General features: G+C 68.8%; 434 protein-coding genes, 4 pseudogenes and 1 riboswitch (1 of these 439 cut by a window edge). Of the genes and pseudogenes, 212 read left to right on the forward strand and 226 right to left on the reverse strand.

Annotated features, from left to right (window positions below; translation table 11 throughout):
• Positions 1–78: 78 nt before the first annotated feature.
• The 15 genes from JOD27_RS14490 to JOD27_RS14560 all read right to left on the reverse strand — a co-directional run bounded on the left by JOD27_RS14490 (position 79) and on the right by JOD27_RS14560 (position 16,177).
• On the reverse strand, positions 79–2,172 hold the full coding sequence (locus JOD27_RS14490; protein ID WP_239567191.1) for an ATP-binding protein: 2,094 nt from the start codon (positions 2,170–2,172) through the stop codon (positions 79–81).
• Positions 2,173–2,177: 5 nt separating this feature from the next.
• Entirely contained in the window at positions 2,178–4,202 is a 2,025-nt protein-coding gene (locus JOD27_RS14495; RefSeq protein ID WP_204762764.1) for an ATP-binding protein, read from the reverse strand.
• Positions 4,199–5,635 (reverse strand): glycosyltransferase family 2 protein, encoded by a 1,437-nt coding sequence (locus tag JOD27_RS14500; RefSeq protein ID WP_204762765.1) that lies wholly within the window; start codon positions 5,633–5,635, stop codon positions 4,199–4,201. Before JOD27_RS14500 ends, JOD27_RS14495 begins: the two co-directional genes overlap by 4 nt.
• 25 nt (positions 5,636–5,660) lie before the next feature.
• Positions 5,661–6,731 (reverse strand): HEAT repeat domain-containing protein, encoded by a 1,071-nt coding sequence (locus JOD27_RS14505; RefSeq protein ID WP_239567193.1) that lies wholly within the window; start codon positions 6,729–6,731, stop codon positions 5,661–5,663.
• A gap of 5 nt (positions 6,732–6,736) precedes the next feature.
• Positions 6,737–7,111 (reverse strand): response regulator transcription factor, encoded by a 375-nt coding sequence (locus JOD27_RS14510; protein WP_204762767.1) that lies wholly within the window; start codon positions 7,109–7,111, stop codon positions 6,737–6,739.
• Positions 7,108–7,458, reverse strand: coding sequence for a response regulator (locus JOD27_RS46020; protein ID WP_204762768.1), 351 nt, complete (start codon positions 7,456–7,458; stop codon positions 7,108–7,110). Before JOD27_RS46020 ends, JOD27_RS14510 begins: the two co-directional genes overlap by 4 nt.
• 116 nt (positions 7,459–7,574) lie before the next feature.
• The gene (locus tag JOD27_RS14520; RefSeq protein ID WP_204762769.1) at positions 7,575–8,213 is read right to left on the reverse strand and encodes a response regulator transcription factor; all 639 of its coding nucleotides are present in this window, start codon (positions 8,211–8,213) and stop codon (positions 7,575–7,577) included.
• 94 nt (positions 8,214–8,307) lie between these two features.
• A complete protein-coding gene (locus JOD27_RS46620; RefSeq protein ID WP_204762770.1) occupies positions 8,308–9,225 on the reverse strand; it encodes a type II secretion system F family protein in 918 nt (305 codons plus the stop codon).
• Between the two features lies 1 nt (position 9,226).
• The gene (locus JOD27_RS14530) at positions 9,227–11,086 is read right to left on the reverse strand and encodes a type II secretion system F family protein (protein WP_204762771.1); all 1,860 of its coding nucleotides are present in this window, start codon (positions 11,084–11,086) and stop codon (positions 9,227–9,229) included.
• A 4-nt stretch (positions 11,087–11,090) separates the two neighbouring features.
• The gene (locus tag JOD27_RS14535; RefSeq protein ID WP_204762772.1) at positions 11,091–12,470 is read right to left on the reverse strand and encodes a TadA family conjugal transfer-associated ATPase; all 1,380 of its coding nucleotides are present in this window, start codon (positions 12,468–12,470) and stop codon (positions 11,091–11,093) included.
• Positions 12,467–13,642 carry a CpaE/TadZ family protein gene (locus tag JOD27_RS14540; protein ID WP_204762773.1) on the reverse strand — a complete coding sequence of 392 codons (1,176 nt, stop codon included), beginning with the start codon at positions 13,640–13,642 and terminating at the stop codon, positions 12,467–12,469. Before JOD27_RS14540 ends, JOD27_RS14535 begins: the two co-directional genes overlap by 4 nt.
• Before the next feature lie 14 nt (positions 13,643–13,656).
• Positions 13,657–14,436 (reverse strand): Flp pilus assembly protein CpaB, encoded by a 780-nt coding sequence (gene cpaB, locus JOD27_RS14545; protein ID WP_204762774.1) that lies wholly within the window; start codon positions 14,434–14,436, stop codon positions 13,657–13,659.
• A 15-nt stretch (positions 14,437–14,451) separates the two neighbouring features.
• Complete coding sequence (locus JOD27_RS14550) at positions 14,452–15,552, reverse strand: pilus assembly protein TadG-related protein (protein WP_204762775.1); 1,101 nt, start codon at positions 15,550–15,552, stop codon at positions 14,452–14,454.
• A complete protein-coding gene (locus JOD27_RS14555) occupies positions 15,540–15,968 on the reverse strand; it encodes a TadE/TadG family type IV pilus assembly protein (RefSeq protein ID WP_204762776.1) in 429 nt (142 codons plus the stop codon). Before JOD27_RS14555 ends, JOD27_RS14550 begins: the two co-directional genes overlap by 13 nt.
• Positions 15,969–15,973: 5 nt before the next feature.
• The gene (locus JOD27_RS14560; protein WP_204762777.1) at positions 15,974–16,177 is read right to left on the reverse strand and encodes a Flp family type IVb pilin; all 204 of its coding nucleotides are present in this window, start codon (positions 16,175–16,177) and stop codon (positions 15,974–15,976) included.
• A 191-nt stretch (positions 16,178–16,368) separates the two neighbouring features.
• Between JOD27_RS14560 and JOD27_RS14565 the strand changes: the two genes are divergently transcribed.
• From JOD27_RS14565 to JOD27_RS14580, 4 genes are all read left to right on the forward strand, one after another.
• Positions 16,369–17,088, forward strand: coding sequence for a prepilin peptidase (locus tag JOD27_RS14565; RefSeq protein ID WP_204762778.1), 720 nt, complete (start codon positions 16,369–16,371; stop codon positions 17,086–17,088).
• Positions 17,089–17,265: 177 nt separating this feature from the next.
• Positions 17,266–17,997 carry a response regulator transcription factor gene (locus JOD27_RS14570; RefSeq protein ID WP_204762779.1) on the forward strand — a complete coding sequence of 244 codons (732 nt, stop codon included), beginning with the start codon at positions 17,266–17,268 and terminating at the stop codon, positions 17,995–17,997.
• Positions 17,998–18,027: 30 nt separating this feature from the next.
• The gene (locus JOD27_RS14575) at positions 18,028–18,237 is read left to right on the forward strand and encodes a hypothetical protein (RefSeq protein ID WP_204762780.1); all 210 of its coding nucleotides are present in this window, start codon (positions 18,028–18,030) and stop codon (positions 18,235–18,237) included.
• Positions 18,238–18,492: 255 nt separating this feature from the next.
• Positions 18,493–19,332, forward strand: a complete 840-nt coding sequence (locus JOD27_RS14580; RefSeq protein ID WP_204762781.1) for an SAM-dependent methyltransferase — start codon at positions 18,493–18,495, stop codon at positions 19,330–19,332.
• A gap of 599 nt (positions 19,333–19,931) precedes the next feature.
• On the opposite strand, the gene JOD27_RS14585 is transcribed toward JOD27_RS14580, so the two are convergent.
• The 8 genes from JOD27_RS14585 to JOD27_RS14620 all read right to left on the reverse strand — a co-directional run bounded on the left by JOD27_RS14585 (position 19,932) and on the right by JOD27_RS14620 (position 25,038).
• Positions 19,932–20,318: a histone-like nucleoid-structuring protein Lsr2 gene (locus JOD27_RS14585; protein ID WP_204762782.1), complete on the reverse strand. Its 387-nt coding sequence runs from the start codon at positions 20,316–20,318 to the stop codon at positions 19,932–19,934.
• A 108-nt stretch (positions 20,319–20,426) separates the two neighbouring features.
• Positions 20,427–21,332, reverse strand: coding sequence for a hypothetical protein (locus JOD27_RS14590; RefSeq protein ID WP_204762783.1), 906 nt, complete (start codon positions 21,330–21,332; stop codon positions 20,427–20,429).
• A 228-nt stretch (positions 21,333–21,560) separates the two neighbouring features.
• Complete coding sequence (locus JOD27_RS14595; RefSeq protein WP_204762784.1) at positions 21,561–22,373, reverse strand: RNA polymerase sigma factor; 813 nt, start codon at positions 22,371–22,373, stop codon at positions 21,561–21,563.
• A gap of 231 nt (positions 22,374–22,604) precedes the next feature.
• On the reverse strand, positions 22,605–22,988 hold the full coding sequence (locus JOD27_RS14600) for a hypothetical protein (protein WP_204762785.1): 384 nt from the start codon (positions 22,986–22,988) through the stop codon (positions 22,605–22,607).
• An 18-nt stretch (positions 22,989–23,006) separates the two neighbouring features.
• Positions 23,007–23,402 (reverse strand): 6-carboxytetrahydropterin synthase, encoded by a 396-nt coding sequence (locus JOD27_RS14605; RefSeq protein ID WP_204762786.1) that lies wholly within the window; start codon positions 23,400–23,402, stop codon positions 23,007–23,009.
• A 9-nt stretch (positions 23,403–23,411) separates the two neighbouring features.
• Positions 23,412–23,678, reverse strand: a complete 267-nt coding sequence (locus JOD27_RS14610; RefSeq protein ID WP_204762787.1) for a hypothetical protein — start codon at positions 23,676–23,678, stop codon at positions 23,412–23,414.
• Between the two features lie 251 nt (positions 23,679–23,929).
• Positions 23,930–24,619: a response regulator transcription factor gene (locus JOD27_RS14615; RefSeq protein WP_239567199.1), complete on the reverse strand. Its 690-nt coding sequence runs from the start codon at positions 24,617–24,619 to the stop codon at positions 23,930–23,932.
• A gap of 2 nt (positions 24,620–24,621) precedes the next feature.
• Positions 24,622–25,038 carry a hypothetical protein gene (locus tag JOD27_RS14620; protein WP_204762789.1) on the reverse strand — a complete coding sequence of 139 codons (417 nt, stop codon included), beginning with the start codon at positions 25,036–25,038 and terminating at the stop codon, positions 24,622–24,624.
• A 310-nt stretch (positions 25,039–25,348) separates the two neighbouring features.
• Between JOD27_RS14620 and JOD27_RS14625 the strand changes: the two genes are divergently transcribed.
• The gene (locus tag JOD27_RS14625; protein WP_204762790.1) at positions 25,349–25,774 is read left to right on the forward strand and encodes a response regulator; all 426 of its coding nucleotides are present in this window, start codon (positions 25,349–25,351) and stop codon (positions 25,772–25,774) included.
• 11 nt (positions 25,775–25,785) lie between these two features.
• Here JOD27_RS14625 and JOD27_RS14630 read toward each other — a convergent pair whose 3' ends face one another.
• A complete protein-coding gene (locus JOD27_RS14630; RefSeq protein ID WP_204762791.1) occupies positions 25,786–31,224 on the reverse strand; it encodes a DUF7927 domain-containing protein in 5,439 nt (1,812 codons plus the stop codon).
• Between the two features lie 168 nt (positions 31,225–31,392).
• Here JOD27_RS14630 and JOD27_RS14635 point away from each other — a divergent pair, with 168 nt between their 5' ends.
• Positions 31,393–31,884, forward strand: coding sequence for a hypothetical protein (locus tag JOD27_RS14635; protein ID WP_204762792.1), 492 nt, complete (start codon positions 31,393–31,395; stop codon positions 31,882–31,884).
• Complete coding sequence (locus JOD27_RS14640) at positions 31,881–33,119, forward strand: lipopolysaccharide biosynthesis protein (RefSeq protein WP_204762793.1); 1,239 nt, start codon at positions 31,881–31,883, stop codon at positions 33,117–33,119. The genes JOD27_RS14635 and JOD27_RS14640 overlap by 4 nt, the downstream gene beginning before the upstream one ends.
• On the opposite strand, the gene JOD27_RS14645 is transcribed toward JOD27_RS14640, so the two are convergent.
• The 9 genes from JOD27_RS14645 to JOD27_RS14685 are packed head-to-tail and all read right to left on the reverse strand — an operon-like array spanning position 33,084 to position 44,373.
• Positions 33,084–33,698 carry a NeuD/PglB/VioB family sugar acetyltransferase gene (locus tag JOD27_RS14645; RefSeq protein WP_204762794.1) on the reverse strand — a complete coding sequence of 205 codons (615 nt, stop codon included), beginning with the start codon at positions 33,696–33,698 and terminating at the stop codon, positions 33,084–33,086. The genes JOD27_RS14640 and JOD27_RS14645 overlap by 36 nt on opposite strands.
• Positions 33,695–34,285, reverse strand: coding sequence for a sugar transferase (locus JOD27_RS14650; protein ID WP_204762795.1), 591 nt, complete (start codon positions 34,283–34,285; stop codon positions 33,695–33,697). The genes JOD27_RS14645 and JOD27_RS14650 overlap by 4 nt, the downstream gene beginning before the upstream one ends.
• A complete protein-coding gene (locus JOD27_RS14655) occupies positions 34,282–35,484 on the reverse strand; it encodes a DegT/DnrJ/EryC1/StrS family aminotransferase (RefSeq protein ID WP_204762796.1) in 1,203 nt (400 codons plus the stop codon). The genes JOD27_RS14650 and JOD27_RS14655 overlap by 4 nt, the downstream gene beginning before the upstream one ends.
• Entirely contained in the window at positions 35,481–37,004 is a 1,524-nt protein-coding gene (gene wzy, locus JOD27_RS46625) for an O-antigen polysaccharide polymerase Wzy (protein WP_204762797.1), read from the reverse strand. Before wzy ends, JOD27_RS14655 begins: the two co-directional genes overlap by 4 nt.
• Positions 36,974–38,068: a glycosyltransferase gene (locus JOD27_RS14665; protein ID WP_204762798.1), complete on the reverse strand. Its 1,095-nt coding sequence runs from the start codon at positions 38,066–38,068 to the stop codon at positions 36,974–36,976. Before JOD27_RS14665 ends, wzy begins: the two co-directional genes overlap by 31 nt.
• Positions 38,065–40,389: a glycosyltransferase gene (locus JOD27_RS14670; RefSeq protein WP_239567202.1), complete on the reverse strand. Its 2,325-nt coding sequence runs from the start codon at positions 40,387–40,389 to the stop codon at positions 38,065–38,067. Before JOD27_RS14670 ends, JOD27_RS14665 begins: the two co-directional genes overlap by 4 nt.
• A 2-nt stretch (positions 40,390–40,391) precedes the next feature.
• Positions 40,392–41,666: a nucleotide sugar dehydrogenase gene (locus JOD27_RS14675; protein ID WP_204762800.1), complete on the reverse strand. Its 1,275-nt coding sequence runs from the start codon at positions 41,664–41,666 to the stop codon at positions 40,392–40,394.
• A complete protein-coding gene (locus JOD27_RS14680) occupies positions 41,663–42,613 on the reverse strand; it encodes an NAD-dependent epimerase/dehydratase family protein (protein WP_204762801.1) in 951 nt (316 codons plus the stop codon). The genes JOD27_RS14675 and JOD27_RS14680 overlap by 4 nt, the downstream gene beginning before the upstream one ends.
• Positions 42,610–44,373 (reverse strand): nucleoside-diphosphate sugar epimerase/dehydratase, encoded by a 1,764-nt coding sequence (locus JOD27_RS14685; protein WP_204762802.1) that lies wholly within the window; start codon positions 44,371–44,373, stop codon positions 42,610–42,612. Before JOD27_RS14685 ends, JOD27_RS14680 begins: the two co-directional genes overlap by 4 nt.
• Positions 44,374–44,619: 246 nt before the next feature.
• Here JOD27_RS14685 and JOD27_RS14690 point away from each other — a divergent pair, with 246 nt between their 5' ends.
• The 4 genes from JOD27_RS14690 (at position 44,620) to JOD27_RS14705 (ending at position 48,141) form a co-directional block, all read left to right on the forward strand.
• Positions 44,620–46,014 (forward strand): tyrosine-protein kinase domain-containing protein, encoded by a 1,395-nt coding sequence (locus JOD27_RS14690; protein WP_204762803.1) that lies wholly within the window; start codon positions 44,620–44,622, stop codon positions 46,012–46,014.
• A 116-nt stretch (positions 46,015–46,130) separates the two neighbouring features.
• Complete coding sequence (locus tag JOD27_RS14695; RefSeq protein ID WP_204762804.1) at positions 46,131–46,814, forward strand: LCP family protein; 684 nt, start codon at positions 46,131–46,133, stop codon at positions 46,812–46,814.
• The gene (locus JOD27_RS14700) at positions 46,811–47,404 is read left to right on the forward strand and encodes an arsenate reductase/protein-tyrosine-phosphatase family protein (RefSeq protein WP_204762805.1); all 594 of its coding nucleotides are present in this window, start codon (positions 46,811–46,813) and stop codon (positions 47,402–47,404) included. Before JOD27_RS14695 ends, JOD27_RS14700 begins: the two co-directional genes overlap by 4 nt.
• Before the next feature lie 110 nt (positions 47,405–47,514).
• Positions 47,515–48,141: a hypothetical protein gene (locus JOD27_RS14705; RefSeq protein ID WP_204762806.1), complete on the forward strand. Its 627-nt coding sequence runs from the start codon at positions 47,515–47,517 to the stop codon at positions 48,139–48,141.
• Position 48,142: 1 nt separating this feature from the next.
• On the opposite strand, the gene JOD27_RS14710 is transcribed toward JOD27_RS14705, so the two are convergent.
• The 6 genes from JOD27_RS14710 to JOD27_RS14735 form a co-directional block, all read right to left on the reverse strand.
• The gene (locus JOD27_RS14710; protein ID WP_204762807.1) at positions 48,143–48,901 is read right to left on the reverse strand and encodes a PAS domain-containing protein; all 759 of its coding nucleotides are present in this window, start codon (positions 48,899–48,901) and stop codon (positions 48,143–48,145) included.
• Positions 48,902–49,174: 273 nt separating this feature from the next.
• Positions 49,175–49,927, reverse strand: a complete 753-nt coding sequence (locus JOD27_RS14715) for an RNA polymerase sigma factor (protein WP_204762808.1) — start codon at positions 49,925–49,927, stop codon at positions 49,175–49,177.
• 174 nt (positions 49,928–50,101) lie between these two features.
• The gene (locus tag JOD27_RS14720) at positions 50,102–50,443 is read right to left on the reverse strand and encodes a hypothetical protein (protein ID WP_204762809.1); all 342 of its coding nucleotides are present in this window, start codon (positions 50,441–50,443) and stop codon (positions 50,102–50,104) included.
• A 31-nt stretch (positions 50,444–50,474) separates the two neighbouring features.
• On the reverse strand, positions 50,475–51,263 hold the full coding sequence (locus JOD27_RS14725; RefSeq protein WP_204762810.1) for a response regulator transcription factor: 789 nt from the start codon (positions 51,261–51,263) through the stop codon (positions 50,475–50,477).
• Positions 51,264–51,438: 175 nt separating this feature from the next.
• The gene (locus tag JOD27_RS14730; RefSeq protein ID WP_204762811.1) at positions 51,439–52,005 is read right to left on the reverse strand and encodes a hypothetical protein; all 567 of its coding nucleotides are present in this window, start codon (positions 52,003–52,005) and stop codon (positions 51,439–51,441) included.
• Positions 52,006–52,313: 308 nt separating this feature from the next.
• A complete protein-coding gene (locus tag JOD27_RS14735) occupies positions 52,314–52,706 on the reverse strand; it encodes a hypothetical protein (RefSeq protein WP_204762812.1) in 393 nt (130 codons plus the stop codon).
• A gap of 162 nt (positions 52,707–52,868) precedes the next feature.
• Between JOD27_RS14735 and JOD27_RS14740 the strand changes: the two genes are divergently transcribed.
• Entirely contained in the window at positions 52,869–53,549 is a 681-nt protein-coding gene (locus JOD27_RS14740) for a hypothetical protein (RefSeq protein WP_204762813.1), read from the forward strand.
• A 71-nt stretch (positions 53,550–53,620) separates the two neighbouring features.
• Here the strand turns inward: JOD27_RS14740 and JOD27_RS14745 are convergent, their stop codons facing one another.
• A complete protein-coding gene (locus tag JOD27_RS14745; protein ID WP_204762814.1) occupies positions 53,621–54,064 on the reverse strand; it encodes a hypothetical protein in 444 nt (147 codons plus the stop codon).
• Positions 54,065–54,251: 187 nt separating this feature from the next.
• Between JOD27_RS14745 and JOD27_RS46025 the strand changes: the two genes are divergently transcribed.
• Positions 54,252–54,377 carry a hypothetical protein gene (locus tag JOD27_RS46025; protein WP_275591689.1) on the forward strand — a complete coding sequence of 42 codons (126 nt, stop codon included), beginning with the start codon at positions 54,252–54,254 and terminating at the stop codon, positions 54,375–54,377.
• Positions 54,378–54,441: 64 nt separating this feature from the next.
• Here the strand turns inward: JOD27_RS46025 and JOD27_RS46630 are convergent, their stop codons facing one another.
• From JOD27_RS46630 to JOD27_RS14760, 3 genes are read right to left on the reverse strand one after another with little or no spacing between them, the layout of a single operon-like run.
• Positions 54,442–56,658, reverse strand: coding sequence for an SseB family protein (locus tag JOD27_RS46630; RefSeq protein WP_204762815.1), 2,217 nt, complete (start codon positions 56,656–56,658; stop codon positions 54,442–54,444).
• A gap of 34 nt (positions 56,659–56,692) precedes the next feature.
• Positions 56,693–57,250, reverse strand: coding sequence for a hypothetical protein (locus tag JOD27_RS14755; RefSeq protein WP_204762816.1), 558 nt, complete (start codon positions 57,248–57,250; stop codon positions 56,693–56,695).
• On the reverse strand, positions 57,247–60,291 hold the full coding sequence (locus JOD27_RS14760) for a DUF8616 domain-containing protein (protein WP_204762817.1): 3,045 nt from the start codon (positions 60,289–60,291) through the stop codon (positions 57,247–57,249). Before JOD27_RS14760 ends, JOD27_RS14755 begins: the two co-directional genes overlap by 4 nt.
• An 832-nt stretch (positions 60,292–61,123) precedes the next feature.
• On the opposite strand from JOD27_RS14760, the gene JOD27_RS14765 reads away from it, so the two are divergent.
• Positions 61,124–61,813 carry a hypothetical protein gene (locus JOD27_RS14765; RefSeq protein ID WP_204762818.1) on the forward strand — a complete coding sequence of 230 codons (690 nt, stop codon included), beginning with the start codon at positions 61,124–61,126 and terminating at the stop codon, positions 61,811–61,813.
• A gap of 64 nt (positions 61,814–61,877) precedes the next feature.
• Here the strand turns inward: JOD27_RS14765 and JOD27_RS14770 are convergent, their stop codons facing one another.
• From JOD27_RS14770 to JOD27_RS14780, 3 genes are all read right to left on the reverse strand, one after another.
• Positions 61,878–62,711, reverse strand: a complete 834-nt coding sequence (locus JOD27_RS14770; RefSeq protein WP_204762819.1) for a WXG100 family type VII secretion target — start codon at positions 62,709–62,711, stop codon at positions 61,878–61,880.
• Between the two features lie 17 nt (positions 62,712–62,728).
• The gene (locus tag JOD27_RS14775; protein WP_204762820.1) at positions 62,729–63,232 is read right to left on the reverse strand and encodes a YbaB/EbfC family nucleoid-associated protein; all 504 of its coding nucleotides are present in this window, start codon (positions 63,230–63,232) and stop codon (positions 62,729–62,731) included.
• A gap of 302 nt (positions 63,233–63,534) precedes the next feature.
• The gene (locus tag JOD27_RS14780; RefSeq protein WP_204762821.1) at positions 63,535–63,930 is read right to left on the reverse strand and encodes a hypothetical protein; all 396 of its coding nucleotides are present in this window, start codon (positions 63,928–63,930) and stop codon (positions 63,535–63,537) included.
• Positions 63,931–64,095: 165 nt separating this feature from the next.
• Here JOD27_RS14780 and JOD27_RS14785 point away from each other — a divergent pair, with 165 nt between their 5' ends.
• Both JOD27_RS14785 and JOD27_RS14790 read left to right on the forward strand, forming a co-directional pair.
• On the forward strand, positions 64,096–64,551 hold the full coding sequence (locus JOD27_RS14785) for a hypothetical protein (RefSeq protein WP_204762822.1): 456 nt from the start codon (positions 64,096–64,098) through the stop codon (positions 64,549–64,551).
• A gap of 32 nt (positions 64,552–64,583) precedes the next feature.
• Positions 64,584–65,072, forward strand: coding sequence for a hypothetical protein (locus JOD27_RS14790; protein ID WP_204762823.1), 489 nt, complete (start codon positions 64,584–64,586; stop codon positions 65,070–65,072).
• Here the strand turns inward: JOD27_RS14790 and JOD27_RS14795 are convergent.
• From JOD27_RS14795 to JOD27_RS14805, 3 genes are read right to left on the reverse strand one after another with little or no spacing between them, the layout of a single operon-like run.
• Positions 65,069–67,156, reverse strand: coding sequence for a M6 family metalloprotease domain-containing protein (locus tag JOD27_RS14795; protein WP_204762824.1), 2,088 nt, complete (start codon positions 67,154–67,156; stop codon positions 65,069–65,071). The genes JOD27_RS14790 and JOD27_RS14795 overlap by 4 nt on opposite strands.
• 29 nt (positions 67,157–67,185) lie before the next feature.
• Complete coding sequence (locus JOD27_RS14800) at positions 67,186–68,541, reverse strand: sensor histidine kinase (RefSeq protein WP_307830133.1); 1,356 nt, start codon at positions 68,539–68,541, stop codon at positions 67,186–67,188.
• Entirely contained in the window at positions 68,538–69,203 is a 666-nt protein-coding gene (locus JOD27_RS14805) for a response regulator transcription factor (RefSeq protein WP_204762825.1), read from the reverse strand. Before JOD27_RS14805 ends, JOD27_RS14800 begins: the two co-directional genes overlap by 4 nt.
• A gap of 156 nt (positions 69,204–69,359) precedes the next feature.
• On the opposite strand from JOD27_RS14805, the gene JOD27_RS14810 reads away from it, so the two are divergent.
• The 6 genes from JOD27_RS14810 (at position 69,360) to JOD27_RS14835 (ending at position 76,602) form a co-directional block, all read left to right on the forward strand.
• Complete coding sequence (locus tag JOD27_RS14810; RefSeq protein ID WP_372441696.1) at positions 69,360–70,577, forward strand: bifunctional glycosyltransferase family 2/GtrA family protein; 1,218 nt, start codon at positions 69,360–69,362, stop codon at positions 70,575–70,577.
• Positions 70,574–72,595, forward strand: a complete 2,022-nt coding sequence (locus JOD27_RS14815) for an ArnT family glycosyltransferase (protein WP_204762826.1) — start codon at positions 70,574–70,576, stop codon at positions 72,593–72,595. Before JOD27_RS14810 ends, JOD27_RS14815 begins: the two co-directional genes overlap by 4 nt.
• A gap of 288 nt (positions 72,596–72,883) precedes the next feature.
• On the forward strand, positions 72,884–74,194 hold the full coding sequence (locus JOD27_RS14820; RefSeq protein WP_204762827.1) for a DUF2252 domain-containing protein: 1,311 nt from the start codon (positions 72,884–72,886) through the stop codon (positions 74,192–74,194).
• A gap of 29 nt (positions 74,195–74,223) precedes the next feature.
• Complete coding sequence (locus JOD27_RS14825) at positions 74,224–75,345, forward strand: glycosyltransferase (RefSeq protein ID WP_204762828.1); 1,122 nt, start codon at positions 74,224–74,226, stop codon at positions 75,343–75,345.
• Positions 75,342–75,947 (forward strand): TetR/AcrR family transcriptional regulator, encoded by a 606-nt coding sequence (locus JOD27_RS14830; RefSeq protein ID WP_204762829.1) that lies wholly within the window; start codon positions 75,342–75,344, stop codon positions 75,945–75,947. Before JOD27_RS14825 ends, JOD27_RS14830 begins: the two co-directional genes overlap by 4 nt.
• Before the next feature lie 55 nt (positions 75,948–76,002).
• Positions 76,003–76,602, forward strand: a complete 600-nt coding sequence (locus JOD27_RS14835; RefSeq protein ID WP_204762830.1) for a DsbA family protein — start codon at positions 76,003–76,005, stop codon at positions 76,600–76,602.
• Position 76,603: 1 nt separating this feature from the next.
• On the opposite strand, the gene JOD27_RS14840 is transcribed toward JOD27_RS14835, so the two are convergent.
• Entirely contained in the window at positions 76,604–77,527 is a 924-nt protein-coding gene (locus tag JOD27_RS14840) for a GGDEF domain-containing protein (protein ID WP_204762831.1), read from the reverse strand.
• A gap of 214 nt (positions 77,528–77,741) precedes the next feature.
• Here JOD27_RS14840 and JOD27_RS14845 point away from each other — a divergent pair, with 214 nt between their 5' ends.
• From JOD27_RS14845 to JOD27_RS14860, 4 genes are all read left to right on the forward strand, one after another.
• Positions 77,742–78,449 carry a hypothetical protein gene (locus tag JOD27_RS14845; RefSeq protein ID WP_204762832.1) on the forward strand — a complete coding sequence of 236 codons (708 nt, stop codon included), beginning with the start codon at positions 77,742–77,744 and terminating at the stop codon, positions 78,447–78,449.
• Positions 78,450–78,513: 64 nt separating this feature from the next.
• Positions 78,514–79,071 carry a hypothetical protein gene (locus JOD27_RS14850; protein ID WP_204762833.1) on the forward strand — a complete coding sequence of 186 codons (558 nt, stop codon included), beginning with the start codon at positions 78,514–78,516 and terminating at the stop codon, positions 79,069–79,071.
• Complete coding sequence (locus tag JOD27_RS14855) at positions 79,058–80,266, forward strand: MAB_1171c family putative transporter (RefSeq protein ID WP_204762834.1); 1,209 nt, start codon at positions 79,058–79,060, stop codon at positions 80,264–80,266. The genes JOD27_RS14850 and JOD27_RS14855 overlap by 14 nt, the downstream gene beginning before the upstream one ends.
• Positions 80,267–81,643 (forward strand): NAD(P)/FAD-dependent oxidoreductase, encoded by a 1,377-nt coding sequence (locus tag JOD27_RS14860; RefSeq protein WP_204762835.1) that lies wholly within the window; start codon positions 80,267–80,269, stop codon positions 81,641–81,643.
• Here the strand turns inward: JOD27_RS14860 and JOD27_RS14865 are convergent.
• Entirely contained in the window at positions 81,627–82,100 is a 474-nt protein-coding gene (locus JOD27_RS14865; RefSeq protein WP_239567153.1) for a VOC family protein, read from the reverse strand. The two genes, JOD27_RS14860 and JOD27_RS14865, sit on opposite strands and share 17 nt — an antisense overlap.
• 86 nt (positions 82,101–82,186) lie before the next feature.
• Here JOD27_RS14865 and JOD27_RS14870 point away from each other — a divergent pair, with 86 nt between their 5' ends.
• Entirely contained in the window at positions 82,187–83,146 is a 960-nt protein-coding gene (locus JOD27_RS14870) for a helix-turn-helix transcriptional regulator (RefSeq protein WP_204762836.1), read from the forward strand.
• Here the strand turns inward: JOD27_RS14870 and JOD27_RS14875 are convergent.
• Positions 83,121–83,600, reverse strand: a complete 480-nt coding sequence (locus JOD27_RS14875; RefSeq protein ID WP_204762837.1) for a DUF4262 domain-containing protein — start codon at positions 83,598–83,600, stop codon at positions 83,121–83,123. The genes JOD27_RS14870 and JOD27_RS14875 overlap by 26 nt on opposite strands.
• Before the next feature lie 328 nt (positions 83,601–83,928).
• Here JOD27_RS14875 and JOD27_RS14880 point away from each other — a divergent pair, with 328 nt between their 5' ends.
• Genes JOD27_RS14880 through JOD27_RS14890 form a run of 3 tightly spaced genes read left to right on the forward strand, consistent with a single transcriptional unit; the run spans position 83,929 to position 86,302 of the window.
• Positions 83,929–84,417 carry an RNA polymerase sigma factor gene (locus JOD27_RS14880; protein WP_204762838.1) on the forward strand — a complete coding sequence of 163 codons (489 nt, stop codon included), beginning with the start codon at positions 83,929–83,931 and terminating at the stop codon, positions 84,415–84,417.
• On the forward strand, positions 84,407–85,441 hold the full coding sequence (locus tag JOD27_RS14885; protein WP_204762839.1) for a tetratricopeptide repeat protein: 1,035 nt from the start codon (positions 84,407–84,409) through the stop codon (positions 85,439–85,441). Before JOD27_RS14880 ends, JOD27_RS14885 begins: the two co-directional genes overlap by 11 nt.
• A gap of 57 nt (positions 85,442–85,498) precedes the next feature.
• Positions 85,499–86,302, forward strand: a complete 804-nt coding sequence (locus JOD27_RS14890) for an SAM-dependent methyltransferase (protein ID WP_204762840.1) — start codon at positions 85,499–85,501, stop codon at positions 86,300–86,302.
• Here JOD27_RS14890 and JOD27_RS44945 read toward each other — a convergent pair.
• Positions 86,299–87,909, reverse strand: a complete 1,611-nt coding sequence (locus tag JOD27_RS44945) for a PI-PLC domain-containing protein (protein ID WP_239567154.1) — start codon at positions 87,907–87,909, stop codon at positions 86,299–86,301. The two genes, JOD27_RS14890 and JOD27_RS44945, sit on opposite strands and share 4 nt — an antisense overlap.
• Before the next feature lie 141 nt (positions 87,910–88,050).
• Here JOD27_RS44945 and JOD27_RS14900 point away from each other — a divergent pair, with 141 nt between their 5' ends.
• The 4 genes from JOD27_RS14900 to JOD27_RS14915 all read left to right on the forward strand — a co-directional run bounded on the left by JOD27_RS14900 (position 88,051) and on the right by JOD27_RS14915 (position 92,956).
• Positions 88,051–88,578: a SigE family RNA polymerase sigma factor gene (locus tag JOD27_RS14900; RefSeq protein WP_204762841.1), complete on the forward strand. Its 528-nt coding sequence runs from the start codon at positions 88,051–88,053 to the stop codon at positions 88,576–88,578.
• Positions 88,575–89,504: an LCP family protein gene (locus JOD27_RS14905; protein WP_204762842.1), complete on the forward strand. Its 930-nt coding sequence runs from the start codon at positions 88,575–88,577 to the stop codon at positions 89,502–89,504. The genes JOD27_RS14900 and JOD27_RS14905 overlap by 4 nt, the downstream gene beginning before the upstream one ends.
• Before the next feature lie 86 nt (positions 89,505–89,590).
• Positions 89,591–92,338: a helix-turn-helix transcriptional regulator gene (locus JOD27_RS46635; protein ID WP_204762843.1), complete on the forward strand. Its 2,748-nt coding sequence runs from the start codon at positions 89,591–89,593 to the stop codon at positions 92,336–92,338.
• 96 nt (positions 92,339–92,434) lie between these two features.
• Positions 92,435–92,956 carry a TetR/AcrR family transcriptional regulator gene (locus JOD27_RS14915; protein ID WP_204762844.1) on the forward strand — a complete coding sequence of 174 codons (522 nt, stop codon included), beginning with the start codon at positions 92,435–92,437 and terminating at the stop codon, positions 92,954–92,956.
• Position 92,957: 1 nt separating this feature from the next.
• Here the strand turns inward: JOD27_RS14915 and JOD27_RS14920 are convergent, their stop codons facing one another.
• Complete coding sequence (locus JOD27_RS14920) at positions 92,958–93,578, reverse strand: hypothetical protein (protein ID WP_204762845.1); 621 nt, start codon at positions 93,576–93,578, stop codon at positions 92,958–92,960.
• 52 nt (positions 93,579–93,630) lie between these two features.
• Here JOD27_RS14920 and JOD27_RS14925 point away from each other — a divergent pair, with 52 nt between their 5' ends.
• Positions 93,631–94,710: a glycosyltransferase gene (locus JOD27_RS14925; protein WP_204762846.1), complete on the forward strand. Its 1,080-nt coding sequence runs from the start codon at positions 93,631–93,633 to the stop codon at positions 94,708–94,710.
• 430 nt (positions 94,711–95,140) lie between these two features.
• A complete protein-coding gene (locus JOD27_RS14930) occupies positions 95,141–96,247 on the forward strand; it encodes a glycosyltransferase (protein WP_239567155.1) in 1,107 nt (368 codons plus the stop codon).
• 17 nt (positions 96,248–96,264) lie between these two features.
• On the opposite strand, the gene JOD27_RS14935 is transcribed toward JOD27_RS14930, so the two are convergent.
• The 6 genes from JOD27_RS14935 to JOD27_RS14960 form a co-directional block, all read right to left on the reverse strand.
• Positions 96,265–96,675 carry an STAS domain-containing protein gene (locus JOD27_RS14935; RefSeq protein ID WP_239567156.1) on the reverse strand — a complete coding sequence of 137 codons (411 nt, stop codon included), beginning with the start codon at positions 96,673–96,675 and terminating at the stop codon, positions 96,265–96,267.
• Positions 96,676–96,765: 90 nt separating this feature from the next.
• Positions 96,766–97,134 carry a response regulator gene (locus JOD27_RS14940; RefSeq protein WP_307830134.1) on the reverse strand — a complete coding sequence of 123 codons (369 nt, stop codon included), beginning with the start codon at positions 97,132–97,134 and terminating at the stop codon, positions 96,766–96,768.
• Positions 97,131–98,156: a PAS domain-containing sensor histidine kinase gene (locus tag JOD27_RS14945; RefSeq protein ID WP_307830135.1), complete on the reverse strand. Its 1,026-nt coding sequence runs from the start codon at positions 98,154–98,156 to the stop codon at positions 97,131–97,133. The genes JOD27_RS14940 and JOD27_RS14945 overlap by 4 nt, the downstream gene beginning before the upstream one ends.
• A 16-nt stretch (positions 98,157–98,172) precedes the next feature.
• Complete coding sequence (locus JOD27_RS14950; protein ID WP_204762849.1) at positions 98,173–98,532, reverse strand: ATP-binding protein; 360 nt, start codon at positions 98,530–98,532, stop codon at positions 98,173–98,175.
• Positions 98,533–98,602: 70 nt separating this feature from the next.
• On the reverse strand, positions 98,603–99,223 hold the full coding sequence (locus tag JOD27_RS14955; RefSeq protein WP_204762850.1) for a response regulator transcription factor: 621 nt from the start codon (positions 99,221–99,223) through the stop codon (positions 98,603–98,605).
• Between the two features lie 5 nt (positions 99,224–99,228).
• Complete coding sequence (locus tag JOD27_RS14960; RefSeq protein ID WP_204762851.1) at positions 99,229–100,257, reverse strand: FAD-binding oxidoreductase; 1,029 nt, start codon at positions 100,255–100,257, stop codon at positions 99,229–99,231.
• Between the two features lie 70 nt (positions 100,258–100,327).
• Here JOD27_RS14960 and JOD27_RS14965 point away from each other — a divergent pair, with 70 nt between their 5' ends.
• From JOD27_RS14965 to JOD27_RS14975, 3 genes are all read left to right on the forward strand, one after another.
• Positions 100,328–101,200, forward strand: a complete 873-nt coding sequence (locus JOD27_RS14965) for a LysR family transcriptional regulator (protein WP_204762852.1) — start codon at positions 100,328–100,330, stop codon at positions 101,198–101,200.
• Positions 101,201–101,401: 201 nt separating this feature from the next.
• Entirely contained in the window at positions 101,402–102,583 is a 1,182-nt protein-coding gene (gene tuf, locus JOD27_RS14970) for an elongation factor Tu (RefSeq protein WP_204762853.1), read from the forward strand.
• Between the two features lie 67 nt (positions 102,584–102,650).
• A complete protein-coding gene (locus JOD27_RS14975; RefSeq protein ID WP_204762854.1) occupies positions 102,651–103,082 on the forward strand; it encodes a hypothetical protein in 432 nt (143 codons plus the stop codon).
• Positions 103,083–103,152: 70 nt separating this feature from the next.
• On the opposite strand, the gene JOD27_RS14980 is transcribed toward JOD27_RS14975, so the two are convergent.
• Genes JOD27_RS14980 through JOD27_RS15005 form a run of 6 tightly spaced genes read right to left on the reverse strand, consistent with a single transcriptional unit; the run spans position 103,153 to position 108,067 of the window.
• Positions 103,153–103,818 (reverse strand): DUF6766 family protein, encoded by a 666-nt coding sequence (locus tag JOD27_RS14980; RefSeq protein WP_204762855.1) that lies wholly within the window; start codon positions 103,816–103,818, stop codon positions 103,153–103,155.
• Positions 103,819–103,845: 27 nt separating this feature from the next.
• The gene (locus tag JOD27_RS14985) at positions 103,846–104,796 is read right to left on the reverse strand and encodes a TIGR03557 family F420-dependent LLM class oxidoreductase (protein WP_204762856.1); all 951 of its coding nucleotides are present in this window, start codon (positions 104,794–104,796) and stop codon (positions 103,846–103,848) included.
• Complete coding sequence (locus JOD27_RS14990) at positions 104,793–106,550, reverse strand: thiamine pyrophosphate-requiring protein (RefSeq protein WP_204762857.1); 1,758 nt, start codon at positions 106,548–106,550, stop codon at positions 104,793–104,795. Before JOD27_RS14990 ends, JOD27_RS14985 begins: the two co-directional genes overlap by 4 nt.
• Entirely contained in the window at positions 106,547–107,269 is a 723-nt protein-coding gene (locus JOD27_RS14995; RefSeq protein ID WP_204762858.1) for a metallophosphoesterase family protein, read from the reverse strand. The genes JOD27_RS14990 and JOD27_RS14995 overlap by 4 nt, the downstream gene beginning before the upstream one ends.
• A complete protein-coding gene (locus JOD27_RS15000; protein ID WP_204762859.1) occupies positions 107,266–107,514 on the reverse strand; it encodes a BON domain-containing protein in 249 nt (82 codons plus the stop codon). The genes JOD27_RS14995 and JOD27_RS15000 overlap by 4 nt, the downstream gene beginning before the upstream one ends.
• Positions 107,477–108,067 carry a nucleotidyltransferase family protein gene (locus JOD27_RS15005; protein WP_204762860.1) on the reverse strand — a complete coding sequence of 197 codons (591 nt, stop codon included), beginning with the start codon at positions 108,065–108,067 and terminating at the stop codon, positions 107,477–107,479. The genes JOD27_RS15000 and JOD27_RS15005 overlap by 38 nt, the downstream gene beginning before the upstream one ends.
• 151 nt (positions 108,068–108,218) lie before the next feature.
• Between JOD27_RS15005 and JOD27_RS15010 the strand changes: the two genes are divergently transcribed.
• On the forward strand, positions 108,219–108,443 hold the full coding sequence (locus JOD27_RS15010) for a zinc-ribbon domain-containing protein (RefSeq protein ID WP_204762861.1): 225 nt from the start codon (positions 108,219–108,221) through the stop codon (positions 108,441–108,443).
• A 61-nt stretch (positions 108,444–108,504) separates the two neighbouring features.
• On the opposite strand, the gene JOD27_RS15015 is transcribed toward JOD27_RS15010, so the two are convergent.
• Complete coding sequence (locus tag JOD27_RS15015) at positions 108,505–109,089, reverse strand: DUF998 domain-containing protein (protein ID WP_204762862.1); 585 nt, start codon at positions 109,087–109,089, stop codon at positions 108,505–108,507.
• A gap of 135 nt (positions 109,090–109,224) precedes the next feature.
• Here JOD27_RS15015 and JOD27_RS15020 point away from each other — a divergent pair, with 135 nt between their 5' ends.
• Positions 109,225–109,908: an SRPBCC family protein gene (locus tag JOD27_RS15020; RefSeq protein WP_204762863.1), complete on the forward strand. Its 684-nt coding sequence runs from the start codon at positions 109,225–109,227 to the stop codon at positions 109,906–109,908.
• Positions 109,905–110,732, forward strand: coding sequence for an alpha/beta fold hydrolase (locus JOD27_RS15025; protein WP_204762864.1), 828 nt, complete (start codon positions 109,905–109,907; stop codon positions 110,730–110,732). Before JOD27_RS15020 ends, JOD27_RS15025 begins: the two co-directional genes overlap by 4 nt.
• Here JOD27_RS15025 and JOD27_RS15030 read toward each other — a convergent pair.
• The 4 genes from JOD27_RS15030 to JOD27_RS15045 all read right to left on the reverse strand — a co-directional run bounded on the left by JOD27_RS15030 (position 110,642) and on the right by JOD27_RS15045 (position 114,527).
• Complete coding sequence (locus JOD27_RS15030; protein ID WP_204762865.1) at positions 110,642–111,847, reverse strand: MFS transporter; 1,206 nt, start codon at positions 111,845–111,847, stop codon at positions 110,642–110,644. The genes JOD27_RS15025 and JOD27_RS15030 overlap by 91 nt on opposite strands.
• Positions 111,848–111,983: 136 nt before the next feature.
• A complete protein-coding gene (locus tag JOD27_RS15035) occupies positions 111,984–113,108 on the reverse strand; it encodes an NAD(P)/FAD-dependent oxidoreductase (protein ID WP_204762866.1) in 1,125 nt (374 codons plus the stop codon).
• An 81-nt stretch (positions 113,109–113,189) separates the two neighbouring features.
• On the reverse strand, positions 113,190–114,116 hold the full coding sequence (locus JOD27_RS15040; RefSeq protein ID WP_204762867.1) for an RNA polymerase sigma-70 factor: 927 nt from the start codon (positions 114,114–114,116) through the stop codon (positions 113,190–113,192).
• 12 nt (positions 114,117–114,128) lie between these two features.
• Complete coding sequence (locus JOD27_RS15045; RefSeq protein ID WP_239567157.1) at positions 114,129–114,527, reverse strand: DUF2000 domain-containing protein; 399 nt, start codon at positions 114,525–114,527, stop codon at positions 114,129–114,131.
• Positions 114,528–114,576: 49 nt separating this feature from the next.
• Here JOD27_RS15045 and JOD27_RS15050 point away from each other — a divergent pair, with 49 nt between their 5' ends.
• Together JOD27_RS15050 and JOD27_RS15055 are read left to right on the forward strand one after the other, a co-directional pair.
• Positions 114,577–115,338 carry an AraC family transcriptional regulator gene (locus tag JOD27_RS15050; protein ID WP_204762869.1) on the forward strand — a complete coding sequence of 254 codons (762 nt, stop codon included), beginning with the start codon at positions 114,577–114,579 and terminating at the stop codon, positions 115,336–115,338.
• Between the two features lie 4 nt (positions 115,339–115,342).
• Entirely contained in the window at positions 115,343–117,952 is a 2,610-nt protein-coding gene (locus JOD27_RS15055; protein ID WP_204762870.1) for an AfsR/SARP family transcriptional regulator, read from the forward strand.
• On the opposite strand, the gene JOD27_RS15060 is transcribed toward JOD27_RS15055, so the two are convergent.
• From JOD27_RS15060 to JOD27_RS15070, 3 genes are read right to left on the reverse strand one after another with little or no spacing between them, the layout of a single operon-like run.
• Positions 117,921–118,943 carry an FAD-dependent monooxygenase gene (locus JOD27_RS15060; RefSeq protein ID WP_204762871.1) on the reverse strand — a complete coding sequence of 341 codons (1,023 nt, stop codon included), beginning with the start codon at positions 118,941–118,943 and terminating at the stop codon, positions 117,921–117,923. The two genes, JOD27_RS15055 and JOD27_RS15060, sit on opposite strands and share 32 nt — an antisense overlap.
• 36 nt (positions 118,944–118,979) lie before the next feature.
• Complete coding sequence (locus JOD27_RS15065; protein WP_204762872.1) at positions 118,980–119,582, reverse strand: DUF305 domain-containing protein; 603 nt, start codon at positions 119,580–119,582, stop codon at positions 118,980–118,982.
• Between the two features lie 4 nt (positions 119,583–119,586).
• Positions 119,587–120,303, reverse strand: coding sequence for a lytic polysaccharide monooxygenase (locus tag JOD27_RS15070; RefSeq protein ID WP_204762873.1), 717 nt, complete (start codon positions 120,301–120,303; stop codon positions 119,587–119,589).
• 256 nt (positions 120,304–120,559) lie between these two features.
• Here JOD27_RS15070 and JOD27_RS15075 point away from each other — a divergent pair, with 256 nt between their 5' ends.
• Together JOD27_RS15075 and JOD27_RS15080 are read left to right on the forward strand one after the other, a co-directional pair.
• Complete coding sequence (locus JOD27_RS15075) at positions 120,560–121,045, forward strand: hypothetical protein (RefSeq protein WP_204762874.1); 486 nt, start codon at positions 120,560–120,562, stop codon at positions 121,043–121,045.
• 69 nt (positions 121,046–121,114) lie between these two features.
• Complete coding sequence (locus JOD27_RS15080; protein WP_204762875.1) at positions 121,115–121,660, forward strand: DUF305 domain-containing protein; 546 nt, start codon at positions 121,115–121,117, stop codon at positions 121,658–121,660.
• Between the two features lie 649 nt (positions 121,661–122,309).
• On the opposite strand, the pseudogene JOD27_RS15085 reads toward JOD27_RS15080, so the two are convergent.
• A pseudogene (locus JOD27_RS15085) lies at positions 122,310–123,361 on the reverse strand (IS110 family RNA-guided transposase).
• 274 nt (positions 123,362–123,635) lie between these two features.
• Between JOD27_RS15085 and JOD27_RS15090 the strand changes: the two are divergent.
• Both JOD27_RS15090 and pip read left to right on the forward strand, forming a co-directional pair.
• On the forward strand, positions 123,636–124,847 hold the full coding sequence (locus tag JOD27_RS15090; protein WP_204762877.1) for an HNH endonuclease signature motif containing protein: 1,212 nt from the start codon (positions 123,636–123,638) through the stop codon (positions 124,845–124,847).
• Between the two features lie 895 nt (positions 124,848–125,742).
• Positions 125,743–126,690, forward strand: coding sequence for a prolyl aminopeptidase (gene pip, locus JOD27_RS15095; protein WP_204762878.1), 948 nt, complete (start codon positions 125,743–125,745; stop codon positions 126,688–126,690).
• On the opposite strand, the gene JOD27_RS15100 is transcribed toward pip, so the two are convergent.
• Genes JOD27_RS15100 through JOD27_RS15110 form a run of 3 tightly spaced genes read right to left on the reverse strand, consistent with a single transcriptional unit; the run spans position 126,687 to position 132,411 of the window.
• Entirely contained in the window at positions 126,687–128,237 is a 1,551-nt protein-coding gene (locus JOD27_RS15100) for a tannase/feruloyl esterase family alpha/beta hydrolase (RefSeq protein ID WP_204762879.1), read from the reverse strand. The two genes, pip and JOD27_RS15100, sit on opposite strands and share 4 nt — an antisense overlap.
• A gap of 46 nt (positions 128,238–128,283) precedes the next feature.
• Positions 128,284–130,257: an APC family permease gene (locus JOD27_RS15105; protein WP_204762880.1), complete on the reverse strand. Its 1,974-nt coding sequence runs from the start codon at positions 130,255–130,257 to the stop codon at positions 128,284–128,286.
• A 27-nt stretch (positions 130,258–130,284) separates the two neighbouring features.
• Complete coding sequence (locus JOD27_RS15110) at positions 130,285–132,411, reverse strand: bifunctional diguanylate cyclase/phosphohydrolase (protein WP_307830136.1); 2,127 nt, start codon at positions 132,409–132,411, stop codon at positions 130,285–130,287.
• Between the two features lie 574 nt (positions 132,412–132,985).
• On the opposite strand from JOD27_RS15110, the gene JOD27_RS15115 reads away from it, so the two are divergent.
• Positions 132,986–135,658, forward strand: coding sequence for an AfsR/SARP family transcriptional regulator (locus tag JOD27_RS15115; RefSeq protein ID WP_204762881.1), 2,673 nt, complete (start codon positions 132,986–132,988; stop codon positions 135,656–135,658).
• A gap of 3 nt (positions 135,659–135,661) precedes the next feature.
• On the opposite strand, the gene JOD27_RS15120 is transcribed toward JOD27_RS15115, so the two are convergent.
• The gene (locus tag JOD27_RS15120) at positions 135,662–136,093 is read right to left on the reverse strand and encodes a hypothetical protein (protein ID WP_204762882.1); all 432 of its coding nucleotides are present in this window, start codon (positions 136,091–136,093) and stop codon (positions 135,662–135,664) included.
• 83 nt (positions 136,094–136,176) lie between these two features.
• Entirely contained in the window at positions 136,177–136,605 is a 429-nt protein-coding gene (locus tag JOD27_RS15125) for a DUF2690 domain-containing protein (protein WP_204762883.1), read from the reverse strand.
• 101 nt (positions 136,606–136,706) lie between these two features.
• On the opposite strand from JOD27_RS15125, the gene JOD27_RS15130 reads away from it, so the two are divergent.
• Positions 136,707–138,488, forward strand: a complete 1,782-nt coding sequence (locus tag JOD27_RS15130; RefSeq protein ID WP_204762884.1) for a tetratricopeptide repeat protein — start codon at positions 136,707–136,709, stop codon at positions 138,486–138,488.
• Here JOD27_RS15130 and JOD27_RS15135 read toward each other — a convergent pair.
• A complete protein-coding gene (locus JOD27_RS15135) occupies positions 138,470–140,071 on the reverse strand; it encodes a hypothetical protein (RefSeq protein ID WP_204762885.1) in 1,602 nt (533 codons plus the stop codon). The two genes, JOD27_RS15130 and JOD27_RS15135, sit on opposite strands and share 19 nt — an antisense overlap.
• A 111-nt stretch (positions 140,072–140,182) precedes the next feature.
• Here JOD27_RS15135 and JOD27_RS15140 point away from each other — a divergent pair, with 111 nt between their 5' ends.
• Positions 140,183–140,845 carry a DUF2306 domain-containing protein gene (locus JOD27_RS15140; protein ID WP_204762886.1) on the forward strand — a complete coding sequence of 221 codons (663 nt, stop codon included), beginning with the start codon at positions 140,183–140,185 and terminating at the stop codon, positions 140,843–140,845.
• 26 nt (positions 140,846–140,871) lie between these two features.
• Complete coding sequence (locus JOD27_RS15145) at positions 140,872–141,507, forward strand: peptidylprolyl isomerase (protein ID WP_204762887.1); 636 nt, start codon at positions 140,872–140,874, stop codon at positions 141,505–141,507.
• Here JOD27_RS15145 and JOD27_RS15150 read toward each other — a convergent pair.
• On the reverse strand, positions 141,479–142,489 hold the full coding sequence (locus JOD27_RS15150) for a hypothetical protein (RefSeq protein ID WP_204762888.1): 1,011 nt from the start codon (positions 142,487–142,489) through the stop codon (positions 141,479–141,481). The genes JOD27_RS15145 and JOD27_RS15150 overlap by 29 nt on opposite strands.
• Before the next feature lie 50 nt (positions 142,490–142,539).
• Here JOD27_RS15150 and cobF point away from each other — a divergent pair, with 50 nt between their 5' ends.
• Positions 142,540–143,283, forward strand: coding sequence for a precorrin-6A synthase (deacetylating) (gene cobF / locus JOD27_RS15155; RefSeq protein ID WP_204762889.1), 744 nt, complete (start codon positions 142,540–142,542; stop codon positions 143,281–143,283).
• Between the two features lie 13 nt (positions 143,284–143,296).
• Here cobF and JOD27_RS15160 read toward each other — a convergent pair whose 3' ends face one another.
• On the reverse strand, positions 143,297–143,821 hold the full coding sequence (locus tag JOD27_RS15160; RefSeq protein ID WP_204762890.1) for a TetR/AcrR family transcriptional regulator: 525 nt from the start codon (positions 143,819–143,821) through the stop codon (positions 143,297–143,299).
• Positions 143,822–143,914: 93 nt separating this feature from the next.
• Here JOD27_RS15160 and JOD27_RS15165 point away from each other — a divergent pair, with 93 nt between their 5' ends.
• The gene (locus JOD27_RS15165; protein WP_204762891.1) at positions 143,915–144,736 is read left to right on the forward strand and encodes an oxidoreductase; all 822 of its coding nucleotides are present in this window, start codon (positions 143,915–143,917) and stop codon (positions 144,734–144,736) included.
• A gap of 317 nt (positions 144,737–145,053) precedes the next feature.
• On the opposite strand, the gene JOD27_RS15170 is transcribed toward JOD27_RS15165, so the two are convergent.
• The gene (locus JOD27_RS15170; RefSeq protein ID WP_204762892.1) at positions 145,054–145,752 is read right to left on the reverse strand and encodes a PP2C family protein-serine/threonine phosphatase; all 699 of its coding nucleotides are present in this window, start codon (positions 145,750–145,752) and stop codon (positions 145,054–145,056) included.
• 52 nt (positions 145,753–145,804) lie between these two features.
• Between JOD27_RS15170 and JOD27_RS15175 the strand changes: the two genes are divergently transcribed.
• Entirely contained in the window at positions 145,805–147,187 is a 1,383-nt protein-coding gene (locus tag JOD27_RS15175) for an HsdM family class I SAM-dependent methyltransferase (protein WP_204762893.1), read from the forward strand.
• Between the two features lie 16 nt (positions 147,188–147,203).
• Complete coding sequence (locus tag JOD27_RS15180; RefSeq protein WP_204762894.1) at positions 147,204–148,154, forward strand: serine/threonine-protein kinase; 951 nt, start codon at positions 147,204–147,206, stop codon at positions 148,152–148,154.
• Here the strand turns inward: JOD27_RS15180 and JOD27_RS15185 are convergent.
• Both JOD27_RS15185 and JOD27_RS15190 read right to left on the reverse strand, forming a co-directional pair.
• Positions 148,060–148,920: a DNA-3-methyladenine glycosylase family protein gene (locus tag JOD27_RS15185; RefSeq protein ID WP_239567158.1), complete on the reverse strand. Its 861-nt coding sequence runs from the start codon at positions 148,918–148,920 to the stop codon at positions 148,060–148,062. The genes JOD27_RS15180 and JOD27_RS15185 overlap by 95 nt on opposite strands.
• A 140-nt stretch (positions 148,921–149,060) precedes the next feature.
• Positions 149,061–149,774: a response regulator gene (locus JOD27_RS15190; protein ID WP_204762896.1), complete on the reverse strand. Its 714-nt coding sequence runs from the start codon at positions 149,772–149,774 to the stop codon at positions 149,061–149,063.
• A 204-nt stretch (positions 149,775–149,978) separates the two neighbouring features.
• Here JOD27_RS15190 and JOD27_RS15195 point away from each other — a divergent pair, with 204 nt between their 5' ends.
• Entirely contained in the window at positions 149,979–152,384 is a 2,406-nt protein-coding gene (locus JOD27_RS15195) for an ATP-binding protein (RefSeq protein WP_204762897.1), read from the forward strand.
• 30 nt (positions 152,385–152,414) lie between these two features.
• Here JOD27_RS15195 and JOD27_RS15200 read toward each other — a convergent pair whose 3' ends face one another.
• On the reverse strand, positions 152,415–153,194 hold the full coding sequence (locus JOD27_RS15200; protein WP_204762898.1) for an NAD(P)H-dependent oxidoreductase: 780 nt from the start codon (positions 153,192–153,194) through the stop codon (positions 152,415–152,417).
• 124 nt (positions 153,195–153,318) lie between these two features.
• On the opposite strand from JOD27_RS15200, the gene JOD27_RS15205 reads away from it, so the two are divergent.
• Entirely contained in the window at positions 153,319–154,152 is an 834-nt protein-coding gene (locus tag JOD27_RS15205; protein ID WP_307830137.1) for a helix-turn-helix transcriptional regulator, read from the forward strand.
• 200 nt (positions 154,153–154,352) lie between these two features.
• On the opposite strand, the gene JOD27_RS15210 is transcribed toward JOD27_RS15205, so the two are convergent.
• Positions 154,353–154,496, reverse strand: coding sequence for a hypothetical protein (locus tag JOD27_RS15210; RefSeq protein ID WP_204762899.1), 144 nt, complete (start codon positions 154,494–154,496; stop codon positions 154,353–154,355).
• A 234-nt stretch (positions 154,497–154,730) separates the two neighbouring features.
• On the opposite strand from JOD27_RS15210, the gene JOD27_RS15215 reads away from it, so the two are divergent.
• Positions 154,731–156,353 (forward strand): glycosyl hydrolase family 18 protein, encoded by a 1,623-nt coding sequence (locus tag JOD27_RS15215; protein ID WP_204762900.1) that lies wholly within the window; start codon positions 154,731–154,733, stop codon positions 156,351–156,353.
• Positions 156,354–156,614: 261 nt separating this feature from the next.
• Here the strand turns inward: JOD27_RS15215 and JOD27_RS15220 are convergent, their stop codons facing one another.
• The gene (locus JOD27_RS15220) at positions 156,615–157,679 is read right to left on the reverse strand and encodes a serine hydrolase domain-containing protein (protein ID WP_307830138.1); all 1,065 of its coding nucleotides are present in this window, start codon (positions 157,677–157,679) and stop codon (positions 156,615–156,617) included.
• Positions 157,680–157,992: 313 nt separating this feature from the next.
• Positions 157,993–159,273, reverse strand: coding sequence for a M14 family zinc carboxypeptidase (locus tag JOD27_RS15225; protein ID WP_204762902.1), 1,281 nt, complete (start codon positions 159,271–159,273; stop codon positions 157,993–157,995).
• A gap of 364 nt (positions 159,274–159,637) precedes the next feature.
• Here JOD27_RS15225 and JOD27_RS15230 point away from each other — a divergent pair, with 364 nt between their 5' ends.
• The gene (locus tag JOD27_RS15230) at positions 159,638–160,402 is read left to right on the forward strand and encodes an alpha/beta fold hydrolase (RefSeq protein WP_204762903.1); all 765 of its coding nucleotides are present in this window, start codon (positions 159,638–159,640) and stop codon (positions 160,400–160,402) included.
• A gap of 69 nt (positions 160,403–160,471) precedes the next feature.
• Here the strand turns inward: JOD27_RS15230 and recD2 are convergent, their stop codons facing one another.
• On the reverse strand, positions 160,472–162,634 hold the full coding sequence (gene recD2, locus JOD27_RS15235; protein WP_204762904.1) for an SF1B family DNA helicase RecD2: 2,163 nt from the start codon (positions 162,632–162,634) through the stop codon (positions 160,472–160,474).
• A gap of 86 nt (positions 162,635–162,720) precedes the next feature.
• On the opposite strand from recD2, the gene JOD27_RS15240 reads away from it, so the two are divergent.
• From JOD27_RS15240 to JOD27_RS15280, 9 genes are all read left to right on the forward strand, one after another.
• Positions 162,721–163,410 (forward strand): response regulator transcription factor, encoded by a 690-nt coding sequence (locus JOD27_RS15240; protein WP_204762905.1) that lies wholly within the window; start codon positions 162,721–162,723, stop codon positions 163,408–163,410.
• Between the two features lie 23 nt (positions 163,411–163,433).
• Entirely contained in the window at positions 163,434–164,405 is a 972-nt protein-coding gene (locus JOD27_RS15245; protein ID WP_204763350.1) for a HAMP domain-containing sensor histidine kinase, read from the forward strand.
• Between the two features lie 158 nt (positions 164,406–164,563).
• A complete protein-coding gene (locus JOD27_RS46640; protein WP_204762906.1) occupies positions 164,564–166,411 on the forward strand; it encodes a DUF4153 domain-containing protein in 1,848 nt (615 codons plus the stop codon).
• A 100-nt stretch (positions 166,412–166,511) separates the two neighbouring features.
• Positions 166,512–170,249, forward strand: a complete 3,738-nt coding sequence (locus JOD27_RS15255; RefSeq protein WP_204762907.1) for a Pls/PosA family non-ribosomal peptide synthetase — start codon at positions 166,512–166,514, stop codon at positions 170,247–170,249.
• Complete coding sequence (locus JOD27_RS15260) at positions 170,246–171,442, forward strand: M1 family metallopeptidase (RefSeq protein ID WP_204762908.1); 1,197 nt, start codon at positions 170,246–170,248, stop codon at positions 171,440–171,442. The genes JOD27_RS15255 and JOD27_RS15260 overlap by 4 nt, the downstream gene beginning before the upstream one ends.
• Positions 171,443–171,508: 66 nt before the next feature.
• Positions 171,509–172,588 (forward strand): mechanosensitive ion channel family protein, encoded by a 1,080-nt coding sequence (locus JOD27_RS15265; RefSeq protein ID WP_307830139.1) that lies wholly within the window; start codon positions 171,509–171,511, stop codon positions 172,586–172,588.
• Positions 172,589–172,625: 37 nt separating this feature from the next.
• A complete protein-coding gene (locus tag JOD27_RS15270; protein WP_204762909.1) occupies positions 172,626–173,816 on the forward strand; it encodes a M48 family metalloprotease in 1,191 nt (396 codons plus the stop codon).
• Positions 173,817–173,945: 129 nt separating this feature from the next.
• Positions 173,946–175,292 carry an MFS transporter gene (locus JOD27_RS15275; RefSeq protein WP_204762910.1) on the forward strand — a complete coding sequence of 449 codons (1,347 nt, stop codon included), beginning with the start codon at positions 173,946–173,948 and terminating at the stop codon, positions 175,290–175,292.
• 100 nt (positions 175,293–175,392) lie between these two features.
• On the forward strand, positions 175,393–175,668 hold the full coding sequence (locus JOD27_RS15280) for a hypothetical protein (protein WP_204762911.1): 276 nt from the start codon (positions 175,393–175,395) through the stop codon (positions 175,666–175,668).
• Between the two features lie 53 nt (positions 175,669–175,721).
• Here the strand turns inward: JOD27_RS15280 and JOD27_RS15285 are convergent, their stop codons facing one another.
• Positions 175,722–178,961, reverse strand: coding sequence for a S8 family serine peptidase (locus tag JOD27_RS15285; protein WP_372441697.1), 3,240 nt, complete (start codon positions 178,959–178,961; stop codon positions 175,722–175,724).
• Positions 178,962–179,213: 252 nt separating this feature from the next.
• Positions 179,214–180,164 carry a hypothetical protein gene (locus tag JOD27_RS15290; RefSeq protein ID WP_204762912.1) on the reverse strand — a complete coding sequence of 317 codons (951 nt, stop codon included), beginning with the start codon at positions 180,162–180,164 and terminating at the stop codon, positions 179,214–179,216.
• A gap of 281 nt (positions 180,165–180,445) precedes the next feature.
• Between JOD27_RS15290 and JOD27_RS15295 the strand changes: the two genes are divergently transcribed.
• A complete protein-coding gene (locus tag JOD27_RS15295) occupies positions 180,446–181,135 on the forward strand; it encodes a hypothetical protein (protein ID WP_204762913.1) in 690 nt (229 codons plus the stop codon).
• Here the strand turns inward: JOD27_RS15295 and JOD27_RS15300 are convergent.
• Together JOD27_RS15300 and JOD27_RS15305 are read right to left on the reverse strand one after the other, a co-directional pair.
• Positions 181,119–181,574 carry a DUF6098 family protein gene (locus tag JOD27_RS15300; RefSeq protein ID WP_204762914.1) on the reverse strand — a complete coding sequence of 152 codons (456 nt, stop codon included), beginning with the start codon at positions 181,572–181,574 and terminating at the stop codon, positions 181,119–181,121. The two genes, JOD27_RS15295 and JOD27_RS15300, sit on opposite strands and share 17 nt — an antisense overlap.
• A gap of 255 nt (positions 181,575–181,829) precedes the next feature.
• Positions 181,830–182,249, reverse strand: a complete 420-nt coding sequence (locus JOD27_RS15305; protein ID WP_204762915.1) for a cupin domain-containing protein — start codon at positions 182,247–182,249, stop codon at positions 181,830–181,832.
• A 73-nt stretch (positions 182,250–182,322) separates the two neighbouring features.
• Here JOD27_RS15305 and JOD27_RS15310 point away from each other — a divergent pair, with 73 nt between their 5' ends.
• The 4 genes from JOD27_RS15310 to JOD27_RS15325 all read left to right on the forward strand — a co-directional run bounded on the left by JOD27_RS15310 (position 182,323) and on the right by JOD27_RS15325 (position 185,859).
• Positions 182,323–183,978 (forward strand): FAD-binding dehydrogenase, encoded by a 1,656-nt coding sequence (locus tag JOD27_RS15310; protein ID WP_204762916.1) that lies wholly within the window; start codon positions 182,323–182,325, stop codon positions 183,976–183,978.
• A gap of 78 nt (positions 183,979–184,056) precedes the next feature.
• Positions 184,057–184,860, forward strand: a complete 804-nt coding sequence (locus tag JOD27_RS15315; protein WP_204762917.1) for a S1 family peptidase — start codon at positions 184,057–184,059, stop codon at positions 184,858–184,860.
• A 55-nt stretch (positions 184,861–184,915) separates the two neighbouring features.
• The gene (locus JOD27_RS15320; protein ID WP_204762918.1) at positions 184,916–185,395 is read left to right on the forward strand and encodes an NADPH-dependent FMN reductase; all 480 of its coding nucleotides are present in this window, start codon (positions 184,916–184,918) and stop codon (positions 185,393–185,395) included.
• Positions 185,392–185,859 (forward strand): flavin reductase family protein, encoded by a 468-nt coding sequence (locus tag JOD27_RS15325; protein ID WP_204762919.1) that lies wholly within the window; start codon positions 185,392–185,394, stop codon positions 185,857–185,859. The genes JOD27_RS15320 and JOD27_RS15325 overlap by 4 nt, the downstream gene beginning before the upstream one ends.
• Here the strand turns inward: JOD27_RS15325 and JOD27_RS15330 are convergent.
• Positions 185,848–187,539, reverse strand: a complete 1,692-nt coding sequence (locus tag JOD27_RS15330; RefSeq protein ID WP_204762920.1) for an FAD/NAD(P)-binding protein — start codon at positions 187,537–187,539, stop codon at positions 185,848–185,850. The genes JOD27_RS15325 and JOD27_RS15330 overlap by 12 nt on opposite strands.
• Positions 187,540–187,736: 197 nt before the next feature.
• On the opposite strand from JOD27_RS15330, the gene JOD27_RS15335 reads away from it, so the two are divergent.
• The 4 genes from JOD27_RS15335 to JOD27_RS15350 all read left to right on the forward strand — a co-directional run bounded on the left by JOD27_RS15335 (position 187,737) and on the right by JOD27_RS15350 (position 192,752).
• The gene (locus tag JOD27_RS15335; RefSeq protein ID WP_204762921.1) at positions 187,737–188,834 is read left to right on the forward strand and encodes an LLM class flavin-dependent oxidoreductase; all 1,098 of its coding nucleotides are present in this window, start codon (positions 187,737–187,739) and stop codon (positions 188,832–188,834) included.
• On the forward strand, positions 188,831–189,325 hold the full coding sequence (locus JOD27_RS15340; protein ID WP_204762922.1) for a GNAT family N-acetyltransferase: 495 nt from the start codon (positions 188,831–188,833) through the stop codon (positions 189,323–189,325). The genes JOD27_RS15335 and JOD27_RS15340 overlap by 4 nt, the downstream gene beginning before the upstream one ends.
• Before the next feature lie 220 nt (positions 189,326–189,545).
• Positions 189,546–191,579 carry a putative bifunctional diguanylate cyclase/phosphodiesterase gene (locus JOD27_RS15345; RefSeq protein ID WP_204762923.1) on the forward strand — a complete coding sequence of 678 codons (2,034 nt, stop codon included), beginning with the start codon at positions 189,546–189,548 and terminating at the stop codon, positions 191,577–191,579.
• A 336-nt stretch (positions 191,580–191,915) separates the two neighbouring features.
• Positions 191,916–192,752, forward strand: coding sequence for a S1C family serine protease (locus JOD27_RS15350; protein ID WP_204762924.1), 837 nt, complete (start codon positions 191,916–191,918; stop codon positions 192,750–192,752).
• Between the two features lie 145 nt (positions 192,753–192,897).
• Here JOD27_RS15350 and JOD27_RS15355 read toward each other — a convergent pair whose 3' ends face one another.
• Together JOD27_RS15355 and JOD27_RS15360 are read right to left on the reverse strand one after the other, a co-directional pair.
• Positions 192,898–194,130 carry an SAM-dependent methyltransferase gene (locus tag JOD27_RS15355; protein ID WP_204762925.1) on the reverse strand — a complete coding sequence of 411 codons (1,233 nt, stop codon included), beginning with the start codon at positions 194,128–194,130 and terminating at the stop codon, positions 192,898–192,900.
• On the reverse strand, positions 194,131–195,381 hold the full coding sequence (locus JOD27_RS15360) for an FAD-binding oxidoreductase (protein ID WP_204763353.1): 1,251 nt from the start codon (positions 195,379–195,381) through the stop codon (positions 194,131–194,133). It lies immediately after the preceding gene.
• Positions 195,382–195,551: 170 nt separating this feature from the next.
• On the opposite strand from JOD27_RS15360, the gene JOD27_RS15365 reads away from it, so the two are divergent.
• On the forward strand, positions 195,552–197,087 hold the full coding sequence (locus JOD27_RS15365) for an acyl-CoA dehydrogenase family protein (protein WP_204762926.1): 1,536 nt from the start codon (positions 195,552–195,554) through the stop codon (positions 197,085–197,087).
• A 58-nt stretch (positions 197,088–197,145) separates the two neighbouring features.
• Here the strand turns inward: JOD27_RS15365 and JOD27_RS15370 are convergent, their stop codons facing one another.
• The 5 genes from JOD27_RS15370 to JOD27_RS15390 all read right to left on the reverse strand — a co-directional run bounded on the left by JOD27_RS15370 (position 197,146) and on the right by JOD27_RS15390 (position 205,598).
• Positions 197,146–199,809: a hypothetical protein gene (locus JOD27_RS15370; RefSeq protein ID WP_204762927.1), complete on the reverse strand. Its 2,664-nt coding sequence runs from the start codon at positions 199,807–199,809 to the stop codon at positions 197,146–197,148.
• Positions 199,810–200,010: 201 nt separating this feature from the next.
• Positions 200,011–201,162, reverse strand: coding sequence for an acyl-CoA dehydrogenase family protein (locus tag JOD27_RS15375; RefSeq protein WP_204762928.1), 1,152 nt, complete (start codon positions 201,160–201,162; stop codon positions 200,011–200,013).
• A gap of 5 nt (positions 201,163–201,167) precedes the next feature.
• The gene (locus JOD27_RS15380) at positions 201,168–203,081 is read right to left on the reverse strand and encodes an acetyl/propionyl/methylcrotonyl-CoA carboxylase subunit alpha (RefSeq protein ID WP_239567160.1); all 1,914 of its coding nucleotides are present in this window, start codon (positions 203,079–203,081) and stop codon (positions 201,168–201,170) included.
• A 2-nt stretch (positions 203,082–203,083) separates the two neighbouring features.
• The gene (locus JOD27_RS15385; RefSeq protein WP_204762930.1) at positions 203,084–204,673 is read right to left on the reverse strand and encodes a carboxyl transferase domain-containing protein; all 1,590 of its coding nucleotides are present in this window, start codon (positions 204,671–204,673) and stop codon (positions 203,084–203,086) included.
• Between the two features lie 136 nt (positions 204,674–204,809).
• Positions 204,810–205,598 carry an SGNH/GDSL hydrolase family protein gene (locus JOD27_RS15390; RefSeq protein WP_204762931.1) on the reverse strand — a complete coding sequence of 263 codons (789 nt, stop codon included), beginning with the start codon at positions 205,596–205,598 and terminating at the stop codon, positions 204,810–204,812.
• 164 nt (positions 205,599–205,762) lie between these two features.
• Here JOD27_RS15390 and JOD27_RS15395 point away from each other — a divergent pair, with 164 nt between their 5' ends.
• Positions 205,763–206,335 (forward strand): SACE_7040 family transcriptional regulator, encoded by a 573-nt coding sequence (locus JOD27_RS15395; RefSeq protein ID WP_204762932.1) that lies wholly within the window; start codon positions 205,763–205,765, stop codon positions 206,333–206,335.
• Positions 206,336–206,604: 269 nt separating this feature from the next.
• A pseudogene (locus JOD27_RS47145) lies at positions 206,605–206,838 on the forward strand (hypothetical protein); the annotation flags it as partial.
• 1,342 nt (positions 206,839–208,180) lie between these two features.
• On the opposite strand, the gene JOD27_RS44965 reads toward JOD27_RS47145, so the two are convergent.
• The 4 genes from JOD27_RS44965 to JOD27_RS15415 all read right to left on the reverse strand — a co-directional run bounded on the left by JOD27_RS44965 (position 208,181) and on the right by JOD27_RS15415 (position 211,738).
• Positions 208,181–209,203: an acyltransferase family protein gene (locus JOD27_RS44965; protein ID WP_372441698.1), complete on the reverse strand. Its 1,023-nt coding sequence runs from the start codon at positions 209,201–209,203 to the stop codon at positions 208,181–208,183.
• Positions 209,200–209,907: an alpha/beta hydrolase gene (locus JOD27_RS15405; RefSeq protein WP_204762934.1), complete on the reverse strand. Its 708-nt coding sequence runs from the start codon at positions 209,905–209,907 to the stop codon at positions 209,200–209,202. Before JOD27_RS15405 ends, JOD27_RS44965 begins: the two co-directional genes overlap by 4 nt.
• A gap of 62 nt (positions 209,908–209,969) precedes the next feature.
• On the reverse strand, positions 209,970–210,623 hold the full coding sequence (locus tag JOD27_RS15410; RefSeq protein WP_204762935.1) for a response regulator: 654 nt from the start codon (positions 210,621–210,623) through the stop codon (positions 209,970–209,972).
• Complete coding sequence (locus JOD27_RS15415) at positions 210,620–211,738, reverse strand: sensor histidine kinase (protein ID WP_204762936.1); 1,119 nt, start codon at positions 211,736–211,738, stop codon at positions 210,620–210,622. Before JOD27_RS15415 ends, JOD27_RS15410 begins: the two co-directional genes overlap by 4 nt.
• A gap of 120 nt (positions 211,739–211,858) precedes the next feature.
• Between JOD27_RS15415 and JOD27_RS15420 the strand changes: the two genes are divergently transcribed.
• Positions 211,859–212,365 carry a hypothetical protein gene (locus JOD27_RS15420; protein ID WP_204762937.1) on the forward strand — a complete coding sequence of 169 codons (507 nt, stop codon included), beginning with the start codon at positions 211,859–211,861 and terminating at the stop codon, positions 212,363–212,365.
• Here JOD27_RS15420 and JOD27_RS15425 read toward each other — a convergent pair.
• Entirely contained in the window at positions 212,337–213,452 is a 1,116-nt protein-coding gene (locus JOD27_RS15425) for an erythromycin esterase family protein (protein WP_275591690.1), read from the reverse strand. The genes JOD27_RS15420 and JOD27_RS15425 overlap by 29 nt on opposite strands.
• 79 nt (positions 213,453–213,531) lie before the next feature.
• On the opposite strand from JOD27_RS15425, the gene JOD27_RS15430 reads away from it, so the two are divergent.
• Both JOD27_RS15430 and JOD27_RS15435 read left to right on the forward strand, forming a co-directional pair.
• Positions 213,532–214,236: a TioE family transcriptional regulator gene (locus tag JOD27_RS15430; RefSeq protein ID WP_307830140.1), complete on the forward strand. Its 705-nt coding sequence runs from the start codon at positions 213,532–213,534 to the stop codon at positions 214,234–214,236.
• Between the two features lie 9 nt (positions 214,237–214,245).
• Positions 214,246–215,253 carry a Gfo/Idh/MocA family oxidoreductase gene (locus JOD27_RS15435; RefSeq protein ID WP_204762940.1) on the forward strand — a complete coding sequence of 336 codons (1,008 nt, stop codon included), beginning with the start codon at positions 214,246–214,248 and terminating at the stop codon, positions 215,251–215,253.
• A gap of 189 nt (positions 215,254–215,442) precedes the next feature.
• On the opposite strand, the gene JOD27_RS15440 is transcribed toward JOD27_RS15435, so the two are convergent.
• Positions 215,443–216,120: an NUDIX hydrolase gene (locus JOD27_RS15440; protein ID WP_204762941.1), complete on the reverse strand. Its 678-nt coding sequence runs from the start codon at positions 216,118–216,120 to the stop codon at positions 215,443–215,445.
• Positions 216,121–216,191: 71 nt separating this feature from the next.
• On the opposite strand from JOD27_RS15440, the gene JOD27_RS15445 reads away from it, so the two are divergent.
• Together JOD27_RS15445 and JOD27_RS15450 are read left to right on the forward strand one after the other, a co-directional pair.
• A complete protein-coding gene (locus JOD27_RS15445; protein ID WP_204762942.1) occupies positions 216,192–217,139 on the forward strand; it encodes an SPFH domain-containing protein in 948 nt (315 codons plus the stop codon).
• Positions 217,136–217,987 (forward strand): NAD(+)/NADH kinase, encoded by an 852-nt coding sequence (locus tag JOD27_RS15450; protein WP_204762943.1) that lies wholly within the window; start codon positions 217,136–217,138, stop codon positions 217,985–217,987. Before JOD27_RS15445 ends, JOD27_RS15450 begins: the two co-directional genes overlap by 4 nt.
• On the opposite strand, the gene JOD27_RS15455 is transcribed toward JOD27_RS15450, so the two are convergent.
• On the reverse strand, positions 217,919–219,172 hold the full coding sequence (locus JOD27_RS15455; RefSeq protein WP_307830141.1) for an MFS transporter: 1,254 nt from the start codon (positions 219,170–219,172) through the stop codon (positions 217,919–217,921). The genes JOD27_RS15450 and JOD27_RS15455 overlap by 69 nt on opposite strands.
• Before the next feature lie 111 nt (positions 219,173–219,283).
• Here JOD27_RS15455 and JOD27_RS15460 point away from each other — a divergent pair, with 111 nt between their 5' ends.
• Positions 219,284–220,153: an SGNH/GDSL hydrolase family protein gene (locus JOD27_RS15460; protein WP_204762945.1), complete on the forward strand. Its 870-nt coding sequence runs from the start codon at positions 219,284–219,286 to the stop codon at positions 220,151–220,153.
• 88 nt (positions 220,154–220,241) lie between these two features.
• Positions 220,242–220,622 carry an SSI family serine proteinase inhibitor gene (locus JOD27_RS15465; RefSeq protein WP_204762946.1) on the forward strand — a complete coding sequence of 127 codons (381 nt, stop codon included), beginning with the start codon at positions 220,242–220,244 and terminating at the stop codon, positions 220,620–220,622.
• 60 nt (positions 220,623–220,682) lie between these two features.
• Here JOD27_RS15465 and JOD27_RS15470 read toward each other — a convergent pair whose 3' ends face one another.
• Positions 220,683–222,950, reverse strand: a complete 2,268-nt coding sequence (locus JOD27_RS15470; protein ID WP_204762947.1) for a glycosyl hydrolase family 95 catalytic domain-containing protein — start codon at positions 222,948–222,950, stop codon at positions 220,683–220,685.
• 167 nt (positions 222,951–223,117) lie between these two features.
• Between JOD27_RS15470 and JOD27_RS15475 the strand changes: the two genes are divergently transcribed.
• Complete coding sequence (locus tag JOD27_RS15475) at positions 223,118–223,963, forward strand: hypothetical protein (protein ID WP_204762948.1); 846 nt, start codon at positions 223,118–223,120, stop codon at positions 223,961–223,963.
• Positions 223,960–224,283 (forward strand): transcriptional regulator, encoded by a 324-nt coding sequence (locus JOD27_RS15480; protein WP_204762949.1) that lies wholly within the window; start codon positions 223,960–223,962, stop codon positions 224,281–224,283. Before JOD27_RS15475 ends, JOD27_RS15480 begins: the two co-directional genes overlap by 4 nt.
• Here the strand turns inward: JOD27_RS15480 and JOD27_RS15485 are convergent.
• Positions 224,265–224,669 carry a hypothetical protein gene (locus JOD27_RS15485; RefSeq protein WP_204762950.1) on the reverse strand — a complete coding sequence of 135 codons (405 nt, stop codon included), beginning with the start codon at positions 224,667–224,669 and terminating at the stop codon, positions 224,265–224,267. The two genes, JOD27_RS15480 and JOD27_RS15485, sit on opposite strands and share 19 nt — an antisense overlap.
• A 71-nt stretch (positions 224,670–224,740) precedes the next feature.
• Here JOD27_RS15485 and JOD27_RS15490 point away from each other — a divergent pair, with 71 nt between their 5' ends.
• Together JOD27_RS15490 and JOD27_RS15495 are read left to right on the forward strand one after the other, a co-directional pair.
• The gene (locus JOD27_RS15490; protein ID WP_204762951.1) at positions 224,741–225,391 is read left to right on the forward strand and encodes a TVP38/TMEM64 family protein; all 651 of its coding nucleotides are present in this window, start codon (positions 224,741–224,743) and stop codon (positions 225,389–225,391) included.
• A 487-nt stretch (positions 225,392–225,878) separates the two neighbouring features.
• Positions 225,879–227,468, forward strand: coding sequence for a TROVE domain-containing protein (locus JOD27_RS15495; protein WP_204762952.1), 1,590 nt, complete (start codon positions 225,879–225,881; stop codon positions 227,466–227,468).
• On the opposite strand, the gene JOD27_RS15500 is transcribed toward JOD27_RS15495, so the two are convergent.
• The gene (locus JOD27_RS15500) at positions 227,469–228,041 is read right to left on the reverse strand and encodes a flavodoxin family protein (protein ID WP_204762953.1); all 573 of its coding nucleotides are present in this window, start codon (positions 228,039–228,041) and stop codon (positions 227,469–227,471) included.
• Between the two features lie 73 nt (positions 228,042–228,114).
• On the opposite strand from JOD27_RS15500, the gene JOD27_RS15505 reads away from it, so the two are divergent.
• On the forward strand, positions 228,115–228,468 hold the full coding sequence (locus tag JOD27_RS15505; RefSeq protein ID WP_204762954.1) for a winged helix-turn-helix transcriptional regulator: 354 nt from the start codon (positions 228,115–228,117) through the stop codon (positions 228,466–228,468).
• Between the two features lie 36 nt (positions 228,469–228,504).
• On the opposite strand, the gene JOD27_RS15510 is transcribed toward JOD27_RS15505, so the two are convergent.
• Entirely contained in the window at positions 228,505–229,869 is a 1,365-nt protein-coding gene (locus tag JOD27_RS15510) for an L-serine ammonia-lyase (protein WP_204762955.1), read from the reverse strand.
• 31 nt (positions 229,870–229,900) lie between these two features.
• Positions 229,901–230,281, reverse strand: coding sequence for a glycine cleavage system protein GcvH (gcvH, locus tag JOD27_RS15515; protein WP_112269035.1), 381 nt, complete (start codon positions 230,279–230,281; stop codon positions 229,901–229,903).
• Between the two features lie 61 nt (positions 230,282–230,342).
• A riboswitch (glycine riboswitch) is annotated at positions 230,343–230,435 on the reverse strand.
• Positions 230,436–230,573: 138 nt separating this feature from the next.
• Between gcvH and JOD27_RS15520 the strand changes: the two genes are divergently transcribed.
• Together JOD27_RS15520 and ald are read left to right on the forward strand one after the other, a co-directional pair.
• Positions 230,574–232,817 carry an alpha-L-fucosidase gene (locus tag JOD27_RS15520; RefSeq protein ID WP_204762956.1) on the forward strand — a complete coding sequence of 748 codons (2,244 nt, stop codon included), beginning with the start codon at positions 230,574–230,576 and terminating at the stop codon, positions 232,815–232,817.
• A 102-nt stretch (positions 232,818–232,919) separates the two neighbouring features.
• Positions 232,920–234,032 (forward strand): alanine dehydrogenase, encoded by a 1,113-nt coding sequence (gene ald, locus JOD27_RS15525; RefSeq protein WP_204762957.1) that lies wholly within the window; start codon positions 232,920–232,922, stop codon positions 234,030–234,032.
• 54 nt (positions 234,033–234,086) lie between these two features.
• On the opposite strand, the gene JOD27_RS15530 is transcribed toward ald, so the two are convergent.
• Together JOD27_RS15530 and JOD27_RS15535 are read right to left on the reverse strand one after the other, a co-directional pair.
• The gene (locus tag JOD27_RS15530; protein ID WP_204762958.1) at positions 234,087–234,767 is read right to left on the reverse strand and encodes a TetR/AcrR family transcriptional regulator; all 681 of its coding nucleotides are present in this window, start codon (positions 234,765–234,767) and stop codon (positions 234,087–234,089) included.
• A gap of 9 nt (positions 234,768–234,776) precedes the next feature.
• Positions 234,777–236,225, reverse strand: coding sequence for an MFS transporter (locus JOD27_RS15535; RefSeq protein WP_204762959.1), 1,449 nt, complete (start codon positions 236,223–236,225; stop codon positions 234,777–234,779).
• A gap of 463 nt (positions 236,226–236,688) precedes the next feature.
• Between JOD27_RS15535 and JOD27_RS15540 the strand changes: the two genes are divergently transcribed.
• From JOD27_RS15540 to JOD27_RS15575, 8 genes are all read left to right on the forward strand, one after another.
• Positions 236,689–236,871 carry a hypothetical protein gene (locus tag JOD27_RS15540; protein WP_045312139.1) on the forward strand — a complete coding sequence of 61 codons (183 nt, stop codon included), beginning with the start codon at positions 236,689–236,691 and terminating at the stop codon, positions 236,869–236,871.
• On the forward strand, positions 236,871–237,311 hold the full coding sequence (locus JOD27_RS15545) for a hypothetical protein (RefSeq protein ID WP_239567161.1): 441 nt from the start codon (positions 236,871–236,873) through the stop codon (positions 237,309–237,311). Before JOD27_RS15540 ends, JOD27_RS15545 begins: the two co-directional genes overlap by 1 nt.
• A 22-nt stretch (positions 237,312–237,333) precedes the next feature.
• Complete coding sequence (locus tag JOD27_RS15550) at positions 237,334–238,290, forward strand: ABC transporter ATP-binding protein (protein WP_204762960.1); 957 nt, start codon at positions 237,334–237,336, stop codon at positions 238,288–238,290.
• On the forward strand, positions 238,290–239,162 hold the full coding sequence (locus JOD27_RS15555) for a hypothetical protein (protein ID WP_204762961.1): 873 nt from the start codon (positions 238,290–238,292) through the stop codon (positions 239,160–239,162). Before JOD27_RS15550 ends, JOD27_RS15555 begins: the two co-directional genes overlap by 1 nt.
• A gap of 56 nt (positions 239,163–239,218) precedes the next feature.
• Positions 239,219–242,911: an ABC transporter ATP-binding protein gene (locus JOD27_RS15560; RefSeq protein ID WP_307830142.1), complete on the forward strand. Its 3,693-nt coding sequence runs from the start codon at positions 239,219–239,221 to the stop codon at positions 242,909–242,911.
• Positions 242,912–243,977: 1,066 nt separating this feature from the next.
• Positions 243,978–247,664 (forward strand): multifunctional oxoglutarate decarboxylase/oxoglutarate dehydrogenase thiamine pyrophosphate-binding subunit/dihydrolipoyllysine-residue succinyltransferase subunit, encoded by a 3,687-nt coding sequence (locus tag JOD27_RS15565; protein WP_204762963.1) that lies wholly within the window; start codon positions 243,978–243,980, stop codon positions 247,662–247,664.
• Positions 247,665–247,743: 79 nt separating this feature from the next.
• Complete coding sequence (locus tag JOD27_RS15570; protein ID WP_204762964.1) at positions 247,744–247,926, forward strand: DUF6104 family protein; 183 nt, start codon at positions 247,744–247,746, stop codon at positions 247,924–247,926.
• Between the two features lie 55 nt (positions 247,927–247,981).
• Positions 247,982–250,744 (forward strand): NACHT domain-containing protein, encoded by a 2,763-nt coding sequence (locus tag JOD27_RS15575; RefSeq protein WP_204762965.1) that lies wholly within the window; start codon positions 247,982–247,984, stop codon positions 250,742–250,744.
• A gap of 1 nt (position 250,745) precedes the next feature.
• On the opposite strand, the gene JOD27_RS15580 is transcribed toward JOD27_RS15575, so the two are convergent.
• A complete protein-coding gene (locus JOD27_RS15580) occupies positions 250,746–251,738 on the reverse strand; it encodes an aldo/keto reductase (protein WP_204762966.1) in 993 nt (330 codons plus the stop codon).
• A 264-nt stretch (positions 251,739–252,002) separates the two neighbouring features.
• Between JOD27_RS15580 and JOD27_RS15585 the strand changes: the two genes are divergently transcribed.
• The gene (locus tag JOD27_RS15585) at positions 252,003–254,966 is read left to right on the forward strand and encodes an NACHT domain-containing protein (RefSeq protein ID WP_204762967.1); all 2,964 of its coding nucleotides are present in this window, start codon (positions 252,003–252,005) and stop codon (positions 254,964–254,966) included.
• 39 nt (positions 254,967–255,005) lie between these two features.
• On the opposite strand, the gene hutI is transcribed toward JOD27_RS15585, so the two are convergent.
• From hutI to JOD27_RS15620, 7 genes are all read right to left on the reverse strand, one after another.
• Complete coding sequence (gene hutI, locus JOD27_RS15590) at positions 255,006–256,139, reverse strand: imidazolonepropionase (protein WP_204762968.1); 1,134 nt, start codon at positions 256,137–256,139, stop codon at positions 255,006–255,008.
• Entirely contained in the window at positions 256,136–257,410 is a 1,275-nt protein-coding gene (locus JOD27_RS15595) for a formimidoylglutamate deiminase (RefSeq protein WP_204762969.1), read from the reverse strand. The genes hutI and JOD27_RS15595 overlap by 4 nt, the downstream gene beginning before the upstream one ends.
• Positions 257,407–258,576: an allantoate amidohydrolase gene (locus JOD27_RS15600; protein ID WP_204762970.1), complete on the reverse strand. Its 1,170-nt coding sequence runs from the start codon at positions 258,574–258,576 to the stop codon at positions 257,407–257,409. The genes JOD27_RS15595 and JOD27_RS15600 overlap by 4 nt, the downstream gene beginning before the upstream one ends.
• Positions 258,576–260,216 carry a urocanate hydratase gene (gene hutU, locus JOD27_RS15605; RefSeq protein ID WP_204762971.1) on the reverse strand — a complete coding sequence of 547 codons (1,641 nt, stop codon included), beginning with the start codon at positions 260,214–260,216 and terminating at the stop codon, positions 258,576–258,578. The genes JOD27_RS15600 and hutU overlap by 1 nt, the downstream gene beginning before the upstream one ends.
• Positions 260,216–261,721, reverse strand: coding sequence for a histidine ammonia-lyase (gene hutH / locus JOD27_RS15610; RefSeq protein WP_204762972.1), 1,506 nt, complete (start codon positions 261,719–261,721; stop codon positions 260,216–260,218). The genes hutU and hutH overlap by 1 nt, the downstream gene beginning before the upstream one ends.
• 69 nt (positions 261,722–261,790) lie before the next feature.
• Complete coding sequence (locus JOD27_RS15615) at positions 261,791–262,735, reverse strand: hypothetical protein (protein WP_204762973.1); 945 nt, start codon at positions 262,733–262,735, stop codon at positions 261,791–261,793.
• Positions 262,732–263,259 carry a SigE family RNA polymerase sigma factor gene (locus tag JOD27_RS15620; protein WP_204762974.1) on the reverse strand — a complete coding sequence of 176 codons (528 nt, stop codon included), beginning with the start codon at positions 263,257–263,259 and terminating at the stop codon, positions 262,732–262,734. Before JOD27_RS15620 ends, JOD27_RS15615 begins: the two co-directional genes overlap by 4 nt.
• Positions 263,260–263,372: 113 nt before the next feature.
• Between JOD27_RS15620 and JOD27_RS15625 the strand changes: the two genes are divergently transcribed.
• Genes JOD27_RS15625 through JOD27_RS15640 form a run of 4 tightly spaced genes read left to right on the forward strand, consistent with a single transcriptional unit; the run spans position 263,373 to position 266,433 of the window.
• Positions 263,373–264,155 (forward strand): IclR family transcriptional regulator, encoded by a 783-nt coding sequence (locus tag JOD27_RS15625; protein WP_204762975.1) that lies wholly within the window; start codon positions 263,373–263,375, stop codon positions 264,153–264,155.
• A gap of 36 nt (positions 264,156–264,191) precedes the next feature.
• Entirely contained in the window at positions 264,192–264,614 is a 423-nt protein-coding gene (locus JOD27_RS15630; RefSeq protein WP_204762976.1) for a MarR family winged helix-turn-helix transcriptional regulator, read from the forward strand.
• 11 nt (positions 264,615–264,625) lie between these two features.
• Positions 264,626–265,456, forward strand: coding sequence for a haloalkane dehalogenase (locus JOD27_RS15635; protein WP_204762977.1), 831 nt, complete (start codon positions 264,626–264,628; stop codon positions 265,454–265,456).
• Positions 265,457–265,461: 5 nt separating this feature from the next.
• Positions 265,462–266,433 carry a GNAT family N-acetyltransferase gene (locus JOD27_RS15640; RefSeq protein WP_204762978.1) on the forward strand — a complete coding sequence of 324 codons (972 nt, stop codon included), beginning with the start codon at positions 265,462–265,464 and terminating at the stop codon, positions 266,431–266,433.
• Positions 266,434–266,483: 50 nt separating this feature from the next.
• Here JOD27_RS15640 and JOD27_RS15645 read toward each other — a convergent pair whose 3' ends face one another.
• Genes JOD27_RS15645 through JOD27_RS15660 form a run of 4 tightly spaced genes read right to left on the reverse strand, consistent with a single transcriptional unit; the run spans position 266,484 to position 269,764 of the window.
• Complete coding sequence (locus JOD27_RS15645) at positions 266,484–267,380, reverse strand: ABC transporter substrate-binding protein (protein WP_204762979.1); 897 nt, start codon at positions 267,378–267,380, stop codon at positions 266,484–266,486.
• Complete coding sequence (locus JOD27_RS15650) at positions 267,377–268,042, reverse strand: ABC transporter permease (RefSeq protein ID WP_204762980.1); 666 nt, start codon at positions 268,040–268,042, stop codon at positions 267,377–267,379. The genes JOD27_RS15645 and JOD27_RS15650 overlap by 4 nt, the downstream gene beginning before the upstream one ends.
• A gap of 4 nt (positions 268,043–268,046) precedes the next feature.
• Positions 268,047–268,685: an ABC transporter permease gene (locus JOD27_RS15655; RefSeq protein WP_204762981.1), complete on the reverse strand. Its 639-nt coding sequence runs from the start codon at positions 268,683–268,685 to the stop codon at positions 268,047–268,049.
• Positions 268,682–269,764, reverse strand: a complete 1,083-nt coding sequence (locus JOD27_RS15660) for an ABC transporter ATP-binding protein (protein ID WP_204762982.1) — start codon at positions 269,762–269,764, stop codon at positions 268,682–268,684. The genes JOD27_RS15655 and JOD27_RS15660 overlap by 4 nt, the downstream gene beginning before the upstream one ends.
• Before the next feature lie 133 nt (positions 269,765–269,897).
• On the opposite strand from JOD27_RS15660, the gene JOD27_RS15665 reads away from it, so the two are divergent.
• Entirely contained in the window at positions 269,898–271,445 is a 1,548-nt protein-coding gene (locus JOD27_RS15665) for a bis-aminopropyl spermidine synthase family protein (RefSeq protein WP_307830143.1), read from the forward strand.
• Here the strand turns inward: JOD27_RS15665 and JOD27_RS15670 are convergent.
• A complete protein-coding gene (locus tag JOD27_RS15670; protein WP_204762984.1) occupies positions 271,442–274,606 on the reverse strand; it encodes a sensor domain-containing protein in 3,165 nt (1,054 codons plus the stop codon). The two genes, JOD27_RS15665 and JOD27_RS15670, sit on opposite strands and share 4 nt — an antisense overlap.
• Positions 274,607–274,831: 225 nt before the next feature.
• Entirely contained in the window at positions 274,832–276,028 is a 1,197-nt protein-coding gene (locus JOD27_RS15675; protein ID WP_372441699.1) for an NAD(P)-dependent malic enzyme, read from the reverse strand.
• Between the two features lie 331 nt (positions 276,029–276,359).
• Here JOD27_RS15675 and JOD27_RS15680 point away from each other — a divergent pair, with 331 nt between their 5' ends.
• Positions 276,360–276,959, forward strand: a complete 600-nt coding sequence (locus JOD27_RS15680; RefSeq protein ID WP_204762986.1) for a dTDP-4-dehydrorhamnose 3,5-epimerase family protein — start codon at positions 276,360–276,362, stop codon at positions 276,957–276,959.
• Here the strand turns inward: JOD27_RS15680 and JOD27_RS15685 are convergent.
• Positions 276,949–277,230 (reverse strand): S24 family peptidase, encoded by a 282-nt coding sequence (locus JOD27_RS15685; RefSeq protein WP_307830184.1) that lies wholly within the window; start codon positions 277,228–277,230, stop codon positions 276,949–276,951. The two genes, JOD27_RS15680 and JOD27_RS15685, sit on opposite strands and share 11 nt — an antisense overlap.
• A 94-nt stretch (positions 277,231–277,324) precedes the next feature.
• On the opposite strand from JOD27_RS15685, the gene sodN reads away from it, so the two are divergent.
• The gene (gene sodN / locus JOD27_RS15690) at positions 277,325–277,732 is read left to right on the forward strand and encodes a superoxide dismutase, Ni (protein WP_204762987.1); all 408 of its coding nucleotides are present in this window, start codon (positions 277,325–277,327) and stop codon (positions 277,730–277,732) included.
• A 500-nt stretch (positions 277,733–278,232) separates the two neighbouring features.
• Here the strand turns inward: sodN and JOD27_RS15695 are convergent, their stop codons facing one another.
• Positions 278,233–278,613, reverse strand: coding sequence for a hypothetical protein (locus JOD27_RS15695; protein WP_204762988.1), 381 nt, complete (start codon positions 278,611–278,613; stop codon positions 278,233–278,235).
• Positions 278,614–278,846: 233 nt separating this feature from the next.
• Here JOD27_RS15695 and fxsT point away from each other — a divergent pair, with 233 nt between their 5' ends.
• Positions 278,847–281,219 carry an FxSxx-COOH system tetratricopeptide repeat protein gene (gene fxsT / locus JOD27_RS15700; protein ID WP_204762989.1) on the forward strand — a complete coding sequence of 791 codons (2,373 nt, stop codon included), beginning with the start codon at positions 278,847–278,849 and terminating at the stop codon, positions 281,217–281,219.
• 36 nt (positions 281,220–281,255) lie between these two features.
• Here fxsT and JOD27_RS15705 read toward each other — a convergent pair whose 3' ends face one another.
• Both JOD27_RS15705 and JOD27_RS15710 read right to left on the reverse strand, forming a co-directional pair.
• The gene (locus tag JOD27_RS15705; protein WP_204762990.1) at positions 281,256–283,913 is read right to left on the reverse strand and encodes an alpha/beta hydrolase family protein; all 2,658 of its coding nucleotides are present in this window, start codon (positions 283,911–283,913) and stop codon (positions 281,256–281,258) included.
• 168 nt (positions 283,914–284,081) lie between these two features.
• Positions 284,082–284,243, reverse strand: coding sequence for a hypothetical protein (locus tag JOD27_RS15710; RefSeq protein WP_204762991.1), 162 nt, complete (start codon positions 284,241–284,243; stop codon positions 284,082–284,084).
• A gap of 68 nt (positions 284,244–284,311) precedes the next feature.
• Here JOD27_RS15710 and JOD27_RS15715 point away from each other — a divergent pair, with 68 nt between their 5' ends.
• The 4 genes from JOD27_RS15715 (at position 284,312) to JOD27_RS15730 (ending at position 287,495) form a co-directional block, all read left to right on the forward strand.
• Positions 284,312–284,908 carry a histidine phosphatase family protein gene (locus JOD27_RS15715; RefSeq protein ID WP_204762992.1) on the forward strand — a complete coding sequence of 199 codons (597 nt, stop codon included), beginning with the start codon at positions 284,312–284,314 and terminating at the stop codon, positions 284,906–284,908.
• Positions 284,908–285,381, forward strand: coding sequence for a GNAT family N-acetyltransferase (locus tag JOD27_RS15720; protein WP_204762993.1), 474 nt, complete (start codon positions 284,908–284,910; stop codon positions 285,379–285,381). The genes JOD27_RS15715 and JOD27_RS15720 overlap by 1 nt, the downstream gene beginning before the upstream one ends.
• A gap of 124 nt (positions 285,382–285,505) precedes the next feature.
• Positions 285,506–285,886, forward strand: a complete 381-nt coding sequence (locus tag JOD27_RS15725) for a DUF5684 domain-containing protein (protein WP_204762994.1) — start codon at positions 285,506–285,508, stop codon at positions 285,884–285,886.
• 136 nt (positions 285,887–286,022) lie between these two features.
• Positions 286,023–287,495, forward strand: a complete 1,473-nt coding sequence (locus JOD27_RS15730) for a glycoside hydrolase family 28 protein (RefSeq protein WP_204762995.1) — start codon at positions 286,023–286,025, stop codon at positions 287,493–287,495.
• A gap of 6 nt (positions 287,496–287,501) precedes the next feature.
• On the opposite strand, the gene JOD27_RS15735 is transcribed toward JOD27_RS15730, so the two are convergent.
• The 3 genes from JOD27_RS15735 to JOD27_RS15745 form a co-directional block, all read right to left on the reverse strand.
• On the reverse strand, positions 287,502–288,350 hold the full coding sequence (locus JOD27_RS15735; protein ID WP_307830144.1) for an SAM-dependent methyltransferase: 849 nt from the start codon (positions 288,348–288,350) through the stop codon (positions 287,502–287,504).
• Between the two features lie 112 nt (positions 288,351–288,462).
• On the reverse strand, positions 288,463–289,167 hold the full coding sequence (locus JOD27_RS15740; RefSeq protein ID WP_204762997.1) for a S1 family peptidase: 705 nt from the start codon (positions 289,165–289,167) through the stop codon (positions 288,463–288,465).
• An 82-nt stretch (positions 289,168–289,249) separates the two neighbouring features.
• Positions 289,250–289,669, reverse strand: coding sequence for a hypothetical protein (locus tag JOD27_RS15745; RefSeq protein WP_307830145.1), 420 nt, complete (start codon positions 289,667–289,669; stop codon positions 289,250–289,252).
• 252 nt (positions 289,670–289,921) lie between these two features.
• Between JOD27_RS15745 and JOD27_RS15750 the strand changes: the two genes are divergently transcribed.
• Positions 289,922–290,869 carry a diacylglycerol/lipid kinase family protein gene (locus JOD27_RS15750; RefSeq protein WP_307830146.1) on the forward strand — a complete coding sequence of 316 codons (948 nt, stop codon included), beginning with the start codon at positions 289,922–289,924 and terminating at the stop codon, positions 290,867–290,869.
• 340 nt (positions 290,870–291,209) lie between these two features.
• Entirely contained in the window at positions 291,210–291,464 is a 255-nt protein-coding gene (locus tag JOD27_RS15755; protein ID WP_015104912.1) for a WhiB family transcriptional regulator, read from the forward strand.
• A gap of 142 nt (positions 291,465–291,606) precedes the next feature.
• Here JOD27_RS15755 and JOD27_RS15760 read toward each other — a convergent pair whose 3' ends face one another.
• Positions 291,607–293,100: a sensor histidine kinase gene (locus JOD27_RS15760; protein WP_204763355.1), complete on the reverse strand. Its 1,494-nt coding sequence runs from the start codon at positions 293,098–293,100 to the stop codon at positions 291,607–291,609.
• 54 nt (positions 293,101–293,154) lie between these two features.
• Here JOD27_RS15760 and JOD27_RS47150 point away from each other — a divergent pair, with 54 nt between their 5' ends.
• Positions 293,155–293,229 carry a 50S ribosomal protein bL37 gene (locus JOD27_RS47150; protein WP_096498094.1) on the forward strand — a complete coding sequence of 25 codons (75 nt, stop codon included), beginning with the start codon at positions 293,155–293,157 and terminating at the stop codon, positions 293,227–293,229.
• A 66-nt stretch (positions 293,230–293,295) separates the two neighbouring features.
• Here the strand turns inward: JOD27_RS47150 and rsrA are convergent, their stop codons facing one another.
• Both rsrA and JOD27_RS15770 read right to left on the reverse strand, forming a co-directional pair.
• Positions 293,296–293,556, reverse strand: a complete 261-nt coding sequence (gene rsrA, locus JOD27_RS15765) for a mycothiol system anti-sigma-R factor (protein WP_204763000.1) — start codon at positions 293,554–293,556, stop codon at positions 293,296–293,298.
• Positions 293,553–294,218, reverse strand: a complete 666-nt coding sequence (locus JOD27_RS15770) for a sigma-70 family RNA polymerase sigma factor (protein ID WP_239567162.1) — start codon at positions 294,216–294,218, stop codon at positions 293,553–293,555. The genes rsrA and JOD27_RS15770 overlap by 4 nt, the downstream gene beginning before the upstream one ends.
• A gap of 50 nt (positions 294,219–294,268) precedes the next feature.
• Between JOD27_RS15770 and ybaK the strand changes: the two genes are divergently transcribed.
• Complete coding sequence (gene ybaK, locus JOD27_RS15775; RefSeq protein ID WP_189257418.1) at positions 294,269–294,745, forward strand: Cys-tRNA(Pro) deacylase; 477 nt, start codon at positions 294,269–294,271, stop codon at positions 294,743–294,745.
• Here the strand turns inward: ybaK and JOD27_RS15780 are convergent.
• The 4 genes from JOD27_RS15780 to JOD27_RS15795 all read right to left on the reverse strand — a co-directional run bounded on the left by JOD27_RS15780 (position 294,742) and on the right by JOD27_RS15795 (position 297,307).
• The gene (locus JOD27_RS15780) at positions 294,742–295,269 is read right to left on the reverse strand and encodes a hypothetical protein (protein WP_204763002.1); all 528 of its coding nucleotides are present in this window, start codon (positions 295,267–295,269) and stop codon (positions 294,742–294,744) included. The two genes, ybaK and JOD27_RS15780, sit on opposite strands and share 4 nt — an antisense overlap.
• 126 nt (positions 295,270–295,395) lie before the next feature.
• The gene (locus JOD27_RS15785; RefSeq protein ID WP_204763003.1) at positions 295,396–295,938 is read right to left on the reverse strand and encodes a DinB family protein; all 543 of its coding nucleotides are present in this window, start codon (positions 295,936–295,938) and stop codon (positions 295,396–295,398) included.
• A gap of 11 nt (positions 295,939–295,949) precedes the next feature.
• Positions 295,950–296,561, reverse strand: coding sequence for an alpha/beta hydrolase family protein (locus JOD27_RS15790; RefSeq protein WP_204763004.1), 612 nt, complete (start codon positions 296,559–296,561; stop codon positions 295,950–295,952).
• Positions 296,558–297,307: an SOS response-associated peptidase gene (locus JOD27_RS15795; protein WP_204763005.1), complete on the reverse strand. Its 750-nt coding sequence runs from the start codon at positions 297,305–297,307 to the stop codon at positions 296,558–296,560. Before JOD27_RS15795 ends, JOD27_RS15790 begins: the two co-directional genes overlap by 4 nt.
• Before the next feature lie 85 nt (positions 297,308–297,392).
• Here JOD27_RS15795 and aroA point away from each other — a divergent pair, with 85 nt between their 5' ends.
• The 4 genes from aroA to JOD27_RS15815 are packed head-to-tail and all read left to right on the forward strand — an operon-like array spanning position 297,393 to position 300,897.
• Positions 297,393–298,664 (forward strand): 3-phosphoshikimate 1-carboxyvinyltransferase, encoded by a 1,272-nt coding sequence (gene aroA, locus JOD27_RS15800; RefSeq protein ID WP_204763006.1) that lies wholly within the window; start codon positions 297,393–297,395, stop codon positions 298,662–298,664.
• Positions 298,661–299,659, forward strand: coding sequence for a ribosome small subunit-dependent GTPase A (gene rsgA, locus JOD27_RS15805; RefSeq protein ID WP_204763007.1), 999 nt, complete (start codon positions 298,661–298,663; stop codon positions 299,657–299,659). Before aroA ends, rsgA begins: the two co-directional genes overlap by 4 nt.
• 28 nt (positions 299,660–299,687) lie before the next feature.
• Positions 299,688–300,146, forward strand: a complete 459-nt coding sequence (locus JOD27_RS15810; RefSeq protein WP_204763008.1) for a hypothetical protein — start codon at positions 299,688–299,690, stop codon at positions 300,144–300,146.
• Between the two features lie 22 nt (positions 300,147–300,168).
• Positions 300,169–300,897, forward strand: a complete 729-nt coding sequence (locus tag JOD27_RS15815) for an NAD-dependent epimerase/dehydratase family protein (RefSeq protein WP_204763009.1) — start codon at positions 300,169–300,171, stop codon at positions 300,895–300,897.
• Here the strand turns inward: JOD27_RS15815 and pruA are convergent.
• Positions 300,894–302,522 carry an L-glutamate gamma-semialdehyde dehydrogenase gene (gene pruA, locus JOD27_RS15820; RefSeq protein WP_204763010.1) on the reverse strand — a complete coding sequence of 543 codons (1,629 nt, stop codon included), beginning with the start codon at positions 302,520–302,522 and terminating at the stop codon, positions 300,894–300,896. The genes JOD27_RS15815 and pruA overlap by 4 nt on opposite strands.
• Before the next feature lie 36 nt (positions 302,523–302,558).
• Between pruA and JOD27_RS46045 the strand changes: the two genes are divergently transcribed.
• Positions 302,559–302,945 carry a VOC family protein gene (locus JOD27_RS46045; protein WP_204763011.1) on the forward strand — a complete coding sequence of 129 codons (387 nt, stop codon included), beginning with the start codon at positions 302,559–302,561 and terminating at the stop codon, positions 302,943–302,945.
• Between the two features lie 127 nt (positions 302,946–303,072).
• Here JOD27_RS46045 and JOD27_RS15830 read toward each other — a convergent pair whose 3' ends face one another.
• From JOD27_RS15830 to JOD27_RS15840, 3 genes are read right to left on the reverse strand one after another with little or no spacing between them, the layout of a single operon-like run.
• The gene (locus JOD27_RS15830) at positions 303,073–303,564 is read right to left on the reverse strand and encodes a DUF6912 family protein (protein ID WP_204763012.1); all 492 of its coding nucleotides are present in this window, start codon (positions 303,562–303,564) and stop codon (positions 303,073–303,075) included.
• Positions 303,561–304,955, reverse strand: coding sequence for a WS/DGAT/MGAT family O-acyltransferase (locus tag JOD27_RS15835; RefSeq protein ID WP_204763013.1), 1,395 nt, complete (start codon positions 304,953–304,955; stop codon positions 303,561–303,563). The genes JOD27_RS15830 and JOD27_RS15835 overlap by 4 nt, the downstream gene beginning before the upstream one ends.
• Positions 304,956–304,965: 10 nt before the next feature.
• Positions 304,966–305,631: a phosphotransferase gene (locus tag JOD27_RS15840; RefSeq protein WP_204763014.1), complete on the reverse strand. Its 666-nt coding sequence runs from the start codon at positions 305,629–305,631 to the stop codon at positions 304,966–304,968.
• 337 nt (positions 305,632–305,968) lie between these two features.
• Here JOD27_RS15840 and JOD27_RS15845 point away from each other — a divergent pair, with 337 nt between their 5' ends.
• On the forward strand, positions 305,969–306,727 hold the full coding sequence (locus tag JOD27_RS15845) for a TrmH family RNA methyltransferase (RefSeq protein ID WP_204763015.1): 759 nt from the start codon (positions 305,969–305,971) through the stop codon (positions 306,725–306,727).
• A gap of 371 nt (positions 306,728–307,098) precedes the next feature.
• Here the strand turns inward: JOD27_RS15845 and JOD27_RS15850 are convergent, their stop codons facing one another.
• A complete protein-coding gene (locus JOD27_RS15850) occupies positions 307,099–307,509 on the reverse strand; it encodes an HAD-IA family hydrolase (RefSeq protein ID WP_307830148.1) in 411 nt (136 codons plus the stop codon).
• Between the two features lie 67 nt (positions 307,510–307,576).
• Between JOD27_RS15850 and JOD27_RS47155 the strand changes: the two genes are divergently transcribed.
• Positions 307,577–308,008 (forward strand): Rv3235 family protein, encoded by a 432-nt coding sequence (locus JOD27_RS47155; RefSeq protein ID WP_372441700.1) that lies wholly within the window; start codon positions 307,577–307,579, stop codon positions 308,006–308,008.
• A 448-nt stretch (positions 308,009–308,456) separates the two neighbouring features.
• Here the strand turns inward: JOD27_RS47155 and secA are convergent, their stop codons facing one another.
• Together secA and hpf are read right to left on the reverse strand one after the other, a co-directional pair.
• Positions 308,457–311,384: a preprotein translocase subunit SecA gene (gene secA / locus JOD27_RS15855; protein WP_204763356.1), complete on the reverse strand. Its 2,928-nt coding sequence runs from the start codon at positions 311,382–311,384 to the stop codon at positions 308,457–308,459.
• 344 nt (positions 311,385–311,728) lie between these two features.
• A complete protein-coding gene (gene hpf, locus JOD27_RS15860) occupies positions 311,729–312,397 on the reverse strand; it encodes a ribosome hibernation-promoting factor, HPF/YfiA family (protein ID WP_204763017.1) in 669 nt (222 codons plus the stop codon).
• A gap of 991 nt (positions 312,398–313,388) precedes the next feature.
• On the opposite strand from hpf, the gene JOD27_RS15865 reads away from it, so the two are divergent.
• Positions 313,389–314,003, forward strand: a complete 615-nt coding sequence (locus tag JOD27_RS15865) for a ComF family protein (RefSeq protein ID WP_204763018.1) — start codon at positions 313,389–313,391, stop codon at positions 314,001–314,003.
• 154 nt (positions 314,004–314,157) lie between these two features.
• Here JOD27_RS15865 and JOD27_RS15870 read toward each other — a convergent pair whose 3' ends face one another.
• The 5 genes from JOD27_RS15870 to JOD27_RS15890 form a co-directional block, all read right to left on the reverse strand.
• On the reverse strand, positions 314,158–315,894 hold the full coding sequence (locus tag JOD27_RS15870; RefSeq protein ID WP_204763019.1) for an LpqB family beta-propeller domain-containing protein: 1,737 nt from the start codon (positions 315,892–315,894) through the stop codon (positions 314,158–314,160).
• Positions 315,891–317,651, reverse strand: coding sequence for an MtrAB system histidine kinase MtrB (gene mtrB / locus JOD27_RS15875; protein WP_204763020.1), 1,761 nt, complete (start codon positions 317,649–317,651; stop codon positions 315,891–315,893). The genes JOD27_RS15870 and mtrB overlap by 4 nt, the downstream gene beginning before the upstream one ends.
• A 10-nt stretch (positions 317,652–317,661) precedes the next feature.
• The gene (gene mtrA, locus JOD27_RS15880; protein ID WP_030471262.1) at positions 317,662–318,339 is read right to left on the reverse strand and encodes an MtrAB system response regulator MtrA; all 678 of its coding nucleotides are present in this window, start codon (positions 318,337–318,339) and stop codon (positions 317,662–317,664) included.
• A 185-nt stretch (positions 318,340–318,524) separates the two neighbouring features.
• Positions 318,525–319,355 (reverse strand): SAM-dependent methyltransferase, encoded by an 831-nt coding sequence (locus JOD27_RS15885; RefSeq protein WP_204763021.1) that lies wholly within the window; start codon positions 319,353–319,355, stop codon positions 318,525–318,527.
• A 76-nt stretch (positions 319,356–319,431) separates the two neighbouring features.
• Positions 319,432–320,076 (reverse strand): dTMP kinase, encoded by a 645-nt coding sequence (locus JOD27_RS15890; RefSeq protein WP_204763022.1) that lies wholly within the window; start codon positions 320,074–320,076, stop codon positions 319,432–319,434.
• Between the two features lie 133 nt (positions 320,077–320,209).
• Between JOD27_RS15890 and JOD27_RS15895 the strand changes: the two genes are divergently transcribed.
• A complete protein-coding gene (locus JOD27_RS15895; RefSeq protein WP_204763023.1) occupies positions 320,210–321,178 on the forward strand; it encodes a hypothetical protein in 969 nt (322 codons plus the stop codon).
• A gap of 190 nt (positions 321,179–321,368) precedes the next feature.
• Here the strand turns inward: JOD27_RS15895 and JOD27_RS15900 are convergent, their stop codons facing one another.
• Positions 321,369–323,378 (reverse strand): TerD family protein, encoded by a 2,010-nt coding sequence (locus JOD27_RS15900; protein WP_204763024.1) that lies wholly within the window; start codon positions 323,376–323,378, stop codon positions 321,369–321,371.
• 90 nt (positions 323,379–323,468) lie between these two features.
• Between JOD27_RS15900 and JOD27_RS15905 the strand changes: the two genes are divergently transcribed.
• Together JOD27_RS15905 and JOD27_RS15910 are read left to right on the forward strand one after the other, a co-directional pair.
• Positions 323,469–324,323, forward strand: a complete 855-nt coding sequence (locus JOD27_RS15905) for a helix-turn-helix domain-containing protein (RefSeq protein ID WP_204763025.1) — start codon at positions 323,469–323,471, stop codon at positions 324,321–324,323.
• A 46-nt stretch (positions 324,324–324,369) separates the two neighbouring features.
• On the forward strand, positions 324,370–324,474 hold the full coding sequence (locus JOD27_RS15910) for a DUF397 domain-containing protein (RefSeq protein WP_307830185.1): 105 nt from the start codon (positions 324,370–324,372) through the stop codon (positions 324,472–324,474).
• Here JOD27_RS15910 and JOD27_RS15915 read toward each other — a convergent pair.
• The 3 genes from JOD27_RS15915 to ahcY form a co-directional block, all read right to left on the reverse strand.
• Entirely contained in the window at positions 324,458–324,907 is a 450-nt protein-coding gene (locus JOD27_RS15915; protein ID WP_204763027.1) for a hypothetical protein, read from the reverse strand. The two genes, JOD27_RS15910 and JOD27_RS15915, sit on opposite strands and share 17 nt — an antisense overlap.
• 7 nt (positions 324,908–324,914) lie before the next feature.
• Positions 324,915–325,520: a hypothetical protein gene (locus JOD27_RS15920; RefSeq protein ID WP_204763028.1), complete on the reverse strand. Its 606-nt coding sequence runs from the start codon at positions 325,518–325,520 to the stop codon at positions 324,915–324,917.
• 62 nt (positions 325,521–325,582) lie between these two features.
• Positions 325,583–327,046, reverse strand: coding sequence for an adenosylhomocysteinase (gene ahcY / locus JOD27_RS15925; protein WP_204763029.1), 1,464 nt, complete (start codon positions 327,044–327,046; stop codon positions 325,583–325,585).
• Positions 327,047–327,144: 98 nt separating this feature from the next.
• Here ahcY and JOD27_RS15930 point away from each other — a divergent pair, with 98 nt between their 5' ends.
• Together JOD27_RS15930 and JOD27_RS15935 are read left to right on the forward strand one after the other, a co-directional pair.
• Complete coding sequence (locus JOD27_RS15930) at positions 327,145–329,550, forward strand: hypothetical protein (protein ID WP_204763030.1); 2,406 nt, start codon at positions 327,145–327,147, stop codon at positions 329,548–329,550.
• Positions 329,551–329,560: 10 nt separating this feature from the next.
• Positions 329,561–330,085 (forward strand): GNAT family N-acetyltransferase, encoded by a 525-nt coding sequence (locus JOD27_RS15935; RefSeq protein ID WP_204763031.1) that lies wholly within the window; start codon positions 329,561–329,563, stop codon positions 330,083–330,085.
• On the opposite strand, the gene JOD27_RS15940 is transcribed toward JOD27_RS15935, so the two are convergent.
• Entirely contained in the window at positions 330,078–330,656 is a 579-nt protein-coding gene (locus JOD27_RS15940; protein ID WP_307830149.1) for a TetR/AcrR family transcriptional regulator, read from the reverse strand. The two genes, JOD27_RS15935 and JOD27_RS15940, sit on opposite strands and share 8 nt — an antisense overlap.
• Positions 330,657–330,733: 77 nt before the next feature.
• Between JOD27_RS15940 and JOD27_RS15945 the strand changes: the two genes are divergently transcribed.
• Complete coding sequence (locus JOD27_RS15945; RefSeq protein ID WP_204763032.1) at positions 330,734–331,213, forward strand: DUF2975 domain-containing protein; 480 nt, start codon at positions 330,734–330,736, stop codon at positions 331,211–331,213.
• Positions 331,213–331,431, forward strand: coding sequence for a helix-turn-helix domain-containing protein (locus JOD27_RS15950; protein ID WP_090094945.1), 219 nt, complete (start codon positions 331,213–331,215; stop codon positions 331,429–331,431). The genes JOD27_RS15945 and JOD27_RS15950 overlap by 1 nt, the downstream gene beginning before the upstream one ends.
• Here the strand turns inward: JOD27_RS15950 and JOD27_RS15955 are convergent.
• Positions 331,428–332,663 carry a glutamate mutase L gene (locus JOD27_RS15955; RefSeq protein ID WP_204763033.1) on the reverse strand — a complete coding sequence of 412 codons (1,236 nt, stop codon included), beginning with the start codon at positions 332,661–332,663 and terminating at the stop codon, positions 331,428–331,430. The genes JOD27_RS15950 and JOD27_RS15955 overlap by 4 nt on opposite strands.
• Positions 332,664–332,680: 17 nt before the next feature.
• Between JOD27_RS15955 and JOD27_RS15960 the strand changes: the two genes are divergently transcribed.
• The gene (locus tag JOD27_RS15960; protein WP_204763034.1) at positions 332,681–333,286 is read left to right on the forward strand and encodes a hypothetical protein; all 606 of its coding nucleotides are present in this window, start codon (positions 332,681–332,683) and stop codon (positions 333,284–333,286) included.
• On the opposite strand, the gene JOD27_RS15965 is transcribed toward JOD27_RS15960, so the two are convergent.
• On the reverse strand, positions 333,283–334,266 hold the full coding sequence (locus JOD27_RS15965) for a zinc-dependent alcohol dehydrogenase family protein (protein ID WP_204763035.1): 984 nt from the start codon (positions 334,264–334,266) through the stop codon (positions 333,283–333,285). The genes JOD27_RS15960 and JOD27_RS15965 overlap by 4 nt on opposite strands.
• Before the next feature lie 76 nt (positions 334,267–334,342).
• Here JOD27_RS15965 and JOD27_RS44975 point away from each other — a divergent pair, with 76 nt between their 5' ends.
• A complete protein-coding gene (locus JOD27_RS44975) occupies positions 334,343–334,705 on the forward strand; it encodes a winged helix-turn-helix transcriptional regulator (protein WP_239567163.1) in 363 nt (120 codons plus the stop codon).
• Here JOD27_RS44975 and JOD27_RS44980 read toward each other — a convergent pair.
• Genes JOD27_RS44980 through JOD27_RS15980 form a run of 3 tightly spaced genes read right to left on the reverse strand, consistent with a single transcriptional unit; the run spans position 334,702 to position 338,494 of the window.
• Positions 334,702–335,157 (reverse strand): MarR family winged helix-turn-helix transcriptional regulator, encoded by a 456-nt coding sequence (locus tag JOD27_RS44980; protein WP_239567164.1) that lies wholly within the window; start codon positions 335,155–335,157, stop codon positions 334,702–334,704. The genes JOD27_RS44975 and JOD27_RS44980 overlap by 4 nt on opposite strands.
• A 10-nt stretch (positions 335,158–335,167) precedes the next feature.
• Positions 335,168–336,898, reverse strand: a complete 1,731-nt coding sequence (locus JOD27_RS15975) for an alpha-L-fucosidase (protein ID WP_204763036.1) — start codon at positions 336,896–336,898, stop codon at positions 335,168–335,170.
• Between the two features lie 60 nt (positions 336,899–336,958).
• Entirely contained in the window at positions 336,959–338,494 is a 1,536-nt protein-coding gene (locus tag JOD27_RS15980) for an amino acid permease (RefSeq protein ID WP_204763037.1), read from the reverse strand.
• A 500-nt stretch (positions 338,495–338,994) separates the two neighbouring features.
• Here JOD27_RS15980 and JOD27_RS15985 point away from each other — a divergent pair, with 500 nt between their 5' ends.
• On the forward strand, positions 338,995–340,206 hold the full coding sequence (locus tag JOD27_RS15985; RefSeq protein WP_204763038.1) for an HNH endonuclease signature motif containing protein: 1,212 nt from the start codon (positions 338,995–338,997) through the stop codon (positions 340,204–340,206).
• Between the two features lie 439 nt (positions 340,207–340,645).
• Here the strand turns inward: JOD27_RS15985 and JOD27_RS15990 are convergent, their stop codons facing one another.
• The 6 genes from JOD27_RS15990 to JOD27_RS16015 form a co-directional block, all read right to left on the reverse strand.
• Entirely contained in the window at positions 340,646–341,569 is a 924-nt protein-coding gene (locus JOD27_RS15990) for a cation diffusion facilitator family transporter (RefSeq protein ID WP_204763039.1), read from the reverse strand.
• A gap of 44 nt (positions 341,570–341,613) precedes the next feature.
• Entirely contained in the window at positions 341,614–342,828 is a 1,215-nt protein-coding gene (gene manA / locus JOD27_RS15995; protein WP_204763040.1) for a mannose-6-phosphate isomerase, class I, read from the reverse strand.
• 21 nt (positions 342,829–342,849) lie between these two features.
• Positions 342,850–343,914 (reverse strand): SIS domain-containing protein, encoded by a 1,065-nt coding sequence (locus JOD27_RS16000; protein ID WP_204763041.1) that lies wholly within the window; start codon positions 343,912–343,914, stop codon positions 342,850–342,852.
• A 4-nt stretch (positions 343,915–343,918) separates the two neighbouring features.
• The gene (locus tag JOD27_RS16005) at positions 343,919–344,119 is read right to left on the reverse strand and encodes a Trm112 family protein (RefSeq protein ID WP_204763042.1); all 201 of its coding nucleotides are present in this window, start codon (positions 344,117–344,119) and stop codon (positions 343,919–343,921) included.
• A 10-nt stretch (positions 344,120–344,129) separates the two neighbouring features.
• Complete coding sequence (locus JOD27_RS16010) at positions 344,130–345,482, reverse strand: phosphomannomutase/phosphoglucomutase (RefSeq protein ID WP_204763043.1); 1,353 nt, start codon at positions 345,480–345,482, stop codon at positions 344,130–344,132.
• An 82-nt stretch (positions 345,483–345,564) separates the two neighbouring features.
• Positions 345,565–345,924 carry a DUF3499 domain-containing protein gene (locus JOD27_RS16015; protein WP_204763044.1) on the reverse strand — a complete coding sequence of 120 codons (360 nt, stop codon included), beginning with the start codon at positions 345,922–345,924 and terminating at the stop codon, positions 345,565–345,567.
• Positions 345,925–346,017: 93 nt separating this feature from the next.
• On the opposite strand from JOD27_RS16015, the gene JOD27_RS16020 reads away from it, so the two are divergent.
• Positions 346,018–346,461 carry a metallopeptidase family protein gene (locus tag JOD27_RS16020; RefSeq protein WP_204763045.1) on the forward strand — a complete coding sequence of 148 codons (444 nt, stop codon included), beginning with the start codon at positions 346,018–346,020 and terminating at the stop codon, positions 346,459–346,461.
• An 8-nt stretch (positions 346,462–346,469) separates the two neighbouring features.
• Here JOD27_RS16020 and JOD27_RS16025 read toward each other — a convergent pair whose 3' ends face one another.
• Positions 346,470–349,631: a glycosyltransferase family 2 protein gene (locus JOD27_RS16025; protein WP_204763046.1), complete on the reverse strand. Its 3,162-nt coding sequence runs from the start codon at positions 349,629–349,631 to the stop codon at positions 346,470–346,472.
• A 39-nt stretch (positions 349,632–349,670) separates the two neighbouring features.
• Positions 349,671–349,967, reverse strand: a complete 297-nt coding sequence (locus JOD27_RS16030; protein ID WP_045315329.1) for a WhiB family transcriptional regulator — start codon at positions 349,965–349,967, stop codon at positions 349,671–349,673.
• Positions 349,968–350,212: 245 nt separating this feature from the next.
• Here JOD27_RS16030 and JOD27_RS16035 point away from each other — a divergent pair, with 245 nt between their 5' ends.
• The 4 genes from JOD27_RS16035 to JOD27_RS16050 are packed head-to-tail and all read left to right on the forward strand — an operon-like array spanning position 350,213 to position 353,794.
• Entirely contained in the window at positions 350,213–350,968 is a 756-nt protein-coding gene (locus JOD27_RS16035; RefSeq protein ID WP_204763047.1) for a site-2 protease family protein, read from the forward strand.
• A gap of 33 nt (positions 350,969–351,001) precedes the next feature.
• Positions 351,002–351,955, forward strand: coding sequence for a 2-phospho-L-lactate transferase (gene cofD, locus JOD27_RS16040; RefSeq protein ID WP_204763048.1), 954 nt, complete (start codon positions 351,002–351,004; stop codon positions 351,953–351,955).
• On the forward strand, positions 351,948–353,270 hold the full coding sequence (locus JOD27_RS16045; RefSeq protein ID WP_239567165.1) for a coenzyme F420-0:L-glutamate ligase: 1,323 nt from the start codon (positions 351,948–351,950) through the stop codon (positions 353,268–353,270). Before cofD ends, JOD27_RS16045 begins: the two co-directional genes overlap by 8 nt.
• Positions 353,267–353,794 carry an NUDIX hydrolase gene (locus JOD27_RS16050; protein ID WP_204763050.1) on the forward strand — a complete coding sequence of 176 codons (528 nt, stop codon included), beginning with the start codon at positions 353,267–353,269 and terminating at the stop codon, positions 353,792–353,794. Before JOD27_RS16045 ends, JOD27_RS16050 begins: the two co-directional genes overlap by 4 nt.
• Here JOD27_RS16050 and JOD27_RS16055 read toward each other — a convergent pair.
• Both JOD27_RS16055 and manB read right to left on the reverse strand, forming a co-directional pair.
• Positions 353,791–354,669 carry a DNA-3-methyladenine glycosylase family protein gene (locus tag JOD27_RS16055; protein WP_204763051.1) on the reverse strand — a complete coding sequence of 293 codons (879 nt, stop codon included), beginning with the start codon at positions 354,667–354,669 and terminating at the stop codon, positions 353,791–353,793. The two genes, JOD27_RS16050 and JOD27_RS16055, sit on opposite strands and share 4 nt — an antisense overlap.
• On the reverse strand, positions 354,662–355,729 hold the full coding sequence (gene manB, locus JOD27_RS16060; RefSeq protein WP_307830150.1) for a mannose-1-phosphate guanylyltransferase: 1,068 nt from the start codon (positions 355,727–355,729) through the stop codon (positions 354,662–354,664). Before manB ends, JOD27_RS16055 begins: the two co-directional genes overlap by 8 nt.
• A 101-nt stretch (positions 355,730–355,830) precedes the next feature.
• Between manB and JOD27_RS16065 the strand changes: the two genes are divergently transcribed.
• On the forward strand, positions 355,831–356,235 hold the full coding sequence (locus JOD27_RS16065; protein ID WP_204763053.1) for a hypothetical protein: 405 nt from the start codon (positions 355,831–355,833) through the stop codon (positions 356,233–356,235).
• Between the two features lie 3 nt (positions 356,236–356,238).
• Here the strand turns inward: JOD27_RS16065 and JOD27_RS16070 are convergent, their stop codons facing one another.
• Complete coding sequence (locus tag JOD27_RS16070) at positions 356,239–357,147, reverse strand: glycosyltransferase family 2 protein (protein ID WP_307830151.1); 909 nt, start codon at positions 357,145–357,147, stop codon at positions 356,239–356,241.
• Between the two features lie 20 nt (positions 357,148–357,167).
• Between JOD27_RS16070 and JOD27_RS16075 the strand changes: the two genes are divergently transcribed.
• The 6 genes from JOD27_RS16075 (at position 357,168) to JOD27_RS16100 (ending at position 364,405) form a co-directional block, all read left to right on the forward strand.
• Positions 357,168–358,139 carry a glycosyltransferase family 4 protein gene (locus tag JOD27_RS16075; protein ID WP_204763054.1) on the forward strand — a complete coding sequence of 324 codons (972 nt, stop codon included), beginning with the start codon at positions 357,168–357,170 and terminating at the stop codon, positions 358,137–358,139.
• An 80-nt stretch (positions 358,140–358,219) separates the two neighbouring features.
• Positions 358,220–359,347: a glycosyltransferase family 4 protein gene (locus JOD27_RS16080; protein WP_204763359.1), complete on the forward strand. Its 1,128-nt coding sequence runs from the start codon at positions 358,220–358,222 to the stop codon at positions 359,345–359,347.
• A gap of 25 nt (positions 359,348–359,372) precedes the next feature.
• Positions 359,373–360,221, forward strand: coding sequence for a glycosyltransferase family 2 protein (locus JOD27_RS16085; protein ID WP_204763055.1), 849 nt, complete (start codon positions 359,373–359,375; stop codon positions 360,219–360,221).
• A 61-nt stretch (positions 360,222–360,282) separates the two neighbouring features.
• Positions 360,283–360,834: a hypothetical protein gene (locus JOD27_RS16090; protein ID WP_204763056.1), complete on the forward strand. Its 552-nt coding sequence runs from the start codon at positions 360,283–360,285 to the stop codon at positions 360,832–360,834.
• A 3-nt stretch (positions 360,835–360,837) separates the two neighbouring features.
• Positions 360,838–363,330, forward strand: coding sequence for a glycosyltransferase (locus JOD27_RS16095; protein ID WP_307830152.1), 2,493 nt, complete (start codon positions 360,838–360,840; stop codon positions 363,328–363,330).
• Positions 363,323–364,405 carry a glycosyltransferase family 4 protein gene (locus JOD27_RS16100; RefSeq protein ID WP_204763057.1) on the forward strand — a complete coding sequence of 361 codons (1,083 nt, stop codon included), beginning with the start codon at positions 363,323–363,325 and terminating at the stop codon, positions 364,403–364,405. Before JOD27_RS16095 ends, JOD27_RS16100 begins: the two co-directional genes overlap by 8 nt.
• Before the next feature lie 230 nt (positions 364,406–364,635).
• Here the strand turns inward: JOD27_RS16100 and rfbD are convergent, their stop codons facing one another.
• Together rfbD and rfbB are read right to left on the reverse strand one after the other, a co-directional pair.
• Complete coding sequence (gene rfbD / locus JOD27_RS16105) at positions 364,636–365,484, reverse strand: dTDP-4-dehydrorhamnose reductase (protein WP_204763058.1); 849 nt, start codon at positions 365,482–365,484, stop codon at positions 364,636–364,638.
• A 3-nt stretch (positions 365,485–365,487) separates the two neighbouring features.
• On the reverse strand, positions 365,488–366,474 hold the full coding sequence (rfbB, locus tag JOD27_RS16110; protein WP_204763059.1) for a dTDP-glucose 4,6-dehydratase: 987 nt from the start codon (positions 366,472–366,474) through the stop codon (positions 365,488–365,490).
• Positions 366,475–366,582: 108 nt separating this feature from the next.
• Between rfbB and JOD27_RS16115 the strand changes: the two genes are divergently transcribed.
• The 3 genes from JOD27_RS16115 to JOD27_RS16125 all read left to right on the forward strand — a co-directional run bounded on the left by JOD27_RS16115 (position 366,583) and on the right by JOD27_RS16125 (position 370,104).
• Positions 366,583–368,142 (forward strand): LCP family protein, encoded by a 1,560-nt coding sequence (locus tag JOD27_RS16115; RefSeq protein ID WP_307830153.1) that lies wholly within the window; start codon positions 366,583–366,585, stop codon positions 368,140–368,142.
• Positions 368,143–368,210: 68 nt separating this feature from the next.
• Positions 368,211–369,407: an LCP family protein gene (locus tag JOD27_RS16120; RefSeq protein ID WP_204763060.1), complete on the forward strand. Its 1,197-nt coding sequence runs from the start codon at positions 368,211–368,213 to the stop codon at positions 369,405–369,407.
• Between the two features lie 10 nt (positions 369,408–369,417).
• Complete coding sequence (locus JOD27_RS16125) at positions 369,418–370,104, forward strand: TIGR03089 family protein (protein ID WP_204763061.1); 687 nt, start codon at positions 369,418–369,420, stop codon at positions 370,102–370,104.
• Here the strand turns inward: JOD27_RS16125 and JOD27_RS16130 are convergent.
• The gene (locus tag JOD27_RS16130) at positions 370,085–370,501 is read right to left on the reverse strand and encodes a DoxX family protein (protein WP_204763062.1); all 417 of its coding nucleotides are present in this window, start codon (positions 370,499–370,501) and stop codon (positions 370,085–370,087) included. The two genes, JOD27_RS16125 and JOD27_RS16130, sit on opposite strands and share 20 nt — an antisense overlap.
• Positions 370,502–370,632: 131 nt before the next feature.
• Complete coding sequence (locus JOD27_RS16135; protein WP_204763063.1) at positions 370,633–371,406, reverse strand: META domain-containing protein; 774 nt, start codon at positions 371,404–371,406, stop codon at positions 370,633–370,635.
• 106 nt (positions 371,407–371,512) lie between these two features.
• Here JOD27_RS16135 and JOD27_RS16140 point away from each other — a divergent pair, with 106 nt between their 5' ends.
• The 7 genes from JOD27_RS16140 (at position 371,513) to JOD27_RS16165 (ending at position 375,308) form a co-directional block, all read left to right on the forward strand.
• Positions 371,513–371,839: an ArsR/SmtB family transcription factor gene (locus JOD27_RS16140; RefSeq protein ID WP_204763064.1), complete on the forward strand. Its 327-nt coding sequence runs from the start codon at positions 371,513–371,515 to the stop codon at positions 371,837–371,839.
• Positions 371,836–372,315: an SRPBCC family protein gene (locus JOD27_RS16145; RefSeq protein WP_204763065.1), complete on the forward strand. Its 480-nt coding sequence runs from the start codon at positions 371,836–371,838 to the stop codon at positions 372,313–372,315. Before JOD27_RS16140 ends, JOD27_RS16145 begins: the two co-directional genes overlap by 4 nt.
• A gap of 94 nt (positions 372,316–372,409) precedes the next feature.
• The gene (locus JOD27_RS46050; protein WP_275591692.1) at positions 372,410–372,544 is read left to right on the forward strand and encodes a hypothetical protein; all 135 of its coding nucleotides are present in this window, start codon (positions 372,410–372,412) and stop codon (positions 372,542–372,544) included.
• A gap of 162 nt (positions 372,545–372,706) precedes the next feature.
• Positions 372,707–373,003, forward strand: coding sequence for a RelA/SpoT domain-containing protein (locus JOD27_RS46055; RefSeq protein WP_204763066.1), 297 nt, complete (start codon positions 372,707–372,709; stop codon positions 373,001–373,003).
• Positions 373,000–373,776 carry a hypothetical protein gene (locus JOD27_RS16155; RefSeq protein ID WP_204763067.1) on the forward strand — a complete coding sequence of 259 codons (777 nt, stop codon included), beginning with the start codon at positions 373,000–373,002 and terminating at the stop codon, positions 373,774–373,776. The genes JOD27_RS46055 and JOD27_RS16155 overlap by 4 nt, the downstream gene beginning before the upstream one ends.
• Before the next feature lie 66 nt (positions 373,777–373,842).
• The gene (locus tag JOD27_RS16160) at positions 373,843–374,607 is read left to right on the forward strand and encodes a GntR family transcriptional regulator (RefSeq protein WP_204763068.1); all 765 of its coding nucleotides are present in this window, start codon (positions 373,843–373,845) and stop codon (positions 374,605–374,607) included.
• Positions 374,608–375,125: 518 nt separating this feature from the next.
• On the forward strand, positions 375,126–375,308 hold the full coding sequence (locus JOD27_RS16165) for a hypothetical protein (RefSeq protein WP_204763069.1): 183 nt from the start codon (positions 375,126–375,128) through the stop codon (positions 375,306–375,308).
• Here JOD27_RS16165 and JOD27_RS16170 read toward each other — a convergent pair.
• From JOD27_RS16170 to JOD27_RS16200, 7 genes are all read right to left on the reverse strand, one after another.
• Positions 375,298–376,461, reverse strand: a complete 1,164-nt coding sequence (locus tag JOD27_RS16170) for an acyl-CoA dehydrogenase (protein WP_204763070.1) — start codon at positions 376,459–376,461, stop codon at positions 375,298–375,300. The two genes, JOD27_RS16165 and JOD27_RS16170, sit on opposite strands and share 11 nt — an antisense overlap.
• 78 nt (positions 376,462–376,539) lie before the next feature.
• A complete protein-coding gene (gene purE / locus JOD27_RS16175; RefSeq protein ID WP_307830154.1) occupies positions 376,540–377,028 on the reverse strand; it encodes a 5-(carboxyamino)imidazole ribonucleotide mutase in 489 nt (162 codons plus the stop codon).
• A complete protein-coding gene (locus tag JOD27_RS16180) occupies positions 377,025–378,212 on the reverse strand; it encodes a 5-(carboxyamino)imidazole ribonucleotide synthase (RefSeq protein WP_204763071.1) in 1,188 nt (395 codons plus the stop codon). Before JOD27_RS16180 ends, purE begins: the two co-directional genes overlap by 4 nt.
• 94 nt (positions 378,213–378,306) lie before the next feature.
• A complete protein-coding gene (locus tag JOD27_RS16185; RefSeq protein WP_204763072.1) occupies positions 378,307–379,239 on the reverse strand; it encodes an ABC-2 membrane transporter-related protein in 933 nt (310 codons plus the stop codon).
• A complete protein-coding gene (locus JOD27_RS16190; protein ID WP_204763073.1) occupies positions 379,236–380,030 on the reverse strand; it encodes an ATP-binding cassette domain-containing protein in 795 nt (264 codons plus the stop codon). The genes JOD27_RS16185 and JOD27_RS16190 overlap by 4 nt, the downstream gene beginning before the upstream one ends.
• Complete coding sequence (locus JOD27_RS16195) at positions 380,027–380,407, reverse strand: GntR family transcriptional regulator (protein WP_204763074.1); 381 nt, start codon at positions 380,405–380,407, stop codon at positions 380,027–380,029. The genes JOD27_RS16190 and JOD27_RS16195 overlap by 4 nt, the downstream gene beginning before the upstream one ends.
• A gap of 153 nt (positions 380,408–380,560) precedes the next feature.
• Positions 380,561–381,328, reverse strand: a complete 768-nt coding sequence (locus JOD27_RS16200) for a GGDEF domain-containing protein (RefSeq protein WP_204763075.1) — start codon at positions 381,326–381,328, stop codon at positions 380,561–380,563.
• 141 nt (positions 381,329–381,469) lie between these two features.
• On the opposite strand from JOD27_RS16200, the gene JOD27_RS16205 reads away from it, so the two are divergent.
• The 3 genes from JOD27_RS16205 to JOD27_RS16215 all read left to right on the forward strand — a co-directional run bounded on the left by JOD27_RS16205 (position 381,470) and on the right by JOD27_RS16215 (position 384,855).
• The gene (locus JOD27_RS16205; RefSeq protein ID WP_204763076.1) at positions 381,470–383,674 is read left to right on the forward strand and encodes a sigma-70 family RNA polymerase sigma factor; all 2,205 of its coding nucleotides are present in this window, start codon (positions 381,470–381,472) and stop codon (positions 383,672–383,674) included.
• A gap of 118 nt (positions 383,675–383,792) precedes the next feature.
• Positions 383,793–384,392, forward strand: a complete 600-nt coding sequence (locus tag JOD27_RS16210) for a GtrA family protein (RefSeq protein WP_372441706.1) — start codon at positions 383,793–383,795, stop codon at positions 384,390–384,392.
• A complete protein-coding gene (locus tag JOD27_RS16215) occupies positions 384,322–384,855 on the forward strand; it encodes a GtrA family protein (RefSeq protein ID WP_204763077.1) in 534 nt (177 codons plus the stop codon). The genes JOD27_RS16210 and JOD27_RS16215 overlap by 71 nt, the downstream gene beginning before the upstream one ends.
• Positions 384,856–385,070: 215 nt before the next feature.
• On the opposite strand, the gene JOD27_RS16220 is transcribed toward JOD27_RS16215, so the two are convergent.
• Positions 385,071–386,345, reverse strand: coding sequence for an ATP-binding protein (locus tag JOD27_RS16220; RefSeq protein ID WP_204763078.1), 1,275 nt, complete (start codon positions 386,343–386,345; stop codon positions 385,071–385,073).
• A complete protein-coding gene (locus JOD27_RS16225; RefSeq protein WP_204763079.1) occupies positions 386,345–387,019 on the reverse strand; it encodes a response regulator transcription factor in 675 nt (224 codons plus the stop codon). Before JOD27_RS16225 ends, JOD27_RS16220 begins: the two co-directional genes overlap by 1 nt.
• 32 nt (positions 387,020–387,051) lie before the next feature.
• Between JOD27_RS16225 and hisN the strand changes: the two genes are divergently transcribed.
• Positions 387,052–387,831 (forward strand): histidinol-phosphatase, encoded by a 780-nt coding sequence (gene hisN, locus JOD27_RS16230; RefSeq protein ID WP_204763080.1) that lies wholly within the window; start codon positions 387,052–387,054, stop codon positions 387,829–387,831.
• Here the strand turns inward: hisN and JOD27_RS16235 are convergent.
• From JOD27_RS16235 to JOD27_RS16250, 4 genes are read right to left on the reverse strand one after another with little or no spacing between them, the layout of a single operon-like run.
• Positions 387,812–388,072 (reverse strand): hypothetical protein, encoded by a 261-nt coding sequence (locus tag JOD27_RS16235; RefSeq protein WP_204763081.1) that lies wholly within the window; start codon positions 388,070–388,072, stop codon positions 387,812–387,814. The two genes, hisN and JOD27_RS16235, sit on opposite strands and share 20 nt — an antisense overlap.
• On the reverse strand, positions 388,069–390,504 hold the full coding sequence (locus JOD27_RS46060) for a TNT domain-containing protein (RefSeq protein ID WP_204763082.1): 2,436 nt from the start codon (positions 390,502–390,504) through the stop codon (positions 388,069–388,071). Before JOD27_RS46060 ends, JOD27_RS16235 begins: the two co-directional genes overlap by 4 nt.
• Before the next feature lies 1 nt (position 390,505).
• Positions 390,506–390,820: a DUF2563 family protein gene (locus JOD27_RS16245; RefSeq protein ID WP_204763083.1), complete on the reverse strand. Its 315-nt coding sequence runs from the start codon at positions 390,818–390,820 to the stop codon at positions 390,506–390,508.
• Entirely contained in the window at positions 390,817–391,296 is a 480-nt protein-coding gene (locus JOD27_RS16250) for a YbaB/EbfC family nucleoid-associated protein (protein WP_204763084.1), read from the reverse strand. Before JOD27_RS16250 ends, JOD27_RS16245 begins: the two co-directional genes overlap by 4 nt.
• A 98-nt stretch (positions 391,297–391,394) precedes the next feature.
• On the opposite strand from JOD27_RS16250, the gene JOD27_RS16255 reads away from it, so the two are divergent.
• Complete coding sequence (locus tag JOD27_RS16255; protein ID WP_307830155.1) at positions 391,395–391,832, forward strand: MaoC family dehydratase; 438 nt, start codon at positions 391,395–391,397, stop codon at positions 391,830–391,832.
• Here JOD27_RS16255 and JOD27_RS16260 read toward each other — a convergent pair.
• Genes JOD27_RS16260 through JOD27_RS16275 form a run of 4 tightly spaced genes read right to left on the reverse strand, consistent with a single transcriptional unit; the run spans position 391,816 to position 394,630 of the window.
• On the reverse strand, positions 391,816–392,361 hold the full coding sequence (locus JOD27_RS16260) for a GNAT family N-acetyltransferase (RefSeq protein WP_204763085.1): 546 nt from the start codon (positions 392,359–392,361) through the stop codon (positions 391,816–391,818). The genes JOD27_RS16255 and JOD27_RS16260 overlap by 17 nt on opposite strands.
• Entirely contained in the window at positions 392,358–393,287 is a 930-nt protein-coding gene (locus JOD27_RS16265) for a hydroxymethylglutaryl-CoA lyase (RefSeq protein WP_204763086.1), read from the reverse strand. The genes JOD27_RS16260 and JOD27_RS16265 overlap by 4 nt, the downstream gene beginning before the upstream one ends.
• Positions 393,274–393,798: a PH domain-containing protein gene (locus tag JOD27_RS16270; protein WP_204763087.1), complete on the reverse strand. Its 525-nt coding sequence runs from the start codon at positions 393,796–393,798 to the stop codon at positions 393,274–393,276. The genes JOD27_RS16265 and JOD27_RS16270 overlap by 14 nt, the downstream gene beginning before the upstream one ends.
• Positions 393,799–393,811: 13 nt before the next feature.
• Positions 393,812–394,630 (reverse strand): biotin--[acetyl-CoA-carboxylase] ligase, encoded by an 819-nt coding sequence (locus tag JOD27_RS16275; RefSeq protein WP_204763088.1) that lies wholly within the window; start codon positions 394,628–394,630, stop codon positions 393,812–393,814.
• Positions 394,631–394,747: 117 nt separating this feature from the next.
• On the opposite strand from JOD27_RS16275, the gene JOD27_RS16280 reads away from it, so the two are divergent.
• Positions 394,748–396,394, forward strand: coding sequence for an acyl-CoA carboxylase subunit beta (locus JOD27_RS16280; RefSeq protein WP_204763089.1), 1,647 nt, complete (start codon positions 394,748–394,750; stop codon positions 396,392–396,394).
• On the forward strand, positions 396,391–396,612 hold the full coding sequence (locus tag JOD27_RS16285; RefSeq protein WP_204763090.1) for an acyl-CoA carboxylase subunit epsilon: 222 nt from the start codon (positions 396,391–396,393) through the stop codon (positions 396,610–396,612). Before JOD27_RS16280 ends, JOD27_RS16285 begins: the two co-directional genes overlap by 4 nt.
• A 280-nt stretch (positions 396,613–396,892) precedes the next feature.
• On the opposite strand, the gene JOD27_RS16290 is transcribed toward JOD27_RS16285, so the two are convergent.
• The gene (locus JOD27_RS16290; RefSeq protein ID WP_204763091.1) at positions 396,893–397,285 is read right to left on the reverse strand and encodes a hypothetical protein; all 393 of its coding nucleotides are present in this window, start codon (positions 397,283–397,285) and stop codon (positions 396,893–396,895) included.
• Between the two features lie 35 nt (positions 397,286–397,320).
• Between JOD27_RS16290 and JOD27_RS16295 the strand changes: the two genes are divergently transcribed.
• The 3 genes from JOD27_RS16295 to JOD27_RS16305 all read left to right on the forward strand — a co-directional run bounded on the left by JOD27_RS16295 (position 397,321) and on the right by JOD27_RS16305 (position 400,774).
• Positions 397,321–398,754: a DHA2 family efflux MFS transporter permease subunit gene (locus tag JOD27_RS16295; RefSeq protein WP_307830187.1), complete on the forward strand. Its 1,434-nt coding sequence runs from the start codon at positions 397,321–397,323 to the stop codon at positions 398,752–398,754.
• Positions 398,714–399,313, forward strand: coding sequence for a Maf family protein (locus JOD27_RS16300; protein WP_204763093.1), 600 nt, complete (start codon positions 398,714–398,716; stop codon positions 399,311–399,313). The genes JOD27_RS16295 and JOD27_RS16300 overlap by 41 nt, the downstream gene beginning before the upstream one ends.
• Before the next feature lie 180 nt (positions 399,314–399,493).
• Positions 399,494–400,774, forward strand: coding sequence for a dicarboxylate/amino acid:cation symporter (locus JOD27_RS16305; protein WP_204763094.1), 1,281 nt, complete (start codon positions 399,494–399,496; stop codon positions 400,772–400,774).
• 292 nt (positions 400,775–401,066) lie between these two features.
• Here JOD27_RS16305 and JOD27_RS16310 read toward each other — a convergent pair whose 3' ends face one another.
• Positions 401,067–401,699, reverse strand: a complete 633-nt coding sequence (locus JOD27_RS16310) for a hypothetical protein (protein WP_204763095.1) — start codon at positions 401,697–401,699, stop codon at positions 401,067–401,069.
• Positions 401,700–401,856: 157 nt separating this feature from the next.
• Here JOD27_RS16310 and JOD27_RS16315 point away from each other — a divergent pair, with 157 nt between their 5' ends.
• From JOD27_RS16315 to JOD27_RS16350, 8 genes are all read left to right on the forward strand, one after another.
• Positions 401,857–403,623 carry an acetyl/propionyl/methylcrotonyl-CoA carboxylase subunit alpha gene (locus tag JOD27_RS16315; protein ID WP_204763096.1) on the forward strand — a complete coding sequence of 589 codons (1,767 nt, stop codon included), beginning with the start codon at positions 401,857–401,859 and terminating at the stop codon, positions 403,621–403,623.
• Positions 403,624–403,653: 30 nt separating this feature from the next.
• Positions 403,654–404,040 (forward strand): DUF1707 SHOCT-like domain-containing protein, encoded by a 387-nt coding sequence (locus tag JOD27_RS16320; protein ID WP_204763097.1) that lies wholly within the window; start codon positions 403,654–403,656, stop codon positions 404,038–404,040.
• Complete coding sequence (locus tag JOD27_RS16325) at positions 404,019–404,795, forward strand: HAD-IA family hydrolase (RefSeq protein WP_204763098.1); 777 nt, start codon at positions 404,019–404,021, stop codon at positions 404,793–404,795. Before JOD27_RS16320 ends, JOD27_RS16325 begins: the two co-directional genes overlap by 22 nt.
• A gap of 11 nt (positions 404,796–404,806) precedes the next feature.
• A complete protein-coding gene (locus tag JOD27_RS16330) occupies positions 404,807–405,373 on the forward strand; it encodes a GNAT family N-acetyltransferase (RefSeq protein ID WP_204763099.1) in 567 nt (188 codons plus the stop codon).
• A gap of 6 nt (positions 405,374–405,379) precedes the next feature.
• A complete protein-coding gene (locus tag JOD27_RS16335) occupies positions 405,380–405,964 on the forward strand; it encodes a DUF3558 domain-containing protein (protein ID WP_204763100.1) in 585 nt (194 codons plus the stop codon).
• A 157-nt stretch (positions 405,965–406,121) separates the two neighbouring features.
• Entirely contained in the window at positions 406,122–406,427 is a 306-nt protein-coding gene (locus tag JOD27_RS16340; protein WP_307830156.1) for a transcriptional regulator, read from the forward strand.
• A 2-nt stretch (positions 406,428–406,429) separates the two neighbouring features.
• A complete protein-coding gene (locus JOD27_RS16345; protein ID WP_204763102.1) occupies positions 406,430–407,620 on the forward strand; it encodes a PPE domain-containing protein in 1,191 nt (396 codons plus the stop codon).
• The gene (locus JOD27_RS16350) at positions 407,620–408,429 is read left to right on the forward strand and encodes an ESX secretion-associated protein EspG (RefSeq protein WP_204763103.1); all 810 of its coding nucleotides are present in this window, start codon (positions 407,620–407,622) and stop codon (positions 408,427–408,429) included. The genes JOD27_RS16345 and JOD27_RS16350 overlap by 1 nt, the downstream gene beginning before the upstream one ends.
• Positions 408,430–408,589: 160 nt before the next feature.
• On the opposite strand, the gene JOD27_RS16355 is transcribed toward JOD27_RS16350, so the two are convergent.
• Entirely contained in the window at positions 408,590–409,039 is a 450-nt protein-coding gene (locus JOD27_RS16355) for a gamma-glutamylcyclotransferase family protein (RefSeq protein WP_109639156.1), read from the reverse strand.
• A 110-nt stretch (positions 409,040–409,149) separates the two neighbouring features.
• On the opposite strand from JOD27_RS16355, the gene JOD27_RS16360 reads away from it, so the two are divergent.
• Positions 409,150–410,553 carry an NAD(P)H-quinone dehydrogenase gene (locus tag JOD27_RS16360; protein ID WP_204763104.1) on the forward strand — a complete coding sequence of 468 codons (1,404 nt, stop codon included), beginning with the start codon at positions 409,150–409,152 and terminating at the stop codon, positions 410,551–410,553.
• Between the two features lie 564 nt (positions 410,554–411,117).
• Complete coding sequence (locus JOD27_RS46645) at positions 411,118–411,651, forward strand: sortase domain-containing protein (RefSeq protein WP_204763105.1); 534 nt, start codon at positions 411,118–411,120, stop codon at positions 411,649–411,651.
• 52 nt (positions 411,652–411,703) lie between these two features.
• On the opposite strand, the gene glpK is transcribed toward JOD27_RS46645, so the two are convergent.
• Both glpK and JOD27_RS16375 read right to left on the reverse strand, forming a co-directional pair.
• Entirely contained in the window at positions 411,704–413,212 is a 1,509-nt protein-coding gene (gene glpK, locus JOD27_RS16370; RefSeq protein ID WP_204763106.1) for a glycerol kinase GlpK, read from the reverse strand.
• Positions 413,213–413,225: 13 nt separating this feature from the next.
• A complete protein-coding gene (locus JOD27_RS16375; RefSeq protein ID WP_204763107.1) occupies positions 413,226–413,969 on the reverse strand; it encodes an MIP/aquaporin family protein in 744 nt (247 codons plus the stop codon).
• Positions 413,970–414,254: 285 nt separating this feature from the next.
• Between JOD27_RS16375 and JOD27_RS16380 the strand changes: the two genes are divergently transcribed.
• The gene (locus JOD27_RS16380; RefSeq protein WP_204763365.1) at positions 414,255–415,964 is read left to right on the forward strand and encodes a glycerol-3-phosphate dehydrogenase/oxidase; all 1,710 of its coding nucleotides are present in this window, start codon (positions 414,255–414,257) and stop codon (positions 415,962–415,964) included.
• Here JOD27_RS16380 and JOD27_RS16385 read toward each other — a convergent pair whose 3' ends face one another.
• The 7 genes from JOD27_RS16385 to JOD27_RS16415 form a co-directional block, all read right to left on the reverse strand.
• Positions 415,965–416,474 carry a hypothetical protein gene (locus JOD27_RS16385; protein WP_204763108.1) on the reverse strand — a complete coding sequence of 170 codons (510 nt, stop codon included), beginning with the start codon at positions 416,472–416,474 and terminating at the stop codon, positions 415,965–415,967.
• Positions 416,475–416,478: 4 nt separating this feature from the next.
• A complete protein-coding gene (locus JOD27_RS16390; RefSeq protein WP_204763109.1) occupies positions 416,479–417,756 on the reverse strand; it encodes a M20 family metallopeptidase in 1,278 nt (425 codons plus the stop codon).
• Entirely contained in the window at positions 417,753–418,925 is a 1,173-nt protein-coding gene (locus tag JOD27_RS16395; protein ID WP_204763110.1) for a M20 family metallopeptidase, read from the reverse strand. The genes JOD27_RS16390 and JOD27_RS16395 overlap by 4 nt, the downstream gene beginning before the upstream one ends.
• 214 nt (positions 418,926–419,139) lie before the next feature.
• Complete coding sequence (locus JOD27_RS16400) at positions 419,140–419,433, reverse strand: hypothetical protein (protein ID WP_204763111.1); 294 nt, start codon at positions 419,431–419,433, stop codon at positions 419,140–419,142.
• Between the two features lie 56 nt (positions 419,434–419,489).
• The gene (gene meaB / locus JOD27_RS16405; RefSeq protein ID WP_204763112.1) at positions 419,490–420,482 is read right to left on the reverse strand and encodes a methylmalonyl Co-A mutase-associated GTPase MeaB; all 993 of its coding nucleotides are present in this window, start codon (positions 420,480–420,482) and stop codon (positions 419,490–419,492) included.
• Positions 420,475–422,610, reverse strand: a complete 2,136-nt coding sequence (gene scpA, locus JOD27_RS16410) for a methylmalonyl-CoA mutase (RefSeq protein WP_204763113.1) — start codon at positions 422,608–422,610, stop codon at positions 420,475–420,477. The genes meaB and scpA overlap by 8 nt, the downstream gene beginning before the upstream one ends.
• Positions 422,607–424,322: a methylmalonyl-CoA mutase family protein gene (locus JOD27_RS16415; protein ID WP_204763114.1), complete on the reverse strand. Its 1,716-nt coding sequence runs from the start codon at positions 424,320–424,322 to the stop codon at positions 422,607–422,609. Before JOD27_RS16415 ends, scpA begins: the two co-directional genes overlap by 4 nt.
• 90 nt (positions 424,323–424,412) lie before the next feature.
• Here JOD27_RS16415 and JOD27_RS16420 point away from each other — a divergent pair, with 90 nt between their 5' ends.
• The 3 genes from JOD27_RS16420 to JOD27_RS16430 are packed head-to-tail and all read left to right on the forward strand — an operon-like array spanning position 424,413 to position 428,443.
• Positions 424,413–426,044 carry a serine/threonine-protein kinase gene (locus JOD27_RS16420; protein WP_307830157.1) on the forward strand — a complete coding sequence of 544 codons (1,632 nt, stop codon included), beginning with the start codon at positions 424,413–424,415 and terminating at the stop codon, positions 426,042–426,044.
• Between the two features lie 9 nt (positions 426,045–426,053).
• Positions 426,054–426,845 carry a purine-nucleoside phosphorylase gene (locus JOD27_RS16425; protein WP_204763115.1) on the forward strand — a complete coding sequence of 264 codons (792 nt, stop codon included), beginning with the start codon at positions 426,054–426,056 and terminating at the stop codon, positions 426,843–426,845.
• Positions 426,842–428,443 (forward strand): phospho-sugar mutase, encoded by a 1,602-nt coding sequence (locus JOD27_RS16430; RefSeq protein WP_204763116.1) that lies wholly within the window; start codon positions 426,842–426,844, stop codon positions 428,441–428,443. The genes JOD27_RS16425 and JOD27_RS16430 overlap by 4 nt, the downstream gene beginning before the upstream one ends.
• On the opposite strand, the gene JOD27_RS16435 is transcribed toward JOD27_RS16430, so the two are convergent.
• The gene (locus JOD27_RS16435) at positions 428,436–428,771 is read right to left on the reverse strand and encodes a hypothetical protein (protein WP_239567169.1); all 336 of its coding nucleotides are present in this window, start codon (positions 428,769–428,771) and stop codon (positions 428,436–428,438) included. The two genes, JOD27_RS16430 and JOD27_RS16435, sit on opposite strands and share 8 nt — an antisense overlap.
• A 21-nt stretch (positions 428,772–428,792) precedes the next feature.
• On the reverse strand, positions 428,793–429,419 hold the full coding sequence (locus JOD27_RS16440) for a class I SAM-dependent methyltransferase (RefSeq protein WP_239567170.1): 627 nt from the start codon (positions 429,417–429,419) through the stop codon (positions 428,793–428,795).
• A 20-nt stretch (positions 429,420–429,439) separates the two neighbouring features.
• Between JOD27_RS16440 and JOD27_RS16445 the strand changes: the two genes are divergently transcribed.
• From JOD27_RS16445 to JOD27_RS16455, 3 genes and pseudogenes are all read left to right on the forward strand, one after another.
• Positions 429,440–429,907, forward strand: coding sequence for a hypothetical protein (locus tag JOD27_RS16445; RefSeq protein ID WP_204763118.1), 468 nt, complete (start codon positions 429,440–429,442; stop codon positions 429,905–429,907).
• Positions 429,907–430,110: pseudogene (locus JOD27_RS16450) on the forward strand (flavodoxin family protein); the annotation flags it as partial. The gene JOD27_RS16445 and the pseudogene JOD27_RS16450, both read left to right, overlap by 1 nt.
• A 462-nt stretch (positions 430,111–430,572) precedes the next feature.
• Positions 430,573–431,025 carry a flavodoxin family protein gene (locus tag JOD27_RS16455; RefSeq protein WP_204763119.1) on the forward strand — a complete coding sequence of 151 codons (453 nt, stop codon included), beginning with the start codon at positions 430,573–430,575 and terminating at the stop codon, positions 431,023–431,025.
• Here the strand turns inward: JOD27_RS16455 and JOD27_RS16460 are convergent.
• A complete protein-coding gene (locus JOD27_RS16460; RefSeq protein ID WP_204763120.1) occupies positions 431,015–432,112 on the reverse strand; it encodes a helix-turn-helix domain-containing protein in 1,098 nt (365 codons plus the stop codon). The genes JOD27_RS16455 and JOD27_RS16460 overlap by 11 nt on opposite strands.
• A gap of 113 nt (positions 432,113–432,225) precedes the next feature.
• Here JOD27_RS16460 and JOD27_RS16465 point away from each other — a divergent pair, with 113 nt between their 5' ends.
• The 3 genes from JOD27_RS16465 (at position 432,226) to amcA (ending at position 433,988) form a co-directional block, all read left to right on the forward strand.
• Positions 432,226–432,531: a hypothetical protein gene (locus JOD27_RS16465; RefSeq protein ID WP_204763121.1), complete on the forward strand. Its 306-nt coding sequence runs from the start codon at positions 432,226–432,228 to the stop codon at positions 432,529–432,531.
• Between the two features lie 187 nt (positions 432,532–432,718).
• The gene (amcB, locus tag JOD27_RS16470; protein WP_204763122.1) at positions 432,719–433,906 is read left to right on the forward strand and encodes a cyclophane-forming radical SAM peptide maturase AmcB; all 1,188 of its coding nucleotides are present in this window, start codon (positions 432,719–432,721) and stop codon (positions 433,904–433,906) included.
• The gene (gene amcA / locus JOD27_RS47160) at positions 433,887–433,988 is read left to right on the forward strand and encodes a multiple cyclophane-containing RiPP AmcA (protein WP_372441701.1); all 102 of its coding nucleotides are present in this window, start codon (positions 433,887–433,889) and stop codon (positions 433,986–433,988) included. The genes amcB and amcA overlap by 20 nt, the downstream gene beginning before the upstream one ends.
• On the opposite strand, the gene JOD27_RS16475 is transcribed toward amcA, so the two are convergent.
• Entirely contained in the window at positions 433,989–434,648 is a 660-nt protein-coding gene (locus JOD27_RS16475) for a pentapeptide repeat-containing protein (protein WP_204763123.1), read from the reverse strand. It abuts the gene before it with no gap.
• Positions 434,649–434,816: 168 nt separating this feature from the next.
• Here JOD27_RS16475 and JOD27_RS16480 point away from each other — a divergent pair.
• Together JOD27_RS16480 and JOD27_RS46065 are read left to right on the forward strand one after the other, a co-directional pair.
• A pseudogene (locus JOD27_RS16480) lies at positions 434,817–435,014 on the forward strand (flavodoxin family protein); the annotation flags it as partial.
• A gap of 259 nt (positions 435,015–435,273) precedes the next feature.
• Complete coding sequence (locus JOD27_RS46065) at positions 435,274–435,396, forward strand: hypothetical protein (protein ID WP_275591694.1); 123 nt, start codon at positions 435,274–435,276, stop codon at positions 435,394–435,396.
• An 89-nt stretch (positions 435,397–435,485) separates the two neighbouring features.
• Here the strand turns inward: JOD27_RS46065 and JOD27_RS16485 are convergent, their stop codons facing one another.
• The 4 genes from JOD27_RS16485 to JOD27_RS16500 are packed head-to-tail and all read right to left on the reverse strand — an operon-like array spanning position 435,486 to position 437,491.
• Positions 435,486–436,406 carry an aldo/keto reductase gene (locus JOD27_RS16485; RefSeq protein WP_204763368.1) on the reverse strand — a complete coding sequence of 307 codons (921 nt, stop codon included), beginning with the start codon at positions 436,404–436,406 and terminating at the stop codon, positions 435,486–435,488.
• Positions 436,407–436,453: 47 nt separating this feature from the next.
• Positions 436,454–436,831, reverse strand: coding sequence for a MerR family transcriptional regulator (locus JOD27_RS16490; protein WP_204763124.1), 378 nt, complete (start codon positions 436,829–436,831; stop codon positions 436,454–436,456).
• Between the two features lie 34 nt (positions 436,832–436,865).
• The gene (locus JOD27_RS16495) at positions 436,866–437,252 is read right to left on the reverse strand and encodes a type II toxin-antitoxin system death-on-curing family toxin (RefSeq protein WP_045315410.1); all 387 of its coding nucleotides are present in this window, start codon (positions 437,250–437,252) and stop codon (positions 436,866–436,868) included.
• 32 nt (positions 437,253–437,284) lie between these two features.
• Entirely contained in the window at positions 437,285–437,491 is a 207-nt protein-coding gene (locus JOD27_RS16500; protein ID WP_030470728.1) for a YlcI/YnfO family protein, read from the reverse strand.
• A gap of 56 nt (positions 437,492–437,547) precedes the next feature.
• On the opposite strand from JOD27_RS16500, the gene JOD27_RS16505 reads away from it, so the two are divergent.
• Positions 437,548–438,171 carry a TetR/AcrR family transcriptional regulator gene (locus JOD27_RS16505; protein ID WP_204763125.1) on the forward strand — a complete coding sequence of 208 codons (624 nt, stop codon included), beginning with the start codon at positions 437,548–437,550 and terminating at the stop codon, positions 438,169–438,171.
• A 23-nt stretch (positions 438,172–438,194) separates the two neighbouring features.
• On the opposite strand, the gene JOD27_RS16510 is transcribed toward JOD27_RS16505, so the two are convergent.
• Positions 438,195–439,487: a glycoside hydrolase family 18 protein gene (locus tag JOD27_RS16510; RefSeq protein ID WP_204763126.1), complete on the reverse strand. Its 1,293-nt coding sequence runs from the start codon at positions 439,485–439,487 to the stop codon at positions 438,195–438,197.
• Between the two features lie 96 nt (positions 439,488–439,583).
• Positions 439,584–440,207 (reverse strand): uracil phosphoribosyltransferase, encoded by a 624-nt coding sequence (gene upp / locus JOD27_RS16515; protein ID WP_204763127.1) that lies wholly within the window; start codon positions 440,205–440,207, stop codon positions 439,584–439,586.
• A 33-nt stretch (positions 440,208–440,240) separates the two neighbouring features.
• On the opposite strand from upp, the gene JOD27_RS16520 reads away from it, so the two are divergent.
• The 12 genes from JOD27_RS16520 to JOD27_RS16575 all read left to right on the forward strand — a co-directional run bounded on the left by JOD27_RS16520 (position 440,241) and on the right by JOD27_RS16575 (position 450,316).
• On the forward strand, positions 440,241–440,852 hold the full coding sequence (locus JOD27_RS16520) for a maleylpyruvate isomerase family mycothiol-dependent enzyme (RefSeq protein WP_204763128.1): 612 nt from the start codon (positions 440,241–440,243) through the stop codon (positions 440,850–440,852).
• A gap of 33 nt (positions 440,853–440,885) precedes the next feature.
• Entirely contained in the window at positions 440,886–441,878 is a 993-nt protein-coding gene (locus JOD27_RS46650) for a Gfo/Idh/MocA family protein (RefSeq protein WP_204763129.1), read from the forward strand.
• A 62-nt stretch (positions 441,879–441,940) separates the two neighbouring features.
• On the forward strand, positions 441,941–442,420 hold the full coding sequence (locus tag JOD27_RS16530) for a SigE family RNA polymerase sigma factor (RefSeq protein WP_204763130.1): 480 nt from the start codon (positions 441,941–441,943) through the stop codon (positions 442,418–442,420).
• Positions 442,420–443,181 (forward strand): hypothetical protein, encoded by a 762-nt coding sequence (locus tag JOD27_RS16535; protein WP_204763131.1) that lies wholly within the window; start codon positions 442,420–442,422, stop codon positions 443,179–443,181. The genes JOD27_RS16530 and JOD27_RS16535 overlap by 1 nt, the downstream gene beginning before the upstream one ends.
• 102 nt (positions 443,182–443,283) lie before the next feature.
• Complete coding sequence (locus JOD27_RS16540) at positions 443,284–443,481, forward strand: hypothetical protein (RefSeq protein WP_204763132.1); 198 nt, start codon at positions 443,284–443,286, stop codon at positions 443,479–443,481.
• Between the two features lie 19 nt (positions 443,482–443,500).
• Positions 443,501–444,145: a DUF1707 SHOCT-like domain-containing protein gene (locus JOD27_RS16545; RefSeq protein ID WP_372441702.1), complete on the forward strand. Its 645-nt coding sequence runs from the start codon at positions 443,501–443,503 to the stop codon at positions 444,143–444,145.
• A complete protein-coding gene (locus JOD27_RS16550) occupies positions 444,145–444,306 on the forward strand; it encodes a hypothetical protein (RefSeq protein ID WP_204763133.1) in 162 nt (53 codons plus the stop codon). The genes JOD27_RS16545 and JOD27_RS16550 overlap by 1 nt, the downstream gene beginning before the upstream one ends.
• Before the next feature lie 127 nt (positions 444,307–444,433).
• Complete coding sequence (locus JOD27_RS16555) at positions 444,434–444,778, forward strand: hypothetical protein (protein WP_204763134.1); 345 nt, start codon at positions 444,434–444,436, stop codon at positions 444,776–444,778.
• Positions 444,775–447,015, forward strand: a complete 2,241-nt coding sequence (locus tag JOD27_RS16560; protein ID WP_307830158.1) for a bifunctional polysaccharide deacetylase/glycosyltransferase family 2 protein — start codon at positions 444,775–444,777, stop codon at positions 447,013–447,015. Before JOD27_RS16555 ends, JOD27_RS16560 begins: the two co-directional genes overlap by 4 nt.
• 56 nt (positions 447,016–447,071) lie before the next feature.
• A complete protein-coding gene (gene deoC, locus JOD27_RS16565) occupies positions 447,072–448,028 on the forward strand; it encodes a deoxyribose-phosphate aldolase (protein WP_204763135.1) in 957 nt (318 codons plus the stop codon).
• Positions 448,029–448,032: 4 nt separating this feature from the next.
• Entirely contained in the window at positions 448,033–449,460 is a 1,428-nt protein-coding gene (locus JOD27_RS16570; RefSeq protein ID WP_204763136.1) for an aldehyde dehydrogenase family protein, read from the forward strand.
• Positions 449,453–450,316, forward strand: a complete 864-nt coding sequence (locus JOD27_RS16575) for an aldehyde dehydrogenase family protein (RefSeq protein ID WP_204763137.1) — start codon at positions 449,453–449,455, stop codon at positions 450,314–450,316. The genes JOD27_RS16570 and JOD27_RS16575 overlap by 8 nt, the downstream gene beginning before the upstream one ends.
• 64 nt (positions 450,317–450,380) lie before the next feature.
• Here the strand turns inward: JOD27_RS16575 and JOD27_RS16580 are convergent, their stop codons facing one another.
• Positions 450,381–451,007, reverse strand: coding sequence for a response regulator (locus tag JOD27_RS16580; RefSeq protein WP_204763138.1), 627 nt, complete (start codon positions 451,005–451,007; stop codon positions 450,381–450,383).
• Positions 451,004–452,134 (reverse strand): sensor histidine kinase, encoded by a 1,131-nt coding sequence (locus JOD27_RS45000; protein ID WP_204763139.1) that lies wholly within the window; start codon positions 452,132–452,134, stop codon positions 451,004–451,006. Before JOD27_RS45000 ends, JOD27_RS16580 begins: the two co-directional genes overlap by 4 nt.
• A 109-nt stretch (positions 452,135–452,243) precedes the next feature.
• Here JOD27_RS45000 and JOD27_RS16590 point away from each other — a divergent pair, with 109 nt between their 5' ends.
• Positions 452,244–452,918, forward strand: coding sequence for an ABC transporter ATP-binding protein (locus tag JOD27_RS16590; RefSeq protein WP_204763140.1), 675 nt, complete (start codon positions 452,244–452,246; stop codon positions 452,916–452,918).
• Positions 452,915–455,104: an FtsX-like permease family protein gene (locus JOD27_RS16595; RefSeq protein WP_204763141.1), complete on the forward strand. Its 2,190-nt coding sequence runs from the start codon at positions 452,915–452,917 to the stop codon at positions 455,102–455,104. The genes JOD27_RS16590 and JOD27_RS16595 overlap by 4 nt, the downstream gene beginning before the upstream one ends.
• 209 nt (positions 455,105–455,313) lie before the next feature.
• Here JOD27_RS16595 and JOD27_RS46655 read toward each other — a convergent pair whose 3' ends face one another.
• Positions 455,314–455,850: an SMI1/KNR4 family protein gene (locus tag JOD27_RS46655; RefSeq protein WP_204763142.1), complete on the reverse strand. Its 537-nt coding sequence runs from the start codon at positions 455,848–455,850 to the stop codon at positions 455,314–455,316.
• Positions 455,851–455,942: 92 nt separating this feature from the next.
• Here JOD27_RS46655 and JOD27_RS16605 point away from each other — a divergent pair, with 92 nt between their 5' ends.
• Positions 455,943–456,269, forward strand: coding sequence for a type VII secretion target (locus tag JOD27_RS16605; RefSeq protein WP_204763143.1), 327 nt, complete (start codon positions 455,943–455,945; stop codon positions 456,267–456,269).
• Positions 456,266–457,429 (forward strand): C40 family peptidase, encoded by a 1,164-nt coding sequence (locus JOD27_RS16610; protein ID WP_204763144.1) that lies wholly within the window; start codon positions 456,266–456,268, stop codon positions 457,427–457,429. Before JOD27_RS16605 ends, JOD27_RS16610 begins: the two co-directional genes overlap by 4 nt.
• A 2-nt stretch (positions 457,430–457,431) precedes the next feature.
• Here the strand turns inward: JOD27_RS16610 and JOD27_RS16615 are convergent, their stop codons facing one another.
• Complete coding sequence (locus JOD27_RS16615; RefSeq protein WP_204763145.1) at positions 457,432–457,857, reverse strand: tautomerase family protein; 426 nt, start codon at positions 457,855–457,857, stop codon at positions 457,432–457,434.
• A gap of 83 nt (positions 457,858–457,940) precedes the next feature.
• Between JOD27_RS16615 and JOD27_RS16620 the strand changes: the two genes are divergently transcribed.
• Positions 457,941–458,504: a TetR/AcrR family transcriptional regulator gene (locus JOD27_RS16620; protein ID WP_204763146.1), complete on the forward strand. Its 564-nt coding sequence runs from the start codon at positions 457,941–457,943 to the stop codon at positions 458,502–458,504.
• On the opposite strand, the gene JOD27_RS16625 is transcribed toward JOD27_RS16620, so the two are convergent.
• Entirely contained in the window at positions 458,485–458,811 is a 327-nt protein-coding gene (locus tag JOD27_RS16625) for a YnfA family protein (RefSeq protein ID WP_204763147.1), read from the reverse strand. The genes JOD27_RS16620 and JOD27_RS16625 overlap by 20 nt on opposite strands.
• A gap of 31 nt (positions 458,812–458,842) precedes the next feature.
• Here JOD27_RS16625 and JOD27_RS16630 point away from each other — a divergent pair, with 31 nt between their 5' ends.
• On the forward strand, positions 458,843–459,196 hold the full coding sequence (locus JOD27_RS16630; protein ID WP_239567171.1) for a YbaB/EbfC family nucleoid-associated protein: 354 nt from the start codon (positions 458,843–458,845) through the stop codon (positions 459,194–459,196).
• On the forward strand, positions 459,193–459,496 hold the 5' portion of the coding sequence (locus JOD27_RS16635; RefSeq protein WP_204763148.1) for a YbaB/EbfC family nucleoid-associated protein. The gene runs 134 nt beyond the window's last position; only the first 304 of its 438 coding nucleotides appear in the window; its start codon is at positions 459,193–459,195; the stop codon falls past the right edge of the window. Before JOD27_RS16630 ends, JOD27_RS16635 begins: the two co-directional genes overlap by 4 nt.

Consider the following 459,496-nt stretch of genomic DNA (forward strand, 5'->3'; position numbering starts at 1 on the left):
TCCCTTGTGCGCATCGTCCGCTTCGATGTCACAAGGTTCCGGGCCCCGAGTAGCGCGACCCGGTCGCGCTCGGTTGCGCTACGGTTGCGCCGAATCCGCCTCCGAACCCGCTTCCGAACCCGCCTCCGGATCGACCGGCAGCACGATCGTCACCATCGTTCCCTCGCCGGCGCGGGACGCCACCGAGATGTTGCCGCCGTGCCTGTCCACGATGTGCTTGACGATGGCGAGCCCCAGACCGGTTCCCTGGATCTCGTGCTCGATCGCGAGCGACGAACGGAAGAACCGGCTGAACAACTTCGGCAGCTCGTCCTGCGGGATACCGATTCCGGTGTCCGCCACGGTGATCCGTGCCTCGTCGCCGATGCGCCGCACGCGGATCACCACCGTGCCCACGGCCTGGGTGAACTTGACCGCGTTGCTCAGCACGTTGAGCAGTGCCCGGTCGAGCTGGTCCGGGTCGGCCCGCACCATGATCGGGTCAGGAGTGACCTGGCGGACCAGGGTGATCGCCTTCCTGGCCGCGGCCGGTTCGACGCTCTCGACGACGGCTTCCACGAGAGAACCGAGATCCGTCGGCTCGACGGAGGGTTGGAACTGACCGGAGTCGATCTTACCGACGGTCAGGATGTCCTCGACGAGCCGCAACAACCGCCTCGTGTTGCGCTGGATGATCGACGTCATCTCCCGCTGGTCCTCGGTCAGATCTCCGGCGGTACCGTCCACCAGCAGCTCCAGGTAGCCCGAGATGCTCGTCAGTGGCGTGCGCAGCTCATGGGACACGTTGGCGACGAACTCGGTCTTGACCCGGTCGAGCCCACGCAACTCCTCGACCACCTCCTGCTCCCGCGCGAACGCGTCACGCAGGGCGCGTTCGGCTTCCTTGCGCTCACTGATGTCCCTGACGAAGGCGTTGAAGCGATAGGGGCCGGTCGGCTCCGGCTGCCACACGTACAACTCGATCGGGAACTCCTGACCGTCGCGGTGCAGGGCGGCGAGCTCGATCCGCCGGCCGAGCACGGACCCTTCCCCGGTGGCCTCGAGACGCGCGATCCCGGCCACGTGATCGGCACGGAACCGTTGCGGCACAATGGTGTTCGCAAGGGTTCTGCCCATGATGTCCGCACGCGGCCAGCCGAACATCCGCTCGGCCGCCGCGTTCCACTCGGTGACACGACCGTCCCCGTCCAGCGCGATGAACGCGTCGTGCGCGGTGCCGATGAGCGTCCGCAGCCGGTGCAGGGTCTCCCGCAGCGTCGCCTGGCAGCGTGCCAGTTCGGCACGGTCGGACATCCGCGCGACAGCGAGACCGGCCTCCCGCCCGAGCTCGGTGGCCAGATCGAGCACACACTGGCCAGGACGCCGGACGTCAGGGGCGAAGAACTCCAGCACGGCGACCACCCCGTCCTCGGAGTGCACGGGAAACGCGAACCCGCTGCCCGCTCCGAGTCCGTCGAGGCCGAGATCGTCCATCCACTTGGGACCCAGGGCCGCGGCCGCCTCACCGCTCAGGCCGGTGCCGGCCGACACCCTCGTCTCCGCCAGGATCTCCCGCAGCCGTCCGAACCTGTCGTCGTCCGCGCCGTGCCACAACTTCGCCGACACCAGGTCACCGGTGCCGTCGCCCGCGGGAACGCAGGCGTGCCCGAACGGCCACCCGGCGTGGGCGCACACCTCGTCCAAGCACAGTTGCAGCACCTCGGCAAGATCGGAGGCCCCCCAGACCTTCGACACCACCCGGCCGCGCACCTCCCTCGCGCGCGTCGCTCGCTCGGCGCCGAGCTCTCGCTCGAGCTGACCTCCCAAGGCGAGCAACGCCTCCAGCACGACGTTGTCGAGGTGCCGGACTTCGCGGGAGGCGACGAACAGCACGCCGATGGGCAGGAGATCGTCGCCGCGGATGGGCACGCCCGCGAAGAGGTGGATGGCACGGCCCAGGGACCGTCGCGGCTGGGCGATCACGACGAGCTCGTCGGCTTCCACCGTCTGCCTGCACAACGACAGCAGCTCATCCTGCCCACGCGGCATACCCCGCACTTCGAGAAGTCTCAGCTCATCAGCCTCCAGCAGAGCGACGCCCGCGATCGGCACCCGGCCGAGCGATGCGGCGACCAGCGTCGTCGCACCGAACTCCAGCCGCTCGGTGATCGCGGGCGGCAGAGTCGTCGACATCCTGTTCACGACGTTCCTCCCGTCCGGCCGTCCGGCAGGAGCACGGTCACCGTCGTGCCCGCACCCTCCGTGGAGGTGAGCGAGACCTGCCCACCGTGCCTGCGTACGATCTGCCGCACTATCGCGAGCCCCAGACCGGAGCCGGGGATCGCCTGCTCCGTCGCGTTGCTCGCCCGGAAGAACCGGGTGAACATCGCGTGCTGCTCCGTCTTCGGAACACCGATGCCGGTGTCACTGACCTTCACCTCGACCCAGTCGTCAGCGCACCGGCGGGAGGTCACCCACACGTCGCCTCCGGCCGGGGTGAACTTGACCGCGTTCGACACCAGGTTGGTCAGCACCCGGTCGAGCTGCGCCGCGTCGCCGCACACCACCAGTGCCCCGGCGTTCTCGTGATCCAGGTGAACTCCGCCGACGTCCGCGGCGGGCCGCAACGCCTCGACGACGCCGTCGACGAGCTCACCGACGTCAACAGGCTTCTCCGCCATGGTGACCGTGTCCGACTCGAGCTTGGCGAGCAGGAGCAGTTCCTCGATGAGCCCCCGCAGCCGGGTCATGTTCCGGTGGATGACGTCCAGCATCTTCCGCTGAGCTGCGTCGATCTTGCCGGCGTCACCGTCGCGCAACAGCTCCACGTACCCGGCGATGCTGGTCATCGGTGTGCGCAGCTCGTGGGAGACGGTCGACACGAACTCGGACTTGCTGCGGTCCAGAGCTCGCAGTTCCCGGACGAGCAGCTGCTGCTCCTGGTAGAGCCGGGCCTGGTCGAGGCCGTGGGACAGATCGGCAGCGATGTGCTCGAGCGCGTCCGTCTCGGCGGCCGTCCATCCGGCGCCGGGACGGGCGAGAACCAGCGCTCCGAGCACACTCTCCCCTCGCCCCAGCGGCAGAACCAGCACCGCGCGGTCGTGCAGGGCGACGGGCAGCCCCAGGTTCGCGGCCTCCTCGGCGTCGTTCACCTCCAGGCAGCGATGATCTGCATACAGCCTGCGCAACGGGGCCACCGGCAACACGCGCTCCTCCTCGCCGAGCGTGGATCGGAGCGAGGCGAGTTCGGGCCGGTGCCAGTCCAGTGCGACGAGATCCGCGGAGGTGTCCTCGGGTGCACCCTCCGACAGCCAGACGCACACCCGTTCGGCGTCGAAGTGCTGCCCGATCTCGGCGGTCGCCAGCCCGACGGCGGTGTCGACGTCCAGGTGCTCCCTGATCCTCAGACCGATGTCGGCGGCGATCTCGCGGTGGCGCTGCCGTTCCTGCTCCAGCGCGTACAGCTTGGCGGCCTCGTCGGCGAGCTTGTTGATCGATCTGGCGACCTCCTGGAACTCCGCGATCCCCTGTTCGGGGATGCGGGCCTGCCCGTCGCCGGTCGCCCACTTCGTCACCGTGTTCCGGAATGCGGCGATCGACCTGCCGAGCCGCTGCGCGGTGACCATCGCCGAGGCCGCCGCCAGCACGACGGCGACGGCGCCACAGCTGATCAGGACGAGCATCACGTCACGCCGGGTGCCGAGGCCTCGCTGCCGCAACGAGGTGGTCGTGGCGTCGAGCATCTCGGCGAGCCGGGTGCCGGCGTCGAGAAACTCGTCGAGCACGAGCGTGCTGTCCGCCAGCCGCTCCGACACGTCGTCCGCTGTACCGGGTGGGACTGCCCGGAGGCCGGCCGTCGTGGCGAACCACCGGTCCGCCAGCTCGGCCACCCTGGCTGCCGCCTGCCGCTCATCGGTCGCGGCCAACCGGACCAGCTCGTCCTTCGTCCGAACATAGCTCTCGCGACCGCGGTCATATGCCTCGCGGAGTTCCGGGTCGCCGTCGAAGGTGTATCCGCGCAGGCCGAGCGCGCTGTCCAGCACGATCCCGCGCAGCTCGGCGTTGCGATGCCGCATCGGCACGACGCGCGAGGTCAGCTCCTCCATGGAGCTCGCTGTCGTCGTGACGGCTTCCGCGCCCAGCGCGAGCAGGACCAGGACGACCGCCACGAGCGGTCCGAACGTGAGCGCGAGCAAACGCCGGAAGGACTGTCCTGAGCTCATGTCGGTTTGCCACCTCGGGATGTCGGAACGTCGAATCCACGCCGGGTCATGACTCCCCACGTGCGCTCCGACCGGCGCAACGCGGCCCACCCACCCCACATCCGCCACCGCGCGGTCCGCTGCCGGTAGCCGATGTTCTCCGCGAACGCCGCGACGAGCGCGATCCCGAGATCCGCCCAGCGGTGATATCGGCGGAACGAGTACTCCTCGACGGTGAGCGCGAAGGCGGAGATCAGGAACGCGAAGCCGTACGCGGTCGCCGAGAGGGACACCGCGAACGACCACGTGACCGCACCCGTCGCCAGGCCGAGCACCAGCACGAGCACCGCCATGAACTCGACCAGCGGGGTGATCAGCTCGAACAGCACGTGGTAGGGCAGCGTGAACAGCCCCACGACCCCGTATCTCGGGTTACCGATCATCCGCCGGTGCTTCAGGAGGATCTCGGTCAGGCCTCGGTGCCACCGCCTGCGCTGACGGCCGAGCACCAACCCGGTTTCCGGTACCTCCGTCCACGACACCGGTTCTGCCACGAACACGATCCGGTAGTCCTGCCCTTTCTCCCGCATCCACCGGTGGATCCGGAGGACCAGTTCCGCGTCCTCGCTCATGCAGCCAGGGTCGAGACCGCCCACCGCCACCACCGCATCCCGCCGGAACAGCCCGAACGCCCCGGAGATCACCAGCAGGCCGTTGAACCGCGACCACGCGGTGCGGCCGAGAAGGAACACCCTCAGGTACTCGACGGCCTGGATCGCCGGCAGCAGGCTCCTCGGCATCCGCACGTCGACCAGCCTGCCCGCCACCACCCGGCACCCGTTGGCGACGCGGACGGCGCCACCGGCGGCGACAACCCGGAACGGGTCGTCGAGGAACGGCCTGGCCACGCGCATCAACGCGTCCGGGTCCAGGATGGAGTCCGCGTCGACCATGCACACGAGCGGGTGCCTGGCAAGGCACAGCCCGGTGTTCAGCGCGCGGGTCTTCCCTCCGTTGTCCTGACGTACCACCACGAGCGGGATCGCACGAATCGCAGGCACGTGCACCGAACGCACGACACCGCGCTGCGGCAACTCGTCGGAGACGACCGCGGGCAGGCACACGAGCTGGAACTCGGCTTCGAGCCGGGCGAAGGTCTCGTCCGTGGACCCGTCGTCGATGACCACGACCTCGAACACGGGGTAGCGCAGCGCGAGCATCGCCCGCACCGCGTCGACGATGCCCGCCTCCTCGTTGTGCGCGGGCATGAGCACCGACACCGCGGTGGTCAACGGACCCGAGTACAGCTCGTCGACCGCCAGGAACGGTTTCAGCCTGCTGTCTCGCGCGAACTCGACCGCGGCGATCGACAGGAACACGACGTAACTGCAGTTGACCAGCAGGAAGTAGCAGGCCGACACGACGCCCGCCACCTCGACGGCGTTCAGGACCACGCGGCCTCCCGCGGGCGTCGGGTGGTCACGAACGGCTCCGAGCCGTCGCGGCCAGCCGCGCCTGGCTGATCCGGTCCCAGGCCAGCGCCTCGACGGCGTGCGCGGCGGCCGCCGGGCCGATGCTTCCGCCCGCCACGCTCGTGAGGATGCCGCGACCGTGGTCACCGAGCCGGAGCAAAGACCGAGAAGCGTTGTGCGCCAACCGATGCGGCTTCTCGGCGAGGAGGAAGCCAAGAGTCTCGCCCGCGGCGGGGTCGCCGAGTTCGCCGAGCGCCTCCGCGGCCTCGATCCGCAGTTCAGCTGGACTTCCCCTGCCGACGAACTCGACGAGCGCCGCAGCTGTGGACGGTGTCCCCGTCCTGGCAAGCGCGCGCACGGCCGCCAGCCGGACCGGAAGCTCGGTGTCCTCGCGCAGGAGACGGACGAGCGAAGAGAACGCGACCACGGCGCCCCCGCGTCCGAGCACCTCCGCCGCGACCGCCCGCACCGTCGCATGTGGATGCCGCAGGGCATCGACGAGCACGGGATGCGCGGAGATTCCCAGCGTCAGCAACGAGTGCGCCACGACGTGCGACGGCACGGGCCGGGAGCAGGTGAGACCACCCAGCAGCGGCCGGGCGGCCCGCACGTCCGCGAGGCCGCCCAGTGTCCTGGCGGCCGCGATCCTGACCTCCGGACGCGAGTCACCCATCAGCGACACCACCTGGGGCAGGTCCTCCCTGCTGCGCAGCAACCCCACCACCTGGACGGCCTTGACCCGCACATGAGCTCGTCGGGCTCGCAGGCCGACACGCGCCGAGTCGAGGACCCCTCGGCGGGCGAGCAACTCGACCAGCTGCTCACGCGCCGCGCCGCTCACGTTGCCCAGCAGGGTGAGCACGGTCGGTTCCACCGCGGCCCACGTCCGGCCGTCGAGCGCGACCAGCTCCGGCAGCACCCCCGGATCGCCGAGCAACCGGAAGACCAACGGCCGCAACCGCTGCGCCTCCTGCTCACGGCGTTGCCGCAGACGCGCCGATACCGTGTGGTGCACCGTGATGAGCAGTCCCAGCACCAGGCTCGACACGGTGGCGACCAGCACGACGGCCGAGGTCATCGAACTCACTGGCCGACCCTGGCCAGCACGGCGTGCACCCGGCTGAGCAGTTCCCGGGGACTGAACGGCTTCGTCACGTAGTCGTCGGCGCCCACGCCGAAACCGGCCTCGACGTCGGTCTCCTGCGCGCGAGCGGTCAGCAGGATCACCGGCAGGTTCTTCGTCGCCGGCTCCGACCGCAGCTTCTGACAGACGTCGAGGCCGGACATGCCGGGCATCATCACGTCGAGGATGACCAGATCCGGGATCTCCCGCGTGACCGCGTCCAACGCCGCGGGCCCGTCACCGACGGCCGTGACGTCGAACCCCTCCTGCATCAGCTTGTACACCAGCAGATCACGGATGTCGGCGTCGTCCTCCGCGATGACCAAGGCGGTCATGACACACTCCCAAGAGCCGCCCACACGGCGGCGCGGTCGAACGGCTTGAGCAGCATTCCGTCGATGTCGTCGACGCGGATGTCACCGGGATCGAGCATCGAGGTGACAACGACCTGGCAGTGCCGGGTTCGCGGATCGGCCCGCAGCTCACGGATCACCCATCTGCCGTCCTTGCCCGGCAACACGATGTCGACGACCACGACGTCCGGCGGGTCCGCCCGCGCCAGGTCGAGTCCCAGCTCCCCGGTCTGTGCCAGCACGACCTCGTGCCCCATGTCCCTGAGGTGGCGCGCGAGCAGACCGAGGATGTCCCGATCGTCCTCGATCACCAGCACCTTCGCGACCACCGGGCACCTCCGGTCACTCAGCCCACGCCTGCCGGAACTGCCAGGAATCCGATGCTGACACAGGATTCGTGACGCGAGCCCGCCCAATACCGCAAACTGGTGACCGTCCACTGTGGTCACACTCCGCGCAGGCCGATCAGCCCGCGGTCCAGCGCCGTCATCAACGCCTGCGCCCTGCTGGAGGCGCCGAGCTTCTCGTAGAGCCGCGCCACGTAGGTCTTCGCCGTCGACGTGCTCATGTTCAGCGCCCTGGCCACTCCCGGCACGGAGAGCCCGTCCTGCAACAGGCACAGCACCTCGGCTTCCCGAGGGCTCAGCGGCGAACGCGCACGTGACGCCCGCAGCCGGGTGAACGCGTCCGCGAGTCCCGTGGCGGTGAAGGACGAGGCGGCGACGGCGGCGTGCCGGATCGCGCCGACGATCTCCATCAAGGTCGAGGTCTTCGGGACGAACGCCGACACCCCGGTCTCCATCGCGCGGAACAGCACGTCGTCCTCGCCGTTGGAGGTGAGCACGACGATGCCGAGTGACTGACAGCGGTCCCGCAGCTCGCGGGCGAGCGTCAGCCCGTTGCCGTCGGGAAGTGTCACGTCGACGGTCACGACGTCCGGCTTCGTGGTGGCGATCAGACCGAGTGCCTCGGCCGCCGTCGTGGCCTCGCCGACGATCTCCATGTCCGTCTCGCCCTCGAGCAGCCGGGAGAGCCCGAACCTGGCGAGGGGCTGACCGTCCACGACCACGAGCCGAATCGACATGACGTCCTCTGCTTCCCACTGACAACCGTGTGCCTCAATGAAGCGCCACGCCTGGTGTCAGTCCGGGTGTCGGACGGTTGCCGTTCGGTTGCTGTCAGCCGGCGATCAGGCTGTCGTAGATCTCGATGCCCGCCGGTCCGATGATGATGATGAACAACGCCGGGAAAATGCACAGGAGCAGCGGAAACAGGATCTTCACCGGCACCTTCTGGGCCTTCTCCTCTGCCGCCTGACGACGCTTGACCCGGATCTCGCCGGCCTGTTCGTGCAGCACACGTGCTGTCGGGATGCCGAGTTCGGACGCCTGGATCAGCGACGAGGCGAACGTGTGCACCGCGTCGACGGTGGTGCGGCCGGACAACGCCCGCAGCGCCTCGACCCTGGACTTGCCCAGCTGCATCTCCTGCAGCATGCGCGAGAACTCCACCGACAGCGGGCCGGAGGTGTTGCGGGCGACCTGGGACACGGCCGCGTCGAAACCCAGTCCGGCCTCGACACACACCGTGAGCATGTCCAGCACGTCCGCGAGTTCCTTGCTCATGAGCGCCTGGCGCTTGACCGCCGCGTTGTGGACCAGCACGTCCGGCAGGAAGAAGCCGACCACGGCGCCGACCAGGGCGTAGGCGACCACGGTCAGCGCGGACCCGAGCCCGTACAGGGCCCCGATCGGCGCCAGCGCCAGCAGACCGATGCCCTTGAAGGCCACTACCCGATCGGTGGTCCACCGGGACGGGTTGCCGGCCAGGTCGAGCCGGTGCTCCAGGGCTGCGAGGGTGGTGCCGGGCGAGAGCCGGGCGGCCAACGCACGCAGCCGTTCCAGGACGGGAGGAAGTTCTTCGTGGTCGGTGTCGGTGACGTCGGTGGCGGTCCGGCCCCAGATGGCCTCGATGTGGGCGAGCCTGCGCGACACGCGCGCCGAACCCGTGGTGGCCGCGGTGATCTGAACCCCCACCAGCACGAGCGCACCGGCAATGGCACAGACGCCTACCAGGAGCAGGAGCGTTCCGTTCACCTCACACCTCCACCTTGATCATCTTCTTCATCCAGAACCAGCCGACGCAGAGGCAGACCGCGGTCATGCCCAGCAGGATCCAGCCGACCGGACGGGTGTAGAGCGGTTCGACGTACGCCCGGCGGCTCGCGAACAACCAGGTGCCGAGCCCGATCGGCAGCGCGATCAGCACGTACGCCGACATCCGGCCCTCGGCCGTGAGCGCCTTGACCTGCCTGCGCACGGTCGCCCGCTCACGCATGGTGTTGACGGTGGTGAGCAGCAGTTCGGCGAGGTTGCCACCGACCTCGCGCTGGATCCGGATCGCCATGACCACCCAGGAGAGGTCCTGGCACCGCATCCGGTCCGCTGCCTTGTCGAGCGCGTCCTCGACCGAGACGCCGAGCCTGGTGCGCGCCAGTGCCCTGGCGATCTCGCCCGCGATGGGCTGGGTGCCCTCGCGCACCATGCTGTCGAGCGCCTGTGGCAGCGAGAAACCAGAGCGCAGGGCGCCCGCGACCAGCTGGAGCGTGTCCGGGAGCTGCTCGCCGAACAACGTGCGCCGCCTGTCGATCCGCGACTTCAGGTAGAGACGTCCGCCGAACCACCCGAGCAGAGCCCCGAGCGGTCCGAACACCACCGGCGCACCGGTGACCGCGGCGAGGAGCACGCCGAACAGGACCGCGATGCCGAACCGCACGAGCAGCCACTCCGCCGGGCGCAGCCGGACGCCGGCCAGGTCGAGGTCGAGCTCGATCCTCTCGCGCACGTCGCCGCCGCTGATGATCCGCTCGCTCAGCGCCAGCAGCAGGCGCGTCGGCAGCGCCCGCTCCCGCACGGCGCCGGTCTCAGGCTCCGCGCCATCGCGCACCCGGTAGCGCCGTACCTCGGCCAGCCGCTGCGAGCGCACACGCCCGACCACACGTCGGCGGCTGATCCAGAGCCAGCCCAGTCCAGCGAAAACAGCGAAGATCACGCCGAGCACCGCACCGAAGGTCCAGGCCGGTGCGGCGGGCACGATGTCGCCCCGCCGGTCCGGGGCGTACACGCTGGTCTCCGTGACGAGTCCCCGCACGCGCACGGTCAGCCGCACGTCCCTGCCGGAGAGTTCGTCGGGCACGATGGCGCTCACGTCGAGCCGCACCGGAGCGGCCGGGAACGACGTGGCACCCGCCTGCGGGTCGCCGACCGCCACCAGGCGGCCGCCGCTGCCCGACGCGAGCCGGTCCCGGCCGGAGGCCGTGGCCGCGGCCGCGACGTCGAGCGTCACCACGTCGGCGGTGACACCCGTTTCGGACAGCACCTTCAGCGTGGTGTCGAGCGAGGCGCCACCGTCGGCGTCCTCACCGTCGGACAGCACGAGCAACCTGCGCTCGCCGGGCACACCGGCCAGGCTGCGGGCGGCCAGCGTCACCGCGTCGTTGAGCGCGCTGCTCCCGCCCGCGGTGACCCTGGCGAGCGCGGCCGTCACCTGCTGCCGGTCCGCGGTGACCGGCACCGTCAGCACGGGCCGGTCCGAGAAGGTGACCAGTCCGGTGTGGACGTTCGACGGCAGCGCCGCCAGATAGGCGGTGACCACGCCGCGTGCCGTTCCGATGGGGACGCCGTCCATCGTGCCGGTCGTGTCGAGCACGACGATCACCGCTCGCGTCGCCTGCGGCTGGCCGACCACCTTCGCGGTAGCGCGCACCGGTGTGCCGTCGACCTCGACCTGCACACCCTCCGGATCGACCGAACCGGGCAGGTCACGGGCCGTGAGCGTGACGTGCGCCCGCCCGTCCTCGACCTTCGCCGAGCCGAGTTCCGCGGTCGGGTCCGCGCTCGCCGGGAGCCCGGACGCCGCACAGAGGAGCAGCGCGACCGCGATCAACCGCCTGACCACCGCGTCACCTCTGTGCCGAGAAGAGGCCGGTGGGCAGCGTGATGCCCTGGTCGGCCAGCCGGTCGGCGAAGGTCGGACGCAGACCGGTCGACCGCAGGGTGCCGCGGAACTTCCCGTTCTCGTCCACACCCGCCGCGAAGTCGAACACGAAGAGGTCCTGGAGCGTGATCACGTCACCCTCCATGCCGACCACCTCGGTGATGTGCGTGATCCGCCGGGTGCCGTCCTTCAGCCTGGCCTGCTGGATGATCAGGTCGAGCGCGGAGTTGACCTGGTCGCGAATGGCGCGGCTGGGCAGGTCCACGCCCGCCATGAGCACCATCGTCTCCAGCCTCGACAGCGCGTCGCGCGGAGTGTTGGCGTGCGCCGTCGTCAGCGACCCGTCGTGCCCGGTGTTCATGGCCTGCAGCATGTCCAGCGCGGCACCATCCCGGACCTCGCCCACGACGATCCGGTCCGGCCGCATCCGCAGCGAGTTGCGGACGAGCTCGCGAATGCTCACCTGGCCGCGGTTCTCGACGTTCGCCGGGCGTGACTCCATCCGCAGCACGTGGTCCTGTCGCAGCTGCAACTCGGCCGCGTCCTCGATCGTGACGATGCGCTCGTCTTCCGGGATGAACGAGGACAGCACGTTGAGCGTCGTCGTCTTGCCCGAACCGGTGCCGCCGCTGACGAGGATGTTCAGCCGCCCGCGCACACACGCCGACAGCAGCTCGGCGACGGCGGGGCTGATCGTGCCGAACCTGATCAGGTCCTCGACCTGCAGCGGGTCCGTGGCGAACTTGCGGATCGTCAGCGACGAGCCGTCCAGTGCGATGGGCGGCACGACGGCGTTGACCCGGCTGCCGTCCGGCAACCGCGCGTCCACCATGGGGCTCGCCTCGTCCACCCGCCTGCCGACCCGCGACACGATCTTGTCGATGATCCGGCGCAGATGGCTCTCGTCGGTGAACGCGGCGTCCACCGGCTGGAGCTTTCCCTTGCGCTCGACGTAGATCTGGTTCGGTCCGTTGACCATCACCTCGCTGACGTCGGGGTCCCGCAACAGCGGTTCCAGCGGGCCGTGGCCCAGGATCTCGTCGGCGACCTCGGCAGCCAACCGGCCGCGGTCGGCCAGGGTCATCGGGGTCTCGTCCTGCTCGAGCACGACCTGCAGCGAGTTGCGCACCCGCAGCTCGAGCTCGTGCTCGTCGAGGCGCTCGTCGTAGAGCTTGGGCCCCAGTGTGTCCAGCAACGTCTGGTGCACCCGGAGCTTGACCGCGGCGAAGTGGTCGGGGCTGCGCTCCCTGCGCATCTCGGGCATCGGTGCGGAGGCCGTCACCGCCGGTGCGCCGTTGGTCCCGACGGGCGCGGCTCGCTGGACCAGCCGGTCACTCAGCTTCAACCGGACCACTTCCTCAACCCGAACAACCCGCGCCGGGTTGCCGGCGGCTCGTGCCTGGCGCCCGCGAGAATCCGCGCGGCCATCTCCCGGAACGCCATGCTGACCGGGTGGTCGGCCTTCTCGATGGTGATCGGCACGCCCCGGTTGATCGAGGCGGGTACCGCGAGGCTCGCCGGAACGCGCACGGCGACGTTGGTCTTCACGACGCTCTCGACGTCGGCCGCGGTGAGCCCCACCCGCGGGTCCTCCCGGTTCAGCACGATGGTGCGCCGGTCGCGGGCGTAGGACAGCATGTCGAGCATGTCGATGGTGAGCCGCAGGTTTTTCAGCGTCGGCACGTCGGGTGTGGTGAGCAGGATGTGGTGGTCGGCCTCGTCCAGCACCGCCAGCACGTGCTCGTTGAACTGCGGCGGCGTGTCGATGACGACGTAGTCGAACATGCGGCGCAGCACGCGGAGCACGTTCGTGATGAGAGAGGCGGGAATCTGCTCCGAGTCACCGGGCTCCACCGGTGCCAGCACGCAGTCCAGCCCCTGCCGGTAGCGCGTGAGCAGTCCGGACATGCCGGTCTCGTCGAGCTGACCGTCCATCGCCATCGCGTCCACGAGCGTGCGGACCGGAGTGAGCTGAAGTGAGATCGCCACGTCGCCGAAGGCGAGATCCAGGTCCACCAGGCAGACGCGGTTGGCGCCGCCCGCGTGCAGGCAGACCGCCAGGTTGGTGGCCGTGGTCGTCTTGCCGCAGCCGCCTTTGGTGGCGAACACGACCGCGACCTTGCCCTCGATCGACTGCTGAGCGGGAATCGTCACGCTCGCGGGGGTGAACCTCGACAGGTCGCGGGAACGCAGGCAGGACTCGGCGAGCACGTCGAGGTCGGACTCCGGCACGACCTCGCGGACTCCGGCGCGGATGGCGAGGGCCAGTACGGTCACCTCGAGCTGCTCGCGCAGCAGGACCACTCCCAGCGCGGGGCGTACCAGGCGCTGGGTCGACGTGAAGTCGAGCGCCTCCGTCAGGTCCACATCGGACCCGATGACGACCAGCGTCTCGAGCGGGTCGGACGCGAGCAGGCGCTCAGCCTCGACGAGATCGTCCACATGGGACACTTCGCCACCCATCGCTCCGGCCAGCGGCGGTATCACCGCCTTCGTCTTGGTGCACAGGATTGCCATGACTCTTTCCACTCCTACTTGACCGGGTCGAAGACCGACTTGCTGTCGGTGCCGTCGCCCTGGCTGATCTGGGAACTGTCGGTGAGCAGCACGAGGTGCAGGGTGCCGAACTGGGAGCGCTGGATCAGTCGCTCGGCTTCGGCCTGGGTCGCCGCGACCGTGACCAGCACGCCGCCCTGGCCCTGGCCCGCGCCGTCAGCCGACTTCGCGTTCGGGACCGGCGGCTTACCGAGGGCGAGCACCTCGACCTTCGGCAGCAGCAACCGGGTCACCTGCGTGCTCTCGTGCTGCTTCTCCAGTCCGGCGCCGGACGGTGTGCGCGACTTCTCGTCCAGGACGCTGTAGGTGTCGAACACCGCGATCTGCGAACCGGCCTTGACGTAGCCGGCCACCCTCTGCGGGGCGCCGAGCTCGACGCTGACGGCCACCTTCCCCTCGGGGATCGCCAGGCCGGACGACGTGGGCTTGGTGGCCGCGAACATGGGCCTCAGCACGAGCTGGCCCGCTTGGATGTCGGCGGTCGCCACCAGCTTGACGAGGTCCGCACCGACCTCTCCCAGTGCGTTCTCGGGCACGGTCTCGGCGGGCATCTTCTTCAGCCGCAGCGAGCCGTTGCGCAGTGCGGCCCCCGCACTCGTGCCCGCGGGCACGCGCTTGTCCGCGACAACCACCGGCACGGCGCGTTTGCCGGCCAGCGCCCGAGCGTCGGCGTTGCGCACGTAGAGCAGCACCGCGACAGTACCGACCGCGGCGAGCAGCAGCGTGAGGCCGAGGGTGAGCAAGCGTCGTTTCATGATCCTTCTCCGGCGTCAGCCGAGCATCCGCCCGACGGTGGCACCCATCTCGGGACCACCGAGCACGGCGTCAGCGGCCAGCAGGTCCGTCGTGAAGTAGCCGTAGATGCACTTTTCGTCGCCCTTGCAGTGGTTGCGGGAAGTCAGCGACGACGCGACCTTCAGGCTCGGCAGGTTGTAGCCGGTCACGACGAAGGAGGCGAAGCCCTTCAGGTGGAAGTACCCGTCGTGGCCGGTGCCGCCCGCACCGTCGTACACCGGCACCAGCAAGGTCGTCCGGTTCGTCCTGGCGTCGGCGAGTTCCTCCTTGCACGCGGTGGACGCGCTCACACCGGTGTCGCCCAGGTAGACGCCGTTGAGGTCGACGTACGACTGGCAGGCTCCCGTCACGCCGGCCAGCCAGCCGAAGCCACCGGGCAGAGCCCAGCCAGCCGGGTTGCCCGAACAACTCGTCCCCGATGTGGTGTGCAGCTTCAGCACGCGCTCGAAGCTCGGGGCGACCGTTCCGGACTCCGGCGCGAACGTGGTGCCGTAGGCAGTCGCGGTGTTCCACTCGCACAGCGAGATCGTCACTCCGAAGCCGTAGGCGACCCTGGGGCTGCCCCAGGCGACCCTGGTGCACGCGGCCACACCCCGTCCCTGGTAAGAGGATCCGAGCAGGACCTCCCCGAACGTCGCGGGCAGGAAGGTGGATCCGTCCGCCTGGCGGGTGCTCGTGCGGACCTCGACGAACTTCGTCCCTTCCGGCCGCTCGCCGCGGCAGCCCGCTGCCTCACCGTCGTCCTCTGGACAGGGGTCCAGGAGGCCGTACGCGTCGACTCCGCAGACGAGATCCACTGTGGACGACCCGTCGTTGGAGTTGGCGTTGGCGTAGTCCAGCGCCGTGCTGCTCGCGCAGTCCGTGCCCTTGGCACACGCCTGCATCAGCGCCAGCGCCGCCGCGTCCGACGCGTTCTGCAGCTGGGCGCGTTCGCTGTAGAGCCTGCCGAGGTCGATGACGAGCGCACCGCCGCCGAGCAGCACCCCACCGCCCAGCAGGAGTGCGACCAGCATGGTGACCGCGCCGCGGTCGTCGCGCCGCAGCCGTGCCACCAGCCTCGGCATCAGCCTTGGCATCGCATGACTCCTTTCCCGCTGAGGGTGATCGGGCCGATGTCGCCACCGAACGTGCCCGCGATGGCGTCGATCGGGGTGGCGAAGGTGAAGTCGTGGGTGACGGTCACGACGGCGTCCGCCGCCGCGAGGTTCGCAGGACAGGCCGTCACGTCGACCTCGACCGCGGTCAGCGACCCTGCGGCGTCGCGGGTGCGGCTCACCGTGTCCGGTTCCCCGAGTGCCGCGAGCCGCGCGCCTTCCCTGGCGGCCTGGGTCAGGACGACCTGAGCGTGCAACGCCCGTCCGAAATCGATGATGCCGCACATCACGAGCAGCAGGACGGGAAGTACCAGCGCGAACTCGACCGCCGCCGCCCCGCGATCGCGGTTCGAAGCAGGGGCCGATCCGTGGTAATCGGCCCCGAGCGGCGGCTTCATCCGGTTCAGCCGGCCGGTACGGCGGGCAGCTCGTCGCTGACGCCGGTGAACAGTGCCTCCAGCTGGCCGCCGAGGGTCATGACCACGCCGATGATCACGACGGCGATCAGGCCGACCATGAGGCCGTACTCGACGGCGGTGGCGCCACGCTCGCGGTCGCGGAAGCGGTCGCTGATCCAGAGCTGCAGGTAGGCGATTGCCGTGGACATCTTGTTCTCCTCCGGTGGTGTGGGCGATCCGTCACCGCCCGACGTGGACAACTGTGCGGCAGGGGCAAGCCCCGCGGACAGCGGGCGAACGGCCAGAAGATTTCGCGAAACGCCCGATGGGGACGATGTCTTGTAGTGCGAATGGATGACAAAACCGGGTCCCGTGTGGACGCTGCCCTAACGTCCCAGGCGTGCATCTCACGACGGCGGTGGCCGGAGCGGCCGCGGGTCTCGCGGCCGGGCCGTGGATCCGTGCGGCGGTCTTCCGGCTCTCCGTACCGCCGGACGCACCCGACCGGACAGCGTGCCCGCGCTGTGGCAGCCGGCTGCGTTCCGCGATCGCCTGCCGCTGCCCGTCCTGCCGCGAGCATGTGGCATTGCGCTGCGGCGTAACGGAAATCGCGTCCGCGACCGTTCTCGGCAGCATCGCGTACACCGTGGGGCCGCGGCCCGAGCTGGTCGCCTTCGCCTGGCTCGCCGTCCTGTGCGTCGCACTCGCGACGATCGACCTGATCGTGTACCGGCTGCCGGAAAGTCTCACCCTGCCCGCCTACCCGGTGGTCGCCGCGTTGCTGGCCGGCTCGGCGCTGCTGAGCTCCGAGCCCGGCCGGTTCCTCCGCGCGGTGCTGGCGGGCGCCGCGCTCGCGGCCGGCTACCTGTTGCTCGCGCTGATCAGGCCGAGTGATCTGGGGTTCGGTGACGTCCTGCTGGCCGGACCACTCGGCATGGTGCTGGGATGGACGGGATGGCGACCGGTCCTGCTCGCGGGCATGCTCTCGTTCGTCCTGTGTGGACTCGCCGGCGCGGTCCTGCTTGCCCTGCGACGGGCGAGGGCCGACACGCCCCTCCCACTCGGGCCCTTCATGGTTTATGCCACGTTCGTGGTCCTGCTCATCACTCCAGGCCGATAGTCCGCGTTTTCCGCATTAGCCCCCGTCATTCGTTCGTGTGAGAAGTACGTCGCTTTGAGAGTCCTTTAGGGACATTCGTCACCCTGCGAACAAGGTCAAACCACAGACGGGTGACACGAAGGTGATCTTCCTGTTGCGCACATACGTTTGATCGTGAGCAAACCGGCAGGAGGAACCATGCCACGTGTACTCGTCGTCGAGGACGACCCGGACATCGCCCGGATCGTCGCGTTGCTCCTGGCCAGGAACAACTACCAGGTGGACCGGGTGTCCGAGGGCAGGGCAGGGCTGCGGGCGGTGTACGACTCCAAGCCCGACCTCGTCGTGCTGGACATCGGACTGCCCGGCATGGACGGACTGAGCGTCCTCGAACGTATCCGCGATCTCAGCGACGTGCCGGTCCTGCTGCTGAGCGCACGCGACCAGGAGTCGGACAAGATCCGCGGCCTGCGTGCCGGCGCGGACGACTACCTCACCAAACCCTTCACCAACGGGGAACTGCTGGCCAGGGTCGAGGCACTGTTGCGCAGGGCTCGCCCCGCGCAGTGGTCGGAACGCGTCTACGACGACGGCTCGCTGAAGATCGACCCCCTTTCCCGGCTCGTCCACGTGGACGAGCGCGAGGTGTCCCTCACGCCGATCGAGTTCCGGCTGCTGAGCATGCTGACCCGCAACGCGGGCGCGACTCTGTCCACCGGCCAGCTCCTCGCCGAGGCGTGGGAGGACCCGACCGGCATCGGCGCCGAGCGCGTGAAGTTCACCGTGCTCAGGCTCCGCCGCAAGCTCGGCTGGGACGACTCGGCGAGCTCTCCGATCGAGTCGGTTCGCGGTGTCGGGTACCGCTACCGGCCTCCGCTGCGCACGCGCCCGCGTGTCGAGAGCGGGATCAGCGGACGCCCCGGCCGTTGACGAACACGTTGGGCGCAAAGGAGGTTCGACATGGCCGGCATCAACCAGCAGAGTTCGGCGAGTGGCTTCGACATGCAGCGCGTCAAGGGCGTTCTGGTCGTGGTCTACGGACTGCTGAGTGCCGTCAACTTCGTCGTGATGATCACGGAACCCACCGCGTGGCAGGGTGTCTTCGCGGCGATCCTGCTCATCGCGGCGCTCGGGCTGTGCTTCGACACACCGCAGAGGACGAACTCATGAGCAACCGGGACTTCTGACCGCCGGCCGGATGCCCCCGGCCGAAGTACCACGACCAAGCCCCGTGTGCCGGCAGACAGATTCCGCGCCCCTGCCGGCACACGGGGCCTTCTCACATCCACGTGGTCAACGTCGCAGATTGCGCAAAGCAGGTCCGCACGCGTAATTCCGCCACCGGAGCCAACCGAGGGGGAATTGATCCCCAATTTTGGGCATTATGATCATCCCGTTTGCTGCCGATGGCACATACTGCGTGGTGTGATCAATCCCAAAACCCCCTCCTCGATGGACATGCCACCCATCTGGGCGCCGGGCACCAAAGGCCCTGAAACACCCAATATCGCCCGAGTTCGCGACTATTGGCTGGGTGGCACGCGCAACTCGGCGGCCGACCGGCGACTGGGAGAACAGTTCACCCTGTGCGCGCCCCAATTGCCGTATCTGGCGCGCACGCATCGAAACTTCCTGCGCCGCGTCGTCACCCGGCTCGTGGGTGACGGAATTCGCCAGTTCGTCGATCTGGGCACCGGGATGCCGACCATGGGCAACGTGCACCAGGTGGCACAGCAGTGCGCTCCCGAGTGTCGCGTGGTCTACACCGACATCGACCCCGTCGTGGTGACCGAATCGCGCGCGCTGCTGGAAGGCGACGACCGCACTGCGTACATCCTCGCGGACGTGCAACGACCCGAACAGGTCCTGGACTCGCCGGCCCTGCGCCGCCTGCTCGACCTCGACGAGCCCGTGGCACTCCTGGCCATCGACGTGCTGCACCACATCCCCGACTCGGCCGGGCCCGCGGAGCTGCTGACCACCTACGCCGACGGGCTGGGATCCGGATGCCGGGTCGCCCTGTCACACACCTGCCGCCACGAGCAACTGCTCGACGCCATGAGGCTCTACAGCGACATCTACAACACGCCACTGCCGGAGTTCGCCTTCCGCACCACCGCGGAGGTCGAGAAGCTCCTGGCGGGGTTCGAGATCACCGAGCCCGGCCTGGTCCCGATCCCGCTCTGGCAGCCGGACCTCGACACCGAACCGGACCAGAACCCCGAGCACTTCAGCGGCTGCGCCGCACTGGCATACAGGTCGTGAGGCGGCGCACCGACAGCTCGCCGTGACGCCCGGACCGGGACGAGAACCGACGAGGCGGCGACGGTGAGCTATCGGGGGCCCATCCGTCACCGCCTGTCCGAGGACACGCCACGTGCCGAGGGGGCGCACGCAACGATGTCCCGTCTATACCGGCGCCAGCCTGACCATGAAACGGTCCGAGCGCGTCGGAGTCTCGTTCAAAAAGAACACGTCATTCTTCTCGATATTTGTGACTCTGCGCGAATGAAATCTGGCGCTCATCACACGTCAGAGCAGCGGGCAAGCCTCGCAAGGCGCCAACGCACACCAGCACGAGCCAGTGATTCACCCTGTTTTGCGACAGCACGCGCCCCAGCTCCCGACGTAGCCTTGACGAGCAGACCCGGACGAGTGGGGAGTGCCGATGTCAAATCCGGTGGAATGGGTTTACCCGACAGGCATGCCACTTTACGATCTTACGCTCGCCGGTATCCTGCTCCTCGCCTCCGGAACCGTCCTGAGGGTGGTTGCGCGGCCAAAGCAGCAGCGCGCCACGCGAAAGCGGAAGCTGGATGTACCACAGCACGCCGAAGTGCCCGGGCCACGGACCCGGACAGCGGTCAATCGGGCTCGGGAGACGGTTCGAGGAGACCGTCACACCGCTGCATGATGTCGTCCGACCGGCTCTCGTGCGCGGCTTTGAAAGCCGCGATCACCGCGTTCGGGATACGACCTCGGCTGCTCAGGCCGACACCCTGTTCCTGCGCCCACGCCCGAATGCGGGCCATGAGGTCGTCCTGGGTGGAGTACAAGGTGCCGGCACCCCAGTCCACCCGGCGTGCCAAGGGGAGGAACGGTGCCAGTGCGGCACGAAGCTGCTCCTGGTGAGCCTTGTTCAGGTCGATCTCGTAGTGAACCCCGTCCACCCCGAAAGAGACCGTGGACACGTCGTCGCTGACGATCCCGTTCAGATCGTCCGTCTTGTGGACGATGATCCGTACCACCATGTCCTTCACCTCACCGACGACATGCGACAACCCTGGACACGGGTGCGGTGAGCCTGGCTCCCACCGCACCCGCTCGACCGGCAACTGACGACCGGTGTCCAGGGAAGATCAGACCGCGATGGCCGATCCGGTCAGGGCTTCGGCGGCGTCCGCGGGGCAGTCGTCCGCCGCCGTGCTCGACGACACGCCAGCGGCATCCACGCCCGCGGCAGCCACCGCGTGCGCGTCGGCACCAAGGCCGAGGGCGAGAGCGAGAGCGGCGTCGACGTCGACGATGGCGTCGACGTCCACAGCGGCGGCCAGGCCCAACCCGGCAGCCACGACACCGTGCACATCGGCGGCGGCAGCAGCAGCGACGCCGAGACCGGCACCGTGCGTGCTCGCGATGGCGACCACGCCATGGGTGTGGTCAGTGGACGAAGTGGACGACGAAGTGGAGGAGTTCGAGCCGGTGGAGCTCGAACCGGCCGTGTCGGCGCAGGGATCCGCGTCGACACTCGTGCCCGCCGCAGCGTCGGCAGCGACACCGACACCAGCGGCCAGCGCGGCGTCGACAGTGGCGGCAGCCCCCACCGCAGCGTCGGCAGCGACACCGACACCAGCGGCCAGCGCGGCGTCGACAGTGGCGGCAGCCCCCACCGCAGCGTCGGCAGCGACACCGACACCGGCAGCCAACGCGGCGTCGACAGTGGCGACAACAGGCACGTTGACATCGGCGGCCGCCGCGATGCCGGCCGCGTTCGCGTTGCAGGTCGAGGCCACCTCCATCGCGCACGGCGTGTCATCGGGGGTCGAGCTGATGGTCACGATCTCCTGTTCGGGGGTCTCCTCTTCGGGAGTGCCCGCCATCGTCGCGCCGGGGTCCGGTGCCGATTCCGCAGCCGCCGGAGCTTCCTGCGGTGCGGGCGCCGGGCCCTCCTGAACGTGCGCGTGGGCGGTCCCGAACCCGTTCGCGAGAATCGCGACACCTGCCGCAGCAGCCGCGATGAACCCCTTGTACAGCTTCTTCTGCATTCCGTTTCCCTTGTTTACATTCTCGGAACGAGGTCGACAGCCTCGTGACTCGACTGGGATGCGCACGCGACACCGCAGTGAAAATTCGCATCGAACCGCAGCGGCGGCGCAGCAGAACACTAGCCGTGGAGAAACATCGAAACCAAGCCGGATCATCAATTGTGGGGATGCGCGAGCCCGGATTTGGGGATGCCCGGCCCAAATCGGGATTACCGACGGGCGGACGCGCTACGCACCAAAAGAATCGACCAGCCGGAAGTCCGGCACCTCGGGCACCACGACCGTCAACGGCGCCGACCGACGCAGCTGCGTCATCAGCTCGGACACCTCGTGTGCCGCATTGGTGCATCGGTCGCAGGTGGCGATGTGCCGCTGCACGCGGATCCGCAGTCCCTGTCCGAGCCTGCCGCACAGCCACGCGGCGAGATTGCTCGCGGACAACCTGCACTCGGCCACGACCGTCGACTTGACGTGCATCTGCAGGTAGGCGACCCGGAGACCTTCACGTGCCCGGAACGCGAGCGCGGCCAGCGCGTTCGGATGGATGCCGAGCCGGCCGGCCACGGTCGAGGTAGGCGTCTTCTCGATCTCCAGCTGGACCAGCACGCTCCGCCACCGGTCGGGCAGGCTTTCCAACGCCCGCAGCGCCAGGTCGGCGTCCAGCCTCTCGATCAGGGGATCCCGGTCGGTGATCGGCACCACCTGCTCGGAGGGGTCGGCCTGACGGTCCACCAGACGATCGATCGCGAGCTGCTTGTAGAACGTGGTGCGCACCGTGGTCAGCAGGTAGGCGCGGAACAGTGTGGATGGTCCGCCACCGGACACGATCCGGTTGAGCACCTTGGTGAAGGCCTCCGCGACGAGGTCGTCCGCCCCCTGCGACGTTCCGAGCAACCGGCACGCGAAGCTGTGCGCACAAGCGTGGTACCTGCGGTACAGCTCACCGAAGGCATCCCGGTCGCCGACCCGGACGGCGTGCAGGAGGGCCGAGTCCGAGCTGCAGGCACTCTGATCGTCGTGGTCGTCGAGATCCTCAGCCATCTCACCTGCCCCTTGTTTTGCGATAGTGACTGATGAACCGCAGGACAAAACTACAACCAGACCTGACGGAACGCAGTCCGCGAGCCTCCATTCTGACGTTACTTCCGCTCGACCGGGGCGGCGCGGTGACACAGCCGGACGAAGTCGGCGCGCCTCTCATGCGCAACCACCCCAACCGGATGATAATTGAAACTCAATCATGTGCATTTATTTCACAATCGGACACAGTGTTCATCTTTTGTCGTCGATCACGAATAGTGACGATGCCGGGCGGAGCAACTTGGGCGCCCTCGGGTCGTCGGGGTGCGGCAACGCGTACAACTCGTCGATGGCGTCACCCAGCGTGCCTGTGTACTCCCACAGGACACCGGGCACCGGCGAACGCCGTTGGCCCCGGCAATCCTCGATCCTCAAGCGGGCCACCGTCACGTCGTCCACCGCCCGCACCGTGATCGTCTCGGTGACGGTCCGTCGCTCGCGAGTGCCGTAGATGCAGTCGACACCGACAACGTGCACGGTCAGAAAGATCCAACCGGAACCGTCCCGTGCCATCGCCGCCAGCTTCAGCAGCCCGGAGTCACCGCACACGGCTTCGAGGTATTCGGGACTGCTCACAACAGCACCGCCTCTCTGTCATCGATGACTGTTGCCCTGCCCCCTGGACACCAGGTACCTGCCCCACGAGGTTCGCCCGGCCGACACCCTGACACCGTGCAGCGTCTCGGCCACGTAGGCGGTGAGGTGGCAGCGGCACCAGCCCGCCAGATGACCGGCGAGCCTCGCCGGCGTCGGATCACCCACCAGCACATCGTTGAGGTGACGGCCTTCCAGTTCGCTCGTGACGTACCGCCGCAGCGGCTCGAGGGCCGCGGTCTCGGCCGGAGCGTCGGTGGGCAACAAGCCGGTCGCGTGCAGGACGACCTCCACCGTCCACTGGTGCATGTGTACGCCGTGGCACGGATGAGTCCGCCGCAGGCCTGGGATCTCATGTGTGGCGACAAAGCTGTAGTGCTCGACGATCTCGTACATGTCCCCGCTTCACGAGCGTTGTGCGAACGGATCCGCCGCGGCGCACGTCCGCTCCCGCCGGCCCGCCAACTGGGTGGAGGCATCCCTGAGCGCCCCGCGCAGGCGCCCCACCTGCAGCGGTGACAGGTAGACGGGCCCGAAGGACGCTCCCTCGAGCGCGACGCAGCCGCGGCCGAGCCGGACCACCACGTTCGCCTCGTGCCGCTCGTCCGCCTCGCCGTCCGAGGGGGACGACACCGGATGCCGGTGCCACCCCAACCTCATCAACATCGACATCCGTGGCCATTTTCGAAAGTGGTGCCTCATCAACAGCTCCTCGTCGATCCGACCGTGGACGCGCACAGTGGAACCGTGGTGACGAGGAAGGAGAGGAACTCGCCACCACGGCCCCGGGAGGCGACGGCGTGACGACCGATGAACCCGAAGACCCGGTCGTCAACGGGGCATGTCCGCCGCCGTGAATGTGGACCTGGTAGCCATGACCTCATTACGGACCCGTCACCTGAGTCACCCGGAGGGGTTCCACCTCAGCGGGACAGCAACGACATCTCGAAAGCCTTCGCGACGGCATGTGCCCTGTCACGTGCGTCGAGCTTGCGCAGGACGTGGTTCACGTGGGTCCGGACGGTCTCCGTACCGATACCGAGGCGGCCGGCGATCTCCACCGCGGTCCGTCCTTTCGCGATCTCGTGCAGCACCTCGAGTTCCCGGCGTGACAACGGCTTGCCACTGAAGGCCACCGTGGAGAGTCGCACGGGGCCGAAACAGGCGCGCAGCTGCGGATCGACGTAGTCGCCGAGATCGACACCGAGCCTGATCGCTGTCACCAGGCGGTCGGAGTCCGCCTCGATCGGCACCAGCGACCGGGCTCCGTGCAGGCGTGCCCGAGCCATCGCCTCGGCGCTCCTCGCCTCCGGACCGATGAGCACGACGACGATCATGCGGTTGAACAGACGGGTCAGCAGCTCGCACATCTTCCAGCCGGGATCGCTGCCGGACGTGATCAGGACCGCGTCCGGGGCTGTCCGATCGCACAGTTCGACGGCGGCAGGTGCACCACTCGCCGCGCCGATCCAGGTAAGACCGGGGTCGGCGGCGACGACGGTCTCGACACCACTACGGAGCAACGGCAACGAGTCGACCAGCGCGACACGGAGCTGTCCGTCCCTGTGCCGCCGACAGGTGCCGAGGTCGGCCTCGGCCAGCGACTGTGTCATGTTCACCCGCAACGCACCGGCTGACCGGCCCGGGACTCCTTGTGCTCGCCCCGATTCGGTCCTGACCGTCCAGGTAGGACCTCCACCGACATGCCGGCGGTGGGAGTTTCCTTCGGTGTCCGCGGCCTGGTGTCGTGCCCCTTCACACAGGACTGGAGGTCCGGAGCCTCTCCGATCGGGTGCTGCGCCGCGGCGACCGTCGGCTGTGGTGCGGGCAGGGGTGTCGTGACCGCGTCCCGTGGGGCCGGTGCGGGCAGTTGAGGCGCTGTCCACTCCGGACCTGCCGGAACCGTGACCGTCGTTGTCACGGTCACGGTGTGCAGGTCTCCCGCGCTGACGCTGTCGATCACGTTGGCGACCGCGTCCGGCGTTTTGGTGACGGAGTCGAACAACGCCCCGGCCAGTATCGCGAGCGGCACGACGAGAGCACCTATGAGGCCCCTCCTGGTGCAGTCACCACATCTGGGGCGCGCCGCTTTCTTCGGCCGCACCAATCGATGTTTGCCCGCTGCCCTTCGGCGCAACATGCCGAACTCCTTCTTCACCTTGTGACTCATCGTGCGTTGATCACCGCACAACGTTTGATGACCCTGGTGAGCGAGCCGCTTACGCGAGCGAACAGGAGTTCACCGAAGCGGGCGAACCTCGGTGCCCACGCGTAAGCGAACCGGGGAGCCGGTGTCTACCAACGTCGTTGCCACGTGAGGCAGTCGTAGGAGGAGACCAGTCGTGATCAGTACCATGCCGGCTCGTGTGTTGCGCGTCGCCGTGATCAGCTCCGCGTCGTCGCTGGAGCGAGGCGTCGCCCCGATCATCCGGGAGAGCCGGGAGCTGGCGTGGATCGGTTCGGCGTCCGACAGCAACTCCGCGATCCACCTGTGCCGGACGGACGGCCCCGACGTGTTGCTTCTCGACTCGGCGAGCGACCCGCGCTGGGATCTGGCGCTGTTGTTGACGTCGATGTTCCCGGACCTGGCGATCGTGGGGCTGTTGCGCAGGGACGCCCGTAACTCCGTGGCCGCGGCTTGGGCCCGCTTGCACGGAGTCCGCGGCCTCATCGGACTCAACGCGGACGGCGAGGCACTGCTCACCACGATCCGCGCGACCGTCGAGAAAGGACAGTTCGTGCACCCGGACGCGATCAGCTCCAGCTGACGCATCGTGCGTCACCCAGCCCGGCGACGGCGAGCGGCGAACACGAGCAGGCTTCCCGCGATGATCAACCCGAAGCCGAAACCGCAGAGCGACCTGAGGTCCTTGCCGCCCGCGGCGAGCTCACCGACGGGATACGGCGCGCAGGCATTGGTGGTCAGCGTGGTCCCGCCGAGGGTCACCGTCGCCTCAGTCCGCAGGCCACGGCCACCGGTTCCCGAATCCGGCGTGCAGTCCGGGGCGCCGCCGTCCGCCTCGGCGGACACGACCCGTGCGGTCACGACGTAGCTGTGCCCGGCGCCCGGCGCGATACGCACGCCGCGAGCGATCCAGGAGTCCGAGCGGCCGTTCCAGCCCGAGTTCATGGGAGCGATGTCGGGACTCATCCGCACCGTCAAGCCATCCACCTCCGTCCCGTTCCCGAAGTGAAGCCGGTCGTCCAGGTCGTAGGTGACGTCGGTGGCCCCGCGGTTCAGCACGGTGATCCGGTAGTCCACGAAGACTTCACCGTCGGGCCCGGGCTTCGGCGAGCCGGGCAACACCTCCTCACTGACCGTCACGGCCGGGAACGGGGCACACGCGCTGGCCGACTTCGCGACGCCGTCCACCACCACCGCCGCGACGTTCAGCGCACCGGTGCCCTCCTCGTCGGGGTCGAGCACGCAGTCGGCCGACTCGGCACGCGCGTTCGTGGGAGGCGCCGCGACGACCTTCGCGGCGTACACATGCCGCTCTCCCGGCGCTATCCGCACGTCAGCACGAACGACGGGATGGAGAGCACCGTTCCACTCCGGCGCGCCTTCGATCACCGCCGATCGGACCGCGGTGCCCGAGCCGTACCTCAACGTGTCGTGGAGGCTGTAGACGGCCGTGGCCGGCCCCTCGTTGGCGACGAAGATGCGGTAGCTGATCTCGTCGTAACCGTCGCCGAGCGGAGTGGTGCGGACGACGTCCTCCGCCACCGACACCCCGGAGAGCTCACGACACGCCACCGCCTGCTCCGTGACACCGTTGGTGAACATCGTCGCGACGTTGCGCAGACCGGTCGTGGTCTCCCCCGGATCCACGACGCAGTCCGCGGCCTTGCCGGTGGCCCTGGACGCCAACACCGCCGTGACGCGGTAGACATGGGTGTCGCCTCCGTCGATCCGCGCCTGCGAGATCAGTCGGCCGGCACCGCCCCACCCGCTGTCCGGAGGCGGAGCGTCGCCGACAGCGCTGACCGAGGCTTTCCCGACGTCGACGCCGGATCCGAACCGGAGTTCGCCGGACAGGTCGTAGTAGCCCGTTCCGGCGCCGAGGTTGATCACCGAGATCTCGTACACCGCGGTCTGGGAACCGTCCTCGTGAGGACTGAGCCCGGTCATCGCCTGCTTGATCGACAACACCGGGGCCTCGGCGCACGCCAAAGCCGTGCGGGGCAGGCCGTTGCCCGTCACGGTGACGCGACCGAGGAACCCGGATCCGGTCTCCCCTTCATCGACCAGGCAGTCCGTCGTGCTGCTCCTCGCATACACGACGTTGACCACGTAGACGACGGTCAACAGATAGGTGTCACGTTCACCGGCGCCGATGGCGACGCCGTTCGCGATCTTCTGTTCACCGGAGCCGTTCCAGCCGGGGTTCGCCGTCGAGGTCGCCGAGACGACGCTGATGCCCTCGCCGTGCAGCAGCGCTTCGCTCAGGTCGTAGGTGGTCGCGTCGGCACCGGAGTTCTTCACGTCGATCTGGTAGACGACGGTGAACGTGGCGTCGCCGTTCGCCTTCGGCGAGCCGGGCAGCACTGTCTGGGTGGTCGAGAGGTCCGCGAAGGCGGCACACGCGGTGGCGCTCTCCACGACGCCGTTGCTCGTGACCCTGGCGGTGCTGCGCGCGCCGGTCCCACTCTCGCCCTGATCCAGCGAGCAGTCCAGCGCGCCGGGCGCCGGGTCGGCCGGCGGCGCCACGACCACTGTCACCGTGTAGGCCTGACTCGAGTTGCCTTCGATCGTCACGTTCCCGGCGACGAGGGCGTCGTTCTTTCCGTCCCACCCCGTGCCCGCCCCTGCGGCGGGCGGAGCGACGACGTCCGTGTGGACCTGCCGCACGCCGTCTCCGTGCTCGAGGGAGGCGGCCAGGTCGTACCGACCGGTGCCCGTGCCACCGTTCGTCACGGTGATCTCGTACGTGATGGCGTAAGTGCCGTCGCTGTTGGGCACGGTGGCGGTCACGCTCTCGGTGACCGAGATCGCCGGCGGTGCGGCGCACGCGACGGCCTGCTGTACCCGGCCGTTCTGCGACAGCGTGGTGACAGCGCGGAAGCCGGTGCCCGTCTCGCCTGGTTCGAGGTCGCAGTTCGCGGCGGCGCCGGTGGTGACGAGCCGATCGGGAGTGACCACCACGGTGACGCGGTAGGCATGCGTGCCGCCACCACCGATGGCGACCGAGCTCGCGAGCATCGTGTCCACCCGGCCGTCCCACGAGCGCCTGACCGGCAGTGAACCTGGCGTGGTGTTCACCGCCGCCGCGGACTCGACGGCGATCCCCTTGCCGAACACCAGCTGGTCGGCGAGGTCGTAGACCGCCGGACCGGCACCGCGGTTTTCGACCGTGATGTCGTAGATCTGCGTGAACCTGCCGTCCTCACCGGGGACCGGAGTTCCGACGGGCTGCTTGCCGACGACGAGGTCCGGCGCATCGGCGCACGAGTCCACCCTGGGAGCCTGGCCGTTGCCGGTGAGCATCGCGATGCCGGGAAACCAGGTCCGTCCCTCGTCTTCCGTCGCCGTGCAGTCCGTCACGCGCGGGGTCGCGACGTGGGCGCGCCAACCTCGCGGTGCGGTGTCCACATCGGATGATCCCGGCAGGTCACCGCCGGGTTCCGGCGGCAGCTCCTTGCCGAGGATGACCTGGGGAACCGGCTCGCAAGCGGTGGCACCGCGCGTTCCACCGGTGCCGGTCACGGTGGCCGTGCTGCGGAAGCCGGTGCCGGTTTCTCCCGCCGCCAGTGAACAGTCGGCCGCGGCGCCCACCACGGTCGCATCCGGTGTCGCGGTCACGGTCAGCCGGTAGGTGCGGCTCGCACCGGGAGCGATTTTCGCGCCGGACACCACCGACGTCTCACCGACGCCGTTCCAGCCGGAGGTGACGGTGGACCCGCTCAGGTCGAGCGCGCTCGCCGCGTTCACCGTGACGCCCGCACCGAACCGAAGCGTGTCACTGAGGTCGTAGGTGGACGGAGCCGAGCCACCGCCGGTGACCGTGACGTCGTAGACGAGTGTGAAGGAGCCGTCCGAGTTCGGCGCCGAGGAAAGCACTTTGTTGCTCACCGACACCACGCTGGACCGCAACTCCGCCTCACACCTGAAGCAGGCCAGTGCCACACCGGGCAGCACGGTCACGGTGTGGTGGAGAACCCCGTTCCCGGTGGGCGGATCAGCCACGACGACCGGGTAGGTCACCGACGCGGTCTGCCCCACGCCCAATGGGCCGGTCCACGTCAGCACGGGAGAGACGAAGTCGATGGCGCCCGCCGACACCGTGACGTCGTCCGGGGAGAACACGGCATCGTCGAGCACGTCGGTCAGGTCGTCGGAGAAGCTCGCCGGATCGCTTGCGGTGAAAGGAACCTGACCGTCGTTGGTCACCGTGACCGTGTAGAGGACGGTGTCCCCCGGCCTGAACTCGGCCCGGTCCGCAGCCGTCGTGATCTTCAATCTCGGCACGTCCACGACGGTCCCGCAGGCCGGGTTCCCCGATGCCGCGGCGCAGTCGCTCCCCGGAGTGTCCGAGGTGAGCGCGTCGACGAGCCTGGTGTCACCGAAGTCCACCCGTTTCACCCGCACCGAGTACGTGATCGTCGCGTGTTCTCCCGGTGCCAGCGGACCCGACCACCGCACCATCGGCGCGGCGAAGGACGCCCTGCCGGAGGTCGCCACCGGCAGACCCTCCACCATCGCGTCGTCGAGAACCCCGGAGAGGTCGTCGGTCAGCTCGACCGGGTCGGTGACGGTGTGGACGTGATCGCCCGTGTTCTCGACAGTGATCGAGTACGTGACGACGTCGTCCTGCCGCGCGGTCGACCTGCTCGCCGTACTGGCGATCCGGATGTCCCCGCCCGGCACCCGGACCGTGTGTGTGACCAGGACCGGGGCGTACGCCCACTCCTCGATCGCCCGCAGGTCACCCCATCCTCCGTGGACGCCGTCGTCGGCGTCGGCACCGGTGACGTCGACGCAGGCGCCCAGATCCCAGCCGTGCACGCCCCCCGCACTGCCGACGCCCGCGCGGCCGTCGGTGACCGGAGTCGTGCTGCACCGGTCAGTGGCGGACTTGGGGAAAGCGGTGTCGTTCCACTGCACGGTGGTCCTGCCGAGAGGAGAACCGTTGAGCCGCAGCACATCGATGCCACCGCCACGCAACTCGACGTCGGTGCTGACGAAGTGGATCTCGGCGACCCTGTCGACGACGACCTCGAACGAGAACGACTGCCCGGCGGGAATGGGCGCACCGCGGCCGTCGAGCCCGTCGAACGGCACCTCGACGCGACCGGCGTCCGCTGTGACCGGCAGGCTCCGGTCGACCGTGTCGGTGTGATCACCGTCGTCGTCGGCGTCGACGTGCACGGTGAGCGGACCGCGGTAACCGCTCAGGCCGAAGGAGAGCGTGCCCGCGTGGGCGCCGGGCCGCGAGGGCGTGAACGCGCCGGAGGTGATCGCCGGTGTCGCGGGTACCTCCGGCCTGACCCAGTCCGTCACGCCGTTCCAGCGCGTCGCGGTCGGTGGGAGGTCCGTTGCGGGAGGCTCGAAGAAGACCTTGTACGTGCCGCCGCACGCACCCGCTGCCGGCCGCAGAGTGGCGCTGCTCTGGTAGGCGGGCGTGCAGGTGCCGTCCTGCACGATGCCGAAGCTGTCGGCCTCGAACGTGGAGTCGACGCCGTGGTAGCCGCGCTGGGTGGCGAGGTAGGTGTAGCCGAACTCGCTCTGGTACCACAAGGAGATGTCCGCCGGTGGTGACGACGGACCCTGGTGCGTGACGAACCGCTCGGACCACACCCTGCCCGGCCGGGCGGTGGCACCGCGGCGCACGGTGACGCCCCAGCTGTACGTGTCCCTCCCGCAGGTCCCCGTGGCGGGACAGGCGGGCATGGTCAGTTCCACCGCCCAGATGCCGGCGACCGGGGCCGCCAGACCGGACCACTCGCACCTGCCGCCCACAGGACCGCCGTCCGGGATCGTGCAGCCGACGTCGGCTCCGGAGGGCCTGCGCACCGTGACGACGAGATCTTCCGCCGGGCTGCCGGCGAGATTGTCGTGCTTGACGAACGACACGTCGAGGCTTTCGCCGGGTTCGAGGTAGGCGAAGAAGGTCTGTGGCGATCGGAGGTGTGCCTGAGTCGCGCTGATCGACCTGTTCTCCCGCTGAGCCGGGAGGGCGAACGACGGGGTGAGTGCGCTGCCGAGAAGCAGGGCCACAGCGCAGACTCCAGCGAGCCGCGTCCAACAGGACATCAGTACTTCCTCCAGTGATCATGCCACGGTTCCCCCGAGACAGACCCTGTAAAGGAAATGGATGACGCGTGATGACGCGATCTCACGAGTTCGTGTGAAAAGGGCTGATGACCTGGTGCGATGCAGGCAAGAATGCCCCCCGTGATAGCGAACCCAGCGGAGTTGGCGGGCACGTTCGTGGTGGCCGTGGGCGAGCGGCAGCGAACGCCTTTCCTGGTCTTCTACAGCGATGAACGCGACTACGAGCTCCGGCTCGAGCTGAGTACACACTGGAGGGTGCGGTTCGACGGCACGGAGGCCTGTGCGTTCCTCGGCGAGGACTACCGATGGCGGCTCGGCGTGTCCGGCCGGGACAGACGTGTCGGGCCGCACCACCTGGAGGTGTTGTCGCGGCTGAACGGGATGACCGTGGACGAGGCACGCAGAGACAGCGACGACGCGTTGCGGATCGCATTCTCCGACAACTTCGCGGCCAAGACCCACCTCACCGTCACCGACGACCGGCGATGGGTCACGGACACGCCGTGGCACCTGGTCCGCTGCGTCGACTCGTCGGTGGAGGTCACCTGGCGGCTCTGCGCATTCGACACCGCCGTACCCACAGGACGTCACGCCGCGCGATGACGCGACTCGGCCAGCTGATGACGATGTCCGGCACCAGCGCCGCGCAGCTCGTCTGCAACGCGGGCGCCGCGCTCGTCGCGACCCGCGCGCTGAGTCCGGATCAGCGCGGACTCATGGTGCTCGGCATGACGATCGGCAGCCTTTCGGCGTTGATCGGCGGATTCGGTACCGGATCGGCGTTCCGCCGGCAGTTCTGCCTCGCGGACGGTGACCGGTCCGCACTGGTGTCCGCGTTCGCACGGTGCACAACCGTGGGAGCACTCTCAGCGGCCCTGCTGGGCATGGCGGGCATCGCCGCTTCCGCTCCGCTCATCGACACCGCGTTGGCCAGACCGCCGTTTCTCTTCGCGGTCGGGTGCTTCACCGCCGGACAGATGGTCGTCAGCCAGGTCGCCGACGCGTGGTTCGCCGACGGCCGGTTCCACCGCGGAGGGATGGCGGCAGCGGTGACGAGCCTGGGCGGACTAGCCGGGGTGCTGCTGGCCTCCGACACCGAGAGCGCCACGACCCTGTTGCTGGCCCAGGCAGGCGGTGTGGCCGTGCTGCTGGTTGTCGAAGCCGTGGCGTTGCGCCGTGGCGGCTTGCTGAGCTGGACGCCGATCTCCGGCAGTGCCGTCACCGGTTTGCTGCGTCTCGGTGCGCCGACGCTGGGACTCTCCATCGGGCTCGTGGTCGTGCTGCGCGCGGACCGGTACGTCATCGGGCTCACGGCGGGCACCGCGGCGGTCGGCGTCTACTCGCTCGCGGCCACGCTCGGCGAGATCCCCCGGATGATCCCGGCCGCACTCGGTCAGCTGTGCCTGCAGGACATCGCCCACGGCAAGGGTGCGCCCAACCCGATCAGAACGATCTTGCTCGCCGTCGCGGCGACCGCTGCCGGAGGCCTGCTGACAGGGCTCGCGGCGTGGCTGCTCGTCGTTCCGGTCTTCGGGCCGGAGTTCGCCGCCGCGCGCGAACTGCTGGTGGTGCTCCTCGCCGCAGAGGTGTGCTTCGCGCCGTTCGTGGTCGCGAGCCGCGGACTGATCGGCGGCGGGTGGACCACCGCGGCGGGCATCCTCGGCGCGGCGGGTGCGGCCGGCGCGATCGGTGTCTACGGTGTCACCGGCACGCTGGGCGGAGCCATCGGAGTGGCGGCGGGATCCGTTGTCCTGTATGGAGGACTGTCCACCGCAGCGTGGACGTTGCTGCGGCGGCGCCTCTCATCGACCGGCGCCGAGCAGCTGCGCGGCAGGTGACCCGACGACCACCGTCCCCGGCACCACATCGCGAGTCACGACAGCTCCCGCGCCGACCGTCGCTCCGGCGCCGACGGTGCGGCCTTGCAGCACGACCGCGCCCGATCCCACCGTGGCACCGGTCTCGAGCCGCACGTTCCCGGCAACATTGGCTCCTGGCAACACAGTCACGAAGTCCTCCAGCTCGGTGTCGTGCCCCACGCTGGCGTTGTAGTGCACCTGGCAGTGATCACCGATCACGGCACCGCTGGAGATGGTCGTGTGGGCGTGCACGATGAGGCCGTCCCCCACGATGACGCACGGACCGATCACCGCGCTCGGGTGGATCAGCCTGCCCGGCCGCAGGGCGAGATCTTCGAGCAGTCTGGACACCTTCACGCGCGCGTCCGGGTCCGCGATCGCGACGACGTACAGCGACCCTGCCTCCGTGTCCTCCGGCAGGCACACGACATGCCCTCGCACGATCCGACCGGCCGCCATGTCGTCCGCGAACGCGGTCACCTCCTGCCCGAGAGCGACGCAGATGTCGAGCGCCTCGCGGCCCGCACCACCGGCGCCCGCGATGTAGAAGTGCGTCATCCTGCCTCCCGCCCTTCGGGGAAACCGGGGTTGACACCGCCGACTCCCATGACTCCGCGCGGCCGCACCAGCTGGCCCAGCGTGCGCAGGATGATCAGCGCGTCGAGCCGCAGGCTTCGGTGCTCCAGGTACCACAGGTCGAGTTCGATGCGTTCCGGCCAGCTCAGGGCGTTGCGCCCGGACACCTGAGCCCACCCGGTGAGGCCTGGCCTGGCCGAAAGCCGTCCGCGCTGGCGTGGGCTGTAGTTGCGCACCTGTTCCGGCAGCGTCGGCCGAGGACCGATGACACTCATCTCACCGCGCAGGACGTTGACCAGCTGCGGCAGCTCATCCAGGCTCGTGCGGCGCAACACAGCGCCCAGCCCGGTCTCGCGTTCCCGATCGGGCTGCCCTGGCCATTCCTGCGGTCGCATCGTGCGGAACTTGACGATGGAGAACTCCACGCCGTGCCGTCCACTGCGCTGTTGCCGGAACAACACGGGTGCGCCGAGCCGCCAGCGCACCAGCACGGCCACCACCGCGAACACCGGTGCGAGCACCACGAGCCCCACCAGCGCGAACACGACGTCCACCGTCCGCCGGATCATGCGGTCGCCACCCGGAGAACCTTGGTGAGCGCGGCGGCGGTGTCCTCCATATCGGCCTTGGACAACGTCGGGTGGACGAGCAGCATCAACGAGGTGCGACCGAGACGTGCGGCAACCGGCAGTTCCTCAGGTGTGCCCGGCACCGTGGCGAACGCCCGTTCGCGGTAGACCTCACTGCATCCGCCGTGCTGACACGGAACACCTTCCGCCCGGACAGCGTCGACGACGAGATCCCTGGTCCAGCCCGGTGCCAGTCGTTCGGGCCGTAGATGGGCGACGAACTTGTAGTACGCGTGCTCCACTCTCGCGGGCGGCAGGGAGATCTCGACGGCCGGCTCGGCGGCCAGCGCTTCCAGCAGTATTGCGGCGTTGGCCCTGCGCTGTTCCACCCAGCCGTCGAGATGGCGGAGGTGATTGCGCCCGATCGCCGCCTGCACCTCCGTCATGCGCGCGTTGGTACCGAAACTGTCGTGAAGCCACCGGAAGCCGGGTGGGTGCGGGGAATGCACGGCTGTCCAGCTCTTGCCGTGATCCTTCATCTCCCAGCACCGCCGCCACAGCGACTCGTTGGACGTGGTGATCGCTCCACCCTCGCCCGCCGTGGTGAGGATCTTGTCCTGGCAGAACGACCAGGCGGCGATGTCTCCGAGGCTGCCGACCGACCGTCCGCTGTGGACGGCCCCGTGCGCCTGGGCGCAGTCCTCCACCACTCGCAGGTCGTGCTTGCGCGCGAGTTCCAGAATCGGATCGATGTCGGCGGGATGCCCGGCGAGGTGCACGACGATGACCGCCCTCGTGCGACCGGTGATCGCCACGGCGACGGTGCTCGCGGTGAGACACCCGCTGGCCGGGTCCACGTCGACGATCACGGGACGCGCCCCGGCCGCGACCACCGCGCTCGCGGTCGCGATGAACGTGGCCGCGGGAACGATGACCTCGTCACCGCGACCGATGCCAAGGGCGCGCAGCGCCAGCTCCAGCGCGACGGTTCCGTTGGCGACGGCGACGGCGTGGGCCGTGCCGACCGCGGCGGCGAAGTCGGTCTCGAAAGCCCTGCCGTGAATGCCGGTCCAGTAGTTGACCCGCCCGGAGGCCAGCACCGTCGCCGCCGTTTCCAGGTCGTCGTCGTCGAAGTACGGCCACGGCGGCATCGGGGTCGTGCGCACCGGCGCGCCTCCGTGGACCGCGAGCTCGCTCATCGGTCCCACACCCTGGTGATGGCCAGGAGCAGCAACCCGATCCCGATCTGCACAGGGACCGGCGCGAAACTGTTGCGCACCTGGACGAGCAACGGCAGCAGCACCACACCGAGCAGCGCGTCGGACCGCCACTCCAGCCGTGCCAGCAGCGCACCGAGTGCAGCCATGAACAGCACTGCGCCAAGCGTGCCGAAATTGTGGAATGCCTCAGCCACAGGGGATCCTCCGATCTGTCCGGCCCGGTTCGCGATCTCGACGTTGAACAATCTGTCGTCGTAGGCCGGAGGCCCGCCGTGCCAGCCGAGGAACGACTCGAGGAACCGCACCGGCACGGCCACCAAGGTCGCCCCCGCCCGCGGCGGCTCGTCCCAGCCGAGCACGACCACAACAGGACGCAGCGAGAAACCCATCTCCGCGATGGCGTCCAGCGGTGCGGTCAGCCACCACGACAGGGACAACTCCGGCAGGCCACCGAGCCGGGTCTCCCGGACCGCACCGGTGAGCAGCAGGACCACGACAGCGCCCACTGATGTCCACAAAGGACGAATGCGCCGCCGTCTCGCCTCGATCACCGCCATGGCCACCAGCGGGAAGAACACATCTCCTCGAGTCCCGAGCGGAAGCGCGATCACCGCGTACAGCCCGAATCCGACCCACCCTGCGATCCGCGCGGTCCCACCCGCCGACACCGCCAACACGCCGCCCGTCCCGCAGCACAGGGTGCCGAACGCCAGTGCGGTGTCGGATCCGTTCATCTCCAGGAAAGTGTTGTAACCGCCGGAGAAGAGGTCGGTCCCACCGGCGCGGAACAGCACGAAGGCGAAGATCCCGAACCCGGCCATCTGGACGACCACACCGAGTGGTCCCGCCGAGCCGCCATCCCGGCTCGCGACGGCCGTCGGCGCGCCACGACCGGCCAGCCCGGCGGCCAGGGTGTACCCGGCCATGCCGAGCACGGCGAGAGCCACCGCCTGTGGCAGATAGGCGTCCTCCAGCCACAACGTGTCGTCGAGCCACTGCCCGTCGCCGGAGGCCGCGTCACCGCGCACCGCGAAACTGAGCAACAGCCCCCCGTGGAAAACCCCGAACAACACCAGGTAGGCCGCCGCGGGACGGTAGATGCCCTGCGGATGCCCGCGCGCGAGCACCGCGAGACACAGCGACCACGAGACCCAGAACGTCACGGCGGCCGACACCACGTCGCCGGACGGCTCACGCCATCCGACGGCCGCCGCCACGGCCACCGCCACTACCACCACGACGCCGCGGCCCAACGGCCGCGGCCCAACGCTGAGTCCGCCGGGAAGCGGCGCGGACGCCTCAGCGGCCTCCACCTCACCGGTCAGCCCACCGCCAAGCGACACAGCCGCGCCACCCGGCTCAGCCTCACCGGTCAGCCCACCGGAAACCGGCGCCGACGTGGCGTCCGGCTCCACCTCGGTTCGGCCACTCCCGCGCGGCACGTCACCGGCCGGCCCCGGCGGACCGATCACCGCGACGCGGTCCACACCGTCCGCCACCACTGATCGCCCGACGACAACGCGAACTCCGAGTCGCGGACTCCTTCGGAGATCAGCTTCCGTTCGGCCTCCGAGGTGCTCGCCAGGGTGAGCGCCGTTTCCGCCCATTTGACGGGCCCCACGCGCAACGGCAGCAGATGCAGACCGCGCAACCGGGCCGCCAGCTCCCGCAGGCCGGGCAGCTCGGTCGCGAGAACCGGCACACCGGAGGCGAGCGCCTCGAGCACCACGCCGGGCAACCCTTCCCGAACTGACGGCAGGAGCAGCACATCGGTCATCGCGAGCACGTCCTCGGGACACTCGGTGTGCCCCAGCAGGTGAACTGCCGGATCCGCCGCCACGCGCGGTGCGACGGACATGAGGTCCTCGACGCCACCGGGTCCGGCGACGACCAAGCGCACTCCGGAATTCAGGCGGCGCGCCTCGGTGTACACCTCCATCAGGAACGCGCGGTTCTTCTCCGGTGACGCACGCCCGATGTGGGTCAGTATCGGCCCGGCGCCCGTTTGCCGGACACGGGGCACCAGACCGAACCGGTCCACGTCGACCTGGTCGGGCACGACGCGGTACCGGTGGTCGTGCGGGGGCGGATCGGCGAACGCCAAAGCGGCGCTCGTCACGCCGAGGACGTCGGTGGCCGAGTTGCACAACATCTCGCGCAGCAGGGCGCGTTGCAGCCTCCGCGCCAAGGTGTCGCGCCGTCCGTCGCCCTCGCTGTGCATGCGTGCGATCCGCACGGGCACGCGTGCGGCCGATGCCGCGGCAAGCACAAGACCGCTGACAAGGCTCACGTGCGACTCCACCACGTCGGGCCGGATGGAACTCAGGACGTTCCAGATCCGTATCGGGAAAGTCACCTGGGGGTTGAGGGGGCAGCGACGGATGTCGGCTCCGGCAGCACGGAACTGCGGGGCGAGCAGGCCCTCGTGCGGCCCGAGGAGCACGAAGGTCTGCTTGACGCAGGAAGCCGGGATCGTGCGGCACTGTCGCAACGCGATCGTCTCCACTCCGCCCCGGTCGAGGGTCCCGAGGACGTGCACCACCTTCACGGGAGCGTCTCTCATGTGGTCCTCCTGTTGGGCACCGCGTTGGGGATGTGCGACAACCACGTCGAGAAGCGTTCGTCGAGCAACGCCTTCTCGTATGTGCGGGCGAGTTCGAGGTTGAGGCGCGACTGCTGCTCCCACTCACACGGATCGGTGAGCATCCGGCCGATGACGCGGGCCAGCGCCACGTCGTCGTCGGCTTCGACCAGGCATCTGGGTTCCAGCAACTCCGGGATGCCGCCCACGCAGGTGCCCACCGCCGGCAACGCTCTGGCCATCGCCTCGATCAGCGCGCGTGGCAGGCCTTCCGCACGCGACGGCATCGCGAACAGGTCCGCGGAGTCGAGCAGCACGGTCATCAGCCGGCGGTCGTGCACCGGCCCCATGAACGAGACCCGGTCGGCGATCCCGAGCGACTCGGCCAACGCCACCAGTTCCTCGTGCCGCCTGCCACCGCCCACCAGCACGGCATGCACGTCGAGCCGCGAGTCGACCAGCCTGTGGACGGCCCGCAGCAGGACGTCGTGGCCCTTGTAGAGCTGTTCGTGGGTGCCGACGGCGATGACGCAGAACGGTCCCGGCCGCCACTTGCGCGGCCGGTCGAGCAGCATCCCCTCGGCCATGCGCACGTTCGACAGGGCGATGGTGAACCGGCCGGGCGGAGCGGGATAGCGGCGCTGCAGCACGAAATTGGTCACGTACAACACCGCGGACGCGCCACCCACGACCCACCTCGTCAGCCGGGCCGCCACACGCGCCACCGCTGCGCCCATCGGGCCGAACGTCCCCGAGGCGAGCACGTCGAACGCGTCACCGACGACCTCGACGGAGTATTTGCGACGCAACACCTTGCACACGACAGCGGCGAGGAAGCCGATCGAGCCCGGCTGTTGCAGCACGATCACCTCGGCACGCGCGACGGCGTCGGCGATCGCGGGAACGAGCCGGGGCAGCGCGCGCAGCAACCCCACCGGGCCGCGATAGTCCGGCAACGCCCGCAGGTTCTCCCCCTCGGCGGCCTGTTCGCCCGTCCTCGCGACCAGGCACACCAGGTCACCATCGTTCAGGTACCTGGCGAAGCCGTCCTGCGCGACCGTGTCGGCCGCCAGCCTCATCTCGGTGAAGACGCTGATGAGCCGGCCACCGGGTGCGCGGGCGAGAGGAACGTCCGCGACGTCCTCCACGATGTCGGCCACCATGGCGGCCGCACGTGTGCTGTCGAAGAAACGCACGATCCGGTCGCGGACCACGTCGGATCGCGCGGTCAACCGGCCGGCCCGGTGCTCGGCGTAGGCCTCGTTCAGCGCTGCGACCAGTGCATCGGGGTCGTCCTTCGGCACGATCCAGCACGCGTCACGGTCGACGGCCTCCGGCAGCGCACCGGCGTCGCTCACCACGCTGGGCACGCCCATGGCGCCGGCCTCCAGGGCCGCGCCGTGGTTGTCGGACAGGGACGGCGACACGCTGAGGTCAGCGGCCGCATAGTGCGGCCGTACGTCGTCGACGCTGTCGAGCCACGTCACCGACGTGTCGTCGGCGAGCCTGAACCTCGCGATCAGTTGCCGGCGGTACTCCGCCCCGGCCTCGTCGAAGCCTCCGCCGACCAGCAGGAGGTGACTGTCCGGGTGGTCGGCGCTGAACCTCCGCCAGGCCGTGAGGAGCACATCGTGTCCCTTGACACCGCGTCCTTTGTGGACGAACGGTTTCGGGGCGTACACCAGTGCGGCCATGATGACGACGAAAGCCTCGTCCCCGCCGAACCGCGCACGCGCTTCGACGCGCTCGGCAGGACTCGGAGGCCGGAATCGAACGGTGTCGACACCGTAGGGCACGACCGGTGTCCGCGCGGCCGGGCGCCCGAGCTCACGATAGCGCCTTGCGGTGAAACCGCTTCCGCAGATGGTGACGGTGTCCAGACGTGCGGCGACCATTTCCAGCAGCCGGAGCACCCGCGACTCCAGGTACAGCGGACCGGGCACCATGTGCACTCGCCCCGCCCTGGTCGCGAAGCCTGCGATCCTCACCGCGAGCGCCGAGGCGAGCAGGTGGTAGTGCAACACGTCCGGCTTCAGTCGCCGCAGCATGTCACGCAACTTGAGCAGGCCGGCGAGCGTGTGGAGCGACGGCCGGAACCGGAAGTCGAACGGACTGTCCACAACGGACACGCCTCGGCCGGCGAGCTCCTTGCGCAGCCGGCCATCGCCGGGCGGCAGCACCGCGACGACGTCGTGCCCGCGGGCGAGCAACGCGTCGACGTGCGGTGTCGTCCACATGCATCCGCGGTTCGTCTTCAGCACGAGAACGACGCGCAACCGGCGGGCAGGGGAGAATTCCTTCATCGTCACAGGTACTCCACGTGCGCCGCGGTGAGCCGATGCCGGGTGTCGAGCACGCAGCCCGCCGCCCTCTCGACGAGGAGGTAGTCGACGTCGTCGTGGTCGGCGAGCAGGACGACGATGTCGGCGAGCTTCAGAGCGTCCTCCGACAGTTCGATCGGTTTCACGCCCGACGGACAGCGATGCGGCTCGACGTGGGAGTCCACCACCTCGATCCGCGCGCCGAGCGTCACGAGCAGTTCGGCGATGCGCAGCGCGGGTGACCCGCGAACGTCACCGGTGTTGGCCTTGTACGCGATGCCGAGCAGCAGGACGACACTGTCCGCCAAGGCTTTCCCACGCCGGGAGAGCGCGGCACAGATCCGCTTCACCACGTAGTCCGGCATGGTTTCGTTGATCTCGTTGGCCAGCTCGACGAAGCGGAACCGCCTCTGCAGCTCGTTACGCACCCGCCAGGCCAGATAGGCGGGGTCGACCGGCAGGCAGTGCCCGCCGACGCCGGGGCCCGGCGTGAACCGCATGTAGCCGAAGGGTTTCGTCGATGCGGCGTCGATCGCCTTCCACACGTCGACGTCGAGCAACCGCGCGAACATGGCGATCTCGTTGACCAGCGCGATGTTGACGTGCCGGAAGGTGTTCTCCAGCAGTTTGGCGAACTCGGCTTCCTTGGTCGACGACACCGCCACGGTCGTGCTGACCAGCCGTGAGTACAGCGCGTCGACCGCTCGCAGGGAGGACCGATTGACGCCGGAGATCACTTTGGGTGTGTTGGCCAAGGTCCATCGGGTGTTGCCGGGGTCGATGCGTTCCGGGCTGTAGCCGACAGCGAAGTCCTCGCCCGCGACGAGCCTGCTGCCCTCCTCCAGCAGGGGAACGAGCAGTTCCTCGGTGGTGCCCGGAAACGTGGTGGACTCCAGGACCACGAGCGCGCCGCGGCGGATGTGCGGCGCGATGGAGGCAGCAGCCGACTCGACGAAGCTGAGATCAGGCGTTCCGTGGGTCAACGGGGTCTGCACCGCGATGATCGCCGCATCGAAGCCCTGCGCGTCCGCATAGGACTGGGACGGGAGGTAGCGCCCGCTCTCCAGCGCCGCGGCAAGATCACCGTCCGACACGTCGGTCACGTAGGACCGCGCTTCCCGCAAGGACGAGACGCGCCCGGCGTCGAGATCGATCCCCACCACCGAAAACCCGGTCTCCACCGCCCGCATCGCGATCAGCAGACCCACGTATCCCTGGCCGATGACCACGAGCCTGTCCTGGCCACACACCGCGGTCATGTGGTCGACCTCGACGTCTCCGAGGCGACCAGCCGCTTCATCCACTCGATGGTCCTGCGCAGGGCTTCCTCCAAGGGAACTGGTTGCACCGAGGGGAAAAGCTCGCGCAGCGTGTCCCCGGACGCCTGTGAGTGCCGTACGTCACCGATGCGCGCAGGACGGTGCACCACGTCGAGCGTCCGGCCCAGCAACGCGGACAGCATGGTGATCAGATCGTTGAGGCTGGTACGGGTACCGAACGCGAGGTTGACCGGGTGGGCACAGCTGAAGGCCCGCGTGACGCAGTCGGCCAGCACGTCCACGACCGAGCCGACGAACGTGAAGTCCCGGGTCTGTTCCCCGTCCCCGAACACCACGAGCGGCTCTCCGCGCAGGGCCGCCCAGGTGAACGCGGGAACGACGGCCGCGTACGGATGCGCAGGCTGTTGAAGCGGTCCGAACACGTTGAAGAAGCGGAACACTGCGCACGGCAGGTCGTAGCAGTGCTGGAACGACAACGCGTACAGCTCCGCCGCGAGCTTGCTCGACGCGTACGGGCTCACGGGCCGGCACACCATGCCCTCGGCCTTCGGCAGCACGGGGTTATGTCCGTACACGGAACTGGACGAAGCGAGCACGACATGCGCACCCGCGGTTTTGGCGCCCTCCAGCACTTCCAGCGTTCCCGTCACGTTGACGTCGTGACTGCGCCGCGGGTCCAGCAACGACCGCGGCACGGACGGAATCGCCGCGAGATGCACCACCGAGTCCGCGCCGCTGCACGCGTCCGCCACCGCGTCCCGGTCGAGCACCGACCCCACCCGCAGATCGACGTCGATCCCGTCGAGATTGCTTCGCAGGCTGGTGCTGAGGTCGTCGAGCACGGTCACGTGAGTTCCTCGGCGCACGAGTTCCCGGCAGAGGTTGGCACCGATGAACCCGGCGCCACCGGTCACGACGACCTTCACGACGTCACGCTCGCGTCGCTGCGGGCGGTGTCGGCGGGGCGCGGTACCGGGACGACACCGGTCGCGCACTCCGTCATCGCCTCGATCTCGCCGTGGTCCACCGCGAGCGACAGCAGGTAGGCCGGATCGAGCGGCGGGACGGCGACCTGCGAGATGGCCGGATGCGACGGCCGCTGGTCGAGTTCGCCCGGCCCGAACAGCTCCTCGTGCAGTTTCTCCCCTTCGCGCAGTCCTGTGTAGACGATCGGCGCGCACTTGCCGGAGACCTCCATCAGCTGGCGGGCGACGTCGGCGATCCGCAGCTGCTCCCCCATGTCGAGCAGCAGGGCCTCCCCGGAGCGGCCGATCGCGACCGCCTGGAGCACGAGCTGCACCGCCTCCGGGATGGTCATGAAGAAGCGGCTCACCTCGGGGTGCGTGACGGTGATCGGACGGCCCTGTGCCAGCTGCTCGGTGAAGGTGCTGAGCACCGAACCCCGGCTGCCGAAGACGTTGCCGAACCGCACCGACAGGTACTTGCCGTCGGAACGCGTCGCCGCGTCGGCCGTGAGCCGCTCACCGACCCGCTTGGAGCTGCCGAGCACGCTCGTGGGGTTCGCCGCCTTGTCCGTGGAGATGTTGACGAACGTGTTCACGCCCGCCGCCCGCGAAGCCTCGAGCACGTAGTACGTCCCGAGCACATTGGTCTTCCACGCTTCGAGCGGGTACTGCTCGAGAGCGGTGAGATGCTTGAGCGCCGCGGCGTGAAAGACCACGTCCGGTTGGCAACGGGCGAAGACGACCCGCATGGCCTCGGCGTCCCGGATGTCGGCGAGCACGACGTCCGGGGAGTCGAGCATGGCCTCGCCGTAGATCGACAACCGCACGGCGTGCAGCGCCGACTCGTCGCGATCGAGCATGAACAGCTGCGTGGGCCCGAAGCGGTGAATCTGGCGGCACAGCTCCGCTCCGACGGACCCGCCCGCTCCCGTGACGAGGACCCGCTTGCCCGCGAGGTGCTCACCCGCCGTGTCGGCACCGGTGTGGACCTGCTGTCTGCCGAGCAGCGCGGCGAGGTCGAGTTCGCGGAGATCCGCGACACCGACCCTGGAGCGGAGCAGCTCGTCCAGCGACGGCAGCACCTGCAGGCCGAGACCAGCCTGCCGCGCGGTGTCGGACATCTCCCGCAACACAGCCGGGTCAGGTTCGCGCAGCGCTACGACGATCAACGTGGCGCCCGTGCGCGAGGCGACCGCCACCACGTCCTTCCTCGTGCCGCTCACCGGCACGCCGCGGATGCGCAGCGTCTGCTTCGCCGGGTCGTCGTCGAGGAGCGCGACGGGGAGATAGCCGCTCGTGGGGTCGCTCAGCATCGACCGGACGAGTTGCTCCCCCGTGACACCCGCGCCCAGGATGACCACTCGCCGGGCAGACGCCCGTTCCGGCGACGCCCAGCGCTCGTGACTCCACCGGAGCATGCCGCGTCCCGACCACGACAGGAACAACGCGACGAACGCGGACGTCAGCGGTACGGATCGGGGTACGGGCGGAGCCGCCCAGCACACGTCGACGAGGACGGCGAACGCACCGGTGATGACGGCGACCCAGGCCAGCCGCACCGCCTCCTCGAGACTGCCCGCCGGGTAACGCCCGCTGTACAGGCGTGCCGCGAGCCCGACCACCGCCGCAATGACGAGAACGATCAGCGTGAACCGAACGAACCGCATTCCCTCGATGTGTGTCGCTTCCAACGCGTAGCGGAACCAGGTAACTGCTGCCATTGAGAAGATCCACGCGGAGGCATCTATTCCACACAGGAGAAACCGGAATCCCAGACCGGTCGAGGGCACAGGGTCACACCTCATTCCCACCTTCGCACACCAGCACTTGGTGTGGTCAGACCGCCGAGGTGGTGGTCCATTACTCGCGACTACCCGAAAGTGTTACCCGCTTGCGCGACCAGGAAGTCTTGGCACAATTCAGCGGTCATCCCGGGGCAAATTCTGATCCGACCTCGAAGGGAACCCGTGTCTCTGCGCGGCTATCTCCTGCTGATCCGCGAACGCTGGCGGGTCGTCACAGCGGGCCTCGCACTCGGTGTCGCCACAGCGGCGGCGGCCACCTGGGCGGTCACTCCTCTCTACGAGGCCAACGTGACGATGTTCGTCTCGGCGCAGGACATGAACGGTGAGAGCGACGCGGCTCAGGCCTACCAGGGCAGCCTCATGTCGCAGCAGAAGGTCAAGTCGTACACGCGGCTGGTCACGAGCGGGCGTATCCGTGAGGACGTCGAACGAAGAGGGCTCGCTCCGGGACCGGACTCGATCCGAGCCGACGTCCAGCCGGGCACGGTGCTGCTGACGATCACCGCCGCCGATCCGTCGCCGAAGCGGGCGCAGGACCTGGCCGACGCGGCGGCTGAAGCGTTCAGCCTGCTCGTCGCACAGCTGGAAACGCCTACCGACGGTGGTCAGCCCGCCGTCACGGTGAAGGTGGTCGAAACCGCGAGACTGCCGAACACTCCGGTGTCTCCCCGGCCGGTGAGCAACATCGTGCTCGGTGTGCTGATCGGGCTCGCTGCCGGTGTCGGTGCGGCACTCGTGCGCAACACGCTCGACACGTCGATCCGGTCCGTGGAGATGCTCCAGGATCTGATCACCGCTCCGTCACTGGGCACCATCGCCTTCGATCCACGCGCGGCAGAACGCCCGGTCATCACCTTCCCGCACGCCGCGTCGGCACGGGCCGAGTCACTGCGGCGGATACGGACCAACCTCCAGTTCGTCGACGTCGACCACCCTGCCCGCACGATCGTCATCACCAGTTCGCTGCCCGAGGAGGGCAAGTCCACGCTGACCTGCGATCTGGCCATCACCCTCGCCGAAGCGGGCAGGACCGTGGTGGTGGTCGACGCCGACTTCCGCCTGCCACGTATCGGCGACTACCTGGGCCTGGAGTCCGCTGTCGGCCTGACCAGCGTGCTGATCGGGCACGCGTCGCTCACGGAAGCGATCCAACCGTACGGTCACCGCGGCATGAGCGTGCTCGCGAGCGGCCCGGTCCCGCCCAACCCCAGCGAACTGCTCGCCTCGCGACACGTCGTGGAAGTGCTCGATCTGCTGGCGGACCGCTTCGACGTCGTCCTCGTGGACACACCGCCGCTGCTGCCTGTCACCGACGGCGCGATCCTGGCCAGCCGATGCGACGGCGCGATCCTGGTCGTGCGGCACGCCAAGGCCACGAAACAACAGGTCAAGGAATCCGTCGCCGCCCTCGAAGCCGTGTCGGCACGACTGCTCGGCACGGTCATGACGATGACACCGAGGGCCCGTCTCGGCGAGGGCTACCGGTACCACCGCGCCGACGAGCCGGAGACCGCGCCCATCCCTCGATCCCCCGCCCACCAGGAGTTCCGACCATGATCACCCCCATGCCGGGGCGCCGGCCGAGAAAGACACGGCTGGCGTGGGCATTCGCGTTCGCCCTGTGCCTGACCGTCTGCGGATTGTGCACGGTCGGCACCTACGAAAGAGGAGAGATGCCACAGTCACCATCGGCCTTCACCTCATTCGACGCGGCGCACCGCCCACCCCGGCGGACGGACGGCATGACGTTCGTGCTGGCGAGCACGGATTCCGCTCCGTTTTCCGGCCGCAGTGACGTGATCATGCTCGTCCGGCTGTCGCCCGGCCTCGACGCGGCCACGGTCGTGTCCATCCCACCCGGCAGCTGGGTCGCGGTTCCCGGACACGGCATGGCCAGAATGGGTGCGGTGTCCGCGCTCGGCGGCCCCGCGCTGATGGTCCGCACCGTGGAGACGCTCACCGGAGTACGGGTGGATCACTTCGCTGTGACCGATCCCCCTGGTTTCAGGGCGCTGACGCGGGCAGTGGGTGGAATCGACCGCGTCGATCCCGGCATCGCCGATCCCGTCGAGCGGCAGCAGGAGACGCTGCGGATGCTGATCGCCAAGGTTGTTTCGAGAGGAATGCTGAGCAGCCCGAGCCAGGCGCAGGACTTCGCCGGCACGGTGCGCAGGTACGTCCAAGTCGACGACCTCCTCACCTCCGACGCCCTGCAGTCACTCGCCTTCGCGCTGAGGGAGTTGGCCCCCTCGGCCGTCACGTTCGTGACGGCGCCGGACGGAGAACGCGCCGGCCGGCTGTGGGAGGCGTTGCGCCAGAACCAGATCGAGCGCTACCTCAAGGGCAGGCCGCGGTGAGGAAGGACTTTCGCATCCTGTTCGTGTGCACCGGCAACATCTGCCGCTCGCCGTTCGCCGAGTTGCTGACCCGGCACCTGCTCGCACAACGGCTGCCACGCGACCAGTTCATGCGCTTCACCGTCTCGAGCGCGGGAACTCAGGCCATGACCGGAGCGGCGATGCACTCCCTGACGCGCGAGCAGCTGCCCAGGTGGGGCCTGGACCGGGTGTCCGGCGAGACGCACATCGCCCGCAATCTCGATCTGAACATGCTGACCTTGGCCGACCTGGTGCTGACGGCGGATCGCGAACACCGCGCGGAGGTGGTCTCCACACACCCCGCGCTGCTGCACTCGACCTTCTGCCTCCGTGAGTTCGTCCGCCTGCTGGAACCGGTATCGCTGCGCCGCACCGGGAATGATCCCGTGCTCCGTGCACGCGCGGCGGTCTCGACCGCGGCAATGCGCCGCGCCTACGTCCCGTGGGTGGACAGGACCGCCGACGCGGTGCCGGATCCGTACGGTCGATCACGCAACGCTCACAACCTGAGCACGGACATGATCGGCGCCGCGCTCCATCAGATGGTCACCGTGATGTTCGATGCCTGAGCGATCGACCCGATTGTGACAGGCTTTGTGTTGCGCACGGGGCCTCACCGGCGATACGGAGACGAGCCGATCGCCCGCAGGCATGCACGGCCTTTCTCCGAGGAGCACATGTGGCCAGGGTCGTACCGCTGTCGCTGAGCCTGGAGGTGGGCGGTCATCAGTACGTCACCCAGGTGTGGGCCCTGCAGACCGGAGAAGTGGCCGACGGCACGGAACGGTGGTTGCTCGACTCCACGGCGGTGCGGTGGCTGCTCGACCGGGTCGCCGACGGCGACATCAGTGCCGAGCGAGCCGCCGAGCTCGTACGCGAGGTGTCGCGGTGGAACAGCGACTGCTGCTACTGGTGCGACCTCGCCACCCCGGCCTACCCGGAGGTGCTCCGCCGGCACCGGGACGCCTACGAGCGATGGCAGCGGCAACAGCGGAGCATGACGCCGGAGACGCACCCGTACCTGCTCGACAACGGCACGGTGCACAGGTGGGACTGCGCGGTCGCGCCACCGGTTCGAGGACCTGGGCACCCCGGCACGGACGTACACACGTACGCGGCCTGGCACGGACCGCTGAACGGAGACGTGGACCGGATCATGGCCGTGCTGTGGGAGGAGACAAGGGTGAGCCGGCGAATCACCGAGGGGGAGCTCGAACAGTGGTTGCTGCAGCGCAACCATCACGCCGGTTCTCCCTGGTGCCGGAGGTGCTCGCCGGAGCCGCCGGGTGCACCGGAACCGGGTTAGCTCACGACTCCAGCACCTGACAGCACCCCCGCACCACGGCAGGGAGCCCGTCGGCCGCGCAGGCCACCCTGCCGACGACCCGGACCCGATGGCCACCGTGCTCCGGAGCCAGTCGCACCTCGACGTCCATCGGCTCTCCTCGCCGCAGCAGTGCCTGCCACTGGGTCACGCCCGAGATCGCCGACTCGAGGCCCGTCTGCGGGTCCGATCCCTCGCCGAAGATCCGGTGCAGGCCACTGGACAGCATCAGCCTGCCGCTCATGAGGTTGAGGGAGAACACTCCGACTCCGGCATCCGCCACGGCGTCGACGGCGTCCGCGAACTCGAGCCGGTCCGCGGTCGAGAAGCCGTCGCCCGCGGTCGCCCACTGCTCGCCCGCACCGGCGCCGGTCAGCCAACCCGGCAACCAGGTGCACAACACGAAGTCGTCCACATGTGTGATGCGCACGGACACACTGGGCGTCCGTGCGAGATCCGTGAGCGGATCAGGCGCCGCCGCAACGAGCTCGACGGGTTCATCGGACCGGGAGGCCTGCGTGAGCAGCCTGCGTAGCAGCACGGCCGTGTCCTCCGGCAGGAGTTGCCCGACTGTCAGGCCGGCAGCGTCGTCGACCCCGAGAAAATCCCCGGCGGACCTGTTGCACATTTCCACGCGATAATCCACGACATCCGAGGGATCCTCGCGCTGGATCGGTTTCCACACCAATGCAGGTTCCTGCATCAGGTCGACGACCTGCTGCAAACGCAGTTCGTTAGCCAAGACAATCTCGCCCCTTACCCGAGTAAACCGCCGTGGAGCCACGCAAAGACTACGGTCCGCAGCGAACGCCCACCTCATCGGGAGGAAACTTTCCATCAAAATGTGATACTAGCCCCGCTTTGGCTAACGTCTCAGTAACTGACGGTCAACAAAATTCTGGCCAAACTCGACAAGTACGCACTTCACCACTGATGTGCGTTAACCCGTTCGAGTGACAGCCAGGCACGCCGCGCAATATGTCCGAATGCCCCTACTCTGCCAAACGTCCGATGATCAGGCCACGAGCCGGTCGTCCGGAGGCACCGAGCGGCCGAGTTGCGCCAGGAGATCGGTCACCTCACGAGCAGCACCCGTGCAGTTGTCACAGAGCGCCAGATGGTCGCGCACACGCTGCCGGACGGTGCGTCCCTTACGGCCGGCCAGCAGCGCGGCCAGGTTGCCGACCGCCTCCCGACACGTCTCCTCGGCCGCCGCCTTCACGTGCATCTGCACGTAGGCCAGCCGGAGTCCCTCGCGGGCACGGAAAGCCAATGCGGCGACCGCGTTCGGCCGCATCCCGAGCACGTCCGCTACCGCTGACGTGCTGAGCCGATCCAACTCGAGCAGGACCAGCACGGACCGCCAACGCACGGGCAGACTGTCGAGAGCTCGGCTCGCGAGCTGGGCGTCCAGCCCTTCGGTGACCGGATCGTTCTCCTCGGCCGGCAGCAGGAGCTCGGTCACCTCCACGCGCCGGTCGAACATCCGGTCGCGCGCCACCTGCTTGTAGAAGGTGGTGCGAACCGTGGTCAGCAGGTAGGCGCGGAACGCCTCCGTCGGACCGCCGCCCGCGACAATCCGGTTGAACACCTTGACAAACGCGTCGGAGACCAGATCGTCGGCGCCCTGCGACGTGCCGATCAGTTTGCACGCAAGTCCGTACGCATGCGCGAAATTCCTGCGGTAGAGCTGGACGAAAGCCTCTCGGTCTCCCGCGCGCACTGCCCGCACGAGATCGGCGTCGATGTCCTCGACTTCGTCAGTCATTTCACCTGCCTAAGGTTTCTGATTCCTCTCCTCGCCCCCACGTGTGGGTTACGAAGCTACAACGAGCAGTTGCCGCAGGGAAGGCAACGCTCCGAATCGGCTAATTTGTCGCCCGACAAGTGCACGATCACGCGGTCTAAACATTGCCAGGCATCCCCAAATTTGGGCATTTTCTCACCCGTTAGAGTGATCAGCTTCGCGAGGGAGCCCGCTCGAACGCTGCACGGGAATCGCGTGAGCCCGGCTTGCGCAGGTGTCGTCATCCAGCTTGCCCAGGCTGATGACGGCTGCACGGAGCGCTACCCGCAAGCGCTCCACCTGTGCCTCGGACAGGTGAATCGTCTCGTGGTCGGCACTCTCCACGATCACGCACTCCTCGGTCAGCCCCACCACGGTGGTGGCGTTCCTGCCGCGCTGGTCACGACAGCGCACCGTCCACAAACGACGATCACGTGCCCGTAGGAACGCCCGGACCAGCATTGACGACAACCATGCTTCGCGATGGCGACGAAACATCCACGACCTCCTCGAGACCCGGCCCCAGAGATCACTTCGGCAGGAACGACAGCTCGTAGGCCCGCGCCACGGCGTGCGCACGGTCCCTGGCGTCGAGCTTTCGCAGGATGTGACTGACATGTGTGCGCGCGGTCTCGGCGGTGATCTGGAGCCGCAACGCGATCTGCACCGCCGTGCGGCCTTCCGAGATGAGCTGCAGCACCTCGAACTCCCGGCGCGACAACGACTTTCCACCCGCCGCACGCGCGCCTTCCATCGAGGTGGCGAAGACCGCGAGGGCCGAATCGATGTGGTGCCCGACTGTCGCGCCCACGGTGATGGCCTTCACCAGCCGGTCAGGATCAGCATCCAGTGGCACCAGCGCTCGGGCACCGTTGATTCGAGCCATCGCGATGCCTTCCGGCGTGCGGGCCTCCCGGCCGAGCAGTGCCACCACGGTGATGTCCCTGAACAGGCGAGTCAGCAACTGGCAGCGGTGCCAGCCGGGGTCGCTGGCGGAACTGACGAGAACGACGTCGGGACGCGCCGACTCGCACAGGTCGATGGTGTCGCGCGTGCTGCTCACCGCATCGACCCACTCCAGACCGGGATACGCCGAGATGACCGTCTGCACACCGCGTCTCAGCAACGGCAGCGATTCCACCAGCGCGATTCGAAGCGGGCGCGCGCCGCCGTCTCCGGCCGGCGGTATCTCTTCTTCCGAACCTGCACCCATTTGCTCAGTCCCTGATCGATGTTCTGTTCGAAAACGCCGAGTGCTCGAACGCGTCGCATGCCCCTGCCGTTCGCTCACCGACACACTGGACACCACCGAGCGCATTCACTCATTCGAGTGGCTCTGCGAGATGTGGGGCCAGTTGTTCCGCACCGCGCTTGGGGCTCGGCACCGTGATCGTGGGGATGACACCCAATCGCATATCGCTCGCCTCGGCACCCGCAACATTGCCACACGCCGAATCCCGCGGTGCACACGCTACCCAGCAACCGCCACGCGGTCACGACGACTCACTCCGGTCGTGTGCTTCGCCTCGTCGCCCGCGCGGCCGGCACACCGCGAACCCCACCAGCACGAACGGCAGCAGGCCCGGTGCGACCAGCAGAAACTGCCACCACATCGTCAGCGTGGCCCACCACGGCGCACCGCTCTCGGCTTTCACCGCGGTCGCCGCGCGGTCGACATCGGCCCCACAGGTCGACGACAGGCCCACAGCCGAGGCACAGGCGATCACCGTGATCTCCGACCCCATGGAGACCGCTCCCGCGACCACATCCAGCTCGACCTGTGCGGTCGCACCCGCGGCGACGTCGACGAGCCACTTCGTCTCGGTGGCCCCCTGCGCCGAGGCGCTGCCCGTCCGTCCGAGCACGAGCGACGACGGCGTCGTCAGCGTCACCTCGAGCTGGTCGAGCCGCTGGCCGGTGTTGTTGTGGACGCTGACCCGGTAGGTGGCCGGGAGATTCTCGGTGACGGTGTCGATCCCGTCGTCCACGGTCACGACCACGTCGTGATCCGTCCCGCGGAGCGCGGCCAACGTGACCGTCAGGGCCACGACGAAGGCCATCGCCGACGGCACCCACCAACGGCCGACCGTCACAAGGACAGAACGGGAATCGGTCATCGAGCGGGCCTCCACCCGTTGCGCGGTGAACTCTCGACTCCCTCTGACCGCATCGGGCATCTCTGATTGCGGACTCTCAGCCGTCCTCACCTGATCGTGCGACGGGCGGCCGTCCACAGTGGATCTGCCTCCCTCAAGAGGGTGATCGTCTCCAGACTCGATAACACCGCTGGAGCACGCCGCGATCGATGCCACAGGTGGCAAAACAGCCCCACGGTCCCTAATGGAGTGATCTTGACTCAGCTACCCGATCAGCCACCGGCTTTCCTGCGCATGTGGTGGGGTATCCCGAACTGGGCCCGCCTGCTGCCCGTGCTCGGCGGCGCGCTGCTCGCGCCAATGGCGCTGGTGCCTGTGCCCATACCACCGGGGTCGGACCACGCCTCGAGCATCGCGCTCGCTCCTCTGTCACCGGTGAACCCGGTGAACCCGGTGAACCGGGTGAGCCCGGTGAGCCCGGTGAGCCCGGTGAGCCCGGTGAGGCCGCCGGCTTCACTCGCCCCGGCCGATCCGGTGACACCCGCCCTCCAGGCAGTCCCGATCACGCCGAGCACCACGGCTCCTGCTTCTCCTGCTTCTTCCGACTCTCCTGCTTCTCCTGCTTCGCACACCGCCGGACCGAGCACCTTCGCAACGACCACCACGACGCCGCCCCCAGCCCCGCCGACACCTGCCGTCGAGGCTCAGCCGCGCCGCAACGACACCTCCGGCACATCCCTCCGAAATGGACAGTCCTGCATGGATCTCACCGGCGGACTGGGCACGTGCGCGGTTACCCAGAAGGACTCACTCGTCGGGAGCAACTCATGAGCGGCGACGACAATCGGATGGACAGCGCCGAGGCCCGAGCACTGCACATGTTCCAGCGCAGTTCGTCCGCCCACCGCTGTCCCGCCGGGCACGGTGCCCTGCGGGTGTGGCCGGACGCCGACGCACCGTCCGGCATGTGCCTCGTCTGCACAACGTGCGGACACCGCATCCAGGTGCACAACACATCACTCCACCTGTCCACTGATGACGAACCCACCGCACGGACCGAGAAGGCTCCGGCCGTGCGGCTGCCCGACGGCACCACGCCGCGCGGCCTCCTCCCCGACGGCACGGTGCGCACGACCGGCTGGGTGCAACTCGGGAACATGCCGATCCCCTCCGGCTTCCTGGCGGCGCTGATCGCGTTCTCCGCCGCCGTGCCCCTGGTGTCGGTGGCACCCCTCGTACCGGTCGTCGCGCCACCGATCGGCTACCTGGCCTGGAAGCTGGGCATGAGGTGGCGACCGGCCTCGCGAGCCGTCAACACGCGACGCGTCCCGACGGCGGCGCTCACCGTGGGGCAGCAGATCCGCTTGTTCGGCACAGCCGGTCCGGTCGGTGAGGTGAGCACCGTCACCACGGGTGCGGCAGGACATCTGCAGGTGCGGATGGTCGGCGGCCTGAAGATCCTGCGGCGCCCCGAACAGCAGATCTGGCAGGTCGACCTGAGAAACTGACCACCGTGGCCGACGGGTGGCACAGCCCCGTGAGTGGCGAGGGCGGAACCATCGCCACTCACGAGCTCGAATCAGTTGGGGCAGCCCTGGCGACCCGTGTTGACGTACCGCGTCTCGCCATCCCAAAGAATCGACCCCGACGCCGCGACGCAGTAATTCGCGGTTCCCGTCACGCCGACCGGGCCGGCGTAGTAGGCATAGGAGTCGGAATCCCTTCGCGAGCTGGCCGTGACCGTGCATTCCTGCCCCTGGCCGCTCTTTTCAGCACAGCGGAAGATCTGCACCGAGGTCGGCCGGGACACACCGTAGGAATCGCCCAGGTGGTTCAGGCACGCGCTGTTCGTGCCACCGTTGCTGGAGTTGTAGTAGATGACCAGCTCGGCGTAGCCGATGTACTTCCGGGCGGTGATCGTGCCGGAGCACGAGACCGCGGCCTGCGCAGGCACGGACACCAGCCCGAGGAGCGTCACGAACCCGACGGAAAGCATCAGGGCGCGGCGAAAAAATGTCGACATGCACACTCGCTTCTTTTCTGGAAGACAAATCGGCCAGAACGTAGCAGGGCGCCTTCGGCGAGCAATTCGCTTCTTCTGAGAACTTCGCCACATCGCACGGCCGAGTGATCCACATCATACCCTCTGTGTCGTGCAAATCCTCCGACACGAACAATCGTGACGTGCCAGAGCGGGGTCGCCGTGCCAGGTGCACCACGGCACCCGATTCGACGTGCTGCGGTCCGGTGGCCCGGACCTCACGTGGGCCAACGACAACATCATCGGCGGCCGCTCCGACGTGTGGATCTACTGGGAGCTACTCGGCAACCGCTGATCACCTCGCCGTCAGCGGGGCCGTCGCCATCTCGGTGACGGCCCTTCCTGCTGTTTGCCGCTGCTCAGGTGTTCAGGGCCGCGATCAGGTCGTCGCCCGGCAGCTCCACGCCGAGCACGCCGCCGGGGTTGATCGCCAGCACGCCTCCCGCCAGTACCGGGGCGAGTTCGCGGCCGGTCGTCTGCATCGGTGACGCGGCGCCCTGCGGCACGTGGCCTGGTGCCGTCCACACCGCCACGAAGCGTTTGCCGTCCTGGGTCACGCCCATGCGCAGGTTGCCCTGGCCGTCGGTCTCGGCGATCAGGTTGGCTTCGAGCGTTGCCGTCAGCAGGCGTTGCTGCGGTGCCCAGCCGACCGCCACGTAGCCCAGCACCACGTCCAGGTCCGACAGCGGTTCCGGGAAGCCGCGACGGCGTGGGCCCGGACTGTAGTTGGGGTTCAGGTAGGTCTCGCCGGTCAGCTCGCCGTCCTCGCCGACGGCGTAGGCGCCGAACAGGGTCGCGTCCGGGATGCCTTCGATGTAGTTCGGGTTGACCTCGGGGTCGGCGCACCACAGCCACGTGTCCGGGACCTGGCGGCGGGCCTGCTCGCGCAGGGACTCCGTGGCCGGGGGCAGGCCGGGGTGCAGGGTGAAGTCGTCGATGTAGTCCGGGTACTCGAGGAACGGCTTCGGCAGGACGTAGACGCGGGCGCCTTCCGCGGTGACGGCGGTGATCAGCATCCACGGGCCCTTGAGCCGGTACAGGTGGTGTTCACGGTCCGACTCGATCTCGGTCTCGTAGGCCAGGTTGCCGTCCGGGGCGCCGTAGCGGTGCACGAACAGGTCTTCGACCTTGGTGAACCGCACGCCGGTCATCGTGTCGAGCGGCGGGTCCAGTTCGGAGATGACCTGGTACGGCGACTGCCACGCGGGGAGTTCCTCCCCGACCTCCCACTGCAGCGCGTCCTGGTTCTCGATGAGCTGGCCGATCAGGTAGGTGACGGCGTTGCGGACGTCGGCGAAACGCTCGTGCTTCTCCTTCAGCTCGCCTTCTGCCCAGTAGACCTCGTACCAGTCGCCGTCGCGGACCAGGCACCACGCCTGGTCGCGGTGGCCCTCCAGGCTGAAGAAGCGCGGGCTGGTCTGGATGCGCCTGATCACGTCGAGGAGCGGGGTCAGGGCTTTGCGGAACGTCGCTTCGACCTGCTTTTCGCTGAACGGCCTGCCCATCGCGAGCGCGGCGGCACGGGCCTTCGCGATCTCCGCGACGACAGGCAGCTCGTAGCGCTGCTGGCGGATGTGGTCGACCAACGCCATCGACGGCGGGATCTGGTGCTCGCGCAGGTAGTACGCCACGCTCGCGGGCCACACCCAGCGGCCGTCCGTCTGGAAGGCGAGCGGCACGACTTCCTCCTCGCCGCCGGTGAAGAGGTCCTTCGCAGAGCCGCGTGACGACAGGACCACCGGCGCGCTCTCCAGGTAGCGCAACAGCAGAACCTGTTCCCTCGCACCGATCATCGGCCGGTACCAGATGCCCTTGCCGTCCTCGATCACGTCGAACGCGCGCGCGAGTTCGATCTGGGTGTCCTGCTGCCGCGGTTCAAGCGCGCTGGTGCGGCCGTCCTGCTGGATCTTGCCCGCCGCGAGCCACATCCAGTCCGGCACCGCTTCCGGCCGCCGCGGAAGCAGCCGCAGCTCGTCGGCGGCGTGCTGGAGCGCGGCGCCGTGGCCCGGTGCGATCTGCCACTCCGGCTGGCCCTCGATCAGGAACCGGCGTGTGGTCTCGCCGCCCGCGACGAACGTGAAGGCGGCGGCGAACCAAGTGCCGAGGCTGTTGCGGAAGTCGCGCATCCGCTGCCGGTGCAGCCATTGGCTGACCATTACCGGCGGCGCCCACACGTGCACGGTGCCGTCTACAGTGACCGTCGCCTCGATCTCCATGCGGCGGGCGAGCGCGCGGCACCGGAGGTCGATCTGCTGCCAGCCGTCCGGAGCGTGCGCGACGAGAGCTTCCTCGACCTGGGCGAGGATCGAGGTGTTGGTGCGCGGCATCGTGTCGCCGGGCGGCAGCGACGGGTACTGCGGCCACGCGCCGGGTAGCGGTGGCAGCTCGCGGAGGAAGACCAGCCGTTCGTCGCTCACATGGCCCTGCAACGGATCCAGGTCGGTCGGTGCCGCGCCCTCCTCGGTGATGCGCCAGATCTCGGCGCCCAGCACCGTCTCGAACTGCGCGGTCGTAGCGTCCGTGCCGGGCTCGATCCGGAACGCCTTGTCCCCGTCGATCGCGATGTCGAACTGCACGTGCTTCACTCCTCGGCGCACACGGGAAAAACGGTCACGACTGTCGCGGTTCGACGAACTCTGCCCACTTCGGCGGCTGTTTGCCCATCTCCTCCATCATCTCCAGCATGTCGCGGAGATCGGTGACGTTCGGCGAGGTCCCGGCGAACCAGTCGCTCACGCTGTCCCACGCCTTGCGCGCCCCCTCGCCCTCGACGACGTCCCAGACGGGCGGGTCGTCCTGGTCCAGGTCGGCGCCGTCGACGACGTGGTAGGCGTAACCCTGGTGCGCCGTAAGGGCGAGCAGGCCGCGCGGGTCGGTCAGCTCGTGGTCGAGCTGGTTCAGCGTGGCGACGACGTGCCGTTTGCGTTCGGCGGTCATCGCGTTGACCCCGAACGCCGTGCCGGCCAGCCACAGTCCTGATTGGACACCCATGATGCGCAGAACCTCGCGCACCGCCTCGGGAACGCGGTCCACGCCCTGCTCCGCCGCCATCTGGTCGATCTCGTCGTCGGACGCGCCGACCACGGACCCGCGGCGCAGTCCGGCCGCGCACACGCGGTCGAAGATCGCGTCGATGCGCTCGCTCGGGTTGTCAGTCGGTTGGTTCACAGCGGGTAGAGCCTTTCTCCAGCTCGGTTGACGACTTCCAGTCGCATGTTCGGGAAAATGCGCTCGTAGGTGAGCATGACCTTCTGGCACGACATGCAGATCTGGAACTCGGCCGGTGTTCCGTCGCGCTTGGCCGACGGCAGGTCGACCACCATGCGGAGATCACCTGAGATGTCCGCGGCGGAGAACGGCGTGTAGGTCGTGCCGTTCGCCTCCGCCTTCGCCGCCGCGCGCTTGTTCAGCTCGTCGATCGCGAGGGACATGCGGTCCTGCGTGCGCTGCACCTCGCCCTTGAAGCCGTTCTTGTAGTAGTTCTCGTCTTCCTTGTTGAGCGTGTCGACCATCTTGTTGGCCTGCCGCAGTGCCGTGTCGACCTCGTTGCGGGACAAGCCGCTGTACTCGGCGAGCTGGTGCCGGGCGAGGTCCTCGAACATCTTCGGTTCCGAGTCGTTGGCCCTGGGGGTGCCGCTGCCGTCGCGCCAGCCGCCGTTCTCCGGGTCGTACGAGGTCGCGTTGGACGTCTCGAAGAGGCGCTCGTTCTTCGGCGGCTGCGTCGGGGCTTCCGCCGCGGGACTCCAGTCGTGCTGCTTGCCGCTGAAGTTGTAGAAGTCGGCCGACTCGCCGTCGCGGTCACTGCGGTAGCGCGCCGTCGACAGGGTGCGCTCGTGCGGGCGACGTTCGGCGTCCGTGCTCGGGTTGCGGCCGGTGAGCTCGCGGACCGAGTCGAGTCCCTCCTCGCGCTTCTCGCGGTTCTCCTCGCGCAACTCGCGGAAGTCGTCCTCCCGCTCGCCCCGCCGCTCGGCGGACCCCGGCGCGGACTCGGGCGTTTCGTCGCCCCAGGTGGGCTCGTGCCCTGGCGGGTGAGGACTTTCGTGAATGGTCTGCGAGCCGTCCGGACCGAACGTGCGCCACTCGCCGTCCGGCGGCCAGCCGGGGCGGTTGTTGCTGTCGCTCCTGCTGGCGAAGAGGTTGCCGTCGTAGTCGACCCAGGCGTCCGTGTTCGGCGCGGTGACCGGCACGCCGAGCTCCTGGGCGAGCTGTGCCGCGAACCCGTCGTCCCGCTTGCCCGCGTCGCAGCCGACGAGGGTGATCGGGTCGCCGGGCTTGTAGTCGGGGTTCGCGCGGACGATGTCCGCTACATCCCTCGGGGTGAGCGGGTAGTTGCGCACGTGTGCGCTGGTCGCGTTGCTGTGCACGTCGACGACGAACTGGCCGGGGATCCTGGGCAGTTCCCTGGCCGTGTAGAGATTGTTGCTGTCCGCCTTGCTGTCGTAGATCGACATGCCGGCGGGGGTGCTGTGCACGTGGTCGCGCACGACCGGGTCGAGTTCCTCGCTGAGTGAGCCGAGGCGGTCGCTGAGCGGTTTCTGCGGGCGTTGCGGGGGTTCTTCGTCGCGGCGGCCGGTGTCGTGGCGCTGGTCGTGGTCCTGTGTGGACGGCTCGTCCTGGTGGTGTGGCCGGTCTTGCGGGGTCTGGTCTTGATGCGGACGGTCTTGGTCGTGGTGGGGACGGTCGTGGTCCTGGTGCGGGCGGTCCTGGTCTGCTTGTGGACGGTCCTGGGCCTGGTGCGGGCGGTCCTGGTCTGCTTGTGGACGGTCTTGGGACGCGTGCGGTTGGTCGGTTCGAGCGGCCTCGGGCTGGGGGCGGCTCGGTGGGGTGTGGTCCCGTGAGGCCTGAGGGACCGGCGGGCTGGTGGACTCCTGGCCGTTCAGGCGGTCGAGCATCGACGACGTGGAAGGCCGGTCCGTCTTCGTCGGCGTTGCCGGGCGGTCGGAGTGGCCGGCCGGCTGGGACGGCTGCGCGGTGTTGAGCCGATCCGCGATGGAAGGGCGTGGCAGGTCCGACTGACGCGGCTGGGCCGGCAGTGGTTGTGTCGGGCCGGGTGGGCGCTGGTCTGGTGTCTCGACCTTCGCCGGGGATTCGGTGTGCTGTGGCGCAGCCGGTTCGCGGCTCGGGCGTGGCCGGTCCGCCGGCCGGTCCGCTGGACTGCGCGAGTCGGTGGGGACATCCGACTGCGTCGTGGTGCTGTCGGAGGCGGTCTTGTGGCCGACGAAGTCCGGGTTCGGCACGAACGGCCCGAGCACGTACTTGCCCGCCTCGCGCCGGACCTGGTGCCAGCCCTCCACATAACGCCAGTCGACGCCGCCGGGGAAGAGCGTCTCGTTCTCGGCGTACTCGCGGCCGTGGCCGACGTTGTGCAGCGTGTCGTCGGTCATGATGCCGCCGGGCGCCTTGACCACGTACATCTTGCCTTCGCCGACGCCCGCGCGCTCCATCGCCTTGTGCTGTTCGGAGCTGGTGCTGACGTAGGCGTTGGTGTGCCCGTCGACGTGCTGGAGCAGGTCGGGCTTCTCGCGGGGCCGCGGCACGTCGAAGCCGCCCGCGGCCTTGATCTCCTCCGGCGACCGCGTATCGCCGCGGTACAGGGCGTTCTCGTCCCGCATCCAGCCGGGGACGTCCCGGTACGCGATCTTCGACGGGTCCACGCCGTGCATGGACGGGTCGACGTGCCGCATGGCGACCGGCGGTCCGCCGTCCGGGCCGGGAGGCGGCGGCGTGTGGTGCTGGTGGGTGTCGGGTGTCCGCTGCTGAGTGTCCGGTGTGGACCGGTGCGTGTCCGGTGTCCGCTGGTGGGTGTCCGGCGTCGGCTGGGTCCCGGTAGGACCGGAGGAGCCGGGGTGCTGCGTTCCTGTCGGCCCGAAGGAGCCGGGGGCGGGTGGCATGCCCTGATGCGGCCGGCCGGGAGGCGCGAACGACTGCGGCGGCATGCCGGGACGACGTTCGCCGCCGTGCGGAACGGGCGGGTTGCCGTGGCCGGGCACGCCTGGCGCGCGGTGCTGTGCGGGGTGGGACGGGGCCTGCTGCTGGTGGAAGCCGGGCGGCGGGCCGCCGGGGCGGGGCGCGCCCAGGCCGTTCGGAGCGTTGGGGTGCATGGCCGGCTGACGTCCGCCCATGCCGGGATTGCCGGGGGTTCCGGGAGGCATGCCGAGGCGCGTGCCAGGTGGGCTGCTCGTGCCGCTGCCGGGCATTCCGGGACGCATGCCAGTGCCAGCGCGTGGCGTGCCGGGGCCGTTGCCGGGACCACCAGGGCGCATGCCAGGGCCGCCGGCAGGCTGGCCAGGATGCATGCCGGGGCCACCTGGCGGCATGCCTGGGCGAGTGCCGGGGGCGTCGCCGGGCATGCCGGGGCCGCCAGGACGCATTCCCGGGCTGCCGGGAGGTGCTCCGGGTGGCGGGCCACCGAAGCCTTGAGCCGAGGTATGGGGAGTCGCACCACCGTGAGGCATTCCGCCGGGGGGCATTCCGCCGGGGGTGGGACCCGCACCTGTCGGGCTGTGTCCACCCGGCGAGGGGCCGGTGCCGGTCGGGCCGCGTCCACCTGGGACGGGACTCGTGCCCGTCGGGCTCTGTCCGCCGGGAGTTTGACCAGGGCCACCTCGGCCGGACGCCGCGTGAACGGGTGCGCCGGGGCCGGCCGTGCCCATCGGTTGCGCCGGTGTGCCCGGCGGGCGGTTTTGGCCACCGGCCGACGGAGCTCCAGCAGGGGGTCCGCCCGCAGGTGCACGTCCCTGTCCGGCAGGCGCATGTCCTTGGCCACCAGCCATCGGGGCCCCGACAGGTGATCCACCAGCGGGAGCACGACCCTGACCGGCAGCCGACGCACCCGCGGGCGGGCCACCAGCCATTGGCGCCCCAGCGGGAGCACGTCCCTGGCCAGCCGCGGAAGCACTCGCGGGAGCACGCCCCTGGCCGCCAGCCGCCGGGGCTCCAGCAGGGGGTCCGCCGGCAGGCGGGCGTCCCTGACCGGCCGCAGGCGGGCCACCGACGGGCGCACGTCCCTGACCAGCCGCAGGCGGTCCACCAGCGGGTGTCGTGGCGGGGCGAGGCGCACCGGGGCCTGCCGGGCTCGGCGTGGGTGGTGCGCCACCACCGGTGGGCAGACCGGGCGCAGACGGTCGACCGCCCGCAGGCGGAGCGGAAGTCGAAGGCTTTGCCGGACTGGTCGTCGGCGCGCCGGACGGCGTGGTGGAGCCGCCCGGCCTGTCCGGCAGCTTCACCGACGGGCTGGAGACCGAGGGCGTCTTCGGGGAGCCGTTGCCGGAGGTGCCGCCGGGGATCGGGGGCGGTGCCGAGGTGCGGTTGCCCGAGGACGACGACGAGGAAGCCGGTGTGCTGCTGGAGGAGTTGGTGGAGGTCTGGGTCGGCGCGGTCGGCTGGATGCGGTTCATCGACGACGCGACCGACTGGTCGGCGTTGCGCGCGGTCTGGGCGGTTTCCCTGGTCTTGGTGCCCGCGTTGTCCGCGGCGGCAGCGGCCTTCTCGGCGCCGCCGCGGGCGGTCTGGATCGCCTTGTCGGCGTGCTGCATCGCCACCTGGCCGAACACGCCCGCGCTGCCCGAGGTGGCGTTGATGTTCAGCTTGCTCGCGACGCTGGAACGGACCTGGTCACCGCGGTTGGTGATCTTGCCGCCGAGCGACTCGACGGCATCCGGGTCCATACGGGTGCCACGGCCGCCGACACCACCTGGCGAAGACGACGACGGCGTCGATGGTGTGCTGTGACCGCTGTTGCTGCTGTGTGAGCTACCGCCGTGATGAGAGGAAGGCCCCCGAGTCCTGCCGGTCATCAGGCGGTGGCAGGCGGCATGTCGTAGGGCTTCACCGCGTCATACGCGGACTTCGCGTAACCGCCGTACTCCGCGAACCGCTCCAGCCCCTTGACCAGACCCTCCATCTTCTGCGCCAGCTTCGCCATCCGGCCACCGAAGCGGGCCATCGCCGACGCCAGCTTCGACAGCCTGCCCGCGATCTTGGTGGCCATCATCGCCGCGCGCGTGCCCGCATAGCCCGCGAACGCCGCGATGGAACTGCCCAGCGTGACCACCGCCGACGCCGCGGCGATCAACGCGCTCGCGATCAGTTCACCGATCAGGTCCGAGATCCAGCCGAACACCAGCGACCGCAGCTCGCAGACCAGCGCACCGGACAGCGCGTAGATCGCCGCGGTGCCGTCCATGGTCTTGCCCAGCGCCTCGTACTCGCCGGCCATCTGCTCCATCTCACGCTTGAACGCGTCCCCGGCCGCACCCTCCCAGTCCGAGACACCGCGCAGATCCTCGCGGTGCTCCTGGGCGATCATCTTCATCTCGAGCGCGGCCTGCTTGAGCTGGTCGGTGTTCGCGTTGATCTCGTCGGGGTTGCCCAGCAACGCGTCCAGCGGCTCGCGCAGGAAGTCGACGTGCTCCAGCAGCCAGCCGACGCCCGCGGACGCGAGCATGCTCAGCGGGTTCGCCATGGTGGCGACCACGTCCACCACCATGCCGGCACCGCCGAGCGCGACGTCGATGACGTCCGGCCCCTCGCCCTCGGACTCCGACGTCAGCGAATCGACGAAGCCCGCGACGCTGTCCACCACGCCGGCGCCGGTCGACCACGTGGTCGTGCTGTTCTCCTCTGCCACGGTTCCCCCAGGGCCGATCAGCGGTTCTTGAAGATCGAGCCGTCGCCGAAGTCCTCGTCCTCATCCACACTCGGACGTGGCGCGGGACGACGAGCCGGCGGTGCCGGTGCGGCGGTCACGGCGCGTTCCTCGTACTCCTCGTTGAACGCATAGCCCGACGGCTGCTGCTCTTCCTCCTCCGCAGGCGGCAGGTACTCGGTGATCAGGCGATAGGTTTCCGAGCCCTCGCCCTCGACCGCGCCGAACGTCTCCGCGACCTTCACCGCCGCACCACGCTGCGCCCGGCGTGCGATCTCGAGGATCTCCCCCGACAGCTGACCCGGCGCCTTCCGCATGGCCTCCGCCGTCAGCTCCAGGCCGGTCAGCGCACCGTTCGGCGCGACGCTCACCGTGATCGACCCGTCCTTCGACGACGCCGACCCGCCCGCCTGCGCCAGTCCTTCCTGCACCGCGGCAGCCTTCGCCTGCGCCTCGGCGATCTTCGCCTCGAAGTCCCGCATCCACTCCTCGGGCGTCTTCACCAGCACTCCATCTCGCACTCGACCGTACGGCCCAGAGGATTCCACAACCGAGGTCGACGCGTTGCCTGAACAACCCAATCAAGTCCATTCACGTAACGGACTCCGCTCCCGAACCGGTTGCCAAGCCCGATTCGGTCGGCGGACGGCTCCGGTCCGTGGTCGAGACACGGCCGCGAGAGAGAAACCCGCAGGTAGCGGGCCTCCCCGGAACTAGGACCCGCACGTCACGCGACCGGGTGCTGGCGCGCGAGGACTGTCGGTGGCCTCAGTTGGCCCCCGTGCCGTGCGACTCAACGGGAGACCTACGCGATGCTTCCCTCCGCCGACGACGAGCAGTAGCGCACGCCGTTCACCTCGTGGTTCTGGAACGTGACCTTGTAACCGTCCAGCGTCGCGCCTTCGTAGTGCAGAGCCTGCTTGCCGCCCTGCACCACATGCCTTGCCACGCCTGAAGAATCCGTCGAGGCCTGCGCGATCAGGCGCCCTTCCTCACCGCCAGGTCCGGTGGCGCGCGTGTAGAACGCGACCCTGCCGCCGGACACCGGTGAACCGTCCGAGGACAACACGGCCTCCAGCGCGAGCGGCGTGCCGGACGCCGGACGGGCTTCGAGTGCCGAGTCCGTGCAGAAGACGCCGCAGGCGGTCGCTGTGGTCGACGCGGCGACGGCCAGCAGGACCAGCAGGAGGTTTCTGATCACGGACCGAGGTTGGCAGATCCTCGGCTCACGCACTCACGAAATGCGGCAAGAGGCACATCTGTCCTATGAGGAGAGTGGGCCGATGGCGGGAATCGCTTACCACTACAGAGTGCATCTCGGCGTGTGCGGCGCCACGTTGCCCGCGGAGGCCAGCAGACTGGGCGCGTGGACACCAGGAAGCGAGTCGACCCAGCCCGTCGTGGCCGCACGATCCTGGGCGTGTCGTTGGTGCTTACAGCAGTTGTCGCGGGCACGCGCGCCGCAGTGGGGTTCAGCTACGAGGCGGAGACGGAGCTCGCGATCCGCTCGCAGGACGGCCTGGACGTCACCATCGCGCTCCACACCGGACTGACGTACGCGTGGCTCGTCTTCGCGGTGCTCGCCGGCGTCTCCGCGGTTCCGCTGCTCCTCAACGGATCGGGGCGGACGTTCGCGGCCGGGATCTGTTACGCGCTGGGAATGCCGTTGCTGCTGCTGGGCATCGGTGTGCCGGCACCGGTTTCCGCGGTCAGGACGTGGACGTGGGTGGCGTGCGGAACCATCGTGTTGCTCGCGGGTTTCGTGATGCTGACTTCCGGACCGGTTCCACAGCAACGCCGCCGATCTGTGCGAACTCGCTGAAAACCGCGTTCCGTCCTGGCATGGTGTCCGCCATGATCGAGACAGCAAGGCTGGCCGGGTTCTTCGCCGCCCACGGTGTCTGGTGCGTCTCCGAGGGAGAGACGCTGATCCCGTTGCTCGGGTACCTGCACGCCGACGGCGAGTACGGCATGGACCGGTTGATGTTCGACGACTACGCGGAAGGTGCCCGCGCAGGCCAGGACGCGTTGGCGGACGGCGATCCCAGCTGGGTCGGCGCCGTGCTCGTGGCCGACGGCTACATCCACCTCGACCAGGGCAAGACCGACGCGTTGCTGATCGAGGCCGTCCAGTACGGCGCGTACCGGCAGAGCCTGCAGCTGGCCGTGCCCTACCGGCCGGCGCAGGACCCGCGCGGATTCGCCGTGCACAAGCCCAAGTTCATGAACGCGGACTGCGACGACCCGGAGTTCGACGCGATGGCGGAGGCGTTCTTCGTCGGTGCCGCGTCCCACACCGAGGCAAACGCGGTGTGGGACGCGCACCTGGACGAAACCGTCTAGCGCCGACCGGTCACCGTGCAGGTGGCGGTCGCGGTCTTGGCCGGGTTGCTCTCCGAGGTGGCCGTGAGGGTCACCTTGGACGACATCGGCCCACCCGTGCGCCGCGCGTGCACCGGAACGTCGACGCGGCCGCCGAACTTGGCCGTGGCCAAGGCATTCGGGACGGAGACGGACCAGCCGTTCTCCGCCTTCGCCGTCACGCGGTACACGTCACCGTCGAGGTACTGGTCGACGGGCTCCGGGTGCTGGCTTCCCGGCGGCGCGGTGCGACCCGTGTTGGTCAACGGGAAGCGGCACGTCGCAACGCCCGTCCCGTCGGCGCGAGCCGCGGTCGGGGTGACCCGCACGCCTCGCTGCTGCGGGCCGGCGCCGTCGAGCGAGCGGATCGCCACGGTGTAGGACAGCACGCCGCGCGAGTCGCGTTGCAGGTCCAGCACGTAGAAGTGCAGCCGGTTGGCCGTGTCGACGTACTCGTACTCGCTGCCGGAGTTCGTGCCGACGTGGAACAACGCGTCCGCCAGCTGCCGGTAGTCGCCGATCGTGATCGGGACCTTGGTGCCGTCGGGCAGGACGTAGTCGGTCATGCCGATGTCCTGCGGGTTGGCGTCGATCACCCACGTGAACGGGGCCGCGTCCTGGTTCTTCGTCTTGGCCAGCAACACACCCGCGTCCGGAGTGAACGAGTCGGCGCCCATCCTGTCGACGACTTCGAGCGTGTAGTTGTTGTAGCCGCCGCCGTCGCAGAACGGGTTGGTGTTCACGTTGCACGAGGGCGATTTGTCACCGGTGCCGAGCGCGAGGTTGATGCCGGTCAGGCCGGTCGCTCCGGGATCGACCTCGCGGGCGGTGATCTTCGCGATGACCAGGCCGGAGCTGGAAAGCGCTTCCCTGGACAGGCGCAGCACGTTGCGCTCGTCGATGATGCCGAGCTTGATCTTGTTGCGGAACGTCTGCTGCGCGCCGAGAGACGCACCGCCGGTGGCAGGGATCGTCCAACGCGAGTGCGGGCCGCCGGGGCCGTTGAACGAGCCGCGCGACAACATGTCCCACGGGCCGCTGTAGTCACGGCGCGGCGGGCTGCCGTACGGGTTGTTGTAGTTGTCGCCGATGCCCAGGATGTGGCTCAGCTCGTGCGCGTACACGCCCTGGCCCGAACTCTCGGCCTGGGTGGACGAGCCACCGCCCGCGTTGGGCCAGATGCTCGACCCCGCCGCCCACGACGTCCAGTCGACGTACCGGGTCTTCGACCAGTTCGGCAGCGCGGGGTCCGGCGGGCCGAAGTCGTCGGTGACGTCCTCCTTGGTGCGGAACTTCATCATCCCGAACTCCTGCCAGGTGCCGGACTCGTCCTGGCCGGCGGACAGGTAGTAGATGAAGTCGTACCCGTTGGGCACCTCGTTGCCGACGTCGGCGACCCAGGCGGCACGGCCGTCGGTGCGGATGTTGCGGTTGCACGAGTCACCGGCGGGACAACCGGTGCCGCCCTGGAACTCCATGGCGTACTCGTGGTCCTTGCCCGGCATCGTGTACGGGCCGAACGCCTTCAGCTCGACGCCGTAGCGCCCGCCGGAGGTCTCCATCCAGTACTCGTGCACGGTGTGGCCGCGGTTGAGACCGTTCGGCTTGTTGAGGAAGTCCTGGTAGAACTGCGCGACCTGGCCGCGGGGAACGTTGTTGGCCTCCACGCTCGGGTTGCCGAACACCGTGGAGTTCTTCGGTTGCGTGACGACGAACGGCTGGTTCGGGTAGTCCAGGAGAACCAGTGCGCCCTTGAAGTCGCGCACCGAACCGCGGACGGCCGGGTCGGCCCAGTTCGTTCCGGGGATCTTCTTGTAGTCACGTTCCCACGTCATGTGGTCGGGGTTGACCCAGTTCTGCGGGTCGATCGGGCCGGGGAACCCGTCGACGGCGGCCACGCGTGCCGCGTCCCTGGCCTGCTGCCAGGGCTGCTGCTGGGGCCAGTGGTCGAACTGCCACGGATGCGCTGGCTGGTCAGGGGAAGCGGCTGAGTTGCCGGCCGTGATCATCGCGACCGACAACAGCGCGGTGATCATCAGGGCAGGGCGCCGGTGTCTGCGGTCCATACCACCACCGTGGTGCAGAGCCGCCCGCGTCAACCACCGACGATCGTCGGCAGCTTGAGACGTACCGAGGCGCCTCGGCCGTTGGGCACGAACCGCACGGCACCTCCGTGCACCGCAACGATGTCCGCCACGATCGCCAGTCCCAGCCCGGAACCGGGCAGGCCGCGGGCGCCGGGCGCGCGCCAGAACCGTTCGAACGCCACTTCCCTGTGTTCTGGCGGGAGTCCGGGTCCCTCGTCGGTGACCGTGAGCCAGCCGGGCCGGGAGCGGACCGTGATCGTCGAACCGGCCGGGCCGAACTTCACCGCGTTGTCCAGCAGGTTCAGCACGCTGCGTTCGAGCGCGGCCGCGTCGCCGAGGGTCCGCCACTGGGAGCGGTCGACATCGAAGACGTGGTCGTGGGCACGGCTGCGGGCGCGTTTCACCGCGCGGTCGATCACGTCGGCGACGTCGACGGGTTCGCGGGCCAGTTCGCGGTCGTCACGGGCGAGCACGACGAGTTCGGTGACGAGGTCGGTGAACTCCTGGCTCTGGGCCTGCAGACGGTCGAGCACCTCGCCGCGCTGGGGCAGCTCGCGGCCAGTGCGTTCACTGCGCACCAACAGATCGATGTTGGTGCGCAGGCTGGTCAACGGCGTGCGGAGCTCGTGGGCGGCGTCGTTGACGAGATCCCGTTGCCGGCGGCGGGATTCGGCCAGCGCGGCGGTCATCGACGTGAAGGCGCGGCCGAGCCTGCCGACCTCGTCCTGGCCCGAGACGGTGACCGGGGTCGTCAGATCCTCGGTGCGGGCGATGTGTTCGGCGGCTTCGGTGAGGCGTTCCATCGGGGCCAGGGCACGGCGGGTCAACCAGAAACCGAGTGCGGCGACCAGCACCGCTCCGAAGACGGCGACGCTCACGAGCACCCCGGCCAGCGCGGCCAGCGTGTCGTCGATCTCGACGAGGCTGCGGCTGAGGATCAGGACGTCGCCGTTGTCCAGCGGTACCAGCAGAACGCGGACCGACGTGCCCGCCGCCGTCAGGCCGTCGCGGAACGTCGGAGTGGTCACCTGGTCGTCGCCGGGGACGGTGACGGCAGGGTCGACGCCGGGCGGAGCGCAGGTGCTGCCGTCGAGCTTGAACAGCTGGATGCCCTGCAGGACCAGTTGCAGCCCTTGACCGGGAGCGCCCTCGTCGCACCGCAGCTTGAACTCCCGCCTCATCCCCAGCTCCGGTGGCCGCAGGACCGGCGGTGGCAGGCTCGCGAGCATCGACTTGTCCAGCTGCGTGCGCAGGTTGTGCTCGGTCACGAGCCAGGTGACGACGCTGATCCCGGTGATCGCCACGGCCACCACGCACGCGGTGATCAACGCGAGTTTGCCGCGCAGCAGCACCGGGCCCCTCACGACGACTCGCGCAGGATGAAACCGAGGCCGCGCACCGTGTGGAGCAGGCGGGAGCGGCCGCCTGCCTCGGTCTTGCGGCGCAGGTAGCCGATGTACACGTCGAGGTTGTTGGTGCCGTGGTCGTGACCCCAGACGGCGTGCTTGAGGTGCTGCTTGGTCAGCAACCGTTCCGGGTCGCGCAGGAACACCGCCAGCAGGTCGAACTCGGTCGGGGTCAGGTCGAGCCGCGTGCCCGCCCTGGTGACCTCGCGGGCCTGCGGATCCATGACCAGGTCGGCGAAGTGCAACGAGCTCGGGGCCGGTCTCAGGCGGTTCTGCTTGAGCAGGGCGCGGACGCGGGCCAGGAGTTCCTCCAGCGCGAACGGCTTGACCAGGTAGTCGTCGGCGCCGGCGTCGAGACCCGTCACCCGGTCGCCCAGCGCGTCGCGGGCCGTGAGCATCAGCACGGGCAGACGCTCCCCCGCCGCGCGCAACCGGCGGCAGGCCTCCGAACCGTCCACGTTCGGCATCATCAGGTCGAGGATCGCCAGGTCGATGCCGGTGAGCAGGCGCAGCGCCTCGGCTCCGTCGGCGGCGGTGGTGACCTCGTAGCCCTCGAACTCGAGGCTGCGCCGCAGACTGTCCCGGACGTCCGGGTCGTCGTCCACCACGAGCAGTCGCATGGTGGCGACGGTAGAGCCGGAACCTGTGAGTCCGCTGTGTGAAGCGGCCACCTCTCACGAATCTCTCAGCAGAAGCCAAGGACGTTCTCACGACCGCGTCAGCACTCTCGGTGCTGCAGCGAGCACAGCTGCAGTCCACAGTGGAACGGAGAACCAATGGCGGTGAGCACCGCACAGGCCACGGGGACGGTCGACATCATGATCCCCGTCTACAACGAGGAACGCGCCCTGCCCGGTTGCGTCGAGGTGCTGCACGCGTTCCTCGAGGAGCAGTTCCCGTTCGACTGGTCGATCGTGGTGGTGGACAACGCCAGCACCGACAGAACCCTGGCGGTGGCCGAGAAGCTGGCGGCCCGGTACGAGCGTGTCCGCGTGCACCACCTCGACCGCAAGGGCCGCGGGCTCGCGTTGCGGGAGTCGTGGGGCTCCAGCGAGGCGGCCGTCGTCGTCTACATGGACGTCGATCTCTCCACCGGGCTGGACGGGTTGCTGCCGCTGGTGGCGCCGCTGCTCAACGGGCACTCGGACCTCGCGATCGGCTCTCGGCTCGCGCCCGGTTCGCGGACGGTGCGCGGGCCACGGCGTGAGCTGGTCTCCCGTGCGTACAACGCGTTGATCCGGCTGACGCACGGCGCGCGGTTCAGCGACGCCCAGTGCGGCTTCAAGGCGGCGCGGACCGACGTCATCCGCCCGTTGCTCGACCGGGCGCGCGACGAGGCGTGGTTCTTCGACACCGAGCTGCTGCTCCTGGCCGAGCACAACGGTCTGCGCGTGCACGAGGTGCCGGTCGACTGGGTCGAGGACGTCGACAGCCGGGTCGACGTCGTCAACACCGCGATCGACGACATCAAGGGCCTGATCCGCGTGGCGCGCGCCAAGGCCAACGGCACGGCGCTCGTCCGCGGTCTGCCGCAACGGCCCCAGCCCCGCGCCATCCACCCCGACGCCGTGCTGAGCCGCAGCGAGGGCGGGCTCTCCTGGCAGGTGCTGTCGTTCGCGGTGATCGGCGTGATCTCCACGCTCGCGAACCTGGCTCTGTACGGCGTCTTCCGGCTGTGGTGGCCGGTGCTCGCGGCCAACCTCGCCGCCCTGGTCATCACGACTCTCTTCAACACGGAGGCCAATCGCCGCTTCACCTTCACGGCTCGCAACACGGCCCGCGGCAGAACACATCTGCAGGGCTTCGTGGTGTTCGGCCTCTACTACGCGTTCACGTCGGCCGCGCTGCTCGTGTCGCACGCGGCCGTTCCTGATCCGTCCCGTGCGCTGGAGCTGGTCGTGCTGCTCGGCTCGTCGGCCATCGGCACGGCGGGGCGCTTCTTCCTGTTGCGGAGCTGGGTGTTCCGCCGGGTCAACCGAAAGGACCAGGCATGACCGCCACTGCCGAAGTGGCTTCTCCCGCCGAGACGCCGGAATCAGCACGACCTTCCCGTTGGCCGGTGTGGGCGCTCGTCGCGATCTGTGTGGTGGCAGGGGTTCTGTACGTGTGGGCGATCGGCTCCGGCCAGGTCGGCAACCCGTACTACTCGGCCGCCGCGAAGTCCATGTCGACGAGCCTCACCAACTTCCTGTTCGGCTCGTTCGACCCCGCCGGTGTGGTGACCGTCGACAAGCCGCCGATGGCGTTGTGGCCGCAGGCCGTCGCCGTGTGGCTCTTCGGGTTCCACGGGTGGGCGGTGCTGCTGCCGCAGGTGGTCGAGGGCGTGGCGGCGGTGTTCCTGTTGCACCGCACGGTCCGGCTGTGGGCGGACGAGAAGGTGGCGTTGCTCGCGGCGTTGATCCTGGCTCTGACGCCGATCACCGTGGCGATCAACCGGGACAACAACCCGGACACGTTGCTGGTGTTGCTGCTCGTGGCCGCGGCCTATGCGTTCACGCGGTCGGTGCGCGCGAACGGAGGCAGGAAGTGGTTGCTGTGGTGCGCGTTCTTCATCGGCTGCGGGTTCCTGACCAAGATGCTGCAGGCCTGGATCGTGGTGCCGGCCTTCGCTCTCGCCTACCTGGTCGGTGTTTCCACGCCGGTGAAGCGGCGGATCCTCGACCTGGTGGCGGCGGGTGCGGTGCTGGTGGCGTCGTCGTTCTGGTGGGTGGCGCTGCACGCGTGGTGGCCGGGATCCAAGCCCTACATCGGCGGTAGCACGGACGGCGGCGCGTGGGACCTGATCATCGGTTACAACGGTCTCGGCCGGGTGTTCGGCGGTGATGGCAACCGGGGTGGTTCAGGGCCACCTCCGGAAATGGAGTTCGCCGGGCCTGGCGGCGGCGCGATGTTCGGCGGACAGCCGGGGATCACGCGCATGTTCGACGCCTCGGTCGGCGGGCAGATCTCGTGGCTGTTGCCGTTGTGCCTGTTGGTGCTGGGCGCTGTCTCCGTTGCGGGCGTGCTGCGGTGGCGGGCCAAGGTTCCCGGCGATCCCGCCGAACGAGCGGGCTGGTTCATGTGGGGTGGCTGGCTGCTCGTCACGGCCGCGGTGTTCAGCTTCGCGCAGGGCATCTTCCACCCGTACTACACGACGATGATGGCACCGGCGGTGGCGGCGATCAGCGCTGCCGGGATTGCGATGTTCTGGCGTGCCAAGAGCGCTGTGCGGTTCCTGCTGCCGTTGGCCGTCGCGATCACCGCGGGATGGGCGTTCGTGGTGGTGTCGCGGGACCTTTCGTTCCACGGGTGGACTCGCTGGGCAACGCTCGGAGTCGCTGTGGTCGCGGTGGTCGTGCTCGTCGTCGGCCTGCGGAGGGTCGGGCTGGTGGCCGCGCTCGTCGCCGTGCTGCTGACACCCGCGGTGTGGTCCACCGCCACCGCTGCGAGGGCCGGCATCAACGGCGTGATGCCCGCGGCCGGGCCGATCGACCGCAACTTCGGTGGGTTCATCTACCGGAACGGCCCGCCGCCGAACGGCCAGCAGCCCCCGAACGGCCAGCAGCCCCCGAACGGCATGCAGCCACCTGGCGGCATGCAACCGCCCGGCGGCATGCGCAACCGCGCGCCGATGATCGGTGGCCCCGGTGGTCTGCGCGGCGAGCTCACCGACGAGCAGAAGCGGATCCTCAACTACGCCAAGGAGCACAGCGGGGGCGCCGAGATCACCCTGGCGGTCGACGGTTCGGCGCAGGCGGCCTCGCCGTACATCATGGGCTCCGACGAGGTGGTGATCGGCATGGGCGGGTTCTCCGGCTCGGACAACGCGCCGTCGGTCGACCAGCTCCAGTCGTGGGTGAGCGAGGGCAAGCTGAAGTTCGTGCTGGGCGGTGGCGAGCGCGGTGGCCCTCGCGACGGCCGCGGCGGTCGCGGCGACCACGGCCGCCAGGAGTGGATCCAGCAGCACTGCTCCACAGTGGACCCGAGCGCGTACGGCGGATCCACCGAGACCCTGCTGGAGTGCCACGCGTGAGGTGCTGCGCCCAGGCCACGGCCTGGGCGCACTCAATCCCGCGGCCGGTCGTCGGTCGCGGGAACCAGCACCTCCTCCTGCGGTATCTCCTCGTCGTCGAGGCCGAGCATGTGACGCACCTGTTCCCTGCTGGCTCCGAACATGAAGCACATGCCGTCGACGCTAGGCCCACCCCTCACCGCAAGCTTCTCGATTCCTGCCCGTCTCGTGAAATTTGCAGACGCATGGCCACGCGCGAGCATCCTCGTGCTGAGATCTGCGTCCTCAAGAGCGAGAGGGAGGGGCACCATGACCGATCGCGGTGACCGCATTGTGAGCGTGCTCGAGAACGCCTTCGCCGGGCTGATGTCCGCCGACCCTGCCGCGTTCCGGCACAAGTTCCGCAAGATGGCGGCCGAACCGTTCGCGTTCTACAGAGGCAGCGCCTGCCTGTTCTACGCCGACATGGCCGAATTGTCCGATGAGTGGACCGACGACCGCACCAGCCGCATCTGGATCCAGGGCGACCTGCACGCGCAGAACTTCGGCACCTACATGGACTCCGAGGGCACGCTCGTCTTCGACGTCAACGACTTCGACGAGGCCTACCTGGGCTCGTTCACCTGGGACCTCCGCCGCTTCGCCGCCTCGATGGCCCTGCTGGGCTGGCGCAAGGCGTTGCCGGACAGCGTGATCACCGACCTGATCCGCACCTACGTCGCCGCCTACGTGACCCAGGTCCGCGCGTTCGCCGAACGCCCGAACGACGAGCTCTTCAGCCTGCGCCTCGACAGCACCGAGGGCGCCCTGCACCGCGTCCTGCAACGCGCCCGCCTGGCCACCCGAATCGGCCTTCTCGACGAGAAAACCGTCATCGTCGACTACGAGCGCACCTTCCGCCGCGACCGCGAGGGCACCCACGAACTCACCCCTTCAGTGCGCGCCGCCGTCGAAGAGGCCTTCACGTCCTACCTGGACACCATCCCGACCGGCAAGCGAGCCAGCAGCCGGACCTACACCGTCAAGGACGTGGTCGGCCGCAGCGGCTTCGGCATCGGGTCGGCCGGCCTGCACGCCTACAACATCCTGGTCGAAGGCCGCACCCAGGCGCTGGAGAACGACGTCGTCCTCTCCATGAAGCAGGCCAACGTCGCCGCCCCCAGCCGAATCGTCCCCGACCAGCGCATCCGCGACTACTTCACCGACCACGGTCACCGCACCGCCGTCTCCCAACGAGCCCTCCAGGCCCACGCCGACCCGTGGCTCGGCCACACCCAGATCAACGGCGTCGGCTACGTCGTCGCCGAACTCTCCCCCTACGAGGCCGACCTCGACTGGTCCGACCTCACCGAACCCGCCGACATGCTCCCGGTCCTCGACTACCTGGGCCGCGCCACGGCCAAGATGCACTGCGTGGCCGACGAGGACTCCGAGCAGACCCTCGTCGCGTTCCAGTGCGAGGAGGCCATCGCCGCGGTGATCGGCGACCGCTCGGCCGCGTTCGCCGACTCGATCGTCGCGTTCGCCCTCGACTACGCCCGGCAGACCCGCGAGGACCACCGCCTGTTCGTGGACGCGTTCCGGGAAGGCCGGATCAAGGGTGTTGGCTCGACGGCCTAGCTATTCGTTAGATGCGTACTCTGGTGAATATGCGCATCCTCTTCTCGAGTGTTCCGCAGCACGGCCACCTGCTGCCGCTGCTCCCCCTCGCCCGCGCGTTCAAGGAGCGGGGTCACGAGGTGGCCGTGCTGGCCGCCGCCGGCATGGCGCCGGTCGTCGCAGCTCAGGGGCTTGAACTACGTGCGGCCGGGCCGTTGCCGGACGTGCTGCTCGCCGAGGTCGCGCGGCGGACCGGGGCTGATCCGGCGGGTGCTCCTACGCCCGAGTCGGTGGCCGAGTTCTTCGCCGGGACCCGGATCGACCTGACCGCGGACGAGGCGTTCGCGGCGATGGAGGGCTTCGAGGCCGATCTGGTCGTGGCCGAGTTGTGTGACTACGTGGGGCCGTTGGTGGCGGCCGCGCAGGGTGCGCCGGTCGCGACCCTGGCGTTCGGGCCGCCGTTGCCGCCGGTGTTTACTGAGGCCATGGACGGCATGGCTCGCACGCGGCACGACGCGCGAGGTCTGCCGTGGCAGCCGCGGCGGTGGCTGCTCGACACGTGGCCCGCCTCGATGCGGGCGGACGAGTGGCGGCAGCCGGAGGGCTGGTTGCCGTTGCGGCCGGAGGCGTTCAGCCTGCCCGGCGTGAGTGGGGCGAAGCCGGCTGTTTCGGAGCGGGCGCGGGTGCTCGTGACGTTCGGGACGTGGTTCGGCGATCCGGCGAAGCTCAGTCCGTTGCTGCGCAGCCTGTCCACTTTGGACGTGGAGGTCGTGGTGACGCTGGGGCTGGCGGCCAGGTCGGAGGAGTTCGACGTGGACCACGAGCGGGTCACGTTCGTCGGGTTCACGCCGATGGAGGACCTGCTGGACGGTGTCGACGTCGTGGTGACGCACGGTGGGGCCGGCACGACGTCGGCCGCGCTCATGAAGGGTGTGCCGCTGGTGGTGTTGCCGCAGGGCGCCGACCAGTTCTTCCAGGCCGAGCGGGTGGCCGCGGCCGGGGCCGGGATCGCGCTCAACCCTCCTGCGCAGACGCCTGAGGCGTTGGTGGCGGCGGTGAAGACCGTGCTGGAGGACGTGAGCTTCCGGGAGAACGTCACGACGATCGCCAAGGAGATCGCCGCCATGCCGGATGCGAACGAGGTGGCCGTGATGCTGGAAGCTGGTTCATGACGAGGTCCTACCACTCTCCGCGCCGCGCTCAGGACGCCGCCGACACCCGTCGGGACATCCTGGGCGCGGCTGTGGAGTTGTTCTCCGCCAACGGGTACGCGCGGGTCACGGTGGCGGACATCGCCAAGCGGGCCGGGGTCGCGCCGCAGACCGTCTACTCGAGCGTCGGCAGCAAGTCGGAGATCCTGCACAAGATCATCGGTGAGTCGATCAGCAGGAGCGACGCGGCCTCGACCACTGCTGCGATCAGGCGGAGCGACGATCTGGCGACGGCATTGACGTTGCTGGCCAAGGGAACCCGCCTGGGCAACGAGGGCGGGCAGCAGGTCGTCGAGGTGCTCTACGCGGCGATCCCCGCACACGAGGACGGGGCCGCGCTGTGGGAGCAGAGCACGACGGCGTACCGGCAGGCGTTGCGGGATGTCGCCGAACACCTGCACGACAAAGGTTTTCTCGACATGGACGTCGAGAAGGCCACCGACGTGCTGTGGTTCTGCTTCGGGTTCGGGGCGTGGCGGACGCTCGTCAAGGAGTGCGGCTGGTCGTGGGACGAGGCCGAGGAGTGGCTGGCGCGGCAGGCCGTCACGATCTTCGCCCGCTGAGTGCCGGTCGTCACAGACGGGAATATTCCACGCGATCGGGTGCTTTGCTTCCACCGTGAAGCTCGTCTACGTCTTCGACGCCTACTGCGGCTGGTCGCACGCCTTCTCCGGCACTCTGGCGGAGGTCATCGCCCGCCATCCCGACCTGCCGGTCGAGGTGGTCTCGGGTGGGCTGTTCACCGGGCAGCGGCGGGTGCCGATCCGCGAGTACGGGTTCATCAAGGCCGCCAACGTCCAGGTCACCGAGCAGACCGGGGCGCGGTTCGGCGAGGCGTTCAACGCGCTGCTCGACGAGGGAACGTTCGTCATGGACTCCGGCGATGCCGCGCGCGGGCTGATCGCGTTGCGCCAGGCCGCTCCGGAGAAGGCCGCCGAGCTGGCCATCGCGATGCAGAAGGCCTACTTCCACGACGGGTTGAGCCTGTCCGACGCGAAGACCTACCGGAAGATCGCCGACGACTTCGGGCTCGACTCCGACGCGGTCGTGGGCGCGTTCAAGGCCGCCGTGGCCGACGAGGACTTCCAGCTGGCGGCGCGACTCGGCGTGAGCAGCTACCCGACGCTGATCGCGGTCAAGGGGAACGACGCGTACGCGCTCGCACGCGGACACGCCTCGGTCGAGCAGGTCGAGTCCAGGCTGGCCACGTTGCTCTGAGTCAGCGGGACTGGTGGCGGTTCGTCCACGCGGCCACGGCCGGCAACACGTCGGTGATCCATTCGCGAGCAGCGGCGGTGAGCTCGTAGCGCGCGGCCCGACGGTGCACGAAACCGTTGTCCTGCAGGCGTTCCAGGGTGCATTGCACGTTCGGACCGAGTGCCGAGGCCAGTTCCTCGAGCACCTTGGCGCCGTCGGACAACGCGACGAGGACGTGCGGCAGCTGCTCGCTGCTCATCAGGTCCTGCAACGCGATCAGGTGGTGCAGCGCCGAGGCGTCGGTGTTGCGCTCGGCCGCGCACGCGCTCGGGTCGTGCACCTGGACGCGGGCCCTGCCCTTGCGCTTCGCCCGCTGCAACGCCGCGTCGGTGTCGCGGACGAGGTCGATCAACGTGTCGTCGCGTGCAGGGACGTGGGACGCGACGCCGATGGACGCGGTCTGGCCGGACAACGTCATGCCGTAGCCGTCGTTGGTGACGATCTCGGTCTGTAGCGAGCGGATTCCGCGCAGCATTCGTTCGGCCACAACGGTCGCCTCACCAGCCGTCGTGCGCGGCAGCAGCACGAGGAACTCGTCGCCGCCGTACCGGCACACGAGGTCCGACGAGCGCGTGTGTGCCTTCAGGACGTCGGCCACGTCGCTCAGCACGACGTCGCCGGCCGGGTGGCCGTAGTCGTCGTTGATCTTCTTGAAGCGGTCGAGGTCGATCATCAGCAGCGCGACCTGCTCCCACCGGCGCTGAGCGCGGCGGTACATCGCGGGCGCCTGGTCGTCCCAGCCCCAGCGGCCGAGCAGGCCCGTCAGCCGATCCGTCGCCCACGCGCCCACGGGTTGTGCGCACGTGCCACAGCGCGTGGGAGCGCTCTCGTCGTGCAGGCGCAGAGAACCGTGGTCCACAGGAAGCCCCATTCGCACAGTCGTCATGAGTCCCCCCAGACATCAGCTCTGACTGGCTCGAACTGCCGCTTTCAACTCAAGTGACGTCGTTCGGATCAAACGCGACACAACAGTTGAAGCGGCGGAGTGTGATCATAGGGCTACGCACTGGTGGATTCAACCCCTGTGATGCCATATGCTCTGCGGGTTCCACAACAGTGGAATGATCGCTGGCCAGGGGTCGCTCCAGCGGAGGTGTGGCGTGAGGCCGTTCGCCGAGATGCTCAACGAGCTGTGCAACAACCCGCCCAACGGCCAGGGCAAGGTGACCAACGTAGCGCTCGCCGCGGCGGTGAAGTCACGGGGTGGCGACATCGGGCACGGCTACATCTCGCAGCTCCGGCTCGGTGTGAAGGACAACCCGACCTGCCAGGCCATAGTCGACCTCGCCGGCGCGCTCGGCGTGCACCCCGCCGTGTTCCTCGGCGGCCGCCGCGAGCTGCACCCCGGTGAGCGGCCCGGCTGGCGCGCCACCGCGTTGAGCACCCTGTTCGAGGCCGTGCACCCACCGGACCGCGGACCGTGGTCGCCGGAGGAGGTCGCCGCCTCGATCAGCTCGTCCGGTCAGTTCGGCAGCATCTCCGCGAGCTACATCCGCGAGCTGCTGAGCAACACCAGCGACAACCCGCGCCTCAAGCACATCCTCGGCCTGGCCGACCACTTCGGCGCCGACCCCGCGTACTTCTTCGACGACGACCTCGCGGCTCGGGTCGACTCGGAGCTCACGGACTTCCTGGCACTGCGCGAACTCGGCGTCGTCGAGTTCGTCACCCGTCTGGCCGAACGTACGGGCGAACTGTCCCCGCAGGCCAGAGCCGCTGCGGTAGAAGGGTTCCGGCAGGCACTCGAAGTCGGGGAGGGCTGGTCGTTCCCACTGAACAGCCGCCGTACATCCGCGGACCACACTTGATGACGACACCGGCGTGAAGATCTCTGCCTGGACCGCTGCAGACGACATCGAGAGGAGGCGACGGGTGAACCGCAGGAAACTGCGCAAGCTGGTCGACGAGGTCGCCCGAGACCTCGACCTGCCGCCCGACGCCACGCACCGGGACGCGAGCCGCCGGGTCTGCGAGCTGATGAGCGAACGGCTCGGACGCTCGGTCGACGTCCGCTTCGCCGCGATCACGAACGCCGTCTGTCTGAGCGGCGCCACGGCGTTGCTCGAGAACGGCACGTATCTGGTGATCTGCGCGGACTCTCCGTCCTGGTACCACCGCCTGCACGTGCTGCTGCACGAGTTCGCGCACGTGCTGCTGGAACACCAGCCGGTGGCGCTCGGCCGCAGCGAGGGCATGCGCAAGCTCGCACCGCACCTGCTGCCGCGGATGGCGCAGATCATCGCCGGCCGCACGACGCTGACCGAGGACGAGGAGCGCGAGGCCGAGAACCTCGCCGACCACCTGCTGGAACGCCTGACGGAACACCGGGTGTGGGCCGACACGGCCGCCACCGAGGAGCCCCCGCACGTGCGCCGGGTGGCCGAGTCTCTCGAAGGAAGATCTCGCTGGGTGCGTCGTGGCGATCTTTAACCTGATCTACCTCTCGTGCGGCATCGTCGGTCTGCTCCTCCTCGCGTACAAGATCCGTGCGCTGTGGTCGAGCTGGGGCAGCCCGCGGGTCGTGGCGTTGATCTCCACCGTCTTCTTCTCGGCGTTCGCCGTGCTGTTCGCCGCGCCCGCGAACATCACGTGGATCAACTGGTCGAGCGGCGTGCCGAACTTCGCGGCACTGCTCGTCTACGGCCTCGTGGTCTGCTTCGCCGGTGCGTCGTTCTCCCTGGTGCTGTTCTGGCGCTACCCGGCTGCCCTTGCGTGGCAACGGGTCCGGCTGATCGTCGTCAGCTACACCTCGATCGTCGCGGCGATGATCGTGCTGTTCTTCAAGTCCGAGGTCGACGAGGAGCGCCAGGTCGACTTCGACACGTTCTACGCCACGCAGCCGACGGTGGCGCTGTTCCTGTTCATCTACCTCGTGGCGACCGGGGTCGGGTGCGGTGGCCAGGCGTACCACTGCTGGCAGGGTGCGCGGGACGAGGCCATCTCCGCCCGGCCGTGGCTCGCGCGGGGACTGCGCTGGTACTGCTTCGCCGGTCTCTTCCCGGTGGCGTTCGCGGTCATCAAGCTGTTCGTGCTGATGATGGACTGGGCCGGTGAGCGCAGCTTCGACATCCTGAGCCTCACCGCGCCGCTGATGGCGTCGCTCAGCATGATCCCGCTCGTGATCGCGATGGCGCTGCCGGTGTTCGGCCCGCGCCGCCCGTCGCCGTCGCTGTGGCTGCGCCGGTGGCGGACCTACTTCGCCCTGCGCCCGCTGCACCGCGCTCTGGTGCACGTCAACCCCGGCATCGTGCTGGTGGCGCCCGGCAAGTTCCTCAATCCGCACCACCGGGTGCGGCGGCAGATCATCGAGCTCAACGACTGGCGGTGGGCACTCACGCCGTACTTCGACCTGTCCGTGGGCGAGACCGCGACTTCCCTCGCACGCCAGGCGTCCCTGCCCAAGGACGAGGTCGCCGCCGTCGTGGAAGCGGCCCAGCTGCGGGCAGCGGGATCCGGCTGCCGCAGGACACCCGCGAAGCGCCGGCCCGCCTCGGAGATCGTCGACGGCACCGACCTCGCCGCCGAGCACGACAGGTGGGTGCGGATCTCGCGGGCGTTCCAGCACTCGCCGATCGTGGACGCGGCGGTCGCGACCCGTGTGGAAGCAGCAGGGGGAATGGATTAGATGGCACCCAGACACGCCGTTGTCCTGGGAGGCGGACTCGCGGGCATGCTCGCGGCGTCCGTTCTCGTCAGACACTTCGACGAGGTCACCGTCGTCGAGCGCGACAAGCTGCCGGACGGGCCCTCGCCGCGGTCCGGTGTGCCGCAGGCCCGGCACGCGCACCTGCTGATGTCCGGTGGCGCCCGTGCGATCGAGTCGTTGCTGCCAGGGACGTTGGACGCGTTGTTCGCCGCGGGCGCGCACCGGATCGGGGTGCCCAACGACCTGGTGTCGCTGAGCGCCCAGGGATGGGTGCCGAGGTTCCCCGAGATGCAGTTCATCGTCTCGTGCAGCCGCGGGCTGCTGGACTGGGTCGTGCGCAGCCAGGCGTTGCGGGACAACAAGATCTCGGTGCTGACGGGCACCGAACCCGTGTCGTTGCTGGGTGATCGGCACGCCGTCACCGGTGTGCTGGTGGAGGACCGGATCTCCCGCGAGCAGATCTCGCTGGAAGCCACCCTGGTGGTGGACTCGACCGGACGTGGTTCGCGGCTGCCCGCCTGGCTGACCTCGTTCGGCCTGCCTCCGGTGCACTCGGAGAGCGTCGACTCCGGACTTGCTTACGCCACCCGGATTTTCCGGGCTCCCCCGTCGGCCGCTTCGGGCTTCCCGATCGTCAACGTGCAGGCGAACCCACGTGATCCGCATCCCGGCTGCACGGCCACGTTGCTGCCCATCGAGGACGGCCGGTGGCTCGTGACGCTGTCCGGGACTCGGGGCGGAGAGCCGACGACTGACGCCTCGGAGTTCGTGTCATTCGCGCGGTCGGTGCGCAATCCCGTGGTGGGTGAGCTGATCGCGTCGGCCGAGCCGCTGTCGCCCGTGTACGGGTCGCACAGCACGGCCAACCGGCGGAACTTCTACGAACGCATGAAGTCCTGGCCCAGCGGGTTGCTGGCGCTGGGCGACTCCGTGGCCACCTACAACCCCGTTTACGGGCACGGGATGTCCATCGCGGCGCAGAGCGCCCAGGCCCTGGACGCCGGGCTGGCGGCCGGGTACGGGGCTCAGCGCATCCAGCGCGGCATCGGCAAGGTCGTCGACGGCGCCTGGGCCATGGCCACCAACCAGGACATCCTGTATCCGGGCGCCGTGGGGAAGCCGTTGCCGTTGGCAGGGCGGGTTCTCCAGCGTTATGTCGAACGGCTGGTGCGGACGGCCACCACCGAGGCGGCGGTGACGCGGGTGTTCCTGGACGCGTTCACGTTGTCCGGGCCCATGGCCAGGTTGCTCAGCCCCAGGATGATGTGGGCGACCATGCGCGGGCCCCGGCGAGAGGTGTCGCCGGAACCCACGCTGAGGCCCGACGAGCGGGAGCGGGTCACATCGCCGGAGTGAAGTCCGCGCTCTGCACGTACTCCATGGCCTTGATGAACGCCGGATCAGCCATCCTGGCGTTCATCTCCTCCGGGGTCGGGTCCGCGACGCGCTGGTGCAGCCACCACAGGTTGCCGAACGGGTCGACGAAACGGCTGACCCGGTCGCCCCAGAAGAGCTCGGTCGGGTCGGTCACGACCCTGCTGCCCAGCTCTTCCGCCTTCTTCAGCGTCGCCACGTCGTCGGCGACGTAGACGCGGAGGAAGACCGGGATCTTCGGCCAGTTCGGCACGTCGAACATCATCACCACCGAGTCGCCGATGCGGACCTCGGCGTGAGCGATCGCCGGGGCCTCGCCGACGCGGCCGAGGTCGGTCGCGTCGAACACCTCCATGACGAAGTCGATCAGCTCGGCCGTGCGGCCGTTCGTGATCATCCACGGGGTCACGGTGTGATAGCCCTCGGGCACGACGTTCATCAGTCCATCCCTTCGATGTTGTGCAGCACGACCGTACGACCCATCTAGGACAGGTTCAGCCCTACTTCTCGGCTAGGTTCGCCCGTATGAGTGATGCGGCCCGGTTGTTGCGTCTGCTGTCGCTGTTGCAGACACCGCGGGAGTGGCCCGGCAGCGAGCTGGCCGAGCGGCTGGAGGTGACGCCGAGGACCGTGCGGCGGGACATCGACAGGCTGCGCGACCTCGGGTACCCCGTCGAGGCCACGATGGGCGTGCTCGGCGGGTACCGGCTGGTCGCGGGCAAGGCGATGCCGCCGTTGCTGCTCGACGACGAGGAAGCCGTCGCCATCGCAGTCGGGCTGCGCACGGCCGCCAGGCAGCCCGTGGCGGGCATCGCCGACGCGTCGCTGCGGGCGCTGGCGAAGCTGCAGCAGGTGTTGCCACCCCGGCTCGCCCGGCGGGTGTCGTCGCTGACGGCGGCCACCACTGCGGCCGCGGCGTCGTTCGCGTCGCTGGTCGACCCGGCGCAGCTCACGGTGATCGCCGGAGCGGCGCACGCGCGGGAGCGGGTGCGGTTCGCGTACGTGTCCAACGACGGTGTGGTGTCGAAGAGGCACGTCGAACCTGTTCAGTTGGTCGCGCTCGGCCGGCGCTGGTACCTCCTCGCCTTCGACGTGGAACGGGACGACTGGCGGATCTTCCGGCTGGATCGCATCTCCGACGCGGTGGCCACCGGGGCCCGGTTCGCGGCACGGGTCGCGCCGGGCGGGGACGCGACGGAGTACGTGACGCAGAAGATGTACGAGTCGGCGCCCACCTATCGGGCGCACGCGACGTTGCAACTGCCCGTGGGGCTGGCACGGGCGCGGCTGGCGGACTTCGCAGGCGACCTGTCAGCCCTCGACGACGGCTCGTGCACCTGGCACAGCGTCGAGGACACGATCGACTACCTCGCGTTCCGCCTGGCCTTGCTGGGGTGTGACTTCACCGTCCACGGGCCGCCGGAGCTCGTGGACCACCTGCGCGTGCTGGGTGAGCGGATCACCCGCTCGGTGGACTCGCTCTGACGCCCAGGACCGGCTGACCGCCGCGCACCCCTTCGTAGGCCTTGTCCCACGGCCAGGTGCCGGACTCGTCGGCGTGGACGAGTTGCAGCGCCTCGATGCCTTCGCCGAACAGCCGGGCGGACACGAGGAGGTGCGCCCACGGACGGGCCACGCGGACCACCTCCAGCAGCGGGCCGTCGGCGAGGGCGAAGCGCCGGCCCGGCGAGGGAACGCAGCTGTGCGTGAGGTGTTCGGCCGTCTCGTCGAGCAGGCGGCCGGCCTGCAGGACGGGCATGCCCGTGACGACGAGCTCCGGCAGGCCGAGCAGGGTCAGGCCCACGGTGTAGGCCCAGGGCGGATGGGCGCGGTCGCGTTCCATCACCTGCACGGCCCAGCCGCGCGCGTCGATGCAGCGGCGCAGGGTGGCCAGGTGGTCGTCCATGCGGCTCGCGGGATGTTCGCAGTCCCAGCACATCAGGGGTCTCCTCGGAGTTGGAGTGAGCGGGCGAGGTCGTGTCTCGTCCAGTGTGCCGAGGAGCACCGACAAGATCGTTTGGGCAGTTCGTGCGGATCGACGAGGAACGGTTTGCATCCGCCCGTCGCTGTGCGCGGCCGTCCACAGAGGATGTTCGCTCTTCCGGGCCGTTCGTGTGTGTGGACGTCACGGCTTGACCACACGGCCCATGAGTCTGAACGGGTGAACCTGTGCTTTCGACTCAGCCTTTCCTGGCTTCAGCGCCTGTCACCGGTGAAGGTCGCCGGAGGGCGGTGAAGACGCAGACCGAGCGCTGAAGGGAAGGCCGTTGAGCACACCGGAGCCGGATCAGGGCTTCGCCGAGTTCTTCCGCACCTGCCTGCCAGTGGTGACGAGAACGCTGACGGCCTTGAACGGCGACACGCGCGTGGTCGAGGACATCGCGCAGGACGCGTTGGTGATCGCGCAGCACCGTTGGGCCGACGTCCACGCGTACGACAAACCCGAGGCGTGGGTGCTGAAGGTCGCGATCCGGCTGATGCGGCGATGGCAGCAGCGGCACCAGCACGAGACGCCATTGGGCTCGATGCCCGCTGTCGATGCCGTGGAGCACGTGCAGGAGGTGGAGGCGCTGCACTCGGCACTCCGGCAGCTCTCCCCCAGGCACCGTGAGGCCGTGGCGCTGCACCACCTCCTCGGCTACCCGGTCAGCGAGATCGCCGCCGTGCTCATGGTCGGCGAGTCAACTGTGCGGACGCACCTCACCCGCGGCCGGGCCGAACTGCGGCGGATTCTCGGAGGCTCCGATGCGGATTGACCAGTTGCTGGCCCAGCACGAGCACGACGAGGCCGTCGAACGCCTCTACCGCCTGGCCGAGGCCGCGGAACGGGCCGGAAACCTGCGCGAGGCCGCCGTGCGCTACCGCGTTGCCGCCGACCAGCGCCTCGGTGACGCGGCCGTGCGGCTGGCGCGGGTGCTGTTCGCACTCGGCGAGCGCGCCGAGGCGACGCGGTGGTGCCACGCGGCCGTGGCGGACGGGTTCGGCGAGGCCGAGGAGATGATCCAGGAGGATTCCGAGGCCCGCCAACGGTTCCTGGAGCACGCGGCCAGGGTCATGGTCGGCGCGCCGACCTTCGACTGGGTTCCCGCTTCGGGACCGGAACGTCGCATCGAGCTGTCTGAGGTGCAGGAACGCACACGGGCGTTGCGCGCGCTCGACCGGCGATACGGCGGGATTGCCTGCCACACCTTGGTGTTGGACCACCTCACCACCGTCGAACCGATGATCGCCGTCGGTGACGAGGAGATGTGGACGGCCGTCGCCGAGGTGCACGAGCTGGCGGGCTGGACCGCGTTCGACAGCGGGATGCCCGGCGTCGCACTGCCCCACTTCGCGCGGGCGCTGACGTTGGCGCGACAGGCCGAGAACGAGGCGCTGATCGCCTCGGTGCTGACCCGCGCGGGCCGGATGTTCCTGCACCACAACGCACCTGACGACGCGTTGAAGGCGTTCCAGCTCGGTTTCGTGGCCGCGCACAACTCGTGGGCCGACCGCAGAGACCTGAGCGATCCTCCACAGGCGATCGCGTCACTCACCACAAAGGTCGGCACGTACGGCGCCGACCGCGTCCGAGCCCGTGCGCTCACGCTGACCGCGTTGGCCCGCAACCACCTCGCGCTCGGCGACCTGACCACCGCCGCCGAGCTCACGGGAGAAGCGCTGACGGCCGCCACCAACCTGCGGTCGGCACGCGTCGACGACCACCTGCGCTGGCTGGACCAGGAAGCGCGGGACGCCGGCGCATCCGCGCTGGTGAAGCACATCGCGCGCCGTACCTGACGTTTTCCCGGATCCGGGCCGCCACACGTGTCCGGGCAAACGGGTAGGTTCTGCGGCATGGCCGAGCCTTTTTCGTGGGTGCCCGCTGGAATCAACACGGACGTGCCCAGCGCGGCACGCGTCTACGACTTCCTGCTGGGAGGTGGCCACAACTTCGCGTCGGACCGCATGGTCGGCGAGAAGGTGCTGCAGATCCTGCGCGACGGCCGCGCCATCGCCGCCTCGAACCGCTCGTTCATGCGCCGCGCCGTCCTGCTGATGATGGAGCAGGGCATCGACCAGTTCCTCGATCTCGGCTCCGGCATCCCGACGGTCGGCAACGTCCACGAGATCGTGCAGCAGCAGAACCCGGACGCGCACGTGGTCTACGTCGACTACGACGAGGTCGCGGTCTCCCACAGCCAGCTCCTCCTGGAGGGCGACGAGAACGCGGGCGTCGTCCAGGCCGACATGTGCCGGCCCCAGGACGTCCTCGCCCACCCGGTCGTGCAGGACCTGATCGACTTCTCCAGGCCGGTCGGCCTGCTCATGGTCGCGGTGCTGCACTTCGTCTCGGACGAGAAGGGCCCGGCCGAGGTCGTCGCCCGCTACCTCGACGCCATGCCGTCCGGCAGCCTGATCGCGCTCTCGCACCTCACGGCCGACTTCAAGCCGCAGGAGATGGGCGAGGTCGTCGAGGCGATGAAGCACAGCCGCGACCCGATGTACTTCCGTTCGCTGGCGGACTTCGAGCCCATGTTCGAGGGCATGGAGGTTCTCCGGCCGGGCGTCGTCCCTGCGCCGAAGTGGCACCCGGAACTCGGCCCGGCCGGAGAGGGTGGCCCGGAGGACGTCTACGTCGGGGTCGGCCGCAAGCCCTAGCGGAACCGCCAGGCCTGGGCCGCGGAACCGTTGCAGGTCCAGATGTTCAGGCGCGTGCCGGGAGTCGTCGACGCACCGGGATCGTCCAGGCACAGCCCCGACTGCGGGTTCTGCACCGAACCGTCGGACCGCACGCGCCACTGTTGCGCGCCGGTGCCGTTGCACTCCCACAGTTGGACGATGGTGCCGTTGGTGGTGCCACTGTTGTTGACGTCGAGGCACTTGCCGGAGATGGCGATGGTGCCGTCGGCGATGACGCGCCACTTCTGGGCGTAGGAGTTGTTGCACGTCCAGATCTGCACCGGGTTGCCGTTGGCGGTGCCGCCGGCGCTGTTGTCCAGGCAGAGACCGGGTGTTGCCTTGAGCTCCACGGAGCCCGCGCCGGACGGGCGGCGTTCGGCCGGGAGCGTCGGCGTGTTCAGGTGGTAGAAGTCGACGGCCAGGTAGTTCGGGGTCTTGCGGGCCGCGGGCTCGCAGAAGCGCTGTGCTCGGTTGACGGCTTTCGAGTTGTCGGTGGCGACGGTGCCCTCGATCGGGACGTCGCGGAAGTGGTTCATCACGAAGAGCGGCCGGAAGTTCGGTTCCTCGGCGGTGAGCGGCTTGCTCCAGCGGGAGTAGCAGGACCAGTCGGACGTGCCGGCGCCCGAGCCCATCGACCAGTAGTTCTCGACGGTCCAGTCGCGCTGGTAGAGGACGCCCGAGTTCTCGCGGCCGTCGGCGCTGTGGTCGGTGAAGATGAGCAGACGCTTGCCACTCGCCCTCATCTGCGACAACGTCGGCCAGCCGTTCTCGCGGACGCCCTCGGCGCGGAACAGCACGTCGTTCAGGCCGTTGACGCGGGCCAGTTCGGAGCGCAGCACGTCGGCCGAGACGTAGTCCTCCAGGAAGACCGTCACGATCTCGGCCGGGCGGGACTTCAGGAAGTCGACGATGCGCTGGAGGTCGACGTTGAGCGCCACGGGCTTGCTGACGAGGGTGCAGCTGTTGTGGCAGAGGATTGCGCCGTCCGAGGTCTGGTGGATGTCGAACATGAAGCCGCGGACGCCGTCGTTCAGCTGCTGCACGATGCCGTGCGACTGGTTCGGGGCGATGTTGCCGAAGGTGAAGCCACCGTCGACGCCGTTCGCGTAGGCGTTGTGGGCGGTCAGGAACGTCACCTCGTCCAGGCGCGGGTCGTTCTGCGGTTGCACCCGGACGGGGTTGACCGGGGTGAGGAACCACCTGTCGTCGCCCGTGCCGACGCGGACCTGGTCGGTGCCGGACGCGATCAGGTAGCGGTCGGCGCCGGGGTCCTTGAAGCGGTATCCGTCCTGGTCGTCCAGGATCGCGGTCCACTGGGCGTCCGGGCTGGAGCAGCTGACCATCTGGGCGGTGTCGCCGGATCGGCCGAGGCACTGGCCGCCCTCGGAGAGGGTGCTGCCGTTCCAGGTGAACTGCTGGTGGTCCTCGTTGCCCCTGGGGCGGTGCTGGACCACGGACGAGCCGGCGACGGCCGCGTTCTGGCCGGTCACGGCGCTTTGCAGGTAGTACGAGCCGTTGGGTGCCGCGGCAGCGTCGACGGGGACGAGCAGCAGCGACAACAGCGCGAGTGCAGGGATGATGCGCATGGGGTGAAGGCTCACGGATGGACGTGAACGTGAAAAGACTTCACACCGAAATCCGTCCGAACCGAGACATCTGTGGGCTGGGCCACAAAAACCGATGCAGCGGATGGCGGCAGCGGGGGGTTTCCCTAGCCGTGACCGACCATGGACAACGAAGGGGGCGGCGTGGGGTTCGACCAGTTCGTCGCTGAGCGGCTCGACCGGCTGCTGAGGTATGCCACGGCGATCGCCTGCGACAAACATCTGGCGCAGGACATCGTGCAGGACGTGCTCATGCGCGCGCAGAACAAGTGGGATCGCATCGGAGCGATGGATGCTCCCTATCTCTACGTGAAGCGCATGGTGACCAACGACTACCTGTCGTGGCGTCGCCGCAGGGCCGCGCGGGAGGTCGCCGTGGAACGCGGTGAGCTCGCCAAGCACGTGCCGTCGATGGCTGACCCTGCTGACGCGCACGCCGAACGGGAGGCCATGCGCGCACGGATCGCCGTGCTGCCGCGGAAGCAACGTGCGGCGTTGGTGCTGCGGTTCTACGAGGACTGCTCTGACGCGGAGATCGCTCAGGTGCTCGGCTGCGCGGAATCGACCGTGCGCAGCCAACTCTCTCGCGCACTGCAGACGTTGCGTGCCCACGAACTCGCCCGGTCCACCACCCTGGGGGTGCACTCATGAACGACCTGATCCGCTCGGCCATCGCCGCGGAGGCCGAGGAACGCGTCGACTCCCGGATCGTGCTGGCCGAACTGCACAAGGCCAAGAAGCGCCGCAAGCCGCTCGGCCTGATCATCGGCGTGGCCTCGTTGACGGCGGCCGCAGCCGCCGCGGCCGTCATCATCCCGACGGCGGTCAAGAAGACCGACGCCGCGCCGGCGACACTTCCTCCAGCCCAGGCGGAGAACGTCCTCCTCATCGGCACCGACGACGTCAACAACACCGATGCGCTCGTGTTCGCGCGCTTCGAACCCGACGGAACGGCCTCGGTCATCTCGCTGCCGCGGGACATCTACGTGGGGTCGAGCCGCGACAAGATCAACAGCCTGTACCTGGGGGGTCCGCGCAGGCTGACCGAGGAGATCCAGCACCTGACCGGTGCGAAGGTCGACCACTTCGCCGCGATCAAGATGTCCGAGTTCGGCAGGATCGCCACTGCCGTTGGCGGTGTCGAGGTGTGCCTGAACGCGGCAGTGAAGGAGCGATACAGCGGCGTCGACCTGCCCGCAGGCAGGCAGACGATCTCCGGCGACCAGGCGCTCGGGTTCCTGCGGCAGCGGATGGGCCTGCCCAACGGCGACCTGGATCGGACGAAGCGGCACCAGGCGTTCCTGTCCGGGCTCGCGGCGAAGATCACCAAGGACAACGCGGCGGCGCTCGCCCGCGCGGTCAGCGGGTCGATCCAGGTCGACGAGGGCTGGGACGTCCTGGCGTTCGCGGCGCGGTTCCAGGGGCCGGTGAAGATCAGGACCGCGACGTTGCCGGTCGGCGAGACGATCAAGCGAGACGGCGTGTTCGGGTTCGCACCGGATCCGGCCCAGGCGAAGCAGTTCGTCGAGGACCAGTTCGGCGGCAAGGGAACCGAACAGAACGGGTGTGTGAACTGACGTTCACACCAATGGAGCATCAAGTCGCCCGGACGCGGTGTCGATGACCAACATGTAGCCCGCCGGATGGCCGCTACGATCAATTCGTGCGCGAACCACTTGAGCGAGACTCCGAGATCGCGCACATTCGTGAAGCTCTCGACGCAGCGACCCGTGGTGAGGGTCGTGTCGTCGTCATCGAGGGCCGTGCGGGGATCGGGAAGACCAGGCTCGTGCACGAGTGCCGTGAGCTGGCCAAAGAACGCGGTTTCGGACGACTGCAGGCTGTCGGCGACGCCCTGGAGAGCGCCATGGCGTGGGGCGTCGTCCGGCAGCTGGTCGAACGGTCGGTGTCGCGGTACTCCGGCGAGACCCGCGAGAAGATCCTCGCCGGGCCGTCGGGGGCGGCGCTCAAGGCCCTGGACGACGCGGCGCTGGACCCGAGCGAGGCCGAGCTGGCCCGCACGTTGCACGCGCTGTGGTGGGTCGCGGTGGACCTCTCCTCCACCCGCCCGCTGCTGATCACGGTGGACGACGCGCACTGGGCCGACCTGTCGTCGCTGCAGTTCCTCGTCTACCTGTCCCGCCGGATCGCCGACCTGCCGATCGCGCTGGTGGTCGCGACCCGTCCACCTGCGGACAACTTCGGGCCGCTCGCGGCGCTCAGCGTGTCGGCGGAGCGGCTGCTTCCCCGGCCGCTCACCGAGGACGCCCTCGGTGAGCTGGTGGGCGGCCACCCCGAGGTGATCAAGGCCCTGCACGCGGCCGGCGGCGGCAACCCGTTCCTGTCGGGGGTGCTGGTCGACGAGCTCGCTGCCCTCGGGCTGCCGCTGGACGACGCGGAGACCGCCGCGAAGATCGGCGGGCTCGGGCCCAGCACGGTCTTCCGCGCCACGCTCGGCCGGTTGCCGGCGGACGCCGTGGCGCTCGCGGGTGCGATCGCGGTCCTCGGGTCGCACGCCGATCCGTGGCAAGCTGCGGCGCTCGCGAACGTCGACGACCTGCCCGCCGCGGTCGAGTCGCTCGTGGCGGCCAACGTGATCGTCACCGGGGAGCACCTGGAGTTCGTGCATCCCGTTGTGCGCGAGGCGGTGTTGAACGGCCTCGGGCCGATCGCGCGCGCATCACTGCACGCGCGCGCCGCGAAAACATTGCAGGAAGCCCACGCTCCGGCCGATCGGGTGGCGGCGCACCTCGTCCACGCTCCTAAAGGGACACTGCCCAACGCCGCCGACGTGTTGCGCAAGGCCGCGGCCACGTTGCTGTCCGCCGGTGATCCGCAGACCGCCGCCGCCCACCTGGCACGGGCGGTGGACGAACGTCCGGACGACGCCGCGCTGCGAGCGGAGCTGGGGCGGGCGTTGCTGCGCACCGGCGACGCGGTGAACGCGCACAGGCACCTGAAAGCGGCCGCGACCGGACTGCCGGACGCCGAACTCGTGGCGGCCGCAGCGTCCGCCACGGCCGCGATCGAGGGACCCGCCGCCGCGATCGAGGAGCTGACCGACGCCATCGCGGCACGCCCGGACGGCGAGTCACGGCTGCACCTCGAGGCCCGGCTGGCGGTGTTCCGCTCGTTCCTTCCTGATCAACGCCAGGTCGCGTCGGCCCACCTCAGCGGCTACTCGAACCTCGCGGGCGGCACACCGGACGAACGCACGCTGCTCGGCCTTCTCGCGCAGATGGGGCGCTACGAGGTGTGGCCACACGACGTGGTGGCGGCGACAGCGACCCGTGCGTTGGCCAACGGCGCGTACCTCGACGACGCGACGGGCAGCACGGACGCGATGGTGGCGTGGCTGGTGGCGCTGCTCGCGCTGATGGCCGCCGACGGCGTGGACGTCGCACGGCGGGAGATCGAGCGGGCCCGGCTGAAGGTCAGGGCACACGGCTCGCCGGTCGAGTTCGCGATGGTCACCAACGCGTCGCAGTTCCTGAACTGGCGCTGCGGCAACATGCAGGCGGTCGAGGCCGAGGCGGAGGGCGCGCTCGCGGCCATCGCCCAGGAAGACCCGGTGTCGCAGGTGATCGGGCTCAGGGCCACCTCGACGCACTTCGCTGCCTACGCCGCGCTGGAACGCGGTGACGTTGAAGCCGCACAGTCCCTGATGGACGCGTTCGACCTCGCCGACGCTCCCCCGATGATGCCGACGATCTGGCTGCACGAGGTGCGCGGCCTCATCGCGCTGGCCCGTGGCGACGCGGCCGGTGCCCTGGACGAGGCGTACCGGCAGCGCGACGCGATGGCGGCTGTGCAGGTGGATCCACCGACGATCCCGTGGCGCGGGGTGGCCGTGCGGGCGTTGCTGCAGCTCGGTGAGCCCGCCGCGGAACTGGCCTCCGAACAGCTGGGCGTGGCGCGGAAGTGGGGTGCGGCGACCGAGGTCGGCGCTGCCCTGCGGCTGCTCGCACACGCGGCGAGCGAGTCGCGGCTGGAGCTGCTGACCGAGTCGGTGTCCGTGCTGGAGGGTTCGCCGTCACGGCTGGAGCTCGCCCGATCGCTGGTCGACCTCGGCGAGGCGCTGCGCGTGGCACGACGGCGTTCGGACGCGCGGGAACAGCTGCACCGGGCGATCGATCTGGCTTCGGCGTGCGGCTCCGTCGTGCTGCGCACGCGGGCCGTCGAGGCGTTGGAGGCGCTCGGCGACCGGCCGCGCAGGCAGGTCGTCGTGGGTGCGGAGGCGCTGACGGCGTCCGAGCGCCGGGTGGCCGACCTGGCGGCGGCGGGCAGGGCGAACAGGGAGATCGCGCAGGAGCTGTTCGTGACGCCGAAGACCGTCGAGAACCACCTCGGCCGGATCTACACGAAGCTCGGAATCGCAGGTCGCAGGGACCTCGCCCGCGTTCTCGCCTGAGACGGAGTGCCGTGGGGCCTGGCACCTGATCCGCGATGAAGGGAACCTTCATCCACGAGGTGGATGAAGGTTCCCTTTGTCCATAACCTGATCGGCATGGCCAGCCGCGATCGCGAGCAGACCCGTCGCAGGTTGCTGGACGCCGCGTTCGTGGAGTTCGCGGCCTACGGAATCGCCGGCGCGCGGATGGAACGCATCGCCCGCATCGCCGGGTGTTCCGCGGGCCTCGCCTACACCTACTACGGCGGCAAGGAAGAGCTGTTCGACGCCGTGCAGTCCGAGGTGGTGGACGCGGCGTTCGTGGAGTTCGACGCCGCGGACCTGCCGGGGTACGCGGCCCGGTTGTACGACCGGCAGCACGAGCACCCGGAGTTCGCACGTCTCGCGACCTGGCGCCGGCTGGAGCGGCCAGGGCGGATCAGCCGGACAGCCGAGATCGAGGCGATCCGGGAGGCGCAGGCGGCGGGGCTGGTGTCCACGCGGTTCTCCGCCGAGCAAATGTTGGTGCTCGTGCTCGCCATCGCTTCGATGTGGTCGAACGCGCCCGCGGACAGTTCGGATCACGTGGTGCGGCGGCAGACCGTGGAGGAGGCGGTGCGGCGGCTGGTGGAGCCGTAGGTCAGTCGGTGTCGGTCATGCAGAGGACCGTGAGTTCGGCGTTCGCGAAGTCGGTCAGCACCAGGGTGTGGTCCCAGGCGATGTCGTGGAACCACGGAGTCCACGCCGCCGTGCTGATGTCCACCCGGAAGTCCGCGAACCGGTTCTGCGTCAACGCCTCGACGGCGGCTGTGGCAAGCGCCTTCGCCTCACCGGCCGAGCCCTTGTACCTCTCGTAGGCGCCACCCTGGACGATCAGACCGGCCAGCACGCCGTCCAGGCACAACGACCCCGCCCACTGCTGCTCGAACCCGAGAGCTTCGGTGAGCGGAGCCGGGATCTGCAGCTCGCTCAGTCCGTTCCGGACCGCCTGGTCGTCGAAGAAGACGCGGAAGAGGTTGTAGTCCTCCACCCGGTTGCGAGACATGAACCAGGCCACGGTGTCCGAGTACTCGACCGCCCGCCACCGGCCGATCAGGTACCCGCCGTTGACGTGTGTCGCGGTGACCTGCTCGAGGTACCGGTCCAGCGCGGAATCCGCCACCGCGACCTGAGACCAGGTGATGGTCTTCTGCGAGGCGATGAGCTCCACGAGGCCGGGGTGGCCGACGTCGGAGTTGATCGCGTTCCAGGGGCGTGGCATGGCGGGAGTCTGACAGCCGGAGCATCCCCGCGCATGTGGTTAACCTGGGTCTATGCGTGTTCTCGTGGTTGCCGCGCCGTTGCTCGGTCACGTCTTCCCGTTGATGCCGCTCGCCCTGGCGCTGCGCGACAACGGGCACGACGTCGTGGTCGCGACCGGCGGCGATGCGCTGCGGGTCGGCGACTCGGGGCTGCCCGTCGAGGACGTGGTTCCCGCGAACGTCCGCTTCGGACCGATCGCGTTGCGCATCATGGTCGCGCATCCGTTGGTGGCCAAGAGGGAGATGGAGGGCAGCGGCAGGCTGGAATTCGTGTCGCGGATGTTCGGCACGGTCGGCGACGCCATGACCGGGCCGTTGCGGGCGCTTGCCGCGCGGTGGAAGCCCGACGTCGTGCTGCACGAACCGCTGGCGGTCGCCGGGTCCGCGCTCGGCGTGCCCTCGATCGTGCACGACGTGTCGGTGTTCGACGGCCTTGAGCTCACCAGAGCGGTGGGTGCGCGGATGAAGGCCGAAGTGCGTTCTCCCGCAACGGTTCTGCGCACGTCGCCGCGGAGTCTCGCGGAGTTCCCCGGTGGGCAGCCGTTGCGGTTCGTCGCCTACAGCGGTGACGGCGAGGTGCCGCAGTGGCTCGCCGAACCCGCCGGCAGGCCGCGCATCCTGGTCAGCCGCAGCACGGCGCCCGGTCCTGGCGCGGGCAGGATGATGGCGGCCGTCGTGAAGGCCGCCGAGCACGTCGACGCCGAGTTCGTGCTGGTGCGGCCGGTACGCGCGGAAGGCTTGCCGGACAACGTGAAGACGGTCGGGTGGGTGCCGATCCCGCGGGTGCTGCCGTTCTGCGACGGCATCGTGCACCACGGCGGAGCCGGCACGTTGCTCGGTGCCCTCGCGGCCGGGGTGCCGCAGCTCGTCGAGCCAGGGCCTGGCGACCGGACCACGCACGCGAAGGCCATCACGAGACGCGGGGCCGGGCTCGCGACCGGCCCGAAAGCCGTCACGCCGGAGCTGCTGACGCGGCTGATCGAGGACTCCGGGCTGCAACGCGCCGCCGCCGAGGTGCGTGACGAAATCGCGGCGATGCCCGCACCTTCGGACATCGCCCGGCAGTGGGACGACCTCGCCCCGCGGAAGTAGCCAGTAGCGTGCCCAGCTATCTCTTGGGATGTGGCCGGCAGGCAGCCATGCTTCGATCATGAAGATCGCGCTCTCATGGCTGCCAACTGCACAGTTGGCAGCAGTTGAGTGATCAGCAAACGTTTGCGCCAGCATTTCTCTACCGCCAACTCGGCAGCGACGTGCATGAGAACGCGACCATCCGGGCTTTCGGAGACGAGCACCAGACCGCCCAGCCCCCTGCCCGACTCAACGCAGCACAACCAAGCCGCGACGCTCTACTAGTCGTGACCGCCGGCCTTTGCCCCGTCTTTCGACGGGCAGACGGGTGCATCGCGGCGCCGGCCAGGTGCCCTGCTGAGCGCCGAAAGTCGTGGTGAAGGTTGGCAGTCACGGCGCTAGTGTCGGGTAGGTGCGCATTCTCTTTTCGAGCTTGGGCTCACACGGCCACATGTACCCCTTGCTCCCGCTTGCGATCGCCGCCCGCAAGCAGGGACACGACATCCTCTACGCCGTCGACCAGGGATTTCACGACCTGGCGCGGAAGCTGGGTTTCACCGTGATCGACGCCGGCATCAGCATCGGAGAGGCCTTTCAGCAGGTCGACGGTCTGCACGGCACGCCGGAGCTCGACCGCGACTCGTTGCTGCGGATTGCCGGCCACGCCTTCGGTTCGGTGCTGCCGCGCAGGTTCGTCGAGGACCTGCGACCGCAGGTGGAACGGGACAAGCCCGACCTGGTCGTTTTCGAGATCCTCAACCCCGGCGCGGGCATCGTCGCCCTGGAAGCCGGAATTCCGGCCGTGTGCCACGGCCTCGGCAAGATCGACGGCACCCTGGTCCCCGATGTCATGCGCGACCACCTCCTCGAGTACGTCGCCGAGCTCGGCATCAGCCTGCCGGACGGGCAGCACTACGGACTCGGAACGCCCTATCTCGACATCTTCCCGCCGTCGTTGCAGGATCTCGCGTACTTGTCGGGCGTGCGGCGGATTCCGCTGCGACCGATCCCGTTCGCCGAACCCGGTGAGGTGCCCGGCTGGGTGGTCGAACACGCGAAGCCGCTGGTGTACGTGACTTTCGGTACCGCTTTCGCGAACGAGGACCTGCTGCGGACCGCCATCGCCGGACTGTCCGATGTGGACGCCGAGGTGCTGGTCGCCACCGGGCCGCTGGTCGAGCCGGCCGCGTTGCCCGACCTGCCGGGCAACGTGCACGTGCTGCCGTGGGTGCCCCAGGCGGAGCTGCTCGCGCACGCGGATCTCGTCGTGCACCACGGCGGCGCGGGCACGACGGCGGCCGCGATGTCGCACGGCGTGCCGCAGGTGGTGGTGCCGCAGGGGGCCGACCAGTTCCGCAACGCGGAGATCGTCGCGAACGCGGGGCTCGGCGCACAGCTCGTCGGTGAGCAGTTCACGAAGGAGGCGCTGCACGAGACAGCGCGCGGACTCCTGGGCGACACCGGCGTGCGCGACGCCGCCGCCGGCATCGCGGCGGAGATCGCCGCGATGCCGCATCCGGACGACGTCGTGCCGCAGCTCGTCGAACTGGCGAGCTGAACACGGGAAACCGGTGCCTACTCGCTGGGCACCGGTTTCAGCACGGACAACGCCTCGTTCACCGAGTCGTGCAGCGACAGGACCTCGGCGACTCCTGTCACCTGCAACGGTCTTTTCACCGCGCGATGCGGTGCCACCACGTGGAAGTCCTTGCAGTGCTCGTCCGCGAACTCATGGGCGGTGATCAACGTCGAGATGCCGGTCGAGCCGAAGAAGCTGACCTCCGTGAGATCCGCGACGACAGCGGGACCATCGGACTCGAAGCCGAGCCGCAACGCCTCCAGCACGACGTCCGCCGTGTCCACGTCGATCTCACCTTCGACGGTGACGACCACAACTCCGGTCACGTCTGAGGCACGCACGGTAAGCAGCGGCGATTCCCTGAACTGATCTTCGTTCACCAGCACTCCCCGGTGGCCGAAGCACATAGATACCGGTCCGAGCACTCTGCTGAACCCGGCTGAGACTTCGACGGTACGGCTGTTGCTTCCACACCACAACCTATTGCTGTCTGCAACCTACTGCACACCCAGTTTGCGGACAGCCGCGACCAACTCGGTGTTCCGCACGCCTTTGGCCAGGTAGACGGTCACGCCGGCGCGGCGCATCTCGTCCACCGCACCCGCGTCGTCGTAGGCGGAGAACGCCAGGATTCGCGTGCCGGGCGCGCGTTGCAGGATCTCGGTCGCCGCGCGCGAGCCACCGCCGTACGGCATCCGGACGTCCAGCACGACCACCGCCGGCGTGTGCCGTTCGGCGAGCTCGACGGCCTCGCGGGCGTCCGCGGCGACCGCCACCACCTCCATGTCCGGCTCGTCGTCGAGCACGTCGCGCAGAACGTCCCTGATGAGAGGATCGTCGTCGGCGATCAGGATCCTGACGATCACGGCCGCACGTCCGGGAGCCAGAACTCGACCGCCGTGCCGCCGCCGTCCCGCGCGCTCACGGTGCACCACCCACCCGCGGCTTCCGCGCGCTCCCGCATCTCGATCAACCCGAAGTGCCCACCGTTCGGGTCGAGGTCGGGAAACCCGACGCCGTCGTCCACCACCGTCACCAGGAAACCTCGGTCCATTGTGGACAAAGTGACCACGACCGACGAAGCCCTGGCGTGTTTGCGGACATTGGTGAGCGCCTCCTGGCAGATCCGGAAGATCGTGATGGCTGCGGCGTCGCCGGGCTCGCGTTCGAGCTCGTCGCGCACCTCTCCGATCATGGCGGTGTCGGCGAGGTAGCCGGCCAGCGAGTTCCGCAGCCCCTGCCGCTCGATGCCGGGCGGCCGGACCCGGAAGACCAGGTTGCGCAGCCTGCTGATGGCGGACCGCACCGCGCCGTCGAGCTGCTCGATGGTCTCGCGGTACTCGTCGGGGAGCTTGCGGGCGAGGTGCTGCAGCCGCATGTCGACCGCGACCATGGCCTGGATGGTGTCGTCGTGGACGTCCCACGCGATGCGCTGCCGTTCCTGCTCCTGCGCCTCGACGAGGTGGGCGAGCAGCCTGCGCCGGTCGGTGAGCTCCTGCTCGGCGCGCCGACGTTCGGTCATGTCGCGGGTGACCTTGCCGAACCCGCGTAGTTCGCCGGTGTCGTCGTAGAGCGCGGTGATGATCACGTTCGCCCAGAACCGGGTGCCGTCCTTGCGCATCCGCCAGCCCTCGTCCTCGAGCGTGCCCTCGGCCTTCGCGACCCGCAGCTCCCACTCCGGCTTGCCGGCCTGGACGTCCTCCGGCGGGTAGAACGTCGAGAAGTGCCGCCCGATGATCTCCTCGGCGGAGTACCCCTCGATGCGCTCGGCGCCCGCGTTCCAGCTCACGATGTGCCCGCCGGGGTCGAGCATGAAGATCCCGTAGTCGCGCACGCCCAGCACGAGCAGGCGGAAGAGGTCGCTCTCGCGCCAGTCGTCCGGGTGCACGGCCTCATCATGGGGCTCAGGCCGTCAGCTCACACCAGACGACTCTCTGACCAGCACGAACGGTTACCCCCCAGCTCTTGCCCAGCGTGGTGACGAGCTGCATGCCCCAGCCGCGCAGCCGCGGCAGCGCGGTGTCGATGATCTCGACCAGCAGCCGGTCCCTGCCACCGACGATGCGCACGAACGGACGGCCGCTGCCGTGGCGGACGGCGTCGGTCGCGAGTTCGTTGACCACGAGCACCACGTCTTCCAGGCAGCCGAGGTAGCCGCAGACGGCCGAGGCGCGGCGGGCGAAGTCGCGGGCGAGTGCCACGCCGCCGCGCCGGTCGAGCTCCGGCAGCGAGAACACGGCTTCGGTGAGCGAGCTCGTGGCCACAACTGCACACTGCCTCAACCGCGGTTCCGGGTGCAGACGCAAGCCAACCAGGCCGTCTGGTGCATTTGCATCAGTCGAGCAGGCCCTCGCGGCGGGCGATGGACACCGCCTCGAGCTGCGAGCGGGCGCCGAGCTTGTCGAGCACGCGCTGCACGTGGTTGCGCGCCGTGTTGCGGGCCACGCCGAGCCTGCTCGAGATCTGGTCGGTGCCGGCGCCGTCGGCGAGCAGCAGCAACGTCTCCTGCTCGCGTGCGGTGAGGGTGGCACCGGCGATCCCGACCCTGCCGGTCAGCCGGTCCAGCACGCCGGAGAGCAGCTTCGCGTCGAAGACCACCTCGCCGTCCGCGACCCTGCGGACAGCCTCGACCAGCTCGTCCAGCCGGGCCGACTTGAGGATCAGCCCGGCACCGCCTGCCTCGGCGACGCGGGCGGCGACCGACGCGGTGGCCTCCCCGGTCAGCACCAGCACCTTGGCACCTGTCCTGACGAGCTCAGGGATGAGCGCGGTGCCGTCGCCGTCGGGAAGCCTGCGGTCGAGGAGGACGATGTCGGGCCTGACACGACGGGTGTCCGCGAGCGCGGCCGCGACGGTGGTCGCGCGGGCGACCACCTCGATCCCGGCGCGTTCCAGCGCCAGCCCGATCGCCTCGGCGACCATGTCGTGGTCCTCCACGAGAACCACTCTGGTCATGTGGTTCAGCCTACGGCGTATCGGAAGTTCCGCGCGCTGCCGACGACGAACGATCGAACTTCGTCGAACACCGCGGCGTGCTGCTTCTCGGCGCCGAGTCGAGGCGAGATCAGCTTGAGGAGGTGGGTGGCGTTCGTGAGGGCGCCGCCGAGCGGGTGCAGGCCGAGGAAGATCGGCACTACCGCGTTGGCCGCCTTTTCGCGCACACGGTGCAGCGCGTCCAGCGGCAGGTCGTTCAGCAGAACGTTGTCGCCCTGGTAGGTGTGCGGCGGCAGTGGCTTGCCGGCGGCTTCCGCGAACGGCTTGAGGCCGAACTCCTCGACCAGCGTCGGCGCCACGCGGAGGTGGTCGACGTCGAACGGCTTCGTGCTCGCGTACGTCAGCCGGACGACGCTGCGGCCTGCGAGAGGTCCGGGGAAGGCGTCCGGGAACGCGATGGTGGTGAGCGTCGGCGTGACGTGGTCCGGCAGGTCCCACCGGTGGAAGGCCTCGAAGACCGCTTCCGCGTGGGTCACGTCGAAGTACATCTCGCCGGCGTGGACCTGGTCGATCGGCAGGAGCTCGAACTCCAGCGCGGTGACGACGTCGCCGACCTTCTCGGTGGAGCGGACGCGGTCGCTCGCGAAGCCGAACTCGCGGCCCAGCACGCTGTAGCCGCCGCCGAGGGTGTAGCCGACCACGCCGACGTCGCTCGCGTCACCACTGAGCGGGGCGAGGCCGTGCGGCGCCGCCTTCTCGACGACCTGCTGCCAGATCGCGCCCGCTTCCACCCGCGCGGTCCTGGTCTCCACATCGATTTCGACGGAGTTCATGCGCTTGGTGGAGATGAGGACGCCGGTGGTCGTGGTGGTGAGGCCGTGACCGGTGGTCTGGACGGCGTACTCCAGGCCGTGGGTTTCCGCGTACCGCACGGCTTCCTCGACCTCGCGGGCGTTCTCGACGGCGAAGATCACCTGGGGTTCGTGGCGGAGACCGGTCTGGAAGCCGCTGCGTTCGTCGTCGTAGCCGGTGTCGCCGGGGTGGAAAATCTGCATGTCTCCAGCATGGTTGGGCTGCGGTTATATGTCCAAGATCTAGTTGTGCTCGCTTCTATAATCATTGGTTATGGAGCTTCGGCAGCTGGAGTACTTCGTCGCGGTCGCGGAGGAGGCCTCGTTCACGCGGGCAGCGGAACGGGTGCACGTCGCGCAGCCGGGGGTGAGCGCGCAGGTCCGGCGGCTGGAGCGCGAGCTCGGGCACGACCTGCTCGACCGGTCCGGCCGCACGGTCACGCTGACCGACGTCGGAGCGGCGGTGCTGCCGTTGGCGCGGGCGGCACTGCTCTCGGTGGAGTCGGCTCGGCGGACCGTCGAGGAGATGGCCGGGCTGGTGCGCGGTGCCGTGCGCGTCGGGATGGTCGTGTCGTGCGGGATCATGGACCTGCCGGAGCTGTTGTCCGCGTTCCACTCCCGGCATCCCGACGTGGAGATCACTTTGGTGGAGGCCAACTCCGACGCGCTGATCGCGTCCCTTTTGGACGGTCGGCTGGACTTCGCACTCGTCGGGTACGCCGGTTCGGCGCCGGAGGGTCTGTCGGTGCGGGTGCTGGCGGATGAGCCGCTCGTCGCCGCGGTCTCGTCAGCGGATCCGTGGTACGGCAGGGAGTCCGTGTCGGTGGACGAGCTGTTGACGCGCGGGCTGATCTGTCTGCCACCTGGGACGGGGTTGCGCGGGGCGCTGGACGCGGCCTGCGGTGGACGGCAGCCGCGGATCGCGTTCGAGGCCTCTGCGCCACCGATGGTGATCACGCTGGCGCAACGCGGGCTCGGCCCGGCGATCCTCGCGTCGTCGATGGTGTCGGATCTGCACGCGGTACGCATCACCGATCCGGCGCCGCAGAGCCGGCTCGGGTTCGCGTGGCGTTCCTCCGGCCCGCACAGCCCGGCCGCGCGGGCGTTGATCCGGCTCGCGGAAAACCACGTGACAGCGGATCTCTAGGCCTGTCACGATCACCGCATGTTCCTGACGGCTGAGCACAACACGTTCGCAGGTGTTCCTGCGGGCGCGCTCGCCGTTGCCTCGGTACAGCTGGCCGGCGCCCGAATCTGACCCTTCTCCAGTCTGCTCCTTCTCAGACCGCTGGAGGAGGGTCGTAGCGGTCCACGGTTCTGAGATCTGCCGGCTACGAGGACAAGGGAAATGAAGCAGGAGTTCGTGCGCGCCAAGCCGCACCTCAACATCGGCACCATGGGTCACGTCGACCACGGCAAGACCACGCTGACGGCCGCCATCACCAAGGTTCTGTCCGAAATGGACCCGTCGGGCACCACCTTCACCGCGTTCGACCGCATCGACCGCGCGCCGGAGGAGCTCGCCCGCGGCATCACGATCAACATCGCGCACGTCGAGTACGAGACGCCCACGCGTCACTACGCGCACGTCGACATGCCCGGCCACGCCGACTACGTGAAGAACATGATCACGGGTGCGGCGCAGCTGGACGGCGCGATCCTCGTGGTGTCCGCCGAGGACGGCACGATGCCGCAGACGCGCGAGCACGTGGTGCTGGCGCGCCGGGTGGGCGTGCCGCACGTGGTGGTGGCGCTGAACAAGGCCGACGCGGTGAGCGACCCGGAGCTGCTCGACCTGGTGGAGCTGGAGATCCGCGACCTGCTGTCGAGGTACGGCTTCGACGGCGACGCCACGCCGGTGGTCCGCGTGTCCGGCCTGCGTGCGCTCCAGGGCGACCCGGAGTGGACTCGGTCGGTCGTGCGGCTGCTGGAGGCCGTGGACGAGCACGTGCCGGTGCCCCAACGTGATCTGACCGGACCGTTCCTGATGCCGATTGAGAACGTCATGACGATCACCGGTCGCGGCACCGTCGTGACCGGCGCGGTGGAGCGCGGTGTGCTCGGCCTCGGCGACGCGGTCGAGGTGATCGGTCTCGGTGCCGCGGTGACTTCTGTCGCCACGGGCATCGAGACGTTCGGCAAACCGATGCAGCAGGCCCAGGCGGGAGACAACGCCGCGGTGCTGCTGCGCGGGGTGAAGCGCGGCGAGGTCCGGCGCGGCCAGGTGCTGGCCCTGCCGGGCAGCGTGGCACCGCACACCAGGTTCCGCGCGTCGGTGTACCTGCTGTCGCACGCGGAGGGCGGCCGGCACACCGGTATCGCCTCGAACTACCGGCCGCAGTTCCACTTCCGCACCGGCGACGTCGTCGGGGTGGTGGAGCTCGACCGGGCGGTGGCGATGCCGGGTGACACGGTCGAGGTGACGGTGGAGCTGGGCAAGGCGGTGGCGATGGACACCGGGCTCGGCTTCGCGATTCGCGAGGGCGGCAAGACCGTGGGCGCCGGCACGGTCGGCGAGATCCTCGCGTAGGGCGGTGGCGACGGCCCGAGAAGGTGGTCGCGCTGCCTGTTGGGGCGCGGCGGCGCAGACTCCGTGGATGAACCAGGTCCTGGAGCTGTTCCGCCGCGCCGCGCAGACCGACGACGCCGACGCGATGCGCGAAGGCGTCGAGCTGATGTTCGGCGACCTCGACGCGCGGTCCGAGTACGAGCTGCGGTCGCCCGACTACGTGATGGAGATGCCGCAGTCCGGAGAAACCATCCGCGGCCGCGACAACATGCTCGCGATGCAGCAGGCGTTCCCGAAGCCGCCGTCGATCACCCTCCGGCGGGTGGCCGGTGCCGGCAGGTTCTGGGTCGTCGAAGGCGTCAACGACTACGGCGACGAGGTCTGGCACGTCATCGTCGTGTGGGAACTGGACGAGCACGGCCGGATCCTGCGCGACACCCGCTACTACTCGCAGGAGTTCGACCCGCCCGAGTGGCGGGCGCAGTGGGTCGAACCACGACCCGGAACGTCAGCGAGGTGATTCACGCTCAGCAGGGCGCCTCGCGGCCGTCTGACCGCAAATTCCCCAGCAACATTCCGCGCCACACCACTTAGCCTGACTCGTCGCTCACGGAGTGTGCGGCACCGACCGGCTTCGACTCGGCCGACCCGCGCTGCCGCAGGTAGACGCTGAGGATCGCCATCGACGCGATCGCGAGGAACTCCGACTGCCAGTTCTGCAGCGACCGGTTCCAGAAGTCGGAGCTGAAGAAGTAGTCGAACAGCCCCATCTTCTCGGCGAGCGGGTCGGAGTTGTTGGCGTACCAGCCCGCGACCCACTGCATCGACCACGAGAACAGGAACAGCACCAGCATCACGAGGCCGAGCGACCTCGAGAACACCGCGGTGCGCCAGCCTCCCGCGCGGGCCCACTTCGGTGACGACTCACTCACGTACTGGCCGACCTGCTGCTCCTTGTCGCTCTCGTTGCCGACCTTGCCCGCCGGTTTGGACTCGGGCGAGCCCTTCTGGATCAGCCAGACGGTGGCGGTGACGTACAGGAAGAACTGCAGGTACTCCGACTGCCAGTTCTCCGTGACGTCGACGAGGAAGTCGGAGGAGAACAGGTAGGAGCCCAGGGTCAGTGTCGGTTCACCCAGCGCAGCCTGACGCTCGTTGTAGTCGGCGTGGCCCGTGAACAGCTGGCCGACCAGCGCCGCGAGGAACAAACCGGCGAAAACGAGCGTCAGGCTGTGCTCGCGCAGGAATCTCCTCATAGGAGCGGATGCCCTGCGCCACATCGGTTAAACCTCGATCAACGGCACGACTTCCTTGGCCCAGAACTCGAAGAACTCCTGCTGCGACGGCCCGATCTGCTGCACGTACAGCTCGTCGAACCCGGCGTCGGCGAACTCCTTCACCTTCGCCGCGTACTTCTCCGGGTCCGGACCGCACGGGATCGCCTGCTGGATCATCTCCGGCGTGACGAGTTCGGACGCCTGCTCGAAGTGCTTCGGAGTCGGCAGCACCTGGGCCAGTTCGCCTGGCAGGCCGTCGTTGGGCCACAGGCGGTGCGCGGTCCGCACACCGTCCTCTTCGGACTCGGCGTAGCAGACCTTCAACCCGCTCTGCGCCGGTCCGCGCCCGCCCTCGGAACGGTACTGCCGCACCAGGTCGCCGGATGGGCCGACGCAGATGTAGCCGTCACCGCACCGGGCGGCGAGCTTGACCGCCTTGGGGCCGAACGCGGACACGTAGATCGGCACCGGGCGTTCCGGGACCGTGTACACGCGGGCGTTCTCGACCGTGTAGTGCTTGCCGTGGTGGGTGACCTCGTCACCCTGGTGCAGCGCGCGGATGAGGCCGATCGCCTCCTCCAGCATCTCCAGCCGCACGTCCGCCGACGGCCAGTGCGTGCCGAGGACGTGCTCGTTCAGGGCCTCACCGCTGCCGACGCCCAGCACGAAACGGCCCTCGCACTGCACGGCGGCCGTGGCGGCGGCCTGAGCGATCACGGCCGGGTGGATGCGGACGGTCGGGCACGTCACGGCGGTCGTGATCGGCAGCGAAACCGTCTCGGACAACGCGCCGATCGTGCCCCACACGAACGGCGACTGGCCCTGCTCGTCGTTCCACGGGTGGTAGTGGTCGGAGATCCACAGCGCTTCGAAGCCGTGATCGTCGGCCATCTTCGCGTGCCGGACGAGCTCACGCGGGCCGTGTTCTTCGGAGGAAAGGAAATAGCCGAGCTTCACGGCAACAACTCCTGGATCTTGGTCTGCAGGCCGCGGCGCAGCACCTCCCACGCGTCGGGGTCGCCGCGCAGCACCGCCTCTGTCATGTCCTTGATCTGGTCGAACGTCGCATGCGGCGGGATCGGCGGCACGTTCGGGTCGCAGCGCACGTCGAGCACCGTCGTGCCCTCGTAGGCGAGCGCCGTGTCCCAGGCCGGGCCGAGCTGGTCCGGTGAGTCGACCTCGATGCCCTGCAAGCCGATCGATCGCGCGTAGGTCGCGTACGACACGTCCGGCAGCGTTTGCGACTCCTCGAACTTCGGCGCGCCGCCCATCGCGCGCAGCTCCCACGTGACCTGGTTGAGGTCGTTGTTGTGGAACACGCACACGACGCACCTGATGCCGTAACGCTTGAGCGTCAACAGTTCCGCCATGCCGTTCATCTGCATCGCGCCGTCGCCGACCAACGCGATCAACGGGCGGGACGGCTGGGCGAACGCGGCGCCCAACGCGTACGGCACAGCGCACCCCATCGTCGCCAGCGTGCCGGACAACGACGACCGCACGTTGCCGTGAATTCGCAGCAACCGCGCGTACCAGTTCGTCGCCGAACCCGAGTCCGCGGTGACGATCGCGTTGGCGGGCAGGCGTTTCGACAGCTCCGAGACGATCAGCATCGGGTTGACCGGGTCGGCTGGCACCTGCGCCTGCCGTTCCACGACCTCCCACCAGCGCTCGACGTTCGCCTCGATCGTGTGCCGCCACGAGCGGTCGGTCTTGCGCTCCAGCAACGGGATCAGCGACCGCAACGTTTCCCGCGCGTCACCGACGAGGTTGACCTCGGTCGGGTAACGCATGCCGATCGCGCGCCCGTCGACGTCGATCTGCACGCCGCGGGCGGCACCGTACTTCGGCAGGAACTGCGAGTACGGGAAGTTCGAGCCGATGATCAGCAACCGGTCGCAGTCACGCATCAGCTCGTACGACGGCCGGGTGCCCAGCAACCCGATCGAGCCGGTCACGTACGGCAGGTCGTCGGGCAGAACATCCTTGCCCAGCAACGCCTTCGCGACTCCGGCACCGAGCATGTCGGCGACCTCGCGCACCTCCGCGGCCGCGTCGCGAGCACCCTGGCCGATCAGGATCGCGACCTTCTCGCCCGTGTTCAGCACGTCGGCCGCGCGCCGCACCTCGTCGTTGGCGGGCACGACACAGGACGAGGAACGCGACGGCGGGCTCGACGGGATGTACTTGAACTCGTGCTTGGGCGGCTCGTACTCCTGCTCCTGCACGTCGTTGGGGATGATCACGACAGCGGGCGCGCGGTCGGCCGCCGCCGTGCGCATCGCCCGGTCCAGCGCGTTCGGCAGCTGCTCCGGCACCGTCACGTCGACGAGGTACGAGGCCACGTCGCGGAACAGCGAGTGCAGGTCGACTTCCTGCTGGTAGCTGCCGCCCTGCGCGGTACGGGCGGTCTGGCCGACGATCGCGACGACCGGGACATGGTCGAGCTTCGCGTCGTACAAGCCGTTGAGCAGGTGGATCGCGCCGGGCCCCGACGTCGCCAGGCACACTCCGACGTTCTCGCTGAACTTCGCGTATCCGACCGCGGCGAACGCGGCCATCTCCTCGTGACGGGTCTGGATGAACGTGGGATCGTTGTCCGCCTTGCCGAACGCCGCCACGATCCCGTTGATGCCGTCGCCGGGATACGCGAACACCTGCTTGACGCCCCAGTCGCGGAGGCGTTGCACGATGAAATCGCCGACGGTCATGCGTGAGCACCTTCCATCACGTAGACGGTGTACGCGGACCGGATGATCGGCTGCGCGACGTTGCGCACCCGCACCCCGCCCGGTGTCATGCCCTGCTCGGTACCGAAGTGCGCGTGGCCGTGGATGGCGAGATGCGTGCCGGTCGCGTCGATCGCCTCGCCGAGCAGGTACGAGCCGAGGAACGGGTAGATCTCCGGCGGTTCTCCGCGCAACGTGTCGGGCACCGGCGCGTAGTGGGTCAGCGCCACCTTGATGTCCGTGTCCAGTTCGGACAGTGCGCCTTCCAGCGTTTCGGCGATGTCGCAGGTGTGCTGGATGAACGCCTTCATCTCGCGCTCGCCGAACGCGCTTCCGCACTTGCCGGCGAACCCGCCGCCGAAGCCCTTCACACCCGCGACGCCGAGCGTGCAGCCGTTGATCCGGGCTTCGAACGTCGTGCCCTCCAGCACATGAATGCCCTTGTCCTGCAACGTCTTGGTGACTTCGAGCGGCTTGTCGTCCTGGTGGTCGTGGTTGCCGAGCACGGCGACCACGGGCACCGGCAGGTCCGCGAACTCGTCGGCGACCACCTGCGCCTCGGCGACGGTGCCGTGCCGGGTCAGGTCACCGGCCAGCAGCAGGACGTCCGCGTGCTCGCCGACCTTCTCGAGCGCGGGCCGGAGCCTGCCGCGCATGTCCTCACCGAGGTGGACGTCGCCGACAGCGGCGATCCGGATCATCGCAGGTCCTCCTCACCGTCCGGTTCGCCCGCCGGTGTCACGCGCACGTCGTTGAAGATCTTGAGTTCGGGCGCCGCCTCGTGCAGCACCTCCTCGATGGCCTTCCGCCGCTCCGCACACGCCACGTCACCGGAGAGCATCACGTGATCGCCGCGCACGGTGATCCGCACGCCGAGCTCTGCCGTTCTGGGGTCCTCCGCCACCGCCCTACGCAGGTTTGCCGCGAGGTACTGCTCGGATTCCATTGCCCCTCCCGATGATCTCCAGGCGTTCGATGAGCACCAGGAACGCTTCGGCGTACGGCGAGTGCTTGGTCTCCTCGCGCACCTGGTCCCAGTCGATCTGCTCTCTGAGGGCGCGCGCGAACGGCAGCAGCTCGCTGAAGTCACAGCGGTGCCCGTCCAGCACGAGCAGCTTGCTGCTCAGCACGAACGTCGCCGGCATCACCGGCAGCATCACCGAACCGACGGGCATCTCCTCGGCCATCGCCAGGATCTCGTCGGTGACGGGGCGTTCGTTGGGCCGGAACAGCAGGTCCACCAGCGAGTCGCCGTCGTAGACCTTGAGCAGCCAGTCCTCCGGGGGCTCAGCGGCTCGCATCCCGCGCTGCACGAGGACGCGGACCGCCTCGGTCGCGTCCTGCTCCCGCACCAGGAGATCCACGTCGTGCTCGCTCGCCGGGCCACCTCGCGCGTAACCCGCGCATCCACCCGTGAGGGCGAACGGTATCTGCGCGCTGCGCAAGGCGTTCGCGACTTTGGTCAGCGTCCGCAGCAGCTCGTCCTGCACGTCGCTCATGCACTGCCGGTTACCCGGCTGGCCAGCGTGCGAACCTCAGACCCGATCAGTCGCGAGGCGCGCGTAACTTGGACCGTTCGAAGTTGTCGGTCTCACTGCAACCGAAATGGGACGCGAGACGTCGAAAGGACAGCCAACCCAGGGAGCGCAGATGGTCATTTTCGGCTGGCGGACGACGATCGAGCAGCTGCGGATGCTGTCGCTGGTGTGCGGCCACTGCCACCACCAGGCCGCGCACAACCTGTTCCGGCGGTACACGAAGCCCACCATCTTCTTCATCCCGTTGTTCACGATCAGCAGCCGCTACGGGCTGCAGTGCACGTTCTGCGGCGTGTCCTACGACATCAGCAAGATGCACGCGCTTCAGCTGGTCTGACGGCAGGCCTCACAACCGGGCGCGTCCTCGTCGGTGGTGACGCGCCCGCACTCGGGGCAGATCAGTTCGAGAAGGCAGGCCGGTTCAGCCTCAGGGACACGATCGAGGTCCACAGCCAGCCGATCGTCGCCACGACGTAGAGCAGCACGGTTCCGGACGGGTTGCCCAGGAACGCCATCGGCACCATCAGGAGCACGCCCGTCAGGCCGCTCATCACCGCCAGCCACCCCCCGAGCCTACGCGCGAACACGAAGCACGCACCGATCCAGCCGATCATGGCGATACCGAACGCCACCGCGTGCAACGCGCCGTGCCACGACAACGACGACGGCGGTCCGTCCGGTGTGCCGACCGGGAAGCCCAGCGCGGGATCGGCCGTGAACACGCCGCCGAGGACCATCCCCACGCCCATCAGGCCGATGAGCCGCGCGCCCCACTTCGTGTGCTTCGCCATGCCCGTGGCGGCGACGACGAACAACGCGCCGCTCACGATGAAGTTCGCGATCTGGACCCAGCCGAGTGAGCCCAGGCTGAGCATGCTGAACGGGTGCCGCGAGAGGTCGAAGCCCTCGCGGGTGAGGGCCTGGGCGTAGCCGACGACGAGGTAGAGCGGACCGGCGACGACGCCGCACGCGATGCGGGACATGACTTCCTCCGATGGTTCGACTGGCGAGAACAGAACCACCGACAATTTTTTTTGTCAAGACTAGTCGTGCTGTCTTGACGGGAAGAGTTGTCGGAGACAGGATGGGACCATCCACGAAGGCCAGGAGGAGAGCTGATGGGTCACGAGTTCGAAGGCGTCGACGAGATCGAGGTGCCCGCGTCCGTCGAGGACGTCTGGCAGGCCATCGCGACCGGGCCCGGCATCGACTCGTGGTTCATGGGTCGCAACGAGGTCGCGAACGGCCAGGTCAAGATGGCGTTCGGCGAGTACCGGCCGACGCACGAGATCACCGCGTGGGAGCCGCCCCACCACTTCAAGCAGGACAGCGGCAAGGCACCCGACGGCCGGTTCATCGCCTACGAGTTCCTCGTCGAGGGCCGTGAACACAGCAGCACGGTGCTGCGGATGGTGACGAGCGGCTTCCTGCCCGGCGACGACTGGGCCGACGAGTTCGAGGCGATGAAGCTGGGTGGCGCGCTGTTCGTCAGCACGCTGAGGGAGTACCTGCACCACTTCGCCGGCCGCACCGCCCGGCCGCTCACGGTGTTCGGGCCGATGATCAGCGACTGGGACGAGGCCTGGAAGAAGCTCGACGAGGCGGTCGCGGCCAAGCTGCCGGGCGCCGTCGAGTACCACCGCAACGCCCACACCCTCGGCCTGCGCACCGACAAGGCCATGTACCGCTTCATGCGCGGGTTCTTCGGCCCGATGATCGCCGCGCACCACGTCTTCGAAGGCGACGAGTCCGAGCAGGACTGGCAGAGCTTCCTCGACACCACCCTGGGAGAACAGCGATGACGCGCTTCACGACCTCCGCAGACGGCACCGAGATCGCTTATTCGATCACCGGTTCCGGACCCGCGCTGATCCTCGTGGACGGCGCGATGTGCCACCGGATGTTCGGCCCGTCCACCGAGCTGGCGTCCGTGCTGGACAAGAACTTCACCGTCTACACCTACGACCGGCGCGGCCGCGGCGAGACCGGTGACGGCGCGACGCCGTGGTCACTGGAGCGCGAGGTCGAGGACATCGGGGCACTGATCGAGGAAGCCGGCGGCTCCGCGTTCGTGTTCGGTGTGTCCTCCGGTGCGGTCCTGGCGATGGAGGCGGCGTCCCGGCTGCCGGGCATCACCCGGCTCGCCGTCTACGAGGCCCCCTACGTCGTGGACGACACGTTCAAGCCGCGGCCCGCCGACATCGTGCAGCAGATGAACGAGCTCCTCGCCCGCGACGACCGCTCCGGCATGCTCACGAAGTTCATGAAGATGGTCGGCGCGCCCGGCATCGGCATCGCGATGATGAAGCTGATGCCGTGGTGGCGGAAGCTGAAGCCGGTCGCGCACACGCTGCCGTGGGACCTGACCATCCTCGGCGACGACGGCCGCGGCTCGAAGCTGCCGACCGACCGCTGGACCGTCAAGGTGCCGACCCTCGCGATGGACGGCGGCAAGAGCCCCGAGTACCTCCGCAACACCATGAAGAACGTCGCGGAGGTGCTCGGCCCGGACACGGAGTACCGGACGCTGCCGGGTCAGACGCACATGTACAAGTCGTCGGTCATGGCGCCGGTGCTGGTGGAGTTCTTCACGCGGGCCCAGCGCACAGCGGGTCCCATCGCGTAGCCGGCCCCGACGAACAGCCCGCCGACCAGCAGCCACCCGAGCGAGCCCCAGCCGAGCACGACGGTGGTGAGCAGCGCGGGGCCCACCATGCGCGCGACGGCCGTGCCCGTCGCGAAGAAGCCCTGGTACTGGCCCTGCCGGTCGGCGGGCGCGAGGGCGAAGCTGATCTCCCACGCGCCGGAGGCGAGCATCATCTCGCCGAGCACCTGCAACGCGGCGGCCGCGATCAGCAACGCCGCGCCCTGCCACGCGCCGAAGCTGAACGCCGTCACCGCGAACACCGCGCAGGACGCGAGCATGATCAGGCCGGCGTGCCGGACGAGCTTCGAGGCGTCGTCCAACCCGTTGGCGCGCTTGGCGATCCGCACCTGGAACAGCACGACTGCGCCGGTATTGAGCACGAGCAGCGCGGCGGCGAGCCAGGTCGGCGCCTGCGTCCGCTGCACGATCCACAACGGAATGATCAGGCTCAGCAACGGCATGTAGAGCAGCATCACCGCGTTGATCAACGTGATGAGCGCGTACGGGCGGTCCTTCAGCACGTCGAACCTGCCCTTGGCGCGGGACATCACGGTCTCCGGCAGCGTGCTCAGGATCGCCGCGGCGACGAGGAAGCTGAGCGCGTCGAGCACGAACACGGCCGTGTAGGCGGCCTCGGTGCCGAGGTGCAACGCGAACCCGCCCATCGCCGCGCCGATCGCGATGCCGGCGTTGGCCGTGGACTGGATCCGCGCACGGGCCCGCGTGCGTTCCTCCGGTGTCGTGAGGCCGGCGAGGAGGGCCTGCCTGGACGCCTGGAGTCCGCTCTGGAAGCTCGCGTAGAGGCACATGACCACCACGAACGCGGCGAAGCTCCTGGTGAGCAGCAGGGTCGAGATGCTCGCGGCGGTGGCCGCGGCGAGCACGACCGCGGTGGTGCGCGGGCCGAGCCGGTCGGCGACGTGGCCGAGTGCGACACCCGCGACGGCGCCGACACCCCACGCGAGGGTCAGCGCGAGCCCGACCCGTGCCGCGCTCAGGCCGACGATCTGGGTGAAGTACAGCGCCGAAACCACGAGAAAACCGCCGTCACCGATGGAGTTCGTCAGCTGTGCGTACGCGAGTCGCCTGGTCATGTCCTAGACCGTATGGCGACGATTGGCCCTAGTTGTAGGACAAAACAGCACTGCTTCTTTGGGCCAATTTCGTGTCACACAGGCTACGAACACGTTTGACAGCCACGGTGAAGCAGCCCGAGCAGCTTGATCACGGTCAGAATTGAAGCGCGTTTTCGGTGACGGCGCTGACCTCGGCGACGCGACGACGACGGGTCGGGATCATCAGCGTCGGGTGCGAGATGCTCCAGGCCGCACTCTTGCAGATGAACTCCTTGAGGCGGACCGCCGCCTTCCCGGTGACGGCTGACGGCTTGGGCTGGTCGTCGGGAGTCACCCACTGCAAGAGGGCGTCGTTGCGGCCGAGGCTGATGCACTGGGCGTTGTAACCGATCTTGTTCTGCGGGATCTCGCGGCCCGTCAGGCGCGCGACGATGGCATCGGCGGCCAGGTGGCCCGTCGGAACGCCCGAGGCACACGACATCCGCAACGGCGAACCGTTCCCACCAGGTGCGAGCGCCGCGTCGCCGATGGCGTACACGTCCGGGTGCGAGACCGAGCGCATCGTCTCGTCGACGACGATCTGGCCCGACGGGGAGACCTCCAGGGTCGTGGCCGCGGCGATCGGGTGGACGGCGAAACCGGCGGTCCACACCGTCACGTCAGCGGAAAGCTCACGACCGTCGACGCCCTCGTGCACGGTGATGCCGAGCCGGTCGAACGCCTTCCGCAGGTGCTGCTGGGCCTTGTCGCTCAGCCAGCCGCCGAGCTCACCGCGCGCGGCGAGCGAGACATGAAGGTCCGGCCTGGCTTCCGCGATCTCCGTGACGGCCTCGATACCGGTGAGGCCACCACCGACGACGAGCACGGTGGCTCCGGCGCCGAGGTCGTCCAGCCGGTCCCGCAGTCGCAGTGCGGACTGCTTGCCGGCGATGTCGTAGGCGTGCTCGGGAACGTCCACGGCGGCACTGCCGAGGGCGTAGACGAGGGTGTCGTAGGCGATGTCCCCGTCGTCGGTGTTGACGATCTTGCGTTCGGCGTCGACCGCGGCGACCCTCGCGATTCGCACCCGCACGCCGGTGTTCGCGAAGACGTCGGTCAGCTTGCGCGCTTTCAGGTCCTGCCCGGTCGCGAGCTGGTGCAGGCGCACCCGCTCGACGAACTCGGGGTCGGCGTTGACGAGGGTGATCTCGGTGTCGGCGGGGTGCAGCTTCTTGGCGAGGCGGCCGGCGGCGTTGGCTCCGGCGTATCCGGCTCCGAGGACGACGATGCGGTGGGTCATGGTCTTGCTCCTGTCAGGTTGGTTTCGCCTCCTGAACCGGACAGCGACGCGAAACCTGACAGGAGCGGACTGTGATCCGGGTCACCACTCTCCGGGGAGGGGTTCGCGGCGGTCGATCCCGGCCCACTGCCGCGTGGCGTGGTCGAGCTTGGCGGGGTTGGCCTGGGTGTGGACGGCCGCGATGCCGTCGGTGGTCACCTCGAGGGACATGACGACGAAGACCCGTCCGCCGACCGCGAGCACCAGCGCGGGAACGCCGTTGACGACCTCGGCGAAGAACTCGAGAGGGCCGCCGGCCATCTCCCTCTTGGCGGCGCTGGGCGTGAACAGGGTGCGCAGGAACCTCGCCACCTTCAGCGCGCCGGTGATCGGCTTGGACACGCTCGGGAACACGCCGCCGGCGTCGCCCGCGCTGATCGCGTCGTCGGCGAGCAGCTTCACGAGCGAGTCGGTGTTGCCGCTGAGCGCCGCGGCGAGGAACTCCTCGACGATCTTGCGCGCGCCCGCCGCGTCGACCTCCACGCGGGTGCGGCCGGTGGCGAGGTGCTGCTTGGCGCGTCGGTAGATCTGCTGGCAGTTGGCCTCGGTGAGGTCGAGGATCTCGGCGATCTCGCCGTGCGAGTAGCCGAACGCCTCCCGCAGCACGTACACGACCCGTTCGTTGGCCGAGAGCCGTTCCATCAGGGTGAGCATCGCGATCGAGACGGACTCGCGCTGCTCGACGGTCTCGGACGGGCCGAGCATCCGGTCACCGGCGAAGACGGGTTCCGGCAGCCACTGGCCGACGTAGGTCTCGCGCCTGGCCCGCGCCGAGGTGAGCCGGTTGAGGCAGAGGTTGGTGAGCACCTTCGTCAGCCACGCCTCCGGCACCTCGACGTGATCGCGGTCGGCGGCCTGCCAGCACAGGTAGGTGTCCTGCACCGCGTCCTCGGCGTCCGCCGCCGAACCCAGCAACCGGTACGCGATCGCTTCCAGCCGTGGCCTGGACTCCTCGAACAGCGCAAGCATGATCGCAGTCAATCACGGATGCATGCGGGCGCCCTTGAAGATTTTGTCGACGGCGTTCTTCTGGCCGTGCACGGCGATTCCGACCAGGTCGAGGTCCTGGGTGTGCACCTTGCGCACGGCAGCGCGGTTGTCCTCGTCGTTGCCGGTCGCGAACAGGTCGGCGGTGAAGATCGCCATCGTCTGGTTGCGGTTGAGCGCGCGTTCGCGGGCCCTGGTGAGCAAGTCCTTGTCGCCCTGAAGGACCACGACGGGCTGGCGGAACATCGGCAGGTAGGTGACGTCGTCGGCGTCCATGTACGGCTCGCCGCGCAGTTCGTCGGGCAGTCCGCTGACGAGGAAGGCCGTGACGTTCAACGCCTGCCAGCCGGCCAGGTCGTCCCGCAGCAACACAGCGATCTTGGTGTCGAACATGGCCCCACGATCGCTGCGGCTCGAGGTCCGCGTCTTGTACGTTTTTGACATGTCCGTCGTGGCCTGGAAGCCGGCGATAGAAGGCATCAAGGAGGTCTTCCACGCCTCCTTCACCACGCACGTCTACCCAGCGCACACGCACGACGCGTGGACGTTGATGCTGCTCGACACGGGTGCCGTGCGCTACGAACTGGACCGTCACGAGCACGGTGCTCTCGTCTCCGGCGTCACGCTGTTGCCACCGCACGTGCCGCACGACGGCCGGTCCGCGCACCCGACCGGCTTCCACAAGCGCGTGCTGTACCTGGACGGCTCGGTCCTGCCCGACGAGCTGATCGGCAAGGCCGTCGACACCCCGATGCTGGTCGATCCGCTGCTGCGGCAGCGGGTGCACCAGCTGCACCTGGCGCTCGACGATCCGTTGGAGGCGTCGAGCAGGCTTGCGTTGATCACCGAACGGCTCACGCACCACTTCGCGGGCACCTCGCCCGTCGTCCACGCGGATCCGACGCTGGCCGACCGGTTGCGGCAGCTGCTCGACGCGTCGTTGCCGTTCGGGATCTCGCTCGCCGAGGCGTCCGAGCAGTTGCAGACCAGTCCGACGCACCTGGTGCGGGCGTTCAGCAGGCGGTTCGGGCTGCCACCGCACCGGTACGTGACCGGGCGCCGCGTGGATCTCGCTCGCGGGTACCTGGTGGAGGGACGCCCTGCGGCGGAGGCGGCGGTGCTGGCCGGTTTCCACGACCAGTCCCACCTGACCCGCCATTTTCGCCGTGTCCTGGGTACGAGTCCCGGCCGGTTCGTACGCTGACACGGTGCACGTAGGCATCCTCGGCCCCGTTGAGGCGCACTCCCCGGACGGCAAAGTCGCGGTGGGTGGGCCGCGGCCGCGTACCCTGCTCGCGCTGCTGGCCGTGCGGGTGGGCGACATCGTCCCGCTGGACCGGTTGATCGACGAGCTCTACGGCGACGAGCCGCCGTCGGACGCGGCGAACGCGTTGCAGGGCCAGGTGTCGCGGCTGCGCCGGGCGCTCGGGGACGCGTCGCTGATCGAGTTCCACCCGGCCGGGTACCGGTTGGCGCTGAAGCCGGACCAGGTGGACGCGCACAGGTTCACGTCGCTGGCCGCGGAGGGCCAGCAGGCGTTGGAGCAGGGTGATCCGCGAGTGGCGGAATCCCTTCTGGCAGAGGCACTTCAGCTCTGGCGCGGTCCCGCGCTCGCCGACGCCGACGCCGACGGCCACGCGACCCGGCTCGAACAGCAGCGGTCGGCCGCCACGAGTGCGCTGGTCGCCGCGCGGATCCGGCTCGGCAAGGCCGACGTGCAGGAGATCTCGTCGCTGGTCCGGCAGCACCCGTTGGACGAACGCCTGCGCGGCTACCTGATGCAGGCGTTGAACCAGCAGGGCCGTCAGGCCGAGGCGTTGCAGGCGTTCGAGGACGCCCGCGCACTGCTGGCCGAGGAGCTGGGCACGGACCCGTCGCCGGAGCTGCGCGCGATCCACCTGCAGATCCTGCGCGGCCAGACGCACCGCGAGCTACCGGCGCAGCTCACCAGTTTCGTCGGCAGGCAGGAGGAACTGCGGCGGATCGCGTCGCTGACGGCGCGGCTGATCACGCTGACCGGGCCCGGTGGTGCGGGCAAGACCAGGCTCGCCCTGCAGGCCGCCGGTCCCGACGCGATCTTCGTCGACCTGGCGCCGGTCAAGGACGTGTCGGCGGCCGCGCTGCAGGCGTTGGGGCTCAAGGAAACCGTGCTGGCGCCGGAGGATCGCCTGACGCTGGCGCTGCGCGAGCGCGAGACGTTGCTGATCCTGGACAACTGCGAGCACGTGATCGTCCAGGCCGCCCGGCTGGCGCAGCACCTGCTCAGCTCGTGCCCGTCGTTGCGGATCCTGGCGACGAGCCGGGAACCGTTGGGTATCACGGGCGAGACGCTGTGCCCGGTGCCGCCGTTGAAGCCCGAGCAGAGCGTGGCGTTGTTCACCGACCGCGCCCGCCTGGTGAACCCGACGTTCGTGCAGGACCAGCACACGGTCGACATCTGCCGCGAGCTCGACGGCCTGCCGCTCGCGATCGAGCTCGCGGCGGCGCGCACCAGAACGTTGACGACGGAGGAGATCTCGGCTCGGCTGGGCGACCGCTTTCGCTTGCTCACCAAGGGAAACCGTGCCGCCGCACCGCGCCACCAGACGTTGCGCGCGGTGGTGGAGTGGAGCTGGGACCTGCTCGACGCGGACGAGCGCGATCTCGCTGCTTGTCTCGCCACGTTCAGCGGCGGGGCGACGCTGGAAGCTGTCGAACAGGTCTGCCGGCACGACATCGAGGTGCTGGAAGCGTTGGTGGACAAGTCCTTGGTGGACGCAGCCGACGGCCGTTACCGCATGCTGGTGACCATCAGGGAGTTCTGCGCCGAACACAAGCGGGTCGACGCCGAGCACGCCGCCTACTTCCTCGACCTGGCCCGGCGCGCGGATCCCGAGCTGCGGCAACGAAACCAGGTGCGGTGGTTCGCCCGGTTGACCGCCGAGCACGCGAACCTGATGCAGGCGGTCGAGTGGGCCACCGAGCACGACCCGGAGCTCGCTCTGCGGCTCGTGTCCGCGCTGTCGTGGTACTGGTACGTGAAGGGCAGCCGCACTGAAGTCCAGGGCGTTGCCAGGAAACTCCTCTCCCGCGTGCCCGAACAGTCCACAGAGGACTATGCGATCCTGCTGGCCCTGGCCGCACCGGAGCGCGTGCAGAACGTGTTGCAGGGCTTGACCGGCCCGATCAGGCAACCGTTCGCGCTCGTCGCGTGGGCCATGCTCGTCGGCCCGCCGGACCCCGGCGCCCCGCGCACCGAGCTGCAGAACGAGGTGGAGCGCAGCGACGACCCGTGGATCAAGGGCCTGATCGCCTTCAGCAACTCCTACACCGGCTGGGCGGCGCGCGGCGACCGAGCCGTGGCGATCGAGAGCGCCCGCGAGGCGCTCCGGCAGTTCCAGGAGCTGGGCGAGCGCTGGGGCTCCGCCCAGGTCCTGGACGTGCTGGCCACCCTCACCGAGGACCCGCACGAGGCCCTCGCCCTCACCGACGAGGCGCTGAAGGCCGTCGGAGAGCTCGGCGCCAAGGAGGAGCTAGCCGAGCTGCGCGGACGGCGGGCGGACCGGTTGCTCGACATCGACTCCGACGAGGCCGAGCGCGACTACCTGCAGGCGTTGGAGATGGCGACGGAGGCAGGTCTGGCCGCGACTCGGGCGCTCGCCAACGCCGGCCTGGCCAAGATCGCCCAGCGCAGGGGAGATCTGGCCGGTGCCGAACAGCTGTTGCGGGAAGCCCAGGGGGAGCTGGGTTTCGGGTGGATGCACACGGCGGCCAAGCAGCACGTCGAAGCCGCGTTGGCGGAACTGCTCACCGAGCTGGGACGTACTCCGGGAGCGTGATCGCGGTCGCCCGCTGGAGGTCGATCCTCGCGAACATCGGCGCCTTCGGCAGGAAGCCGAACATCCGGTCCCGCGCCCACATCCCGAGCCTGGTCGCGGGCGCGAGGAACCGGCCGGGACTGCCCTGGCAACCGCGCGCGTACGGCCCGATCCTCGCCTCGTACCTGGCGAAGGCATCACCTCCCGCGGCCATCTCGCCTGCCAGCACGTAGGCCGAGACGACCGCGAGCCCGGTGCCCATGCCGCCCAGCGTCGACCCGTATCCGGCGTCGCCGATCAGCGTGACCCGTCCCGAACTGACCGTCGGCATCCGCACCTGGCTGATCGAGTCGAAGTAGACGTCCGGCGCCACCAGCGCGTCCGGCATCAGCTCCGGCGGTACCGACGACCTGAACATCAGCCAGCCGGGCGCGGTGATGACGCCGGGCGCGCACGTCAGGTCGCGGTCGTTGCCCTCGGCGTCCCAGATCGCGAAGTAGTAGCCCTGGAACTTCGGCCGGTACTCGGGAAAGACGAGCCGCCGCACCCCGGACCGCATCCCGTCCGCGCCGATGACGAAGTCGAACCGCCGCGGCCGTCCGTTGGCGAACGTCACGTCCACCCCGGCACCGTCGTCGTCGAGCGAGGTGATCCAGTCGCCGAAGACGTACTCGGCATCGGCAACGCCGACCTCGTACAGAATCCGTGACAGGTCACCGCGGCGTATCTCCACCTCTCCCCCGGTGTACGACGCGGGCAACCGGCACCGTTCCCGTCCTGAGGGATCGCGGAACACCATGTCCGGCAACGAAGTGCGCGCGGCACGTACCGCGTCGAGCACGCCCATGCGCCGCAGCACGGACAGGTGTGCCTCGCCGCGGAAGTCCACGGCCTGACCGCCTTCACGCAACGACGGCGCCCGTTCCACGACCGTGGGCGAGAAGCCGAAGCGTGCGAGCCAATGAGCGAGCGCGGGCCCGGCGACTCCCGCTCCCGAGATCAAAACGTCCATGACCGGGAAGGGAACGCCGGGCCGCTGACCAAACGCCTACTGTTCGCTGATGGCCTTGAGCATCTGCGAGATCTGGCCCTGCCGGGTGCTGACCACGCGCTCGGCGTAGGCCATCGTCTCCGGGTTGGAGCCGTCCTTCTTCTCCGTGAGGGCCATCTCCACGGCGGCCCCCTGGTGCCCGGCCATCAGGTTGAGGTAGGTGAGGTCGAACTCGGCTCCGCTCTTCTCCTTGGTGTCGTTGATGACCTTGTCGTCGAGCAGCGGCTGACCGCCGTGAGCCGCGTGCAGGTTCGCGCCGCCCTCCTCCGGCTTGCCCCAGAGCTTCAACCACGACTTCAGCATGGAGAGCTCCTCCCGCTGGGTCGCGTCGATCGCGCCGGCGAGGTCCTTCGCCTCCTTCTTCGTGGCCTTCGCGAGCGCCAGCTGCGAGAGGCTGATGCCGAGTTGCAGGTGGTCCACCATCATCTGCGCGAACATCACGTCCGCGTCGTTGAACCTCGCGCCGGCGGCGGGAACGGGTGGTGCGGCGGAGGTGGCGCCGTGCCCGTGGCCTCCCTGGCCCGGTGGCACGATCGCCTCCCCGCCGCACCCCGCCAGCACCAGGACCGCGGCCGCGATCGCGATCACCAGGCGCCTCATCGGATCAGAGCTTCTGCCACAACGCCGCCGCGTTCGGTGGTTCCCAGCCGGTCAGCGAGGTGTGCGCCTGCAGGCACTTGTAGCTGGACCCGCCGTAGGTCACCTGCGCGCCGACCGCGTAGTACGTGTTCGGCGCCCACGTGCCACCGACGGGAGGGGCCGTCGTGGTCGTGGTGGTCGGTGGCGGTGTCGGGTCGCCACCGCCGCCACCGATGTTGATGTCGACGCAGGAGTAGAACGCCTTCACCGTGTCGGCGATGTTCCAGACCGCGCGGAGCTTCTGGCGGCCGGAGAACCCGCTCAGGTTGATGGTGTGCCGCACCGGGTCGACCGGCGCCGCGTTGCCGCCGTCGACGAAGGCCACGCGCGTGTTGCCGATGAAGTACTCGTAGTCGCGCGTGCGGTGCCGGGCGGTGAACGTCCAGGTCATCGTCAGGCTGGTGCCGGTGCTGGTGGCCTGCCACGGCTTGCTGTCGTCGTTGAGGACGGCGAAGTCCTTGCGATCCTCGCCGCTGCAGGTGACGAGACCTTTGTCGCCTTCGGCACTCTGCGGCTCCCACTCGGGACCACCGCAGTTCTTGACGACTCCGGAAGCACATTGCGCCTGCCGGCTGGGCGGCGAGGACACGTAGCCGTGCGCACTGGCCGAACCGACCGGCGTGATGAACACGATGACAGGGACCGCGGCCATGACCAGGGCCGCTTTTCGGGTGAGTTTCATCGTCCGAACTCCTTGGATCGTTCCCAAACGGGCTGGACCCGTGGCAGGGGGCGGGAACCGGGAGCGACCAGATCGCTCGCCGATCCAGTTTCGGGGTGGTCTAGACCATAAACCTGACTCCGGAAAGCGGTCAAGCAGTCACTGGTTCGCAACCGGAAATCGGTGACTGCCAACAAGTCCGCGTCGGCAAGTGGTCCTGTCCAATCACCGGACTGGTACTGGGTGCAAAGAAGCGTTTTCGCGGGTAGCCCGGGACATGCGCGATTTCACCCAGCCCGCCAGGGCGACAGGCCCCGGCGTAGTAGCCGACGGACCGGCCGGAGCGGCCACGGTGCTCGTGATCGATCCAGCAGGCGAAGCCTCGCACGACGAAATCCCCGCAACCTGGCGCGAGCTGGCCGACCGGTTGCGCATCGTCTGGCTCCGAGTCCCCGCCGCCCCGGAGTGGAAGTCCACAGTGGACAAGGTGCTCGACAAACACCGCGACGACCCGCGCACCGTCCTGCACGTGGTGACGAGCGGCCCGGTGGCAGCCGACGTGATCGACCTCGTCCGCCACCACGAGGACCTGGTCCGCTCGGTCCTGCTGGTGGACCCCGAAGTGGAAGTGCACGAGCCCTTCGCCCACGTGGTCGTCCGCTCGCACGGCGGCCCGGACGACCGAATCCCGGCCCCGCTCCCCCTGGGCCACCCCGACGTGGTCTTCAACGTGGTGAAGGCCCTCAACACCCTGAGCTCTTAGAACTTCCTCTGAACCGGACAGAACGGCCACCCGTATCCCTCACCAGGGAACACCGAGACGGGAGGCTTCATGCGTGCGCGTCTGCTCATCATCGTGCTAGGCCTGTTAGCACTGACAGGCTGCTCCAGCGTGGGCGGCAACACCGCCGGCGGCGAGCCGGCAGCCAACGAGGCGGACGCGACCTTCTCGCTGCGCATGATCCCCCACCACCGCCAAACGATCGAGATCGCCAAGGTCGCCGTGGAGCGCTCCAAGGACGACTTCGTCATCAACGTGGCCGACAAGATCGCCACAGCGGAAGCCGGCGAGATCGAGCAGATGTCCACCTATCTCCGCTCCTGGAACATCCCGATCCCGGGCGACGACGCCGCCACCACCCACAAGATGGCGGGCATGATGACCGCCAAGGACGTGGAAAGCCTGAAGGCGGCCCAGGGCAAGCAGTTCGACGACCTCTTCCTCGCCACGCTGTCCCGGCACCTGCGCAGCGGTGTGGACATGGCGAAGGAAGCCCAGACCCAGGGTGTGCACGTGGGATCCAAGGCTCTGGCAGGCAAGATCGTGGTCTCCCAAACCGAGGTGATCGACCAAATCGCCGCCAAGAAGAAGGCCTGACCGCACACCGGACCCCGCTCAGCCCCCAGCACACGCCCATCGCATCCGCGTGGTGGGCGTGTCGGCGTACCCGTGAGGAGTCGCGTTCCGGCGTGGTCGCTTTGGTCCTTTACCGAGCGCTGGTCTTTTCATCGCCGCTTCGCGACGATTGCGATTGGCGCTTGACTTCGGGGCCCTTGCGAGGCGCTGGTCGGCCTCAAAAGCCGGGCATGTAAAGCGCCCGGCCGATCCGAACACGGTAGCACCTCGCACCCAAAGTCATCTATGAAGGAGCGGGGCCGGTCAAGTCCCTTGTGGGGCTTGTTTTTCCGGGTTTTCGGCTGCTTGTGGCATGGCGTGTCCGGCGGCGGGGTCAACGACCGGCCGCAGGCCGCCCCGCCAGGGGCCGGAGGGTCTTGACGCCGCCGAGGGACACGTCACGCTGTTCGAGCCGAAAAACAGGCTCTGCTTGGTGTGGGGTCGCGTTCACCGTGCCGGGGTCTGTTCCCGGTGACAGGCCAGGATCGTCCTGGTTGCCGGTCATCTATTCGCAGGTGTGTGCGTGGTGGGATGCGACCGTGACCGGGCGGGGTCGATCAAGACCACGACCACGCCGGTGCGGGGGTCAGACTTCGGACGATCCGCGCCCGGTCACGACCAGGCCCGCGGCTCATGCCGCGGAGTCCGGTGAACTGGTTGTGGCCCGCGGGTTCAGCGCGCGGATGTGCCCGTCGCGCAGGCCGTAGTAGACCAGGGTGAGCAGCCGGCGGGCCACCGCGACGGTCGCGATGCCGCGGCCGCGGCGCTCGCGGATGCCGTCGCGGGTGGCGACCAGCCACCCCGCGCCGGCGGGGGTCTTCTGGGCGGCCTCGACCACCGCCCACCGCAGCAGCCGCGAGCCCTGTTTGGTGATGTGCCCGCGCCGCACGGTGCGGTCGGACTCGTGATGCCGGGGGTGAGCCCGGCCCACGAGCACAGCTGCCGCGGCCCGGCGAACCGGTGAACGTCACCGATCTCGGCGACGATCACCGCCGCGAGGATCGGGCCGATACCGGGGACCTGCTGGATCACCGCCCAGCCCGGGTCCCGGGCGGCCCGGCGCAGGACCAGGCCGGTGACGGTGCCGATCTCGAAACCGAACTCGTCGACCAGCCGGCACAGCGAGTTCACCCTGGCCCGGAACACCGGCTCCAGCGGGGCCGCCGCGAGCAGCGCACGCCCCCGCACCCCGAACAGGTCGGTCACCGGCAGCCGCAGGCCCTGCTTGGCCAGCACCCCGTGCACGCTCGCCTTCAACCCGGACCGCAGGCCGACCAGCCGGCACCGATACCGCACCAGCTCCCGCAACTCCCGCACCGCCGGCGGGGCGATCCACGCCTCGGGCAACCGGCCCATCCGCAGCAGATCCGCCAGATCCGCCGCATCCCGGTAGTCGTTCTTCACCCGCCGGGTCGCGAACCCCTTGATCCCCAAAGGATGCGCCAGATGCACGTTCGCGCCCGCCTCCGCGAGCGCGTCCGCGGCCCAGTACCAGCCATAGGTGGCCTCCAGCACCACCTCCGGCGCCCGGCCCGCCTTCGCGACCTCCGCCATCAACGCCATCGGATCGTTCACGACCCGCACCGCATCCAGCCGCTCACCCGCCGCGGTCATCCGCACGATCACCGAACGAGACCGGTGCAGATCGATCCCGACGAACTGTTTCCCGTCATACTCAGACACAGGGGCCTCCCTTGGAGTTGAAGTGAGCCAACCCGAGTGTCCGCTCGGGACCCACCAGGAGCGAGGCCCCGCTCCTTCATCGCATCAAGCACCAATCGCGGTGCGTACGTGGTTGAGTTTGTGCGGTCAGGTTCCGGAAATTACCGCTTCCCGGTTTTGCATTGCCCTGTCCGGCTCGCTTCGCTTCGCCACGCCGGTGCGGGGCTGGCGATTCACTCGATGGTGTTCATTTTCGGCCCCGATATTCACGTGATCTTGCGGTAAATTAGAACACGTGAGCGACCCCAGCCTTCCCCTCCTCTCCACCGGCGAGCTGCTGCGCGGCATCGTCGACGAGGTGACGGAATCCCGGGCCCGCGATTATGCGATCATGCAGAAAATCGCCGAATTGAACCGGCGCGGCGCCGCCACCGAACTCGGCTACAAAAACCTTGCACTCGTGCTGCGCGACGCGGTCCGCTGGGACAAGAACACCGCCACACGGTGGGTCGAGCAGGCCGCGAAGCTGAGCGGTGAGATCACCCCGACCGGCAGCGAGATCACCGCCCGGCTCCCGATCACCGCCACCGCCGCCGCCGAGGGCGCCCTGTCGATCGAGCACGTCGCGGTGGTCGCCGAGGCGATGCAGACGCTGCCCGCCGACCGTGAGGCGCAGCTGGTCGACTACGCCCGCCAGTTCGAGCCTGCCCTGGTGCGTGCCCTGGGCAAGAAGCTGATCTACGGGTTGTTCCAGAACGACCCCGAACCGACAGATCCCCAGCCCGAGCCCGCCTGCTCCCGTAACCGGCTGGCGCTGCGCCAGACCAGGGACGGGGTGGTGAAGTACGCCGGGACGATGGACCCGGTCACCGGCGCGACGTTGATGGCGGCGCTGGGCCCGCTGGCCAAACCCCGCCCCGCCACCGCCGAGGGCCCCGACCCGCGCACGCTGGACGAGCGGCAGGGCGACGCCCTGGCCGAACTGCTCGATCTGGTGTTGCGCGCGGACGTGCTGCCCGAACACGGCGGCGAAGCCGTCGCGCTGACGGTGACCGTGGACTACGACGACCTGGCCGAGCAGGCCGGGGCGGCGACGCTGGACAACGGCGTGCACCTCCCCGCCGACCAGGTCCGCCAGCTCGCCTGCAGCGCCGGGATCCTCCCGATCGTGCTGGGCAGCCGGTCCCAGCCGCTCAACGTGGGCCGCCGGTCCCGGCTGTTCACCTCCGGCATCCGCCGCGCCCTGGTCGCCCGCGACCACGGCTGCGCCTTCCCCGGCTGCACCCGCCCCCCGAAACACTGCGACGCCCACCACATCCAGCACTGGGCCGACGGCGGCGACACCTCCCTCGACAACGGCGTGCTGCTGTGCCGCCACCACCACACCCTCATCCACCGCAGCGGCTGGGACGTCACCATCGAACACGGCGTCCCGGTCTTCTACCCGCCCGCCTGGCTCGATCCCGAGCGCAGACCCAGACGCAACCAGCTCCACACCGCCGCCTAACCCCGACCGCGAGGGACGCGAACGGACCCCACCACCATCACGTCGACCGCCACGGCCGTGCAGCACCACCACGGCCGTGGCACAACCATGCCCAAAACGCGGGACGGCCAGCAGCGGCAACGCCGCGCGGAACCGACAAAGCCACGACACCGACGAGGCTCTGACACTGGCGAGGCCGTGGCGCCGACAAGGCGATGACACGGGCAAGGCGCTGGCACCGGGCAAGCTGCGGCACCGGGTGGGCAAGCAGTGCCCTGGACATGCAGGCACCGAGCAGGCAGCGGCACCCGTCAGGTAGCGACACTCCCGGAGGCAGCGGCTCCGACGAAGCAGCAGCTTCGGAAAGGCGGCGGTATCGACCCAAGCGGTGCCTCGGATCGGGCAGCGGCATCGGGAAAACACAGGAATCAGCAATGCCGAAGACAAGAACCGATCCCGCTATGGCAATTCGAAGCGAGCTGCAAACCTCCGCCGCTCACATGGCCAATGGCGAAGCCGCGGCAGACCCGAAGCCGCGATGGCGCAGCCGAGCCGGACAGACCAATTCAGAACCGGGTAGCGGTAATTTGCGGAACCCGACCGCCTAACGCGACCACGCACGCTCGCGATTGGTGCTTGACTTTGGGTGCGAGGTGCTACCGTGTTCGGATCGGCCGGGCTCTTTATGCCCGGCTTTTAGAGGCCGACCAGCGCCTCGCAAGGGCCCCGAAGTCAAGCGCCAATCGCAATCGTCGCGAAGCGGCGATGAAAAAACCAGCGCTCGGTAAAAGCCCGCGCAACCACCTACACAAGGCGACCGAACCCGCCCAGGCAACCCCTCCGCTGGAACCGTAACCGCTCACCCTGGACAAAAACCAATCGGCACCCGAACCAGGAGATCAATACCCTCCCCACCATGTACCCACAGGTGGAGCCCTACGCCCAGGGCATGCTCGAAGTAGGCGACAACCAGCGAATCCACTGGGAAGCAAGCGGCAACCCAACCGGCAAACCCGCGGTCGTCTTCCACGGCGGCCCAGGCTCTGGCTCCAGCCCGCGATGGCGCGAGGACTTCGACCCGGAACACTGGAACCTGATCCTCTGGGATCAGCGGGGCACCGGCAGGAGCACCCCACCGGTCAGCGACCCGGCCACCAGCATGGAGCACAACACCACCCAGCACCTCATCGACGACGCCGAGAAGCTGCGGGAACACCTCGGCATCGAGAAGTGGTTGCTGGCAGGCGGTTCCTGGGGCTCGACCCTGATCCTCGCCTACGCCATCCAGCACCCGGACAGGGTCAGTGAGATCGTCATCCCTGCCGTGACAGCGGGGCGCCCGGAAGAAATCGAGTGGATCACGAGGGGCCTGGGGCTGTTCTTCCCGGACTACTTCGAGGCCTTCCAGAACGGTGTCCCGGCAGAAGACCGGGAAGGCAACCTGGCCCGCGCCTACAACAAGCTCCTCAACGACCCCGACCCGGCGGTTCGCGAGAAAGCCGCCTGGGACTGGAACAAGTGGGATCTGTCCACGATGACCGGCGGCGACAACGACTTCACTGGCACGAGCTACGGAGACCCGGTGGTGCGCTACCAGATGGCCAGGACCGTCACCCACTACTGGGGCAACGACTGCTTCCTGGAGCCGACCTACATCTTCGACAACCTGGGCAGGCTCAAGGGCATCCCGGGCGTGCTGATCCACGGGCGCAACGACTTCGGCGGGCCGCTGCGCACCGCGTGGGAGATCGCCAAGCGGTGGCCCGACGCCGAACTGGTGATTCTGAACGACGCGGGCCACCAGGCGAAGGACGGCAGCAGCATGGGCAAAGCCATCGCCGAGGCCGTCGAGAAATTCCGTTAGGGCGCAACGGGTCCGGGTCGGTGGTACAGGTCCTCACCGGCCCACCGGATCCGGTCGGAGAAGCCGAACCCCGGTGCCGCGACGAAGTTCGCCGCGTCGTCCACCGAGCCCGAGCCGTCGTACTTGGCGCGCAACGGATACGGGAACACCGGGCGGGTGCGCACGACGTTGCCCTCGGAGTCACGGCCGGAAGCGACTACCCGTGCGGGTGCCGCGCCGCCCTCGACCCACGAGACCAGCGCCGGGAACGGGTCGAAGTCGGTCAACGTGTCGCCACCGGAGCAGTGCCACATCGACGGCACGACGAACAGGCGGGCCCAGTCCTGGGATCGGCCGCCGGTCAGGCGCTGCCAGTAGTCGAGTGTGCCTTCGAACGGGATGCCCTGGTCGCCTGCGCCGTGCCAGATGATCAGTTTGCCGCCCGCGCGGCGGAACTCGCGCAGGTCCAGGGACATCGCGTTGGCCTTCACCGTTTCCGGTACCAGGCGGCGGAACTCGCGCAGCGTGAACTCGAACGAGGCCAGCGACGAGTGTGGCTTGCCGATCGGGTACACGAGGTGCTTCAACGCGTTGTCCGCCAAGCCGGCGGAGATCGCCTGGCCGAACTCCGGCGTCGGGTTGAGCCAGAACGTCCACGACACCTCCGACCCGTACGCCTGGCCACCGGGATACAGCCGCACGCCGGCGTCGGACGGGCCGGCGTAGAGGCGGTGGACGCGGGCGATCTCATCGGCGGTCAGCTGGCCCGCCAACGACGAGGGGTCGAACCTGCACAGCCTCGGGTCCTCGATCTGGCCGTCCACCAAGCCGTCGAGGCCGTCGCACGACTTCATCACCGCGTTGTGCAACAACAGGATCTTGTCGTTCGGGATGGCGTTGCGGGCGATCCACGCCTGGTAGGCGATCAGCGCGGTGTAGGTGAACGCCGGTGCGGCCGAGATGATGCCGTCGAAGTCGTGCGGGTAGCGCTGCGCCAGCAGCAGGGCTTCGCGGCCGCCGTTGGAGCAGCCGTTGAAGTACGACTTGCGCGGCGCAAAGCCGTAGAACACCGAGATGATCCGCTTCGACACCTTCGACAACGCGTGCGGTGCGCGGTAGAAGTAGTCGTCGCGGGCCTGCTGGTTGTCGATCGCCCAGGTCGTGTCGAAACCGTTCTCCGGCGTCACCTGGTGACCGTCGTCGGTCGCGGCCACCGCTGCGTTGCCGAACGCCGGTCCGCAGCCCTGCGGAAAGGCCGGATCGCCGATGATTCCGCAGAATCCGCCACATCCGTACTGGAGGTAGCGGCCCTGATAGCCGCGCGTCGGCAGTTTCAGCTGGAAGCCGATGTTCGGCTCGATCGTGCCGCGCACGTCGCAGAATTCCGTTGCACCGGAGACGACCGAGGCTGACGTGACGCGGGTCCGGGCGTCCGGCACGTCGTACGAACGCACCAGGTCGGCACACGAACGCACCGGACGCGAACCCTGATCGGCGGCAACGGCGGGAGCAATCCCCGCTCCCACCAGCAACACCGAAAGAACCACAACGAACAACTTGCGATGCATAGCGTCCTTCCCCCTGTAGACGGACGTACAGGGGGAAGTCTTGCAGCTATCCGACGTGCACGCGTGGCCGTCGGGAAGGATCCGACTCCGCCGAGCGGATGATCTCGCGTACAACCGGAGGCGTATCCCCGCGGCCGAGAATCAGGTACCGGAAGAGGTGCCCGAGCGGATTTCCTTCCGACCACTCGAAGTGCGCGTGCGGGATCACGCCGGTGGAGTCGCGCAGCGCGAGCAGGATCGCCGCGATCGCGTTCGGTGCGGCGGGAGCGGACGCGCGCAGCACGCGATGTCCGTCGACCTCGACGCCCTGCACGCACAGCACGTGGCTGAACGAGGACGGGTCGACGATGTCGATCTCCAGGAAGATCACGTCCGCCGAGCCCGGCACCGGGTTGATGCCGCGCTGCTCGGTCTCCTTCTCGTCGTACTCCTGCTTGTCACCGGCCTGGCGGCGGTTCGCGATCAACGTGATCCGGCCGTCGTTCTCGATCGTGTCGGTGATGAACTGACGTGCCTTCTCGTCGAACTTGATCTTGTCGACACGCAGCTCGGTGGTGCGGGAAACGCGTGACACCAGCGAGATCACGACGATGCCGAGGATGAAGCCGAACGAGATCGTGATGCCGTCCGGCTTCTCGATCACGTTCTCCACCAGCGCGTACAGCAGCACCAGCGTCAGCACGGTGAAGCCGATGATCGCGCCGCGCTGCTTCTTGCGCCACGCGGACACCGTCACCGCGAACGAGCCGGACACCATCATCGCCAGGATTCCCGTGGCGTACGCGCCGGCCTGCGCGTTGACGTCGGCGTTGAAGATGATCGTGATGATGATGCAGATGACCGTGTAGACGATCACGACGGGACGGACCGCGCGGCCCCATTCCGGTGCCATGCCGTAGGAAGGCAGGTACCGCGGGACGATGTTGATCAGGCCGGCCATCGCGGACGCGCCGGCGAACCACAGGATGAGGATGCTGCTGATGTCGTAGACCGTGCCGAACGCCTCACCGAGCAGCTCGTGCGCGAGGTACGCGAGCGCTCGGCCGTTCGCGGGGCCGCCCGGCGCGAACTTGTCCTGCGGCACCAGCACGGTGGTGATGAACGACGTCGCGATCAGGTACACCGACATGATCAACGCGGCGGTCGTGAGCAGCTTGCGGGTGTTGCGCACCCGGCTCTCCATCTGCTCCTCCGGCGTCTTCCCGGAGGCCGAGACCAGCGGCATCATGCTGACGCCCGTCTCGAAGCCGGACAGACCGAGCACCAGCAACGGGAACGCGAGAATCGCCGGTCCGACGACACCGAAGACCCCGTTGCCGTGCGACCCCAGCGCGTCGAGCCACCGCTGCAACGCGTCCGGCGTCGCGAACACGTCCACCATGCCCACCACGGCCACGACGGCGTTCAGCGCCAGGAAGACCACCACGAGCGGGATCGCGACGCCCACGGCCTCGCTGAAGCCCATCAGGAACACGCCGCCGAGGATCAGCAGCAGAACGATCGTCAACGCGAGCTCGTAGCCGCGCAACGACTCCGGGACGTACGGGTTCTCCAGCGCGTGCACCGAGGCGTCGGCCGCGGACAGGGTGATCGTGATGATCCACGACGTCGCCACGAACCCGAGCAGCACCAGCACGAAGACCTTGCCCCGCCAGAACGGCAGCAGGTCCTCGAGCATCGCCACCGAGCCCTGCCCGTGCGGGCTCTCCTTCGCCACCCGCCGGTACATCGGCAGCATGCCGAGCAACGTCAGCGCCACGATCAGCAAGGTCGCGAGCGGCGACAGGGCACCGGCGGCCAGCGCGGCGATACCCGGCAGGTACGACAGCGTGGAGAAGTAGTCGACGCCGGTCAGCGTCATGACCTTCCACCACGCGTGCGGCTTGGCGTGCGACTCGTTGCTCTCCGGGCCGCTGGGAGCCACCCGGTCGGCGAGCAACCACCGCGCGACCGGTCCGCCCGGAGGGTCCGGCCGTTCCGGGCTCGGGACCTCTGCAGGGATGGCGTACTCCGTGCTCATGGCGCAGAGCATGCCACTACCCGACGATCAAGGCCTGAAGTCGGCGGGGAATCCAGCCTCCTGAACGGACAAACCGGACGGACGCAGCGTGCCGATGCTGCCCTGCGTGTGCAGGTCCAGGAACAGGTCGACGACGTCCGGATCGAACTGCTGACCTCGGCCTGCCCAGAGCTCGCGCCGGGCCCGGTTCTCGTCCAGCGCGGTCTGGTGTGGACGGTTTGACCGCATCGCGGCCCAAGCCACGCATACGGACAAGATGCGGGCCTCTGCCCTGATGTCCGCGCCGCGCAGCCCGTCGGGGTAGCCGTCGCCGTCGTAGCGCTCGTGCTGCTGCCTGATCACGTGCGCGACGCCCGCGAACCCCGGCACCATCCGTGCGAGCCGGTAGCCGAAGTCGGGGTGCTGGCGCAGCAGCCGCCACTCCTCCTCCGACAGCGCACCCGGCTTGGTGAGCACCACCTCGGGAATGATGATCTTGCCGATGTCGTGCAGGCGCCCGGCCAGCTGCGCGACCCTGATCGTCGGCGCGTCGAGCCCGAACTCCGCCGCCGCCACGCCCGCCCAGCGCGACACCGAGCGGCTGTGGTCGTAGCGGTGCAGCCACCCGTCCACCCTGTCGGCGACCTGGCAGAGGAACTCCGCCATCGCGCCGTCGGTGTCCGGGTCGACCGCGGGCAGCGGCTCCGGGCCGACCGCGATCCGGTTGCGCCCCGCCGCCTTCGCCGCGTACAGCGCCCTGTCCGCGATCACCACGATGTCGTCGGGGCCGTCGCCGTGCGTCGGGAAGCTCGCCGAGCCGACCGACACCGTGACGGACAACGGGATGTCGTCGTTGCCCGCGTTGACCGGGATCGGCTTCTCCGCGACGCGTTCGCGCAGCCGGTTCGCGATCACGGACAGCCTGCCGGGGCCCGCGTCCGGCACGAGCAGCGCGAACTCCTCGCCGCCGTACCGCGCGAGCACCTCACCCGACCTCGACGCCGCGCGCAGCCGTGCCGCGACCTCCATCAGCACGTCGTCGCCCGCCGGGTGGCCGTAGTTGTCGTTGATCGACTTGAAGCGGTCGACGTCGATGATGAACACCGCGACCGAGCCCTCGCTGCGGCGTGCGCGAGCGATCTCCAACGGCAGCTGTGCTTCGAAGAACCTGCGGGTGTGCAGACCGGTGAGGCTGTCGGTGATGGCGAGCTTGCGCTGGTCGGCCACGAGCCCCGCGAGCCTGGCGATGATCAGCAACGACAGCAGCGCGCCACCCGCCGCCAGCACCAGGACGTCCTGCGACGACTTGACGTCGTGGATGAGCATCAGCACCGGCGCGGCGAGTGCGGCCGACGACAGCGCGATGATCCGGCCGCGGCTCAAGCCGACGTCCTTGACGTGCGCGCGGTCGACGAGACGCGCCATCGTCGGGTGCAGCGCGGCCGCACCCATGCACAGGTTGGCCGACAACCAGATGGCGTCGAGGAAGTTGCCCGCGTGGTAGCTGCCGTCGAGGCGCTGCAGCACGTAGATCGTGTCGGCCGTCAGGATTCCCAGCAGGTTCGCCGTCAGCAGGACGAACGCGCGCGGCCGCGGCCCTGCGCCGAAGATCAAACGAAGTGCCACCACGAAGAGCGCGAGATCCATCATCGGATAGCCGAGCGACGCGATCTTCACGAGCGCCGGCGACGTGAGCCTGGCCTGCGGGCCGATCACGAAAAGCCAGGACGCCATGCCCGCGACGACGGCGAGGACGGCGGCGTCGAGCAGGCTCGGCAGGTCGAGTCCCGGAGCGCGGCGGCGGATCAGCAGGATCACACCGGCGACCATCAGCGGGTAATGGCCGAGGTAGAAGATGTCCGCGTACGAGGGGTAATCGTCGTATCTGAAGACGTAGTGCGCTGTGTAGAACGTGAGGTCGGCGATCGCGTAAACGACCTGGCTGAGTGCCAGGAACACCCACGGCCGCCTCCATTGGGGACGGTTGCGGCGCACCCCGGTGAATGTCGCGATCGCAGCCGACGCGCTGATCGCGCAGTAGAGCACCACTCGTACCGTCTGACCCGTTGTCCCCGCAGGGCTGACCGGAATCAGGTAGTAGACGCCCAGCAGCAGGTGACCTGCCACCAGGTACATCCACCACACTCCGGTCCGGCCGGCACGGAAGATGGTCACACGAGACCCCTCGTTCTACGACTTGGTCGAGCCAGGTGATGATGCCCGACTTGGGATGATCGCGGCACCGCCGTTACTCCAATGAGGTGACCACTATTACGGACGCTACCGCAAATCCCTGTTCTGTTTTCACGTGAAAGAAAACCGAGTGCCGTTGCGGCAGCCGGGTACGCCGGCTCACCCAATCCGCCCACGAGTGCGTCCGGCGCGTGATCCCGGGTGTGTCGCCGATCGGTGCCCGCGGGTGGTCCCCGATCGATTTTTGCACGACTTTTCCCCGCCTGAGCGTGATTCGGACACCTCGTACCACGGAGATCGCGTGCATGATCGCGCGTTCGACCTGTTGGCGGACACCCGAGGGGTGCAACGCGGGCCCGTGTCGACGGCCGCGGTGATTTTCGTACGGCCGTCCCGGACATCTCTTCCGAATTGTCGACCGTAGACCTTCGTAGTTAACCGTTGCTGGTACGGGGCGGACCGACAATGGCATCTGTCCATCCAATGTGGACGCACTGCGGACGTGTCCTGGCCGTAGCGGCCACAACAGTGTTTTCGACCCGATATCGTTGCCCGTGTGGACGGCGTGAGGTTCGGGGTGCTTGGGCCGCTGCTCGTCACGCACGGGCAGCGGGACGTGCGCATCTCCGCTGGTCAGCCCCGCCAGGTCCTGGTGCTGCTGCTTCTGCACGCCGGTCAGACCGTCAGCGTCGACCACCTCATGTCGATCCTGTGGGACGGCGATCCACCCGCCAGCGCGCGCAAAGCCGTGCAGGTGCACGTTTCGCAGCTCAGACGGGCTCTCAAGGACCTGCCGGGCGTCTCGCTCGAGTGGTCGCGCCAGGGGTACCGGCTCGACATCCCGGACCGGTCGCTCGACCTGCAGCTGTTCCGCGAGACCGAGGACCCCGACGAGGCGCTGAGTCACTGGCGCGGTCCCGCCCTGGCCGAGCTGACCACGAACACGCAGCTCGCGAACCAGCTGGAGGAGGAGCGGCTCGGGGCGATCGAGCGACGTGTCGACAAAGCGATCAAGGAGGGCCGCCACCACGAGGTCGTCGGCGAGCTGACCGGGTACGTCACCCAACACCCCACCAGGGAACGGCTGCGCGGCGCGCTCATGGTCGCGTTGCACCGCAGCGGGCGGCAGGCGGACGCGCTCAGGGTCTACGACGAGGGCAGGCGGCACCTGGCGGACGAGCTCGGCCTCGATCCGGGGCAGGAGCTCAAGGACCTGCACTCGGCGATCCTGCAGGGCGACATCCCCGCCGTGCCGCGGGAGCTGCCCAAGGCCCCCGAACCGTTCGTGGGACGCCGCGCCGAGATCGAGCTGATCACCAGCTCGCCGGACACCGTGATCGCCGTGCACGGCCCCGGCGGGCAGGGCAAGAGTGCTCTCGCCACCGCTGCGGCCCACGCGATGGCGGAACGTTTCCCGGACGGCCAGTTGTACGTGGACCTGCACGGCGCCACGCCGGGCCGTTCACCGCTCTCCTCGGCCGAGGTGCTCAGGAGGTTCCTGCGCGCGCTCGGCACGCCACCGCTCGCGGTGCCCACGGACACGTCGGAAGCCGCCGCGCTCTACCGGTCGACGCTCGCCCGGCGCAAGGTCCTGGTCGTGCTGGACAACGCGGTGGACGCGGCGCAGGTCGGCCCGCTGCTGCCCGGCGAGGCGGGGTCGGCGGTCCTGATCACCAGCCGCCGGATGCTGGCGACGCTCGGCGCGCGGCACGTCCGGCTCGACCCGTTGCCGGAAGAAGACGCCGTGAAGCTGCTGGGCGACGACGGCGAGGCGGCCAGGCAGGTCGCGAAGGCCTGCGACTACCTGCCGCTGGCTCTCACGATCGCGGCCGCACGGCTGCGGAGCCGGCCGGACTGGACGACGCGGACGCTGGCCAAGCGGCTCGCGGACCAGCGGCACCGGCTGGACGAGCTGAACTTCGACGACCTCGGCGTGCGGACGAGCTTCCAGCTGAGCTTCGAGGGGCTTAACGACTCGTCGACCAGGGCGTTCATCCTGTTGTGCTGCCTCAACGTGCCGACGGTCAGCGAGTCGACGGCACAGGCGCTGCTCGGGCAGGACGACGTGGACCGCGTGCTGGATCCGTTGGTGGACGCCAAGCTCGTGGAGCCGTGCGGGCCGGAGCGGTACCGCGTGCACGACCTGCTGAGGCTCTTCGGCGCCGAGCACCCCAACGACGAGAAGCACGACGCTCTCGCCCGTGCGCTCGCGCACTACCGCGAGACTCTCACCGCGGCATTGAAGAAGCTGCGCCCGCACGCGTACGGCGCGCTCACGAACTCGGCCACGCAACAGGATCTCGCCGAGCCGTTGCAGTGGCTCACCGACGAGGCGGAGAACCTGCTGGCGGCGGCACGGTCCACGATGGCGGAGCCGGCGCTGGCCGAGCACGCCCTGGCGATCGCGCACATGCTCTACCCGCATCTGTTCAAACAGGACAGGGTCGCCGACCTGGTCGAGCTCGGCCAGATCGCTCTGCGGGCAGCGCGCACGATCGGCACCTCCGCCGCGTTGCAGACCGCGCTTCTGGTGCAGTCCGCGGCCAATCGCCGGATCGGTGAGTTCGAGACCGCGCTCGCCCAGCTCGAAGGGGTGCTGGATGCACGAGCGGACGACCCGTTCGGACAGGGCCGCGCGCTCGCGGGCATCGGCACGATCCACCGCGAACTCGGCGATCTCGACCGGGCGGAGAGCACGCTCGCGGAGGCCGTCAGGCTCATCGAGGATCACGGACCCGCTGGTGCGCAACGGGTTCCGCTCTCGGCGCTGGCCCAGGTGCACCAGGTCGCCGGACGGTACGAGCAGGCGCTCGAAGCGGCGACCGAGAGCCTGCGGTACGCCCGTGGGGACCAGGACGCCGCCGGAACCGCGTACGCGCTGGCGTCGCAGGGCCAGGCGCTGTTCAAGCTCGGCCGGCTGGACGAGGCCGCGATCGCGCTGGACGAGTGCATCGACCTGTGCCGGGCCACGGGCGAGCACAACGACGAGTGGCAGGCTCTGCTGTGCCGCGCGGAGGTGCTGCTGGCCGCAGGGAAGACCGAAGAGGCCACAATGGACGCTCAGCGCTGCCTGGAGATCACCAGCGCGCGCGGCGACCGGTACGGCGAGGGCGTCGCCCATCGCGTGCTCGCCAAGGCAGGGCTGGAAAAGCACGCGGACCGGGCGGCCGAACTGCTCGGCACACCCGGTCTGCGCAAGGACACCCTGCTGGAAAGCGTGATCAGCTAGAGATCAGCAGCGGATGTCGGTCTTGCCGTTGGGCTCGTGGGTGCCCCACTGGATGTTGCCGACGGCGTGGGTGCACACGCTCAACGTGGCGGTGCCCTCCGACCAGTTCTCGGCCTTCTTGCCGTGGCACTGCAGGCCCTCGAGGCTGAACGGGGCGCTCCGGCCGGTCGCGACGCTGACGCAGACGTCCCAGTTGGAGTGCGAGCTGCGGAAGCCCTCCCAGACGTACACGTAGGCCCAGTTCTTGTTGCAGCCCTTGAACTGCTTGACCGAACCGATCTTGGTGTCGCCGCTCTTGATGTAACCGGTGGAGCCGATCTGGTCCACCCTGGAGCAGCCCGGCGCCGACTCGGCCTGGGCGGGCGAGGTGAGCCCCAGCATCGCACCCCCGACGATGACGGCTGCGCCCACGGTGCTGGCGATCTTGTTGAACATGCTTCTCCCTCAATGGTTTTACGAAGGTCTTGATGCAGGGCGGACAAGTCAGTCGGTGATGTAGCCGGTCACGGCGCGCCCCCTCAGCAGGCGCTCGACTGCAGCCTGGCGGTGCGGTGGACGCCGTCGGCGTCGACGTAGAGCACCTCGCCGCGGGCGCAGCCGGGCGCGTAGACCATGTTTCCCCAGTGGTTGCCGGGCGTTCCCGGCGCGACGAAGCCGACGTGGTCGCTGCTCGACCACACGGTGATGCGCAGTGCCGAGTCACCGCCGGAGTAGTTCGAGACGCGCACCCAGTTCGTCCTGCACGTCGGCGACCAGCGCAACTCCGCCTTGCCGCTGGTGGACATCTCCGCGGTGTCCGCCACGGTGGAACCGGCGCCGCACCCGGTGTCGGCCGGGTCCTTGCCGTTGCAGCCACGTCCGCTGCAGGACGCCGCCTGGGCGTCCGGCGCCATGAGGCAGCTCAGGAGCGTCAGCGCCGCCGCGGCGAGCAGGCTTGTCGACTTCATGGCGCTGACACTGCTGAGCAGCGCTTGCACCGACCTGACAGCTGCACCCGGTCAGGTGTCAGCGAGGTGTCAGAACAGCAGGACACGCTACGTTCGAACGCGTGCCGAAGTACCCGGTGGACGCGTACAACAACCTCGCCCTGCCGCAACCGCGCGGCCGCACGCCACGGCAGCTGGGCCCCAACCCGGTGGTGCACGGGCGCGAGCGGGAGCTGGCCGCGCTGCGCGCCGGTCTGGAGGAGAGCGGTGTCGCGTTGCTCTGCGGCCCACCGGGGGCAGGCAAGACCACGCTGGCCGTCCGGCTCGCGCACGAGGTCGCGGACCGGTTCCCCGGCGGCCAGCTCCGCGCCGATCTCGCCAAGCACACGATGGACGAGGTGCTGGTCCGGTTCGTCCGAGCCCTCACCGAGCCCGGCCGGGTGATCGAACCGGAGCCGGTGGACCAGCTGATGGAGCTGCTCGACACCCGGCAGGTCCTGTTCGTGCTCGACAACGTGCGAGAGGACCACGACCTCGGCCCGTTCCACCACGAGAACTCGGCGGTGATCGCGACGAGCCGCGAACGCCTGGGCGGCGTGGACCTCGGCCCCATGAGCGTCGAGGACTCGCTGACGTTGCTGCGAGCGTACCTCGGCCCGCGGATCGACGACGAGGACCCGGCGGTGGCCCGCCGGTTCGTCCTGGCCTGCGGGCAGCTGCCGCTGGCGCTGATCATCGCCGCCAAGCTCGCCCACCTCCGCACCACCGCCGCACTGGCCACGCTGGTCGACGAGATCCCCTCCGAGCGCGACAAGGTCTACAGCTCGTTCAAGTGGGCGTACCAGCAGCTCTCCCCCGCGGAAGCCCGCGTGTTCCGGTTGCTCGGAGACGGGTTCGAGCGGGAGTTCTCGATCTCCGCGCTGAACGCGCTGGCCGGCGGTGACGTACGTCAGGCCCGCAACAAGCTGCTCTCACTGCACCTGCTGGAGAACGGGTCCGACGACCGGATCACGATGCACAAGCTGCTCCGCGACTACGCGAAGACGTTGGAACCCCGCGAGCCCGAGGCCCTCGATCGCCTGCTCGACCACTACGTGGCGGTCGCGGCGCAGGAGACCGAGAACGCTGTCGCGGCCGTGGCCCTCGCCGACGACCGGCGTTGTCTCGCACTGGCCGAGCAGCTCGTCGACGCGATGTCGGTGGAGGCACAGGCGGCGGCCGTGGCGGCGGCGCGGTCACTGGGCGACCGGTCGGCGGAAGCCTTGGCGCTGGCCCACCTCGGACACGCGCTGTTCGACCGCGGACGCCTCGACGACGCCGAGGATTGTCACGCGCAGGCGCTCGCGATCCGCCGGGAGACACGGGCGCTGGTGGGGTTGGCCAACGTCTACCTGGCCAGTGGGCTCACGGAGGACGCCGTGCGGCTCTACCGGGAGGTGCTGAAGATCCGGGTCGAGGAAGGTGACGCGCACGGGGAAGCGCGGGCCTGCTTGAGCCTGGGCCGCAGCACCGGTGACATCTCCTACTACGAACGCGCTCGCGACGTCAGCGCCCGGATCGGTGACTCGGAGAGGCTCAGCCGGGCGTGGAACGGCATGGGAAACCTCCACCACCGCGCCGGGCGCCACGCGGAGGCCGTCACCTGTTACACCGCGGCGCTGGAGTCCGTTGTGGACGGTTCAGTGCTGCTGAACCTGGGTCTGACCTACGAGGAGCTCGGGGACCTGGAGAAGGCTGGTGACAGCTACGAACGGGCGGCCGAGCACGCGTTCCGCCTGCGAGACGGAGAGGTTCTCGGCGATGCCGCAAGGTTGCTGTACGCCGCGGGTTTCATCGAGCAGGCGTTGCGGCGGATGAGGCAGGCCGAGGACATCGCCGCGGACGATCACGGACTTCGGAGGTAGGCGAGCGCGAACGTCGAGTCGGCCGCCGCGCCCGCCTGGTCGTAGCAATAGACCTGCACCAGCACCCCGGGCGGGTAGGAATAACCGTTCCACGCCCAGATCCGGCAGTACCGCGGCTCCGGCCCGCTCGCGCTGACCAGCACGGCCTCGCCCGGCCAGACCTTCGGATTGCCGATGCTCTTGTACTGGACGTCGTACCGCCCCACCGCGGTCCTGGTCACCGTCGGCGTTTCACCGTTGCTGCTCCACGACCTGTTGCTGCCCGTCTCGAGCTGAGCGGCAGGAGCGGACAGGTCGTGGTGGATCGCGTTGGACGTGTAGGTGAGGTTCCAGTCGCTGTCGGTGTCGCACGCGACCTTGATCCGGGCGGCCTCGACCGTCGACCGGCAGCGCGCCGGGTACTGCCCGACCGGTGAGACCATCGCGAACCCGTTGCCGCCCAACGTGGTCACCTCGTACTGACCCGGCCCGGTCCTGACGACGCCGTTCGCGCCACCGCGGTACCGGACGGCCGGGCCGTCGCTCACGAAGACCACGGTGAACGGCAGGTTCTTCCGCGTTCCGTTCGGGTTGAAGCACGCGACGTCGACGAGCAGGTCGCGGCCGTCGGCGCGGGTTCCCTCGGTCTGGCAGGAGAACGGCTGGTAGTAGCCCCAGCCGATGCTGAGCTCCGCGTGCACGGTGCCACCGTTGACCTCCGGCACCCGCACGAGGTAGGCACCTTCGCCCTGCCGGACCAGCGTGACGTAGCGCTCGACGCCGTTGCGGCGCCAGGTTCCCCACTGCCACCGCCGGTCCATCTCGACCTCCTGCCCCACCGGCTGGTCGTACTGGCCGAAGGACGTGGTCGCGTAGGCCCAAGCGCCGATCTTTCCGTCCCCTGTGGACGTTCCTCCGGTGACCGGCTCGTTCGGCCCGCCGGTCGCGTTGACACCGGTCGCGTTGGTACCGCTCGCGTTCGTGCCCGTGGCATTCGTGCCGGTGGTAGGCGGTGCAACCGAAACCGATGGGCCCGCGAGTGGCGGTGGCGTGTTCCCCGGCGGGGTCTCGGTCGGATCGGTGACTGACTGGGCTTCGTTGCGCGTCGGCGGCTCCACCCGTTCCGAGCTCGGCATCGCCACGAGGAACACCACGAATCCCACGACGGCGGCGGCGACCTTCCAGACCTGCGGGTCGGTCAGCACCGGACTGTTCTTGGTGATGAGGTCGGTCAACGCCCTGACCGGCCTCGTGACCACGTCGGACACCGTGCGCACCGGGCTGTTCAGCCACGCGAGCCACCGGCGTTCCTCGTCCTCCGGCACCGCCACCAGGCCCGGCGCGATGTACTCGACGCGTTCCCTGAGCCGTTTGGGATCCGCGGGCTTGCAGAGCGCGCACGTGAACACGTGCTGCTGCATCAACCCGAAGTCCTCGGCGTCGATCTCGGCGAGGTCGGTGCAGCCCTTGCCCAACGCCTCGAAGACCGCGACCCGCCCCGCAACGGCCTCGTACGTCTCGGTGGTGGCCACGCCGTCCGCAATGGCCTGACGCTGCTCCGGCATCGTGTCGAGGGCGGCGGCGACCGACGACTCGGGTGTCATCACGTCAGTTTGGAGCCGATCGGACGCGCGCGAAACGACCAATCAGTGGACAAATCATGGACGTCAGCGAGCGGTGCGCGAGCGGTCAGCGCCGAACGCGATCGTGGCGCCATGACGTGGTTGCGCAAGCCTTGGGTAGGACCGTTGGCCTTCGTGGTGGTGGCGTTCGTGGCGTTCTCGCTGCCGCCCTATCTGACCGGTGACCGTGCAGCGGCGCGTGTGCAGTCGGACTGGGGACCGCACTATCCCTTCCTGCTGGTGCACGTCTTCTGCGCGTCGATCGCCATCCTCACGTGCGTCGTGCAGATCTGGCCTTGGTTCCGCGGCCGTTTTCCCGCGTGGCACCGCCGCGTCGGCCGGGTCTACGTGTGGGCGGGTGTGCTCCCGGCTGGACTGTCCGGCTTGGTCATCGGCGCGATGACGCCGTTCGGTGCGGTGGCGATGGTCAGCGACGTGATGCTCGCCGTGCTGTGGCTGGTCTTCACGTGGCTGGCGTGGCGGGCGGCCAGGACGCGGCAGTTCCGCGACCACCGCAAGTGGATGATCCGCAGTTTCGCGCTGACCGTCTCGATCATCTCGAACCGGATCTGGGGCGTGGTCGGGTTCCTGTTGCTGGCCGACCGCGTGCCGGAAGCCGAGCTCCCGAACACGCTCGCGGGGATCGCCACGTGGACGGGATGGGTGGTGCCGCTGCTGATCGCGCAGTGGTGGCTGGAGCGCAAGCCCGCGCGGCGTCGCCCGGTGGTCGAGCAGCGTGAAACCGTTCCCGCGTGACGTCCGGACGGCTACGGTCGGCAGTCATGAGGCTACTGCTCGCTGTGTTGATGATGGTCGTGCTGGCGCCCGCCACCGCGCACGCCGCACCGCCGACCGCGAAGTGCGAGTTCATCCCCACCCCGGAGAACCCGGCGGCCCGCCCGGTCCAGCCGCCGCCCGCGACCGTTCCCGCGAAGGGCATCGTCAAGGTCACCATCGTGACCAACTACGGCGTGGTGGTCGCGAAGCTCGACCGCGCCAACGCTCCGTGCGGCGTGGAGAACTTCGCACACCTGGCCCGCAGCTGGTTCTACACGATGACCCAGTGCTGGCGGCTGACCGACACCGCGCGGCTCGGCGTGCTGCAGTGCGGCGACATCTACCGCGCGGAGGAGGGCGGGCCCGGCTACCGGTTCGCCGACGAGGTGACGGGCAAGGAGACGTACCCGCGCGGCACCATCGCGTACGGCAACCAGGGCCCCGGCACGAACGGCAGCGAGTTCTTCATCGTCCACTCGTTCGCCAACATCCGGCCCGTGTACACCGTGATGGGACATGTCGTCCACGGCATGGACACGCTGGACCGGATCGTCGAGGCCGGGATCGTGCCGCAGCCGGACGGGACGCTCGACGGCGCGCCGAGGAAGCCGGTCAGGATCCTGCACGTTCTCGCAGGCTAGCCAGGATCTTCAGCACCATCCCGGACGGCAGCATTCCCAGTCCCGCCACCAGTTCGGGCCCTCGCTCGCCGGCCAGGACGCGCCGCAGCGCCCGTGTCATCGGCACCGCGCCGGGGTCTCGCTCCAGGTCGGCGAGCTCGTTCTCCAGCTGTTCCGCCCACGTGGTGTCGCCTTCCGCCCGCAGCACCACGGCGGTCATGAGAGGCGTCCAGTCCCGCATGGTCTCCTGAGCCCGCGCCATCGTGCGGTCGGCCAGCTGCTGCAGTTCGTCGGGCGCGCTCATCGGCAGACGCCCGAGCAGCTCACCGAGCCGGACGCCCTCCGTCTGCTCGGCCAGGGCGCAGATGTCGTCCAGCGAGATGCGTTCCGGCAGGCCGAAGGCGAACGTGAACATGGCGAGCATCTCGATCTCGTCGCCCAGGGTGGGAGCGCCGGACCTGGCGGCGATGACGGCCGACGCGAAGTAGTGGGCCAGCACGCGCTGGGACGCGTTGTCCACGCGGCCGAGCAGCACCGCGAAGTCGTGGTGTCCCTTGCTGATCGCGTGCGGTTCGCCGGCCTCGTAGGCCTGTCGCAGCGCTTCGGCCTTCATCGCGATGGCACGGTCGTGACGCCCCAGCTGGTCCTCGTGGCTCGCGAGCTCGTCCCAGCGGCCGAGGCGGCGCAGGTAGGGCGTGGCGCGGTCGAGCGCATCCGCCTTGTGGGGGCCGGTTTCCACCATCATCGACGCGACCCAGTTGGCGGCGAGCTCCTCGTCGACCGACCTCGCGAACTCGGGTCCCGCCATCGTCCGTCCCGCCGCCTCCGCTCCGGGATCGAGGCGCACTCGCTGCCCCTCGAACTCGATCAGGCCGTGCTCGGCCAGCACCGCCAGGCCGTCGTCGGCCTCCCGCAGGAAGTAGGTGAACCGGTCCTGCTCCTCCAGGCAGCACAACCGGAAGAAGACCTGCTGAGCACGCTGCGGTAACTCCGACAACTCCACCGAGTTCTCCCCTGTCCGTTCCGGCCGGCGATCGCGGTTACTGTGTGCCGGTGCGAAAGATCCTGGTCATCGGTATCGGCGCGGGCAACCCCGACCACCTGACGGTGCAGGCCGTCAAGGCGTTGCAGACGGTCGACGTGTTCTTCGTGCTGGACAAGGGATCCGTGAAGCAGGAGCTCGTCGACCTGCGTGCCTCGATCCTCGCCGAGCACGTGAGGCGGCCGTACCGCTGGGTCGAGGGCCGCGACCCTGACCGCGATCGGAACCCCGCCGACTACCAGGCCACGATCGAAGCCTGGCGCCGGGCCCGCGCGGACGTGTGCCTGGAGCTGCTGGCGGAGCTGGGCGAGGACGAGGTCGGCGCGTTCCTGGTGTGGGGCGACCCGTCGCTGTACGACTCGACGCTCGCGATCCTGGACGACCTCGCGGCACGCGGGGAGTCGTTCGAGGTCGAGGTGATCCCCGGCGTGACGTCCGTGGCGGCGCTGACCGCAGGGCACCGGGTGTCGCTGAACCAGGTCGGCAAGCCCGTGCAGATCACCACCGGACGGCGGCTGGCCGCCGGCTGGCCGGCCGATGTGGACGACGTGGCCGTGATGCTGGACGCGTCGTACTCGTTCGAGGGCGTCGACCCCGACACGTGGATCTACTGGGGCGCGTACCTCGGGATGCCGGACGAGATCCTGGTGTCCGGGCGGGTCGGGGACGTGGCGCCGCGCATCCGTGAGCTGCGCGACGAGGCCCGTGCGCGCAAGGGGTGGATCATGGACACCTACCTGCTGCGCAGGACCTGAATGCGGCCGTCTGTCAGGTGAGGAGCTTCGCGACCGAGCGAACGACGAGGTCACGGTTCGCGACCGCCGTCGAGAACGCCAGGATCGACAGGTGCACCACGAGGCTGAGCAGTTCCTCCGCGTCGAAGTCGGCCGGCAGGCGGCCCTCACGCTGAGCCTCCGCGATCGCGGCGACCTTCTCGACGTGTGCGTCGGCCTCGGCCTTGTTGATCGCCTCGAAGCCGTTCTCCAGCCGGTGGTAGCCCAGGAGGCTGAGCAGCTCGGGCTGCCGCTGGTAGGCGTCGAAGAGCCGGCCCGCGTAGCCCGGCAGGTCGTCCGGAGTGATGGGGACGCCCTCGATCAGCCGCACGATCTGGACCTTCAGGACCTCGTCGAAGAGATCCTCCTTGCTGCCGAAATAGGCGTAGATCATCGCCTTGTTGCAACCGGCCTTGGCGGCGATGCGGTCGACCCGCGCCCCGGCGATGCCGTGCTTGGCGAACTCGGCGAGCGCCGCATCCAGCAGCTTCGCCTTGGTCGCTTCCCTGTCCCTCACCACCAGACCAGTGTAACCAACTAGTTGGTTGACACGCGAGCGGTGTCGTGGTTGCCTGGAGTCAGGCAACCAACTGGTTAGTTAGGAGCAGGGCTCATGAAGGTCGCACTGGTCACGGGCGCTTCGTCGGGGATCGGCGAGTCGACGGCGGTTGAGCTGCACAAGGCCGGATACGTGGTGTACGCGGCGGCGCGCCGGGTGCAGCGGATGGAGGGGCTGGCCGCCCAGGGCATCCGGGTGATCGAGATGGACGTCACCGACGACGACTCGATGGTCGCGGGCGTCAAGCAGATCATCTCCGACGCGGGCCGGATCGACCTGCTCGTCAACAACGCCGGCTACGGCTCGTACGGCGCGTTCGAGGACGTGCCGCTGTCGGAGGGCAAGTACCAGTTCGAGGTCAACGTGTTCGGGCTGGCCCGGCTGGTGCAGCTCGTGGTGCCGCACATGAGGAACCAGAAGAGCGGCAGGATCGTGAACGTCTCGTCGATCGGCGGCAGGATCTACGAACCGCTCGGCGGCTGGTACCACTCGACCAAGTTCGCGGTGCAGGGGCTGAGCGACTCGTTGCGGCTGGAGCTGAAGCCGTTCGGCATCGACGTCGTGGTGATCCAGCCCGGTGCGATCAAGACCGAGTGGACCGGCATCGCGCTCGACAACATGCGCAAGACGTCCGGCGGCGGCGCGTACAAGGAGCAGGTCCGGCAGCTGGCGGCGTTCTTCGGCCAGGCCGAACGCGGGTCGGAGCCCAAGGTCATCGCCGACGTCATCGTCAAGGCGGCGCAGGCGCGCAGGCCGCGGACGAGGTACGCGGCCGGGTTCGGGGCGGCGCCGATCCTGTTCGCGCGCAGGGTGTTGTCCGACAGGGCGTTCGACGCGCTGTTCCTCGGGGTGATGCGCCGCGCCGCCAAGGTCTGAACAAGTACCTTCGGTTCAGAGCCTCCGAAGGGAATCTTGTTGGACGATCGGCTGTCTCCGGACGCAGTGCTGCTCAGTCGGTGATGTGATCACGAGTTGGCGGTAGTCAGCGGCGAAAGCAAGCGCCTGCTGACCGCCCCCACTGCCGCCAACACGACGGTGCCCACTTTGAGAAGCGGACTCTTTTTGGACCTCTCGCCGTATTTTCCGGAGCGCGCACGGCTAGCCTTGACTTGCTCGAGCGACACAGGCAGCGATGTTCGCGTTCCCGATTCCGGGCGTCGCCCCCGACATCCCCACAGGGCGGCATTACTTACTCACGACCGCTGCCACCACTTCTTGCGGACCACGTCGGTGATCACGCAGGTGATGTTGTCCGGGGCGCCGTTGGCGTTGGCGAGCGCGATCAGCCGCCACACCGCCTCGGTGCCGTCCTCTGTGGACTCCAGCACCTCGTGGATATCGTCGAGATCCGCGTAGTCCGTCAGGCCGTCACTGCAGAGCAGGTAGCGGTCACCGATTGAAGCCTGGTGCCACGACAGGTCCGGGTCGTGCGAGTTGCCGGACTGCAACGCCCGCAGCACGTACGCGCGGCGCGGGTGGACGAGAGCCTCTTCCGGCGTCATCCGGCCGGCATCGACGAGCGCCTGCACCATGGTGTGGTCATGGGTGATCTGCCGCAGCTCGCCCTCGCGCAGCAGGTACGCGCGCGAGTCGCCGATGTGCGCCAGCTGGAACGCGAGGCCCTCCCAGCGCATCGCGGTCAGCGTGGTGCCGGTGCCCTGCGGGGTCTCGGCGTCGAGCCTGCGCGCGATCTCGGCCACCGCGGGCCCCAGGTCGCCCCGCCACGTCGCGAGGACGTTCACCGCGATGGCACTCGCCAGCTCCCCTTGCTCGTGGCCACCCATGCCGTCGGCCACGGCCTGCAGGTCCGGGCGAACGTAGACCGAGTCCTCGTTGTGCTCGCGCACGAGGCCGGTATCGGTCGCCACGGCGATGCGCAGCTCGTGTGTCATACGACCAGTAGACCAGTTGTGAAGTCAGTTCACAAGCAATACGGTTGTGAACATGGATGAGACGGTCAACGCCGGGGACATCGCGCGCCTCGCCGACGTGGGGCGAGCAGCCGTGTCGAACTGGCGGCGGCGGTTCGAGGACTTCCCCGCGCCGGTCGGCGGAACGGCCTCCAGTCCGTTGTACCTGTTGCGCGACGTCGAGGCGTGGCTGCGGCGCAACGGCAAGCCGTTCCGGGTGTCGCCGGCCGAACGCCTCTGGACCCGGCTGCGGACCGTCGACGACCTCAAGCTCGGCGAGGCGCTCAGCACCGTCGACGCCGACGCCGAGACGTTCGAGTTCCTCCACGAGCGCTACCTGGAAGCCCACTCGCGGCTGCTGAACCCCACGCCGCCCGAGGTCGTCGAGCTCGTCACGAGCCTGATCGGCGGAGACACGGTGTTCGATCCCGCGTGCGGCACGGGAAACCTGCTCAAGGCGTCCGGAGCACGCCACAAGATCGGGCAGGAGCTCGACCCGGTCTCCGCGGCCATCGCGCGACGCCGGATGCCGAAGGCGCAGATCATCACCGGCGACTCCCTGCGGCACAACGGAATCCACCAGAAGGCCGACGCGGTGATCTGTGATCCGCCGTGGCACGACCGGGCGTGGGGCCACGAGGAGCTCGTCGGGGACGCCCGCTGGACCTACGGCCTGCCACCACGTGGGGAGCCGGAACTGGCCTGGTTGCAACACTGTCTGTCGCTCGCCAAGCCCGGCGGCCAGGTCGCGGTGCTGCTGCCGTCGGCCGCCGCGACCAGGCGGCCCGGCAAGCGGATCCGCGGGAACCTGTTGCGGGCCGGGGCGATCCACGCGGTGATCACCGTGCAGCCTGGCCGCGATCTCTGGCTGCTCAGGCAACCCGTGGGCAAGGCGCCGGAGCACATCGCGTTGCTCGAAGAACCCGGCCCGATCGAGCCGAACACGCGGGTGATCGACCTGCTGGACGACGACGTCGACCTCAGCCCAGCCCGCCGCAGCCGCACCGACGCGAGCGCGTATCTCGCCGCCCAGTCGAGTTTCGCCGTGCCCAGCCTTCCCGAGCTGCGAGAGCAGGCGGCCCCGCCGATGACGACGATCGGCGAGCTCGTCCGCAGCGCACCCGGCAGGCACGTCGTCACCTCACCCACAGGCGCGACGTACGAGATCGACCCGGACCGGATCGATCCGGACTTCCTCGAAGGCGTGCTGCGCGCCGCGTTCGCCCGCACCCCTACCGGCTCGACGCGCCTCGACGTGCGCAGGACGCAGGTGCCGTCGCTGCCGCTCGGCGAGCAACAGCGGTACGGACGGGCGTTCGCGCAGCTCAAAGCACTCGAAGACGGGCTGCGGGAGGCCGCCGGGCTGGTCCGGCTCGGGTACGTGGGGTTGCTGGGCGGGCAGATCGGTCCGGTGTGAGAGCTAGGCTTCGCACGTGCTGATCGCCGACCGCTACGAGATCGACGACCTGCCGCTGGGGCGGGGTGGCATGGGTGCCGTGCACGAGGGACGGGACCTGCGCCTGGATCGTCGTGTCGCGGTCAAGCTCCTGCGGCTGCCCGGCAGCGATGACGAGGTGCGGCAACGGTTCGCGCGCGAAGCCAGGATCGTCGCGAAGCTGGAGCACCCCGGAGTGCCCGTCCTGTACGACTTCGGCACCTACGACCAGCGCCTGTTCCAGGTCATGCAGTTCGTCGACGGCGTCACGATCGCGGACCTCGTGCAGGAGTTCGGCCCGCTGCCGGAGGCGTGGGCCGCGACCATCGCCGCGCAGACCGCCGCCGTCCTCACCGAGGCCCACGAACACGGCATCTGCCACCGGGACCTCAAGCCCACCAACCTGATGCTGTGCTCCGACGGCGCGGTGAAGGTGCTGGACTTCGGGCTCGCGCTGCTGCGGGAGAGCGACATCGCGCCGTTCAGCCGGGCCGGCCAGATTCTCGGCACGCCGTCCTACATGGCGCCCGAACAGATCCAGCGCGGTACCGCCGAACCGCGCAGCGACCTGTACGCGTTGGGCTGCGTGCTGCACGAGATGCTGACCGGCGAACAGCTCTTCACCGGGCCGACGGCGTACGCGGTGTTCGACAAGCACGTCAAGGAAGCGCCGCGCCGGCTGCGCAGCGCACTCGACCCGGTCGTGCAGCGGTTGCTCGCCAAGGAACCCGCCGACCGGCCGGCGACCGCGCGAGACGTTTTCGTTGACCTGCAAGGATTCGCACAGAATCCACCACCGCTGCCCGGATTCGTGCAGGGCTGCTCCGCGGCGGCGTTGTACGCGAGCGTGCAGCTCAGGCCGGGATCCGGTTCACCTCGTGATCACCGGTCGCCCACAGGTGCTGCACCGCGTACGCACGCCACGGTCGCCACGCCTCCGAACGCCTGACCAGAGCCGCCGGCGTCGACGGCAGGCCCAAAGCCCTGGCCGCCAACCGGATGCCGAGATCGGTCGGCAGGAACGCGTCCGGATCGCCCAACGACCTCATCGCAATCGATTCGACAGTCCACGGACCGAAGCCGGGCAGGGTGGCGAGCCATTCGCGTGCGACAGCCCTGTCCGCACCCGGCGAAAGGTCCAAACCGGACCGCAGCGCCTCCAGCAACGCGGCCATCGTGCGGCGCCGCGACTCGGGCATCGCGAGCTCCGCGGGATCGAACTCCAGCGGGAACAGGAACAGGTCGCCGACCGGTGTGCCGTAACGCGACACGAGACGGGCGGCGTGCGTGCGCGCGGCCTTCGTCGAGACCTGCTGCCCCAGAACGGCTCTGATGGCGAACTCCGCGCCGTCGACCGTCCGCGGGACACGACGGCCAGGTGCGCTCAGCACCAGTTGTTCCAACAACGGGTCGGAAGACAACGCGGTGTCGACCTCGACCGGATCGACGTCGAGGTCGAGCAGGAAGCGGCAGAGGTCTAGAGCAGTAGCCAGATCACGCGCGTCGGACAGCTCCACAGTGCACTCGACGTGATCGGTCAAGGGCCGCAAAGCCGCGATCCCGCAACCGAAAGGCAGTCGCAGAGTGCGCCGGTAGATGCCGTCCCTCCACTCCTCGACGCCGGGAACGGCGGTGGCGATCAGGTGACCGAACAGGTTGTCAGGGCAAAGAGGTGCCTTGAAGGGCAAGCGTTCCGTGAACCTGTCCAAGCGCATGAACGCAAGCATGACGCCGATCCAACCGAGACGCTGGCGGAAAAAGGACATCACTCTGGACGGGGCCAACCGGGTGACCTGCTTCGCGACGCGATCTGTCCTGGCTAGTCTGGCTCCTGCGCCGTTGTGAAGTCGGGTTTTCAGCAGGGAAGGGCGGCGTCGCGTGCGATGAGAGCGGCTTGGACGCGGTTGTCGCACCGCAGCTTCGTCAGCAGTCGGCTGACGTGGGCCTTGATCGCCCCCTCCGAGAGGTACATGAGCCTTGCGATGCGCGCGTTAGCCATGCCCTGCGCCAGGTACACCAGCACTTCCTGCTCCCGCCGAGTGAGCAGGCTGATGCGGTTGCGCGCGGCGTCACGACGTTCCGAGTCGGCACCGGTGAAGTGGTCGACCAGAGCACGCGTCGCGGACGGCGACAGGATCGCCTCTCCCGCGGCGACCACGCGCACGGCGTTCACGAGGGCGTCGGGTTCGCCGTTCTTGAACAGGAAACCCGCCGCACCCGCCCGCAACGCCGGGAACAACAGCTCCTCGGTCTGCGGCGTGCACAGCATGATCACCTGCGTGCCGGGAACGTGCCTGCGCACCATGCGCACCGCCCCGAGCCCCTCCATGCCGGGCATCGCGGCGTCCATCAACAGCACCTGCGGCCGATGGCGCCGCGCGAGCTCGACCGCACCGCCGCCGTCGCCGGCCTCGCCGACCACCGCGATGTTGCCGGACCGTTCCAGCACACCTCGCACGCCGGTGCGGATCAGAACCTCGTCGTCGGCGATGCCAACGGTGATCGTGCGCGGCTTGTCCACCAGCTGCAGACCTGTGCTCGCCCACGAGGTGCTCGTCGTCAACGTCATGCGCACTCCCTGTCAGACCGGACCAGTCACCAGTTTGTTCCCGAACGAGGATCTGGGGAAGGCAGGCATAACGAGCACGTTGCGAACCGTCTCGCGCGCACAGCCGTGTAACGGGTTGCACCCGGCAGGTCACCACCCGCGACCTGCGCTGTTGTCGGCCCGAGACGGCAAGACCCCGCCGTTACGGCTGGAGGAGAGGACATCATGACCAGCACCGGACGTTGCGCCCTGTGCGCCGGCACGCTGCCTCCCGCCACCTCCGACCAGCGCAGGTCCTACTGCTCCAACGCCTGCCGCCAAAGGGCTTACCGCCGCCGCGCCGCCGCTTCCGCGCCTGCCACGGTGAGCAGGCAGAACCTGCGCGTGCTCTCGAACCTGCCCGCCGCGCGCGACACGTTCATCGGCCGCCAGCAGGAGCTCACGAAGATCGACCAGCTGTTGCGCAGGCACCGTCTCGTTACGCTCGTGGGCAGTGCGGGTGCGGGTAAGACCCGGCTCGCGCTGGAGGCCGCCGGCCGGTTGCGGCGCGGCAGGACGGACCGGGTGCTGCTCGTCGAACTCGGCGAGGTCCGTGCTTCCCGGGACGTCATGCCGGCTGTCGCACACGCGCTCGGTGTCGTCGCGCACGCGGACGAGCCGTTGTGCGACACGGTGCTGGAAACGCTCGTGAACATGAAGGTCGTCGTGGTCCTCGACAACTGCGAACACCTTCTCGACACGTGCGCCGAACTCGTCGACCTGTTGCTGAACCGCTGCCCCGGCGTCCGGGTGCTGGCGACGTCGCGTGAGGCGCTGTGGATCACGGGTGAGGTGAGCTTCCAGGTCGAGGGGCTGCCGGTGCCGTCGACCGACCGCGACCTCGTCACGACGGCGGCGCCGCGGTCCGAGGCCGTGAAGCTGTTCGTGGACCGGGCTCGCGAACGCAAGCCCGACTTCCGGCTGACGCCCTCGAACACCGCCGCGGTCGCCTTGCTGTGCGCACGACTGGAGGGCATGCCGCTCGCGATCGAGCTGGCGGCGCGGTGGGTGCAGCTGTTGCCCGTCACCGACATCTGCGACCGGATGGACGAGCCGCTGGAACTGCTGACGCTGGGATGCCGGAAGTCGCCCTCGCGGCAGCGATCACTGCGCGAGGCGATCGACTGGAGCTACCAGCTGCTCGATTCGGACGAACAGTTCGCGTTGCGACGACTGTCGGTGTTCGACGGCGGCTTCGACCTGGTTGCGGCGGCTGAGGTTTGTTCGTCTGAGCGGTCCGCCGAGCCCGTGCTGGACGTGTTGTCGCGGTTGCAGGCCAAGTCGCTGCTGACGGCGATCCCCGGCACGACCCGGTTCCGGCAGCTGGAGTCGGTTCGCTTGCACGCTCGGGAGAAGCTGGTCGCGGCGGGCGAGCTGGATGTCGCCTATGAGGCTTTGGCGCGGTGGTTCACCGACCTGTCGGACGTGCTGATCACGGCGCCGCTGTCGGTGCCGTTCGACGTGCAGGACAAGCTCGACAACCACGTCGACAGTCTGTTGGGGACCGTGGAGTGGGCTGCGGAGCGTGCGGACGAACGGTTGCTGCTGCTGACTTCCGCCCTGGCCGACTGCACGGCGCGGCGCGGGCTGCTCGGGCAGGCCCGCGTGATGCTGCGGGACGCGTTGCGACGACCGTCCACCAGGGACGATTACCGGTGCGTTGCCCTGAACCACGCCGCCCGTTTCGCGGTAGAGCAAGGAGATCACGCCGAGGCTGTCGAGCTGTCCGGCGAGGCCTCCCGACTGGTGCGGCCGTTGGAGCATCCGGCGCTGGCGATGAGCTGCCGCAGCACACTGGCGGCCGTGCAGCAGTCTTCTGGCGAGTGGGAGGCTTCTGCGGAGAACAACACCGAATGCCTGCGCGTGGCCGAGTTGTTGGGAGAACCCCTCGCGCGTGCGACCTGTTTGGTGGACTTGGCTCGTACGGCGTTGTCTCTCGGCAAGCACGAACGGGCCGAGAAGGCTGTCATGAAGGCGTTGCCCATCTCGCGCGCATCCGGTGTTCCCGCGCGCATCGCCTCAGCGTTGAACACGCGCGGTGTCGTGGCGTTGGTGCAAGGCGACCTGGACGAGTCCACACACGCCTTCCAGGAGGCGTTGCAGATGGACGGCATCAATCCATTGACCGCACCTGACGCCCTCGAAGGGTTGGCCGTCGTGGCGTTGATGCGCGGTCAGGCCGAGCGCGCGCTTAGGCTTGAGGCGACCGGACGTGCTTTGCGACGGTCCGTCGGAGTCGTGCCGGATCCGTTCTGGGCAGGGAAGGTCGCTGGGGCCATGCGCACCGCACGGCTGATGTTGTCCGCCGCACGCGCGGAAGCTGCTGCCACGCCGTTGACCGCCGCGGAAACCGAGGCCTTCATCCACGACGAGGTGTGGCTCGACCGCACCGCTGCCGACGACTCGTTGGACGACGGCGAGCGACGGGTGATCGCGTTGCTGGCCACCGGACTCACCAACCAGCAGATCGCGAACCGGCTGGGGGTGTCGGTGCGGACGGTGGCCTCCCGGCTGCAGCGGCTGCGGGACAAGCTTGGGCTGCAGAGCCGGGAGGACATCGCGGCCTGGGGAGCCGAACGTGCCATCGGCTGACCGTGAAAACGTTTACTCACAGTTGACAGTTCAGGCGCGCACGTGCAGCCCGAAACCCGTGCGCCCCTTGGGCTCCAGCCCCTCCTTCAGCTGCAACGAGGGGATCTCGTAATCGCCGAAGTTCTGTCGCCGGAACGGGATCGGCTCGGTCGACTCCAGCGTGAGCAGCCGCTGCTCCCACGCCTTGGCGACGTCCGCGTAGTCCTCGCCGGTCATCCGGTCGACCCCGTACAGCAGGAACGGCGGCAACGCCTCGATGCCGGGGTAGTAGAGGATGCCGTGGTGGATCGGGAACAGCAGATCCTCGATGGGCCCGTTGATCCCGCGCGCGGAGTAGTGCGACTCCGGCCCACCCAACGTCACCGAGAGCAGCGCCTTCTTGCCGGCGAGCGTGCCTTCGCCGTAGCGCTCGCCGTACTTGGTGTCGCTGTGCTCGCCGACGCCGTACGCGAAGCGGTAGGTGAACACCCGGTCGACCCAGCCCTTCAGGATCGCGGGCATCGAGTACCACCACAGCGGGAACTGGAAGATGATCGTGTCGGCCCACAGCAGTTTCTCCTGCTCGGCGGCGACGTCCGGGGTGAGCGTCCCGCTGTCGAACGCCCGGCCGGAGTCCAGGGCCACCTTCAGCCGGCTGGAGGCGTCGAGACCGTAGTCCGCGGCGTCCACCACCGCCTTCCAGTTCATCGCGTACAGGTCGCTCACCCGCACCTCGTGCCCCGCACCCTCCAATGTGGACACGGCGAGGTCCTTCAGCGAGCCGTTGAGCGACTTGGGCTCCGGGTGGGCGTAGACGATCAGCGTCTTCACGGGAACTCCTTCGGATCAGGTGTTCGGAGATCATGGGCGCTCCCTCGTGCGGCGTTCAGGGCCTGGACTTCCTGGTACTGGCAGGACCACCCTGTTCGGCGTTCTGGCGGCCATACTGGAGGCCGTGGACGATCTGGCGGGCTTCCTGCGAATCCGGCGTTCCCGAGTCGACCCGGCCTCCGTGGGCATTCCCACCGAGAGGCACCGCCGGGTCTCGGGCCTGCGCCGCGAGGAGGTCGCGCACCTGTCCGGCGTGAGCGTCGACTACTACGTGCGTCTGGAGCAGGGCCGCGCGACCCAGCCCTCCGAGCAGGTCCTGGACGCACTCGCCCGCGTCCTGGGCCTCGACGAGACCGAACGCGAGCACCTCCACCGGCTGGCCAGGCAACGCCGCCGCACCGCGAAGGCACCGAGCGGGCGGATCCGCCCGGAGCTGCTGCGCGTCCTCGACCTGGTGACCGGCGCACCGGCGGTGATCATGAACCACCGCCTCGACGTGCTCGCAGGCAACCGCCTCGCCGGACTCCTCTACAGCGCGCCGTTGCCGGGGCTGAACATCGCCCGGCACATCTTCGTGCAGGAGCCCGGGCTGTACGCCGAGTGGGAGAAGTGCACGCTCGACGTGGTGGGACATCTGCGGCTGGCGGCGGGCAAGTACCCGGACGACCCGCGGCTGGCCTCGCTCATCGGCGAGCTGTCGATGGGCAGTGAGCGGTTCCGGCGCCTTTGGGCTCGCGCGGACGTGCGGGCGCGTGCGCATGGGCGCAAGACGTATCGGCACCCGTTGGTCGGGGTGTTGGAGCTGCACCAGGAGAACTTCTCGTTGCCCGACGAGTCGGGGATGGAGCTGCTGGTGTTGTCGGCGGCTCCCGGCAGTCCGGCCGAGGACGGACTACGCCTGCTCGCGAGCCTTGACAGCGCGGAGGAACGCGGACCACGCGTCAGCGCTGAGCTCTAGTGGAGCGTCGCGGCTTGGTTGTGCTCCGTTGAGTCCGGCAGGGGGCTGGGCGGTCTTGTGCTCATCACCGAAGCCCGGATGGTCGCGCTCTCATGCACGTCGCTGCCGAGATGGCGGTAGAGAAATGCTGACGCAAACGTCCTTGCTGATCATCCCAACTGCTCCCAACCGTGCAGGTGGCAGCCAGGAGAGCGCGATCTTCATGATCGAAGCGCGGCTGCCTGCCGGAATCCGCAGTCGATCTTCTCGCAGATCTCGCTCGCGGTCATACCGGTGGCGGACACCGCGGTTCGCACCGCATCACCGAACTCACGGCCGCGCGCCGTGGAGAAACGCTTTGGCATGGAACGAAGTTAGGGCCGACCGTCCTCTTTGTGCAGTCAGCGACAGGAAACTCAACCCGAAGAGGCGTCGTCTCGGAACGCCTCCAATCGTCAACGTTGTAGACCGAAACTGGACAACCGCTGTCCTGGAACCGTTTCCGGGCTACTCCGTTCGAGTGCCGGCAGAGGTCTAGACCTTGACCGTTGAGTGGTCTGGACCACATCGTTCCGGTACCCCTGCGACTGAGGAGACCGATGTCCAAGTTCCGATGGCATCTTGCTGCTCTCTTCGCGGCCGTCGCCGCGATGGTCCTCGGCCTCGCCGTCGTGCCCGCTGCTAGCGGTGCCGGTGGCGTGTCCGCCACGTTCTCCAAGGGTTCGGACTGGGGAACGGGCTACGAGGGCAAGTACACGATCACGAACAACAGCACGGCGGCCCTGACGTCGTGGACTGTCGAGTTCACGCTGCCCGCCAACCACAAGGTCGGCTCGCTCTGGGACGGCAGCTTCACCACGTCGGGTCAGGTCGTCACGGTCAAGAACACGTGGAACGGCAACGTCGGTGTGGGTCAGTCGGCGAGCTTCGGCTTCAACGTCTCGTACACGGGCCCGTACGCGGCGCCGACGAACTGCAAGCTGAACGGTGCCTCGTGCGACGCGGGCGGCACGAACCCGACGACCACTGACCCGACGACCACGACCACAACGTCGACAACCACCACGACCACGACGACGACCACGACTGGTCCACCGCCGCCTCCCGGGAAGATCAACCTGGGCTACTTCGCGGAGTGGGGCGTCTACCCGGCGCGCAACTACCAGGTGAAGAACATCGACACCTCGGGTTCGGCGGCGAAGCTCACGCACATCAACTACGCGTTCGGCAACGTGTCGAACGGGCAGTGCACCATCGGTGAGTCCTACCCCGCGCTCGAGAAGGCCATGACGGCGGCCGAGAGCGTGGACGGCGTCGCCGACACGTGGGACCAGCCGGTGCGCGGCAACTTCAACCAGCTGATGAAGCTGAAGAAGAAGTACCCGCACCTCAAGGTGATCTACTCGTTCGGTGGCTGGACCTGGTCCGGTGGCTTCGGTGCGGCCGCGGCCAACCCGAACGGGTTCGCGGAGTCCTGCTACAAGCTGCTCGAGGATCCGCGCTGGGCCAGCCTGTTCGACGGCATCGACATCGACTGGGAGTACCCGAACGCCTGTGGTCTGTCCTGCGACACCAGTGGTTTCGAGGCGTACAAGAACCTGATGGGCGCACTGCGGGCCCGCTTCGGTTCCAACTACCTCATCACCTCGGCGATCACCGCCGACGGCTCCAACGGTGGCAAGATCGACGCGGCGAACTACGGCGGCGCGGCGCAGTACATCGACTGGTACAACGTCATGACGTACGACTACTTCGGCGCGTGGGCGGCGCAGGGTCCGACGGCTCCGCACTCCCCGTTGACGTCGTACAGCGGCATCCCGACGGCCGGCTTCAACGCCGAGGCGGCGATCTCCAAGCTGCGCGGCAAGGGTGTCCCCGCATCGAAGCTCCTGCTCGGCATCGGCTTCTACGGCCGCGGCTGGCAGGGCGTCACGCAGGCGGCTCCCGGTGGCACGGCGACGGGTCCGGCGCCCGGCACGTTCGAGCAGGGCATCGAGGACTACAAGGTCCTGAAGACCAAGTGCCCCGCCACGGGCACGGTCGCGGGCACGGCCTACGCGTTCTGCAACGGCCAGTGGTGGAGCTACGACACCCCGCAGACGATCGCGAGCAAGATCTCCTGGGCACGTGGCCAGGGTCTCGGCGGCGCGTTCTTCTGGGAGCTCACGGGTGACACCGCGAACGGAGAGTTGATCACAGCGATGAGGAACGCCCTCGGGTAGTTCTTCACAACGCCGGGAGGGGAGCTGGGTCGCCCAGCTCCCCTTTTGTGTTCGGCAGAAAACCTCGTTCACCAGCTTGAGGTACCCGTCACCGGGATCGCCGCCGTTCGCGGCCTGACCGATACCTCCAACCGCTTCCCGGACGTACCGATCATCATCGCGCCGCAGCCGGGGATCGAGCCGCCGAAGCCGGTGCCGCGGAAGCGACACCGGCCGTGGCGAGCAGGGTGGCCGCGGTGAGTGCGGCCACCAGCTTCATCTTCAGCAGAAAACCCCGTTGAGAATGGCGTTGTGGGCCGGACCGGAGTCGCCGCCCGCCGGTGCGCTGGTGGCGGACATCTCCAGGCGCTTCTTGTTGTCCGGCGTGGTCAGCAGCTCCGTCGAGTAGCCGGGGATGCCGCCGCCGTGCCCGACGACCTTGGTGCCGCACGGCAGGGTCTGCACGACCAGGCCGAGGCCGTAGTCCGGGCTGACCACCGTGGTCTTGACGAGCTCCTGCTGCTGCGCGGGCTTGAGCAGTTTGCCGCTCGTCAACGCCACGATGAACGTGTCGAGGTCGCGGGTCGTGGAGATCATCTCACCGGCGGACCACGCCACCGACGGGTTGATCCGGGTGATGTCGGACGGCTTGCCGTTCACCGGCCAGTAGCCGTGCGCGTGCGGGCCGTTGATGTTCGGGTTGTCGCCAGGCACCTCGGTTGCGTTGAGGTGCAACGGCTTCAGGATCCGCTGTTCGACGGCCTTCTCGTACGGCCTGCCCGTCAGCTTCTCGACGAGCAGGCCCGCGACGATGTAGTTGGTGTTGGAGTAGCTCCACTTCGTGCCGGGCGGGAAGTCGAGCGGCTTGCTGGTGGCGATGGCCAGCAGCTCCTTCGGCTCCCAGTGCTTGTAGCGGATCTTCTCGAACTCGTCGGGCGTGAGCGGCAACGCGTTGGTGTAGTTGAAGAGGCCGCTGGTGTGCTGCATGACCTGCCGCACGGTGATCTGCTTGTCGATCAGGCCGGGCAGGTAGCGGTCGACCGGTGCGTCCAGGTCGACCTTGCCCTCGCCCGCGAGCTGCAGCAGGACCGTCGACACGAAGGTCTTGGTGATGCTGCCGATGCGGAACCGGCCGTCGAGCGGCACCGGCCTGTCGCTGTCGAGTTCGGCCTTGCCCGAACGGGCGGTGAAGCGCTGCCGCCCGTCCGTCACGCGTGCCTGGACGCCGAGCGCTCCCCCGCCCGACGTCAGCTGGTCCATCGCCTTCTGGATGACGTCGCGGTCGGCGCTCGTGTCGGCCGACGCGACGCCCGCGGTGGTCACGGCCAGCAGGCTTGCTGCGGTCACTGTGGCTACCAATCGAATCCCCATGACACCAACCCTTCCGCCGCGGGGCCGAGGGCGCATCGGCCTGAGGGCTGACGCTGCCTCAGGGATGTCCCCTGCTCCTAACAGAAGATCTCGTTGACGACCTTGTCGTGTGGCCGACGATCGTGGTACCGCACGACACCGTCCGGACGAGAACCGTTCGAGGTCGTGCGCGGTCGTGCGTGGTCGAGATGATGTCGCCGTCCGCCCAGAAGACCGACGGGTTCCAGCGGGTGATGTCGACGGACTTGCCGTCCACGAGGCCGTACGCGTGGCGGCATTCAAGATGCCGTCAGTAGGGCTTCCGCGCCGCTTTCATGGCCGAAACGAGCATGGACCGCACTTTCGGCCAATGCACGTCCTGCTGACACGAGTAGGCGGGGAAGAAGCCGCCGCATGTCCCCGTGCTCGTGCCGATCTCCCACACGAAGCTGGGCACGCCCAGGTCCTCGTACACCCAGTCGTCCGTGGCGCCGGACGCGTTGTACAGCAGCTCGCCCGGCTGACCCGCCCGGAATCCCGACAGCGCGGCCATGTCCTGCGCCATCCTGCGCAGCGCCGCGTCGTTGCCGGTCTTCTGCGTGCTCCAGCCCCACGGGAACAGCACGAAGTTGCCGTAGCTGTGCATGGAGATCACGGCGCCCGTGGTGTCGGCTGAAGCGGCGGCGGTGTCACCAGGCGCTCGGGTGTCGCGGTACAGCTTGCGCCACAACGACTCCAGCGCCCGCGTCTCCACCTCGGAGTCGGCGCGCGCCCCGCCGTAGACCTCGCTGCACTTGTTCGTGGACGTACCGACCTCGCCCCAGTGCGAGCCCGCGTTGCGGTTCAGGTCGACGCCGCGCTGGCCGGACGAGCAGGTGCCGTTGGCGTTCTTGCGGTGCGGCACCGGGGAGTCGCCGCCGGACTCGACGATCTCGACGCCGTCGGGGTTGGCGATCGGCACGACCCAGACCTCGGTCGAGCCGAGCATCGCGGCGAGATCAGGGGCGCTGACCAGGTCGTCGATGAAACGCCACGCCATGTCGCCGGTGGTGATTTCGCGCGCGTGGAGTTGTCCCATCACGAACAGGCGCGGTTTCGGCGCGGCGGGCGTCAATGCGCAGTCACCTGGGCTTTTCCGCGTGATGCAGATGGCTTTCAGGTCATATCCGCCATTGCCCTGGGTCTTGCGCCACGAGTCGCCGTAGTCGACGACGGTGGCGAGTTCGGGATGGGCCTCGGCCACCTCGTCGAGATGAGCGATATGCGCGGTGACGGTCCGGTAGCCGCCGAAGTACGTCGAATCGCCGAGAGAACGCGGAGCCCATTGAGACGGAGGCATCACCGTCTCAATAGCGGGCTGGAAGCCGTCCGAACGAAGCTTGTCGGCGGTGCGCGCGTCGCCCACCACGAACAGATCCGCGCCGTCCCGCTGCTCCAGGACGTCGTAGCCGAGACCGAGCAGTCGTTGCGCGGAGGATCCCAGCGGAGCGGGCACACGCAGCACAAACGTCGACTGTGGACCGTCCGCCGGCGCCGGCGAGGGACTCAGGAGGAGGCCGAGACAGGCGAGCAGGGCCAGTGCGATCCGCATGATCAACGATGATCGACTGTTCGTGTGAGTCACGCCAGTCCGTTCGACCGACCGGATGATTACCGCCCGGTGCTTGGGACTCCGAATCCGCCCACTTGGCGCAATGTGACGTAAATCAATAGGATTTACACCAGCATCGCAGCGGTTATTGTGCTGACAAGCCGAAACCGACTCGACGAACAGCGAGGTCCGCGCGCAAGTCCTGGGAAGAAAACGGGAGTGCTCACCATGGATCATCTCTACAACGCCAACGTCACCGAGATCTCCCTTTCCTTCCCGTGGCGCGGTTCCCTCACGGACGACGACGAGGGGTTGGAGCCGACCATCGTTCGCAGCATGGACTGACGAAACCCGGGGGTCCCCCATGTCCGGCCTGTCCACCGTCGTCAAGGGCACCGGCCCGGCCCTGCTGCTCGTGCACGGCGCGGGCGGGAGCGTCCAGGCCAACTACGGCCCGATCATCGGGACCCTCACCCAGTACTTCACCGTCATCGCGCCCGATCTGCCCGGCTCCGGCGGCTCGCCGAAGGCCGCGGCGCCGCTCGACCTGGAGAAACTCGCCGACGACCTGGTCGCCGTCGCGGTGGCGGCCGGGCACGAGTCGTTCTTCGTCTGCGGCTACTCGATGGGCTGCGCGGTCGCCGTCACGGCGGCGGTCCGGCATCCCGAGCGCGTGCGCGGCCTGGTGCTGAGCACGCCGTTCACCAAGATCGACGCAGCGACCAGGGCGAAGATCGACCACTGGAAGTCGTTGCTGGACGGGTCCCGCGAGGTGCTGTCGCGGTTCATCCTTTCGGTGATGTGCAGCAAGGAGTACCTGGCCCGGCTCACGCCCGCGCAGGCGGAGGGCTTCGCCGAGCTGATCGCGGCGAGCGTGCCGACCGGGTCGCCCTCGCACGTCGACCTGATCCTGAAGATCGACCTGTCGGGTCTCCTGCCGCGGGTCACGCAGCCGACGCTGGTGATCGGCGCGTCCGGCGACCAACTGCTGTCGCGCCACCTCGGCAAGGAGGTCTCCGACCTCATCCCCGGTTCGAAGTACACCGAGATCGCGTGCGGGCACGCGATCGCGCTGGAGTCCGCGATGCCGTGGGCGCGGCTGATCACGGACTACCTGACATCGGTGTAATTACGCGGCTGTAAGAGTACGCGGGGAGCTTTCGTACTCTCTGAGCGCACGGAAGGGCCCCGCGTGCTGTCAAACAGTGCGGAGGCGGTGGGCCAGCGCCGTGTGGCGGCGGCCCGCGCCAACGGTGCGGACGGCTTGGCCGATCGCGCGTTTGCTGCCGACAAGCACGACTAGCTTCTTCGCGCGCGTGACGGCCGTGTAGAGCAGGTTGCGCTGCAACATCATCCACGCGCTGGTCGTGATCGGGATGACCACGCACGCGTACTCGCTGCCCTGCGAGCGGTGGATGGTCATGGCGTAGGCGTGGCTGAGCTCGTCCAGTTCGGAGAAGTCGTAGTCGACCTCTTCGTCCTCGTCGGTGCGGATGGTCAGCTTCTGCTCGACCGGGTCCAACGCGATGACGACGCCCAGAGTGCCGTTGAAGACGCCGTTCTTGCCCTTGTCGTAGTTGTTGCGGATCTGGGTGACCTTGTCGCCGACCTTGAACACCCTGCCGCCGAAGCGTTTCTCGGGCAGGTTGTCCCGCGACGGCGTCAGGGCTTCCTGCAGCACGGTGTTCAATGCGCCGGCACCGGCCGGTCCGCGGTGCATCGGCGCGAGAACCTGGATGTCCTTGCGCGGGTCGAGCCGGAACTTGCGCGGGATGCGGTTCGCCACGACGTCGACGGTCATCGTCGCGGCCTCCTCCGCGTCGTCGGTGCTGAAGAGGAAGAAGTCCGGAAGTCCTTGCACCAGCGGGTAGTCACCGCTGTTGATGCGGTGGGCGTTCGTGACGACGCCTGACTCCTGGGCCTGGCGGAAGATGTGCGTGAGCCGGACGTTCGGGATCGGGCTTCCTTGCGCCAGAACGTCTCTGAGCACCTCCCCCGCACCCACCGACGGCAGCTGGTCGACGTCGCCGACGAGCAGCAGGTGGGCGCCGGGCGGCACGGCCTTCACGAGTTTGTTGGCCAGCAACAGGTCCAGCATCGACGCCTCGTCCACGACGACGAGGTCGGCGTCCAGCGGGTGGTCGCGGTCGAACGCCGCGTCGCCGCCGGGCTTGAGTTCGAGCAGGCGGTGGACGGTGCGGGCCTCGTGGCCGGTCAGCTCGGTGAGGCGCTTGGCGGCACGTCCGGTCGGCGCCGCCAGGACGATCTTGGCCTTCTTCGCCTGGGCCAGGCGCACGATCGAGCGGACGGTGAAGCTCTTGCCGCAGCCAGGGCCACCGGTGAGCACCGCGACCTTCTGCGTCAGCGCGAGCTTGACCGCTTCCGCCTGGTGCTGTTCGAGTTCGGTGCCGAGCCAGGCGAACGCCTTGTCCCAGTCGACGGTCGCGAAACTCGGCATGCGGTCGTTGTCCGCGTACAGCAGGCGTTTGAGCTGCGATGCCATCGAGATCTCCGCGCGGTGGAACGGGATCAGGTAGATGGCGATCTCGTCGTCCGGCAGCTCCTCCCGGACGACGCCTTCCTCCTCGACGAGCTCGGCGAGGCAGTCGATGACGAGGCCCGTGTCGACCTGGAGGATCTTGATGGCATCCGCGATGAGCGACTGCTCCGGCAGATAGCAGTTGCCGTCGGTGGTGGCCTCGGAGAGCGTGAACTGCAGGCCCGCCTTGACGCGTTGCGGGCTGTCGTGCGGAATGCCGACCGCCTTGGCGATCACGTCGGCGGTCTTGAAGCCGATGCCCCAGACGTCGTTCGCGAGGCGGTAGGGCTCTTCCCTCACGACCTCGATGGCCTTGTCCGTGTACTGCTTGTAGATGCGGACGGCGAGGCTCGTCGAGACGCCGACGCCCTGGAGGAAGACCATGACCTCCTTGATGGCCTTCTGCTCCTCCCACGCCTCCGCGATGAGCTTGGTGCGCTTCGGGCCGAGCTTCGGGACCTCGATGAGGCGCTCCGGCTCGTTCTCGATGACGTCCAGCGCGTTGACGCCGAAGTGCGTGACGATCTTGTCCGCGAGCACCGGGCCGATGCCCTTGATCAGGCCGGAACCCAGGTAACGGCGGATGCCCTGGATGGTCGCGGGCAGGATCGTCGTGTAGTCGTCGACGTGGAACTGCTTGCCGTACTGCGGGTGCGAGCCCCAGCGGCCGCGCATGCGGATGGACTCGCCCGGCTGGGCACCGAGCAGTGCGCCGACGACCGTGACGAGGTCGCCGCGGCCGGTGTCGACCTTGGCGACGGTGTAGCCGTTGTCCTCGTTGGCGTAGGTGATCCTCTCCAGGACCGCTTCGAGGACGTTCATGGCGTGGAACTTACCCTGCGGGTTCTGCACACGATCTTCACAAGTTGTCCCGGCGTCCTCCACGACATGCACATAAAGTCACCGCCATGACAGGTCAGCGCCGGGTGCTCGTCGTGGAGGACGACATCACGATCGCCGAGTCCGTGGCCGTACGGCTGCGGGCGGAGGGGTTCGTGGTGATGGTCGCCCATGACGGCCCCTCAGGGGTGGCTGCCGCCGCTTCGTTCGTGCCTGACCTGGTCGTTCTGGACGTGATGCTGCCGGGGTTCGACGGGCTCGAGGTGTGCCGGCGGATCCAGGCGTCGCGTTCGGTGCCGGTGCTGATGCTCACCGCACGAGGGGACGAGACCGATCTGCTGGTCGGTCTCGCCGTGGGGGCCGACGACTACCTGACGAAGCCGTTCTCGATGCGCGAGCTCGCGGCGCGGGTGCACGTGCTGCTGCGCAGGGTGTCGCGGGCGGCCACGTCGCGGTCGCTGGAGCTCGGGGACCTGGTGATCGACCTGGCCGCGCGGCGGGTCTCCCGTTCGGGGGTGGAGGCTCATCTGACGCCGACCGAGTACGACCTGCTGGTGTTCCTGGCCGAGCGGCCGTCGGCCGTGCAGGCGCGGGAGCGGTTGCTGGCGGAGGCGTGCGGGTGGCACGAGGGAGCGTCGTCGCGGACGGTCGACAGCCACGTGAAGGCGCTGCGGCGCAAGCTCGGGGCCGACCTGATCAGGACCGTGCACGGGGTGGGGTACGCGCTGGAGGTTCCCCAGAAGAAGGTGTCTCAGTGAAGACATTGCTGGGCTGGCTCGACATGCTGCCGCGTCCGCTGGACTCGGTGCGGTCGATCAAGCTCAAGCTCGGGATCGTCATCGTGGTGTCGGGATGCGTGTCGTTCGCGTACTTCCGTTACGTGACGGGGTGGCTGCCACCGCGGACGACGTTGATCGCGCTGGCCCTCGGCCTGCTGACGTCGCAGCTGCTGGCGCACGGCATGACCTCGCCGCTGCGGGAGATGACCTCCGCGGCGCGGTCGATGGCGTCCGGGGACTACTCGCGCTCGGTCCGGGCGACGTCGTCCGACGAGGTCGGGCAACTGGCCGAGGCGTTCACGGTGATGGCAGCCGACCTCGCCGCCGCCGACCGGCAGCGGCGTGAGTTGATCGCGAACGTGTCGCACGAGCTGCGGACGCCGATCTCGGCCCTGCAGGCCGTGCTGGAGAACGTGGTCGACGGGGTGGCTCAGGCCGACGCGGCCACGATGAAGACGGCTTTGGCGCAGACCGAACGGCTGGGACGGCTCGTCACCGAGCTGCTCGACCTGTCGAAGATCGACGCCGGGGTGCTGTCGCTGAACCGGGAGACCCTGTCGGTGTCCTCGCTGGTCGCCGACGTGGTGGCCGAGGCTGCCGTGGCGGCACCCACGGCGTCGTTCTCGATCGACGTGCCAGGGGATCTGACGGTGTTCGCCGACGGGGAACGGCTGCACCAGGTGCTGGTGAACCTCGTGGACAACGCTGCCAGGCACGGACCCACCGAGGGGTTGGTGTCCGTGTCGGGGTCGTCGTGCGCGGGTTCGGTGGTGCTGGAGGTTCGGGACGAGGGGCCGGGGATCGCTCCGGAAGACCGGTCGCGGATCTTCGAGAGGTTCACCCGAGGGGAGAGGGCGGGCGGTGGTGGGACCGGGCTCGGTCTCGCCATCGCCCGGTGGGTGGTGGACCTGCACGGCGGGACGATCGCCGTGGTGGATCCCGGGTCTTGCATCCGGGTGACTTTGCCTCGCTGACTTTCTTGTTCGCACCGCCGAGGTGGTGTGACGGTGAAGCACGCCCATTTTCGGGCTTGGGAGAGAGAGACATGACTGACTCGACGGAATCGCCATCGGCCGGCTCGTCTGGTGCGGACGGGGCTGCTGCTCGGCGGCGGTATCGGAACTTCCGGAAGGTGGGGTATCGGCCCGTTGCCGGATCCGGAGAGCCGGACTCGGCTGAGAACGACGAGGAACTTGCGGAGGTCGAGGGCGCGGAGCGCGCCGAGGACGATGGCGCCGCCGAGGGTGCCGAGATCGACGGCTCGAAGCGCGCCGAGCACGAAGGCGCGGCGGCCACGGAGAGCGTTGAGGGCGGGCGCGCGGAGGCAATCGAGGGCGGCGAGAGCGGACGCGCGGAGGCAATCGAGGGTGCTGCGGCAGGCTCGCGCAGGGGTACCCCCGAGCCGGGAACCCCTACAACTCAACCTACTCAGGGGGACCGACAAGATCAGCCGGCTCAGGTCGCCACCGCCACCCTGCCTCCGCCCTCACCCTGGCAGGGCCCGCCCCGCTACCCCACCGCCGGCCCGATGGTCGTTCCGACGCCGGCCCCGCTCCTGCCCTGGTGGACCCCACCTGCGACGCCCGCGTCCAGCAAGGTCCTCGTCGCGGGCCTCGTCGCAGGCCTGGGCGCCGCAGTCCTCGCCCCGCCGAACAACGGCATCGGCTGGTTCCTCGCGGGTCTGTTCGGCGTCGGCGCGGTCCTGTTCTACGCGGGCAAGCCGTCGATCGAGCGCGCGCTCTGGCTGGCGGGCGCGCTGGCGTTCCTGGCGATGGGCTTCCTCCGCGCGGCTGAGTGGATCTTCCCGCTGTGCGTGCTCGCGTCGATGATGTGCGGTTCGATCGCCATGGCGGGCGGCAGGACGGTTCGCGGGCTCGTCTTCGGTGCGCTCGGGGTCGGGCTCGGCGGGCTGCGGTCGCTGCCGTGGGTCGCGAAGGGGCTCAGCAAGCGCGGGCCGGTCGGCATCAGGCCGCTCATCTCCGTCGGCGTGGCAGTGGCGTTGCTGCTGATCTTCGGATCGCTGCTCGCCGGGGCCGACCGGGCGTTCGGGAAGTTCCTCGAGAGTCTGGTGCCGGACCTCGAGATCGACGGGTTCGTGCGGTCGGCGTTCTTCGGCGGTGTCGCGGCGTTCGGTGCGCTGGGTGCTTGTTACCTCGTGGCGGCGCCTCCGAAGATCAACGAGGACGCGGCGGGCAAGCCGGGGTCGTTGCGGGTCAAGGACTACGCGCTGCCCGTGGGTGTGCTCGTGTTGTTGTTCGCCGGGTTCGTGGGCACGCAGCTCGCGGTGCTGTTCGGTGGCGAGAAGTACGTGATGGAGACGGCGGGCGTGACGTTCGCCGAGTACGCGAGGTCCGGGTTCTGGCAGCTGCTGTGGGTTTCGATCCTGACGCTCGGAGTCATCGCCGGTGTGGCGCGGTTCGCGGCGAAGAAGACGGCGCAGGAGCAGTTGTGGCTGCGGATTCTGCTCGGGTCGCTCGCCGTGCTGACGCTCGTGATCGTGGCGAGTGCGTTGAGCCGTATGTGGTTCTACCAGCAGGCGTACGGGTGGACGGTGCTGCGGTTGCTCGTCTCGTCGTGCGAGATCTGGCTCGCGGTCGTCTACCTGATGGTGATCGGGAGCGGGATCACGTTGCGCGCCGACTGGTTGCCGAAGGCGATCGTCGGGACGGGCACGGCGTTCTTCCTCGCGGTCCTGGTGATGAACCCCGAGCAGGTGGTGGCCGACTACAACGTCAGCCGGTTCGAGGCGACGCGGAAGATCGACGCGGTCTACCTGTCGCGGTTGTCGGAGGACGCGGTGCCCGCCCTCGTCAGGTTGCCGGAGCCGCAACGCTCGTGTTCCTTGCGGTGGTTGAAGGATCGCCACGTCGAGCAGGACTGGCGGGAGTGGAACCTCGCGCGGCACAACGCTCACAAGTCACTCGAAAGTGTTGCGGTGACTGACGTCACCTGTGAGTCGACCTACTCCGGAGAGCGGTAGTTCGTTAACTGCCGGTAAAGTTGCTGGTCCACAAGCTGTCGAGAGGGTGAGAAGTGACGCTGTCGTGACCATTGCGGCCGAACCCGTTGTTCTTCGATCGATGTTCACGGCAGGCGAGGCGCCCACCCCGCGCACGCTCCTGGACATCCTGCGCACGAGTGCCGAACAGCACCCGGACGCGCCGGCCGTCGACGACGGCACCACCGCGCTCACGTACCGCGCGCTCATCTCGGAAGTACTGGAACTGAAGGAAAAGCTCGCCGCCGAAGGCGTCGGGGTCGGCGACCGGGTCGGCATTCGCGTGCCGTCCGGAACCGTCGACCTCTACGTCTCGATCCTGGCGACCCTCGCGGCTGGCGCGGCCTACGTGCCCGTCGACTTCGAGGACCCGGACGAGCGAGCGGAGCTCGTGTTCGGCGAAGCGGGCGTGTCCGCCGTGCTCGGCGAAGGCCGATCCCTGGTGCTGCACGGCACTCCGCTCGGCATGCCGGGTGAGCCTGGTCTCGACAACGACGCCTGGATCATCTTCACGTCCGGCTCCACCGGCAAGCCCAAGGGCGTCGCCGTGACGCACCGTTCGGCTGCTGCTTTCGTGGACGCCGAGGCGCGCCTGTTCCTGCAGGACGAGCCGATCGGCCCCGAAGATCGCGTGCTGGCGGGACTTTCCGTCGCGTTCGACGCCTCCTGCGAGGAGATGTGGCTCGCGTGGCGTCACGGCGCCTGCCTGGTGCCCGCGCCGCGGTCGCTGGTGCGCACCGGCATGGACCTCGGCCCGTGGCTGGTCGAGCAGGAGATCACGATCGTCTCCACGGTCCCGACGCTCGCCGCGCTCTGGCCGGTCGAGGCACTGGACGACGTCCGGCTGCTGATCTTCGGCGGCGAAGCGTGCCCGCCGGAGCTGGCCGAGCGCCTCGCCGTCGACGGTCGCGAGGTCTGGAACACCTACGGCCCGACGGAAGCGACGGTCGTCGCCTGCGCCGCGCGGATGACCGGCTCCGGTCCCGTGCGCATCGGACTGCCGTTGGACGGCTGGGAACTCGTCGTCGTCGACGCGTCCGGTGAGGTCGTGCCGATGGGCGAGGCGGGCGAGCTCGTGATCGGCGGCGTCGGCCTGGCGCGCTACCTCGATCTCGCGAAGGACACCGAGAAGTACGCGCCGCTGCCCTCCGTGGGCTGGGACCGCGCGTACCGCAGCGGCGACATGGTCCGCGCCGAGCCGGAAGGCCTCGTCTTCCTCGGCCGCGCGGACGAGCAGATCAAGCTCGGCGGGCGGCGCATCGAGCTGGGCGAGGTCGACGCGGCTTTGCTGGCGCTGCCCGGTGTCGCGGGTGCCGCTGCCGCCGTGCGCACCACGCGTGGCGGCAACCAGATCCTCGTCGGCTACGTCGTGGTCGACGGTGAGTTCGAACAGGCAGCGGCCGTCGAGCAGCTGCGGGCCGAACTCCCCGCCGCACTGGTGCCGTTGATCGCCGTGGTCGACACGCTGCCGACGCGCACGTCCGGCAAGGTCGACAGGGCTGCCCTGCCGTGGCCACTGGAGTCGCTCGACACCGCGGGTGCCGTGTTCTCCGGCCTCGAAGGCTGGCTGGCCGAGCAGTGGGCGGCCGTGCTGGGTTCGGGCCCGGCCTCCGAGGACGCCGACTTCTTCGCGTCCGGCGGCAGCTCGCTGTCCGCGGCGCAGCTCGTCTCGCTCGTGCGCACGCGCTACCCGAGCACGTCCGTCTCGGACATCTACCAGAACACGACGCTGCACAAGCTCGCGCGCCGCCTGGAGTCGTACGGCTCGACGGCGGAGGTGCGCGAGGTCGCCCCGACGCCGCGCTGGACGGGTGTTCTGCAGACGTTGCTGATGATCCCGCTGCTGACCATCTCCGGCGCGCGGTGGGTCGTCGCGCTGACGGCCCTGTCGAACGTGCTGGGCTGGACTTCAGTCTCCTGGTGGTGGGTCGTCGCCGGGTGGGCGGTGTTCATCTCGCCGCTGGGCAGGCTCGCGATCTCCGCCGGTGGCGCACGGCTGCTGCTGCGCGGCGTGAAGCCGGGCGAGCACCCGCGCGGCGGGTCCGTCCACATGCGACTGTGGACCGCCGAGATGCTGGCGCAGATGTCGCGCGCCACCGAGCTTTCCGGCTCGTGGGTGACGCACTACGCGCGGGCGTTGGGCGCGAAGATCGGCCCCGGCGTCGACCTGCACTCGCTGCCCCCGGTCACCGGCATGCTGAAGGTGGGCCGAGGTGCCGCGATCGAGCCCGAGGTGGACCTCTCCGGCTGGTGGCTGGACGGCGACCGCCTGGTGCTGGGCCGCATCCGCATCGGGGCGGGCGCCACGGTCGGCGCCCGCAGCACGCTGTTCCCCGGTGCCCGCATCGGCAAGCGCGCCGAGGTCGCTCCGGGCTCCGGTGTCGTCGGATCCGTGCCGACCGGCCAGCGCTGGGCCGGCGTACCCGCGATCCGCGAGGGCAAGGCGGCGCGTTCGTTCCCGTCCCGCCGTCCTTCGCGCTCGCACTTCTGGAGCTTCATGTACGGCGTGTCGTCCGGCCTGCTGGGCGCGCTGCCGTTGCTGGCCGGCGCTCCCGCCGTGCTGTACGTGCTGCGCCGGCCGGTGTCGCTGACGTCGGCGCTGTGGGACGTCCCGGTCGCCTCCGCGATCTGGTTCGGCTCCTACGCGTTGCTGGTGCTGTTCTTCGTGCGACTGCTGGGCATCGGCATGCGCGAGGGCCACTACCCCGTGCACAGCCGCGTGGCCTGGCAGGCCTGGACCACCGAGCGCCTGATGAACAACGCCCGCTCGGCCCTGTTCCCGCTGTACGCCTCGCTGTTCACGCCGGTGTGGCTGCGCCTGCTGGGCATGAAGGTGGGCCGCCGCGTCGAAGCGTCCACTGTGGTCGCTCTGCCGCGCATGACCCGCGTGGGCGACGGCGCTTTCCTGGCCGACGACACGATGGTCGCCTCCTACGAGCTCGGTGGCGGCTGGTTGCGCATCGCTACGGCCCGCGTGGGCAAACGCGCGTTCCTGGGCAACTCGGGCATGACCGCACCCGGCCGCACCGTGCCGAAGGGCGGCCTCGTCGGAGTGCTGTCGGCGGCTCCGAAGCGTGCCAAGGCGGGTTCTTCCTACCTGGGCATGCCTCCGATGAAGCTGCCGCGTGCCGCCGAGGTGTCCGACCAGTCCCGCACGTTCGACCCGCCCGCGCACCTGATGTGGGCGCGCGCTCTGGTCGAGCTGTGCCGGTTCGTCCCGGTGATGCTGAACGTCACCCTGGTCGTGCTCGTGCTCTTCGCCCTGAAGGAGTTCGGGCTGTGGTGGTCCGGCGTCGTGCTGCTGGGCGCCGGCGTCGCGGCCTGCCTGGTGGCCGCCATCGCGAAGTGGGCGCTCGTGGGCCGCTTCCGGGTGCGCGAGTACCCGTTGTGGTCGGCGTTCGTGTGGCGCAACGAGCTGGCGGACACGTTCGTCGAGGTGCTCGCCGTGCCGTGGCTGATCGGCTTCTCCGGTGGCACACCGATCATGAACTGGTGGCTGCGCTCCTTGGGCGCCTCGGTCGGCCGCGGTGTGTGGTGCGAGTCGTATTGGCTGCCCGAGGCCGACCTGGTGACACTGGGAACCGGTGCGTCGGTCAACCGCGGCTGCGTGGTCCAAACGCACCTGTTCCACGACCGGATCCTGCGCATGGACCGCGTTTCACTGGGTTCCGGCGCCACTCTGGGCCCGCACGGCATCGTCCTGCCCGGCGCTTCCGTCGGTGCCGACACCACGATCGGACCCGCCTCGCTCGTGATGCGCGGAGAGGATGTACCGTCGGGAACCCGTTGGCTGGGCAACCCGATCTCCGCGTGGACATGAGCTTCTCGGTACACCACTACGCCTTAGAGCTTGACTACAAGCCGCACTCCGCACGTCTCTCCGGACGTGCGGTGCTGCAGGCTTCCTGCACGTCGTTGTCGTCCATCGAGTTGTCCTTCGGGCCGCTGCGCGTGTCGAAGGTCCTGGTGAACGGCAAGCCCGCGCGGTATGTGCACTCGGCGGGCGTCCTGCGCGTGCGTGCGGCCGTGCGCGGCTCGTTCTCGGTCGAGGTCCGCTACTCCGGCACGCCGGTGCCGGTGTCCACGCCGGAGTGGGGCGACCTCGGCTGGGACCAGCTCACGGACGGCTCCCTGGTGGCCTCGCAGCCGATCGGTGCGCCGTCGTGGTTCCCGTGCCTGGACGAGCCTTCGTCCAAGGCCTCCTACCTGCTGGACGTCACCGCGCCCTCGCCGTATGTGGTCGTCTGCAACGGGGTTCTCGTCGACGGCAAGGTCTCCGGCAGCACCACGCGGTGGACCTACTCGATGGCGGCCCCGATGGCTACCTACCTCGCGACCGTCCAAATCGGACAGTACGTCGAAGCGCTGCCCGACGTGTGGGCACCGGCCCGGCTGCGCCGGCTCGTCGCGCACGACTTCGCGCGGCAGAACCAGATGATCGAGCTGTTCTCGTCGCTGTTCGGGCCGTATCCGTTCGCTCGGTACTCCGTGGTGGTCACCGACGACGAGCTCGACGTTCCCGTTGAGGCTCAAGGGTTGTCGACGTTCGGGGCCAACCACGTCGACGGGCGGCGGGGCTCGGAACGGTTGGTGGCGCACGAGCTGGCGCACCAGTGGTTCGGGAACTCCGTCGGGATCGCCTCGTGGGAGCACATCTGGCTCAACGAGGGCTTCGCCTGCTACTCGGAGTGGTTGTGGTCGGAGGCGTCCGGTGGGCGGACCGCGGATGCCTGTGCTGCCGCGGCTCGCGATCTGTTGTCGCGGTTGCCGCAGGATCTGGTGATCGGGCGGCCCGGTCGGGCTGACTGGTTCGACGACCGGGTCTACAAGCGCGGAGCGTTGACGTTGCACGCTTTGCGTCGCGCGATGGGCGACGACTCGTTCTTCGCGTTGCTGCGGGAGTGGTGTGCGCGGAACCGGCACGGTGTGGTGACCACTGAGGACTTCCTCGTGCTGGCCGGACATCGCGACCTGCTCACGCGCTGGCTGTTCGAACCGGGACTGCCAGCCTAGTCACAATCGCGTGTTCCCCTCCCCAGACGCCGGGTACCCGGCCTCGAACGGGAGGAGGAAGAAGACGTGCTGTATGTGGTACTCGGCTGTTCGGTGGTGTTCGCGTTGCTGGCGGTCGAGGTGATTCACCGGCTGGTCCGACGCTTCACCCACAGCGGCAGGATGTACCGGCCGGGCCAGGTGTTCGGAGCCCTGCTGGCAGCCCAGACGAGCCTGAGCGTGTACCCGGTCAACGCGCCGATCACCCTGCACGTACTGGGAATAGCGTTGATCCTGGCGGGGGCGTGGTTGCTCTCGGCGCTCATCAGCACGCTCGTGGACGTTTCGCTGGCGCGGGTGCGCACCGACGTCACGGACAACCGGCACGCCCGGCGCGTGCACACGCAGATCACGCTGGTGCGGCGGTTGGTGCTGGTGGTCATCGGTGTGCTGGCCGTGGGCGCCATCCTGATGACGTTCCCGAGCGCGCGGGCGATCGGGTCGACGGTGCTGGCGTCGGCGGCCGTCATCGGTGCTGTGGCTGCGTTGGCGGCGCAGTCGTTGCTGGGCAACGTGATTTCCGGGATGCAGATCGCGTTCAGCGACGCGGTGCGGCTGGATGACGTTGTGGTGGTTGAAGGTGAGTGGGGACGGGTCGAGGACATCACGCTGACGTACGTGGTGCTGCACCTGTGGGACGACCGGCGGCTGGTGCTGCCGACCTCGTACTTCCTCAAGACTCCCTTCGAGAACTGGACGCGCACGCAGTCGGCGTTGCTGGGCACCGTCGAGCTCGATCTGGACTGGACGGTGCCGGTCGAGGCGATGCGCCAGGAGATGCGGTCCATGTTGGAGGGCAACGATCTCTGGGACGGCCGGGTATCGGTGCTGCAGGTGACGGCCGCCACGCAGGGGTTCGTGCGGCTGCGGGCGCTGGTCAGCGCGGCCGATGCCGGCAAGCTCTGGGACCTGCGGTGCCTCGTCAGGGAACACCTGGTCGACTGGGTGCAGCGGCACCACAACGGAGCGTTGCCGCAGGTCAGGACGCGGGCGGTCACCGGGACGAAACGGCTGCAGCCGACCAGCGACCAGCACACCGACGCGCGGGTGTTCGGCGAGAGCCTCGACGGGGCGCAGCGGGAGCAAGCGTTTGCGGGCCCCAAGTAGCGTCGCGCTGCCCACGTGGTGACCTACGATCCCGCGCGTGGAGATCGCCAGAACCCGCCTGACCTGCCCGGAGTGCGGACAAGAGCTGTCCAGGGCAGGCGACGACGCCCCGTGGTGCGCAGCATGCGAGTGGAACCTGTTCGGCCCGGCGAGCAGGCTGGCGACGCGGTGGGATCGCGCGCTCTTCACCGAGTTCTTGCGGCAACGGCCGACCAAGCCGCCCCGCACGCCGCTCGGTGTGGCGCTGGTGATCGTGTCCGTGCTGCTCGGCCTGGTGCCGTTCGGACTTCTCGGGTGGGGTGCCTGGCTGCTGGCGACCGGGTCGTGGCTGGTCGGATCGCTGCTGCTGGTGCTCGCCTTCCTGCTGCGGCCGAGGCTCGGGCGGCTGCCGGGCAAGAACTACCGCCTTCGCCGAGAACAGGCACCGACGCTGTTCGGCCTGATCGACCGGGTCGCCGCGGCGGCAGGCACGCCGGTGCCGGAGATCGTCACGATCAGCTCGGAGTACAACGCCTCCACCTACCGGGCGGGGTTCCGGCGCACGACAGGGCTGGACATCGGCACCTTCCTGTTCGCGACCCTCAGCCCGCAGCAGCGCGTCGCCCTGCTCGCGCACGAGCTCGGGCACCAGGTCAACGGTGATCCGGCGCGGCTGCTGCTCGTTCAGCCGGCGCTGACGACGTTCGGCACGCTGGCGAACATGTTCGGGGCGTACGAGAACATTCGGGAGGTCGTCTTCGGCGGGAAGAGCATGGTGCCGTTGCGGTTCCTGATGTTCGTGATCGGCCAGGTGTTCCTGGTCGTGCAGGTGGCGCTGTCGGTGCTGGCGTTCCGCGACCACCAGCGGGCCGAGTACCTCGCGGACGGGGTGGCGGTGGACGTCGCCGGGTCAGCAGCGACCGCCAGCCTGATGGACAGGTTGGCACTGGGGTCACAGATCATCCGCCTCCTCGCCTACCGCGCGAACACCAAAGGCCCCGCTGACTGGCCGGCACTGGTCGCCGACTTCCACGCCGCACGGCAGGAGCAGATCGGCGCGTATCGGCAGCTCACATTGCGTGAGTCGACCCTGTGGGACAGCCATCCACCCTCGGGGCTGCGGGCACGGATCGTGGAGGCCTGGCCGCAGCAGGCGCCCGCGTTCGTGCTGAGCGAGCAGGAGTCGGCGCGGATCGATGGCGAGCTCGCCCGCTGGTACCGGCTCGCGCACCAGAGGTTGCTGGACTGACAACTACCGCTACTGGCCGCCGAAGGTGCGGGTGCCGGTCACGCTCGCCGGGGAAGGTCACGTCGCGCACCGGTCGAATCCGGAACTTCTGGCCGCGACGATCCGCGAGGTTTCCACCACACTGAGGTCATGAGAACCGGGGATCAGGTCGTCCAGAACCTGCCGTGGCGTTGGCGCGCGCAAGGCACGATCTTCGTCATCGGCGGGCTCGGGTTCCTGTTCGACGCGTGGGACGTCACCCTCAACGCGTTCCTGATCCCGCTGGTCAGCGCCGAGTGGGGGCTGAGTCTCGGCGAACGCGGGTGGGTCGGCACGGCCAACCTGATCGGGATGGCCGTCGGGGCGTTCGCGTGGGGTGCGATCGCGGACACCATCGGGCGCAAGAAGGCGTTCAGCCTGACGATCCTGATGTTCTCGATCTTCACGGTGGCCGGGGCCGCGTCGCAGGACTTCGTGACGTTCTGCGTGTTCCGGTTCCTCGCCGGGGTGGGGCTCGGCGGGTGCATCCCGGTCGACTTCGCGCTGGTCGGCGAGTTCACGCCCGCCAGGGTGCGCGGGCGGGTGCTGGCGGCGATGGACGGGTTCTGGCCGCTGGGAGCCACGTTGTGCGGGCTCACGGCGGCCTTCCTCGCCGGTCTGGGCAGCTGGCGGTTCCTGATGCTCACGATGGTGCTGCCCGCGCTGCTGCTGTTCTGGATCCGCAGAGGGGTGCCGGAGTCGCCGATGTTCCTCGTGGCCAAGGGCAGGCCGGAGGAAGCCAGGCAGGTCATCGACGGTCTGATCGCCAGAACCGGCGCGCCGCGGGAGGAGTGGCGGCTGCCTGACCCGCAGCAGGTGCAGAAACTCTCGCCGAAGGTGATGTTCGCGCAGCTCAAGGACATCTGGCGGTTCGACCTGCGGCGCACCGGAGCGATGTGGCTGATGTTCCTCGCCGTGTTCCTGCTGTACTACGGCGCCGTCACGTGGCTGCCGAGCATCCTCAAGGCGCAGGGCTACGGCACCTACGCGGCGTTCATGGTCACGACGGGAACGGTGGCGGTGGGCGTCGTGGCGGCGCTGATCAGCGCTTGGCTCGTGGACGTGTTCGGACGCAAGTGGGTCATCGCGGTCACCGCGCCACTCGCGTCGGCGGCCCTGGTCATGTTCGCGGTGCAGATCAACGTCGACACGGCCGCGAAGGCCTGGATCACGCTCTACGGGACGCTGATCCAGATCGCGATTCCCGCGCTGTACGCGTTCGCGCCCGAGCTCTACCCGACGCATCTGCGGGCCAGCGGGTTCGGGTGGGCGTCGACGATCAGCCGGATCGGGGCCGGGTTCGTGCCGGTGCTGCTCGGGGCGTTCCTGTGGCCGCGGCTGGGGCTGCCGCTGACGTTCGCGACGATCGGTGTCGTGGTGGTCGGCGGGGTGGTCGTGATGATGATCGCGGCGCCGGAAACGAAGATGCAACCGCTCGCGGAGCCCGCTCCGTCCTAGGCTCATGAGAAGACCGCTCGCCGTCGCGTTTTGCGCGCTGGCTCTCGGAAGCTGTGGTGCGAACGGTTCCCCAGCCGTGCCGTTGGCGGAGGTGCCGACCGTGTCCTCAGCAAAACCGGACAAGAACCGGATCGAGCAGGCGAAGCGCGACGGCCACCTCACCGTGCCACTGATGATCTCCGTGCAGCCGGGACGCGACGAGGAGGTCGAGCAGGCACTGACGAAGCTGGGCGCGACCGTCGAGTCGCGGGATTCCAGAATCGGTTACCTGCGGGCCGAGATGCCGGTGGACAAGGTGGAGGACGCGTACCTCATCTCCGGTGTGTCCAAAGTAGACTTGGACGAGCCCCTGAACAACAGGCTTCCAGAACCATGAAGGGAACCTTCCTCCACGTGAGGTGGAGAAAGGTTCCCTTCATCGTTTATCAGCTAGCTGACGGACTGCACGATCACGGCGCCGTTGCCGACGACGTTCTCGTCCGCCGTGCGGACCTCGAGCTCACCGCGCAGCACGCGGCCGGCACCGGGCTGGCCGAGCGGCGTGATGACGCCCGCCGCGTTCCACGACGCACCGGCGGCGCGGTCGGCGTTGCTGTCGGTCACGGTCAGCGTGCCGAGACCGGCGGCGGTGTAGACGTCGAAGTAGTCGTACGCCGTGGTGCCCGCGGGCACCGAGTAGCCGTCGATCTGAACGCGCCACAGACCCGCGGCGGGAGCGTTGACGGTGACGGACTCCTCGGAGTCACCGTCCGCCGACGTACCCGCGGTGACGCACGTGCCGGACGTGCAGTTCAGCACGAACAGGTCGAGGTCGGCACTCGCGTCGGACGTGTTGCCGATGGTGGCCGTCAGCTTCGAGGCACCAGCGGGAACCTGGATGTCGAAGAACTTGGTCTCCAGGTTCGCGATCGACGGCCGGTCCGACTTGGCGCTGCCGACCGAGCCCGCCACGAGCCGGCCGTTGAACGCGGCCTGCGTGTTCGTGACCGTGTAGCTGCGGTTCAGCGGGGCGCCCAGCGCCGCGGACGCGATGACGTCCGGGTTCGGGCTGATCGACGTGCCGAGCACGGACGCGGTCACCGAGTACGGCGCCAGGTCGGCGTCGGAGGTGCGGCGCGCCTCGACCACGATCTCCCACACACCGGCCATCGGGCTGGTCACCGTGCGGCTGGTGGGGGTGCCACCGGAACAACCGGCGCCCGCGTCCGGGTTGTAGCAGTTGGTCGAGCTGGTCACGTCGAGCGGCACGCCCTGCGGGGTGAAGCGCAGGAAGCGGACCTGGCCCTTGCCGGCCTCGGCGCCGCCGGCGTTCATGTCGACCTTCAGCGCGGTCGTGCCCTTCGGCACGTTCACGAAGAGGCTGGTCGACTGGTTGCGCGCGATCGTGCCGGACTTGGTGGCCGAGAACTTGTTGGCGGCGTTGAAGGTCTCCGCCGCGAACACGGTGTTCAGGGTCTGCACGTCGACACCGGGGGTCTCGACGTCGTCCAGCTGCAGGACGGCGCTGTGCGCGCCCGCGCTCGTCGCCTTGATCTTCACCGGGAACTGGACCGGCGTGTTCAGCGGCAGGTCGACCGTCTTGGCCGCCTTGAACGTGCCGTCGTTGCCCTTCCAGGAAACGTTCCACGTCTCCAGGTGGTCGTGACCGGTGGTGCGGGTCAGCGTGTAGGTGCGGATGTACTCCTGGCCCGCGGTCACGCCTTCACGGTCGTGGATGCCGACACCGGTGTTCGGCTTGGCCAGCAGTCCACTGAGGACGGTGCTGACCGGAACCGAGGTGGTGACCTTGTTCGGTACGCCGTGCTTGTCCAGCAACGACCACGCGGCGTTGGTGTTGAACAGACCGGCGCCCTGCTCGTAGGCGCCCAGGGTGCTCACGAAGCTGGCGCTGCGCTGGATCGCGTACCGCAGCTCGGCGCTCGTCGGGCGCTGGCCGTCGTGCTCGGCCTTGAACGCGCTCACGAGCAGCGCGGCGGCACCGGTCGCCTGCGGGGCAGCCATCGAGGTGCCGTTGAACATCGCGTAGCCGGCCGGGAGCTCGTAGGTGCCGGCCACCGGGCCGGGCTGCTGCCAGCGCGGCGTGGTGGAGATCGCCGAACCCGGAGCGACGATGTTCGGCTTGAAACCGCCGTCCTCGGCAGGGCCGCGCGACGAGAAGCCGTGCAGGCTCTGCTTCTGCGCGGTCTTCGAGCCGTAGTTGGAGAGCCAGGTCGCGCTGGTGATGTACGAACCGACGCTCACGGCGTCCGTGGCGACCGACGGGTCACCGACGGTGTTGGCGCCCGCACCCGAGTTGCCCGCGGAGATGAACAGCTGGACGTTGTACTCGTTGATCGTGCGGTTGTAGAGCTCCGCACGAGCGTTGTTGCCGTCGTTGAGGGCGGGGAGGCCGCCGATGGAGATGTTCACGACGTCGGCGCCGTTGCGCGCGGCGTAGAGGACACCGTCGATCAGGCCCGAGCTGGTGCAGGACGGCGTGGAGAGGCAGGCCTTGACGGCCATCAGCTTCGCACCGGGCGCGGCACCGGCCATCTTGCCGTCGAACAGCTTGTAGGCCGAGGTGATGCCGGCGACGTGCGTGCCGTGCGCGGCGCCCGCGATGCCCAGGTTCACGTACGGCGTGCCCGCGTTGTCGTAGATCGAGCGGTCGGTCTGCACGACGAACGCGACGCGGTCGACCACCGGGGTCGCGGGGTTGTCGGTACCGAAGTAGCCGACGTCCTGCTTGACCTTGTAGTCGAGCATCCGCTTGTTGTTGGTGAAGTCGCCGTCACCGTCGGTGTCGACGAAAACTTCCTTCGTCGTGATGTCCTGGATGACACCGAACGCGTCGGTGCGGTCGCCGTCGCGGTTGATGTCACCGCCGGTCTCCGACGCGGCAGTGCCCAGGTCGCCCGCGGTCTCGCGGAAGAGGCCGAACGAGTAGGGGCCGCCGGTCGCCGGCGCGGTCCACTCACGGCCACCGTTGGTGAACTTGCCGACGACGCCGGTCTTGGTCATGGTGACCCAGGTGCCGTCGCCGGAGTTCGTGGCGTTCGCGTTGTACCAGTCGATGATCTTCCGCTCACCGGTGCTGGTCTTCTGCAGGGCCGGGGTGTCCAGGTCGATGCCGGAGTCGATCACGGCGATCGTGGTGCCACGGCCGTCCCACTGCGGGTGCGCGGTGGCGAACTGCGCCGCCTGCGTGTCCTGCGTCGGCATGTAGGGGTTGGTGCGCGGCGTCTTCGGGCCCGGCGGCGTCTGCGGGGCCGGCTGCTCCATGCCCTGCGGACGCGGGTCGTCGAGCGCGATGAGGCCGTCGACGTCCACGGTGCTGACGGACTTCAGCTTGGCCGCCTTCTCCGCGTTGTCGCGCGGAATGGTGACCTTGACGTAGTCGACGTCCTTCTCGGTCTTCTGGACCGTGGCGCCGAGCGCCTTCAGTTCGCTGACCGCGGCGTCGGTCTTGCCGTTCTCGGCGGCGACCAGCAGGTCGACGGTCGGCTTGCCCTCGCGGGCGGCCTGGTCGACGAGCTCGCGGTCCTTCTTGTCCAGCTGCTTGTCGGCGGCCGGCTTGTCCTGCTGCGCTGCGTTCTGCGCGATGGCGGGGGTGGCGGCGAAGCCGAGCCCGGCAGTGCCCAGCACCGCGGTCAGCAAGACCGTGCCGGTGCGGCGTCTCCAGTTTCTCACGGCGCAAATGCCCTTCGTGGGGTAAAGAGTGCTCAGAAGCACATCTCTTCGCCTCGCGAGGGACAATCGTCTGCCCGGCGGATTCTGTGTTTCCACATTGGACTGTTCAGCGGCTTGTCCGCGCACCGTATTAGTGCCGCGCGTTTCGCTTTTGCCGTGGAACGAGCAGTTGCCCTCCAGTCAAGGGCTGATGGAGGGGAATGTCAAGGCCTGCGTCAACGGTGAATGACATTGCCGTGTAACAGGATCCCGTCAACGGACGATGGAGTGATCGCTATTTCCCAGCAATAGCGACCGCAATCTCGACCGCAGGCGCCCGACGATCCCCTGACCGGTCGCGAGCGCCTTAGGCTGCGCCCCGCACGCCGGGCAGTTGTGACGGTGCGCGGTCAACGCCCGCTGGAGTTCCTTGATCTGACTCGCGGTCCGTTCCGGCACGGAGTCCTTTTTGATCGAGAGCAAACTCAGCTCGGTGAGCGTTTCCGTGCGGTGCCTCAACCGCACCACGGGCGCGATCGTGTGGAAGAAGATCAGGTTGCGCCGCCGCACGGGTTCGATCGCGGCAATGCTGCACCACGGGATCACCGTGCGACCTTCGAGGTCGGTCGACACGATGCCCTCGTCGGTGAGCCGCGTGCCCATGGCGAAGCCACGCCACGCGACGGCACCACCCATGACGAGCCACAGGCCGCCGAACACGATCGCGTACCAAGGGCCGTCGAGCATCGCCACCGGGCCTGCGACGGCGACGGCGGTGCCGAGCCCGAAGAGGACCCATCTCCACCTGGTGTGCATCTCCCCATCCTGTTTACCCGATTCGGGCGCATAGCATTGCTCGGTGCGAAACCAGGACGGCGACGGAATGCCGGTGCGGGCATCGTTCCGCGACCTGCTGTCGTGCCCACTGACCAGGTGGTCACCGGATTGCTCCCGCACGAGCCGCCCGACTTCCAAACGCCGGCCGCCCTCGCGTTGTTGAGCGACTCGGTCTGCGTCGTGGTCACAGGACAGCGCGGAGTCGGGATGACGCAGGTCGCCGCAGCGTATGCACGGCAGCGCGTGCGGGACGGCTGGCTGGTGGCGTGGACCGGCGGAGAGACGGACGAGCAGATCAAGGCCGGGATCGTCGAGCCGGCTGATCGGCTTTCGCTGTATCGCCCGGAGAACAGCGCCGAAGTCACAGCAGCACGGGTGCGCGACCACCTGCAGACGCGGCCTGGGCGGGCCTTGCTGGTGTTCGACAACGTGGTGTCACTCGATTCGATCAAGCCCTATCTGCCGTCAGTCGGAGACAGCCGCCAACGTGCTCGGCACCGCCCTCATCTCGTCCGGAGAACGAGAAGAGGCATCGGTACTGCTTCGCGGGGACTCACACGACGGCCAAGGAGGTGCTCGGGGAGGAGCACCGTGCCACGGCGCCGGCTCGGGCACTGCTTGAGTCCATTCAGCAGGACTGATCGCTGATCAGGCGCTACCTTGCGCCCATGGACCTCAAGCTGGTCGCCGACGAGCTCTACGGGCTGCCCCCGAAGGAGTTCACCGCGGCCCGCAACGCCGCGGCCAAGCAGGCAGGCGACAAGGACCTCGCGAAGGCCATCGCCGACCTGCGCAAGCCGACCGTGGGCGCCTGGGCGGTCAACCGCCTGGTGAGGGACGCTCCGAAGGGGCTGGAGGAGGCTCTGGGCCTCTCCACGGCGCAGCTGACCATGCGGGAGCTCGGACGCAAGCGCAAGGAGCTGCTGGAGACGCTGGTCTACCGCACGCTGGAGCTGACGGGCCCGCTCGCCGACGATGCCGTCACGCAGGTGCGGAACACCCTCACTGCGGCGATGTCCGATCCTGAGTCCGCAGAGCAGGTGCGGACGGGGCACCTCACGAAGGCGCTGGAGTACTCCGGGTTCGGTTTCGCAACGCCACTGCCGGAGCCTGCGAGCACCGACGGCGAGGACGCGCTGGCCCGCAAGCGGCGGGAGCGGCAGGATCGGAAGCGGGCAGAGGCGCAGCAGGCGTTGGACGAGGCCGAGCAGGCCCTCGGGGAGGCGCAGGCGGATCAGCTGGCGGCGCAGCGGGCGTTCGACCGGGCCGCGGAACGGCTGGAGGACGCCAAGCGGATCACGGCGGCGGCGGAGAAGGCTCGCAAGGCCGCTGAGCGCAGGCTCACCGATCTGAGCTAGAGCGGTCGAGCGAGCCCCACTCGTCGGAGTGCTGGGCGTTGACCATGTCCTCGCACTCGCTGAGCGCGGAGTCGGCCACCCAGGCCAGCGGCTGGCGGCAACGGACCAGGGGCTCGTTGTCCGGGCCGCGGCCCACCTCCTCGCCGCGGAGCACCCAGGCGCGGACGTCCGGGCCGCGCAGCTCGCGCAGGTGGCGGTAGTCGAACAGGCGGCGGGCCACCCACAGCTCGAGCGAGCGGTCCTCCCACCACGGTTCGACGCGCAGCGGGCTCGCGGACAGCCCTGGCAGGTCGACGCCGGTCAGGGAGTCGCGCGAGGTCGAGGCGGCGTCCGCGTCCGGGCCCTTCGACCAGCGGATATAGACGTCGTCACCCAGAAGGCCGACGAGGTCGGAGAGATTTGTGATCGTGGGCAGCTCTTCCGTCACATCTGGTGACATACCCCGGCCGAACCTGAAGACAACCTGAAGGAATTGAGCCTGGTCACAGTGAAAGCCGACCGGAACACCACGCTCCGGTTGTACGTTCAACAATGTGGTTGGCCGCAGGCGCTCGAGCCCGCGCCAGGACGATCCGGCACCCCCAGGCTGGAAAAGTCCTTCCGCAGGCGATGTGTGCTCGCGCCGCGGTCAACCCGCCGTCGACCGGCACACCGGAAACCCCCCTCACCGGTAGTGGCGGTCGACGGCACCCGCTCAGAGGTTGTACTGGTCGTGCCGCGCGTAGAAGGCCTCCAGCTCCTCCGGCGGCAGCCCCTTGGCCTCCCCGACCTCCAGGAAGAACTTCTCGCGCGCGATGCCGGGCGAGAACAGGATCAGCATCCGGACGGGCGCGTCGCTGTCGTTGCGGAACGCGTGGGGCCGGTTCGGCGGCACGTACAGGAAGTCGCCCTCCCCGCCCTTGATCCACTCGTCGCCGTCGAACAGCGAGATCTCACCCTCCAGCACGTAGAACGACTCCGAGAACGTCTTGTGGAAGTGCGGGCGGGCGCCGGGCTGACGGGCCTCCATCCGCCACTCGAACAGGCCGAACTCGCCGTTCGTCACCGATCCCGGCGCCACGAACCGGGTGGTCTTGGTGCTGAAACCCACCTCAGAGGCTGGTCGGAACGTCAAGGGTCTTCCTCCCCAGAAAAGTGAACTTGATTCAGGTCTCGTGCGTGACCAGCGGTGGATCTATGCTCGGCCGATGGCACATGACGCGGATGTCATCGTCGTCGGCGCGGGCCTCGCAGGTCTCGTCGCGACCGCAGAGCTCGCGGACGCGGGCCGCAAGGTCATCCTCCTCGACCAGGAGCCGGAAGCGTCGCTCGGCGGCCAGGCCTGGTGGTCGTTCGGCGGGTTGTTCATGGTCGACACTCCCGAGCAGCGCAGGCTTCGGGTCAAAGACTCGCACGACCTGGCGTTGCAGGACTGGATGGGCTCGGCGGCGTTCGACAGGGAGAGCGACCACTGGCCCCGGCTGTGGGCGCAGGCCTATGTGGACTTCGCCTCCGGGGAGAAGCGCTCCTGGCTCCACAACATGGGGGTGCGCTGGTTCCCGTTCGTGCAGTGGGCCGAGCGCGGCGGCTACCTGGCCGACGGGCACGGCAACACGGTGCCGCGGTTCCACGTCACCTGGGGCACCGGGCCCGGCATCGTCGAGCCGTTCGAGCGCCGGGTGCGCGAGGGTGTGGCGAAGGGGCTCGTCACGCTGAAGTTCCGGCACCGGGTCACCGGTCTCAGCGTCACCAACGGCGTGTGCGACGGCGTGTCCGGCGAGGTGCTGGAACCGTCGTCGGTCAGCCGCGCCGAACCGAGCTCGCGGACGGTCACCGGGGAGTTCTCCCTCAACGCCCAGGCCGTGATCGTCACGTCCGGCGGCATCGGCGGCAACCACGACCTGGTGCGGCGCAACTGGCCGGAACGGATGGGCACGCCGCCCAAGTTCATGCTGGCCGGTGTGCCGGACTTCGTGGACGGGCACATGATGGAGGTGGCGCAGAAGGCCGGCGCCTCGATCATCAACGCGGACCGCATGTGGCACTACCCCGAGGGCATCGCGAACTACGCGCCGGTGTGGAGCAGGCACGGCATCCGCATCCTGCCCGGCCCGTCGCCGCTGTGGCTCGACGCGGACGGCAACCGGTTGCCGATCCCGCTGTTCCCCGGCTTCGACGCGCTGGGAGCGTTGCAGCACATCACCTCGCGCGGTGACGAGCACTCGTGGTTCGTGCTCAACAAGAGGATCATCGGCAAGGAGTTCGCGTTGTCGGGCTCCGAGCAGAACCCGGACCTCACGGGCAAGGACACGCGCGCGGTGCTGAAGCGCGCGCTGCCGGGCGCGGTCGCGCCGGTGGAGGCGTTCGCCCAGAAGTCGAAGGAGTTCATCCAGGCCGGGACGGTCGCGGACCTGGCGCGCGGCATGAACGCGCTGACCGGCGACAGCCGCATCGACGCCGCCGCGCTGGAGAAGACGATCATCGAGCGCGACCGCCAGGTGACCGCCGGCCTCAGCAAGGACATGCAGGTCAACGCGATCCGCGCGGCCCGCCACTTCCTGACGGACAAGCTGATCCGCGTCGTCGAGCCGCACCGCCTGCTCGACCCGAAGGCGGGTCCGCTGATCGCCGTCCGGCTGTCGGTGATCACCCGCAAGACGTTGGGCGGCCTGCACACCGACCTGTCGTCGCGGGTGCTCGACACCTCCGGCGAGGTGTTGCCCGGCCTGTACGCCGCCGGTGAGGCCGCCGGGTTCGGTGGTGGCGGCGTGCACGGATACCGTGCGCTGGAAGGAACCTTCCTCGGTGGTTGCCTGTTCTCCGGCCGCGTGGCCGGGCGTTCGGCGGCCGACGCGGTTTCTTAAGTTGCACAGGTCGAACTGAGACGAAGCACTCGCCGTTCCTTGCCGCGTAATGAAGTTCCCTGCGGAAGGAACGGCGAAATGCTGTTACGAGGTGGAATCGCGGCTGCGCTGGTCGTGCTCACTATGGCGGGCACGGCCGTGGCGGATCCGTCCGCTCAGGTCGTCGGCGGCACACGGGCGTCGATAAAGGACAACCCGTTCGCGGTGTACCTGGCGCCGGCAACCGACACGCGTGATCCCCGGTGCACCGGCGTCGTGGTCGCACCGGACAAGATCCTCACCGCCGCGCACTGCGTCGACGAGGGCGTGACGGGACCGAAGCCGATCCCGTTGACCAAACGCGTGGTGGTGGCGGGGCGGGAGAACGTCCACAGCACCGGCGAGGGTGTCGTCGCGACGCTCACGAAGATCGTCATCAACCCGAAGTACGACGGCATCTCCTTCGACTCCGCGGTCCTGACCATCGACCGCCCGCTGAAGCAGAAGCCGATCAGGATGGCCGGTGCCGCCGACCGCCACCTGTACGCACCGGGCAAGTCCGCCACCGTGATGGGCTGGTGTGCGGTCAAGGAGGGCGGCAGCACCAACGGCTACCTGATGAAGGCCTCCATTCCCATCCTGGAGGACGAGACCTGCCGCGTCTTCTGGGGCAAGGACGACGAGGGCAACGACTTCTACGAGAACCGGTCGATGCTGTGCGGTGGCCACCAGGAGGGCGGGATCGACGCCTGCAACGGCGACTCCGGTGGTCCGTTCATCGCGGGCGGCAAGCTGATCGGCCTGGTGTCGAAGGGTGTCGGCTGCGCCAGGCCGAACCACCCGGCGATCTACGCGCGAGTCGATGCCATCAACTCGTGGGTCGCCAAGGAGATTTCGCACTGATCTCGCGTGGTGGACGCGGGTTGACGGTCCCCCGGCTTGCGGCTGTGCTGGAGGCATGACGCAGATCGGTGTTCTGGTCGGCAACCCGCGGCCCGCCTCACGCACTCTGCAGGCGGCCCTGGCCCTGCGCGAGGCGCTCGCCTCGACGTTCGGCGTGCCCGTCGAGGGCCCGGTGGTGGAGGCTGCGGAGCTCGCACCCGCCGTGTTCACGGACCCGGACACGATCAAGGCGGCGCTGGAGACGCTGGGCCAGGCGGACGTGCTGGTGGTGGCGACGCCGACGTACAAGGCCGCGTACACCGGGCTGCTGAAGGCCGTGCTGGACCAGGCGCCGTCGGGGTGGTTGCGCGGCAAGGTCGTCGTGCCGCTCCAGATCGCCGCGTCGGACAAGCACGCGCTGGCCGTCGAGGTGCACCTGCGGCCGGTGCTGGCCGAGCTGGGTGCGCTGGTGCCGCAAGCCCTGTTCCTCAACGAGGCGGCGCTTCCCGCCGACGTCACGGACTTCGACCTCGACACGCTGAAGGTGCTGCGATGAAGGAACAACTGCGCAACGCGTTGCGGCACCACGCCCAGGCCGTCACGATCGTGACCGCCGCCGGGCCGGACGGGCCGGTCGGCACCACGGTGTCGTCCTTCACCTCGGCCTCGTTCGAGCCGCCTCTCGTCGTCGTGTGGATCGGCGAGGGCGCTTCGGTGTGGCCGGTGCTGCGGACCGCGCCGCTGTTCGCCGTGCACCTGCTGGACGCCGCGCAGACACCGCTCGCGGACCTGTTCGCGACCAAGGGCGTCGACCGGTTCGGCCCCGAGACCCGCTGGCAGCCGGATGACGACGGCGTGCCCGTGCTCCTGGACGCGCCGGTGCGGCTGAGGTGCCGCACCGCGCGCAGGATCGTGGTGGGCGATCACATCGCGCTGGTCGGTGAGCCGCTCGACATCACGCACTCCGACATCGCCACGCCGCTCGTGCGGCACCAGGGGCGCTACACGTCAGTCGCCTAACGTCCGCAGGATCTCCAGCGCGAGGCGGTCGTTCTGCCGGAACGCCGGGGCGTTCGTGTTCGGCCGCGCGAACGCCGCGTACGCTTTTCCCGTGGTGTAAGGGCCTACGGCGAACCGCACCGGGTCGACCTCGCCGCGTTCGTTGATCAGGCGACCCTCCGCGGTCACCCGCACCAGCCCCGCGTCGTCCTCGGAGACGTCGCCGACCGCGCGCAACGACCGCAGCACCGGGTCTGCCGTGCGTGACAACGAGTGCGTGGGCAGCCGTGCCTCGATCAACCCGTTGGCGCGCACCACCTCCGGCGTGGTCGGGCTGCCCGCCACGAACGCGCCGTCCACCGCCTCCACCCACATGTCGGCACCGACGAACCGCACGATTCCCGCGCGTGACAACGCGAGCAGCTCCTCCAGCCGGTCCGGTGGCGGACCGGAGGCCAGGTAGCTGAAGTAACCGTGCCACCAACTGTCGTACGGCATCACCTGCGACATCTGGCCGTAGACCGACAGCAGGGCCAGGAACGCGCCCAGATCAGCGCTGTGGCGAGGATCCGAGCGGCGGGCCACGTCCGCCTCGACGTAGGCACGCAGGTACTCCTGGAACTCCTCACCGGACGCGAAGGTCAGGCCGGCCAGCGGACGGTCGAGGCGTTCGAAGTCGACGCGGTCGGCCGGGTCGGGCACCGCGAGCTCCTCCAGCTCCCGCATCTCCGCGCTGTACCACGGCAACGCCGCGAAGCTCACGGCGAACTCGGTGAACGGCATCCGCACCAGGCCGGGATGCCCGGTGAAGAGCTCGTGGTAGTGCCCCCACGCTATTTCCTTGGCCATCAACGGCCACACGTCGCCCCGGAAGTCCAGCTCCCTGCCGCGCAGGGCGTCCGCGACGAAGAAGTTCGGCAACGCCGGACGGGTTCCCTGCAACCGATAGCCGGTCTTCGAGTGGTACGGAACGCCGCGCCGCGAGCCCACGTAGATCGTCGGCTCGGCACCGGACGGGAGGTATTCCAGTTGACCGGAACGCACGAACCTGCCGCCACGCCCCTCGGTCAGCAGCACCATGAGATCGATGAACGCGAGCCCGAAGCCACGCAGCACGACGTCTCCCGTGACCTCCGACAGATCGGCGTCGGCCGAGTACAGCGGTGGCACGTAGACCAGGCCGTGCTCCGACGCGTGGTCGGCCAGCTTCCGGTGTTCGGGCTCCGGTTCGGCGTCGAGGTGGCCCAGAGCGAGCACCAGCACCTCGGCCCGCAGCGACTCTCCGCTGTCGAGCCACACCCAGTTGCCGACGACCTTCAAGGCACGGGCCTGATGCACGGTCACCGAGATGTTCGGAGGCAGAGATTCTCTTACGTGGTCGAAGAACCACGCCAGATACTTGCTCTGCACCTGACGTGACGGGAACGACGTCGGCTCGACGTCACCCCACTCCGCCAGCGTCGGGCCGGGACGAACCGGACCTGCGCCGTCGAAGCTCGAATCCGTGAAGACCGTGACGTCCTCGGCCATGGAGTTCATGCGCAGCAACGGAGACTGCGCGTGCCGCCACACCCGGCCCGCGCCCGGCGGATAGGGGTCGACGACGTGCACGGCCAGCTCCAGCGACGGCGACTGGGCTGCGATGCGTTCCAGCAGGCCGGCGGCACGAGGGCCGCCACCTATGACGACGAGTGTGCGCATGCGCGTCTTTCCGTTGAGGGGAAACGAGAAACGAGCCGCGCCCCTCAACGCGAACATCACCACGGTACCCCGCGTGTGCAAGCAAATCCCGCTCTGTGGACACCGTTGCGAGCACTGATCGTCCGGTGCTGGACTCGCATGGCGTCTCCCTCAACGCAATCCCTGAATTTTTCACCTTCGGCTCTGGGGAATCCGCCATGCCAGTTGAGTTTCTCGGGATCGCCGCCACGAACAACGGCTCGGAGACGACGCCGCGCTCCGGCGGTTCGTTCGACAAGGACTACACGATCAGGCTCGCCCGTGCGCACGAGGAGCACGGCTGGGACCGCGTGCTCTTCGCGTACGGGTCCGGCTCCCCCGAGCCCGCCTCCGCCGCGGCCTACCTGGCGGCGAAGCTCGACAAGCTGCAGATCCTGCTCGCGCACCGGCCGAACGTGTCGTACCCGACGTTCGCGGCCAAGACGTTCGCGACGCTCGACCAGATCAGCGACGGCAGGCTGACGGTGCACTTCATCACCGGCGGCACCGACCACGAGCAGCAGCGCGAAGGCGACTACCTGACCAAGGACCAGCGCTACAGCCGCACGCGCGAGTACATCCAGATCGTCAAGAAGGCGTGGCTGCGCAGGGAGGCGTTCGACCACGACGGCGAGCACTACCACTTCAAGGACTTCGTGAGCGACGTGTTCCCGGTCCAGCAGCCGCGGCCCAACGTGTCGTTCGGCGGCTCCTCCCCCGCGGCCTACGAGGCGGGCGGCGCGGAAGCGGACATCTTCTGCCTGTGGGGCGAACCGCTCGCGGAAACCGCCCAGCAGATCGAGTCCGTCAAGCAGGCGGCGAAGAACGCGGGCCGCACCGACGTGCCGAAGATCCAGGTGGCGTTCCGGCCGATCATCGCGCCGACCGAGGAACTGGCCTGGGAGAAGGCCTACCGGACGCTCGACCGGATCGAGGCGCGCAAGGCGAACGGCCCGTTGAGCCGCCGCCATTCACTCACGAACCCGGAGAACACCGGCTCACAACGGCTTCTGGCCGTGGCGGAACGCGGCGAGCGGTTCGACCGTGCACTGTGGACTCCCACCGCGAAGGCAACGGGCGGCGCCGGCAACTCCAACGCGCTGGTCGGCACCCCGGAGACCGTGGCGCAGGCGTTGCTGGACTACTACGACCTCGGCGTGGACATTCTCTCGGCACGCGGCTACGACCTGCTCGACGACGCGATCGACTTCGGCAGGTACGTGATTCCGCTGGTGCGCGAGGAAGTCGCGAAGCGGGACCGGGCCAAGGCCGCATGACCACACTGGAAGTGCGCCGCGTCCGGCAGTCAGATCCGGACGCGGCGCCGTTGGTCGCCGAGCTGACGTACGAGTACACCTCCCGCTACGGACCGAGTGGCGCGCAGGAGATGCAACGTCCGGCGGACGTGTTCGAGCCGCCGCACGGACAGTTCCTGCTGCTCCTGGAAGCCGGCGAGGCGGTCGCCGGTGGAGCGTTCAAACGTTTCGACGCCGAGACCGCCGAGCTGAAGCGGATCTGGACGCACTCGCAGCACCGCAGACGCGGACTGGCGCGCAAGGTGCTGGAGGAACTGGAGAAGGAGGCGCTGGCGTTCGGCTACCGCCGGATCTACCTGACGACCGGGCCGCGGCAGCCCGAGGCTAAAGGTCTGTACCTGGCGACCGGATACACGCCGCTGTTCGACGTCGACGCGGACCCACTGACAATAGGCCCGCTGGCCTTCGAGAAGGTGATTCGCCAGTGCCGCGACACTAGTTCAAACGAGTGAATTCATCGGCAAAGCCATGATTGGAGCCGGGAAATCAGGTTCGGTTGGACAGGCGAAGTGTGATCCGTAAGCTTGTCTGTCGGGCCCACACCCGGTGGTGGTCCGTGCGGGGCTGTCACCCGTTCGACCGAACCTGGCGGAAGTGGGTCGCACAGGCCATCGGACGATCGATCAGCAGATCACCCCGGTCCCCACGAATGGCCACCTGAGCTGAATGAACATGGTCGACAGCCGAGAGCACGCCGCTCACTGGGCAGCGGCGATCTCCAGCACCCTTCTCACGAACCTCCCGCGCGCGAAGCTCGAGGAACTGCTCGGCGAGTACGTCGAGCAGCTGCTCGGCGGTGGTGCCGCCGAGGCTCGGCAGGTCGGCCGTCTCATGGTGGAGAACGACTTCATCTCCTCGTCGACACTGGAGGAGACGCTCACCTACCTCGGTGAGCACGCGGCGGTGGCGCCGGCTCAGCTCGCCGCGCTCGCCGCCGGGTACGCGGAGGGCGTGCGTGATCGCACGCTCGACCATCAGGAGATCACCCGCACGGCCGCGATCAACGCGATGCGCAGGGCCGAGAGCGCGGTGCTGGCGAGCGAGGCCAAGTTCCGGGCGATCTTCCAGAGTTCGGCGTTCCCGATCGTGGTGGTCGACCTCACGGGGCGGATCATCGACGTCAACGAGGCGTTGTTGACGATGCTCGACTACAAGCGCGACGACATGCACACGATCACCGGCCGCGAGCTCGCCCACCCCGACGACCGCGAGGCGTTGCGGGAGGTCGGGCAGCGGCTGATCGACTCCGATCTCGACCACCTCAGGGTCGAGGCGCGGATGATCCGCAGCGACGGCGAGACGATCCAGACGCACATGGCGATCTCGCTGGTGCGCGAGAACGAGGACTCGCCGCCGTACTTCGTCACGATGATCGAGAACATGAACGAGATGCGCGCGTTGCAGACGCAACTCGTGCGCCAGAGCCTCAACGACATGCAGACCGGGCTGCCCAACAGGACACAGTTCCTCGGTTGGATCGAGGGCGCCGTCGGCTCGAAGGGGCCGGAGACGCTCGCGTTGGTGCAGGTCGACATCGACGGGTTCCGCGGCGTGAACGACGCGTTCGGCCACGAGGCGGGCAATCGGGTGCTGATGCACGTCGCGACGCGGTTGCGAGCGGTGTTCACGGAGGACGTCGGCAAGGTCGCGCGCATCGGCGAGGACGAGTTCGGCGTCCTGATCAAGGACCCGCGGGACGTGCGCGGCGTGATCGCGCTGGTCGAGGAGTTCACCAAGCAGCTGGAAGAACCGATCTGGATCGGCGCGCACGGCGTCGGCGTGACGACGAGCATCGGCATCGTGGCGCGGGCGGCCCGCGGCGGCGACGCGGTGGACCTGTTGCGGGCGGCGGACGTCACCGTCGGCTGGGCGAAGCGCGACGGCAAGGCGCAGTGGGCTTTGTACGACGGGGAACGGGATCTGCGCGACAAGGAGAGATACGCGCTCGCGGCGTCGATCCCCGGCGCGCTGGAGGAGGGCCAGTTCCGGGTCGACTACCTGCCCGTGCACTCGCTGGCCGACGGTTCGGTGCTCGCGCTCGAGGCGAAGATCGTCTGGAACCACCCGGAGCACGGGGTGCTGTGCCCGGACATGTTCATGGACCAGTCCTCCGACAACGGCATGATCCTCCGCCTCGTGCACTGGGCACTTTCCGAGGCGTGCGCACAGGCCGGCGAGTGGTACTCCGTTCTGGGCGCCAGGACTCCGGCACTCTCGATCGACCTGCCGCCGCGGCTCTGCCAGGAACCCGAGCTCGTCGCCGAGGTCGCCCGCCTCCTGGCCAGGGCGGGGCTACCCGCGTCGTTGCTGCGTTTCGAGCTGCACGAGCGCCTGCCGTCGTTGCTGAACGACGAGCAGATGGAGGAGCTGACGATCCTGGCGGAGCGTGGCATCGGGCTGGTGCTGGACCAGGTGAACGGCGCCAACGTCGGCGTCGACCGGCTGCGCCACCTCCCGCTGACGGGCGTGAAGTTCACCGGCTCCGTCGTGCACGGCCTGGACACCGGCGCGAACAAGGTCGACAAGAGCGCGTCGGTGGCCCTGCTGAAGTGGGCGTCGGTCCTGCGCCTGCCGCTCTACGCCGACGACGTGCGAACCCCCGCCGAGGCCGCACGGCTGGGCGAGCTGGGCGTCACGGGCGCGCAGGGCTCGCACTTCGGGCCACCGCTGTCGGCCGCGGACGTCTCCGCGCTTCTTCTCAGCTAGTGGCTTGTTGCAGTTGTCTCTTGGGATGTGACAGTGAGGTGATTTCGGCAGGCAGCCGCGCCTCGATCATGAAGATCGCGCTCTCCTGGCTGCCAACTGCACGGTTGGCAGCAGTTGAGATGATCAGCAAACGTTTGCGTCAGCATTTCTCTACCGCCATCTCGGCAGCGACGTGCACGAGAGCGCGACCATCCGGGCTTTCGGAGATGAGCACCAGACCGCCCCCTGCCCGCCTCAACGGAGCACAACCAAGCCGCGACGCTCAGCTAGTTCTTATCAGGGATTCTTTAACTTTTTCCACAGGCTGCTCACATGATGGCGGTCCATCGTGGAGCCATGACCGAGCAGAGCTTCCCCGCGATGAGCGGGTCACTGGTGGAACCGCAGCCAGCCGTTGCGCCCGCGCCGAAGTTCTGGCGCCGCACGGCCCCGATGCTCACCGCGGCGGCACTCGTCGCGGGGTTGTTCGGAGGTGTGACCGGCGCGGTCATCGCCGCACCGGACTCACCCCCTTCGGCGTCCAGTTCGGTGTCGGCGCAGACGGTCCTGAACCAGTCCACTGTGGATTGGACGACGGTGGCCGCCAAGGTGCTGCCCTCCGTCGTCCAGGTGAACCTCCAGAACGGCCTCGGCTCCGGCGTGATCCTGACCGCCGACGGGCAGATCCTCACCAACAACCACGTCGTGGCGTCCTCTGGCGGCCGGCTCACCGTGACGCTGAACGACGGCCGCCAGGTGCCGGCCACCGTCGTCGCGACCGATCCGTCGTCCGACCTGGCGGTGATCAAGGCTTCCGGCGTCTCCGGGCTCACGCCGATCAAGTGGGCGGACTCCGACGGCGTCAAGGTCGGCGACGCGGTGATGGCGATCGGCTCGCCGTCCGGCCTGCAGGGCACCGTGACGACCGGCATCGTCTCGGCCCTTGACCGCAAGGTGACCGTGCCCGGCGAGGGACGGCGCGCGTCTTCCGTTTCGTACCAGGCGATCCAGACCGACGCGTCGATCAACCCCGGCAACTCCGGTGGTGCGCTGGTGAACGCGGCCGGTGAGCTGATCGGGATCAACTCGGCGATCTACTCGCCCGCGGCGAGCAGCGGTGAGGCCGGCAGCGTGGGGATCGGCTTCGCCATCCCGGCCAACACGGCGAAGCAGATCGTGGACAAGCTGAGCTGACTGATCACGTCGAACGTGCGCTTGGCCCCTGGAGCGGAGGCCAAGCGCACGTCGCACGTGATGAGCGTGGCACGCAGGTGTTCGGCGAGCGCCACGGTCGAATCTGCAGGCCAGGGCCGCGGCACCGCCGCGGCCCTTCGACATGTCAGGACAGCCAGTCCGGCCGCAACGGCATGTGCGACTTCGTGCCGTCCAGCTTCACCCCGAGCACCTGGTGCAGCTGGATGTTGTTCCGGTCGAAGCCGAGCCGCGATGCCGCGAGGTACAGCCGCCACACACGAGCCCGTGCCTCGCCGACCTCGTCGACGGCCTCCTCCCAGTGCGCCTCGAGGTTGCGTCCCCAGGCGGCCAGGGTCATCGCGTAGTGCTCCCGCAGGTTCTCCTCGTGCCGCACCTCGAACCCGGCGTCGTGCATCTGGGACACGAGGTAGCCCGGCCCGACCAGCTCACCGTCCGGGAACACGTACCGGTTGATGAACGGCCCGGACAGCGACCGCTCCTTGTTGTTCGGCCGCGTGATGCAGTGGTTCAGCAGCCGGCCGCCCGGCTTGAGCTTGCTGTACAGCGACGAGAAGTAGCCGGGCAGCTTGGCCTTGCCGATGTGTTCGGTCAGGCCGATCGACGACACCGCGTCGAAGCCCGTCTCGCGCACGTCGCGGTAGTCGAGGTGGCGCACCTCGGCGAGGTCGGACAGGCCGGCCTCGACGATCGCCTTCTGCGCCCACTCGGCCTGGTTGCGGGACAACGTGACGCCGATGGCGCGCACGCCGTACTCGCGGGCCGCGTGCATGACCATGCCGCCCCAGCCGCAGCCCACGTCCAGCAGTCTCATGCCGGGCTTCAGGCCGAGCTTGCGCGCCACCAGGTCGTGCTTCTCGAACTGGGCCTGCTCCAGAGTGGACTCGGCCGACGGGTACACCGCGCAGGTGTAGGCCATCGACGGGCCGAGGATCCACTCGTAGAACTGGTTCGACACGTCGTAGTGGTGGGCGATGGCCTGCTGGTCGCGGGCCTTGGAGTGCCGCAGGCCGCGCAGGCGGGTCTCCTGCGGCGGTGGGGTCACCTTGTGCGACAGGCGGATCCGGCCCAGGAAGCGGAGCAGTTCCACCCGTTGCAGCCAGGGGAGTTCCCGCAGGGAGAACTCCGAGAGCTGGGAGAGGCCGGCGTGCACGTCGCCGAGGATCTCCAGGTGACCGGTCACGTAGGCGCGGGCGAGGCCGAGCTCACCTGGTGCGGAGGCCAGGTACGACAACGCTTCCGGCGTTTTGATGTCGATGGAGACCGGCGCGGCCGAAGGGCCGGCGGTGCTGCCGTCGTAGGCCTGGAAGCGAACGTCGCCGCCACCCGTGATGCGCTGGAAAATGGAGGCCAACCGCATTCATCGTCCCCTGACACACTTGGCGTACAGATCAGGCAAGCGGTTCGTCTGGTCGTACCGGGACTTCACGGACCGGTAGTGCGAACCGTTGTAGTGCCGCCAGAACTCGTCCTCGCTGTAGTAGGAGTCCGAGTACAGCGACTTGTGGCCGCCCAGCCGCGCCACCTCGCGCTCGATCAGCCGGTTGCGGTCACCCATCTTCTCCCCCGGCCGCACCGGGACCTCCGACCAGAACCCGACGTTGACGTACAACGTGTCCGCGTCCATCGGGTAGAGCGGCCAGCCCGTGGTGTCGCGCAGGCGAACCGGGCACAGCCACACCGGCGAGATGCCGATCTCGCGGTCGAAGAAGTCCAGGAAGTCGGCCAGCGCCGAGACCGGGATCTCCACGTCCTGGATCACCGGTTCGACGTCCACCCGCGGCCGCAGCTGCCGATGCTTGGCCACGAGCTTGCGGTACACGTCCGAACGCAGGTAGCGCTTCGGCCACAGCCGCCGCACCACCGGGTTCTGCGCGCCGAACGCCCGCGAGCACCAGAACCAGTCGGTGTCCCAGCGCCACAGGTAGTCGTGGATCGTGAGGTGGTCCGTGCGGCGCTTCTGGATGGACCGGTAGTAGATCTGGTTTCCTGTGTAGTCGGACGTGTACGGCGCGATGTCGGCGTAGTGGCCTAACGTCAGGTACATCTCGCCGCGCGAGAACACCGTGCCGTCGACGAAGTCCGCCGAACCGTCCGAACACACCTCCTCGATGACGGCGGCGCATTCGGCGAACGAGCCGAACGGAACGTGCCGCAGCCGCACGTACTGCCGCACCGGTTCCAGCTCGATCTCCAGTCGCAGCGCGTAACCCAGCGTCCCGTAGGAGTTGGGGAACGCGCGGAACAGGTCGTCGTCCGGTTTGGAGACCACGACCTCGCCGTCACCGGTGAGGATCTCCAGCTCCCGCACGGACTCGTGCGGCAGTCCGTTGCGGAAGGACGTGGACTCGATGCCGAGCCCGGCTACCGCGCCGCCGATGGTGATCGTCTTGAGCTGCGGCACGACCAGCGGCATCAAGCCGTGGCGCAGCGTTGCGGCGACGAGATTCTCGTAGGTGGTCATGCCTTGCACCTGCGCGGTGCGTCCGACCGGGTCCACCGCCAGCACCCGGTCGAACCTGCCGACGTCCAACCCGCCCGACTGATCGGCGCGGAACCGGAACAGGTTCGACGTCTTCTTCGCGAGCCGCACCGGCGCACCTTCGCGCATCGCGGCGTACTGCGCGGTCAACGCAGCTACGGCCGTGCTGTGCCCATGGTCACTCACCAGAACGACGTTATTCCTCGTCAGCGCCGTTGGCACGCCCAAAAGCCCGAATGGGCCAGCGATCTTTGGTCACACCCTGCCCAAAGTTACTACCGAGTAGTAACGTGCGAGGCATGGCTACGCACGAGGTGACCAACCAGGTTCCGCCGCTGAGCGGTCACGACGTCGCCGACGATCCGGCGCTGCTCAGCTGGGTCGACAACGCTGAGCTGCACACACTCGGCAAGCTCGCGGGCAGCGAGGAGTGGCAGGAAGACGGCCGGCTCGCGAACACCTATCCCCCGGTTCTGCACACGCACGACCGGTACGGGAACCGGATCGACGAGGTCGAGTTCCACCCTGCGTGGCACGAACTGATGAACGTCGCCGTTACGCACGGATTGCACGCGTATGTCGACGGCGGTCACCTCGAACGCGCCGCCAAGTTCTACGTGTGGTCACAGGTCGAGGCAGGTCACGGATGCCCGATTTCGATGACTTATGCCTCCGTGCCCGCTTTGCGCGTGGCGCCGGAACTGGCCGGGACGTACGAACCGCTGCTGACGGCCCGCGACTACGACTTCGGCCTCCGGCCGCCCCTGGAGAAGCGCGGCCTGATCGCCGGCATGTCCATGACCGAGAAGCAGGGCGGCTCGGACGTGCGCGCGAACACGACCGTCGCCAAGCCGGTGGACGACGGCTACCTCCTGACCGGCCACAAGTGGTTCACCTCGGCACCGATGTCCGATGTGTTCCTGACGCTGGCGCAGGCACCCGGCGGGCTCACGTGCTTCCTGGTGCCGCGGGTGCTGCCGGACGGCACACGCAACCGGTTCTTCCTGCAGCGGCTGAAGGACAAGCTGGGCAACAAGTCCAACGCGTCCGCCGAGATCGAGTACGACGAGGCGTTCGCGTGGCGGATCGGTGACGAGGGCCGCGGTGTGCGGACGATCATCGAGATGGTCAACATGACCCGGCTGGACTGCGTGCTCGGCTCGGCGGCGGGCATGCGGGCCGGCCTGCGGCAGGCGGCGCACCACGCCGCGCACCGCAAGGCGTTCGGGAGGTACCTGATCGACCAGCCCGCGATGCGGAACGTGCTGGCCGACCTGGCCGTCGAGTCCGAGGCGGCGACGACCGCCGCGATGTGGCTGGCACAGCACCGGCCGCGGCTCGGGCTCGCCGTCACGAAGTACTGGGTGTGCAAGCGCGGCCCGGTGCACGCGGCCGAGGCGCTGGAGTGCCTGGGCGGCAACGGTTACATCGAGGACAGCGGGATGCCGCGGCTGTTCCGCGAGTCGCCGCTGATGTCGATCTGGGAGGGTTCCGGCAACGTCGCCGCGCTGGACGTCCTGCGCGCGATGAAGAAGGAACCCGATTCGGTGCAGGAGTTCCTGGCGACGGTGACCGGCGTCGACCCGCGGATCGACAAGGCGCTGAACGAGCTCGGCACCGCGTTGTCCGATGTGGACGAGTCGCAGGCGCGCAGGGTCGTCGAGAAGATGGCGCTGATCCTGCAGGGTGCCCTGCTGATCAGGCACGGGCACCCCGCGGTCGCGGACGCGTTCGTCGGCTCCCGGCTCGGAGGGGACTGGGGAGTCGCGTTCGGCACGCTCCCCAAGTCCACCGACTTCGCCGCGATCATCGACCGCGCTGTGACAAAGACGTAGGCAGTTCGACCCGGCATGGTTCCCATGATTTGGGACTGCTGCTCCGCAGGCCCACAATCTAGGCAGGGCACCCGTTGGGCTGACGCGGCGAGTCCGGGCCGTAGAGGTCGCCGGTCAGGAACACGCACGCCGGCTGCTGCTCGAAGTCGTGGATGTCGGTGAGCTCCAGGATCGTGAAGTTCCGCTGCTCACCGATCCGCGACGCGCTGAAGTCCGTGCGCCCGGTGGCACCGAAGAACTCCAGCTCGCGGAACTCCCCGCCGATCGCCCCGCGGTGCGGCGTGTGCTGCGGCAGCCCGGCCAGCCGGGACTGCGCGTTGCGCACGGCGTCGAGGAAGAGTCCCGCCGCGTCGTAGGCGACCCCCATGTGCTCGCCAGGCCACGGCTTGACCGGCTTGTCCTCCACGGGCAGCGAGGACTCCTGGATCTCGCAGTTCAGCCTGCTGTAGCCGGCGCAGAAGGCGTCCAGCGGCAGGCCGCCGCGTGCCTTCGGATCCGGTTTGCCCTCCACACAAGGCTTTCCGGCCAGCACGACGAGCCCGGCCATGCTCACGTACGACACCCGCATCCCGGCCAGCGAGTCGTGCACCCTGCTGGCCTTCTGCGCGATGAACCGGATGATGGCGTCGTCGGCGACGATCCGCGGCAACCGGTTCTTGTCGTAGCAGTCCCTGCCGATCGCGCGCAGGAACTCGCCGAAGTCCTCCTCGCGGCCCGCGAAGAACACGAGCTCGCTGGAGTGGTCCTCGACGCACTGCGACGGCAGCTCCTGAGGACTGCGCGACCACGGGACGGCCTGGAAGCGCACCGCCGCGTTCGCCAGTTCCTTGCCCAGCACGTTGACCAGGTCGTCGAGGTAGACGTCGCCCTTGTTCAACGGCGGGTGGTAGATCGTCACCTTGGTGGCGCCGACGTGCTGCGCGTACCGCCTGACGAGGTCGGCCTGCCGGACGTTGCCGGGAATCAGCTGGAAGTACACCGACGAACGGGTCGGCAGCGACGCCTCGGTGAGCGTGGTGCCGATGGTCGGCACGCCGAGCGCTCCCAGTTCGGTGATGACGTCCCTGGTCTCCGCGACGCTGCGGTCGAGGCCGACGACGCCGATGATGCTGGGATCGGACGCCAGCAACGGGGTCAACATGTCCCGCAGCACCTCGGGCGCACGCTTCATCGTCGCGCCGCCGTTCGCGATCACGACGCGCAGCAGCGGTTCCGAGCGCGACCTGTCGTTCTGCTGCCGCTGCTTGAGCAGCATGCCCTCCAGCTCCTCGGCCCTGGAGTGGTCGGCGTCGGGGTTGGTGTCCTTGTGGGTCAGGCTGGAGAAGTAGACCAGCGAGACGAACGGGCGGCCGGGATCGGCGTCGTGCAGCCGTTCCGCCTCCTCGTTCTGCGCGAACACCGCCTGCTGCGTCCACCGCAGGCGTTCGTTCGAGCCGAACACCTGGCTGTTGTTGTCGCTGTAGCCCACGCACTCGACGTTGCCGTCGACCTCCATCAGCGTGGTCGACACCCCCGGCGAGATCGCGGAGCCGACGATCGAGCAGTTCGCGTTGATGTGGTTCTGCACCGTCACGAACCCCGGGAGCAGCAACACCACGGCCACCGCCGCGATGATCGCCTCCAGCCGCCGCGACCGCGCGAGCCACCGCACCGGCGGCGCCTGGAACGACGGGGTGCCCCTCCACCTCGTCCCGTCCGGGTTCGGGAACGGCAGCTTGATCATCAGGTAGCGGGCGTCCGGCGCGAGCATCTGCCGTTTGCGCGGCAGCTCCTCCCGCCACGCCGTCAGCGCGTCCTCCGCGTCCCTCGGCGCCACCGGAGTGGTGCCGAGCCGCTGCGACAGCGCGGGCTGGACCGAGCTCGCCGCGATCACCAGCAACGGGTCGAGCTCGCCGGTCTCGTTGCGGACGGCGTTGATCAGCTCCAGCAGCTCCCAGCCGCCGTTGTCCTTCGACACGCCGTCGAGCAGCACCGGGATGTACGCGGTGCGCCGCCATCCGGCCCGGCGCGGCCAGAACCGCCCGCGCCGCCGCCGGTACGCGATCCGCAGGTCCTCCAGGAACGCGTGCACGAGCAGCAGCTTGATCTGCTCCTCGTTCTCGGACTCGCGCCGCCCCAGCGTGAGCCGCTCTGCGAACCCGAGGAACTCGATGGAGTGGTTGGGCAGCGCGAAGTTCTGCTTCCGCATGAGCCACTTCGACTCGCGCGCGAGCCCCGGCACCCGCTTGCCGAGCCACCGGAAACCCGCTTTGCTGCCGACCCACGCGACCAGCCCGAGCCCGAGCCTCGTCACGAGGTTCGGGATGAACGCGTCGACGGCCCGGTTCAGCGCCTCGCCGTTCTCGGACGCGCGGCCGGTCCACTGCCGCAGCAACTCGATGACGCTCGCCCGGTCGTCGCGCCCCGGCTTGCGCGGCAACCGCTTGCCGGTGAGCCAGTCGACGAGCCGGTAGTGGTCGAACCTGGTCAGCCGCTCACGTCCGACGTGGATCTCCGACAGCTGAAAGGCGAGTTGGTCCAGCAACGGCAACAGCGGCGGCGTCTCACGTGACTCCGCCGGCCATCTTCTGTCCACTTCCGCGGGCACGGCGGCGACGTCGACATAGGCGTGCGGGATTGACGGACGCCCCTCGTCGAGCTTGCGCTCCAGGGTGCGCAGGAATGCCGTCGGGCTGGTTTCGCTCTCCAGGTACAGCAACGGAAGTGGCTGGTCACCGACCACTTCCTCGGTCTTGCTGCGGTAGAAGAAACCCGGTCGGTCGCAAAGACTGCGAATGACTTGGAGGAGTACTCGCAAACCGGGGAAGTCGGGCTCGGTCCGGCTACCTGTCATCTGCACCCTCACACTCGTGCGGAAGGGAGACGACGGTAACCGGACCGAGCCTTTCGAACCGGCGGTTTCGTGTTATTTAGGTGGAACGGACTACAGCCCGAGTTCGCGGGCGATCAGCATCTTCTGCACCTCGGACGTGCCCTCGCCGATCTCCAGGATCTTGGCGTCGCGGTAGAAGCGGCCGACCGGGTACTCGTTCATGAAGCCGTAACCGCCGAAGATCTGCGTGGCGTCACGGGCGTTGTCCATCGCCGCCTCGGACGACACCAGCTTGGCGATCGCGGCCTGCTTCTTGAACGGCTCTCCGCGCAGCATCCGGGACGCGGCCTCGTAGTACGCGAGCCGTGCCGTGTGGACGCGGGCCTCCATCTCGGCGATCTTGAACTGGATCGCCTGGTACGTACCGATCTTCGCGCCGAACGTCTCGCGCTCGTGCGCGTAGCGGACCGACTCGTCGACGCAGCCCTGGGCGAGGCCGACGGACAGCGCGGCGATCGCGACGCGGCCCTCGTCCAGCGTCCGCAGGAACTGGGCGAAACCGCGGCCGCGCTCGCCCAGCAGGTTCGCGGCGGGCACCCGGCAGTCCTGGAAGGACAGCTCACGCGTGTCCGAGGCGCACCAGCCGACCTTCGAGTACTTCTTGGACACCGTGAAGCCGGGGGTACCGGACGGGACGATGATCGACGAGATCTCCTTGCGGCCGTCCGGCAGCGTGCCGGTGACCGCAGCGACCGTCACCAGGCCCGTGATGTCCGTGCCGGAGTTCGTGATGAACGCCTTGGTGCCGTTGATGACCCACTCGTCGCCGTCGAGGCGCGCGGTGGTGGCGAGCGCTCCCGCGTCCGAACCGCTGCCCGGCTCGGTCAGGCCGAACGCGCCGAGCTTCTCGCCGGACGTGAGCGACGGCAGCCACTCGGCCTTCTGCTCGTCGGTGCCGAAGCGGTAGACCGGCATGGCGCCGAGCGAGGTCGCGGCCTCGACCGTGATCGCGACGGACGAGTCGACGCGCGCGAGCTCCTCCAGGGTCAGGCACAGGGCGAAGTAGTCGCCGCCCATGCCGCCGAACTCCTCGGGGAACGGCAGGCCGAACAGGCCCATCTGCCCCATCTTGGCGATGATCGGGTACGGGAACTCGCCTCGCTCGTAGTACTCGCCGATGACCGGGGCCACCTCGTCGCGAGCGAACTCCTCGACGGTCTTGCGCAGGTCCTCGTACTCGCTCGGGAGTCTGAAGTCCAACATCGGTGTCACTCCTCGTGAGAGACGACGAGAGCCAGCACCTGGTCGAGTGCGACCTGCTGGCCTGCTTGCACGTTCACTTCGGCGAGCACGCCGTCGACCGGTGCGGTCACGGTGTGCTCCATCTTCATGGCCTCGACCACGAACAACGCCTGACCGGCTGTCACCTCGTCGCCCTGCTGGGCGCGGACCACCAGCACGGTGCCGGGCATCGGCGACTTCACCGGACCGCCGGACGCGGTGGCGCCACCGGAGGCGCCGACCAGGAACTCGGCCTCCGTCAGCGCCCAGGAGGCGCCGTCGTGGCCGAGCCACAGCACGTCCCCGTCGCGCGCGATCGCGTACCGGCGCGACCCGACGAGCAGGTCGGAACCCTCCCGGCGAGCCCGCGCGCGGACCGGTTCTCCCTTGCCCACAACGACTTCGTCGCCGCGAACTCGCACGTCGACGTCGTTGATCCGCCACGTCGTCCACGCGTGCTCACCGACGCGCCACCCGGACAGCTGGTCCCACGGGTCGTCGCCACGTGGCTCCAACGACCGTTCGAGACCGGCCGCCACGTACACGTCGTCCGGGATCTCGGCCGACGTCAACGAGTCCAGCTTCCGCTCCACCAGACCGGTGTCCAGCGCGCCGGAACGAACGTCTTCGTCACGCAGCAACGCCCGCAGGAACGGGATGTTCGTCGTGACGCCGAGCAGCACCATCCGGCCCAGCGCGTGATCCAGGCGCCGCAACGCTTCCTCGCGGGTGCGGCCGTGCGCGATCACCTTGGCGAGCATCGGGTCGTAGTCCGAGCCGACGACAAGTCCTTCGTACAGACCGGAATCCACGCGGACGTCGGTCGGCTCGCGCAACGCCAGCACCCGGCCGCCGGTCGGCAGGAAGCCGCGTGCCGGGTCCTCGGCGTAGACGCGTGCCTCGACCGAGTGGCCCTGCAGCGAAACGGAGAGGTCCAGCACCTCGCCCGCGGCGACGCGGAGCTGCCACTCGACGAGGTCGACGCCGGTGACCATCTCGGTCACCGGGTGCTCGACCTGCAGCCGGGTGTTCATCTCCATGAAGAAGTAGTCGCCCGACGCACCGTCCACAATGAACTCGACGGTGCCCGCGCCGACGTAGCCGACGGACTTTGCCGCGTCGACCGCCGCGGCCCCCATCGCCTCCCGCGCCTCGGGCGTGAGGAACGGCGACGGCGCCTCCTCGATGATCTTCTGGTGCCGCCGCTGGAGGCTGCACTCGCGCTCACCGAGATGGATCACGTTGCCGTGCGAGTCGGCGAGCACCTGGATCTCGATGTGCCGGGGGTTCGTGATGAACCGCTCGATCAGCAACGTGTCGTCGCCGAACGACCCGCGCGCCTCGCGCCGGGCCGACTCGATGGCTTCACGGAGGGTGTCCTCGGCGTGCACCAGCCGCATGCCCTTGCCGCCACCACCGGCGGAAGGCTTGAGCAGCACGGGAAAACCGATCTCCAGGGCGGCGTCGACGATCTCGTCGTCCGACATTCCTTCGCGAGTGCGGCCCGGCACCACCGGAACACCCGCCGCCGACACCGTGAGCTTCGCGCGGATCTTGTCGCCCATCGCGTCGATCGCCGACGCGGGCGGCCCGACGAACACCACCCCGGCAGCGTCACAAGCCGCCGCGAACGCCGTGTTCTCCGCCAGGAACCCGTAGCCGGGGTGGATCGCCTGCGCCCCGGTGGACACAGCGGCCGCGACGATCTTCTCGATGGACAGGTACGAATCACGAGCCGCCGCGGGCCCGATCCGGACGGCCTCATCGGCCAGCCGGACGTGCAACGCGTCGGCGTCCGCGTCGGAGTACACGGCGACGGAACGGATCCCGAGCGACCGCAGCGCGCGGATCACCCTGACCGCGATCTCCCCGCGGTTCGCCACCAGAACGCTGTCGAACATGATCACATCCGGAAGACGCCGTAGGAAACATCGTCGATGGGGGCGTTCGCCGCGGCGGACAACGCCAGCCCGAGCACCATGCGGGTGTCGCGCGGGTCGATCACGCCGTCGTCCCACAGCCGCGCGGTCGAGTAGTACGGGTTGCCCTGGTCCTCGTACTGCTGACGGATCGGCGCCTTGAACGCCTCCTCGTCCTCCGCGGACCACGAGTCACCGAGCTGGTCACGGCGCACCGTCGCGAGCACCGACGCCGCCTGCTCACCGCCCATCACGGAGATCCGCGCGTTCGGCCACATCCACAGGAACCGCGGCGAGTACGCCCGGCCGCACATCGAGTAGTTGCCCGCGCCGAACGAGCCACCGATGATCACCGTGAACTTCGGGACCCGCGCACAGGCCACCGCCGTCACCATCTTCGCGCCGTGCTTGGCGATGCCGCCCGCCTCGTACTCGCGGCCGACCATGAACCCGGTGATGTTCTGCAGGAACACCAGCGGCACGGAACGCTTGTCGCACAACTGGATGAAGTGCGCGCCCTTCACCGCTGACTCGCCGAACAGGATGCCGTTGTTGGCGACGATCCCGACCGGGTGCCCGTGAATGCGCGCGAACCCGGTCACGAGCGTCGCGCCGTACTCCTTCTTGAACTCCTGGAACCTCGAGCCGTCCACGACCCGCGCGATCACCTCGCGCACGTCGTAGGGCGTCCGGGAATCCGTTGGCACCACACCGAAAAGATCGTCCGTCACCGCCGGCGCCTCGACCGGCGCGACGTCCCACGGCCGCTGAACGCGCGGTCCGAGCGTCGAGATGATCGACCGGACCATCCGCAGCGCGTGCGCGTCGTTCTCCGCGAGATGGTCGGTGACACCGGACGTGCGCGAGTGCAGGTCTCCGCCACCAAGGTCCTCGGCGCTGACGACCTCACCGGTCGCCGCCTTCACCAGCGGCGGACCGCCGAGGAAGATCGTGCCCTGGTTACGGACGATGATCGCCTCGTCGCTCATCGCCGGCACGTAGGCGCCACCCGCGGTGCACGAGCCGAGCACGGCGGCGATCTGCGGGATGCCCTTCGCCGACATCGTGGCCTGGTTGTAGAAGATCCGCCCGAAGTGCTCGCGGTCCGGGAACACTTCGTCCTGCTTGGGCAGGAACGCGCCACCGGAGTCGACCAGGTAGACGCACGGGAGGTTGTTCTGCAGCGCGACTTCCTGCGCGCGCAGGTGCTTCTTGACCGTGATCGGGTAGTAGGTGCCGCCCTTGACCGTGGCGTCGTTCGCGACGATCACGCACTCACGGCCGGAGACCCGCCCGACGCCGGTGATGATGCCCGCGGCCGGCGCCTCGTCGCCGTACATGCCGTTCGCGGCCAGCGGCGACAGTTCGAGGAACGGCGAACCGGGGTCGACCAGCGTGTCCACCCGCTCGCGCGGCAGCAGCTTGCCGCGGTCGACGTGACGCTGACGTGCCTTCTCAGGACCGCCCAGAGCGGCGGTGGCGAGCTTGCCGCGCAGCTCGTCGACGAGCGCGGTGTGCTCCTTGGCGTAGCGGTCCGACGGCTCGGCGGCGCTGCGCAGGACAGGTGCGTCCATGCTCCCCAGACCTCAGGTTAGCGGGCGTTAACAAGGCCATGTTAACGCCCGCTCACCTGACGGTCTACCGGAACCGCTCGAGAGTGGCCGGACCGCAGGTCAGAGGCCAGATCAGGCACTCTCACGTTCCGGAAATCTAGCCGACGACCGCCCGCAATGCGGGCAGGTAGCCGCTCTGGTGACCTGCCCTGTTCGGGTGGTACGACTCCTCGACCGGCCAGCTCAGGCTGTTCAGCCACCAGTCGGACGAGCAGATCTCGTGCCCGCCGAACGCCCCGCGCACGTCGACGTAGCCGAACCCGGCCGCCGCCGCTCGTGCGCTGATGGCGTTGTGCAGGGCGTCGGAACCGGAGTTGATCGCGGACCGCTTGGTGTCGCTCAGCCCGACGTTGCAGGTGCCGGGCACCTTGTAGATGCGCGGATATCCGAGCACCACGACCCGTGCCGACGGCGCCTTGCCGCGAACCGCGCCGTAGGTGTTGTCGAGCAGGCCGGGCAGGGTGTTGGCGATGAACGTCTTCGACTGGTTCACCCGGTTGACACAGTCCTGGTCGGACCCGAACGTGCACGTGGTGATCACGTCGGTGAAGCCGGCGTCGTTGCCGCCGACCTGCAGGGTGACGAGCGTGGTGGACGTCGACAGCGCGGCCGTCTGACCGTTGATGACGTCACCCGTTCGTGCGCCGGAGCACGCCACGGACTTGAAGCTCGCGGGCGCGGTCGCCGCCGCCCACAGGGCCGGATAGGCGAGCGGACCTCGCTTGCAGCTTCCGCTGGTGCCGTCGTACGAGCCCGTACCGAGGCCGGACGCGTACGAGTCGCCGAGCGCGACGTAGTTGACGGGGGCGGCGCTCGCAGGGTTGGCGAGTGCGATGACGGCCGCGGCGGCGGTGACCACCGAGGCGAGGAAGTGGGCAGGACGCATCGAAGACTCCCGAAGGGGCCGCAGGGATGTGATGCATTGCACGCCAATGGTTACTCACGAGTAAGACCCGTGTGAAGTATTGGTCAATAGTCAACATTTGGGGCTTGTACCAGCGTGAATTCCACCCATCGGACGATTAGGTAAACGGCTGCTAACCTCCCCCTGTGGCCGAGAAACCCTCACGTCGGGACCAGATCCTCACCGCCGCGGCCGAACTCTTCGCGCGGCACGGCTTCCACGGCGTGGGCATCGACGACATCGGTGCGGCCGTGGGCATCTCCGGTCCGGCGCTCTACCGGCACTTCCGGAGCAAGGACGCGATGCTCGGCGAGATGCTGACGTCGATCTCCGAACGGCTGCTCGACGGCGGCCAGGCCAGGGTGGACGCGGCGGCGAACGCCGACGAGGCGTTGCGGGCGTTGATCGGCTGGCACGTCGACTTCGCGCTGGACGACCCGGCGCTCATCACCGTGCAGATGCGCAACCTCGCGAACCTCACCGACCCGGACCGCCGGCGGGTGCGCGCGTTGCAGCGGCGTTACGTCGAGGTGTGGGTCGAGACGATCCGGCGCACCGTGCCGGACTTCGACGAACCGACCGCGCGGGCCGCGGCGCACGCCGTGTTCGGGTTGATCAACTCGACGCCCCACAGCGCGCACCTCGACCGCGACCAGATGGCCGCTCTGCTGTCTCGAATGGCGCTCGCGTCCCTCACACCGGTCGTCGTGACCTCCTGAATTGGCGATCAGCCGAGACCCTTCCGTAACCTGGCGCGACGATGGGCGCGCGCAAACTCCTCCTCCGGCTCCCGGCCTGGTTCCGGTTCACGGTGATCACGCTCGCGGTGTTCGTGTGCGGGGTGATCGCCTCGCGCCCCGCCACGGGCGACGCAGGCGTGCCGCCGAGCGGTGACGTGATCGCCGCGGCCAACGCCGTCAACGCGTTCGTGACGCCGTCCGCCACGCACGACCCGAAGATCAACCTGCCGTCGGACTTCGCGCAGCACATGGGCCGCGATCCCAAGACGGTGACGGCGCCGGACGGCACGTTGCGGCTGGTCGACGCCTCGGGTGGCTGCTCAGGGCCGGCCGGCGACACCGAGTGGGACTTCAGCGTCGGCTGCCGCGCTCACGACCTGGGATACGACCTGCTGCGCTACGCCGAGGACAAGGGCCACCCGCTCGGGCAGAGCGCGCGCAAGGCGCTGGACGACCGGCTCACGGCCGATCTGCACACCCAGTGCCGGCTGAACCCGCGCGGAGCCGAGCAGAGCTGTCAGGTGGTCGCCGAGACCTACGCGCTGGGGCTGAAGTTCAACTCCTGGCGCCAGCGGTGGGGGCCGCCTGGGCACGAGCCGGTGGTGGCGTGGGCGTTCGGCAGCGCGGTCGTCGTGTTCCTCCTGCTGGCGCGCCTGCACGGTCGTCGCCGCGAGGAGGTCCCCGCAGCGGCGCCGGTCGAGCAGGACCGGTACGCGACCTTCCTGCGGCTGTTCAGCCTCGTGCTGCTGGTGCTCGGCGAGACGGTGGCGACGCTCGCGCACCTGCGCGGCGTCGGCACGCCGTGGCTGTGGGCGTTGCAGGCGGTGCCGTTGTTCTTCTTCGCGGGCGGGCACGCGAACCTGAGGTCGTGGCAGGCGCACGAGGGCGGCTTCGGCTGCTGGGTGTCGAGCCGGACGTCGTGGCTGCTGCGGCCGGTGCTCGCGTTCGTGTTGCTGTGGGTGGTGCTGTTCGCCGCGTTGAACCTGCTGGACGTCAACGTCGACGCGTACAGCCGCCTGATCACGCATCCGTTGTGGTTCCTCGGCGTCTACCTGCTCGCCGTGGCCGCCACGCCCGCCGCCGCGTGGCTGCACCGGCACTTCCGCCGCACCACGCCGTTCGTGCTGGTGCTGGCGACGGTCTTCGTCGAGGTCGCGCGCACGTCGACGGACTGGAAGACCGGCGGGTACGTCAACCTGATCGTCGGCGCGTTGCTGATGCAGCAGATCGGGTTCTTCTACGCGGACGGCACGTTGCAGAAGATCTCCCGCAGGGTGCTGGCCGCGCTGGGCGCGATCACGGTGCCCGCGCTGGTGTTCTTCAGCGACTACCCGCGCTCGATGATGGTGCTCGGGGTGGCGCAGGTGTGCCTGGCGCTGCTGGCCCGCGGGCGCGTCACGACGTGGCTGGAAGGCCGTTCGTGGCACGTCGTGAACTTCGCGCGCCGGGCACCGATGACGGTGTACCTCGCGTACCTCGCCGGTGTCGGCGCGCTGGTCGGGCTGCTCGGGCTGACGCAGGCGCCGATCTGGCTGGTGTTCGGGCTGGTGCCGCTGGTCCTGCTGTTCCACCGGTTCGAGCGGAGCCTGGTCGCGTTCCCGAAGCTCGCGCACGAGTCGCACCGCACCAGGCTCGCGACCGCGATGGGCGTGGTGTTCGGGACGCTCGGCGTGCTCGGGTTCGTGGTGAGCGGGTTCCTCGGCGACGGGACGCTGGTGCTGCTGCCGGTGGACCCGCTGCAGAACGTCATCCACCTCCTGCTCGGCTGGTACCTGATCCACACCGCCCGCACCGGCAGCTGTGACACCCGGTTGCCGTGGCTGCTCACGGCGCTGGCGTGCGTTCCCCCGATGCTGGCGCTGGAACCGACCCCTCCGGTGGTGGTGCTGCACGCCGTGGCGATCGGCCTCGCAGTGCTCGGAGCCATCCCCAGGTCACGGCCGCGCACACCGGCAGCCACAGCATTCGTTGCCACACCCAGCCCGGATGATCTGGTGGCTGCTGCAGTCCCGGCAGCGGGCCCCACGCGCTGAGCGCCAGCGCCACGGTGATCAGCGCGCTCTGATGCGCGAGGAAGATCCCCAGCGCGCTCTTGTTCAGCCACCGCGCGGGTTTCGTCGTGCCGAGCCTGGTCAGCAGCGGCGCGATCGTCAGCACCAGGCCGATCTGGGCGAACGCCAGCGCGAGCGTCGCGTAGTTCGGCGGGTTCAGGTTCGAGACGGCCGCACCGGGGATGCCGACCGCTGACGCCGGGTAGCCGCCGAAGTACGTCAGCAACGCATAACCCAGGATTCCGAGGACGAGCAGTGGCGGGCCGGGAATCTTCCTGCGTGCCAACGAGTGGCCGAGCTGCCAGGCCGTCCACCACACCGCGTACGGGATCACGAGCACCAGCACGATCGGGACGAGCACACCCCACGAGTGCTCGTCCAGCTTGCGCACCAGCGGTCTCATGGCCAGCAGAACCAGGTAGACGCCGAGGAACCACAGCGGCGTCGTGACCAGGAAGCCGATGTTGTAGGCGGTGTCCTGGTCGACACCGCGCATCGACAATCCGAAGAGGACAGCCGCCCACGCGCCGACCATCAGCAGCGTCGGCACGGCGAGTTGCTTCAGCCTGACCAGGAAAGGCGTCTGCGAGTGCGCCGCCGCGAACCCGCCCACGAAGAAGAACAGGCCCAGCGTTTGCAGGACCCACGACACCGGCGTGAGTGCGGGCAGGTGCTTGAGCGGGCTGTCGATGTACATGCCGGTAGGCGTGTCCACCAGCGCGGTCACGAGCCAGTGCCCGAGTACGACGGTGACCACCGCGATCGCGCGAACTGCGTCTATGAACGGGTTTCTCACTGCTGGTTCTCCCCCGAAGCGATCTTCACCAGCGCGGCGAGCGTCTCGCTGCCCGGCTCGTAGTAGGTGTCGTGCTTGCCGCCCTCGAACCGCAGCACCGTGGCGCCGAAGCCGTCACTCGCCGGATCCGTGCCGTGCCCGAGGTCGAACAGCCGCACCTTGGGCACGAACCGCATCCAGTCACCGCTCGACCGGATCGCCCACACGTGCGCCCGCGTCCCCAGCTCCGCCACCGAGTTCGCCCGCACACCAGGACTTCCGGTGAACACGATGTCGTCCACGGCCAGTTCGTGCGCCGCCAGCGCGACGACAACCGAGCCGTAGCTGTGGCCGAAGACGTGGATGCGCGCGTCGGTCTTCAGTGCGCTCACGAAGTCCACGAGTGCCGTGGCGCCTTGACGCGCGAGGCCACCGGTCGCGGCGTCCACACCAAGCCCCTGCGGCGTCCGGTACCCGAGCCACGCGATCACCGCGAGGTCGTCGCGGTGCGCCTGCTCGTACAGGTTGGTCGCCATCCGCCCGACGGTCCGGTCGAACCCGCCGACGTCCACATCGGACCCCGGTACGACGATCACGACGTCACGTGCCGTGGCGAGGTCACCGACGATCGCGACCCGGCGGGCGACGTCGGCACGCCACTGCGCGATCGAGGGCGCGACCGACGGAACGGCGATCAGCAGGAGGAACAGGACGACTCGGCGCATGAACCGAAGCTAGGAGGACGACAAACCGTCGATCATCCCTCTGACGTGCGGTTTTGCCGCTGCTACCCCGGTACTACGAGCCCGCTCTCGTACGCCGCGATGACGGCCTGGGCGCGGTCGCGGAGGCCGAGTTTGGTGAGCACGCGGCTCACGTGCGTCTTGACCGTCTGCTCGGCGAGCACGAGGTGCGCGGCGATCTCGGTGTTCGACAGGCCCTGCGCGACCAGCACGAGGATCTCGGTCTCGCGCTCGGTCAGCACCGCGAGCCGGGCCGGCTTCACGCGTTCGGTGCGACGGGACTTCACGAAGTCCTCGATCAGCCGCTTCGTGATCGACGGCGCGAGCAGCGCTTCTCCCGCCGCCACGACGCGGACGGCGTTGAGCAGCTCACGGGCGGGCGCGTGCTTGAGCAGGAACCCGCTCGCGCCGGCCTGCAACGCCTCGTAGACGTAGTCGTCGAGGTCGAACGTGGTCAGCACGAGGACCTTCACGTCCTCGGCGCCGTTGAGCAGCAACCTGGTCGCGGTGAGACCGTCCATCTCCGGCATACGGACGTCCATCAGCACAACGTCCGGTTTGACCGTACGCGCCAACGCGACGCCCTGCACACCGTCGCCCGCGGCACCGACGACCTCGATGTCGTCCTGGGCGTTGAGCAGCGCGGAGAAGCCCTCGCGCACCATTTCCTGGTCGTCGACCACGACCACCCTGATCACTTGTCCCCCAACGGAATCCGCGCCCGCACCATGAACCCGCCGTCCTCGGTCGACTTCACGGTCAGCGTGCCACCGTGCACGGCGACACGTTCACGCATGCCCACCAGACCCTGCCCGCTGCCGCCGCCCATGGACGGACCTCCAGCGGTGTTGATCACCAGCACGTCGAGCTGGTCGTCGTTGCGATGCACGTGGACGGACGCCTTCGAGCCGGGCGCGTGCCTGGTGGCGTTCGTGAGCGCCTCCTGCACGATCCGGTACGCGGTGAGCCCGACCGCCTCCGGCACGTCGTCCACGTCGACCTCGGCCTCGTCGCCGGGCCTCGCCAGCTCGGGGATGCGGCTGATGCCCGGCTGCGGCTCGCGTTCCGGCTCCTGACCGTTGGTCCGGAGCACACCAAGCAGCCGTTGCATGTCGGTGATGGCCTCACGCGCCGCCTGGCCGAGTTCCGCGAACTCCCGCTCGGCTTCCTCGTTCAGGCCTTTGAGGCGGTAGGGCGCGGTCTCGCACCTGACGACGACCATCGACATGTGGTGCGCCACGACGTCGTGCATCTCGCGCGCGATTCGAGCACGTTCCTCAAGAGCGGCTTTGGCGGCCTGTTCTTCCTCGAGCCGCTTCTCCGCACGTCCGCGCGCACCGAAGAGATAGACGACAGCCATGATCACCGGGACGACGAGCGCCATCCCCGCGTTGACACCGTCGGAGTTCGCGACCACGAGCGTGCTGACCAGTGCGCCCGTGAGGACGATGCCACCCGAGTAGAAGGCGGCGACCAGCAAGATCAGGGGCAGCGCTGCCCAGTACTGGAACGGCGGAACCCCTGTCCAGTCCATGAGTCCGGCGACAGGCCAGAACGCCGCCGCGGACAGCCGCCACGCGTAGAGCGGCGACCAGATCAACAGCACGAACGGCACGAATATGGAGGCGAACACGACCGGCCACCAGCCGTCCGGCTGCTCGTGCTGCACGTACTGAACGCTGCCGACGACGGCGAAGACGAACCCGTAGATGATCAGTGCGGCGTGAGCGGGGAAGCGCCACCGGCCGAGCACGGTGGCGAGCACCCGAGTCTTGTCCGGGCCGACGAACGTTCGGTACAGCGTGCGAAACACCACCCGATGCTAGGTGGATTCGCTGATTCCCACATTGACCTGCGGAGTGACATACCCCGGTAGCACTCTGATCAAGATGGGGCATTGCGAACGCGTGACACCGCGCGGTAGGCAGTACCTGTGAGACCACCACAGGATCCAGATCGCTGGGCACGGCTGACCGCCGTGGCCGGTGAGGCGCTGGCCGCGGCCAGGGCCGGTGAGGACGCTGTGGCGGTGGACCTCGTGACCGGCTACCTCAGCGGGTCGCCGGAGGGCAACGAGGAGATCAGGGAGCTCGTCCTGCTGCTGTTCGCCGAGTGCAGCAGCATGGTCGGCGCGCTCGGCTCCGGCGGCGCCACGCCGGTGAAGATGCAGGTCTTCGACGAGGAGGGCCGCGAGGTCCAGATCGACGACGCGGACCCGCCCGTGCGCACCGCGATCCGAGCGTTGCTGGCGGAGGTGCACGGCGACCAGGAGGCGGCCTCGGAGCAGATCGAGATCGCCCTGGCCAACGGGGCACCGCAGGAGCTCGCGACGGTCGTTTTACAAGCCCTGCGGTGGACCCTGAAGCTGGCGATCGAATGCGAGACGCGCGACCTGCCCGTCGCGCCGTGGATCACCGCGTCACTGGACGACCAACCCTGACGTGCAACAGGGCGTCCACACCGGCCAGCAGGTGCTGGTCGAGCGGGAAGTAGCCCATCACTCGCGACGTGTCCTGCCGCGTCTTGCCCTGCGGCTTCTCCTTGGTCATGCCCCAGGTGGTGAATCGCCCCTGCAGCTGACCTTCCAGAGTGTCTTTGTCCGGCTCAGCCAGTCCGAAACCGTCGTTGCGCCCGAGCGTGCCCGCCATGACCGTGTACTGGTCACCGAGCACCGGCGCCACGAGCGCACCGGCGGAGAACCACTCGATCCGCTCGCCGCCCATCTCCATCGAACTGTTCGTGCGCTGCAGGTGGGCGTTGTGGGCGAACACGAACGTCGGCCCCCTGCCCGCCTCGATCCGCCTGATCTCCAGCAGGTTCCGCGCCATCACACCGTCCCGCATCTGACAGAGGCGGGTGAGCCGCACCCCCAGCGGGTTCGGCTCCGCACACTCCCGGTGGTACCTCAGCAGGCTCAGCCCGGCCGTCAGATACGTCTCCGCGCGCACCCACGCCTCGTCGACCGCCTTGCGCCGATACAGCTGCCTGAGCAGATCGGTGCCGATCTCCCGCAACCTGACGGCCTCCTCCGACCGCCCAGGCGACTGGGCGAAGTCCAGCACGGCCTCGTCCCGCGCCCACTTCTCGTCGTCGATCGTCAGGTCGACGTCCACCCCGAGGTAGTCGCGGGCGTGCTCGAGGTAGGGCCGCGGGCTTGGCGCACTGGTCGTCTCGGTCTGGAAGTCGAAGCCGTAGAACGAAAGGCGCTCGTCCTCCACTTTGTCCGCGTTGTACTCACGCATCCACGCCACCAGCTCACGGTTGGCAGGCCAGTTCTCCCCGAACGAGTGAGAGAAGCCTTCCTTCATGACGGTGTCGAGGTCCCCCGCCCCGCCGTGGACGTAGTCGTTGACGAGCATCCCCCTGACCCGGCAGCTCTCCAGCGCGATCGACCGGTAGCCCAGCCCGGCCAGCTGCTCGAACAGCTCGTTGCGGATCCAGGTGTGCGCGTGCTCCAGATGCGTCGGCTCCCCGAACGCGAAGATCTCGGTGAAAGGGCTGATGAACTCACGAATGTCCTGGCTCATGTGGCTCAACCGTAACATTGAAAGCTCCATTGAAACTTTCACACGATTCCCGCTGCTTCTGGCGTCTAAAGTCTCAACCGTGCGCCCGTCCGATCTCGCCCGCGAACACGGCATCTCCACCCAAGCGGTGCGCAACTACGAGCAGTCCGGCTTCCTCCCACCCGCCACGCGCACCCCGTCCGGCTACCGCGTCTACACCGAGGTCCACGCCGCGGCGCTGCGCACGTTCGTCGCCCTGATCCCGGCCTTCGGCCACGCGGTGGCGGGCCAGATCATGAACGCGATCCACGCCGGCTCCCTCGACGACGTCCTGCAGACCATCGACCGCGGCCACGAACAACTCCTCCGCGACCGCGAAACCCTCAACGCGGTCAGCCGAGCCGTCCACGACCTGACCGACTTCGAACCGGTTCTGCAACCACGCTCGATCGGCGAACTGGCCAGACGCCTGAACGTCACCCCGGCCACCCTCCGCGCGTGGGAGGAGGCAGGAATCCTCGTCCCGTCCCGCGACCCCACCGGCTACCGCGTCTTCACCGCAGAGGACGTGCGCGACGCCGAACTGGCCCACCTCCTCCGCCGAGGCGGCTATCCCTTGTCCCGCATAGCTTTGGTGGTAGACCAGATCCGCACGGCGGGCGGCACCGACACGTTGGCCACAGCCCTGACCGACTGGCGCCACCGCCTGAACACCCGAGGCCTGGCCATGCTCGCCGCCTCGGCCCAGCTCAACGACTACCTGACCGCACGCTCCGCCCCGCAGTCCACGAAGTGGGACGCTTAGGCTGATCTCATGCGCACAGCTCTGGTCGGCTACGGCCTAGGTGGGGCGGCCTTCCACGCCCCGTTCATCGCCACCACCCCAGGCCTGGAACTCTCCGCCGTGGTCACCGCCAACCCGGCCCGCCAGGCCGAGGTCGCCCAGCGCTACCCCTCCACCCGCCTGCTGTCCTCTCTGGACGAAGTCTGGTCCGGCAAGTTCGACCTGGTGGTCATCACCACCCCGAACCGCTTCCACGCGACCCACGCCCGCCAGGTCCTGGAACACGGCCTCAACGTGGTGGTCGACAAACCCTTCGCAGGCTCGGCCGCCGAAGCCAGAGCCCTGGCCTCCATCGCCTACTCCAAGGGCCTGATGCTGGTCCCGTTCCACAACCGCCGCTGGGACGGCGACTTCCTGACAGTCCAGAAACTCCTGTCCACCAACGCCCTGGGCAAGGTCCACCGCTTCGAGTCCCGCTTCGAACGCTACCGCCCAGAAATCAAGTCCTCCTGGAAGGAGTCAGGCGACCCGGCCGACCTCGGCAGCATCCTCTTCGACCTGGGCACCCACCTCGTAGACCAGTCAGTGGCCCTCTTCGGCCGCCCTCGAACAGTCCACGCCGAAATCGCCACCGTCCGCCCAGGCGCCCGAGCCGACGACGACGTCTTCCTCTCCCTGTCCCACGAGAACGGCGTGCGCTCCCACCTCTGGATGAGCGCCCTGGCAGCCGACCTGGGGCCCCGCTTCCGAGTCCTCGGCCACGACGCGGCCTACGTGAAACACGGCATGGACCCGCAGGAAGAGCGCCTCAAGGCAGGCGAATCCCCCACCGCCGACGGCTGGGGCGAAGAAACCGAGGAGGCTTGGGGCACGTTGGGCGGCAAGCCATACCGCACCGAGCCGGGCGCCTACCAGGACTTCTACGCCTCGGTGGCCGCCGGGGTGGCCCCGGTGTCACCCCAGGACGCCGTCACGGGCCTCGAGGTGATCGAGGCAGCCAAACAGTCAGCCGCCACAGGAGACTCAGTCACCCTCTGACAGGCTCGCGCAAGGGTCCCCCGGAGTTCGGCGTCCCCCGCGCCCCAAGGTACCGAGGACTGGCGGGGTCTGGGGCGGAGCCCCAGAAACCAACCGGAACAGACGCGCGCACCGCAACCAACCTACGGACGCGAAACCGGTACCCGCCAACGCAACCGGGGGACGACCCACGAAACCCGCGCGCCCCACTCACCCCCGAACCAACGGCGGATACAACACAGACGCACCCCCACGCCGATACAGAGCAGCCGGCCGCCCTCCATCCCGAGCAGTCGTCTCCCCGGTGGCCTCCAGGAACCCTTCCACCCCAGTCACCTTCCGGTGGAAGTTCCGAGGATCCAACGAAACCCCCCAAACGATCTCGTAAACCCGCCGCAACTCGGCAACCGTGAACTCGCTCCCGCAAAACTCGGTTCCCAGCGCGGTGTACTCGAGCTTCCCCCGAGCCCTCTCCACCCCATCAGCCAAGATCCGCGCGTGATCAAAGGCCAGCGCCGAAACCTCTGACACCGGCACCCAAGAGGCAGCCGCAGCATCGGTCCCGGCCACCGGCACAGGCAGATCAGGGGCCAACGCCAAGTAGGCGACCGAAACCACCCTCATCCGAGGATCGCGCCGAGGCTCCCCGTACGTGGCCAGCTGCTCAAGGTGCAGCCCGGAAACCCCGGTCTCCTCGACAAGCTCCCGAGCGGCCGCGGCATCCACCGACTCGGACTCCCGCACAAACCCGCCAGGCAACGCCCACCGCCCCCGATACGGCGCCTCCCCTCGCCGAACCAACAGCGCACACAACGCGTCAGACCGCACGGTCAGCACCACGAGGTCGACCGTGACAGCGAAGGGAGGGAAATCACTTGGCGTGTACACACCCCCGAGTATAGGGTTATCGTCAGATTGACGACAAGCAACCAGGGCGAAGCACGAGCACAGGGGACGACATGGCCGACATCAGCACCTACCTGGGACTCCGCCACCTCAGAGGAGCCCCCACCATCCACATCAGACACATCAGAAAGGGCAAGGTCATCCACGAGGGCACAGGCCTGAGCTTCTGGTTCCGTCCGAGAACCGCGGTCCTGAGCGAAGTCCCGGTGGACGACCGAGAACTGCCGATGCTGTTCCACGCCCGCACAAGCGACTACCAGGACGTGACAGTCCAGCTGACCATCACGTACCGCTGCACCGATCCGGAGACCGCAACGGCCCGCATCGACTTCTCGATCGACCCGGACACGGGAACCTGGCGCCAGGACCCGCTGAGCCAGATCGCCAACACCCTCACCGAGAGCACCCAGCAGCACGCCCTCAAGATCCTCGGCACCCTGGACCTCGAGACCGCCATCAAGACCGGCGTGGAGAGGGTCAAGGAAACCGTCAGGGAAAACCTGACCGCCACCCACATCGGGCTGGAGATCATCGACGTGAGGGTGGTCGCCATCCGCCCGGACGCCGACATGGAGAAGGCCCTCCAGACCACGATCCGCGAGAAGGTCCAGCAGGAAGCCGACAAGGCCACCTACGAGCGCCGGGCCATCGCGGTGGAACGGGAGCGAGCCATCAGCGAGAACGAGCTGCAGAACCAGATCGAGCTCGCGAAGCGAGAAGAACTCCTTGTCGTGCAACGAGGTGCGAACGCGCTTAAGCAGGCGGAGGATCACGCGAGGGCGAGCCGGATCGCCGACGACGCCAAGGCCGAGGGCATCCGCAAGCTCGCGGAAGCCGAGGCGGCTGGCGAGAAGGCGAGGCTCGACGCCTACAAGGAGGTCCCGCGGGGAACGCTGTTCGCACTGGCCGCCAAGGAGCTCGCCGGCAACCTGCCGGAGATCGGCAGCATCACCCTCACGCCGGACGTGATCCAGCCGATCCTGCAGAGACTGGCCCGATGAGTCTCGCCCCGAGAATTGTGCTGGTGCACAGGCGCACCGAGCTGACAGAGTTGCTGGCACGGCATGGCACACGGGGCCAGGTCGAGTTCTTCCTGAAGTCCCGCAACAGAACCCTGGACGAGGTGGTGGACCGTGACCAGCAGGCCCGCAGGGCGTTGGGAGCTGTCAGCGCCGCGATCCCGCTCGACTGGCGCCGCGGCGTGGTCGAGAGGGAAGACCTGTCGCGGTTCCTGTTCGCGCCCGAGGACGTAGTCGTCATCGTCGGGCAGGACGGGCTGGTCGCCAACGTCGCCAAGTACCTCGACGGCCAGCCCGTGATCGGCATCAACCCGGAGCGGGGCGTGCTCGCCGAGCACGCACCCCAGGACGCCCAAGAACTCCTGCACAGCACGGAAAACACCGAAGAGCGCACGATGGTCGAGGCGACGACCGACGACGGGCAGAGCCTCCTCGCGCTCAACGAGATCTACGTCGGCCACCCGAGCCACCAGACCAGCCGGTACCGCATCCGCGACGAACGCCAGGCCTCGTCCGGTGTCCTCGTCGGCACCGGCACCGGCGCCACCGGCTGGTGCTCGAGTGCCCATCGGGAACGGAAAAGCCGGCTGATCCTTCCCGAACCGACCGAGCGCAGGCTCGTGTGGTTCGTCCGGGAGGCGTGGCCGTCGCCGAGCACCGGCATCGAGCACACCGAAGGCGAGATCACCGGCGAGCCGCTGACCATCGACGTCGAGTCCGACGGGCTGGTGGCGTTCGGCGACGGCATCGAGAGCGACGCGCTACGCCTCGGCTGGGGACAGCGGCTGAGCGTCGGGCTCGCTGCCCGCAGGCTCCGCCTGGTGCGCTGAGCCGATCAGCAGCAGGCACAGGCCGGACAACACAGCACCAAGAACCAGGTAGAGCGCGACGGCCCAGGTTCCGTAGCCCAGCAGCGAGGTCGCGACGAACGGCGCCAGGCCGCCTCCGAGCACGGCGCCGAGCTGGTAGCTCACCGCCACCCCGCTGTACCGCACGCGCGTCCGGAACAGCTCGGCGAAGTAGGCGGCCATCGGCCCGAACAACGCACCCGAGCCGATGAAGCCGAGCACCATCGCCGCGGTGAACCACCGCGCGTCCATCAGCCAGAACATCGGGAACGCGAACGCTGCCTGGAACACCGCCCCGCCGAACATCACCGGCAGCCGCCCGACCCGGTCCGAGAGCCAGGCGAACACGGGCAACGAGATCACCTGGGCGAGCCCGCCGACGACCTGCGCCACCAGTAGCTCGTCCGGGGACATCCGCAGGGCCGTGCGGCCGTAGTTGATGGTGAACACCGACAACACGAAGATGAAGATCTGGAATCCGAGGTTCACGCCCGCGCCGAGCAGCAGCACCCGCCACTGCGTGCGCACGACCTCGGCGAGCGGCGTCCGCGCTTTCTCGGCCCGTTCGAACCGCGGGCTCTCGGCGACCCGCAACCTGATGTAGAGACCGATGCCGACCAGCATGATCGAGAAGAGGAACGGCAGGCGCCAGCCCCACGTCAGGAAGCCGGGGCCGGACACCCGCGACGACAGGTACATCGCCAGGTTCGCGAGCACCAGGCCGATCGGCGACCCGATGAACACCCAGCTGCCGTACCAGCCCCAGCGCCCCGACGGTGCGTGCTCGACGGCCATCAGCGACGCGCCGCCCTGTTCGCCGCCCATGAAGAAGCCCTGCACGATCCGCAGCAGCACGAGCAGTGCCGGTGCCGCGATGCCGATCGAGGCGTAGGACGGAAGCACGCCGATCAACGCCGTGGCCAGCCCCGTCATCGACAGGGTGATCACGAGCATCGCGCGGCGCCCGAGCCGGTCACCGAGGTGTCCGATCACCGCGCCGCCGAGCGGGCGGGCCACGAAACCCGCGCCGAACGTGGCGAACGCCAGCAGCACGCCGACGCGGCTGTCGAACTGCGGGAAGAAGATCTTGTTGAACACGAGCGCCGAGGCCGTGCCGTAGAGCAGGAAGTCGTAGAGCTCGATCGTGTTACCGACCGCGGATGCCACAGCTACTTTGCGTACCCCCGTCATCGTTCCAGCCTGGTGGAGGGATTGACACTGCGCAATGGCCCGGTCACCCTTCGTCCTACGTTCCTACTCTTCAGTAACGAGGTAGCAATGACGCGCCGAGTGACTGTTGTATCCCTGCTCACGGCCCTGATAGCAGCGATTCTGGCCCCGACCGCCAGCGCGGCGCCGCAGTACCGGAACTACGTCTCACTCGGGGACTCGTTCGTCTCCGGACCGTTCATCCCCCTGCAGCGGCTCGACCCGCTGAGCTGCTTCAAGTCGACCCAGAACTACCCGTCGGTCATCGCCCGCGAGCTCGGCATCGCCCACTTCACCGACATCTCCTGCGGTGGCGCCCAGACCAAGGACATGGCAGGCGCGCAGAGCGGCTTCCCCGGCCAGTCCGTGCCGCAGCTCTCCGCCCTCAAGCCGGACACGGATCTCGTCACCGTCTCCATCGGAGGCAACGACATCGGGTTCGGCGAGATCATCCAGAACTGCGCGAGCCGCGGCCTGCTCGACCCGTACGGCGCGCCCTGCAAGGCGTTCTACGGCAACGAACTCGCGCAACGCATCGACGCCACCGCACCGAAGGTCGCGAACGTCCTGCAGGCCATCAGACAACACTCGCCGAAGGCCAGGATCGTGGTCGTCGGCTACCTGCGCATCCTGCCGCCATCGGGCGGGTGCTGGCCCGTCGTGCCCATCGCGAGCGGCGACGTGCCGTACCTCGACACCATGCAGCAGCTGCTCAACGGCATGCTCGGCGCGCAGGCGAAAGCCGCGGGCGCCGGCTGGGTCAACCCGTACGACATCAGCCTCGGCCGTGACGTGTGCGCGGCTCCCTGGGACAAGTGGGTCGAAGGCCTGATCCCCACCCGGCCGGCGTTCCCGGTTCACCCGAATGCGAGCGGCATGGCAGCGGTGGGTAAGCAGGTCGTCGCCGCACTCGCCGGGACGGGGCTCGCGGGCGTCTAGTTGCACGCAGTCGCGTCGGTTTACACGATCTGGTGTTTACCGCCGAGTCGCGTGGAATTCTCGGTCCTTGCCACGTCACAGTGTGGACATGGCAAGGACCCCCCTTTTGTTTGCCTGCCTCGCGCTGGCCGCTCTCGTCGTCCCCGCTACCGCGCAGGCAGCACCTCCCGCAACCGGCCTGGTGCTGTCGGTGCGTCCGGAGATGGGCACGCTCAGCACCACGCGGCTCAACTGCCAGCCCGCGGGCGGTTCGCACCGCAACGCCAAGGAAGCGTGCGACGGCCTCACTCCCGTCAACGGCGACTTCACCAAAATGAAGCCGGCGGCCGACGTCGCGTGCACCATGGAGATCAACATGACCATCGCCACGCTGAAGGGCAAGTGGCGCGGGAAGAAGGTCAGTTTCGAGCAGACCTACTCCAACCCGTGCGTCCTGCGCGTGAACACCGGCAAGGTGTTCGACTTCTGAGACCGCGATCTCCGGTGTCCCGCCGCACCGTCGTCGCGGCGGGACACCGGAGATCGCCCTTCAGCCGGGCAGACCCCACGACGGTGCCGGAGCACCGATCACCGGGCCGACCTTCAGGTCCGGCTTGTCCCCGTTGCGGTGGATGACAGCTTCCTCGCCGCGCCGCAGCTCGATGCGCAGATCTCCGTTGGGCAGCACCGAAAAACGCTTCGGCCGGCCCGTGTGATCACGCACGACCGGGTCCTTGATGTCCGTCCGGACGACACAGGGCGCACCGGCCTCGCTCCGCAGCTTGATCCACCGCGTGGCGCCATTCTGGCGGGAAGCGCTGAGCAGGAACGCGCCCTGCGTCCGGAAGTTGTCGAGCGAGATCTCCGGCCACGGCACCGCGGGGAACACGCGCATCACGCCACCCCAGCTCTGGCACAGCATGTCGTACATCGACTGCACCGCCGAGAGCGGCGTTTCGATGACGGGACCGGACTCCTGGTACATCGTGTTCGGCTTGATGTACCGGCGCATCAGCTCGCCGAGGTAGAAGTCCGCCTTGTCTCCGCGCAACATCTGCGCGGAGATCGAGGCGGCGCCGGTGAACGTGTAGCCCTGCAACGCACCCTCGAAGCTGATCCAGTGGTTCAGCGACGTCTCGATCAGCTGCCGCTTGGCCGGGTCCTCCCACGTCACCTCGTACAGCGGGTAGATCTGCAGCAGGTGCGAGTAATGCCGGTGCGACTTCGCGAACGGCACACCCGCGCCGATCATGTACCCGTTGGCGTCCACCGGGTACGGCGTGAGGTTCGCGAGCGTGTCCTGCCACTTCGGGATCAGCGGATCGTTGACGCGCAACGACTTCGCGGACTCCAGCAGAGTCAGGCAGCCCCACCGGATCAGCGCGAGGTCGTAGTTGCAGTCCGGCGCGTTGACGCCGTACTCGGGCGAGAACGTGATCGGCAGGTGCCACTTGCCGTCCGAGCCCTTGGTCAGGAAGTGGAAGTAGTAGTTGATGGCCCTGCGCAGCAACGGGAACAGCACGTTGCGCAGGACACGGTCGTCCATCGTGTGCCGGTAGGTGAGCCAGACGTTGTGCAGCGTCCAGGTCAGGTTGCCGACCTCGGGCGTCGGCACGTCCTTGCCGGGAATGCCCACGCCGTAACCGGAGTTGCCGATGCCCGCGCCGTTGTTCAGCACGGTGTCGGTGGTGCGCGGGACACCGGCGGAGTCGTGCCGGTACTCGGCGGGGACCTGCTCGACGAGCACGTCGCGATACCTGTCGACGGAGTACGTGACGGCGTCGAAGTCGACGTGGTTGGAGCCGTGGATCAGCCAGTACTCCAGCTGCACGTTGAGGTTCCACCACGTGTTGGGCCACGGCGTGTTCTCGAGCCACGGACCGCATGTCGCGATCGCGGGCGCTTCTTTCCGAGCGGCGGAAGCGAACTTGTACAGCTGGATCCAGTAGAACGCCTGCAGCCGCTTGTCCGGAATGGACAGGAAGCTCCTGCGGTAGAAGTCGTGCCACCACAGCCGGTGGCCGACGGCGAGGCCCTCGATCGAGCCGCACCGGACGTTGCCGATCGCCTTGCGCACAGCGGTCTTCTGTGGGTGCGACCACGCGACGCTGGTGAACAGCGTGCGCCGGGTGCCGCGGGTGACCTCGCGCCACGCTGTCACGTGCTCGCCGCCCGCGTTCAACGGCTGCACCGCGAGCTGCACGTCACCGGAGCTGGTGAGCTGCACCGGCGGGTTGTCCGTGAAGCCGGCCGGTGCGGGCTTGTTCCACTTCGGGTCGGTGCGCGGGCTGATGGCCTTGAGCGGGTGGAAGACCCACCTGAACGTACGCTCGCCCTCGCTCGCCTGAACGTCGATCGCGTAGAGGTCGCGCTCGGTGTGGATGAACGCGCGTAGCTTCAGGCTTCCGGCGGCGGTGGTGATCGTGCCGGTCAGCTCGGCGTTCCAGAGGTCGAGCCGCCAGTCGACGGCGGTGATCGCGCCGACGGGTTCGAGCGTGAAGTAGCCGATGGGCAGCCGGGCCAGGCCGAACAGCGCTCCGAACTCCGGCCGGTGGTCCTGCACCTGGGAGTGCTGGACGTTGAATCTGACGGCGTTGGCGCCCGGTTCGGCGTAGATGCCGGAGCCCAGGAAACCGTTGCCGAGGTACGGCCCCTCGAACCAGGTCGTCGGCATCTTCTTCCAGATGAGATCCGATGACCCGATGAAGTCTCGCCAGTTGAAGTCATCACCCGCTGACGCGATGTCAGGGAGCAGCGCACTGCCCGCTACCCCGGCCAACGCGCCTCCGATCAGCGTGCGCCGGTTGAGTTCGACCACGTTTGGGCACCTCACTTCAGTGTGCGGTCAGGTCCACGCGGGCGGCGATTCATCGGATCTTTCGTGACCGTCCCAGCCGAGTCAAGAGGTTCAACTTCCCCGCGCTTGACCAATCTGGTTTGTGATGCAAACCTGATTGCAGACGAGTGCAATTGGGGGAACTAATCATGACCGTTGATCCGAAGGGCCTGCTCAGCGACCTCACCGCGATGCGCGAACGCGCCCGCGCCGACCGGCGCGGCTACTGGCTGCCGTTCCTGCTGTTCGGGCTGATCACGCTGGGGGCGACGCCGTTCTACGCGCCGAAGTACTGCGTGCCGAACGGGCAGGACCCGCAGCTCGTGGAGCCGAGGCTGTGCTCGTGGAGCTCGGCGGACCAGCCGTGGCTCTACCACTGGCTGCACCCCACCGGCCAGCTGATGGGCCCCGTGTTCAACGTCCACCAGCCGGGCGTCGCCGCGGACATCTACTGGATCATCGCGCTGCTGTGCGGTTGTCTCGCGGTCGTCCAGTGGTACCGGTGGCGCGCCGCGCAGGTCGGTGTGGAGACGCCGACGCGTGTGTACGCCCAGGTCACGATCTTCATGCTGCTGCTGCAGCTGATCGGCGTCCCGGTGCTGAGCGAACTGTTCTTCGGCCGGGTGGGCTGGCAGATCGCCCTGCCCGTCACCGTGGCGGTGATCGTCGCGGCGACGTGGCGCGTGCGCAAGGTCGGCTTCACGCTCGCGGTGCTCGCACTGTTCGGTCTCGCACACTTCGTCACGTTTTATCCGTACGGCCCGATGCTCGTGCTGGCCACGAGCCTGGTCGGCCTCGCCTTTCTAGAGCGCAGCACGGTGTGCACGGTCACCGTGGCGGTCTTCGCCGCTACCGTGCTGTTCGTGAACGAGGCGGGACGGTTCGGCTTCTACTGGCCGCAGGCGGTGGAACAGTTCGCGAGCACGGTGCTGCCGGCGTCCGTCCTGCTCGTCGGAGGGATCATCGGGTCCGTGCGACGGGAGGCAGCGCAGTGAGCGAGAACCCCACCGCGGGGCTGGACGACACTGTCCACCAGCGACACCGGCTCGGCGTGCTGACCATCGCGGCCGAGACGAAACGGGTGGAGTTCTCGTACCTGAAGTCGGCGCTGGAGCTGACCGCCGGCAACCTGTCGCGGCACATCACCGTGCTGGAGCAGGCCGGCCTGGTCGAGGTGGAGAAGGGCTACGAGGGGAAGCGCCCCAAGACGTGGCTGCACATCACCGGCGCCGGCCGCGCCGCTCTCGCCGCGGAGATGGCAGCGCTGCGGGCACTGCTCGAGCGGCACGACAGTCGTCAGAACTGCCTGCGGTAGACGGAAACGTCGTCGCGCCACACGCCGAACGCGTCCGGTGCGGATTGGACGATCGTCATCTCGTTGAGGGTGCCCAGGATCCGCCACGCCCGCGCAACCGCTTGCGAGCCCGCGAAGGCGATCGTGCAGAACTTCCTTGGCTCGACGACCGTGCGCACGCGGTCGACCTTGCCGACGCTCATCGGCGTGTCCTGCCACAGGTCCAATGTGTACCCGGTGCGGATGGGATCACCCGACCCCAGCACGCCTTCGATGCTGACGACCAACCTGTCGCCCTCCAGGCGCAGGTCGTAGTGACCGCTTCGTGGTGGAGCGCCGCCGGTGTACGCGGAGCGTGCCGGATCGAGCACCCAGTGTCCTAGAAACGGCACGAGGTCGTCACTCATGTGTGTCTCCTTCGCGGAACCTGCGCCACTGGCGGATTGTCCGGCGCATCGAGGTGGGCGACCATCACCCGATGAGTTATGAGACGGGCGTTCGGTGGAAGTGGATTCCGTTCGTCGTGCTCGCGTTCGTCCTGCTGAGCTGGCTCGTGTTCGAGGCCCTCGACCTCATCGACTTCGCGGGAGTCGTGACATGGGTGCGCGGCATCGACCCGGTGTGGGCGGCGGTGGCGATCTTCAGCCTGCTCGTCGTGGACGTGCTGCTGCCTGTGCCGTCCACTCCGCTCATCGTGCTGGCGGGGACGGCACTCGGCGTACCGCTGGGGCTGGCACTCGCGGTCGTCGGATCCCTGGGCTCCTCTGCCGCAGGGTACGCCCTCGGCAGGTTCGCGCGCCCGTGGTTGGTGCGCAGGGTGGTGACCATTGACGAACTGACCGAAATGCGGCGGTGGGGGCGTCAGTTCGGGCCGTGGTTCTTCGGGGTGGCGCGCGGTATTCCGATGATGGCGGAGACCGTGTCGGTGTCCGCCGGGGTGTCGCGGGTGCCGTTCGGGACTTTCACGCTGTACACGCTCATCGGAACCGTTCCGATTTGTGCCGCGTACGTGCTCGCGGGGTCACGCGCTGAGACCATCGAGGAGATCGTGATGATCAGCGCTGTCGGTTTTCTGGTGACCGTCGGCCTCTTCTTCCTGCTGCGCCGGCTGGTGAAGGCCGCGCCGTAGAAAAATCGCTGGCGCCGTGTGGTTGTATGAATGTGCGCCCGGTGCGCAGCAGAGGGTTACTTCTGGTGATCACTCAGGTTCGACTCCTGAAGCCGGTCTCGGCCGGTCTTCGCTCACTCCGGTGAGCACGTCACCTTCCGCGACTTGATCTCGGGCGCCCAACAACTCCACATCGGCCGGAGAAAATATTCGCTGGCGCGGCGTGGTTACATAGTTTCGCACCCGGTGCGAAGCCAACGGTTACTTCGTCTTCAAAACGCAAATGTCCCGTTGGCGAACTGATCTCGGGAGCACACAACTTCACACGTGTCCGGTGCGAAGCAGAGGGCTACTTCCATTTGGGATGGGCGGGTCGTGGGTTCGAATCCCACCAGCCATTGCGGCTGTAGCTCAGCTCGGCAGAGCAGCTTGTACCTTCCGCGATCTTGATCTCGGACACGTGTGGAGTTCGTGGCTCCCTTTCTTCGTCTTGAGGGGGGAAGAGCCGATGGCGAAGTTCAACATCTTTCGCGCACGTCCGGCGGGCACCAGCCCGGTCGCCACGGCGCCGGCACCGTCCGGCCGCACCTACGAGGGCGGCGACGGCTACGCCCGCGACACGAAGTCCGAGCTGTTCCTGCTCGCCGTGTCGAACATGGGCGGCGAGCACACCTTCTACGAGTCCGGAAACCAGCGTGACACCCGGTTCGCACACCTCGTCCACGACGCCGCGCTCGCGGATCCGGAGTGGACCGCGCGACTGCTGAAGTGGCTGCGCGGCGAGGCGAACATGCGCACCGCGTCGCTCGTCGGCGCGGCCGAGTTCGTGTACGCGCGGCTCGTCGCCGAGTCGGACGCTGGTGTCACCAACCGGGCCGTCGTGGACTCCGTGCTGCAGCGCGCGGACGAGCCGGGTGAACTCCTCGCCTACTGGACGAGCGTGAACGGCCGGCGCGTGCCGAAGCCGGTCAAGCGCGGCATCTCCGACGCCGTGCGGCGCCTCTACGACGAGCGCGCGGTTCTCAAGTGGGACAGCGACGCCCGCGGCTTCCGCATGGCCGACGTGCTGAACCTCGCCCACCCCTCGCCTGCCGCCGACTGGCAGGGCTCGCTCTTCCAGCACGTGCTGGACCGCCGCCGCGACGGCGACGTGGCGGTTCCGCCGGAGCTGCGCGTGATCGCGGCACGCCGTGAGCTCATGGCGTGGCCGGTCGAACAGCGCCGTGAGCTGTTCACGCGGCCCGACGCCGCCGACGTGCTGCGCCGGGCCGGGATGACGTGGGAGTCGGTGGCCGGCTGGTTGCAGGGCCCGATGACGAAGGAGGTGTGGGAGGCGCTCGCGCCGTCCATGGGTTACATGGCCCTGTTGAGGAACCTCAGGAACTTCGACGAGGCAGGCATGTCCGACGAGGTCGCCGCCCAGATCGCGGCACGCCTCGCCGACCCCGGCCAGGTCGCGCGTTCGCGGCAGTTCCCGTTCCGGTTCCTGTCCGCGTACGAGGCGGCACCGAGCCTGCGCTGGGGCCACGCCCTGGACCAGGCGCTGCAGGCGTCGCTGCGCAACCTGCCCGCGCTGCCGGGCCGGTCGCTGATCCTCGTCGACACCTCGGCGTCGATGACGGGTTGCGGTGTCTCGGCGAGGTCGAAGGTCAGCCCGGCCAAGGCCGCGGCGGTCTTCGGTGTCGCGCTGGGCGCCAAGGGCGAGCAGGTCGACGTGGTCGGCTTCGCGGACGGCACGTTCCGGCACGACATCGCGCCGGGCGCGTCGGTCATCCGCACGGTCGACGCGTTCCTGAAGCGGATCGGTGAGGTCGGGCACGGCACCGACATCGTCGGGTCGCTGCAGCGGACCTACCGCGGCCATGACCGGGTGTTCATCATCTCGGACATGCAGACCATCGCCGGGCCGTACGGAACGGGCGTCGCGGACGTCGTGCCGCGGCACGTGCCGGTCTACGGCTTCAACCTGGGCGGGTACCGGCAGGCGGCGTTCGCGACCGGCAAGGCCAACCGACACGAGTTCGGTGGCCTCACCGACGCGACTTTCCGCATGGTCCCGTTGCTCGAGGCAGGTCAGAACGCCGACTGGCCGTTCTGATCAGGCAGCGACGCGGGTGAACACCTCGGCCGTCTCGGCAACGCGGCGGCCGAGGTGTTCGGCCGTCGCGATGTCGGCCTTGTGCACCTGGTCGGGCCCCTCGTCGTTGTTCGACTGGGCGGCAGCGCCGAGGAAGAAGCCGAGCCGGTTGATGTCGTGCTCGGACGCCTCGCTGGTGTTCCAGCCGGGGTGCAGGCCGGGGTTCACCCAGTGCATGCCGTGCTGGGCGGCGAGCACCGTGAAGAACTGCAGGGTGTTGAGCTTGTCGCCGCTCTTGGAGCCGGAGTTGGTGAAGCCGGCGGCGAACTTGTCCTTCCACGAGTGCGTGAACCAGCGCTTCGAGGAGTCCTCGGCGAACTTGTGGAACGCGCTCGACGCCGTGCCCATGTAGGTCGGCGAGCCGAACACGATGGCGTCGGCGTTGTCGAGCAGCTCCCACTGGGCGTCGGTGATGGTCTCGACGTTGATCAGGTGCACGGTCGCACCCGCCTCCAGCGCACCCCGCTCGACAGCGGATGCGAGGACAGCGGTGTGGCCGTAGCCGGAGTGGTACGCGATGGCGACTGAGGTCATGCCCCAGAACGTACACTAACTATTGGTTAGCGCAAACCATCAGTTAGCGCTCACTGGAGGTATGCTCTGCGACATGGAGTTCAACGTGTTCGCGAAGACGTGCCCGTCACGTCCGACGCTGGAGCACGTCACCGGCAGGTGGGGCAGCCTGACGTTGGGCGCGCTCGTGGACGGACCGCTGCGGTTCAACGAGCTGCGCCGGAGGGTCGACGGTGTCAGCGAGAAGATGCTGTCCCAGACGCTGCACGCGCTGGAGCGCGATGGGCTCGTGCACCGCGATGCACAGCCCACGAACCCACCGCGCGTCGACTACAGCCTCACGCCGCTCGGGCGGGAGACGGCCGAGCGGCTGCTGTCGTTGATCCACCACCTGGAAGCGCGGATGCCCGAGGTGCTCGAGGCACAACAGGTGTACGACGCCCGGTGAAAGGCGGCGCGGCGGAGATCGGCGTGCTTGCCGAGATCAGCACTCGATGACGTTGACGGCGAGGCCGCCGCGTGCGGTCTCCTTGTACTTCACCGACATGTCCTTGCCGGTGTCGCGCATGGTCTTGATGACCTTGTCCAGCGAGACGAAGTGCGAGCCGTCGCCACGCAACGCCATGCGCACGGCGGTGATCGCCTTGATCGACGCGACGGCGTTGCGTTCGATGCACGGGATCTGCACCAGGCCGCCGATCGGGTCGCACGTCAGACCGAGGTTGTGCTCCATGGCGATCTCGGCGGCGTTCTCGACCTGTTCCGGGGTACCGCCGAGGACCTCGGCGAGACCTCCGGCGGCCATCGAGCACGCCGAGCCGACCTCGCCCTGGCAGCCGACCTCGGCGCCGGAGATCGAGGCGTTCTCCTTGAACAGCACGCCGATCGCGCCCGCCGTGAGCAGGAACCTGACCACGCCGTCGTCGTTGGCTCCCGGCACGAACTTCGTGTAGTAGTGCAGAACGGCGGGCACGATGCCGGCGGCGCCGTTGGTCGGTGCGGTGACGACGCGGCCGCCCGCCGCGTTCTCCTCGTTGACCGCCAGCGCGAAGAGCGTCACCCAGTCCATGACCCGCAGCGGGTCGGTGGCGAAGTGCTCGGCCTCCAGCCGCTTGCGCATCTCGGCGGCGCGGCGGCGGACCTTGAGGCCACCTGGCAGGACGCCGTGCTCGGTGCAGCCGCGTTCCACGCATTCCTGCATGACGCGCCAGATGTGCAGAAGTCCTTGGCGCACTTCGTCTTCACTGCGCCACGACAGCTCGTTGGCCATCATGATCTCACTGATCGACAGGCCGGTCTCGCGGGTGCGCGCGAGCAGCTGGTCGCCGGTCAGGAACGGGTGCGGCAACGGCGTGGTGTCCGGCTTGATCCGGTCGGTGCCGCTCGCGTTCTCGTCGACGACGAACCCACCGCCGATCGAGTAGTAGACGGCGTGCTCGACCGACTGGTCGCCGCTGTAGGCCTCGAAGCTCATCCCGTTGGGGTGCAACGGAAGCGACTTGCGGCGGTGCATGACGAGGTCGCGGTCGTGCACGAAGGCGATCTCGTGCGTGCCGCCGAGCCGCAGTCGTCCACTCGCGACGATCTCCTCCACGCGGGAGGCCGCGACCGCCGGGTCGACTTCTTCCGGGAGGTTGCCTTCCAGGCCGAGGAACACGGCCTTCGGGCTGCCGTGGCCGTGCCCGGTCGCGCCGAGCGAGCCGAACAGCTCGACGTGCACGCGGTCCACTTCGGACACTCGCGCGCCGAGCTTCTCGACGAACATCGCCGCCGCGCGCATCGGGCCGACCGTGTGGGAGCTCGACGGCCCGACGCCGACGGAGAAAAGGTCGAAAACGCTGATCGCCACTGATCAGTCCTTCGTGGTGGTGGTTGCGCAGTCAGTCTTTGGTGAGCTCGGCGTACTTGGCAGCGGTGAGCAGGTTCTCCGCCGACTCGACGCGCACCTTGAACAGCCAGCCGGCGCCGTACGGCTCGTTGTTGATGATCGCCGGGTCGTCCACGACCGCGCTGTTGACCTCGATCACCTCACCGGTGACGGGCGAGAACAGGTCGCTGACGGACTTGGTGGACTCGAGTTCGCCGCACACCTCGTTGGAGACGACCTTCGCACCGACCTCGGGGAGCTGAACGAAGACGATGTCACCGAGGGCGTCCGCGGCGTACTCGGTGATCCCGCAGGTCAACGGGTCCTGGGTACCCGGCGTCCAGTCGACCCACTCGTGTTCGTGGGTGTAGAGCAGGTTCTCGGGGAACTCCACGGCGACTCCTCTGGCTGTGACGGGTCAGGAAACGTGCGCCCCCTCCGCCGTGCAGAGTTGCCTACCCCGAGCGGTCTTGCTGCCTGAGAGTGTGCGGGAGCTTGCCCCTTCGGCGCCTCGACCGGTTCGTCGAGGTCTCTCCCACTCGGGTTCTGGTGCCTCTCGGGCACCGCGGCCGGTCTTCAGTTCTCGGCGCGAACGCTATGTGCGGCCACCGCCAGGTGTCAACGCGACGTGGTTGACATCCGGCAGAGCGCTGCCATGGTGATCTGAGGCAGACATCGGAGGTCTCATGAGGAAACCGTTCATCGTCGCCTTGCTCGCCTCACTGGTGCTGACGCCCGTCCCGGCGGCGTCCGCGGCGGAAGCCCCAGCTCCTGTCACTGTTCCCATCGGCCACCTCTTCGACAACGACGGCATCGACACGGCGTCGGACCGGACGGGCGACTTCGACGGTTCCGGCTACGCGTTCCCGGCGGAGGCACTGCCGTCCGGGCAGGTCACAGTCGACGGGGTGCCGTACGCCTTCCCGGGAAATTCACAGACGAAGAACAACAACGTGGTGGCGATGGGGCAGCGCGTCGACCTGCCTCGTGGTCACTACCTCACCGCCCACCTCCTCGTGGCGTCGTCGTACGGAGCGGCCGGCGGGACCGCGACCGTGCACTACGCGGACGGGTCCTCGACGACCGGTGCCGTGAGCGGGCCGGACTGGTACTCGGGCAGTGGTCCGATCTCCGCTCCGTTCCGGTACTCGCCCGGTGGCACCGACCAGCACCCCGTGTCGATCGGGACCGCGCAGGTCTGGGCGGATCCCCGGAAGGAGGCCGTCGGCGTCACGCTCCCCGTCACGAACCCCGCCGTCGAGGGCAAGTCCTCGCTGCACGTGTTCGCGCTTTCGGTGCAGCCCGCGGGCAAGGGCCAGGTGCTCGCGGTGCGCGGCGCGCGCAGCACGAACAAGCTGCCCCGGCTGGGCGGACAGACAGTCGAGGCGACCGTTGTGAACCTCGGTGACCAGTGGGTCTCGAACATCTGGGTGCGCGCCGAGGGACTCGGCCTCTCGACGCTGCAGCCGGCGTTGGTGAAGCGCCTCGCGCCCGGTGAGGAGGCTCGGGTGCGGATCGGCATCCACGCCTATCGGACCGGCACGTTCGACGGGAAGGTCGTCGCGGTCGCGGGTCACGTTTCCGCCGCGCAGAAGGCCAGGTTCACGCTGGGCGTGGCGGACTACCAGGCGACCGACGCGTCACTGGGCGCGCACGAGTCGCCGTACTGGTTCGACGACGCCAAGTTCGGGATCTTCGTCCACTGGGGCCTGTACTCGGTGCCCGCGTGGTCGCCGCCGGGCGAGCAGTACGCGGAGTGGTACTGGCAGTGGATGCAGGACCCGAACAACGCCGTGAACCCGTACCACGCGGCGACGTACGGGAAGGACTTCTCCTACGACCAGTTCATCCCGCGGTTCACCGCCTCGAAGTTCGACCCGCGGGAGTGGGTGCGGCTGTTCGAGGAGGCCGGCGCGAAGTACTACGTGCTGACCTCGAAGCACCACGAGGGCTTCGCGCTGTGGGACTCGAAGGTGTCCGGCCGCGACTCCGTCGACCTCGGTCCTCGTCGCGACCTGGTGAAGGAACTGTTCGACGCGTCGCGGAAGTACACACCGTCGTTGAAGAACGGGCTCTACTTCTCGATGCCCGAGTGGTTCAACCCGGACAACCCGTGGAGCGGCCACGGCCCGCGCAACCCGTGGACCGGCGCACCCGAGCCCTACACCGGCTACCAGGCCGGACGTGACTTCGTGCGCGACTACCAGGCGCCGCAGATGACCGAGCTCGTCGACGGGTACGACCCGGACGTCATCTGGTGCGACATCGGCGGTGCGAACGACTCGCGGCGGGTGCTGGCCGACTACTTCAACAGGGCCAAGAACCGGGCCGTGCCGAAGGACGTGACGGTCGACGACAGGTGCGGCATCCCGACCCACGACTACACGACGCCGGAGTACGCGACGTACCCGAACACGGTGGTGAAGAAGTGGGAGGCCTCGCGCGGCCTCGACCCGCGCTCGTACGGGTGGAACCGGGCGACGCCGGACTCGATGTACATGACCGCGGACGAGGTGATCGACACGTTGGTCGACACGACGTCCAAGAACGGCAACTTCCTGCTGGACATCGGCCCGCGGGCGGACGGATCGATCCCGGAGATCATGCAGCAGCGGCTGCGCGAGACAGGTGCCTGGCTGCGCACGAACGGCGAGTCGATCTACGGCACGACGTACTGGTCGCGGATGGCCCAGCAGGGTCCGCTGCGGTTCGCGATCAAGCCGAACGAGGCTTTCTACATCACTTCGTTGGTCCAGCCGGGGCCGCAGCTCGTGGTCGACGCTCCGGTGCCGCTCAAGGACGGCGACAAGATCACCCTGCTGGGACACGACAAGCCACTGAATTGGGCCCGATCGGGTGGAAAACTCGTGGTGGACGTGCCACCTGGGGCCGGTCAGCACGCCTGGGTCTTCAAAGTCGCTTTGTCCTAACAGAACAACCGCGGAGTGACGGATAGTGCGATCCGCACGGTGACATGACCTTCCGGCTGCCTCACATTGTGAGATGTCGGCCACCGAAACGGAGGAGTCATCGTGCGGATCGCAGTTCCTCGCGAGATCAAGAACCACGAGTACCGCGTCGCCCTCACGCCGGCCGGTGCCCACGAGCTGACCAGCCGCGGCCACGACGTGTTCGTCGAGCAGGGTGCCGGTCTGGGTTCCGCGATCACCGACGAGGAGTACCTCGCCGCGGGCGCCAAGATCCTCGCTTCGGCCGACGACGTCTGGGCCGAGGGCGACATGGTCCTCAAGGTCAAGGAGCCGATCGCCGAGGAGTACCCCCGCCTGCGCGCCGGCCAGACCCTCTTCACGTACCTGCACCTCGCCGCCGACAAGCCGCTGACCGAGGCGCTGCTCGCGTCCGGCACCACGGCCATCGCCTACGAGACCGTGCAGCTGCCGAACCGCGCGCTGCCGCTGCTCGCCCCGATGTCCGAGGTCGCGGGCCGGCTGGCCCCGCAGGTCGGCGCGTTCTCCCTGATGAAGCCCTCCGGCGGCCGCGGCGTCCTGCCCGGTGGCGTCCCCGGCGTCGCCCCGGCCCGCGTGGTCGTGATCGGCGGCGGTGTGGCCGGCCTCAACGCCGCCACCATCGCCGTCGGCATGGGCGCGGACGTGCAGATCCTCGACACCAACGTCGACCGCCTGCGCCAGATCGACGCCCAGTTCCAGGGTCGGCTGCGCACGCTGGCGTCCAACTCGTTCGCCATCGAGCAGGCCGTCCGCGAGGCCGACCTGGTGATCGGCGCCGTCCTCGTGCCGGGCGCCGCGGCCCCGAAGCTCGTCTCGAACGCGCTGGTCGCCGACATGAAGCCGGGCTCAGTGCTCGTCGACATCGCGATCGACCAGGGCGGCTGCTTCGAGGACTCCCGTCCCACCACGCACGCCGAGCCGACCTACGAGATCCACAACTCGGTCTTCTACTGCGTGGCGAACATGCCTGGCGCCGTGCCGCGCACCTCGACCTACGCGCTCACCAACGTGACGCTGCCCTACGCGGTCGCACTGGCCGACAAGGGCTGGGAGAAGGCGCTGAAGGACGACCGTTCGCTCGCCCTGGGCCTCAACGCCCACGCGGGTCAGCTGACCAACGGCCCGGTGGCCGAGGCGACCGGCCTCGTGCACACGCCGCTGGAGACCGTGGTCTGAGAGCCAACCGAATGATGGAGCCCCCGCACGCGATCACCGCTGCGGGGGTTTCGCTCATCTGAGGGCCGCGACGCGCGCCTTGATCCCGTCGATCACGCAGTCCAGCCCGAACTCGAACTGACCTTCCAGCGTCCACACCGCCGGATCGTTCAGCATCTCGACGTAGCGGGGGTGCTTCTCCCGGTACAGGTCGGCGATCTTCCCCAGGTCCGGTGGCGGCGAGTCCATCCCGCCGCGCGCGGTGAAGTTCGCTTCGGCGAGCGCGTATCCGGTGACGAAGCTCGACACCGTCGACACCGACTGCGCGGCCGCCGCCGTCGTCAGTCCCGCGCGCAGCATGGGTTCGAGCATCGAGTCCGCCATCGCCACCGCCTTCGGGCCGATGGTCGTGAACTCGCCGATGGCCCGCAGCCACCACGGATGCTTGAGCGCGAGATGACGCAGCGAGTGCATCATCTCGCGCAACGCGGGCTCCCAGTCGGCGTCGGGAGCCGGCAGCGGGAACTCGCCGTAGATCTCGTCGACGCAGAGCTCGATCAACGCGTCCTTGGTCGGCACGTGCCAGTAGAGCGACATGGGTGCGGCGCCGAGTGCGGCGGCGAGCTTGCGCATCGACAGCTTCGCCAGGCCGTGCTCGTCCAGCATCTCCATCGCCTTGCGGACGATCGCCTCCCGGCTCAGGCCGAGAGGCTGACCGCTGCCGGGCCTGGGTTTGCTGAACCACACGCTGTCCACAGGCCGATCCTAGGCACGCCGCAGCAGCACGCTGGCCACAACACCTCCCAGGAACACGGCGACCGCGCCGATCACGAGGCTCACGCTCATGCCGGACGAGAACGCGTCCCGCACGACCGTGATGTCCGCGCCGCTGTGCAGTGCTTCGCTCAACGACCTGCTCGGCACGTTGTCCGGCAGTGCGGCGGCGAACCTCGCCGACAGCAGCGCGCCCAGCACGGCGATGCCGAACGAGGAACCCAGCTCCGTCAACGTGCTCGACAGCCCGGACGCGATGCCCGCGCGCTCCGGCGGGATGGAACCCATCAGCGCGTTGACCGCAACCGGTTGCGCCACACCGACACCGACGCCGATGAGGATCAGTCCGGCCAGGGTCGGCGGGTAGGTCGTGCCGATCGACAGCAGCACCACGCCGCCCGCGACGATCGTCATGCCGAGCAGCATCGCCTTGCTGGCGCCCAGTTTCAGCACGAGCTGCCCCAGGGTGTTGCTGGTGACGAGCAACGCGATCGCCATCGGCGCCACGCGGATGCCCGCCTCCAGCGGGCTGTAGCCGAGCACGCCCTGAAGGTGTTGGGTCAGCAGGAAGAGCGAGCCCGCCATGCCGAACGCGGCCAGCACACCCGACGCCACCGCGCCGGTGAACCGCCGGTCAGCGAAGAAGCCGAGGTCGAGCATCGGCTCCGCGGTGTGCCGTTCCCACAAGGCGAACGCCGTCATGGTGACCAGACCGAGCGCCACGGGCACGCCGAACCGCACCGAGGCGAACCCGTGCTCAGGCACCTCGATCACCGCGTACACCAACGCGACCATGCCGATGATCGACAGGATCGAGCCGACGACGTCCGGCCTGCGCACGGCCGGGTCCCTGGACTCGGGCACCAACGCCGCGACGGCCAGGACCGCGAGGATCGCCACCGGCACGTTGATGAGGAACACCGATCCCCACCAGAAGTTCTTGATGAGCGCGCCACCGATCACCGGCCCGGCCGCGAAACCGAGGCTCGTGACCGCGGCCCAGATGCCGATCGCCTTCGGGCGTTCCTTCTCGTCGAACAACTGCATCAGCACGGCCAGCGTGCCGGGCATCAGCATCGCGGCGCCGACGCCCATGAACCCGCGGGCCGCGATCAAGGCCACCGCCGAGCCCGCGTAGGCCGCCACGGCGCTGCCCGCGCCGAAGAGCGCGAGACCGGCCAGCAACGCCTTCTTGCGGCCGAACCGGTCGCTCAGCGACCCGGTCGTGAGCAGCAGACCCGCCAGCGCGAGCGAGTAGGCGTTGATCATCCACTGGATGTCGGCGGTGCTCGCCCCGAGCCCCGTGGAGATCGACGGGATCGCCACGTTCAGCACGGTGTTGTCGAGCACCACGACCATCACGGACAGGCAGAGCACGCCGAGCACGGCCCAGCGCTGGGGGTGCGGGTGCACCCCGACCTTCTCGGTCGTCGAAGTCATCTCGTCCCCCTTACGGTGTACGAGGACCTTACAGCGTACGAGGCTGCGGCGCGCAACGTGTTTCCGCTCAGAGGCGAGGAAGGAATGGGTCCGGCGAACCGCGAGGGCGCCCAGCGCCCGAGCCTGCGGGGGTCTGGGGGTCGTCCCCGGAAGACACGACAGCCGACTCGGCCTGCGCAGTTTGCAGACACAAGTCGGCTGAGGATGTCCTGCCACGTAAAGGGCGGCCGCGCTCAACCAGCCTGGGGGTCACTGGGAGCGGGGCCGCCGTGACCAAATATAGCGGTAGCGACGGGGCTGCGCCCAGCACCCCCACCGAAACGCGACCCAAAAGTTTCCCCGACTGGACCACTGCCCGTGTTCGGCCCGTCCAGCAAACGAGTGAATTCCCCGCCCCGCGGTGCGGCAAGCAGGGCGGACGGCCGATGAAGACGGAGTCGGGTGTCCCTCGGAGGGAGATTCCATGGCTGAACCACAGGGATGGATCCACTGCCACGACCCGTTCGGTCGGGACAGATCGATGACCGTTCTGGTCGAGAACGACCGAGTTCTCCTGGTTACACCGCCGGGCGAGACCGCTGTGATGTCCGCCACCCAGACGCGGCGGCTGGGCTCTTTGCTCGACCAGGCCACGGCGAAGATGTGATGGACGAGGCCCTGCGAGACGCGGTGCTGCAACGGCTGGCACTGCTGGACAAGGTCGCCGAGCACGGCGAGTCCGACGCGCTGGTGCCACTGGCCCGCGCGGAGATCCACCGCCTGGCGGACGGCTGGCGTCTGCTGCTGACCGTGCACCAGCCGGACGAGGACGGCCGCTGCAAGGCGTGTCCCGGCTGGCTGCGGCGACGGCGGTGGCCGTGCCAGGTCTGGAACATGGCGCATCAACACCTCATCGGCGAGGGCCTGCCGCACCGGGAACGCCGCAAGCCGTTGCGCAATCCGTTCACCCGATCGGGCACGATCGAGATTCCCGAGGAAACACCGGTCGAGCTCACCACCGAACTGCCGCCGATCCTGAGCGATCTGCCGCCGGTGGTGCACCGCGCACCGGTCGTGTCGCGACCCAAGCACGCCTTGCCGGACTGACGTTTCAGGCAGGATGGGCCGCATGCATGACGGCAGCGGTCTCATCGCGGTCCAGAACCTGACCAAGAAGTTCGGTTCTGTCACGGCGGTGCAGAACCTGAGCTTCACCGTGTCACCTGGCAACGTGACGGGCTTCCTCGGCCCGAACGGTGCAGGCAAGACGACGACCCTGCGGATGTTGCTGGGTCTCGTGAAGCCGACGGGCGGCACGGCGACGATCAACGGACGACCGTTCCACCAGCTCGGCCAGCCCGGCCGCGTGGTGGGCGCGGTGCTGGAGGCGCAGGGGTTCCACCCCGCTCGCTCCGCCCGCAACCACCTGCGCGTGTACGCGGCTGCCATCGGCGTGCCGGACGCGCAAGCTGACCAGGTCCTCGGCCTGGTCGGCCTCGGCACCGCCGCCGATCGCAAGGTCGGCGGGTTCTCGCTCGGCATGAAGCAGAGACTGGCGCTCGCCACGGCGTTGCTCGGCGACCCGCAGGTGCTGGTGCTGGACGAACCCGCGAACGGCCTCGACCCCGAGGGCATCGCGTGGCTGCGCACGTTCCTGCAGTCGTACGCGCGCATGGGACGCACGGTGCTGATCTCCAGCCATCTGCTGGCGGAGGTCGAGCAGACCGTCGACCAGGTCGTGATCATCTCGCGCGGGCAGACGATGTTCTACGGGCCGTTGGAGCAGTTGCGGCAGCAGCAACAGAGGCGAGTACTCGTGCAGCCGTCGGACGTCAACGCGCTCGCGACGGCGTTGCACGCCGAGGGCGTGCAGACGATCGAACAGCTGGCGGACGGCAGGCTCGCCGTGTCCGGTGTGGACTCCAAGCACGTGGCCGACAGCGCGTTGCGGGCGGGCGTGTCGATCTACGGCATCCAGGAGGAGCAGGTCGACCTCGAGCGGCTGTTCTTCCAGCTCACCAGTGGCCAGTACGCCGGGTACGCGCCGGCGCAGAATCCGTACCAGCAGCAGGGTGGTTGGGCCTGATGGGCAACCTCGTACAGGCGGAGCTCCGCAAAACGACGACGACCGGGCTGTGGTGGGGTCTGCTGATCCCCACCGTGGTGCTGGCGCTCGGCTGGGGGCTCGCGACCGGCCTGTTCGGGAAGTTCTTCGTGGACTTCGCGTCGAGCAGCGACCTCGAGGAGGTGTCGGACTTCCTCGGCGTCACGCCGGACCACTGGAAGGTCACGCTCTTCGGCATCGCGCGGGCGATCAACATCTCGACGATCTTCCCGATGGTCTTCGGTGCGATGGCGATCTCCGGTGAGATCAACCGGCGGACGATCACGACGACGTTCCTGACCGCGCCGTCGCGTATGCACGCGATGCTGGCGAAGATGCTGGTCTACGTGCTGTGGGGCGCGATCTACGGCCTCGCGATCATGCTGTTCGTCGGCATCGGCGTGGTGCTCACCAGCAACTCCGGGCAGCTGCCGGACGCCGGTGGCTGGGCGATGCTGGCGCTGGCCTGCGTGCTGTCGTCGATCCTGATGACGATGTTCGGTGTCGGCGTGGGCGCGCTGATCCCGAACGTGGCGGGGACGATCGTGTTGCTGCTGCTGTACTTCCTGGTGATCGAGAACGTGCTGCACTTCGTGCTCGTGTACCTCGAGGTGCCGACGGTGATCGGGTTCCTGCCGAACGGGTCGATCAACGGGCTCACCGGGTCGGTCGCGGTCGACCTCTTCCTGTCGACGGCGGGTGTGGTGCCGCCGGAGGTCGAGGACGTGCTGCGGGCGATCGCGGGTGCCGGCGGAGCGCTCGACTGGTGGTGGTCGGGCCTCGTGTTCCTGGGCTGGGCCGGGATCGTGTTCGCGGGCGGCTGGGCGGTCACCCAGTCCAAGGACATCACCTGACCTGCGGTTCCTGAAGATCACCTTCATTGTCAGACCCCGTCCGTAGGCTTGGCTGCGTGACGAAGGGCTGGATCCGCCGACTGACCGCCGCCTGCTGGCAGCACCCCCGGCTGGTGGTGCTGTCGGTGCTGGCCGCGGTCGTCGGCGTTGGCCTGCAGGCGGCGGGTCCGTTGCTGCTCAAGACCGCGGTCGACGACTCGACGGCGGGCCGCACCGACCGCCTGTGGGCGTTGATGGTGGCGTTGATCGTGCTGGAGCTGCTCACGTTCGGGTCGGCGTTCCTGCGCCGCTATCTGGGCGGGCGGCTCGCGCTGGGCGTGCAGCACGACCTGCGGCTCGGCGTGTTCTCCGCGGTGCAGCGGCTCGACGGCGCGAAGCAGGACGAGCTGCGGACCGGGCAGATCGTGTCCCGGTCGATCACCGACCTGCAGCTGGTGCAGTCGCTGCTGATGATGGCGCCGCTGGCCGTCGGCACGGTGGTGTTCGCCCTCGCGGCTCTGGCCGCGATGCTCTACCTGTCGGTGCCGCTGACGATCATCGCGATCATCGTGCTGCCGCTGGTGGCGTGGCTCGCGGGGCGGACGCGGCTGACGTTGTTCCCCGCCACCTGGTCCGCGCAGCAGCGGGCGGCCGATCTCGCGCAGCACGTCGAGGAGACCGTCACCGGTGTCCGCGTGGTGAAGGGCTTCGGTCAGGAAGCGCGCGAGGTGGCGCGGCTGGAGAAGCACGCCCGCGCGCTGTTCGCGGAACGGATGCGCGCCGCTCGCCTGTCGTCGCGGCCGCTCGCGACCGTCACCGCGCTGCCGTTGCTCGGCCAGGTCGGCGTGCTGGCTCTCGGCGGCTGGCTCGCGTTGCACGGTCAGGTCACGCTGGGCACGTTCCTCGCGTTCACGACGTACGTGGCCAATCTCGTGGGCCCGACCAGGATCCTGTCCGGCCTGGTGGTGTCCGCGCAGCTGGCGCGCGCCGGGGTGGAGCGGGTCTACGAGCTGATCGACTCGCAGCCGGACGTGAAGGACGGGCCCGGCGAGGTTCCTGACGGCCCGCTCGGGATCTCGTTCTCGGACGTGACGTTCGGCTACACCCGCAGCGAACCGGTGCTGCAGGACTTCTCGATCTCCGTGGCACCGGGCGAGACGCTGGCGCTGGTCGGCACAGCGGGTTCCGGCAAGTCCACGGTCTCCCTGCTGCTCCCCCGTTTCTACGACGTGCACTCCGGCGCCGTGCGGGTGGGCGGCGCCGATGTCCGCACACTCCGCCTGGAGTCGTTGCGCGGCGCCGTCGGCGTCGTCTTCGAGGAGGCCTTCCTCTTCTCCGACACGGTGTTCGCGAACATCGCCTACGGTCGGCCGGACGCGTCCCGCGAGGAAGTCGAACGTGCCGCCAAAGCCGCGGAGGCCCACGACTTCATCGAGGCCCTGCCGCTCGGCTACGACACGGTGGTCGGTGAGCGCGGCCTGACCCTCTCCGGTGGCCAGCGCCAACGCGTGGCCCTGGCCCGCGCCCTTCTGTCCGACCCGCGCGTGCTGCTCCTCGACGACGCGACGTCCGCTGTCGACAACGCGACCGAAGCCGCGATCCACGCCACGCTCGCCTCGGTGACGGCCAACCGCACCACCCTCCTGGTGGCCCACCGCCGCTCGACCCTGTCCCTGGCCGACCGGATCGCGGTGCTCGACGCGGGCCGGGTGGTCGACATCGGCACTCACGAGGAACTGTCGTCCCGCTGCGCCCTGTACCGCGATCTGCTGGCGGGCCCGGACGAGGCGATCGAGTCCACCGCCCCGGTGACGACGGGCGAGCTGTGGCCATCGCTGTCGCAGGACGACCGCGATCAACGCCTGATCGACGAGGCCAGAACGACGGCACCCGCGGCCTCCGGCCGAAGAGGAGGCGGTGGTGGCGGTATGTCCGCTCTGGCAGGCGGCCCGCCGACTCCGGAGCTCCTGGCTCAGGTCCGCGCGCTGCCACCGGCCACCGAAACCCCGGTCCTGCACGGCGAAGACCCGCGCGCGCCCGACCCCGGCTTCCGCCTGGCACGCCTGCTCCGCCCGGTCCGCTGGGCACTGGCCGCGGTGGCCGCCTTGGTCGTGCTCGACGCGTTGGTGGGCATGGGCCTGCCCGCCCTGGTCCGCCTGGGCGTGGACGGCGGCGTGGTGACGGGCACCGAATCCACGCTGTGGCAGGCGGTCGCCCTGGGCGTGGGCCTGGTGGTGGTCGGCTGGCTGACCACGACGGGCAGCACGGTGTTCGCCGCCCGCCTCGGCGAACGCCTCCTCTACCTGCTCCGCGTCCGCAGCTACGCCCACCTGCAACGGCTGGGCCTCGACTACTACGAGCGCGAGATGGCCGGCCGCATCATGACGAGGATGACGACGGACGTCGACGCCCTCTCGACGTTCCTGCAGACCGGCCTGGTCACGGCGGTGATCAGCCTGATCACGGTGGTCGGCATCACCGCGGCCCTGGTGATCACCGACGCGTCCCTGGCCCTGATCGCGTTAGCGGTGCTCCCGATCCTGGCCGTGGCGACGGCGATCTTCCAGCGCCTGTCCTCCACCGCCTACGCCGAAGCCCGCGAACGCGTGAGCGCCGTCAACGCCGACCTCCAGGAAAACGTCTCGGGCCTGCGCGTCTCCCAGGCCTACACCCGCGAACGCCACTCGGCGGAAGCCTTCGCCGAACGCAGCGACGCCTACCGCCAGTCCCGGCTGCGAGCCCAGCGCTACATCGCCACCTACTTCCCGTTCGTGGCTCTCCTCTCCGGCGTGGCCCAGGCGGTGGTCCTGGCCGTGGGCGCCCACCGGGTCGCCACCGGCACACTGACCCCAGGCGTCCTGCTCGCGTTCCTGCTGTACCTGGGCCTGTTCTTCAACCCGATCCAGCAACTCTCGGGAGTCTTCGACGGCTACCAGCAGGCCCGCGTGGGCCTGCGCCGAATCGGCGACCTCCTGCGCACCCCGACCACGGTCGAACCCCCTGCGACGCCGATCCCGGTCCCACCCCGCCTGCGCGGCGAGGTGGAACTCCGCAACGTCTCCTTCACCTACGCCGGCGCCGACCACCCGGCGCTGGACAACGTGTCCCTCCACGTCGCCCCAGGCGAAACCATCGCCCTGGTCGGCGAAACGGGCGCGGGCAAGTCCACTCTGGTCAAACTGATCGCCCGCTTCTACGACGCCACCTCGGGCGAAGTCCTGATCGACGGCGAGGACGTCCGCACCTACGACCTCTCGACCTACCGCCAACGCCTGGGCGTGGTCCCGCAGGAGGCCCACCTCTTCGGCGGCGACGTGGCCGAGAACGTCGCCTACGGCCGCCCCACCGCCACGCAGCAGGAAATCCAGCAGGCGGTGGAAGCCGTCGGCGCCCTCCCGATGGTCGCCACCCTCCCCCAGGGCTTCCGTCAACCGGTGGGCGAACGCGGCAACCACCTCTCCGCGGGCCAACGCCAACTGCTGGCCCTGGCCCGCGCCGAGCTCGTGAACCCGGACCTCCTGCTGCTGGACGAGGCCACCGCTGCCCTCGACCCGGCAACCGAATCCGCGGTCCTGGCCGCCAGCGACCACATGTCCGGCGCCCGCACCACCTTCGTGGTGGCCCACCGCCTGGCCACCGCGGCCAGAGCCGACCGAATCGTCGTCCTGGCCAACGGCCGCATCGTCGAACAGGGCACCCACACGGACCTCTTAGCCGCCAACGGCGCCTACGCCCGCTTATGGCGCCACGGCGCCCCAGAAGCCGCCTGACCGGACCCGCTCCCCCGCATCGCACCAAGGCGGCGGTGTCGAACCGGCACACAACGGCACCGGCAGCACGGCGGAACGACCATCCTGAAGGCGGCGCCACTCGCGCACGGGAACGAAGGGCATCCGAATCAACGGTCGCGCGGCCCGGAACCACCGTCACGGCGTTCGTCCGCCACCGGATCTCCCCGCCTCCCTGCGCCAGACCGCCTCTGACAGCGCGTCTGTCAACCAGGACAGCGGACATCGCCGTCAGAGCGCAGGCCCCCGTGGCCCGCACCAGAGCGGCGATGTCGAACTGGCACAAGGGCACCAGCAGCGGTCACGGCAGCCCACCCTCCACGGGGACATCGCCCGCCGGATAACCCGCTCCGAGGCCCCACACCAGGAACACCCGCCCCCACGCCCACCCGTGACGTACAAACCAACTTCCGAGGCCAGCCGGGCCGGGTCATCCCGTGATCGACTACCCGGCGCACCTCGACCGCCTTCCGCGGTCGGCCGAGTACGTCGTGAAGCCCAAAGTCAGTGCCGACTTCATGGCCTGGAGTTCGTCACCCGAGACGAACTCGAAAACGAAAGCCGCCGGGATCGACTCATCCAGCCCAAGATCGATTTCCGGGTACGAGGTTCAACTTCGTGGACCACGACTTCCAGTACGCCCCGCACGCACCGGAGCAGGGAGGAGTTCGTGAAAACCACGACCAGTTCGATTGAAAGTTCACTCACCTGAACTCGCACAACCCACCTGAACAAGATCGGCCCGGCGTGATCGAGTGGATCAATCGGCGAGGTGTCGTTGTTGTACCTATCGTGAACTGATCGGTGCGCTCAGTGCGTATGCCCGTCCAACAGGTCGACCACCATTGCCCGAAAGGAGGCGGACGTAGTGAGACGCACATCAAGAACTGCTCAACTGCGGGTGACGACGGGCTCGTCCTGATCGATCCTGTGACCGAGCACTCCTTGCCAGGCGCCTCCAGCGTGTGAAGGCCCGGGCCAGGGGGACTAGCCTGACTACCGCATGAGTCAACACCAAGAGCGAGATGGATAGAGGCGAGCGCCAGCCGTGTCCAGCAGCAGTCCTGCGTCACAATTCGGGCCGAACGAGTGGCTCGTCGAGGAGATGTACGAGCAGTTCCTCGCGGACCCGTCATCCGTAGACCCGGCATGGCATGACTTCTTTGCCGACTACAAGCGTGCGGGCGGCAACGGCACCGTCGCCACGGCCAGCGCGGGTGGCTCCACGGCCACCACGACCGCGACCGTGACGCCGCCTGCCGCCGACAACGGCAAGGCCACGCCCGCCGCGCCCAAGTCGGCCGCACAGCCCAAGCCCGCGGCCACGCTGCCGCAGACCGGCAAGCCCGCGCCGCAGCAGGCAGCGAAGGCCAAGCCGGTCACGCAGAGCGCGGAGCCCGAGCAGAAGCAGCTGCGCGGCGCCGCCGCCGCGATCGCGAAGAACATGGAGCTCTCGCTCACCGTTCCGACCGCGACCAGCGTGCGCGCCGTGCCCGCCAAGCTGCTGGCCGACAACCGCATCGTCATCAACAACCACCTGAAGCGGACGCGTGGCGGGAAGGTCTCCTTCACGCACGTCATCGGTTACGCGGTGGTGCGGGCGCTGCAGGCGTTCCCGAACATGAACCGGCACTACGCCGAGGTCGACGGCAAGCCGTTCGTCGTCACGCCGGAGCACGTGAACTTCGGTCTGGCGATCGACCTGCCCGGCAAGGACGGCTCGCGCAGCCTCGTCGTGGCCTCGATCAAGGGCTGCGAGAACATGACGTTCACGCAGTTCTGGCAGGCCTACGAGGACCTGATCCGCAAGGCCCGCAGCGGCTCGCTGACGTCCGACGACTTCTCCGGCACCACGATCTCGCTGACCAACCCCGGCACGATCGGCACGAACCACTCGGTTCCGCGCCTCACCGCCGGTCAGGGCGCGATCATCGGTGTCGGCGCCATGGAGTACCCCGCGCACTTCCAGGGCACCAGCGAGCAGGCGCTCACCGACATGGGCGTCAGCAAGATCATCACGCTGACCAGCACGTACGACCACCGCATCATCCAGGGCGCTGAGTCGGGCGAGTTCCTCAAGCGCGTGCACCAGCTGCTGCTGGGCGAGGACGGCTTCTACGACGACATCTTCGCGTCGCTGCGGCTGCCCTACGAGCCGATCCGATGGGTCGCCGACATCCCCGAGGGCGCCGTCGACAAGACCGCCCGCGTGATCGAGCTGATCGACGCGTTCCGCACCCGCGGTCACCTGATGGCGGACACGGACCCGCTGAACTACCGCCAGCGCAGCCACGCGGACCTCGACGTCCTGAGCCACGGCCTCACGCTGTGGGACCTGGACCGCGAGTTCCCCGTCGGCGGCTTCGCCGGCAAGGAGCGGATGAAGCTCCGCGACATCCTGGGCGTGCTGCGCAACTCGTACTGCCGCACCGTCGGCGTCGAGTACATGCACATCCTGGAGCCGGAAGAGCGGCAGTGGATCCAGGAGCGCGTCGAGGTTCCGCACGAGAAGCCCCCGGCCACCGTGCAGAAGTACATCCTCAGCAAGCTGAACGCGGCTGAGGCGTTCGAGACGTTCCTGCAGACGAAGTACGTCGGCCAGAAGCGCTTCTCGCTGGAGGGCGGCGAGACCGTCATCCCGCTGCTCGACGCGGTGCTCGACAAGGCCGCCGAGCACGAGCTCGACGAGGTCGTCATCGGCATGCCGCACCGCGGCCGCCTGAACGTGCTCGCGAACATCGTCGGCAAGCCGATCTCGCAGATCTTCCGCGAGTTCGAGGGCAACCTCGACCCCGGCCAGGCGCACGGCTCCGGCGACGTGAAGTACCACCTCGGCGCCGAGGGCAAGTACTTCCGGATGTTCGGCGACGGCGAGACCAAGGTGTCGCTGACGGCGAACCCGTCGCACCTGGAGGCCGTCGACCCGGTGCTCGAGGGCATCGTGCGCGCCAAGCAGGACCTGATCGACCGCGGCGGCGACTTCTTCCCCGTCCTGCCGGTCGCCCTGCACGGTGACGCGGCCTTCGCGGGCCAGGGTGTCGTGGCCGAGACGCTGAACCTCGCGCTGGTGCGCGGCTACCGCACCGGTGGCACGGTCCACATCGTCGTCAACAACCAGGTCGGCTTCACCACCGCGCCGGAGCACTCGCGGTCCTCGAAGTACTCGACCGACGTCGCGAAGATGATCGGCTCGCCGGTCTTCCACGTGAACGGTGACGACCCCGAGGCCTGCTACTGGGTCGCGAAGCTGGCCGTCGACTACCGCCAGGCGTTCCACAAGGACGTCGTGATCGACATGGTCTGCTACCGCCGCCGCGGCCACAACGAGGGCGACGACCCCTCGATGACGCAGCCGGCGATGTACGACGTGATCGACCAGAAGCGCTCGGTCCGCAAGACCTACACCGAGGCCCTGATCGGCCGCGGCGACATCACGGTCGAAGAGGCCGAGAAGGCGCTGCAGGACTTCTCCAGCCAGCTGGAGCACGTCTTCAACGAGGTCCGCGAGCTCGAGAAGCACCCGGTGACGGTCAGCCCGTCGGTGGAGGCCGAGCAGCAGGTCCCGGCGAAGCTGCCGACCGGCATCACCCGTGAGGTGCTGGAGCACATCGCCGACGCCCACGTGAACCTGCCGGAGGGCTTCACGCCGCACGCCCGCGTCAAGCCGGTGCTGGAGCGCCGCGCGAAGATGGCGCGCGAGGGCGGCATCGACTGGGCGTTCGCGGAGCTCCTCGCGTTCGGCTCGCTCGCGCTGGAGGGCCGCAAGATCCGCCTGGCCGGCCAGGACTCGCGCCGCGGCACGTTCGTGCAGCGCCACGCGACCCTGATCGACCGCAAGACCGGCGAGGAGTACACGCCGCTGCAGAACCTGTCGCCGGACCAGGGCAAGTTCATGGTCTACGACTCGGTGCTGTCGGAGTTCGCCGCGCTCGGCTTCGAGTACGGCTACTCGGTCGCGAACCCGCAGGCGCTGGTGCTGTGGGAGGCGCAGTTCGGTGACTTCGTCAACGGCGCGCAGCCGATCATCGACGAGTTCATCTCGTCCGGTGAGGCCAAGTGGGGTCAGCGTTCCGACGTCGTGATCCTGCTGCCGCACGGCCACGAGGGCCAGGGCCCCGACCACACGTCGGGCCGCATCGAGCGCTGGCTGCAGCTGTGCGCCGAGGGCTCCATGACCGTCGCGGTGCCGTCGACCCCGGCGAACTACTTCCACCTGCTGCGCCGCCACGCCCTCGACGGCGTCGACCGCCCGCTCGTGGTGTTCACGCCGAAGTCGATGCTGCGCCTCAAGGCCGCGGTGTCCGGGACCGACGAGTTCATCAACGACCGCTTCCAGTCCGTGATCGACGACCCGACGATCAAGGACCCGAACGCGGTCACGAAGGTCCTGCTGTGCAGCGGCAAGATCTCCTACGAGCTGCACGCCGAGCGCGAGAAGCGCGGCACCGGCGACGTGGCGATCGTGCGCGTCGAGCAGCTCTACCCGGTCCCGGCCCGCAAGCTGACCGAGACCCTGGAGCGCTACCCGAACGCGAAGGACGTCCGCTGGGTGCAGGAGGAGCCGGCGAACCAGGGCGCCTGGCCGTTCTACGGCCTGGCCCTGCCGGAGCTGCTGCCCGAGCACCTCGGCACCGTCCGCCGCGTGTCGCGCCGCCCGATGGCCGCCCCGTCGGCCGGTTCGAGCAAGGTGCACGAGGTCGAGCAGCGCGAGATCATCACCCGCGCGTTCGAGTGATCACCGTTTGACGCGAACGAGCCGCCGGGCCCTCGTGGTCCGGCGGCTCGTTTCTTGAGTTCTCACAGGAGTTTCTGCCATGTACTTCACCGATCGCGGTATCGAGGAGCTGGAGCAGCGTCGCGGCGACGAGGAGGTCACCCTCGCGTGGCTCGCCGACAAGCTCCGCGCGTTCGTCGACGCCAACCCCGACTTCGAGACGGCCATCGAGCGCCTCGCCACCTACCTGGCGCGCGACGACGAGGACGACTTCGAGGACTGATCGCGATCGGGTCGAATACCGTCACGGCCCGCACGCACTGCGCGATGATCGAGGCATGGGCAAGATCCTCGGTCTGCTGGGCGCCGCACTCGTTCCGCCGGGACTGGCGTTCACGTTCCTGCAGGAGTGGGCGAAGGCTCATCCGGTGGCAGCGCTCGTCCTGCTCGCGGGCTACGAAGCCGTCGTCTGGGCCAGCGCTTTCGTCGGCAGGATCATGGGCGGGGTCGCCGACGAGCTGGGCAAGCGCTGGCAACCGAGGCTGACCGACCGGATCGACCAGTCTCTGCGCCAACGGTTCTCGCGGTTCTCCAAGCGGTATCGCGAGTCGGTGCTGAGCGGTCTGCGGTTCATCGATCTGAAGGGCCTCGCCACGATCGGCTTCTACACGCCGGACCTGGACGAGGTGTTCGTCGACGTCAGCCTCGTCTTCCGCGCGCCGAACCAGGTGCGAGGCGACGTGCTGGCCCAGGCGCCTGAGGACGTCGACGAACGCCACTCCATCTGGAACCTGCTCGACCAGCAACGGCCGGTGGTGCTCGCGGTCGTCGGCGCGCCGGGCAGCGGCAAGACCACCCTGCTGCGCTACACCGCACGCCGCATGTGCCGGTCCCGCCGCGGCCGTCGCCGCACCGTGCCGGTCCTGCTCTACCTGCGTGATCACGTCACGGCGATCACCGCCGACCCGACGGTCGCGCTGCCGGAGCTGATCGCCACGCCCCTCGTTCCGCACGGCCTCGACGCACCACCCGGCTGGTTCGAGCGGCGGCTCTCCGACGGCGATTGCGTCGTACTGCTCGACGGTCTGGACGAAGTGGCGTCCCAGGAAGACCGCACGCGGGTGGCGACGTGGGTCGCCAGCCAGACGAAACGCTATCCGCACAACGACTTCGTCGTCACGTCACGCCCGCACGGCTACCAGACCGCACGGGTGGACGGCGCGACCGTGCTCCAGGTCCGCAGTTTCACCGACGCGCAGGTCGGCCAGTTCATCCACGGCTGGTACCTGGCGATCGAGCAGCGCAGCACCGGCTCGGCCGACGAGGACGTGCGCAGGCGGGCCGCGGAATCGGCCGAGGACCTGTTGCAACGCCTGGAACACACACCCGCGCTGCACGACCTGACGATCAACCCGTTGCTGCTCACGATGATCGCCAACGTGCACAGGTTCCGCGGTGCGCTGCCCGGCATCCGGGCCGACCTGTACGGCGAGATCTGCCAGGTGTTGTTGTGGCGCAGGCATGACGCGAAGGGCCTCATGTCAGAGCTGAACGGCGACCAGAAGGCGGTTCTGCTGCGCGGTCTCGCCTACGCGATGATGCGGCGCCGAGTCCGCGACCTGCCGCGCGACGAGATGCTCGTGGAGTTGCGCCCGGCACTGCGCCGGATGTCGAGGACGATCTCGGAGGAGGACTTCCTGGCCGAGGCCGGATCGAACGGGCTGCTGCTGGAACGCGAGAGCAACCTGTACTCGTTCGCGCACCTGACCTTCCAGGAGTACCTGGCCGCCGAGCACATCAGGGAGAAGGGTCTCGGCGACGTGCTCACCAAGACCGTCGAGGACGTCTGGTGGCGTGAGACGACGCTGCTGTACGTCGCCCGCTCCGACGCCGACGCGATCGTCGAGGCCTGCACGGCCTCGGGCAGCGTCGCCGCGCTCTCACTCGCCTTCGACTGCGCGGAACAATCCACTGAGCTGGCCCCGGAACTGCGCGCGAAACTCGACGACCTGCTCAGCCAGACGCTCGACGCCGACGTCCCGGACGCGGTGCGCAGGTTGATGACCGGAGTCCAGCTCACACGTCACCTCCGGCACGCGGTGGTGCGCACGGGCAACGGCACCCGGATGTGCACCCAGCCGATCACGCCGGACATCTATCGCCGTTTCCTCGCGGACACCGGACGCGAGGACCAGTGGCTGGGCGCGCTTCCGTCGTTCACCAACTGGGTCAACGAGATCACCAACACCGAGGCGCGGTATCGGGTGCCGACATACGACGAGGTGCGGCACCCGGTCGTGTGCCGTGCGTTGAAGGGGCGCAGCGCCTGGTACTCGAGTGCGGCCGTGGGTGTGCAAATGCGTCTGTGGACACCGGACGGTGCTGAAAGCCCGCACACGATCACCTTGGCGACCATCCGCGAACACGTGCTCACCGACCTCACCAAGACGACACCGCTCATCGTGCGGACACTGCTCCTCTACGCGCTCAACGCCTCCTTCCACGAACGAGCGCGCGACGTCGTCCCCGTCCTCGCACGTGCGATGGCGCTCGATCGCGCCCTGCCATCGACGTTGACCTCGGCCGGCGATGATCTGTCCCGCAGGATCACCGCCGCCATCGAGGGCATGCCGGACCACCCGATCTTCCGGTTCATGCCCGCCCAGAGGGACAACTTCTGGCTGCACACCCTCGATCCGGTCCTTGGCCGCGGCCTGCACGCCGCCGCCAAAGCGGCGAGCAGCGGTCGCTCGGGTGACACGGTGACCAGCTTCGCGGACGGCCTGCTCGCCGAATCACGTGCTGTGGGGGACACCGTGGAACCGTTCGCCATGGCACCTCCCGATCGCCCGCAACCCGTCGGCAGCGACACCAGCTGGCAGAGGCTCTGGGGAACACCGGCCAAGCGGCTGACGGACGACCTGCGCCCCCACTTCGCGCTGGAGAAGGCCCTCACCCCGGAACTCGCCACGGAGTTCAGGCTGGCGGCACTGTGCCATGCGGCCGAGTTCGGCACGAAGGACTACCGGGCGCTGGCGGCGAAGATCACCTTCCTGGAACGGCACGGCCAGGACGAGGCGCTCGTCCTGGCCGTCACATGAGTCACCAGGCGTAGGCCTCCGGAGCGGGCTTCGACCCGTTCGGGGCAGGCGCAGGGAACAGCTCGTCGAGCTTGGCCAGCACGTCGGCGTCCAGCTTCAACTCCGCCGCACGCAACGAGGTGTCGAGCTGCTCGACCGTGCGCGGCCCGATGATCGGCGCCGTCACACCGTCCTGGTGCAGCAGCCACGCGAGGCCGACGTTCGCCGGGTCCTCGCCGAGCTCCGCGCACAGCTTCTCGTAGGCGTCGATCGTGTCGCGGTACTTCTCCAACGCGTCCGCGGAACGTCCGGAGGCACTACGAGAAGCGCCGCCCTCGCGCTGCTTGCGCAGCACGCCGCCCAGCAGGCCACCGTGCAGCGGCGACCATGGGATGACACCGAGGCCGTAGTGCCGAGCCGCGGGCAGGACCTCCAGCTCGACCCACCTGGTCATCAGGTTGTAGATCGACTGCTCGGACACCAACCCGAGGAAGTTGCGCGCCAGAGCGGCTTCCTGGGCCTGGGCGATGTGCCAGCCCGCGAAGTTCGACGAGCCGAAGTAGATGACCTTGCCCTGCTGGCGCAGCACGGAGAAGGCTTCCCAGATCTCGTCCCACGGCGTGTCCCGGTCGACGTGGTGCATCTGGTAGAGGTCGATGTAGTCGGTTTGCAGGCGCTTCAACGAAGCGTCACAAGCGCGGCGGATGTTCAGGGCCGACAGCTTGTTGTCGTTCGGCCAGTCACCCATGCTGCCGTAGAGCTTGGTCGCGACGACCGTCCTTTCGCGACGGTTGCCGCCCTGGGCGAACCACCGGCCGATGATCTGCTCGGTGACGCCCTCGCCCTGCTTCCAGCCGTAGACGTTGGCCGTGTCGAAGAAGTTCAGGCCGTGTTCGTGGGCGCGATCCATGATCGCGTGACTGTCGGCCTCGGACGTCTCGGGGCCGAAGTTCATCGTGCCGAGGCACAGCCGGGAGACGGACAGGCCGCTGCGGCCGAGGTGGGTGTAGTCCATGCCGTCCACCCTGCCCCTCGGGGCGCCGGAATGCCACGTGGAGCTGCTCCAGCACAAGGCCCGCGTAGGCCTTTCAGCTCAACAGAAAATCTGATTGCAAACTCGATTGGAATTCGAACTTCAGACTAATCGAGGGCCTCGGCGAGCCCACTGCAGGGCGTGAGTACCATTCCGAATCCCGCCGATCCGTCAAAGGACAGTGATCAACAGATGCGCAGGCCCGGCTTGATCAAATTAGCCGTCGCCGTCCCGGCTGCCGGACTGATGATTTGGTTGTTGCACTTCGCCTTCGGCGACCTCGTCATGTCGGCAGGCGTCGCGGCGTTCGGCGCTGCGGTGGCGATGGGTCGCGAGCTCTGGAAACGGTGGCGGGAGCGGTTGATCGACGGCGCGGATCGCGTTCTGCTGCGCTGGACGTCTCAATTCGGCCAGCGATACCGCGAGTTCATGCTGGCCACTTTGCGGCACATCGACCAGAAAGGTCTCGCCACGATCGGGCCCTTCACGCCGGAACTGGACGAGGTGTTCGTGGACGTGAGTCTCGCGTACTGCCCGCCGCACCAGGTCCCGGAAGGAGTCGTCAACCGAGTGCCCGCGGACGTGGCGGACCGCAGGTCGATCAAGGACTTCCTCGACCAGCCCCGCCCGCAGATCCTCGCTGTGCTCGGCGGCCCCGGCAGCGGGAAGACGACCCTGTTGCGGCACACCGCACGTGAGGTCAGCCGAGCGAGGAAGTCGCTGCGCTGGCGGGTTCCCGTCCTGCTCTACCTCCGGGACCACGTCAACGAGATCGTCGCGGACGAGGACGTCTCGCTCGCCGACCTCATCCGCGGATCGCTCGACAAGCTGAAGGCCAAGGAGCCGCCGGGCTGGTTCGAGCAGCAGCTCGTCGAGGGTGACTGCGTGGTGTTGTTCGACGGACTGGACGAGGTGGCCCGCCCCGAGCAGCGCAGGAACGTGTCGGACTGGGTCGAGCGCCAGACGAAGCAGTATCCGAAGAACCACTTCGTGCTCACGTCACGACCGCAGGGCTATCGCACCGCGCCGATCAGCGGTGCCACCGTCCTGCAGGTCAGGGCGTTCACGAACGGGCAGGTGACCAGGTTCGTCCGGGGCTGGTACCTGGCCACCGAGAAGCACAGCACGCGCGGAACCGCGGACGAGATCGCCGCACGGGCCGAATCGTCGGCGGACGATCTGCTGGAGAGGTTGAGCACCGCGGCCGGCCTCTACGAACTCACGGTGAATCCGCTGCTGCTCACGATGATCTGCAACGTGCACCGCTACCGAGGCGCACTGCCGGGCAGCCGCGCCGAGCTGTACGGCGAAATCTGCCAGGTGATGCTGTGGCGCCGTCAGCAGGCCAAGAAGCTGCCGTCGGAGATCGACGGCGACAAGAAGGAAATGCTCCTGCGCGGTCTCGCGTACACGATGATGCGACGCCGTGTGCGCGACCTGCCGTACGGCGAGATAGTCAAGGAGATAACTCCAGCGCTGAGGCGCGTTTCCCGCGACCTCACTCCGCAACAATTTCTCGCCGACGTGGGATCGAACGGTCTTCTGGTCGAACGGGAGAACGGTCAGTATTCCTTCGCGCACCTCACGTTCCAGGAATACCTCGCGTCCGGGTACATCCGCGACAAGGGGAAAGTCCAGGAGCTGGCGGCGGGTGTGGACGACGTGTGGTGGCGTGAGACCACGCTCCTGTACGCGGCGAAGACCGACGCCGACCTGATCGTCACGACCTGTCTGCGGTCGGGCAGCATCACCGCACTGTCGCTCGCCGTCGACTGCAGCGACGACCAGAAGTGCGAGTTGGCACCGGAACTGCGCGAGCAGCTCGATCGCCTGGTGGAGTCCGCGCTGACGCCGGACATCAGCCCGGATCGACGACGGCTGCTGGCCGGCGTCCTGGTGACGCGGCACCTGCGGCACCAGGCGAGAACCGCGGCGGGCGGACGGGTGTGCACCAAACCCGTCACCTCCGGAATCCACCAGCTCTTCCTGCAGGACACCGGAGAGCGGTCGCGCACGGAGTCGATCATCGACTCACCCGCCCCGGTCACCGGTGTCACCGCGGTCGATGCCGTCGGATTCACCACCTGGGTGACGGCAGTGGTGGGCGGCGACGCCGTGTACCGCCTCCCGAAGCGGGAGGAGCTCGACGACCCGATCGTGTCCCGCGCGCTCGAGAGCGGGAACCTGAGCGCTTGGCTCGACCCCGGCCCCGACGGCCGGTCGGAGCTCTGGGTTCCGCACGGTGTGCCCCACCCGCACCTGATCACGGGCGACGTGTTGATCGCCCACGTCACACAGGACATCGGGCGGTCGGGCTCGACCCTCAACCGTCTTCTGTTGTTGCAGGCCGTCGACTCGATGCGCGCTCTGCGCGGCACGCTGAAGGAAGCACCGCACCGCACGTTCGAACGCGACCGCAAGCGCGACTTCGACAGGGCGGCCGAGTTGGCCGGAAGCGTTGCCAACGCGTGCGACCGCACCCACGCGATCGCTCACGTCCTCGCGAAGGATCTCGCCAGAGAACTCGAGTTCTGCTCCATGATGTCGGACGACATGGAGCAGGCAGGGTCGATGCTCGCGCGCCTTTCGGCCAACGTGGACCACCTCACCGACCTGCTCGACCGCGAGGTGGCCGTCCTGCACGCCCTGGACAACCCGCTCGGCAGGGATCTCGACTTCGCCAGATCATTGGCCTACGTCCTCGCGCTCAACCTGCCGGCGACTCCCGACCACCCCACTGTGATGGGACGCGCGCTGTCGAACGCGCTGTCGGCCGCCTGTGCCACCACCACCGCGCACTCCCACTGGCTGACCGGGTTCAGCAAGGCCCTCGCGACGGAGGCCGCGGCCGTCGATCTGAACCACGTCGTCATCCCGTCCGAACTGACGAACGACATCGCCACGGCGAAGCAGACGATGCTGGCGCTGCCTGCCAAGAACCACTCCGGCCGGCAGTGGGCTCAGCTCGTCGTACGGCGGCTGCACGATCTCGCGATGCCGGTGTGCGCCGCCGAGGACCCGTGCCCGACCGCGGACCAGGCGACCGCGATCCGGCTCGCCGCGCTCTGCCTCGCCGCCGAGGCCGACGACTGGGCCGACGAGCACCTGGGCGACCTGTTCCGGTGGATCGCGGCCGGGGTGACGTTGCTGGAGCGCCGCGCGATCGGCGTGGCGGCACCCACGGAGACCATCCTGCTCACCGTCGCGTGATCTCAGTGGGCCCACACGGAGGGTTATGAGACGCCGGTCTCAGACGACTCGCCTACCCCTTCGCCACACTGAGTGCGTCAACGGGACTCCCGGCCGGTACGCCAGATGCGTGATCGACGGCGCGTCCAGCACGTGGAGGTCAGCGCGCGCACCAGGCTTGATGACGCCGACATCGTCGCGATGCAACGCCTGTGCGCCACCGGCTGTTGCCGCCCACACGGCTTCCTCCACGCTCATCCGCATCTGCAGGACCGCCGTCGTCACGCAGAACGCCATCGAGGAGGTGTAGGACGAGCCGGGGTTGCAGTTGCTGGCCAGCGCGACGGTGGCGCCGGCGTCGAGGAGAGCGCGGGCAGGCGGCAACGACTGGCGGGTCGAGAGGTCGCACGCCGGGAGCAGCGTGGCGACCGTGTCCGACGACGCCAGCGCGTCGACGTCCTGCTGCGACAGGTAGGTGCAGTGGTCGACGGACGCGGCGCCGAGCTCCACCGCCAGCCGCACGCCGGGGCCCTCGCCGAGCTGGTTGCCGTGCACGCGCAGGCCGAGGCCCTTCTCCTTGGCGGCGACGAGCACCGCCTTCGACTGGTCGTAGTCGAAAGCACCCTTCTCGCAGAACACGTCCGCCCAGCGCACGAGCGGTGCGACGGCGTCGAGCATCTCGCCGCGGACCAGGTCGACGTACGTGTCGGCGTCCTCGCCCGGCGGGACGAGGTGGGCGCCGAGGAACGTGACCTCCTCGACGTGCTCGGCGGCGATGCGTGCCGAGCGCACCTCGTCCGGCACGTTCAGGCCGTAGCCGGTCTTGGTCTCCACGAACGTCGTGCCCTGCTTCAACGCCTCGGCGACGTGCTTGCGGACGACCTCCGCCAGTTCGGCGTCGGTGGCCTGCCGGGTCGCGTTCACGGTGACGGCGATACCACCTGCGGTGTAAGGCTTTCCGGCCATGCGCGCGCCGAACTCGGCGGTGCGGTCGCCCGCGAAGACCAGGTGCGTGTGGCTGTCGACCCAGCCCGGCAGCACCGCGCGGCCTTCGACGTCGACGCGCTCGTCGGCGGCCGGGGCACTCGCGGACGGCCCCACCCAGGCGATCCGCTCGCCGTCGACGATCAGCGCGTCGCCGCCTGCCTCGCTGTTGGTGGTCAGCTCACCGATGCCGGTGATCAGCACGCTCATGCCCACAGCTCCTCGATCGCGTCCGCCAGCAGCCTGCCGACGTCACCCAGAGTCTCGTGCACACCACCGGAGGCGACCACCCGGCCCCCGACGACCACGGTGTCCACATCGGACGCCGTCGCCGACAGGAACACCTGCTGCGGCAACGAACCCGCTGTGCGCGGCGTCGAGCAGCTGATCGCCACGAGGTCGCAGGGCGCACCTGGTTCGATGCGTCCCGCGTCCCAGCCGAGCGCGGAGTGCCGGGTGGCGGCTGCGAGCAGTTCGGCCGGCGAGAAGCGCCCACGCTGGCCGGTGCGGAGGCGTTCGTTGTGCTCCAGCGCACGGGTTTCCAGCAACGGGTCGATGACCGCGTGCTGGTCGCTACCCAACGAGATGGGGCTCCGCGCGTCGGCGAGCTCGCGCGCCGGGCCGATGCCGTCGGCCAGGTCGGCCTCTGTGGTCGGGCAGAAGCACGCACCCGTGCCGGACTCGCCGAGCAGTGCGATGTCCTCCGGCGTCAGATGCGTGGCGTGCACAGCCGTGGTGCGGGGAGACAGGGCACCGGCTTCGTTCAGCAACCCGGTCGGGGTAAGACCGTAGGCGGCGAGGCAGGCCTCGTTCTCGGCAGGCTGCTCGGAGAGGTGGACGTGCAGCGGTGCGTCCGGGAAGGCCTGCGCCACAACGGGAAGCTCGTCACGCGGGACGGCACGGACGGAGTGGATCGCGGCACCGACCCGCATCACGTCGTCGGACTCGAGGTCGGCAACCCTGCTCGCCCAGGCTTCTGCGGTGCCGTCGGAGAAGCGTTGCTGCACCTCGTTCAGCGGCTGGTCGATGCCGCCCGCGAGGTAGCAGGTGTCGAGCAGGGTCAGCCTGATGCCCGCGTCCTTCGCAGCCTCGCGCAGCGCGTACCCGAACTCGTTCGACCTGTCGTGGACGTAGTGGAACTCGCCGACAGTCGACACACCGGCGAGCGCCATCTCCCCGTACACCGCGCGGGCCAGGCGGTAGTACGACCGCGGGGTCAGCTTGGACGCGAGCGCGTACATGCCTTCACGCCACGTCCAGAACGTGCCGCCACCGTCGTGCGTACGGCCTCGCAGCGCACGGTGGAAGGCGTGCGAGTGCGCGTTGGCGAAACCTGGCACGACAACGCCGTACAGCCGCCGCACGCCCAGCGGAATCGTGTCCACTGTGGACACGCTCGCGATCTTGCCGTCCTCGACCCTGATCAGCACGCGTTCGGCGAGCCCGCCGGGCAACCAGGCCCGCTCGCACCAGTAGTTCATGAGCCGAGGTGTTCGAGCGTCGCGGCCAGCGCCTTGACGCCCTCGTCGACGTCGGCTTGCTCGGCGAACTCCTCCGGCGCGTGGCTCACGCCGGTGGGGTTGCGCACGAACAGCATCGCGGTCGGCACGTGCGCGGCGAGGATGCCCGCGTCGTGACCCGCGCCGGTCGGCAACGCCGGAACGCCGCCGAGCGCTCCCGCGATGTCGTCGCGCAATGCGGCGTCGAAGTACACCGTGTCGCCGTACGACTCCTCGGTGATCTTCAGCTCGCAACCTTCCTCCTTGGCGGCCTGGTGGGCCGCCTCGGAGATCTCCGCGACCATCGCACGGGTGCGCGTGTCGTCGGTGTCACGAGCGTCGAGCCACACGTCCACAGTGGACGCGATGACGTTGGTGCCGCCGGGGTTGGGGACGAGCCTTCCCACGGTGGCACGTCCGCCGTCCCTGGCCGCCCTGCGCGCGGCCAGGACGAGTTGGGACGCCGGGAGCATCGGGTCCCTGCGGTCCTCGATGAGTGTGGCGCCGGCGTGGTTGCCCTCGCCGCTGAACGTGAAGCGCCACCGGCCGTGCGCGAGGATGCTGGACGCGACACCGACCGGGACCGTCAGGCCGCGGCCCTGCTCGACGTGGAGCTCGACGAACTGGCCGATGCGGCCCAGGGTGCGGTCGTCCTTGCCGACCAGGTCCGGGTCGTAGCCCGCGGCCTTCATCGCCTCGGCGAGCGTGATGCCGTCGGGATCCTTGAGCGCCAACGCCTTCTCCGCGGAGATCGCGCCGGTGAGGAGGCGGGAGCCCAGGCACGCGACACCGAACCGGCCACCCTCCTCTTCGGCGAAGACCGCGATGGCGAACGGCCTGCGCGGCGTGAACCCCTTGGCCTGCAGCAGATCCACGGCCTCCAGGGCGCTCGTGACGCCGAGCGGGCCGTCGAAGGCGCCGCCACCGGGAACGGAGTCCAGGTGGCTGCCGGTGACGAGCGCGTCGTCGCCGCGCTCGCCCCACCAGGCCCAGAGGTTGCCGTTCTGGTCGGTCTCGACGTTCAGGCCGCGTGTGACGGCCTGCTCGACGAACCAGTGCCGGAGCTCGAGTTCCGGCTTGGCGTAGGCGTGGCGGGAGTAACCGCCGCGCTTGAGGTCCCGTCCGACATCCGCGATCTGGTCGAGCATCAGCCCTCCATCGGAATGCGCACGCCCTTGGCGGAAGCCACGGCCTTGGCCTCGTCGTACCCGGCGTCCACGTGCCGGATGACGCCCATGCCGGGGTCGTTCGTCAGCACGCGCTCGATCTTCTGCGCGGCCAGCTCGGTCCCGTCGGCCACCGTCACCTGACCGGCGTGGATCGACCGTCCGATGCCCACACCACCACCGTGGTGGATCGACACCCACGTCGCACCCGAAGCCGTGTTGACCAGCGCGTTGAGCAGCGGCCAGTCGGCGATCGCGTCGGAACCGTCGGCCATCGACTCGGTCTCCCGGTACGGGGAGGCCACCGAGCCGCAGTCGAGGTGGTCGCGGCCGATCACGATCGGCGCGGACAGCTCGCCGGACGCCACCATCTCGTTGAACTTCAGGCCCGCGAGGTGCCGCTCGCCGTAGCCGAGCCAGCAGATGCGCGCGGGCAGGCCCTGGAACTCGACGCGCTCGCCTGCCATCTTGATCCACCGGGCGAGCTGCTCGTTCTCCGGGAAGAGCTCCAGAATCGCGGCATCGGTCTTGGCGATGTCGGCCGGGTCACCGGACAGCGCCGCCCAGCGGAACGGGCCCTTGCCCTCGCAGAACAGCGGCCGGATGTACGCGGGCACGAAACCGGGGAACGCGAACGCCCGGTCGTAGCCGCCGAGCTGCGCCTCGCCGCGGATCGAGTTGCCGTAGTCGAACACCTCCGCGCCGCGGTCCATGAACCCGACCATCGCCTCGACGTGCGCGGCCATCGACTTCCGCGCCCGGTCGGTGAACTCCTCCGGCTTCGCGGCGGCGTACGAGGCCCAGTCCTCCAGCGCGACACCGATCGGCAGGTACGCCAACGGGTCGTGCGCCGACGTCTGGTCCGTCACGATGTCGACCGCGACCTCGCGGCGCAGCAGTTCGGGCAGGATCTCGGCCGCGTTGCCCACGACACCGACGGAAACGGCCTCACCGGCGGCCTTCGCGGCCAGGCAGCGCTCGATGGCGCTGTCCAGGTCCGAAGCGATCTCGTCCAGGTAGCGGGTCTCCAGGCGACGCTGCGCGCGATGCGGGTCGACCTCGATGCACAGCGCGACGCCCTCGTTCATCGTCACGGCGAGCGGCTGGGCGCCACCCATGCCGCCGAGGCCCGCGGTGACCGTGAGGGTTCCGCGAAGCGTGCCGTTGAAGCGCTTGTTCGCCACCGCGGCGAACGTCTCGTAGGTGCCCTGCAGGATGCCCTGCGTGCCGATGTAGATCCACGAACCGGCGGTCATCTGCCCGTACATCGTGAGGCCCTCGGCCTCCAGGCGGCGGAACTCCGGCCAATTCGCCCAGTCCGGCACCAGGTTCGAGTTCGCGATGAGCACGCGCGGCGCCCACTCGTGCGTGCGCATGACACCGACCGGGCGGCCGGACTGCACGAGCAGCGTCTCGTCGGCTTCGAGGTTGGCCAGCTCGCGGGAGATCGCGTCGAACGACGGCCAGTCGCGCGCGGCCTTGCCGGTGCCGCCGTAGACGACCAGGTCCTCCGGGCGCTCGGCGACGTCGGGGTCGAGGTTGTTGTGGAACATCCGCAGCGCGGCCTCGGTCGACCACTGCTTGGCGGTCAGCGACGTACCTCGATCAGCACGAACGGTCATCACAGAGCTCCACTTCGAATCAGGGCCTCGGCGGCAGCGATCTCGGGTGCGAGGTGGCGGTCGGGACCGGGACCGGCGACCGTCTCGCGCAACTTCGCCACGGCGGCGGCCGTCGCGGGGGCGGGCTTGAGGGGCGCGCGCAGGTCGAGAGCACGCGCGGCGGTGAGCAGTTCGATGGCCAGCACGGTGGTGAGCCCGTCGATGGCCTTGCGGAGCTTGCGGGCGGCGGACCAGCCCATCGACACGTGGTCCTCCTGCATCGCGGAGGAGGGAATCGAGTCGACGGACGCCGGCACGGCCAGGCGCTTGAGCTCGGACACGATCGCCGCCTGGGTGTACTGGGCGATCATGTGGCCGGAGTCGACACCGGGGTCGTCGGCGAGGAACGGCGGCAGGCCGTGCGAGCGCGAGACGTCGAGCATGCGGTCGGTGCGGCGTTCGGCGATGGAGGCCACGTCCGCGAGCGGGATCGCGAGGAAGTCCAGCGCGTAGGCGACCGGGGCACCGTGGAAGTTGCCGTTCGACTCGACCCGGCCGTCCGCGAGCACCACCGGGTTGTCGATCACGGACGACAGCTCGCGGTCGGCCACCGTCGCCGCGTACGCCACGGTGTCGCGGGCCGCTCCGTGCACCTGCGGGGAGCAGCGCAGCGAGTACGCGTCCTGCACGCGGGTGCAGTCGGGGCCGCGGTGCGAGGCGACGATCTCGGAGTCGCGCAGGAACGCGAGCATCCGAGCGGCCGACACGCCCTGGCCGGGGTGCGGGCGCAGCGCGTGCAGCTCGGGGGAGAAAACACGGTCGGTGCCGAGCAGCGCCTCGACGCTCATCGCGGCGGTGAGATCCGCGATGTCGAGCAACCTGGTGAAGTCGGCGATCGCGAGCGCCAGCATGCCGAGCATGCCGTCGGTGCCGTTGATCAGCGCGAGGCCTTCCTTCTCGGCCAGCCGCACGGGCTCGATACCGGCTTCCGCCAGCGCTTCCGCCGCGGTGACGAGCTCTCCGGACGCGTTGCGGACCATGCCCTCGCCCATCAACGCGAGCGCGCTGGCCGACAGCGGCGCGAGGTCGCCGGAGCAGCCCAGCGAGCCGAACTCGTGCACCACCGGCGTGATGCCGGCGTTCAGCATGCCCGCCATCGCGTCCACAGTGGACAGACGGACGCCGGTGTGGCCGGTCGCGAGAGTGCGCAGCCGCAGCAGCATCAGCGCGCGCACGACCTCCCGCTCGACCTCGGGACCGGAACCGGCGGCGTGCGAGCGGATCAGCGACCGCTGCAGCTGGGCACGGCGGTCCGGCGGGATGTGCCGGACGGCGAGCGCGCCGAACCCGGTCGAGACGCCGTAGGTGGGGCGTTCGGCCGTGGCGAGCTGTTCGATGTGGCCGCGGGCGGTGGTGACCGCCTCACGGGCGGCCGCGGTGATCTCCACCGGGGCACCGTCGCGAGCGACGGCGTGCACGTCCTCGAGGGTCAGAGGCTTCGGACCCAGCTCCACCGGTTGTCTCATGCAGACATCACAGCGCTCCGGGGCCGACTCAGCGACCCCGGAGCGCTCGATCGTGTCTGGGATACGAGACTAGCTCCGCAGGCCGCTGCCGATCCAGCTCGTGTCGGGAGAGGGCACGAGCTCGACCTTGTTCACGGCCTCCAGCACGAGGTCGCTGTAGGACTCCGCGCTCGCCCAGATCCAGGCCCCGCCGTCGAGGACCGACACCGTGTTGCCGGTGCGGAAGCCGTCCTTGCCGCGCACCCTGATCGGGTAGCTCTCACCGGCCAGGGCGGGCGCCACGGGCGAGACGTGCACGCTGACCTGGTTCCTCCAGTTCGTCATCGACTCCCACTCGCCGGGCTTGGTGCCCCACATGTGGTCGGCGAACCTGCCGTCGAGCTTGAACGCGGGCTGGTGCGTGAGCTTCGGGTCCGCGCGCACGGACTCGGCGACGCGCAGCGCGACGGTCCGCGCGTCAGGCACTCCGCGCACCTCGACGTTCAGGATGTCCTGCGCCTTCCACACAACGTGTGCGGTCGCGTCGCGCGACTGGCCCGCCCCCGTTCGCGCCCACGCCTTCAGGCCGCGGACGGTGACCGAGTCCCACCCGTTCGTGTCCGGCATCTCCGCGCTGGTGCCGATGATCACGGCCGGACCGCCGTCGTCGAACGGATAGCCCTTGGCGCCCTTCGGCACCCACGCGCGAGAGACCTGCTCATGCGTGCCACGGAAGTTCTCGACGAACCCGTCCGGCAGCCAATGCGGCGCGTACCTCAGCGCGATGCTCTGGCCGTTGTTCGGCATCAGCGCCGCGGCGGCGTCGTTACCGCTCGGCGGCGAGTACCGGTCGCTCGCGATGACGCCCGCGAAGATCAGCACGGCGACGGCCGCCATTCCGGCGGCGGCGATCATGAAGACGTTGCGGTGCCTTTTGCGCTTGCGCCGCAGGGCGTTCAGCGTCGGCCCCGGATGCGGCGTCCGCTCGGCCAGTTTGCCGAGCGCGTCCTTGACGAGCTGTTCGGTGTCGTTCACGACAGGCCCTCCCCGAGCCGCAACCCGACACCTGCGGGCTCCGGCGTGTGGTCCATCCGGAGTGTGGCCAGCGCACGTGAGATGTGGCTGCGCACGGTCCCCTCGGCACAACCGAGCATCTGTGCGATCTCCGAGTCCTCGTAGTTCTCGTAGTAGCGGAGCACGATCGCCGCCCGCTGTTTGCGGGGCAGCTTGGCGATCCGCTGCAACATGGCTTCACGCTCGTCGTAGTGGTGTGTCGTGTCTCCGACGGGCGGGGTGACGGACTCCAGGGTCGTCATGCAGAGGGCGACGTCCTTGGCGGCCCTGCGCCGGCGCCACGAGAGGTACTCGTTGGTCACCATGCGCTTGACGTAGGCGTGAGGGAGGTCGACGGAACCGATGCGATCCCACTTCTGCTGCGCGCGCAGCAGCACTTCCTGGACCACGTCCTGGGCCAGGTGCGGGTCACACGTGAGCACGGTGGCGTAGCGCAGCAACGGGGTCACCTGTTCTGCTACGAAGTCATCGAAACTCGGTGTCAATCCCGACCCCCTTCAAAACCGTCACGCCACTCCAACGCACCTGCGGCCTGTCCTGTTGAGTGTGCACTGATGGAGGAACGGCGTGGGCTGCATCACGTGGGAAAATCACGGTTGTGGGCAGCAGCAGTGACGTTCCCGCGCTCCGGCGAGGGCTCGCGGTCCTCCGGCTGCTGGCAGGCAGACCGGGTCCGGTCTCCGCGGCGTCGGTGGCACGCGAGCTGAATCTGCCCAGGTCAACGACCTATCACCTGCTGTCGGAGCTGACCGAGGCGGGTTTCGCGACGCACTTTCCCGAGGAGAAGCGGTACGGCCTGGGCGTCGCGTCGTTCGAACTCGGGTCCGCGTATCTCCGGCACGACCCGCTGGAACGGCTGGCCCGCCCGCTGCTGCGCAAGCTCGCCGACCGGATGGAGAAGGTCGCCCATCTGGGTGTCCTGCACGGCGCGGAGGCGTTGTACCTCGTGCGCGAACAGCCGCGACAGCCGCAGACGATCGTGTCCGACGTCGGCGTGCGCCTTCCCGCGCATCTGACCGCCTCCGGCCGCGCGATGCTGGCGCATGTGCCTCCGGCCCAGGTCAGGGCGTTGTTCCCGTCCGTGGCGTCGTTCGTCGACCGGACCGGACGGGGCCCGCACAACCTCCCGGCGTTGCGCCGTTTGCTGACCATGGAACGCCGTCAAGGCTGGGCGGTGGAGGACGGCTTCGTGACGGTGGGCTTCGCGTCCGTGGCAGCGCCGGTGTTCGACCACGGCGAGCGGCCGATCGCGGCCATCACGCTGACGTTCCGGCACGTGTGCGACACACCGTGCGGCCAGACGTGGCCAGAGCTCGCCAAAGAGGTCCGCAAGGCCGCGGAGGAGCTGACCGCCCGTATCGGCGGGCACGTCGCCACTTAGTAGCCATGTACATAGTAGCCATGTACTGTATCTGCCATGAGCAGTGCAGAACCCACTCCTGGGCACCTCGTGTGGCGCCTGGCGATGAAGTGGCGGACGGCCGTTGACCGCGCGTTGGACCCCCTCGGGCTGACGCACGCGCAGTACGTCGTGCTGGCGTCGTTGCTCGCCCTCGATCGGCCGTCGCAACGCGAACTGGCCGACCACACGGGCCTCGAAGCGCTGTACGTCTCGAAGCTGGCGCGCGCGCTCGAAGCGTCGGGGTTGATCTCGCGCACGCGCGATGCCGTCGACACCCGGACCGTCCGGTTGGAGCTGACCGCGCGCGGACGGTCGACGGTCGAACCCGCCGTGGCTCTGGTCAGCTCGCTGCTGGACCGCCTGCTGGAGCCCCTCGGCGAGCGCACCGCCGCCTTCTCGCGCGAGCTCACCGCACTGCTCGCCGTTCCCCTCGACTAAGGACCTCTGTCATGCCTGTTGTTCCCGTCCTCGACTCGACCATGCACTACGTGGAGTCCGGCGGCGCGCCGTTCGTGTTCCTGCACGGCAACCCCGGCTCGTCCCACAGCTGGCGCAAGGTGCTGCCCGAGTTAGGCGGCCTGGCGCCGGACCTGATCGGCATGGGCCGCTCCGGCAAGCCGGACATCGCCTACTCGTTCGCCGACCACGCCCGCTACCTCGACGCGTGGTTCGACGCCCTCGACCTGGACCGCGTGGTGCTGGTGGGCCACGACTGGGGCGGCGCCCTGGCGTTCGACTGGGCCGCCCGGCATCCCTCACGCGTCGCGGGTATCGCGTTCTTCGAGACGATCGTGAAGCCGATGAACGGTTCCGAACTGCCGTTGCCCGCACAGGAACGTGTCCGCAGGTTCCGCGCCACTGAAACGCTGGAGGACAACGGGTTCGTGCGCCAGGCGTTCACAGGTGGCGTGCTGACGCCGGTGTCGGAGCAGGACATGGCGGCTCACCTGGCGCCGTTCCCGGACGCCGAGAGCAGGCGACCGGTGCTCGCGTGGGCACAGCAGATGCCGTTCGACGGCGAGCCGGCCGAGCTGATCCCGCGCATCGAGGCCTACGACGCGTGGCTCGGCTTGTCTGAGGTGCCGAAGCTGCTGATGACCTTCTCGAACTCGCCGACGTTGCTCATCGGCCCGGAACTGCAGGCGTGGTGCGCGCAGAACATCGCCGCGCTGGACGTCGTTGCCGTCGGTGAGGCCGGGCATCACGCGCAAGAGGACCGGCCGAAGGAGATCGCCGCCGAGATCGCCGCTTGGGCGGAGCGCCACTCCCTGGTTGCATAGCGTGCATGGGGGATATTGATGTCGAGGAACTCGACTTCCCCAGTGCGGCCGAGACCGACCAGCGTGCTCTGTTCGATCTCCAGGTGGCCTGGTGGTCGAGCGCCATGCCGCCACGTGAGCTGCCGGAGTTCAGCGGGTGGGTGCGCCGGAGACTGACCCTCGACGCAGGCTGGGGCCTCCCGCGGTTCGCCGTCGCGCGGGAGAACGGACGCATCATCGGGTACGCGGACGGATACCTGCCGACGACTGCCAACACGCACCTCGTCACGGGCACCGTCGTAGTGGACCCGCGATGGCAACGCCAGGGCATCGGCACCACGCTGCTGCGGTACGCACTACGCCTGGCGAATCGGGACACCGCGGAAGCCTCGTGGGTGCCACGAGGCAGCGAGGGCGAGCGGTGGGCCACCAACCGCGGTTTCACGGTCGTCACCGCGCTGACCGTGCAGGAGCTCGTGCTCACCGACTCCTTGCCCGAAGTGGGTGAGGTGCCGCCCGGATACCGCCTGGCGCAGTGGACAGGACGGGCTCCGGAGGCACTGCTCGACGCCTACGTCGACGCGCTCAACGCGACGAACGATCAGCCAATGGGCGACAGCACGATCGAACTGGTGGAGTACACGCGAGAACAGGTGCGGCAGGAAGAGGACGACCTGTCCACCGCAGGTGTCGACGTGTGGGTTGTCCTCGCGATGCACGGCGACGAGGCCGCCGGAGTGACCGTGGTGTACCGGACTCTCTCCCGGCCTTCCGTTGCCCACCAACGGAACACCAGCGTGGTTCCGGCGCATCGCGGCAAAGGCCTCGGCCGGTTGATCAAAGCGCAGATGCTCCGTCAGCTGACCGGCATCGAGATCATCGAGACCGAGACGAACAGCACCAACGAGCACATGCGGCGAATCAACCACTCACTCGGCTACACCGATCGTCTCACCACGGTCAGCCTGTCCGCTCGCGTGGCCGATCTGAAGCTGTGAAACGAAAGCGGGGCGGACACCTCCCGGTGCCGCCCCGCCCGTTCGTCAGCTCAGATGCCCGAGGAGGCGAGCCACTCCTTCGCGACCTTCTCCGGCTCCGGCTTGTCCGGCGACGAGAGCTTCTGGTTCAGGTCCAGCAGGACCTTCGTGTCGAGCTTCTTCGAGATGGCGTTGAGGACGTCGCGGACCTGCTGCGACGCCTTCTTCTCGTTGATGAGCGGCAACACGTTCTGCGCGGCGAAGACGTTCTTCGGGTCTTCGAGCACCACGAACTCGTTGGCCTTGATGGCCGAGTCCGTCGTGAAGAGGTCGGCCGCCTGGACCGTGTTGTCCTTCAGTCCCGCGACGGTCAGCGGACCGCCGACGTCGAGCGCCTTGAACTGCTTGAACTCGCAGTTGTACTTGGTCTTCAGGCCAGGCAGGCCGTCGGGGCGGTTCTGGAACTCCGGCGGGCCACCGAAGACGAACTCCTTGCAGTACGGCACGAGGTCGTCGATCGACTTCAGGCTGTACTGGGCGGCGGTCTGCTTGGTGATGACGACCGCGTCCTTGTCCTCGGCGGCTGACTTGTCGAGGACGGTGAGGCCCTGCGGCAACGCCTTCTTCAGAGCCGCGTACACCTCGTCGGGGGCGACCTCGGTCGCCTCCTTGTTGACGTGCTTGAGCAGCACGCCGGAGTACTCGGGGATGAGGTCGATCGAGCCGTCCTGCACGCCCTTGAAGTACAGCTCGCGGTTGCCGATGTTCAGCTTCTTGGAGACCTTGACGCCCTTGCTCGCCAACGCCTGCGCGTAGATCTCGGCGAGTACGGTCGACTCCGGGAAGTTGCCGGAGCCGACGACGATCGTGTCCGTCGGGGCCGGGTTGTTGTTGCCGCCCGTCAGCGGATCACCGCCGCACGCCGACAGAACCATGACCGCGGCTAGAGCCGTGGCGATGCGCTTCATGTCTTTCCTCCGGTTCCCACTGGACGCAGCCCTGGCGAGACCGTCAGCCGTTGCAGGCCGGCGAACCCCAGGTCGACGAGAACGGCGAGCAGTGCCACGAGCACCGCGCCGGCGAGCATCTGTCCGAACTCCTGCAGGGCGAGGCCGTCGAAGACGAGCCTGCCGAGACCACCGGCGCCGGTGTAGGCGGCGATGGTGGCGGTCGCGACGACCTGCAGCGCGGCGCCGCGGAAGCCGCCGTAGATCAACGGAAGCGCGTTCGGGATCTCGACCTTCAGCAGCACTCCCGACTCGCGCATGCCGACGCCCCGTGCCGCGTCGACCGTCACCGGGTCGACCGCGCGGATGCCCGCGTAGGTACCCGCCATGATCGGCGGGATCGCCAGCAGCACCAGTGCGACGTACACCGGAAAGTCGCCGAGGCCAGCCCACAGCACGACGAGGATCAGCACGGCCGTCGTCGGCAACGCCCGCAGCGCGTTGGAGAGTCCGACGACCACGAACCCGCCCTTGCCGGTGTGGCCGACGAACGCGCCGAGCGGGATCGCGATCACCGCGGCGATCAGCAGCGTCATCAGCGTGTAGCCGAGATGTTCCAGCAACCGCACCGGAATTCCGGTGGGCCCCGACCAGTGCGCGGGATCGAAGAGCCAGCCGCCCATCAGCTCACCTCCCCGCCCGCGCCCACGGCGTGAGCACCCGTCCGAGCAGCAACAGCAGACCGTCGGCGAGCACCGCCAGCACGACCGTCCCGATGAGACCCGCGAAGACCTTCGCGGTGTTGTCGGTCTGGTAGCCCTCGGTGAAGAGCTGGCCGTAACCGCCGAGTCCGACGAGCGCGCCGACGCTCACCATGCTGATGTTCGACACGGTCGCGACCCGCAGTCCCGCGATCGTGACGGGCAGGGCGAGCGGGAAGTCGACGGTCAGGAACCGGCGCAGCGGCCGGAAGCCCATCGCGTTCGCCGCCGCGGTCACGTGACCGGGCACCGCCGACAGCGCGTCGGCGACCGAGCGGACCATCAGCGCGATCGTGTAGATCGTCAGCGGCACGATCACGTTGATCTCGTCCAGGATCTTCACGCCGATCAGCACCGGGGTGATCACGATCAGCGCGATGGACGGGATCGTGAACAGGATGTTGGCCAGCGGGAAGAGGATCGCGCGCGCCGTGGCAGACCGGCTCGCGAGCCACCCCAGCGGGATCGACAGCACGAACCCGATCAGCACCGGCACGACGGAGAGCCGGAGGTGCACCCCGGTGACTTCCCAGAACCTGTCCCAGTTCTCGAAAATCCAGGTCACTTCGGGACCTCACCCGCCGCGCGGGCCTTCGCGAGCGCCTTGATCACGTCGTCGGCCCTGACCACACCCACCACGGCACCGTTGTCGTCGACTGTCACGCCGAGCGCCGACGGCGAGCTGAGCGCCGCGTCGAGCGCACCGCGCAACGTGCTGCCGTCGTACAACGACCCCCCGGCGATCAGATCCTGGTCGCTGACCTCGATCTCACCGTCCACACCGGACAGCCAGCCCTTCGGCCGGTCCTGGTCGTCGACGACCAGGGTCCAGTCGGTGACGGCGACGCGCTGACCGAGCTTGGCCGTGTCGACCGGATGCACGGGCACGTCGGCGTGCAGGAACGTCAGCGTGCGGTAACCGCGGTCCCTGCCGACGAACGAGGCGACGAAGTCGTTGGCAGGCGCACTGAGCAGCTCCGCGGGCTTCGCGTACTGCGCCAGGTGCCCGCCGGTCTGGAACACGGCGACGCGCTCACCGAGTTTCAACGCCTCGTCGATGTCGTGCGTCACGAACACGATCGTCTTGTCGAGTTCCGCTTGCAGGCGAAGGAGTTCGTCCTGCAGACCTTCCCGCACGACCGGGTCGACCGCGCTGAACGGCTCGTCCATCAGCAGCACCGGCGGATCCGCGGCGAGCGCACGGGCGACGCCGACGCGTTGCTGCTGCCCACCGGAGAGCTGCGCCGGGTAGCGCTTGCCGAAGGCCGGGTCGAGCCCGACGATCTCCAGCAGCTCGGCCGCACGGGTGCGGGCCTTTCGTCTGTCCCAACCGGACAGCAGCGGCACGGTCGCGACGTTGTCCAGCACCGTGCGGTGCGGGAAGAGCCCGGCCTGCTGGATCACGTAGCCGATGCCGCGCCGCAGCGTCGGCGGGTCGACGGTGAGGACGTCCTTGCCGTCCACCAGGATCGTGCCCGACGTGGGGTCGATCATGCGGTTGACCATGCGCAGCGACGTCGTCTTGCCGCAGCCGGAAGGACCGACGAACACCGTGATCGTGCCCGCCTCGACCGTGAGGTCGAGCTCGTCGACAGCGATGGTCCCGTCCTCGAACCGCTTGGTGACGGCCCGGAACTCGATCACCCTTCGGATCCCTCCGGTCGTGACGGTCTCCCCGATTCGGACCGCCCTGGATGCAGATCTGTGTGACCTTAACTCGTTCGGCGTACCCCGGCACAGCATTCCAGGATGTGGCAGGCCGTATGGTTTACCGCTTGTGACGATCGACCAGGTTCGCCAGAAGGTGGCGGAGCGCGGCATCCACGCCCGCAAGCTCCGCGAGGTGTTGTCCCTGCTCAGCGAGGACTGGCACCCGCTGGCCGAGCTCGTGCGCCTGCCCGCGGTCCCCCGCCGCACGGTCCAGGACCTGCTCAAGGCGCTCGGCGACGACATGGAATCTTCAGACGATCGTTACCGCATAGCGCCCGGTGTCGTCGCTGCCTATCGCGCCGAGTTCGGCATTTCCGGCGTTCGCGACCACACGGACGTGTTGCGCCAGATCCTGGTCGACATCGCCGACGTGCCGCCGCCGCTGTCCTCGTTGGACCACGTGCAGGCCACCGCCGAGACCGCGCTGAACCGCGCGGTGTGGCTGGACTCCACCTACGACCTCGCGGGCAAGCGTTTGCTGTGCCTCGGCGACCACGACCTGACGTCGCTCGCGGTCGCGGCGGTCAACCCGCACGTGTCGATCACGGTCGTGGACCTCGACGAGCGGCTGCTGGAGTTCATCGACTCCAGGGCTTCCGCGCGCGGCCTGAACATCCGAACCTTGCACTGCGACATGCGTTTCGGGCTGCCCACCTCGGTGCTCGAGTCGTTCGACCTCGTCTTCAGCGACCCGCCCTACACGCCGGAAGGCATGGGGTTGTTCGCCGGACGCGCAGTCGAGGCGCTGGCCGATGTCGCCGACGGACGGGTGTTGCTGGCCTACGGGTTCTCCGACCGTACGCCCGCGCTGGGGCTGAAGGTGCAGCAGGAGTTGCAGAAACTCGGGCTGGTGTTCGAGGCGATCCTGCCCGCGTTCCACCGGTTCGACGGCGCTCAGGCCATCGGATCCGCCGCCGATTTGTATGTGTGCCGCCCCACTGGGCGACGTGCGGTGTCCGGTGGCACGCGGATCTACACGCACGGCGCGCAGTCCGTGGAGTCTTCCGGCCCGTCCAGGGAAGCGCTTGCCGCCCTGTCCGAACTGGCGCCGCGACCCGAGTCGTCGCCACCGCCGAAGCCGCGTCAGGCCGGGTGGGCCGAGCCCGTCGGCAAGGGCGCGGCCTCGCTGGCCGTCGACCTGTCGGCGGATCCCGGTCCGTGGCTGCTGCGGACGCTGCTGGCGTCCTCGCCCGCGCGACTGGCCTGCCTGGTGCCGAACAACCACCCCGCGGTGTCGTCGGGCGCGGGGCAGCAGGAGCTGCAATCGCTTGTGCGGACCCGGTTCTCACTCAAGTTCCTGCGCAACAACCCGGACAGCAAGACGACGATCGTCGTCGCCGACCAGGTGCTCGCCGGAACGCTGTCGGCCGGCGAGCGGGTCGTGCGCGAGATTCTCATGAAGGCGCACGGGAAGTTGCGCAACGTGTGGCGGGAAGCGTTGATCAGCGGGTCGTCCGGGCTGCTGACCAAGAACCAGGCTCGGGAGATCGTCGACAACGCCGGGGTGCTGGAGGACGACCTGGAGCTGCGGCTGATCGACCTGCCGAAGCACCGGATCGCCGCCGTGCTGAAGGCCGCCGAGGGCAGCGCTCGGTACCTGGAGCCGCCCGCCTAGCCGGCGCGCGGGATGTGCAGCGGACCGAGTGCCAGCACCGCGCGGAACTCCTTCGGCGGCACCGGACGTGAGAACAACCACCCCTGGTACGCGTCCACCCCGACACCGCGCAGAACGTGGAACTGCGTGGCCGTCTCCACACCCTCGGCCACGCACTTGCGGCCCATGGCCCGTGCCATGTCCACGACCGCGCGGGCCACGGCGAAGTCCGAGGAGTCGTTGCCCACGCCGGACACGAAGCGGCGGTCCACCTTGATGATCTGCGCCGGCAGGTCCTTCAGGCGGGCCAGCGACGAGTAGCCGGTGCCGAAGTCGTCGACGGCGAACTGCACGCCGCGCTGCACCAGCTCGTCCATCGACTGGCGGACGCGCGAGGGCAGGTCGACGAACGCGGTCTCGACCAGCTCCAGCACCACGCGTTCCCACGGGACGCCGGACTCCAGGATCGCGGTCGACACGATGTCGACGAACTCCGGATCGCCCGGCACCAGGCCCGCCAGGTTCACCGCCACCGACACCGGACGGCCGTCGGGCGCGGGCCAGGTCGCGGCCTCCTTCAACGCCGTCCGCAGCACCCAGCGGTCGAGTTCGCGCATCAGGTCGCCCTGTTCGGCGACCGGGAGGAACACGTCCGGAGGCAGCAGACCGCGGTCGGGGTGCGGCCAGCGCACCAGCGCCTCGGCGGTCAGCACGGCGCCGTCCACGCCGACGACCGGCTGGAAGTGCAACGCCAGACCGTCGTGCTGCAGGGCGTCGCGCAGCTGGCCTTCGAGGTGCACCTGACGGTCCGCGGACGCGATCAGCGCCGCGGACGCCAGGGACACGCGCCCGGCACCGCTGCGCTTCGCCTCGAACATCGCGGCGTCGGCGAAACGAAGCAAGTCAGCGCCGTTGGCACGTGACCCGTTCGGCACGGCGGCACCGATCGAGGCCGAGACCCGGACGAGCTGTCCGTGCACCGGAACCGCAGTCCTCAGCAACGAGGCGACCCGAGTGGCCAGAGCATCCACGCCACCGACGGAGTCGATGTCCTCGCAGATGATCACGTACTCGTCGCCGGACAGGCGCGCGGCCGTGCAGCCGTCCGGCAGGCCGCCCTCCAGCCGGCGGGCCAGGGCGACCAGCAGCTCGTCGCCCGCGTCGTGGCCGAGGGAGTCGTTGACGCGCTTGAAGTTGTCGATGTCGCAGAAGAAGACGGCGACCTTGGAGCGGCCGGGGCCGTCCAGCAGCTTGCCGAGCATCTCCTTCACCAGCGCGCGGTTCGGGAGGCCCGTCAGCTCGTCGTGCGTGGCCTGGTGGCGCAGGGCCTCCGCGGTGCGGCGGCGCTCGGTGATGTCGAGGAACACGATCAGCCAGAAGCGGCGGCCGTCGTCCTGCACGGACAGAGCGATGTGCAGTTCGCAGTACACCTTTTCGCCGTCGGGACGGACGAGGATGCGCTGCGGGATCTTCTGCGTGCGCTCGGCCGCCCACTGCAACGCGGGCGAGGTGTCCTCGGGGTGGGTGAGCTGCTCGGCGGTCATGCCGCGCAGCTGCTCCAGCTCCATGCCCAGCAGGTCGCACAACGCGTCGTTGGCGTCGACCAGCCGCTCGCCCTCGTCGAACAGGCCGATGCCGACGGGCGTGACCGACACCAGGTCGGTGAAGCGCTGCGAGGAACGCTTCACGCGTGCCTCCGCGATGCGCTGCTCGGTGACGTCCTGGGCGGTGCCGACGGCGAGCTGCTTGCCCTGGTCATCGTGGACGATCATGCCGTGGCAGCGGAAGATGCGGTTCGAGCCGTCGCTCAGGACGACGCGGTGCTCGCACTGCACGGCGATCTCGTCGACGGCGAGCTGGCGCCACAGGTCGTCGACCCAGTCCCGGTCCTCCGGGTGCACGAGGTCGAGATAGGCCTGGTAGGTACCCACGACGTCCGGGGGGATGCTGTAGAGCTCGCGCAGCATGTCCGACCACACGACGTCGCCGGTCGCCGGGTTCCACTCCCACATCCCGAGGCGGGCGGCTTTCTGCGCGTCCGCCAGTCTTCGGCGGTCGTCGCGCATCTGGCGTTCCAGCGCGCGTGCCTCGGTGACGTCCTGGATGGTGCCGTGGTAGCGCTCCACCCTGCCCGAGGGTGAAATCTCGGCGCGGGCGCGGCAGATGTACACGCGGTCGCCCAGCTCGCTGCGAACCTCGACCTCGACCGGCTCGTCGTCCTGGGCGTGCAGCAGCTGGTGCCGGAGCTCCTTGACGGCTTCCTTGTCGTCCGGGTGCACGCCGCTCAGCAGGTCGTCGTCCGGGGTCATACCCAGCTCGCCGTACATCTCCATCAGCACTTCGCTGCGGTGCACGGCGCGCGTGCCGGTCTCGTAGGCCCAGCTGCCGATGCGGGCGATGCGCTGGGCTTCGAGCAGCCGCGCGCGTTCCTGGGCGAGCTCGGTGGCGGCGCGCTTGGACTCGGTGATGTCGCGGATGTAGCCGGTGATCTTGTCGAGGCGGCCTTCGTCGGTCAGCCTCGCCTCGGCGACACCGCGGATCCACCGCAGCTGACCGTCCGGGCGCACGATCCGGTACTCGATGTCGATCGGGTCGCCGGTGATCTCGCGGCCCTGCCAGTACGACTCGACCATGTCGTAGTCGTCGGGGTGCACCACGTCCAGAACGGCCTGGGCCCCGGGCACGACACCGCCGCGTTCGACGCCGAGAAGCTCGTAGTGCGTGTCCGACCAGACGGTCAGACCGGTTTCGGGGTCGTACTCCCACGAGCCGAGCTCCGCGACCCGCTGCACCTTGCGCAGGCGGCGCTGTTCGTCGCGTAACGCGTCCGCGGCCGCCGCGAGGTCGGAGACGTCGATCAGCAGAACGGCCTGCAGTCCCGTCCCCGGGACGGCGTGCCTGGCCACGCGCACCGGCAGTTCGCTGCCGTCGCAACGCACCAGCCGCAGGTCGGACTGGTTGCCGAGGAGCAGCTCACCCAGCGCGTGCCCGACGAGGTCGTCGGCTCCCTGCGCGCCGGCCAGCTCCACGGCGGCGGGGTTCGCCTGCATGACGACGCCCTTGATGTCGACCAGCAACGACGGCGCGTCGGGCAGGGTCAGCCCGTCCAGCGTCACCGGAGGCTTCGCAGCCGTCCGTGCACGGCCGTTCACCACCGTCGCGCGTCCTACCCACTTGGGCACCGGCCCACCCTCTCCCGCATCCGCCGCCCGCGGCAATTCGGGTGGGCACGACAACGGCACCCGAACGGCGGCAAACACGAACCCTCTCCTCGGGTGAACACCCGAGGAGAGGGACGGTAGCGCTTCGGAGCGTCATCGCCCACCCCTTGACGGGTTAACGAAAAGCCACGTTCGTGGTTCCGGTACCCGTCAACTTGCATAAAGGTGGCGAATGTTCGGGTTGGATCAGGCGACTCCGTCGGCCTTCGCGGCCACGGCGACAGCGGCCGCGACCTCGGGTCCGACGCGCGGGTCCAGTGCTGACGGAACAATTCGATCTGGACCCAAATCATCTTTGGCGACGGCAAGAATGGCATCGGCGGCCGCGAGCTTCATGCCCTCGGTGATCCGCCGCGCACCCGCGTCGAGCGCCCCGCGGAAAATGCCGGGGAACGCGAGCACGTTGTTGATCTGGTTCGGGAAGTCGCTGCGGCCGGTCGCCACGATCGCGGCGTGCCTGGCGGCGACCTCCGGGTGCACCTCGGGGTCGGGGTTGGACAGTGCGAACACGATCGAGTCGTCCGCCATGCTCGCGATCAGTTCCTCGGACACCTTCGACGAGGACACGCCGATGAAGACGTCCGCGCCGCGCAGAGCCACGTCGATACCGCCGTCGAGGTTGCTCTGGTTGGTGACCGCCGCGATCTCTTCCTTGATCGGGTTCAGGCCGGCGCGCCCGGTGCGGACGATGCCGCGCGAGTCGAGCAGCGTGACCTCGCCGACGCCCGCGGCGAGGAGGATCTTGGCGATCGCGATGCCGGCGGCACCCGCACCGGAGATGACCACCCGCTGGTCATTCACCTTCTTGCCGAGCACCGTGTTCGCGCCGTTCAACGCGGCCAGCGACACGACGGCCGTGCCGTGCTGGTCGTCGTGCATGACGGGGCAGTCGAGCGCCTCGATCAGCTTCTGCTCCAGCTCGAAGCAACGCGGCGCGGCGACGTCCTCGAGGTTGACCGCGCCGAACGACGGGCGCAGCCGGACCAGGGTCTCGACGATCTCGTCGACGTCCGTCGTGTCGAGCACGAGCGGGATCGAGTCGAGGCCGCCGAACGTCTTGAACAGCGCGGACTTGCCCTCCATGACGGGCAGGGAGGCGCTGGGGCCGATGTCACCGAGGCCGAGCACAGCGGTGCCGTCGCTGACGACGACGACCAGGCGGTGTGCCCAGGTGTACTTCGCGGCGAGGCTCGCGTCCGCGGCGATGGCCTTGCTCACTCGGGCGACACCGGGGGTGTAGGCGATGGACAGCGCTTTCGGGTCAGCGAGCGAGGCGGTCGCGCCGACCTCGAGCTTCCCGCCCAGGTGCGCGTTGAAGATCTCCTCGTCCGTCAGCTTCGTCGGATCGGAGTTCTCGGTACGGGCTTCGTTCACTGCTGTCACGGCGTCCCTCCTGCGGTGCGGGCGGCGTAGTAGCCCCATCTGGGCTCATCACCAAACGGCGCACCGGCCCAGCGTTGTCACGCCGGGTACACGGGGCCTGGAAACTCGGTCGAGGCGCTCCGGCGAGTTGCGTCGGAAAGCCACCCGAGTGCTGCGGGTGAGGGAAGTGTGGCAGGGTCACGCTCTGCTGTCTGCGGCGGGGATCACACTTTTTCCGCAGGTCAGAGGGCATGTAGCAAGACGTCCGTCCGGTTTTCTGCACCGACCGGTCGGTTTATGCAGGCAGGAAGCACCCGATCGGTCAAGAACATTGACACCTTAGAGTGACGGCATGCAGGCGAGTTCGCTGAAAATTGACGGCGCGTTCGAGTTCACCCCGAGGACATTCCCCGACGACCGCGGCGTGTTCGTCTCGCCGTACCAGGAAGCCGCCTTCGTCGAGGCGGTAGGGCACCCGCTGAAGGTCGCCCAGACGAACCACAGCGTCTCGCGCGCCGGGACCATCCGCGGCATCCACTACGCGGACGTGCCGCCATCCCAGGCCAAGTACGTCTTCTGCCCGCGCGGCTCACTCATCGACGTGGTCATCGACATCCGCGTCGGCTCCCCGACGTTCGGCCAGTGGGACGCCGTCCTGCTGTCGGAGGAGAAGTGCAACGCCGTGTACCTCCCCGAGGGCCTCGGCCACGCGATGATCGCGCTGGAAGACGACACGACCCTGAACTACCTCTGCTCCACCGCCTACAACCCGTCCGGCGAACACGGCCTGACCCCGCTCGACCCGGCGCTCGACCTGCCGTGGCCGCGCGAGCTCGAATTCCTGCTCTCGGAGAAGGACAAGGCAGCGCCGACCCTGGCCGAGGCCTACGAGGCCGGCACGCTGCCGCGCTACGAGGACTGCCTGGCGCTGTACGCGTCCCTCAAAGCCTGAGCCTGGGCCTCGGCCAAAGCCGAGCTTTGACGACTCCGAGCACCTCGGCCGGCCCGAGTTGCTCGGAGTCGGTGCTGGCGAACGGGTTGTCTCCCACGACGTGCCACCCACCGTCCACAGGGTGGGAGGCACGCTTGATCGACAACTGACCGGGTCGGCTGGCCCACCGGACGAGGACCACGTCGTTGTTTTTGGGTGTCGCACCCCATCTGACCAGCACGATGTCCTCGTGGCGCAGGGCAGGCACCATCGACGGCCCTGTCACGAGCACGGTGGAGAGACGCGGTCTCAACGATCACCCTTCGGTCAGCCGGAGTAGGGTCCTTCTTGTCGGAGCATCCACTGTTTTCATTCTGGGAGGAACGATGCGACTCGTGTCGCGCATTCTCCGCCCGCGCGTCGAGGCAACCGCGCACTGCGACCTGCCCTGCGGCGTCTACGACCCGGCGCAGGCCCGCATCGAGGCCGAGTCGATCAAGGCGGTCCAGGAGAAGTACCAGGCCAACGAGGACCCGGAGTTCCGGGAGCGCGCCGTCCTGATCAAGGAGCAGCGCAGCGAGCTCGTCAAGCACCACCTGTGGGTGCTGTGGACGGACTACTTCAAGCCGCCGCACTTCGAGAAGTACCCCGAGCTGCACGACCTCTTCAACCGCGCCACCAAGGCCGCGGGCGCGGCGGGCACGAAGGGCTCGATGGACCCGGCCTCCAGCCAGGCTCTCCTCGACCTGATCGCGCAGATCGACAAGATTTTCTGGGAGACCAAGCAGGGCTGAGTTCAGAGCCTTGTTGACGACGCTGACCTGCGAAGACCTCTTTCGCAGGCCAGCGTCGTTTTTCGTCACTCAGGGTCGTTCGGCGGCCCCCAGCCGGAAGCTCACGCCACTCCAACGCGCCTACGGAAGCCTTGTGGGCACCGCCGAAGAGACGGCTCGGCAGAAGATCAAGCGTGTCTCACACAGCTGCCAGTAGAGCGTCGCGGCTTGGTTGTGCTCCGTTGAGTCGGCACTCATCACCCAAAAACCCGGATGGTCGCGCTCTCATGCACATCGCTGCCGAGATGGCGGTAGAGAAATGCTGACGCAAACGTTTGCTGATCATCCCAACTGCTGCCAACCGTGCAGTTGGCAGCCATGAGAGCGCGATCTTCATGATCGAAGCGCGGCTGCCAGCTGCGACACGCTACTAGGCGGACGACCACGGTTGGTGGTTGAGGCTCTGCCGGGGCACCCCGGCAAGCGGGTCTCCAGCCCGAATGATTCGAGAAAACGGGCTGTCACAAGCCATCTGCGCCCCAACCGGTGGTCAGTACGGCGGCGAAAGCATACGCGAACGCGAAGACCCCAATGGCTGCGAAATCGAAACGAGTGCCAACGCCGGCGTTGGCGGACACGACCAGCCCGGCGATGATGATCACCCCGCTCAGGCAGCCGGTCGGCCACGCGGGGCGCAAGCCCAGCAACCGCAGAGTCAGTCCGGCCAGCACCAGGACCAGGACCAGCCCGCCACCCGCGGTGAGCATGCCGACGCCAAAGCACTCCATCCCGCCACTCGGGCACAGCACCTTCGCGGTGGACGGCCTGGCCAGCAGGTAGTAGCCCCATCCGAAGACGGCGCCCACCAGCGCGCCGATCACCATGCTTCGCAGTACCCCCATGGCGATGATCGTGCGTCATGGGGCAGGTCGTGTCGTGCGTGGAACTACTCAACGAACGAGGCTGCACCGGACAAATCGACAAGATTTTCGAGGAGACCGAGCAGGGCTGAGTTTCCCTTTGAACGGCGCCGCATCCCGTTGGGAAGCGGCGCCGTTGTGCGTTCTCCGGGTAACCCTCGGCTCGCGGTGTGCGATGTGACCAGATGCACACGCTGTGAGGGGTGGATTTCCGGGTGACTGAGTCATGGGACTTCTTCGTGTCCTACACCGAAGCCGACCTCGCATGGGCCGAGTGGATCGCCTGGGAACTCAAGGAGCAGGGTTACCGAGTGCTCCTGCCGGAGTGGGACATGGTGCCCGGCACCAACTGGGTCGACGTGATGCATCGCGGGGTCCAGCACTCCGAACGCATGATCGCCGTGCTGTCCGCCGCCTACCGGGAGTCCGTCTACGGCAGGCCCGAGTGGCAGGCCGCGTGGCGGGATGATCCGACTGGCGGGAGCCGGAAGCTGATCCCGCTGCGGGTGGAGGACTGCGAGCCACCCGGTCTGCTCGCACCGATCGTCTCGGCAGATCTGTTCGGACTGGATGAGAGCGCCACGCGCCGCCAGCTGCTGCGTGCGGTTCAGGGAGCGGTGAAGGGGCAGCTGACGCCTGAAGAACCTCCTGGACTTCCCACCCCTCGGGTGAAGCCGGCCTTTCCCGGTGCATTGCCCGCTGTGTGGAACGTGCCGCCGCGAAACCCGAACTTCACCGGCAGGGTCGAGTCGCTCGACCGGTTGGCCGAGGCACTGCGCACGGGCTCGACGGTCTCGGTGCACTCGTTGCACGGCATGGGCGGTGTGGGGAAGACGCAGATCGTCGTCGAGTACGCCTGGCGCTTCGCGAGCCAGTTCGACGTGGTCTGGTGGATTCCCGCCGAACAACCAACGTTGATCCAGGACCACCTGGCGGAGCTCGGCGTCGCACTCGGCCTCGACGCCGATCCGCCCACCGTCGCCCAGGTCCTCGGTGAGCTGCGGAGCAGGCAGCGCTGGCTGCTGGTGTTCGACAACGCGGAAGACCCCGCGGTGCTGCACCCCTACCTGCCCTCCGGACAGGGCAGCGTTCTGATCACCACCCGCTGCGCCGGATTCACCGCGCTGGGAAAGGTTTTGGACGTCGACGTCCTGAGCCGTGCGGAAAGCGTCGCGTTGCTGCGGCGTCGCGTGTCGTCGGCCACCGAGCAACAGGCAAACGACCTCGCCGACGTCATGGGCGATCTGCCGCTGGCCATCGAGCAGGCGTCGGCCTACCTGGAGACCACCGGACTCCCGTTGGACGAGTACCTGGCGCTCTTCGCGACCAGATCGGTGGACCTCATCAGCCGCGGGCAGGTTCTCGGCCGGACGGAGACCCTGTCGACGCTGTGGGACATGTCGCTGGCCGAGCTGGCGGCGCGAAGTCCCGCCGCCGCCGAACTCCTCGATCTACTCGCCTGGATGGCACCCGAACCGGTCCCCCTCGACCTGTTCGTCGACCATCCCGACCGGCTTCCCGCCGCGCTGGCCGACGCGGCACGTGATTCGATCAGGTGGACGGACACCGTCGGAGCACTGGTCAGGTTGTCCTTGGCGCGACGGACCGCAACCGAGGTGACGATCATCCATCGCCTGCTGCGGGAGTCGCTGCGTGCGCACCACCTCGGCGCCTCCGATGCGCAGCCGAAGGTCTCGACGATCCGGCGGCTCCTCAGGCACGACCTGCCCGAGGCCATCATCGGCGAACCCGCAGGCTGGCCACGATGGCGTTCTCTGCTCCCACACGTCCTCGCGGTCACGGAATCCCAGGCAGGGCCCGTTGACGTGCTCAGCGGATGGCTGCTCGACCGCGCCGCCACCTATCTGCACTTCACTTCCCGCGTCGACGACGCCATTCCCCTGTTCGAACGAGCCGTCGCGATCCGGACGGAGATCCACGGCTCCGGCAACCGCTGGGTCGCGGACAGCCTAAACAATCTCGGGCGCGCGCTCATCGACCAAGGACGAGTCGCCGAGGCCGCCTTGCTGCTCGAACGCGCCGTTTCCCTGTATGAAGCCGTCTACGAGCCCGGTCGCTCCGGACTCGGCCACGGCCTCGCGAACCTGAGCATGGCTTACCACTTCTTTGACCGGTCCGCGGAGGCACTTCCCCTGCTGGAACGCTCTGTCACCATTCTCACGATCAGTCTCGGCTCCAGCCATCCCACGGTCGCCACCGGTCTGACGAACCTCGGTGTGGTCCTCAGAAGGTTGGGCCGGCCCCAGGAGGCGATGCACCGCTTCGCAAGCGCTTTGGCCATCTTCAACGCCACCCACGGACCCGATCACATCGAGAGCGTGTCGATCTACTGCAACATCGGTGATCTCCTCTCCGAATCCGGCCGGGGAGAAGAAGGCAAAGACGCGATCTTGCGGGGACTGGCCATCGCCGAGTCCGTCCTCGGACCCGACCACCCCGTCGTCGCCAACTGCTTGATGAGTCTCTCTGAGGTTCTCGAGCGGATGGGCCATGTCGATGACGCCCAGGAAGCCGGGGAAAGAGCGCGCAAGATCCTCGAAAAGTACAGAAAAGGTGCCGCTCCCTGAACCAGGAAACGGCACCTTTCGCAGGTGAATCAAGAACTACGCGGCGTTCGCCACCTTGCCGATCACCTCGAAATCGGTGCCAGTGGGCGAAAGCCCCTCGAACTTCAGCTTGACCTGCTCCTCCCCCTCAACCTCGGTGTCGGCCACGGTCGGCACGTCGACGTCCAGCGACGTCTGCCCGGCCGGAATGAACACCCACACCTGAAGCCCGGTGGACGACAACGGCCGAGACGGCGACGGCTCCTCGCCGGAGTTCTCGCGGAACCACTGCGCGTCAACGTCCGTTGTGGACAGTTCCGAAGCACCAGGCGCCACCGGCAGCCCCACGAGGACGAAGCTCGAATCCGCGGCCTCCGACAGGGTCAGCTTCCAGCGCAACGTCCCGCCCTCGACGACGCTCTCCGCGACCGGCGTGACCGAGAGCTTCGGGATCGGGTCGTCGTTGCGCACCAGCAGGCCGCCGAACGCGGCGCCCACCACGGCGTTGCCGATGGCCGTGACGCCGATGGGATAGCGGGTGTCGGCGCTCCACCTCGTGTTGGCGGTGTAGGTGATCGGGACCTCGACGCGGTGCTCACCCGGCTTGAGCGTCACGAGCTTGGTGACCGGGGTGTTGGTCTTCGTGTCGTTGTAGAAGAGCCGGACCACGCGGGTGCCGTTGCCGGTGGCGGTGACGGCCACGTTGTGGGTCACGGTGCCCGAGTCGCCCTCGTCCACCGAGATCACGGTGGCGTCGACGCGGCCCAGACGGGTGGGCACGACCGGGGGCAGGCCCTTGTTCCAGCCGTGGGCGTCGATGAGCAGTGCCTCGCCGCCGGCCGACTCGGGAACCAGTTCCAGCGATGTCGCGTGGCCGAGGCCGGTGGGCAACGGGACGCGGACTTCCTGTGCCCACAACGCACTCAGGCGGGTCGTGCCGGGCAGGCCCGTCACCGACACCGTGCCCAGGGAGTGCTTCTGTCCACTTTGGTCCGTCACGGAGACGCCGAAGCGGGTGGCCGGGGTGTTGGCCGGGACCGCCAGGCGCAGTGCGAGTTCCTTCGATCCGTGCAGCGACACGGGCTTGGCCGGGATGATCACGCCTGCCTGGCCGGCGGCCGTCCACTTGAGAGCGACCGACTCGCGCTCCGGCTGGGTCGTGGCGTAGCGGAAGCGGACCAGGTGCGGCGAGCGGGAGCCGCACGAAGCAGCGGCGTCGGTCGTCACCTGGGCGCACACCCTCGCGCTGCCGGAAGCCTGGGTGTCGGGCGAAGGCACGACGAACGGCTTGCGGTGGCCGCCGACCGCGTGCGAGAGGACGCGGGCCGGGTCGGCCGACGGGGCGCGGACGCCGGAGCCGTCGAGCAGCGGGAGCACCGACTCGTCGCGGGAGAGGAACAGACGGGCCGACGCCGCGATGTAGGTGGCGCCTGCCGCCTGCTGCTGGCCCGCGGTGAGGCGGGTGGCGGTTCCCGGGGCGCACACCGGGTCCGGCTGCTGGCCCGGCGAGAAGTCGTCGAACGCCGGCGCCTCGGCCTGGCCGGGGGTCCACTCGCTGTTGAAGAAGTTGTGGTTCGCGCCGACCACGTACAGCGCGCTGTGCAACGCCGCGCCGCGGCTGATACCGCGGGTCTGGTCCACGAACATCTGGCCCTGCAGGTCGGACACGTCGCCGTCGCAGCCGGGCAGGAACGTCACGGACGGCACGTCGGGCTGCGGGTTGTGGCCGAAGATCGTCGGACCGATCAGCACGGTGCCGCGGATGTTCCAGCGCACCGGGCCGGTGAAGCCCGTGTCGCCCGGCGGCGTGTTCAGGCTGTCGGTCGCGGCCCGGTTCACGCCCTCGCCACCACGCGAGTGGCCCACCAGCATCACCTTCGACAGGTCAGCGGGCGGCGCGTCCTTCACCGCGGCAGGCGCGGACGTGCGTCCGTAGCCAACCCAGTCCGCCCACTTCGCCAGGTGGTGGCGGACCAGCGACGAACGTCCCTGCGCTCCCGCGTCGACGGTGTTCGCGTCCTGGGCGTTGATGCCGTTGGCCGAAATCGACACCGTCACGTACCCCTGAGACGCCAGCAGTTCCTGCGCCTTGAGGTAACCGCGGTGGCTCGGCACGGCCTTCAGGCCCGCCGGGCACGGCCAGTTGCCGGTGAACTGGTTCGGGTTCGCCGGGTTGTAGCAGGTGAAGTGACGCCCGTGCAGGAAAAGTGCGAGCGGCCGCTTGCCGGGCGCACCTTTCGGCGCCACGACGACGGCCTCCATCTCGATCGGCTGCGGGTACTCGGGCAGCTTGATCGAGTCGAGCGAGTACTCGCCCTTGGTCGTCGCGAACGGTCCCGGCTTGCCGGGGTCCACGGCGGCCTCCGGCCACAGCGCGGGCAGCCGCGGCACGGCCAGGCTCGCCGGTGCGGGCGGCGTCACGTCCAGCCGCTTCCCCGCCGAGCGCACCTGCAGCGCGCCGGGGTTCTTCAGCGGGGCCGTGAGGGTGAACGTGCGCAGGTCGGACGACTCCCTGGCCGTGCCGAGAAGCTGGTCCCCCTCCCAGAACTCGACACCCGCGTCCGACAACGGCATCGGCGTGGAAGCGGTCCACCGGATGACGTCACCGGCCACCGCCCAGCCCGGTGACGGTGGTTCCGGCGCGGCGGCGGCCGGCAGCGCGGGTATGACCGCGACCAGCACAGCGGGTATCAGAAGTGCGACTGTTCGGCGCATGAGTGGCCCCCTCGAAAAGGAATACCACTCAGTTCTAGCGACGCCGCACTGCACGCGGCACACCGTTGTGCCGTGAATACGCCAATTAAAACGACAACCAGACGTCGGTATTACGCCATTCAGCCCAAAGGCGGGTGATTTCCCTCAGCAATCCGAAAAGGCGAAATGTCAGCGGCCCCCAGGGTCGGCGTCTCGCTCGTTCTGGCGCAGCTTGTTCCACGTCGAGGTGAGCTCAGCTCTGATGCGCGCGACGCGAACCCCGAAGGCCTCGCGGATCTCCTGGGCATCTACCTCGTCAGGGGCGCCGTGGTCGGGGTGCTCGGCGGTCATGGCGAGCGGGGTACCTCGTAAGGGCACTCCCCCAAACGTGTCGCCGGTCACTCCTTAGGATCGAACAGGTGAGCACCCACCTCTACCTGCTGCGGCACGGCCAGACCGAGTGGTCCGAGACCGGCAGGCACACGGGACGCACTGACATCGAGCTGACGCCGGAAGGTGAGCAGCAGGCACGCCGGGCGGGCGCCACGCTCGCGCGGCTGCGGGGCACGGACCAGGCTCCCGCGCTCGTGCTGACGAGCCCGCGGCAACGCGCGACCAGAACGGCGGAGCTCGCCGGTCTCGAGATCACCGCGATGACCGAGGACCTCGCCGAGTGGGACTACGGCGACTACGAGGGCATCACCACGCCGCAGATCCGCGAGCGCGTGCCGGGCTGGACGGTGTGGACGCACCCGATGCCGAACGGCGAGACGCACGCGGAGGTGCAGGAGCGGGCCCGCACCGTGCTCGCCGAAGTGCGCAAGATCCTTCCCGGCGGCGACGTGGTGCTCGTCGGGCACGGACACTTCAGCCGCGTGCTGATCGCCGCGTGGCTGGGACTGGCGCCCGACCAGGGTGTCCACTTCGGACTGGACCCGGCCGGCACCTGCCAGCTGGGCGACGAGCGGGGCGACCCGCAGGTGCGCCGGCTCAACGTGCCGGCCTGGGAGGTGTGATGATCCGGCGGGTGGAACCGCGCGACGTCGACGCGGTCGTAAAGCTCGTGCACGAACTGGCGCTGTACGAACGTGCGCCGGAACAGTGCCACCTCACCGCTGAGCAGTTGCACACCGCGTTGTTCGGCGACCGACCAGCCCTGTTCGGCCATGTGGCCGAAGTGGACGGTCAGGTCGTCGGAATGGCGTTGTGGTTCCTCAACTTCTCGACGTGGGACGGCGTGCACGGCATCTACCTCGAGGACCTCTACGTCACGCCGGAGCAACGCGGCAACGGGCTGGGCAAGAAACTCCTGGAAACACTCGCACAGGAGTGCGTCGCCAAGGGTTACACGCGCCTGCAGTGGTCGGTGCTCAACTGGAACGAGCCGAGCATCAGGTTCTACGAGTCGTTGGGCGCCGTCCCAATGGACGAGTGGACAGTGATGCGAGTGGCCGAAGAAGCGCTGCAAAAGCTCGGTTCTTCACTCTGAAGATCGACGGAAGGTCTCGAAAAGCTCACGAAACGGGTATTCCACACAGGACGAGTGCACGGTCCTGGCAGCGTCCCCGCTCGCCGATCCCCCGGCACAAGTAAGCGTGGAAAGAAGGAAGACCGTGTACGAAGACTCGGGCAGCAGCACCGGATCCCTGATCTTCAGCCTTGTTTTCGCCGTGATCGTCATCGCCGGCATGTGGGCGACGTTCAGCAAGGCGGGCAAGCCGGGCTGGGCGGCCATCATCCCGATCTACAACCTCTACGTGCTGCTGAAGGTCGCGGGACGCCCCGGCTGGTGGCTGATCCTCTTCATCATCCCGTTCGTCAACTTCATCATGTCGATCATCGTCGCGATCGACGTCGCGAAGTCGTTCGGCAAGGGCGGCGGGTTCGGGTTCTTCCTGCTGGCGCTGCTCCCGTTCATCGGCTACCCGGTGCTCGGCTTCGGCAGCGCGCAGTACCGCGGCCCGGCCGCCGGTGGCCAGGCCTACCAGGGCTGAGCCGCACGCCAGGAGAGGCCGGGTCTGTACTTCGGGCCCGGCCTTCACTATGGTCGGGAATGAAACCGTTTTCAGAACGCTTCAGACGCCGAGCAGCCGCCGCCCTCGACGCAGGACGAGGAAGGACCTCTCAACGATGAGGCGTCGACTGACCGGCGCGTTCGTGGCGCTAGCGGTGGTCGTGGCACCGATGGGCGTGGCGAAGGCGGCCAGCTTCAACGTCAAGGACTACGGCGCGAAGGGCGACGGCAAGGCGATCGACTCGGTCGCCATCGACAAGGCCATCGCGGCGGCGTCGGCGGCGGGCAACGGCGTCGTCGAGATCCCGCCGGGCACCTACCTGTCGCGTTCGATCCACCTCAGGAGCAACGTCACGATCAACCTCCAGCAGGGCGCGCGAATCGTGGCGTCGGGCAGCGGCATCGACGCGCCGGAGTCCAACCCGAACTCCAAGTACCAGGACTTCGGGCACAGCCACTTCCGCAACGCGCTGCTGTGGGGCGAGAACGTCGAGAACATCAACTTCACCGGCAAGGGCATGATCGACGGCGCCGACAAACTCGAGACCGGCGAGAACATCCCCGCGGGCAAGGGCGACAAGATGCTGTCGCTCAAGTTCTGCAAGAACGTCAATATCACCGACCTGACGTTCCGCGAGGCCGGCCACTTCGCCATCATCACCAACGGCTGCAACGGGATGAAGCTCGAGCGCATCACCGTCGACACCCCCGACGACCGCGACGGGATCAACTTCATCAACAGCTCCAACATCGAGCTGTCGAACTCCACGGTCATCGCCAGCGACGACGCGGTGGCGTTCAAGAGCGACTACGCCACCGGCAAGACCTTCCTGTCGGAGAACGACATCGTCCGCGACTCGACCATCCAGTCGACGGAGAACAACGCCATCCAGTTCGGCTCGGAGACCTGCGGCAGCTTCAAGAACGTCCAGTTCCGCAACCTCAAGGTCACCGGCGCCTCGAAGGCCGGCCTCGGCATGGTGTCGATGGACGGCGCGGTCATCGAGGACGTCCTCTACGACAACATCCAGCTCACGAAGACCGCCTCGCCGATCTTCATCCACATCGGCAAACGCGGCCGCTGCCCTGGCAACCCGCCCACCGGCAACATCCGCAACATCACCTACCGCAACATCACCGGTACGAACCTGACCGCACCGCGCGACATCCCCGGCGACCCCGAGTACGCGTCGACCATCTCCGGCCGCGCCGACTCGAAGATCACCGGCCTGACGTTCGACAACGTGAAGCTGACGGTTCCCGGCGGTCACAAGGAATCGGACGCCTCCCGCGTGCCGCCGGAGGTCTCCGGCGAGTACCCGCCGCGGATCTTCGGCGTGCGGCCCGCGTTCGGGTTCTGGATCCGCAACGCCTCCGACGTGAGGTTCCTCAACAGCACCATCGAGTTCGAGAAGGGTGACGGGCGGCCCGCGTTCACGACGGACAGCGTTTCCGGGATCTCGCTGAACGGCGTGAAGGTGGAGCGCAGCACCGGGGCGAACGATCTGCAATGGCGCAAGAGCAGCGGAACGTCGGTCACGGACAGCACTTCGACGTCGGGACAGGCGCTGCGGGCGAAGACCGGTTAGTGAGCCTCAGATGACGCCGACCGCGCCATAGGTGGAGGCGTCGGCCGCGGCGGAAGTCCCCGGCAGCTCGCCGTCCGCCCTCCAGTGGGCGGCGAGCACCAGCCCCGGCTCCAGCAGCTTGAGGCCGCAGACGAGCTCCTCCACGTCCTGCTTGGACCGCGGGATCAGCGTGCTGCCGAGATCGCCGGACAACACCAGCAGACGGTCCACGACGTCCGGCTCGACGTCCTTCGTCAGGTGCGTCAACGCCAGCACGCTGCCCGAGCACAGAGCGGCGCGGTAGCGCGCGACGACGCCCACGGGCTCGTCGGCGATGTACGGGAGGATGCCGATCATCAGCACGGCGGTCGGCTCGGTGAAGTCGATGAGGCGGCGCGTTTCTGGGTGGCGGAGCACAGCGCCCACGTCGCACACGTCGGCTTGGACGATGGCGGCGTTCAGGTTGTCACGCAGCATCGTGCGGGCGTGCGCCACGGTGTCCGTGTCGTGGTCGACGTAGACGACGTTGCAGGACGGGTCGATGGACTGGGCCACCTCGTGCACGTTGCCCGCGGTCGGGATGCCGCTGCCCAGGTCGAGGAACTGGCGGATGCCCATCTCCTCCACGCACAGGCGCACCACGCGGCGGGAGAAGGAGCGGATCGTGCGGGCCATTTCGGCTACCGGGAAGTGCTTGATGCTTTCCTCGGCCAGGACGCGGTCCACCGCGAAGTTGTGCGCGCCGCCGAGGTAGTAGTCGAAGAGACGGGCCACATTTGGGCGTTCGGAATCGCCGTTTGTCGTCACCCGCTTCGGGCCGTCCTGCACTGCGCACCTCACCCTGCTGCTCCCGAGCGGCGCGAACGCTGGCAGCACGGTAACTGGCTACTCCGTTCGTGTCCATCCACCATTCGTGAACACACAGGGTGATGACCCCCGGCCGGAGCCGAGGGTCATCGCAGGGTTACCGCTGATCAATCGAGGTGCGTCAGACGCCCGCGGTCCGCTTGATCCAGTCGCGGTAGGGAGCGTGGTTGATGCTGGTGTAGTTCGAGACGTCCTTGCGGTTCGAGGTGGACGCGACGCCAACCTGACGGCCGCCCGCGAACATCGGGCCACCGGAGTCCCCACCCGCGGCGATGCCGTCGATGCGGAACACGCTGATCGCGACGCCGCGGCGGTAGTCCTCACCGCGGGTGTTCGTGACCCGCGTGTTCGCGACCTTCAGGTAGCGGGACTGGCAGTTGATCTCCTGGCCGATGCAGGTGGCACCCCAGCCGTACAGCTGCACGGTGTCGCCGACCTTCACGGTCGCGCCGAGCGGGGAGAACGGCGCCGACATCGACGTGGTCACGTGTACCAGGGCCAGGTCCGCCGACGGGTGCTTGACGATGCGGTCACCGGTGACGAGCTGGCCGCCGGACGTCTGGTCCAGGCTGCCCGCCCGGAACGTGTACCTGCCGGACGAGGCCACGCAGTGCTCAGCGGTCAGGATCCACTGAGGTGCGATCTTCGTCGCGGAGCAGTTCTCGCGGCCGTTCACGAACAGACGAGCCGCGTACGGGAAGTTCTGGGCGTAGCTGCCGTCGATGATCATCGGCGACATGTTCGGGTCCTCGGGCGCTGCCGAGGCCGCGGGTGCGAGGGAGAGCGCCGCCAGGAAGGCGCCCGCGATCGCGGTCAGAACACGCATGGTTGGTCACCTCTTGAGTGCAGGGAGTGGTTAAGCAACCACGCACAGCTTCACCCGATCGTGTGACCGTGACCACCCTCCTTTAGTCGGCTTTGTCGCCTTCGTTCACATCTGCGAGACCAATCGCCCACTGACGGCCGTCGCGGGTGAACAGGAGCACGAGCACGACCACGCAGTAGATGCCGCCCAACGAGCCCAGTAGCTGTTGTTCCGACGGGCCGTACGCGTACCAGGCGCAACCCAGCAGCAGCAGCTGCGTGACGATCACGGGCGTGCGCGCGCCGTAGTGGCCGCGGAACAACATGACCGAAGCGAAGATCACCCCGCCGAACCACAGCACGAGCACACCCGCGGCGCCGAGGATCGGGCCGCCGGAAGCGGCGCCCTGGAGCACGCGGACGACGAGCGCCACGGCCAGCGCGATACCCCCCAGGCCCTGCAAAAAGGTGAGTGCGGCGGCGACGCGGACCGAGCGCGGCGGCGCCGGTGGCTGAGTGGTCACGGGAGACCTTTCCTCACGTTCTGTACTGGTCACGGATCGTAGGCCACCCGGTTGGAGGGCTCTCCGAGCACGTCCGGCGGGGGAAGATCAAGGGGCCTTCAGCGAGCCGGCGGTCGTTCCGGGGTGCACTCGTCTGCGAGGCGCACGCGGTGCTAGCGGAAGGGAGATTTGCGCCACTTTCGTGAAGCTGGAGCCACCCTGAGGGAGGACATGCGCGCCGCCGACGGTCACGCGCTGTCTTACTCTGCAGTAGTGCGCGCTCTTCTCGTGGTGAACCCGCAGGCGACTACAACGACGCCGGCGGGCCGTGACGTTCTGGCGCACGCGCTCGCCAGCGACGTGAGTCTGGAGATCATCGAAACCTGCTACCGCGGCCATGCGGCGGACGCCGCGAGCCATGCGGCGGAGGACGGGTTCGACCTGGTCATCGCCCACGGCGGCGACGGCACGGTCAACGAGGTGGTCAACGGCATCCTGCGGGGCGGCCCACGACCCGACAAGCCGATGCTCGGTGTCGTCCCCGGCGGATCGGCGAACGTCTTCGCCGGCGCGCTCGGCATCCCGCGCGACCCCGTCGAGGCCACCCACGTCCTGCTTCAGGCGATCGAGCACGGCACCAGGCGCCGGATCGGGCTCGGCCAGGTCTTCTCGGACGTCGTCGAGGGCGGCAAGGGCCGCTGGTTCACCTTCAACGCCGGCATGGGCCTGGACGCGGACGTCGTCGCCGGAGTGGAGAAGAAGCGGGCCAAGGGCCGCAATGCGAGTCCCGCTCTCTATCTGAGCGTCGCCATCAAGGCTTATGCGCAGAATGTCCGCAGGCCGCAGCACTTCACCGTCGAGGTTCCGGGAGAACCGCCGTTCAAGGACGTCGGCATGGTGTTCGTGTCGAACACCGACCCGTGGACGTACTTCGGCGACAAGGCGATCCAGCTCAACCCCAGTACGTCGTTCGACGGCGGCCTGGGCCTGAGCGCGTTGAAGACGCTGCGCGTGCCCACCGTCGGCCGCTACGTCGCCCAGGTCCTCTCGACCGGCAATCCCAAGGGCGGGAATCTCGTTCGGCGCGACGACGTGGGTTATGTCAGAGTGAAGTGCGAGGAGCCCGCCAACCTCCAGGTCGACGGTGATTTCCTCGGCACGACGACAGCGGTGGAGTTCCGGGCAGTCCCCGACGCGTTGACTGTTGCCGTTCACGGGTGACCTGCGCCCGCGGAAAGCGCGGGCCAGCGTGAACGGGTGATTTTGCGGGGGTGACCCCGCAGACCCCGCATGTTCGGGCGTTGAGCGCCCGAACGCGCAACTTGACAGTCCGTGATCGGTTCGTGACCGTCTCGGTACCCACCCGGGATGTACTGCAGTCGAGTGACAGCAGAGCGTGAAACCCCAGGTGAACACTGTCGATCTTTTGGGTGAGTTCACTCACCGGGTCAGTGCTAACCCCTTGACATCCCAGCCGTTCGTGAAAGCATTCACAAGCACCCCAAAACGACCGCTGACAACCGGCGTGCCCTTGTGCGCGCCTAGCTGAGGAGTAGTTCCAATGGACTGGCGCCACCGCGCGATCTGCCGCGACGAGGACCCCGAGCTGTTCTTCCCCGTTGGGAACAGTGGTCCCGCGCTGCTTCAGATCGCCGAGGCGAAGACCGTCTGCCGCCGTTGCCCCGTCGTCTCCGACTGCCTCGCGTGGGCGCTCGAGAGCGGCCAGGACGCCGGCGTCTGGGGCGGGATGAGCGAAGACGAGCGCCGCGCACTCAAGCGCCGCAACGCCCGCACGCGGGCCCGCAGCAACGCCTGACCAGGCAGTTAGCCGCGTAGAGCTAGAGATAAAGAAGAGCCCGACACCGTGCCAGGTGTCGGGCTCTTCTTTTGTTTGCACACCCTCCCGCATGACCACGTGAGACCGCTGAGGCTGGCCGTCACGTGTGCACGGCGTTAGTTTAGCGCCGCCCCCTCAGCGGTACGCGCAGGACCGCCTCTGTACCGCCTCGGGGCCTCCGCCGCAAGCTCAACGACCCTCTCAATTCAGAATCGACAAGGGTCCGAACGATCTGCAGACCGAGACGATCGGTGCGCTCCAGGGAGAAACCGGGCGGAAGCCCCTTGCCGTCGTCGGAGATCGTCACGTCGAGCCACTTGGCGGACCGCTCGGAGTGCACGACGACCTCTCCGCGCTGGCCAGGGGCGTAGGCGTGCTCGAAGGCGTTCTGCACGAGCTCGGTCAGCACCATGACGAGCGGGGTCGCGATCTCGGCGGGCACGATCCCGAAACCGCCCTCGCGGCGGACCTTCACCTGGGTCTCGGTGACCGCCACGTCGCTCATCATCGGGATCACCTTGTCGACCACGTCGTCGAGATCGACCCGCTCGTCCACGGACATCGACAACGTCTCGTGAACCAGTGCGATGGAAGTCACACGACGGACCGACTCGGCGAGCGCCTCCTTGGCCTCCGGGTTCGTCAACCTGCGGCTTTGCAGCCTGAGCAACGCGGCCACGGTCTGCAGGTTGTTCTTTACCCGATGGTGGATCTCGCGGATCGTGGCGTCCTTCGACATCAACGCGCGGTCGCGCCGGCGCACCTCGGTGACGTCGCGGCACAGCACGATCGCGCCCGCGGCCTGGCCACGCGGCCGAAGGGGCAAAGACCGGAACAGCACGGCCGCACCACGCCGTGACTCGGCCTCCATGCGCATGGACGGCTGCCCGTCCAGCGCCTGCCTTATGCGCTGAGCGACCTCGGTGGCGTCGAACGGGTCGCCGATGAGGCTGCGGGTCAACGGCGCGAGGTGCACACCGACGAGGTCCGAGGCGTGGCCCATGCGGTGGTAGGCCGACAGCGCGTTCGGCGACGCGAACACAACGGCCCCGGACGGGTCGAGCCTGATCAGGCCGTCACCGACGCGCGGGCTGGTGTGCACGTCCGGCGACGGTTCGGGCGCCGGGAACGTGCCGTCCGCGATCATCTGGCACAGGTCGGCCGCGCTGCCGAGGTACGAGATCTCCAACGGTGACGGCACGCGCGGGACCGCCAGGTTCGTGCTGCGGCTCAGCACCGCGATGACCTGGGTGCCCAGCCGTACGGGGATGGTTTCGCGCCGGACGGGCACGCCCAGGTGCCAGCGCGGATCCTCCTCGCGGCAGATCCGCGACTCGTCGATGGCCCGGCGCAGCTGCGGGTGCTCCTCCGCGTCGACCTCACTGCCGACGACGTCCTCGGGGTGCGCGGTGGGCGCCGTCGTGGGACGGGCCTGCGCGACGCAGAGGAACTTCTCGCCAGAAGGATGGTCGGTGTCCAGCGGCACGTACATGAGGAAGTCCGCGAACGACAGGTCGGAGAGGAGCTGCCACTCGGCGACGACCAGCTGGAGGTGGTCGACGGCGGCGCCGGAGAGCTTCGTGTGCTCGGCCAGCAGGTCCGTGAGCGTGCTCAGAACTCCTCCATGTCAAACTGGTAGTTGAAGAAGTTCTGATCCTAGGAGACACCGATGTCGAAGCGTGCCCGCAAGCGCCGCGACCGCAAGAAGGGTGGCGCGAACCACGGGAAGCGCCCCAACGCCTGAGTGCTGTTAGAACGATGAAGGGAGCCTTCCTCCACCTGGAGGAAGGCTCCCTTCATCGTTTCAAGATCAGTTCTCGGTGCGGATCTCCACGATCGTCGCGCGGATGCGGGCCTTCAGGTCGGCAGGGGCGTGATCCCCGCCGCACTTGCGGGCGAGCAGCGCCTTGAGGTGCTCCTCCAGCCCGAACTGCTCCAGGCACGGATGGCACTCGTCGAGGTGCGTCTGCAGCGCCTCGCGCCGCTTCTGGTCGCACTCCTGGTCGAGGAACAGCCAGACCTCGGACAGGACTTCTGAGCAATCGGTGTCGTGAGGTTCGCCGCAGTTCATGACGCTTCTCCGTTGTTGCCTCGGAGGAAACCACGCTCACGCGCGACGTCTGCCAGCATGTCGCGGAGCTGGCGACGGCCCCGGTGCAACCGGGACATCACCGTGCCGATCGGGGTGCCCATGATGTCTGCGATCTCCTTGTACGCGAAGCCTTCGACATCGGCGAGGTAGACCGCGATCCGGAACTCCTCCGGCAACCGCTGTAATGCTTCCTTGACGTCGCTGTCGGGCAGGTTGTCGAGTGCCTCGACCTCTGCGCTGCGCAGCCCGGTCGAGGTGTGGCTCTCCGCCTGCGCCAGCTGCCAGTCGGTGATCTCGTCCGTCGGCTGCTGAACGGGCTGACGCTGCTTCTTGCGGTAGCCGTTGATGTAGGTGTTGGTCAGGATCCGGTACAGCCACGCCTTGAGGTTCGTGCCCTCCGAGAAGGACTCGAACGCCGAGTAGGCCTTGAGGAACGTCTCCTGCACCAGATCCTCGGCATCAGCCGGATTGCGCGTCATGCGCAGGGCCGCCGAGTACAGCTGGTCGAGCATCGGCATGGCGTCGCGCTCGAAACGCGCGGCACGCTCCGCCGTCGTCTCCGTTGTGCCGGTGGCGGGCACCGCGCTCCCTTCCCGATGGTCCTGGGTCGGGACTGACTCTACGCGGGGCCGCTCGAGCATGTTCGTCACCACGTCCTGGGTAACAACGGACGTGCTGGTAGTAATTCCGCATGGCCGGACGTGGGACGCCCGCCACAGCGCTGCTGGACAAGCAGCGGGTGGCGCACACCTTGCACTCGTACGAGCACGACCCCCGCCACGAGTCCTACGGGCTGGAGGCGGCCGAGGCGCTCGGGCTGGAGCCCGGCCGCGTGTTCAAGACACTCGTGGCCGAGGTGGACGGCAAGCTCGCGGTCGGCGTCGTGCCGGTGACGTCCCAGCTCGACCTCAAAGGGCTCGCCGCGGCGTTGAAGGGCAAGAAGGCCAAAATGGCCGTAGTCGCCGACGCCGAACGCGCGACTGGTTATGTCGCCGGCGGAATTTCTCCGCTCGGACAGAAGAAGCGGTTGCCAGTTGTTCTCGACGAGTCGGCGTCGAATTTCGAAACGATTTTCTGCAGCGCCGGCAGGCGTGGCCTCGAAGTCGAGATCACGCCTGCCGACCTGGTGCGACTCACCAATGCGGTGGTCGCGCGAATCAGCGCTTAGCTGGCCGGTGCCATCAGGTCGCCGACCCGGACGAGCGCGCCGAGACCGGACGGCCACGCGACGGTGACCGAGTCGCCCAGGCTGCCCTTGCCGGGCAGGTTGAACTGGATGGACGCGGGATTCACCCGAGGGCCGTGGATCTGCGAGGCGACGTAGACAGCGGCCTCGTGGGTCCCGTCGACCGGCAGCTCGACGTAGTGCCCGGTCTGGCCGCCTGCCAGCTGGACGTTCATGTCCCGCCCCTCGGCGTCGAGGAAGCGCACGTTGCTGAGGGTGCCGCCGATCTTGCAGGAGACACCCTCGGCCGCGGCGAGCCTGATGTGGTGCGCCGTGGTCGCCTCCGACGGCGAGTGCATCTTGTGCGCGGTGATCACCAGATCGCTGCCGCTGCACCACGGAGTCTCGGACTGCGCGGAAGTCTCGGACTGCTTGCCGAAGCCCTGCGCCGCAGATGTTCCCGCGACGGCCAGAACGGCGCCAACAGCCAGTACGCCAATCATCGTCGTCTTGCGGAACCTGTTCACGTGTTCTCCCCGAATTCAAGTCGATTCGCGTTATCCCCTACGCCCACAGGTGACGCGCTCGATCCCCATTCGGTTGTCAGCGAGAACGAAACTCATGCTTTCGGCCGATTCGCGTCTTGATTGGTGCTATTCGCCGGTCTGACCGTCGATCGACTCCCTGAGCAGGTCGGCGTGGCCGTTGTGGCGCGCGTACTCCTCGACCATGTGGGTCAGGATCCAGCGCAGGCTCGGCACCCGGCCGTCCCGCCACGGCGCGCGCTTCGCCGGTTGGTTCAGGTCACCGCTCTCCAGCGCTTCCGCGACGGCCATGCGGGCCCGGCCGACCTCGTCCTGCCAGAGAGCGCGCAGCTGCTCCGGGGTGTCCTGGGCGGCGGAGTGCCAGTCCCAGTCGTTGTCGGCCTTCCAGTCGACGCTCGCCCACGGCTCCAGCGGTTCCCGGTCGTGCAGGACGGTGTGGAACCACTGCTGCTCGACGTATGCGAGGTGCTTCAGCATGCCGCCGAGCGTCATCGACGACTTCGCGGTGGTCCGGTCGAGCTGCTCGGCGGTGAGACCGTCGGTCTTCCACGCGAGGGTGGCGCGGTGGAACTCCAGGAAACCGGTCAGGGTGGCGAGCTCGTCACCGTCCATCGGGGGTTCGGGACGGCCCTGTTCGTCGAAGTCGGTCATGGACGCGGACGTTAGTCGAGCGGGCGCAGCACGCGGTCCAGCCATTCGCCGACGCACCGGCCCACGTCCGCGACCGACGCCTTCAGCGAGTGGTCGCCTTTCAGCAGCACCACTTCGCGGTGGTGGCCGGACGGCGGCTGCCCGAACGGGTCGTTCTCGCCCTGCACCACCAGGGTCGCGACCTCGACGCCCTCCAGCTCCGCCAGGCGCGACTTCTCCGGCTTGCCTGGCGGGTGCACCGGGAACGCGAGGCACAGCACCGCGACCGCCTGGCCCTCGACCGACGTGCGGCAGGCCACGCGGGCGCCCGACGACCTGCCCCCGAACACCAGTGGCAGGCCGTCGAACCAGCGTTCGCCCAGATCGTCGACCACGGAAAGCCAGGCGGTGTCGAGCTGTGTGGCCGGTGCGGGGGCGCGGCGGCCCGCAACGCGGTAGGGCTGTTCGACCAGGGCCACGTGCACGCCGACGGCGTTCGCGGCGTGGCACGCGGCGACCAGGTCCGGGGCTTCGACGCCGCCACCGGCTCCGTGGCCGAGCAGCAGAGCCGCGCGCGGTTCGTGGGCGCAGTGCAGCGAGGCCCTGGCCGGGCCGTGCGGCGTGTCCACCAACAGCGTCGTCACGACAGCTCGAACAACGTGGGTGCGGGCTTCTCTTCCTCGTTGAGAGAGACGCGTTCCATCAGGGACGGATTGTTGTTCTTCACGCTGTTCACCGCCATCGACACAGGACGCAGCTCCAGCGCGTCGACGATCGAGGGGTCCGGGGCGAGCAGCTCGGACGGGTCCAGCGACGTCGGGTCGAGCCACGCCGACCAGCGGTCCTGAGGCAGCAGCAACGGCATGCGGTGGTGCACCTCGGTCATCGCGCCGATGGCGTCCGTGGTGAGCACTGCGCACGTGACGGTCGGAACGTCGTCCTTCCACCACACCGACCAGATGCCGGCCATCGCCAGGGAAGCGCCATCGCCGAGAGTGATGAAGTATGGCTGTTTGCGTCCCTCGCCCGGCTGCCATTCGTACCAGCCGTCGGCGGGCAGGATGCAGCGGCGCTTCATCGCGGACTGCTTGTAGGCGGGCTTCTCCAGCACGCTCTCCGCACGGGCGTTGATCATCTTCGCGGCGCCGGAGAGGTCCTTGGCCCAGTGCGGAACGAGGCCCCAGCGCATGACGCGGATGCTCCGCTCCACCTCGCCCTCGGCTGTGTCGGACTCCTCTTGGGGAGGTTTGCGCTCGACCACCGCCATGACGTGCTTGGTGGGAGCGATGTTGTAGTCCGCCCCTGGCGCCTCGTCGCCGGTTCCGTCCACCGCGTCGAACTCGGCCGCCAGCAGCGCCGGGTCCTTGGTGGAGGCGTACCTACCACACAAAACCGATCACCTCCGAAGCCGTCATCGTCGCACGTCGGGAACACCTGTGCGAGCCGCCCCAATTCCGATGCGGGATCATTTGCCCATGACTCAGCACTGGTCAGCCCCCAGCGCACCCGGTCCAGTCCACGCGACCGTGCCGGTGCCCGGCTCGAAGTCGATCACGAACCGCGTTCTGGTGCTCGCGGCACTGGCCGACGGGCCGTCCACGGTGCACGCACCGTTGCGCAGCAGGGACACCGTGTTGATGGCGGCTGCCCTCTCCTCGCTGGGCGTCACGTTCATCGACCGGGAGGACGGCGGCTGGGACGTGCTGCCCGGTCTGCTGCGCGGACCGGCGGACGTCGACTGCGGTCTGGCCGGCACCGTCATGCGGTTCCTGCCGCCCGCCGCCGCGATCGCCGAGGGCGAGATCCGGTTCGACGGCGACCCGCACGCACGCAAGCGGCCGATGAGCACCGTGCTGGGCGCGTTGCGCTCGCTGGGCGCGGACGTCGAGGGCGACGCGCTGCCGTTCACGTTGCGCGGAACGGGATCGCTGCCCGGTGGTGAGGTCACGATCGACGCGTCGGGCTCGTCGCAGTTCGTGTCCGGGCTGTTGCTGTCCGGCGCGCGGTACGACAAGGGCGTCACGGTCCGGCACGACGGCAAGCCCGTGCCTTCGTTGCCCCACATCGACATGACGGTGGAGACGCTGCGTTCGGTCGGCGTCCGGGTGGAGACCGGCGCGAACCTCTGGCACGTCGAGCCCGGCCCGATCGCCGCCCGCACGTGGCACGTGGAGCCGGACCTGTCGAACGCGACGGTGTTCCTGGCAGCGGCCGCGGTGACCGGTGGCGAGGTGACGGTTCCGCACTGGCCGGCCAAGACCACCCAGGCGGGCGACGCCGTGCGCGACATCCTCGAACGGATGGGGTGCACCGTCGACCTGTCGGACAAGGGCCTCACGGTGCGCGGGCCCGCGAAGCTGTCCGGTTTGGACATCGACCTGCACGACGAGAGCGAGCTGACGCCGACCGTCGCGGCACTGGCGTCGCTGGCGGAGGGCCGGACGATCATCCGCGGTGTCGCGCACATCCGCGGCCACGAGACGAACCGGATCGCCGCGCTCGTCAACGAGATCAAAGCGTTGGGCGGCAACGCGACCGAGACCGAGGACGGCCTGATCATCGATCCCGCGCCGCTGCACGGCGGTGTGTGGCAGGCCTACGCCGACCACCGGATGGCGACCGCGGGCGCGATCATCGGGCTGGTGGTGCCGGGCGTCTCCGTCGACGACATCGGGTCGACGACCAAGACGATCCCCGACTTCCCGGGGATGTGGGACGCCATGCTCACTCCAGGCGCGTTGAAGTGAGCAAGCGCGACTGGCGCAAGCTCGACGAGTCCGACGTGCGCGTGCGCCCCGGCAAGGGCAGCAGGCCGCGCAGCAAGAGGCGGCCCGACCACGCCGACGCCGAGAGCGCGATGGTGATCGGCGTGGACAGGGGCCGCTGGACGTGCGCGCTGGACGACGACGTCGTGGTGACCGCGATGAGGGCGCGGGAGCTCGGCCGCACCCCGGTCGTCGTCGGCGACCAGGTCGGCCTCGTCGGTGACACGTCGGGCCAGCCGGACACGCTGGCCCGCATCGTGCGCGTCGAGGAACGCACCTCGGTGCTGCGCAGGACCGCGGACGACACCGACCCGTTCGAACGCGTCGTCGTCGCGAACGCCTCCCAGCTGATCATGGTGGTCGCGCTGGCCGATCCCCCGCCGCGCACGGGTTTCATCGACCGGTGCCTGGTCGCCGCCTACGCGGGCGGCCTGGAACCGGTGCTGTGCCTCACGAAGTCTGACCTGGCATCTCCCGACTCCCTGCTGGCCCTGTACACCGAGCTCAACGTGCCGGTGATCGTGACGCGGTTCGACGAGGAACCCACCGAGCTGCGCGACCGGCTCACGGACACGGTGTCGTGCCTGATCGGCCACTCCGGCGTCGGCAAGTCCACTTTGGTCAACCGGCTGGTGCCGGACGCGAACCGCGCGGTCGGCGTGGTGTCCGGTGTCGGCAAGGGCAGGCACACGTCGACCCAGGCGGTGGCGCTGCGGCTGCCCGGCGGCGGCTGGGTCGTGGACACGCCGGGCATCCGCTCGTTCGGCCTCGCGCACATCACGCCGGACGACATCGTGAAGGCGTTCCCGGACTTCGCCGAGGCCGCCGAGGAGTGCCCGCCCGGCTGCGGTCATCTCGGCGCGCCCGAGGACCCGGACTGCATGCTGGACGAGCTCGTGCCGGACGCACCTGGTCGCCTCGCCTCGTTGCGCCGGTTGCTCGCGTCGCGTGCCGGGTTGGACGAACACGGGGACTGAGGTCGTGCCGGTCAGTCACACTCTGCGGGTGAAGAGACGACTGGGGGTGGCCGCGCTGCTCGTGGCGCTGGCCGCGTGCACCGCCGAACAGCCCGCTCCCCCGAAGTTCGAGGACACCGACCCGTGCACGCTGCTGGCGTCCGGCGACGCGGGCAGCCTCACCGGTACGTCCAAGGGCACGCGTGCATGCGACTTCACGTTCGACTCGCTGACGGTCCGGCTGGTGCTGCGGACGGAGAAGTTCGCGGACGCGTCGCAGAAGTTGCTGTCCGGCGGCGGCTATGGCGCGGTGGTGAACGACCACCCGATGACCCGCCGTTGTACCGATGCGTCCGGAACGGTGACGTGTGAGGGGCTCGTCGAGGCGCGGGACGGTCAGCTGATCGAGCTGACCGTGGTTCAGCGCAGCAACGACTCCAACATGGTCGGGCAGACCACCCAGGGACTCGCCGCGAAGGCGCTGGAACGGTTGCCTGTCACGTCCTGACGCACTGTCTCGTCCACCTGCCATGAAGGTATTCGTGATCGGTGCGACGGGTGTGCTCGGACGGGAAGCGCTGCCGCGGCTGCGGGCGGCCGGACACGAGGTCGGAGTGCTGGACCGGCGCACCACCTCGATGTTCGACGCTGATCAGCTCGCGGAGGCGTTGACGGGCTACGACGCCGTCATCAACCTCGCCACCCGCATCCCGCTCAGCGCCAAAGCCGTCATGGCCAGCGCCTGGGCGGAGAACGACCGCATCCGCACCGAGGGCAGCGCCGCGGTGGCCGAAGCGGCGCTGCGGGCCGGTGTCGGGCGGATCGTGCAAGAGGGCATCTCGTTCGTCTACGCGGACGGCGGCGACCGCGAGCTCGACGAGGACGCGCCGCTGAAGCCGGTCGGGCACGTCGCGAGCTCCGTGCAGGCCCAGCACAACGTGTTGCGCCACCCCGGCGGTGTGTTCCTGCGCATCGGGTTGCTGACCGGCGGCGAGGCGATGACGCCGCCGGTGCTCGTGGGCGACGGGTGGATGTCGGTCGTGCACCCCGGCGACGCGGCGGCCGCGGCCATCGCGGTGCTGGACGCGCCGCCTGGGATCTACAACGTCGGGTCATCGGTGTTGAAGCGGGACCTGGGCATCACCCGGCTGCCTGGGTTCCTCGGCAGGTTCGCTGCGGTGTTCGAGGTGTTCGGACGCTCGCAGCGGGTGGTGAGCACGAAGCTCACCGACGCCACCGGCTGGAAACCCACGGTCTAACCCATGTGCGGATAGGTGTGATCGGTCGGCGGCACCAGGGTTTCCTTGATGGCGCGCGGGCTCGTCCAGCGCTGCAGGTTGTAGATCGAGCCCGCCTTGTCGTTGGTGCCGGAGCCGCGCGAGCCACCGAACGGCTGCTGCCCGACGACCGCGCCGGTCGGCTTGTCATTGACGTAGAAGTTGCCCGCCGCGAACCGCAAAGCCTTGTGCGCCTGGGTGACGGCGGCGCGGTCGCGGGCGAAGACGGCCCCGGTCAACGCATATGGCGTGGAATTCTCGATGGTCTCCATGATGCTCGCGTACTCCGCGTCCTCGTAGACGTGCACGGCGAGGATCGGGCCGAAGTACTCGGTCGTGAAGATGTCGTGGTGCGGGTCGGTGCCCAGCAGCACCGTCGGGTCGACGAAGTAGCCCACCGAGTCGTCGCACGTGCCGCCCGCCAGCACCTCCACCGACGTGGACGCGGACGCCATCAGCAGCGCGTCCTTGTGCTTGGCGAACGCGCGGTGGTCGATCACCGCTCCGCCGAACGCCGACAGGTCCGTGACATCGCCGTACGACAGGGACTTCGTCACGTCGAGCAGGCGTTCGCGGACCTCGTTGTCCCACAACGAACGCGCGACGTACGCGCGGGAGGCCGCCGAGCACTTCTGGCCCTGGTACTCGAAGGCGCCGCGGACGAGCCCGGTGACGAGCGCCTTGGGGTCGGCCGACGCGTGGGCCAGCACGAAGTCCTTGCCGCCGGTCTCGCCGACGACGCGCGGGTAGGAGCGGTAGTAGTCGAGGTTGGCCGCCATGGTCTGCCACAGGGCCTTGAACGTCCGCGTCGAGCCGGTGAAGTGCAGGCCCGCGAAGAACCTGTCGCGCAACGCCACCTCGCTCACGGCGTGACCGTCGCCGGTGACGAGGTTGATCACGCCGGGCGGCAGGCCCGCCTCCTCCAGCAGCCGCATGGTGAAGTGCGCGGCGAGCTGCTGCGTCGGCGACGGCTTCCACACCACCGTGTTGCCCATCAGGGCGGGCGCGAGCGGCAGGTTGCCGGCGATGGCGGTGAAGTTGAACGGCGTGATCGCCACGACGAAACCGTCGAGCGGCCGGTGGTCCATCCGGTTCCACACCCCAGGGCTCGACACCGGCTGTTCGGAGAGGACCCGGCGGCCGAAGTGGACGTTGAAGCGCAGGAAGTCGATCAGCTCGCACGCCGAGTCGATCTCGGCCTGCTGCACGGACTTCGACTGCCCGAGGATCGTGGCGGCGTTGAGGGTGTCGCGCCACGGCCCGCTCAGCAGGTCGGCTGCCCTCAGCAGCACCGCGGCGCGTTCGTCGAACGGCAGCTCCTGCCAGCCGGGCGCGGCGTGCTGGGCGGCTCTCATGGCGCCCGCGACGTCGGCCTTCGTCGCCTGCGCCGTCACACCGAGCACGTGCCGGTGGTCGTGCGGCTGGACCACGTCGATGCGGTCACCACCGGCCATGCGCTGCTGACCACCGATGGTCATGGTCAGCTCGTGGGTGGTGTTCTCGAGCTCTGTGATGCGTGCCTGCAGGCTGGCACGTTCGGCGCTGCCAGGAGCGTAGGTGTGCACCGGCTCGTTGACCGGTTCGGGTGCAGACGTTACGGCGTCCATTCCCCCATCGTGGCACGCGGTAGTAGGGTCCGTCGGGTGGCGCGGGTGACTGGTATCGGTGGGGTTTTCCTGCGTTCAAGAGATCCCGCGCGCCTGGCGGCCTGGTACCGCGACAACCTCGGCGTGCCGATGAGCGAACGGGGCACCGTCACCTTCCACTGGCTCGACACGGCCACGTCCGAACGTCCGGGCACGACGACGATGGCGTTGTTCGCCCAGGACACCGACTACATCGGCGAACCCCACCAGCGCACCATGCTGAACCTGCGCGTCGACGACCTGCCGTCGTTGATGGCGAAGCTGAGGGCGCGCGGTGTCGAGGTGCTGCCGGACACCGAGGACTCGGAGTTCGGGCGGTTCGGGTGGTGCGTCGATCCGGAGGGGAACCGGATCGAGCTCTGGGAGCCCGCGGAAGGCATGTGATCACCCGTGTTGAACGGGTTCGGTGACGAGGCGACGCCCCGCGGCCGAGCTCGAACGCCGGCGCCGTCGCGACCTACCGGGCAACCGGTTTCGTTCAGCTGCCCGAGGTCACGGACCAGCGCAGGGACTAGAGCAGCTCCAGCACGAAGGCGAGCTCCTGCGGCGCGTACCAGGCCAGCTCGTGGTCCTCCGCGCTGCCCAGTGCGAACTCGGCGTCCGGGTCGCCCATGTCGGCGGCGTCGACGACCTCGGCGGCCGCCTTCACGTCCTCCTCGGCCTCTGACGTGTCGAGGTGCACGGACGCGACGGCCTTCATCGTGACCGGACCCGAGACCTTCACGACCGAGTAGTCGAGGTCGGGCCGCAGCGTCACGTCGTCCATGTCGACGGCGATCACCGCGCGCCGCGGTTCCGTCTTCTCGTCGCCCGCCAGCAACCGCAGCGAAGCCCGTGCGGCATCGAGCATCGCGGCGTACTCGAGCTCCTCGGTGTCGCCCGCCGCGTAGGACTCGCGCAGCGCGGGCGTCAGCGCGAAGGCCGTGCCGCCGATCGGGGTGAGTTCGCCGCTGTCGACGAACGTGCGCAACATCGACACCGTGGCCGGGATGTAAACCCTCATGACGCGCTCGCCGTCCCCATCAGTTCCTCCACCGACTCCTCGACCATGGTCGCGAGAACGTCCACATCGGACATGGCGTCGCGGTCGCCGTTCAGCCCGAAGTAAACACCGCCGTCGTACGACGTCACCCCGATGGCCAGCGCCTGGTTCTTGGCGAGCGGGACGACCGGGAAGATCTCGGTCATTCTCGCCCCTGCCGCGTACAACGGCACCTGCGGGCCGGGAACATTTGTGACGATCACGTTGAACAGCCGGCGGCTGAACGAGCTCGCGGCCCGCGCGCCCAGTGCGTGCAGCGTCGGCGGCGCGAAGCCGGAGACCTTCACCAGCGCGTCGGCGGCGACGGACTGGCCGGATTCCTTGTGCGCGCGCATCGCGTGGCTCACGTGGTGCAGGCGCACGACCGGGTTCGGTTCGCCGACCGGCAGGTCGACGAGGTAGGCGCTGACGTTGTTGCCGGAGTCCGGGTCGGCGTCACGGACCGACAGCGGCGCCATCGCGCGGATCGTGGTGCTGCCGGTGACGTTCTCGCCACGGCTGAGCAGCCAGTTGCGCAGCGCCCCGCTCAGCGCCGCGAGCACCACGTCGTTGACGGTGCCGCCGTGCGCCTTGCGGATGGTGCGCAGGTCGTCGAGCTGAGCCCGCGCGACCGCGAACCGGCGCTGCGGCGACGTGATGCGGACGTTCAGCGGGCTGCCGGGCGCGGGTGTCGCGGCGGTGCGGACGGCGGAGGCCACGGCACCGAAGGCGTTGAACACCTTCTCGACCGTGGCGACGGTGTCGAGCGCGGCGCTGCGGACGTTCTCCACCAGCTCGCCGGGGCGTTGCACGATGTCGGTGACGGCGTCGGCCACGAGCTGCAGCCCGCTCGGCTCCGGCTGCGGCATCCAGAGGTTCTCGACGTTGGTGCGCGGCGACGGCGACACGTCCAGCATGACCTGGCCGATCTCCAGCGACGCGATGCCGTCGATCATGGCCTGGTGGGTCTTGGTGATGACCGCGGCCTGGTTCTTCGCGAGGCCCTCGACGAGGTAGATCTCCCACAGCGGGCGGGAGTGGTCGAGCGGACGCGACATCAGGCGCGCGACCAGATCGTGCAGCTGGGCGTCGTTGCCCGGCTTGGGCAACGCGCTGCGGCGCACGTGGTAGGTGACGTCGAAGTCCGGGTCGTCGACCCACACGGGGCGCGCGATGCGGCCGGGAACGTGCATGACCTTCTGCCGGTAGCGAGGCACGAGGCTCAGTCGCTGCTCGATGAGGTCGACGAGCTTGTCGTAGTCGAACCCCGCCTTCGGCCGTCGGAAGACCGCCACTCCGCCGACGTGCATCGGCGTCGTGGAGTCCTCCAGGTACAGGAACGAGGCGTCCAGCGCTGACAGGCGGTCCGGCATGCTCGCCAGCCTAGTGGCGATCAGGGTCCATGAGCTTTTGAAGTGCGGCACGTTCCAGGGGGTCGCGGTCGTGGCGCTCGAGCCGGATGCGCGCGGCCTCCGGGATCGCCTCGCGCGCCTTCGGGTCCACGTTGGCCATGAACGACCTGAGGAACCGCCACCGCGTCAGCTTCCTGACCGGCGCGAGGCGGGCCACCGCGAGCGACACCCAGCTGAGCGCGACGTCGAGCCTGCGGTCACCCTTCGTGGCGCTTGCCCAGTCCAGGACCACCGGACCCTCCGGGCCGAGGACGACGTTGCCGGGGTGCAGGTCGAGGTGCAGGAGGTTGCCGTCGCCGGCGAGGAAGTCGGGGGCTTCCACGGCGTCGAGCTGGTGGTGCAGGTCCGCGAGTTGTTTCCCGAGGCTGCCCGCGAGCCAGGGCCTGCGGCCGATCTCCTCTGACATGCGCGGGCCGGGCACGTACTGCATGACGAGTTCGTCCCCGGTGACGTCGTGGACCCGCGGCACGGGGATGCCGTGGCCGCTCAGGTACACCATCATCTCGGCCTCGCGCCGCAGGTCACGACCAGTGCGCGTGTGTTTGACGAGCAGCCCGTCGGACCGGATGAACACGTCCGAGTCCTGACCGCTCGCCAGATGTTGACGTTGCGCGACGCTGCGCATACCTGCCGTCATGTGACGATCATCATGCATATGATCCAAAGCACAAGGGCCGAACGGCTCTACTAGAGCGTCGCGGCTTGGTTGTGCTCCGTTGAGTCGGGCAGGGGGCTGGGCGGTCTGGTGCTCGTCACCGAAGCCGGATGGTCGCGCTGTCATGCACGTCGCTGCCGAGTTGGCGATAGAGAAATGCTGACGCAAACGTTTGCTGATCACCTCAACTGCAGCCAACCGTGCAGTTGGCAGCCATGAGAGCGCGATCTTCATGATCCAAAGCACAATGGCCGAACGGCTCCAGTCGGGCGCTTCACCCGTTTGAGCCTGCGGTGCTCGCTTCTGTCACCCTCTTGCTGTGGAAATCTCGCCCAAGGACCGCTTCGTCACCGTCTACGGCCGCAAGCCAGTGCTGGAGGCACTGGACGACCCGGCACTGTCGGTGGACAAGGTCGTGCTCGCCGACACGGCCCGCGGCCCGGCGGCACGCGAGATCCTCGACGCTGCCCGCTCCCGAGGCGTCGCGGTGCAGCGCGCGACGGCACAGCGAGTGAAGGTGCTGGCGGGAAACGGAAAGCAGGACCAGGGCGTGCTCGCCGACGTGGTGGCGCCCCGCATGAAGCCCCTTGCACTGGCGTTGGAAGAGGGCGGGCTGCGCTCAGTGCTCGTCCTGGACGGCATCACCACACCCGCGAACGTCGGCATGATCCTGCGCACCGCGACCGCCGCGGGCATCGACGGCATCGTGGTGCCGCGCCGAGGCGTGGCGTCGATCGACCCGCTCGTGGTGAAGGCCTCCGCCGGGGTGGCTTTCCGAGCGCCAGTGCTGCGCTGCGGCACCTCGGCGGAGGCCTCGGCATTGTTGCGCGCGTCCGGCTTCCCGCTTTACGCGTTGGATTCCCACGCGTCCGACACTCTTTATTCAGCCACTTTCCCTTCCCGCGCCGCTTTCGTCCTGGGAAGTGAAACGTCCGGAATCACCGACGACGTGCGTCCGCACATCACGTCGTGGCTGTCCATTCCGATGGCGGCGGGCGTGGAATCGCTGAACGTGGCGTCAGCGGCAGCCGTGCTCTGCTTCGAACTCGTACGCCGCGCTCAGAGCCAGCGAACGTGATAGTCGTTGATCTGAGGATTCCCCACCAGTGAGGTGCACTCGGCGAACGACGACTGGCCCCTGACCCTGCCGACCGTGCCGTACTGGTCCCAGTAGAACCCGAGACCGTTGGAGCAGTGCGCGACGGCTTGGAACCGCCCGGGAGCCCCGTGATCGCAGAAGACCTCGACGCTGCGCCCGTTCCGTTGATATTCGTCGTAGCAGTCGCGCGGACCCTGCGCCTGCGCGGGTGACGCAATTGCCGTGGCTGCAATCGCTACTGCAACACAAGCGACAATTCTTCGCATTGTCTCCCCTAAGCATTCGACTACTTGCCTAATCGACGGTAGTGCGCAGCCGAATACCGGGCAATTACGCTGCGGGGTGAACTCTCAATCGCGGAGTGCGATCGCTAGCAGGATTTCCAGCTCCTCGAGGGTGGACCGTGTCGACCGATGGTGGACACCGACCATGCCGGCCTCGGCCGCGCCCCTCACGTTGATCGCCAGGTCGTCGACGAAGACACAGTCCCGCGGTTCGACGTTGAGCTTCGTCGCCGTCAGGAGGTAGATCTCGGGGTCCGGCTTCGCCAGGCCGACCTCGCCGGAGATGATCGTGGCGTCGAACAGGCCCTGCCAGGCGGTTGGCGGGTGCCACCAGCCGTCCGCGTTCGAGAGCAGGGCCGTTTTGAGGTTCTGCTGCTTGGCCCTGCGGAGGGCGGTCAGGAGCGGCGGTTCTGTCGCGTTGTCCTCGCCTGGGTCGGTCAGGACGCCGCCGTAGTCGAGTATCAGGGCTTTGAACACGGGTTGGACCGTACCCACTTTCGGGTGGTGTGTGTCCTGATCTGCCGGGTGGTTCGCCTGGTTCGGCATGCCTCCAGTTGTTCGTCGACTGCCTGCGTATGAGCCGCCTGTCGGTGTGCCCGGTGGTGTGCCGGGCGCTGTGGCTGGTGCGGTTCCTCGGCCTCGACCGCGGCCTGTTTGGGTTCCTGTACCGGAGCCGCCTTCGCCTGCGTTGGATGCCGCTCGATTGGTTTGGGTGGTTTTGGAGGTGTTGGACGGGAGGCGACCTTCTCGGGTTTTGCGGGAGGTCGCCGTGCCCGGGCTTGCTGCTCGGCTGGGCGGGCAGGTTCGGGCTCGGACCACTCGGATGGTTCGGGCGCCTCGGGTTTGTCATCCTTCGCGGTTTGTCGGGGAGATCTGTGTGACAGTTCGGAGGGAGAGACGGATGTTGGCTGTGGCTGCTCGGGTTGAGTATCGCGGGCGGCGGTGGTGGTTTACCGCGTTTTCGGTTTTGGAGTGAGGTTGTGGTCCTGTTGGTGGGTGCCGGTTCCAGCGTGGTTGCGTAGGTCTTGACGAGCGCTGGTTTCGACATCGCCGCTTCGCGACGATTGCGATTGGCGCTTGACTTCCGGGCCTTGCGAGGCGCTCATCGGCACCCAAAGTCAATCGCCCGCGTGCGTGGTTGCGTTTGGGGTGGTCGGGTCCGGAAATTACCGCTTGAACGACGCGGTATCAGGTCTGTCCGGCTCACTTCGCATCGCGGTTTCGGAGTGTCAGACCTGCCGCGTACGTTGGGTCGCGGGGGAGCCTGAATCACGGGGGACGCCTGCGTCAGCCTGCGCGGCGTTGCCGTGGCGGGTGCGCCGGCGTGTTGGCTCGGCCTCGGGTGCCGCCTCGATGCCCGGAACAGCGCGTGGGCCGCGCTCCCCGAGGAGTGCGGCCCACTTGTGGTCGTGCGGATTGCGGTCTCAGCGGCGCTTGCGGTTCCCCTTGGCTGCCTGGCGGGCCGCCTCGCGGCGTTCCTTGCGGGTGCCGGACTGCTGGGCGCCGTTGGCGTCGGCGTGCTGTTCGACGCCGCCGTCTTCGGTTGGGCCGCTGTAGGTCAGGTGCTGTTCGCCGGGGCCGCCGAGGCCCTTGCCGCGCAGGGCAGGCGGGATGGCGTTGCCACTGGACAGCTGGGCCATGGCCGGGCCTGCTGGGGCCTGGGTCTGCTGGTCGCGCTGTTGCTGGGCGGCCGCTGCTGCTCGGGCTCGGGCTCGGGCGCCGCTTTGCGGGGCCTGCGGGAGGGGCTGGGGGGTGGCGCTCAGGGTTACCGGGACCTCGGGCTCGGCCGGTTCCGGTTCTGCCGCTTCCACCTGGAGGTTGAAGAGGAAGCCGACGGTTTCTTCCTTCAACGCGTCGAGCATCGCGTTGAACATTTCGAAGCCCTCGCGCTGGTACTCGATGAGGGGGTCGCGCTGCGCCATGGCGCGCAGGCCGATGCCCTCCTTCAAGTAGTCCATTTCGTACAGGTGCTCGCGCCACTTGCGGTCGAGGACCGAGAGGAGGACGCGGCGCTCCAGTTCGCGGGTGGCGCCTTCGCCGACGCGGCCGTCGATGTCGGCCTCGCGCTTGCGGTAGGCCTCCAGGGCGTCGTTCACGAGGAGCTCGCGCAGGTACTCGCGGGTGATGTCCTCATCGGACTCGAGGAGCTCGTTGACGTCCACGCCGACCGGGTAGAGGGTCTTGAGTGCCGTCCAGAGCTTCTCGAAGTCCCAGTCCTCGGCGTAGCCGTCGGCGGTGGCGCCGTTGACGTACTCCTCGACGACGCTCACGATCATGTGCTCGACCTGTTCCTTCAGGTCTTCACCCTCGAGAACGCGGCGGCGCTCGGCGTAGATCACCGTGCGCTGGCGGTTCATGACCTCGTCGTACTTGAGGACGTTCTTGCGGATCTCGAAGTTCTGCTGCTCGACCTGGGTCTGCGCGCTGCGGATGGCGCGGGTGACCATCTTGTGCTCGATCGGGACGTCGTCCGGCACGTTCAGGCGCGTCATGACCATCTCGACCATGGACGCGTTGAAGCGGCGCATCAGCTCGTCCTGCAGGGACAGGTAGAAGCGCGACTCGCCGGGGTCGCCCTGACGGCCGGTGCGGCCGCGGAGCTGGTTGTCGATGCGGCGCGACTCGTGGCGCTCGGTACCCAGGACGTAGAGGCCACCGACCTCGCGGACCTCGTCGGCCTCTGCCTTGCCCTGCGTCGTCAGCTCCTCGACGACCTTCGACCACTCGCGCTCGTACTCCTCCGGCGTCTCCACCGGGTCGAGCCCGCGCTCGCGCAGCTCGTGGTCCGCCAGGATGTCCGGGTTGCCGCCCAGCACGATGTCGGTACCGCGACCCGCCATGTTCGTGGCGACCGTGACGGCGCCCTTGCGGCCCGCCTTCGCGATGATCAGCGCCTCGCGCTCGTGGTGCTTCGCGTTCAGGACCTCGTGCGGGATTCCCTTGCGCACCAACAGCTTCGAGAGGTACTCGGACCGCTCGACGCTCGTCGTGCCGACCAGGACCGGCTGGCCCTTGGCGTGCTTCTCGGCGATGTCCTCGGCAACGGCCTCGAACTTCGCCTCCTCGCTCTTGTAGACGAGGTCGGGCTGGTCCTTGCGCTGCGGCGGGCGGTTCGTCGGGATCGGGACGACACCCAGCTTGTAGGTCTGGTGGAACTCGGCAGCCTCGGTCTCGGCGGTACCGGTCATGCCGCCGAGCTTCTCGTAGAGGCGGAAGTAGTTCTGCAGGGTGATCGTGGCGAGAGTCTGGTTCTCCGCCTTGATCTCCACGCCTTCCTTGGCCTCGATGGCCTGGTGCATGCCCTCGTTGTAGCGGCGGCCGGCGAGCACACGACCCGTGAACTCGTCGACGATCATGACCTCGCCGTTGCGGACGATGTAGTCCTTGTCGCGGTTGTAGAGCTCCTTCGCCTTGAGGGCGTTGTTCAGGTAGCCCACCAACGGCGTGTTCGCCGCCTCGTACAGGTTGTCGATGCCGAGCTGGTCCTCGATGAACTCCACACCGAGCTCGGTGACGGCGATCGTGCGCTTCTTCTCGTCGTACTGGTAGTGGTACGACTTCGACTTCTCCTCGACGACCTCGAGGCGCTCCTTCTGCGAGAGCTGCGTGACGTCGATGCCGCGCATACGCGGGGCGAGCCGGGCGAACTCGGTGTACCAGCGCGCCGACTGCTCGGCGGGGCCGGAGATGATCAGCGGCGTGCGGGCCTCGTCGATGAGGATCGAGTCGACCTCGTCGACGATGGCGTAGTAGTGACCGCGCTGCACGCACTCGTCCAGGCTCCACGCCATGTTGTCGCGCAGGTAGTCGAAGCCGAACTCGTTGTTCGTGCCGTAGGTGATGTCCGAGTTGTACGCGACGCGGCGCTGCTCGGGCGTCATCTCGGAGAGGATCGCGCCGACGGACATACCGAGGAAGCGGTGCACGCGGCCCATCCAGTCCGCGTCGCGCTTGGCCAGGTAGTCGTTCGTGGTGATGACGTGGACGCCCTTGCCGGCGATGGCGTTGAGGTACACCGGCATGACCGAGGTCAGCGTCTTGCCCTCACCGGTGCGCATCTCGGAGATCTGGCCGAGGTGCAGTGCCGCGCCACCCATCAGCTGCACGTCGTAGGGGCGCTGACCCAGGGTGCGCTTCGCTGCCTCACGGGCCACCGCGAACGCCTCCGGCAGCAGCTCGTCGAGCGACTCGCCTTCGGCGTGGCGCTTCTTGAACTCGTCGGTCTTCGCGCGCAACTCGGCGTCGGAGAGGTCGACCACGTCATCTTCGAGGTCGTTGATGGCGTGTGCGATGTTGCGGAGGCGCTTGAGCATCTTGCCCTCGCCGGAGCGGAGCAGTCGGGACAGCACCATCTGGATAGACCTCATCACCTGTATCGCGGCGCGCCCACGTCGGACGCCTTTCCCCTGCCCATCGTAGGCAAGTCGCCAAGATGTGCGCACGGACACAGGCGGATTGACCCCCTCAACCTGGTATATGCAGGTCAAGGCCCATCCGCGTGGTCCGCCGCCACCGGGGCTACTGGTGTGGAGAACGCATGAGGCCCAGGTGAAGGTTCCTGGTCCGGCGAGATTCACCTTGACGGTGAACGCCCGCCCGCGAAATGCGGCCGCCTGGCGGTAGACGCACGTCGCCGCCCCGCACGCGAGGGGTGCGGGGCGGCGACGGTCGTGGGTGGGTGGGTGTAGTTACCGGGTCAGGCCAGCCTGATCACGCCGTAGTCGAATCCCTTCCGGCGGTAGACGACGCTCGGGCGCCCGCTGTCGGTGTCGGCGAACAGGTAGAAGTCGTGTCCGACCAGTTCCATCTCGTAGAGGGCCTGGTCGACGGTCATGGGTTTGGCGGCGTGCTCCTTTTCGCGTACGACGCGTCCGGGCAACTTGTCGTCGAGGCCGTCGTCCCACCGCTGCGCAGGCACTTCCGCCATGCCCTCGTAGTCGGCCTCGGGTGCGTCGAGCACCGCGGTCTTCGCGCGGCGCGACGTCATTGCTTCGCCAGCGGCGGAGGGGTCCCCCAGTCCGCTTGTCGCTTCGGCCACCGAGATCGGGGCTCGGGCCCCGTGGTGGACGCGCCTGCGGTCGTGCGACCGACGCAGGCGGTTCTCGAGCTTCGCGACCGCAGAATCGAGCGCGGCGTAGAAGTCACCCGCGCAGGCTTCGGAACGGACCACGGGTCCACGTCCCTTGCCAGTGATTTCGACCCGCTGGCAGTTCTTCGACTGTCGGCGGTTCGGCTCGTGGAAAAGCTCCACGTCGAAGCGGATGACCTTGCGGTCGTAGCGCTCAAGCCGGGCCAGCTTTTCGGCGACGTGCACCCTGTAGTGATCGGGCACCTCGACGTTGCGGCCCTTAACGACGATGTCCATACACGACCTCCCTCGCTTTGCTGCGAGCTTTGGCTGGACTGGTTTCGGGCGCCGTGGCGATCAACGGATCGCGAATGTGTCGCAGAGGGTCGTCCTCGGCAGCTCTCACGGCGCCAGGGTCATGGGCTGTTCGCCTCCTCCCTGCGGGCCGGGAACGCTGATAGCGGTGCACGTTAGCTTGGGATTCACCGTCGCGTAAGCCCCCTTGCCGGGGGAACGACGAGATTTTTTGGTGACTACACAGCGCGACGACAGCGCGTTGCGAGTCGTGTCCCGAGCGTGCCACGAACCATGCTCACCGGCATACCGCTCACCCGTACGGCTCAGCCACAGTCCGGCACTCGACGGCAGTCTGCCTGCGTCGAACGGGTCCAGGTGCGGCCTCATACCCAGCCAACGGGCGACCACCGCGTCATGTTCCCGAAACTTCGAAGAGATCGATTCCGATGCGCGAACCGGGTGCGAAGCGCAGTTCTTGCAACTGAACTGATCGGTGCCGTTGCCCGATCACGACCCAGTCACGCCCGGCTGAACGGGGGATTTCGCCCAATCACGGACAAGGCCGTTGATCAACGCCAGTGTCGGGCATACCCGGTATTTCCAGGAATAACCGCTGGTCAGCTCCACATGTGAATAATCGTTAACCAACACCGGCCGTGCGGGCCGTCGGTCTGCCCTCCACGTGCCGGATCCCGTGCCGACATGCGACACCTCCTCCGGTGCCGACCCGCGGGGCCGGGCAGAGGACGCCTCAGTTCTGAAACATCCGCTCAACAGAGGCTGGGACAAACGGGTCGAAACGAAGTAGCGGATCTTGGGACGTCGTCACAGAACTCGCACCGAGCTGGGCGTATGCGTCCACCCTGGACCCATCGGTGATCGACAACGCAACCTGAACTTCACCCTTGTGGGCGGTGCCGAAAGTCCCCAGCCGAGGCGTCCTCCGACCTCGGCTCGGATTTTTGTCAGACCCCGTCGCCATGCTGGTGCCATGACAGCTCTCGACCTGCTCCTGCCGTCTGCCTGCGCCGGCTGCGACCGTCCCGGCACGGCCTGCTGCGTCACGTGTCTCGACGAGTTCGGGCCGCCCAACCGAATCCAGGTGCCCGGTGTGGGGCCGCCGGTGTGGACGCTGGCCGCCTATCGCGGCGCCGCGAGGGAGCTCGTGCTCGCCTTCAAGGAACGGGGCGCACGCGCGCTTGTGGCGTGGTTCGGGGCCATCGTGGCGGCGGCGCTGGTCGGTGTGGGGCCGCCGCCGTGGACACTCGTGCCGGCGCCGTCACGGCGAAGTGCCGCTCGTGCGCGGGGTGGCGACCACATGCTGAGAATCGCGCGGGCGGTGCAGATCGCGAACGTGGCTCAGGTACTCCGGCTGGCGCCCGGCGTCAGCGACTCGGTCGGGCTGACCGCCGGCGAACGGCGCCGCAACCTCGAGGGGCGGGTCGAGGTGCACGGCAGGCCGCCGCCAGGCACCACCGTGCTGCTCGACGACGTGATCACCACGGGTGCGACGGCAGCCGCTTGTGTTCGCGCGTTGCGGCGAGCAGGAGTGCGCACGCACGCGGTGGTCGTGCTGACCTCCGCCCGGCCCGCCCAGCCCGGGTAGGGCACCAACACTCACAGGGCCAAGCTCGGCTTCCACACATCCGGGATGTCCGACGACGCGGCCACCACCGACGCGACGGCGTCGGTGTCTGTTCGTGCGTTGCGGCGAGCAGGAGTGCGCACGCGGTGGTCGTGCTGACCTCTGCCCGGCCCGCTCAGCCCGGGTAGAAGACCAGCGCGCCAGAGGACACCCGGATCGAGCTCGACTTCCACACGTCGGTGATGTCCGACGCCGACCACAGGCCGGTCGGGTCGATCACCTGCACCTGGCGGGCCGGGGCCGCGGCCACCGAGCTCACCGGCACGGTGAGGTTCGACTGGCTGTAGCGGTCCAGCCTGGACCCGTCGGCGTAGACCTTGGTGACCGGCAGCGAAGGCAGTGAGGAGGAGACGACCAGCACGTCCTGGGAGAGCCAGTCGACCGACTGCACGCCTGAGGCCAGCGCGGAGGGCTGCACCGGGCGCGGGGCGCGCAGCGCCACGTCCTGGTTGTTGCGCACCACCGAGGCGACGTAGAGCTTGCCGCCGATCACCAGCGCTGCCCTCGCGCCGTCGCGGGAGAGTCGGAGTTCGCTGATCGGGCCGAGGGGCGAGATGTCGGTGACGTTGACGCCCTTGGCGGTCCAGCCGCCGTTGTCGGACCGGGTCACGCGGGCCACGGAGGTGCCGTCCACCGCCGTCCACACCTCGGTTCCCGGCTCCTTCGGGCCGCTGGAGAGCAGCCACGTGGGTCTCGTGAGCGTTGTCGCGGGGATGTCCACTATGGACAGATCCTGCTCCAGCTCTCCCACGCGCAAGTTCATTCGGCCGTTGCTGCGGGAGACCACGGCCAGGCGTGAGCCGTCGAGCGACTGTGCGGCGCTCACCGCGCCGTACGTGCCGCTGCCCGCGGGGCCCTTGATCGGGTTGCCGTCGGACAGCGACCTGATCGACCCGTCCACCACGAGCATGCCCTGGAGGTTCGCATTCAGCGCCAGCAACGCCTCGCCCGCGGTCGCCGACACGTCGGACGGCCGGTAGTCGCGCTGGTCCGGCAGGATCTGCTGGCCGTCCACGAGGACGCGCACCCGCGAGGTCGTGACCCCGGAGAACGACTTCACCACCTGCGCCACGATCTGCTTGCGCTTCTCCGGTGTCAGGTCCTTGCCCACCTTGGTGAGGTTGACCTCGAGCGCCCCGTCGTCGGCTTCCTTCGTCTCCGAGAAGACGTCGGTGTCCGTGCTGAGCGCGCTCACCAGCGTGTCGCGCACCGTGTCGCCGGGACCCTTGATGAGCAGTTCCGTGACGCGCGAGGGAATGCTCGTCGCGGGCGGGACCACGACGTAGCGCGGATCGGGCACCAGCACGGTGAACTCGGGGTTGTAGAAGTACAGCGTCACCCGGCGGTAGTTGTTGTTGAAGACGTTCATCGGCAGGTAGACGCCGGGTGGTGCCTCGGAGATGCGCCACTGGTTCTCGGCGTTCTTCTCCAGCTTGATGGGCAGCTGGACGTCACCGAGCTCCGGCACGAACGCGTTGTCGTTGCCGAGGCGGCCGACGGCTTTTCCTTGCAGCAGGACGGTTGCCGTCTTGTCCTGCGGGGCCTGCGCCGGCGGCACCGTCGAGTAGGACGTCTCGATGATGTACGGGTTCTTGGTGTTCCACTTCTCGCCGGCCTGCGGCGTCAGGTACGCGCGAGCGGCCGCGTAGCCACTGTCCGGATTGGACGTCGCGTCGATGAACTCGCGTACGAGCGTGATCGGGTCGAGGTCGCGCCTCGGCTCCGGCGCCTTCACCGTGTTGGTGGACTTGCTGTCCTTCGGGCCGATCGGCCTCGGCTGGGTGTTCGTCGGGATCGCGGCACAGCCCGTCAGGGTCACGAGGACGAGCACCAGCAACGCCAGCCGCTTCACCGCACTTCCTCCGAAACCTCTTCCGGCGACTTCTCCGCGGGCGGGCCGTCGACGGGCTCCGCAGGCTGCCAGGTGATCTCCTCCGGGGTCAGCTCGACCTCTTCCGGTTCCTCCTCGGCGACCGGCTCCTGCACCGCCGCAACGGGTCCGTGCGCGATCGCGGGCGCGAGCGGCAACGGGCTCTCGCGCACCTCCTCGCCGTGTCTGCGGGGCAGGGTCAACCGGAACACGGCACCGTGGCCCGGTTCGCCCCACGCCTCCAGCCAGCCGCCGTGCAGACGCGCGTCCTCCAGCGAGATCGACAGGCCGAGGCCGGTGCCGCCGGTGCGGCGGTTGCGTGACGGGTCGGCCCGCCAGAAGCGGCTGAACACCAGTTCGGCCTCGCCCGGCCGGAGGCCGACGCCGTGGTCCCGCACGGTGATCGCGACGGCGTCGTCGTCGCCGCGCATGGTGAGTTCGACCGGCTGGCCCTCGCCGTGGTCGATGGCGTTGGCGAGCAGGTTGCGCAGAATCCGTTCCACGCGGCGGGAATCGAGCTCGGCGGTGAGCTCGGAGTCGGGAAGGTCCAGCAACACCGGCGAACCGGCGTTCGTCGCGATCGCGCGCACCGAGTCGTGGGCACGGCGGGCCAGCACGCGGATGTCGACCTGTTCCGCGGTCAGCTCCTCGACGCCGGCGTCCAGGCGTGAGATCTCCAGCAGGTCGCCCAGCAGCGACTCGAACCGGTCGAGCTCGTCGACCAGCAGCTCGGTGGAACGGGCGAGTCCGGCGGGGAACTGTTCGCGCGAGGCGTGCAGGACGTCCGCGGCCATGCGCACCGTCGTCAGCGGAGTGCGCAGCTCGTGCGAGACGTCCGAGGTGAAGCGGCGCTGCAGCTGGCCGAACTCCTCCAGCTGCTTGAACTGGGCCTGGATCGACTCGGCCATCTCGTTGAACGACTCGGCCAGGCGCGCCACGTCGTCCTCACCGACGACGTGCATGCGTTCGTGCAACGTGCCGTCCGCGAACCGTTCCGCGACCTCGGCCGCCTGCCGCACGGGCCGCACGACCTGGCGCGTCACGAGGTTCGCGATGAGCGCGAGCAGGATCAGCAGGACGATGCCGCCGACGGCCAGCGTCGACTGGACGACCTCGGCGGTGCGCTGCTCCGCGGTCAGCGGGAAGATCAGGTACAGCTGCATCGAGCGCGCGGTCGTGCTGATCGGCAGGCCCACGACGAAGAGCGTGGTCGGCGTGTTGCCGCGCTGCACCGTGTGGATCTGGGTGCCCTCGTCGCCGTTCTCGACCATGTCGCGCAGGCCGCGAGGAACGTCCTCGAGCGGCCCGACCGACGGCACGCGCCCGGCCCCGCTCGAACCGAGCCCGTCGGCGAGGACGGGCTCGAACGCGCCGGCTCCCGCCGTCGTGGCATCCGTGCCGGAGCCACCGACGGCGAGCTTGTTGATGGCGCTCGTGAACCGCGTCTGGACGCTGTCCGGGCCCGGGTTCAGGCCGACGAGGTCGGACTGGATCAGGTTGCGCGAGGCCAAGGCCTGGCGCACTGCGGCTGCGTCCTTGGTGTCCAGCAGCTGGTTGGTGATCTGCATCTGCAGGACCATGCCCAGCACGAACACCACGGCCGACGACAACGCGAGCGTGGACACCACGACGCGCAGCTGCAGCGAACGACGCCACAGGTCACCAAACGCGGTCCATCGCTTCCGCGCTTCCTCGACGAGGAACTGCGCCTTCGCGACGACCGGCCGAACGAACTTCATACGCCACCTGTCACGGAGGGCCGGCCTTGTACCCGACACCGCGGACAGTCAACACCACCTCGGGGTGCTCCGGGTCCCGTTCGACCTTGGAACGCAACCGCTGCACGTGGACGTTCACCAGGCGCGTGTCGGCGGCGTGGCGGTAACCCCACACCTGCTCGAGCAGCACCTCGCGGGTGAACACCTGGCGCGGCTTGCGGGCCAGCGCGACGAGGAGGTCGAACTCCAGCGGCGTCAGCTGGATCGGCCTGCCCTCGCGCAGCACCTCGTGGCCGGGGACGTCGATCGTGAGGTCGCCGATCTGCAGCACCTCGGACGGCTCGGCCTCGGTGCGGCGCAGGCGCGCCCGGATGCGGGCGACCAGCTCCTTGGGCTTGAACGGCTTCACCACGTAGTCGTCGGCGCCGGACTCGAGTCCGAGCACCACGTCGACCGTGTCGCTCTTGGCGGTGAGCATCACGATCGGCACGCCCGACTCGGACCTGATCGCCTTGCAGACGTCGATGCCGTTCATGCCCGGCAGCATCAGGTCGAGCAGCACGAGGTCGGGCTTGAGCTCGCGCAGCGCGGGCAGGGCACGGGCACCGTCGGCGACCACCGCGGTGTCGAAGCCCTCCCCGCGCAACACGATCGTCAGCATCTCCGCCAGGGCGGGGTCGTCATCGACGACGAGCACGCGTGCCTTCATACTCAATATCGTCGCACTGCCGGTCGGGCGTTCGTGCACCACCCACGTTCCGTTGCCGCTGGTGGCGGTGTGCGCTCGTTCGGTAACCGGCCGGAACCCTCGCTCCACGTGCCCCACCTCGCCCGATTTGGCCTGATCGTTGCGGGAATATCCGCACGACGATCACTTTTCGTTACGTCGGCTTGTCAGACCGTGCGGGTGGCCGAGGCCAGCCAGATGCGCGCATCACCCACCTTCCGGGGATCGGTGATCGCAGGTACCGCGCGCTGGTGCCGCGCGGCGAGGTCGACCTGGTGTGTCACGGCGGCGTGCCAGCCGTACCCGTCCAACCACTCGATCGGGTCTTCCACATCGGAGCGCCACCGGGCGTCCAGCGCGTCGAACCGCTCGTGCACCGCTCTCATCTGCGGCAGGTCGCGGAAGGCGCGGTTGACGTGTTCGAGCGCGAGCGTGCTGCCGCGGGTGGACAGCGCACTCACCCAGTACAGGAGCTGCTCTCCGGCGTCCGGCGGCAGGAACATGAACAGGCCCTCCAGCAACCATGCCGTGGGCCTGTTCGGGTCATGTCCAGCCTGGATCAGTGTTGTCGCCCAGTCCTCGCGGAAGTCGCAGGGGACGACGACTCGCTCGCAGGTGGGCTGGGCGCGCAGATCGCGCAGAGCGTCCTCCTTGAACTCGAGCAGCTCGGGCAGGTCGAGTTCGAAGAGCGTTGTGCCCGGCGGCCACCGCAGCCGGAACGCTCTGGTGTCGAGGCCCGCCGCCATGATCACGACCTGGGGCTGGGGCGAGCCGAGGAGCTGGTCGTCGAAATACCGGGTGCGCAGGACGAAGTGCTCACCCGCGAGGGTGCGGACGCCGTTGAGTTCGTTCGCGGAGCCGGCGGCCTCCACCAGACCGGCGGCCAGCGGGTCGTCGAACAAGGGGTGGGGATGACGTTGCTCGTTGGCGCGGGCGGCAGCGATCAGGACCGCCGTACGGGCGACTCCGACAGGGGTGCGCTGCAGGACACGCTTCAAATTGTGATCTCCTATTCACTCACAGTGACGTACCGGACACACGATCGTGTCAACCGGTACGCACGTGAGCGACCACTCAAGGAGTGAAGAGCGGTTCCAGAAGCGAAGAAAACTTCACGTTTGACCGCCCGTCGACCACTTGCCACGGGGCCAGCCAGTTGATGTTCGCCAATCCGTCGTAAACGATCCCGCACCGGGCCTGCAGGTCGCTATTGGATTCGTAGATGTCGCGGGCGCGGCTGTCGTCGTCCTGCTCGCGCCTGGCTGCGCGTTCGGCCGCGACCTCGACGGGCACACGGAGCAGCAGGTGCAGGTCCGGAACGGGCAGGCCGAAGCGGTCGATCTCGAGCGCGCGCACCCACTCGACGAACTCGCCGTTCTCGTCCTGGTGCAGCCGCGCGGCGTTGTAGGCGGCGTTGGAGGCGACGTAGCGGTCGAGCAGCACGACGTCGTACCGCCCGAGGTCCTCGCGGATCTGGTCCGCCGCGCCACGCCGGTCGAGCGCGTACAGCACGGCCATGCCGTAGACGGAGTCGCTGAGGTCGCCGATCCTGCCGTAGAGGGCGTCACGGACCAGGTCGGCGTGCACGCTCTGCCCGTAGCGCGGGAACGCGTGACTGGTCACGGTCCTGCCCTGAGCGTGGAGCGCCTCGGTCAACCCGTTGGCGAGAGTGCGCTTGCCGGCCCCGTCCAGGCCTTCGATCACTACGAGCTTTCCCACGCCGCGAACCCTAACGGCCACTCACACGGCCGCAGCGCGTCCCCCACACGGGCGAAATCCGATCTTTCGATCACCAGAACGAGTGACTACGGTGAAGAGTCACACGGCGCGTGTGTGAAGGGTAGGTGCCGCGGTGGCCGCGGAATCCGGGCACGCCGAGTCGGTCGACGAACCGATCGGTCACCCGACCGGGGGTCTGCCGACCCCGCTCGCCGAGACGCTGCGCTACGGGCCGTTCCACCGCGCTCTGCGCGAGGCGATCGCCCACCGTGGCCTCTCGCTCGCCCGGCTGCGCGCCCACCTCGAACAACTCGGCGTCCAGGTCGGCCAGTCAACGCTGTCGTACTGGCAACGCGGCCTGCGCCACCCCGAGGTCCCCCGCGCCATCAGCACAGTGCGCGCGCTGGAGTCCGTGCTGCGGCTGCCGCCATCGTCCTTGTTGGACCTCATCGGCCCGCGCAACGCCAACAGCTACGCCCCGCGCCCGGTGGCGACCTGGCCGGAACCCGCGCCGCTGCTCGCGACGTTCGACTCCGTACCAGAAGCCGCGCGCGGCAACGCCGACCTCGAAGTGCTGTCCGTGCACGACACCGTGCAGCTCGGCATGCACCGCGAACAACGCTCGATCACCACCCGGCTGGTCGTGCGGGCACTGCGGCAAGGCCCCGACCGGTACCTGGCCGTGCACCGCGGCGACGACGGTTCGTCGATCGAGAACGCGCTCGTGCGCGCCGGCGAAGGCTGTCGGCAGGGACGTCTGCGCCGGGAAGGCGCTTCCCGCAACCTGGCGGTGGAAATGCTGTTCGACCGGCGGCTCGCGGCCGGCGAGGAGCACGTCTTCAGCTTCACGATCGTCGACGACACCGGCGGCGCGACGCCCGGCCACCACCGGACGTTCCGCGACGTCTGCGGCTCCTACCTGGTGCAGCTGTCGTTCCACCGACGCGCGATGCCCGCGCGCTGCATCAAGCAGTTCCGGGCATCGGCCGACGCGACGCCGGTCGACGTCGAGGAGCTGGTGTGCGGGCTCGGCGGCGTCGTCAGCGCTTACTTCGGCGACGTCGGCCCAGGGATCGCGGGCATCGCCGTCGAGTGGAGCTAGGCCGGGGCTGGAGTTTCCCAGAAAACACCGTGAACGACGCGGTCCGCGCTCTCGGCGGACACACGTCTCGTGAGTGAACGCGAGGAAGGCGAGAGGGCTGAAGACCGGCGGTCCGAAGACCATTCCGGTTCCGGATCTTAGAAGGAAGCCCTCTCATGGCCTCGCTGGTGCCACGTTAGCAGCGTTACCGTCAGTCCGACAGCATGTTTCCCAGTTCGGCAACGGTGGTAACACCTCCCGCCTCACCCTGAGTCAGTCCAATGTGGATCGATCGAGCGTCCGAAGTGGAACCCTTGCGCGCGAACAGCTCCGCGAGTCTGCGCACGGTGAAGTACCGGCGGTGCAACGCCGCCGAGGCGACCAGCTTGACCAGGTCGCGGTTCTGCTCGACCCTGTTGCCCCAGACGGTGCCGCGCAGGTAGAGGTGCAGCCAGGTGCCGTACCAGGTGTCGCCCTCCCGTTCGAACATCACCGGCAACGCGACCTTTCCCTTGCCGCGCATGGCTGAACGCGCGCGAACCGTGCTCGGCTCGAACGGCTTGCCGAGCTGGTCCAGATCACGCGTCATGAACCCGAACATCGACTCGGCGACCTCGTCGAAACCCTCGCCCGCGTAGACGTTCACCTGCGGCACCACGTACCTGGCGTTCAGCGCGTCGAGGTGGACGTCGATGAACTCGGTCGCGCCGTCCGCGGCGTCGGTGACGTCGCCGGAGTAGGAGACACCTTCGTCCTGCAGCATCGTCCACGACACGTGGCCCGCGAAGCCGAAGTTCTCGTCCAGCAGCACCGCCGACAGGTCGTAGTCGGTGCGCTTGGACTTCTGGCGCCAGTGCACGAAGAACCGCAGGACGTCACCTTCGAGCCACAGCTTCGACCCGCGCGGCAGCACGCCGAAGCCGTCCTCGGTGGCCGTGCCGGACATCGGCACGACGACGTCGAGGACCTCCGGGTCGACGGTCAGCTCGGAGAAGTCCGGCAACCTATGCACCAGTTCGGCCTCGATCACCTGGATGATCTCGGCGACGGCCGCGGCGTCGAGCGGCGCGCGGGTGTCGTCGGTGATCCACACCTTGCGGCCGCGGTTCGCGAAAACCCTTGCGGCGTCCGGCTTTTCGCGGTTCGCCAGGTGTTCCAGCACTGACACCAGCACGCGACCGGACACGTCGGGCACGGCAACGCGCACGGCTTCGGCGACACCCGAAGCACCGTTGCGGACCAATCGGTCGACCTGGCGCAGCAACAGGCCCGGCGCCTTCGCGAGGATGCGCAGCGCGAGATCGGGGTCGCCGTCCGCGAACGCCAGCTCCACCTGACCCGCGAACGAGCGGGCGGTCTTCTCCTTGCGCGCCACCGCGAACACGTCCTGGGCCTGTTCGAACGGGTGCTCGTGCGGGTGCAGCCGCTCCCCCAGCCGCTTCCACGCCTCGCGGTGCTGGTTGACGTCGCCGAGCTTGCTCGCCGCCACCCCGTCGAGCGCGGCGAGCAACGCCCGGCGCTCAGGCCTGCGGAACGACCGGAAGCGCGTGGGTTCCCGCAGCGTGACGTCGCCTCCGGAGGCCTCACAGGCCAGGCGCAGGACGTCCGTCACCGTGTCGATCTCGATCAACGGCCGCTGCGCGACGAGGCGCGCGGCGTTGAGGATCGCGCGGTTCTCCCTGGTCGGAACGACGGGCGGTTCGAGGTCGAGGCGCTGGGTCGCGAGCTCGCCGAGCAGCGCCCTGTCGTCCTCGCCGAGCGGGATCGCGCTCGCCGCGAGCTCCAGGTAGAGGCGGCTGATCTCCTCGTCGAGGGTGCCGCCGAGGTGCAGGACGGTGACGCGGTCCTTGAGCGACGGGATCAGCTCGTCGTGCGCTGCGAGCATCTCCTCGTACGTGTGCTGAACGCGGCCGTACGTCCGGAGCTCGTAGATGCACTCCAACCAGAACGCGATGGTGTCCGGCACGTTGTGCGGGAAGTCCTTGAAGTACGGGTTGTGCTGCGCCTGTGCGCCGACCAGCTCCTTGACCGCGCGGACGATCTCGTGGGAGTACTCCACGGCGTCAGCGGTGCTGGAGATGTGTTCGAGCAGTTCGCGAGAAGCCTTGAAGCCCACCTTGAGCAGCGCGGCGTCGAGCTGTCTGGCGGTCGTGCCGCCATCGCCCGCGGCGCCGTCCGACAGAGGCACGCGCAAGGTCTTCTTGATGATGGTCGTCCGCACCAGGTCAGTAAAACCCGCACGTCAACCGAGTTCGATTCCACCCGTTTGGGCACGCTGTTGTTCGCGCTCCATCGCCTAACGTCGAGTTCCATGAACGGCGATCCGTCCACTCCGTACAGCCGTGACCTGGGCGACGAACTGCGCCAGGTGCGGGAGCGCTACACGACGTTCCGAGCGCGGAAGATCGCCCGGATGCTCGGGTGGGATCCGGGCAAGGTCTCCAACATCGAGCACGGCAAGGTGCGGGCGAGCGAGATCGACATCGTCCAGTACCTGGGCCGCTGCGGCCGTCCTCAATCGTTCATCGAGGACTTCCTCAACCGGTACCGGTCGGCGTTCGACCACTACTTCGTGCAGGTACCGACCAACCTGCGCACGGTGACGATGGCCGAGTCGAGCGCCGACAAGATCACCAGTTACAGCCTGACGAGCATTCCGGGCCTTGCACAGTCCGAGGCATACGCGAGGGCGCTGTATGAAGCCCGTGGAGTGCTCACGCCCGACCTGATCGAGGCGGCTGTTCGCTTCCGGATGGAACGCCAGACGATCCTGCGACGACCCAGTCGGCCAGCGTGCACCTTCTTCGTCCACGAGAACGCCTTGCGGCTCAAGGTCGGCAGCGACGAAGTTATGGAAGACCAGCTCATGAGGCTCCTCTTCCACACACATGTCATCCGAATCGTGCCCGCCGAGAGCGGACCGGCAGGCATCTTCATGGCCAACTACATGCTGTGGGAGTACGAAAAACGTAGCAGCGTCGCCTTCACTGAGTCTGACCTCGCCAAAGTGTTCGTACAGGATCTGCCTGGGGTCAGGCACTGTAAGTCGATCTTCGCGAGGCTGGATGCGCTAGCCCTCAGTGAGGAACAATCGCGAACGATGGTGGCGGATCTCGCCAGCCGATCGCGGGAGGACCTCAGTGGCCGGAGACTGCACCTGGCGTAAGAGCACCTACAGCGGCGGCGACGCCGTGGACAGTGAGTGCGTTGAAGTGGCGTTTGCCCAGGTGGTGCGCGTCCGTGACTCCAAGAACACCGCAGGCCCCGAGCTGAGGTTCAGCGTCGAGGCCTGGCACGGGTTCACCGGAGCTCGGTAGGCAACGGCTGGCCCAGCACTTCCAGGAACCTCGCCGTCTTGATCTCGACGAACACGTCGACGTCCTCGACGTCCTGTTCGTCGTCCACCGAGAAGTCGTCCGGGTTCTCGTCCTCGGCCAGGTAGCCGAGCAGTTCCGCTTGCTTGGCGGTGACATCGCCCGAGTTCTGCAGCGCCCACCACGCCGCCAACCCCGCCGCCTCGCGCAGGACGTCGGTCGGATCGGAGGCGTTGGGGTTCTCGAAGTAGGTGCGCGGCGTCAGGCCCAGGTAGGCGACACCGGTGCCCGGACCGGCGGGCGCGTAGACGACCGAGGTGATGTCGCTGTCGTGGATGTCGATCCACAGGAACGGCTCCACCAGAGGCGGCAGTTCGCCCTCGGACAGCGTCTTCCACTGGCCGTGCTCGTAGGCGTAGGTGCCGAAGAATCCCATTCTTCCCTCAGTTGATCCGCACGTTGATCGGCGTGCCGGGCGGGAGATCCTTGACCTGGGCCCACAGCTGGCCGTGGATCGACCAGTAGACGGCCTCGTCGATGATTTCGAGATTCTGCACCGTGGCGGCACCGCCCAGGAACAGCGGCGTCTGGAAGCCCACGCACATGCCGGCGGGCGTGGGCTCGGAGTGCACCGCGCGCCAGGCCTCGAACAGATCGTGGGCGAGAAAGGTGACCGGGTGGTCGACCATGTGCCGATCGAGCAGCTCGGGGATGGTGGTGTCGAGGTCGAACACGTCGCCGGAGCCGGGTTCCAGCAGGATCAGCATCGCGTTCCGGTGCAGGTCCAATGCGTACAGGCGGCCCAGCCAGTCCTGGGCGAACGGCCTGATCCTCGGTGCGCACTGCGGGAACATCTCGTTCGCGAGGCTCTGCGCCCGGCGTGCCTCCTCGTCGGTGAACACGCGGAAGACGCCGCCGCCGAAGGAACATCCGGCGGCCATCGTGACCAGCTCGGCGAGTCCCGGCACCTGGCGCAGTGGTGCGACGTTCGCGGGTGGCGATGCCTCGCCTCCGTCAGACGGGAAGGCCGCGACAAATCGGTCGAACATCGTCTTCTCTCCCCATGGCGACGAGCCCCCGCCTGTGCAGGCGGGGGCTCGTCGGCACGTGCTCAGTAGCGGTAGTGCTCCGGCTTGAACGGGCCCTCGACGTCGACGTCGATGTACTCGGCCTGGTCCTTGGTCAGCTTCGTGAGCTTGCCGCCGAGCGCCTCCAGGTGGATGCGGGCGACCTTCTCGTCGAGGACCTTGGGCAGGCGGTAGACCTCGTTGTCGTACTCCTCGTGCTTGGTGAACAGCTCGATCTGGGCGATCACCTGGTTGGAGAAGGAGTTCGACATGACGAACGACGGGTGGCCGGTCGCGTTGCCGAGGTTCAGCAGGCGGCCCTCGGAGAGCACGATGATGCTCCTGCCGTTGGGGAAGACCCACTCGTCGACCTGGGGCTTGATGTTGTTGCGGCGGATGCCGGGGTAGCGGGCGAGACCGGCCATGTCGATCTCGTTGTCGAAGTGGCCGATGTTGCCGACGATCGCCTGGTGCTTCATCTGCGACATGTGCTCGACCATCACGACGTCCTTGTTGCCGGTCGTGGTGATGATGATGTCGGCGCGGTCGAGGACGTCCTCGAGGCGCTGGACGTCGTAGCCGTCCATGGCGGCCTGCAGGGCGCAGATCGGGTCGATCTCGGTGACGATCACACGGGCGCCCTGGCCACGCAGGGACTCCGCGGCGCCCTTGCCGACGTCGCCGTAGCCGCAGACGACCGCGACCTTGCCGCCGATCAGGACGTCGGTGCCGCGGTTGATGCCGTCGATCAGCGAGTGGCGGATGCCGTAGCGGTTGTCGAACTTCGACTTGGTGACGGCGTCGTTGACGTTGATGGCCGGGAAGAGCAGCTCACCGGCGGCGGCCAGCTGGTACAGGCGCATGACGCCCGTCGTGGTCTCCTCGGTGACGCCGCGGATGCCCGAGGCGATGTTCGTCCACTTCTTGCCGTCGGCGGCCAGCGAGTTGCGGAGCGTCTCGAGGACGATCTTCCACTCCTCGGAGTCGTTGTCCTCGGCTGACGGGACGACGCCGGCCGCCTCGTACTGGACTCCCTTGTGGACGAGCAGCGTCGCGTCGCCGCCGTCGTCCAGGATCATGTTCGGGCCCTGGCCGTCCGGCCACGTGAGCATCTGCTCAGCCGTCCACCAGTACTCCTCCAGCGTCTCGCCCTTCCAGGCGAAGCAGGAGATGCCCTTGGGCTCCTCCTCCGTGCCGTAGGGGCCGACCACGACGGCCGCGGCCGCGTGGTCCTGGGTCGAGAAGATGTTGCAGGAGGCCCAGCGCACCTCGGCGCCCAGGTCGACCAGCGTCTCGATGAGCACGGCGGTCTGGATGGTCATGTGCAGCGAGCCGGAGATGCGTGCGCCCTTCAGCGGGTACACCCCGGAGTACTCGCGGCGGAACGCCATCAGGCCGGGCATCTCGTGCTCGGCCAGACGGATCTCCTTGCGACCGAACTCGTGGAGCGACAGGTCGGCCACTGCGAAGTCGATGCCGTTGCGGGTCTGCAACCGGTCGGCGGTCATTGCGAAGTCCTCCAAGGCACTTCAGAGAGGGTGTCGTCCGACCATACCGCCCGAAGATGGACCACTATGACTCGAATGTCGGTGGATGGAGGTCTGGGGTGTTGATCGCTGGCCCGGACACACGCGTCGTCGAACTGCGGGTGCACGGCGTTCAGGGCACGACGCCGCAGACGCTGGTCGACGCCGTCGCGGCCGTGGACGTCGCGGGAGACGGGCTCGGGCGCATCGTGCGTCCCGCCGACAGACTTCGCAGGCCCGCGCCCGGTCCGGTGCTGCAGACCGAGGGACGGCCGGTGACCCGCGTGGTCGAGGGGTACCTCTGGGGTGGAATGACGTCCGGCGGTGTGGCCAAGGCCACGTGGGCGCTGCTCTTCCCGTTCAGCATCGCGAACGTCGCGCACTGGATGTTGCCGCCCGTTCCCGAACGGAACCTGCCCGCCCACCTGCTCGGACTCGGACTGCGGTCGCTTCTGCGGGTGTTCGCGCTGCTGCTGACGGCGCTGCTGGTCGCGCAGGTCTCCGTGGTCAGCCTCGACCTGGTCGCCGCCCAGTGCCTGCGTCCCGGTGCCGCGTGCCTGACCAGCATTCCGACCGAGGTTCGCCTGTTCCCCTGGTTCCGGACCTTCCTGGGACTCCTGCCGGTCGTGGTGCTGATCTCGGTGATGCGGCGGATCTCGCACGTCGAGTGGCGGATCGAACGCAGGGAGATCGCCGAGGCGCAGGACGAGGAACGGCAGCCCACCTCCGGTCTGCCCGGCGCGCACGTCGCCACCGACCCGGACACCCCCGCGTTGCGGTCACTGCACGTCGTGACGGCACTCTCGGTGGCCTCGCTGATCGCGCTGGGCGGACCGTTGAAGCAGCTCACGGCCACCGGGTCGATGGGGGTGGCGATCACCGTCGCGTGGGTCGTGGCGTTGGTGTTCATCGGCCTGTCGACGCTCGGTGTGCTGCTGCTCGACGACCCGACCGGCGGCGCTCCTCACCGTGGTGGGCGGTGGCTGCGCGCGTCACTCGGCAGGCGGCCTCGCCGGGTGCTGATGGTGCTGTCGGCGCTGCTCGTCCTGACGACGCTGGGGTTGCAGGAGCAGCTGCAGGAGCGGGTGCTCGGCTCGGACGTGACGGTGCAGGTCGTGGCGTTGCTGATGGCGTTCGTGGCGGTGCTGTTCGCGCTGCTGCTGGTGCCTGCGGCGCTGCTGGCACGCAGGACGTGGGCCTCGCTGCCGCGTGAGCTGCGGCCGTGGGCGGGCGGCTGGTTCGCCGCGCCGGTGCTCGCGATCGCGGGGCTGCTCGGCGGCGGGTTCGGAGCCGGGGTCGCGCTGCCGGTGCGCAAAGCGCTCGGTGACGGGTTGCTGCTGCCCGACGGGTACGCCTACATCACCCTGCTGTGGGGTGTGGCGGGCGCGTTGGCGCTGCTCACGACGTTCGCGGTGGCGTCGTTCACCGGCGCGGTGCGGTGGCGGGCGTTCCGCAAGGGCAAGGTGTGGGCGCGCGAGGCCTCACTGCTGCACTCCGGGCGGATGCGTGATCTTCGTGCCGCGACGCGGGCGTGGTGGTGGGCGCGCTGGGAACGCAACCACGGGCACCACATGATCCTGATCATCGCGTCCGTGCTCGTCGTCGGTGCTGTGCTGGCGACTCTGCTGCGGGTGCGCAACGTGACGCCGCCGCCGTGGACGGCACCGTTCTCCGCGTTCGGCGTGTTCGTGCTCGGTTTGCTGGCCGTGTCGTTGCTGAGGGCGGTGTACCTGGCGGCGCGGCAGCCGGAGTCGGGCCGACGGCTGGGAATCATCGCGGACATCGCGCAGTTCTGGCCGCGGGAGGCGCACCCGATCGTGCCGCCCTGCTACGCGTTGAAGGTCGTGCCGGAGCTGGTTTCCCGCGTGCAGGACCACCTTCGGGACCCCGGCACCCGTGTGGTCCTCTGTGGACATTCGCAGGGGTCGCTGCTGGTCGCTGTTGCCGCCGCCCGGTTGCTGGAGGACCTGCCGGCGCACGACCGGGAAAGGATCGGGCTGGTGACGGCCGGTTCGCAGCTGCAGTGGGCCTACCCGCGGGCGTTTCCGGCGGTGGTGCCGCACGCGTCGCTGGCCAGGCTGGCCGGTGGGCTGGACGGACGGTGGCGGGCACTGTGCCGCGGCACGGATCCGTTGGGCGGCGCGGTGATGACGTGGCGGCGGCAGGTGTTCGACGGGATGCTGCTCGGCGTCGGCTACCGGGCGGACGGCTCGGAGGGCGCGCTGGCGCCGGCGCTGCGCGGACCGACGGGGGCGCTGGTGCTGGGCGGTGATCACTGGCTGCCGGATCCGCAGCGGGGACCGTTCCCTGGGCGGCGGTGGCGGTCCGGGGTGTCGGCGCACTCGGACTACACGTCGGATCCGGAGTGGGACCGGGCGGTCGCGATCGCGGCCGGGTTGCTGGACGTGGAGGCACCGGAGGCGCCGCCGCTGCCGTTCGCGCGGAAACCCGAAACCCGGTCACGGGACGCGTTGGGCGGTTCGTAGGCTTCCGATCATGCTCACCGGAGAACTCGTCCGCCTGCGTCCCGCCGAACCGGAGGACGCCGAGGCGTTCTACCGCTGGCACAACGACGAAGAGGTCATGCGCTGGCTGCAGAGCTACTTCCACCAGTCGCTCGCGGGCCTGCGCAAGCTCTTCGCCGAACGGCAGGAGAACTCGTTCGAGAAGGTCACCCTCTGCATCGAGACGCTGGAGGAGCGCAAGCTCATCGGCGTTGTCGCGATGCGGGAGGCGGACCCGATCAACCGGCGCGCCAAGGTCGACATCTACATCGGCGAGCGGGAGTACTGGGGTGGCGGGTACGGCACCGACGCGTTGCGCAGGGTGTGCCGGTACGGGTTCGAGACGCTGCAGCTGCACTCGATCGAGCTCACCGTCGTGGAGGAGAACGAGCGGGCCATCCGGTCCTACGAGAAGATCGGGTTTCAGGTCGACGGACGGCTGCGGCAGGCGTTCTTCCGCGACGGCAAGTGGTACGACGAGCTGCTGATGTGCGTGCTGGCGGACGAGCTCAGCTGAGCGCGGGCGCGAGGTGGCCGATCGCCTCGCGCAGGTGGTCCTCCACGGACTGCGCGGGCACCACGACCAGGCCGGACGGCCGCAGGTCGACCCACCGCTGCACGGCGATCCGGGCCGCCGCCGACACCGCGGCGGCCAGCACCGCGGCACCGAGCTCGGACTTGCCCAGCCGCTCGGCGATCACCTCGGCGATCGGCGGTTCCATGGACGACGTCGAGTCCAGGTAGGCCTCGCGCAACGACGGCGTCGACGTGATCAGCGCCAGGGCCTCCGACGGTGGTTCGCGGTACTGCTCGGCGAACGCGGCGATGATCGACTCGACCAGGGGTTCGTCGGAAGGCCTCGAGCGCAGGGCCGCGGCCACCGTGAGGGCTCGGGACGCCGTGATGCCCGCGACGATCGCCTGGTCGCGGCTCGCGAAGTAGTTGTTGTAGGTGCGCGGCGAGACGTTGGCCGCCTCGGCGATCTCGTCGACCCGCACGTTGTCGACGCCCTTCTCCAGCGCCAGCCTCAGTGCGGCTGCGGACAGTGCCGCTCGGGTCTCGGTCTTCTTGCGCTCACGCAGTCCCACGCCGATCACTGTAGAGACCTGTTGCAACACGATCACTACCGATTGACTTTCGATAGATCGCTACCGATACTCGATGCATGATTTCTGAACGGTGGGCGGTGGTCGCGCTCCGGTTCTTCCTGGTGGCGCTGTTCGGGATCCTCGTCGTGCTGGAGACGTTGTCGATCCCGGGCTCGTACATGTACTCGGCCGAGCAGCACCCGGAGCACGCCTCCGAGCAGTTCGTGTCGATGATCGTCGCCATCTTCTGGGTGGTGTGCGTGCAGGTGGTGATCGTGGCCACGTGGAAGCTGCTCACCCTGGTGCGCAAGGATCTGATCTTCACCGAGGCCGCGATCAAGTGGGTCGACGTGATGGTCTGGGCGATCGCGGCCGGATGGGTCGTGCTGGTGGGTGTGTTCATCTACCTCGGCTTCATCGCCGATGACCCCGGTGTGCTGGTGTTGTTCTTCTTGTTCACGACGGGGGTGTCGGTGATCGGGCTCGTGCTGATCGTGATGCGGGCGCTGCTGCAGCGGGCGACTGCGTTGCGTGCCGACATGGAGTCGGTGATCTGATGGCCATCGTCGTGCGCATCGACGTCGAGCTGGCCAAGCGCAAGATGAGCGTCGGCGAGTTCGCGGAGAAGGTCGGGCTGACACCGGCCAACGTCGCGGTGCTGAAGAACGGGCGGGCGAAAGCCGTGCGGTTCAGCACCCTCGAAGCCATGTGCCGGGTGCTGGAGTGCCAGCCCGGTGACCTGCTCGAATTCGTCGACGACGAGGAAGCCTCCTAGGCCAGGCGTTTCGCCAGTCGGTCGGCGGCCTCGAGCCGTCCCGACTCGGCGAGCAGGCCCACCGGCGCGAGCACGTAGTCGCGGTCGACGGTGATCTCGGCGGTGCGCAACACCGGACGCAGCACCGGGTCGCTCCGCAGGGCTTCGACGACCGGCGTGATGTCCGGGGTGTGGCGGAAGACGCCGCCGGAGAGCACGAGCAGGCCCGCGCCGTGCGGTCCGAGCTGGCCGTCGACCTGACGGAGATGCCTGCGCACAGCCAAGATCGCCGCGAACGACGCGAGCCGCACGTCCACGGCCGGGTCGGCGGGCAGCCAGCCGACGTTCTCGGCGCGCAGCCGGGCTTCTTCGGTCAGGTCCTCGGTCGTGAGGCGTTCTGCCAGCGCTTCGGCCACTACGCCCGGCGCGGACCAGCGCATGCCGAGGTCGCCCTCCACCGTGCGGCGGTCCGGTGGCAGCGCGACAGTCCGCTCCACACCTTCACTGTCCGCCGTGGACACCGCGGAGTAGACGTCCGTGGTCGCGCCGCCGACGTCCACCACCAGCACGGCACCCTCACGGTCCTGCGCCGCCAACCGCGAAACGCCCGCCAGCACCGCGTCCGGCGTCACGGCACGCACGAGCTGACGGAACCGCGGGCCGCGCGAGAGTCCCTTGCCGCCGATGACGTGCTGCAGGAACGCCGCGCGGATCGCCTTGCGGGCCGGTTCCGGGTCGAGCTGCCCCACGTCGGGCAGCACGTTCGGGCAGGCCACGACGGTCCTCGACGCGAGCAGCCGCAACGCTTCTGGCTGCGCCTCCACGTTGCCCGCCAACACGATCGGCACGGCGACGCGGGCGAGCTTCGCGGCGTTGTGCAGCAGCACCGACTGGTCGCCGCCGTCCGTGCCGCCGACCAGCAGCACGAGGTCGGGTTCCGCCGCCCGCAACGCTCGGACGTCGACCGGACCCGCGCTGACGTGCACGATCTTGGCGCCCGCCGACAGCGCGACCCGGTAGCCGGCCTCGGCGCTCACGACCCGTTCCTGGCCGACGACGGCCAGCCGCAGCCCTCCGCCCGCCGACGAGCACGCGAGGATCTCGCCGTCGCCGACGGTGCCCCGCAGCGCGTCGATGCCGCGCAGCACCTCGGGCGGCGTGGTCGGGTGCTGTCCGGTCCGGACCAGCTCGCCCTCCTCGGTGAGGAGCGCGGCCTTGGTCCAGGTGGAACCGACGTCGAGACAGAGGATCACGAGGCAAGCTTGCCATCATGAAGCTCACGCCCAAGGTGATCCTCGAAGGCACCCGCCTGACCGGCAAGACGGACCTGGCCTACGCGCTCAACGAACACCCCCGTCTCGTCGGGCACCGCAAGTACCGCTACCACTCCCCGTTGATCTCGGCCGAGTGGAGCGGGTTCAGCAACGAGCCGTGGGGCCGCGGGCTGATCGACTTCGCGCCGGACGAGACGCCACACGCGATGGAGACCTACGAGACGTGGGTGCGGATGTTCGAACTGCAGCGCTACTACTCGTGGATCGTCGACCGGTTCCACCTGTCCACGATGGCCTATCAGGCGCGGCAGGGACGCGAGTTCGACTTCGGGTGGCTGGAGGAACGCCTCAAGCCGCTCAACTTCGCGATCGTGCTGTGCACACGACCGGAAGACACGTTCGAGGAAGCGCGCGTGGAGCGGTTGAAGATCAGCGCGAACCCGAAGCAGTACGTGTCGCTGGAGCCGTTCATCGCCGAGCAGGCCCAGCTCCGCGAGCTCGCCAAGAAGTCGATCCTGCCGGTGTTCGAGTTCGACGTGACGCTGCACGGGCCGGACGACGTGGCCGAGTGGCTCGACGAGAACGACCTGCTGACGCTTTAGACCGTGACGACGATCTTCTTGCCGGCGTGGAGGCCGTTCTCGAGGTGACGGTGTGCCTCGACGACGTCGTCGAGCGCGAACACCCTGTCGATGGCGGGCCGCAGCGCACCGAGGCGCACCCCGGCGTTCAGGAACGCAGCCATGCGCTTCACCACGACGGCGTCGAGGGTGTGCTCGAAGCTCCGGTAGCTGAAGATCGTGAGAGGCGGGCCTGCGGGGAAGGGCGTGGGCCTCGGGTCCAGGAAGCCCGCGGCGACCAGTGTCCCGCCGGGACGGACCGCTTTCAGTAGATCCTGCTGGCCGGGGCCCATCACCACGTCGAGGACGATGTCGGCGCCCGTCCCTCCGGTGTGGTGGAGGACGGCGTCGACGACGTCCTCACGGTCGGTGGCGATGACCGCGGCGGCACCGGCGGCCAGCAGGTCGTCCTCGTTCGCGGTGCGCCGCGTGACGGCGATGGGCACGGCGCCGATCTGGTTGGCGATCTGCATCGCCGCCCTGCCGACGCCGCCGGACGCGGCGGTGATGAGGACGTGGTCGCCCGGCCGCATCGCCGCCTTCTCGACGAGCGCACCGTAGGCGGTGGAGAACGCGACCCAGATCGCCGCCGCCTCGGTGACATCGAGCCCGGCCGGCCTCGCGACGACCCGGCTCGCCGGAACCGTGGCGTAGTCGGCGTAGCTGCCGCGCACGCTCGCGTCCGGAACGGCCGTGAGGACGACCGGATCACCGATCTTCAACGCCGTGGTCCCAGGGCCGAGCGCGTCGACGGTGCCGGTTCCCTCGACACCGAGGCGGGCGTGGGGCAGGGAGATGGTCGCCGACGAGGTGCCGGACCGCATCATCTGATCGAGCGGGTTCACGGCGAACGCCTCGATCCTGACCCGCACCTCACCGGCCGCGGGCGCGATGACCGGCTCCTCGACGACGTGCATGACATCCGGTCCGCCGAACTCGTCGAACACGACGACTCGTGGCATGGGCTCCTCCGCATCTGATTCGTTGCTGCGAAAGACGTTACGAAGCGGTGAGTTACCTCGGGGTACCTTCGATCCCATGCAGAGCGCGGCCGGACCAGCCTTCCTCGCCGACTGCCCCACCCGCCTGGCGGTCGAGATCATCTCCGACAAATGGGGCGTGCTCGTGCTCTTCGGCCTCAGCCGGCGGCCGCACCGGCACGGTGAGCTCGTCGACCTCATCGGCGGCGTCTCGCGCAAGGTCCTCACCCAGACGCTGCGACGGCTCCAGCAGTACGGTCTGGTCGAACGCCACGCCGAAACGTCCCGCCGGGTCGAGTACCACCTGACCGACCTCGGCCGGACCCCCGTCGAGCCCATCGAGGTCCTGACGAACTGGGCGAGGGAGTACGGCGGCGCCGTCGTCGACTTCCAGGAGGCGGCGTCCGGCCGGTCGTCCTAGTCGTCGGCTTTCTCGTGCACGACCTGCATGAACTCACCGAGCTGCGCGAGCTGCCGGGGCGTGAAGAGGTCGATCAGGTACGCGCGGACCGTCTCGACGTGACCGGGCGCGGTGGAGTTCAGCAGGTCCTTGCCCGCCTCGGTGAGCACGGCGAGGATGCCGCGCTCGTCGGACTCGTGCGGTTCGCGCCGCACGAGTCCGGCCTTCTCCAGCTTGCCGATCTGGTAGGTCAGCGAGCTCTTCGACACCACGACCCGGCGGGCCAGCTCGGTCATGCGCAGGCGGTTGCCCGGCTGTTCGGACAGCACGACCAGCACGTTGTACTGCGCGTGCGAGAGGCCCGCATCGCGCTGCAACTGCTGTTCGATCTGCCTCTCGAGGAGGTGGTACGCCTGCACGAAGTGGTGCCAGGTGTTCCCCTCCTCCTCGGAGAGCCACCGCGCATCGCCCATGGCACGAAGATTAGTTGGTGTAGAGCTGCTCCACGGGCACGACCTGCTGATTCTGGTTCGCGGAAGTCCACAGCAGCTTGAAGTGGGCCTGGCCGGTCCGTTCCGCGAAGTCGACCTTGATCGCGTGCTTCTTCCCGGCCTGCAAGGCGATCGTGCCCTTGTCGACGCGGGCCTGGTGTGGGTCGGAGGCGTCCACGACGAGCTTGCCGTCCACCCAGACCTTCGCGATCTCGTCGGAGACGGTGAGGAACGTGTAGGTGTCGCTGAACCTCGGCTGCACGAACCCGGTCCATCGCACCGAGAAGTCGTCGCCGTCGAAGCGCCACGCGAAGTTCAGCGACGGATCCGTGCGGGTGACGGGCGTTCCGGTCCAGTTGTTCGTCGGGAAGTACTGCGCGCGCAGGCCGTTTCCGGTGCCGGTCGGTGCCGGCTGCTCACCCCTGACGGTCAGCTCGATCACCGTCGCGACGTCGTTCGTCTTGGCACCACTGGGTTTCACGTCGTAGCCGTCGCCCGCCTTCGTGGCGGTGACGGCTTGCGGGCTGTTCAGGACGCGCGCACCTGTGACGTCGAACTGTTCGAGAACCTTGAGGTGCAAGGAGCTCGACCAGTCGTAGACCGACAGGAAGAGCTTGTCGCCCTTGCGTGACACGGCACCCCAGGCCGGGTCGGCGACCCAGGACGCGGCCGACGCGCCGTAGACCGCGTCACCGTGCTGCGCGAGCCAGGAACCCATGGCGCGCAAGCGATCCGACTCGGGTTGCGGGATGCGGCCCAGCTTGTCCTGGCCGACGTTGAGCAGGTAGTTGCCGCTGCGGCTCGCGATGTCGACGAGGTTGCGGGTCAGCGTGGTGGCGCTCTTGAAGTTCTTGTCCCACTTGGCGAAGCCCCACTTGCTCGGGATCGTCATGCAGGACTCCCAGAGCTGGCCGTCTACCGGCGCGGACGGGAAGGTCTGCTCCGGCGTGCCGAAGTCGCCGTCGACGACGCGGCGTTCCTTCACGCCCGGCGCGCGCTTCGAGATCCGGTTGTTGATCAGCAGGTCCGGATCCTTGGCCCTGAGGAACGTCTCCAGCTCCGCGCCGTCCTGCTTGGTCCACGGGTTGGGCGGGTTGTCGGTGTCCCAGTCGCCGTCGAACCACAGCAGCGCCGGGTCGTAGTCGTCGATCAGCTCGACGAGCTGGGCACGCATGCGTGCCTTGTACCGCGCGAAGTTCTGGGTGCTGCGCGCGTCGGGGTCGTGCCAGTCCCACGTCGAGTAGTAGAGGCCGAACTTGATGCCCTGCCGGTCGGCCTCGGCCTTGAGCTCGGCGAGCACGTCGCGCTTCTTGTCGAACGCGGAGTGGTCGCGGAGGTTCCACTTGTTGACCTTCGTCGGCCACATCGCATAGCCGTCGTGGTGCTTCGACGTGATGACGATGTACTTCTGCCCGGCCGCTTTCGCCGTGCCGACAACGGCTTTGGCGTCGAACTGGGCCGGGTTGAACGACTTGACCAGCCGTTCGTAGTCGGCGGTCGGGATCTTGCACTTGTTCATGATCCACTCGGCGTCCTGACACGTGGAGCCATCGGACCTCTGATACTCGCCTTCGAGCTGCGAGTAGCCGCCGAAGTGGATGAACATGCCGAACCGGGCGTCCCGGAACCATTCCGTTCGCTGCGCCGTGAACGGATCGTCAATCGTTCCAGGGCCAGCCAAAGACAGCACCGCCAGCAGCGCCGCGACCAGCGCGTGGAGCATCGGACTCCTCCTCCAAGCTCATGGCGGCACCACGAGCTTGGAGGAAAAGAGATCCGATGTCTAGAGCCCTGGCTCCTCGCCGTGCCTGATGACCGGCTCGTTGTGCACCGCGGCGTGACCGGTCTTGCCGAGCACCGCGTTGCGGCGGCTGTAGACGAAGTAGACGACGACACCGAGCACCATCCACACGAGGAACCGGACCCACGTGAGCGCGGTCAGGTTCAACATCAGCCACAGGCACGCGAGGATCGAGAGGATCGGCACCAACGGCACGAGCGGCACCCGGAACCCGCGCGACAGGTCGGGTCGCGTCCTGCGCAGCACCCACACGCCCGCCGAGACGAGGATGAACGCGAACAGCGTGCCGACGTTCACCATCTCTTCGAGCTTGCCGGCCGGGAAGAAACCCGCGGCGATCGCGACCAGAACACCGATGATGATCGTGATGCGCGTCGGCGTGCCGTGGCTACCGGTCTTCGCGAGCCCCCGCGGCAGCAGTCCGTCTCGGGACATCGCGAACAACACGCGGCTCTGACCGAGCATCAGCACCATCACGACAGTGGTCAGACCGGCGAGCGCGCCAACGGAGATCACCGTGGCCGCCCAGTCGACACCGTTGTCCCGGAACGCACTGGCAAGCGTCGCGCGCGTGCCGTCCGGCTGGGTGGCGAGCTTCGTGTAGGGCACCATGCCGGTGATCACGAGCGTGACGGCTACGTACAACACGGTGACGATCGCGAGCGAGCCGAGAATGCCCCGCGGCACGGCCTTCTGCGGGTTCTTCGTCTCCTCCGCCGTGGTCGCCACGACGTCGAACCCGATGAACGCGAAGAACACGATGCTCGCCGCGGCCAGCATGCCGAGCACACCGTAAGTGCTGCCCGAGTACCCGGTGATCAGCGAGAACAACGACTGCTCGATCCCCGTGTGCCCAGCGGAACCACCTTCGGCGGCCGGCGGGATGAACGGACTGTAGTTCTCGGCCTTGATGTACCCGATGCCGAGCACGATCACGAGCAGCACCACAGCCACCTTGATCGCCGTGATGACCGCGCTGACCCGCGAGCTCAGCTTCGTGCCGACCACGAGGAGGACGGTGAGCACCGCGACGAGCAGCACCGCACCCCAGTCGAACTTGAAGCCGTCACCGACCTCGGTCTTGACGTTGATGCCCAGCAGGCCGAGCGTCGTCTGCAGGTAGGCAGACCACCCCTTGGCCACGGCAGCCGACCCGACCGCGAACTCGAGCACCAGGTCCCACCCGATGATCCACGCCGCGAACTCACCGAACGTCGCATAGGAGAACGTGTACGCACTACCGGCCACCGGCACCGTCGAGGCGAACTCGGCATAACACAACGCCGCCAACGCACAGGCGACCGCCGCGAGCACGAAACTCAGCGACACCGACGGCCCCGCGAGGTTGCCCGCAGTGCTGGCCGTGAGCGTGAAGATGCCGGCACCGATGACGACCGCGACACCGAAGACCGTGAGGTCCCAAGCGGTCAAATCCTTGCGGAGCTTGGTGTCCGGCTCGTCCGTGTCAGCGATCGACTGCTCGATCGACTTGGTGCGCCACAACCCGTTCCCCGGCACGGTGCATACCTCCTTGATGGACCTGTTCGACTCACCCTAGAGGTATCCAGCATGTGGAACTCCTACTACCGTGTTCGGGCGTTGTACGGAGTTTCACTGTCCCGAAACCTGACAACGCTCGACCGTGATGGTCCGGTTTGGCCGTTGGGGTGCCGGTTCGGTCGCGTTGCGTAGGTGGTTGCGTGGGCTTTTACCGAGCTTTGGTTTTTTCATCGCCGCTTCGCGACGATTGCGATTGGCGCTTGACTTCGGGGCCCTTGCGAGGCGCTGGTCGGCCTTTAAAAGCCGGGCATGTAAAGCGCCCGGCCGATCCGAACACGGTAGCACCTCGCACCCAAAGTCAAGCGCCAATCGCGAGCGTACGTGGTTGAGTTTGTGCGGTCGGATTCCGGAAATTACCGCTTCCCGGTTCTGAATCGGTGCCGCGGGTCTAGCGATTCACTCGATGGTGTTCATTTTCGGTCCTGATATTCACGTGATCTTGCGGTAAATTAGAACACGTGAGCGACCCCAGCCTTCCTCTTCTCTCCACCGGCGAGCTGCTGCGCGGCATCGTCGACGAGGTGACGGAATCCCGGGCGCGTGATTATGTGGTGATGCAGAAAATCGCCGAGTTGAACCGGCGCGGCGCCGCCGCCGAGCTCGGCTACAAAAACCTTGCGCTCGTGCTGCGGGACGCGGTCCGCTGGGACAAGAACACCGCGACACGGTGGGTCGAGCAGGCGGCGAAGCTGAGCGGTGAGATCACCCCGACCGGCAGCGAGATCACCGCAAGGCTCCCGATCACCGCCACGGCCGCCGCCGAGGGCGCCCTGTCGATCGAGCACGTCGCGGTGGTCGCGGAGGCGATGCAGACGCTGCCCGCCGACCGTGAGGCGCAGCTGGTCGACTACGCCCGCCAGTTCGAGCCCACCCTGGTCCGTGCCCTGGGCAAGAAGCTGATCTACGGGTTGTTCCAGAACGATCCCGAACCGACAGATCCCCAGCCCGAGCCCGCCTGCTCCCGTAACCGGCTGGCGTTGCGTCAGACCAGGGACGGGGTGGTGAGGTACTCGGGGACGATGGATCCGGTGACCGGTGCGACGTTGATGGCGGCGCTGGGCCCGCTGGCCAAGCCCCGCCCTGCCACCGCCGAGGGCCCGGACCCGCGGTCGCTGGACGAGCGGCAGGGCGACGCCCTGGCGGAGCTGCTCGATCTGGTGTTGCGGGCGGACGTGCTGCCCGAGCATGGCGGCGAGGCGGTCGCGTTGACGGTGACCGTGGACTATGACGACCTGGCCGAGCAGGCTGGGGCGGCGACGCTGGACAACGGCGTGCACGTCCCCGCCGACCAGGTCCGCCAGCTCGCCTGTAGCGCGGGGATCCTCCCGATCGTGCTGGGCAGCCGGTCCCAGCCGCTCAACGTGGGCCGCCGGTCGCGGCTGTTCACCTCCGGCATCCGCCGCGCCCTGGTCGCCCGCGACCACGGCTGCGCCTTCCCGGGTTGTGGGCGTCCGCCGAAGCACTGCGATGCCCACCACATCCAGCACTGGGCCGACGGCGGCGACACCTCCCTCGACAACGGCGTGCTGCTGTGCCGCCACCACCACACCCTGGTCCACCGCAGCGGCTGGGACGTCACGATCGAACACGGCGTCCCGGTCTTCTACCCGCCCGCCTGGCTCGACCCCGAACGCAGACCCAGACGCAACCAGCTCCACACCGCCGCCTAACCCCGACCGAGGGACACGAGCGGACCCCCACCACCACCTCCACCGCCACGGCCGTGCAGCACCACCACGGCCGTGGCACAACCATGCCCAAAACGCGGGACGGCCAGCAGCGGCATCGGCAAAGACGAAGACAAGAACCGATCCCACTATGGCAATGCGAAGCGAGCCCGTACACCTAATGCCGCGATGGGAAGCGGTAATTTCCGGAACCCGACCGCACAAACTCAACCACGCACGCAGGCGATTGGCGCTTGACTTTGGGTGCGAGGTGCTACCGTGTTCGGATCAGCCGGGCTCTTTATGCCCGGCTTTTTGAGGCCGACCAGCGCCTCGCAAGGGCCCCGAAGTCAAGCGCCAATCGCAATCGTCGCGAAGCGGCGATGAAAAAACCAGGCTCGTCAAAAGGCCGCCCCAGGAAACCCCGAGACGGCCGAAGAACTCACCCGCTGGTAACGGTGGTCCGATCCAAATCCGGCTCCAAGTAGATCAGTCGAGCATGCGGCACCTTGTTCCGCACCCGCATCTCGGCATCGTTGATCGCCTGCGCCACCTCGTCCAACGGCAGCTGCGGCTCCAGTGCGATCTTCGCCGCGACCAGCAGTTCCTCCGGTCCGAGGTACTGGGTCTTGATGTGGATGACCCGTTGCACCTTGCCGGCGGCCAGTTCGTCGCAGATCAGGTCGAGGTCGGCGTCCGAGGCGCCCTCGCCGATCAGCAGCGACTTCATCTCGATGATCAGGATGATCGCGATGACGCCCAGCAGGAGGCCGATGGCGACGGTGCCGAGTGCGTCGAAGACCGGGTCGCCGGTCAGAGTGGTCAGGCCGACGCCCAGCAGCGCCAGGACGAGGCCGAGCAGGGCGCCCGCGTCCTCCAGGAGCACTACGGGGAGTTCGGGGACGCGGGACTGGCGGATGAAGCCCCACCACGAGACGTCGCCCTTGATCTTCTTGGACTCGCTGATCGCGGTGACGAAGCTGTAGGTCTCCAGGCCGATCGCGACTACGAGGATGCCCACGGCGACGATCGGGTTCGAGAGGCCCTCTGGGTGTTGCAGTTTGTGGATGCCCTCGTACAGGGCGAAGACCGAGCCGAGGCTGAAGAGCAGCAGGGCGACTACGAAGGACCAGAAGTAGCGGTCGCGGCCGTAGCCGAACGGGTGGAGCCTCGTGGCTTTGCGCTGGGCCGTTTTCTGGCCGAGCAGCAGGAGGCCCTGGTTCGACGTGTCGGCGACCGAGTGCACCGCCTCGGCCAGCATCGACGACGAGCCGGTGATCAAGAATCCGACGAACTTCGCCGCCGCGATACCGGCATTCGCCACCAATGCCGCGACGATGGCCTTGGTCCCGCCCCCTGCTGACACGCCTGTCTCCTCGCTGACCGGTCCGGTTTGTCCGGTGGTGAACCTTAGTCCGTTCCCGCGGTGGCGCGGAAAAGTTGGGCGGATTCAACACCATCCGGGCGGACGATCACAGCCGGGTCCGATGCGGGCAGCCACACCGACTGGCCGCGTGCCAGTCGCATCGAGTCGCCGCGGGCGTTGGTCAGCACGGCCGCGCCCTCGGTGCAGATCAGGATCTGCGGACCGTCGTGGTTGATCCTGGTCTCGCCGGACACGTCCAGACGCGAGAGCTCGAACTCCGGCGCGGGCGTGCGGTAGACGCGGACGCCGGGCGAGACCTCTTCGCCGGTCAGCACTTCCATGTCGCCGCACGTGAAGTCGAGCACGCGCAGCAACTCGGGCACGTCGACGTGCTTGGGGGTGAGGCCGCAGCGCAGGATGTTGTCGGAGTTCGCCAGGATCTCGACTCCGGTGCCGCGCAGGTACGCGTGGAGGTTGCCGGCGGACAGGAAGATCGCCTCGCCCGGCTGCAGCACGATGCGGTTCAGCAGCAGGGCAGCCAGCACGCCCGCGTCGCCGGGGTAGGACTCGCCCAGCTCCAGGATCGTGCGGCATTCCAGGTCGAACTCGCCGTGCTCCTTCACGTGCAGCACGCACGCGTCGAGCACCTGCGGCAGCAGCGACGAGAGCGACGTCTGCGGCAGGGTGATCAGCATCGTGAACAGCGCGCGCAGGCCTGACGAGTCCGGCTGTGCGACCAGCATTTCGGTGTAGGGCGCCAGCGCGGGGGCGTCCAGGGCGCGCAGCAACGCGATGGTGCGCTCCGGGGCGCGGAAGCCCGCCAGGGCGTGGAACTCCGTCAGGGCGCAGATCAGCTCCGGCTTGGCCGCCGGGTCCTTGTAGTTGCGTACCGAGGCGTCGCGCGGGATGCCCGCCGCTTCCTCAGCGGCGAAGCCCTCTGCCGCCTGCGTGGCGGACGGATGTGCCTGCAGGCTCAGCGCCTCGTCGGCGGCGAGGATCTTGAGCAGAAACGGGAGCCGGCTGCCCCACCGCTCGGCGACACGGGTGCCGAGCTGGCCGTCCGGGTCGGCGTTCAGCAGGTCGAGCAGCGAGCGCTCCACGCCGTCCGCGCCGAGCACGCGGGACGGGTCGCCGGGGTGGGCGCCCATCCACAGCTCGGCCTCGGGATGGGGTGCGGGCACCTCCTTCCCGAGCAGCTCGGCGATGGCCGTGCGCGAGCCCCACGCGTACGGCCTGACCGTGTTGTGCAGCAGGTCCACTTCTCTTCTCAGCTCCCAGACTCAGTACGGGTTGCCGCCGAGAGTGCCGGCGGCAAGCCCGAGGTAAAGCGCGGCCAGCTCGAAGCGGAGCGCGAGCAGCGCGGCACTGACCGCGTCGCCTCCCGCCACCTCGACGGCCGGTTCCAGCACGTCGGCTCCCGGCAGGGCCTCCTCGGCCGCATGCCGCACAGCATCCGCCACCGGGCCCTGGCGCACTGCCAGCAACAGCACCCGGACGAGTCCGCCAACGGTCTCGTCGTCCGGATCGGCGAACAGGTCGGCACCGGAGGTCCCCTGGACCGCGCGGCGGTGCAGCACCGGGCGGGTCAGCGCCTGCGGGTAACCGGCGACGTCGCAGGCGACCCCGGCGAACGCGGCCAGCGCGCCGGCACCCTGCACGCCCACCGACGTGGCGACCTCGTCGAGGCCCCACAGCAGCGGCGTGCGCTCGGCGACGCGCAGCGCCAGCGACTTCGCCGGGTTCACGAACGACTCGTGCATCGGGTGGTCGCGCTCGGCCTCGCGGTCGAGCTCGTCCGCGACGAGGTCCACGTCGACCTTGAGCAGGCCCAGCGCGTTCAGCACCACGATCCACGCTGCGAGCGCGCGGTGGAAGCTGAAGCCGGGCGGCACCTCGACGCGGGGCGCGAGCAGCACGGCCTGACCGGCCGCGGCCGCGGCGACCGGACCGGAGTCCGGGGCAGTCAGCAGCGTCCGCGCGCCGCGCCTGCAGGCGCGGTCGATCGACTCGGCGAGCACCCGGTCACCGGGGTCCTCGGTGTGGGCGAGCACCACGTCGAGCGCGCCGACCCACGGCGGCACCTCGTCGGACACCACCACGGGCACCGAGCAGCCGGGGCCGAGCAACGCCATGACGACTCCCGCGACCGCCACCGCGTGGCCGGGCCGGGTGACCAGCACGACCGCGCGCGGGCGTTCGGAGAAGATCCGGTCCACGCCCGCCTCGGCCGCGGCCTCCGCGGTGGAACGGACCTGTGCCCCTGCCCGTGCGGCAGCGCGCAGCCAGCCGCCGGTGTCGGCGTCGGCGAGGCGGCTCGGGTCGTCGAGCAGCGTGTCGTCGAGCACCGGATCACCCAGCCGAGGGCGGCTCGACCGCCTCGTCCAGCAGGAGCACCGGGATGCCGTCGCGCACCGGGAACGAACGCCCGCACGCGGTGCACGTGAGGAAGTCCGCCTCCGGGTCGTCCGGCGTCCCGACCTGCAACGGCGCGTGCTCAGGGCACGGGCAGGCGAGGATCTCCAGCAACTGCTCTTCGAGCTTGACGGCCACTGTTCTCTCCTCAGGCCCGCACGATCGCGAGGACCTCGTCGCGCAGGGCGGCGACGGCCTCGTCGGTGGCGGCTTCGACGTTCAGGCGCAGCAGCGGCTCGGTGTTCGAGGCGCGGAGGTTGAACCACGACCCGTCCGGCAGCTGCACGGTGAGACCATCCAGCTCGTCGAGCGTGACGCCGTCGCGGGACCCGAATGCGTCCTTGATCGCGGCGATCCGCCCGGCCTGGTCGGCGACCGTGGAGTTGATCTCACCGGAGGCGGAGTAGCGGTTGTAGACCTCCGTGAGCTTCGACAGCGGACCTTCCTGCTCGCCCAGCGCGGCCAGCACGTGCAGCGCGGCCAGCATGCCGGTGTCCGCACGCCAGAAGTCGCGGAAGTAGTAGTGCGCCGAGTGCTCGCCACCGAAGATGGCGCCGGTCTTCGCCATCTCCTCCTTGATGAACGAGTGGCCGACGCGCGTGCGGACCGGCCGGCCGCCGTGCTCGGCGACGATCTCCGGCACCGCGTGCGAGGTGATCAGGTTGTGGATGATCGTGCCGCCGGGGTCCTTCGCGAGCTCGCGCACGGCCACCAGCGCGGTGATCGCGGACGGGCTCACCGGGTCGCCGTTCTCGTCGACGACGAAGCAGCGGTCCGCGTCACCGTCGAACGCGACACCGGCGTCGGCGCCCTCGGCCTTGGTGCGGGCCTGGAGGTCGACGATGTTCTTGGGGTCGAGGGGGTTCGCCTCGTGGTTGGGGAAGCTGCCGTCGAGCTCGAAGTACATGGGGACGATCTCGATGGGCAGGCCCTCGAAGACCTGCGGCACCGTGTAGCCGCCCATGCCGTTGCCGGCGTCCACGACGATCTTCAGCGGGCGGATGCTCTTCAGGTCGACGAGCTCGTTGAGGTACGCCGCGTAGTCCACGAGCATGTTGCGCTCTTCGAACGTGCCCGGCGTGACGCCCTCGGCGTCCGGCACCTGGTTCTCGGCGTCCTGGCGGATCTGCGCGAGACCGGAGTCCTGGCCCACCGGCGAGGCACCCGCGCGGCACAGCTTGATGCCGTTGTACTGCGCCGGGTTGTGGCTCGCGGTGAACATCGCACCGGGCAGGTCGAGCTTGCCGGACGCGAAGTAGAGCATGTCGGTGCTGGCGAGCCCGATGCTGATCACGTTGACGCCCTGCGCCTGCGCGCCCTCCGCGAACACCCGCGAGAGCTCGGGTGACGAGTCACGCATGTCGTGACCGATCACGATGGCTGGTCCACCGACCAAGCGCGCGAAGGCTGCGCCGAAGTCGCGGACCACGCCGGCGTCCAGCTGTTCGCCGACCACCCCGCGGATGTCGTACGCCTTGACGATGCCGGACAGGTCACGCACGCCGCACACTCCCGAAACTCGCTCTTGACGGCCACTGCCACGGGAGCCTACCGGCGAGCAGATCAGCGATGCGTGTGGTCGCTCAGTCCTCGTGCGGATCGGGCAATACCCGCAGGTGGCCGCGCCTGTGGGTGCCCAGGGGCACGTCGGGCACCTTCGGCACCACGTCAGCTCGCCCTGCCTCGCGCACGGCCTCGGCCAGCGCGGTCAGGTCGTCCACAGTCGGCTCGGGCGCCGCGAACTCACCCTGATGCCTCACGACCTCCCAGCCACGCGGCGCCGTGAGCCGCAGGGCGTGCTCCTCGCACAGGTCGTAGCTGTGCGGTTCGGAGTACGTGGCGAGCGGTCCGACGACTGCGGTGGAGTCCGCATAGGCGTAGGTGAGCGTGGCGACAGCCGGGTTAGCACACCCGGTTCGCGAGCACCGTCTCACGCTCCGCACGATCGGGGACGATAGCGCGTCCGCGCGAACCTGTGTGTGAGGCACGCTGTGTTTGCTCGCCCGCGGCAGCAACTAGGCTGCTGGGTTGTGGTGATGGCACGGGGTTCACGTCGACAGAACTCGCCTCGCCGGCGCAACCGCGACCGGCACGGCCGAGGGCTGCGCGGTCCGCTCTACCCGGCCACGCTGCCCGCCGCGCGGTCGCGGGCCGAGCGCTTCGACGCGCTGGTCATCGAGGCCCTCGAGCCGATCGAGGCGCGCTGGCGGACCGAGCTCACCCAGCTCGACGTGGCCGTGGACGACGTGCCGGACGTGCAGGTCGAAGGCGAGGACGGGGTCGTCGAGGACGGCAACGTTCCCCTGGCCCGACTGCTGCCCGCCGGCTCTGATGCCCGCGCCAGGATCGTGCTCTACCGGCGTCCGCTGGAGGCACGCGCGAAGGACGGCGCGGACCTCGCCGACCTGGTGCACGACGTCCTGGTCGAGCAGGTGGCGAACTACCTGGGCCTGGACCCGGACGTGATCGACGAGGGCTGAGACCCCTCTCACACCGCGGTGCGCCGCCGGGTGGGGATCGCGGTCAGGAACGTGAACAGCGCCGCCGCGGCCTGAGCCAGCAGCAGGAAGTCCCGCAGTGTCGTCGACATCTCGACCCTGACCTCGGCGGCCGACGACGGCAGCGGCACCCCGACGAGGTGCCCCCACGCCCGCACGACCGGCACCTGCTGCCCGTCCACGGTGATCCGCCAGCCGGGCTCGTCCTCGGCGGCCAGCACGAGCACCCGGCCTTCCCCACCGGCGGAGACCCTCACGGCGACGTCGGGCAGCGTGACGTTGACCGGCGCCACCCCGGCCGCGGCCGGTTCGGCGGGCGGTTCGCCACCGGTGCGAGCCCGCCGGGCGAGATCGGGCCCGAGCAGCACCCCGGTGTCCGCGGCCAGCCGCACCCTCAGCACCGGCCGCCCGTCAGTGGTGCCGGGCGCGACGGACACCAGTTCCCCGGCAGCGCTGCGCACCCGTGCCGCCGCCTCCTCCGACGGCAGCACGAGGAACGAGACGCCGGAGGAGGCCGCCTGGGCCAGCGTGACCTTCACGACGGCAGCGGCGCCGTCCAGCAACGACGTGTTCCACCGGCGCAACCGCGCGGGAGACGACACCGTGGGCACCAGGTCGTCGTCCCCGAACGCGGGCATCCGCCCGGCGACCTGCCGAACCGGCGTCCCGAGGATCAACACCGACCGCCCGGTCCGCTCCAGCTCGGCTGTCAACGACGACGACAGCTGAGCCCCGCCGTCCGCCTTCAACGGCCCGGACCGGAGATCGAGCAGCCCCGCCACCCCGAGGCTGACCAACGTCACCACGCCCACGACGTACACGGCCCGCCGCACCCTGGCCTGCCCGGCGATTCCCGGCGCCACCCCGCGCCGGCACCCGGCCAGCACCACCCAGACGAGACCCCAGGCGAGGATCACCAACGGCGTTCCTGGCCAGGCCCGCACAGCGGCCACGGCCGCCAGGGCACCGATCGCCAGGACGATCACGAACAGGCCGGGCAGCATGGCGGCGTTGGGCCGCAACACCCCGGCAGCGAACCCGGCCGCCACGAAGACCGAGCACACGATCAGGTTCGGCGGAGACGACTCGAAGGCCGCCCCGAGCCCGTTCAGGACCATCTCGGGGTGCTGCAACAGCACTGCGGGCCACGGCAACAACAGCGCCATCGGTAACAACACGATGGCGAACAACGCGGCGATCCGCCGTGCCCCACCGGACACCGCGATGAACCCGCCCAATGCTCCGACGATCGTCACGACGTGGGTCAACGGCGAGAACGCCCCGAGAACCGCAACGCCGAGCGCCGTGCCAGAGGCCATCGGCAACCAGGCGTGTGTGGACGACGCGCGCAAGACCGCGTAGACCCCGGCGAACACCACGGGCGTCACGACGTGGACGACGACAACGTCCAGCCGTCCCTCGGCCACAGCGGTCGTGGCCACCGGCAGCAACCCGTAGAAGGCCGCCACGACCGCGCGCACGGACCGCCGCACGCGCATACCCCGTGACGCGATGTAGGCCGACAACGCGGCGAGCGGGATGTCGCCGAGCAACAACATCGCGACGGCGAACGAAGGCCCACCGGGAATCAGCCCCAGGACGGCCAGCGCAGCGGGAGCCGGAGCCGCGGTGCCACCGGACACCGGATGCCACGACGCGAGGTACGTCGACCAGACCGAGCCCAGAGACCCGACGGGCAGCAGCCGTCCACCGGCCAGCGAAAGCCCGAGGCGGGACCAGTTGGCCACGACCGCGACCGCGGACAGCCCCAGCACCAGCAACACCGGCGGCGCCAGCAACAACGAGCGCAGCACGCGCGACTGGTCGACCTCGACGAAGACCATCTCCGGACCACGCGGCCCCGGCGACGGACGAGGTCGTGGCGACGGGCGCAGAGCACCGGGCAGCGCCGCGTCGACCGGCACGACGACCGCGGGCCGGCGCAGACCGGCGACCCGCGGACGGCCGCGGGAGGCACCGGCGGGCAGCGCCGACGGCCCCACCGGACGAGAGTCCACTTCGGACGGTTCGAGCCAGGCCGAACCGGCGTCGGACGCGGGCAGCCTGCCCAGCGCGGCGTCGGCCTCGACCCGGCGGCGGATCAGGAACGTGGCACCCGCGCGCACGGCGTTGCGGAACCTCGTCAGCCGCGAGGTGAACAGGCCGCGCACCACCGCGGAACCCCGGCGGGCCCGACGCCCCTCGAAGAGCCGGCCTCTGGTCAGGAGGTAGCGGGCGGCACCCACTTCGGCGTGGGCGTCGGCGAAGCGTCGGAGGAACAGGAAACCCGACGCCCTCAGCAAAGACAGGAACAGCAGGCGCGGAAGTCCTATGAGGAACGAGAAACCCGAGGTGTTGACCAGAAAGGTACGCATGCCGTGCGCGCGGTCGACGCCGCGGAACGACGGCCCTGGCCGTGCCATGGCCGCGTCCAAACGACGTGCGCCATTGGTTGCGGCACGGGCGTGACGCATTCGGGCAACGGGAACGCACAGCACCAAATGACCGGCACGGTTCACGCGCCAGCCGAAGTCGAGGTCGTCGCGCAGCAGCGGCATCGCCTCGTCGTAGCCGCCGAGTGCGTGCCAGACCTCGCGGCGGATCAACGATCCCGCCGACGAGACCGCGAGCACCTCGGTGCTCTGCTGGAACGACGCGGAATGCTCGGCCGACGAGAGGCCCGTCTGCCGATGTCCCGACGAATCGGTCGACAAACCCGCCTCGACCACGAGACGAGAATCCACCCAATCGAGGCACAGCGGACCCAGGACGGCAGCCGACGGCGACACCTCGGCCGCGGTCAGCAGAGCGGCCAGGCAGTCGGGTTCGGGCGCGCTGTCGTCGTGCAGCAACCACAGCCACTTGCCGGGGTCGCCCCACCGGTCGACGGCGTGCTCGACGGCGATGCGCACAGCGGTGCCGAAGCCCGTGCCGCGCGGCACGGTCAGCACGCCGTCCAGCAGATCTTCCGCCTCCGCCAGCACTTTCGCCGTGCGGTCGGTTGATCCGGTGTCGACCGCGATCACGTTCCTCGGGCGAATTCGCTGACGCCGCAACGCGGACAGCGCCGTGCTGAGCCACTGGTCGCCGTCGTGGCAGACCAGGACGCACAGCACCGGCGCGGTCCGGAGCCTCGGGTGAGGACTTGTCACATCCTCAAGTTAAGGCACAAAGATCACACTTCTGCCCTGCTAGACGGCTCGCTTCTTCAGCTTGCGGCGTTCCCTCTCCGAGAGACCGCCCCAGATGCCGAAGCGCTCGTCGTGCTGGAGCGCGTACTCGAGGCACTCCGACCGGACCTCGCAGCCCAGGCAGATGCGCTTCGCCTCCCTCGTCGAACCACCCTTTTCGGGGAAGAACGCCTCGGGATCCGTCTGTGCGCAGAGCGCACGCTCCTGCCAGTCTTGCTCGTCGGCGGGGTCGAACAGGTACGAGAGTTCGCCCTGAACCACCGGCTGCGCGACGTGATCTTCTTCGAATTCCTGCATTTCGTCCGCCTCCTCGCCTTCCGCTCTCCCCGGTTGGCGGACGCCAGACGCCGCTCCCACAACGACGAATGACACCGATGTGATTACACCTGCGTCACAGCAGGGGGTCAAGTGGAGTCCACACGTCGGGGGATATTCGCGCGAATGGCCGCCAAAACCTTGACTGGCAGCACGGACAGTGATCCACGCGTCGCAACTGGTCCCCGATCGGCCCACCACGCCAGCCGACACGCCACACTGGAGGGGTGAAGCGATCAGCGGTGCGACCCAGTCCACTGTTCCTCGGCCTGCTCGCGGCGACCGTCGCCGGAGGGGCCCTCACCCTCCTCGAAGGCGATGTCGCCATCATCGCGGGCACCATCCTGTTCGTACTCGCCGGCTGGGCGGTGACGCTGTGCCTGCACGAGTTCGGGCACGCCGCCGTCGCCTACAAGGGCGGCGACTTCTCCGTGCGGGACAAGGGATATCTGACCCTCGACATCCGCCGCTACACCGATCCGGTGCTGAGCATCGTGCTGCCGCTGGTGCTGCTCGCGTTCGGCGGCATTCCACTTCCGGGTGGCGCTGTGTGGATCAACCACCACGCGCTGCGCTCGAAGAAGATCGAGTCGTTGGTCTCACTCGCGGGACCGATCACGAACCTCGTGCTCGGGGTGATCCTCGCCGGAATCGTCACGGTGTTTTCGCCGCCGGCCGCGCTCGCCGGCGCAATTTCGTACCTGGCTCTGTTGCAGGTGATCGCGTTCGTGCTCAACATCCTGCCGATTCCCGGTTTGGACGGCTGGGGTGTTTTGGAGCCGTTCATGTCGTACCAGGCGCAGCAGTTCGGCGCGAAGGCCCGGCCGTGGGCGCCGCTGATCCTGTTCGCCGTGCTGATCGCCTTCGCCGAGGTGAACCGGCTCTTCTTCGCGCTGGCGACGACGGTCTTCGAGCTGATCGGCGGCAACTCGAGCTCGGCGGGCTCCGGTGTGGTCGCGTTCATGTTCTGGCGCTACCTGTAGGCCGCGCATCGCACTGTGGAAGCATGGCGCGGCGTGAAGGTCGTAGCACTGGTCGGCGGGGTCGGCGGCGCGAGGTTCCTGCAGGGCCTCAAGCAACTCGGGGCTGACGTCACCGCGGTGGTCAACACCGGCGATGACGTGTGGATGCACGGGCTGCGCATCTGCCCCGACCTCGACACCTGCATGTACACGCTGGGCGGCGGGATCGACACCGAACGCGGCTGGGGCCGCGAGAACGAGTCGTGGACCGTCAAGGAGGAGCTGGCCGCCTACGGTGCCGAGCCGACGTGGTTCGGGCTCGGCGACCGGGACATGGCGACGCACCTCGTTCGCACCAGGATGCTGCGCGCCGGGTATCCGCTGTCGGCCGTGACCGAGGCGCTGTGCGACCGGTGGAAGCCGGGCGTGCGGCTGCTGCCGATGTCCGACGACCGCGTGGAGACCCACGTCGTGGTCGAGCTGGACGGCGAGCCGAAGGCGATCCACTTCCAGGAGTGGTGGGTGAAGCACCGGGCCGGTGTGCCCGCGCGGTCGTTCGCGTTCGTGGGCGCGGAGGCCGCCACCGCCGGGCCCGGTGTGCTCGAGGCGATCGGCGAGGCCGACGCGGTGATCCTGGCCCCGTCCAACCCCGTCGTGAGCGTCGGCACGATCTTGAACGTGCCCGGTGTGCGGGACGCGCTGCGCAAGACCGAGGCCGGTGTCGTGGGCCTGTCGCCGATCATCGGCGGGAAGCCGTTGCGGGGCATGGCCGACGCTTGTTTGGACGCGATCGGTGTCGAGACCTCCGCCGAGGCGGTCGGGCGGCTCTACGGCTCCCGCAAGTGCTCTGAAGACGGCATTCTCGACGCGTGGCTGGTGCACACCGGCGACCGCGCCGACGTGCCCGGTGTCGCGGTTCGCGCCGTCCCGCTGCTGATGTCCGATGTGGACGCCACGGCGCAGATGGCCAGGGACGCGCTGGAGCTGGCCGGAGTCGACGTTGACTGATCACGCCGCCGCGGCGCTCGAACTGCTGCCGGTGCCGGGCCTGCCGGAATTTCGCCCCGGCGACGATCTCGCCGGCGCGATCGCCGCGGCCGCGCCGTGGCTGCGCGACGGCGACGTGCTCGTCGTCACGTCCAAGATCGTGTCCAAAGTGGAGGGACGGCTCGTCCGCGTGCCGGCCGACCCCGAGGAGCGGGACAGGATCCGGCGCGAGCACGTCGACGCGGAGTCGGTGCGGGTGCTCGCCCGCAAGATGCGGACGCTGATCACCGAGAACAAGCTCGGCGTCGTACAGGCCGCGTCCGGCGTCGACGCCTCGAACGTGGCCGGCGACGAGATCGCGCTGCTGCCCGTCGACCCGGACGGGTCAGCTGCGGCGCTGCGCGGTGCGTTGAAGAGCCTGCTCGGTGTCGAGGTCGCGGTGGTGATCACCGACACGATGGGCCGCGCGTGGCGGGTGGGCCAGACCGACGCCGCGATCGGCGCTGCGGGCATCCGCGTGCTGCACGACTACGCGGGATCGGTGGACCAGCACGGCAACGAGCTGGCCGTGACGATGGTCGCGATCGCCGACGAGATCGCGGCTGCCGCTGATCTCGTGAAGGGCAAGCTCGGCGCGGTGCCGGTCGCGGTGCTGCGCGGGTTCGACGTGGTGGACGACGGCTCGACCGCCCGCGACCTGACCCGGCCGGCCGAGGAGGACCTGTTCCGGCTCGGCACCGAGGAGGCGCTGGCCCAGGGCCGGGCCCAGGCCGTGCTGATGCGCCGATCCGTGCGGTTCTACTCGTCCGAGCCGGTGGATCTCGCCGTGGTCAAGCGTGCTGTCGGAGCGGCGTTGACCGCGCCCGCGCCGCACCACACGAAGCCGTTGCGGTTCGTGCTGGTGCGGGAGAAGCGCGACGAGCTGCTGCGGGCGATGCGCGAGCAGTGGTCGAGTGACCTGCGCGGCGACGGGTTCACTCCCGACCAGATCGCGCGCCGGCTGAAGCGCGGCGACCTGCTCGTGGAGGCGCCGGAGATCATCGTGCCGTTCCTCGTGCGCGATGGGGCTCATGCGTACCCGGACGAGCGCCGGTCCGAGGCCGAGAAGACGATGTTCACGGTCGCCGGCGGTGCCGCGGTGCAGGGCCTGCTGGTGGCGCTGGCCGCCGAGGGCCTCGGCTCGTGCTGGGTGTCGTCGACGATCTTCTGCGCCGATGTGGTGCGCTCCGTGCTGGGCGTGCCGGACGACTGGGAACCGCTGGGCGCGGTGGCCGTCGGGCACCCGACGGAACCGCTGACGCCCCGTGAGCCGCTGGAAGGGCTGATCGAGCTGTGACTCTGCACGCCGACGCGGTCGCCACGCTGAGCCGGTTCACCGGCCAGGACGCGTTGAAGGAGGCCTACCTGGGCTTCCTGGCTGCCAGAGAGGACGCCTGCCTGCGGTCGTGCGAACCGGGACACCTCACCGCGTCCGCGCTCGTGCTGGACGCCACCGCGGAGCACGCGCTGCTGACGCTGCACCCGCGGGTGGGCCGGTGGCTGCAGCTCGGCGGCCACTGCGAGCCGGGCGACGACTCCTTGGCCGCGGCGGCGCTGCGCGAGGCCACCGAGGAGTCCGGCATGCGCGGCCTGCGGATCGAGCCGACGCCGATCCACCTCGACGTGCACCCGATCACGTGCTCGCTCGGCAAGCCGACGCGGCACTTCGACGTGCGGTTCCTGGTGCGGGCGCCGGTCGGCGCGCGGCCGGTGCGGTCCGCCGAGTCGGTCGACCTGCAGTGGTGGCCGCTGGACTCGTTGCCCGCCAACGTGGACGACCTGCACCCGTTGATCGAGTCGGCGCTGGCCCGTCTCCGCTAGAACTTGCGGTAGTCGCGCGGCGAGAACCTCGGGGCTCGCCGCGGCCGTTGCATGCCCGCGGCCTCCAGGTAGCGCACTGCCCGGTGGCGCTGCGGTTTGTACGGCTCCAGCAGTTCCATCATCCCGTCGTCGTCCACGGGTTTGCCGGTCAACGCCCAGCCGACGTTCTTCGCGACGTGGTAGTCGCCGACGCTGACAGCGTCCGGGTCGCCCCACGACCGTTGCGCGACCTCTGCCGATGTCCACACGCCGATGCCGGGAACCTTCTCCAGCAACTCCCGGCTGCGCATCTCGGCGGCTTTCTCCAGCCGGTGCGCCACCTGCGCGGCGTTGATCAACGTGCGGCGGCGGGCGCCGTCGAGGCCGCACTGGTGCCACTCCCAGTCCTGCAGACCCAGCAGGCGGTGTGGTGTCGGCGGAACCTTCAGCGCGAGCGGGCCCGGCGCGGGCTCGCCGAAGCGACGGCCCAGCTCACGCCACGTCCGGAACGCCTCCTTGCCGGTGACCTTCTGTTCCAGGATCGAGGCGAACAGCAGGTCCCAGACGCGGCCCGTCGCGCCCAGGCGCAGGCCGGGACGTCGGCGGCGGGCCTCGGCGACGATCGGGTGGTGCGCGACGAACTCGTCCAGCGGGTCGTCCGCGCCGAGCAGGGCGGGCAGGCCGTCGAGCAGCCACAGGCCGCCGTCGCCCCAGGCTTCCGCCTCGATCGTGTCCGTACGGCGAACGTGCAGGGTTCCCGGGCCGCACGGCGTGTTCGCCGCGAACCAGATGCCGCCGTCCGTGGAGAACGACGGGTCACCGGGTCCGCGGCGCAGCGGTCCGAGCACCGCGCCCAGATCGAGGGGGAACGGTGGTGTCCAGGAACGACTAGGCATCCGTGGAGAAGCGCACGCCGGCCTCTGGCAGCACCACGCCCGGCCAGACCCGCGCCCCGCCGATCAGCTCGCACCGCGCCCCGATCACGGCCGAGTCGCCCACCACGGCGTCGCGCAGCACCGCACCGGCCTGCACCAGCGCGCCCGCGCCGACGATCGAGCGTTCCACCACGGCATTCTCGCCGACGACAGCGCCGTCGAACAGGATCGCGCCGTCGAGCACCGCGCCGTCCGCGACCGTGCACCCGGCGCCGACCGTGGAGCCACCGCGCAACGTCGCGCCCTCGTGCACGGAGGAGCCCTCCAGCACCAGGAAGTCGCCGGGCTGGGCCACCGCGGCCGACGGCGCGATGCCGCGCACCAGGTCGGCGGAGCCCTGCGTGAACGCCTCCGGCTTGCCCAGGTCGAGCCAGTACGTGGCGTCGACGTGGCCCTGCAGGCGACGGCCGGCCTCCAGCAGACCGGGGAACGTCTCGCGTTCCACCGACACCGGGCGGCCCGCCGGGATGGCGTCGATCACCTCGCGGCGGAAGACGTAGCAACCCGCGTTGATCTGGTCGGTCGGCGGGTTTTCGGTCTTCTCCAGGAACGCCTGCACCCGACCCTCGTCGTCGGTCGGCACGCAGCCGAACGCGCGCGGGTCCGCGACCTTCACCAGGTGCAGCGTGACGTCCGCCTCGTGCTTGCGGTGCGTTTCGACGATTCCCGTCAGGTCGACTCCCGACAGGATGTCGCCGTTGAAGACCATCACGTCGGGTTCGCGCAGCTTGTCCGCGACGTTGCGGATCGCGCCCGCCGTGTCGAGCGGCACCTCCTCGACGACGTACTCGAGCTCCAGCCCCAGCCTGGAACCGTCACCGAAGTACTCCTCGAACACCTCGGCCTTGTAGGACGTGCCGAGCACCACGTGGGTGATCCCGGCCTCCTTGATCCGCGACAGCAGGTGCGTGAGAAACGGCACCCCCGCGGTCGGCAGCATGGGCTTGGGAGCGGACAGGGTCAGCGGGCGAAGACGGGTGCCCTTGCCCCCGACCAGCACCACAGCTTCGACGCCGTGCACCTTTTTCCTCCTCCGCGTTACAGCGAGCCGTTCGACGGAATACTCTGACACGAAGCAGATCGTCATACGGGATCTGGTCCCGGCAAGGAGCTAAATCCGACATGGACCCCCGCGACCGGGCCGACGCCATGCTCGCCCGCGCCCGCGCACGTGGGCGGAACATCGTGACACCGGACAACATGACGTCCCCGATGGACGCGTCCGACACGCTCCAGATCCCTCGCACGCTGGTCAACGCCGTGGACCCGCGGCTGGACCCGGACTCGACGATGATCCTGCCGCCGGGACAGATGGGACAGATGGGGCAGCAGCGGCCACCCCAGCCGATGCGGGCCCAGCCCGTGCAGGCTCAGCAGCCGCCCCAGCAGCCGTTGCCGCAGCAGCCGAGGCCGGTCGCGGATGACGCGGAGATCACCCAGGTCGTGCAGCCGGGTGTGATCCCCACCGTCTCGAACCACCAGCAGACCCGCAGCTCGCTGTCGCAGCGCCTCAGCGGAGACATGTGAGGGCTAACGCCCTGCCCAGTCACGCCACACCACACCGCGGGCGATCTTCGACCGCACGCCGATCACGAGTCGCTGGACGACCGTCACCGGCATTCTGAGCAGCACCTCGCCGAGCACTCGCAACCGCAGTCCGATCCGGAAGTTCGCCGCGTCGGGCACGTTCCCGCGCACCGGCAGCAACGCCGTGATCGCCAGGAACCGCGCGAACTCGCGCAACGCCACCAGAATCGGCGCGCACCGCAACAGCATCAGCAACCGGTTCCGCTCGTTCCACCGGTGGAAGAGCGGAGAACCCGGCTGTGTGCTCGCCCCGTGCCGATGCCGCACCCGCGCCGGTCCGACCGAGATCACCCGATGCCCGGCCAGCCGCAGCCGCCAGGCCGTGTCGGTGTCCTCGTAATAACAGAAGAAGTCGGCCGGCACACCGCCCACAGCGCGGAGCTCGGACGTCCGCAGCAGAGCCGCGCCACCGCAGAACCCGAACACCTCGCGCCCGGCGAGCACCACGTCCTTGCCGTGGCCGTCCGAGGTCAACGCCACACCGACGGACTGCGTCGAGCCGTCCGTCAGCAGGATCGACGAGGTGGCGGCGGCCGCGTCCGCCTCGGCCTCCAGCGCGTTCTCCAGCTCGGTCAGCCACGACGGATCCGGCACGGCGTCGTCGTTGAGCCACGCGACGTACGGGGTGTCGATCATGCCGAGCACGGCGGCCAGACCGCCCGCGTAGCCGCGGTTGCGCGGCAGCCGCACGACCTCATGTCCGCTGATCAACGAGGCTGTGCCGTCATCGGACGCGTTGTCGACAATGATCGTCCTATGTGGACTCTTCTGGGCTGCGAGAGCGTCCAGGCAGGCCGTGATGTGGTCACGTCCGCGCCACGTCACGACCACCACGGTGCTGAGTGCCGACACGGCGTGAGACGGTACGCGACGTGCCCGAGCTCGTAGTGCTGACCGAGCAACTCAACGCCCCCGTCCCCGGCGGCACCGGCCGCTACACGGCGGAACTGCTGAAGGCCCTGCGGGAGACCGCGCCCAGCGGCTGGACGGTGACCACCGCGGCGACGGCGAACGCGGACCGCGTGATCAGGCTGCCGCGCCGGGCGCTGGTGGCGTTGTGGGAACGGGGACTGCCACCGAAGCTCGGCCCGCACGTGCACGCCCCCACGCCGCTCGCCCCGCTGCCGGGCGCGGTCGTGACGGTGCACGACGTCGTGCCGTGGACACATCCGGAGACGCTCACGCCGCGCGGTGTCGCGTGGCACCGCAAGGTCATCGCGAAAGCGGCCGCCACCGCGAAAGCACTTGTCGTACCGACGAAGGCGGTCGCGGACCAACTGCGGGACCACGTGCGCGTCGAGGTTCCGGTGCACGTAGTGCCCAACGGAGTCACCAGGCTCGTGGGCGAGAAGCCACACGATCTTCCAGGACGCTACGTGCTCGCCATCGGCACGATCGAGCCGCGCAAGGGCTTCGACCTGTTGGTGAAGGCGACCGAGCGGCTGGACGTGCCGCTGGTCGTGATCGGGCCGCGGGGCTGGGGCGGCGTTGATCTGCGCGCGCCGCACGTCACGTTGCTGGGCAAGGTTTCCGACGAACGGCTGGCGTCGGTGCTGGCCGGTGCGACGGTGCTCGCGGCACCCAGTCTGGCCGAGGGTTTCGGGCTGCCGGTGCTGGAGGCGATGGCCGCCGGCGTCCCCGTCGTGCACTCCGACGACCCCGCTCTCGTCGAGGTCGCCGGCGGTGCTGGAACGGCCGTTCGGCGCGGGGATCTGGGCTCTTTGACGGAAGGTTTGCGGCAAGTGTTGATGGATCCGCATCACACCATCGCGGCCGCTTTCACCCGCGCGAGTGAGTTCACCTGGGAAAAGACCGCACGAGGTGTCTGGGACACGCACATGTAACGACCGGATTAGCGCATTCTCGCTAAACGCATTCGCAACTGACATTACGCTAGCTGATCGTGCCGACCGCCGAACCCAGCGTGCTGATCGACGCCACCGCGGTTCCCGCAGACCGGGGTGGCGTCGGCCGTTACGTGGATTCGCTCGTCGCGGCACTGGACGCCGACGGCACCAGGTTGTCCGTCGTGTGCCAGCCGCGCGACGAAGAGCTCTACACCAAGATCGCACCGAACGCCCGCGTCGTGCGGGCCGCCGACGCCGTCGCCACCAGGACAGCCCGGCTGGCCTGGGAGCAGACGACGTTGCCGCGCCTGGTGCGGTCGCTCGGAGTCGACGTCGTGCACTCACCGCACTACACACTTCCGTTGGCCAGCAAGGCCGCATCGGTCGTGACGCTGCACGACGCCACGTTCTTCACCGACCCCGTGCTGCACTCGTCGGTCAAGGCGCGCTTCTTCCGGGCGTGGACCCGCGCCTCGTTGAAGCGCGCGGATCTGTGCGTGGTGCCGTCCCAGGCGACGTCCGCCGAGCTGGTGCGCGTCGCCGGAGCCGACAGCCGCGTCCTGCACATCGCGCAGCACGGCGTCGACACCGAACGGTTCCACCCGCCGTCGCCGGACGAGATCACCACGGTCCGGCGGACGCTGTCGTTGGGCGACACGCCATACGTGGCGTTCCTCGGCGCGCTGGAGCCGCGCAAGAACGTCCCCGCGCTGATCCGCGGGTTCGCCCAGGCGATGGTCGGCCGCACCGACCCGCCCGCGCTCGTGCTCGCCGGCCAGCCCGGCTGGGACAGCCAGGTCGAACGCGCGCTCGACTCGGTGCCGCACCGGATCCGCGTGATCAGGGCCGGCTACCTGCCGTTCGAACAGCTCGCGGGCTTCCTCGGCGGCGCCCAGCTGGTGGCGTACCCGTCGCTCGGCGAGGGCTTCGGCCTGCCGGTGCTCGAAGCGATGGCGTGCGGCGCCTGCGTGCTCACGACCCGAAGACTGTCGCTGCCAGAGGTCGGTGGCGAGGCGGTCGCGTACTGCGGTGTCGGAGCGGGGGACATCGCGGCGGCGATCGCCGATCTGTTGGACGATCCCGCCCGCCGCTCGGCCCTGGCAGCTTCCGGACAGCGACGCGCGAAGGACTTCTCCTGGGCGGTGAGCGCCGAACGCCACCGGCTCGCCTACGAGCGGGCGGTGCTGGTGCGCCGCCGCCGGTGAAACGCGAGCCACTACTGTGTCGCGCGTGAACTACGGCGACGGACTTGGTGTCGTGACGGTCACGTACTCGCCGGGCGAGACGCTGGCACCGTTCGTGGACACCCTCGCGAAGGCGACGACCCGCTCGGTGCAGGTGATCCTCGCCGACAACGGTTCCACCGACGGCGTGCCGGAACAGATCGCCCGAGAACGCGAGCACGTCACGTTCCTGCCGACCGGCGGCAACCTCGGCTACGGCCGGGCCGCGAACATCGGTGTGGCGGCGTTCGGGCAGGACGTCGGCTGGGTGCTGATCGCCAACCCGGACATCGAGTTCGCGCCGGGCAGCGTCGACACGTTGATCGAGGCCGGTTCGCGGTGGCCTCGGGGCGGCATGTTCGGGCCGCTGATCCGCGAGCCGAACGGTGAGGTGTACCCGTCGGCACGGCTGCTGCCCTCGCTGGGCCGCGGTCTCGGGCACGCGGTGTTCGGCTCGTTCTGGAAGTCGAACCCGTGGACGCGCGCGTACCGGCAGGAGAAGACGCCGGTCGAGCGGACCGCCGGATGGCTGTCGGGCAGCTGCTTCCTGATGCGGCGCGAGGCGTTCGACTCGGTCAAGGGCTTCGACGAGCGCTACTTCATGTACTTCGAGGACGTGGATCTCGGCGACCGCGTCACCAGGGCCGGCTGGCAGTGCGTCTACGTGCCCGACGCCGAGGTCACGCACATCGGCGGTCACGCCACCGCGCGGTCGTCGGACCGGATGCTGCGTGAGCACCACCGCAGCGCCTACCGCTACCTCGCCGACCGGCACCAGGGCGCGCTGTGGGCGCCGTTCCGGTTGCTGGTGAAGGCAGGGCTGACACTGCGGGTGAAGATCCTCACACGGGGTTGAGCCGCCGGCCCCTGGGAACCTGCTCCGGTCGTGGGCGTCCTCCCAGCATGAGGAGGCAGCCGTGAGGCGACCACTACCACTCATCGTGATCGGGCTGGTCGCGATCGCCGCCGCGGTCGTGCTGGGCGCGATCGTGCCCGAGCGGTACGAGCTCGCGGTGCTCGCCCCGTGCTGCCTGCTGTCGCTCGCGTTCGCGTGGGGAGTGGGCAAGCTCGGCCCGGCGTGGCTGGTGCTGCCCGCGTTCATGGTCGTGATCCCCGGCACGGCGGTGCTGGTCGGCGACGGTCACCGCGCGTTGATGGACGTGCTCGCGACGCCGCAGACGTGCGTGATCACGAGCGTCGAGGACCTCCCCCGGCCCGACAACCCCGCCTTCGCGCACCACGTCACCTGCCCCGACGGCGCGCAGCTGCGGATCGTCGTATTGGGCGAGCAGGACAAGAAGATGGTGCCGGGACCGGCCACCGTGCTGCGGCACCCGCTGATGCGGCCGTTGCTCGCCGACCGCAACGACTGGTCCGGCGACTGGGTGTTCGGGGTACCAATCGCGATCTTGTTGCTGCTGATCTGTGCAACCACACTGCGGGCGCGCAGAGTGATGAGGCAGGCTTAGCACGTGGATCGCGCATCACTGCCTGTCGTGTCCGTCGTCGTCGTCAACTACCACGGCGCTGAGGACACCGTCACCTGCGTGCGCGGGCTCGCCGAGGTGGACTACCCGGCCGAGTTGTTGCAGGTGATCGTCGTCGACAACGAGGCGCACGACACCGCGCGGCTCAAGGCGGAGCTCCCCGGCGCGAAGATCATCACGTCGGACCGGAACCTCGGGTTCGCGGGCGGCTGCAACCTCGGTGTCGAGCACGCCACCGGCAGCGTGCTGGCGTTCCTGAACAACGACGCGCGTGCGGACCGCGACTGGATCAAGACCGCGATCAGGGTCTTCCACGCGGAGCCGTCGGTCGCCGCGGTCGCGAGCAAGGTGCTCGACTGGGAAGGCCAGAAGATCGACTTCGTCGACGGCGGGCTGACCTGGTTCGGCATGGGCTACAAGCGCCACGCCGGGCAGGACGACACCGGCGCGTACGACATCCCGCAGGACGTGCTGTTCGGCACCGGGTCGGCGATGTTCGTGCGCGCGGAGGTCTACCGCGAGCTCGGCGGGTTCGACGACCGGTTCTTCATGTTCTACGAGGACGTCGACCTCGGCTGGCGGCTCAACCTCCGCGGCTGGCGGATCCGCTACGAGCCCGCGTCGCTCACGTTCCACCGCCACCACGCGTCGATGACCTCGATCGACCACAGCCGCGAGCTGTACCTGCTGGAGCGCAACGCACTCGCGTCGCTGTACAAGAACTTCTCCGACGAGACGCTCGCCAAGGTGCTGCCCGCCGCGCTGGCGTTGTGCGTGCGCAGGGCCACCGCACGCGGTGAGATCGACCCGACGCAGCTGGAGATCACCCGCAGGCCGTCGGACCCCGCGCTGGACCGCGAGCCGGTCGGGGTGCCCCGGCAGGCGCTGGCCGGGTTCCTCGCGATCGACCAGTTCGTCGAGCTGATGCCGTCGCTGGCCGAGTCGCGCAAGATCGAGCAGGCCGCGCGCCGCAGGTCCGACACCGACCTGGTGCCGTTGATGCGCAAGGCGTTGGAACCGGCCTATCCCCTGCCGCGTTACCTCGCGGCGCACGACATCCTCGTCGACGTCCTCGGCCTGGACGAGGTGTTCGGCAAGCCGCGCAAGATCCTGGTGATCACCGGCGACGCGATCTCCGACCGGATGGCGGGCCCCGCGATCCGCGCCTGGCACATGGCCGACGTGCTGTCCGGCGAGCACCAGGTGCGGCTGGTCACGACCAACCCGTTGTGCGTGCCGCCGGACGCGCCGTTCGCCGTCGAACGCGCCCGGCCGAAGGAACTGCCGCCGCACGTCGCGTGGGCGGACGTGGTCGTGCTGCAGGGCCACGCGCTGGAGATGATCGGCGAGCTGAAGAGGCCGTCGTCGACCAAGATCGTGGTCTGCGACATGTACGACCCGATGCACCTCGAACTGCTGGAACAGGGCAAGGACGACACCGACGAGAAGCGCGCCCTCGACCTCGAGACCGTCACGCGGGTGCTGAACACGCAGCTCGAACGCGGCGACTTCTTCCTGTGCGCGTCGGAACGGCAGCGTCACTTCTGGCTCGGCCACCTGGCCGCACTCGGCCGTCTCACGCCGACGTTGTACGACAACGACCCCACGACGCAGTCGTTGCTCGGGATCGTCCCCTTCGGACTGTCGGGCAAGCCGCCGCAGCGCACCGGCCCTGCCGTCAAGGGTGTGGTGCCGGGCATCTCGGACACCGACAAGGTCGTGATCTGGGCCGGTGGCGTCTACTCGTGGTTCGACCCGCTGTCGTTGATCCACGCGATGGACCGGCTGCGCACGCGGCGTTCCGACGCGAAGCTGTTCTTCCTCGGCATGAAGCACCCGAACCCCGAGGTGCCGGACATGGACATCGCCGGCCAGACGCGCGCGTTGTCGGCGTCGCTGGAGCTGACCGGTTCGACCGTGTTCTTCAACGACGGCTGGGTGCCGTACCAGGACCGGCAGAACTTCCTGCTCGACGCGTCCTGTGGCGTCACAACGCATTACGAGCACGTGGAGACCACGTTCGCGTTCCGCACGCGGGTGCTCGACTACCTGTGGGCGGGGCTGCCGATCGTCACCACGTCCGGCGACTCGTTCGCGGACCTGGTGGTGCGGGAAGGTTTGGGCGTCGTCGTGCCGCCGGAGGATCCGGAGGCACTGGCCGACGCGCTGGAGAAGGTGCTCTACGACGACGAGTTCGCGGCCGCGTGCCGTGAGCGCATCGCCGTCGTCCGCGAACGGTTCACCTGGGAGACGGCGCTCGCGCCGCTGGCGGAGTTCTGCCGCGACCCCAGGCCGGCCGCGGACCGTCTGCCTGGCTCCGCACCCCTGGTGCGCACACCGGGGTTGAGCAAGGCGGACAAGGTGAAGCGGGACCTGCAACTGGTGCGCGAGTACCTGGACGCGGGTGGCCCGACCGAGTTGGCCAAGCGGGCGACGGGGCGTCTGCGCAAGATCGCGCGTGGTGGACGTCATGGCTAGAGCTCTCTCCGTGCTGCTCGACGGCACACCCCTGCTCGGACATCGCACAGGAATCGGCCGCTACACCGCGGCCCTGGCGGAAGAACTGGCTTCCATGCCGGAGGAGGCCGACGTACGGGCGGTCGCCTTCACGTTGCGCGGCTGGCGCGCGCTGCGGACGGTGTTGCCGCACGACGTCACCGCCCGCGGCCTGCCCGTCGCGGCACGGGCGCTGCGCCAGCTGTGGCTGCGCGCCCCGTTCCCGCCGGTCGAGCTGCTGGCGGGGTTCTCCGACGTCATGCACGGCACGAACTTCGTGCTGCCGCCGACCATTCGAGCCGGACGCGTGGTGACGATCCACGACCTGGCTTTCCTGGACTCACCCGGCGACCTGCCGCCGTCCGACCACCGGCTGCCGGAACTGGTCCGGCTGTCGGCCCAGCGCGCGGACGTGATCTGCACACCGACCGCGGCCGTCGCTTCCGTCGTGGCCGACCGGTTCTCGGTGCCGCTGGAGAAGATCGTGGTCACGCCGCTCGGCGTCGACCCGGCCTGGTTCGCGTCCCGGCCGCCGTCGGTGACTTTGCGCGGCCGGTTGGGGCTGCCGTCGGAGTACCTGCTGTTCGTGGGAGCGGACGGGCCGCGCAAGGGCCTCGAGTACCTGATCAAGGCGCACGCGGCGGATCCGTCGTTGCCACCGCTGGTGATCGTGGGGCCCGGCCGGTCCGGAGTGGACGGTCGGGTGCTGCGGACCGGGTACCTGTCGGACGTGCACCTGCGGTCGGTCGTCGCCGGGGCGACCGCTCTGGTGCTGCCGTCACGGGACGAGGGTTTCGGGCTGCCGGTGCTGGAAGCGTTGGCGTGCAACGTTCCAGTGGTGTGCTCGGACGTGCCCGCGCTGCGCGAGGTCGCCGGCGGGCACGCGTTGCACGTGCCGGTCGGAGACGTCGAGGCACTGGCCGAGGGGATGGCTCAGGCCGTCGCGGCACCGGCCACTCCCGCGGCTCAGGCCGAGCGGCGCGCGTACGCGGCCGGGTTCACCTGGCGGCGGTGCGCGGAGAAGACCGTCGAGGCGTACCGGAAGAGCAGGGCGTAGCGCTGCGGGGCGTCAGGAAACCTGACGCCCCAACGACTTCACCGAGAGTGCGGCCTCGGCGAGTACCTGTCGAGCTGGCTCAGCGACACCTGCCGCGAGCCCGTGACAACGGCAACGCACTTCAGGAAGCGCTGCCGATCGGAATCCGCTGTCGCGGGACGCTGGGGGTTGCGCCCGGAATCGAACATGCCGAACAGGTTCCCGCACTTGGAACAGCCGTGCCAGACCGGTCACTCCAATGGCGCAGCACCGGTACGGGGAGCTACCACACCAGCCTTGATTGCCTCCGAAAGGGCGCTTCGCCAGTGCGGCAACGGACGTAGTCCCGCTGCTGCCCACGCCGCACCCGACAGCACCGAGTAGGCGGGTCGCGGGGCCGGGCGCGGGAAGTCGGCCGTGGTGCACGGCTGCACGCGGGCCGGGTCGGCGCCCAGTTCCTCGAAAATCGCCTGTGCGAAACGGAACCACGTCGTTTCGCCACCGCCGGTGGCGTGCAGGAGACGTTGCTCCGGCAGAACCGAGGCCAGCTCGAGAAGGCCTGCCGCGAGGTCGTGGGACCACGTCGGCGAGCCGCGCTGATCGTCCACAACGGACAGCGACGGGCGGGAGGATTCCAGTGCCGCAATGGTTTTCACGAAGTTCGTGCCCTGCACGCCGTAGACCCACGAGGTGCGCACGACCCAGCCGCCCGCGTTAAGCACACGGCGTTCGCCTTCGAGTTTCGTGCGACCGTACGCGGATTTCGGGCCGACCGGGTCGGAAGGCTCGTACGGCCGCGTCCCGTCACCGGAGAAGACGTAGTCCGTCGACACGTGGATCAACGGAATGCCAACGGAAGCGCATGCTTCGGCGAGCAGGCCGGCGCCGACGGCGTTGACCGCGAACGCGCGGTCCTCGTCCGTCTCGGCCGCGTCGACCGCGGTGTAGGCGGCGCAGTTGATCACCGCGGAGGCGCCCGCGAGATCGGCAGGGGACACCTCGGTCACGTCGAGCTCGGCGGACGACACCGCGCGGACGTCGGAGGAAAGGGCTGCGAGGTCGTGGCCGAGCTGGCCGCGACCACCGGGAACGAGGATCAACGCTCAGCCCTTCGCCAGCGCCGCGCGCTCCTTGAGCGGCTCCCACCAGGCGCGGTTCTCGCGGTACCACTCGACCGTGTCGGCGAGACCGACGGTGAAGTCGACGCGCGGCGCGTAACCCAGTTCGGACGAGATCTTGGAGATGTCGACGGAGTAGCGGCGGTCGTGGCCCTTGCGGTCGGTCACCGGCTCGACGAACGACCAGTCGCGGCCCGTCGCGGCCAGCAGCTTCTCGGTCAGCTCGCGGTTGGTGAGCTCGGTGCCGCCGCCGATGTTGTAGATCTCACCCGGCCGGCCGCCCTCGGCGACGAGCTGGATGCCGCGGCAGTGGTCGTCGACGTGCAGCCAGTCGCGCACGTTCAGGCCGTCGCCGTAAAGGGGCACCTTCTTGCCATCGATCAAATTGGTGACGAAGAGGGGAATTACCTTTTCGGGGAACTGATACGGCCCGTAATTGTTCGAACACCGGGTGATGCTCACCGGCAGGCCGTGGGTGCGGTGGAACGCACGGGCGAGCAGATCGGAGGAGGCCTTGGACGCCGAGTACGGGGAGTTGGGCTCGAGGATGTGCGTCTCCGACCACGAACCGTTGTCGATGGAGCCGTAGACCTCGTCCGTCGAGACGTGCACGAACCGGCCGACGCCCGCGTTCAGCGCGCCCTGCAGCAGGGTCTGCGTGCCCAGCACGTTGGTCAGCACGAAGTCGGCCGACCCGGTGATGGAGCGGTCGACGTGCGACTCGGCGGCGAAGTGCACGACCACGTCGACGCCGCGCATGTGCTCGGCCACGACTTCGGCGTCGCAGATGTCGCCGCGCACGAACTCGAACTTGCCGGCGACCGGCGCGAGGTTGGTCTCGCTGCCCGCGTAGGTGAGCTTGTCGAGCACCACGACTTCGGCACCCGCGAAGGCCGGATACGAGCCGCTCACCAACTCCCGCACGTAGTGCGAGCCGATGAAGCCGGCCCCACCTGTCACCAGTACGCGCATGCTCATTTCCTCCTGTGGTGTCCCCGCTCGCAGTCTGTCACGTACCTAATCGCTGCAACCCACAGCAACGTCACGTCGTGTGTCCTATAAACGACTAAACTCGACGTGGTGGGGGAGGAAACGGCTGTGGAAGGCGGGAGTCTGCCGGTCAGGGTGGAGGGGACCCGACCGTCAACGGCTCTGCGCGCCCTCCTCACGGCCGGAAAGATCTTCGTGGCACTGGTTTCGGCTGCTGTGCTCCTCGTCACGTCCTACGGCTGGGGCAAGTTGCGGGCCGCCGACAACGGCATCGTCAAGACCAAGGTCATCGAGGACGAGATCGCGAAGGACGCCGGGCGCAAGCCGCTCGACGGCGCCGTCGACATCCTCCTGGTCGGCATGGACAGCCGCACCGACGCGCAGGGCAACCCGCTGTCGAAGGAAGCTCTGGCGCTGCTCAACGGCGGGTACGCCGACGGTGAGCAGAACACCGACACGATGATCCTCGTACACATCCCCGTCGACGGCACGCGCGCGATCGCGATCTCGTTCCCGCGCGACTCCTACGTCGAGATCGCCGAGGGGTTCGGCAAGCACAAGCTCAACTCCGCGTTCGCCCGCAAGCGCAACACCGTCGACCAGGAGATGCGCGCCAAGGGCGAGACCGACGAGCAGAAGATCCGCACCGAGTCGATGGCGGCCGGGCGCAAGACGCTGATCAAGACGATCGAGAACATGACCGGCGGCACCGTGCGGATCGACCGGTACGCCGAGGTCAACCTCGCCAGCTTCTACGAGGTCACGAAGGCCATCGGCGGCGTGGAGGTCTGCGTGAAGGAGGACACGCAGGACAGCGACTCCGGCGCGAACTTCAAGGCTGGCCCGCAGACGATCGAGGGTGCGCGGGCGCTGTCGTTCGTGCGGCAGCGCAAGGGCCTGCCCGGCGGTGACCTCGACCGGATCGTGCGGCAGCAGGTGTTCATCGGGGCACTCGCGAAGAAGGTGCTGTCGACCGGCACGCTGACCGACCCGAGCAAGCTGAACGGCCTGGTCGAGGCCGTGCAGAAGTCCGTGATCCTGAGCGACGGCTGGGACATCACGACGTTCGCCGAGCAGATGCAGGGCCTGGTGGGCGGCAACATCGAGTTCCGCACCATCCCGGTGGGCGACCCGATGGACACGTACGGCGACGGAAACGTGCTGCCGGTGAATCCGGCCCAGGTGCGGAAGTTCCTCACGAGCCTCGCGGCGGACAAGTCTCCGTCGAGCTCGTCGTCGGCGCCCACCACGACGCTGCCCGCGCCGCCGAACTCGTCGATCACCGTGAACGTCTACAACGCGGCAGGCATCCAGGGCCTCGCGAGCCAGGTGCAGAACGCGTTGGTCGCCAAGGGTTTCAAGCGCGGGTTCGTCGACTCGGCGCAGAACAGCGACACGACGGTCGTGCGGTACGCGGCCGGTGAGGAAGGGGCGGCGCGCAAGGTCGCGGCCGAGGTCGGGCCGAACGTGACGGTCGAGGAGAACGCGTCCGTCCGAAAAGGACAGGTGCAGGTCTTCGTCGGCACCGACTACTCCGCTTCGAACGACGGCGAGGACGTCGACCCGCAGGCCGCGCCCGGCACGTCGTCGACCGCCCCGTCGAGCAGCGCTCCGCCCATCACGGCGGGCGGACTGGTCTGCGTGAACTGAAAACCCGGTGTAACGGCCTTCCGATAGTTACGCTGAGCACGCAAATCCAGCACGACGGAGGACCAACGTTGAGCGCTGCCACCCGCGCGAAGAAGACCGCACTGGTCGTCGGCCGGACGGCCGTCGCGCTGGTCGCCGTGACGACGCTGGCCTTCTCGGGCTACTTCTGGGCCGCGCTGAAGCTCGTGAAGCAGAACACCAACACCACGCAGATCCTCGAGGTGCTGCAGGACATCCCGAACTCGCCGCCCGTCGAGGACGGTGCGGTCGACATCCTGCTGGTGGGCAGCGACAGCCGGACGGACGCCCAGGGCAGGCCGCTTCCCGCGGACGTGTTGCGCCAGTTGCGCACCGAGGGCACGGACACGGTGAACACCGACACGATCATCGTGATGCGGGTACCGCGCAACGGCGGCAAGGTCACCGCGATCTCCATCCCCCGCGACACGTACGTGCCGATCGCCGGCTACCGCGAAGACAAGATCAACTCCGCGTACGGCGCGGTGAAGTTCCTGACCGCCGAACGGCTGCAGGCCGAGGGCGTGAGCGACCAGCAGGAGCGCGAGCGCAAGTCCGACGAGGCCGGGCGCAAGGCGCTGGTGCAGGCGGTGCAGGACCTCACGGGGATGCGCGTCGACCACTACGCCGAGGTCAACCTCTACGGGTTCTACCTGCTGACCGAGGTGATCGGCGGCGTGAAGGTGTGCCTGAAGGCGGGCACGTCCGACCCGAACTCCGGCGCGAACTTCCGCGCGGGCGAGCAGGTGGTCTCCGGCGGCGACGCGCTGTCGTTCGTGCGGCAGCGGAACATGCCCGGCGGTGACCTCGGCCGCATCGCGCGGCAGCAGGTGTTCATGTCGCAGGCCATGAAGCAGCTGCTGTCCGCGGGCACGTTCACCGATCCCGCGCGGATGAAGGGGCTGCTGGACGCGGTCTCGAAATCGATCGTGGTGGACGAGAAGCTCGACCTGGCGACGCTCGCCACGCAGGCGCAGGGGCTCGCGTCGGGCAACGTGGAGTTCGCCACGATCCCGGTGACGAACATCGACGCGCGCAACGAACGCGGGCAGAGCGTGGTCACGGTGGACCGCGAGGCCGTGAAGGCGTGGGTGGCACAGCAGGTCGGCGAGAAGTCCAGGCCGACGCCGCCTTCCTCCAGCACCCCCACCGCGCCGTCGCGATTCGGTGCTGGAAAGCTGCTCTCGCTGGACGGCTTCCCGGCCGTGGCGGCTGCCGCCCAGCAGGATGTGCCCTGCGTCGACTAGGAGTGCCGCGTTGAGCGTGACCGAGATCCTCTTCACGCCGTTGCTGAAGGCCGACTCCGGCCGTCCGCTGATCACGCATTACGACGACGCGGTGGGCTCGCGCATCGAGCTGTCCCGCGCGACCATCGCGAACTGGGCCGCGAAGACGGCGAACTGGCTGCGGGACGAGCACGACGTCGAGCCAGGTGACGCGGTGGCGGTGCTGCTGCCCGCGCACTGGCAGACCGCGGGCCTGTTGCTCGGCGCGTGGTGGTGCGGCGCCCACGTCGTGGGTGCGGGCGTCGAGGCGAAGGTCGCCGTGGTGCCGAAGGGCGGGACCGCGGACGCGGACGTCGTGGCCGTGGCGTCGCTCGACACCTGGGGCCTGGGCTCAGGCGCCCCCGTCGACTACATGGACGACGTGCGCGGGCACGGTGACGACTTCACGCCGTGGGAACCGATCGCGGGTTCGACGCCTGCCCTCGGCGAGTCCACTGTGGACGAGCTGGTCGCACGAGCGCGCGAGCTGGGTGCGGGACTGGGCTCCGAGCCGCGCGTGCTGTCCACTTTGGAGTGGAACGTGCCCACTTCCGGTGTGGTGGAAGGCTTTCTGGCCGTGCTGGCGGCCGGTGGCTCACTGGTCCAGGTGAGCAATCCCGACGCGGGCCGGTTGGCCGCGCGCCGGGACAGCGAGAAAACTACGCTGCAGCTGGGTTGAGCACCTTGTTGTTCTTGAACAGCACGCGGTCCAGCGAGTAGGCGCCACCGTTGAAGCCGAGCGCGAGCGCGGCCGCGGCCAGCACGACGACGAGTTCGGAACCACCCTGACCGATCAGCGGCCCGGACGCGTGGACGAGCAGGAACGCGCCGAGCATGTTGACCGTGAGCAGCACGCCGGCGATCGGCAGCGCGAGGCCGACGATCAGCGCGAGGCCACCGGCGAGTTCGACGGTCGCGGCGAACGCGGACGAGACACCCGGCATCGGCACGCCCATCTGCGTGAAAGCCGCCGACGTGCCGGCGAGACCCCACTCGGTCCACTTCTGCCAGCCGTGCGCGACGAACACGATGCCGATCCCGATGCGGCCGATGAGTGCGGCGACGTCCTTGACCATGGTGCTTGCTCCCCGATCCTGTCGTTTCTGCTGGTCCTGTCGTTCAACCTCGAACCAAACTAGTACGGGTTTGAACAACCTTATGAAAACGACAGGAACCCGACAGCGAGCCCACAGGTTCGGTTCAGGTGCTACTTCCGCAAACGGACGCCGTCACCCTTCGCGCTGGTCAGCGACAGCGTCTGCCGGTCGATCTTGTACGTGACCTGCCCGGACAGCGCACCCAGCAGGGCCTTCTCGACGAGCGTCTGGTCCGGCCCGCACACCTTCTCGGTGTGCAGCAACGACGTGAACGTGATCGCCCGGCCGTCCACCTTGTAGGAGGCCGAACCCGAGTTGCAGCCGGTGAACACGTTGATCTTGCCGTCCATGAACGCGACCGTGGCGGTGACAGCTCCGGGGATCGACGAGACGGCGTCGCCGGTGACGAGGCTGTCGACGGTCCAGGTGCCGCCTTCGAGGGCAGCGGGCGCCTCCGTACCGAGCACGATCTCCGCGTCCGATCCGGTGATCACCAGGTTCCCGCCGTCCAGCTCCCACGACGGGCCCGCACTCAGCAGCTTCGACAGCCACTCGTCCTGCTTGTGCAGATCGGGGTTCGGACAGCCCATCGCGGTGCTGCCGAGGTCGGAGACGGACAACTTCCCGTCGCCGAGGGAAACCCGGCCCTGCATCATGTTGCAGCCCGCCCTGGCGATGAGTCTGCCGTCGTCGGTGAAGCTCAGTTCGATCGACGTGCCCTCGACCAGGGCACGCGGCTTGCCCTGCTCGGTGACCGAGGTGGAGACGAACACCTTGCCGCGCAGGTCTTTTCCCGGCGCGCCGCCCGCCGACCTGCCACCGCAACCTGACGCGACGACGAGCAGCGAGACGACGAGCGCGGCGAGGAGGATTCGCTTGGTCATGAGCCTAGGACGGAACGCGCTCGCTCCTCGGTTGCCCTCTTGACAGGACGGGCAGCGAGGGCTCTACTTAACCCAGCGGTTAGATAACCAAGCGGTTAGGTACAAGATGGATCAGCTGAGCGCCACCTTCGCCGCACTGGCGGACCCGACCCGCCGGGCGATCCTCGCGCGGCTCACCGAGGGCCCGGCGACGGTGAAGGAGCTCTCCGAGCCGTTCGACATCAGCGGCCCGGCGATCTCCAAACACCTGCGCGTGCTGGAGAAGGCAGGCCTGATCACCCGTGGCAGGGAAGCCCAGTGGCGTCCCTGCCGGCTCGACGCGACGCCGTTGAAGGAGGTCGCCGTGTGGGCGGAGAACTACCGCCGCTTCTGGGATGCGAGCTACGCACGCCTGGACGCACTCTTGACCGAGATGAAGGAGACAGAGCAATGACCACCGTCAAGTTCGGCACCACCGTGACCCTCCCGTCCGACACCGAGATCGCGATGTCCCGCACGTTCGACGCGCCCGCCTCGCTGGTGTGGGACGCGTTCACCAAGCCCTCACTGATCAAGCGCTGGCTGCTCGGCCCCGACGGCTGGGAGATGCCGATCTGCGAGGTCGACCTGCGCGTGGGCGGCAAGTGGCGCTACGGCTGGGCCCAGGCAGACGGTTCCGGCGCGTTCGAGATGCACGGCGAATACCAGGAAGTCTCGCCTCATTCGCGGATCGTCCACACCGAACACTTCGAGGACAACCCGCCTGCCGTGACAACGGTCGAGTTCGTCGAGTCCGGCGGCCAGACGACGATGACGACCGCGATGCGTCTGGTGTCGCAGGAGGCTCGCGACGCGGTGCTGGCCACCGGGATGGCTGACGGCGCGGGCCGTTCGTACGAGCGCCTGGGCGAGGTTCTCGCGACGCTGTGATTCGTCCACTTCGGACGTTTACGCGGAGCGTAGTCACCGGCCGTGGCCGCGGGTCCTCCGGTTGGGAACGTTGTGGGCGGTTACGTTCGGCCTCATGGGACGTTTCCTCGGTTTCCTCGGAGCCGTGGCCCTCATGCTCGGCTTCGCGGTGCTCTCCGCCCCGCTGGCCAACGCGACGGTCGGTGCTCGCTGGCAGATCGCGCCGTACCCGTCCGAGACCGGTCGCTGACGCCTGAGTCGTCCTGCGTGCTGGGCGCCAAGGGGTGCGATCGGTGACGCGATCGGCACGTGCGTGGCTGCTTAGTGGCTATGCCACCCGACGTGGCCTGTAATGCTCGTCGCGCGGCTCCCGATCAAAGGCGTGCACCGCCACCGAGATCGGGAGCCCGCAGTGACGTCGCCGAACTGGAAGGCCCGGTACGCCGAGATCCGCCCGACGTACGAGGCCTACGAGAAGAAGCTGCGCGAACTCGTCACCACGGTGCTGGAGCACGCGAAGATCGACGTCGTCCAGGTCGAGGGCCGGGTCAAGACGGTGGACAGCTTCGCCGAGAAGATCAGCCGCAAGTCCGGCAAGTACGCCGACCCGCTCAAGGACATGACCGACCTCGTCGGCCTGCGGATCATCGCGTACTACGTCGAGGACGTCGACAAGATCGTCTCGTTGCTGCGCAACGAGTTCAGGTGATCGAGGAGCACTCGGCGAACAAGCAGAGCGAGCTGGCACCAGACCAGTTCGGCTACATGTCCGACCACCTGATTACCCGCATCGGCAGCAGAGGGGCGTGGCCGGAGTGGGCGAACTACGCCGAGATTCCAGTCGAGTTCCAGGTGCGCACGACGTTGCAGCACGCGTGGGCCGCGGTGAACCACAAGCTGAGCTACAAGCGGGTCGAAGAGGTGCCGACCGCCTTGCAGCGCAGGCTGTTCCGGTTGAGCGCGCTGTTCGAGATGGCGGACGAGCAGTTCTCCGCGATCAGGAAGGCCGCCGCCGAACTGTCCGACGAGTACTCGGACAACGTGAAGCAGGGCAACCTCGACATCGAGATCGACGCCGACTCTGTCGACGCCTACATCCAGAACAGCGCCAAGGTCCGCGGCATCATGGCCGCCGCGGTGAAACGTGGGTTCGTGCTGAGCCCGGTCGACGGCCCAGGGGTCGAACAGCCCCGGAGCAGCCTCCTTCGACTCCTCGACTTCCTTCAGGTCAGGACCATCGGGCAGTTCGACGCCCTCCTGCCGGAGGTGGCCGAAGCCGCCGAGGCCTTGGCCATGAGAAAACAGGTACACAGGGAAATCTGCCCTGAACTGCATCTGCGCAGCGACGCCGCGGAGCACGAGATCCTCATCATCCTGCTGCTTCTGTACTACGACGTCCCTCAGTCGCTGTTTAGCACCATTTACAACGCTGGCTGGGAGTTCTTCCTCGAGACCAGGACGCGGTCGAGGAACCGGCAATGACCGGCTGCTTCCGCGCGGAGTAGCTTGGTCGCTGTACAGAACTGCGGCTCACCGAGGAGATGGCTCATGACCGACAACGCCCGGCCAGGGCGCGTTGGCTATCGGGACATCGCGAACGACCTGAGGCAGCAGATCGACTCCGGCGAGCTACCGCCCGGCAGCCGCGTTCCTGGCGAGAACGATCTCGTGAGCCGGTACGGCGTGGAGCAGCCAACCGCTCGTCGGGCGTTGGACGAGCTGAAGAACGAAGGCTTGATCGTCGCCAAGCGCGGCTCCGGAACGTTCGTCCGCGAGTTCAAGCCGATCAGGCGCGTGTCGCCAGACCGGTTGCAGGCCAGCACCTCATGGGGATCGGGCCAGGCGATCTGGTCCACCGACATCGGTACGCGCCCGAGGACCGAGGGCGTCACGGTCGACATGGAAGTCCCACCAACCCACGTCTCCGAGGTGCTGAACCTCGATGACGGCGCACGCGTCGTGACCCGACGACGCAGGTACGTGGTTGATGACAAGCCTGTGCAGCTCGCGACCTCCTACTATCCGGAAGTACTTGTCGCCGGTTCCGCGATCACCGAGATCGACACCGGAGAAGGCGGCGCATACGCCCGCCTCAGGGAACTCGGTTACGAGCCCACGAAATTCCGTGAAGAGCTGCGCAGCCGCATGCCGCGCGACACCGAGCGCAAGGCCCTCGACCTCGCTCAGGGCACACCGGTCATCTTGATCGTGCGGACCGCGTACACCGCCGATGGTCAGCCAGTCGAGGTCAACGAGATGGTCCTCGACTCAGCGGCCTACGTGCTCGAGTACAAGTTCACCGCTCACAACTGACTTGCACTTCTATACAGAACTGCTTCACTGTCAGTGACAGGTTCTGTACAGAACAGGTGGTCGTCATGTCGAGCAGCATCGCGCCGTACATCACCGCGTGGAGTGGCGAGCAAGATCTGCCCTGCACGTTGGTGGAGCGGCCGGATCACAGCATCGGGTATGCCAACGAGTTGCTGAACGACCGGGATCGACATGGTGTCTTGTGGCGCCAGACAGCGTTGCGCCATCGAGTCGGACGGCCCGAGTTCACCAGGGTTCATCCGCTGCGACAACGGCGTGCGATGGAACTGTTGCTGTGCCAGGTTTGCGGTGGACCGGCGGATCAGACCGACGACGGAGTCCTGTGGCTGCAACGGGATCACAGCGACGACTGGCCTGACTGGCCAAATGGAATGGCGTCGGTGGAGCCACCGGTGTGCAGGCCGTGCGTTCCGGTGGCGCGGCGAACGTGTCCGGCGTTGCGTGGTGGAGCCGTGGCTGTTCGCGTCAGGGAATGTCCGATCGCAGGGGTGCGTGGCGTGCTCTACCAACAGAGCGTGCTCGGTCCGGCCGCGGCCGCAGCGGGGAACTTCGCCTACAGCGACCCTGCGGTGCGACGGGTTCTGGCGTCCGCGCTGATTCGCGAACTGCGCGGCTGCACCGTTGTTTCGTTCGAGGAGCCGGAGTTGACCGGCTCCTCGCTCCACGAACTCAGCCGTTGAGCACGGCGCGCGACATGACAACCCGCTGGATCTGGTTCGTGCCCTCGTAGATCTGCGTGATCTTCGCGTCCCGCATCATCCGCTCCACCGGGAAGTCCCGCGTGTACCCGGCCCCACCGAAGAGCTGCACCGCATCCGTCGTGACCTCCATGGCCACGTCGGAGGCGAAGCACTTGGCGGCAGCGGTGATGAAGCCGATGTTCGGCTCGCCGCGCTCGGCCTTGGCAGCGGCGACGTAGACCATGTGCCGGGCGGCCTCGATCTTCATGGCCATGTCGGCGAGCATGAACTGCACGCCCTGGAAGTCCGAAATGGACTTTCCGAACTGCTTGCGGTCCTTGACGTACGCGACCGCGGCCTCCAACGCACCCTGCGCGATGCCGACAGCCTGCGCACCGATCGTCGGACGCGTGTGGTCCAGGGTGCGAAGAGCGGTCTTCAGGCCCGTGCCCGGCTCGCCGATGATGCGGTTGGCGGGAATCGTGCAGTTCTCGAAGTAGATCTCGCGGGTCGGCGAGCCCTTGATGCCGAGCTTGCGCTCCTTCGGGCCCACCGAGAAGCCAGGGTCGTCCTTGTGCACGACGAACGCCGAGATGCCGGCAGACTTCTTCGCGGCGTTGGGGTCCGTCACCGCCATGACCGTGTACCAGGTGGACTCGCCTGCGTTGGTGATCCAGCACTTGGTGCCGTTCAGCACCCACTCATCGCCGCTCAGAACGGCCCGCGTGCGCATCGAGGCGGTGTCGGAGCCCGCCTCTCGCTCGGACAGGGCGTAGGACGCCATGGCCTCGCCGGAGGCGATGGACGGCATGACGAGTTGCTTCAGCTCTTCGGAGGCCGACAGGAGGATCGGCATGGTGCCGAGCTTGTTCACCGCCGGGATCAGGGACGAGGACGCGCAGACGCGGGCCACTTCCTCGATGACGATGCAGGTGGCGACAGAGTCGGCGCCCTGGCCGTCGTAGGACTCGGGGACGTGGACGGCGGCGAAGCCCGCCTTGACCAACGCGTTGTGGGCCTCGACGGGGAAGCGCTCGTTCTCGTCGACCTCGGCCGCGAACGGCTTGATCTCCTTCTCGGCGAGCGAGCGGACGGCCTCTCGCAGCGCCTCGTGCTCCTCGGCGAGCTGGTAGGTGCCGAAGCTCGGGTTCACCTTGTTACCTCCGGGTAGCTGGTACTCAGCACGATGTTAGCGCCCGTTTACCAGGGGCGCCGGTGTGCTGTTGAGCACTCAGAGGGACTTCTGCAGCGCCGCGTCCTTGTCTAGTACGAGCTGCTCGAGTTCCGCCTGGAAGCGGGCCATGCGCTCCTGCAACTTCACGTCCGAAGACGCCAGCACGCGGACGGCCAGCAGGCCTGCGTTGCGGGCACCACCGACTGAGACGGTGGCCACCGGGACGCCTGCGGGCATCTGCACGATCGAGAGCAGGGAGTCCATGCCGTCGAGGTACTTCAGCGGTACCGGGACGCCGATGACCGGGAGCACGGTGGCGGAGGCGACCATGCCGGGGAGGTGGGCGGCCCCGCCGGCACCCGCGATGATCACGCGAAGACCCCGGGAAGCCGCGGACGTCGCGTAGTCGAGCATGCGCTGCGGGGTGCGGTGGGCGGAGACGACGCTCACCTCGAACGAGACGCCGAACTCGGTGAGCGCCTCGGTCGCGGCCTTCATCACCGGCCAGTCCGAGTCGCTGCCCATGATCACGCCAACCTGAGTCACTCCGCACTCCCGTGAATGTCGTAGCCGTCTGACCAAACGCCGGTGGACAACCAGTCCGCGGCCAGCCGCGCGCGCTGCCGGACCGACGTCATGTCGTTGCCGAGGAACGTGACGTGGCCGATTTTGCGGCCCGGCCGTTCCTCCTTGCCGTAGAGATGCACGTGCGCGTCCGGGAAACGCGCGAACAGGTGGTGCACGCGCTCGTCCGGGCCCATCGCGGGCGGTTCGGCCGCGCCCAGCACGTTCGCCATCACCACGGCGGGCGCCATCAGGTCGGTGCGGCCCAGCGGGTAGTCCAGGACGGCGCGCAGGTGCTGTTCGAACTGGGACGTGCGCGCGCCCTCGATCGACCAGTGGCCCGAGTTGTGGGGGCGCATCGCGAGCTCGTTCACGACGACGCCGTCCGCGGTCTCGAACAGCTCGACGGCCAGCACGCCCACGACGCCCAGCGCTTCGGCGACCTTCAGGGCCAGTTCCTGGGCGGCGGCACCGTCCAACGAGGGCGCCGGCGCGAGCACCTCGACGCAGATGCCCTCGGACTGCACGGTCTCGACGACCGGCCACGCCGCGCCCTGCCCGAACGGCGAGCGCGCGACCACGGCCGCCAGTTCGCGGCGCATCGGCACGCACTGCTCGACCATCAGCGGCGTCCCGGCCTCCAGCAGCTCCGGGACGACGAGCTCGGCGCTGTGCGGCTGGTTCAGCATCCACACGCCACGCCCGTCGTAGCCGCCGCGGACCGCCTTCAGCACGCACGGCCAGCCGTGCGCCGCACCGAAACGAAGAACGTCGCGGACCTCGTGCACCTCCGCGAACGGCGGCACCGGCAGCCCCAGCTCCGCCAGCCGCACGCGCATCTTCAGCTTGTCCTGCGCGTACTGCAGCGCGTCCGGACCGGGATGCACCTTCACGCCCTCCGCGACCAGCGCTCGCAGGTGCTCCTGCGGGACGTGCTCGTGGTCGAACGTGACGACCTCGCAGCCCTTCGCGAACGCGCGCAACGCGTCCAGGTCGGTGTGCGTGCCGAGCACCACGTCCCGCGCGACGAGCGCGGCGGGGTCGTTCTCGGAGACGGCGAGCACGCGAAGCGACTGGCCGAGCGGGATCGCGGCCTGGTGCGTCATGCGGGCGAGCTGCCCGCCGCCGATCATGCCGACGACGGGGAGACGGGTACGGGAGTCCACGGTTCAGGCATCCTACCTGCGGCTTCTTCCGCGCTCACCAGCAGCCGACCTGCCGGACGGCCCCACCCCCAGCGGGACCGTCCGGCAGGCCCGGCTACCCCTGTGCGGCGGCAGGCTCCGAGGCGGGCACGGGCTCGACCTCGGAGGTGATGCGGCGGTGGGAACGCGACGGCTTCCACCCGCCGCCGTGGCGCAGCAGCCGGAACGTCAGCGCGAACAGCACCGCGGCGAGCACCACGTACAGCCCGAACTCGATGTAGCGGAAGGCCGCGATCCGCTCGACCGGCTGGAACTCGACATAGGTCCCGATGGCGCCGCCCCAGCTGCGCATGCAGCTGTTCGGGTTCGACAACGTCGCGCACACGTCCGGCACGCCGACCGGGTTCAGGTCCTTGCCGATGAACCCGTTGCCGAGTTCGACAGCACCTACCGGGACCACCGGGGTGCTGTCCCAACGGGCAACGCTGCGGCTCACCGGCAGGTAGTGGTCGCGCAGGAGCACGGTCAGCAGGGTGCGGGACAGCGTGTACATCACGAGCGTCGCCGCCATCGCCGTCACGACGTGCCTGCTGAGCAGGCCGATGAGCACGCCGAGTGCCAGGCCGTAGAGCGCGTAGCCCGCCTGCACGGCCGGGTGGCCCTCGAACGCCGACCACGCCTTGTTGTCACCCACGTGCCCGTCGCCGATCCCGGCGACGGCGCCGAGGACGACAGCCAGGACGCCGAGCACGAGTGCCTTGCCCCGCAACCACTTCACGGGACTCACGTCCTGGCCCCACGCCACGAAGTAGGTGCGCTCCTCCAGCTCGCGGGCGATCAGCGGGGCGCCCCAGAACACACCGATCACGCCACCGAACGACAGCTGCACCATGAGCCCGTAGAAGCCGCTCATCGGCATCGAGTCGATGGACGTCTGCTTTCTCACCTCCGCCGAGAGAAGCCCGTAGGCGGCGGCCATGACGAGGATCGCGGAACCGATGATCGTCCACCGGTGCTGACGCCAGGTCAGCCAGACGAACGCGCTCACGCGGCACGCTCCAGGTGCGCCACGACCAGCTCCTCCAGCGTCACGTACCGCGCGGTCCACGGCTCGGCGATCTGCGTGCCGCCGGAACGCACGAGGTACTGCGACTGCGTCTTGCCGTGCTTCGCCAGCACCACAGGTCCTTCCACAGGGGATTCCGAGTCACGTGGACCCGTGTAGAGAACGTGCTCTTCCAGCAGTTCGTCGGTGTCGCCGTCGAGGAGCAGGCGTCCGCCGGCGAGCAGCAGCAACCTGTCGGCGACGCCACCGATCTCCGCGACGACGTGCGTGGAGAAGATCAGCGTCATGCCGTTGTCGCTGACCTCGGTCAGCAGCTCTCGCATGACCTTCCGGCGCGCGAGAGGGTCCAGTTCGGACAGCGGCTCGTCCAGCATCAGCACGTCGGGGCGCGATCCCAGCGCCAACGCGAGGGTCACGTGCGTCCGCTGGCCGCCGGAGAGGTCTTCGATCGGCAGCTTGCGCGGCACCTTGAACCTGGCGAGCCACTCGTCGGCGCGCTCGTTGTCCCAGACGTTGTTCATGCGGCGGCCGAACTGCAGGACGTCGGCGACGTTGAAGTTCTTGTACATCGGCTTGTGCTGCGGCACGTAGGCAACGCGGCCCGCGATCGACGTGTGCCCCGACTCCGGCGGCAGGTGACCGGCCAGCACGTTCAGCAACGTCGACTTGCCTGAGCCGTTGGCTCCCACGAGTGCCGTGACACTGCCCGGCGGCAGCTCGAAGGAGACGTCGTGCACCGCCCACTTCCACACTTCGGCCGCGACCACGCTCATTGCGCTCCCCCACTCAGCACCTCGCGCAGCAGCGCGTAGATGTCCTCGTCCTCCAACCCGGCGGAGCGTGCCTCCGTGACCCAGACGGCGAGCGTGGCCCGCAGCGGGTCGAAGTCCTCGGGGGCGGCGGACCCCGGAGACGCCTTGACGAAGGTGCCGGAGCCCTGACGGGCTTCGACGAGGCCCGCGAGCTCCAGCTCGCGGTACGCCTTGAGCACGGTGTTCGCGTTCACGCCGCTCGTCGCGACGACGTCGCGGACCGTCGGCAGGCGATCGCCCGGTTGCAACCAACCGAGCCTCAAGGCCTCCCTGACCTGCTGCCCCAGCTGCAGGTACGCGGGAAGGCCGCTGCCACGGTCGACGTGGAACTCGACCACACACGCTCCCCAGATTGTTCTACTGAACTAAGACAATAGAACACTTCTCCGCGTGCTGAAAAGTACGCGGGGAGCTTTCGTACTCTCCTGGCGTACGAAAGGGCCCCGCGTGCGGTGGGGAACGGGGAGTGTCGGGCGCGGGACAGGGGTGAGTCAGCGCCCGAGCGTGGTGAGGAGGCTGCAGGCCTCGGCGTGGGTGTCCGGGAGGCGTTCGGTCCAGACTTCGGCGGGGCCTACCGGGTGGACGTTTGGATCGTCGGCCAGGCGGTCTGCCGCCAGGACGCGCAGGTTGGAGACCCGGCGTGCGAGGGTTTCGCCGCGGCGCACCAGGACCGCCGCCACGCACGGGCCGAGCCTCGCCAGCGTCTCGCCGCTGTCGAACACGGCGCGCAGAGCGTCCGAGACGAGGGTCATCGCGACCACGCGCGACCAGCCAGGAGCGCGGTGCACGTCCAGACGCAGCAGCACGAGCGCGTAGTCGAGGGACGCGACCGGCGTCTCCCGGTACACCTCGCCGAGCCGGGTCCGCAGGTACGCGGCCGTCGCCAGCCCGGTCAGAGGGTCCTCGGCCGCGCAGTCGCCGGCCTGCTTCGTCACCACGTCCGCCCATCCCAACGCTGTCATGCGCAGCATCCGTGAAGGGAGCGCGTCGACGTTCGGCGACACGATGTGCGACTCGTCGGTCAGCACGGCGTGCAGCGCGGCCAGGTCGAGCAGCGTCTCGCTCAGGCCCGCTCCCGCCTCCGCGCGTGCCCGGCCCAGCCGGACCAGCGCGTCGCCGGGGTCTGCGCTCTCGAGCATCGCCGCGCACACCTCGTCGACCTCGGCGAGCGGCCAATCTGCGGGGAACGCCCAGCCTGCGGCCATGGCGGCGGTGCGCCACCTCGACTTCAGCAGGCGTTCCGCTTGTGCGACACCCACCCGGTCTCCCTTCCAGCTCTCCCGGTTCCAGGTGGGAAACGCAGCCGGTGCCGACTCATGACGCAACCCACGCGGGGGATTGAGATGACTGTTCACAGCGTCGTGCGTCACACTGAGCGCCGCGGAGGAGGGACACGAGACTTGGCGACCGTTCCTGCAGACGTCCAGGGCCCCAGCGACGCGGAACTCATCGAGTCCGTGCGCGGAGGGACCATCGACGCCTACGGCCAGTTGTACGAACGGCACGTCTCGGCGGCCTACAACCTCGCCCGCCAGTTGGCCCGCTCGCAGGCCGAGGCCGACGACCTCGTGTCGGAGGCGTTCGCGAAGGTGCTCGACACGCTGCGGGCCGGCCGCGGCCCCGACGCGGCGTTCCGCGCGTACCTCCTCACGGCGCTGCGCCACACCGCGTACGACAAGACCCGGCGGGACAAGAAGGTCGACCTCACCGAGGACATGACCGACGTGGCGCCCGCCGTGGCGTTCAGCGACACGGCGGTGGCCGGGTTGGAGCGGTCGATGGCGGCCCGTGCGTTCGCCGCGCTGCCCGAGCGCTGGCAGATGGTGCTCTGGCACACCGAGATCGAGGGCCAGTCGCCCGCCGAGGTCGCCCCGCTGCTCGGGCTGACGGCCAACGGTGTGTCCGCGCTCGCCTACCGCGCCCGTGAAGGCCTCAAGCAGCAGTACCTGCAGATGCACCTGGCCGAGATCGACGCGGAGCGTTGCAAGGCGACGGTCGACCGGCTCGGCGCGTGGACCCGCGCCGGCCTGTCCAAGCGCGAGGCGACCCAGGTCGAGGCGCACCTCGACGAGTGCGGCCGGTGCCGCGCGCTGGCCGCCGAGCTCGCGGACGTCAACGGCGCGCTGCGGATCTTCGTGGCGCCGCTGGTGCTCGGTGTCGGCGCCACGACGTACCTGGTGGCCGCGGGCACGACCACGGCAGTCGCCGGCGCGGGAGCGGCCGCCGGTGGTGCCGGCGCGGTCGGCGCCTCGATTCCCCGCCAGCTGATCACGGTCGGTGGTTCCGCCGCTGCCGTCGCCGCCGCCGTGGTGATCGCGCTGACCGCGGGAGGCGGGGACCAGCAACAGCCGCAGGTGCAGGCAGCCGAACCTCCGCCCGCGCAGACAGTGGTCGCGCCGACGCCGTCACCGAAACCGCCGGTGCCGCCGTCACCGCCCAGCCCCACCCAGCCACCGCCGGCTCAGACCCCGACGCCAACGCCCCCGACACCAACGCCCCCGGCGTCGACCCCGCCGCCGGCTCCCACGCCGCAACCGACGCCTCCACCCGCGTCGCTCACCCCGACGACGCCGAGCGGCTACACGCTCACGCCCGGCGAGGCGCCCAAGGACTTCCCGATCTCCGTCCGGAACACCGGCGGTACCGCGACCCAGCCCGCGAGCATGACGCTGAACCTGCCGCCGGGCGTGCTGTCGACCGGCGGGCCGTCGTCGTTCGCCGCGCGGCTTTCGCAGCCGGACGGCGCGGCCGACCAGACGGTGAACTGCCCCGCGGGCAGCGGCACGATCACCTGCTCGACACCACAGGGCATCCCGCCCGGCGGGCAGGCGACGTTCCTGCTCCGGCTGCAGGCGACCCAGGACGCCCGGCCGGGCACGATCACCGGCACGATCAGCGCGGGTGCCTCGATCTCGGTCAACGTCAGCGTCGCGGTCGACGTTCCGCCGATCAACGACGACATCGAGCTGACCGTGTCGACCTGGCACGAGGTGTTCTGGGACCCGCGCGTGGACGTGAGGGTGCGCAACAAGGGCCCGCGCGCCGGCACGTTGAAGCTCGACGTGTCGTCGTCGGAGCACATCGTGGTGTTCACGCCGTGCCGCGAGTGCTCGCGGACCGACAAGAACTCGATCCACTGCGAGACCCACCTGGACAAGGGCGACAGCTTCCGGGCGTCGATCTGGGCGTTCGGGCTGCCGCACCGCGGCGGGACGGTCACCGTCACCGCGTCGCTGGGCAACGCCACGAAGACCGTGACGGTGCCGGTGGGGATGGGGCCGGACCACCCACCCGTGGACGACGTGGTCAAAGCAACCTCGACCGAGCCCGCGCCGACCACCGTGCCGCCGCCGCCGACGACGCCTGTGACGCCGACGCAGCCCGCCGAGCCCACGACGCCGGCGTTCCCACTGCCGCTACCGGGCACGCCCTCGCAGCTTCCGTCGGCGCCGCCTCCGTCGACCGGCTCGCCGACGCCGTCCGTGCCGCCGTCGACCTCGGTGCCGACCGCGCCACCGAGGTCCGAGGAACCGTGCGAGCCGAGTCCCGGCCTGCTCCCGTGGTTGATCCCCGACCTGCTGGGGCGACCGTGCGAACCCCAGTGAAGTTGATCAAAAGTTGATCTTTTTCGATCACTGAACGTGCAGGTCAGGCACCTCTGAGTGGCGAAAGGTAACACCCGGAGGCAGGCGCCGTTACCTTGATCCGTAAGCTGGCGCGGTGCTGCCAGTCGTTCGCCGCGCCATGAGCCGGTTGCCAGAACCACTCCAGTTCCTGCTGCACAAGCACCGCGAGATGATCCGGTTCGCAGTGGTCGGCGGCACGACGTTCCTCATCGACAACGGCGTCTGGTACGCGCTGAAGCTCACCGTGCTGACCGAAAAGGTCGTCACGGCCAAGGTCATCGGCGTGCTGGTCGCGATCATCGCCTCGTACGTGCTGTCGCGCGAATGGTCGTTCCACACCCGCGGCGGCCGCGAGCGCCACCACGAGGCCGCACTGTTCTTCCTGGTCAGCGGCATCGGCGTGGCGATCAACGTCATCCCGCTGTGGCTGTCGCGGCACCTGTTCGGCCTGCAGGCCCCGTTCGTCACGGCGATGACCGAGGAGATCGCGGACTTCGTCTCGGGCTCGATCATCGGCATGTTGCTCGCCACCGGCTTCAAGTTCTGGGCGATGCGGCGCTGGGTGTTCCCGGACGCGGGAGCTCGACCTGACCGACGCGTTCACCCGATCTCCGTAGACTCGTCGCGTGTCCCTAGCCGAAACAGTGGTCTCCAGGTTTCCGGAGCCGATCCGGTCGATCGCGCTGAAGCATCGTGAACTAGTCAAGTTCGCCCTGGTCGGGGGCACGTGCTTCGTGATCGACACGGTCCTGTTCTTCGGGATCAAGACCATCATCCTGCCGAACAACCCGGTGACGGCGAAGATCATCGCGACCCTGGTCGCCACGATCGTGTCGTACGTCCTCAACAGGGAGTGGTCGTTCCGCACGCGCGGCGGGCGTGAGCGTCACCACGAGGCAGCGCTGTTCTTCCTGGTCAACGGCATCGGCATCGTGCTGAACTCGGCGCCGCTGTACGTCGCGCGGTACCTGTTCCACCTGCAGGAGCCGTACGTGTCAAGGCTCACCGAGGAGGTCTCGGACTTCCTGAGCGCGCAGATCGTCGGCACGCTCATCGCGATGGCCTTCCGCTGGTACGGCTACAAGAAGTGGGTGTTCCCCGAGGAGAACGCGCGCGGGCCACGGCCGCTCGACGAGGAAGAGGCGCTGGGCCACTCGTGACGTGGCAGCGTGATCGGATCGGGTCGGCGTTGCGCGGGGAGAACCCACCGTCCCGCGCCGGGTTCGCGAACGGCTGACCGACCTGCCACGCGACCGGCGGACCCGCTTCCCCGCCGACATGGGCGTTGATGAACGGCGCATTTGTTGCGCTCGGGCCGGAGCACGACGCGTTGCGCGCCAAGCTCACGGCCGAGATCGACCTGCTCCGCGGCTGGTCACCGCGGCGTGCTGGGCGCCCGCCACGGTATGCCGACGACGTCCTGGGCCTTGGGCACCGGCAGGAACACCGCGAACGTCGCCGGACGCGCCGTCGACAGCTCCAACCGGCCGCCGTCCGCGTCGACCAGCGCCCGAGCGAGCGCCAGCCCCACTCCTGTCGACCCGCCACCGGACACACCGCGCTCGAAGATGTGCGCCGCGAGCTCGTCGGGCACGCCCGCACCGCCGTCGCTGACCTCGACCACCACCGTGCCCTCCTCGCTGCGCGCGGAGACGACGACGGAGCCCTCGCCGTGGCGGAGGGCGTTGTCCAGCAGCACCCCGATGGCCTCGCGCAGCCGGGCGGGCGTGGCGCGGGCGAGCAGGCCGTCCGGGACGCGGACGCGCAACGCCCTGCCCTGGCTCTTCAGCTGTTCGCGCCACTCCTCGACGATGGCGTTGATCGCGGACCTGAGCTCCAGCGGCTCGGCGCCGACGGCTCTGGCGGCGCGGGCGGCGGCGAGGAGTTCGTCGAGGACGGCGGCCAGGCGTTCGGCCTGTTCGAGGGCCGCGCGGGCCTCGGCGGCGGTCTCGGCTTCCGGGTGCTCCGCCAGGGCCTCCAGGCGCAGCTGCAGCGCGGTCAGGCGGCTGCGGAGCTGGTGGGAGACGTCGCCGACCAGTTCGCGTTCGCGCTGGACCAGGCGGGCGAGAGCGGTGGCCGAGGTGTCCAGCGCGTCGGAGACGGCGTCCAGCTCGGAGATGTTGTAGCGCTGCTCGTCCTCGCGGAAGTCGCCGGCGCCGAGCCGGGACGCCCGCGCGGCCACGTAGCCGAGCGGACGGGCGAGCGTTTGCGCCGTCACGAGGGCGACGATCGTGCCGGTGCCGACGGACAGCCCGAGCAGGAGCAGCACCAGGCCCGTCACCTGGGCCTGGTTGGTGCGCATCTCGGCGGAGGGCACCTCCAGCCGGACCGTGCCCTGCTGCGCGATCGGCAGCTCCACGACGAGCGGGTCCTCACCGGGTGAGGGGCCCGTGACCGTGGTCGCCCCGCCGGACACCACGGTCAGGCGGCCGTCGGCGGGCACGACGAACTTGACCGCCTCGACGTCGATGCCCTGCCGGTTGGCGAGCTGGTCGTCGAGCTTGGTCGCGATGGTCTGGGCGCGTTCGGTGAGGGCGCCGCGGGCGTTGTCCTCGACCAGCGTCAGCGCCGAGTAGCCCAGCGGCAGGCCGAGGACGATCCCCGTGACGGCGACGGCGAGCAGGATCGCCCGCAGGATCCGGCGGCGCATCAGTCGGCGTTGAAGCGGAAACCGCGGCCGCGCACTGTCGCGATGCGTTTCTCTGCGGAGTTCGGGGTGCCGTCGCCGAGCTTCCGGCGCAGCCACGACATGTGCATGTCGAGGGTCTTGCTGCCCTTGAGATCCGGGTCGTTCCAGACCTCCGAGAGGATCTCGTCGCGGCTCACGACCTGGCCCGCGCGCTGGATGAGCACCTTGAGGAGCTCGAACTCCTTGTTCGCGAGCTGGACCTCGTCGCCGTCGACCGTGACGCGGCGGGCGGCCAGGTCGACGCGCACGCCGTTGACCTCCAGCGTTCCCGGTGCCCTGCGGCGGAGCAACGCCCGGATGCGGGCCATCAACTCGGCGAGGCGGAACGGCTTCGCGACGTAGTCGTCGGCGCCCGCGTCGAGCCCGACCACGAAGTCGACCTCGTCGGCACGCGCCGTGAGCATCAGCACGGGGATGCCTCTGCCGTTCTGCCGGAGTCTGCGACACACCTCCAGCCCGTCCATGCCCGGCAGGCCGAGATCGAGCACCAGGAGATCGATCCCTCCCACCATCGCCGCCTCGAAGGCACTCGGCCCGTCGCTCACTACCTGCACCGAATAGCCCTCTCGCGACAACGCGCGGGAGAGCGGTTCCGCGATGGCCGGATCGTCCTCGGCCAGCAACACCACGCTCACGGCACCCAGCGTATTCGTGGAACGATCGCCGCGTGTCACGCCACGATGCTGATCTTCAACTCGCCCTCCGCCTCGCCGACGCCGCGGACGCCATCACCGCCGCCCGGTTCCGCGCCCACGACCTCTCCGTCGAGCGCAAACCGGACCGCACGCCCGTCACCGACGCCGACGTCGCGGTCGAGGACGCCGTCCGTGAGCTGCTGTCTTCCGAACGTCCCGACGACGTCGTCATGGGCGAGGAGCGTGGCGGCACGCTGGACGCCTCGCGCGTCTGGGTACTCGACCCGATCGACGGCACCAAGAACTTCCTGCGCGGCGTGCCGATCTGGGCGACGTTGATCGCTCTCGTGGTCGACGGCACACCGGTCGTGGGTGTCGTGTCGGCGCCCGCGATGGGTCGCCGTTGGTGGGCGGGTGCCGGTGGTGGCGCGTTCATGTCGGACGCGTCCGGTGAGCGCGCGATCTCCGTGTCCGGCGTGCGTTCTCTCGAGGACGCGTACGTGTCGACCACGGACATCAAGTCGTGGGTGGAATACCACTCACGCGAGGCCTGGCTGCGGCTCGTCGACGCGACCTGGGAGAGCCGCGCGTTCGGCGACTTCTACCAGCACTGCCTGGTCGCCGAGGGTGCCATCGACCTCGCACCCGAATGCGTGGCGAACCCGTGGGACATCGCCCCGTTCCAGGTGCTCGTGACCGAGGCAGGTGGCCGTTTCACCTCGCTCGACGGCGAGGTGCGCTACGACGGCGGCAGCGTGCTGACGTCGAACGGCCACCTGCACGAGGCAGCGCTCAAGCTGTTGGCACGGTGAGACTTCCGCGCGCGACCTGAGCCCACGCCAGCCGGCCGAAGAGGTAGTGGCACGCCACGCTCTCGTCGTCGAACCGGGCCCAGTCGTAGCGGTTGCCCTGCTCCTGCCAGAACACCTCGTGGCCCTTGCCGTCGTCGTCGGCGAGGAGGCACCAGCGCCCCTCCGCCTCCTCGCCGATGCTGACGACGTCGTCGGGCACACCGATCTTCGTCAACCACTCGGGCAGCGTCTCGACGTTCATGCGGTGATCTCCGTGAGGTAGCCGAGCGCGACGAGGTCGGCGACGGGATAGGTGGTGCGGTAACGGCTTCCGCCGCCGGGCTGGCCGAACCACGGCGCGCTGATCGTGCGGTGGACGGGCAGATCGCGCGTGACGACGTACCGGCGGTAGCCCTCCTCCGCTGCCTGCGGGGGCAGCGAGCGCTCCTTGAACGGGGTGCCCGCCTTGGACAGGACACGGCCTTCCGGCGTGCCGAACCTGTCGAGCTCGGCGCCCGCCTTGAGGACCTCCGGCCGGCTGTCCTCGTAGCCGCCTTCACGTTCGACCGGCCAGCGCGGGGTGCCGTCCTCGTCCTGGAAGAGGCTTTCCCAGTCGCGTTCGTGCATGCCCGCCAACGGGTCGTAGCCCTCGAGCAGCTCCTGCACGACCGGGTGATCCTTGCCGAGGCCTTCCGACTGCTCGGACGGTTGCGGGAAGGACGTGTCGACCAGGTCGGCCTGCGGGTGGTCCTGCGGGGCGAACCGGGGAACCACCTGCTGCTCGTCCTGCTGGACCGGTGCCGGGAGCTGCCGCGACGGCTTCGGGGCGAGGCGAGGAGCCGTGCCCGCGCTGAGGAAGATCGCCATGAACCAGCTGCCGGCGGCCGCCGCGGTGTAGCCGTGGCGGGCGAGGTCGTACGCGACGCCCGGCACGCCGGACAGGGCCTGGTTCTGCTCGCGGTTCTCGAGGCGGTCGGTGAGCGATCCGCTCTGGTGACCGTTGACGTCGACGCCTGCCATCGGGCCCGAGGTGACGGTCTGGCCGACCTGGTGCTCCGCGCCCGGCGCACCGTCCCGCAGAGCGTCGAGCGCTTCCTTCGACAGGTCCTTGGCCGCGGGGTCCTTGGCGCCCGGCTGTCCCGGACCGGAAGCCTGGCTGCCGCTCTGGCCCGGCCCTTGGGGCTGGTTCTGACCGGTGACCTGGTTGCCGGACTGGCCGACCTGAGTCGCCTGGCTCGCCTGCCCGGCGACCGCCTGGGCGGCCGATCCCGTCGGCAGCCCTGTCTTGGCCGCCGGTGCCGCCTGCGGACCAGCCTTGGCTTCCGCCGCCTTCGCTTCCACGGCCTTCGCGGCTTGCTGAGCAGCCTGTCCCTGCTGCCCTGCTGCCTGCTGGCCGGGCTGCTGGCCCACGACCGGGCCGACCTGGGCAGCGGCCGCGGGAGCCGCCGACGGCACACCACCGACGGCACCGCTCACCGCACCGCTGACAGCACCGACCGCGCCACCCACCGGACCACTCACCGGTCCAGCGGCGGGTGCGCCACCGAAGGCCGGTGCCGCGGGAGCCGCCTGAGCCGGAGGCACCGACGCGGCGGGCGCGGGCCCCGGTTGGCCGTGCATGTCGCCACCACGGATCAGTGGCTGGTCGAGAACAGCGGCCGAGGCCTGCGTCGTGCCCTCGGCGATCTGGCCGAGGGAGCCCTGAACGCTGGGGATGACGTCCGCCACCGGCGGCACCACATGCGCGGACGCCTGGCTCGTGTCGGGCACCGGACCGGGGAGCGTGGGGTTGCCAGGGCCCTCACCACGACCGGGATTGCCGGGAGGGCCTTCGCCGCGGGGACCTTCACCCCGGCCGTCGACCGCGTCGACCACCTGGCCGACGGTGTCGTGGCCACCGGGCACCGCTTCGACGGCCGGCTGCAGGATGGCCGCGACAGGCGCGGTCACGGGGGCAGTGGCACCGAGAACGGGTGCCACGGTGCCGGTCGCCGCCCCCACGGCGGGCGCGACCGGCCCGGTCACGGCGTTGACCACGGGCGCCACGGGAGCCGTCGCGTCGCGCACGACCTGACCGACGGGCTCGACCGCGCCACCGACGATGTTCGTGACCGGCGACAGCAGACCACCACCGCCACCGGGACCGTGGGCGCCGGGCGCGGTGTTGACCGGCGGCGAGGCCTGGCTCATGTCCACGCCGCTGTCCAGCCGAATGGCAGCCGACAGCGTGTTGTGGAGGTTCGCGACGTTGGCCGCGGTGCCGCGGGTCAACGTGTCGAGGCCGAGCAAAGCGTTGGGGTTGCCCGCGGAGGCCGACGCCTTCGCCGCGTCGTTGTTCTTGGCGAGCGTCACCAGCTCACGGACGATCTCGACCTTCGCGGCCCCCACCTGCTGGGCGGCGTGGTCAAGACGGTCGGCAGCGGCGTGACACCCCTTGGCCGCCCGCTGCAGTTCGCCGTCCGGCGCCACGACCTTGGCCCACCGCCCACGCGCGGCGTCCCCGGTAGCACCGGTCACGCCCTCCAGCGCACGCGTGGCCGCACCATCGGACGACGTACCGAGGGTCTTGATCTTGTCGCCCGCCTCGCGCCACGCCGCGGCACTCGAACGCATGGCGTCCTCGTCCGCCTTGGGCCACGAAACGCCGGCCTTCGCGGCGACCTCGGTGAGTTCGACGGGAAGCTCGATGCCCATGTCAGCCGTCCAACCTTCGCATCGCGGTCGCGTTGCTCTCCTCGACGTGCCGGTACGTCTCGGCCGTCGCGGCGAGCTTGTCGCCCACGTCCCCCAACGTCGTGGAAAGCCCGGACACCGCCCCCGCCGCATCCCCGGACGGCTTCTCGTGCGAGGCGGCGAAACTCCGCCCCACCGCGTCATCACCCCAGCAGGCACCGAACGCCGCCAGCGCCTTGTCCAGCGTCCCCGCGATCTCCTTGGCCTGGCCGGCGAACCCGCGCAGCTCACGCGCCCCGGCGTCCAGCCGATCGAGATCGGCCTCGTACCCGGTCATCGAACCCTCCTGTGGATGAGCTCGGAGTCGAGCCAGCTCTCCCGTTGCTCGTTGTCCTCGTCGTCGTCAACGCGACGGCGGGCAGGCTGCCGTGCCACCTCGGGTGCGGGCTCCGGCTCGTACTCGGCAGGCCGCAGATCGGCCGTCCCCGCGACCAACGCGACAGGATCGGTCGAGGCAGGCAACACCGTGCTCAACGTCTGGTAGGTGTCCTCAGCCGCCGACGCGGCAGCCGCCGCGACCGTCCTGACGATCAGCTCCGCCAGCTGCTCCGGCCGGTGCCTGCGATAGGCCAGCTCCGACAGCTCCAGCGACTTGAGCTGTCCACCCGCGCCGACCAACGCGGTGACCGTCCCGTCCGGACTGGAGGCCTGACCGGACACGGCAGCGAGCTCACGCTGGACCGACGCCAGCTGCTCGCGGCTGCGCCGGTAGTCGGCCAGCAGCTCCTCGACCTGCGCACGGTGGTCGTCCACCGAGTCCCCCTCACACACGCATAGCCCTGGGCTCGGGCTCTTGGACGCCGTTGCCCTTAGATCGGTTCCCAGCGAATTCAGTTACGTACGATCAACGCGTGATCGCGTTCGAGGATCTGCCCGCAGGCCGAATCATCCCGCTCGGCGAGATAATCGTCGACCGGGACGACATGGTCGAGTTCGCGAGGAAGTTCGATCCACAACCGTTCCACCTGGACGAGGAAGCGGGACGGAACTCGATTTTCGGCGGTTTGTCCGCCTCCGGCTGGTACACGGCGTCGCTGTGGATGCGCCGCTGGGTCGACGTGGTGCTGTCCGACTCGACGTCCCAGGGCTCGCCGGGCGGCCGCGAGCTGTCCTGGCTGGCACCGGTCTACGCGGGCGACAAGCTGACGTTCGCCGCCGAGGTGCTGAGCGCGCGGCTGTCGAAGAAGCGACCGAACCTGGGCCTGGTCGAGTTCGCGGGCACGGCCCACCGGGGCGACGAGCTGGTCTACCGGTTCATCGCCACCGGAATGTTCACAGCACGCGGTTGACCAGCGCCCGCCGCGTGCCCCGCCGTTCGACCAGCTCGAACCCCGCGTCGAGGAACATCGCCAGCCGCCCGTGGTACAGCTCGCCGGCCTGCAGCTTCCTGCCCTCGGTGTCGATCGGATAGCCCTCGATCGACTTCGCACCGGCCTTGCGCGCGTACTCGACCGCCGCGTCCAGCAGCAGCGACGTCACGCCCTGGCGCCGTGCCGACCGATGCACGTAGAAGCACGTCACCGACCAGACTCCGGAGATGTCGTCGGACACCGGTGCGGTGATCTTCGACCGCGTCAGCCGCGAGTACGACGCCCGCGGTGCGACAGCGACCCAGCCGACCGCCTCGGACCCGTCCACCGCCAGCAGCCCGATCGGCGACCCGAGCCGCTCACGCAGCACCGCACGGTTGTCGTTGGTCTTCATCTCGGCGTTGGTCTGCATGAACCACGTGCAGAAGCACCACTCGACCGTCTTGCTGGTGCTGAACAACGCCTCGGCCAACGGCCAAGTCTCAGCAGTCAGCTCGACGACCTTCACTTCGCCAGCGCCCGCACCACGCGCGACGGGCTCGGCCGGCCGAGCTGTTCCGCCATCCACACCGAGGTCTCGACGAGCTTGTCCAGGTCGACGCCGGTCTCGATGCCCAGCCCGTCGAGCATCCACACCAGATCCTCGGTGGCGAGGTTCCCGGTCGCGGACTCCGCGTACGGACAGCCGCCCAGACCGCCGGCGGAGGAGTCCACAGTCGTGACGCCACAACGCAAGGCGGCCAGCGTGTTCGACAGCGCCTGCCCGTAGGTGTCGTGGAAGTGCACGGCCAGCCGGGTCACGTCCCGGAAGCCCTCCACGAGCGACTCGACCTGGCCGGGCGTCGCCACGCCGATCGTGTCGCCCAGCGACAGCTGCGAGCAGCCCATCTCCAGCAACCGCTCGCCGACCGCCACGACCTGGGCGCGCGGAACGGCACCCTCCCACGGATCGCCGAAGCACATCGAGACGTACCCGCGCACGTCCATGCCCGCCGACAGGGCCCGCTTCACCGTCGGCTCGAACATCTCGAACTGCGAGTCGAGCGTCCGGTTCAGGTTCTTCGACGCGAACGTCTCCGTGGCCGAGGCGAAGATCGCGATGTGCTTGACCCCGGCCTCCAGCGCCCGGTCGAGGCCACGCTCGTTCGGCACCAGCACCGGGTAGATGACGCCGGGCTTGGCGTCCAAACCGGACAGGAGCTCAGCCGCGTCGGCCAGCTGCGGCACCCACTTCGGGTGCACGAAGGACGTTGCCTCCAAAACGGACAGTCCCGCGTCGGCGAGCCGCGACAGGAACTCGAGCTTCACCGCCACCGGAACGACGGTGGACTCGTTCTGCAGCCCGTCCCGCGCGCCGACCTCCCAGATCGTCACCCGCGAGGGCAGCGACCCGGACGGGACGACGTCGGGCAGGCCGGCCTCACGCGCGCCCATCGAGCGTCCTCGGGTGGAAGTCGTCGTCGGGGTTGTCGTTGACCTCGCGGTACAGCAACGAATGCACCTTCTCCACGGACGGGATGTCGTCGAACTCGAGCGGCTCGTCCGACGCCGACTCGATGATCAGCGTGCCGCAGCCCAGCACCCGGTCGAGCAGGCTGTGCTCGAACCGGACGCTGTTGATGCGCGACAGCGGGATGTCCAGGCCGGTGCGCTTGAAGACGCCCTCGCGCGCCATGACCCGGTCGGAGGTGACGATGAAGTGCGTGGTCCGCCAGCGCACCACGGGCGTGAACGTCAGCCACATGATCAGCACGACACCGATCACGGTCAGCGCGATCCACGCGACGGAGGCCCACGACTGGTCCACGACGAGCCCGGCGAGATAGGTGCCGATCGCGACCACCACCAGCAACCAGAACACCGGGAAGATCAGCATCTTCCAGTGGGGGTGCTTGTGGATCACGACGTGCTCGCTCGGGCTCAGCAGGTCGTCGGGATAGGCCATGGGCAAACCCTAACTACGCCCGGCGCAAATGCACCACGTCACCTGCGGACACGCCGTGATCGACGCCGTCGGTGCCGCGCACGACCAGCGTCCCGTCCGGCTCGATGCGTTGCGCCGTGCCCTGCAGCTGCACGCCGCCCGCCAGTTCCACGCGCACGTGCTCGCCGACGGTCGCCGAGTGCTCCAGGTACTCCTCCAGCACCCCCGACTCGACCGCGTCGCCGCCGTTCTTGCGCCACACGCCTTCCAGCTGCGCCAGTTCGACCAGCAGCCGGAACGCCAGCTCACCTCGATCCAGCTCGGCCGCGCCCGCGTCCTGCAGCGACGTCGGGGCGAGGCCACCGGGCGCGGGCTGCACGTCGTCCGGCAGCTTCGCCACGTTCAGGCCGATGCCGACGACGACGGCCTGCGCGACACCGGCCGTGATCTCGGACAGAATCCCGGCGCCCTTGCCGGCCTCCGGACCGAGCAGCAGGTCGTTCGGCCACTTCAGGGAGGCCTCGACACCAACCGACTGGGCGACCCGCACCAACGCCAGACCGGCGATCAGGTTGAGCCACGGCAACTGCTTCGGCGGCACTCCGCTCGGGCGGAACAGCACGCTGACGTAGAGCCCGCCGGGCGGCGACGACCAGGTGCGGCCGCGGCGGCCCTGGCCGGCGCTCTGCTCCAACGCGATCAGCACCGTGCGGTCCTTGGCGCCTTCCGCGGCGGCCTTGGCCAGGTCGGCGTTCGTGGACTCCGTCGTCGCCACGACGTCGAGCGCGGCATACGGACCGTTGGGTGCGACCAGGCGCGCGCGGAGCGCCTCGGCGTCGAGTGCGGTGTCCATCGGGCCAGGTTATTGGAACGGGAGAGAGTACGTGCGATGGGAGATGACCAACAGGTTGCCGTGACCTGGACAACTGCACGGGGCAGTTCAGCAATGCTCTCGTTAGGCTGCGAGCCCATGAGCAGTGCGACCGAGCCGATCGGGAACGTCCCCAGCGACGACTCAGGCGTTCCGGACGTCCACACCACCGCGGGCAAGCTCGTTGACCTCTACCGACGCAACGACGAGGCGGTCCACGCCGGCTCGGCACGCGCGGTCGAAAAGCAGCACGCGAAGGGCAAGAAGACCGCCCGCGAACGCATCGACCTTCTGCTCGACCCCGGTTCGTTCGTCGAGCTGGACGAGCTGGCGCGGCACCGCTCCACCAACTTCGGCCAGGAGCGCAACCGCCCGTACGGCGACGGCGTGGTGACCGGGTACGGCACCGTCGACGGCCGTCCGGTGTGCGTGTTCTCCCAGGACGTCACGGTCTTCGGCGGCTCGCTCGGCGAGGTGTACGGCGAGAAGATCGTCAAGATCATGGACCTGGCGATCAAGACCGGCCGCCCGATCATCGGCATCAACGAGGGCGGCGGAGCGCGCATCCAGGAGGGCGTCGTCTCGCTCGGCCTCTACGGCGAGATCTTCACCCGCAACGTCCGCGCGTCCGGCGTGATCCCGCAGATCTCGCTGATCATGGGCTCGAACGCGGGCGGGCACGTCTACTCCCCCGCGCTCACCGACTTCGTGGTGATGGTCGACCAGACCTCGCACATGTTCATCACCGGCCCGGACGTCATCAAGACCGTCACCGGCGAGGACGTGACGTTCGAGGAGCTCGGCGGCGGTCGCACGCACAACACCAAGTCCGGCAACGCGCACTACCTCGGCAGCGACGAGGAAGACGCGATCGCGTACGTCAAGGAACTCCTCTCGTACCTGCCGTCGAACAACCTCTCGGACGCACCGGCCTTCGAGGGCACGCTGACCGCGGGCTCGGTCTCCGACGCCATCACCGAGACCGACCGCGAGCTCGACACGCTCATCCCGGACTCGGCGAACCAGCCGTACGACATGCACGAGGTCATCTCGCGCGTTTTGGACGACGGCGACTTCCTGGAAGTGCAGCCGCTGTTCGCGCCGAACATCCTGGTCGGCTTCGGCCGCGTGGACGGCCACTCCGTCGGCGTCGTGGCGAACCAGCCGACGCAGTTCGCGGGTTGCCTCGACATCGACGCCTCCGAGAAGGCCGCCCGGTTCGTGCGCACCTGCGACGCGTTCAACATCCCGGTGCTGACGTTCGTCGACGTGCCCGGCTTCCTGCCCGGCACCGACCAGGAGTGGAACGGCATCATCCGCCGCGGCGCCAAGCTGATCTACGCCTACGCCGAGGCGACGGTGCCCCTGGTCACCGTCATCACGCGGAAGGCGTACGGCGGCGCGTACGACGTCATGGGCTCCAAGCACCTCGGCGCCGACATCAACCTCGCGTGGCCGACCGCGCAGATCGCCGTCATGGGCGCCTCGGGTGCGGCGAACATCGTGCACCGCAAGACTCTCGCGGCCGCGGCTGCCGCCGGTGAGGACGTCGACGCACTGCGCGCCCAGTTGCAGCAGGAGTACGAGGACACGCTGTGCAACCCGTACGTCGCCGCTGAGCGCGGGTACGTCGACTCGGTGATCCCGCCGTCGTACACCCGCGGCTACGTGGCGCGGGCGTTGTCGATGCTGCGGGACAAACGGGAGACGTTGCCGCCCAAGAAGCACGGGAACATCCCGCTGTGACCGCGCCGGACCAGAAGCCTCTCCTGCGTGTCGTCAAAGGCACGCCGGACGACTACGAACTGGCGGCGCTGACCGCGGTCATCGCCGGGCTGGCTTCGGCCGCGCCCGTCGAGGGCAAGCCCGCTGCGCGCTCGGAGTGGGCGAATCCGGCTCGGCGGGTTCGCCGGCCGTTGCAGCACGGACACGGCGCCTGGCGCGCCTCGGGTTTCCCGGGCTAGGCACGCTGACGCAGGGGTACCCCCGAGCTGGCAAGGCCCCGGCAAAGTCGTGCCCGGCTGGCTGATGGCGTCTGCAAGTACCACCAACTCAAGATCAACCAGCACTTTTCCACCGCCAACTCGCGGTGCATCGGCCGCCCCAGCGCACCGAAGGCCCGCCAGAGGACGAACCAGTTGGGTGTAGCTGGCGGCGATTCGATCAAGAGTTGGTGGTACTTGCAGACGCCAAGCCCAGCAGGGCGACTTGCCACCGCTCGACGCCTCACGGGGTCCGACAAGATCAGCCTGAGCAGTCGACCCGCCGGCTCGTGACGTTCAGGCCGATGGCGACCTCACGGCAGCGGGTTTCGCCGTCGACGTTCAGTTTGAGGGTCCAGAACTCGGAGCCGTAGGCATCGGTCTTGCGCAGCACCTGGGCTATGGCCGGATTCAGCGGCAGGTTGTCGCGCACCACCGGGACGACCTGGCTGAGCAGCGCGTTCTCGGCGCGGTCGATGCGGTCGGCGAACGGCCAGACCGGAACGCCGTAGCCGATCGGATCGCTCGCGAGGACGGTCCCCACGGCCCATGAGCCGACGAGCCCGGCGAGCACGAGGAGAACCGCGGCGATCCTTCTGCGCTTGCCTTCGCGATCGGAACCGCGTTCGGTGAGGACAAGCACCCAGCGTTTCACTCCATCGAGAGTGCCGACGAAGGAGGCGAGCGCGCATCAGTAGTACTACTCGAACCGCCTGGCGGGCGGTCGCCGCGCTCTGCGTCGGCTTCTTCATGATCCTTCTGGACATGACCATCGTGAACGTCGCGATGCCCGCGATGATCAACGGTCTGCATGCGTCGCTCAACGACATCATCTGGGTCAACAGCGCGTACCTGCTGGCGTTCGCGGTGCCGTTGTTGCTGACCGGACGGCTCGGCGACCGGTTCGGGCCGAAGCGGATCTACCTCGCGGGCCTCACGGTCTTCGTGCTGGCCTCGCTGACCTGCGGGCTCGCGGGCGACGCCGAGGTGCTGAACGCGGCGCGCGCCGTGCAGGGACTGGGTGCCGCGGCCATGACGCCGCAGACGATGGCGTTCATCACGCACCTGTTCCCGGCGGACCGGCGCGGTGCGGCGCTCGGCGTGTGGGGGTCGGTCGCCGGTTTCGCGACGGTGTCGGGGCCGCTGCTCGGCGGTGTGCTCGTCACCCAGCTCGGCTGGGAGTGGATCTTCTTCGTCAACATCCCGATCGGCGTGCTCGCGCTCACGCTGGTGCTGCGCTGGGTGCCGGACTGGCAGCCCCGCCGCTCGCACCGGTTCGACGTGCTCGGTGTCGTGCTGTGCTGCCTCGGGCTCGGGCTGGCCGTCTTCGGGATCCAGAACGGCGAGCACTACGACTGGGGCCGCGTCGTCGGCCCGATCAAGATCGGCCACATCATCGTGGCCGGTGTGGTGATCCTCGTGGAGTTCGTGATCTGGCAGATGGCCAGGCGCAACACGGAACCACTGCTGCCGCTGCGGATCTTCCGCAACCACAACTTCTCGCTCGGCAACGTCGCCAACGTGATGATCGGCTTCTCGGTCACCGGGTTGTTCGTGCCGCTCGTGCTGTTCGTGCAGACCGTGCCGAAGCTGTCGGCGTTCGAGGCGGGCATGCTCACCGCGCCGACCTCGCTCGTGTCCGGGGTGGTCGCGTTCTTCGCGGGCCGATGGTCGAACGGGCCGGGAGCCAAGTATCTGCCGATCACCGGTTTCGCGCTGCTCGGGCTCGGCATCGGCGTGATGACGATGCAGCTCGGCGGATCGCCGTGGGTGCTGCTGCCCGCGCTCGTCGTCGTCGGCGCCGGCATGGGCATGGTCTATTCACCGCTCACCAACATCGCCACGAAGACTCTCGACCCGCAGCTGATGGGCGCGGGCGCCGGCATCTACAACACCTCTCGGCAGTTCGGCGGCGTGCTCGGCAGCGCGGGCACCGGCGCGGTCCTGCAGATCGTGCTGGCGGCGACGGGCGACTTCACCGCGGCGACGCGAGCGGCGTTGCTCATGCTCGTCGCGTCCACGACCGTCGGGGTGACCGCGGCGGTGCTGATGAGGCGCGAAACGGGCATGCGAGACTCCGGTCGTGCGTCTGATCCTGGCCTCCCAGTCACCCGCCCGACTTAGCGTCCTGCGGTCCGCCGGCATCGAGCCCGTCGTCCGCGTGTCCGGTGTCGACGAGGACGCGCTGGTCGCGTCGCTCGACAACCCCACGCCGGAGGAGACCGTCGTCGCGCTGTCGGCGGCGAAGGCCGAGGCGATCGAACACGACGACGAGTGCGTCGTGATCGGCTGCGACTCGATGCTGCTGTTCGAGGGTGACCTCGTGGGCAAGCCCGGCACGGCCGAGGTCGCGCGGGAGCGGTGGCGGCGGGTCGCGGGCAAGAGCGGTGAGCTGATCACCGGGCACACCGTGCTGCGGGTTTCCGGTGGGGCGATCACGGACCGGGCTTCTGCGGCCGAGGCGACGACCGTGCGGTTCGGCACACCGACGGACGAGGAGCTGGAGGCGTACATCGCCACGGGTGAGCCACTTCACGTCGCGGGCGGCTTCACGATCGACGGGCTGGGCGGCTGGTTCATCGACGGCATCGACGGCGACCACACGTCCGTCATCGGCATCAGCCTGCCGCTGACCCGCCGCCTGCTCGGTCAGGTGGGCGTCCCGGTGTCCACACTCTGGTAGCGCTGGTCACAGTTCCGCTGATCAGGGAAGATATGTCCTCGACACCGGCGTTGGGGGCAACGGTGAACGAGTACTTGACGCGTCGCAGGCACATCGACCTGGCACGCAGGACGAGCGCGGGCTGTCGGAGCTGACTGCTCCCGGCCCCTTTCGCTCATCCCTGCAAACGGAGATGTCCCAGTGTCGTTCGTCCAGACATACCGCAAGCCCAAGGTCTTCGGCCTGACCGTGCTCGGCGCACTCGTCCTCGGCGCGCTCGCCGGCTGGCTCGGCAAGGGCACGTGGCTCGCGCCCGTGCTCGCCAAGATCGGTTCCACCTTCACTGCGCTGCTGCAGCTGACCGTGATCCCGTTGGTGTTCACCGCGATCGTCGTCGGCATCGCGTCGCTGCGGAACCTCGGCGGCGGCCGCACCGCCGCGCGGCTCGGCGGCAAGACGTTCCTGTGGTTCGCCATCACGTCGTTCATCGCCGTGCTGATCGGTCTCGCCGTCGGCGCGATCGTCAAGCCCGGCCAGGGCGTGCACATCGAGCCGGCTGCCGGTGCGGTCGAGAAGCTCGCCAAGCGCACGTCCGGTTCGTGGAGCGCGTTGCTCGACAACCTGGTGCCCACCAACATCTTCAGCGCCTTCACCGAGGGCGAGGTGCTGCAGGTCGTGTTCATCGCGGTGCTGGTCGGCTTCGCCGCCTACGCGCTCGGTGAGAAGGCCGCGCCGTTCACGAACCTGGTCCGCTCGTTCTTCGACATCGTGCAGAAGGTCGTCGGCTGGATCATCCTGCTGGCGCCGATCGGCATCTTCGGTCTCATCGGCAACGCCGTGGCGTCGTACGGCAACTCGTTCGTGAAGCCGCTGTTCTCGTTGATCCTCGCGGTCTACCTCGGCACCGCGCTGGTGCTGTTCGTCGTCTACCCGATCCTGCTGAGGTTCGTCGGCAAGACGTCGCCGGTCGAGTTCTTCCGCAAGGCCGCCACGGCGATCCAGTTCGCGTTCGTGTCGCGTTCGTCCGGCGCCACGCTTCCGTTGTCCCGCAAGGCGGCCACGGACCTCGGCGTCTCGCAGGAGTACGCGAACTTCGCCGTGCCGCTGGGGACGACGACCAAAATGGACGGTTGCGCCGCGGTCTACCCGGCCGTCGCGACGATCTTCATCGCGAACCTGTTCGGCATCCAGCTCTCGGTGTGGCAGTACGTCGGCATCGTGCTGGTCGCGGTGTTCGGCGCGTTGGCGACCGCCGGAACCACCGGCTGGTACACGATGCTGACGCTGACGCTGAGCGTCGTCGGCCTGCCGCCGCAGGTGATCGCGACCGGTGTGGCCGTGGTCTACGCGATCGACCCGATCCTCGACATGATCCGCACCGCGACCAACGTGGCCGGGCAGATCACCGTGCCGGTGCTGGTGGCGCGCAGCGAGGGGCTGCTCGAGGAGCCGGCCGAGGAGAAAGAACTCGTCAACGCCTAGTGCGGCGACCGTCGGCCAATCGGGTATGTGGGCAATGCCAGGAACTTGAGCGTGTCGGGATGAGTTGTGTTCTGCCGGTTGGTTGCCGCGCCCGAGGTGGCCGTGACGGTGGATGAAGGGGTGCGCGGCAGATCCGGTACGCCAGGCGAGAGCGGCGAAGCCGACCGCCATGAACGGCGCAACCCGTCGCCGCTCGAGTTCCTGGCATTGGAACGTATGGGGGCGTAGGGCCGGCGCCACGAGGTGCCCTGCTGAGCGCCGGAAGACCTGGTGAAGGTCGACGGTCGCCGCACTACCCATCGGCGCAGGGCCGGATCTGGGACATCTTCGGCGCCGGTGCGGGCCAGCCAGGGAGCTGGTCGCGCGCCGGCGCCGGTGTCGTACAGCCGATGATCTTCCCGCCGATGGACGACACCTGAACGAACGCGTTGTTGCACTGGCCGCCGCAGGCGAGCTGGGCGGCGACGACGTCCGCGATGCCGTCCTCGTTGACGTCGTGCAGACCGAGGTACCCGGCGCTGGCCAGATAGGTGGTCTGCTCGCGCGACCACGTGCCGCGCCTGCCGATCAGCACCTCACCGAGCCACTTGCCGGCCTGAGTGCCGCGCACCAGGCACACGCTGGTCGCGGCCTCCTGGCACACCAACGACTTGTCGTTGATCGTCGCGCCGGTCTCGGCGATCGTCATCTCGAAGATGAACGTGCCGGACTCGCCGGTCACCCTGATCCGCCCGCCGCCGGTGCCGCCGAGCAGTTCCACCAAGTCCTTGCCGACCGATCTGCCCACGATGGACTGGCAAACGGTGGTACCGCAGCGCATCGTCGCGTCGGTGCCGGGCTGACCTGAATCGGTGTGGTCGGGGCGCTGAAAGAAGGCGTACGTCAGCCCTGCGACGACCACGGCGACTGCTACGGCAGCGGTCACCAGCACAGACCTCGATCCACCCACATCGCAGATTGTGGCCGATGGGCCCACGATGGATGTGAAGTGAGCCGTCTCTCCCTCTCGGAGTTCACCGATTTCCGTAGACTGCGGCACCAGCCAGAGCCGTAATTACCGGTCCAGCAGGAGGTACGACGCCGTGTCGCTGCGCAAGGTCCTCATCGCCAACCGCGGTGAGATCGCCGTCCGGGTCATCCGTGCCTGCCGAGACGCCGGCCTGGCCAGTGTCGCCATCTACGCGGACCCCGACCGCGACGCGCCGTTCGTCCGGCTCGCCGACGAGGCGTTCGCGCTCGGCGGCAACACTCCTGGCGAGAGCTACCTGTCGTTCGAGAAGGTGCTGGCGGCGGCCGCGCAGTCCGGTGCCGACGCGGTGCACCCCGGTTACGGCTTCCTGTCCGAGAACGCCGACTTCGCGCAGGCCGTGATCGACGCGGGCCTGACCTGGATCGGCCCGACGCCGCAGGCGATCCGCGACCTCGGTGACAAGGTGACCGCGCGGCACATCGCGATGCGCGCGGGTGCGCCGCTCGTGCCCGGCACCAAGGATCCGGTCTCCGGCCCGGACGAGATCATCGCGTTCGCGCAGGAGCACGGGCTTCCGGTCGCGATCAAGGCCGCGTTCGGTGGTGGCGGTCGTGGACTCAAGGTCGCGCGCACGATCGAGGAGATCCCGGAACTCTTCGACTCCGCTGTCCGCGAGGCCGTTACTGCGTTCGGCCGCGGCGAGTGCTTCGTCGAGCGGTACCTGGACAAGCCGCGCCACGTGGAGGCGCAGGTCCTCGCCGACACCCACGGCAACGTGATCGTCGTCGGCACCCGCGACTGCTCTCTGCAGCGCCGCCACCAGAAGCTGGTCGAGGAGGCGCCCGCGCCGTTCCTCACCGACGAGCAGCGCGCCACGATCCACAGCTCCGCCAAGGCGATCTGCCTCGAAGCGGGCTACCACGGTGCCGGCACCGTGGAGTACCTCGTCGGCCTGGACGGATCGATCTCGTTCCTGGAGGTCAACACGCGCCTGCAGGTCGAACACCCGGTGTCGGAGGAGACGACCGGCATCGACCTGGTGCGCGAGCAGTTCCGCATCGCCGCCGGGGAGAAGCTCAAGCACCTCGAGGACCCAACGCCGCGCGCGCACTCCATCGAGTTCCGCATCAACGGTGAGGACGCCGGTCGCGGCTTCCTGCCCGCGCCGGGCACCGTCACCAGGTTCGTCGCGCCGTCCGGTCCCGGTGTCCGCGTGGACGCCGGTGTCGAGAGCGGCACGGTGATCGGCGGGCAGTTCGACTCGTTGCTGGCCAAGCTGATCGTCACCGGTGAGAACCGCGAGGAGGCCCTCGCGCGGGCTCGCAGGGCGCTGGACGAGATGGTCGTCGACGGCATGGCGACGGTGCTGCCGTTCCACCGCGTGATCGTGCGGGACGCGGCGTTCACCGCCGAGAAGCCCGAGGGTTTCACGGTTCACACGCGGTGGATCGAGACCGAGTTCGACAACCAGATCCCGCCGTTCACCGGTGGGGCCGAGGCCTCCGAGGACGAGACGCCGCGCCAGACCGTCGTCGTCGAGGTCGGTGGCCGTCGCCTGGAGGTGTCGCTGCCGGGCGACCTCGCCGTCGGTTCCGCACGTCCGGCCGCGGCCGCGAAGAAGCCGAAGTCGAAGCGTGGCGGTGGCGGGTCGGCCGCGGTGTCCGGTGACGCGGTGGCCGCGCCGATGCAGGGCACGATCGTGAAGGTGGCCGTCGAGGACGGGCAGACCGTCGAGGCGGGCGACCTGATCGTGGTGCTCGAGGCGATGAAGATGGAGAATCCGGTGACCGCGCACAAGGCGGGCACCGTGACGGGTCTCGCGGCGGCTCCGGGTGACCCGATCACCCAGGGCACCGTGATCTGCGAGCTGAAGGACTGACCGGCGAGGTCGCTCACCTACGATTGAAGGGTGAGCGACCCGTCCAGGGACATCCGCATCGGTGACACCGAACGTCAGCAGGCGTTGCAGGTGCTCGGCGAGCACATGAGCGCGGGCCGCATCGACGTCGACGAGTACGGCGAGCGGTCCGCGAAGATCACGATCGCGAAGACTCGCGGCGACCTGATGGCGTTGTTCTACGACCTGCCGGACCCGCGGCCGCAGTTCGCCACGCCGATGACGATGTACCCCGAGCCGACGAACGTGCCCGCGCGCAGGTGGGAGGGCGCGGTCGTGCCGGTCGTCGGCGTGGCCGTGGTGATCGCGTTCTTCGTGTTCGTGAAGAACCCGTTGATCTTCCTGCTCATCCCCGCGGTCGCGATCCTGTGGGGCCAGTGGAACGGACGCCGGCGCTGAAACCGTTGCTGCTGCTCGATCTCGACGGTGTCGTGCGCGGTTTTCCACCGCTGCCCGCCGAGATCGCCGAGGTCGCTTTCGAACCGTCGCTGCTGCGCCGCGCCGTCACCGGTGAGATCACCGACGAGCAGTGGCGGCAGGAGGTCGGCCGCGGCTGGGAGGCGTCGCCCGGCGAGGTGATCAGCGAGGCGCTGGCGTTGGTGCGTGCCGCGCGCAAGCAGTGCTTCGTGGCGTTGCTGTCCAACGCGACCACACGGCTGGAGGCGGATCTCGCCCGGCTCGGCCTGGACGCGGAGTTCGACGCGATCTTCAACTCGGCGCGGCTCGGCGTCGCGAAGCCGGATCCCGCGATCTTCCGGCGCGTGCTGGCCGAGCTCGGCTACGAGACCGCGGTGTTCTGCGACGACTCCGCGGAGAACGCGCAAGCCGCGAGCGAAGCCGGGCTGGACGGCGTGCACGTGCCGGACACGGCGGCGTTGCGGACCGCGCTGGCGGTGCGCGGGCTGATCTCGCCGACGGTGCTGCTGATCCTCCCCGACCGCGACGACGCCGAGGAACTCGCCGCCGAACTGCTGGAGGAGGGCTGGGGCCCGTGCGCGGTGCACCGGGACATGCTCGCCGGCGAGGACGACGCCGAGGACGTGGACTGGGTGATCGAGCTCACCACTGCTCCCGACGGCACGCCCGCGTCGGCTCACCGGCCAGAGCTCGATGAACTGGCGGAACGTCACGACGGGTTCACCGGGGACGATTAGCCTCTGGGCTCGTGGAGCCAGTCGAGATCAACGCGGGTGAGTACTACCTGCGCGCATTCCGCAATGACGACCGCATCAGCGACGTGCAGGCACTCGTCGAGATCTACTCGGACGAGGAGACCAAGCGGTACATGAACCGCATGGGCATCGACGACGCTCTGAGCGCGCAGACGTTCATCATGCTGATGACCAACGGCTGGGAGAGGAACTACCGCTGGTCGTGGGCGGTCTGCGACGCGGTCACCGCGGACATGGTCGCCGGGGTCGTGCTCCACAACCTGGACCAGTTCGTCGGGTCGGCCGAGGTGAGCTGCTGGACCCACGCCGCGCACCGCGGCAAGGGCGTCCTGCCGATCGCGCTCAACGCCGTGATGGGCTGGGCGTTCGGCGCGGCCGGCATGCACCGGATCGTCTACAAGCACTCGGTGTTCAACAAGGCGTCGCAGCGGATCCCGGAGAAGTGCGGGTTCACCCTGGAGGGTCGGCTTCGCGGCAGCTTGATCATCGATGACCAGCGCGTCGACGAGCTGCTGTGGTCACGGCTCGCGACGGACCCCCAGCCCGACCGGCTACGGTGACCGGCCATGCGGATCACGGCGCTCCTCATCGTGGCGGTGGCGCTGGCCGGGTGCACGGCCGGGCCCGCCCCCAGTTCGCTCGGCAGCTCGCCGCCCCCGCCTCCGCCGTCGGCGACCTCGCCCTCGCAGCTGGACTTCCCGCAACGGCCGCGCGCCGTGCCGCTCGACAATCTGGACCCGTGCGCGATCCTGACGCCTGAGCAGCGCACGTCGCTGAGCCTCGACAACCCGCCCAGCGCGTACGTCGAGACGAGCTTCGGCGGCGCGAAGGCGTGCACGATCCGCAGCACGACCAGCGGCAACGTCGCGAGGCTCGCGCTCGTGCTGGTCTCCGGCGCCGACGTGTGGCTCTCCGAGACCTCCCAGGTGGACTACACGGTGAGCTCGATCGAGGGGTTCGCGGCGATTACCGTCCGCACACCCGACGTGCACGACGTCTGCAACGTGGAGATCGACGTGGCGGACGGTCAGTTCCTCGACGTCATGTTCCGCGACGGCGGGAATTCCACTGCGGTGCAACAAGATCATCTTTGTCTGGGAGCCCAGCGCGTGGCCGAGGCGGCGATGGCCAGTTTGCTCCAGAAGCGCTGACCCACACGGGCGGATGTCACTGATCCCACTCCCCAGGGTTACTTTCGGTGGTTAGAGTGACGAAGCGCTTGTACGCACAAACGCCGGAGGTCTCACCATGCCGCCAGGGGGACGCAGCGGGGCAGACTCCTCGCCGCCAGTCAGTCACGAGCTGAACGTGGAGCCAGAGGCGATTCCGGCGTTGCGCAGCACGTTCTCCACGGCGCTCACCAAGCTCGACAAGCAGATCGAGATGGCGATCACGGAGTTCCGCGTCCGGCCGTGGGCGGGTGACCCGGTGAGCCAGGAGGCCGCGGAGAAGTTCAACGACCGGTCGATCTCCGACGGCGACTCCGCGCTGCAGGCGCTGCTGAACTACCAGCGCCAGCTCAAGACCGCGATGGACAACCTGAACCAGATCGAGCGCCAGTACCGGGTGGTCGAAGGCGACAACACCGGCATGATGAACAAGAGCGGGTGCTGACCATGGCAGACCACCGCTGGCAGGGCTACAGCCACAAGGAGCTGTACGAACGCATCCACGCAGGTCCGGGCCCCTCCGCGTCGTTCGCGTCGATGGAGCGCTGGAGTGGCGTGTCGGCCGCGCTGACCGAGATCAACGACGACCTGCACAAGGGCATCACGCTGTCGGGCGCGAAGTGGCAGGGCAAGGCCTCCGAGATCGCGCAGGCCGGCCTCAACCCGATCGCGGCCTGGGCGGACAGCGCGCGCACCGGCGCGGACGTGATGCGGTACTCGGCCGAGCTGCAGGCGAACCACATCTCGAAGGCCCGCGCGGACATGCCGAAGCCCGTCAACGTCACTGCGGAACAGCCAGGTGCCCTGGTCACCGGGCTCACCCACCTCTTCGGCGGCCAGACCGACCACGAGAAGCAGGAGGCGGCCCAGGACGCCGCCGAGCGCCGCGCCCGTGAGGTCATGTCCACCTACGCGTCGTCCACGACGGCCAACACCTCGACGTTGGGCCAGTTCGGCCAGCCGCCGCAGCTGCAGATCAGCAGCAGCGGCGTGACGCCGGGCGGTGGTGCCCAGGTGGGCACGGCCGGTACCTGGATGGTCGGCCCGCACGGCACGACCGGCGGAGTCACGCGCGGCCGCACGGGCTCTGGTCCGCGCACGGCCGCCGTCACCCCGCCGCGCGGCACCACGCAGCCGGGTTCGTCGACCCGCACGTCCGGTGTGTCGACGTCCACCGGTTCGTCGTCGGCCGCGAAGGGCTCGACGACCTCGCTGTCGTCGGCCGGCACGTCCGGCGGATCGGGCACGGGCACCGCGGGCGTCGGTCTTCCCGGTCAGCGCTCCGGCCGTTCCGGCTCCTCGGAGCGCAAGGAGATGGCGGAGGGCGCGACCGCCGCGTCGTCGGCAGCCGTGGGCCCGGTGATGGGTCACGGCGGTGCCGCCGGCGTGTCCTCGTCGTCCGGTTCCGCCATGGGCCCGAACGGCACGGTCGGTGCTTCCAACAACAACGACCAGGTCCACCGCAGGGCGGTGCCGATGCAGTCCTCGTTCGACCCGTTCGGCGGCATGGGCCCGCGCAAGGGGGAGGACGAGGAGGACCTGGAGCACAAGGCCGCCGACTACCTGCGCGAACGCGACGACATCTACGGCGTCGGCAGCTACACGCTGCCCGTCATCGGGGAGAGCACGACCGACTGATGACCATGTTCGACCTGGACCTCGGGATGGGCGACACGCGCGACCCGGTGATCATCTCCACGCTGGAGTTCGACGTCCTCTGGGAGCACCTTGGCCTGGAGACGATGCCGCTCGTCCTCAAGGTCCCGTCCCCAGGCAAGACCCGCGAGGAACGCAGGGACATCGAGGACCAGGTCTGGCGCCAGCTGGGCGCCCGCGGCCTGGGTGGCCCGCGCGCCCTGGACCCGACCCTGGAAGACCTCCTGCACGTCCTGAACCGTCCGCAGCAGGAGATCGACGCCCGCCTGTGGCTCGCCGAGCGCAGCGTCCGCGTCCTGGCCGCGGGCAAGGGCCAGGCAGGCGTTCTGGCCACCCTGGACGGCGGCCAGCTGGTCCTGCGCCCCGCCGAGGCCGACGGACTGCCGCGCGAGGCCCTGACCGCCCTCCCCACGGCCCCGGCTGGCGAGGGTCACTCGATCACCCTGCCCTCGGCCGACCTGGACGCAGCGGCTGCCTCAGCCTCGTCCCCAGAGGCGCTGGAGGCCGAGCTGCGCTCCCGCGGGCTGCGCGGTGACGACGCCCACACGCTGGCAGAGATGGTCCGCGACGCCTCCAACCGCGGGCAGTTCGGTGCCGCGGCGCGGGACAAGTGGGGCAAGCGGGTGCGGCCCGACAGGGTGGTGGCGTTCTTCGACACACCGAAGGGGCGGTACCTGCAGATGAGGCGGGCCGTGGACGGGCAGCCGCCGTGGTCGACGATCACGCCCGTGGACTACCGCCGGATGCACCATCACCTGGTGGAGTTGCTGGCGGAGGCCGCCGGGTCGTGATCACGGGCCGACGCCCTGGCAGCGCTGTGGTCCGGACGCCGCCCAGGGTCGCCGCGGGGTGATCGGATCGGCCGGGGTCTCAAGCCCCGATCGCGTCGCGGCTGAGTCGGGAGACGCCACCAACGCCCGGTCGTGCGGCCTCAGCCCCGGTCAGCCCTGATCAGGGCCCGATGCCCTGGCAGGGCCGTGTCCGCAGGTCGTTGACGTAGTCGTCCGGCGCCCCGGCCGCCTCCGCCGCGTCCGCCACCACCCCGATGTACCGGGCGGACGGCAGGCCGCCCTCGTAGGCGTCCAGCACGTACAGCCAGGCGACCACGGACCCCTCGAGGGTCTGCACCCTCAGCCGGATCTTCTTGTACAGCCCGAGCGCGCCCTCCCACCTGTCCAGGCGCGACTCGTCGCGCGGTGAGACGTCGTAGAGCACGCAGAACGTCTGGGAGTCGGGGTCCTCGACGATGGTCGCGAGAGCGCCCTCCCAGCCGAGGTCCTCGCCACCGAACGTCAGACGCCAACCGACGAGCCAGCCGGTCCCCGCGAGCGGGGAGTACGGGGCTCGCTCCATCATCTGGTTCGGATCCATGTTCGACCCGTACGCGGCATAGAGCGGCACGTCCGACAGCGTAGCGACCCAGCGATCAGCTTTTGGTACTGACGACACGGGCGATTCGGCCAACGCGTACGGTTGTGCCCGGCCAGCAAGCGCGCAGAAGGGGAATGATCGTGACCCGCATCGTCATCATGGGCGGCGGACCCGCAGGTTACGAGGCAGCCCTGGTCGCGGCGCAGCACGGCGCCGACGTGACCGTGGTGGAGAACGACGGCGCCGGTGGCGCCTGCGTGTTGTACGACTGCGTGCCGTCGAAGACGTTCATCGCCTCGGCCGGCGCTCGCAGCGCCTTCCGCAACGCCGGTGAGCTGGGGATTCAGACCAACAACGACCAGGCTGCCGTCGACCTGCCGGTCGTCCACGGACGGGTGAAGGGCCTTGCTCTGGCGCAGTCCGCCGACGTGCGGGCGCGGTTGCAGCGCGAGGGCGTGCGCCTGATCAACGGGCGGGCGAAGTTCGCGGACGACTCGAAGGGGCTCGCCCAGCACCGGGTCGTCGCGATCAGCGCGGACGGCAGCGAAGAGATCCTCAGCGCCGATGTGGTGCTCATCGCAACGGGCGCCACGCCGCGCGTGCTGCAGGGCGCCGAGCCGGACGGCAAGCGCGTCCTGACCTGGCGGCAGATCTACGACCTGCCCGAACTGCCCGAGCACCTCGCGGTCATCGGCTCCGGTGTCACGGGTGTCGAGTTCGCCTCCGCCTACACCGAGATGGGCGTGAAGGTGACGATGGTCTCGAGCCGGGACCGGGTGCTGCCCCACGAGGACGCCGACGCGGCCGCGGTGCTCGAGGACGTGTTCGCCGAGCGCGGCACGGCCGTCGTCAAGCACGCCCGCGCCGACAGGGTCGAGAACACCGGTGACGGTGTGCTGATCCACCTGGAAGACGGTCGCACGATCGAGGCATCGCACGCCCTGATGACCGTCGGCTCCGTGCCGAACACCACCGACATCGGCCTGGACAAGATCGGCATCGAGCTCGGGCGCGGCGGATACATCCCCGTCGACCGGGTGAGCAGGACCAACGTCAGCGGTGTCTACGCGGCCGGCGACTGCACCGGTGTGCTGCTGCTCGCGTCGGTGGCCGCCATGCAGGGCCGCATCGCGATGTGGCACGCGCTCGGCGAGGGCGTCAGCCCGATCAAGCTCAAGACCGTCGCCGCGAACGTCTTCACCAACCCCGAGATCGCGAGCGTCGGCATCAGCCAGCAGGCGATCGACTCGGGCGAGGTGCCCGCGCGCACGATCATGCTGCCGCTCGCCACGAACCCCCGCGCCAAGATGGAGGGTCTGCGCCGCGGCTTCGTGAAGCTGTTCTGCCGCCCGGCGACCGGTGTCGTCATCGGCGGTGTGGTCGTCGCCCCGAACGCGAGCGAGCTGATCCTCCCGATCGCGCTGGCCGTGCAGAACCAGCTGACCGTCGAGCACCTCGCGACGACGTTCTCGGTCTACCCGTCGCTGTCCGGCTCGATCACCGAGTCCGGCCGCCAGCTCATGCGGCACGACGATCTCGATTAGGTAACGCCCAGCAGCAACGCAACCGTGCCCCGGACACCAGCGTGTTCGGGGCATGCGTTCGTCATGGGTGATGTTGGTCGCACTGGCACTGCTGGCCGGATGCCGCCTCTCCCCCAACCTCCCCACCGTCCGAAGTGGCCAGAGGAATGCCGCCATCGGAACCGACCTAGATGCGCATCCCCAAGACCGGCGCCAAGTCCTCGCTCATCCCGCTCGGGCTCAACCCCGACGAGGCAACAAGCAGCCAGGAATCTTCTTCCGTCTCAAGGAACTCGTCGAGGACGACGAGGTCGAAGTGTCCAGAAAGGACGGAACCACGGCGAGGTTCCCCACGGCGGCCGTCCACGGCGAGACCGGCGACCCGCGACGGCGAGGTGGTCACGCAGACGTTCCGGATCAAGGCAGCGGGTGACAAGCCCCGGCCGTCGGTCGTGAGGCCCAAGGGCGCGCGGGACACCGGTGGCGGCGGCACCGAGCCAGAAGAATCTCACAGAGAATGATCACGGTTTGGCTCCTTCTCGACCGGACGAGCAACGAACCCACCGGATGTGCGTCAATGGGTTCGTGGGGACTCGTGTCTTGATCGCGGTGCTGAGCGTGGTGCTGGCCACCGCCTGCTCCCATGGGCCGGCACCGAAGCCATCGGCGGCGACGAGCGACGGCGCGCCGCCGCCGGTGGTGTCACCGCTGGGTACGTCCGATCCGATGGAGCTGCGGATCGAGCGCATCGGCGTGCGGTCGTCGTTGGTCGAGCTCGGTCTCGACCCGCAGGGTGTCGTCCAGATGCCGCCGGCCAACGAGGGCATGCAGGCCGGTTGGCGCCAAACGCATCCCCAGCAGTGGATCATCGTCGGGCGGATCGAGAGCAACAGGGCCAGGGGCGTCTTCTACCGGCTGAACGACCTGCAGCAGGGTGACGTCGTCGAAGTGTCCAAGAGGGATGGTTCGGTGGCCCGCTTCACGGTGTCGCGCACGGAGCGGATCATCCGCGACGACTTCTTCCCGGAAGCCGTCGCCAGGGACGCGGACGAGCAGGGGCTGCGCCTGATCACGTGCGGCACCCGCGACAACGTGATCGTGCACGCAGCCCCCGCCTAGGGCGATGAACGGCGCGTTCACCTGAGAAGGACGAAAGCGCCGTTCATCGAACTCAGTCCTGCACCCAGTCGAAGGTCTTCGTGACGGCCTTCTTCCAGTTCGCGTACTCGGAGGTGCGGCGGGCGTCGTCCATCTGCGGCTCCCACCTCTTGTCCTCGGCCCAGTTCTGCTGGACGTCGTCCTCCGACTTCCAGAACCCGACCGCGAGACCGGCCGCGTAGGCGGCGCCCAGCGCGGTGGTCTCGGCGACGACCGGCCGGATCACCGGCACGCCGAGGATGTCCGCCTGGAACTGCATCAGCAGCTCGTTCACGACCATGCCGCCGTCGACCTTCAACGCGGTCAGGTCGACGCCCGAGTCGGCGTTCATCGCGTCGAGCACCTCCCGCGTCTGGAAGGCGGTCGCCTCCAGCACGGCCCGCGCGAGGTGGCCCTTGTTGACGAACCTCGTGAGACCCACGATCGCGCCACGGGCGTCGGAACGCCAGTACGGGGCGAAAAGACCGGAGAACGCGGGCACGAAGTACGCGCCGCCGTTGTCCTCGACCGAGCGCGCGTGCTCCTCGATCTCGGCCGCGCTGGAGATCATGCCGAGGTTGTCGCGCAGCCACTGCACCAGCGAACCGGTGACCGCGATCGACCCCTCCAGCGCGTAGACCGGCGCGGCGTCGCCGATCTTGTAGCAGACGGTGGTGAGCAACCCGTTCTCGCTCATCACCTTCTCGGTGCCGGTGTTGAGCAGCATGAAGTTGCCGGTGCCGTAGGTGTTCTTGGCCTCACCGGGCGACAGGCACGCCTGGCCGAACGTCGCGGCCTGCTGGTCGCCGAGGATGCCGGCGATGGGCACACCGGCCAGCGCACCGCGTTCGCGCACCTGGCCGTAGACCTCGGACGAGGACCGGATCTCCGGCAGCATCGACATCGGAATGCCCATGTCGGCGGCGATGCTCTCGTCCCACTGCAACGTGTCGAGGTCCATCAGCATGGTGCGTGACGCGTTCGTGGGATCGGTGACGTGCACTCCGCCGTCGGCGCCGCCCGTCATGTTCCACAGCACCCACGTGTCCATGTTGCCGAACAACAGGTCGCCGGCCTCTGCGCGTTCCCGCGCGCCCTCGACGTTGTCGAGGATCCAGCGGACCTTGGGCCCGGAGAAGTAGGTCGCGAGCGGCAGGCCGACCTTGGCGCGGTACCGCTCCTGCCCACCGCCGAGCGCGCCCAGCTCGGTGACGATCTTGTCCGTCCTGGTGTCCTGCCAGACGATGGCGTTGTAGACGGGCTCGCCGGTGTTGCGGTCCCACACCACGGCCGTCTCACGCTGGTTGGTGATGCCGACGGCGGCGATGTCCGAAGTGGTCAGATCGGCCTTCGCGAGCGCGCCGGCGGCGACCTGGCGGGTGTTCTGCCACACCTCCATCGGGTCGTGCTCGACCCAGCCCGCCTTCGGGAAGATCTGCTCGTGCTCCTTCTGGTCGACCGACACCACCCGACCCGAGTGGTCGAAGATCATGCACCGGGTTGACGTGGTGCCCTGGTCGATCGCGGCCACGTACTGCGTCATGCGAGAAGTCCTTTCAGACCGGGAGAACCAGGAAGAGCAACGCGGCGAGCGCGCCACCCACGAGCGGGCCGACGACCGGGATCCACGAGTAGCCCCAGTTGGCGTTGCCCTTGTTGGAAATCGGCATGAGGAACGCGTACGCGATGCGCGGACCGAGGTCGCGCGCCGGGTTGATGGCGTACCCCGTCGGGCCGCCGAGCGACGTACCGATCACCAGCACGACGAACGCGACACCCGCGTACCCGAGCGCCGAGTTGCCGAACTGCGGCACCCCGCCTGCCGCGGCCTTGGCAGGCGGCGACAGCAGAATCCATGCGACGAGAACGAACGTGCCGATTATCTCGGACACGAGGTTCCACGGCACGTTGGGCACCGTCGGCCCGGTGGAGAAGATGCCGAGCGTGTTCTGCGGCTGATCGTGCGTGTCGAACTGCATCTTGTACGTAGCCCAGCAGAGCATCGCACCGACGATCGCGCCGACCATCTGCCCCAGGATGTAGAACGGAACGTCGGCCCACGGCGTCTTGTCCGCGATCGCGAGTCCCAGCGTCACGGCCGGGTTCAGGTGAGCCCCGCTCGGGTTGGCGATGCTCGCACCGGTGAAGACGGCGAAAGCCCAGCCGACGTTGACGAACAGGAACCCGGTGCTGTTGCCGAGCGTGTTCTTGAGCACCTGGTTCGCGACGACACCGGTGCCCAGGAGGATGAGGACCGCGGTCCCCAGCAGCTCCCAAACGAAGATCGATCCTGCACTCATCGTCGACCTCCCTCGTTTGTGGCTAGGAGGGAGCGCACACCCCGGGAGGTCAGGCCGCGCCGCCCGCCCACAACGTGCTCGGACGCTATTACCGCGCTGATGGGTTGTCCACGCCCAGCACACGAGGTCAGGCCGTTTTCAGGCCGTTCGATTCTGGTGTGCCCGCCCGTGGGCGAAGGGTGGTTGCTGCAGGTAACGTGATTCGCGAGTCGTCACAGGGAGGCGTCTGTCGTGGCCACGCGCAAGAACGCAGCTGCAGCACCGCAAACCCCCTCCGCCCCGCCGATCACCGGCAGGCTGGGCCCGGCCGAACGCGAGGAGTCGTGGCAGCGGCTGGGGGCGGAGACGTTCGACCTCGTGGTGATCGGCGGCGGTGTCGTCGGTGTCGGCGCCGCACTCGACGCGGCCACCAGAGGCCTGCGGGTGGCGCTCGTCGAGGCCCGTGACCTGGCGTCGGGCACGTCGAGCCGGTCCTCCAAGCTCTTCCACGGCGGCCTGCGGTACCTGGAGCAGCTCGAGTTCGGCCTGGTCCGCGAGGCGCTGCGGGAGCGCGAGCTGATGCTGACGCGCATCGCACCCCACCTGGTGAAGCCGGTGAGCTTCCTGTACCCGCTGTCGAACCGGGTGTGGGAACGGCCGTACACGGCGGCGGGCCTCTTCCTCTACGACACGATGGGCGGTGCCCGGTCCGTACCGGGCCAGAAGCACCTGACCCGTGCGGGCGCGCTCCGGCTGGTGCCCGCGCTGAAGCGGGATGCGTTGATCGGCGGCATCCGTTACTACGACGCCCAGGCCGACGACGCGCGGCACACGATGATGGTGGGCCGCACCGCCGCGCACTACGGCGCCGTCGTCCGCACGTCGACCCAGGTAGTCGGCTTCCTGCGCGAGGCGGACCGCGTGTCCGGCGTGCGTGTGCGGGACGTCGAGGACGGCCGCGAGGTCGACGTGCGGGCGCACGCGGTGATCAACGCGACGGGCGTGTGGACCGACGAGCTTCAGCGCCTTTCCGGCTCGCGCGGCCGGTTCCGGGTGCGGGCGTCGAAGGGCGTGCACATCGTCGTTCCGCGCGACCGGATCGTCGCAGAGTCCGGGATGATCCTGCGCACCGAGAAGTCCGTGCTGTTCGTGATCCCGTGGCGCAACCACTGGATCGTCGGCACCACCGACACCGACTGGAACCTCGACCTGGCCCACCCGGCGGCGACCAAGCACGACATCGACTACATCCTCGAGCACGTCAACTCGGTGCTCGCCACGCCGTTGACGCACGACGACATCGAGGGCGTCTACGCGGGCCTTCGTCCTCTGCTGGCGGGCGAATCCGATTCGACGTCGAAGCTCTCCCGCGAGCACGCGGTGGCTCGGGTCGCGCCCGGACTGGTCGCGATCGCGGGCGGCAAGTACACGACGTACCGGGTGATGGGCGCGGACGCCGTGGATGCGGCACATGTCGACCTGCCCGGCCGGATCCAGCCGTCCATCACCGACAAGGTGCCGCTGGTCGGCGCCGACGGCTACCACGCGCTGGTCAACCAGGCCGATCAACTCGCGGCCAAGCACGGCCTGCACCCGTACCGCGTGCGGCACCTGCTGGACCGTTACGGCTCACTGGTGCACGAGGTGTTGTCGCTCGCCGCCGACAACCCGGACCTGCTGAAGCCGATCCCGGCCTCCCCCGACTACCTGCAGGTCGAGGCGGTCTACGCGGCGTCGCACGAGGGCGCCATGCACCTCGAGGACGTGCTCACCAGGCGCACTCGCATCTCCATCGAGTACGCCCACCGCGGCGTCGAGTCGGCGGAGGCGGTGGCACGGCTGATCGCACCGGTGCTCGGGTGGGACGAGGACGCGATCAAGCGCGAGGTCGAGATCTACAACGCCCGCGTCGAGGCCGAGCGCGCGTCCCAGACCAAGCCGGACGACCAGGCGGCAGATGCCGTTCGGGCGGCGGCACCCGAAGCACGCCCCCAACTGGAAGAGCCGGTGAGCTGATCAGGCGTTCTCGGGAGCTTGGAACACGACAACCTGTTCGTCGTCGCGGTAGGGCCGGAAGAAGCGCCACTCCTCGTGGCGCACCGAGCCCGTCCTCAGCGCGTCGAGCCGGAGGCCGTCCGAGAACGAGATGGTCAGGTCACACCACGCGGTGACGTCGGCCGCCGTCACGACGACCGATTCTTCTGCCAGGTACGCGGTCAGCTTCCTGGCTCGTGCGTCGAACCTGTTGGCGCCCTGCACGTCCCAGTCGAAGTCGTCGTCACCGGACCAACCAGGTCTCGGTTGGTGGACGTCGTACGACCCGGTGACGACCTCATCACCGTCGAGCAGCCGCCACGGGCACTGGAGGTGGAGTGCGTACTCGGCGATCTCACGGGTCCTGCCGTTGTGGCCGGTCACGACGCGGAGCGCGCCGAAGCCCACCCAGATGAGGCCGGCAGCACGTCCGACGTACTGCCGTCGCTCACCGACGAGGTTCGCCAGAGACCGGCGCGCTTCCTCGATCACGAACTCAGGCCAGCGCCGCCAGGGCCGTGTGGACCATGACGCGAACACCCACGAGGAGGGCGCGCTCATCCAGATCGAACGTCGGCTGGTGCAGGTCGCGCTGCTCCTCCTGGCCGTTCCACACGCCGAGGCGCGCGAACGAGCCGGGCACGTGCTCCAGGTACCAGCCGAAGTCCTCGCCGCCGGACGACTGCTCGGTGCCGGCCAGGGCGTCGTCGCCCAGGGCGGCCTCGATGCCGGCGCGCAGGATCTGGGTCGACTCGCGCTCGTTCACGACCGGGGGCACGCCGCGGCGGTGGTGCAGGTCGAAGCCGACGCCGGTGGGCAGCAGCAGACCGGTCACCAGGTCCTTGACCAGCGGTTCGAGCTCGGCCCAGATGTCGCGGTCGCCGGTGCGCAGCGTGCCGCGCAGCAGGCCGTCCTGCGGGACGGCGTTCGGTGCCTCGCCCGCGTGGACCGCGCCCCACACCAGGACGGTGCCGGAGCGCGGGTCGACGCGGCGGGACAGCATCGTCGGCAGGCCGGTGATGACGGTGCCGAGCGCGTGCACGAGGTCCGCGGTGAGGTGCGGGCGCGAGGTGTGGCCGCCCGGCGAGGACAGGCGCAGCTCGAGCAGGTCGGAGGCCGACGTGATGGCGCCGATCCTGGTGCCGACGCGGCCGACCTGCAGGCGCGGGTCGCAGTGCAGGCCGAAGATCCGCTCCACACCGTCGAGACCACCGGCGGCCAGCACGTCGAGTGCGCCGCCCGGCATGACCTCCTCGGCCGGCTGGAACACCAGACGGACGCGGCCGGGCAGTTCGGTGGCCGACGCGAGCGCCAGGGCGGTGCCGAGCAGGACCGTCGTGTGGGCGTCGTGACCGCACGCGTGCGACGCACCGTCCACAGTGGACGCAAACGGCAGACCGGTGTTCTCCGGCAACGGCAGTGCGTCCATGTCGGCGCGCAACGCCACACAGCGGGGGCCGTTGCCGACGTCGCAGATGAGGCCGGTGCCGCCGGGGAGGATGCGGGGCTTGAGGCCCACCTCGCGGAGCAGCTTCGCCACGAGCTCGGTGGTGTTGTACTCGTTGCGGGACAGCTCGGGGTTGGCGTGGATGTGGCGGCGCCAGGCGACGATGTCGGAGGCGTGTGCCTTCAACCAGTCGTCGAGCCACGCGGGACCGCGGCCCTCTCCGAGATCATCCACAGGAGACATGCTCACCCCGGTGGGGTCGACGAGCATCTCGGTGGACGTCGTCACAGTTGAGGAGCCCGATGGACGGGAGTCCAGGACCGTCACGCCGCACCTCCGCGGGCCAGCAGCCGTGCGCGCTGCTGGGAATCGGTGGCTGTCGCGATCGTCGTCCAGGCCATGGCGAGTGCTCCCTCGAGCAACGCACGGTCGGCCGACGCCGAGGCACAGGCGGTCGCGAACTCTTGTTGGTGGTTCACCGCGTCTCCGCAGTCAATGGCAATGGTCGGGTGGATGGCGGGCAACACTCTTGTGACGTTGCCCATGTCGGTGCTCCCGATCTTCTCTCGCTGTTCCTGCTCGGGCGAGAGCGGTCGTCGTCCCAGTTCAGTGGCAGCACGCCGGTAGGCGTCAGCGAGCCACGGGTCGGGAGTCAGCTCGGCGTAGATCGGTGAGACCTGCACGACCTCATGGGTGCAGCCGGTCGCGAGCGCGCCGGCCTGAAAACAGTCCCGGATCCGGTTCTCCAGGCGCTGCAACGATTCCAGGTTCTCCGCCCTCACATCGAACATCGCCGACGCGCGAGCGGGTATTACGTTCGGCACCGTGCCGCCGTTGGTGACGATACCGGTCACCATCTGGCCGGGTTCGAGGTGCTGCCGCAGCAGGCTGATCGAGATCTGCGCGACGGTCACCGCGTCCGCGGCGTTGATGCCGAGGTGCGGGGCTGCGGCCGCGTGGGACGGCTTGCCCGTGTAGTGCACCTCGAGGTCCGTGATCGCGAGCGATCGGGCGGCACACGACTCGTACGGCGCCGGGTGCACCATCATCGAGAACGAGACGTCGTCGAAGACGCCGCGTTCGAGCATGAGCACCTTGCCGCCGCCGACTTCTTCCGCCGGAGTCCCGATCACCTTCACGGTGATACCCAGACGGTCGGCGATGTCACGCAGAGCGAGCGCCGAGCCGACCGAGGCTGCGGCGATGACGTTGTGCCCGCACGCGTGCCCGACCTCGGGCAACGCGTCGTATTCAGCGCAAAGTCCCAGCACCAGCTCGCCGTCGCCGTAGGTGGCGACGAACGCGGTGTCGAGGTCCGCAACGCCGCGGTCGATCTTGAAACCCTCGCGGGCCAGCAGGGAGGTGATCTTCTCGACGCTGCGGTACTCCTCGAAAGCCAGCTCAGGTTCGGCGTGGATCGAGTGAGACAGGTCCAGCAGCGCGTCGGAGTACCGCTCGACGGTCGAGCGTGTGCTCATCTTCAAGTCGATACTCATTTGCTCACCATCCTGCATCACCACCTGTGAGGCGCAGTGCGCTGATGATGATCAACCGGCTGGCCGGTCGCAGCGCTGCGCCGAGCGGCGAGCGAGTTTCGGTCTGACCGATCAACGATGACGCAAATGGTCGAGAAGCACGCTTAAATTTGGCTATCGCGTCCCACTGGCTGGGACGAATCGTCTCAGCTCGAACAACCGGCGAACGGTCGGCTCAGCCCTTCTTCGCCGCCCGCTCCTTGCGCCATTTCGCCCACCGCTTCTTGTTCCGGTAGTAGACCAGCACGAACAGGCCCAGCGCGATTCCGCCGATCCACAGTTTGCGCTTGGTCTCCTGCCGCACCTCCGGCGACGGCTCCTGCGGCGCGTTCACGTCGGGAGCCGGGTTCACGGCCGTCGTCTGCTGCGCTGCCACAACAGCGTTCGCGCTCCCCCCGGCAACGGATGTCCCGGCGATCCCGAAGACGCCCATCAGCGCGAACACGCAGGCCAGCAGCAACCTCGACATGACCTGAACTCTACAACGAATACCTCGGTCGAAGGTCACCCAAACTAGTTACATCGCTACCGAGAGTCCGATTGGAACGCCTTCAAAATCTGCTCCGCGGCAAGCGTTGCGGTCAGTTCGCCAGACCTGACCTTCTCCTCCAGAGAGGGCGCCATCGCGCGCACGGCGGTGCTCTCCCGGACCTGCCGCCACAGTTCGTCATGAACCATCATCCAAGTCCATTCGACCTGCTGACGCCGACGACGCTCGTCCAGTTCACCGGCTTCCCTCAGAGTGGACTGGTGTTCCAGCACGCGGGACCACAGCTCTTCGAGCCCGTTTCCGGTGAGACCAGAGCAAGTGAGCACCGGCGGGTGCCACAACGCGTCCGGCGGGCGCAGCAGCCGCAACGCCCCGGCCAGCTCCCGCGCGGCCTTGCGGGCGTCCATCTCGTGCTCGCCGTCGGCCTTGTTGACCGCGATGACGTCCGCGAGCTCCAGCACGCCCTTCTTGATGCCCTGCAGCTGGTCACCGGTGCGCGCCAGGGTCAGGAACAACGAGCAGTCCGTCATGTTCGCGACGGCCACCTCCGACTGCCCGACACCGACCGTCTCGACCAGCACGACGTCGAACCCCGCGGCCTCGACCAGCACGATCGTCTCGCGGGTGGCCTGCGCGACACCGCCGAGCGTGCCGGACGTCGGCGATGGCCGGATGAACGCCTTTTCGTTGACCGAGAGCCGTGCCATCCGGGTCTTGTCACCCAGGATGCTGCCGCCCGTGCGGGTGGACGACGGGTCGACGGCCAGCACCGCCACCCGGTGGCCCTTCTCGACCAGCATGGTGCCGAGCGCGTCGATGAACGTCGACTTGCCCACGCCGGGCACGCCGGTGATGCCGACGCGGATCGCGTTGCCCGACTTGGGCAACAGCTCGATCAGCAGCTCCTGGGCCTTCGCGCGGTGGTCGGCGCGTTTCGACTCGACGAGCGTGATCGCCCTGGCGAGCATCCCGCGGCTGCCGCCGAGCACACCCCTGGTGTACTCGGCGACGTCGATCACCCTAGGCATGGTGTCCGAGCTGGTCGGCGAGCTTGAGCAGCAGGTCCTTGGCCGCGTCCGCGATGACGGTGCCGGGCGGGAAGATCGCCGCCGCGCCCGCCGCGTACAGCTCGTCGAAGTCCTGCGGCGGGATCACGCCACCGACCACGATCATGATGTCCTCGCGGTCGAGCTTCGCGAGCTCCTGGCGCAGCGCGGGCACCAGCGTGAGGTGGCCGGCGGCGAGCGAGGACACGCCGACGATGTGCACGTCGGCCTCGACGGCCTGCCGCGCGACCTCCTCCGGCGTCTGGAACAGCGGGCCGACGTCGACGTCGAAGCCGAGGTCCGCGAACGCCGTCGCGATCACCTTCTGGCCGCGGTCGTGCCCGTCCTGGCCCATCTTGGCGACCAGGATGCGCGGCCGGCGGCCTTCGTCCTCCGCGAACGCCTCGACGACCTCGCGGCAGGCGTCCACATTGGACACTTGGCCGACCTCCTGGCGGTAGACACCGGTGATCGTGCGGATCTGGGCGCTGTGCCGCCCCCACACCTTGCCGAGCGACTCGGAGATCTCGCCGACGGTCGCCTTGGCGCGGGCGGCGTTGATCGCCAGCTCCAGCAGGTTGCCACCGCCGGTCGCAGCGTTCGTGAGCTGCCGGAGCGCACTGTCCACAGCGGACTGGTCGCGTTCTTCCCTGAGCCTGCGCAGCTTTTCGAGCTGCTGCGCGCGCACCCCGGCGTTGTCGACCTTGAGCACCTCGATCTGCTCGTCGTCGGTCACCAGGTACTTGTTGACGCCGATGACGGGCTGCCGGCCGGAGTCGATGCGCGCCTGCGTGCGGGCGGCGGCCTCCTCGATGCGCAGCTTCGGGATGCCCTCGTCGATCGCGCGGGCCATGCCACCGGCCTTCTCGACCTCGGTGATGTGCTCCCAGGCCTTCTTCGCGAGCTCGTTGGTGAGGCGCTCGACGTACGCGCTGCCGCCCCACGGGTCGATCACGCGCGTCGTGCCGGACTCCTGCTGGAGCAGCAGCTGCGTGTTGCGGGCGATGCGCGCGGAGAAGTCCGTCGGCAGCGCGAGCGCCTCGTCGAGTGCGTTGGTGTGCAACGACTGCGTGTGGCCCTGCGTCGCCGCCATCGCCTCGACGCACGTGCGCGCGACGTTGTTGAACACGTCCTGCGCGGTGAGCGACCAGCCGGACGTCTGACAGTGCGTGCGCAGGCTCAGCGACTTCTGGCTCTTGGGCTCGAAGCCGTTGACCAGCTTGGCCCAGAGCAGGCGCGCGGCCCGCATCTTGGCGATCTCCATGAAGAAGTTCATGCCGATCGCCCAGAAGAAGGACAGCCGCGGTGCGAACGCGTCCACGTCCAGCCCGGCCGCCTTGCCGGCGCGGATGTACTCGACGCCGTCCGCGAGCGTGTAGGCGAGCTCCAGGTCGGCGGTCGCCCCCGCCTCCTGCATGTGGTAGCCGGAGATCGAGATGGAGTTGAACTTCGGCATGTGCTGGCTGGTGAAGCTGAAGATGTCGGAGATGATCCGCATCGACGGCTGCGGCGGGTAGATGTAGGTGTTGCGGACCATGAACTCCTTGAGGATGTCGTTCTGGATGGTCCCCATGAGCTGCTCCGGCTTCACCCCCTGCTCCTCGGCCGCGACCACGAAGAGCGCGAGAACCGGCAGCACAGCACCGTTCATCGTCATCGACACGGACATCTTGTCGAGCGGGATGCCGTCGAACAGCGTGCGCATGTCGTAGATCGAGTCGATCGCGACACCGGCCATGCCGACGTCACCGGCGACGCGCGGGTGGTCCGAGTCGTAGCCGCGGTGGGTGGCGAGGTCGAACGCGACACTCAGCCCCTTCTGCCCGGCCGCGAGGTTGCGGCGGTAGAAGGCGTTCGACTCCTCTGCCGTCGAGAAGCCCGCGTACTGCCTGATGGTCCACGGCTGGTTGACGTACATCGTGGGGTACGGGCCGCGCAGGAACGGCGCGATGCCTGGGTACGTCTCCAGGAAGTCCAGCCCGTCCACGTCGGACGGACCGTAGACCGGCTTGACCGCGATGCCCTCCGGCGTCTCCCAAGCCGGCAGGTCGGTCTCGTACTTCGCCGACGGGAGCGGGCCGAGGTCGATGTCCGCGAAGTTGGGGATCATCGCTCCACTCCCTTGGATTCTTCGATGGCAAGGAACTCGAAGGTGTTGTTCAGGATTTCCAGCGCCGGACAGCCAAGGTAGACGTAGCCGTCGACGGTCGCGTCGCTCTTCCTGCCTGCCAGGAGTACCCGTTCCGCGCCCGCCGCACGCAGCGCCTCGACGGTCGGGACGGCCAGGTCGGCGTAGCTGCTGTCGCTGCCGCACACGACCGCGATCTTCGCACCGGACGCCTTGAACTTCTCGGCCACCTCGTCCGGCGTCTTGGTCGGGCCCGCGTTCGGCGTGGCGAAACCGCCCGCGTTGAACAGGTTGGCGGCGAAGGTGGCGCGCGCGGTGTGGGCGGCGACCGGGCCGAGGGTGGCGAGGAAGACCTGCGGGCGTTCGGGCTGTGCGTCGGCGAGGTCGCGCAGCTCTTCGAAGGCCTGGGCGTATCGGACGCGCGGCAAGTCGCCTGTGGGCAGTTCCGGCGCGGGGTCGCGGACGACCGGCTTCTCGGTCAGGTTCGGGAACTCGCTCACACCGGTGATCGGGTCGCTCCGATCCGCGAGCCGAGCCGAGCGCGCAGCCCAGGTCGCCGCGATCCGGTCCCTGATCAGCCCGTGCGCGGCAGCGAACCCGCCCGCGCGTTCGATCTCCTGGAACCACGACCAGGCGGCACCGGCCAGCGAGTCGGTCAGCGATTCCACGTACCAGGACCCGGCAGCGGGATCGATCACCTCACCGAGGTGCGACTCCTCCAGCAGAAGGTTCTGCGTGTTGCGTGCGATCCGCCGGGCGAACTCGTCCGGCAGCCCGATGGCCGCGTCGAACGGCTGAACCGTCACCGAGTCGGCACCGCCGAGACCGGCGGCCAGCGTCGCCACGGTGGTGCGCAGCATGTTCACCCACGGGTCGCGGCGGGTCATCATGGCGGACGACGTCACGGCGTGCTGCACCTGCGGCACGTCAACACCGGACACCTCGGCCACGCGCGCCCACAGCCGGCGTGCGGCGCGCAGCTTCGCGATGGTCATGAACTGGTCGGCGGTCGCGGCGTAGCGGAACTCCAGCTGCGCGAACGCCTGCGCGACGTCGAGCCCGGCGTCGGTCAGCGCGCGCAGGTACGACACTCCCAGGGCGATGGAGGCGCCCAGCTCCTCGGAGTCCGAGCCGCCCGCGTCGTGGAACGGCAGCGCGTCCACCACCACGGTCCGCAGCGAGGGGAACTGCCCGCAGGCCTGCTTGATGACGTCCAACGCATCACGAGAAGGCCTCAAAGCGAGGTTGCCCCGTACCTGCTCGGCCAGCACCGGTGCCTGGTCGTAGATCCGCAGCATCGTGCGGGCGGCCTCGACGTCGCCGTCGAGCACGATCGGCGCGAGGTCGAGGTAGACGCCGTCCAGCACGCGTTCGAGCGACGAAGCCGGCAGGGCGAGCCACAGCGAGGTGACACCGCCCTCCAGGTCGTTCATCAAAGCGACCGGATCGGGCACGGCGTGGCGCTGCCGAACGTCCCAGCCCTGCTTGGCCGGCGCCAGCGCGTAGGGAGGCAACGCGTCGTCGAGCGTGTAGAGCGGCTGGAGTTCGATGCCGTCATAAGTCCTGGTGACCAGCGAGTCGAAACTCGCACCGGTCTTCGCGAGGACGGCGTCGACCAGCTCACGCCACTGTTCCCTCGACGCTGAGGGGAACTCGTTCGGGCGGAATTCGGCGGGCAAGGCCAACTCCATCATGAGGTGCAGTGTTACCGACCAGTACCGGCACGGCTATGTGAGGTTCACCGCCGTTAACGATGCAGTCAGTCTGTCAGGAAGAATGACGGCGTGGAGGACCAGGAGCGCTTGATCGCGGCTAGGTACCGGCTGCTGCACCTGCTCGGTCAGGGCTCGATGGGCACCGTCTGGGCCGCCCACGACGAGGTGCTGCGCCGCCAGGTCGCCGTGAAGGGCATCCTGCGGCCACCCGGCATGCCCGCCGCCGCAGCCGATGAGCTGCGGGAACGGACGATGCGCGAGGCACGTGCCGTCGCCGCGCTCTCCCACCCGAACCTCGTGACGCTCTACGACGTCGTGCAGCACGACGGCGATCCGTACGTGGTGATGGAGTTGGTGCCGTCGCGCAGTCTGGGCGAGGTGCTGCAGGAGCAGGGCTGCCTCACCGAGAAGCAGGGCGCGGCGGTGCTGGACGCGGTCGCGGCGGCACTGGCGGCGGCGCACCGGGCCGGCATCACGCACCGCGACGTGAAGCCGGGCAACGTGCTGATCGCCGACGACGGGCGGGTCAAGCTCACGGACTTCGGCATCGCGCGCAACGTCGCCGAGGCCACCATGACCGCGCGCGGCATCACGCTGGGCACGCCCGCCTACATCGCGCCGGAGGTCGCCCAGGGCGGTGATGTCTCGGAGGCCGCCGACCGGTGGTCGCTGGGCGCGACGATGTGGGCCGCGATGGCCGGTGAGCCGCCGTACGTGGGCAAGAACGTCATGCAGACGATCAACGCCGTGATCAACGGCGAGGTGCCGGTGCCGGCGGGTGCCGGGCGGCTCGCGCCGGTGATCAGCGGGTTGATGCGGAAGGACCCGGCGGAGCGGCTGTCGCTGGTCGACGTGCGCAAGCAGGTCTACCCGCTGCTGCCGGAGCCGGGCACCGACGCGTTCGAGGTCCGCGAGTCGGTGCCGCTGCCGGTCATCGTGCGACCCAAGCCGAAGATCGAACCGGACGCGCCGCTGGCCGACGACCCCGGGCCGTTGCCGTTCATGATCACCAAGCCGATCGCGCAGCGCCGGGAGCGCGGCCGGGTCGCCACCACGTTCCTGCTGGTGGCGGCGATCCTGCTGTTCATCGCGGGCTCGGGTGGCGGATTCGCGCTCACCAGACTGGCAGCGGGTGCGTCGCTGCTGCCGCCGACCGAACAGACGGTGCAGACGCTGCCGACCCTGCCCACCGCACCCACGCTGCAGCCGCGGACGGCCTCGGCGGTGACCGCGATCGGCGACCAGGGCGGGAAGTTCAGGCTGAACGTCGAGGCGAGCTGGGCGATGTACGCGGAACAGCGCGCCGGCGACAAGCTGTTGCCTCCGTCGGCGGTCGTGCACTTCGTGTCGGACACCGGCGCGTACGAGGTGGCGGTGCAGCGGTTCCCGGACTTCTACCCGACGCGCAAGATCAGCACGTACACGGCCGCCGTGCAGGCGCGGTGGCCCGGCCGGTTCTTCGGCGGCGAGAAGGTGATCACGCCGAACCTCGCGGGGCCGCACAGCGAGGACAGCATCCAGTTCGTCTACAAGACCGTCGAGGGTGACGAATCCAACGCGTTGCGGAGGTCGCACTTCTCCCGCGTGCTCCCGTACGGCAACGACCTGTGGGTCGTCGAAGTGGTGGTCCCCACAGAACAGGAGGACGAGGCGCGAGTCCGGCTGTTCGACGCGATCGCCTCCACCTTCGCCCCGGTTTAAGCTCTCGCGGTGACTCCAGAAGAGCTGGCCGGCAAGGCCGCGGAAGAGATCCAGAGCCGCACCGGCGTGGCGAAGCACGACATCGCGATCGTGCTCGGCTCCGGCTGGCGGCCCGCCGCCGACGTGATCGGTGAGCCGCAGACCGAAATCCCCGTGGGCGAGCTTCCGGGCTTCGAGGCGCCGACCGCGCTCGGGCACGGCGGCACCATCCGTTCCGTCGAGGTGGGTGGCAAGAAGGTCCTCGTCGTCCTCGGCCGCACCCACGGCTACGAGGGCAAGGGTGTCCAGAAGGTCGTCCACGGCGTGCGCACCGCCGCCGCTGCCGGCGTGTCGACGATCGTGCTGACCAACGCCGCCGGTGGCCTGCGGCAGGGCATGTCCGTCGGGCAGCCCGTGCTGATCTCCGACCACCTCAACCTGACCTCGCTGTCGCCGCTGGTCGGCGCGCGGTTCGTGGACCTCACGGACCTGTACTCGCCGCGGCTGCGCAAGCTGGCGCAGGAGATCGACCCGTCGCTCGAGGAGGGCGTGTACGCGGGGCTTCCCGGCCCGCACTTCGAGACGCCCGCCGAGATCCGGATGCTGCGCACGATGGGTGCGGACCTGGTCGGCATGTCGACCGTGCACGAGGCCATCGCCGCGCGCGCCGAGGGTGTCGAGGTGTTCGGTCTGTCGCTGGTCACGAACCTCGCGGCGGGCATCACCGGTGAGCCGCTGAACCACCAGGAGGTGCTGGAGGCCGGTGCCGCCGCCGCCCAGCGCATGGGCACGCTGCTGCGCGAGCTGGTGGACCGGGCATGAGCCTGACGCCGGCACTGCGTGACGCGACGTTCCGGTGGATCGCCGACGACCCGTCGGAGGCGACCCGAACCGAGCTGCAGAGCGTGTTGGCACGGGCGATGGGCGGCGACTCCGCCGCCCTGGCCGACCTGCAGGACCGGATGGCCGGGCCGCTCACGTTCGGCACGGCCGGTCTGCGCGGGCCGGTGCGGGCGGGCACGAACGGCATGAACGTCGCCACGGTGGTCCGCACGACCGCTGGTCTGGCGTCGTGGCTCGGGACGTCCGGGCTGGTGTTCGTCGGGCGCGACGCCCGGCACGGGTCAGAGGAGTTCGCCACCGCAGCCGCCGAGGTGATGGCGGCGGCGGGCTTCGACGTCCGGGTGCTGCCGGGGCCGCTGCCCACCCCGGTCCTGGCGTTCCTGGTGCGCAAACATGGTGCGGTGGCGGGGATTCAGATCACCGCGTCGCACAACCCGCCCGCGGACAACGGCTACAAGCTCTACCTGGCTGGTGGTTCGCAGATCGTGCCGCCGTCGGACGGCGAGATCGAGAAGGCGATCGAGGCGGTTCCGGCGGCGGTGTCGGTGCCCCGAAACGCGTCCTACTCGACGGTCTCCGAAGCCGAGATCGACGAGTACCTGGAGCGCGTGGCCTCGCTGCCGCGCCAGAACGCCCGTGAGTTGAAGATCGCGTTGACGCCGATGCACGGCGTCGGCGGCGCGTTCGCCGTGGAAGCGTTGCGGCGCGCGGGTTTCACCGACGTGCACGTGGTGCGGTCACAGGCGGTGCCGGACCCGGACTTCCCGACCGTGGTGTTCCCGAACCCCGAGGAGCCCGGCGCGTCCGACGAGCTGCTTTCCCTTGCCGCGTCGGTGGACGCGGACCTGGCGATCGCGCTCGACCCGGACGCCGACCGGTGCGCGCTGGGAGTTCGCGACGGCGACCGGTGGCGGATGCTGCGCGGTGACGAGACGGGCGTGCTGCTCGGGTCGCTCGTGCTGTCGACCACCGAGTCCGCGGATCCGCTGGTGGCGACGACGATCGTGTCCTCGTCGCTGCTGAAGTCGATCGCCGCCGCGCACGGTGCCCGGTACGCGGAGACGCTGACCGGCTTCAAGTGGCTGGCACGGGCGGGCGAAGGTCTGGTGTTCGCCTACGAGGAAGCGCTCGGCAACTGCGTCGATCCGGCTTTCGTGGCCGACAAGGACGGTATCTCGGCCGCGGTGGTCGCGGCTGATCTCGCTGCCGGCCTGAAGGCGTCGGGTCGCACGTTGCTGGACGCGCTGGACCAGCTGGCGCTCGACCACGGCCTGCACCTGACGGACCAGGTTTCGTTGCGCTACACCGATCTGTCGCTGATCGGCGCGACGATGGCACGACTGCGTGCCGACCCTCCCGCGGACTTCGCGTCGGAAGACCTGTTGCCCGGCGCGGACGTGCTGCGCTGGACCGCTGACGGCGTGCGCGTGATCGTGCGGCCGTCGGGCACCGAGCCGAAGCTCAAGGCGTACCTCGAGGTCGTCGAGCCGGTCACGGACGGACTGGAGTCCGCCCGTGCCTCGGCTCGCAAACGGCTCGACGTGCTCAGGGAAAGGGTGACCGAGCTGGTCAGCTAGCCAGCGCGATCATCAGGCAGAGCGCGGCAAGAGCGAAGCCCCCGCCGGCCACCCAGTAGGCCCTTCTGGTCGGCGGGGCGATCGCGCTGCGACGTCCTTCCGTGACCGCCGCGACGGCGATCCGCCCGAAGATGTACGCAACCGTGCAGAGCCCCACGCCGAGTCCGAGCAACATCGTGTTGACGTCCCACGGGCTGTGGTCGAACCCCGGCCACAGCGACGCGAAGAGGGGCCCGATGCCGATCATCCCGATGCCGATCGCAAGGCCGAAACCCCAGGTGATGCGACGCTGACGAGGACTGGTGGTCATAAGGGCGGTGGTCTTCATGGTCCCTCCTGTGTACACCCTTTAGGACGTCTGCTGCGCTTCGGGGTTCCGTTTCTGTACCAACAAAAACGCCTGCGGCCCCTTCTCGTCCACATCCCTCTGACGTTGCAGCCGTGCCACTTCGTTGAAGCCGGCTTTCGTGGCGTTGTCCACGGTCTCGTCGATGTCGTGCCAGTAGACGTGGAGGTCCACGTCGTGGCCGTACGCGTGCGTCATGTGGTTCTTGAGGTTGCCGAGCTTGAACGCGTGCAACAGGTGTCCGCCAGGCTTGAGGACCCGGTGGAACTCCTGCCAGGGCACCTCTTCGGCGGGCATGTGGACCGTGGAGTACCAGACGACCGCGCCGCCGAGGCTGTCGTCTTCCAGGTCCAGCTTCGTGATGTCGCCCTGCGTGAAGCTGAGGTGCGGATACCGCTTTCGCGCCTGGTCGAGCATGCCGTCGGACAGATCGATGCCGAACGCGTCGAGGCCCAGCTCGTGCAGGTACTGGGTGATGCGGCCGGTGCCACAGCCGAGATCGCCGACCGGACCCTCGGTGAGCTCGGCGAACGCGCGCATGATCGCGGCGTCGAGCGGGCGGCCGTCGTGCGCGTCCGGGATGAGCTCGGCGTAGCTGGCGGCGACGATGTCGTAGGAGGCGCGGGTCATGGTCATCTATGTTGCCGCTCATGGAGTACACGCGGCGTGACCTCGCCCAGGCCGTGCTCGACGCCCACCCGGCCGGCAAGCGCGGGCTCAACATGTTCTACGGCGCGTTCAGCGACGACATGAAGAAGCACCAGGTCGAGATGCGCGACGGCCTGCTGAAGGCGTTCGGCATCGACCTCGACTCCAACATGGCGATGAAGATGATGCTGAAAGCCACGATCGCGTCGAACGCGGCCATCACCGGTCCGATGGACGACTTCGGCGAGGTCGGCCTGCTCATCCGCAAGCTGGAGGGCAGCGGCGTCCTCGACAAGGTGCAAGAGATCCACGCGTTGAACAGGATGTCAGCGAAGGCGCACCTCGACATCGTCGAGGAGCTGCTCGGCCTCGTGGACTCCACCGTCGAGTCGGTCACCACCGAGGACCTGACCGCGCTCGGTGTGAACGTCACGCCGCCGAAGACCGACGACTACGAGATGGACTACTGATGGCGCGGTTGCTGATCGTCCACCACACGCCGTCGCCCACCATGCAGGCGATGTTCGAGGCCGTGGTCTCCGGCGCCTCCACGCCCGAGATCGAGGGTGTTGAGGTGGTGCGGCGGGCCGCGTTGTCCACAACCGCTGTGGACGTGCTGGAGGCCGACGGCTACCTGCTGGGGACCCCCGCGAACCTCGGCTACATGAGCGGTGACAACGCGAAGAAATAGCATTCACCGTTCGCCCTGGTCACGGCCGCGTTCGTGCGTGTTCCGGCCATGTGCGAGCTTCTCCAAGACGGTCCAGGGGCGAGTTCGTCGGAGCGCCTCAGAGGCGGCCTTGAGACCCGCCAACCCATGCTTCTCGCAGACCCAGCGCATGAAGCGCAGCTCCAAACACGCGCAAGATCACGAATGCGGCTACCAGCCACCAAGCCGACACAACGACCTCACACCAACTAGGGCCCACCGTGAGCTCCGCGGGCGTTTACATGGTGTGGTCCCCTGTCGCGGAACTTGAAGCACTCACAGCACCGACGCAGTCCACCTGCTCACTCCCCCGACACGCGACAGCCGGGGAGGTGGTGCGTCAGTTGCGGCATTACCTGCCACTTCCAGGCCGTTCAGGCTAGCAGTGACGTTGCAACCAATTGAGGCGCCAGGCAGCCTGGCACCGTGCCCAAGCTTCTGATCATCCACCACACTCCGTCGCCGAACACGCAGGCGATGTTCGAGGCTGTCGTCTCTGGCGCGACCGATCCTGAGATCGAAGGCGTGGAGGTCGTGCGCCGTCCGGCTCTGTCCGCCTCCGTGTCCGACGCCCTCGAAGCGGACGGCTACATCCTCGGCACGCCCGCCAACCTCGGGATGATGAGCGGCGCGCTCAAGGTGTTCTTCGATCTCGCCTACTACCCGTGTTTGGACGCCACGCGGGGCCGCCCGTTCGGCCTGTACGTCCACGGCAACAACGACACGACCGGAGCGATTCGCGGTATTGAGTCGATCACCACGGGCTTGGCGTGGGAGAAGGTGACCCCGAACGTCAGCGTGACCGGCGAGCCTTCGAAAGACGATCTGCGCGCGTGCTGGGAGCTCGGCGCGACGGTCGCCGCACAGCTCATGCCCTGAGCAAGCTGTCCAGGAGGTTGAACCGGTCGTCTGTCCGCGCGGACGGCATCCGCGAAGCGAACTCTCGCGCTCGACTCAGCGTGTCCCACGCAGCGTCGAGGGAACCAACTCGTGCGTACGACTCCGCGAGCCACGAGAGGTAGAGCGCCACTTCCCGGGAGTGCTCCTCCGGGTAGGTGGCGACAGCGGCTGACAGCAGCGGTTCAGCTTGGCCAGGGTCACCCAGTTCGATCATGCACCGTCCAGCCATCACGTCGATTTCGCCTCTGTTGAGCCAATAAACCCACTCAGGCTCCTCGATACCAGGCGACCGCTGCTCGAACGCGTCGTCCACGGCATCGAGCACGCGCCGTGTTCCGTCGTGGTCCTTCGTCTTCGCGCTCGCCCACGCCACCCGCTCCAACAGCAGCGTCCGAACCACAGGCGTGGCATCACGTGCACCCTTCACCGCAGACCGCGCCAGCAACAGCGCATCATGCGGGTCGGCCACGTTCGCGATCTGGTAGCTCAGTGAGGAAAACAATTGTGCGGCAAGGGAATCGGCGTCTGCCTCCGAAGCCGCGGACACGCCGCCGAGGTAGAACCGCTGAGCCTCCGCATACTTGCCCGCGTCCGATGCGACCCACCCGCCGAGTTGGGCGAGTTCACCCGTCGCGGTCAGCAGCCTTCGCCCCGTGACTTCGGAGTAGGAACCGTTACGCACCAACGACTCCGCCTCGGACAGCTCTTGCCGCACAGCGGGCAAGAGGTCTGTACTTCCAACCACGTCGTCGAGGTGCCGCAACTCGACCACACGAGCTTCTACGGCGTCCGCAAGGGAGTCACCAACCCTGCGGCCGGAACGGCTCTGCACGGCAATCGGAGAGTCCGAGACAAGCCACTCGTGCGCGCGGCGCACCGGATCGCTGCCCAGCGGCACGCCAAGAGCCTGTTCGTAGGCGGTGACGACGTCCGGGAGTGGCCTGCGCTTGCCGTTCTCGATCAGGCTCAGGTACGGCTTGCTGTAGTGGGTGAGTTGGGACATCCGGGACAAGCTGAGTCCGGCCGCCTCGCGCGCTGCCCTGAGGGCATCACTCAGCTCCGACACGCCCGCTCCCGGTCCGCGTTGTCAACTCTTGTAAACGCGTTGATCAGCATAAACACCGTTTGTTCCCGGTAGGAACTACAGGCAACCAGATCCACCGGGGAGGTTCACCCGCCATGAGCACGATCTACAATCCGTTCTCGTCTGAGTCGGTCGCGGTCAGCCGACTGACAGCGATGGGGTTCGCGGGTCGACGGCTCGGCGAGTTCGACGCTGAACCGGAGAGCCTGGTCTACATCCGCCAACTCAAGGTGGACATCCGCGACCTGGTCCGCGTCGTCGGACCAGACGAGTGCGAAGCAGTCCGCATGGTTGGTAGTGCTGTGGCGTTGCAGACCTACGGATCGGTTGCCGAGGTGGTCGCCCGGATCGCGCTCACGTGGCCCGAGATGCCCACCGCCCGAGGAGCGGTGTCGGCATGAACTGGGGTTGGGAACAGACCATCGGCGCGATCCTCGCCGCACTCTCGTCCGCCTTCATCATCGGCGTCGTCATCTGGGATCAGCTCAAAGACCGATGGCCGTTCGCTTATCGCTTCCCGTGGAAGTGGTGGAGGCGGCGACCGAGGCGCCAATAGCGCTCGGACCAAGTCACGAACGAGGGGGAATCATGGAGCAGCAACTCTTCCTTCGGCCGACCTCGGTCATCATGCAGCCGGAGACGCTGTGCAATCTCGACTGCACCTATTGCTACCTGCCGTTCCGGCACGAGCGGAACACCATGACGCTCGCGGTCGCACAAGCGGTAGCCGCTTCAGTACGTCCGTGGGCAACGTCCGGCACGGTCGAAGTGTGCTGGCACGGCGGAGAGCCGCTGGCGACCGGTCGCTCCCACCTCGGGCGGTTGATGGACGCGTTCGCGGGGATCGACGTCAAGCACGTGGTCCAGACGAACGCGACGCTGATCGACGAGGCGTGGTGTGAGTTCTTCGCAGAGCGGGACGTACACGTGGGCGTCAGCATCGACGGCCCGCCCGCCGACAACGCGAGCCGCGTAGACCGGCGGCGGATGCCCACGCAGGCAAAGGCGTTGCGCGGCATAGAACTTCTCCGCGCCCACGGTCATGAGGTCCACGCCATTGCGGTGGTGTCCGATCCAACACCCGAGCGCGCTGGCAGGCTATACGCCTTCGCCGTGGAGTACGGGATCGCGCATCTCGGCGTCAACATCGAAGAGCAGGAAGGCGTCAACGTCTCCACCAACGCTCACCGCCAGGATGTCGTAACTGACTTCTGGACAGCACTCGCGGCGAGTTGGCGCGAGAACCCCATTGTCCGTGTCCGAGAGCTTGAGCGGGCTCTCAGCTATGCGGGTGCGGTACTTAGAAATGACAGCGCTGCGCACCGCGATGGAGTGCTCATCAATCCACTGCCGACCGTGGGCTATGACGGCTCGGTAACCCTGATCTCCCCCGAACTCGCGGGCTTCACATCGAATCGCGGCACGTTCTCCAGCGGAAACGTACTGCGAAACACCCTGAACGAGATCGTCGAGCGATCGAAAACCGGAGACTCCTGGATCTCCGAGTTTTTCCAGGGAGTCAAGACCTGCCAGCTCACATGTCAATACTTCAACTTCTGCGGCGGCGGAAATCCGGCCAACCGCTACTTCGAGCACGGCCGCATGGATGGAACCACAACCAACTACTGCCGGAACAGCAAGATTTCACTACTGGAAGGAGTGCTACGTCTTGACCAATCAACAGCAGCTGGAGACCAGGATCCTGGAGTGTCGAACGACGCTCGTGGATTTGCTGACCAGGACAGGCCGGCCACCTATGCGCATCAACACGTTTGACAATGACCCCACGTGGGACAACGTGACCGGAGGCGGCGGCTTCGACAATCGGCCCACGTGGGACAACTGGGACAAGAAGTAGCTAGCCCGCAATCGTCAGGCCAGCCTCCTTGGCGAACTGCACACCGAGGAAGCTGGCCTGAACAGCCTCGATCCGCGCGCCTCGCAGCGTCAACAGCCCACTGACATCGCTAAGCCTGGAGGTCGTGAGGTCGCAGCCGCTCGCGCGAGTCGCCTCAAACTCCACTTGAGGCATCTCGCATTCATCAAAAACGACGTTGGAAAGATCCCCGACGAACACCGCTTCACGGAATGAGCACCGACGGAAGATGACAGCGTTCTTCACCTGATCAATCCTGAAGGTCGCGTAGTCGAACCGGCAATCCTCCGCGTAGATATCCGAAGCTTGCCCCAATGAGACTCGAAGCCCGATCGCCTGACAACGAAGAAAATCCACCCTCCGCGCGATCACATCAGCAAGGACCGCGTTCGCCAAGTCCACCTCCTCGAACCTGACGTCCGAAAGTTCGAGCGGAGCAAGACGCGATTCCGACAGGTCCACGTCCGACACGAACGCCAACGAAATAGATCCCTCGCCAGTGACGCCCGACTGATCGCCCTGCCGGACTCGAACCGCTTCGAGTTCGAAGTCACCACGGAACGCGGCCACCTCGTCCGAAAGGTCCTCTTCCTCGAACGACGGCCGTTGAATCGTCTTGCCCGCGACTTTCAGGAACTCCATGCAGACACAGTAGCGCACTCGACAGGGCAACAAGCCGTACCCGACGAAGTCGGACACAAAAAGCCCTCCGCGCGAACAATGTGACAGAGGGCTTAGCTGCACCTTCTAAAGCATATAGATCAACGGCGCGAATTCTCGCTTCCGACTCACTCGGGCAGGCTGCGCATGCGCGGTCGGCCGTACGAGCTCTACATGCACGGCAACAACGACACGACGGGTGCGGTGCGCGGTGTGGAGACGGCCACGACCGGGCTGGGCTGGGAGAAGGCCGCCCAGCACGTGCTCGTCACGGGTGAGCCGTCGAAGGCCGACCTGGAGGCGTGCTGGGAGCTCGGCGCCACCGTCGCGGCGACCCTCGCGGACTAGCGGCTCCCCCAGCGCCCGGTTCCACCCCAAAGGAGTAGGCGGTTCTCGGTAGCCTTGTGGATAAGAGGGGAGTACCTCTCAAACGGCGATGTCGTCAGCACGGATCCTCCTTGACAAGAGGATTCCGGTGTCGCCGGTCCGTTGATCTTTCACGGATGAGGGAGACCTCCGGCCTATTCAGCATGCCTGAATGCCGGAGGACCCTCGTCGTTCCTCTCCAGGAGCCGCGGGAGCACACCGGCGGAATGCAGAGGAACCGGTGCTCGACCTTCTCAGCGCACTCAACGACACCGCAGGCGTCATCGCCTCGCTGCTGGCCATGGCGCTATCCGTGAAGAGCTACCGCGCCAAGCGCAAGCCGACCGCTGAAGATGACGACTGAGACTCAGTTGTCCACATGACCCCAGGGTTGTCCACAGCTACTTGTCCCCAACCTGTGGACAACCCTGGGGATTACCTCGAACGTATGTTCTAACGACCCACGGCGCTCATGTCCGGGTACCGGTCACCGGCGACGGCCGTGGCGGGCACGGCGGTCTCGATCGCGGCCAGGTCGTCCGCCGACAGCTCCAGCGCCGCCGCAGCCACGTTCTCCTCGAGGTACTTGATGCGCTTCGTGCCGGGGATCGGCACGACGTCGTCGCCGCGGTGCTGTACCCACGCCAGCGCCAGCTGACCTGCCGTGACGCCGCGCTCGGCGGCCAGTGCCCGCAGGTCCTCGACCATCTTCAGGTTCGTGTCGAGGTTGGCGCCGGAGAAGCGCGGCTGACCGACGGCGCGGAAGTCGTCGGCGCCGAAGTCGGCGGCCGACGTGAAGCGGCCGGTCAGCACGCCGCGGCCGAGCGGCGAGTAGGGCACCAGGCCGATGCCCAGCTCACGGGCGGTCGGCACGATCTCCGCCTCGATGTCGCGCGACCACAGCGACCACTCGCTCTGCAGCGCCGTGATCGGGTGGACGGCGTGGGCGCGGCGCAGGGTCTCGGCTCCTGCCTCGGACAGACCCAGGTACCGCACCTTGCCCTCGGTCACCAGCTCGGCCATCGCGCCGACGGTCTCCTCGATGGGCGTGTCCGACGGCACGCGGTGCAGGTAGTACAGGTCGATCACGTCGGTGCCGAGCCGCTTCAGCGAGCCCTCGACGGACGCCCGCACGTAGTCGCGGTCGCCGCGGATCGACCGGGCACCGCCCTCCTCGCGCACGATGCCGAACTTCGTGGCCAGCACGACGTCCGAGCGACGGTCCGCGATCGCGCGGCCCACGAGCTCCTCGTTCACGTACGGGCCGTACATGTCGGCCGTGTCGACCAACGTCACGCCGAGCTCCAGGGCCCGGTGGATCACCGCGATCGACTCCGACTCGTCGCCGGCGCCGTAGAACTCCGACATTCCCATGCAGCCGAGCCCCTGCGGCCCGACTTCCAGCTCACCCAAGAAACGGCTCACGCCGTGGCCTCCAAGTCACGCTCGACCACCGCGTAGTGGTCGATCTTGTAGTCGAGCACCTCCAGACACGTCTGCAGCTCAGCGATGCGGGCGCGAACGTCGGCGCGGTGGTCGACGAGGATCTGCTTGCGGCGCCCTGTGGTCAGGTCGCCTTTGTGCCTGAGCTGCGCGTACTCGCGCATCATGCGGATCGGCATGCCGGTCGTGCGCAGGCGCGTCACGAAGGCCAGCCAGCCGAGGTCCTCATCCGAGTAGCTGCGGCGACCACCCGAGTCACGCGCGGGCGGGTCGACGAGCCCGATTCGTTCGTAGTAGCGCAGGGTGTCGATGGACAACCCGCTGCGCTGCGCGGCTTGGGCTATCGAGTAACTCACGGATCCGACGCTATGACCTAGAGCGCGCTCTAGGTCAAGCGGAATCCTTGGGAAGACCCCACGCCTCGAGATGGCCCGCCATCTCCGGGACGTCGATCTTGTCCCGGCCCAGGGCGCGCACCAGGTCCAACGCATCGTCCTCGTCAGCGTCGATCCAGTAGCCGTTGATGTCGCACATCGTGACGGCGGACACCCAGCCGAGCCGCCAGTTTCCCTCGACCAGGGGGCGGGTTCGCACGATCGAGTCGAGCAAGGCGGAGGACTTCAACCACAGCGTGTCGTAAGCCTCCACGCCGAGAACGGTGGCGCGGGGACGGTAGGCCGCCGTGTCCAGCAGACCGATGTCCCTGACGACGAGGTCGCCGCCGGTCACGGCCGTGGCCAGCACTAAGAGGTCCCCGGCGTCGAGGTAGGAGATCACGGCACCCAGTTGATCACAGAGGTCTGACAGTTTCAGGAAGATCCGAGCCTATCCAAAAGACCTCGGTACTTGGGCAGGACTCGCCCGAGCACCTCGCCGAGCTTCTCCTCCTGCTGCATGCGCTGGTAGCGGTCCGCGATCGCGAGACGCACGACCTCCTGCTTGGAGCGCCCCTCGGCCTGCGCCAGTTCAGCGAGCCGCAGGTTCTCCTCTTCGGTCAACCGCAAGGTCATCGCCATTCCAGGCACGGTACCAATGTGATACCACACAAACCAGAGGCCGTTAGGATTGCGTGATGCCTCGGCCCAAGACCCACGACGACGCTCTGCGACGGCGTCTGCTCGAGCGGGCGGGCGAGCTGCTCAGCACCGAGGGCCCCGCCGCGGTGAGCCTGCGCAAGATCGCCACCGACGTCAACACCTCGACCACGGCGGTCTATTCCCTCTTCGGCGGGAAACCGGCGTTGCTCGAGGCGCTCTACGACGAGGCGTTCAACCGGTTCGGGGCGCACCTCACGGCCGTGCCGGTCACCGACGACCCCGCGGAGGACCTGGTCCAGATCGGGCTGGCGTACCGGCGCAGCGCGCTCGCGGACCCGCAGTTCTACTCGGTGCTCTACTCGAAGGTCGTCGAACCGACGAAGGCGATGAGCCGCGCGGCCGGCAGGACGTTCGCGCCGGTGATCGACGCGGTGCGGCGCGCGATCGAGCAGAGGGTGTTCCTGGACTCCGACCCCGAGCAGATCGCGATGTCGATGTGGGGCATCGCGCACGGCCTGGTGAGCCTGGAGCTCAACGGAAACCTGCCGCCCGGTGTCGACGCGGCCGCCACGTACGAGGTGGCGTTGCGCGCGCACGGCAGGGGCTGGCTGGCGGAATCCGGGGAGGCGGCCGCCGCGAAACCTCCCCGGACCCGCTGAACTGTCCGATCCGGACAGTCCGTCTACCTCAAGGCGCCATGCAGCGCCTTGATCAGCTCAGCGTCCGCGGTGTCGCCGTCGAGCGACCAGATCATCGCGCCGCCCAAGCGGTTCGCGTTGATGAAGCGGGCCTTGCGCCTCATCTCGGTCGCGTCGTCGTAGGTCCACCACGTCGTGCCGTCGTAGATCCACGCGAAGCCCGCTCGCTCATCGCGGTAGATCTTGAACTTCGGGTCGGCGAGTTTCGGCTTGATGGCGTGGAAGTCCTCGTAGCCCGCCTCGTACGTGGCAGGCGCCGGCGTGCCCGTGCCGAACAGGCCGTTGCGCGTGCCGGGTGCGACGCCGGTCCAGCCGCGGCCGTAGAACGGAACGCCGAGCACCGCCTTCGACCGCGGGGCACCGCGCCGCAGCCACGCGTCGACCGTCACCTCGGAGCTGAACTCGTTCGCCGACGGGTCGCCCTTGGGCACGCGCAACGCGGACTGCTGGTTCGCCTCCGGGTCCCACGCGCCGTGGTAGTCGTAGCCCTGCAGCGTGCCGAAGGTGAGGTAGCAGAACACCTTTCCGGCCTCGAAGCCCTTGTCGATCTGCTTCGGGTCGGCCGGGAGGAACGCCGTCAGGTCGCGGTTCCAGCCCATCTGCTTGCGGTACTCGGCCAGCAGTAGCGTGAAGTTCTCGCGGTCCTCGTCGCGCACGACGTTGGGCGGCTCCATGTTGCCGTTGCTGGCAGGCCATTCCCAGTCGAGGTCGACGCCGTCGAAGACGCCCTTAGCGGCACCCTCCGGCAGACCCGGCAGGTTGCCCTTGATCCACATGTCGGTGCACGACTTCACGTGCGCGGCGCGCGACTCCGGCGTCAGCGCGGCGTTGGAGAAGTAACGGGAGCCCGTCCAGCCGCCGAGCGAGATGTTGATGTGCAGCTTCGGGTACTTGGCCTTGAGCTGCTTGAGCTGGTTGAGGTTGCCCATCAGGGCCTGTCCCGGCTCGTCGGCCTTGCCGCTGACGGACTGCTCCGCCGTGTACGGCATCTGCCAGTCGGCCCACGGGTCGGCGCTGACGCACTTGCCGGACTCGTCGAGGAATCCGAAGGCGTAGTTGAGGTGCGTGAGCCGCGCCGCGGCCCCGCTGTCGACGAGGTTGCGGACCCGGAAGTTCCGGCCGTACACGCCCCACTGGATGAAGTACCCGACCGTGCGGGTCTTCGAGTAGCCGTGGTGCCCATCGGTCTCGACATCGGCGTTCGCGGGCGCATAAGCCAGCGACGCGGACAGGGCGCCGACCACGAGCGTGGCGACACCCCATCTCCGTCTGGACATGGTTCTCCTCAATACGGATCGCGGCAGCGGCGATGTGGTCCACAGCACCATAGGGCTGAGGTCTAGACCATTGCTACGTCCGATCGGAGGTATGTCCTAAACCGCCCCGTACAGACGGTCACCGGCATCGCCCAGGCCGGGGACGATGTAGCCGGAGTCGTTCAACCGCTCGTCCACGGACGCCGTGATGAGACGCACCGGGAGTTTGGAGTCCTCGAGGTGGTTGATGCCCTCGGGCGCCGCGAGCACGCACACGGCCGTCACGTCGGTCGCGCCGCGCTGGGTCAGCAGCCGGATCGTGTACGCCATCGAGCCGCCGGTCGCGAGCATCGGGTCGAGCACGAACACCGGGCGTCCCGCGAGGTTCTCCGGCAGCGACTCCATGTACGGGGTGGGCTGCAACGTCTCCTCGTCGCGCGCGAGGCCGACGAACCCCATCTGGGCGTCCGGGATCAGCTTGTGCGCCTGGTCGGCCATGCCCAGACCGGCCCGCAGCACCGGCACGAGCAGCGGCGGGTTCGCGAGCTTGTAGCCCGTGGTCCGCGCGACCGGGGTGTGCGTGCGCTCCTCGGTCAGCGGCGCCTCACGCATGGCCTCGTAGACCAGCATGACGGTGAGTTCCTGCAGCGCGGCACGGAAAGCAGCGTTGTCCGTGCGCGCATCGCGCATGGTTGTGAGTCTCGCCTTGGCGAGTGGATGATCGACGACGAGGACGTCCATGCCCGACACCGTAACCGCTGCGAGGAGCCAAGGGTGTTCGAAGAGATCTACCGCGAGGCGCGTCAGCGCATCGTCGGCCTGACGATGGGCCTGAGCGCCGACGAACTGGCCCGCGTGGTGCCCGCCTGTCCTGAGTGGACCGTGCACCAGCTGATCGCGCATCTGGCCGGCGGAGCCTCCGATCTGGTGAACGGCCGCATGGAGGGCGCACCGGGTACCGAGTGGACGGCGCGGCACGTCGCCGAGCGCGAGAACGTCCCGGCGGACGACCTGCTGCAGCAGTGGAACGCCGCCGGCACACGCATCGACGCGATGGAACGGATCCCGCACCAGCTGGCGTTCGACGCGATCACCCACGAGGCGGACCTGCGGGCGGCGCTCGGCCGGGAACGCCTGCCGGACTCCGTGTGGTTCCCGACCCTGGTGTGGATGGTACCGCGCGTGCTGCCAGGGGTGACCTTCAAGACCGACCTCGGCGTGATCGGCGACGGCCCGGCCACGATCGAGGCCGGGGCGTTCGACCTGTGGCGCGCGTTCTTCGGCAGGCGGTCGCGCCGCCAGATGCAGGCGTGGCCCTCCTCCGACCCGGCACTGGTGGAGAAGATCCCGTTCTTCCCCACGCGCGACACCGATCTGGTGGAGTGAACGCCGTTAACTGAAGGGTGTAGGGTCGGCCGCGTGACCGACCACGTGCGCATCGGAGTGCTCGGCGCGGCCATGATCACGCCGCCAGCCGTCATCCGCCCTGCCCGCTCCTCGACCGTCGCCGAGGTGGTGGCGATCGCCGCTCGCTCGGCCACCCGCGCCCAGGCCTTCGCCGACAAGCACGGCATTCCGCGCGTGCACGGCTCCTACGAGGACCTGCTGGCCGACCCGTCCGTGGATGCCGTCTACAACCCGCTGCCCAACGGCCTGCACGGCAAGTGGACGCTCGCCGCGCTGGAAGCCGGCAAGCACGTGCTGTGCGAGAAGCCGTTCACCGCCAACGCGGCCGAAGCGGCTTCCGTCGCGGCCGCCGCAAACGCTTCCGGGCTTGTGGTCATGGAGGCGTTCCACTACCGCTACCACCCGCTGGCCATCCGGGTCGACGAGATCATGCGGTCCGGCGTGCTGGGCCCGTTGCGGCACGTCGAAGCCAGCGTGTGCTTCCCGCTGCCGGTGTTCTCCAACATCCGCTACGACTACTCGCTCGCGGGCGGCGCGATGATGGACGCGGGCTGCTACGCCGTGCACATGGCCCGGCTGCTGGGCGGCGAGGAACCCGAGGTCCGTTCCGCACGGGCGTTGCTGCGCGGCCCCTCGATCGACCGCGCGATGCGTGCCTCGTTGCGCTTTCCCTCCGGCCACACCGGTTCCGTGCACGCGTCGATGTGGTCGTCGACGGTGTTCAAGCTGTCGATGAAGGCCATCGGTGAGAACGGCACGCTGAGCGTCTTCAACCCGCTCGGGCCGCAGATGTTCCACCGGTTGTCGTTGCGGCTCAAGAACAGGAACTCGGTCGAGACGTTCGGGCGGCGCGCCACCTACGCCTACCAGCTCGACGCGTTCACCGACGCCGTGCTGCACGGCAAGCCGTTCCCGACCACCGCGGACGACGCGGTGAAGAACATGACCGTGATCGACTCGGTCTACCGGGCGGCCGGGCTGCCGGTACGTCAGCCGACCGCGTGACCCACGTCACCCAACCTCTCGTCCCCTTCGCCGTGTCCTGAGGGTGGACAGAAGGGGGAGGGTTGGCTGACAACGAGTACACCGAGTACGTCACGGCGGCGCTGCCCTGGTTGCGGCGCACCGCCTACCTGCTCTGCGGCGACGTGCACGGCGCCGACGACGTGGTGCAGGTCGCGATCACGCGGCTGTACACGAACTGGCGCAAGGCCAGGGCCGCCGACAACCTCGACGCCTACGTGCGGGCGATCCTGGTCCGCGCGTTCCTCAACGAACGCAGGCGGCCGTGGAGCCGGGTGCGCCTCTTCGACCGGGTCGACGACCTGCACACCGTGGCGAACCCGGACTTCGAGACCCGCGAGGAGGTCCGGGTCGCGCTGATGCGCCTGACGCCGGGGCAGCGCGCGGTGCTCGTCCTGCGCTTCCTGTCCGACCTGCCCGTGGCCGAGGTCGCGCGTGCTCTGCGGTGCTCGGAAGGCACGGTGAAGAGCCAGACCTCCGCCGGACTCACGGCCCTGCGCGCACAGTTGGGAGTGACCCAGTGATGTCCGAAGAGGACGGTGCACGGCTGTTGGGGCCGTTGCGGGACACGGACGTTCCCGCTTCCGACGGTGTCAGCGTGGCGCGGGCGATTCGTTCCGGCAAGCGCACCAAGGCGTTGCGGGTGATGGCGGCCGGAGCGTTCGTGCTGATCATCGCCGGTGTGCTGCCGCTAGTGGTGCGGCACGCTCCCGATCCGGTGGCCGCCAGGACGTTCGACCCGCTGGTGCGCACCGTCAGCGTTGGTTCGGTGGCGGGGTTCCGGCCGCTGACCTACGTCACCGGGCGCGAACGCCAGCTGGTGCTGCTGACACCGGACAGCAAGAGCTACGAGTCCGCGCACGTCATGGTCAACGCACCGGGCGCGCAAGGTGCACCGTCGGGCGAACCGATGCCGGACATCAACGGCAGGCGTGCGTTGTGGACGGGCACGAACGTCGCGGTCGAGTGGCAGCACGACGCGTGGGCCTTCGTTGAGGTGCAGGGATTTCCCGACGACCGGGACCGGGCGCGGCTGTTGGCGGAGAGCCTCAGGTTCGACGAGCACGTGCAGATCAAGGTCCCGTTCACCGTTGAGACCTCGTGGCAGCTCGACGGCGTTCGCGACACCGACGGCATCATCGAGCTGGTGTTCGCCAACGACGTTCGCGTCGGGAGGAGCGGCGTCAGCGGGCCCGGACTGGGCCGGGTGCCCCGCACGGAGCTGGACGCGTTGGAGAAGTCGGTACGACCGGCCGATCCCCCGGTGACGGACCCGTTGCGCTGACGCCACCCGATTCGGTGGCCGTTCGACCCGATCCGGGAGTAAAGAATCGACAAAGCGACTCCGAAGTGTCTCGTAACCAGTTGAGACACGGAGGTGCGCACGGTGACCATCGAGCGGAAGCCCGTCCAGCAGTTGTGTGAATCCCCGCTGCTCATCATGGCTGTGTCGGCGTTACTCGCAGTGCTGATCGGCGTGCTGCCGATGCTGTGGGGCCACAGCCCGGCGCTCGCGGCGGGGCTCGCCGGTCTGCTCGTTCTGGCTTTCGCGATCACCATCAAGTACGCACCGAATCGGAAGTGACAGCCCTAGACTCGATCGGGTGAGCGACGAGCTGGTACCAGCTGACCAGAGTCACATGCGCGCGTCGGACGCGGACCGGGAACGGATCGCGCAGGTGCTGCACAGGGCGACCGCCGAAGGCCGCCTCGACATCCACGAGCTGGACGAGCGACTCGCGGCCGTCTACGCCGCGAAGACCTACGGCGAACTCGCTCCCATCACCGCCGACCTGGTGCTGAGCGGCCTGCCCCAGCCCCCTGCCGTGCCGCAGTACCAACCGGTCGTGAGCGACCGCATCGGCGGCCAGCCGGGCAGCGCGGTGTCGATCGCTTTCTGGTCCGGCGTCAACCGCAAGGGCCAGTGGGTCGTCCCGCGCATGCACAACGCCGTCGCGATCATGGGCGGCATCGAGCTCGACCTGACGCACGCGAGCTTCGCCGAGGCCGAGGTGACCATCAGCGTGTTCGCGTTCTGGGGCGGGGTCGAGATCCGCGTGCCGGACGACATCAACGTCAAGGTCGACGGGTTCGGGTTCATGGGCGCGTTCGAGGACAGGGCACCGGGGCGGCGGCACATCCCCGGTGCGCCGACCGTGCGGATCACCGGACTCGCGATCATGGGTGGCGTGGAGGTCAAGGGGCCGAAGCGCAAGAAGTCCAGCGTCCTGCGCGAACTCCTCGACTGATGCTGCCGGTCGACCTGCTCGAGCCGGACACGACCACTCACCGGGGCGATTTCGAGCGCCTCGACCAGGTTGTGGACCACCTGCGGAAGTGGCTGGGGCAACTGCCGGGCGACTGGTCGTGGCTGGGCGAGCCCGTCGAGGATCTCGACCTGCTCGGCTGAGCGTCTTCCGCTGAACGCGGCGGCCGGTTACCCTCCTGCGACCGCATGCCGTCCCCCCGCGAAGGTCATGACGACTCCCTCCGACAGACCCGTTTTCGTTGATCCGAGCGGCCGCCGCCGCAAGGTGATGCGCATCGCCATCGGCACTGTTGCCGCTGGTGTGGTGGCATATCTGGTGTTGCTCGTGGTCGCGCTCGCCGGTGGTCCGGTGAAGCCGGCAACGCTGTTGCCGATCCCGCACGCCGATGTGCCCACCCTCGTCAGCACGACGGCGGACACCCCGCGTCCGTCACCCGAAGCAACATCATCGCCACGCAACGAAACCACGACCACACCGCCGGCCACCAAGACCGCGGCCCCCGTGACGGACGCCACCACCACGACCACGACGACCGAGCCCGGCAACAAGCGGACCGATCCGCCCGGCTCGTCGAACCGGCCGAGCAATCCCGGGCAGGGCGGCAAGCCGTGAGGCCTCAGCCGCGGGCGCACTGGGCGCTGCTGGCGCTGGGCATGGTGGTGCTGCTCGGCGCGCTGTTGCTGGACACCTTCGTCGTCGGGCACGTCGGCCAGGGCGCGCAACCGACGGCGGGGCCCGCCAACACCGTGCCGGAGAGCGTGCACCAGGGCGGGCCGCTGATCGGCGACACCGGCACCGGACTGAGTTCCCGCACCACGCCGGACCGCACCGTGGTGCTGACGTTCGACGACGGGCCGGATCCCGAGTGGACGCCGAGGATCCTCGACGTGTTGCGGCGCAACGGTGTCAAGGCGACGTTCTTCGTCACCGGAGCGGCCGCCGCGCAGCACCAGGACGTGCTGGGGCAGATCGAGGCCGAGGGTCACGAGGTCGGGCTGCACACGTTCACGCACGTCGACCTCGGCAAGGTCGGTGAGACGCGCGCCCGGCTCGAGATCGGGCAGACCGGGCTCGTCGTCGCGAGCGGCACCGGGAAGTCGAGCCGGCTCGTGCGGCCGCCGTACTCGAACCGGCCGGACGCCGTCGACGACGAGGACCTGGTCGGCATCGAACGGATCACGACTGCCGGAAACCTCGCGGTGCTCTCCGACCTCGACAGCGAGGACTGGCGCAGGCCGGGTGCGGACGCCGTGCTCGCGAACGCCACGCCGAAGGACGACAAGGGCGCCGTGGTGCTGATGCACGACGGCGGTGGTGACCGGTCCCAAACCGTTGCGGCGCTGGAGAAGCTGATCCCGGCGCTGAAGCAGCGCGGGTTCGCGTTCCAGACCACCAGCGCGGCGTTCGGGATCGCGCAGGCCACCGAACCGGCGACGGCGACGGAACGCGCCCAGGGCACGGCCGTGTCGCTCGCGGTGCGGTTCTCCCGGTTCGTCACCGAGATGCTGACCTGGCTCGTCATGATCTCGAGCGGGCTGGCGCTGGCCCGCGCGGCCGTTCTGCTGGTGACGACCGCGATCCACGCGCGCCGCAAGCCCGGCAAGCACGCACCGCGGCTGAACCCGCAGATGGTGACCGTGCTGGTGCCCGCCTACAACGAGGAAGCGGGCATCGAGGCCACCGTCCGCACGATCCTCGCCAGCACCACGCCGGTCCACGTGATCGTGATCGACGACGGGTCCACCGACCGCACGTCGGAGGTGGTGAAGAGCCTTCACCTGCCCAATGTTTCGCTGGTGCGCCAGAAGAACGCGGGCAAGGCTGCGGCGCTGAACACCGGGCTGCGGCACACCCGCACCGAGCTCGTCGTCATGGTCGACGGCGACACGGTTCTGGAACCGGAGACCGTCGGCAACCTCGTGCAGCCGTTCGCCGACCACGCCGTCGGAGCGGTGTCGGGCAACGCCAAGGTGGGCAACAGGTCCGGGATTCTCGGGCGCTGGCAGCACATCGAGTACGTGATCGGCTTCAACCTCGACCGCCGCATGTACGACGTCATGCAGTGCATGCCGACGGTTCCCGGCGCGGTCGGCGGTTTCCGCGTCAGCGCGTTGCGTGAGGTCGGTGGCGTGCCGGAAGACACGCTCGCCGAGGACACCGACCTGACGATGGCGCTGGAACGCGCCGGGTGGTCGGTCGTCTACACCGAGTCGGCGCGGGCGTGGACCGAGGCGCCGGCGAGCCTCGGCCAGCTGTGGCGGCAGCGCTACCGCTGGTGCTACGGCACGTTGCAGGCGATGTGGAAGCACCGCGGCGCCGTCTTCGAGCGCGGCATGGGCGGCAAGCTCGGCCGCCGCGCGCTGCCGTATCTGTTCCTCTACCAGGTCGCGCTGCCCGTGCTGGCGCCGGCAATCGACGTGTTCGCGCTGCTGAGCCTGTGGACGAATCCCGCCCGCGGCGCGCTGGCCTGGCTCGGCTTCCTCGCGCTGCAGCTGGTTCCCGCGGTGATCGCGTTCCGGCTCGACGGCGAACGACTGCGGCCGCTGTGGGCCGTCGCGTTGCAGCCGATCGTCTACCGGCAGCTCATGTACCTCGTCGTGATCCAGTCCGTGATCACGGCGATGGCCGGTGCGGTGCTGCCGTGGCAGAAGCTCAAGCGCACGGGCAGCGCCGCCCAGAACGCGCCGGAGATCGACGAGACCACGGTGCCGCTGTACCGCGCGAACCTGCGTCCGCACGGCCCAGTCCGTCCGCCCGGAACCGGTGGTCCCGCAGGACGCGGGCAGGGCCGCCCTGGCCGCGCACCCGGCAGAACCGGCACTCGATCAGCTCCCCGCGACAGGGCCTGAGCAGCGCAAACGGCTTCACTTAGGACGGGCGTCCCATTCCGCCTAGACTCCGGGTCATGGCTGCTCCAACGACACTGCCGTCGGCCCTGGCTGACGCCGTGCGCGACGAATCGTCGCTGCGGCGTTTCCTCCACGGGCTCCCCGGCGTCGACCAGGTCGGCGTCGAGCAACGAGCCGCGGGCCTCGGCACGCGGAGCATCAAGAAGGCCGCCAAGCTGCACGCCATCGACCTGGCGATCAGCATGGTCGACCTGACCACGCTGGAAGGCGCGGACACCCCCGGCAAGGTGCGCAGCCTCGCCGCCAAGGCGAAGCGTCCCGACCCGGAGCGGCCGGACGTGCCTCAGGTCGCGGCGGTGTGCGTCTACCCGGACATGGTGAAGACGGCGGCCGACGAGCTCAAGGGCACCGGGATCAACGTCGCCAGTGTCGCGACGGCGTTCCCGAGCGGGCGCAGCACGATGGACATCAAGCTGGCCGACACCCGGTTCGCCGTCGAGCAGGGCGCGAGCGAGGTCGACATGGTGATCGACCGCGGCGCGTTCCTCTCCGGCCGGTACGGCCAGGTGTTCGAGGAGATCGTGAAGGTCAAGGAGGCCTGCGGGGACGCGCACCTCAAGGTCATCCTGGAGACCGGCGAGCTCGTGACGTACGACAACGTCCGCCGCGCGTCCTGGCTCGCGCTGCTCGCCGGTGGCGACTTCATCAAGACGTCGACCGGCAAGGTGCAGCCGGCCGCGACGTTGCCGGTCACGCACGTGATGCTGCAGGCCGTGCGGGACTGGAAGACCCAGACCGGTGAGCTGCGCGGGGTGAAGCCCGCCGGCGGCATCCGCAGCACCAAGGACGCGATCAAGTACCTGGTGGCCGTGCACGAGGTGGCCGGACCGGAGTGGCTCGACCCGCACCTCTTCCGGTTCGGCGCGTCGACGTTGCTGAACGACCTGCTCATGCAGCGGCGGACCCAGTTGGACGGCCACTACAGCGGCCCGGACTACGTGACGGTGGACTGAAGACATGTGGGAATACGCCCCCGCGCCCGAGTCGCGGGACATCGCGAACCTCAAGCCGAACTACCGGATGTTCGTCGACGGCAAGTTCGTCGAGGGCACCGGCGAACCGCTCAAGACCATCAACCCGGCCACCGAAGAGGTGCTCGCCGAGGTCTCCACGGCATCAGCGTCCGATGTGGACAATGCCGTCAAGGCGGCCCGGCGCGCGTACGACCGCGTGTGGTCGAAGATGCCGGGAAGTGAGCGGGCCAAGTACATCTACCGGATCGCGCGGCAGATCCAGGAACGCGCGCGTGAGCTCGCGGTGCTGGAGTCGCTCGACAACGGCAAGCCGATCAAGGAGTCGCGCGACGTCGACGTGCCGACCGCCGCGGCGCACTTCTTCTACCACGCGGGCTGGGCGGACAAGCTCTCCTACGCGGGCTACGGGCCGGACCCGAAGCCGCTGGGCGTCGCGGGACAGGTGATCCCGTGGAACTTCCCGCTGCTGATGGCCGCGTGGAAGATCGCGCCGGCGCTGGCGTGCGGCAACACCGTCGTGCTGAAGCCGGCCGAGACCACGCCGCTGACCGCGCTGGTGCTGGCCGACATCATCCAGCAGTGCGACCTGCCGCCGGGCGTCGTCAACATCATCCCCGGCGCCGGTGACGTCGGTGCGGCGCTCGTCGAGCACGGCGACGTCAACAAGGTGGCGTTCACCGGGTCGACCGAGGTCGGCAAGATCATTCAGCGCCAGCTGGCCGGCTCTTCGAAGAAGCTGACGCTGGAACTGGGCGGCAAGGCCGCGAACATCGTGTTCGACGACGCGCCGCTCGACCAGGCCGTCGAGGGCATCGTCAACGGCATCTTCTTCAACCAGGGCCACGTCTGCTGCGCCGGATCCCGCCTGCTGGTGCAGGAGTCCGTCGCGGACGAGCTGCTGGAGAAGCTGCACGTGCGAGTCTCGACGCTGCGCGTCGGCGACCCGCTGGACAAGAACACCGACGTCGGCGCGATCAACTCGCGCGAGCAGCTCACCAAGATCAAGGAGCTCACCGAGTCGGGCGAGGCGGAGGGCGCGCAGCGGTGGACGTCGTCGTGCCCGTTGCCGGACAAGGGTTTCTTCTTCGCCCCGACGGTGTTCTCCAACGTGTCGCAGGCGATGCGGATCGCCCGCGAGGAGATCTTCGGCCCGGTGCTGTCGGTGCTGACGTTCCGCACGCCCGACGAGGCCGTGGCCAAGGCGAACAACACGCCGTACGGCCTGTCCGCCGGCGTCTGGACGGAGAAGGGCTCGCGGATTCTCTGGATGGCGCAACGGATGCGCGCCGGCGTGGTGTGGTCCAACACGTTCAACCGCTTCGACCCGGCCGCGCCGTTCGGCGGGTACCAGGAGTCGGGCTTCGGCCGTGAGGGCGGCCGCACCGGTCTGGAGGCCTACCTCGATGTCTGATCGCGTCTCGGTCGCGAAGACCTACAAGCTCTACATCGGCGGCGCGTTCCCGCGGTCCGAGTCGGGTCGCAGCTACCCGGTGACCGACTCGAAGGGCGGGTTCCTCGCCAACGCCGCGCAGGGCTCCCGAAAGGACGCCCGTGACGCGGTTTCCGCCGCCCGCAAGGCTTTCCCCGGCTGGTCGGGTGCTACGGCCTACAACCGCGGCCAGGTGCTGTACCGGGTTGCCGAGGTGCTGGAGGGCCGCCGCGAGCAGTTCATCACCGAGGTCGCGGCCTCCGAGGGCGTGCCGCTGAAGAAGGCTCAGTCCCTTGTGGACAGCGCCATCGACCGCTGGGTCTGGTACGCGGGCTGGACGGACAAGATCGCGGCCGTGCTGGGTTCGTCGAACCCCGTTGCGGGGCCGTACTTCTCGTTCTCCACGCCGGAGCCGACGGGTGTGGTGGCCGTGCTGGCACCGCAGCAGTCGTCGTTGCTCGGCCTGGTGTCCGTGATCGCACCGGTGATCGCGTCCGGCAACACCTGCGTGGTCATCACCTCGCAGGAACGCCCGTTGCCCGCGATCACGCTGTCCGAGGTCCTCGCGACGTCGGACGTGCCCGGCGGCGTCGTCAACATCATCACCGGCCGCACCGCGGAGATCGCGCCGTGGCTCGCGTCGCACGGCGACGTGAACGCGTTGGATCTGACCGGCGCACCCGAGTCGTTGCGCGCCGACCTGGAGCGCTCGGCGGCGGGCACGGTGAAGCGCGTGCTGCGCAACAAGACCGGCGAGGACTTCACCGTCACGCCGGACCTGTCGCGGATCCGCGCCTACCTCGAAACGAAGACCGTCTGGCACCCGATGGGCGTCTGATCTCGGGGAGACGATGAAGGGAACCGTATCCACCTCAGGTGGATACGGTTCCCTTCATCGTTCTTCAGGAGTTGACCAGGCCCGCTCGCCACGCCCATGAGGCGATCCCGACGCGGTTGCGCACGTTGAGCTTCGTCTGCACGGACGCGAGGTGCGTCTTCACCGTCGACAGCGACAGGAAGAGCGACGACGCGATCTCCTGGTTGCTGAGCCCGCGCGCGACCTCCCGCACGACGTCCTGCTCGCGCGCGGTGAGCAGGCTGAGGTCCGGCTTGCCCGCGGGACGGGAGAAGTGCTCCAGCATCCGGACGGTCACCTGGGGCGAGATCAGCGCGTTGCCCTGAGCCGCCGCCCGCACCGCCTCGACCAGCAACGCCGGCCCCGCGTCCTTGGTGAGGAAGCCGGAAGCACCGTTCTCCAACGCGGTGTGCACGTACTCGTCCAGGTCGAACGTGGTCACCACGACGACCTTGGTCGAACCGGAGATCTTCTTGGTGACCTCGAGGCCGTCCAGGCCGGGCATGCGGATGTCGAGCAGCGCCACGTCCGGGTTGTGCTCGCGGACCGCGGTCACGGCGCTGATGCCGTCCGCGACGTCCGCGACCACCGTGATGTCCGGCTGCTTCTCGAGGATCATCCGGAAGCCGACGCGGACCATCTCCTGGTCGTCGGCGATGAGAACCGAGATCACTTTTTCCCTTCCAGCGGTAGCTCCGCGAGCACCTGCCAGCCGTTCTCCCGCGGCCCCGCGGAGAACAGGCCGCCGAGCAGGTCCACCCGCTCACGCATGCCTACGAGACCGTATCCGCCCTGGTTCAGCTCGTGCGGCCGGCCGTCGTCGGCGATGATCACGCGCAGCGCCCCTCCCGGTGTCCGGGAGATCTCCACGTCGATCATCGTCGGGGACACCGCGTGCTTGTGCACGTTGGTCAGCGACTCCTGGACCAGGCGCAACACCGAGCGGCCGAGCTCAGGCGGAACCTCGTCAGGCAGGTCGATGCGCAGTCTGGTCTCGAAGCCGAGCTCGCGGGTGCGTTCGACGGTCGAGATGACGTCGGCTGCCAGGTCGGTCGTCGCGACGTCCTCCCCGCCCTGGCGCAGCGTGCCGACGAGGCGCCGCATCGCGCCCAGGGCTTCCGTGCCCGATCGGACGATGCCGGGCAGCAGGCGGTGGGCGGCGCGCGGGTCGTCGTCGGAGACCTCCAGCGCGGCCTGGGCCTGCACGAGCATGCCCGTCACGTGGTGCGCGACCACGTCGTGCAGCTCGCGGGCCAGCGCGATCCGCTCTTCCTTCTGCGCGTCGGTGACGGCGGCCGCGATCAACCGGCCGCTCTCGGTGTCCCGCGCGCGGAAGTACAGACCGACACCGATAGCCCCGAAGCCCAGGACGAGCGAGCCGAGGATCTCGTTGTAGTTCCTGCCAGAGAGCCAGTTGTCACGGACGATCGCGGCGAAGAAGCTCACGGCCATCAGCGAGCCCACCGACCACATGGCGGCGCGGCGCGGTTCCTCGCGCACGATGACGGCGGTCAGGACCAGGCACGCCGCGGTCTCGGCGACGGTCAGCGGGCTCAGCAGCGTGGGCAGGTTGACGCTGTACAGCCGGATGACGAACGACGCCAGGAAGATCGACGCCACCGTCACCGGGATGGTGAACGCGCGTGACTTGAACGAGGCGACGGCCGCGATGCACGGAGGCACGCTGAGCAGCCACACCAGCGCTTCCGCCCGGCCCGGCCCGTTCATCAGCACGAGCTCGCCACCCATGAGCAACGCCAGCACGGCGGCGATCGGCCATTGGCCCCGATGACTGTCCACGGCAGACAACGGTAGGACCATCACACCCCTCCGGCCTCGGTCATCCGGCTGATCCGGTGTGTCGTTCCGGCTGAGGTTTTGCCGGCCGGCCCAGGGCACCTTGAGATGCATGAATTCGGTTCTGGCCGCTCGTGGCCTGGTCAAGACCTACGGCGACGTGCACGCGCTCGCCGGGGTGGACATCGACATCTCCCCTGGGGACGTGCTGGCGGTAGTCGGTCCGTCCGGTTCCGGCAAGACGACGCTGCTGCACGTGCTGTCCGGCATCCTGCGTGCCGACGGCGGCGAGGTGTTCCTCGACGGGCACGCGATCGGCGAGCTGAACGAGACAGGGCGCAGCGAGCTCCGCCGCACGGCGTTCGGGTTCGTGTTCCAGTCCGGCATGCTCGTCGCCGAGCTCACCGCGGAGGAGAACGCCGCGCTGCCGATGCTGCTCGCCGGCCGTTCGCGCGAGGAGTCGCTCGCCGCGGCCAGGGAGTGGCTGGAACGCCTCGGCCTGCGGGGCATGGAGAAGCGGCGACCCGATGAGCTGTCCGGCGGGCAGGCGCAACGGGTGGCGATCGCGCGAGCCCTCGCGCACCGGCCGCGGGTGATCTTCGCCGACGAACCGACCGGCGCCCTCGACACCCGCACCGGCCAGGAGATGATGACCGCCCTGCTGGCCGCGGCGGAGGAGACCAACGCAGCAGTCGTGATCGTGACCCACGACAAGGCGATCGCGGACCGGGCGCTGCGAGTGGTCGAGATCCAGGACGGCCGGATCGCCGCCGGGGTGTCGGCATGAGGATCGCGCTCGCGGTGTTGCGCCGCGACCGGCGCAGCCAGGTCGCCACCGTGCTGGTCGCGCTGGGCGTGATGATCGCGGTGTCGCTGGTGCTGTGGCTCGTCGCCGCGCCGAACGGCCTGCAGGCGCGGGCGGATCGCACGGCGTGGCGCGACCTTCTGGGCAACCCCGACCAGAGCGGCGTGATTTCCGTTGCGGTGAACAACGATTCGTTCGACGGCAAGCTCATCCAGCGGTTCGACGTCGCACGTCTGCAGCAGGGCGATGTACCGGTGGCGGAGGGCATCGTCAGGTTTCCCGAAGCGGGTGAGGTGCTGCTGTCCCCCGCGTTGAACGACCTCGTGCGCGGCACACCCGCCGAGAAGCTCGGCAATCGCTTCCCCGGCAAGCAGATCGGCGAGCTCGGGCCGGAAGCGCTGAAGTACCCCGGTGAGCTCGTCGCGATCGTGGGGCAGGACAAGCTCGACAACGGTTACCGGGCAACGGGTCTGCGGGGCGGCCCCGGTTCGTACCGCAACGACTACCACGGCATGCTCTACCTGCTCACCCGCGTCGGGCTCGTCGTGCTCGTCGTGCCCTGCCTCGTGCTGGTCGCGTCGGCGGCTCGGTTGACCGCGGCGAAACGGGAACGGCGCCTGGCCGCGCTGAGGCTGGCCGGCGCGTCACCGAAGCAGGTCATCGTGATGACGGCCGTGGAAACCGCGGTCGGCGCGGTCGTCGGCAGCGTGCTCGGCGTGCTGCTGGCCCAGCCGTTCAGCCACCTCACCGCGAAAATCCCGTGGGAGGGCGGCACCTGGTATCCGGGCGACTTCGTGCCTTCGGCCGGGGTCGTGGCCGCGGTCGCCGTGCTCGCTCCGGTGCTGGTCATCGCGGCGGCGATCATGGGGCTGCGGCGGGTGGTGCAGAAACCGCTCGCGGCGGTGGGGAAGCGCAAGGTGCGGTCCTGGCGGCTGCTGATGATCGCCGGTGCGCTGGGCGTGTTCTTCCTCGGGATCGTGTACGCCCAGGGAGCCCGTGGCGACAACCAGTTCACCGTGGTGCTCCTCGGTCTCGGCGCGGTGGCGATGGCGCTGGTGCTGGCCGGACCGGTGGTGACGGCGTGGGTCGGGCGGTTCTTCGTCGGGAGGTGGACCAAGCCGTCGACGCTGCTCGCCGGTCGGCGGTTGGCCGGTGACCCGGTGGCGGCGTTCCGCGGTTCGGCCGGTGTGGTCATCGCCGTGTTCACCGGCTCGATGGCGCTGACCATGTTGCCAGGACTGGAAAGTCAGGTGCCGTATCGCGACGGCACGTGGCGCGAGGAGGCCATCGTCGCCGAACAGGTGGCGCACGACGTCACGCCGTTGCGGCTGCAGACCTCGGCGCCGATCGCCACGATGCTGGACGGTTCGGTGAGCACCGGCAAAGACACCGACTACGGGACGTACGTGCTCGTCGGCAAGTGCGCTGACGTCGCGAAGGTGCTGAACGGATTGAGCTGCGGGCCAGGCCCTGCCGTGTACGCGCACTCGAAGCTGACCGGCGACGTGTTCAAGTCGTCCGGGCAGAAGGACCAGGTGACCGCGAAGCTGCCCGCGCGGTACGAGACGCGGCCGTTCGACGGCGCCGGCCACATCAGCGCCGTGATCGACCCGGAGCTGTTGCCGGGCACCGAGGGCAAGGTGTCGATGGTCGGCTTGCCGACCACACCGGAGAACCGCGACGCCGTGCACACCGCGTTGATCGGCACGCTACCGGGCGTCCGGCTGGTCGACGGTGAACAGCGTGAGCTGTACGGCAGCACGCTGATGGAGGACCTGCAACGGGCCACGATCATCGGCCTCTCGATCGCGGCGGTGCTCGGCGGGATCGGCGCCGCGGTGGCCGCGGCCGGCTCCGTGATCGACCGCAGGCGCACTTTCGGCGCTTTGATCGCGGCCGGAACGCCCATTCGGGTGCTGGCTCACGCACTGCGCCGAGAAGTGATGTTGCCGGTGTTCGCGGTCACAATCGCGGCGTGCGGTGCGGGCCTTGTCGTCGGCCTCGGATTGCTCACTCTGGCACGCGGACTGGTGGGGCACGGCGAAATGCCGCTGACGCCGTGGGTGGCTGCTCCCGTTGCCGTCGGCATGGTGGTCGCGCTGGTCGCAGCCCTGGCGTGTGGTCCGGTTCTACGCGGCATCAGCCCGCGGGATTACTCGGCCGAGTAGCGCTCGATCGAAAGTACGAGCGGGAGACTGGCCCTCAGCGCGATGTGCGTCGAGGGCCTTCTGCCGCAACGTTCACTCGCCGGCGTGAGGTGACGCGCGGGCCCGTCGGCCCGCCTCGACGACGGCTGCCATGAAGTGCGTCCTGCTCTCGGCGCTGGACGTCGACCAGATCATGGAGGGCCTGGTGTCGCGGGGATCCTGGAACGGGCCTAGCAGGTGCGCCAGCCCAGCTCCCCGGCCGTGTTGACCTCGGGGAAGCAGTGCCCGACCGCGGTGCGCGTCTCCAGCGCCGTCGCGACCTGGTCGAACATCTCGGTGATCGACGTCCACTCCGGCTTGACCATCTCGTTGCGCTCCTGGTCCCACTCGACCACGCAGCCGCGCAGCACGCCGGGACGCAGGTCCACGGCGAGCACGTCACCCGTGCCGTCGAACGCGATCGGCAGCCACTCGGGGTGGAACCCGGCCGTCGGCGACCCCGCCTCGGTCGCGTCCGCGGGCTTGCTCAGGTGGGTGTCCCGGAGCACGAACGCCTGATATGCGCCCAACGGCGTGTAGAAGGGCGGCAGGATCTCGGCGTAGAGGCCGGCTTCGGGGCCCCCGTAGACGCTCCACCACAGCTGGAGATCGATCGGAACCCGAAGATCCGGCAGCGCGTCGTACCTCGGCCGCAACACGGCACGGGTGGCGGGCGCGTGCTCCGCCAGCCATGCCAGGATCCGGTTCCAGTGCTCGATCACACCCACGGTCCCATGATCTTGGCGGAACGTCGGGCGAGGTACCGCTCATCGGGGCAGGATCTAGGCGAACAGGTCACGACTGGGGGAAGAAGCTTCACATGGCGGAACAAGGTCTCAAGGTCGACCTCGACGCCTTGACGGGGTACGCGTCGGCGGTGAGCGGTCTGGCGAGCGAGGTCGGCACGGTCGGCACCGGCACGTTGAGCGGCACGACAGCGCTGCCGGGCGACTGCTTCGGCAAGATCGGCAACGAGGTGGGTCTGAACGCCGCGTTCCAGACCGCCGCGCAGGCGCAGATGGACGCCCTGAAGGCCGCGTCGACCGGCCTCGCCGGCCTCGGCACGGCCGTCGCGAAGGCCCGTGACGCCTATATCGCGCAGGAGGAAGCGCACGAGGCCGCACTGAACAAGGCGGCGCGCGCATGAGCGTCGAGGGCCTCCTGAGCCAGTTCATCGCACCGATGAAGGAAGACCTGGCCAAGCTCGACGGCGACACCGGTGGTGCCACACGAGCGGGCGACGCCTTCGGTCGCGCGCAGACCGCGCTCACCGATCTGGGGACGCGGCACGGGTCGGCTTCCACCGCAGTGCTGAACACCTGGTCGGGCGAGAAGGCCAACGCGTTCACCAGCCGTGTCGCCACCTTCGCCTCGGCCGCGAACACGTTGTCCGCCAACGCTTCCGTCTTCAAGACCGTAGCCGCGACCGGTGTTTCCGCGGTGACCGGCGGACGCACCGCGATCCAGGGTCTGATCGACGAGTTCACCTCGAAGGCGACGCCGAAGCTCGCCGCCGCGGTTGCCGCGTCTTTCGTCGCGGGGCCCGGCGTGGTGCTGGCCGCTCTCGCCGACCTCGCCGGGATGGCGTCCGGCTACCAGGGCAAGACCTCCGCCGAGCTGCAGAAGGTGCGCGACCAGCTCACACAGCTGGTCGGGCAGCTGAACGGCCTGCAGAAGCCCGACGTCGGCGCCCTCGAGAAGCTGGGCGAGCCGCTCGGTGGTGACGACGGCTCGACTTCCACGGCCGGTGCTTCCGACACGCCGAAGCACGACTCGAACTCCCACACGGGGTCCGGTTCCGGCTCCGGCGGTGGGGGCGGAGGTGGCGGTGGGGGCGGCGGTGGCGGCGGAAGTGGCGGTGGCGGCGGTTCCGGCCCTCGGCTTCCCGTCGCGATTCCGCCTCAGCCCGGCACCGGTGTCGGCGTGAACCTGCCGGACGGCAGCAGCGCGGAGGCCCCGAACGAGACGGCGGCCAAGGCCGTGCGGAACGCGTTGTCGGCGCTCGGCACCCCGTACGTGTGGGGTGGGGCGAACCCGCCCCAGGGCACCGACTGCTCCGGCCTGACGCAGTGGGCCTACAAGAACGCGGGGTTCGACCTTCCGCGTCCGGCGTCGTCCCAGGCCATGGGTGCGTCGGTGCCGCCGGGCCAGGTGCTGCCCGGCGACCTCGTCGTGTGGGACGGGCACGTGGCGATGGTGATCGGCAACGGCCAGATGGTCGAGGCCGGCGACCCCGTGCAGGTCAGCAAGATCCGCACGACCAACAGCGGGATGTCGTTCTACGGCTTCTACCGCCCGACGGGCTGACCTCAGCCCTTGGCGGCCTGGGCGGCGGCCTTCAGCTCGGCGAAGTTCACGATCTTCCCGGCCGCGCCCCAGGTCCCGTCGGGCTGCTCGTGGATGAGCACCCACACGCGCATCGCGTCGGACTCCTCCAGCCCGGCGGCCTCGAGCACCAGCGCCGTCGCCTCCTGCACGAGCCCCGCCTTGCGCCGCTCGGACAACACACCCGTAGGCACCCGCACGTCGACCCGGAACCGCGGCGCGTCGTCCTCGGCGGTCGTCTGCGCGCCCGCGGGCAGCTCGTGCAGGTAGGCCCACGCCACCGAGCGGAAGAACTCGTTGTCCGGAGCCCCTTCCCACTTCAGCAGCAGGGTGGCCAGGTCGCGCTGAACGCTCTTGCGGCCGGCGTCGGTCAACGCGCCGGCAGGGGCGGTCAGTTCGATCATCGGCATTGCGGACTCCCGTCTATGACAACTGTTATAGCGCGCGGAGAACGCTATCCTATGACGGTCGTTATAGCCAGAGAGGCCCCGAGATGTCCCGACAGCAGATCGTCGCAGGAGCCGCCGACATGATCCGGCGCCGCGGCCTCAACGCGACGAGCATCCGGGAGGTCGCGAAGCACGCCGGCACGCCGCTCGGGTCGACGTACCACTACTTCCCCGGCGGCAAGGAGCAGCTGGCCACCGAGGCCGTCCAGTGGGCGGCGGGCACCGTGCAGAAGGTGCTCGCGGCCAAACTGCGCAAAGGCCCGGTCGACGGACTGAAGGCGTTCTTCGCGCTGTGGCGGCAGATCGTGACGGAGACCGAGTTCCAGGCCGGCTGCCCCGTGCTCGCGGTGGCCGTCGAGGAGACCGCCGGCTCGGACGCGCTCACCGCCGCCGCCGAGGCGTTCAGGACCTGGACAGGCCAGCTTCAGGCCTCGCTTCAGGAGCAGGGCGTCGACGCGACCCGCGCCGGGAGCCTCGCCCAGCTCGCCGTCGCCGCCGCGGAGGGTGCCGTCGCGATGTGCCGGGCCCAGCGCAGCATCGAACCGCTCGACGACGTCGCGAAGGAACTGACCGCGCTCCTCGAAGCCGCTACCGGGGCGCGTACATGATCACGGCCACGCCGGCCAGGCACACCAGCGCGCCGATCACGTCGTAGCGGTCGGGGCGGAAGCCGTCCACGACCATCCCCCAGGCGAGCGAACCGGCCACGAACACACCGCCGTAGGCCGCGAGGATCCGGCCGAAGTGCGCGTCGGGCTGCAGCGTCGCAACGAAGCCGTAGAGGCCCAGCGCGATCACGCCGCCGCCGATCCACAGCCAGCCCCGGTGCTCCCGCACCCCCTGCCAGACGAGCCACGCGCCACCGATCTCCATCAGGGCGGCGAGGGCGAACAGCACGACCGAACGCAGGATCATGCGGCACACTGTCGCAGTAGGGGGTGGTCAGGTGGACGACGACGTCGAGCGCGCCGCCAGGAAGGTGCGCGATGTCGAGCAGGCCGTGTCGCAGCACGTCGAGCGCAGTGGCCCCATCACGGGGCGGGCGTCCTCACCGGACGGCGCGGTGACGGTGATCGCCACGCCCGGTGGTCCGCCGCAGCGGATCGCGGTGAGCGCGGCGGCGCTGCGGATGGGCCCGCACGGGTTGGCCACCGAGATCATGCGCGTCGCGGAGAAGGCGCAGCGCAACGCGTCGAGCAGGCTGCACCAGACGCTGGAACGCGTGGTCGACCCGCGTGAGCTGACGGAGCTCGGGTTCACGAACGAGAGGGACGAGGACGAGTTCGGGTGGCGGCGGTGAACGAGGAACGGATCCAGGCCACCGAGCAGCTGCAGCGCGACCTCGAGACCCTCACGGCCACGATCGAGCACCCGAACGGGCTGTGCATGGCCACGGCGTCCCCGAAGGGCGAGATCAAGGCGCTGCACCTGCACCCGGCGCTGCTGCAGCAGGGTGCGCAGGCGGTCGGCGAGGTCGTCACGGAGACCGTGCGGCTCGCGACCAACGCCGCCGTGCAGACGAGCTTCAACAAGCTGGCGCTGGCGCTGGGCGACGGGATGGCGATCGACGTCGAATCGATCGCGGGTGATTCGCCCTTCC

Source organism: Lentzea nigeriaca (assembly GCF_016907955.1).
GTDB classification, from domain to species: domain Bacteria; phylum Actinomycetota; class Actinomycetes; order Mycobacteriales; family Pseudonocardiaceae; genus Lentzea; species Lentzea nigeriaca.

Bases quoted from the DNA above. Each gene is read 5' to 3' on its own strand.
- JOD27_RS15460 (WP_204762945.1), top strand. From the start codon at position 219,284: ATGACGCGCCGAGTGACTGTTGTATCCCTGCTCACGGCCCTGATAGCA.
- JOD27_RS14555 (WP_204762776.1), bottom strand. From the start codon at position 15,968: ATGAAGCCGCCGCTCGGGGCCGATTACCACGGATCGGCCCCTGCTTCG.
- JOD27_RS15170 (WP_204762892.1), bottom strand. From the start codon at position 145,752: ATGACACACGAGCTGCGCATCGCCGTGGCGACCGATACCGGCCTCGTG.
- JOD27_RS15475 (WP_204762948.1), top strand. From the start codon at position 223,118: ATGACCGTTGATCCGAAGGGCCTGCTCAGCGACCTCACCGCGATGCGC.
- JOD27_RS15075 (WP_204762874.1), top strand. From the start codon at position 120,560: ATGCGCGATTTCACCCAGCCCGCCAGGGCGACAGGCCCCGGCGTAGTA.
- JOD27_RS14570 (WP_204762779.1), top strand. From the start codon at position 17,266: ATGCCACGTGTACTCGTCGTCGAGGACGACCCGGACATCGCCCGGATC.
- JOD27_RS15915 (WP_204763027.1), bottom strand. From the start codon at position 324,907: ATGGGATTCTTCGGCACCTACGCCTACGAGCACGGCCAGTGGAAGACG.
- JOD27_RS14650 (WP_204762795.1), bottom strand. From the start codon at position 34,285: ATGATCCGGCGGACGGTGGACGTCGTGTTCGCGCTGGTGGGGCTCGTG.
- JOD27_RS15365 (WP_204762926.1), top strand. From the start codon at position 195,552: ATGGCTACGCACGAGGTGACCAACCAGGTTCCGCCGCTGAGCGGTCAC.
- JOD27_RS15230 (WP_204762903.1), top strand. From the start codon at position 159,638: ATGTCCGGCCTGTCCACCGTCGTCAAGGGCACCGGCCCGGCCCTGCTG.
- JOD27_RS14540 (WP_204762773.1), bottom strand. From the start codon at position 13,642: ATGGCAATCCTGTGCACCAAGACGAAGGCGGTGATACCGCCGCTGGCC.
- JOD27_RS14820 (WP_204762827.1), top strand. From the start codon at position 72,884: ATGACCGATCGCGGTGACCGCATTGTGAGCGTGCTCGAGAACGCCTTC.
- JOD27_RS14830 (WP_204762829.1), top strand. From the start codon at position 75,342: ATGACGAGGTCCTACCACTCTCCGCGCCGCGCTCAGGACGCCGCCGAC.
- JOD27_RS16500 (WP_030470728.1), bottom strand. From the start codon at position 437,491: ATGGCGATGACCTTGCGGTTGACCGAAGAGGAGAACCTGCGGCTCGCT.
- rsrA (WP_204763000.1), bottom strand. From the start codon at position 293,556: ATGAACTGCGGCGAACCTCACGACACCGATTGCTCAGAAGTCCTGTCC.
- JOD27_RS16610 (WP_204763144.1), top strand. From the start codon at position 456,266: ATGAGCGTCGAGGGCCTCCTGAGCCAGTTCATCGCACCGATGAAGGAA.
- JOD27_RS14520 (WP_204762769.1), bottom strand. From the start codon at position 8,213: ATGTCGATTCGGCTCGTGGTCGTGGACGGTCAGCCCCTCGCCAGGTTC.
- JOD27_RS15070 (WP_204762873.1), bottom strand. From the start codon at position 120,303: ATGAAACTCACCCGAAAAGCGGCCCTGGTCATGGCCGCGGTCCCTGTC.
- JOD27_RS16535 (WP_204763131.1), top strand. From the start codon at position 442,420: ATGTCCGAAGAGGACGGTGCACGGCTGTTGGGGCCGTTGCGGGACACG.
- JOD27_RS14790 (WP_204762823.1), top strand. From the start codon at position 64,584: ATGATCGAGACAGCAAGGCTGGCCGGGTTCTTCGCCGCCCACGGTGTC.
- JOD27_RS14965 (WP_204762852.1), top strand. From the start codon at position 100,328: ATGGAGCTTCGGCAGCTGGAGTACTTCGTCGCGGTCGCGGAGGAGGCC.
- JOD27_RS15595 (WP_204762969.1), bottom strand. From the start codon at position 257,410: ATGAACTACTGGTGCGAGCGGGCCTGGTTGCCCGGCGGGCTCGCCGAA.
- JOD27_RS16345 (WP_204763102.1), top strand. From the start codon at position 406,430: ATGGCAGACCACCGCTGGCAGGGCTACAGCCACAAGGAGCTGTACGAA.
- JOD27_RS14745 (WP_204762814.1), bottom strand. From the start codon at position 54,064: ATGTCGACATTTTTTCGCCGCGCCCTGATGCTTTCCGTCGGGTTCGTG.
- JOD27_RS14810 (WP_372441696.1), top strand. From the start codon at position 69,360: ATGGCGGTGAGCACCGCACAGGCCACGGGGACGGTCGACATCATGATC.
- JOD27_RS15025 (WP_204762864.1), top strand. From the start codon at position 109,905: ATGACGCGCTTCACGACCTCCGCAGACGGCACCGAGATCGCTTATTCG.
- JOD27_RS16575 (WP_204763137.1), top strand. From the start codon at position 449,453: ATGTCTGATCGCGTCTCGGTCGCGAAGACCTACAAGCTCTACATCGGC.
- JOD27_RS15575 (WP_204762965.1), top strand. From the start codon at position 247,982: ATGGGCAAGATCCTCGGTCTGCTGGGCGCCGCACTCGTTCCGCCGGGA.
- JOD27_RS14740 (WP_204762813.1), top strand. From the start codon at position 52,869: ATGAGCGGCGACGACAATCGGATGGACAGCGCCGAGGCCCGAGCACTG.
- JOD27_RS14990 (WP_204762857.1), bottom strand. From the start codon at position 106,550: ATGACCGTCGGCGATTTCATCGTGCAACGCCTCCGCGACTGGGGCGTC.
- JOD27_RS44945 (WP_239567154.1), bottom strand. From the start codon at position 87,909: ATGCGCATCATCCCTGCACTCGCGCTGTTGTCGCTGCTGCTCGTCCCC.
- hpf (WP_204763017.1), bottom strand. From the start codon at position 312,397: ATGGACATCGTCGTTAAGGGCCGCAACGTCGAGGTGCCCGATCACTAC.
- JOD27_RS15035 (WP_204762866.1), bottom strand. From the start codon at position 113,108: ATGACCCACCGCATCGTCGTCCTCGGAGCCGGATACGCCGGAGCCAAC.
- JOD27_RS15030 (WP_204762865.1), bottom strand. From the start codon at position 111,847: ATGACCAGGCGACTCGCGTACGCACAGCTGACGAACTCCATCGGTGAC.
- JOD27_RS15650 (WP_204762980.1), bottom strand. From the start codon at position 268,042: ATGGGCGGCTGGCTCTTCGATCCCGCGCACTGGTCGGGGCCCACCGGA.
- JOD27_RS15815 (WP_204763009.1), top strand. From the start codon at position 300,169: ATGAAGGTATTCGTGATCGGTGCGACGGGTGTGCTCGGACGGGAAGCG.
- JOD27_RS15550 (WP_204762960.1), top strand. From the start codon at position 237,334: ATGCATGACGGCAGCGGTCTCATCGCGGTCCAGAACCTGACCAAGAAG.
- JOD27_RS15785 (WP_204763003.1), bottom strand. From the start codon at position 295,938: ATGACCGACTTCGACGAACAGGGCCGTCCCGAACCCCCGATGGACGGT.
- JOD27_RS15140 (WP_204762886.1), top strand. From the start codon at position 140,183: ATGACGTGGTTGCGCAAGCCTTGGGTAGGACCGTTGGCCTTCGTGGTG.
- JOD27_RS14590 (WP_204762783.1), bottom strand. From the start codon at position 21,332: ATGCAGAAGAAGCTGTACAAGGGGTTCATCGCGGCTGCTGCGGCAGGT.
- JOD27_RS15040 (WP_204762867.1), bottom strand. From the start codon at position 114,116: ATGCTTGCGCTGTTCGAGGAGTCCAGGCCACGGCTGGAAGCGATCGCG.
- JOD27_RS15185 (WP_239567158.1), bottom strand. From the start codon at position 148,920: ATGCGCTTGGACAGGTTCACGGAACGCTTGCCCTTCAAGGCACCTCTT.
- JOD27_RS15355 (WP_204762925.1), bottom strand. From the start codon at position 194,130: ATGCGGTTGGCCTCCATTTTCCAGCGCATCACGGGTGGCGGCGACGTT.
- JOD27_RS14875 (WP_204762837.1), bottom strand. From the start codon at position 83,600: ATGTGCTGGGACTGCGAACATCCCGCGAGCCGCATGGACGACCACCTG.
- JOD27_RS15340 (WP_204762922.1), top strand. From the start codon at position 188,831: ATGACCACACTGGAAGTGCGCCGCGTCCGGCAGTCAGATCCGGACGCG.
- JOD27_RS15135 (WP_204762885.1), bottom strand. From the start codon at position 140,071: ATGACACCCGAGTCGTCGGTCGCCGCCGCCCTCGACACGATGCCGGAG.
- JOD27_RS16505 (WP_204763125.1), top strand. From the start codon at position 437,548: ATGCCTCGGCCCAAGACCCACGACGACGCTCTGCGACGGCGTCTGCTC.
- JOD27_RS16510 (WP_204763126.1), bottom strand. From the start codon at position 439,487: ATGTCCAGACGGAGATGGGGTGTCGCCACGCTCGTGGTCGGCGCCCTG.
- JOD27_RS15145 (WP_204762887.1), top strand. From the start codon at position 140,872: ATGAGGCTACTGCTCGCTGTGTTGATGATGGTCGTGCTGGCGCCCGCC.
- JOD27_RS15260 (WP_204762908.1), top strand. From the start codon at position 170,246: ATGAGCTTCTCGGTACACCACTACGCCTTAGAGCTTGACTACAAGCCG.
- JOD27_RS14645 (WP_204762794.1), bottom strand. From the start codon at position 33,698: ATGACGCACTTCTACATCGCGGGCGCCGGTGGTGCGGGCCGCGAGGCG.
- JOD27_RS14550 (WP_204762775.1), bottom strand. From the start codon at position 15,552: ATGCCAAGGCTGATGCCGAGGCTGGTGGCACGGCTGCGGCGCGACGAC.
- JOD27_RS15165 (WP_204762891.1), top strand. From the start codon at position 143,915: ATGAAGGTCGCACTGGTCACGGGCGCTTCGTCGGGGATCGGCGAGTCG.
- JOD27_RS15080 (WP_204762875.1), top strand. From the start codon at position 121,115: ATGCGTGCGCGTCTGCTCATCATCGTGCTAGGCCTGTTAGCACTGACA.
- JOD27_RS15485 (WP_204762950.1), bottom strand. From the start codon at position 224,669: ATGAGTGACGACCTCGTGCCGTTTCTAGGACACTGGGTGCTCGATCCG.
- JOD27_RS16145 (WP_204763065.1), top strand. From the start codon at position 371,836: ATGACCACCGTCAAGTTCGGCACCACCGTGACCCTCCCGTCCGACACC.
- glpK (WP_204763106.1), bottom strand. From the start codon at position 413,212: ATGACGCAGTACGTGGCCGCGATCGACCAGGGCACCACGTCAACCCGG.
- JOD27_RS46050 (WP_275591692.1), top strand. From the start codon at position 372,410: ATGGGACGTTTCCTCGGTTTCCTCGGAGCCGTGGCCCTCATGCTCGGC.
- JOD27_RS15640 (WP_204762978.1), top strand. From the start codon at position 265,462: ATGGGGGATATTGATGTCGAGGAACTCGACTTCCCCAGTGCGGCCGAG.
- JOD27_RS15770 (WP_239567162.1), bottom strand. From the start codon at position 294,218: ATGCTCGAGCGGCCCCGCGTAGAGTCAGTCCCGACCCAGGACCATCGG.
- JOD27_RS16435 (WP_239567169.1), bottom strand. From the start codon at position 428,771: ATGAAGACCACCGCCCTTATGACCACCAGTCCTCGTCAGCGTCGCATC.
- JOD27_RS14795 (WP_204762824.1), bottom strand. From the start codon at position 67,156: ATGGACCGCAGACACCGGCGCCCTGCCCTGATGATCACCGCGCTGTTG.
- JOD27_RS14960 (WP_204762851.1), bottom strand. From the start codon at position 100,257: ATGCAGATTTTCCACCCCGGCGACACCGGCTACGACGACGAACGCAGC.
- JOD27_RS16265 (WP_204763086.1), bottom strand. From the start codon at position 393,287: ATGGGCGCGCGTGAGGCCGGCCTGCCCGACGTCGTCCCGTCCGGGTCG.
- JOD27_RS15935 (WP_204763031.1), top strand. From the start codon at position 329,561: ATGCTCACCGGAGAACTCGTCCGCCTGCGTCCCGCCGAACCGGAGGAC.
- mtrA (WP_030471262.1), bottom strand. From the start codon at position 318,339: ATGAAGGCACGCGTGCTCGTCGTCGATGACGACCCCGCCCTGGCGGAG.
- JOD27_RS14885 (WP_204762839.1), top strand. From the start codon at position 84,407: ATGCGGATTGACCAGTTGCTGGCCCAGCACGAGCACGACGAGGCCGTC.
- JOD27_RS15245 (WP_204763350.1), top strand. From the start codon at position 163,434: ATGCTGCCGCGTCCGCTGGACTCGGTGCGGTCGATCAAGCTCAAGCTC.
- JOD27_RS14825 (WP_204762828.1), top strand. From the start codon at position 74,224: ATGCGCATCCTCTTCTCGAGTGTTCCGCAGCACGGCCACCTGCTGCCG.
- JOD27_RS15830 (WP_204763012.1), bottom strand. From the start codon at position 303,564: ATGAGGGTTTACATCCCGGCCACGGTGTCGATGTTGCGCACGTTCGTC.
- JOD27_RS15960 (WP_204763034.1), top strand. From the start codon at position 332,681: ATGAAGCTCACGCCCAAGGTGATCCTCGAAGGCACCCGCCTGACCGGC.
- JOD27_RS15835 (WP_204763013.1), bottom strand. From the start codon at position 304,955: ATGCCGGACCGCCTGTCAGCGCTGGACGCCTCGTTCCTGTACCTGGAG.
- JOD27_RS14890 (WP_204762840.1), top strand. From the start codon at position 85,499: ATGGCCGAGCCTTTTTCGTGGGTGCCCGCTGGAATCAACACGGACGTG.
- JOD27_RS15405 (WP_204762934.1), bottom strand. From the start codon at position 209,907: ATGCGCCGAGTCGTCCTGTTCCTCCTGCTGATCGCCGTTCCGTCGGTC.
- JOD27_RS15435 (WP_204762940.1), top strand. From the start codon at position 214,246: ATGCGCACAGCTCTGGTCGGCTACGGCCTAGGTGGGGCGGCCTTCCAC.
- JOD27_RS16130 (WP_204763062.1), bottom strand. From the start codon at position 370,501: ATGGTCAAGGACGTCGCCGCACTCATCGGCCGCATCGGGATCGGCATC.
- JOD27_RS14505 (WP_239567193.1), bottom strand. From the start codon at position 6,731: ATGACCTCGGCCGTCGTGCTGGTCGCCACCGTGTCGAGCCTGGTGCTG.
- JOD27_RS14760 (WP_204762817.1), bottom strand. From the start codon at position 60,291: ATGCGTCCCGGAATGCCCGGCAGCGGCACGAGCAGCCCACCTGGCACG.
- JOD27_RS14605 (WP_204762786.1), bottom strand. From the start codon at position 23,402: ATGTACGAGATCGTCGAGCACTACAGCTTTGTCGCCACACATGAGATC.
- JOD27_RS15240 (WP_204762905.1), top strand. From the start codon at position 162,721: ATGACAGGTCAGCGCCGGGTGCTCGTCGTGGAGGACGACATCACGATC.
- JOD27_RS14655 (WP_204762796.1), bottom strand. From the start codon at position 35,484: ATGAGCGAGCTCGCGGTCCACGGAGGCGCGCCGGTGCGCACGACCCCG.
- JOD27_RS16270 (WP_204763087.1), bottom strand. From the start codon at position 393,798: ATGGCCTATCCCGACGACCTGCTGAGCCCGAGCGAGCACGTCGTGATC.
- JOD27_RS15225 (WP_204762902.1), bottom strand. From the start codon at position 159,273: ATGCGGATCGCACTGGCCCTGCTCGCCTGTCTCGGCCTCCTCCTGAGT.
- JOD27_RS15320 (WP_204762918.1), top strand. From the start codon at position 184,916: ATGACGCAGATCGGTGTTCTGGTCGGCAACCCGCGGCCCGCCTCACGC.
- JOD27_RS15295 (WP_204762913.1), top strand. From the start codon at position 180,446: ATGGACCTCAAGCTGGTCGCCGACGAGCTCTACGGGCTGCCCCCGAAG.
- ahcY (WP_204763029.1), bottom strand. From the start codon at position 327,046: ATGACCGCCGACCGGTTGCAGACCCGCAACGGCATCGACTTCGCAGTG.
- JOD27_RS16590 (WP_204763140.1), top strand. From the start codon at position 452,244: ATGAATTCGGTTCTGGCCGCTCGTGGCCTGGTCAAGACCTACGGCGAC.
- JOD27_RS14675 (WP_204762800.1), bottom strand. From the start codon at position 41,666: ATGACCGCGGTGTGTGGCCAGGACAGGCTCGTGGTCATCGGCCAGGGA.
- JOD27_RS14725 (WP_204762810.1), bottom strand. From the start codon at position 51,263: ATGCGCTCGGTGGTGTCCAGTGTGTCGGTGAGCGAACGGCAGGGGCAT.
- JOD27_RS16605 (WP_204763143.1), top strand. From the start codon at position 455,943: ATGGCGGAACAAGGTCTCAAGGTCGACCTCGACGCCTTGACGGGGTAC.
- JOD27_RS14815 (WP_204762826.1), top strand. From the start codon at position 70,574: ATGACCGCCACTGCCGAAGTGGCTTCTCCCGCCGAGACGCCGGAATCA.
- JOD27_RS14720 (WP_204762809.1), bottom strand. From the start codon at position 50,443: ATGTTTCGTCGCCATCGCGAAGCATGGTTGTCGTCAATGCTGGTCCGG.
- JOD27_RS15865 (WP_204763018.1), top strand. From the start codon at position 313,389: ATGACAGCTCTCGACCTGCTCCTGCCGTCTGCCTGCGCCGGCTGCGAC.
- rfbB (WP_204763059.1), bottom strand. From the start codon at position 366,474: ATGCGCGTACTGGTGACAGGTGGGGCCGGCTTCATCGGCTCGCACTAC.
- tuf (WP_204762853.1), top strand. From the start codon at position 101,402: ATGAAGCAGGAGTTCGTGCGCGCCAAGCCGCACCTCAACATCGGCACC.
- JOD27_RS16395 (WP_204763110.1), bottom strand. From the start codon at position 418,925: ATGAGTATCGACTTGAAGATGAGCACACGCTCGACCGTCGAGCGGTAC.
- JOD27_RS16485 (WP_204763368.1), bottom strand. From the start codon at position 436,406: ATGGGAATGTCGGAGTTCTACGGCGCCGGCGACGAGTCGGAGTCGATC.
- JOD27_RS15310 (WP_204762916.1), top strand. From the start codon at position 182,323: ATGGCACATGACGCGGATGTCATCGTCGTCGGCGCGGGCCTCGCAGGT.
- JOD27_RS15500 (WP_204762953.1), bottom strand. From the start codon at position 228,041: ATGACCTCAGTCGCCATCGCGTACCACTCCGGCTACGGCCACACCGCT.
- JOD27_RS14635 (WP_204762792.1), top strand. From the start codon at position 31,393: ATGCCCCCCGTGATAGCGAACCCAGCGGAGTTGGCGGGCACGTTCGTG.
- JOD27_RS14715 (WP_204762808.1), bottom strand. From the start codon at position 49,927: ATGACTGACGAAGTCGAGGACATCGACGCCGATCTCGTGCGGGCAGTG.
- JOD27_RS15020 (WP_204762863.1), top strand. From the start codon at position 109,225: ATGGGTCACGAGTTCGAAGGCGTCGACGAGATCGAGGTGCCCGCGTCC.
- JOD27_RS15720 (WP_204762993.1), top strand. From the start codon at position 284,908: ATGATCCGGCGGGTGGAACCGCGCGACGTCGACGCGGTCGTAAAGCTC.
- JOD27_RS15380 (WP_239567160.1), bottom strand. From the start codon at position 203,081: ATGTTCGACAGCGTTCTGGTGGCGAACCGCGGGGAGATCGCGGTCAGG.
- JOD27_RS16475 (WP_204763123.1), bottom strand. From the start codon at position 434,648: ATGGAGTTCCTGAAAGTCGCGGGCAAGACGATTCAACGGCCGTCGTTC.
- JOD27_RS14595 (WP_204762784.1), bottom strand. From the start codon at position 22,373: ATGGCTGAGGATCTCGACGACCACGACGATCAGAGTGCCTGCAGCTCG.
- JOD27_RS15740 (WP_204762997.1), bottom strand. From the start codon at position 289,167: ATGCGTGTTCTGACCGCGATCGCGGGCGCCTTCCTGGCGGCGCTCTCC.
- JOD27_RS15535 (WP_204762959.1), bottom strand. From the start codon at position 236,225: ATGACTTCGACGACCGAGAAGGTCGGGGTGCACCCGCACCCCCAGCGC.
- JOD27_RS15465 (WP_204762946.1), top strand. From the start codon at position 220,242: ATGGCAAGGACCCCCCTTTTGTTTGCCTGCCTCGCGCTGGCCGCTCTC.
- cpaB (WP_204762774.1), bottom strand. From the start codon at position 14,436: ATGAAACGACGCTTGCTCACCCTCGGCCTCACGCTGCTGCTCGCCGCG.
- JOD27_RS14670 (WP_239567202.1), bottom strand. From the start codon at position 40,389: ATGAAGGAATTCTCCCCTGCCCGCCGGTTGCGCGTCGTTCTCGTGCTG.
- JOD27_RS16400 (WP_204763111.1), bottom strand. From the start codon at position 419,433: ATGTCGAGGTTGCTGCTGGCCTGCGTGTTCGCGCTGATGGGCGTCTTC.
- JOD27_RS15275 (WP_204762910.1), top strand. From the start codon at position 173,946: ATGAGAACCGGGGATCAGGTCGTCCAGAACCTGCCGTGGCGTTGGCGC.
- JOD27_RS14665 (WP_204762798.1), bottom strand. From the start codon at position 38,068: ATGAGAGACGCTCCCGTGAAGGTGGTGCACGTCCTCGGGACCCTCGAC.
- JOD27_RS14995 (WP_204762858.1), bottom strand. From the start codon at position 107,269: ATGATCCGGATCGCCGCTGTCGGCGACGTCCACCTCGGTGAGGACATG.
- JOD27_RS15005 (WP_204762860.1), bottom strand. From the start codon at position 108,067: ATGAGCGACGTGCAGGACGAGCTGCTGCGGACGCTGACCAAAGTCGCG.
- JOD27_RS15445 (WP_204762942.1), top strand. From the start codon at position 216,192: ATGGCCGACATCAGCACCTACCTGGGACTCCGCCACCTCAGAGGAGCC.
- sodN (WP_204762987.1), top strand. From the start codon at position 277,325: ATGCGACTCGTGTCGCGCATTCTCCGCCCGCGCGTCGAGGCAACCGCG.
- JOD27_RS15175 (WP_204762893.1), top strand. From the start codon at position 145,805: ATGGATGAGACGGTCAACGCCGGGGACATCGCGCGCCTCGCCGACGTG.
- JOD27_RS15195 (WP_204762897.1), top strand. From the start codon at position 149,979: ATGACCAGCACCGGACGTTGCGCCCTGTGCGCCGGCACGCTGCCTCCC.
- JOD27_RS16275 (WP_204763088.1), bottom strand. From the start codon at position 394,630: ATGGACACCGCACTCGACGCCGAGGCGCTCCGCGCGCGCCTGGTCGCA.
- JOD27_RS16445 (WP_204763118.1), top strand. From the start codon at position 429,440: ATGGAGTACACGCGGCGTGACCTCGCCCAGGCCGTGCTCGACGCCCAC.
- JOD27_RS15215 (WP_204762900.1), top strand. From the start codon at position 154,731: ATGTCCAAGTTCCGATGGCATCTTGCTGCTCTCTTCGCGGCCGTCGCC.
- JOD27_RS14640 (WP_204762793.1), top strand. From the start codon at position 31,881: ATGACGCGACTCGGCCAGCTGATGACGATGTCCGGCACCAGCGCCGCG.
- JOD27_RS15190 (WP_204762896.1), bottom strand. From the start codon at position 149,774: ATGACGTTGACGACGAGCACCTCGTGGGCGAGCACAGGTCTGCAGCTG.
- JOD27_RS15705 (WP_204762990.1), bottom strand. From the start codon at position 283,913: ATGCGCCGAACAGTCGCACTTCTGATACCCGCTGTGCTGGTCGCGGTC.
- JOD27_RS16065 (WP_204763053.1), top strand. From the start codon at position 355,831: ATGGACCCCCGCGACCGGGCCGACGCCATGCTCGCCCGCGCCCGCGCA.
- JOD27_RS16555 (WP_204763134.1), top strand. From the start codon at position 444,434: ATGCGCATCGCCATCGGCACTGTTGCCGCTGGTGTGGTGGCATATCTG.
- JOD27_RS15125 (WP_204762883.1), bottom strand. From the start codon at position 136,605: ATGAAGTCGACAAGCCTGCTCGCCGCGGCGGCGCTGACGCTCCTGAGC.
- JOD27_RS15490 (WP_204762951.1), top strand. From the start codon at position 224,741: ATGAGTTATGAGACGGGCGTTCGGTGGAAGTGGATTCCGTTCGTCGTG.
- JOD27_RS16415 (WP_204763114.1), bottom strand. From the start codon at position 424,322: ATGATGGAGTTGGCCTTGCCCGCCGAATTCCGCCCGAACGAGTTCCCC.
- JOD27_RS14925 (WP_204762846.1), top strand. From the start codon at position 93,631: ATGCGTGTTCTCGTGGTTGCCGCGCCGTTGCTCGGTCACGTCTTCCCG.
- ybaK (WP_189257418.1), top strand. From the start codon at position 294,269: ATGGCCGGACGTGGGACGCCCGCCACAGCGCTGCTGGACAAGCAGCGG.
- JOD27_RS16245 (WP_204763083.1), bottom strand. From the start codon at position 390,820: ATGACCGGGTACGAGGCCGATCTCGATCGGCTGGACGCCGGGGCGCGT.
- recD2 (WP_204762904.1), bottom strand. From the start codon at position 162,634: ATGAACGTCCTCGAAGCGGTCCTGGAGAGGATCACCTACGCCAACGAG.
- JOD27_RS16160 (WP_204763068.1), top strand. From the start codon at position 373,843: ATGACCGACAACGCCCGGCCAGGGCGCGTTGGCTATCGGGACATCGCG.
- JOD27_RS15580 (WP_204762966.1), bottom strand. From the start codon at position 251,738: ATGGACTACACCCACCTCGGCCGCAGCGGCCTGTCCGTCTCCCGGCTG.
- JOD27_RS14905 (WP_204762842.1), top strand. From the start codon at position 88,575: ATGAACGACCTGATCCGCTCGGCCATCGCCGCGGAGGCCGAGGAACGC.
- JOD27_RS16135 (WP_204763063.1), bottom strand. From the start codon at position 371,406: ATGACCAAGCGAATCCTCCTCGCCGCGCTCGTCGTCTCGCTGCTCGTC.
- JOD27_RS16280 (WP_204763089.1), top strand. From the start codon at position 394,748: ATGAGCAGTGCGACCGAGCCGATCGGGAACGTCCCCAGCGACGACTCA.
- JOD27_RS14805 (WP_204762825.1), bottom strand. From the start codon at position 69,203: ATGCGACTGCTCGTGGTGGACGACGACCCGGACGTCCGGGACAGTCTG.
- JOD27_RS15710 (WP_204762991.1), bottom strand. From the start codon at position 284,243: ATGACCGCCGAGCACCCCGACCACGGCGCCCCTGACGAGGTAGATGCC.
- JOD27_RS16020 (WP_204763045.1), top strand. From the start codon at position 346,018: ATGGCACGGGGTTCACGTCGACAGAACTCGCCTCGCCGGCGCAACCGC.
- JOD27_RS16430 (WP_204763116.1), top strand. From the start codon at position 426,842: ATGAGCCTGACGCCGGCACTGCGTGACGCGACGTTCCGGTGGATCGCC.
- JOD27_RS15315 (WP_204762917.1), top strand. From the start codon at position 184,057: ATGCTGTTACGAGGTGGAATCGCGGCTGCGCTGGTCGTGCTCACTATG.
- JOD27_RS15390 (WP_204762931.1), bottom strand. From the start codon at position 205,598: ATGCGTCCTGCCCACTTCCTCGCCTCGGTGGTCACCGCCGCCGCGGCC.
- JOD27_RS15570 (WP_204762964.1), top strand. From the start codon at position 247,744: ATGTACTTCACCGATCGCGGTATCGAGGAGCTGGAGCAGCGTCGCGGC.
- JOD27_RS16030 (WP_045315329.1), bottom strand. From the start codon at position 349,967: ATGCAGGAATTCGAAGAAGATCACGTCGCGCAGCCGGTGGTTCAGGGC.
- pip (WP_204762878.1), top strand. From the start codon at position 125,743: ATGTACCCACAGGTGGAGCCCTACGCCCAGGGCATGCTCGAAGTAGGC.
- JOD27_RS15505 (WP_204762954.1), top strand. From the start codon at position 228,115: ATGGAGTTCAACGTGTTCGCGAAGACGTGCCCGTCACGTCCGACGCTG.
- secA (WP_204763356.1), bottom strand. From the start codon at position 311,384: ATGGTGCTGTCCCGACTGCTCCGCTCCGGCGAGGGCAAGATGCTCAAG.
- JOD27_RS14865 (WP_239567153.1), bottom strand. From the start codon at position 82,100: ATGAACGTCGTGCCCGAGGGCTATCACACCGTGACCCCGTGGATGATC.
- JOD27_RS14975 (WP_204762854.1), top strand. From the start codon at position 102,651: ATGAACCAGGTCCTGGAGCTGTTCCGCCGCGCCGCGCAGACCGACGAC.
- JOD27_RS15345 (WP_204762923.1), top strand. From the start codon at position 189,546: ATGGTCGACAGCCGAGAGCACGCCGCTCACTGGGCAGCGGCGATCTCC.
- JOD27_RS16190 (WP_204763073.1), bottom strand. From the start codon at position 380,030: ATGAGCGTGGTCGCGGCCGAAGTGTGGAAGTGGGCGGTGCACGACGTC.
- upp (WP_204763127.1), bottom strand. From the start codon at position 440,207: ATGGACGTCCTCGTCGTCGATCATCCACTCGCCAAGGCGAGACTCACA.
- hutH (WP_204762972.1), bottom strand. From the start codon at position 261,721: ATGAGACAACCGGTGGAGCTGGGTCCGAAGCCTCTGACCCTCGAGGAC.
- JOD27_RS15645 (WP_204762979.1), bottom strand. From the start codon at position 267,380: ATGAAGCGCATCGCCACGGCTCTAGCCGCGGTCATGGTTCTGTCGGCG.
- JOD27_RS15300 (WP_204762914.1), bottom strand. From the start codon at position 181,574: ATGTCACCAGATGTGACGGAAGAGCTGCCCACGATCACAAATCTCTCC.
- JOD27_RS16465 (WP_204763121.1), top strand. From the start codon at position 432,226: ATGAGCACGATCTACAATCCGTTCTCGTCTGAGTCGGTCGCGGTCAGC.
- JOD27_RS15545 (WP_239567161.1), top strand. From the start codon at position 236,871: ATGGACGAGGCCCTGCGAGACGCGGTGCTGCAACGGCTGGCACTGCTG.
- deoC (WP_204763135.1), top strand. From the start codon at position 447,072: ATGGCTGCTCCAACGACACTGCCGTCGGCCCTGGCTGACGCCGTGCGC.
- JOD27_RS14870 (WP_204762836.1), top strand. From the start codon at position 82,187: ATGAGTGATGCGGCCCGGTTGTTGCGTCTGCTGTCGCTGTTGCAGACA.
- JOD27_RS15385 (WP_204762930.1), bottom strand. From the start codon at position 204,673: ATGGACGCACCTGTCCTGCGCAGCGCCGCCGAGCCGTCGGACCGCTAC.
- JOD27_RS15950 (WP_090094945.1), top strand. From the start codon at position 331,213: ATGGCCATCGTCGTGCGCATCGACGTCGAGCTGGCCAAGCGCAAGATG.
- JOD27_RS16595 (WP_204763141.1), top strand. From the start codon at position 452,915: ATGAGGATCGCGCTCGCGGTGTTGCGCCGCGACCGGCGCAGCCAGGTC.
- JOD27_RS15840 (WP_204763014.1), bottom strand. From the start codon at position 305,631: ATGACGGCAGGTATGCGCAGCGTCGCGCAACGTCAACATCTGGCGAGC.
- JOD27_RS14915 (WP_204762844.1), top strand. From the start codon at position 92,435: ATGGCCAGCCGCGATCGCGAGCAGACCCGTCGCAGGTTGCTGGACGCC.
- JOD27_RS15360 (WP_204763353.1), bottom strand. From the start codon at position 195,381: ATGCGCGAAGGTGCGCCGGTGCGGCTCGCGAAGAAGACGTCGAACCTG.
- JOD27_RS15375 (WP_204762928.1), bottom strand. From the start codon at position 201,162: ATGTTGGACTTCAGACTCCCGAGCGAGTACGAGGACCTGCGCAAGACC.
- JOD27_RS14610 (WP_204762787.1), bottom strand. From the start codon at position 23,678: ATGTCGATGTTGATGAGGTTGGGGTGGCACCGGCATCCGGTGTCGTCC.
- JOD27_RS14510 (WP_204762767.1), bottom strand. From the start codon at position 7,111: ATGACCGCCTTGGTCATCGCGGAGGACGACGCCGACATCCGTGATCTG.
- JOD27_RS14490 (WP_239567191.1), bottom strand. From the start codon at position 2,172: ATGTCGACGACTCTGCCGCCCGCGATCACCGAGCGGCTGGAGTTCGGT.
- JOD27_RS15920 (WP_204763028.1), bottom strand. From the start codon at position 325,520: ATGTTCGACCGATTTGTCGCGGCCTTCCCGTCTGACGGAGGCGAGGCA.
- JOD27_RS14955 (WP_204762850.1), bottom strand. From the start codon at position 99,223: ATGACCAGAGTGGTTCTCGTGGAGGACCACGACATGGTCGCCGAGGCG.
- JOD27_RS14685 (WP_204762802.1), bottom strand. From the start codon at position 44,373: ATGGCAGCAGTTACCTGGTTCCGCTACGCGTTGGAAGCGACACACATC.
- JOD27_RS14920 (WP_204762845.1), bottom strand. From the start codon at position 93,578: ATGCCACGCCCCTGGAACGCGATCAACTCCGACGTCGGCCACCCCGGC.
- JOD27_RS14900 (WP_204762841.1), top strand. From the start codon at position 88,051: ATGGACAACGAAGGGGGCGGCGTGGGGTTCGACCAGTTCGTCGCTGAG.
- JOD27_RS15335 (WP_204762921.1), top strand. From the start codon at position 187,737: ATGCCAGTTGAGTTTCTCGGGATCGCCGCCACGAACAACGGCTCGGAG.
- amcA (WP_372441701.1), top strand. From the start codon at position 433,887: ATGCGCATCAACACGTTTGACAATGACCCCACGTGGGACAACGTGACC.
- JOD27_RS15015 (WP_204762862.1), bottom strand. From the start codon at position 109,089: ATGTCCCGCATCGCGTGCGGCGTCGTCGCCGGTCCGCTCTACCTCGTC.
- JOD27_RS15905 (WP_204763025.1), top strand. From the start codon at position 323,469: ATGAACGGCGATCCGTCCACTCCGTACAGCCGTGACCTGGGCGACGAA.
- JOD27_RS15975 (WP_204763036.1), bottom strand. From the start codon at position 336,898: ATGCTCCACGCGCTGGTCGCGGCGCTGCTGGCGGTGCTGTCTTTGGCT.
- JOD27_RS15520 (WP_204762956.1), top strand. From the start codon at position 230,574: ATGAGGAAACCGTTCATCGTCGCCTTGCTCGCCTCACTGGTGCTGACG.
- JOD27_RS14930 (WP_239567155.1), top strand. From the start codon at position 95,141: ATGTACCCCTTGCTCCCGCTTGCGATCGCCGCCCGCAAGCAGGGACAC.
- JOD27_RS15325 (WP_204762919.1), top strand. From the start codon at position 185,392: ATGAAGGAACAACTGCGCAACGCGTTGCGGCACCACGCCCAGGCCGTC.
- JOD27_RS15010 (WP_204762861.1), top strand. From the start codon at position 108,219: ATGGTCATTTTCGGCTGGCGGACGACGATCGAGCAGCTGCGGATGCTG.
- JOD27_RS14860 (WP_204762835.1), top strand. From the start codon at position 80,267: ATGGCACCCAGACACGCCGTTGTCCTGGGAGGCGGACTCGCGGGCATG.
- JOD27_RS16375 (WP_204763107.1), bottom strand. From the start codon at position 413,969: ATGAGTGCAGGATCGATCTTCGTTTGGGAGCTGCTGGGGACCGCGGTC.
- meaB (WP_204763112.1), bottom strand. From the start codon at position 420,482: ATGCCTAGGGTGATCGACGTCGCCGAGTACACCAGGGGTGTGCTCGGC.
- JOD27_RS15695 (WP_204762988.1), bottom strand. From the start codon at position 278,613: ATGGGGGTACTGCGAAGCATGGTGATCGGCGCGCTGGTGGGCGCCGTC.
- JOD27_RS15600 (WP_204762970.1), bottom strand. From the start codon at position 258,576: ATGCTCGACCAGATCGCGGATGTCGGACGGGACCTCAAGCGCGGCGGT.
- JOD27_RS15065 (WP_204762872.1), bottom strand. From the start codon at position 119,582: ATGAGGCGCCTGGTGATCGCGATCGCGGCCGCGGTCCTGGTGCTGGCG.
- JOD27_RS15585 (WP_204762967.1), top strand. From the start codon at position 252,003: ATGATTTGGTTGTTGCACTTCGCCTTCGGCGACCTCGTCATGTCGGCA.
- JOD27_RS16625 (WP_204763147.1), bottom strand. From the start codon at position 458,811: ATGATCCTGCGTTCGGTCGTGCTGTTCGCCCTCGCCGCCCTGATGGAG.
- hutU (WP_204762971.1), bottom strand. From the start codon at position 260,216: ATGACCGTTCGTGCTGATCGAGGTACGTCGCTGACCGCCAAGCAGTGG.
- JOD27_RS16620 (WP_204763146.1), top strand. From the start codon at position 457,941: ATGTCCCGACAGCAGATCGTCGCAGGAGCCGCCGACATGATCCGGCGC.
- JOD27_RS14935 (WP_239567156.1), bottom strand. From the start codon at position 96,675: ATGTGCTTCGGCCACCGGGGAGTGCTGGTGAACGAAGATCAGTTCAGG.
- mtrB (WP_204763020.1), bottom strand. From the start codon at position 317,651: ATGAAGTTCGTTCGGCCGGTCGTCGCGAAGGCGCAGTTCCTCGTCGAG.
- JOD27_RS16055 (WP_204763051.1), bottom strand. From the start codon at position 354,669: ATGCCTAGTCGTTCCTGGACACCACCGTTCCCCCTCGATCTGGGCGCG.
- JOD27_RS15635 (WP_204762977.1), top strand. From the start codon at position 264,626: ATGCCTGTTGTTCCCGTCCTCGACTCGACCATGCACTACGTGGAGTCC.
- JOD27_RS15555 (WP_204762961.1), top strand. From the start codon at position 238,290: ATGGGCAACCTCGTACAGGCGGAGCTCCGCAAAACGACGACGACCGGG.
- JOD27_RS15000 (WP_204762859.1), bottom strand. From the start codon at position 107,514: ATGGAATCCGAGCAGTACCTCGCGGCAAACCTGCGTAGGGCGGTGGCG.
- JOD27_RS15450 (WP_204762943.1), top strand. From the start codon at position 217,136: ATGAGTCTCGCCCCGAGAATTGTGCTGGTGCACAGGCGCACCGAGCTG.
- JOD27_RS15680 (WP_204762986.1), top strand. From the start codon at position 276,360: ATGCAGGCGAGTTCGCTGAAAATTGACGGCGCGTTCGAGTTCACCCCG.
- JOD27_RS15105 (WP_204762880.1), bottom strand. From the start codon at position 130,257: ATGAGCACGGAGTACGCCATCCCTGCAGAGGTCCCGAGCCCGGAACGG.
- JOD27_RS15120 (WP_204762882.1), bottom strand. From the start codon at position 136,093: ATGTTCAACAAGATCGCCAGCACCGTGGGCGCAGCCGTCATCGTCGGG.
- JOD27_RS15630 (WP_204762976.1), top strand. From the start codon at position 264,192: ATGAGCAGTGCAGAACCCACTCCTGGGCACCTCGTGTGGCGCCTGGCG.
- aroA (WP_204763006.1), top strand. From the start codon at position 297,393: ATGACTCAGCACTGGTCAGCCCCCAGCGCACCCGGTCCAGTCCACGCG.
- JOD27_RS14495 (WP_204762764.1), bottom strand. From the start codon at position 4,202: ATGAGCTCAGGACAGTCCTTCCGGCGTTTGCTCGCGCTCACGTTCGGA.
- JOD27_RS47155 (WP_372441700.1), top strand. From the start codon at position 307,577: ATGCCTCCAGTTGTTCGTCGACTGCCTGCGTATGAGCCGCCTGTCGGT.
- pruA (WP_204763010.1), bottom strand. From the start codon at position 302,522: ATGGACGCCGTAACGTCTGCACCCGAACCGGTCAACGAGCCGGTGCAC.
- JOD27_RS14980 (WP_204762855.1), bottom strand. From the start codon at position 103,818: ATGAGGAGATTCCTGCGCGAGCACAGCCTGACGCTCGTTTTCGCCGGT.
- JOD27_RS15495 (WP_204762952.1), top strand. From the start codon at position 225,879: ATGGCGAAGTTCAACATCTTTCGCGCACGTCCGGCGGGCACCAGCCCG.
- JOD27_RS46060 (WP_204763082.1), bottom strand. From the start codon at position 390,504: ATGGGCATCGAGCTTCCCGTCGAACTCACCGAGGTCGCCGCGAAGGCC.
- JOD27_RS16350 (WP_204763103.1), top strand. From the start codon at position 407,620: ATGACCATGTTCGACCTGGACCTCGGGATGGGCGACACGCGCGACCCG.
- JOD27_RS15045 (WP_239567157.1), bottom strand. From the start codon at position 114,527: ATGTTCGACACCAAGATCGCTGTGTTGCTGCGGGACGACCTGGCCGGC.
- JOD27_RS16100 (WP_204763057.1), top strand. From the start codon at position 363,323: ATGGCTAGAGCTCTCTCCGTGCTGCTCGACGGCACACCCCTGCTCGGA.
- JOD27_RS15755 (WP_015104912.1), top strand. From the start codon at position 291,210: ATGGACTGGCGCCACCGCGCGATCTGCCGCGACGAGGACCCCGAGCTG.
- JOD27_RS16140 (WP_204763064.1), top strand. From the start codon at position 371,513: ATGGATCAGCTGAGCGCCACCTTCGCCGCACTGGCGGACCCGACCCGC.
- scpA (WP_204763113.1), bottom strand. From the start codon at position 422,610: ATGATCCCCAACTTCGCGGACATCGACCTCGGCCCGCTCCCGTCGGCG.
- JOD27_RS14840 (WP_204762831.1), bottom strand. From the start codon at position 77,527: ATGACGACTGTGCGAATGGGGCTTCCTGTGGACCACGGTTCTCTGCGC.
- JOD27_RS14560 (WP_204762777.1), bottom strand. From the start codon at position 16,177: ATGTCCACGGCAATCGCCTACCTGCAGCTCTGGATCAGCGACCGCTTC.
- JOD27_RS15255 (WP_204762907.1), top strand. From the start codon at position 166,512: ATGTTCACGGCAGGCGAGGCGCCCACCCCGCGCACGCTCCTGGACATC.
- JOD27_RS44975 (WP_239567163.1), top strand. From the start codon at position 334,343: ATGCAGAGCGCGGCCGGACCAGCCTTCCTCGCCGACTGCCCCACCCGC.
- JOD27_RS15210 (WP_204762899.1), bottom strand. From the start codon at position 154,496: ATGCCAAAGCGTTTCTCCACGGCGCGCGGCCGTGAGTTCGGTGATGCG.
- JOD27_RS15965 (WP_204763035.1), bottom strand. From the start codon at position 334,266: ATGCCACGAGTCGTCGTGTTCGACGAGTTCGGCGGACCGGATGTCATG.
- JOD27_RS15425 (WP_275591690.1), bottom strand. From the start codon at position 213,452: ATGAGCCAGGACATTCGTGAGTTCATCAGCCCTTTCACCGAGATCTTC.
- JOD27_RS44980 (WP_239567164.1), bottom strand. From the start codon at position 335,157: ATGGGCGATGCGCGGTGGCTCTCCGAGGAGGAGGGGAACACCTGGCAC.
- JOD27_RS16440 (WP_239567170.1), bottom strand. From the start codon at position 429,419: ATGACCCGCGCCTCCTACGACATCGTCGCCGCCAGCTACGCCGAGCTC.
- JOD27_RS15730 (WP_204762995.1), top strand. From the start codon at position 286,023: ATGAGGCGTCGACTGACCGGCGCGTTCGTGGCGCTAGCGGTGGTCGTG.
- JOD27_RS15050 (WP_204762869.1), top strand. From the start codon at position 114,577: ATGTCCGTCGTGGCCTGGAAGCCGGCGATAGAAGGCATCAAGGAGGTC.
- JOD27_RS15350 (WP_204762924.1), top strand. From the start codon at position 191,916: ATGACCGAGCAGAGCTTCCCCGCGATGAGCGGGTCACTGGTGGAACCG.
- JOD27_RS14695 (WP_204762804.1), top strand. From the start codon at position 46,131: ATGCCACAGTCACCATCGGCCTTCACCTCATTCGACGCGGCGCACCGC.
- amcB (WP_204763122.1), top strand. From the start codon at position 432,719: ATGGAGCAGCAACTCTTCCTTCGGCCGACCTCGGTCATCATGCAGCCG.
- JOD27_RS16615 (WP_204763145.1), bottom strand. From the start codon at position 457,857: ATGCCGATGATCGAACTGACCGCCCCTGCCGGCGCGTTGACCGACGCC.
- JOD27_RS16550 (WP_204763133.1), top strand. From the start codon at position 444,145: ATGCTGCCGGTCGACCTGCTCGAGCCGGACACGACCACTCACCGGGGC.
- JOD27_RS15060 (WP_204762871.1), bottom strand. From the start codon at position 118,943: ATGGACGTTTTGATCTCGGGAGCGGGAGTCGCCGGGCCCGCGCTCGCT.
- JOD27_RS16235 (WP_204763081.1), bottom strand. From the start codon at position 388,072: ATGAACGTCGAGACGCTGCCCGAGTGGTTGACGAAGATCGGTGTGCCC.
- hutI (WP_204762968.1), bottom strand. From the start codon at position 256,139: ATGAGCGTGCTGATCACCGGCATCGGTGAGCTGACCACCAACAGCGAG.
- JOD27_RS16335 (WP_204763100.1), top strand. From the start codon at position 405,380: ATGCGGATCACGGCGCTCCTCATCGTGGCGGTGGCGCTGGCCGGGTGC.
- JOD27_RS14615 (WP_239567199.1), bottom strand. From the start codon at position 24,619: ATGACACAGTCGCTGGCCGAGGCCGACCTCGGCACCTGTCGGCGGCAC.
- JOD27_RS15100 (WP_204762879.1), bottom strand. From the start codon at position 128,237: ATGCATCGCAAGTTGTTCGTTGTGGTTCTTTCGGTGTTGCTGGTGGGA.
- JOD27_RS15945 (WP_204763032.1), top strand. From the start codon at position 330,734: ATGATTTCTGAACGGTGGGCGGTGGTCGCGCTCCGGTTCTTCCTGGTG.
- JOD27_RS14585 (WP_204762782.1), bottom strand. From the start codon at position 20,318: ATGGTGGTACGGATCATCGTCCACAAGACGGACGATCTGAACGGGATC.
- JOD27_RS14730 (WP_204762811.1), bottom strand. From the start codon at position 52,005: ATGGCCTTCGTCGTGGCCCTGACGGTCACGTTGGCCGCGCTCCGCGGG.
- JOD27_RS15540 (WP_045312139.1), top strand. From the start codon at position 236,689: ATGGCTGAACCACAGGGATGGATCCACTGCCACGACCCGTTCGGTCGG.
- JOD27_RS16570 (WP_204763136.1), top strand. From the start codon at position 448,033: ATGTGGGAATACGCCCCCGCGCCCGAGTCGCGGGACATCGCGAACCTC.
- JOD27_RS15330 (WP_204762920.1), bottom strand. From the start codon at position 187,539: ATGCGCACACTCGTCGTCATAGGTGGCGGCCCTCGTGCCGCCGGCCTG.
- JOD27_RS14575 (WP_204762780.1), top strand. From the start codon at position 18,028: ATGGCCGGCATCAACCAGCAGAGTTCGGCGAGTGGCTTCGACATGCAG.
- JOD27_RS16220 (WP_204763078.1), bottom strand. From the start codon at position 386,345: ATGCGCCGCCGGATCCTGCGGGCGATCCTGCTCGCCGTCGCCGTCACG.